General features: G+C 55.9%; 380 protein-coding genes, 9 tRNA genes, 17 pseudogenes and 1 riboswitch (1 of these 407 running past the window's edge). Of the genes and pseudogenes, 159 read left to right on the forward strand and 247 right to left on the reverse strand.

All coding sequences use genetic code 11. The annotated features are described in order from the left end of the window. Together I6N93_RS09630 and I6N93_RS09635 are read left to right on the forward strand one after the other, a co-directional pair. A protein-coding gene (locus I6N93_RS09630; RefSeq protein ID WP_085684690.1) for a DUF2058 domain-containing protein crosses the window boundary here: on the forward strand, positions 1-337 show its 3' portion. Its footprint begins 203 nt before the window's first position; only the last 337 of its 540 coding nucleotides appear in the window; its start codon lies beyond the left edge, outside the window; its stop codon occupies positions 335-337. Positions 338-526: 189 nt separating this feature from the next. Beyond that, positions 527-1,640 (forward strand): annotated as a pseudogene (locus I6N93_RS09635) (IS3 family transposase). 185 nt (positions 1,641-1,825) lie between these two features. Here the strand turns inward: I6N93_RS09635 and cspE are convergent. From cspE to ompX, 4 genes are all read right to left on the reverse strand, one after another. After that, positions 1,826-2,038: a transcription antiterminator/RNA stability regulator CspE gene (gene cspE / locus I6N93_RS09640; RefSeq protein WP_085684692.1), complete on the reverse strand. Its 213-nt coding sequence runs from the start codon at positions 2,036-2,038 to the stop codon at positions 1,826-1,828. Between the two features lie 616 nt (positions 2,039-2,654). After that, a complete protein-coding gene (locus I6N93_RS09645; protein ID WP_085684694.1) occupies positions 2,655-2,984 on the reverse strand; it encodes a GlpM family protein in 330 nt (109 codons plus the stop codon). Between the two features lie 138 nt (positions 2,985-3,122). After that, positions 3,123-3,653, reverse strand: a complete 531-nt coding sequence (locus I6N93_RS09650; protein WP_085684696.1) for a rhodanese family protein — start codon at positions 3,651-3,653, stop codon at positions 3,123-3,125. A 284-nt stretch (positions 3,654-3,937) separates the two neighbouring features. Further along, entirely contained in the window at positions 3,938-4,453 is a 516-nt protein-coding gene (gene ompX / locus I6N93_RS09655) for an outer membrane protein OmpX (RefSeq protein WP_026740537.1), read from the reverse strand. A gap of 973 nt (positions 4,454-5,426) precedes the next feature. On the opposite strand from ompX, the gene dps reads away from it, so the two are divergent. The 4 genes from dps (at position 5,427) to glnQ (ending at position 8,427) form a co-directional block, all read left to right on the forward strand. Next, positions 5,427-5,930 (forward strand): DNA starvation/stationary phase protection protein Dps, encoded by a 504-nt coding sequence (dps, locus tag I6N93_RS09660; protein ID WP_085684698.1) that lies wholly within the window; start codon positions 5,427-5,429, stop codon positions 5,928-5,930. 348 nt (positions 5,931-6,278) lie between these two features. Continuing rightward, a complete protein-coding gene (glnH, locus tag I6N93_RS09665) occupies positions 6,279-7,022 on the forward strand; it encodes a glutamine ABC transporter substrate-binding protein GlnH (protein ID WP_085684700.1) in 744 nt (247 codons plus the stop codon). Between the two features lie 26 nt (positions 7,023-7,048). Further along, positions 7,049-7,708, forward strand: coding sequence for a glutamine ABC transporter permease GlnP (gene glnP, locus I6N93_RS09670; protein WP_085684702.1), 660 nt, complete (start codon positions 7,049-7,051; stop codon positions 7,706-7,708). Further along, on the forward strand, positions 7,705-8,427 hold the full coding sequence (gene glnQ, locus I6N93_RS09675; protein WP_085684704.1) for a glutamine ABC transporter ATP-binding protein GlnQ: 723 nt from the start codon (positions 7,705-7,707) through the stop codon (positions 8,425-8,427). The genes glnP and glnQ overlap by 4 nt, the downstream gene beginning before the upstream one ends. A gap of 88 nt (positions 8,428-8,515) precedes the next feature. Here the strand turns inward: glnQ and I6N93_RS09680 are convergent, their stop codons facing one another. From I6N93_RS09680 to dinG, 4 genes are all read right to left on the reverse strand, one after another. Continuing rightward, positions 8,516-9,775, reverse strand: coding sequence for an acid phosphatase (locus tag I6N93_RS09680; RefSeq protein WP_085684706.1), 1,260 nt, complete (start codon positions 9,773-9,775; stop codon positions 8,516-8,518). Positions 9,776-10,053: 278 nt separating this feature from the next. Continuing rightward, entirely contained in the window at positions 10,054-11,919 is a 1,866-nt protein-coding gene (locus I6N93_RS09685) for a M3 family metallopeptidase (RefSeq protein ID WP_085684708.1), read from the reverse strand. Between the two features lie 109 nt (positions 11,920-12,028). Continuing rightward, positions 12,029-13,060, reverse strand: coding sequence for a DNA-binding protein YbiB (ybiB, locus tag I6N93_RS09690; protein ID WP_085684710.1), 1,032 nt, complete (start codon positions 13,058-13,060; stop codon positions 12,029-12,031). A gap of 128 nt (positions 13,061-13,188) precedes the next feature. Then, complete coding sequence (dinG, locus tag I6N93_RS09695) at positions 13,189-15,294, reverse strand: ATP-dependent DNA helicase DinG (protein WP_085684712.1); 2,106 nt, start codon at positions 15,292-15,294, stop codon at positions 13,189-13,191. A 79-nt stretch (positions 15,295-15,373) separates the two neighbouring features. On the opposite strand from dinG, the pseudogene I6N93_RS17225 reads away from it, so the two are divergent. The 3 genes and pseudogenes from I6N93_RS17225 to I6N93_RS17230 form a co-directional block, all read left to right on the forward strand. Further along, positions 15,374-15,472, forward strand: a pseudogene (locus tag I6N93_RS17225) (AraC family transcriptional regulator); the annotation flags it as partial. An 88-nt stretch (positions 15,473-15,560) separates the two neighbouring features. Beyond that, positions 15,561-16,151 (forward strand): annotated as a pseudogene (locus I6N93_RS09700) (LysE family translocator). A 129-nt stretch (positions 16,152-16,280) separates the two neighbouring features. After that, positions 16,281-16,388 (forward strand): membrane protein, encoded by a 108-nt coding sequence (locus tag I6N93_RS17230; protein ID WP_026740548.1) that lies wholly within the window; start codon positions 16,281-16,283, stop codon positions 16,386-16,388. Between the two features lie 118 nt (positions 16,389-16,506). Here I6N93_RS17230 and bglX read toward each other — a convergent pair whose 3' ends face one another. Further along, a complete protein-coding gene (gene bglX, locus I6N93_RS09705) occupies positions 16,507-18,819 on the reverse strand; it encodes a beta-glucosidase BglX (RefSeq protein WP_085684714.1) in 2,313 nt (770 codons plus the stop codon). A gap of 322 nt (positions 18,820-19,141) precedes the next feature. Further along, positions 19,142-20,482: an aspartate aminotransferase family protein gene (locus I6N93_RS09710; RefSeq protein WP_085684716.1), complete on the reverse strand. Its 1,341-nt coding sequence runs from the start codon at positions 20,480-20,482 to the stop codon at positions 19,142-19,144. 553 nt (positions 20,483-21,035) lie between these two features. On the opposite strand from I6N93_RS09710, the gene I6N93_RS09715 reads away from it, so the two are divergent. Both I6N93_RS09715 and I6N93_RS09720 read left to right on the forward strand, forming a co-directional pair. Further along, a complete protein-coding gene (locus tag I6N93_RS09715) occupies positions 21,036-21,812 on the forward strand; it encodes a DeoR/GlpR family DNA-binding transcription regulator (RefSeq protein ID WP_085684718.1) in 777 nt (258 codons plus the stop codon). A gap of 127 nt (positions 21,813-21,939) precedes the next feature. After that, positions 21,940-22,626 carry a glutathione S-transferase family protein gene (locus tag I6N93_RS09720; RefSeq protein WP_085684720.1) on the forward strand — a complete coding sequence of 229 codons (687 nt, stop codon included), beginning with the start codon at positions 21,940-21,942 and terminating at the stop codon, positions 22,624-22,626. 28 nt (positions 22,627-22,654) lie between these two features. Here I6N93_RS09720 and pbpG read toward each other — a convergent pair whose 3' ends face one another. Next, positions 22,655-23,614 (reverse strand): D-alanyl-D-alanine endopeptidase, encoded by a 960-nt coding sequence (pbpG, locus tag I6N93_RS09725; protein ID WP_085684721.1) that lies wholly within the window; start codon positions 23,612-23,614, stop codon positions 22,655-22,657. A gap of 319 nt (positions 23,615-23,933) precedes the next feature. On the opposite strand from pbpG, the gene I6N93_RS09730 reads away from it, so the two are divergent. Next, a complete protein-coding gene (locus I6N93_RS09730) occupies positions 23,934-24,611 on the forward strand; it encodes an epoxyqueuosine reductase QueH (protein ID WP_085684723.1) in 678 nt (225 codons plus the stop codon). Positions 24,612-24,711: 100 nt separating this feature from the next. Here the strand turns inward: I6N93_RS09730 and cyaB are convergent, their stop codons facing one another. The 3 genes from cyaB to I6N93_RS09745 all read right to left on the reverse strand — a co-directional run bounded on the left by cyaB (position 24,712) and on the right by I6N93_RS09745 (position 27,537). Beyond that, positions 24,712-25,251: a class IV adenylate cyclase gene (gene cyaB / locus I6N93_RS09735; protein WP_085684725.1), complete on the reverse strand. Its 540-nt coding sequence runs from the start codon at positions 25,249-25,251 to the stop codon at positions 24,712-24,714. Between the two features lie 385 nt (positions 25,252-25,636). Beyond that, on the reverse strand, positions 25,637-26,572 hold the full coding sequence (gene dusC, locus I6N93_RS09740; RefSeq protein WP_085684727.1) for a tRNA dihydrouridine(16) synthase DusC: 936 nt from the start codon (positions 26,570-26,572) through the stop codon (positions 25,637-25,639). A gap of 92 nt (positions 26,573-26,664) precedes the next feature. Then, positions 26,665-27,537: a helix-turn-helix domain-containing protein gene (locus I6N93_RS09745; RefSeq protein ID WP_085684729.1), complete on the reverse strand. Its 873-nt coding sequence runs from the start codon at positions 27,535-27,537 to the stop codon at positions 26,665-26,667. Between the two features lie 112 nt (positions 27,538-27,649). Here I6N93_RS09745 and I6N93_RS09750 point away from each other — a divergent pair, with 112 nt between their 5' ends. After that, entirely contained in the window at positions 27,650-28,552 is a 903-nt protein-coding gene (locus I6N93_RS09750) for a DMT family transporter (protein WP_085684730.1), read from the forward strand. A gap of 48 nt (positions 28,553-28,600) precedes the next feature. Here I6N93_RS09750 and rhlE read toward each other — a convergent pair whose 3' ends face one another. Continuing rightward, positions 28,601-29,959: an ATP-dependent RNA helicase RhlE gene (gene rhlE, locus I6N93_RS09755; protein ID WP_085684731.1), complete on the reverse strand. Its 1,359-nt coding sequence runs from the start codon at positions 29,957-29,959 to the stop codon at positions 28,601-28,603. A gap of 487 nt (positions 29,960-30,446) precedes the next feature. On the opposite strand from rhlE, the gene clsB reads away from it, so the two are divergent. Both clsB and I6N93_RS09765 read left to right on the forward strand, forming a co-directional pair. After that, positions 30,447-31,688, forward strand: coding sequence for a cardiolipin synthase ClsB (clsB, locus tag I6N93_RS09760; RefSeq protein ID WP_085684733.1), 1,242 nt, complete (start codon positions 30,447-30,449; stop codon positions 31,686-31,688). Next, entirely contained in the window at positions 31,685-32,668 is a 984-nt protein-coding gene (locus I6N93_RS09765) for a lysylphosphatidylglycerol synthase domain-containing protein (RefSeq protein WP_085684735.1), read from the forward strand. The genes clsB and I6N93_RS09765 overlap by 4 nt, the downstream gene beginning before the upstream one ends. Positions 32,669-32,750: 82 nt before the next feature. Here the strand turns inward: I6N93_RS09765 and I6N93_RS09770 are convergent, their stop codons facing one another. The 6 genes from I6N93_RS09770 to moaA form a co-directional block, all read right to left on the reverse strand. Beyond that, the gene (locus I6N93_RS09770; protein WP_085684737.1) at positions 32,751-33,461 is read right to left on the reverse strand and encodes a Bax inhibitor-1/YccA family protein; all 711 of its coding nucleotides are present in this window, start codon (positions 33,459-33,461) and stop codon (positions 32,751-32,753) included. Between the two features lie 116 nt (positions 33,462-33,577). Then, positions 33,578-34,036: a molybdopterin synthase catalytic subunit MoaE gene (gene moaE / locus I6N93_RS09775; protein ID WP_085684739.1), complete on the reverse strand. Its 459-nt coding sequence runs from the start codon at positions 34,034-34,036 to the stop codon at positions 33,578-33,580. 2 nt (positions 34,037-34,038) lie between these two features. After that, positions 34,039-34,284, reverse strand: a complete 246-nt coding sequence (gene moaD, locus I6N93_RS09780) for a molybdopterin synthase sulfur carrier subunit (RefSeq protein WP_085684740.1) — start codon at positions 34,282-34,284, stop codon at positions 34,039-34,041. Next, complete coding sequence (gene moaC, locus I6N93_RS09785; RefSeq protein WP_085684742.1) at positions 34,281-34,763, reverse strand: cyclic pyranopterin monophosphate synthase MoaC; 483 nt, start codon at positions 34,761-34,763, stop codon at positions 34,281-34,283. The genes moaD and moaC overlap by 4 nt, the downstream gene beginning before the upstream one ends. A gap of 8 nt (positions 34,764-34,771) precedes the next feature. Continuing rightward, complete coding sequence (moaB, locus tag I6N93_RS09790; RefSeq protein ID WP_085684744.1) at positions 34,772-35,284, reverse strand: molybdenum cofactor biosynthesis protein B; 513 nt, start codon at positions 35,282-35,284, stop codon at positions 34,772-34,774. Between the two features lie 32 nt (positions 35,285-35,316). Further along, entirely contained in the window at positions 35,317-36,306 is a 990-nt protein-coding gene (gene moaA, locus I6N93_RS09795; protein WP_085684746.1) for a GTP 3',8-cyclase MoaA, read from the reverse strand. Continuing rightward, a riboswitch (molybdenum cofactor riboswitch) is annotated at positions 36,294-36,439 on the reverse strand. It overlaps the preceding gene by 13 nt. A 321-nt stretch (positions 36,440-36,760) precedes the next feature. On the opposite strand from moaA, the gene I6N93_RS09800 reads away from it, so the two are divergent. Further along, entirely contained in the window at positions 36,761-37,693 is a 933-nt protein-coding gene (locus I6N93_RS09800) for a gluconeogenesis factor YvcK family protein (protein WP_085684747.1), read from the forward strand. 230 nt (positions 37,694-37,923) lie between these two features. On the opposite strand, the gene uvrB is transcribed toward I6N93_RS09800, so the two are convergent. From uvrB to bioB, 5 genes are all read right to left on the reverse strand, one after another. Then, positions 37,924-39,936: an excinuclease ABC subunit UvrB gene (gene uvrB / locus I6N93_RS09805; RefSeq protein WP_085684749.1), complete on the reverse strand. Its 2,013-nt coding sequence runs from the start codon at positions 39,934-39,936 to the stop codon at positions 37,924-37,926. 650 nt (positions 39,937-40,586) lie between these two features. After that, positions 40,587-41,270, reverse strand: coding sequence for a dethiobiotin synthase (gene bioD, locus I6N93_RS09810; RefSeq protein ID WP_085684751.1), 684 nt, complete (start codon positions 41,268-41,270; stop codon positions 40,587-40,589). Beyond that, the gene (bioC, locus tag I6N93_RS09815; RefSeq protein ID WP_085684753.1) at positions 41,263-42,027 is read right to left on the reverse strand and encodes a malonyl-ACP O-methyltransferase BioC; all 765 of its coding nucleotides are present in this window, start codon (positions 42,025-42,027) and stop codon (positions 41,263-41,265) included. Before bioC ends, bioD begins: the two co-directional genes overlap by 8 nt. Next, on the reverse strand, positions 42,014-43,162 hold the full coding sequence (bioF, locus tag I6N93_RS09820) for an 8-amino-7-oxononanoate synthase (protein ID WP_085684755.1): 1,149 nt from the start codon (positions 43,160-43,162) through the stop codon (positions 42,014-42,016). Before bioF ends, bioC begins: the two co-directional genes overlap by 14 nt. Continuing rightward, positions 43,163-44,200 carry a biotin synthase BioB gene (bioB, locus tag I6N93_RS09825; protein WP_085684757.1) on the reverse strand — a complete coding sequence of 346 codons (1,038 nt, stop codon included), beginning with the start codon at positions 44,198-44,200 and terminating at the stop codon, positions 43,163-43,165. A gap of 89 nt (positions 44,201-44,289) precedes the next feature. On the opposite strand from bioB, the gene bioA reads away from it, so the two are divergent. From bioA to I6N93_RS09850, 5 genes are all read left to right on the forward strand, one after another. Then, a complete protein-coding gene (gene bioA, locus I6N93_RS09830; RefSeq protein WP_176222507.1) occupies positions 44,290-45,579 on the forward strand; it encodes an adenosylmethionine--8-amino-7-oxononanoate transaminase in 1,290 nt (429 codons plus the stop codon). A 122-nt stretch (positions 45,580-45,701) separates the two neighbouring features. Then, positions 45,702-46,115, forward strand: a complete 414-nt coding sequence (locus I6N93_RS09835) for a CidA/LrgA family protein (RefSeq protein ID WP_085684761.1) — start codon at positions 45,702-45,704, stop codon at positions 46,113-46,115. Beyond that, entirely contained in the window at positions 46,109-46,804 is a 696-nt protein-coding gene (locus tag I6N93_RS09840; protein WP_085684763.1) for a CidB/LrgB family autolysis modulator, read from the forward strand. The genes I6N93_RS09835 and I6N93_RS09840 overlap by 7 nt, the downstream gene beginning before the upstream one ends. Before the next feature lie 181 nt (positions 46,805-46,985). Beyond that, the gene (gene cdd / locus I6N93_RS09845; RefSeq protein ID WP_085684765.1) at positions 46,986-47,873 is read left to right on the forward strand and encodes a cytidine deaminase; all 888 of its coding nucleotides are present in this window, start codon (positions 46,986-46,988) and stop codon (positions 47,871-47,873) included. A 186-nt stretch (positions 47,874-48,059) separates the two neighbouring features. Then, positions 48,060-49,757: an NAD-dependent malic enzyme gene (locus tag I6N93_RS09850; protein ID WP_085684767.1), complete on the forward strand. Its 1,698-nt coding sequence runs from the start codon at positions 48,060-48,062 to the stop codon at positions 49,755-49,757. Between the two features lie 126 nt (positions 49,758-49,883). Here I6N93_RS09850 and gsiD read toward each other — a convergent pair whose 3' ends face one another. The 4 genes from gsiD to I6N93_RS09870 all read right to left on the reverse strand — a co-directional run bounded on the left by gsiD (position 49,884) and on the right by I6N93_RS09870 (position 55,272). Then, a complete protein-coding gene (gene gsiD, locus I6N93_RS09855; protein WP_085684769.1) occupies positions 49,884-50,789 on the reverse strand; it encodes a glutathione ABC transporter permease GsiD in 906 nt (301 codons plus the stop codon). An 8-nt stretch (positions 50,790-50,797) separates the two neighbouring features. Then, the gene (gene gsiC, locus I6N93_RS09860) at positions 50,798-51,718 is read right to left on the reverse strand and encodes a glutathione ABC transporter permease GsiC (protein ID WP_085684771.1); all 921 of its coding nucleotides are present in this window, start codon (positions 51,716-51,718) and stop codon (positions 50,798-50,800) included. Between the two features lie 87 nt (positions 51,719-51,805). Continuing rightward, the gene (gsiB, locus tag I6N93_RS09865) at positions 51,806-53,347 is read right to left on the reverse strand and encodes a glutathione ABC transporter substrate-binding protein GsiB (protein WP_085684772.1); all 1,542 of its coding nucleotides are present in this window, start codon (positions 53,345-53,347) and stop codon (positions 51,806-51,808) included. A gap of 26 nt (positions 53,348-53,373) precedes the next feature. Further along, positions 53,374-55,272, reverse strand: coding sequence for a dipeptide ABC transporter ATP-binding protein (locus I6N93_RS09870; protein ID WP_085684774.1), 1,899 nt, complete (start codon positions 55,270-55,272; stop codon positions 53,374-53,376). A gap of 334 nt (positions 55,273-55,606) precedes the next feature. Here I6N93_RS09870 and moeA point away from each other — a divergent pair, with 334 nt between their 5' ends. The 4 genes from moeA (at position 55,607) to I6N93_RS09890 (ending at position 59,145) form a co-directional block, all read left to right on the forward strand. Then, entirely contained in the window at positions 55,607-56,836 is a 1,230-nt protein-coding gene (gene moeA, locus I6N93_RS09875; protein WP_085684776.1) for a molybdopterin molybdotransferase MoeA, read from the forward strand. Next, positions 56,836-57,612, forward strand: coding sequence for a molybdopterin-synthase adenylyltransferase MoeB (gene moeB, locus I6N93_RS09880; protein WP_085684778.1), 777 nt, complete (start codon positions 56,836-56,838; stop codon positions 57,610-57,612). Before moeA ends, moeB begins: the two co-directional genes overlap by 1 nt. Positions 57,613-57,762: 150 nt before the next feature. Beyond that, positions 57,763-58,362, forward strand: coding sequence for a nitroreductase family protein (locus I6N93_RS09885; protein ID WP_085684780.1), 600 nt, complete (start codon positions 57,763-57,765; stop codon positions 58,360-58,362). A gap of 228 nt (positions 58,363-58,590) precedes the next feature. Further along, positions 58,591-59,145: a flavodoxin family protein gene (locus I6N93_RS09890; RefSeq protein WP_085684782.1), complete on the forward strand. Its 555-nt coding sequence runs from the start codon at positions 58,591-58,593 to the stop codon at positions 59,143-59,145. A gap of 72 nt (positions 59,146-59,217) precedes the next feature. On the opposite strand, the gene I6N93_RS09895 is transcribed toward I6N93_RS09890, so the two are convergent. The 4 genes from I6N93_RS09895 to I6N93_RS09905 form a co-directional block, all read right to left on the reverse strand. Continuing rightward, entirely contained in the window at positions 59,218-60,153 is a 936-nt protein-coding gene (locus tag I6N93_RS09895) for a lipid kinase (protein ID WP_373853586.1), read from the reverse strand. 318 nt (positions 60,154-60,471) lie between these two features. Continuing rightward, positions 60,472-60,636: a YqaE/Pmp3 family membrane protein gene (locus I6N93_RS09900; protein WP_085684784.1), complete on the reverse strand. Its 165-nt coding sequence runs from the start codon at positions 60,634-60,636 to the stop codon at positions 60,472-60,474. A 460-nt stretch (positions 60,637-61,096) separates the two neighbouring features. After that, the gene (locus I6N93_RS17465; protein WP_373853585.1) at positions 61,097-61,186 is read right to left on the reverse strand and encodes a hypothetical protein; all 90 of its coding nucleotides are present in this window, start codon (positions 61,184-61,186) and stop codon (positions 61,097-61,099) included. Positions 61,187-61,429: 243 nt separating this feature from the next. After that, positions 61,430-62,470, reverse strand: a complete 1,041-nt coding sequence (locus tag I6N93_RS09905) for a CAP-Gly protein (RefSeq protein ID WP_309251026.1) — start codon at positions 62,468-62,470, stop codon at positions 61,430-61,432. 386 nt (positions 62,471-62,856) lie between these two features. On the opposite strand from I6N93_RS09905, the gene I6N93_RS09910 reads away from it, so the two are divergent. From I6N93_RS09910 to I6N93_RS09920, 3 genes are all read left to right on the forward strand, one after another. Continuing rightward, complete coding sequence (locus tag I6N93_RS09910) at positions 62,857-63,306, forward strand: hypothetical protein (RefSeq protein ID WP_085684787.1); 450 nt, start codon at positions 62,857-62,859, stop codon at positions 63,304-63,306. Positions 63,307-63,411: 105 nt separating this feature from the next. Further along, positions 63,412-64,143: an isopentenyl transferase family protein gene (locus tag I6N93_RS09915; protein ID WP_176222509.1), complete on the forward strand. Its 732-nt coding sequence runs from the start codon at positions 63,412-63,414 to the stop codon at positions 64,141-64,143. 185 nt (positions 64,144-64,328) lie between these two features. Next, on the forward strand, positions 64,329-64,577 hold the full coding sequence (locus I6N93_RS09920) for a DUF883 family protein (RefSeq protein WP_085684792.1): 249 nt from the start codon (positions 64,329-64,331) through the stop codon (positions 64,575-64,577). A 135-nt stretch (positions 64,578-64,712) separates the two neighbouring features. Here the strand turns inward: I6N93_RS09920 and I6N93_RS09925 are convergent, their stop codons facing one another. The 12 genes from I6N93_RS09925 to I6N93_RS09980 form a co-directional block, all read right to left on the reverse strand. After that, positions 64,713-66,548, reverse strand: coding sequence for an ABC transporter ATP-binding protein (locus I6N93_RS09925; protein ID WP_085684794.1), 1,836 nt, complete (start codon positions 66,546-66,548; stop codon positions 64,713-64,715). An 89-nt stretch (positions 66,549-66,637) separates the two neighbouring features. After that, positions 66,638-68,422 carry a gamma-glutamyltransferase family protein gene (locus I6N93_RS09930; RefSeq protein ID WP_085684796.1) on the reverse strand — a complete coding sequence of 595 codons (1,785 nt, stop codon included), beginning with the start codon at positions 68,420-68,422 and terminating at the stop codon, positions 66,638-66,640. A gap of 18 nt (positions 68,423-68,440) precedes the next feature. Further along, a complete protein-coding gene (locus I6N93_RS09935; protein WP_085684798.1) occupies positions 68,441-69,313 on the reverse strand; it encodes an ABC transporter permease in 873 nt (290 codons plus the stop codon). Further along, positions 69,310-70,257, reverse strand: coding sequence for an ABC transporter permease (locus I6N93_RS09940; RefSeq protein ID WP_085684800.1), 948 nt, complete (start codon positions 70,255-70,257; stop codon positions 69,310-69,312). Before I6N93_RS09940 ends, I6N93_RS09935 begins: the two co-directional genes overlap by 4 nt. Positions 70,258-70,340: 83 nt before the next feature. Beyond that, positions 70,341-71,852, reverse strand: a complete 1,512-nt coding sequence (locus I6N93_RS09945; protein WP_085684802.1) for an ABC transporter substrate-binding protein — start codon at positions 71,850-71,852, stop codon at positions 70,341-70,343. An 81-nt stretch (positions 71,853-71,933) separates the two neighbouring features. Beyond that, positions 71,934-72,698 carry a FadR/GntR family transcriptional regulator gene (locus tag I6N93_RS09950; RefSeq protein ID WP_232099989.1) on the reverse strand — a complete coding sequence of 255 codons (765 nt, stop codon included), beginning with the start codon at positions 72,696-72,698 and terminating at the stop codon, positions 71,934-71,936. A 405-nt stretch (positions 72,699-73,103) separates the two neighbouring features. Continuing rightward, positions 73,104-74,420, reverse strand: a complete 1,317-nt coding sequence (locus I6N93_RS09955; RefSeq protein WP_085684804.1) for a purine-cytosine permease family protein — start codon at positions 74,418-74,420, stop codon at positions 73,104-73,106. A gap of 192 nt (positions 74,421-74,612) precedes the next feature. Further along, positions 74,613-75,599, reverse strand: coding sequence for a 5-oxoprolinase subunit C family protein (locus I6N93_RS09960; RefSeq protein ID WP_085684806.1), 987 nt, complete (start codon positions 75,597-75,599; stop codon positions 74,613-74,615). Next, positions 75,589-76,470 carry a 5-oxoprolinase subunit B family protein gene (locus tag I6N93_RS09965; protein ID WP_085684808.1) on the reverse strand — a complete coding sequence of 294 codons (882 nt, stop codon included), beginning with the start codon at positions 76,468-76,470 and terminating at the stop codon, positions 75,589-75,591. Before I6N93_RS09965 ends, I6N93_RS09960 begins: the two co-directional genes overlap by 11 nt. Then, the gene (locus tag I6N93_RS09970) at positions 76,467-77,855 is read right to left on the reverse strand and encodes an acetyl-CoA carboxylase biotin carboxylase subunit (RefSeq protein WP_085684810.1); all 1,389 of its coding nucleotides are present in this window, start codon (positions 77,853-77,855) and stop codon (positions 76,467-76,469) included. Before I6N93_RS09970 ends, I6N93_RS09965 begins: the two co-directional genes overlap by 4 nt. 59 nt (positions 77,856-77,914) lie before the next feature. Then, a complete protein-coding gene (locus I6N93_RS09975) occupies positions 77,915-78,163 on the reverse strand; it encodes an acetyl-CoA carboxylase (protein ID WP_085684812.1) in 249 nt (82 codons plus the stop codon). 30 nt (positions 78,164-78,193) lie between these two features. Beyond that, positions 78,194-78,970 (reverse strand): 5-oxoprolinase subunit PxpA, encoded by a 777-nt coding sequence (locus I6N93_RS09980; protein WP_085684814.1) that lies wholly within the window; start codon positions 78,968-78,970, stop codon positions 78,194-78,196. Between the two features lie 171 nt (positions 78,971-79,141). On the opposite strand from I6N93_RS09980, the gene I6N93_RS09985 reads away from it, so the two are divergent. Further along, positions 79,142-80,056, forward strand: a complete 915-nt coding sequence (locus tag I6N93_RS09985) for a LysR family transcriptional regulator (protein WP_085684816.1) — start codon at positions 79,142-79,144, stop codon at positions 80,054-80,056. A 43-nt stretch (positions 80,057-80,099) separates the two neighbouring features. Here the strand turns inward: I6N93_RS09985 and I6N93_RS09990 are convergent, their stop codons facing one another. Beyond that, positions 80,100-81,791, reverse strand: a complete 1,692-nt coding sequence (locus I6N93_RS09990; RefSeq protein ID WP_085684818.1) for a thiamine pyrophosphate-binding protein — start codon at positions 81,789-81,791, stop codon at positions 80,100-80,102. A gap of 781 nt (positions 81,792-82,572) precedes the next feature. Between I6N93_RS09990 and I6N93_RS09995 the strand changes: the two genes are divergently transcribed. Both I6N93_RS09995 and I6N93_RS10000 read left to right on the forward strand, forming a co-directional pair. Then, positions 82,573-83,325, forward strand: a complete 753-nt coding sequence (locus tag I6N93_RS09995) for a response regulator transcription factor (RefSeq protein ID WP_085684820.1) — start codon at positions 82,573-82,575, stop codon at positions 83,323-83,325. Beyond that, the gene (locus I6N93_RS10000) at positions 83,313-84,677 is read left to right on the forward strand and encodes an ATP-binding protein (RefSeq protein ID WP_232099991.1); all 1,365 of its coding nucleotides are present in this window, start codon (positions 83,313-83,315) and stop codon (positions 84,675-84,677) included. Before I6N93_RS09995 ends, I6N93_RS10000 begins: the two co-directional genes overlap by 13 nt. On the opposite strand, the gene I6N93_RS10005 is transcribed toward I6N93_RS10000, so the two are convergent. From I6N93_RS10005 to mtfA, 5 genes and pseudogenes are all read right to left on the reverse strand, one after another. After that, positions 84,667-86,613, reverse strand: coding sequence for a TonB-dependent receptor domain-containing protein (locus I6N93_RS10005; protein ID WP_085684822.1), 1,947 nt, complete (start codon positions 86,611-86,613; stop codon positions 84,667-84,669). The two genes, I6N93_RS10000 and I6N93_RS10005, sit on opposite strands and share 11 nt — an antisense overlap. A 334-nt stretch (positions 86,614-86,947) precedes the next feature. Next, positions 86,948-87,415, reverse strand: coding sequence for a nuclear transport factor 2 family protein (locus I6N93_RS10010; RefSeq protein ID WP_232099996.1), 468 nt, complete (start codon positions 87,413-87,415; stop codon positions 86,948-86,950). 60 nt (positions 87,416-87,475) lie between these two features. Further along, positions 87,476-87,802, reverse strand: a pseudogene (locus I6N93_RS10015) (Arm DNA-binding domain-containing protein); the annotation flags it as partial. A gap of 162 nt (positions 87,803-87,964) precedes the next feature. Further along, a tRNA-Asn gene (locus I6N93_RS10020) sits at positions 87,965-88,040 on the reverse strand. A gap of 107 nt (positions 88,041-88,147) precedes the next feature. Continuing rightward, positions 88,148-88,942: a DgsA anti-repressor MtfA gene (gene mtfA, locus I6N93_RS10025; RefSeq protein WP_085684824.1), complete on the reverse strand. Its 795-nt coding sequence runs from the start codon at positions 88,940-88,942 to the stop codon at positions 88,148-88,150. Between the two features lie 94 nt (positions 88,943-89,036). Here mtfA and I6N93_RS10030 point away from each other — a divergent pair. Next, positions 89,037-89,126 (forward strand) — tRNA-Ser (locus I6N93_RS10030). 330 nt (positions 89,127-89,456) lie between these two features. Here I6N93_RS10030 and I6N93_RS17240 read toward each other — a convergent pair. From I6N93_RS17240 to gpmA, 7 genes are all read right to left on the reverse strand, one after another. Next, positions 89,457-89,639 (reverse strand): hypothetical protein, encoded by a 183-nt coding sequence (locus I6N93_RS17240; protein WP_232099998.1) that lies wholly within the window; start codon positions 89,637-89,639, stop codon positions 89,457-89,459. 865 nt (positions 89,640-90,504) lie between these two features. Further along, positions 90,505-92,037: an EAL domain-containing protein gene (locus I6N93_RS10040; RefSeq protein ID WP_158088405.1), complete on the reverse strand. Its 1,533-nt coding sequence runs from the start codon at positions 92,035-92,037 to the stop codon at positions 90,505-90,507. A 281-nt stretch (positions 92,038-92,318) separates the two neighbouring features. Beyond that, on the reverse strand, positions 92,319-93,218 hold the full coding sequence (lpxL, locus tag I6N93_RS10045) for an LpxL/LpxP family Kdo(2)-lipid IV(A) lauroyl/palmitoleoyl acyltransferase (RefSeq protein ID WP_099017397.1): 900 nt from the start codon (positions 93,216-93,218) through the stop codon (positions 92,319-92,321). A 361-nt stretch (positions 93,219-93,579) separates the two neighbouring features. Then, the gene (locus tag I6N93_RS10050) at positions 93,580-94,998 is read right to left on the reverse strand and encodes a coniferyl aldehyde dehydrogenase (RefSeq protein ID WP_085684830.1); all 1,419 of its coding nucleotides are present in this window, start codon (positions 94,996-94,998) and stop codon (positions 93,580-93,582) included. Between the two features lie 26 nt (positions 94,999-95,024). Next, entirely contained in the window at positions 95,025-95,702 is a 678-nt protein-coding gene (locus I6N93_RS10055; RefSeq protein ID WP_085684831.1) for a type 1 glutamine amidotransferase domain-containing protein, read from the reverse strand. 39 nt (positions 95,703-95,741) lie between these two features. After that, complete coding sequence (locus I6N93_RS10060) at positions 95,742-96,350, reverse strand: TetR/AcrR family transcriptional regulator (RefSeq protein WP_232100000.1); 609 nt, start codon at positions 96,348-96,350, stop codon at positions 95,742-95,744. 334 nt (positions 96,351-96,684) lie between these two features. Further along, positions 96,685-97,404 (reverse strand): 2,3-diphosphoglycerate-dependent phosphoglycerate mutase, encoded by a 720-nt coding sequence (gpmA, locus tag I6N93_RS10065; protein ID WP_085684836.1) that lies wholly within the window; start codon positions 97,402-97,404, stop codon positions 96,685-96,687. Positions 97,405-100,218: 2,814 nt separating this feature from the next. Between gpmA and I6N93_RS10070 the strand changes: the two genes are divergently transcribed. After that, a complete protein-coding gene (locus tag I6N93_RS10070) occupies positions 100,219-100,605 on the forward strand; it encodes a helix-turn-helix domain-containing protein (RefSeq protein ID WP_176222510.1) in 387 nt (128 codons plus the stop codon). Between the two features lie 317 nt (positions 100,606-100,922). Here I6N93_RS10070 and I6N93_RS10075 read toward each other — a convergent pair whose 3' ends face one another. From I6N93_RS10075 to I6N93_RS10095, 5 genes are read right to left on the reverse strand one after another with little or no spacing between them, the layout of a single operon-like run. Beyond that, positions 100,923-102,437 carry an ABC transporter substrate-binding protein gene (locus I6N93_RS10075; RefSeq protein WP_085684841.1) on the reverse strand — a complete coding sequence of 505 codons (1,515 nt, stop codon included), beginning with the start codon at positions 102,435-102,437 and terminating at the stop codon, positions 100,923-100,925. Further along, a complete protein-coding gene (locus I6N93_RS10080) occupies positions 102,427-103,455 on the reverse strand; it encodes an ABC transporter ATP-binding protein (protein ID WP_085684845.1) in 1,029 nt (342 codons plus the stop codon). Before I6N93_RS10080 ends, I6N93_RS10075 begins: the two co-directional genes overlap by 11 nt. Beyond that, a complete protein-coding gene (locus I6N93_RS10085) occupies positions 103,455-104,441 on the reverse strand; it encodes an ABC transporter ATP-binding protein (protein ID WP_085684846.1) in 987 nt (328 codons plus the stop codon). Before I6N93_RS10085 ends, I6N93_RS10080 begins: the two co-directional genes overlap by 1 nt. Next, positions 104,438-105,274 carry an ABC transporter permease gene (locus I6N93_RS10090; RefSeq protein ID WP_085684847.1) on the reverse strand — a complete coding sequence of 279 codons (837 nt, stop codon included), beginning with the start codon at positions 105,272-105,274 and terminating at the stop codon, positions 104,438-104,440. The genes I6N93_RS10085 and I6N93_RS10090 overlap by 4 nt, the downstream gene beginning before the upstream one ends. Next, positions 105,271-106,209 carry an ABC transporter permease gene (locus I6N93_RS10095; RefSeq protein WP_085684848.1) on the reverse strand — a complete coding sequence of 313 codons (939 nt, stop codon included), beginning with the start codon at positions 106,207-106,209 and terminating at the stop codon, positions 105,271-105,273. The genes I6N93_RS10090 and I6N93_RS10095 overlap by 4 nt, the downstream gene beginning before the upstream one ends. A 528-nt stretch (positions 106,210-106,737) precedes the next feature. Here I6N93_RS10095 and I6N93_RS10100 point away from each other — a divergent pair. Both I6N93_RS10100 and I6N93_RS10105 read left to right on the forward strand, forming a co-directional pair. After that, positions 106,738-107,493 (forward strand): helix-turn-helix transcriptional regulator, encoded by a 756-nt coding sequence (locus I6N93_RS10100; protein ID WP_085684850.1) that lies wholly within the window; start codon positions 106,738-106,740, stop codon positions 107,491-107,493. Positions 107,494-107,579: 86 nt separating this feature from the next. Beyond that, positions 107,580-108,476: a proline iminopeptidase-family hydrolase gene (locus I6N93_RS10105; protein ID WP_085684852.1), complete on the forward strand. Its 897-nt coding sequence runs from the start codon at positions 107,580-107,582 to the stop codon at positions 108,474-108,476. 591 nt (positions 108,477-109,067) lie between these two features. Here I6N93_RS10105 and patD read toward each other — a convergent pair. The 7 genes from patD to I6N93_RS10140 form a co-directional block, all read right to left on the reverse strand. Continuing rightward, positions 109,068-110,492: an aminobutyraldehyde dehydrogenase gene (gene patD, locus I6N93_RS10110; protein WP_085684854.1), complete on the reverse strand. Its 1,425-nt coding sequence runs from the start codon at positions 110,490-110,492 to the stop codon at positions 109,068-109,070. Between the two features lie 70 nt (positions 110,493-110,562). Then, complete coding sequence (locus tag I6N93_RS10115) at positions 110,563-111,369, reverse strand: ABC transporter permease (protein WP_085684856.1); 807 nt, start codon at positions 111,367-111,369, stop codon at positions 110,563-110,565. Beyond that, positions 111,359-112,306: an ABC transporter permease gene (locus tag I6N93_RS10120; protein WP_085684858.1), complete on the reverse strand. Its 948-nt coding sequence runs from the start codon at positions 112,304-112,306 to the stop codon at positions 111,359-111,361. Before I6N93_RS10120 ends, I6N93_RS10115 begins: the two co-directional genes overlap by 11 nt. Before the next feature lies 1 nt (position 112,307). Next, a complete protein-coding gene (locus I6N93_RS10125) occupies positions 112,308-113,339 on the reverse strand; it encodes an ABC transporter ATP-binding protein (protein WP_085684860.1) in 1,032 nt (343 codons plus the stop codon). 190 nt (positions 113,340-113,529) lie between these two features. Then, positions 113,530-114,684, reverse strand: coding sequence for a putative ABC transporter substrate-binding protein YdcS (gene ydcS / locus I6N93_RS10130; RefSeq protein ID WP_085684862.1), 1,155 nt, complete (start codon positions 114,682-114,684; stop codon positions 113,530-113,532). A gap of 109 nt (positions 114,685-114,793) precedes the next feature. Continuing rightward, positions 114,794-116,257 carry a gamma-aminobutyraldehyde dehydrogenase gene (locus I6N93_RS10135; RefSeq protein ID WP_085684864.1) on the reverse strand — a complete coding sequence of 488 codons (1,464 nt, stop codon included), beginning with the start codon at positions 116,255-116,257 and terminating at the stop codon, positions 114,794-114,796. 194 nt (positions 116,258-116,451) lie between these two features. Next, positions 116,452-117,360 carry a LysR family transcriptional regulator gene (locus I6N93_RS10140; RefSeq protein ID WP_085684866.1) on the reverse strand — a complete coding sequence of 303 codons (909 nt, stop codon included), beginning with the start codon at positions 117,358-117,360 and terminating at the stop codon, positions 116,452-116,454. A 583-nt stretch (positions 117,361-117,943) separates the two neighbouring features. On the opposite strand from I6N93_RS10140, the gene I6N93_RS10145 reads away from it, so the two are divergent. Beyond that, the gene (locus I6N93_RS10145) at positions 117,944-118,693 is read left to right on the forward strand and encodes a CDP-diacylglycerol diphosphatase (protein ID WP_085684868.1); all 750 of its coding nucleotides are present in this window, start codon (positions 117,944-117,946) and stop codon (positions 118,691-118,693) included. A gap of 38 nt (positions 118,694-118,731) precedes the next feature. On the opposite strand, the gene I6N93_RS10150 is transcribed toward I6N93_RS10145, so the two are convergent. Next, a complete protein-coding gene (locus tag I6N93_RS10150; RefSeq protein ID WP_085684869.1) occupies positions 118,732-119,577 on the reverse strand; it encodes a GNAT family N-acetyltransferase in 846 nt (281 codons plus the stop codon). A 1,050-nt stretch (positions 119,578-120,627) separates the two neighbouring features. Here I6N93_RS10150 and I6N93_RS10155 point away from each other — a divergent pair. Beyond that, positions 120,628-121,266 carry a LysE family translocator gene (locus I6N93_RS10155; protein ID WP_167459584.1) on the forward strand — a complete coding sequence of 213 codons (639 nt, stop codon included), beginning with the start codon at positions 120,628-120,630 and terminating at the stop codon, positions 121,264-121,266. A gap of 127 nt (positions 121,267-121,393) precedes the next feature. On the opposite strand, the gene yjeH is transcribed toward I6N93_RS10155, so the two are convergent. Both yjeH and I6N93_RS10165 read right to left on the reverse strand, forming a co-directional pair. Next, the gene (gene yjeH / locus I6N93_RS10160; protein ID WP_167459585.1) at positions 121,394-122,674 is read right to left on the reverse strand and encodes an L-methionine/branched-chain amino acid transporter; all 1,281 of its coding nucleotides are present in this window, start codon (positions 122,672-122,674) and stop codon (positions 121,394-121,396) included. Continuing rightward, positions 122,650-123,681, reverse strand: a complete 1,032-nt coding sequence (locus I6N93_RS10165; protein ID WP_085684875.1) for a radical SAM protein — start codon at positions 123,679-123,681, stop codon at positions 122,650-122,652. Before I6N93_RS10165 ends, yjeH begins: the two co-directional genes overlap by 25 nt. Positions 123,682-124,387: 706 nt before the next feature. On the opposite strand from I6N93_RS10165, the gene I6N93_RS10170 reads away from it, so the two are divergent. Next, entirely contained in the window at positions 124,388-125,713 is a 1,326-nt protein-coding gene (locus I6N93_RS10170; protein ID WP_085684877.1) for an APC family permease, read from the forward strand. 45 nt (positions 125,714-125,758) lie between these two features. Here the strand turns inward: I6N93_RS10170 and I6N93_RS10175 are convergent, their stop codons facing one another. The 14 genes from I6N93_RS10175 to ygjG form a co-directional block, all read right to left on the reverse strand. Beyond that, on the reverse strand, positions 125,759-126,373 hold the full coding sequence (locus I6N93_RS10175) for an RraA family protein (protein WP_085684879.1): 615 nt from the start codon (positions 126,371-126,373) through the stop codon (positions 125,759-125,761). Further along, a complete protein-coding gene (locus I6N93_RS10180) occupies positions 126,370-127,179 on the reverse strand; it encodes an ABC transporter ATP-binding protein (RefSeq protein WP_085684881.1) in 810 nt (269 codons plus the stop codon). The genes I6N93_RS10175 and I6N93_RS10180 overlap by 4 nt, the downstream gene beginning before the upstream one ends. 11 nt (positions 127,180-127,190) lie before the next feature. Further along, on the reverse strand, positions 127,191-128,222 hold the full coding sequence (locus tag I6N93_RS10185) for a FecCD family ABC transporter permease (RefSeq protein ID WP_085684883.1): 1,032 nt from the start codon (positions 128,220-128,222) through the stop codon (positions 127,191-127,193). After that, positions 128,215-129,228 (reverse strand): FecCD family ABC transporter permease, encoded by a 1,014-nt coding sequence (locus tag I6N93_RS10190; protein WP_085684885.1) that lies wholly within the window; start codon positions 129,226-129,228, stop codon positions 128,215-128,217. The genes I6N93_RS10185 and I6N93_RS10190 overlap by 8 nt, the downstream gene beginning before the upstream one ends. After that, on the reverse strand, positions 129,225-130,136 hold the full coding sequence (locus tag I6N93_RS10195; RefSeq protein WP_085684886.1) for an ABC transporter substrate-binding protein: 912 nt from the start codon (positions 130,134-130,136) through the stop codon (positions 129,225-129,227). The genes I6N93_RS10190 and I6N93_RS10195 overlap by 4 nt, the downstream gene beginning before the upstream one ends. A gap of 1 nt (position 130,137) precedes the next feature. Further along, a complete protein-coding gene (locus tag I6N93_RS10200; RefSeq protein WP_197669151.1) occupies positions 130,138-132,039 on the reverse strand; it encodes an IucA/IucC family protein in 1,902 nt (633 codons plus the stop codon). Positions 132,040-132,042: 3 nt separating this feature from the next. Further along, the gene (locus I6N93_RS10205) at positions 132,043-132,822 is read right to left on the reverse strand and encodes an HpcH/HpaI aldolase family protein (RefSeq protein ID WP_085684888.1); all 780 of its coding nucleotides are present in this window, start codon (positions 132,820-132,822) and stop codon (positions 132,043-132,045) included. Next, complete coding sequence (locus I6N93_RS10210) at positions 132,816-134,678, reverse strand: IucA/IucC family protein (RefSeq protein ID WP_085684890.1); 1,863 nt, start codon at positions 134,676-134,678, stop codon at positions 132,816-132,818. The genes I6N93_RS10205 and I6N93_RS10210 overlap by 7 nt, the downstream gene beginning before the upstream one ends. A gap of 43 nt (positions 134,679-134,721) precedes the next feature. Beyond that, the gene (locus tag I6N93_RS10215) at positions 134,722-136,152 is read right to left on the reverse strand and encodes a DHA2 family efflux MFS transporter permease subunit (RefSeq protein WP_085684892.1); all 1,431 of its coding nucleotides are present in this window, start codon (positions 136,150-136,152) and stop codon (positions 134,722-134,724) included. After that, positions 136,142-137,359 (reverse strand): type III PLP-dependent enzyme, encoded by a 1,218-nt coding sequence (locus I6N93_RS10220; RefSeq protein ID WP_085684893.1) that lies wholly within the window; start codon positions 137,357-137,359, stop codon positions 136,142-136,144. Before I6N93_RS10220 ends, I6N93_RS10215 begins: the two co-directional genes overlap by 11 nt. Then, positions 137,352-139,136: an IucA/IucC family protein gene (locus tag I6N93_RS10225; RefSeq protein ID WP_085684895.1), complete on the reverse strand. Its 1,785-nt coding sequence runs from the start codon at positions 139,134-139,136 to the stop codon at positions 137,352-137,354. Before I6N93_RS10225 ends, I6N93_RS10220 begins: the two co-directional genes overlap by 8 nt. A gap of 73 nt (positions 139,137-139,209) precedes the next feature. After that, the gene (locus I6N93_RS10230) at positions 139,210-141,309 is read right to left on the reverse strand and encodes a TonB-dependent receptor (RefSeq protein WP_085684897.1); all 2,100 of its coding nucleotides are present in this window, start codon (positions 141,307-141,309) and stop codon (positions 139,210-139,212) included. Between the two features lie 100 nt (positions 141,310-141,409). Further along, positions 141,410-142,786, reverse strand: a complete 1,377-nt coding sequence (locus tag I6N93_RS10235) for a diaminobutyrate--2-oxoglutarate transaminase (RefSeq protein WP_085684899.1) — start codon at positions 142,784-142,786, stop codon at positions 141,410-141,412. Positions 142,787-143,152: 366 nt separating this feature from the next. After that, positions 143,153-144,568, reverse strand: a complete 1,416-nt coding sequence (ygjG, locus tag I6N93_RS10240) for a putrescine aminotransferase (RefSeq protein WP_085684900.1) — start codon at positions 144,566-144,568, stop codon at positions 143,153-143,155. A gap of 1,241 nt (positions 144,569-145,809) precedes the next feature. On the opposite strand from ygjG, the gene I6N93_RS10245 reads away from it, so the two are divergent. After that, on the forward strand, positions 145,810-147,150 hold the full coding sequence (locus tag I6N93_RS10245) for an anaerobic C4-dicarboxylate transporter (RefSeq protein WP_085684904.1): 1,341 nt from the start codon (positions 145,810-145,812) through the stop codon (positions 147,148-147,150). A 465-nt stretch (positions 147,151-147,615) separates the two neighbouring features. Here I6N93_RS10245 and gltP read toward each other — a convergent pair whose 3' ends face one another. Together gltP and cbl are read right to left on the reverse strand one after the other, a co-directional pair. Beyond that, complete coding sequence (gene gltP, locus I6N93_RS10250) at positions 147,616-148,926, reverse strand: glutamate/aspartate:proton symporter GltP (protein WP_085684906.1); 1,311 nt, start codon at positions 148,924-148,926, stop codon at positions 147,616-147,618. Positions 148,927-149,571: 645 nt separating this feature from the next. Next, positions 149,572-150,528 carry an HTH-type transcriptional regulator Cbl gene (gene cbl / locus I6N93_RS10255; protein ID WP_085684910.1) on the reverse strand — a complete coding sequence of 319 codons (957 nt, stop codon included), beginning with the start codon at positions 150,526-150,528 and terminating at the stop codon, positions 149,572-149,574. Between the two features lie 799 nt (positions 150,529-151,327). Here cbl and fdhF point away from each other — a divergent pair. The 6 genes and pseudogenes from fdhF to I6N93_RS10290 all read left to right on the forward strand — a co-directional run bounded on the left by fdhF (position 151,328) and on the right by I6N93_RS10290 (position 158,245). Then, entirely contained in the window at positions 151,328-153,478 is a 2,151-nt protein-coding gene (gene fdhF / locus I6N93_RS10265) for a formate dehydrogenase subunit alpha (RefSeq protein ID WP_085684912.1), read from the forward strand. 735 nt (positions 153,479-154,213) lie between these two features. Further along, the gene (locus tag I6N93_RS10270) at positions 154,214-155,515 is read left to right on the forward strand and encodes a dicarboxylate/amino acid:cation symporter (RefSeq protein WP_085684913.1); all 1,302 of its coding nucleotides are present in this window, start codon (positions 154,214-154,216) and stop codon (positions 155,513-155,515) included. Between the two features lie 189 nt (positions 155,516-155,704). Next, positions 155,705-155,780, forward strand: a tRNA-Asn gene (locus I6N93_RS10275). Positions 155,781-155,945: 165 nt separating this feature from the next. Beyond that, positions 155,946-157,199, forward strand: coding sequence for a tyrosine-type recombinase/integrase (locus tag I6N93_RS10280; RefSeq protein ID WP_085684915.1), 1,254 nt, complete (start codon positions 155,946-155,948; stop codon positions 157,197-157,199). Positions 157,200-157,438: 239 nt separating this feature from the next. Next, positions 157,439-157,889, forward strand: a pseudogene (locus tag I6N93_RS17245) (transposase); the annotation flags it as partial. A gap of 122 nt (positions 157,890-158,011) precedes the next feature. After that, the gene (locus I6N93_RS10290; protein ID WP_176222512.1) at positions 158,012-158,245 is read left to right on the forward strand and encodes an IS3 family transposase; all 234 of its coding nucleotides are present in this window, start codon (positions 158,012-158,014) and stop codon (positions 158,243-158,245) included. A 270-nt stretch (positions 158,246-158,515) separates the two neighbouring features. Here the strand turns inward: I6N93_RS10290 and I6N93_RS10295 are convergent, their stop codons facing one another. From I6N93_RS10295 to I6N93_RS10375, 18 genes and pseudogenes are all read right to left on the reverse strand, one after another. After that, a complete protein-coding gene (locus I6N93_RS10295; RefSeq protein ID WP_085684917.1) occupies positions 158,516-158,815 on the reverse strand; it encodes a PAAR domain-containing protein in 300 nt (99 codons plus the stop codon). 8 nt (positions 158,816-158,823) lie between these two features. After that, positions 158,824-159,588: a cell division cycle protein 123 family protein gene (locus I6N93_RS10300; protein ID WP_085684919.1), complete on the reverse strand. Its 765-nt coding sequence runs from the start codon at positions 159,586-159,588 to the stop codon at positions 158,824-158,826. Positions 159,589-159,634: 46 nt separating this feature from the next. Beyond that, positions 159,635-160,159, reverse strand: a complete 525-nt coding sequence (locus I6N93_RS10305) for an SMI1/KNR4 family protein (protein ID WP_085684921.1) — start codon at positions 160,157-160,159, stop codon at positions 159,635-159,637. Between the two features lies 1 nt (position 160,160). Then, positions 160,161-161,126: an HNH endonuclease gene (locus I6N93_RS10310; RefSeq protein ID WP_085684923.1), complete on the reverse strand. Its 966-nt coding sequence runs from the start codon at positions 161,124-161,126 to the stop codon at positions 160,161-160,163. A 27-nt stretch (positions 161,127-161,153) separates the two neighbouring features. Beyond that, positions 161,154-161,540 (reverse strand): hypothetical protein, encoded by a 387-nt coding sequence (locus I6N93_RS10315; protein ID WP_085684925.1) that lies wholly within the window; start codon positions 161,538-161,540, stop codon positions 161,154-161,156. After that, positions 161,527-162,138, reverse strand: coding sequence for a DUF4123 domain-containing protein (locus I6N93_RS10320; protein ID WP_085684927.1), 612 nt, complete (start codon positions 162,136-162,138; stop codon positions 161,527-161,529). The genes I6N93_RS10315 and I6N93_RS10320 overlap by 14 nt, the downstream gene beginning before the upstream one ends. An 11-nt stretch (positions 162,139-162,149) precedes the next feature. Beyond that, positions 162,150-164,459 (reverse strand): type VI secretion system Vgr family protein, encoded by a 2,310-nt coding sequence (locus I6N93_RS10325; protein ID WP_085684929.1) that lies wholly within the window; start codon positions 164,457-164,459, stop codon positions 162,150-162,152. Between the two features lie 161 nt (positions 164,460-164,620). After that, positions 164,621-165,139 carry an Hcp family type VI secretion system effector gene (locus tag I6N93_RS10330; protein ID WP_085684932.1) on the reverse strand — a complete coding sequence of 173 codons (519 nt, stop codon included), beginning with the start codon at positions 165,137-165,139 and terminating at the stop codon, positions 164,621-164,623. A gap of 381 nt (positions 165,140-165,520) precedes the next feature. Next, complete coding sequence (locus I6N93_RS10335; RefSeq protein WP_085684935.1) at positions 165,521-165,784, reverse strand: Y-family DNA polymerase; 264 nt, start codon at positions 165,782-165,784, stop codon at positions 165,521-165,523. Between the two features lie 638 nt (positions 165,785-166,422). After that, complete coding sequence (locus I6N93_RS10340) at positions 166,423-166,806, reverse strand: L-asparaginase family protein (protein WP_197669152.1); 384 nt, start codon at positions 166,804-166,806, stop codon at positions 166,423-166,425. 95 nt (positions 166,807-166,901) lie between these two features. After that, positions 166,902-167,019, reverse strand: a pseudogene (locus I6N93_RS17250) (helix-turn-helix domain-containing protein); the annotation flags it as partial. 515 nt (positions 167,020-167,534) lie between these two features. Then, a complete protein-coding gene (locus I6N93_RS10345) occupies positions 167,535-169,073 on the reverse strand; it encodes a carbohydrate porin (protein WP_037035667.1) in 1,539 nt (512 codons plus the stop codon). Positions 169,074-169,224: 151 nt separating this feature from the next. Next, positions 169,225-170,253, reverse strand: coding sequence for a Gfo/Idh/MocA family oxidoreductase (locus tag I6N93_RS10350; RefSeq protein ID WP_085684938.1), 1,029 nt, complete (start codon positions 170,251-170,253; stop codon positions 169,225-169,227). 4 nt (positions 170,254-170,257) lie between these two features. Continuing rightward, complete coding sequence (locus I6N93_RS10355; protein WP_085684941.1) at positions 170,258-171,223, reverse strand: Gfo/Idh/MocA family protein; 966 nt, start codon at positions 171,221-171,223, stop codon at positions 170,258-170,260. 64 nt (positions 171,224-171,287) lie between these two features. Continuing rightward, entirely contained in the window at positions 171,288-172,688 is a 1,401-nt protein-coding gene (locus I6N93_RS10360; protein WP_085684944.1) for a glycoside hydrolase family 1 protein, read from the reverse strand. A 21-nt stretch (positions 172,689-172,709) separates the two neighbouring features. Next, the gene (locus tag I6N93_RS10365; protein ID WP_085684947.1) at positions 172,710-173,018 is read right to left on the reverse strand and encodes a PTS lactose/cellobiose transporter subunit IIA; all 309 of its coding nucleotides are present in this window, start codon (positions 173,016-173,018) and stop codon (positions 172,710-172,712) included. A gap of 40 nt (positions 173,019-173,058) precedes the next feature. After that, positions 173,059-174,351 carry a PTS sugar transporter subunit IIC gene (locus I6N93_RS10370; RefSeq protein WP_085684950.1) on the reverse strand — a complete coding sequence of 431 codons (1,293 nt, stop codon included), beginning with the start codon at positions 174,349-174,351 and terminating at the stop codon, positions 173,059-173,061. Positions 174,352-174,368: 17 nt separating this feature from the next. Next, positions 174,369-174,698, reverse strand: a complete 330-nt coding sequence (locus tag I6N93_RS10375) for a PTS sugar transporter subunit IIB (protein WP_085684953.1) — start codon at positions 174,696-174,698, stop codon at positions 174,369-174,371. A gap of 469 nt (positions 174,699-175,167) precedes the next feature. Between I6N93_RS10375 and I6N93_RS10380 the strand changes: the two genes are divergently transcribed. Then, the gene (locus I6N93_RS10380) at positions 175,168-175,941 is read left to right on the forward strand and encodes a DeoR/GlpR family DNA-binding transcription regulator (RefSeq protein WP_085684955.1); all 774 of its coding nucleotides are present in this window, start codon (positions 175,168-175,170) and stop codon (positions 175,939-175,941) included. Between the two features lie 39 nt (positions 175,942-175,980). Here I6N93_RS10380 and I6N93_RS10385 read toward each other — a convergent pair. The 3 pseudogenes from I6N93_RS10385 to I6N93_RS10395 all read right to left on the reverse strand — a co-directional run. Further along, a pseudogene (locus tag I6N93_RS10385) lies at positions 175,981-176,166 on the reverse strand (IS3 family transposase); the annotation flags it as partial. Between the two features lie 22 nt (positions 176,167-176,188). Then, positions 176,189-177,244: pseudogene (locus tag I6N93_RS10390) on the reverse strand (IS110 family RNA-guided transposase); the annotation flags it as partial. Positions 177,245-177,454: 210 nt separating this feature from the next. Then, a pseudogene (locus I6N93_RS10395) lies at positions 177,455-178,404 on the reverse strand (IS3 family transposase); the annotation flags it as partial. 61 nt (positions 178,405-178,465) lie between these two features. Here I6N93_RS10395 and I6N93_RS10400 point away from each other — a divergent pair. Further along, a pseudogene (locus tag I6N93_RS10400) lies at positions 178,466-178,904 on the forward strand (integrase core domain-containing protein); the annotation flags it as partial. Here I6N93_RS10400 and I6N93_RS10405 read toward each other — a convergent pair. The 5 genes from I6N93_RS10405 to uvrY form a co-directional block, all read right to left on the reverse strand. Beyond that, positions 178,901-179,080: an Arm DNA-binding domain-containing protein gene (locus I6N93_RS10405; protein WP_085689673.1), complete on the reverse strand. Its 180-nt coding sequence runs from the start codon at positions 179,078-179,080 to the stop codon at positions 178,901-178,903. The pseudogene I6N93_RS10400 and the gene I6N93_RS10405 overlap by 4 nt on opposite strands. Before the next feature lie 226 nt (positions 179,081-179,306). Next, positions 179,307-179,382: transfer RNA gene (locus I6N93_RS10410), tRNA-Gly, on the reverse strand. Between the two features lie 140 nt (positions 179,383-179,522). Beyond that, positions 179,523-180,071 carry a CDP-diacylglycerol--glycerol-3-phosphate 3-phosphatidyltransferase gene (gene pgsA / locus I6N93_RS10415; protein WP_085689675.1) on the reverse strand — a complete coding sequence of 183 codons (549 nt, stop codon included), beginning with the start codon at positions 180,069-180,071 and terminating at the stop codon, positions 179,523-179,525. 59 nt (positions 180,072-180,130) lie between these two features. Then, positions 180,131-181,969, reverse strand: a complete 1,839-nt coding sequence (uvrC, locus tag I6N93_RS10420; protein ID WP_085689677.1) for an excinuclease ABC subunit UvrC — start codon at positions 181,967-181,969, stop codon at positions 180,131-180,133. Further along, positions 181,962-182,618, reverse strand: coding sequence for a UvrY/SirA/GacA family response regulator transcription factor (gene uvrY / locus I6N93_RS10425; protein ID WP_026741054.1), 657 nt, complete (start codon positions 182,616-182,618; stop codon positions 181,962-181,964). Before uvrY ends, uvrC begins: the two co-directional genes overlap by 8 nt. A 626-nt stretch (positions 182,619-183,244) precedes the next feature. Here uvrY and I6N93_RS10430 point away from each other — a divergent pair. Beyond that, positions 183,245-183,469 (forward strand): DUF2594 family protein, encoded by a 225-nt coding sequence (locus tag I6N93_RS10430; protein ID WP_085689679.1) that lies wholly within the window; start codon positions 183,245-183,247, stop codon positions 183,467-183,469. 293 nt (positions 183,470-183,762) lie between these two features. On the opposite strand, the gene I6N93_RS10435 is transcribed toward I6N93_RS10430, so the two are convergent. Continuing rightward, positions 183,763-183,838: transfer RNA gene (locus I6N93_RS10435), tRNA-Lys, on the reverse strand. Positions 183,839-184,185: 347 nt separating this feature from the next. On the opposite strand from I6N93_RS10435, the gene cycA reads away from it, so the two are divergent. Further along, entirely contained in the window at positions 184,186-185,592 is a 1,407-nt protein-coding gene (cycA, locus tag I6N93_RS10440) for a D-serine/D-alanine/glycine transporter (protein WP_085689681.1), read from the forward strand. 129 nt (positions 185,593-185,721) lie between these two features. Here the strand turns inward: cycA and I6N93_RS10445 are convergent. Beyond that, positions 185,722-185,988 (reverse strand): annotated as a pseudogene (locus tag I6N93_RS10445) (LysR family transcriptional regulator); the annotation flags it as partial. 371 nt (positions 185,989-186,359) lie between these two features. Between I6N93_RS10445 and I6N93_RS10450 the strand changes: the two are divergent. Further along, a tRNA-Asn gene (locus I6N93_RS10450) sits at positions 186,360-186,435 on the forward strand. Positions 186,436-186,596: 161 nt separating this feature from the next. Next, positions 186,597-187,868: a tyrosine-type recombinase/integrase gene (locus tag I6N93_RS10455; RefSeq protein ID WP_085689683.1), complete on the forward strand. Its 1,272-nt coding sequence runs from the start codon at positions 186,597-186,599 to the stop codon at positions 187,866-187,868. A gap of 133 nt (positions 187,869-188,001) precedes the next feature. Here I6N93_RS10455 and I6N93_RS10460 read toward each other — a convergent pair whose 3' ends face one another. Next, positions 188,002-188,316: a helix-turn-helix domain-containing protein gene (locus tag I6N93_RS10460; protein WP_025918867.1), complete on the reverse strand. Its 315-nt coding sequence runs from the start codon at positions 188,314-188,316 to the stop codon at positions 188,002-188,004. A gap of 185 nt (positions 188,317-188,501) precedes the next feature. Further along, complete coding sequence (locus tag I6N93_RS10465) at positions 188,502-188,816, reverse strand: helix-turn-helix domain-containing protein (protein ID WP_085689685.1); 315 nt, start codon at positions 188,814-188,816, stop codon at positions 188,502-188,504. 146 nt (positions 188,817-188,962) lie between these two features. Between I6N93_RS10465 and I6N93_RS10470 the strand changes: the two genes are divergently transcribed. The 8 genes from I6N93_RS10470 (at position 188,963) to I6N93_RS10505 (ending at position 196,523) form a co-directional block, all read left to right on the forward strand. Beyond that, entirely contained in the window at positions 188,963-189,244 is a 282-nt protein-coding gene (locus tag I6N93_RS10470) for a helix-turn-helix domain-containing protein (RefSeq protein WP_085689687.1), read from the forward strand. A gap of 414 nt (positions 189,245-189,658) precedes the next feature. Next, a complete protein-coding gene (locus tag I6N93_RS10475) occupies positions 189,659-190,573 on the forward strand; it encodes a hypothetical protein (RefSeq protein WP_085689689.1) in 915 nt (304 codons plus the stop codon). A gap of 153 nt (positions 190,574-190,726) precedes the next feature. After that, positions 190,727-190,921 (forward strand): AlpA family transcriptional regulator, encoded by a 195-nt coding sequence (locus I6N93_RS10480; RefSeq protein ID WP_039359985.1) that lies wholly within the window; start codon positions 190,727-190,729, stop codon positions 190,919-190,921. 16 nt (positions 190,922-190,937) lie between these two features. Further along, positions 190,938-191,522 (forward strand): DUF2857 domain-containing protein, encoded by a 585-nt coding sequence (locus I6N93_RS10485; RefSeq protein WP_085689691.1) that lies wholly within the window; start codon positions 190,938-190,940, stop codon positions 191,520-191,522. Next, positions 191,512-191,721, forward strand: a complete 210-nt coding sequence (locus I6N93_RS10490; protein ID WP_014699379.1) for a TraR/DksA family transcriptional regulator — start codon at positions 191,512-191,514, stop codon at positions 191,719-191,721. The genes I6N93_RS10485 and I6N93_RS10490 overlap by 11 nt, the downstream gene beginning before the upstream one ends. Positions 191,722-192,180: 459 nt before the next feature. Further along, on the forward strand, positions 192,181-193,497 hold the full coding sequence (locus I6N93_RS10495) for an ABC-three component system protein (protein WP_085689692.1): 1,317 nt from the start codon (positions 192,181-192,183) through the stop codon (positions 193,495-193,497). After that, the gene (locus I6N93_RS10500; protein WP_085689694.1) at positions 193,481-194,185 is read left to right on the forward strand and encodes an ABC-three component system middle component 1; all 705 of its coding nucleotides are present in this window, start codon (positions 193,481-193,483) and stop codon (positions 194,183-194,185) included. Before I6N93_RS10495 ends, I6N93_RS10500 begins: the two co-directional genes overlap by 17 nt. Then, the gene (locus I6N93_RS10505; protein WP_085689696.1) at positions 194,169-196,523 is read left to right on the forward strand and encodes an AAA family ATPase; all 2,355 of its coding nucleotides are present in this window, start codon (positions 194,169-194,171) and stop codon (positions 196,521-196,523) included. The genes I6N93_RS10500 and I6N93_RS10505 overlap by 17 nt, the downstream gene beginning before the upstream one ends. A 400-nt stretch (positions 196,524-196,923) precedes the next feature. Here the strand turns inward: I6N93_RS10505 and I6N93_RS10510 are convergent, their stop codons facing one another. Both I6N93_RS10510 and I6N93_RS10515 read right to left on the reverse strand, forming a co-directional pair. Beyond that, positions 196,924-197,154: a hypothetical protein gene (locus I6N93_RS10510; RefSeq protein ID WP_139829945.1), complete on the reverse strand. Its 231-nt coding sequence runs from the start codon at positions 197,152-197,154 to the stop codon at positions 196,924-196,926. Between the two features lie 153 nt (positions 197,155-197,307). After that, positions 197,308-197,520: a hypothetical protein gene (locus tag I6N93_RS10515; protein ID WP_139829946.1), complete on the reverse strand. Its 213-nt coding sequence runs from the start codon at positions 197,518-197,520 to the stop codon at positions 197,308-197,310. Between the two features lie 610 nt (positions 197,521-198,130). On the opposite strand from I6N93_RS10515, the gene I6N93_RS10520 reads away from it, so the two are divergent. The 15 genes from I6N93_RS10520 (at position 198,131) to mobC (ending at position 211,823) form a co-directional block, all read left to right on the forward strand. Further along, positions 198,131-198,352 (forward strand): hypothetical protein, encoded by a 222-nt coding sequence (locus I6N93_RS10520; protein ID WP_085689699.1) that lies wholly within the window; start codon positions 198,131-198,133, stop codon positions 198,350-198,352. Positions 198,353-198,425: 73 nt separating this feature from the next. Further along, on the forward strand, positions 198,426-199,091 hold the full coding sequence (locus I6N93_RS10525; protein WP_085689701.1) for a lytic transglycosylase domain-containing protein: 666 nt from the start codon (positions 198,426-198,428) through the stop codon (positions 199,089-199,091). Next, positions 199,088-199,369 (forward strand): TrbC/VirB2 family protein, encoded by a 282-nt coding sequence (locus tag I6N93_RS10530; protein WP_099017452.1) that lies wholly within the window; start codon positions 199,088-199,090, stop codon positions 199,367-199,369. The genes I6N93_RS10525 and I6N93_RS10530 overlap by 4 nt, the downstream gene beginning before the upstream one ends. 9 nt (positions 199,370-199,378) lie before the next feature. Beyond that, the gene (locus I6N93_RS10535; protein WP_085689703.1) at positions 199,379-202,126 is read left to right on the forward strand and encodes a VirB4 family type IV secretion/conjugal transfer ATPase; all 2,748 of its coding nucleotides are present in this window, start codon (positions 199,379-199,381) and stop codon (positions 202,124-202,126) included. A 23-nt stretch (positions 202,127-202,149) separates the two neighbouring features. Then, positions 202,150-202,866 (forward strand): type IV secretion system protein, encoded by a 717-nt coding sequence (locus I6N93_RS10540; protein WP_085689705.1) that lies wholly within the window; start codon positions 202,150-202,152, stop codon positions 202,864-202,866. Between the two features lie 10 nt (positions 202,867-202,876). Beyond that, complete coding sequence (locus I6N93_RS10545; RefSeq protein ID WP_085689707.1) at positions 202,877-203,101, forward strand: EexN family lipoprotein; 225 nt, start codon at positions 202,877-202,879, stop codon at positions 203,099-203,101. Positions 203,102-203,112: 11 nt separating this feature from the next. Further along, positions 203,113-204,153 (forward strand): type IV secretion system protein, encoded by a 1,041-nt coding sequence (locus I6N93_RS10550; RefSeq protein ID WP_085689709.1) that lies wholly within the window; start codon positions 203,113-203,115, stop codon positions 204,151-204,153. An 87-nt stretch (positions 204,154-204,240) separates the two neighbouring features. Beyond that, positions 204,241-204,381 (forward strand): hypothetical protein, encoded by a 141-nt coding sequence (locus I6N93_RS10555; RefSeq protein ID WP_176222567.1) that lies wholly within the window; start codon positions 204,241-204,243, stop codon positions 204,379-204,381. After that, positions 204,374-205,057 (forward strand): virB8 family protein, encoded by a 684-nt coding sequence (locus I6N93_RS10560; RefSeq protein ID WP_085689711.1) that lies wholly within the window; start codon positions 204,374-204,376, stop codon positions 205,055-205,057. The genes I6N93_RS10555 and I6N93_RS10560 overlap by 8 nt, the downstream gene beginning before the upstream one ends. Further along, on the forward strand, positions 205,054-205,947 hold the full coding sequence (virB9, locus tag I6N93_RS10565; protein WP_176222568.1) for a P-type conjugative transfer protein VirB9: 894 nt from the start codon (positions 205,054-205,056) through the stop codon (positions 205,945-205,947). Before I6N93_RS10560 ends, virB9 begins: the two co-directional genes overlap by 4 nt. Further along, entirely contained in the window at positions 205,944-207,176 is a 1,233-nt protein-coding gene (gene virB10, locus I6N93_RS10570) for a VirB10/TraB/TrbI family type IV secretion system protein (protein ID WP_085689713.1), read from the forward strand. Before virB9 ends, virB10 begins: the two co-directional genes overlap by 4 nt. Then, positions 207,166-208,182 (forward strand): P-type DNA transfer ATPase VirB11, encoded by a 1,017-nt coding sequence (virB11, locus tag I6N93_RS10575; protein ID WP_085689715.1) that lies wholly within the window; start codon positions 207,166-207,168, stop codon positions 208,180-208,182. The genes virB10 and virB11 overlap by 11 nt, the downstream gene beginning before the upstream one ends. 43 nt (positions 208,183-208,225) lie before the next feature. After that, a complete protein-coding gene (locus tag I6N93_RS10580) occupies positions 208,226-208,528 on the forward strand; it encodes a TrbM/KikA/MpfK family conjugal transfer protein (protein ID WP_085689717.1) in 303 nt (100 codons plus the stop codon). A 797-nt stretch (positions 208,529-209,325) separates the two neighbouring features. Continuing rightward, positions 209,326-211,062, forward strand: a complete 1,737-nt coding sequence (locus tag I6N93_RS10585) for a type IV secretory system conjugative DNA transfer family protein (protein WP_085689719.1) — start codon at positions 209,326-209,328, stop codon at positions 211,060-211,062. Positions 211,063-211,070: 8 nt separating this feature from the next. After that, positions 211,071-211,823 (forward strand): MobC family replication-relaxation protein, encoded by a 753-nt coding sequence (gene mobC / locus I6N93_RS10590; protein WP_085689721.1) that lies wholly within the window; start codon positions 211,071-211,073, stop codon positions 211,821-211,823. 33 nt (positions 211,824-211,856) lie between these two features. On the opposite strand, the gene I6N93_RS10595 is transcribed toward mobC, so the two are convergent. The 3 genes and pseudogenes from I6N93_RS10595 to I6N93_RS10605 all read right to left on the reverse strand — a co-directional run. Continuing rightward, entirely contained in the window at positions 211,857-212,171 is a 315-nt protein-coding gene (locus tag I6N93_RS10595) for a CcdB family protein (protein WP_039360030.1), read from the reverse strand. 2 nt (positions 212,172-212,173) lie between these two features. Continuing rightward, the gene (locus tag I6N93_RS10600; protein WP_029729596.1) at positions 212,174-212,410 is read right to left on the reverse strand and encodes a type II toxin-antitoxin system CcdA family antitoxin; all 237 of its coding nucleotides are present in this window, start codon (positions 212,408-212,410) and stop codon (positions 212,174-212,176) included. A gap of 319 nt (positions 212,411-212,729) precedes the next feature. Next, positions 212,730-212,983, reverse strand: a pseudogene (locus I6N93_RS10605) (zincin-like metallopeptidase domain-containing protein); the annotation flags it as partial. 412 nt (positions 212,984-213,395) lie between these two features. Here I6N93_RS10605 and I6N93_RS10610 point away from each other — a divergent pair. Then, positions 213,396-214,481, forward strand: a complete 1,086-nt coding sequence (locus I6N93_RS10610) for an SIR2 family protein (RefSeq protein WP_085689723.1) — start codon at positions 213,396-213,398, stop codon at positions 214,479-214,481. Between the two features lies 1 nt (position 214,482). After that, on the forward strand, positions 214,483-215,856 hold the full coding sequence (locus tag I6N93_RS10615; RefSeq protein WP_232100004.1) for an ATP-binding protein: 1,374 nt from the start codon (positions 214,483-214,485) through the stop codon (positions 215,854-215,856). Positions 215,857-215,867: 11 nt separating this feature from the next. Here the strand turns inward: I6N93_RS10615 and I6N93_RS10620 are convergent. Further along, a protein-coding gene (locus tag I6N93_RS10620; protein ID WP_112092709.1) for an IS3 family transposase occupies positions 215,868-216,979 on the reverse strand; the annotation gives its coding sequence in 2 pieces (ribosomal slippage) (positions 215,868-216,718 and positions 216,718-216,979; 1,113 coding nt in all). A 71-nt stretch (positions 216,980-217,050) separates the two neighbouring features. Here I6N93_RS10620 and I6N93_RS10625 point away from each other — a divergent pair. Further along, positions 217,051-217,383, forward strand: a pseudogene (locus I6N93_RS10625) (IS3 family transposase); the annotation flags it as partial. A gap of 82 nt (positions 217,384-217,465) precedes the next feature. Beyond that, positions 217,466-217,717 (forward strand): annotated as a pseudogene (locus I6N93_RS10630) (IS30 family transposase); the annotation flags it as partial. 115 nt (positions 217,718-217,832) lie between these two features. Here I6N93_RS10630 and I6N93_RS10635 read toward each other — a convergent pair. Next, positions 217,833-218,927 (reverse strand): PDDEXK family nuclease, encoded by a 1,095-nt coding sequence (locus I6N93_RS10635; RefSeq protein WP_085690239.1) that lies wholly within the window; start codon positions 218,925-218,927, stop codon positions 217,833-217,835. 517 nt (positions 218,928-219,444) lie between these two features. Here I6N93_RS10635 and I6N93_RS10640 point away from each other — a divergent pair. The 4 genes and pseudogenes from I6N93_RS10640 (at position 219,445) to I6N93_RS10660 (ending at position 224,967) form a co-directional block, all read left to right on the forward strand. Further along, positions 219,445-220,560 carry a DUF2971 domain-containing protein gene (locus I6N93_RS10640; RefSeq protein WP_085690241.1) on the forward strand — a complete coding sequence of 372 codons (1,116 nt, stop codon included), beginning with the start codon at positions 219,445-219,447 and terminating at the stop codon, positions 220,558-220,560. 496 nt (positions 220,561-221,056) lie between these two features. Beyond that, positions 221,057-222,320 (forward strand): annotated as a pseudogene (locus I6N93_RS10645) (tyrosine-type recombinase/integrase). A gap of 176 nt (positions 222,321-222,496) precedes the next feature. Continuing rightward, positions 222,497-223,631 (forward strand): annotated as a pseudogene (locus tag I6N93_RS10655) (IS3 family transposase). Positions 223,632-224,049: 418 nt separating this feature from the next. Further along, complete coding sequence (locus I6N93_RS10660) at positions 224,050-224,967, forward strand: Gfo/Idh/MocA family protein (protein ID WP_085689842.1); 918 nt, start codon at positions 224,050-224,052, stop codon at positions 224,965-224,967. On the opposite strand, the gene I6N93_RS10665 is transcribed toward I6N93_RS10660, so the two are convergent. The 7 genes from I6N93_RS10665 to ygfK all read right to left on the reverse strand — a co-directional run bounded on the left by I6N93_RS10665 (position 224,947) and on the right by ygfK (position 235,602). Next, positions 224,947-225,132, reverse strand: coding sequence for a hypothetical protein (locus I6N93_RS10665; protein ID WP_146741330.1), 186 nt, complete (start codon positions 225,130-225,132; stop codon positions 224,947-224,949). The genes I6N93_RS10660 and I6N93_RS10665 overlap by 21 nt on opposite strands. 4 nt (positions 225,133-225,136) lie before the next feature. Next, the gene (locus tag I6N93_RS10670; protein WP_085689834.1) at positions 225,137-225,781 is read right to left on the reverse strand and encodes a LysE family translocator; all 645 of its coding nucleotides are present in this window, start codon (positions 225,779-225,781) and stop codon (positions 225,137-225,139) included. Beyond that, entirely contained in the window at positions 225,768-226,607 is an 840-nt protein-coding gene (locus I6N93_RS10675; RefSeq protein ID WP_085689832.1) for a formyltransferase family protein, read from the reverse strand. Before I6N93_RS10675 ends, I6N93_RS10670 begins: the two co-directional genes overlap by 14 nt. A 91-nt stretch (positions 226,608-226,698) precedes the next feature. Next, on the reverse strand, positions 226,699-229,038 hold the full coding sequence (gene xdhB, locus I6N93_RS10680; protein WP_085689831.1) for a xanthine dehydrogenase molybdopterin binding subunit: 2,340 nt from the start codon (positions 229,036-229,038) through the stop codon (positions 226,699-226,701). After that, the gene (gene xdhA, locus I6N93_RS10685; RefSeq protein ID WP_085689828.1) at positions 229,028-230,470 is read right to left on the reverse strand and encodes a xanthine dehydrogenase small subunit; all 1,443 of its coding nucleotides are present in this window, start codon (positions 230,468-230,470) and stop codon (positions 229,028-229,030) included. Before xdhA ends, xdhB begins: the two co-directional genes overlap by 11 nt. A 692-nt stretch (positions 230,471-231,162) precedes the next feature. Next, on the reverse strand, positions 231,163-232,491 hold the full coding sequence (ssnA, locus tag I6N93_RS10690; RefSeq protein ID WP_085689827.1) for a putative aminohydrolase SsnA: 1,329 nt from the start codon (positions 232,489-232,491) through the stop codon (positions 231,163-231,165). Between the two features lie 3 nt (positions 232,492-232,494). Further along, on the reverse strand, positions 232,495-235,602 hold the full coding sequence (gene ygfK, locus I6N93_RS10695) for a putative selenate reductase subunit YgfK (RefSeq protein WP_085689825.1): 3,108 nt from the start codon (positions 235,600-235,602) through the stop codon (positions 232,495-232,497). A 433-nt stretch (positions 235,603-236,035) separates the two neighbouring features. Between ygfK and I6N93_RS10700 the strand changes: the two genes are divergently transcribed. After that, the gene (locus tag I6N93_RS10700) at positions 236,036-236,845 is read left to right on the forward strand and encodes an XdhC family protein (RefSeq protein WP_085689840.1); all 810 of its coding nucleotides are present in this window, start codon (positions 236,036-236,038) and stop codon (positions 236,843-236,845) included. Here I6N93_RS10700 and hydA read toward each other — a convergent pair. Further along, positions 236,837-238,237 carry a dihydropyrimidinase gene (gene hydA / locus I6N93_RS10705; protein ID WP_085689823.1) on the reverse strand — a complete coding sequence of 467 codons (1,401 nt, stop codon included), beginning with the start codon at positions 238,235-238,237 and terminating at the stop codon, positions 236,837-236,839. The genes I6N93_RS10700 and hydA overlap by 9 nt on opposite strands. Before the next feature lie 29 nt (positions 238,238-238,266). Continuing rightward, entirely contained in the window at positions 238,267-239,463 is a 1,197-nt protein-coding gene (gene dpaL, locus I6N93_RS10710) for a diaminopropionate ammonia-lyase (protein WP_085689838.1), read from the reverse strand. 299 nt (positions 239,464-239,762) lie between these two features. Between dpaL and I6N93_RS10715 the strand changes: the two genes are divergently transcribed. Further along, on the forward strand, positions 239,763-241,514 hold the full coding sequence (locus I6N93_RS10715; protein ID WP_085689821.1) for a sigma-54 interaction domain-containing protein: 1,752 nt from the start codon (positions 239,763-239,765) through the stop codon (positions 241,512-241,514). 10 nt (positions 241,515-241,524) lie between these two features. On the opposite strand, the gene I6N93_RS10720 is transcribed toward I6N93_RS10715, so the two are convergent. From I6N93_RS10720 to I6N93_RS10760, 9 genes are read right to left on the reverse strand one after another with little or no spacing between them, the layout of a single operon-like run. Further along, positions 241,525-242,172: an NTP transferase domain-containing protein gene (locus I6N93_RS10720; protein ID WP_232100005.1), complete on the reverse strand. Its 648-nt coding sequence runs from the start codon at positions 242,170-242,172 to the stop codon at positions 241,525-241,527. Continuing rightward, positions 242,112-242,570: a (2Fe-2S)-binding protein gene (locus tag I6N93_RS10725; RefSeq protein WP_085689819.1), complete on the reverse strand. Its 459-nt coding sequence runs from the start codon at positions 242,568-242,570 to the stop codon at positions 242,112-242,114. The genes I6N93_RS10720 and I6N93_RS10725 overlap by 61 nt, the downstream gene beginning before the upstream one ends. 3 nt (positions 242,571-242,573) lie before the next feature. Beyond that, the gene (locus tag I6N93_RS10730; RefSeq protein ID WP_085689817.1) at positions 242,574-245,804 is read right to left on the reverse strand and encodes a molybdopterin cofactor-binding domain-containing protein; all 3,231 of its coding nucleotides are present in this window, start codon (positions 245,802-245,804) and stop codon (positions 242,574-242,576) included. Between the two features lie 2 nt (positions 245,805-245,806). Continuing rightward, positions 245,807-246,766: an N-carbamoyl-D-amino-acid hydrolase gene (locus I6N93_RS10735; protein WP_085689815.1), complete on the reverse strand. Its 960-nt coding sequence runs from the start codon at positions 246,764-246,766 to the stop codon at positions 245,807-245,809. 30 nt (positions 246,767-246,796) lie between these two features. Next, the gene (locus I6N93_RS10740; protein ID WP_085689813.1) at positions 246,797-248,032 is read right to left on the reverse strand and encodes a Zn-dependent hydrolase; all 1,236 of its coding nucleotides are present in this window, start codon (positions 248,030-248,032) and stop codon (positions 246,797-246,799) included. Positions 248,033-248,065: 33 nt separating this feature from the next. Next, positions 248,066-248,821: an ABC transporter permease gene (locus I6N93_RS10745; RefSeq protein ID WP_085689811.1), complete on the reverse strand. Its 756-nt coding sequence runs from the start codon at positions 248,819-248,821 to the stop codon at positions 248,066-248,068. A gap of 14 nt (positions 248,822-248,835) precedes the next feature. After that, entirely contained in the window at positions 248,836-249,615 is a 780-nt protein-coding gene (locus tag I6N93_RS10750) for an ABC transporter ATP-binding protein (protein WP_085689809.1), read from the reverse strand. A 36-nt stretch (positions 249,616-249,651) separates the two neighbouring features. Next, positions 249,652-250,692: an ABC transporter substrate-binding protein gene (locus tag I6N93_RS10755; protein WP_232100006.1), complete on the reverse strand. Its 1,041-nt coding sequence runs from the start codon at positions 250,690-250,692 to the stop codon at positions 249,652-249,654. A gap of 37 nt (positions 250,693-250,729) precedes the next feature. Next, on the reverse strand, positions 250,730-251,662 hold the full coding sequence (locus I6N93_RS10760) for a MurR/RpiR family transcriptional regulator (protein ID WP_176222571.1): 933 nt from the start codon (positions 251,660-251,662) through the stop codon (positions 250,730-250,732). 726 nt (positions 251,663-252,388) lie between these two features. Between I6N93_RS10760 and I6N93_RS10765 the strand changes: the two genes are divergently transcribed. Beyond that, a complete protein-coding gene (locus I6N93_RS10765) occupies positions 252,389-253,138 on the forward strand; it encodes an SDR family oxidoreductase (protein ID WP_085689803.1) in 750 nt (249 codons plus the stop codon). Between the two features lie 360 nt (positions 253,139-253,498). Here I6N93_RS10765 and I6N93_RS10770 read toward each other — a convergent pair whose 3' ends face one another. Beyond that, positions 253,499-254,521: an LLM class flavin-dependent oxidoreductase gene (locus tag I6N93_RS10770; protein WP_085689801.1), complete on the reverse strand. Its 1,023-nt coding sequence runs from the start codon at positions 254,519-254,521 to the stop codon at positions 253,499-253,501. A gap of 456 nt (positions 254,522-254,977) precedes the next feature. On the opposite strand from I6N93_RS10770, the gene I6N93_RS10775 reads away from it, so the two are divergent. The 7 genes from I6N93_RS10775 to I6N93_RS10805 all read left to right on the forward strand — a co-directional run bounded on the left by I6N93_RS10775 (position 254,978) and on the right by I6N93_RS10805 (position 263,901). After that, the gene (locus I6N93_RS10775) at positions 254,978-255,376 is read left to right on the forward strand and encodes a hypothetical protein (RefSeq protein ID WP_112092133.1); all 399 of its coding nucleotides are present in this window, start codon (positions 254,978-254,980) and stop codon (positions 255,374-255,376) included. 68 nt (positions 255,377-255,444) lie between these two features. Further along, on the forward strand, positions 255,445-255,804 hold the full coding sequence (locus I6N93_RS10780; RefSeq protein ID WP_085689797.1) for a copper-binding protein: 360 nt from the start codon (positions 255,445-255,447) through the stop codon (positions 255,802-255,804). A gap of 15 nt (positions 255,805-255,819) precedes the next feature. After that, positions 255,820-257,070 (forward strand): TolC family protein, encoded by a 1,251-nt coding sequence (locus tag I6N93_RS10785; protein WP_085689795.1) that lies wholly within the window; start codon positions 255,820-255,822, stop codon positions 257,068-257,070. Further along, the gene (locus I6N93_RS10790) at positions 257,067-258,575 is read left to right on the forward strand and encodes an efflux RND transporter periplasmic adaptor subunit (protein ID WP_094107096.1); all 1,509 of its coding nucleotides are present in this window, start codon (positions 257,067-257,069) and stop codon (positions 258,573-258,575) included. Before I6N93_RS10785 ends, I6N93_RS10790 begins: the two co-directional genes overlap by 4 nt. Next, positions 258,572-261,694 (forward strand): efflux RND transporter permease subunit, encoded by a 3,123-nt coding sequence (locus I6N93_RS10795; protein ID WP_085684990.1) that lies wholly within the window; start codon positions 258,572-258,574, stop codon positions 261,692-261,694. The genes I6N93_RS10790 and I6N93_RS10795 overlap by 4 nt, the downstream gene beginning before the upstream one ends. A 136-nt stretch (positions 261,695-261,830) precedes the next feature. Beyond that, a complete protein-coding gene (locus tag I6N93_RS10800; RefSeq protein ID WP_085684993.1) occupies positions 261,831-262,664 on the forward strand; it encodes a VOC family protein in 834 nt (277 codons plus the stop codon). Positions 262,665-262,851: 187 nt separating this feature from the next. Beyond that, positions 262,852-263,901: an NAD(P)-dependent alcohol dehydrogenase gene (locus I6N93_RS10805; RefSeq protein WP_167459552.1), complete on the forward strand. Its 1,050-nt coding sequence runs from the start codon at positions 262,852-262,854 to the stop codon at positions 263,899-263,901. Between the two features lie 149 nt (positions 263,902-264,050). Here the strand turns inward: I6N93_RS10805 and bcsG are convergent, their stop codons facing one another. From bcsG to bcsE, 3 genes are read right to left on the reverse strand one after another with little or no spacing between them, the layout of a single operon-like run. Beyond that, complete coding sequence (gene bcsG, locus I6N93_RS10810; protein ID WP_085684998.1) at positions 264,051-265,712, reverse strand: cellulose biosynthesis protein BcsG; 1,662 nt, start codon at positions 265,710-265,712, stop codon at positions 264,051-264,053. A 2-nt stretch (positions 265,713-265,714) separates the two neighbouring features. After that, a complete protein-coding gene (locus I6N93_RS10815; RefSeq protein ID WP_085685000.1) occupies positions 265,715-265,900 on the reverse strand; it encodes a cellulose biosynthesis protein BcsF in 186 nt (61 codons plus the stop codon). Then, the gene (bcsE, locus tag I6N93_RS10820; protein WP_085685002.1) at positions 265,897-267,444 is read right to left on the reverse strand and encodes a cellulose biosynthesis protein BcsE; all 1,548 of its coding nucleotides are present in this window, start codon (positions 267,442-267,444) and stop codon (positions 265,897-265,899) included. The genes I6N93_RS10815 and bcsE overlap by 4 nt, the downstream gene beginning before the upstream one ends. A 214-nt stretch (positions 267,445-267,658) precedes the next feature. On the opposite strand from bcsE, the gene bcsR reads away from it, so the two are divergent. The 7 genes from bcsR to I6N93_RS10855 all read left to right on the forward strand — a co-directional run bounded on the left by bcsR (position 267,659) and on the right by I6N93_RS10855 (position 279,928). Next, positions 267,659-267,865 (forward strand): cellulose biosynthesis protein BcsR, encoded by a 207-nt coding sequence (gene bcsR / locus I6N93_RS10825; RefSeq protein ID WP_085685005.1) that lies wholly within the window; start codon positions 267,659-267,661, stop codon positions 267,863-267,865. Next, positions 267,856-268,590, forward strand: coding sequence for a cellulose biosynthesis protein BcsQ (bcsQ, locus tag I6N93_RS10830; RefSeq protein ID WP_085685008.1), 735 nt, complete (start codon positions 267,856-267,858; stop codon positions 268,588-268,590). The genes bcsR and bcsQ overlap by 10 nt, the downstream gene beginning before the upstream one ends. Next, entirely contained in the window at positions 268,587-271,181 is a 2,595-nt protein-coding gene (gene bcsA, locus I6N93_RS10835) for a UDP-forming cellulose synthase catalytic subunit (RefSeq protein ID WP_085685011.1), read from the forward strand. The genes bcsQ and bcsA overlap by 4 nt, the downstream gene beginning before the upstream one ends. A gap of 19 nt (positions 271,182-271,200) precedes the next feature. Next, entirely contained in the window at positions 271,201-273,504 is a 2,304-nt protein-coding gene (gene bcsB, locus I6N93_RS10840; protein WP_085685014.1) for a cellulose biosynthesis cyclic di-GMP-binding regulatory protein BcsB, read from the forward strand. Further along, the gene (gene bcsZ / locus I6N93_RS10845; protein WP_085685016.1) at positions 273,501-274,613 is read left to right on the forward strand and encodes a cellulose synthase complex periplasmic endoglucanase BcsZ; all 1,113 of its coding nucleotides are present in this window, start codon (positions 273,501-273,503) and stop codon (positions 274,611-274,613) included. Before bcsB ends, bcsZ begins: the two co-directional genes overlap by 4 nt. Further along, complete coding sequence (gene bcsC, locus I6N93_RS10850; RefSeq protein WP_085685018.1) at positions 274,595-278,092, forward strand: cellulose synthase complex outer membrane protein BcsC; 3,498 nt, start codon at positions 274,595-274,597, stop codon at positions 278,090-278,092. The genes bcsZ and bcsC overlap by 19 nt, the downstream gene beginning before the upstream one ends. Before the next feature lie 240 nt (positions 278,093-278,332). Beyond that, positions 278,333-279,928: an EAL domain-containing protein gene (locus I6N93_RS10855; protein WP_232100008.1), complete on the forward strand. Its 1,596-nt coding sequence runs from the start codon at positions 278,333-278,335 to the stop codon at positions 279,926-279,928. Between the two features lie 66 nt (positions 279,929-279,994). Here the strand turns inward: I6N93_RS10855 and I6N93_RS10860 are convergent, their stop codons facing one another. After that, on the reverse strand, positions 279,995-281,146 hold the full coding sequence (locus I6N93_RS10860) for an alanine racemase (RefSeq protein WP_085685023.1): 1,152 nt from the start codon (positions 281,144-281,146) through the stop codon (positions 279,995-279,997). A gap of 322 nt (positions 281,147-281,468) precedes the next feature. On the opposite strand from I6N93_RS10860, the gene I6N93_RS10865 reads away from it, so the two are divergent. After that, positions 281,469-282,485, forward strand: coding sequence for an acyltransferase family protein (locus I6N93_RS10865; protein WP_085685025.1), 1,017 nt, complete (start codon positions 281,469-281,471; stop codon positions 282,483-282,485). 55 nt (positions 282,486-282,540) lie between these two features. Here I6N93_RS10865 and I6N93_RS10870 read toward each other — a convergent pair whose 3' ends face one another. Together I6N93_RS10870 and I6N93_RS17355 are read right to left on the reverse strand one after the other, a co-directional pair. Then, positions 282,541-283,254, reverse strand: a complete 714-nt coding sequence (locus tag I6N93_RS10870; RefSeq protein WP_253454696.1) for an aminotransferase class I/II-fold pyridoxal phosphate-dependent enzyme — start codon at positions 283,252-283,254, stop codon at positions 282,541-282,543. Further along, positions 283,146-283,760, reverse strand: coding sequence for an aminotransferase class I/II-fold pyridoxal phosphate-dependent enzyme (locus I6N93_RS17355; protein ID WP_253454698.1), 615 nt, complete (start codon positions 283,758-283,760; stop codon positions 283,146-283,148). The genes I6N93_RS10870 and I6N93_RS17355 overlap by 109 nt, the downstream gene beginning before the upstream one ends. 387 nt (positions 283,761-284,147) lie before the next feature. Between I6N93_RS17355 and I6N93_RS10875 the strand changes: the two genes are divergently transcribed. Further along, positions 284,148-286,424 (forward strand): molybdopterin-dependent oxidoreductase, encoded by a 2,277-nt coding sequence (locus I6N93_RS10875; protein ID WP_085685028.1) that lies wholly within the window; start codon positions 284,148-284,150, stop codon positions 286,422-286,424. A 194-nt stretch (positions 286,425-286,618) separates the two neighbouring features. Next, a complete protein-coding gene (ggt, locus tag I6N93_RS10880) occupies positions 286,619-288,382 on the forward strand; it encodes a gamma-glutamyltransferase (protein WP_085685031.1) in 1,764 nt (587 codons plus the stop codon). An 85-nt stretch (positions 288,383-288,467) separates the two neighbouring features. Here ggt and I6N93_RS10885 read toward each other — a convergent pair whose 3' ends face one another. Beyond that, positions 288,468-289,484 (reverse strand): Ppx/GppA phosphatase family protein, encoded by a 1,017-nt coding sequence (locus I6N93_RS10885; protein WP_112111530.1) that lies wholly within the window; start codon positions 289,482-289,484, stop codon positions 288,468-288,470. A gap of 697 nt (positions 289,485-290,181) precedes the next feature. Here I6N93_RS10885 and I6N93_RS10890 point away from each other — a divergent pair. Together I6N93_RS10890 and I6N93_RS10895 are read left to right on the forward strand one after the other, a co-directional pair. Beyond that, complete coding sequence (locus I6N93_RS10890; protein WP_085685034.1) at positions 290,182-290,784, forward strand: TetR/AcrR family transcriptional regulator; 603 nt, start codon at positions 290,182-290,184, stop codon at positions 290,782-290,784. Continuing rightward, complete coding sequence (locus I6N93_RS10895; RefSeq protein WP_085685037.1) at positions 290,781-291,971, forward strand: multidrug effflux MFS transporter; 1,191 nt, start codon at positions 290,781-290,783, stop codon at positions 291,969-291,971. Before I6N93_RS10890 ends, I6N93_RS10895 begins: the two co-directional genes overlap by 4 nt. Before the next feature lie 73 nt (positions 291,972-292,044). On the opposite strand, the gene fdhE is transcribed toward I6N93_RS10895, so the two are convergent. The 4 genes from fdhE to I6N93_RS10915 all read right to left on the reverse strand — a co-directional run bounded on the left by fdhE (position 292,045) and on the right by I6N93_RS10915 (position 296,314). Continuing rightward, the gene (fdhE, locus tag I6N93_RS10900; protein WP_085685040.1) at positions 292,045-292,971 is read right to left on the reverse strand and encodes a formate dehydrogenase accessory protein FdhE; all 927 of its coding nucleotides are present in this window, start codon (positions 292,969-292,971) and stop codon (positions 292,045-292,047) included. Positions 292,972-293,337: 366 nt separating this feature from the next. Further along, positions 293,338-293,673 (reverse strand): DUF2002 family protein, encoded by a 336-nt coding sequence (locus I6N93_RS10905; protein WP_085685043.1) that lies wholly within the window; start codon positions 293,671-293,673, stop codon positions 293,338-293,340. A gap of 68 nt (positions 293,674-293,741) precedes the next feature. Further along, positions 293,742-294,473, reverse strand: a complete 732-nt coding sequence (locus I6N93_RS10910; protein ID WP_085685046.1) for a glutamine amidotransferase — start codon at positions 294,471-294,473, stop codon at positions 293,742-293,744. Positions 294,474-294,721: 248 nt separating this feature from the next. Next, on the reverse strand, positions 294,722-296,314 hold the full coding sequence (locus tag I6N93_RS10915) for an ABC-F family ATPase (protein WP_085685050.1): 1,593 nt from the start codon (positions 296,312-296,314) through the stop codon (positions 294,722-294,724). Positions 296,315-296,494: 180 nt separating this feature from the next. Here I6N93_RS10915 and I6N93_RS10920 point away from each other — a divergent pair, with 180 nt between their 5' ends. Next, the gene (locus tag I6N93_RS10920; protein ID WP_085685052.1) at positions 296,495-297,373 is read left to right on the forward strand and encodes a PhzF family phenazine biosynthesis protein; all 879 of its coding nucleotides are present in this window, start codon (positions 296,495-296,497) and stop codon (positions 297,371-297,373) included. Positions 297,374-297,491: 118 nt separating this feature from the next. Here I6N93_RS10920 and I6N93_RS10925 read toward each other — a convergent pair whose 3' ends face one another. The 15 genes from I6N93_RS10925 to lrhA form a co-directional block, all read right to left on the reverse strand. Then, on the reverse strand, positions 297,492-297,803 hold the full coding sequence (locus I6N93_RS10925) for a DUF883 family protein (RefSeq protein ID WP_085685055.1): 312 nt from the start codon (positions 297,801-297,803) through the stop codon (positions 297,492-297,494). 160 nt (positions 297,804-297,963) lie between these two features. Beyond that, positions 297,964-299,427 (reverse strand): NADH-quinone oxidoreductase subunit NuoN, encoded by a 1,464-nt coding sequence (gene nuoN / locus I6N93_RS10930; protein WP_085685058.1) that lies wholly within the window; start codon positions 299,425-299,427, stop codon positions 297,964-297,966. A 6-nt stretch (positions 299,428-299,433) separates the two neighbouring features. Further along, positions 299,434-300,969, reverse strand: coding sequence for an NADH-quinone oxidoreductase subunit M (nuoM, locus tag I6N93_RS10935; protein ID WP_085685061.1), 1,536 nt, complete (start codon positions 300,967-300,969; stop codon positions 299,434-299,436). Positions 300,970-301,068: 99 nt separating this feature from the next. Continuing rightward, complete coding sequence (gene nuoL / locus I6N93_RS10940) at positions 301,069-302,919, reverse strand: NADH-quinone oxidoreductase subunit L (protein ID WP_085685064.1); 1,851 nt, start codon at positions 302,917-302,919, stop codon at positions 301,069-301,071. Further along, positions 302,916-303,218 carry an NADH-quinone oxidoreductase subunit NuoK gene (nuoK, locus tag I6N93_RS10945; protein ID WP_085650984.1) on the reverse strand — a complete coding sequence of 101 codons (303 nt, stop codon included), beginning with the start codon at positions 303,216-303,218 and terminating at the stop codon, positions 302,916-302,918. The genes nuoL and nuoK overlap by 4 nt, the downstream gene beginning before the upstream one ends. After that, the gene (gene nuoJ, locus I6N93_RS10950; protein WP_085685067.1) at positions 303,215-303,763 is read right to left on the reverse strand and encodes an NADH-quinone oxidoreductase subunit J; all 549 of its coding nucleotides are present in this window, start codon (positions 303,761-303,763) and stop codon (positions 303,215-303,217) included. Before nuoJ ends, nuoK begins: the two co-directional genes overlap by 4 nt. A gap of 10 nt (positions 303,764-303,773) precedes the next feature. After that, the gene (nuoI, locus tag I6N93_RS10955; protein WP_026739920.1) at positions 303,774-304,316 is read right to left on the reverse strand and encodes an NADH-quinone oxidoreductase subunit NuoI; all 543 of its coding nucleotides are present in this window, start codon (positions 304,314-304,316) and stop codon (positions 303,774-303,776) included. Positions 304,317-304,330: 14 nt separating this feature from the next. Then, entirely contained in the window at positions 304,331-305,308 is a 978-nt protein-coding gene (gene nuoH / locus I6N93_RS10960; RefSeq protein ID WP_085650986.1) for an NADH-quinone oxidoreductase subunit NuoH, read from the reverse strand. Then, positions 305,305-308,031 carry an NADH-quinone oxidoreductase subunit NuoG gene (gene nuoG / locus I6N93_RS10965; protein WP_085685328.1) on the reverse strand — a complete coding sequence of 909 codons (2,727 nt, stop codon included), beginning with the start codon at positions 308,029-308,031 and terminating at the stop codon, positions 305,305-305,307. Before nuoG ends, nuoH begins: the two co-directional genes overlap by 4 nt. Positions 308,032-308,150: 119 nt before the next feature. Then, complete coding sequence (gene nuoF, locus I6N93_RS10970; protein ID WP_085685070.1) at positions 308,151-309,500, reverse strand: NADH-quinone oxidoreductase subunit NuoF; 1,350 nt, start codon at positions 309,498-309,500, stop codon at positions 308,151-308,153. Next, a complete protein-coding gene (nuoE, locus tag I6N93_RS10975; RefSeq protein WP_085685073.1) occupies positions 309,497-310,042 on the reverse strand; it encodes an NADH-quinone oxidoreductase subunit NuoE in 546 nt (181 codons plus the stop codon). Before nuoE ends, nuoF begins: the two co-directional genes overlap by 4 nt. 2 nt (positions 310,043-310,044) lie before the next feature. Then, positions 310,045-311,844, reverse strand: coding sequence for an NADH-quinone oxidoreductase subunit C/D (nuoC, locus tag I6N93_RS10980; RefSeq protein WP_085685076.1), 1,800 nt, complete (start codon positions 311,842-311,844; stop codon positions 310,045-310,047). Between the two features lie 100 nt (positions 311,845-311,944). After that, positions 311,945-312,619 (reverse strand): NuoB/complex I 20 kDa subunit family protein, encoded by a 675-nt coding sequence (locus I6N93_RS10985; protein ID WP_085685078.1) that lies wholly within the window; start codon positions 312,617-312,619, stop codon positions 311,945-311,947. Positions 312,620-312,633: 14 nt separating this feature from the next. Next, complete coding sequence (locus I6N93_RS10990) at positions 312,634-313,086, reverse strand: NADH-quinone oxidoreductase subunit A (RefSeq protein WP_085685331.1); 453 nt, start codon at positions 313,084-313,086, stop codon at positions 312,634-312,636. Positions 313,087-313,723: 637 nt separating this feature from the next. After that, the gene (lrhA, locus tag I6N93_RS10995; protein ID WP_085685080.1) at positions 313,724-314,674 is read right to left on the reverse strand and encodes a transcriptional regulator LrhA; all 951 of its coding nucleotides are present in this window, start codon (positions 314,672-314,674) and stop codon (positions 313,724-313,726) included. A 1,249-nt stretch (positions 314,675-315,923) separates the two neighbouring features. Here lrhA and I6N93_RS11000 point away from each other — a divergent pair. Further along, the gene (locus tag I6N93_RS11000; RefSeq protein WP_085685083.1) at positions 315,924-317,138 is read left to right on the forward strand and encodes a pyridoxal phosphate-dependent aminotransferase; all 1,215 of its coding nucleotides are present in this window, start codon (positions 315,924-315,926) and stop codon (positions 317,136-317,138) included. A 148-nt stretch (positions 317,139-317,286) separates the two neighbouring features. Next, positions 317,287-317,886 (forward strand): 5'-deoxynucleotidase, encoded by a 600-nt coding sequence (gene yfbR, locus I6N93_RS11005; protein ID WP_085685086.1) that lies wholly within the window; start codon positions 317,287-317,289, stop codon positions 317,884-317,886. Here the strand turns inward: yfbR and I6N93_RS11010 are convergent. The 4 genes and pseudogenes from I6N93_RS11010 to yfbV form a co-directional block, all read right to left on the reverse strand. After that, positions 317,881-319,728: an SLC13 family permease gene (locus tag I6N93_RS11010; RefSeq protein ID WP_085685088.1), complete on the reverse strand. Its 1,848-nt coding sequence runs from the start codon at positions 319,726-319,728 to the stop codon at positions 317,881-317,883. The genes yfbR and I6N93_RS11010 overlap by 6 nt on opposite strands. A 104-nt stretch (positions 319,729-319,832) precedes the next feature. Then, on the reverse strand, positions 319,833-320,489 hold the full coding sequence (locus I6N93_RS11015; protein ID WP_085685091.1) for a sugar phosphatase: 657 nt from the start codon (positions 320,487-320,489) through the stop codon (positions 319,833-319,835). Between the two features lie 19 nt (positions 320,490-320,508). Next, a pseudogene (locus tag I6N93_RS11020) lies at positions 320,509-320,943 on the reverse strand (YfbU family protein). 174 nt (positions 320,944-321,117) lie between these two features. Next, a complete protein-coding gene (gene yfbV / locus I6N93_RS11025) occupies positions 321,118-321,573 on the reverse strand; it encodes a terminus macrodomain insulation protein YfbV (RefSeq protein WP_085685094.1) in 456 nt (151 codons plus the stop codon). Positions 321,574-321,986: 413 nt separating this feature from the next. Here yfbV and ackA point away from each other — a divergent pair, with 413 nt between their 5' ends. Continuing rightward, entirely contained in the window at positions 321,987-323,189 is a 1,203-nt protein-coding gene (gene ackA / locus I6N93_RS11030; protein WP_085685097.1) for an acetate kinase, read from the forward strand. 83 nt (positions 323,190-323,272) lie between these two features. Next, a complete protein-coding gene (gene pta / locus I6N93_RS11035; RefSeq protein WP_085685100.1) occupies positions 323,273-325,417 on the forward strand; it encodes a phosphate acetyltransferase in 2,145 nt (714 codons plus the stop codon). A gap of 164 nt (positions 325,418-325,581) precedes the next feature. Here the strand turns inward: pta and yfcD are convergent, their stop codons facing one another. Together yfcD and yfcE are read right to left on the reverse strand one after the other, a co-directional pair. Then, the gene (gene yfcD / locus I6N93_RS11040; protein WP_085685102.1) at positions 325,582-326,193 is read right to left on the reverse strand and encodes an NUDIX hydrolase YfcD; all 612 of its coding nucleotides are present in this window, start codon (positions 326,191-326,193) and stop codon (positions 325,582-325,584) included. Between the two features lie 196 nt (positions 326,194-326,389). Then, positions 326,390-326,941, reverse strand: a complete 552-nt coding sequence (yfcE, locus tag I6N93_RS11045; protein WP_085685105.1) for a phosphodiesterase — start codon at positions 326,939-326,941, stop codon at positions 326,390-326,392. A gap of 253 nt (positions 326,942-327,194) precedes the next feature. Between yfcE and I6N93_RS11050 the strand changes: the two genes are divergently transcribed. Continuing rightward, the gene (locus I6N93_RS11050) at positions 327,195-328,100 is read left to right on the forward strand and encodes a TIGR01777 family oxidoreductase (RefSeq protein WP_085685108.1); all 906 of its coding nucleotides are present in this window, start codon (positions 327,195-327,197) and stop codon (positions 328,098-328,100) included. Between the two features lie 21 nt (positions 328,101-328,121). Here I6N93_RS11050 and hisP read toward each other — a convergent pair whose 3' ends face one another. The 14 genes from hisP to pdxB all read right to left on the reverse strand — a co-directional run bounded on the left by hisP (position 328,122) and on the right by pdxB (position 341,505). After that, a complete protein-coding gene (hisP, locus tag I6N93_RS11055; protein WP_085685111.1) occupies positions 328,122-328,895 on the reverse strand; it encodes a histidine ABC transporter ATP-binding protein HisP in 774 nt (257 codons plus the stop codon). 16 nt (positions 328,896-328,911) lie between these two features. Next, on the reverse strand, positions 328,912-329,628 hold the full coding sequence (locus I6N93_RS11060; RefSeq protein WP_085685113.1) for an ABC transporter permease: 717 nt from the start codon (positions 329,626-329,628) through the stop codon (positions 328,912-328,914). Continuing rightward, positions 329,621-330,310, reverse strand: a complete 690-nt coding sequence (locus tag I6N93_RS11065) for a histidine ABC transporter permease HisQ (protein WP_085685334.1) — start codon at positions 330,308-330,310, stop codon at positions 329,621-329,623. The genes I6N93_RS11060 and I6N93_RS11065 overlap by 8 nt, the downstream gene beginning before the upstream one ends. Before the next feature lie 69 nt (positions 330,311-330,379). Next, a complete protein-coding gene (argT, locus tag I6N93_RS11070; protein WP_085685115.1) occupies positions 330,380-331,159 on the reverse strand; it encodes a lysine/arginine/ornithine ABC transporter substrate-binding protein ArgT in 780 nt (259 codons plus the stop codon). A 376-nt stretch (positions 331,160-331,535) separates the two neighbouring features. After that, positions 331,536-332,105, reverse strand: a complete 570-nt coding sequence (locus I6N93_RS11075) for a UbiX family flavin prenyltransferase (protein ID WP_085685118.1) — start codon at positions 332,103-332,105, stop codon at positions 331,536-331,538. A 138-nt stretch (positions 332,106-332,243) separates the two neighbouring features. Beyond that, positions 332,244-333,761, reverse strand: a complete 1,518-nt coding sequence (gene purF / locus I6N93_RS11080) for an amidophosphoribosyltransferase (RefSeq protein WP_085685120.1) — start codon at positions 333,759-333,761, stop codon at positions 332,244-332,246. 30 nt (positions 333,762-333,791) lie between these two features. Continuing rightward, the gene (gene cvpA, locus I6N93_RS11085) at positions 333,792-334,283 is read right to left on the reverse strand and encodes a colicin V production protein (protein ID WP_085685123.1); all 492 of its coding nucleotides are present in this window, start codon (positions 334,281-334,283) and stop codon (positions 333,792-333,794) included. Positions 334,284-334,519: 236 nt separating this feature from the next. After that, complete coding sequence (gene dedD / locus I6N93_RS11090; protein WP_085685126.1) at positions 334,520-335,251, reverse strand: cell division protein DedD; 732 nt, start codon at positions 335,249-335,251, stop codon at positions 334,520-334,522. After that, complete coding sequence (gene folC / locus I6N93_RS11095; protein ID WP_085685129.1) at positions 335,241-336,509, reverse strand: bifunctional tetrahydrofolate synthase/dihydrofolate synthase; 1,269 nt, start codon at positions 336,507-336,509, stop codon at positions 335,241-335,243. Before folC ends, dedD begins: the two co-directional genes overlap by 11 nt. Before the next feature lie 81 nt (positions 336,510-336,590). Further along, positions 336,591-337,505, reverse strand: a complete 915-nt coding sequence (gene accD, locus I6N93_RS11100; protein ID WP_085685132.1) for an acetyl-CoA carboxylase, carboxyltransferase subunit beta — start codon at positions 337,503-337,505, stop codon at positions 336,591-336,593. A gap of 229 nt (positions 337,506-337,734) precedes the next feature. Further along, the gene (locus I6N93_RS11105; protein WP_085685134.1) at positions 337,735-338,397 is read right to left on the reverse strand and encodes a DedA family protein; all 663 of its coding nucleotides are present in this window, start codon (positions 338,395-338,397) and stop codon (positions 337,735-337,737) included. A gap of 46 nt (positions 338,398-338,443) precedes the next feature. Then, entirely contained in the window at positions 338,444-339,268 is an 825-nt protein-coding gene (truA, locus tag I6N93_RS11110; RefSeq protein ID WP_085685137.1) for a tRNA pseudouridine(38-40) synthase TruA, read from the reverse strand. Positions 339,269-339,270: 2 nt separating this feature from the next. Then, positions 339,271-340,281: an aspartate-semialdehyde dehydrogenase gene (locus I6N93_RS11115; RefSeq protein WP_085685139.1), complete on the reverse strand. Its 1,011-nt coding sequence runs from the start codon at positions 340,279-340,281 to the stop codon at positions 339,271-339,273. Between the two features lie 87 nt (positions 340,282-340,368). Beyond that, positions 340,369-341,505, reverse strand: coding sequence for a 4-phosphoerythronate dehydrogenase PdxB (gene pdxB / locus I6N93_RS11120; RefSeq protein WP_085685337.1), 1,137 nt, complete (start codon positions 341,503-341,505; stop codon positions 340,369-340,371). A gap of 248 nt (positions 341,506-341,753) precedes the next feature. On the opposite strand from pdxB, the gene flk reads away from it, so the two are divergent. Then, a complete protein-coding gene (gene flk / locus I6N93_RS11125; protein WP_085685142.1) occupies positions 341,754-342,872 on the forward strand; it encodes a flagella biosynthesis regulator Flk in 1,119 nt (372 codons plus the stop codon). 92 nt (positions 342,873-342,964) lie between these two features. Here the strand turns inward: flk and fabB are convergent, their stop codons facing one another. Then, entirely contained in the window at positions 342,965-344,185 is a 1,221-nt protein-coding gene (fabB, locus tag I6N93_RS11130; RefSeq protein ID WP_085685145.1) for a beta-ketoacyl-ACP synthase I, read from the reverse strand. Positions 344,186-344,347: 162 nt separating this feature from the next. Between fabB and mnmC the strand changes: the two genes are divergently transcribed. Continuing rightward, positions 344,348-346,366 carry a bifunctional tRNA (5-methylaminomethyl-2-thiouridine)(34)-methyltransferase MnmD/FAD-dependent 5-carboxymethylaminomethyl-2-thiouridine(34) oxidoreductase MnmC gene (gene mnmC / locus I6N93_RS11135; RefSeq protein WP_085685148.1) on the forward strand — a complete coding sequence of 673 codons (2,019 nt, stop codon included), beginning with the start codon at positions 344,348-344,350 and terminating at the stop codon, positions 346,364-346,366. 78 nt (positions 346,367-346,444) lie between these two features. Then, the gene (locus I6N93_RS11140) at positions 346,445-346,642 is read left to right on the forward strand and encodes a hypothetical protein (protein ID WP_139829907.1); all 198 of its coding nucleotides are present in this window, start codon (positions 346,445-346,447) and stop codon (positions 346,640-346,642) included. Between the two features lie 31 nt (positions 346,643-346,673). Here the strand turns inward: I6N93_RS11140 and I6N93_RS11145 are convergent, their stop codons facing one another. From I6N93_RS11145 to prmB, 6 genes are all read right to left on the reverse strand, one after another. Continuing rightward, the gene (locus I6N93_RS11145; RefSeq protein WP_085685150.1) at positions 346,674-346,955 is read right to left on the reverse strand and encodes a YfcL family protein; all 282 of its coding nucleotides are present in this window, start codon (positions 346,953-346,955) and stop codon (positions 346,674-346,676) included. A gap of 38 nt (positions 346,956-346,993) precedes the next feature. Next, positions 346,994-347,536: an elongation factor P hydroxylase gene (locus I6N93_RS11150; RefSeq protein ID WP_085685341.1), complete on the reverse strand. Its 543-nt coding sequence runs from the start codon at positions 347,534-347,536 to the stop codon at positions 346,994-346,996. Positions 347,537-347,556: 20 nt separating this feature from the next. Continuing rightward, positions 347,557-348,360 (reverse strand): sulfite exporter TauE/SafE family protein, encoded by an 804-nt coding sequence (locus I6N93_RS11155; protein ID WP_085685153.1) that lies wholly within the window; start codon positions 348,358-348,360, stop codon positions 347,557-347,559. Positions 348,361-348,366: 6 nt separating this feature from the next. Next, positions 348,367-349,197, reverse strand: coding sequence for a penicillin-insensitive murein endopeptidase (mepA, locus tag I6N93_RS11160; RefSeq protein WP_085685155.1), 831 nt, complete (start codon positions 349,195-349,197; stop codon positions 348,367-348,369). Positions 349,198-349,204: 7 nt separating this feature from the next. Then, positions 349,205-350,290 (reverse strand): chorismate synthase, encoded by a 1,086-nt coding sequence (gene aroC / locus I6N93_RS11165; RefSeq protein ID WP_085685157.1) that lies wholly within the window; start codon positions 350,288-350,290, stop codon positions 349,205-349,207. Positions 350,291-350,360: 70 nt separating this feature from the next. Next, positions 350,361-351,293 carry a 50S ribosomal protein L3 N(5)-glutamine methyltransferase gene (prmB, locus tag I6N93_RS11170; protein ID WP_085685160.1) on the reverse strand — a complete coding sequence of 311 codons (933 nt, stop codon included), beginning with the start codon at positions 351,291-351,293 and terminating at the stop codon, positions 350,361-350,363. Between the two features lie 161 nt (positions 351,294-351,454). On the opposite strand from prmB, the gene smrB reads away from it, so the two are divergent. Next, positions 351,455-351,994, forward strand: a complete 540-nt coding sequence (smrB, locus tag I6N93_RS11175; RefSeq protein WP_085685163.1) for an endonuclease SmrB — start codon at positions 351,455-351,457, stop codon at positions 351,992-351,994. Between the two features lie 234 nt (positions 351,995-352,228). On the opposite strand, the gene sixA is transcribed toward smrB, so the two are convergent. Both sixA and I6N93_RS11185 read right to left on the reverse strand, forming a co-directional pair. After that, a complete protein-coding gene (sixA, locus tag I6N93_RS11180) occupies positions 352,229-352,720 on the reverse strand; it encodes a phosphohistidine phosphatase SixA (RefSeq protein ID WP_085685166.1) in 492 nt (163 codons plus the stop codon). A 517-nt stretch (positions 352,721-353,237) separates the two neighbouring features. After that, positions 353,238-353,534, reverse strand: coding sequence for a YfcZ/YiiS family protein (locus tag I6N93_RS11185; protein ID WP_085685168.1), 297 nt, complete (start codon positions 353,532-353,534; stop codon positions 353,238-353,240). Positions 353,535-353,908: 374 nt separating this feature from the next. Here I6N93_RS11185 and fadL point away from each other — a divergent pair, with 374 nt between their 5' ends. Then, positions 353,909-355,225 (forward strand): long-chain fatty acid transporter FadL, encoded by a 1,317-nt coding sequence (gene fadL / locus I6N93_RS11190; RefSeq protein WP_085685174.1) that lies wholly within the window; start codon positions 353,909-353,911, stop codon positions 355,223-355,225. 117 nt (positions 355,226-355,342) lie between these two features. Here fadL and mqo read toward each other — a convergent pair whose 3' ends face one another. Both mqo and mlaA read right to left on the reverse strand, forming a co-directional pair. After that, positions 355,343-356,914, reverse strand: a complete 1,572-nt coding sequence (mqo, locus tag I6N93_RS11195) for a malate dehydrogenase (quinone) (RefSeq protein WP_085685177.1) — start codon at positions 356,912-356,914, stop codon at positions 355,343-355,345. 362 nt (positions 356,915-357,276) lie between these two features. After that, positions 357,277-358,038, reverse strand: a complete 762-nt coding sequence (mlaA, locus tag I6N93_RS11200) for a phospholipid-binding lipoprotein MlaA (protein ID WP_085685180.1) — start codon at positions 358,036-358,038, stop codon at positions 357,277-357,279. 523 nt (positions 358,039-358,561) lie between these two features. On the opposite strand from mlaA, the gene I6N93_RS11205 reads away from it, so the two are divergent. From I6N93_RS11205 to fepB, 9 genes are all read left to right on the forward strand, one after another. Beyond that, a complete protein-coding gene (locus tag I6N93_RS11205; RefSeq protein ID WP_085685183.1) occupies positions 358,562-359,464 on the forward strand; it encodes a formate/nitrite transporter family protein in 903 nt (300 codons plus the stop codon). Positions 359,465-359,541: 77 nt separating this feature from the next. Further along, positions 359,542-359,616 (forward strand) — tRNA-Arg (locus I6N93_RS11210). Positions 359,617-359,998: 382 nt separating this feature from the next. After that, entirely contained in the window at positions 359,999-360,493 is a 495-nt protein-coding gene (gene tssD / locus I6N93_RS11215; protein WP_085685185.1) for a type VI secretion system tube protein TssD, read from the forward strand. A 521-nt stretch (positions 360,494-361,014) separates the two neighbouring features. Continuing rightward, a complete protein-coding gene (gene grxB, locus I6N93_RS11220; RefSeq protein WP_085685188.1) occupies positions 361,015-361,650 on the forward strand; it encodes a glutaredoxin 2 in 636 nt (211 codons plus the stop codon). Between the two features lie 144 nt (positions 361,651-361,794). Then, positions 361,795-362,127, forward strand: coding sequence for a LysR family transcriptional regulator (locus I6N93_RS17380; protein ID WP_309251397.1), 333 nt, complete (start codon positions 361,795-361,797; stop codon positions 362,125-362,127). Further along, positions 362,103-362,702, forward strand: a complete 600-nt coding sequence (locus I6N93_RS11225) for a substrate binding domain-containing protein (RefSeq protein ID WP_309251400.1) — start codon at positions 362,103-362,105, stop codon at positions 362,700-362,702. The genes I6N93_RS17380 and I6N93_RS11225 overlap by 25 nt, the downstream gene beginning before the upstream one ends. 103 nt (positions 362,703-362,805) lie before the next feature. Next, entirely contained in the window at positions 362,806-363,219 is a 414-nt protein-coding gene (locus I6N93_RS11230) for a DoxX family protein (protein ID WP_232100010.1), read from the forward strand. Between the two features lie 105 nt (positions 363,220-363,324). Next, on the forward strand, positions 363,325-363,927 hold the full coding sequence (locus I6N93_RS11235; protein ID WP_085685194.1) for an alpha/beta hydrolase: 603 nt from the start codon (positions 363,325-363,327) through the stop codon (positions 363,925-363,927). Between the two features lie 117 nt (positions 363,928-364,044). Beyond that, positions 364,045-365,064 carry a Fe2+-enterobactin ABC transporter substrate-binding protein gene (gene fepB / locus I6N93_RS11240; RefSeq protein WP_085685197.1) on the forward strand — a complete coding sequence of 340 codons (1,020 nt, stop codon included), beginning with the start codon at positions 364,045-364,047 and terminating at the stop codon, positions 365,062-365,064. 64 nt (positions 365,065-365,128) lie between these two features. Here fepB and entS read toward each other — a convergent pair whose 3' ends face one another. After that, positions 365,129-366,424 carry an enterobactin transporter EntS gene (gene entS, locus I6N93_RS11245; RefSeq protein WP_085685201.1) on the reverse strand — a complete coding sequence of 432 codons (1,296 nt, stop codon included), beginning with the start codon at positions 366,422-366,424 and terminating at the stop codon, positions 365,129-365,131. A gap of 170 nt (positions 366,425-366,594) precedes the next feature. On the opposite strand from entS, the gene fepD reads away from it, so the two are divergent. The 3 genes from fepD to I6N93_RS11260 all read left to right on the forward strand — a co-directional run bounded on the left by fepD (position 366,595) and on the right by I6N93_RS11260 (position 369,555). Then, positions 366,595-367,638, forward strand: coding sequence for a Fe(3+)-siderophore ABC transporter permease (gene fepD / locus I6N93_RS11250; RefSeq protein ID WP_085685204.1), 1,044 nt, complete (start codon positions 366,595-366,597; stop codon positions 367,636-367,638). Between the two features lie 10 nt (positions 367,639-367,648). Beyond that, positions 367,649-368,683, forward strand: a complete 1,035-nt coding sequence (gene fepG / locus I6N93_RS11255; RefSeq protein WP_085685207.1) for an iron-enterobactin ABC transporter permease — start codon at positions 367,649-367,651, stop codon at positions 368,681-368,683. 65 nt (positions 368,684-368,748) lie between these two features. Then, on the forward strand, positions 368,749-369,555 hold the full coding sequence (locus I6N93_RS11260; RefSeq protein ID WP_085685210.1) for an ABC transporter ATP-binding protein: 807 nt from the start codon (positions 368,749-368,751) through the stop codon (positions 369,553-369,555). Positions 369,556-369,600: 45 nt separating this feature from the next. Here I6N93_RS11260 and I6N93_RS11265 read toward each other — a convergent pair whose 3' ends face one another. The 3 genes from I6N93_RS11265 to fes form a co-directional block, all read right to left on the reverse strand. Beyond that, positions 369,601-378,159 carry an amino acid adenylation domain-containing protein gene (locus tag I6N93_RS11265; RefSeq protein WP_085685213.1) on the reverse strand — a complete coding sequence of 2,853 codons (8,559 nt, stop codon included), beginning with the start codon at positions 378,157-378,159 and terminating at the stop codon, positions 369,601-369,603. 74 nt (positions 378,160-378,233) lie between these two features. After that, positions 378,234-378,452: an MbtH family protein gene (locus I6N93_RS11270; protein ID WP_085685215.1), complete on the reverse strand. Its 219-nt coding sequence runs from the start codon at positions 378,450-378,452 to the stop codon at positions 378,234-378,236. Further along, a complete protein-coding gene (gene fes / locus I6N93_RS11275; protein WP_085685218.1) occupies positions 378,449-379,786 on the reverse strand; it encodes an enterochelin esterase in 1,338 nt (445 codons plus the stop codon). Before fes ends, I6N93_RS11270 begins: the two co-directional genes overlap by 4 nt. A 306-nt stretch (positions 379,787-380,092) precedes the next feature. Here fes and I6N93_RS11280 point away from each other — a divergent pair, with 306 nt between their 5' ends. The 6 genes from I6N93_RS11280 (at position 380,093) to I6N93_RS11305 (ending at position 387,518) form a co-directional block, all read left to right on the forward strand. Continuing rightward, a complete protein-coding gene (locus tag I6N93_RS11280; protein WP_085685221.1) occupies positions 380,093-382,309 on the forward strand; it encodes a TonB-dependent siderophore receptor in 2,217 nt (738 codons plus the stop codon). Between the two features lie 276 nt (positions 382,310-382,585). After that, positions 382,586-383,773 carry an isochorismate synthase gene (locus I6N93_RS11285; RefSeq protein WP_085685224.1) on the forward strand — a complete coding sequence of 396 codons (1,188 nt, stop codon included), beginning with the start codon at positions 382,586-382,588 and terminating at the stop codon, positions 383,771-383,773. Beyond that, entirely contained in the window at positions 383,770-385,398 is a 1,629-nt protein-coding gene (locus I6N93_RS11290; protein WP_085685227.1) for a (2,3-dihydroxybenzoyl)adenylate synthase, read from the forward strand. The genes I6N93_RS11285 and I6N93_RS11290 overlap by 4 nt, the downstream gene beginning before the upstream one ends. Beyond that, on the forward strand, positions 385,398-386,276 hold the full coding sequence (locus I6N93_RS11295) for an isochorismatase (RefSeq protein ID WP_085685230.1): 879 nt from the start codon (positions 385,398-385,400) through the stop codon (positions 386,274-386,276). Before I6N93_RS11290 ends, I6N93_RS11295 begins: the two co-directional genes overlap by 1 nt. Continuing rightward, positions 386,273-387,031 (forward strand): 2,3-dihydro-2,3-dihydroxybenzoate dehydrogenase, encoded by a 759-nt coding sequence (dhbA, locus tag I6N93_RS11300; protein WP_085685233.1) that lies wholly within the window; start codon positions 386,273-386,275, stop codon positions 387,029-387,031. The genes I6N93_RS11295 and dhbA overlap by 4 nt, the downstream gene beginning before the upstream one ends. A gap of 70 nt (positions 387,032-387,101) precedes the next feature. Beyond that, entirely contained in the window at positions 387,102-387,518 is a 417-nt protein-coding gene (locus tag I6N93_RS11305) for a hotdog fold thioesterase (protein WP_085685235.1), read from the forward strand. Between the two features lies 1 nt (position 387,519). Here I6N93_RS11305 and I6N93_RS11310 read toward each other — a convergent pair whose 3' ends face one another. The 14 genes from I6N93_RS11310 to gspC all read right to left on the reverse strand — a co-directional run bounded on the left by I6N93_RS11310 (position 387,520) and on the right by gspC (position 400,709). Then, the gene (locus I6N93_RS11310) at positions 387,520-388,095 is read right to left on the reverse strand and encodes an RBBP9/YdeN family alpha/beta hydrolase (protein WP_085685237.1); all 576 of its coding nucleotides are present in this window, start codon (positions 388,093-388,095) and stop codon (positions 387,520-387,522) included. A 270-nt stretch (positions 388,096-388,365) separates the two neighbouring features. Then, positions 388,366-388,854 carry a YbaK/EbsC family protein gene (locus I6N93_RS11315; protein WP_085685239.1) on the reverse strand — a complete coding sequence of 163 codons (489 nt, stop codon included), beginning with the start codon at positions 388,852-388,854 and terminating at the stop codon, positions 388,366-388,368. Between the two features lie 533 nt (positions 388,855-389,387). Then, positions 389,388-390,227 carry a prepilin peptidase gene (locus I6N93_RS11320; RefSeq protein ID WP_085685242.1) on the reverse strand — a complete coding sequence of 280 codons (840 nt, stop codon included), beginning with the start codon at positions 390,225-390,227 and terminating at the stop codon, positions 389,388-389,390. Between the two features lie 34 nt (positions 390,228-390,261). After that, positions 390,262-390,756: a type II secretion system protein GspM gene (gene gspM / locus I6N93_RS11325; protein WP_085685245.1), complete on the reverse strand. Its 495-nt coding sequence runs from the start codon at positions 390,754-390,756 to the stop codon at positions 390,262-390,264. Beyond that, entirely contained in the window at positions 390,753-391,976 is a 1,224-nt protein-coding gene (gene gspL / locus I6N93_RS11330) for a type II secretion system protein GspL (protein ID WP_085685248.1), read from the reverse strand. The genes gspM and gspL overlap by 4 nt, the downstream gene beginning before the upstream one ends. Next, entirely contained in the window at positions 391,973-392,953 is a 981-nt protein-coding gene (gene gspK / locus I6N93_RS11335; RefSeq protein WP_094107032.1) for a type II secretion system minor pseudopilin GspK, read from the reverse strand. The genes gspL and gspK overlap by 4 nt, the downstream gene beginning before the upstream one ends. 14 nt (positions 392,954-392,967) lie before the next feature. Next, positions 392,968-393,681, reverse strand: coding sequence for a type II secretion system minor pseudopilin GspJ (gene gspJ, locus I6N93_RS11340; protein ID WP_085685251.1), 714 nt, complete (start codon positions 393,679-393,681; stop codon positions 392,968-392,970). Beyond that, positions 393,671-394,057 (reverse strand): type II secretion system minor pseudopilin GspI, encoded by a 387-nt coding sequence (gene gspI / locus I6N93_RS11345; protein ID WP_085685254.1) that lies wholly within the window; start codon positions 394,055-394,057, stop codon positions 393,671-393,673. The genes gspJ and gspI overlap by 11 nt, the downstream gene beginning before the upstream one ends. Beyond that, positions 394,054-394,569, reverse strand: a complete 516-nt coding sequence (gene gspH, locus I6N93_RS11350) for a type II secretion system minor pseudopilin GspH (protein ID WP_085685257.1) — start codon at positions 394,567-394,569, stop codon at positions 394,054-394,056. Before gspH ends, gspI begins: the two co-directional genes overlap by 4 nt. Further along, positions 394,569-395,012, reverse strand: a complete 444-nt coding sequence (gspG, locus tag I6N93_RS11355) for a type II secretion system major pseudopilin GspG (protein WP_026739999.1) — start codon at positions 395,010-395,012, stop codon at positions 394,569-394,571. The genes gspH and gspG overlap by 1 nt, the downstream gene beginning before the upstream one ends. Before the next feature lie 29 nt (positions 395,013-395,041). Then, positions 395,042-396,268: a type II secretion system inner membrane protein GspF gene (gene gspF, locus I6N93_RS11360; protein ID WP_085685260.1), complete on the reverse strand. Its 1,227-nt coding sequence runs from the start codon at positions 396,266-396,268 to the stop codon at positions 395,042-395,044. A 1-nt stretch (position 396,269) separates the two neighbouring features. After that, positions 396,270-397,769, reverse strand: coding sequence for a type II secretion system ATPase GspE (gene gspE, locus I6N93_RS11365; protein ID WP_085685264.1), 1,500 nt, complete (start codon positions 397,767-397,769; stop codon positions 396,270-396,272). Beyond that, complete coding sequence (gene gspD, locus I6N93_RS11370) at positions 397,766-399,868, reverse strand: type II secretion system secretin GspD (RefSeq protein WP_232100158.1); 2,103 nt, start codon at positions 399,866-399,868, stop codon at positions 397,766-397,768. Before gspD ends, gspE begins: the two co-directional genes overlap by 4 nt. 31 nt (positions 399,869-399,899) lie before the next feature. Beyond that, positions 399,900-400,709: a type II secretion system protein GspC gene (gspC, locus tag I6N93_RS11375; protein WP_085685267.1), complete on the reverse strand. Its 810-nt coding sequence runs from the start codon at positions 400,707-400,709 to the stop codon at positions 399,900-399,902. A gap of 284 nt (positions 400,710-400,993) precedes the next feature. On the opposite strand from gspC, the gene gspB reads away from it, so the two are divergent. Beyond that, complete coding sequence (gene gspB / locus I6N93_RS11380) at positions 400,994-401,485, forward strand: type II secretion system assembly factor GspB (RefSeq protein ID WP_085685270.1); 492 nt, start codon at positions 400,994-400,996, stop codon at positions 401,483-401,485. Here gspB and gspS read toward each other — a convergent pair. Next, the gene (gene gspS / locus I6N93_RS11385; RefSeq protein ID WP_085685273.1) at positions 401,482-401,865 is read right to left on the reverse strand and encodes a type II secretion system pilot lipoprotein GspS; all 384 of its coding nucleotides are present in this window, start codon (positions 401,863-401,865) and stop codon (positions 401,482-401,484) included. The genes gspB and gspS overlap by 4 nt on opposite strands. Positions 401,866-401,972: 107 nt before the next feature. Continuing rightward, positions 401,973-403,208 (reverse strand): alanine transaminase, encoded by a 1,236-nt coding sequence (alaC, locus tag I6N93_RS11390; RefSeq protein ID WP_085685276.1) that lies wholly within the window; start codon positions 403,206-403,208, stop codon positions 401,973-401,975. Between the two features lie 678 nt (positions 403,209-403,886). Here alaC and dgcN point away from each other — a divergent pair. From dgcN to I6N93_RS11405, 3 genes are read left to right on the forward strand one after another with little or no spacing between them, the layout of a single operon-like run. After that, positions 403,887-404,888, forward strand: a complete 1,002-nt coding sequence (gene dgcN, locus I6N93_RS11395) for an N-acetyltransferase DgcN (protein WP_085685279.1) — start codon at positions 403,887-403,889, stop codon at positions 404,886-404,888. Beyond that, positions 404,885-405,865, forward strand: coding sequence for an N-acetyl-D-Glu racemase DgcA (gene dgcA / locus I6N93_RS11400; protein WP_085685282.1), 981 nt, complete (start codon positions 404,885-404,887; stop codon positions 405,863-405,865). The genes dgcN and dgcA overlap by 4 nt, the downstream gene beginning before the upstream one ends. 41 nt (positions 405,866-405,906) lie before the next feature. Then, positions 405,907-406,767 (forward strand): D-amino-acid transaminase, encoded by an 861-nt coding sequence (locus I6N93_RS11405; RefSeq protein WP_085685285.1) that lies wholly within the window; start codon positions 405,907-405,909, stop codon positions 406,765-406,767. A 245-nt stretch (positions 406,768-407,012) separates the two neighbouring features. Here the strand turns inward: I6N93_RS11405 and I6N93_RS11410 are convergent, their stop codons facing one another. Beyond that, positions 407,013-409,469 carry a DUF3772 domain-containing protein gene (locus tag I6N93_RS11410; protein ID WP_085685347.1) on the reverse strand — a complete coding sequence of 819 codons (2,457 nt, stop codon included), beginning with the start codon at positions 409,467-409,469 and terminating at the stop codon, positions 407,013-407,015. Between the two features lie 355 nt (positions 409,470-409,824). Here I6N93_RS11410 and I6N93_RS11415 point away from each other — a divergent pair. Next, a tRNA-Arg gene (locus tag I6N93_RS11415) sits at positions 409,825-409,901 on the forward strand. A 461-nt stretch (positions 409,902-410,362) separates the two neighbouring features. Here the strand turns inward: I6N93_RS11415 and I6N93_RS11420 are convergent. From I6N93_RS11420 to I6N93_RS11430, 3 genes are all read right to left on the reverse strand, one after another. Beyond that, positions 410,363-410,836 (reverse strand): very short patch repair endonuclease, encoded by a 474-nt coding sequence (locus I6N93_RS11420; protein WP_085685288.1) that lies wholly within the window; start codon positions 410,834-410,836, stop codon positions 410,363-410,365. A gap of 9 nt (positions 410,837-410,845) precedes the next feature. After that, positions 410,846-412,276, reverse strand: a complete 1,431-nt coding sequence (locus I6N93_RS11425) for a DNA cytosine methyltransferase (RefSeq protein ID WP_085685292.1) — start codon at positions 412,274-412,276, stop codon at positions 410,846-410,848. A 371-nt stretch (positions 412,277-412,647) separates the two neighbouring features. Then, positions 412,648-413,847, reverse strand: coding sequence for a type II restriction endonuclease (locus tag I6N93_RS11430; RefSeq protein ID WP_085685295.1), 1,200 nt, complete (start codon positions 413,845-413,847; stop codon positions 412,648-412,650). A 566-nt stretch (positions 413,848-414,413) separates the two neighbouring features. Here I6N93_RS11430 and I6N93_RS11435 point away from each other — a divergent pair. Beyond that, positions 414,414-416,627 (forward strand): TonB-dependent receptor, encoded by a 2,214-nt coding sequence (locus tag I6N93_RS11435; RefSeq protein WP_085685298.1) that lies wholly within the window; start codon positions 414,414-414,416, stop codon positions 416,625-416,627. A gap of 248 nt (positions 416,628-416,875) precedes the next feature. On the opposite strand, the gene I6N93_RS11440 is transcribed toward I6N93_RS11435, so the two are convergent. From I6N93_RS11440 to I6N93_RS11450, 3 genes are all read right to left on the reverse strand, one after another. Then, positions 416,876-417,847 (reverse strand): FAD:protein FMN transferase, encoded by a 972-nt coding sequence (locus I6N93_RS11440; RefSeq protein WP_085685301.1) that lies wholly within the window; start codon positions 417,845-417,847, stop codon positions 416,876-416,878. A gap of 120 nt (positions 417,848-417,967) precedes the next feature. After that, complete coding sequence (locus I6N93_RS11445) at positions 417,968-420,748, reverse strand: flavocytochrome c (protein WP_085685304.1); 2,781 nt, start codon at positions 420,746-420,748, stop codon at positions 417,968-417,970. Between the two features lie 993 nt (positions 420,749-421,741). After that, positions 421,742-421,900 (reverse strand): hypothetical protein, encoded by a 159-nt coding sequence (locus tag I6N93_RS11450; protein WP_176222517.1) that lies wholly within the window; start codon positions 421,898-421,900, stop codon positions 421,742-421,744. A gap of 663 nt (positions 421,901-422,563) precedes the next feature. Here I6N93_RS11450 and I6N93_RS11455 point away from each other — a divergent pair. Together I6N93_RS11455 and I6N93_RS11460 are read left to right on the forward strand one after the other, a co-directional pair. Continuing rightward, positions 422,564-424,237 carry a methyl-accepting chemotaxis protein gene (locus tag I6N93_RS11455; protein ID WP_085685307.1) on the forward strand — a complete coding sequence of 558 codons (1,674 nt, stop codon included), beginning with the start codon at positions 422,564-422,566 and terminating at the stop codon, positions 424,235-424,237. A 247-nt stretch (positions 424,238-424,484) separates the two neighbouring features. After that, on the forward strand, positions 424,485-424,997 hold the full coding sequence (locus tag I6N93_RS11460) for an Lrp/AsnC family transcriptional regulator (protein WP_085685310.1): 513 nt from the start codon (positions 424,485-424,487) through the stop codon (positions 424,995-424,997). A 109-nt stretch (positions 424,998-425,106) separates the two neighbouring features. On the opposite strand, the gene I6N93_RS11465 is transcribed toward I6N93_RS11460, so the two are convergent. The 8 genes from I6N93_RS11465 to I6N93_RS11500 form a co-directional block, all read right to left on the reverse strand. Next, a complete protein-coding gene (locus I6N93_RS11465; protein ID WP_085685313.1) occupies positions 425,107-426,123 on the reverse strand; it encodes a 1-aminocyclopropane-1-carboxylate deaminase in 1,017 nt (338 codons plus the stop codon). A 309-nt stretch (positions 426,124-426,432) separates the two neighbouring features. Further along, positions 426,433-427,365, reverse strand: a complete 933-nt coding sequence (locus I6N93_RS11470) for a LysR family transcriptional regulator (protein WP_085685316.1) — start codon at positions 427,363-427,365, stop codon at positions 426,433-426,435. A gap of 129 nt (positions 427,366-427,494) precedes the next feature. After that, the gene (locus I6N93_RS11475; protein ID WP_085685319.1) at positions 427,495-428,925 is read right to left on the reverse strand and encodes a M20 family metallopeptidase; all 1,431 of its coding nucleotides are present in this window, start codon (positions 428,923-428,925) and stop codon (positions 427,495-427,497) included. Positions 428,926-429,031: 106 nt separating this feature from the next. Continuing rightward, a complete protein-coding gene (locus tag I6N93_RS11480; RefSeq protein ID WP_085685322.1) occupies positions 429,032-429,907 on the reverse strand; it encodes an ATP-binding cassette domain-containing protein in 876 nt (291 codons plus the stop codon). After that, on the reverse strand, positions 429,904-430,893 hold the full coding sequence (locus I6N93_RS11485; RefSeq protein WP_085685325.1) for an ABC transporter ATP-binding protein: 990 nt from the start codon (positions 430,891-430,893) through the stop codon (positions 429,904-429,906). The genes I6N93_RS11480 and I6N93_RS11485 overlap by 4 nt, the downstream gene beginning before the upstream one ends. A gap of 10 nt (positions 430,894-430,903) precedes the next feature. Next, on the reverse strand, positions 430,904-431,833 hold the full coding sequence (locus tag I6N93_RS11490; RefSeq protein ID WP_112103831.1) for an ABC transporter permease: 930 nt from the start codon (positions 431,831-431,833) through the stop codon (positions 430,904-430,906). Between the two features lie 12 nt (positions 431,834-431,845). Then, positions 431,846-432,760, reverse strand: a complete 915-nt coding sequence (locus tag I6N93_RS11495; RefSeq protein WP_085688021.1) for an ABC transporter permease — start codon at positions 432,758-432,760, stop codon at positions 431,846-431,848. Positions 432,761-432,823: 63 nt separating this feature from the next. Further along, positions 432,824-434,356, reverse strand: a complete 1,533-nt coding sequence (locus I6N93_RS11500) for an ABC transporter substrate-binding protein (protein WP_085688023.1) — start codon at positions 434,354-434,356, stop codon at positions 432,824-432,826. A 1,247-nt stretch (positions 434,357-435,603) separates the two neighbouring features. Between I6N93_RS11500 and I6N93_RS11505 the strand changes: the two genes are divergently transcribed. Next, entirely contained in the window at positions 435,604-436,236 is a 633-nt protein-coding gene (locus tag I6N93_RS11505; RefSeq protein WP_085688025.1) for a LysE/ArgO family amino acid transporter, read from the forward strand. A gap of 33 nt (positions 436,237-436,269) precedes the next feature. On the opposite strand, the gene I6N93_RS11510 is transcribed toward I6N93_RS11505, so the two are convergent. Then, on the reverse strand, positions 436,270-437,358 hold the full coding sequence (locus I6N93_RS11510; RefSeq protein ID WP_085688027.1) for an iron-containing alcohol dehydrogenase family protein: 1,089 nt from the start codon (positions 437,356-437,358) through the stop codon (positions 436,270-436,272). A 361-nt stretch (positions 437,359-437,719) separates the two neighbouring features. Here I6N93_RS11510 and folD point away from each other — a divergent pair, with 361 nt between their 5' ends. Next, entirely contained in the window at positions 437,720-438,589 is an 870-nt protein-coding gene (folD, locus tag I6N93_RS11515) for a bifunctional methylenetetrahydrofolate dehydrogenase/methenyltetrahydrofolate cyclohydrolase FolD (RefSeq protein ID WP_085688028.1), read from the forward strand. 9 nt (positions 438,590-438,598) lie between these two features. Then, complete coding sequence (gene ybcJ, locus I6N93_RS11520) at positions 438,599-438,811, forward strand: ribosome-associated protein YbcJ (protein ID WP_085688030.1); 213 nt, start codon at positions 438,599-438,601, stop codon at positions 438,809-438,811. 310 nt (positions 438,812-439,121) lie between these two features. Here the strand turns inward: ybcJ and cysS are convergent, their stop codons facing one another. Next, positions 439,122-440,507, reverse strand: a complete 1,386-nt coding sequence (cysS, locus tag I6N93_RS11525; RefSeq protein ID WP_085688032.1) for a cysteine--tRNA ligase — start codon at positions 440,505-440,507, stop codon at positions 439,122-439,124. A gap of 320 nt (positions 440,508-440,827) precedes the next feature. Further along, entirely contained in the window at positions 440,828-441,250 is a 423-nt protein-coding gene (locus I6N93_RS11530; protein ID WP_085688034.1) for a DoxX family protein, read from the reverse strand. A 342-nt stretch (positions 441,251-441,592) separates the two neighbouring features. Here I6N93_RS11530 and ppiB point away from each other — a divergent pair, with 342 nt between their 5' ends. The 8 genes from ppiB to I6N93_RS11570 all read left to right on the forward strand — a co-directional run bounded on the left by ppiB (position 441,593) and on the right by I6N93_RS11570 (position 450,948). Continuing rightward, a complete protein-coding gene (ppiB, locus tag I6N93_RS11535) occupies positions 441,593-442,087 on the forward strand; it encodes a peptidylprolyl isomerase B (protein WP_085688036.1) in 495 nt (164 codons plus the stop codon). A 10-nt stretch (positions 442,088-442,097) separates the two neighbouring features. Then, positions 442,098-442,820, forward strand: coding sequence for a UDP-2,3-diacylglucosamine diphosphatase (gene lpxH, locus I6N93_RS11540; RefSeq protein ID WP_085688038.1), 723 nt, complete (start codon positions 442,098-442,100; stop codon positions 442,818-442,820). A gap of 183 nt (positions 442,821-443,003) precedes the next feature. Then, positions 443,004-443,513 (forward strand): 5-(carboxyamino)imidazole ribonucleotide mutase, encoded by a 510-nt coding sequence (gene purE, locus I6N93_RS11545; protein WP_085688039.1) that lies wholly within the window; start codon positions 443,004-443,006, stop codon positions 443,511-443,513. Next, complete coding sequence (gene purK / locus I6N93_RS11550; RefSeq protein WP_085688041.1) at positions 443,510-444,574, forward strand: 5-(carboxyamino)imidazole ribonucleotide synthase; 1,065 nt, start codon at positions 443,510-443,512, stop codon at positions 444,572-444,574. Before purE ends, purK begins: the two co-directional genes overlap by 4 nt. A gap of 466 nt (positions 444,575-445,040) precedes the next feature. After that, complete coding sequence (locus tag I6N93_RS11555; protein WP_085688043.1) at positions 445,041-446,324, forward strand: HAAAP family serine/threonine permease; 1,284 nt, start codon at positions 445,041-445,043, stop codon at positions 446,322-446,324. Between the two features lie 222 nt (positions 446,325-446,546). Continuing rightward, complete coding sequence (gene ppk1 / locus I6N93_RS11560) at positions 446,547-448,610, forward strand: polyphosphate kinase 1 (protein ID WP_085688045.1); 2,064 nt, start codon at positions 446,547-446,549, stop codon at positions 448,608-448,610. A 9-nt stretch (positions 448,611-448,619) separates the two neighbouring features. Further along, complete coding sequence (gene ppx, locus I6N93_RS11565; protein ID WP_085688047.1) at positions 448,620-450,158, forward strand: exopolyphosphatase; 1,539 nt, start codon at positions 448,620-448,622, stop codon at positions 450,156-450,158. Between the two features lie 523 nt (positions 450,159-450,681). Further along, a complete protein-coding gene (locus tag I6N93_RS11570) occupies positions 450,682-450,948 on the forward strand; it encodes a DksA/TraR family C4-type zinc finger protein (RefSeq protein WP_085688051.1) in 267 nt (88 codons plus the stop codon). Positions 450,949-450,987: 39 nt separating this feature from the next. On the opposite strand, the gene I6N93_RS11575 is transcribed toward I6N93_RS11570, so the two are convergent. Further along, entirely contained in the window at positions 450,988-451,416 is a 429-nt protein-coding gene (locus I6N93_RS11575) for a universal stress protein (protein WP_085688053.1), read from the reverse strand. A gap of 219 nt (positions 451,417-451,635) precedes the next feature. On the opposite strand from I6N93_RS11575, the gene I6N93_RS11580 reads away from it, so the two are divergent. Further along, complete coding sequence (locus I6N93_RS11580; RefSeq protein WP_085688055.1) at positions 451,636-451,998, forward strand: DUF4186 domain-containing protein; 363 nt, start codon at positions 451,636-451,638, stop codon at positions 451,996-451,998. Positions 451,999-452,139: 141 nt separating this feature from the next. Here I6N93_RS11580 and I6N93_RS11585 read toward each other — a convergent pair whose 3' ends face one another. Then, positions 452,140-453,534, reverse strand: coding sequence for a glycoside hydrolase family 32 protein (locus I6N93_RS11585; protein ID WP_085688057.1), 1,395 nt, complete (start codon positions 453,532-453,534; stop codon positions 452,140-452,142). A gap of 341 nt (positions 453,535-453,875) precedes the next feature. Here I6N93_RS11585 and I6N93_RS11590 point away from each other — a divergent pair, with 341 nt between their 5' ends. Beyond that, entirely contained in the window at positions 453,876-454,601 is a 726-nt protein-coding gene (locus I6N93_RS11590) for an XRE family transcriptional regulator (RefSeq protein WP_085688059.1), read from the forward strand. Between the two features lie 351 nt (positions 454,602-454,952). On the opposite strand, the gene I6N93_RS11595 is transcribed toward I6N93_RS11590, so the two are convergent. After that, positions 454,953-455,040 (reverse strand) — tRNA-Ser (locus I6N93_RS11595). Between the two features lie 234 nt (positions 455,041-455,274). On the opposite strand from I6N93_RS11595, the gene yccA reads away from it, so the two are divergent. Together yccA and tusE are read left to right on the forward strand one after the other, a co-directional pair. Continuing rightward, entirely contained in the window at positions 455,275-455,934 is a 660-nt protein-coding gene (gene yccA, locus I6N93_RS11600; protein ID WP_085688061.1) for an FtsH protease modulator YccA, read from the forward strand. Positions 455,935-456,054: 120 nt separating this feature from the next. Next, positions 456,055-456,384, forward strand: a complete 330-nt coding sequence (gene tusE / locus I6N93_RS11605; RefSeq protein ID WP_085688063.1) for a sulfurtransferase TusE — start codon at positions 456,055-456,057, stop codon at positions 456,382-456,384. 2 nt (positions 456,385-456,386) lie between these two features. On the opposite strand, the gene yccX is transcribed toward tusE, so the two are convergent. Next, entirely contained in the window at positions 456,387-456,665 is a 279-nt protein-coding gene (gene yccX / locus I6N93_RS11610; protein WP_085688065.1) for an acylphosphatase, read from the reverse strand. 158 nt (positions 456,666-456,823) lie between these two features. On the opposite strand from yccX, the gene hspQ reads away from it, so the two are divergent. Then, a complete protein-coding gene (gene hspQ / locus I6N93_RS11615) occupies positions 456,824-457,135 on the forward strand; it encodes a heat shock protein HspQ (RefSeq protein ID WP_085688067.1) in 312 nt (103 codons plus the stop codon). A 57-nt stretch (positions 457,136-457,192) separates the two neighbouring features. Here hspQ and I6N93_RS11620 read toward each other — a convergent pair whose 3' ends face one another. Continuing rightward, positions 457,193-457,606, reverse strand: coding sequence for a CoA-binding protein (locus tag I6N93_RS11620; protein ID WP_085688134.1), 414 nt, complete (start codon positions 457,604-457,606; stop codon positions 457,193-457,195). 224 nt (positions 457,607-457,830) lie between these two features. On the opposite strand from I6N93_RS11620, the gene I6N93_RS11625 reads away from it, so the two are divergent. Together I6N93_RS11625 and I6N93_RS11630 are read left to right on the forward strand one after the other, a co-directional pair. Continuing rightward, a complete protein-coding gene (locus tag I6N93_RS11625) occupies positions 457,831-458,505 on the forward strand; it encodes a DUF2057 family protein (protein ID WP_085688069.1) in 675 nt (224 codons plus the stop codon). Between the two features lie 122 nt (positions 458,506-458,627). Then, entirely contained in the window at positions 458,628-459,092 is a 465-nt protein-coding gene (locus I6N93_RS11630; RefSeq protein WP_085688071.1) for a methylglyoxal synthase, read from the forward strand. A gap of 105 nt (positions 459,093-459,197) precedes the next feature. On the opposite strand, the gene helD is transcribed toward I6N93_RS11630, so the two are convergent. Further along, positions 459,198-461,255: a DNA helicase IV gene (helD, locus tag I6N93_RS11635; protein WP_085688073.1), complete on the reverse strand. Its 2,058-nt coding sequence runs from the start codon at positions 461,253-461,255 to the stop codon at positions 459,198-459,200. Positions 461,256-461,373: the final 118 nt, after the last annotated feature.

The raw sequence follows: 461,373 nt of genomic DNA on the forward strand, positions 1-461,373 counted from the left end.
GTACAAAGCTCAGGTGAAGCAGCTGATTGAGATGAACAGAATCAATATGTTAAAGGGCGATATTGGCTTCAACTTCACAGATGGTAATTTAATCAAAAAAATAATTGTCGATAAGCTAACGCAAACTCAGCTAATTAGCGGTCGTCTCGCCATCGCACGTTTGGTGAAAGATAAGAGTGGTGAGAGCGAATATGCCATTATTCCTGCGAGTGTAGCCGATAAAATTGCTCAGCGTGATGCAAACACCATCGTATTAAATAGTGCGCTTAGTCAGGAAGAGCAGGATGAAGAAGACCCTTACGCCGATTTCAAAGTGCCCGATGATTTGATGTGGTAATTGATGCTGGAGCCTGTCCATAATTCTGTATAACTGCCACCATTTTCAAGGTGACGGCTTAGGTGGTCAGCGAACTCGATAATAAAGGACCCTGTAAATTGATCCTGAATGGAACAGGATTTTGGGTCAGGGTCAAGATGAACTGCACCCCAAAAGTTGGACACCCAACTAAGTAAGGTGCAGTTTTTTATGGCAAAGCCTAAATATTCCCTTGAAATCAGACTGGCTGTAGTCAATCACTATTTTGCCGGAAAGGAGGGAGCACAACGTACTGCAGAACGTTTTGGTGTCGAAAGAACATCAATTCGTCGCTGGGTCAGAGCCTGGCAACTACGTGGCATCAATGGCATTACCTGGAAAAATGACTGCCATCATGCAGAATTCAGACTCGTGGTGGTCAAGGCTATTCTCAATGAAGCGCTTTCTATGCGTGAAGCTGCTACACGGCTTAATATCTCAAGCACTGGGTTAACTTGCACAGAGAAGCCGGACAGGAAGGACTTCTGAATATTAAATGTGGTCGCCCTCAGAAAGTGAAAAAACAAGAAATCAATTCCCCCCTAACTGATAGGACTGGAAAAACTCTCGGCTGAACTTCGCTATCTGCGGGCGGAGAATGCCTATCTAAAAAAGCTGAAGGCCTTAGTTCAAAACGAGAAAGCAGGGTATGTCAGTGAATCACAAGACGGTACAACGTCTTATGGCAGAACTGTCGCTTCGCTCTCTGATCAGTAGGAAGAAATATCGCTCATGGAGAGGAGAAACAGGTAAAACCGCTCCCGATATCCTGAATCGTCGTTTCAGTGCGTCAAAAGCTAACGAAAAGTGGGTAACGGATGTCACTGGGTTCTTATTGCAGGGTAAGACGTTGTCCTTGTCACCGATCCTCGATCTGTTTAATCGGGAAATCATTTTATACAGCTTGTCAGAAAGGCCAGCGATGGAAATGGTTAACCGTATGCTGCTCGATGCCTTCACAAAACTCAGACAGGAAGAGAGGCCGTTACTCCACTCAGAGCAAGGTTGGCGGTATCGGATAGCGAGCTATCAGGAAAAATGAAAAGCACAGGGAGTCGAGCAAAGTATGTCTCGTAAAGGAAATTATCTGGATAATGCGATTGTGGATGATTTTTTCGGAATACTGAAATCGGAGTGTTTTTATCCTGGTCAGTCCAACAACATAGAAGAACTGAAGAAAGCGATAGAGGAATACATCCTTTATTACAACCACGAGCGGATAAGCCAGAAACTAAAAGGCCTGAGTCCGGTAGGATACCGAACTCAGGCACTGGAGGCCGCTTGATATGAACTGTCCAATATTATGGGGTCAGTTCAATCGAGACATGGGGCTTTTTTGAAATTAGTAGATAACGCTGGTAATATTTTTATTAATATTTGTACGTTATTCGCTATTTCAGCTAATGCTGTTTAACTGCTCCGGGCATTCCCATCATCGCTATCGTAAACCACATCAACATTCAAAAAAGATTATTCAGCAACAACATTGGTAGCTGAAGGACCTTTTGCACCATTTTCAACCAAGAATTCAACTTTCTGGCCTTCATAAAGCGTTTTGAAATTATCACCTTGGATGGCAGAGAAGTGAACGAACACATCTTTGCTGCCATTGCTCGGAGTGATAAAACCAAAGCCTTTATCAGCGTTGAACCATTTTACTAAACCAGTCATTTTATCAGACATAGATACTTCCTTTATTTTCCAGGTCGCGTTAAAGCGACAAATGTGGTCTGTTAGCAGAAATTATTTATAGGCGCTTAGGAGAAGACTCACGGAAAAGAGGTATCTAGGTAGGATAACGCTTGAACTGAGAACTGCTTTACTAAAATGCTTTACATAAGGTCTGTTTGCCAAACCGATGCATGCATTAACGCACGGACCAAAAAGTTAAGCAAGTATTATTTTCAAAAGACTGTTCACTGAGTGTATTTCATTTGGGAAAATAATCTTTTTCGGGGACACTATATTTTTATCCATTCAGATACCTTTTTTTTTGCCACTTAACGAGAAACAACAACCGTAGCGAAAGGAAAAGCCGTAAATTATCGACCTACAAAAAGAACGTCCTCTCATACGCTATACATAATGTAATAGGGTTTGAAGTGCACCGTGATGAAAATAAGAGGTAAACGCCCATGTCATTAAGCGATTGGATATGGAAAAAAATTGATTCTCTTACTGACTACTATCGTAATGGCAGAGGTCATTATGTATTTGACGACGTCTAAATGGTTCCCCTGGGAATGGTAGAAATGCGCCGCCCTGCCCATCGTCGCCTGATACTAGGTTACAAACCGTGCTACCAGCTCCAGATTTTAATCAATACTGCCGCAGAAAGGCACCAACAAACCACGGAAGCCGCAAGCGCCTGCGCCAATTTCATCATATCCGTGAAATAGTAGAGCGAGATGAGATAAATCAGGTAAGGGATAACAGACCAAATGCCAAACAGAATGGTAGAACGCAGCGCATCCAACCCACGTTCGGTACCTACGATATAATGGGCAATCAACGCAAATGTGGGAAAAAGTGGCACCAGCCCGGCAATGTAATAATTACGCGTCTTCGCTAGGAGCCCAATCAACACAACAACCAATGCGCCAAGCACGGCTTTTAAAAGGATAGCCATTTATAATCTCTTTTTCTCTTCATTCCAGCACGTTACCTTTAATGCAAGCCTATGTGAAATAAACAAAAATAATGGTATGACGGCGGCGTCAGTTCCTTATGCAAGCAGCATGCATAATCATCCGCCCCCATACCCGGTTTAGCCTTCACGGTTCCACGGCATGCGCATGAGAAAGCGGGCCAAACCGCAGAAGCCGCTGAGTCCAGAAAACACCAGTCCAGCCCCAACGATACCCGCTAGCCAATAAAATGCTGGATGCAATACCTGTCCCAGAATTACTCCGGCCAATACAGTACTGCCCGCGACGATTTGAACCTGCCGCATGATGTCCATCGCCTGGCGTTTACCTTTCACTGTGGGCAAACCGGCGCGCTTCCATGCCTGTAATCCTCCGGTCAGCAAATACGTCTGAGCCGCACCCGCCGCCTCGGTCAATTGAGCGCGATGCTGAGTAGAGCGCATCCCTGAAAGACACAAAAAAATCACGTTATTCGCACCAGAGAGAACCTCATGCATTTTATCGACATTCAGCGATGCCATCGGGCAGGACACAGAGTGAGGTATATGTTCACGCTCATACTCATCGACCAGACGGATATCCACCAGCACCGCCCCCATCTTCAGTAATTGTTGCGCTATTTGCGGGGTCACAGATTGAGACGACGGCATGAAACTCTCCAGAAACAAGCAGGTTGAGGTTCAAGTATAGGTGAGAGTCAGACAGCAAGATATGTATGCGACATCACGATCTCTCCCGCTTTTGTCATGGGGAGTGGAACAATGAAATATCACATCAAAATCAACGGAACGATGCGTAGATGCCGGGGTCTATAACCCTAAGAGGCAAGACGACGTAGGAACAGTGTATGACAGTGCGACATAAAAAATCCGCCCCGAAGAGCGGATTTTACAGACACAGTTGGCATCCTATAATGATGAGTGTCTTGATACGATTAGAAACGGTAGCCTACGCCAACGTTCCAGCTGCCGACATCCACACTGCGGATACGGCTCTGTTCGTAACCTACATCCAGCGCAACGTTCTGCATTGGGTTGAACTGCAGACCGGCACCGTATACAACGCCGACATCATCGTTCTTAGCGTTTGCAGTACCGTTATCAGCGTTGTGGGTGTACTTGCCGCTGCTCATACCGACAACACCGTAGATGCTTGCCCAGTCATTGAAGCGGAAAGCAGGACCAGCGCTGAAGCCGTAATAAGTCCCTTTCTGGTAGACGTTATTTACGGTCTGGCTGTCTTGCAGGTAGGTGAATGAACCGATCACACCCAGCGGAGAGTTGTCGAATTCATAACGGTATTTCAGGTTGAAACCCGGGAGCTTGTTCATAACACCTTGAGCATCACCCTGGGCATAACCTACAGATACAGTACTCTCGCCAGCCATCGCAGAACCGGCACTTACGGCTAAAACACAAGCCAAAGCTGAAAGACACGCAATTTTTTTCATATACAGCCTCGAATCACTCTTATGAAAGAATATTAAAGCGCTATAAATATAACAACAAATCGGCGTTATTGCTGAGTCTCAAATACTTTTCAATTAGGTTAAACATGTAACAAGGCTTTTCTTGAATCTGCAAAACCCTTTAAATTCATTGTTTTATATGAAAAAGTTATATCACAAAAACATAAAATCAAGAGAAATAAAAATGCAGAAAATTCTTACTAAAACTAACTCCCCACAGAAAGTTTGCAATGCACAAAAGATACGTAAATTAAAGTCAGTAATGGTAAATGATTAGCAAATAAATTATCCATCAATGATTTTATTCCCTTTCTCAAATTATTTGCGCTTATTGTTTATACAGTTCCGTTCCGAAAGTAATTTTCGCGACGTAGAAGAAAGTGACCCGCGAAAAATAAATATTAGAAAAAATAAGACTCAAGTCTGGCGTGTTTTTTTAATTTGTGCTACCGGTACTAAAATAAGAATGGTACTACGGTCAGGTGGTTACCCCTGCCGACTAGTTTTTCCGTTCAGCCCCTTCACGTAAGCTGTAAAACAAGCAGAGAGGTAATTTTGCTATCAGTATCACAGCGGTTCCCCCTCCTACAATCAGGCAAAAACGCTCTGTTACATTGCGTAAACTTTTTCAACAAATTTATTCCGCCAATACTATTTTATTCGGCTGCCCGGCCTTGAATGTCGCCAGATTTGGGGTTTATTTTTTCTCCTATTAAATGCTATGTCTCTGTATTTTTTATAAAGAAAATAGCCGATGAAAAACAGGCGCTTTAGAGATACATATGGAGGGTGATAATGCGAGTAATTTCCGATAACATCCTGATGTCATTAAATTTTGACGATAGTGTCTATCTGTTCGATAGGCAAATTTTTACAAACGGTTTCGGCGGAGCTGCTATAATTAGTCACGTAAAACATCAAGACTGATGATTAATGAGATTAAGAGGCAATAACTATGCGTACAGCTAAACTGGTAAAACCCACCTCTTCAGAACTACGTTACACGCTTAACGATCAGGATGACGAAATAAAAGTTTCCACCATCAAGCTGTTGAACCAGCTGGTTGTTGATTTCACTGACCTATCCTTGATCACTAAGCAGGCTCACTGGAACATGCGCGGTGCTAACTTCATCGGTGTTCACGAAATGCTGGACACATTCCGCACCGCCATCGTAGACCATCTGGATACTATCGCAGAGCGTGTCGTACAGCTGGGCGGCGTCGCGCTGGGTACGACCCAGGCGATTAATGCGAATACCTCGCTGAAAAGCTACCCGACTGACATTCACAACGTGCAGGATCATCTGAAAGCGCTGGCAGAACGTTACGGTATCGTGGCTAATGAAACACGCAAAGGTATTGTTCAGACTGGCGATGAAGATACAGCCGACATTCTGACCGCCGCCTCGCGTGACCTGGACAAATTCCTGTGGTTCATCGAATCCAACATCGAATAACTCTCCAGCATTATTTATGATGCCGTTACAGACCGCCCACGGGCGGTCTGCTTGTTTTTATCGCTCACGTTGTCTCTCCCCGCCGAATCTTCGCTTCCAGAAGCATTTTCCGTCAGGGTACGCAAAACACTTAACTCTCGAATATTTAGCCCGCACGCTAATCAACAGTTGTCACCCCAAGTCAATTAAGTTAATCATACTGGTGCAGTGTGCACATAAAAGGCCTGTGATCAAAAACACAGGCTGTGCCGCTCTGCACTTGCTGTCTGCGCCGTGTGAGTCCCGCTTGCAGCAACCACATCGCTCCCCAAAACAATGAAATAAAACGGTATTTATAGGAAACAACCAATGACACCATTTCTTAAATTTTTAGTCGCCACACTCATGCTCGCCTGTAGCTTCAGCAGTCATTCAGCGGATAAGACGCTGATCGTAGCAACCGATACCGCGTTCGTTCCTTTTGAGTTCAAGCAAGGCGATAAATATGTTGGATTTGATATCGACCTCTGGGACGCCATTGCCAAACAGTTGAATCTGAACTACACGCTGAAGCCGATGGATTTCAGCGGTATCATTCCCGCTTTGCAGACCCGCAACATCGACGTGGCATTAGCCGGCATTACCATCACCGACGCGCGCAAGCAGGCGATTGATTTTTCCGACGGTTACTACAACAGCGGTCTGCTGGTCATGGTGAAAGCCGATAATCAGGAAATTAAAGGCGAGCAGGATTTGACTGACAAAATTATCGCCGTGAAAAGCGGCACCGGCTCCGTGGACTACGCGAAGGCGAATATTAAAACCAAAAGCCTGCGTCAGTTCCCGAACATCGATAACGCGTATATGGAGCTGTCCACGAATCGCGCCGATGCGGTGCTGCACGACACGCCCAATATTCTCTACTTCATCAAAACCGCCGGCCACGGCCAATTCAAAGCCGTCGGCGACTCCATCAAAGCCCAGCAGTACGGTATCGCCTTCCCGAAAAACAGCGAATTGCGCGAACGGGTGAACGGTGCGCTTAAAACCCTGCGTGAAAACGGCACCTATGCAGCTATCTATCAGAAATGGTTTGGTACTGAACCTAAATAACCGCCGTTAGTTTGTGGAGAAATTTCATGCAGTTTGATTGGAGTGCCATTTGGCCTTCCCTGCCCCTTCTTCTGGAAGGGGCCAAAATGACCCTGTTGATTTCGGTTCTGGGTCTGCTGGGTGGCGTCATCATCGGCGTATTCGCGGGGTTCGTGCGCGTTTACGGCAACTGGATATCCAGCCGTATCGCGCTGGTATTTATCGAAATCATTCGCGGCACGCCGATTGTTGTGCAGGTGATGTTCATTTATTTCGCGTTGCCGATGATCCTGACCTCGGTACGCATCGACCCGTTTGCCGCCGCCGTCGTCACCATCATGATCAACTCGGGAGCGTATATCGCTGAGATTACGCGCGGTTCAGTCCTGTCCATCAATAAAGGCTTTTCAGAAGCCGGTATGGCGCTGGGTCTGTCTCGTCGTGACACCTTGCGTTACGTCGTTGCGCCGCTGGCGCTGCGCCGGATGCTCCCTCCGCTGGGCAACCAATGGATTATCAGCATCAAGGATACTTCGCTGTTTATCGTCATCGGCGTCGCTGAACTGACCCGTCAGGGACAGGAGATCATCGCCGGGAACTTCCGCGCACTGGAAATCTGGAGCGCGGTCGCCGTGATTTATCTAGTTATTACGCTGGTGCTGAGCTTCCTTCTGCGCCGTCTGGAAAGAAGACTTAAAATTATATGATTGAATTTAAAAACGTTTCTAAACACTATGGGCAAACACAGGTTCTCCATGACATCGACCTGAAAATTAATCAGGGCGAAGTCGTGGTGATTATTGGCCCCTCCGGCTCAGGGAAGTCCACCCTGCTGCGCTGCATCAACAAACTCGAAGAGATTACCAGCGGAGAGCTGGTGGTCGACGGGCTGAAAGTGAACGACCCCAAAGTGGACGAACGCCTCATCCGTCAGGAAGCCGGCATGGTCTTTCAGCAGTTCTACCTGTTCCCACAGATGACCGCGCTGGAAAATGTGGCTTTCGGTCCTATTCGCGTCCGGGGAGCCAGTAAGGAAGAGGCAGAGAAACAGGCGATGGCGCTGCTGGAGAAAGTGGGGCTGTCCGAACGGGCACATCACTACCCTTCCGAACTCTCCGGCGGTCAGCAGCAGCGCGTGGCGATTGCCCGCGCGCTGGCGGTGAAACCGAAGATGATGTTATTTGATGAACCCACCTCGGCGCTCGACCCAGAGCTGCGTCACGAAGTGCTAACCGTGATGAAAGATCTGGCGGAAGAAGGGATGACGATGGTCATCGTCACCCACGAAGTCGGTTTTGCTCAAAAAGTCGCGTCGCGCCTCATCTTCATCGATAAAGGCCGCATCGCGGAAGACGGCGAGCCGGATACGTTGATCAGCCATCCCCCCAGCGAACGTCTGCGCGAGTTCCTGCAGCACGTGGCGTAATCGCCCAAAAACAGAACGTATCCTCGCGGATACGTTCTGCCCTTACCTCACTCATCCCCTACGTCTGTGTACCGCAGGCGACCACGTTTTATCCCTGTTTGCTGGCCAGCACGGCATCGTGCAGGTTCAAGCGCTGCCAGAAGTTACCCTCGCTGCTGCCCGACAGCGGATAGCCATCCGCCTCCGCCGTTTTCACCATCAGCGCCCGACGCTGCTCGGCGCTGAACTCCGGCAACGGTCCTTCCAATAGTACTTCAGCGCCTTTTGGCACGTTGACCGGATGCGCGGCCACTTTGGCGGCGGGCAGCCCATAGCTCATCGTGAAGCGATAGAACTGACGCATGGCGGGTTGAGTGTAAGGATCGTCTTTACCCTGAGGCTGCGCGCACTTCGCCAGGCTCATGCCACAGGCCTGCTCCAGCGCGGTGCGCATCTGAGCTTTGGCCTCAGTGAACAGCTTCTTGTACTCCGGATCGTTCATCAGCGTGGCAATCTGATGCTCCGCCGTCATTCGGCCGCCCATCACATCCAGCGGGTAATGCACTCCTAGCACGACGCGGGAGTAACCGTAGGTCGCCGCGCGGTCAATCAGCGGAACGAAGCGTTCAGGCAACATTTCCGCCAGCAGCAACGCATCGTTGTAGCCGCTGTTGGTGTGGCCGCTTGGGAACGCGTCGCCCAACGCGGTATAAGGCACGAAATCATTGATGACCGCCGTATCCGGGACCAGATGGATTGCGTTTCCCGGCTGTTTAAACGGACGTGGGTAATGGTAAAACAGTTTCGCCGGCAACGTGCTGACGGCGCTGGCCTTGATCAACGCCGCAGCCTTGCCCATCTCACCACGCTGATAAACGTCGATAAAAGCGTTGCCTAGCCTCGGTCCAAGCGCTTCCGCGAGAGCGTAAAAATAACGAATGTTCTCCGCATCGATTAGCGCCTTTTGACGCAGCGCGTCTGATGCATCCTGATTGATACGCTCCACCGTAGCGCGGTTTTGGCTCAGCAGCGTCGGCGTCAGCTGGTTAAACACCGACAGCAATTTGATGCTGTCTTGTTCACGCGCTTCCTCCCGGAAGTCGTAGCTCGCCGCTTCCAGCCACGCCGTATCAGCCTGAGGCGATGCCTGCTGCGCTCGTGTCAGCGTCTGCGCGTCACCGCGCAGCATCACCTGTAATTGCTTCTGTACCCGCTTTTCCAGCGCGACATATTCCGAGCTGGCGTTGGCCGCCGTAGTGGATTGAACCTCCGTCATCGCTACATACAACGTATGTTCGGGCAAGGCGGCGGGAGTCTGGGAGAAGGTCAAGACACAGGCGACGGCGACGAAGAGAGAAGAATAGCGCATGTTATTTCCTTGAATTTCAGATAGAAGGCCGGTCCGTTTTTCCCTGAACGGGGAAAATATGGCGCAGAAAATTCACATGGCAATCAGCCTAGATCGTCATTGTGACCGTCCCGTGACAATGCCGACATTTCGGCATCCTGCGATACGGCGTCAATCGTCATCGCGTGGTGCGGCTTAAATATAACGTCTGGAAAGGCCAGCCTCACCGAACGGGAGGCTGGTTAATAGAGCGGAAATAACGCAGGAAAAGAGCAAATGATGATGGCGCAAACAGCATGTTATTTCACGACGGGGTATTCGCGATCGATCTCAGCGGCAAACGCCTGGCACATCGCCGCATCGCCCTGACGATTATCCGCCAGCACCCGTTCGCCGTCCACGACGCGGATACGCGCCTGTAGATCGAAATCTGCCGCTGGCTGAGGGCGCGCCGCCGACGACGACATCATCGCCTGCGCTTCCTGCCACGCCTGTTCCACCGTCATGGTGCACGCCTGCGCCAGATAGCCGGGGTTAAAGCCCTCGCCGGTCAGGCTGCGCAATGTCTCATCGTGGCTGACGCTGTTACCCGGCTGCCAGTAATGGCGGGCCAGGTCCGGTCCGATCGCCGGGTTATCCGTCAGGTAACCATCGCGATTCAGGAAAAAGGCTCGCGTCTGCTCAACGGCCATCAGTGCCAGTAAATAGCCCTGATAAGAGCAGGCCGACTCCATCGACAGCAGATGCGGAATAGCCATCGTCGGACGCGGGCTGCCTTCTATGCCGATAATGCGCTGTTCCGTTTCACGCGCCAACCGGGTGACGGCCTCCGGCGTCAGCTGTGCATCGTCCCACTGATAGAGCTGCCATTCGAAGTAAGGCACCAGCAGAATATGGCGCTCGTTGAAGGCTCGTATCGGCTGACGTGTGCGGATGTCTTCCCGGATCAGCGCGTCGGGGATCGTCTCGCCGTTGCGGCTGCGGGCATAACGTTTCAGCCAGTCGGCATCCTGCAGCAGGCTGTCACAGAACATGGATTGGGTTTCCGCGTAGGCCATCGACGTCGGCGGGTACTCCTGCGCGAAGCACGGCGCATTTTGACGAATATTGGCAAAGTGAGCGGCGTGCCCGCCTTCATGGAACAACGTGTTGATGCCGTGTGCTCCGCTACCGACCTGGTCTGGTTTTGCCAGGCTGGTAAAGTTGATGCGCGCCGGGACCCACTGTCCCTGATTCACAAACGGCGGCACAGGCTGGTGCATGAACCCGTTCTCATACTTTCCTTTTCGTACCAAGAGATCGAGATTCAGCTCTGCGCCGTTAAAACCGATGTGCAGCCTTTTAAAGCTCTCAACCCAACGTTCCAGCGAAGCGGCGAAGGGAAAATAGGGATCGAGCTGGCGCGTCACGTCGCCCGCACTGGCGTAGCGAATATTCCACGGCAACAGCGCCTCCGCGCCCTTTTCCGACGCCAGCTGTTCGAGACTGCGCTGATTGGCCTCGCGCGTCTCGGCTTCGAAGCGGTCGAGAATGGCGAACAACTGCTCCGGCGTCATGCGCTCGGTTTTGTTCACCTTGTAATCGAAGTAGTTGCGATAGCCCATCTGCCGGGCAAAGCGGTTGCGCAGCCGGACCAGCTCAGGGAACCCATTGTTCAGCAGCCACTGCTCCAGATCGCGCAGCGCCTCCTGCGAGCTGCGGCGATAACTTTCGTTATCGTTCGTCGCCTGATTGGTCAGCAACTCGCCCAGCGACGCGGCGACACGTTCGCCGTCGGCGTTCAGGTGAGTAGGCTGATAGGTCTGACGACGCGCGTACAGATCGCTTTCCGCCGCGATCAGCGCCTCCATCAGCGACTGGGCTTTTGGGTCTTCAATCACGTTGCAGTCGAAGAACCGATACCACCCTTGCAGGCCGTGCAGCAGCGCCTGCTGCTGCGCTGATTCAGGTAGCGCCTCCAGCGCCGAGATCTGTTCACGCAGTTCCGCCAGTTTCTGCGGTTGGGCGATAAATCGCTTATAGGCGCTTTCTGCGGCGGAGAAGCGCGCCGCCACCTCATCGTCGCCAATCCCCATGTACAGTTGCCAAAACAGATCTTCTTTCGCCTGATGGACGGCGAGATAATCGCGGTTCAACGCGTTGAAATAGTCCACTCTCTGCTGCATGGCTGCTCCTTTACGTCAATGCAGGTTCGGGCGCCGCAGCCACTCGCTACCGCGCCAACCTCATCCCATCACCGTGATCACACGGCCAGATCTTTTTGGGATGAATCTTTCAAGCATAGGACACGGCGGCGGATCGGGCGCTGAAGCCCGAACCGTCCACGGCCGACGGTAATACCGCCAACCGCCGGACGACCTCGTTGATGCCCTGCGCCAGCGAATCAGCCTCGCCGCAGCCGACCAGGCAACAGGCCAGCTGCATGATGATCGCCTGCGGCACCGGCTGTTCTCCCCTCAGGCAGGCGGTCGTCCACTGCGCCGTCGCGACGGCATCGGAGGACGCGGGCAATGCCGTCCGCTCGATTATCATATCCTGACGGGCTTGCAGCAGGTGCCGCTGCTGGCGATAAATGAAATAGGTTTCAGGAAAGCGCCGGGGATTGGCATAGACTTCGCCCTCGGTGCCAGGCATCAATAGCGCACGTCCGTCGATTTCTTCAAAAAACGTTCCGACGCGCGCGATATATTCAGGATGTGACACGCTGGCCAGCCGCAGCGCACCCGAGGACGCAAACGGCGTGGCGACTTTAACCAGCGTATGCGCGCTGTTGCGCACGCCCATCCGCCAGCGGAGGTTCAACTGCCGCGCCATCGGCGGGCAGAGCACGTCGATAGGCAGGAAAACCAGCTCGCCGCGATCCAACTGCCGTTGCGCGGCATCCCGAGACTCCACCGGCGCCATGCCCATCTCCTGCAGGATGGAACAGGTCGTCACCCGCGTCGGATCGGTTTTAACCCCATGCACCACCACCGGCAGCCCCAGCTTATGCAACAACAGCGCCAGCAGCGGGGTCAGATTAGCCTGTCGCCGTGCGCCGTTATAGGTGGGGATCACGATCGGCAGCGGGCGGCCGAGCGGCGGCATCAGTGATAACGTCTGTGCCGCCATCGCCTGATAGAAACCGCGCATTTCCGCTTCCGCCTCGCCTTTAATGCGAAACGCGATCAGCAATCCGCCCAGTTCCAGCTCCGGTACGGCATCGTTCAGCATCGCTTCATAGAGCGAGCGCGCCGTCTCCTGGTCCAGGTCGCGGGCATGATTTTTACCACGCCCGACCTCTTTGATGATGTTGGTGTAATCCATGACGTCTCTCAGCGTTAATACGAATCGTTTGCAGCGAAAATAGCATGTTTTGCCGTATTGAGCAGCGTTAGCCGCGCGACGCATAGGCGAATGCGCAGCGGCTGTCAGAGCGGCGCTGACAAGGGAAATCAGGACGCGGGCATATCCCGCAGTTCAATAGGGAAGACCGGCAGCGCGGCCAGCAGCTGAGCGCCATAGCCCTTGGTCAACAGGCGGCGATCGTAGATGATGATTTCGCCGAAGCAGGTATGGCTGCGAATCAATCGCCCCACCTGCTGGATCAGGCTGAACGACGCGCTCGGCAGGCTCTGTACCACGAACGGGTGCCGCTTCAGGCTTTTCAGCCATTCGCCTTCGGTCAGGATCACCGGGCTGTCGATCGGCGGGAACGCAATTTTGTGGATGTGCACCTGCGAGAGCAGTTCGCCTTTCAGATCCAGCCCTTCGGAGAAGGACTGCAGCCCGATCAGCACGCTGGTTTGCCCTTGTTCAACCCGTTGGCGGTGGAGCTCCACCAGCCGGTAGCGAGGCTTGTCGCCCTGCACCAACAGCATCAGCCGCAGATCGGCGACCTGCGTCAGAAACTGCTGCATCGCGCGCTGGCTGGCGAACAACATCAGCATCCCTTTATGTGCTTCTCGCTTTAGCTCGGCACGGAAGAAACGCGCCATTTCGGCAATGTGATCCTCTTCCTGCGCCATCAACGGCTCATAGCTCATTTTGGGGATCACCAGCTTGCCCTGGTCGCGATGATTGAAGGGCGAATCCAGCGCGATGAAGGTATCGCCATCGTCCTCTCCCAGCCCCGTCAACTCCTTCAACCGCGAAAAACTGTTCAGCGAACGCAGCGTGGCGGAGGTGATCACCACATGCGACAAATTACGCCACAGCAGGCGGTCAAGCTGGTCCGAAACGCGGATGCCCGCGCAGTGTAAATAGAGATGAAGCTGGCCGTCGCGCACTTCCCGCATCAGCCACTTGGAAACCGGCGCCTGCGAGGCCTGCTCCAGCGCCGCGAGCCGCCATAGTTTGCTTTGAGACTCGAAGTAACCCAGCAGCCGACTCATGCGCAGCATCGTCTGATGTAGCCGTACCACGTCGTGCTTGCCGGTTTTTTCCGCCAGATCGTTGAGCATGTACTCCGTCAGTCCCCGCAGACTGTCGGTCAGTTTGAACAGGCGGGAACAGAGTTCGCGCATCTCATCGGGCAACTTACCCATCGGGAAGCGATAGTCCGCCGCAGGCGACGCGGCCGGTAAAAACAGCGTACTCATGCGCTCAAAGGACTGAGTCTGCTCCCGAATTTCGGCGCAGTGTTCGGCCAGCCGGTCCGGTTGGCTCAGCCTCGGCGGCGATTTGGGGGCGAACTGCGCCAGACAAACGCCCATCTGCTGGATGAACTGATCCAACTGATGCTGTACCGCGTCGATCGTCACCTCGCCCGACATCTCCAGCGCGTCGCGGGCGACGTCCGGAATATGGTGGCCTTCGTCCAGCACCAGCAGCAGGTTTTTGGCGCTCGGCAGGACCGAATCGCTCTCCATGGCCGCCATTATCAGCGCATGGTTGGTGACCACCACATCCGCATCTTCAATCTCCCGTCGGGCCAGAAAGAAAGGACAATCGCGATAATAGTGGCAGTTGCGTCCCAGGCAGTTGGCCTTGTCGGTGCTGAGCCGACGCCACAGCCCATCGCTGAGCGTTTTCTGATGATGGTCGCGCAGACCGTCCCACTGCCCGGTGTGCAGATCTTTCTCCAGTTGAGCGCAGGTCTCTTGCTCTTCCCGGCTGGACGGCGCCTGTTTTTCGTCCAGGAACAGCAACAGATCGCCCTGCGCTTCCGCGTCGGTCGCCAGCACCGACAGGTTGCGCGGACATACGTAGCGGCCCCGGCCGAAAGCGGCGGTAAAGGTCAGATCGGGGATAAATTTACGCAGCAGCGGCAGGTCTTTGCTGAAAATCTGATCCTGCAACGCCACGTTGGCGGTGCTGACGACCAGCGTCTTGGTTTCCGCTCTTCCCACCGCGATACCCGGGATCAGATACGACAACGTTTTCCCCACGCCGGTGGGCGCCTCTATCGCCAGATGACGCGGATAATCGCCCGCCAGTGTGCGAGCGACCTCGGCGATCATCTGCCGCTGGGGCGGACGTGAAACGAAGTCGGGGATCTGTTCCTGCAAGGCCTTGTACCACTGGCCTATTTGCTGTTTGATTGCGGGGGAAAGGGTCATGCCTGCTCAACATCTGATTTGATTCGGCCCCTATTGTCCCACAGACCTCCCTCCTGCGTCAGCCTGTAATGCTGCGGCGCGGCTCGACCAAAGCCACTTTCACCGCACCTTTGTCAACTTCACCGCCGCTCCCCCCAGCCAGTACCGTCAGACGCGATCCATTTTTCACAATAAATAGTCCTAACCGCGTTCTAGACTGGCCGCCGGTTTGATTCAACGCGGTCCGAATTATGCTTAACACCTTGTTTCCCTAACATTTTCCTGCCCTGGCGCTGGCGCACTTCGTGGCGTTGTTGAGCCCCGACCCGGACTTCTTCCTGATCACGGCTTACGCCTTGCGCTTTCGACTGCGCGGCAGTGTGGGTATTTGTGTCGGCATTGCGTTAGGTAATGGCCTTTATATTGTTCTGGCGGCGCTAGGCTAGGCCGGCTTGCAGCAATCACACGGGCTGTTTCGGATCGTCGAAGTGGCGGGCGCATTCTATTTGCTATGGATTGGCTTTCATCTGATGCGTTCCAAAGGCAACGTTGATTTGCCGCGCGGCGACACGTCGTCGCAGTGCCCCGGAGTGCTGAGACAACGGGCGCTGGGTCTCGGCTCCGCCCTGCTGAATCCGAAGAATATGCTGTTTTACCTCAGTCTGATGACGACGCTGCTCGGCCCGCAGGCGACCTGGCTGCAACAGACGGTCAGCGGAACGTGGATGGCGCTGGTAGTGTTGATCTGGGATCGGTCTATCGCCGTGCTGATTGCACGCCCCGCGCTATAACGCCGTCTGGCGGGGTCGATAGGCTGGCTGGAACGCGGCGCGGGGAGCGTCCTGTTTGGTTTGGGCGGTTATCTGCTGCTACGGTGACGATGCCTGCTCAACGCGCTCGTCGACACCTCTGGTGTCTCAGCGATGAAGGATGCCCACACAAGCCGTCAGCTTGTATCCCCGGGCTGAAAATCTATAATCGCAGAGGACACATAAAAGGATAAGCGGATGAAGTTAAGCAAGCTGTGCGCAATCGGCGTGTTTGGGCTGTGCGCGCTGGGGGGGATTGGCGGGGTCATGCTGGTCGGTTATATCGTCCTGACTTCCGGCGCCTGACGGTCAGCCGAAGGGCGTTTCGCGCCCCCCTCCTTCCATCACGACGTTGCCCTGAATCCAGAGAGGCATTCAGGGCAACGGTTTTCATGGCAGCCATTCCCGGCCGCCGTTTGCAGGGTTACAGCAACCTGAAACGTTGGCTTTTCACCCGTTGCGAATCCAGACCAATCATCACATCGAAATCGCCCGGCTCGGCGACCTGCCGCATCTGCACGTTGTAGAACATCAGATCCTGCGGCGTCACCGTAAAGCTGACGGTCTGAGTTTCGCCCGGCTGCAACATCACCTTGCGATATCCCCGCAGCTCTTTCACCGGACGGCTTATCGAAGCCACGACATCGTGCAGATACAGCTGCACGACGGTTTCCCCCGCACGCTTGCCGGTATTTTTCACGCTGACAGACGCGGTCAACGTACCGTTGCGCGGCATTACCGGACGAGACAGGCGCACATCGGACACATCAAACGTGGTGTAGCTCAGCCCGTAGCCGAAGGGATAGAGCGGCCCGTTGGCCTCGTCATAATAGTGCGACGTGTACTTGCCGGGATTCTCCGGGGTGTAAGGACGCCCCGTCGGCAAATAGTTGTAGTAAATCGGGATTTGCCCCACCGACCGAGGGAACGACATCGGCAGCTTGCCGGACGGGTTGTAGCCTCCGAACAGTACATCGGCGATGGCGTTGCCCCCCTCGGTGCCGCTGAACCAGGTTTCCAAGAGCGCATCCGCCTGCTGATCCTCCCACACCAGCGACAGTGGCCGCCCGTTCATCAGCACCAGCACCAGCGGCTTGCCGGTCTTCTTCAACACGTCGATCAGCGTTTTCTGGCTGTCCGGCAGCGTGATATTGGAACGGCTGGAGGCCTCGTGCGCCATCCCTTGCGCTTCGCCGACAACGGCGACGATGACGTCGGCCTGCTCTGCGGTTTTTACCGCTTCATCCAGCATGGTCTGTGGGGAGCGCGGGTCCATTTTCACCGCCGCTTCATACTGGTTGAGATACTGGACGATGCCCGCATGGTCGGTCACATTCGCGCCTTTGGCATACAGCAAACGCGCCTTGTCGCCGACGACGTTGCGCATTCCCTGATAGACCGTGACCGACTGTGCGGCAACGCCTGCGGCCGACCAACTGCCCATGATGTCGCGTTTGCTGTCCGCCAGCGGCCCGATAACCGCAATAGTGCCGCTTTTGGCTAACGGCAGGGTGTTGAGCCGATTTTTAAGCAGCACCAGACTCTTACGTGCGACGTCGCGCGCTTCCAGCCGATGCAGGCGGCTTTCCGCGTTGGTGTCCGGCGGGTCAGACTCCGCCGCGCCCAGATGACGGTACGGGTCCTGGAACAATCCCATATCGTATTTGACGTTCAGTACCTGACGGCAGGCGTCATCGATGTCGCGCTGGCTGACCGCCCCCGTTTTCACCAGCTCAGGCAGATAGCGGATGAAATACTCATCGCTCATGCTCATACCGATACCGGACTGCAACGCAATGCGCGAAGCATCGCGCGGGTCGGCCGCCACGCCGTGTTTGATCAGTTCTTTAATCGCGCCGTGGTCACTGACGGCGATCCCCGTAAAGTGCCACTGCTCGCGCAGTAAATCCTTCAGCAGCCAGCGGTTGGCCGTGGCCGGTACGCCGTTAATGCTGTTCAGCGAAACCATTACGCCGCCGCTGCCCGCATCAATGGCCGCTTTGTAAGGCGGCATGTAGTCCTGAAACATACGCTGCGGGCTCATATCGACGCTGTTGTAATCCCGTCCCCCTTCCACCGCGCCGTACAGCGCGAAGTGTTTGACGCTGGTCATCAGCGAATGACGCGACGTCAGATCATCGCCCTGAAAGGCTTTCACCATGATCCGCGCGATGTCGGCCGTCAGCCAGGTATCTTCGCCGAACCCTTCAGATACCCGTCCCCAGCGAGGATCTCGGGTGATGTCGACCATCGGTGCCCAGGTCATATTGAGGCCGTCCTCGGTTGCTTCATAGGCGGAAACGCGCGCGGAGGTGGCGATGGCGGCCTTGTCCCAGGTGGAAGCCAGTCCCAGCCCGATCGGGAAGATGGTGCGTTGGCCGTGCACCACGTCGTAGGCGAAAAAGAGGGGGATCTTGAGGCGGCTGAGCTGCATCGCCTGATCCTGCATCGCCCGGATATCCTGGCGCGTGACGGTGTTGAAGATCGCACCGACCTGCCCCTTGCGGATCATCTCGCGAATGGCGGCCTTGGGATTATCCGCGCCGACGCTAATCAAGCGGAGTTGGCCTATTTTTTCCTCCAGCGTCATTCTCTTCAGCAGATCATTGACGTAGGCATCACGCTGTGGCGAGGAAGCGGTTAATGCGGTCGGGGGTGTCGTCAGCGCCGGCGTTTGTGCGGCGGCGGGATGGCAAGCAATTCCTATTGCAATCGTCAGTGAAGTCAGCCATTTCATTATGTTTACGGACCTAATCAATCCCGTTTCAGTCACGCGTGCCAGAACTCAGGATACAGTTGGGGACAGCGGAGTCATCGGCTTTTCCTCCCGAACGATCGGAGGCGATGTTCCAACCTAGCTAGCTTATGAACAATGCGGTTTTTCCGCGCTTAATCATAGTTGATTTCAATACGAAATTTTATCGGGTTGTAGGATAAGCAGGAGAATTTACCCGAAAAACAGCGTGTAATGACCAGGAAAGTATGAATGGGGAGAACGTAAGAAAGTATGTCGCCCGACCGACGCCGGGCGACAGGCTCAGAAAGAAAACCGCAGGGGATTAACGACGGGCGTGCGTCAGCGCGTTATCCAGCGCGCCGACCACCCAGTCGATGTCTTGCATCTGGAACGCCAGCGGTGGACGCAGCTTGAGGACGTTGCCATATGGCCCCGCGACGGAGGTCAGTACCCGCTCTTCGCGCAGGTGTTCGATTACCGCGAGCGCCAGCGGTTTGTCCGCCGTTTTGTTCTCCCGGTCGCTGACCAGTTCAAAGCCGATAAACAGCCCCGCGCCGCGCACGTCGCCGACGCACTCATGACGCTGCGCCATTGCCGCCAGCTCTTGCTTGAGCCGCGCACCGACGGTTTTACTGTGCTCTTGTAAGCCTTCATCACGAATCACGTTCAATACCGCCTGCGCGGCGGCCATTGACACCGGGTTGCCGCCGAAAGTGTTGAAATACGGGATCTCATCGCTAAAAGCGGCCAGTACGTCGGCCTTTGCAAACAGCCCCGAAACCGGAATGCCGTTCCCCATCGGTTTCCCCATCGTCACGATATCCGGCACGACGTCATGGCGCGCAAAGCCCCAGAACGTGTCGCCGGTACGGGCAAACCCCGGTTGAACCTCATCCGCGATGAAAATACCGCCGTTGGCGTGCACGACGTCGATGGCGGGTTGCAGAAAACCGACCGGGTCCGGCAATACGCCGTCCGATGAAAAAATGGAGTCGGCCAGAAAACCAGCGAACTTGATGCCGTGAGCGGCCATATCATCAATCTGTTTCTGAATTTCGTTGGCGAACCAGACGCCCAGATCCGGCGCGTTGATCCGGTAGCGATCCGGCGCAGGCACCAGACGCGTAGTCGACGCCAGCGGCTGACCGCTGCCGAGTGCTGGAGACGCCCCGGAGGTCAGATCGCTGGTGCCGTGGTACGCCTCCTGACTGACGATGATCCCGGTGCCGCCGCTGTAGGCGCGCGCCACGCGGATGGCCAGATCGTTAGCCTCAGAGCCGGTACACATGTACATAGCTTTGGTAATGTCGGGCGGCAGGGTCGTCAGCAGGTCTTCGGTGTAGTCCAGAATCCGCTCGTGAAGGTAACGGGTATGGGTATTCAACTGGCTCATCTGCTGTTGCACCGCGTCGATCACGGCGGGATGGCAATGGCCGATACTGGCGACGTTGTTGTAGACATCCAAATACTGTTTGCCGCTGGCATCCCACAGGTACTGGCCTTCGCCGCGTACCAGATGCACCGGATTGCGGTAGAACAGGCGGTAGGATTCACCGAGCACTTGGCTGCGTTTGTTGGTAAGTTGGCGGATATCCTGACTCAGCGCGTCGGCGTGTTCCGCCCGAAAGCTGTTGGTATCCATGATGGTTGAACGTGTCGCCATAACTACTCCCCTGAAAAATGGACCGTGGATCAGGTGCACACCGCCGGCTGCAGAGCCGCTTAACACCATCCGGTAGAAGCCACTGTATACCAAAAGCAATAAAATACACAAACGCAAAAATATGCACTATTTTGGTGCCAGTGAGTGCACGGCGACGCCCTTTGGCATCCGCTTTTTCGAGTTTTATTTAGAAGAGAACTACGCTTAGTTTGTGCATTTGTCCTGAGTCAGGGTCAACATGTATGATTCACGGCGGCTATATGATTGAAACACAGAGGACGTCTGAACGCACGGCCTTCGTGACACAACACCCAAATATGCACAAAAATACACAACCTTATTCTATGGACTCTTCATTACACCTTAAATGATCGGCAAAACGGCGGCAGGAACCCTGAAATAGGAGAGTGAAAACGTGCCTTAAATGATATTGTGCGACCGCCGGATCGGCGCATTATACGGCGTTCCATACGGCTTATCCGGCGCAATGGCGGAAGCTTCCCGCTCATTGTCGACACCATCAATGAGTGTATTACCCTCAGGAAAAAATCTCATGTTAGAAGAAACACGGTTGCACCGTATTCGTGCATTATTGTCAACGTTAAACCGGGTCAGTACAGAGCAGATTATTCAACATCTCGGCGTTTCACGCGAAACGGTCAGGCGGGACATTCTTAAACTCGAAGCCCGGGGCATGCTGCGACGCGTACACGGAGGGATCGTCGCCACCGGTCCCGAGCCGGAACCGCCTTTATCCATACGCCGTGCGGTTCGAGAAAAAGAGAAGCAGGCCATAGCCCGCGCGGCGGTGCAGCAGCTTCAGCCGGGACAAACTCTTTTCGTCGATGCCGGCAGCACCACCACACTGCTCGCGGACGAGCTGCTGTCTATGCCGAGCATGACCGTCATCACCAACAGCCTGAACGTCGCCCTCAAACTGACCGAGCAGGAAGCCGAAGACCGTCTGCTGCACGAGGTAATTCTGCTGGGAGGCCACGTCGGCGCTTCCATTCAGGCCACCAACGGCGCGCAAACGGCCAACGAGTTGCGACGCTACCGGGCCGATGTCGCCCTAATATCGCCGGTCGGCATCTCCAGCGCTGCGGGCGCCAGCAGCTTCTCTCACACCGAGGCGGCGATCGCGAGCGCGATGATCGAATATGCCACGACTGCCATCATCCTGGCCGATCACACCAAAATCGGGGTCACCAGCCGTGTGGTTTATGCCCCGATATCACAAATCGATATGGTGGTCACCGACGCCGCCGCCGAGTTCAACCGTGACTGTTCCGCCCTGAAGGAAATCTGCCAGCAGGTGATCCTCGCCTGATGCAGCTCGGACGGCCCGTTGCCGCATTGTGTTGTCTGCGGGCGTGAGGCATAGTGAATCCCGGTTTCACTCCACCCGCGACACCGATACTCCAAACCCGAACGCTATCTGCCTGTGAGGTTCCGCCATGTATCAGCTGTATATCGCCAATAAAAATTACTCGTCTTGGTCGTTACGCCCGTGGGTGCTGTTACAAGAGCTCAATATTCCGTTCGAGGAGACGCTGGTGCCTTTTTCCCCCGGCATCAGTCAGCCCGCGTTCAAGACGTTTTCGCCGTCAGGTAAGGTGCCCTGTCTCGTCGATGGCGATCTTACCGTTTGGGATTCGCTGGCTATCACGGAATATCTGACGGAACGCCATGCGGACGTCTGGCCAGGCGATGCCGCCGCACGTGCCTGGGCGCGGTGCGCCTCAGCGGAAATGCATTCAGGATTTTCCACCCTGCGCGAAGTGTGTGGGATGAACTGCGGTATTCGCGTCACGCTGCATGAGATCACGCCGGCGCTGCAGCGCGATCTAGAACGGTTGAATCAGCTGTGGGAAGAGGGGTTGACCCGGTTCGAGGGGCCGTTCCTGGCCGGCGCGCAGTTCAGCGCTGTCGACGCCTTTTACGCGCCGGTGGTCTTTCGCATCCGAACCTATGGGCTGCCGTTGACGCCGCTGGCGACGCAGTACTACACCACCCTGCTGGCACTCCCGGCTATGCAGCAGTGGCTGGAACAAGCCCAGCTAGAACCGTGGCGTGAGCAGGAGCACGAAGCGACATGGGAGAAATACGGCACGCTGGAGCAGGATGAACGCACGGTCGACTGATAACGCTTGACCGCCCGAACGGCGGAGACTACTCCGCCGACGTCAACGCGATATCCGTTGAAGACCGCTGAGGCGAGCTTTGGGCAATCGCCTTCTGTTTTTTATAGCTTAATGCGGCGGGCGGCACCGGACTGATCTTACCGCTCTCCAGCCAATTACGCAGCCGGTTGGCATCGGCGAAGTGGGTATATTTACCGTAAGCATCCAACACCACCAGCGCCACCGGCCGTTGATTAATGACCGTCCTCATCACCAGACAGTGACCGGCCTCATTGGTAAAACCCGTTTTGGTTAGTTGAATGTTCCAGTCGGGGCGGTAGACCAGATGGTTGGTATTACGGAACGGCAACGTATAGGCCGGATGAGCGAAGGTCACCATTTTCTCGTGCGTGGTGCTCAGTTGACTGAGCATCGGATATTGTCGGCTGGCCGCCAGCAGCCTGGTCAGGTCGCGCGCCGTAGACACGTTTTCCGTCGACAGCCCGGTCGGTTCCACATAATAGGTATGCATCATGCCCAGCGAGCGGGCTTTGGCGTTCATTGCGGTAATGAACGCCTTGTAACCGCCGCGGTAATGATGGGCCAGCGTGGCGGCCGCCCGGTTTTCGGAGGACATCAGCGCCAGCAGCAGCAGGTCATGACGGCTCGCTTCGCTGCCGAGACGCACGCGGGAATAGACCCCCTGCATCTCTTTCGTTTGGCTGATATCTACCGTCAGCATTTCGTCGAACGGCTGATTGGCGTCCAGCACCACCAGCGCCGTCATCAGTTTGCTGACGGAGGCGATCGGCACCACCACATCCGGATTGCTTGAATACAGCACCTGGTTATTCAGTAAGTCGACCACCATCGCGCTGCCGGAGGCGATCTCCTGATGCGAAGCGGCCGATGAGGCAACCACCGATTTGGCCGCCGCAGGCGAGGCGACCCAGACCGATGCGGACGTCAGCACCAGACTCAAAAGCGAAATCTGTATTTTGTTATTCATTATTCAGTAGCTTATAAATTGATTTGGCGGAAAAAGTTCGGGACGACCCGGGCATTATAGTTGCGGCCCTCACCCTGCGCATCCGGACAGCGGTAAAAGCTTTGTGACAAAGTTTAACAGGCTATCGCGCGGCGGATCGCCGCATTCAGAAAGAGATTACGCTGGCATGCCCGGACGCATCCCGATAACATCACGCCCCGGCGGCATCGTCATTTTTTCGCCCGAGGTCGTCACGAACGATCGATTGTCATTGTTGTTGCGATAGTTAATAATTTATCTCAATAAGGTTAATTTCTTCTCATTACTAGTGGATTGCTTTATGTCCAATGCACACCCCGTCAAAACCTTCGAACGCCCGAAACTTGAGCTGCCTAACGAGGCGGATAAGCTGTTGCTTCATTCCTGCTGCGCCCCCTGTTCCGGCGAAGTGATGGAGGCGTTGAGCGCTTCCGGCATTGATTACACGATCTTTTTCTATAACCCGAACATTCATCCTCAGCGGGAGTACCTGATCCGCAAAGAGGAAAACATTCGCTTCGCCGAAAAACACGGCGTACCGTTCGTCGACGCCGACTACGATGCGGATAACTGGTTTGAGCGTGCGAAAGGGATGGAGTGGGAACCGGAGCGCGGCGAACGCTGCACCATGTGCTTTGATATGCGGTTTGAACGCGCGGCGCTGTACGCGCATGAAAACGGCTTTCGCGCCATCAGTAGCTCGCTCGGCATCTCCCGCTGGAAAAACATGCAGCAGGTCAATCAGTGCGGGATCAACGCGGCGCAAAAATACCCTGACGTGGTGTACTGGGATTACAACTGGCGCAAACAGGGCGGCTCGGCGCGTATGGTTGAAATCAGCAAGCAGGAGCGCTTCTACCAGCAGGAGTACTGCGGCTGCATTTATTCGCTGCGCGATGCCAATAAACACCGTAAATCACAGGGGCGGGATATCATCCGCATCGGGAAATTGTTTTACGGCGACGAGCCCGCTTCCTGATGCGTCCGGCATTCCCCGTGATGCCCAGCTAGCGTGTAAATCGATGGTCAAAAGTCCCCGCGCTGCTCGAACGAGAGCAGTGCGCTTTCAGTCCGATAAACTAATACCCCAATAAGTGACGGTAAGAGCGACATTCAATATTATCCAGCTGTAATCCCAACCTCAGCGCACATTCCTGACATTTCTCTCCCAGCTCATCTAATTCTGATTCATGCTCCGTCATACAGGATATTCCGACGTAATGACCCAGCGACTCGATATAATCCAGCGTGATTTGAAAAGTATCTAAAAAATAAATACTTCGGGTTTTATTCACTTCAAATACCTGCTGGAATCCCAGCGTTTTCAGCATACTGTCCGTGCGTTCAAACGACTCCACGTTAACCGTCTCGCTGCAGCCGGTGCGCGGCCCTCTGACGATCCACAGCTTGATGCCGGACGGCACCATACATCGTAATAACATGCTGATATTTTTATGACTTAACGATTGCTCCGCCGTGTCGTAATAGATATCGCTTTCTTTATTTTCGAAAACGAAAGACTCAGGATGATGGCTGAATAATCTTTCGCGAAAAGCGGCAATATCCTGAATGCTGAACTTTAATGCAACCTCATATTTTCCTCTGAAATGTTCAATCACTGGCTTTCTCCGTTACAGGCAACCCTGGCTAGAAAATCATTCCCGGAAAGAAATGTGTTTTAATTAATTTGTTCATTGCGGCATTGCCATGGATAACAGCGGTAGATAACTGCAAATGCCTTATTTCAGGCTAAAATTGACGAAAAAAAAGCGGCGTTGTCCCCACGTCGAGTAAGGCATGGAAACAAGCGGTTGCAATGGCGCTTTTGAACGCGCTATAAATGTCGCGGCTATTATCAACAAAAGTCTGACTTTGCGCTAATGACGTCTGGATCTAACGACTCGCGCGGTATGCCCTATCGTGAGAAAGGGCGAATGACGTCATCTCCGGGGGCAAACGCCACGCCCCAGGGCGGAAAAAGACTCGCCGGCAGGCGGGAGAGGATTAATGCGTGGCGTCGATAGCGCGGGCTATCGCGCCGGAAGACGTCAGCGCGCGCACTTCGGCGAACAGTCCGGCGGCTTCGTCATACTCTTTGCGCAGATAGCCCAGCCACTGTTTGATGCGTGCAACATGATACATGCCGGTATCACCTTGCTTTTCTAGCCTGACATATTTTTGCAGCAGCAGGACCACGTCCGTCCACGGCATCCGGGGTTCATTGTATTTGATGACCCGGCTCAGGTTGGGGACGTTTAACGCCCCGCGCCCCAGCATCACCGAATCACATCCCGTTGCCAGCATGCAGGCCTGCGCGCTGGCATAATCCCAGATTTCGCCGTTGGCGATCACCGGGATGGTCAGCCGCTGACGAATCTCGCCGATGGCGTCCCAGTTGATGCGTTCCGCCCGATAGCCGTCCTCTTTGGTGCGTCCATGTACCGCCAGTTCGGTGGCGCCTGCCTGCTGCACGGCATCGGCGATTTCGAAGCGATGGCTGTCCGACGCCCAGCCCAGGCGGACTTTCGCCGTCACCGGCATCGTCTCCGGCACCGCAGCGCGCATCGCTTTGACGCCCTGATAAATCAGCTCCGGATCTTTGAGCAACGTGGCCCCGCCGCCGCTGCCGTTCACCAACTTCGACGGACAGCCGCAGTTCAGATCGACGCCGTAGGAGCCTAGCTCCACCGCCCGGGCCGCATTTTCGGCCAGCCAGTGTGGATACTGCCCCAACAGCTGAACGCGCACCCGCGTCCCCGACGGCGTGCGGCTGGCATGATGCAGCTCCGGACACAGGCGGTAAAAGGATTTGACCGGCAACCGCTGATCGACCACGCGCAGGAATTCCGTAATGCAAAGATCGTAGTCATTCACTTCAGTCAGCAGTTCACGGACCAGAGAGTCCAACACCCCTTCCATCGGGGCCAGCAGCACGCGCATAGTTATTATTCAGCTCACATCCACATCGGCACGCAATGGTACTGTCAGCGGACAAGCCAACGCAACGGAAAACACAGCTCCGCACGGCTATCTTATTGACTTCTTTGCCGCATCACCGAAGGTGTGACGCCATACGCGGCCCGAAAGCGCTGGCTGAAGTGGCTGGAGGAACTGAACCCGCACGCCAGCGCGATATCCGTCATCGGCAGCGCGCTATTGCGAACGAGATGGCGAGCACGAGCCAGGCGAGCCTGCATCACAAACTGATGCGGCGCCATCCCCTCGCTGTGACGAAACATGCGCGCAAAGTGAAATCCGCTCAGCCCGGCCTCGGCGGCCAGGTCAGCCAGCGTCAGAGGCTCCGCCAGCCGCGCGTCGATTAGCGCCCGAATACGCTGCCGAACCGTCGGCGTCAGTCCGCCGCGCACCCTCGGCATCGCCCACTGTAACTGGGTATAGCGCCGCAGCACGTGAGTCATTAATAGCGTCGAGGCGGTCGTCAGCGTGAGTCTATCGGCTGCGTCTTGCCAGCTGTGTTGCAGCAGGAAGTGTCTGTACAGGCTGGCGATCAGCGGATCGTCGCCGAATACCCGCTCTTCCAGCATCAGGCTCGCCGGGCTGCGATCCCAGATCTGTTCGGCCAGCTCGCGCAGGTGGTCGTCGGTGTAGTACAGGTGAACAAACTGCAGATCGCTGCGGATATCCCAAGTGGAAATGCTGTGTTTCGGCAACAGACAAAAGCGATCCGGCCCGCCGCCGTTGAACCAGCCGTCCGGCCGCTTATGGTAGGAATCATAGCCCCCGGCGATATACAGGCTCAAGGTGTGATGATTGGTATTCTCGAGCGTGACGCGGTCGTGGCTGTTCTGCCACGACGCCAGACTGACGCCGTTATTGAGGTCCACCGAATCCCGCAAACGCGTTTTATAGTGCTGTAAAACGACCAGTGCCTCATAGCTCGCCATAATGCCCTCTGTGAAAAAACCGCAATTTGATGGTAAGCGGCGCAAATTCGTGACAGCACGCCCGCTCGTCTTGCCGGAGACTAATGGTATCCGCCGTGACAGAGAATCCAGCATGAATATCTTGCTTTATTTACTCGTCGTCCTGATTTGGGGCACCACCTGGCTGGCGATCAGCCTACAGCATGGCAGCGTAGCGCCGGAAGTGTCGGTCTTTTGGCGTTTCGCCATCGCGTCCGCACTGCTGCTGTCGTTCCTAAAGCTGACCGGTCGCCTGCGCCCCCTGCCGTGGCGCGGACACCTGCTGTGTATGGTGCAGGGCATCACCGTCTTCGGCATCAACATGATCTGTTTTTATCACGCCATTGTCTGGATTTCGAGCGGTCTCGAATCGGTGATTTTCTCGATGGCGGTCTTGTTCAACGCGTTTAACGCCCGGCTAATGCTCGGCCAACGGCTTACACGCCATGTGTGGCTAGCCACGCCGCTGGGATTGGCGGGCATCGGCCTGCTGTTCTGGCACGATCTGACGCAGATCGACGCAGGCTCGCAGTTACTGCTGGGGGCCGGATTATGCCTGCTGGCGACCTACTGCTTTTCGCTGGGGAACATCATCAGTATCCAGCATCAACGGCAGGGTCGCGACATTATGGCGACCAACGGTTGGGGCATGTGCTACGGCGCGTTGGCCGTGGGGATGGTCGGTTGGATGATGGGCTATGACTTTACGCCCGAATTCACGGTGCGCTATCTGGGATCGCTGGGCTATCTGGCCGTTGTGGGATCCGTCGTCGGCTTCGGGGCCTATTTCCTGCTGGTGGGGCGTATCGGGGCGAGTCAGGCGGCTTATGCCACGCTGTTGTTCCCATTGGTGGCGCTCTCGCTCTCAACGGTTTTCGAAGGCTATCAGTGGCGGGCGAATGCGGTGATGGGTCTGGTGTTGATTCTGGCGGGCAATGCCGTGATGTTTTATCGTCCACGCCGTAAAACGGCGCTGATGTCCCGCCCGGCGCACTAAACTGACGCCCGGAGGAGCAGGCGGCCCTTAGGCCGCCTGTCACACAAACTAGGCTTTGGACGCCGGTTTATGGCTCGGACGAGCGCGTCGGGCCTGGCCGTCACGCGCGCCGCCGGAACGAGGCGCGCCCTGGCGAGCCGGACGCCCCCCTTCACCCGCGCTGCCGCGCTGATGACCCTGACGAGCGCCGCCGCCGCCACGTGGAGCCGACGATGAACGACCGCCGCGGCCAGCCTGACGACCATTCTGAATTGGATCGGCTTTGATAGTCGGGTCCGGCTCGTAGCCCGGAACAGCCATCCGCGGGATCTCACGCTTCAGCAGGCGTTCGATATCACGCAGCAGTTTGTGTTCATCCACGCAGACCAGCGACAACGCTTCACCGGTAGAGGCGGCACGACCGGTACGGCCGATACGGTGGACGTAATCTTCCGGCACGTTCGGCAGCTCGTAGTTCACGACGTGCGGCAGATGGTCGATATCCAGACCACGCGCCGCGATATCGGTCGCCACCAGCACACGAATGGAGCCGTCTTTGAAGTTTGCCAGCGCCCGGGTACGTGCGCCCTGGCTCTTATTGCCGTGGATCGCCGCGGAGGTGATGCCGTCTTTTTCCAGCTGTTCAGCCAGATGGTTGGCGCCATGTTTGGTACGGGTGAAGACCAGCACCTGACGCCATTCGTTTTGACCAATCAGCTGAGACAGCAGTTCGCGTTTGCGTTTTTTGTCGACCATGTGCACATGCTGCGTCACCAGTTCTGACGGCGTGTTGCGGCGCACCACTTCCACAGAGGCCGGATTGTTCAGCAGAGAGTTGGCCAACCCTTTGATGTCATCAGAGAAGGTGGCGGAAAACATCAGGTTCTGACGGCGGGTCGGCAATTTCGACAGCACGCGGCGGATGTCGTGGATAAAGCCCATGTCCAGCATACGGTCGGCTTCGTCCAGCACCAGAATTTCCACCTGAGACAGGTCCACCGCGTTCTGATGTTCCAAATCCAGCAAACGGCCCGGGGTGGCCACCAGAATATCCACGCCGCCGCGCAGCTTCATCATTTGCGGGTTGATACTGACGCCGCCGAACACGACCAGCGAACGCAGGCTCAGGTACTTGCTGTAAGACTGGACGTTTTCGCCAATCTGCGCCGCCAGTTCACGGGTCGGCGTCAGGATCAACGCACGTACCGGACGACGCCCTTTGGACGCGGGCTTCGTGCTGAGCATTTGCAGCATCGGCAGCGTAAAGCCCGCCGTTTTGCCCGTGCCGGTCTGAGCGCTGGCCATCAGGTCGCGGCCGGCCAATACCAGCGGGATCGCCTGACGCTGTACCGGCGTCGGCTCACGATAACCCTGCTCTTCCACGGCACGTAAAATATCGGCGCTCAGGCCGAGAGATTCAAAAGACATATAGAGAACAACTCCAGATCGACCCTGACCGGACATACGCCGGCGTAGTTTCCAGGGCGATAACAAGATGGGTATCGGCGCGACGTTCGGTAAACGTTCGCAATGCGCTAACCCAGATGAATGGGCACAAACTACGGTGCATAACTGCCGATGATTGTATCAGGAAATGATGACTATCAGGGATTTTTCTACCTGCATCACACTTTAGGGCGCGAAACGCGCCGCACACCCTTTTTTTCTTCGATTAACGGAATTTTCCGTCTGGGGTCTCAGCACCATTTCTCCTTTTTGCCGCCGCGAGACCTCCCCGTATAGAGCTTCGGGGCCGCCGCCCTCTGATACCCGGCGAGACGCAGGCGGCCGTCCTGCCCTGCTGAATTTAGGTTGGATCTGGGCATATCGTCTATGCCACAGTCTACACTTTGTCACGGGCATATAGCCGCCTCTGGCGGCGGTATGCCTTCCCGCTCTACCAGGAGAACAATGGATGAAAGCGACATGGCGTGATGACAATCAGTTCGAGCTGCTGATCAACGGCGACGCCTTCTACCCCAGCGTTTTTTCCGCCATTCGCCAGGCCCGGCGCCACGTAATTTTGGAAACCTTTATCTGGTTCGAGGATAAGATCGGCACCGAACTGCGCGACGTGCTGGCCGAAGCTGCGCAGCGCGGCGTCAGCGTGGACGTGCTGGCGGATGGTTTCGGCTCGCACGATCTGTCCACAGGCTTTCTGGGGCCGATGATGGAAGCAGGCGTCCGCGTTCGCTTCTACGACCCGCGTCCGCGACTGCTCGGCATGCGCACCAACCTGTTCCGCCGGCTGCACCGCAAAATTGTCGTGGTCGACGGCGAGGCCGCCTGGGTCGGCGGCATCAACTACGCCGAGGACCATATGAGCGATGCCGGTCCGGACGCCAAACAGGACTATGCCGTCAAGGTGCGCGGACCGGTGGTACAAGACATTTACCGCTATGTCTTAGACGTATTAGCGCATGAAGAGCCGCCGAAACGCTGGTGGCGAGACCGTTTTCGCCGTCCGGTTCGCAACCGCCATCCGGGCGATGCGCAGGCGCTATTCGTTTATCGCGACAATGCCTCTCACCGCGATGACATCGAAAAGCACTATATTTATATGCTTCGTCGGGCCAAGCGTGAGGTCGTTATCGCCAACGCCTACTTTTTCCCGGGCTATCGGCTGCTACGTTCGATGCGTAAGGCCGCTCGCCGCGGCGTTCGCGTATGCCTCATCGTGCAGGGACAGCCGGACATGCCTATCGTACTGGTCGGCGCCCGCATGCTTTACCACCACCTGCTGCGCGCGGGCGTGGAGATCTACGAGTATCGCCGCCGCCCGCTTCACGGCAAAATCGCGTTGCAGGACGATAAATGGACCACCGTGGGCTCCAGCAATCTGGATCCGCTGAGTCTGGCGCTGAATCTGGAGGCCAATCTGGTCATTCATGACCGCGACTTTAATCAGCAGTTGCGCCAACATCTGCACCAGCTGATGACGGAGGATTCCTTGCGTGTGGAGCCTGAACATTTGCCCAAACAATCCTACTGGCGGATGATACAGAACGTTCTGGTGTTCCACTTTTTACGCCATTTCCCCGCCTGGGTAGGGTGGCTACCGGCGCATACGCAGCGGCTCAAGCTGCTTAGCTCAGAATCGTCGCCCGACGCGACCACAAAGGAATTAACGACACAACAGGAGATCACGCGTCCATGAATGTTCGTAGCCGCAAGAAGAAATCGCTGCTCAAAAAGAGTGTCGCCACGCTATTTCTCACGGCGGTGGTGGCCCTGCTGACCATTTTTGCCCAGAAGGTGGATTGGACCGAGGTGCTACAGGCGATTCGCGGCTATAACCGTCAGGTGGTCTATCTCATCGCCGGTCTGGTGGCAGGCAGCTATCTATTGTACGGCGTTTACGACCTGCTCGGCCGCGCCTACTGCCGCCACCCGCTGCCTCGCTTACAGGTTCTGCTGGTGTCGATGATCTGCTATGCGTTTAACTTCACGCTCGGAGCATGGGTGGGCGGCGTCGGGATGCGCTTTCGGCTCTATTCCCGGCTGGGGCTGAAAAGCAGCACTATTACGAAAATGTTCTCCCTCAGCATCGCCACCAACTGGCTGGGGTATATCCTGCTCGCCGGCGGTGTATTCGCCTTTGGCCCGTTGCACATGCCGGGGAACTGGGTGATCGGCGACGTCGCCCTGCGTCTGATCGGCTATACGCTGCTGCTGGTTATCGTCGGCTATCTATGGCTGTGCGCCTTTTCTCACCGTCGTCGTTTGTCGCTGCGGGGCATGAAGCTCTCGCTGCCGTCGCTGACAATGGCCTTTCTGCAACTGCTGGCGTCGTCGCTAAACTGGCTGATGATGGGGGCGATTATTTGGCTGCTGCTTGGTCAGAGGGTTGATTTTATTGTGGTTTTCGGCGTTCTGCTGATCGCCAGCATCGCCTGTCTGGTCGCCAACGTGCCTGCGGGGATCGGCGTGCTGGAGGCGGTTTTCATGGCGCTGCTGGCCGGCAGGCCGTTCACTCACGGGGAGATCATCGCCGCATTGCTGGCCTATCGGGCGATGTACTACATCGCTCCGCTGATCGTCGCGCTCGGCCCTTACCTGTGGCTGGAAGGCCGCGCCAGAAAACTGCGGATAAAGAACCTACAGGCGCTGGCGAAGATGCCGGAAGAACCGCGCTAAGCGGTATCGCCACCTCGTGCTTCAGCACAAAAAAACAGGGAGCCTAAGCTCCCTGTTTTTGTTTCATTCGCCCTGCCGTGCGTTAGCGGCGGTTGCCCAGCAGACGCAGCATCATCAGGAACAGGTTAATGAAGTCCAGATACAGCGTCAGCGCGCCGACGATGGCGTATTTACGGAAGCCGTCTTTATCATCGGAGGAAAGCTGCTCGCCGATATTTTTCAGCTTCTGCGTGTCGTAGGCGGTCAGCCCAACGAACACCACCACGCCGATGTAAGTAACGGCGCGCGTGAGCGCATCGCTTTTCAGCCAGAAGTTGACCAGCGTCGCCAACAGGATGCCGATTAGCCCCATGAACAGGATGCTGCCCAGCCCGCTCAGGTCACGTTTAGTCACATAGCCGTAGAGGCTCATCGCACCGAACATCCCGGCGCTGATCGTGAAAGTACTGGCGATGGATCCGCCGCTGTAGACGATGAAAATGCTGGACAGCGTCAATCCGGTCAGCGCCGAATAGAGCATGAACAGACCGGTCGCCACCGTTCCGCTCAGACGGTTCACCATACCGGAAATCACGAAGACCAGGCCCAGCTGCGCGATAATCAGCCCGAAAAAGGTAATCTGACTGGAGAAAATCAGATTTAGCACGGCGGGCGTATTCGCCGCATACCAGGCGACAAATTCCGTCAGCAGCAGGCCGCAGGTCATCCAGCCATACACCTGCGCCATATAGGTCTGCATACCGGTGCCGGCATGCTGAACAATCGAGTCATTGGAACGTGGATATCGATCCATGATGCTTCCTTTGTGTTGAGTAAGCGAACCCGGGCAAACAATTGCCCTCCGAGCTAAAGTCTACCACAAAATCGCCGGGCCACCGCCCGGCCACACACGCGGCCAGAGAGGACTTTTCACCGCGCCCAGCGGTTGGCGGCGTGGCGGTCACTCTCCCGCGAGGCCACCCACCTATCGCCCTCATCCGTCGACTCGCGCTTCCAGAACGGCGCACGGGTTTTCAGCAGGTCCATGATGAACTCACCGGCTTCAAACGCCGCGCCCCGGTGCGCGCCGGTCACGCCGACGAACACGATTTCATCGCCGGGATAAAGCGCGCCGATGCGATGAACGACGCTGACGCGCTGTAGCGGCCAGCGTTCACGCGCTTCCGCGACAATTTCCGCCAACGCTTTTTCGGTCATGCCGGGATAGTGCTCCAGCGTCAGAGCCTGCACGTTCTCCCCAAGATTATGATTACGCACCTTGCCGGTGAAGGTAACGACCGCACCGTCCTCATCGCAGGCGGCCAGCCAGGCATACTCTTCACCCACGCTGAATGCGTCTTCCCCGACCCGAATGCGGGTGGCTTTCATGCTCAACCTCCCGTCACCGGCGGAAAAAAGGCGACTTCGTCGCCGTCGTGCAGCGGATGACCCATCGCCACCAGCGTCTGGTTAACCGCCGCCAGCAACTTGCCGTCTTCCAGCGCCAGCGCCCAGCGGTCGCCGCGCTCACACAGCGCCTGCCGCAGCGCGGAAACCGTCGGGAAAGTGGCTGGCAGCATCTCGCGATCCGTGCCAATCAGCTCCCGTACCTGAGCGAAAAATAGCACGGTGATCATACGTCCTCCGCCCGGAAATCGCCGGACTTGCCGCCGCTTTTCGCCAGCAGCCGCACGGGGCCGATAGTCATGTCTTTCTGCACCGCCTTACACATATCGTAAATCGTGAGCGCCGCCACGGAAGCGGCCGTCAGCGCTTCCATCTCCACGCCGGTCTTGCCGGTGAGACGGCAGAGCGATTCGATACGCACCCGGTTGTGCGCCGGCTGCGCTTGCAGCTCTACCGCCACTTTAGTCAGCAACAAAGGATGACAGAGCGGGATCAGGTCCCAGGTCCGTTTCGCCGCCTGAATACCGGCGATGCGCGCCGTGGCGAACACGTCGCCCTTGTGATGGCGGCCTTCGATAATCATGGACAGCGTTTCAGGAGCCATGGCGACGAATGCTTCGGCGCGGGCTTCGCGCACCGTCTCAGCCTTGGCGGAAACATCCACCATCGCCGCTTCCCCGGCGGCATTAATATGCGTCAATGGAGTCATGGTTTTGGTTATTTTTTCAGATGTGGATGGACATTGCAGGGCTTCTGGCGCGCGTCCAACTGCTCTTGCAGGACGCGCTCCCAGGCGGTGCGGCAGGCACGGGTCGATCCGGGCATCGCAAAGATCACGGTGCCGTTGGCCAACCCCGCCAGCGCACGCGACTGCACCGTCGCGGTGCCGATATCTTCATACGACACCATGCGGAACAGCTCGCCGAACCCGACCATTTCACGGTCGAACAGAACGCCAATGGCCTCCGGCACGTTATCGCCGTCGGTAAACCCGGTGCCGCCGTTAATCAGCACCACCTGCACGTTCTCGCTGGCGATCCAGTCGGAGATCCGGGCGCGGATCTGGTACAGGTTTTCCAGCACGATGGCGCTGGCGACGATCTGATGTCCCGCTTCCCGCGCGGCTTCGCGCAAGTAGTCGCCGGAGGTGTCGTCGGCTTCGGTGCGACGCGAGGACACGGTCATCACCGCGATACGCAACGGGATAAATGTTTCACTGGGCTTACTCATACTTTCTCCTTACTGCTTCGTTTAACTCGGCCTCACCCGCCGATAAAGGACAAATTGGGCGTGATGCCGCTGTCGCCTTCGTGCAGCAAATGCGTCTCTTTTTTCAGCTTCAGGCCGCCCGCGATGCGCTCTTGCAGCGCCGCTAACTGGCCGTCGTCCGCCAACAAATCCCGCAGCGGGATCCCTTGCTCCCCGAACAGGCACAAATGCAGGTTGCCTACCGCCGACACACGCAGCCGGTTACAGCTCTGACAGAAGTTTTTTTCGTAAGGCATGATCAGTCCCACTTCCCCCTGATAGTCAGGGTGAGCGAACGTTTGGGCGGGCCCGTCGCTGCGCTGACGCGCCTGCGCCCGCCAGCCTTGCTGCAAGAGACGTTCGCGGATTGTCTGGCCGGAGACGTGATGACGGCGAAACAGTTCGCGCCCTTCGCCAGTTTCCATCAACTCGATGAAACGCAGCTGTATCGGGCGCGGTTTGATCCAGTGAAGAAAAGCGTTGAGGCTGCCGTCATTGACGTCCCGCATCAGCACCGTGTTGATTTTAACTTTAGGGAAGCCTGCGGAAAACGCCGCGTCGATGCCCGCCATCACTTCGCGAAATTTGTCCTGTCCGGTAATCGCGTGGAATTGCCGAGCGTCGAGGCTGTCTACGCTGACGTTGATGTGGGTCAGACCGGCTGCGCGCCAACGCCCCGCCTCACGTGCGAGCCGGTAGCCGTTGGTGGTCACGGCCAGCGTTCGAATGGACGGGTTTTCCCGCACCGCCGCAATGATGTCGACAAAATCACGGCGCAGCGAAGGTTCGCCACCCGTCAGCCGCACCTTTTCCGTCCCCATGGCGGCGAACGCCCGGCTGACGCGGCGGATTTCATCCAGCGACAGAAAGCGACGCGGCATCGCGCCCCGGGGACGGTAGCCATCGGGCAGGCAGTAGGTACAACGAAAATTGCAGACGTCCGTAATCGACAGGCGCAGGTAGTAGAACTTGCGCGCGAACGCGTCGGTCAGTTGATTCACCATAAACACCTTTCCAAATACGGGAGATGCGGGCATTTCTACCGCGCACCCTGGTGGCCCGACAGGCCACGGCCTGAGCACCTTATTACGCGACCGGGCATAACGTAGGCATTCAGGCTAGGAGTTTTGATTTCGCTTGCGCTTTGTATGGCAGCGTCGGCGAAACCGTGATTTCAGCGTAGAGTCTATCGCCACTATTCACGAATAGTCACTGAAAATTCGGTGTATATATTTGTATATAACGGATTTTTCTCTTGGTGCGACAGCCTGGCCCATCTGGTAAAACTTACCCGCGACATCCGCCGAATTCTCTGCCCCCAGGGTACGGCGACTCACGCAAAACGCCGCTCTGCCCTTTTTTCCGCACGATTTTCCTCATGCGGGGTGCGAGACCGGCGGCCAGTGTGGTATATATCCGCCACGTTTTTTTTTATTTACTTAATTGGGTGAGGCATCTATGCGCAATCTCACATTGACCGATCTCCGGCGCGTGGTGGCTTTGGGAGGTGGACACGGTCTGGGACGCGTGATGTCTTCACTCTCTTTCCTCGGCTCACGCCTGACCGGCATCGTCACCACCACGGATAACGGCGGCTCAACCGGCCGTATTCGCCGCTCCGAAGGCGGTATCGCCTGGGGCGATACCCGCAACTGCCTCAATCAGCTCATCACCACACCGAGCACGGCCGCCGCCATGTTTGAATACCGCTTCGGCGGCAGCGGCGAATTGGCCGGACACAATCTGGGCAATCTGATGCTCAAGGCGCTGGACAATCTCAGCGTCCGCCCGCTGAAGGCGATCAAGCTTATCCGCAACCTGCTGCAAATCGACGCCGAACTCATTCCGATGTCCGAGCAATCCGCCGACTTGCTGGCGACGGACGCGCAGGGGTTGCCGGTCTACGGCGAGGTCGCCGTCGATCAGTTGGCGACGTTGCCGCAGGATCTGCGCCTGTTTCCCGCCGTCGCCGCCACGCGCGAAGCGCTGGATGCCATCGCCAATGCCGATCTGCTGCTCATCGGCCCCGGCAGTTTTCTGACCAGCCTGATGCCCCTGCTGCTGCTGGAGGATCTGACTGTTGCGCTCCACCACAGCAACGCGCCGATGGTGTATATCGCCAATCTGGATCAGGAACAGAGCCCGGCGGCCTCGCAGCTCACGACGGCGCATCAGATTGCTATGATTGAAGCCAAGGTCGGCCGCCGGATTATCGACGCGGTGATCCTGCGTCCCCGGATGAGCACCGAGGCGCTTTCAGATCGCCTGGTGATACAGCAACCGCTGGCGGCGGCTGATGTTCCGCATCACCACGATCGCCAGTTGCTGCGCGAGGCCATCGCTCAAACGCAGCGACAGCTGGCCTTGAATCTGCATCGCCAAACGGCCTGACGGCCGGTTCAGCTAAACAACACACGCCTTCATTCAAGGTCGCCGTCAGCTCGAAGGCGACCGCTACATCGCCCAGCGCTTTGACCTCAATGACCCACCGGCAAATCGTCGCCGTTTCTGTAGAAAAACCGCCGCTCGCACCGGCTGCCGGCGATAGACAACACATCCATTCCTGACGTCAACGTATTCGTGACCGAAACCTTGTTGAGCTTGGGGGCGTGACGTGGCCGTCACGAGACGGCAATAAACTGCGCCCGCAGCGCCTGAACCTCGTCTCTCAGTCTGGCGGCGTCCTCGAACTCCAGATTCTGCGCGTGTTTCAGCATTTGCGCCTCCAGCTCGGCGAGCTTCTTCTCCAGCGCCTTCGGGGTCAGCAGCGCATAGCGGCCATCCGGCTCGGCGGCCTGACGGCCTCGGCCCTTGCCTTTGTTGTTCGGCGACTGGCCGATCTGCAAGATATCGCCGATTTCCTTGTTGAGTTTCTGCGGCACAATACCGTGCAGCTCGTTGTACTCCTGCTGTTTTTCTCTGCGACGCTGCGTTTCCGAGATCGCCCGCTCCATCGACGGCGTGATCTTGTCGCCGTAAAGAATGGCTTTACCGTTCAGGTTACGCGCCGCACGTCCGATGGTCTGGATCAGCGACCGTTCGGAGCGCAGGAAGCCTTCTTTGTCCGCATCCAGGATCGCCACCAGCGAGACCTCCGGCATATCCAACCCTTCTCGCAGCAGGTTGATTCCAACCAGCACGTCGAACTCGCCGAGCCGCAGATCGCGGATGATCTCCACCCGCTCTACCGTATCGATATCCGAGTGCAGGTAGCGAACGCGCTCACCGTGCTCCTCCAGATACTCCGTCAGGTCTTCCGCCATCCGCTTGGTCAGCGTGGTGACCAGTACGCGCTCGTTGATGGCGACGCGCTGACGGATTTCCGATAACAGATCGTCGACCTGCGTGGAGACCGGCCGCACTTCAATGATCGGGTCCAGCAGACCGGTAGGACGCACAACCTGATCGATGACTTCGCCGCCGGACTTCTCCAGTTCGTACTTACCTGGCGTCGCCGACACATAGATGCTCTGCGGCGCGAGCGCTTCAAACTCTTCAAACTTCATCGGCCGGTTGTCCAGCGCCGACGGCAGACGAAAGCCGTACTCCACCAGCGTTTCCTTGCGCGCCCGGTCACCGCGATACATCCCGCCCAGCTGCGGGATAGTGACGTGGGATTCGTCAATGACCAGCAGACCATCCGCCGGCAGATAGTCAAATAACGTCGGCGGCGGCTCGCCCGGACCGCGACCGGACAGGTAACGGGAGTAGTTCTCGATACCGGAGCAGTAACCCAGCTCGTTCATCATTTCCAGGTCAAAGGTGGTGCGCTGCATAATACGCTGTTCTTCCAGAAGTTTGTTATTGGCGAGCAGATTCTTGCGGCGGTCGGCCAGCTCGACCTTGATCTCTTCCATCGCCTGCAGGATACGCTCGCGCGGCGTCACGTAGTGCGTCTTGGGATAGATAGTGTAACGCGGCACGTTGCTGATGATCTGCCCGGTCAACGAATCAAACAGCGACAGCCGTTCTACTTCGTCGTCGAATAGCTCTACCCGCAGAGCCACCTCGTCCGATTCCGCCGGGTAGATGTCGATGACATCGCCACGCACCCGAAAGGTCCCGCGCTGGAAGGCCTGATCGTTGCGGGCGTACTGCAATTCAGCCAGCCGACGCAAGATATCCCGCTGACCGATCAGCATGCCCTGCGTCAGGTGCAGCATCATCTTCAGGTACAAATCGGGGTCGCCCAGGCCGTAGATCGCCGAAACGGACGCCACGACCACCACGTCGCGCCGCTCCAGCAGCGCTTTGGTGGCGGACAAGCGCATCTGTTCGATATGCTCGTTCACGGAGGCGTCCTTCTCGATGAAGGTATCCGAACTGGGCACGTAGGCTTCCGGCTGATAGTAGTCATAGTAGGAAACGAAATATTCCACCGCATTCTCGGGGAAGAACGCCTTCATCTCGCCGTACAGCTGTGCCGCCAGGGTTTTGTTGGGCGCCAGCACCATCGTCGGCCGGTTGAGGTCGGCGATGACGTTAGCCACCGTGAAGGTCTTGCCTGACCCGGTCACGCCCAGCAGCGTCTGGTGTGCCAGCCCGTCTTCCAACCCCTCCTTTAGCTTCCGGATCGCTTCCGGTTGGTCGCCTGCTGGTTTATAGGCGGAATGCAGTTTGAATGCTTTACTCATGAGCTGGGCTACCTGATTAGGGAAGATGAAAGAAACGACGCTCGGTCAGCATGTCGACTTCCTCAGTATGGGAAGCGATCGGGTTGAATGCCAGCCACATGATACTGGATGTAACCACAGCCTCAAGTTTTGCGTGCCGCGATAGCATATTGCGATGCCCTTAGCCAGCGTGAAAATGCATCTTATCCCCAGCTGTCACCCCAGTGACATTAAAATGTCTTGGACGTTGACCGTAATTTACACAACTCGCCAGCGGTGCGGAGAATGCCGCTTGATTTTAATTAAATTGTTGATTTTTATAATCTTGAACAAAAAGCCGAGAATACCGTCAACCTTCGCAAAACCCGCGCCAGCTCTCGTCTGGATGCGTTTTTCTAATTCTCATACACACGGTTATCCACAGAAATGGTGGATAACTCCCACAAGAGCCCAGTGGTCCTGAGTTGGAGATAAAGGCCCAGACTCGCTGTAGGGGAACGCAATCTTTTTTTTTTTCGTTTATTTTTTGGCGTAATGATGATCGTGCGAGGTGAAAGAAGGTGCCTGAGTGTTGATTGACGTCAAAAAATATAGCGAAAAACACCGTGGAAAAGTTTTTTCAAGATGCTTTAACCTATCAATTTTTAGCGCTTTAAGCCTTTTCGTGGCGATTATGCGCAGAGCGCGGCGAGGTTCAGATAGTGCCCCAGTTCCTGCTGCGGTTCGGGATGCGTTAAACGCGGGATTTCACCCAGCATTGGTGCAGGAATGCGCTGCTGAAGCGACCGCAAATATGCCTGGTGGCGATTGCCGGGCAGAGCGACGTCATTGGCTATCCATCCCGCCAGCGTTAGCCCGGCCTGCTGCACGGCCTGCGCAGTGAGCATGGCGTGATTGATGCAGCCCAGCTTGACGCCAACGACCATAATGACCGGCAGTTGCTCTTGCACGACCCAGTCCGCGTAAGTCTGACGATGGGAAAGCGGCGTGAACCATCCGCCAGCGCCTTCGACTAACACCCACTCAGAGCGGGCCGTCAGCGCGAGCAAACCGGCGCTGAGCGCGTCAAATTCGATCGGTCGCCCTTCTTCCGCGCTGATGATATGAGGCGATGTCGGCTCGGCGAAAGCCAGCGGGTTGACCTCCTCATAAGTCAGCGCCAGCCGACTGTTGGCTTGCAGCCACAGCGCATCCCGATTACGCAGCCCGTCCGGCGTCATCTCGCAGCCGGAGGCCACTGGTTTGTAACCCGCGGTGAGATACCCGGCGCGACCGGCCGCCTGTAACAGCGCGGCGCTGGCGACCGTTTTGCCCACGTCGGTGTCCGTGCCGGTCACGAACCAGCGCTTAGTCATGTTCAATCACTCCCAGAATTCGTTGATAGGTTAGAGGGTAGCCCTGCGGCGCATGCGGATAGTCCTCCGCCAGCGCCCGCAGCCGTTCCCGGGTGATCGCGCGGGAAGGTCGCCCCTCGTGCAACCAGGTCGCGCCCACGCCCTTTAGCGAGCGCATGAGGCTCAGCACATCGGGGAAATAGCAGGTCAGCGGCGCGCTGACCAACCGATAGCGATAGGGCCGACAGGCCGCCTCGATCTCCGGCGCCGTCAAGAAACGATTGACCCGACGCGAGCCATCCAGACGCCGCCATGCGTTTTCCAGCTCCGCCAGCGTGCCTTGAGCCAGTGTACAGAAGGCGACGGCGCCGCCGGGACGCGTCACGCGGTATAGCTCGCCCAGTCCGCGAGACAGATCGTCGCACCACTGGATCGCCAGATTGCTGAAGCTCAGATCCACACTGGCCGTCGGCAGCGGCAGATGTTCGATGTCGCCCAACACATAGTGGGTCGCCGACGCCCGCTGCCGCGCTGCCGCCAGCATCTGCGACGACAGATCCAGCGCGGTCACGCGTTTGCCCTGGGCCTGCCAGCGGCGGCTGAAATAACCCGTCCCACAGCCTGCGTCCAGCAATTCCCTCCCGGCATGATCACCCAGCAGCGACATCAGACGCTCCCCGCTATCACGCTGCAGCTCGGCAAAACGATCGTAGTGCGTGGCGGCGCGGCCAAACGCTCGCGCAATCGCCCGCTTATGGGGGGACTCAGCCGGCGTCATGCAACACCTCCAGCAGCCGGTCGATATCCTGCGGCGTATGACTCGCCGTCAAGGTGATACGCAGGCGAGAGGTGCCCGGCGGGACCGTCGGCGGCCGCATCGCGCCGACCCACAGCCCTTGCTCGCGCAGCGTCTGAGACAGCGCCAGCGTTTTATGATTGTCGCCGACGATCAGCGGTTGGATCGCGCTCCGGGACGTTTGCAACTGATAGGCCAGCCCGGCGGCGCCGCGACGAAAGCGGACGATGTTGTCCGTCAAACATTGCCGCAGGTCATCGCCTTGACGCACCACGTCCAGCGCCGCGCCCAACGCGCAGGCCTGAGCGGGCGGCATCGAGGTGCTATAGATAAGGTGGCGGGCGAACTGCGTCAGATACTCCGCGATTTCGTGTCCACACAGCACCGCCGCGCCGCTGGCGCCGAACGCTTTACCGAAGGTGACGATCAGCAGCTCAGGCTGCATACCTTGATTCCAGCAGCTGCCGCGCCCCTGTTCGCCCAGCACGCCGATGCCATGCGCATCGTCGACCATTAGCCAGGCGCGGTGACGCCGGCTCGCCGCCAGCAGTTCAGGCAGCGGCGCCGCGTCTCCGTCCATGCTGAAGATCCCCTCCGTCACCGCCAGCGTCTGGCCGTCGCACGGCGAGCGCAACAGACGCTCTAGCCCCTCCGGCTGATTGTGCGGGAAACGGCGCAACGTCGCAGGCGACAACGCGGCGGCCTCCAGCAGCGACGCATGGCTGAGCTTGTCGGCCAGAATGCGATCTCCCGCTTCCGCCAGCGCGCCGATCACGGCCTGATTGGCGGCATAGCCGGAGATGAACAGCAGCGCGCGATCGTAGCCGAGCCAGTCCGCCAGCTGCCGCTCCAGCGCTTCGTGTGCGACGCTGTAGCCGGTGACATGTCCCGAACCGCCGCTGCCCACGCCGAAACGCCCGGCGCCCTGCTGCCACGCGCGCACAATGGCGGGATGCTGGCTGATGCCAAGATAGTCGTTGCTGGAGAAGTTCAGATAGCCGCGACCGTTGCTCTCCAGCCAGCGCCCGCCGCCGCCTTCGTTCACCTGACGCTGACGGTAGGCGCCCTCCTCGCGGCGCTGCGTCAGCGCCCGTTCGATACGTTGCTGCCAGCCCATTTAGACCGCCGCGTTGTAGAACTGCTCGGTGTCGGCGTTCATCAGCCGCTCGGTCAGATGCTGCTGCTGCTGGTTGTCGCCGTACTCGGTGCGGGTCTGCTGCGGATTCAGCCCCAGCTTGCGGAACAGCTGTAAATCTTTGTCTTCTTTCGGGTTCGGGGTCGTCAACAGCTTGCAGCCGTAGAAAATCGAGTTGGCTCCTGCCATAAAGCACATGGCCTGCGTCTGCTCACTCATCTGCTCGCGCCCGGCGGACAGACGGACGTGCGACGTCGGCATCATGATGCGGGCGATGGCGATGGTCCGCACGAAATCGAACGGATCGACGTCCTCGTTTTCGGCCAGCGGCGTGCCTTTGACCTTGACCAGCATGTTGATCGGCACGCTCTCCGGCGGCGTCGGCAGATTGGCCAGTTGGACCAGCAGACCGGCGCGGTCGCGCACCGTTTCGCCCAGACCGATGATCCCGCCGGAACAGACTTTGATCCCCGCTTCGCGCACTTTGCCGAGCGTATCCAGACGTTCCTGATAAGTTCGGGTCGTGATGATGCTGCCGTAGAATTCCGGCGAGGTATCAAGGTTATGGTTGTAAAAATCCAGCCCCGCTTCCGCCAGTCGCTCCGCCTGATCGCCTTGTAACGTCCCCAACGTCATGCAGGTTTCCATGCCCAGCGCTTTCACGCCGCGCACCATCTCTTCCAGATAGGGCATGTCGCGCTCGTGCGGGTTTTTCCAGGCGGCGCCCATACAGAAACGGGTCGAGCCTGCGGCCTTGGCCTGACGGGCGGAGGTCATCACCTGCTCGACCTGCATCAGACGCTCGGTTTCGATGCCGGTATGATAACGGGAACTCTGGGGGCAATATTTGCAGTCTTCGGGGCAGGCGCCGGTCTTAATAGACAGCAGCGTGCTGACCTGAACCTGGCGCGGATCGAAATGCTGCCGATGAACGGTCTGCGCCTCATACATCAGCTCCAAAAAAGGCTGATTAAACAGGTCTTGCGCCTGTTCCAACGTCCATTGAACGCGTTCTGACATCACGACAACTCCGGGTGAAAAAGATGTCGTCAGTGTAATTTATGGGGATATACTGTCAACCAAATTGAATTAGATTTAGTTGACGGATTATGATCACTTTAGACGATCTTCAGTTTGACCAACGCCATATCTGGCATCCGTATACGTCCATGACCCAGCCACTGCCCTGCTATCCGGTGAGCGCCGCGCACGGCGTGGAACTCCAGTTGGAGAATGGCTGCACGTTGGTGGACGGCATGTCCTCCTGGTGGGCCGCGATCCACGGCTATAACCATCCCCGCATCAATCAGGCCATCACTGAACAGTTGAGCCACATGTCCCACATTATGTTCGGCGGCATAATCCATGCGCCCGCCATCGACCTGTGTCGTCGGCTGTTGGCGATGACCCCTGACGCGCTGGAGTGCGTCTTTCTGGCGGATTCCGGGTCGGTGGCGGTTGAGGTCGCCATGAAGATGGCGTTGCAGTATTGGCAGGCGCAGGGGCAGTCGCGTCGCCAGTTTGTCACGCTGCGCCACGGCTATCACGGCGATACGCTGGGCGCGATGTCGGTGTGCGATCCGCAAAATTCGATGCACAGCCTCTATCGGGGTTACCTGCCGCCGCACCTGTTCGCCGATGCCCCGCAGTGCCGTTTTGACGCCCCCTGGCGAGAAGAAGACGCCGATTCGCTGGCGGCGATCATCGAACGGCAGGCGAACAGCATCGCGGCGGTGATCCTGGAACCTATCGTGCAGGGCGCAGGCGGTATGCGGTTCTATCATCCCGATTATCTGCGTCGGGTGCGCCAGCTGTGCGACCGGTACGGCATCCCGCTGATCGCCGACGAGATCGCCACCGGCTTCGGCCGCACCGGCAAGCTGTTCGCCTGCCAACATGCGGGCATCGCGCCGGACATTCTCTGCCTCGGTAAAGCGCTGACCGGTGGTTATATGACGCTGTCCGCCACGCTCGCCACCCGCCATATCGCCGACACCATCAGCGACGGCGAGGCGAGCTGTTTTATGCACGGCCCCACCTTTATGGGCAACCCGCTCGCCTGTGCGGCCGCCAACGCCAGCCTGGCGCTGCTGGAAGAAGGGCAGTGGCCGTCTCAGGTCGCGGCGATTGAGGCGCAGCTGCGCGCCGCGTTACTGCCGCTGGCCGCCTCTGTGCGCGTGGCTGACGTCCGCGTGCTGGGCGCCATCGGCGTGGTGGAGACCGTCGCGCCGGTGAATATGGCGCGGCTGCAGCGCTTTTTTGTTAACAAAGGTGTCTGGATCCGGCCATTTGGCAAACTGATCTACCTCATGCCGCCGTATATTATTTCAGCAGAATCGTTGTCCCGACTGACGGAGGCGATCGCCGAAGCCTTATCGCAGGATGAATTGTTCGACTAAATCCGGTTCCCGTGGTGAAAACGCTGCGGTTTCCACAAGGGGGAAACGGTGCTGCGCAACCCGTAGCACCGGCTTTCGGTTAGCGCTATCATAAATTTCCTCAGTGAATCAGGAATCCTCCCATGCGTAATACGATCACACGCTGCTGGCAGTATTTACGCGCTTTCGTATTGATTTACCTGTGTCTTTACGCAGGCAATACGATATCCGCGTTACTGCCTATCACCATCCCCGGCAGCATCATTGGCATGCTGATCCTTTTCGCCCTGCTCTCTTCGCAAATCCTTCCCGCCGACTGGGTCCGGCCCGGTTGTCATCTGCTGATCCGCTATATGGCTTTGCTGTTCGTCCCCATCGGCGTCGGCGTGATGAGCTATTTCGATCTGTTGCGCAGCCAGTTTGGTCCTATCGTCGTTTCCTGCCTGATCAGTACGCTGATTGTGATGGTGGTGGTCGGTTACTGCACTCAGATCATGCACAGGGAAAGGACACTGCCGGGAGCCCCGCAGGCAGCTAAGGAAAAAAAGCAATGCTGACCTATTTATGGTGGTCCTTGCCGCTGACGCTGCTGGTGTTCTTCGGCGCGCGCCAAGTGGCGATAAAACTGAACATGCCGCTGCTGAATCCGCTGCTGGTGTCCATGCTCATCATCATTCCCGTTCTGCTGCTGCTGCGCATTCCTTACGAACACTATTTCAAAGGCAGCGAGGTGCTGAACAACCTGTTGCAGCCCGCCGTGGTCGCGCTGGCGTTTCCGCTGTATGAACAGATTCATCAAATTCGCGCCCGGTGGAAATCCATTATTACGGTGTGCTTTGTCGGCAGCCTGACCGCTATCGTCAGCGGCACGCTGGTAGCGCTGTGGCTGGGCGCAACGCCGGAAATCGCCGCGTCGGTCCTGCCCAAATCCGTCACCACCCCTATCGCGATGGCGGTCGCCAGCTCAATAGGCGGCATCCCCGCGATTAGCGCCGTCTGCGTGATCTTCGTCGGCATCCTCGGCGCGGTGATGGGACACACGCTGCTCAACCGCCTGAAGATTACGGTGAAGTCGGCGCGCGGACTGTCGATGGGCACCGCATCCCACGCGTTGGGCACCGCCCGCTGCGCGGAGGTCGACTTTCAGGAAGGCGCGTTCAGCTCCCTGGCCCTAGTCATCTGCGGCATCATGACGTCGCTGTTCGCGCCGTTCGTCTTCCCGCTGTTGCTGCTGATGGCGCACTAAGGACAGAAGCGCTCTCCGCCTTATATGGATGAGCGCTCACGCGCGTCATATTTTGATCAAAAATGGCGCTCAACTTTTCGTTCCATTTCATGTCATTGTGCTAAAGATCACATTTAAGCGGTTCGACTTCGGCTGTCCGCTATGCTTGAAAAAAGAACAATGAAATGAAAAGGGGACGTAAATGCAATCACGGTTTCACGCCGCACTCAACCAGTTACCCGAGGCGATGCAGGCGGTGCTCACGCCGATGCTTAATCGGGGAGATTTCGCCGCGTGGCTCTCCGCCGCAGACGTTGGACGTCTTTGTCTCGCCGGTCAGGTCGACGAAACGCAGCTCGCGCTGGCGCTGCTCCCGCTGGCGGCGGCCTGCGCCCATGCGCCCATCTCGCATTTTCAGGTCGGTGCGGTCGCCCAGGGCGCCAGCGGCAATTTCTATTTCGGCGCCAACATGGAGTTCCCCGGCCTGCCCCTGCAACAAAGCGTGCATGCGGAGCAAAGCGCCATCACTCATGCCTGGCTGCGCCATGAGCGCGCGCTGCGCACGCTGACCGTCAACTATTCGCCCTGCGGGCACTGTCGTCAGTTCATCAACGAACTCAACTCGGCAACGACGATCGCCATCAGCTTGCCCGAACGCACGCCTCAACCTCTCTCTCACTATCTGCCCGACGCCTTCGGCCCGCGCGATCTGAATGTCGCCGCGCTGCTGATGGATCAGGTTCATCACGGGTTGAGATTATATAGCGAGGACACGTTGGTGCAGGCCGCGCTGGCGGCGGCCAACCGCAGCCATGCGCCGTACACTGAAGCCTACAGCGGCATCGCCCTGCAGACCTACTCAGGCGCGATCTACACCGGCTGTTATGCAGAAAACGCGGCCTTCAACCCCAGCCTGCCGCCGCTACAGGCGGCGCTGAACCTAATGAATCTGTCCGGGGAAAAAACCGGGGATTTACGTCATGCGGTGCTGGTCGAACGGAAACAGGCCGTCATCAGTCAATGGAGCGCAGCCCAGGCCATGTTGGGGGCCTTGGGAGATGTTGATTTACGGTACGTAGTTATTACGTGATTGTTGTCCGAGGCTGAACAGGGTGTGACCTTGCTCACTTTTTAGTTGAATGCAAGTCATATGTAATTATTTTAATTAACATTGCCTGTACATATTCGGTGGGTTCTTTAAGATTTTAAAGACACTTCGTTTCATTGCTGCACCTGAACCCATTTCTGTTACCCCTAAAAAAAAGAGCTAAAAGTCATGGAATTAGAATATGAAAGTAAACGCCCCCTCTATATCCCTTATGCTGGCCCCATCCTGCTCGAATTTCCGCTACTGAACAAAGGCAGCGCCTTTACCGAAGAAGAACGATCGCACTTTAACCTGACCGGCCTGCTGCCGGATGCAGTCGAAACTATTGAAGAGCAGGCCGAACGCGCCTGGCGTCAATACGAAGGCTTCAAAAACGATATCGAAAAGCACGTCTATCTGCGCAACATTCAGGATACCAACGAGACGCTGTTCTACCGGCTTTTGCAGGGCCATCTGAGCGAGATGATGCCGATTATCTACACGCCGACCGTGGGCGAGGCCTGCGAACATTTCTCTGATATCTATCGCCGCGCGCGCGGCCTGTTCATCTCCTACCCGAACCGTGAGCATATCGACGATATGCTTCAGAACGCCACCAAACAAAACGTTAAAGTCATCGTGGTGACCGACGGCGAACGTATTCTGGGCTTGGGCGATCAGGGGATCGGCGGCATGGGCATCCCTATCGGCAAGCTGTCGCTGTACACCGCCTGCGGCGGCATCAGCCCGGCCTACACCCTGCCGGTGGTGCTGGATGCCGGCACCAACAACCAGCAATTGCTGAACGACCCGCTCTACATGGGCTGGCGCCACCCGCGCATTTCCGGCGATGAATACTACGCCTTTGTGGACGAATTTATTCAGGCGGTCAAACGCCGCTGGCCGAACGTACTGCTGCAGTTCGAAGACTTCGCACAGGGCAACGCCATGCCGCTGCTGAACCGCTACCGGGACGAAATCTGTAGCTTCAACGACGACATTCAAGGCACCGCCGCCGTGGCGCTGGGCAGCCTGATTGCCGCCAGCCGCGCCGCCGGCAGCCAGCTGCGCGACCAGACCGTCGCTTTCCTCGGGGCCGGTTCCGCCGGGTGCGGCATCGCCGAACAGATTATCGCGCAGATGGTGGCCGAAGGGCTGGCCGATGAAGAAGCCCGCTCTCGCGTCTTCATGGTCGACCGTTTCGGCCTGCTGACCGACAAGCTGCCAAACCTGCTTAACTTCCAAAGCCCGCTGGTGCAGAAGAGCGAGAACATCGCGCATTGGGACGTCAGCAGCGACGCAATCTCTCTGCTGGAAGTGATGCAAAATGCCAAGCCGACCGTGCTGATCGGCGTATCCGGCCAGCCGGGCCTGTTCACTGAAGAGATTATCCGTGAAATGAGCAGCAACTGCGCGCGTCCTATCATCATGCCGCTGTCCAACCCGACTTCACGCGTGGAAGCGCGTCCGGAAGATATCTTTAACTGGACCGACGGCACCGCGTTGGTCGCGACCGGCAGCCCGTTCGCGCCGGTCACGCATAAAGGCGAGATTTACCCGATCGCCCAGTGCAACAACTCCTATATTTTCCCGGGAATCGGTCTGGGCGTGCTGGCAAGCGGCGCGCGTCGCATCACCGACGGTATGCTGATGGCGGCCAGTCGCGCGCTGGCCGCCTGTTCACCGCTGGCGAACGACGGCAAAGGCGGCCTGCTGCCGGATATCGAAAAAATTCAGGACGTGTCTCACCACATTGCGCTGGAGGTTGCCAAGATAGCGCAAGAAGACGGCGTTGCGGAGGTCACCACCGAAGAAGCACTGATCAAGGCGATCGAGCACAACTTCTGGCAGCCGCAGTACCGTACCTACAAACGTACCTCGTTCTAATTAATCTCGCCTGTCCGCGTCGCATTCGACCCGCGCGGACGCATCCATAAAGACGCCGCGTTATATTCGACGCGGCGTCTTTGTTTTTCAAACGACGAGTCCGATTCAGACCGGTGAATAACATGGCTAAGACTTTAGCTTAGGATCCAGCGCGTCGCGCAAACCGTCGCCCAACAAGTTGAAAGCCAGCACCGTCAGAAAGATCGCCAGGCTGGGGAATATCGCTACGTGCGGCGCCAGTACCATATCCGAACGCGCCTCGTTGAGCATCGCGCCCCACTCCGGCATCGGCGGCTGCGCGCCCAGCCCCAAAAACGACAGGCTCGCGGCGGTGATGATCGACATCCCGATGCGCATGGTGAAATACACCACAATGGACGACACGGTGCCGGGCAGAATATGGCGCAGTACGATAGTCCAATCGGACGCCCCGATGCTGCGCGCCGACTCGATAAACGTCTGATGCTTTAACACCAGCGTGTTGCTGCGTACCAGGCGGGCAAAGGCCGGAATGCTGAAAATCGCGACCGCCACCACCACGTTCGCCATGCCGCTGCCCATGATCGCCACGACGGCAATCGCCAGCAGGATCCCCGGAAAAGCGAACAGCACATCGCAGATACGCATGATGAGGCGGTCCCACATCCCTTCGTAGTAGCCCGCCAGCAACCCCAGCGCCGTACCGATCGCCATCCCGACCATTACGGAACACACGCCGGACACCAGCGAGATCCGCGCGCCGAGCAGAATCCGGCTGAAAATATCCCGGCCGAGCGAATCCACGCCCAGCCAGTGCAGCGCGGACGGCCCTTCGTTCAACCGGTCGTAGTCGAAGTCATTTTCCGCGTCGAAAGGCGCCAGATACGGGGCAAACACCGCCACCAGCACCAGCAGCACGACAAAGATGCCCGCGACCAGCGCGACCCGCTGTTGGCAGAAGCGCCGCCAGAACTCCCGCAGCGGCGTCCGATATGTCCCTGCCGTTGCCGTCGGCATAGCCGCTATCGCGGCGTGACGTCGCCAGTTTTTCATCGTGTTCCTCACTGATAACGAATAGACGGATTGATGGCCGCATACAACATATCCACCAATAGATTGATAAGAATAAACTCCAGCGAAAACAGCAGTACTTCCGCCTGAATCACGGGATAATCGCGCATTTCCACGGCGTCCACCAGCAATCGCCCCAGCCCCGGCCAGTTGAACACCTTCTCAACCACGATGGAGCCGCCCAACAGGAAGCCGAACTGTAGCCCCATCATCGTCACAACCGGAATCAGCGCATTGCGCATCCCGTGCTTGACGATGACCATCGACTCCCTCACCCCTTTGGCGCGGGCGGTACGCATATAGTCTTCCTGCATCACCTCGACGAAAGACGCGCGGCTAAAGCGGGCCATCACTGCCGCCACCGCCGCGCCCAGCGTGATGGACGGCAGAATATAGTGCCGCCAGCTGTCAGCCCCGACGGTCGGCAGCCAGCCCAACTGCACCGAGAATATCTGCATCAACAGCATGCCCAGCGCGAAGGCCGGGAAAGAGAGTCCCGACACCGCCAGCGTCATCCCGACCCGGTCCGGCCAGCGATTGCGCCACACGGCGGAGACGATCCCCATGCTCATGCCAAACAGCGTGGCCCAGACCATGCTGCATACCGTCAGCCAAAATGTCGGCATGAAGCGAGTGGCGATCTCTTCCGTCACCGGCCGTTTGGATACCATCGAGTGGCCAAAGTCCCCCTGCAGCACATTAGCCAGAAAATGCAAAAACTGCTGCGGCAGCGGTCGATCCAGCCCCAGCTCCTGGCGCACCATCTGCACCACTTCGGCATCCGCATCCTGTCCGGCCACCAGACGAGCGGGATCGCCCGGCAGCAGGTGAACAAACAGAAACACCAGCACCATGACGATGAATAAGGTGGGGATGAGTCCCAGTAAACGTTTGAGAAAATAATTCAGCATTGACGCCTTTCCACATACGCTATTTCGCCGCCCGGCCGATACGCCGGTCGGAAAAGCCGCCGGTCTGAAGCCGGCGGCGCAGGTTGATTACTCAGTCAGGTCGGCGTTATCAAAACTGAACGAGGTGTCCGGCATCATGTAGAAGCCGGTCAGTTTCTTGCTATTGGCTGACACCAGTTTTTCCGTCACCAGGAACGCCCAAGGCGCATCCGCCCAGATCTTGTCTTGTGCGTCGGCGTAGAGTTTTTGCTTCTCGGCGCGATCCGTCGTTTTCAACGCGTTGGTCAGATCGGCGTCCACCGCCGGGTTGCTGTAGAACGCGGTATTAAACTGCGCGGGCGGCCAGGCGGCGGTCGAGAATAGCGGGCTCAGCGCCCAGTCGGCTTCGCCGGTAGAGGCGGACCAGCCGGTATAGAACATCCTCACCCCGCTCTCTTTCACGCCTTTGCCTTCCACTTCCGCGGCGCGCTGTCCGGCGTCCATCGCCGTTACCTGCACCTTGATGCCCACCTGAGCCAACTGCTGCTGGGTGAACTGCAAGACTTTTTGCGCCGTACTGTGGTTATGCGACGACCACAGCGTGGTGGTGAACCCGTTGGGATAACCCGCCTCTTTGAGCAGCTCGCGCGCCTTGGCCGGATCGTAAGGCCACGGCTTATACTGCACCGCATAGTCAATACCGGCAGGCAGCGGACCTTCGGACGGCACTGCATAGCCCGCGAACGCGACCTTAATGAGCGCATCCTTGTTGATAGCGTAATTGACCGCCTGACGGACTTTGGGGTTGTCAAACGGCTTTTGCGTTACGTTGAAACTGATGTAGCGATGCAGGATCGACGGCGACGCCGCCAGCGAGATAGCCTTGTCATTTTCCAGCAGCTTAGCCTGCTCGAACGGGATCGGATAAGCGAACTGCGCCTCGCTGGTTTTCAACAGCGCCGCGCGCGTGTTGTTATCGACGATCGGACGCCAGGTGATGCTGTCCAACTTAGGCAGACCGGCCTGCCAGTAACCGGCGAATTTTTCCACCTTCACAAAGTCGGTCTGATTCCAGGTCACAAAGCGGTAAGGCCCCGTTCCGACCGGGTGGAAGCCGATCTCTTTGCCGTACTGTTTCAACGCCGCCGGTGAGATGATGACCGCCGCCGGATGCGCCAGATTGTTGACGAACGCGGAGAACGGCGTTTTCAACGTAATTTTCACCGTCAGCGGGTCGACCACTTCCGTGCTGGCGATGGACTTGAACAGATTGTAGCGCTTCAGGCGGTTGTCCGGGTTGCTGGCGCGGTCAAAGTTGACTTTTACCGCCTCGGCGTTGAAATCGGTGCCGTCGTGGAATTTCACGCCCGGCCGCAGTTTGATGGTGTACACGGTGCCGTCGGGGCTGGTCTGGTAGCTCTCCGCCAGCACGTTCGTCAGTTTCATGTCCTTATCAAAGCCGAACAGCCCCTGATAGAACGACTTGGCCACCGTCTGAGACAGCGTGTCGTTCGCGTCGTAAGGATCGAGCGTCGTGAAGTTGGAGGCGACGGCGATCACCGCGTCCTTCGCCGCCCATACCGGCGCGGCGGTCGTCGAAGCAACGATGCCCGCGGCCAACAGCCAGCAATGCGTCTTAACTGTTTTCATGTTGTGCATTCTCCTTGTGTTCCCTATCAGTAAGCGCCGGCGATGCGGTGGCGGGCGACGAAGTGCCGCTCTCCCACCTGCACCAGCGGAGCCGTCGCGGGCTCATCGCCCAATGCCCGGATCGGGCTGGGTATTTCATCAACCGGTAGCGCCAGGACCTGATGACGCCGTGAAGGATCGGGGCTGGGCACCGCCGCCATCAGCTTGCGGGTATAGGGGTGCTGCGGGTTTTCGAAAACGTCCCGACGCGTGCCGATCTCGACAATCTGCCCCATATACATCACCGCCACACGGTGGCTAATGCGCTCTACCACGGCCATGTCGTGGGAAATGAACAAAAATGCGGTGCCAAATTCGCGCTGAATATCCAGCATCAAATTGACGATTTGCGCCTGAATGGAGACGTCCAACGCCGAGACGGACTCATCGGCAATCACCACCTTGGGATTGAGCGCCAGCGCCCGAGCGATGCAGATACGCTGTCGCTGGCCGCCGGAAAACTCGTGAGGATAGCGCTGCGCATACTCCGGCAGCAAACCCACGCGCTCCAGCAGCGCGGCGACGCGCTGTTCCGCCTCCGCCCGACCGGCGACCTTGTGCACCAACAGCGGCTCCATGATGGAATACCCCACCGTCTGGCGGGGGTCCAGCGACGCATAAGGGTCCTGAAAGATAAACTGAATGTCCCGTCGCAGATGCTGCAACGTCGCCCCTTTTAGTGAGTTAATGCGCCGGCCATTAAAGGTGATCACGCCGTCCTGACTCTCAACCAGCCGCAACAACGAGCGGCCGGTGGTCGATTTACCGCAGCCGGACTCGCCGACCAGCGCAAGCGTTTCGCCCGGATACAATTCGAAGCTGACGTGCTCTACGGCATGAACCTGACGGGTGATCCGATTCAATAGGCCTGAACGCAGGGGAAAACGCGTCACCAGATTCTCAACCTGTAAGATTGGCGGCGCCTCGGCGGGAATGGTGTCCTGCGGAACAGCGGCGGCATCCTGCGGTTGCCCCGGCAACGCGAAAGGCAGAGGAAACGGGTGTCCGCGCATGGCCCCCAGTCGGGGAACCGCGGCCAGCAAAGCCTGCGTGTAGGGCTCTTGCGGCGCGGAGAACAGCGCATCGACGGCGCCGGACTCGACGCAGACGCCGCGATGCATGACCAGCACCCGATCCGCCATCTCAGCGACCACGCCCATATCATGAGTGATGAAGATCACCCCCATCTCCATCTCGCGCTGTAGTGTACGAATCAACTGTAGAATTTGCGCCTGAATCGTCACATCCAGCGCCGTCGTGGGTTCATCCGCAATCAGTAGCTTCGGACGGCAAGAGAGCGCCATCGCAATCATCACGCGCTGGCGCATGCCGCCGGAGAGCTGATGCGGATAACGCTTCATGACGTTGGCGGCTTCGGGGATCCGCACCCGCTCCAGCATATGCAGCGCTTCGCGTCGGGCGCTGGCAGGATCCAGCCCCTGATGCAGCCGCACCGACTCGGCGATCTGTTCGCCCATGGGAAAGACCGGATTCAGGGATGTCATGGGTTCCTGAAAAATCATCGCCATATCTGCGCCACGGATATGCCGCATTTGGGAGGGGGAAACGTGACGTAGATCGACGACGTCCCCACTGCGACGACGGAACCACAGTTCGCCGCTGGAGAACGCGCCGCCCGCCTGCTCGATGAGGCGCATCAGCGCCAGTGAGGTGACCGATTTGCCGGAGCCGGACTCTCCGACGATCGCCAGCGTTTCGCCGCGATCGACGGTGAAGGATAAGTCTTGAACCGCATCGACCCGGTTCTGATGCTGCATAAAATTAACGCCCAGTCCGCGAACGTCGAGTACACGGTGAGGGGGCAGCGTCTTTGCGCTGCCTGCCCGGGAGGTCGGTAATCGGTTTATCTGAGACGACAGGGTCATGTACGGTGAATCTCCCATAAAACTCGCTTCCCGCCGCTGTCGTTACGGGATCCTCATCGGGTTTCGACTATATTTAGCGCTGGCGTCAATGTAAAGAACAAATCCATCGGCGAGTTGATATAAAGATCTTTTATAACAAAAAGTTACCACACATAATCTCACGCTATAAGGTCGAAAAAACACCCTTATTCACATTTTCAACCTGCGGCGTTGCTCGTGCTCATCCCCCCGCGTTCGACGTTCTCCCCTCAGGCGTTCTCTGACATAATAATGGCATAGGAATCCTGTTCTCGCCTGCGATCTTGCCTGCAGCGGAATCTTTTGTGGAGCATTCATGAGCATATCCGGCCTTCTTTCTCTCAACCAGGCGTTGCAGCAAATGCTGGTGCAGATCGCACCGATCGCGGATACCGAGACGGTATCGATTTATCAGGCTGCTGGCCGCATCGCGGCGGCGCCGCTGACCTCCCCAATTAACGTGCCCCCGTTCGACAACTCCGCGATGGACGGTTACGCCGTGCGCGGCGACGAAGACTTCGGTCGTCCGCTGCCGTTAGCGGGAAAAGCCTTCGCCGGCGCGCCGTTCGAGGACGTCTGGCCCGCTGGCAGCTGTATTCGAATTATGACCGGCGCGCCCCTCCCCGCCGAAGCGATCGCGGTCGTCATGCAGGAGCACACGTCGGCATCCGAAGCGGGCGTTCAGTTTTTACACCCGATTGAGCCGGGGCAGAATATTCGCCGCGCCGGTGAAGATATTCGCGAACAGGAGTCCGTTCTGAATGCGGGGACGCGGCTCGGGACGGCCGAACTGCCGCTATTGGCTTCGCTGGGGATCGCGGAAGTGAACGTCTATCGCCGTTTGCGCGTCGCCGTGTTCTCGACCGGCGATGAGCTACAGCCCGTGGGGGAGCCTTTGCTGCCGGGACAGATTTACGATACCAACCGCTTCGCGGTGTGGTTGATGCTGGAAGCATTGGGTTATGAGGTGGTCGATCTCGGGATCATCCCTGACGATCCGGAGGCGCTGCGCCAGGCTTTTACCGACGCCGATGCCTGCGCGGATGTCGTCATCAGCAGCGGCGGCGTCTCCGTCGGGGAAGCCGACTACACCAAGTCGGTGCTGGATGAGCTAGGCGACATCCATTTCTGGAAGCTGGCGATCAAACCGGGCAAGCCGTTTGCCTTCGGCAAGCTCCCCCACGCCTGGTTTTGCGGTCTGCCGGGGAACCCCGTCTCCGCCGCCGTCACGTTTTATCAACTGGTGCAACCGCTGCTGGCGAAATTGTCCGGCTATACGCAGTGGCGATTGCCCGCCCGTATGCGGGTCAAAACTACGTCCCCGCTGAAAAAAACGCCTGGTCGACTCGATTTTCAGCGCGGCATCTTTTCACGCAATGCGGACGGCGACATCGAGGTGCGCAGCACCGGTCATCAGGGCTCGCATGTATTCAGCTCGTTTAGTCAGGGTAACTGCTTTATCGTGCTCGACGCCGAACGCGGCCCTGTCGCCGCCGGCGAATGGGTAGAGATTGAGCCGTTCAGCCGCCTGCTGGAGGACCTATAATGGCGACGCTGACGGATGCCGAGGCGCTGCGCTATAACCGGCAGATTGTCCTGCGCGGCTTTGACTTCGACGGCCAGGAGGCGCTGAAAGACGCACGCGTGCTCGTCGTCGGTCTCGGGGGATTGGGCTGCGCCGCCGCGCAGTATTTGGCCGCGGCGGGCGTGGGTCACCTCACCTTGCTGGATTTCGATACTGTCTCGCTCTCGAACCTGCAACGGCAAATTCTGCATCGCGACAAGCGCATCGGCATGGCGAAAGTCGATTCCGCCGCCGTCGAGCTGCGAAACATCAACCCGCATATCACGGTGGAGCCGCTGGAAGCCCAGTTAGATGACCTCGCGCTACAGGAGCGCATCGCCGCGCATGACGTCGTCGTTGACTGCGCCGACAATCTGACCACCCGCAACCAGCTGAACAAGATCTGCTTCGAGCTGAAAAAGCCGCTCGTCTCCGGCGCGGCCATTCGTATGGAAGGACAGCTCGCCGTCTTTACCTACCAGCCGGATACGCCTTGCTATCACTGTCTCAGCCGGTTATTCGACGATAGCGCGCCGACCTGCGTGGAAAGCGGCGTCATGGCCCCGCTGGTCGGCATCATAGGTTCTCTGCAGGCAATGGAAACCCTGAAGCTGCTGACCCATTTCGGCGCCGTCAACGCCGGAAAGTTGCTGATGGTGGATGCCATGACGGTGCAGTTCCGCGAGCTGGCCCTGCCCAAAGATCCGGCCTGCGAAGTCTGTGGCAGTCAGCTTTCTTCATCCTCCGCTGATTCGTAAAATTTCGCCGTCGGCGCCCTCACAAGCCGCGCACATCTTCTATCATTAGTCAGGTATCTATCCCACGGCCGCTGACCGGCGTTGAAGCCGGGATTCAGCGGCGCCAGAGAGACTAAGGGAACTCGTCCCTTGCAAAAAGAGGATTTACCTATGAGTAACGCATTTCTCGAGGCCATCAAGGCCCGCCGTTCCATATATGCTCTCGGCCCCACGCTGCCCCTGTCGGAAGATCAGGTCACGCACATCGTCATAGACGCCGTCAAACTTAGCCCATCCGCTTTCAACTCGCAGACTTCCCGGGTCGTGATTCTGTTTGGCGAGCAGCATCGCAAGGTATGGGACATCACCCGGCGACAGCTGCAAAATATCGTGCCTGCCGAATCCTTTGAGCCAACCGATAAAAAACTGGCCTCGTTCGCCGCAGGCGCCGGAACGGTGCTGTTCTTCGAAGACACCGAGGTGGTGAAAGAGTTGCAGAAGAAGTTCGCCACCTACGCGGACAATTTCCCGGTCTGGTCGGAACACTCGACCGGCATCGCGCAATTTGCCGTGTGGTCGGCGCTGGCGCAGGAAAACATCGGCGCATCGCTGCAACACTACAACCCGCTAATCGATGACGATATCAACGCCGCCTGGTCCCTGCCGGCAAGCTGGAAGCTGCGAGCCGAGATGCCGTTCGGCGCTATTGAACAGCCTGCGGGCGACAAAACCTTTATCCCGGATGACCATCGTTTCCGTATCTTTAAATAACGGATCTGCGCGTCGCGGGCGTTCAGATCCGCGACCCTCCTCAACGTCTGCCTCCGCCGTCTTGTACCGTGCCCTGCCGTATCGCCGACAATTCCGTGACCAAAAACCTGCCGATTGTGTTGTCCCTGAGGGGGGACTAGTATCAATGAGTTCCTTTCCGAACACCCGGCGTATATGAAGCCTGTGGGCGTTCTGATTTCCCGTTGACTGAAACAGAGAGGCAAGCGCATGAGTAAAATCGCTGTGGTTTATTTTTCCGGCTATGGTCACACCAAGCAAGTTGCGGAAGTGGTGGCGGAGAGCGCCGGGGCGACATTGATCCCCATCGACAACAACGGGGACATTGAAGAGGCGGACTGGCAGACGCTGGCTAATGCCGACGGCATTATTTTCGGCTCCCCCACTTACATGGGGTCAGTCGCCTGGCAGTTTAAGAAATTTGCGGATGCGTCGTCCAAAGTCTGGGCCGAACGCGGCTGGCAGGACAAAGTGTTCGGCGGCATCACCAACAGCGCCAGCCTGAACGGCGACAAGCAGGTCACCCTCATCTATCTGCAAACGCTGGCCGCGCAGCACGGCGGCATTTGGGTCAGCCTGGGACTGCTGCCCGCCAATACGCAGGCATCGACGCGAAGCGACGTCAACAACCTCGGCGGCTCTGTCGGCGTACTGGTGCAATCCCCTGCGGACGCGGGCGCGGACGCCATCCCGACGGGCGATTTGGAAACCGCCAAACTGTATGGCGCCCGAGTCGCGGACATCACCCGCCGCCTGCGCGGCTAGTCAACGCCCGTACGTCGCCTTTAATACCCACAGGGACTCCCGCTCGGCGGCAGTCCTGTTTTTTTATATGCGTCACTTCAAGGCCGCCGGCGTCGGTCCCGCGCCGGGATCCGGGGCGAAAACCCGCACTGCGCTTCGGCGAATGCGGAATCTCGCGGGCGTGGTGCCGACAATCTCGCCGTCGGCGTTGATATCGTGAGGACGCGACGTCTGTAGCGTCAGCGCCGTCGTCGAAAAGGCCCGGACTTTACGCCAGCGTCCGTGGGTACCGCGACGCAGGAACGGGATCAGCGCAATCATCTCCCACCAGTGGTCGATTTCGAGACTATACACATCGAACAGGCCATCATCCGGTTTCGCGCTCTGCTCCACCGTCATCCCACCGCCGTAAAAACGCCCGTTGCCGACGGACACCTGCACGGTTTTGACCCGTTCGCGCTGGCCGTCGTGATCGATCTCCACGGTAAACGGCCGACTCTGCTTCAGCAGCCGGATGGCCGCCAGCGCATAGCCGACCGTACCCCAGCGTTTTTTCGATTTGGCCGACAACCCGCGCGCCATCGCGGCGGAGAAGCCGATGCTCGAGACATTGAAGAAAGGGTGGCCGTTGACCTCGCCCAAATCGATAGCGCGCACCGCACCGCGGGCGATGACTTCGACAGCCTGCTTAATATCACGGGGAATGCCCAGCGTTCTCGCCAGATCGTTCGCCGTTCCCAGCGGCAGAATGCCGAGCGGCAAACCGGTCTCCATCAACGCGTTCGCCGTGGAGTTCAGGGTTCCGTCCCCGCCGCCGACGATCACCATATCCACATGACCTGCGTGCGTGCGGATGACATCCCGATAACGGCTGTGCTTGTCCATTTTCGGAATCACGGGTTCGATGTGCTTATCGCGCAGCCATTGGGCAACGGCCTCGATCGAGGTATCGCCATTGCGGGCCTTTCGATTGACTAACAGTAGCGCACGGAAGCGGTAGGTCTCCGACATCTCTTGGGTATTCACCATAAGGCCTCTCTGACCCAGCACGGGAGAAAAACTCGCAAAGTTAACCACAGTAAAAATCGTCGGTACAGACTTTAGACCGCCGTTGAAGTGATAATAGACAAAACATTACATTCACTGCCGCGGCAGCGACTCGGTAGACGAACAAGCGCGTGCTCGCTCCGAGGAAAAACGTCGAAGCAATCGGGAAAATCGTGACGAAGACGGTAATGATCCTTATCACCTCACGGGGAGTCTCCGTACCCGCCTGCAATAAAAGCGAACGGTGGCGCCATTAGCGCCACGCTCTGTGAATCACAATGAAGTTAACGGTGCTGGTATTCAGGCATCCGATTTGGTCTGAACCCAGAAAGCATGGATCAGGCCTGGAATATACCCCAGCAGCGTCAGAATAATATTAATGATGAAAGCCCAACCCAGCCCTTTGCCTAACAGCACGCCCAGCGGGGGTAAAATAATCGTAAAAATAATTCTCCAGAATCCCATACATTTTCTCCATGAGAAGATAGCCAAGGTAACCATAGTCGCACGGCGTTAATATGCCAAATATCGGTATATCGAAGGCCGGTTTATTCGGACACCCTTCGACCCAATCCCTCTTTGGGATAGTTAACGGGTCACTCTAAACGTGGGCAACGGTCGAAATCCTCACGCACTTCGCCTGTGTCCCGATTCGTGTGCGCCGCCCGTCGTCAAACTGACGTCGCCGCCAGCACCAACCAGGTCAGGCTCTTAAACAGATATGGAGGTAAAAGACAAAAAACCAATCATGCTGATAGATCTCACCTCAAAATCATCATTTTCTCTAAATATTACCCATTGTTATTAACAAAAAAAACTAATCAGAAACAGTTGATAGTGGTGTATATATCTTAACAATTTTAGGAGGATGAATGGGCCGCCAACCTTCTCAGCCACCCCGGCGCTTGACCTCACCAGCGCCTAGCTACAGGGCCGGGACGCGCGATTTTATCTTTTCGGCCTTCTCTAGGCGATCCAGCTTCATCTCCATGATCCCCCCGTGTGCAACCTCCATGAGATGCTCGGGAGCAACATTTTTGTTGGCAAAAACGCACAAAAAGACAGCCCTACGTGGCTGCCTTTCGCTTTGATTTTGGCCTCACAGGCCCTGATGCTTTTCTCTTTCATTGCTGCTCGCACGCTTTCCCCTTCGGGGATAATGGCTATTGGCTTTGCCTACCATCGCACCCGCTTTACGAAAGCGCGCGAGCAGAGGGGACAGACGCGGAGTAAGAGCTTTTACTCTCGCCCGCACGTCTTAGGCATGTGCGGAATATTTGAGGTGAGTCTTGACGCCCCACAGTCCGCCCAGCACGCTGACAACCGCGCCGATCAGCAGCGCAAAGAAAGACCACAGCGCGGCTTTAGCCATCATGCTGGCCGCCTGCGCAGCCTTGTCCGCCGCTTCCTGTTTGAATTCGGCGTACTGCTGTTTGGCCTGATTGATCTGGTCCTGCGCCTGACTCAGACGTTTGTCCACTTCCTGCGCCGCTTTATCGCGAGCCTGAATCATGTTGTCGATGGTTTTATCCACTTCTTGCGGCGTCATCGAGGTATTTTCCGTCAGCACTTTTTTCAGGTCGTCACGGTCGATGCCCTTGGAAATGGCGTCTGCGCGCGCTTTCAGTTTATCCGTCAGCCCCTGAATCACCGCGTCGCTGTTGTTCGGTGCGGTCGCCAGCTGTTTCACAGCCTGAGTGATATCGCCTTTGGCTTCCACCATCTGCTGCTTCAGATAATCCGGCTGCAGCGTCGGGATGTTGGATTTTTTCAGCGCGGCGGCAACGTCGTCCTGCACTTTATCGCTCTGTACGTCCGTATTAATGGTGAACTGGTCGAAGGCAGATTTACCCATCTCGCCCAAACCTGACGCGCCTTTGCCCAGCATATCGCCCGCGCCGGAAATGACCGAGCCGGAAGCAGAGGCGATAGAGCCCAGCATGTTCCCTGCCGTGCTCACGGCGGACCCAACCAGCATCGCGCCCAGAATCGCCGCCACAATCAGTGAGGTAGCCCAAACCAGAAAACCGTGGATCATACCGTCGTTACCCGCCAGTCGACCGGCGACGAAGGCCCCGGCCAGCAGGCTGATGACGATAGAAACCGCGGTCCACAGGCCAAAGGCCATACCGGCGCCATGAGTAGGATTTTCGGCGTTGGGATCGACAATCGCGAATCCCATACTGGTGCTTAAGGTCGACAACAGCATGGAAACGGCGAGCACCGTGACCACACCACCGATAATGCTACCCCATGATATTGTCTTGAACGGTCTGATTTCATTGGTGACGTCCATCATTACTCCTTAGATTTTATGATACGTAAGATTACAATTTCTAATGAGTATAGACATAGAATCGCTCATCAAGTCTTGATATGTTTAACAAAAATAAACGTTCACGCATTGCGCGACACAGACCGGGAAACAGGTTTTTTTCCACAGGGCACAGCAGAGCAAGGAATAGACTGGAGCAACGACGGCGTAATAGAGACGCGTAAAGCGTATAGTCACCAGGAAGTTGAAAGAAACAGCAGTGCAAGGTTCATGGTTTTCATCTCACACGCCGCCCTATTTATCAATAGGGGTAAAGAAGGGCTCATACTCTATCGCTAAGTGACCCGAGGCATTCGATAAATATCGATTAATAAAACGAGTGATTATCGCCATAAAAGGATTGCATTCACATGGAAAAGTTAACGGCTCCGCTCTATTCAAACATGCTCAATAATCCGAGAGATTTCGAGCTAATAGCGGTTATGGAATTATTGAGTTTCGAAGATATCTCTTTTACATCAATTAATTATTATTTATCCGCTATATTTCTCTCTGATGAGCCGACGCCGTCGATGTTGAGGTCATCCATAGGTAACCGGCGTTTACTTATTAATTATCAGGGACCTATGGATGACCTTGAACCTCATGATGTCGTTTTGTTCTTTCCTCATAAAATTCAGTCAGTAGCCATCACTTCCAGCGACAAGACTCATAGAATAAATGAGTTCACGCGCAACGATATTCACGTATTAATCATTGAGCGTATTATTTCATCCCAAATAAAAATCGAGGCAAATGCCATCGATAGAAATAGGGAGTCGCATTATCCCTCCGTGAAATTGGTTATAAAAGTTGCCTGACTATTTCGGATAACTGGAAACCAGGTGCGCTCAATCACGTTAAAGAAGTCATTAATCGTTACAAGCACACCTGCTGTTCTAAATATCATGAGTGAGGAATATGCTATGAACACGACATTACATCTTATTTGGGGACCAGCGAGTACAGGGAAGACCGCGAAGTCGGTGGCCTTAGCGGAACGCAACGGCGCACCGGTGTTGGTCCTGGACCGTATACAATGTTGCCCTGATGTGGCGATAGGCAGCGGACGCCCGTCTGAACAAGAACTGCGCGGTACAAAGCGCGTTTATCTGAACTCACGGCCGATTGCACAAGGCATCATCTCCGCGCAGCAGGCCGTTGAGCGGCTGCATCAACTGATTGACCATTATTCCGCGATATATCCGCTTATCATTCTTGAGGGACGGTCGGTTTCCATATTGCAGGAAATGGTAAAACACCGAACCTGGGGCCAGCAATATGCCTGGTCTTTCGAACCCGTTCCCATGCCTTCCACCGAACATTTTCTGAAACGCGCCACCCAACGCGTATGGGAGATGTTTTACCCCGGCGACGGGCTGAAGTCGTTGCTGGATGAGATGGTGCAGATATGGGCGTATCCCGAGTACAGGTACACGCTCGCGGATATTGACGGCTATCGATGCATCATTAGCTATATGCATCAGCGGCGGCGACACGTAGATGAAATCCTCCACATGAGCCTTGATGAACACAAACAATTGGCGGAAGAAATCGCCCGGGAGTATTGGCAACATGCCCTATGGCAGCAAGAGAATTTTCCTGCTATTCCCCATACCTGGTGCCAGCCCCCGCGACGGTTGACCCAGAGTGATTGAGATTTCCCCGTCGGCCGTGCACGGCACTCGCCAGACCCGGTTATTTTATGCTTTTTCCGATGCGCCGATCTGATTCAACCGCGTCGAATACGCTACAAATAATAATTGAGATGTTTCCCAGCCAGCATTCCTGCCAGCCTTTGCTACGCTTACAGGGACATTTAGCCATTAGTTAAGGAGCTGGTATGTTCGGAAAAGCAGAAGATAAAGTAAACGAAGCGGCTGGCGCTGCTCAGGAAGCTGTCGGCGAGGCCACTGACTCACACGAGCATCAGTTCAAAGGGGCGGCTAAGAAGTATGCCTCTCAGGCCAGCTATGCCGCACGCGATGCGGCTGATGTTGTCAAAAGCCAGGTGAAATCCAACCCGATGGCAGGGGTCGCCATTGCCGCCGCTACCGGGATTGTACTGGGATTTTTACTCGGCCGTAAGTAACGAGTCAGCGATCACCACGTTCGCCGCTTTAGCGCGACAAGCACAAAGGCCCCTCACCGGGCCTTTTTTTTATCGGCGCGGAACAGACCGTCAGCGCGTCGCTGATCTGATTCCGGAGAGGAGGACGCCAACACATCACGAAGCGTCGGACGCCATCACCTGATGTCCGGGGCCTACTTCAAGATACACGCGCGGCGGCGGCACATAGCCCACAGGTCGCACCGAGCTTTTCAACTCTTCGATCGCCGCATTGCGCCGCATACCGCGACGCGCAGGATCCGGCACCGGCACTGCCGCAATCAGCTTCTGCGTGTACGGATGCTGCGGGTTGGCGAAGATCGCCTCGCGCGGCCCAATCTCGACGATTTCCCCGAGACGCATCACCGCCACCCGGTGACTGACGCGCTCCACCACCGCCATATCATGGGAGATAAACAGAAAGGCGATATTGAACTGCTCTTGCAAATCGAGCAGCAGATTACACACCTGCGCTTTTATCGACACATCCAGCGCCGAGACGCTTTCATCCGCAATGATGACCTTGGGATTCAACGCCAGCGCACGGGCAATCGCCACCCGCTGGCGCTGACCGCCGGAAAATTCATGCGGGAAGCGATCCATCATGGACGCCGACAGCCCCACTTGCTCCAGCAGTTTGGCCACCTTCTGCCGCGCCTCGGACGGCGTGGCCAGCCGGTGTTTGATCATCGGCTCGGCGACGGTCGCCCCCACCGTCATCCGCGGGTTAAGGCTGGAGAACGGATCCTGAAAAATCATCTGCGCGCTGCGGCGCATCGTGCGCAGGCCGACGACGTCAAGATTGAGCACATCGTAACCGTCCAGTTGAACTTCGCCGCTGTGCGGTTCGATCAGGCGAATGATGGAGCGTCCGGTGGTCGATTTGCCGCAGCCGGACTCACCTACCAGCGCCAGCGTCTCGCCCTGAAACAGATCGAACGACACATTCTCGACCGCATGCACCGCGCCGCTCGTTCGTCCCAGCAGGCCTGAACGAAGAGCGAACCGCGTCACCAGATTTTTTACGGACAGCACCGGCGTTTTGCCGCTCGCCACCGTGTTGGGCACGTTATTCGCAGGAAGGGCTTCGCCGCTCTGCATGTCGATGCGCGGGAAGCGCAGCGGCCAGGGCTGCCCCTCCATCGACCCCAGCGTCGGCACCGCGGCCAGCCGCGCCCGCGTGTAGGGGTGTTTGCCGTGGCGGAACACCTCCGCCGTCTCGCCCGTTTCCACCTGTTCGCCCCGAAACATCACCAGCGTCCGATCGGCAATTTCCGCCACCACGCCCATGTCATGCGTGATGAACAGCACCGCCATCCCCTCCTCTTCCTGCAGGGTTTTGATCAGGTCCAGAATCTGGCCCTGAATGGTGACATCGAGCGCGGTCGTCGGCTCATCGGCAATCAGCAGTTTGGGCTTAGAGGCCAGCGCCATCGCAATCATGACGCGCTGGCGCATACCGCCCGAGAATTGGTGCGGGTAGTCATCGAACCGCGCGGCGGGATTAGGGATGCGCACCTTGTCCAGCAGCCGGAGCGTTTCGGACCGCGCGGCCACCTTGCTCATTCCCTTATGCTGCCGCAACACTTCCGAAATCTGCCGCCCGATGGTGAACACCGGGTTGAGCGACGTCATCGGTTCCTGGAAAATCATCGCGGCGTCGTTGCCGCGCACTGCGCGCATCGCCTTCTCCGGGAGCGACAAAATCTCTTTTCCGTTTAACAAAATGCGGCCTTCGATATGGCTCGAACGCGGATCGAGCAGACGCATCACCGACAGCGAGGTGACGCTTTTGCCGGAGCCGCTTTCGCCGACGACGGCAACCGTTTCACCGGCTCTGACCTCGAAGGAGATCCCACTCACGACGGTTTTCCACACGCCGTCCACCCGAAAAGAGGTGGTGAGGTTCTGCACGGAAAGTACGCATTCCCGCAGCGGTTTTTGCTCATTCATGGCTCTGTCTCCCCGTGAGTGGCGGCCGTCTCCGCACACCGTATTGACCCGATTGTCTCGCTGCCTTTCACGCCGCCGGGCGACGCACGTCATCGCCCTATCGCATACGCCTGCATCAGACGCGGCGTGGCGGCGGCGCGCAGCAGCCCGTCTTCATCCCGACGCGCGGCCGTTAAGCGGCCGATCGTCCAGGGATCGGACGCCACAATGTCATGTCCGCGCGCTTTGAGGGCCGAGAGCGCGGCGTCGCCGATGCTGCTCTCAATCATCACATGGCCCGGCTGACGCGTGCGTGGGTAGAACGAGCCGGGGAAATGCGCGGTATGGAACAACGGCAGGTCGATGGCCTGCTGCAGGTTTAATCCGTAATGGGCGTAACGCAGGAAAAACGCCAGCTGCCACTGATCCTGCTGGTCGCCGCCCGGCGTACCGAACGACAGCGTCGGCCGACCTTCATACAGGGCGATCGACGGCGTGAGCGTGGTGCGCGGACGCTTGCCGGGCGCCAGCGATGTCGGCAGGCCCGGCTTTAGCCAGAACATCTGCGCGCGGGAGTTCAGGCAGAAGCCCAGCCCCGGGAGCACCGGCGACGACTGTAGCCAGCCGCCGGACGGCGTGACCGATACCATATTGCCCTCGCGATCGATGACGTCGATATGCACCGTGTCTCCCCGTTTTTCGGTCAGGTGCGACATGGTCGGTTCATACACGGCGCCGCTGCCGCGCTGCGCGGCGAGCATGCTCAGCGTCAGATCGTGTTGATCGGTGAACCCCGGCAGATGTCCCGGCCGCAGCGCCAGCGATGCCTCGGCGGCGATCAGTTTGCGGCGCTCGGCGTTATAGCCGTCGGACAACAAGGTCTGCATCGGCACCGCGGTAAAGTTCGGGTCGCCGTAATAGACTTCACGGTCCGCATAGGCCAGCTTCATGGCTTCCACCACCGTGTGCACAAAATCCGGTCCCGCCGGATCCATGGCGGCGATGTCAATGCCCTTCAGCAGCGCCAGCGACTGCAACAGCACCGGCCCCTGCCCCCACGGACCGGTTTTGGCGACGGTCCAGCCGTGGTAGTCATACGTCGCGGGCGCTTCGACCGTCGCATGCCAGTTCGCCATATCGTCGGCGGTCAATACGCCTTTATGGCGATGGCCGCTGGCGTCCATCACTTCCGCCGTGTGCAGATAATCCGCGATCGCCTCGGCGACAAAGCCGCGATAGAAGGCATCCCGCGCCGCGTCGATACCCGCTTCGCGTCCCGGCCGGGCCTCAGACTCCCGAATAATGCGCCTCCAGGTTTCGGCCAGCACCGGATTGGTGAAGTTCGACAGCGCGGCAGGCGCCGTACCGCCGGGCAGCCACGTGTCATACGACGTCGGCCACTCCGTGCGGAAAAATTCGGCCAGATCGGTGATGGTCGCCGCCACCCGCGGCAACAGCGGATGGCCGTGCTCCAGATAGCCGATCGCCGGTTCCAGCACCTCACGCACGGTCATCGTGCCGTAGTCCCGCAGCATCAGCATCCAGCCGTCGAACGCGCCGGGTATCACCGTCGCCAGCAGGCCGTCGCCGGGGATCAGGTCCAGCCCCTCGGCGGTGTAGTGCTCAAGCGTCGCCGCCGCCGGGGCGGTACCCTGCGCGCAGATCACCTCAATCTTGTCCTTTTTGCGCGAATAGATGACGGCGGGCATATCGCCGCCGGGTCCGTTCAGATGCGGCTCGACCACCTGCAACACAAAGCCGGCGACGACGGCCGCGTCGAAGGCGTTGCCGCCCCTCTCCAGAACGCTCATGCCGACGGCGGAGGCGATCCAGTGGCTGGACGTGACCACCCCGAAGGTGCCTAAAATCTCCGGACGGGTGGTGAATGCGGTCATGACGCTCTCCTTTTCTCGTTAGTTTTCACGCGGGTCGAGCGCATCACGCAAGCCATCGCCCAACAGGTTAAAGCCGATCACCACCAGGAAGATGGCGGCCCCCGGCCACAACGCCATCCAGGGCGCCTGGGTCAGGAAGTTTTTGGCGACGTTCAACATCGAGCCCCAACTGGGCGCGGGCGCCTGCTGGCCGAGGCCGAGGAAGGACAGGCTGGCTTCCGCGATAATCGCGGTCGCCACCGTCAGCGTCGCCTGAACGATGATCGGCGGCAGGATATTCGGCAGGATGTAGCGCAGCAGAATATCGCCGTGGCCCAGTCCGATGGAGCGCGCGCCTTCAATGTAGTCTTCGGTTTTGACCGCCAGCACCTGCGAGCGCGTCAGCCGGATGAATATCGGCATCGCGGACAGGCCGATGGCGATCATCGCATTCGTCAGGCTCGGACCGAGAAACGCCGCCAGCGCAATCGCCATAATCAGGAACGGCATCGCCAGAAAGGCCTCGGTCACGCGGGAAATTCCCTGATCGACCCAGCCGCCGAAGTAGCCGGAAATCAGGCCGAAAGGGACGCCGGTCAGCACGGCGATGGCGACGGAGATCACCCCCGCCATCAGCGAGGCCTGCGCGCCCCACACCATACGCGACAGCACATCGCGGCCGATGTCGTCCGTCCCCAGCCAGTGCGCGGCCGACGGCGCTTTGCGGATGGCGCTCCAGCTGGTGGCGAGCGGGTCGGCCAACGGCAGCAGAGGCGCCAGCACCGCCAACAGGGCGAAAAAGACGATGATAATGAGACCGGCGATCGAACTGCGGTTGCGCTTCATCTTCTTCCAGGCGCGGTTTCCGGCCACGGCCTGCGGCGCGACGACGACGGGTTCAGTCAGGCTCATAGCGCGCTCCTCATTCGCGGATTCAGCAGCATGGCGGCGACGTCCGCCAGCAGATTCATGACGATGAAGCCTACCGCCGTACACAGCACCACGCCTTGCACCACCGCGTAGTCGCGGTTGAAGACCGCATCGACGATCAGCTTACCGAAACCGGGAATGGTGAAAATCTGTTCGGTCAGCACCGCCCCCGCCAGCAGCTCGCCGAACAGCAGCGCCGTCAGCGTGACGATGGGCGACAGCGCGTTGCGGAAGGCGTGGCTCAGCACCACCTCGCGGTTGGACAGCCCCTTGGCGCGCGCCGTGCGGATGTAGTCCGCTTTCAGGACCGACAGCATCGCCGAGCGCGTATGCCGCATCAGCGTCGCCGCCAGCGCCGTGCCGAGCACAAAGGCGGGCATAATCGTCGTCTGCAACGACCGCCACGGGTCGACGAACAGGGATTCGTAGCCCGATGCGGGCAGCCAGCCCAACTGCACGGACACCAGCAAAATCAGCATGATGCCAAGCCAGAAGTTCGGGATCGACAGCCCCGACAACGCCACCACGTTAGCCAGATAATCCAGCGTCGTGTTCTGCTTTACCGCCGCCAGAATGCCGATCGGCACACCGATGATCAGCGCGAAAAACATCGCCATCACCGCCAGTTGGAGCGTGACCGGCAGTTTTTCGCCGATCAGATCCAGCACCGGCTGATTGGTGCGGAGCGACACCCCGAAGTCGCCCTGCGCCACGGCCCCAAGCCAGTAAAAGTACTGATACACCACCGGGTCGTTCATGCGGTATTTTTCGCGCAGCAGCTCCAGCACCGCCGGATCGCGCTCTTCCCCCGCCATCGCCAGGATCGGATCCCCAGGCAGCAGCTTTTGCAGCGAAAAAACGAAAATGGAGATAATCAGGAGCGTCGGTATCGCCACCAACAGGCGTTTGCCGATATAGATGTGCATTCGCGCGTTTCCTTATTCAAAGAGTGCCTCAACCGGGCCAGCCGAGGGGATGACCCGCCTCCCCCCAGCGAACGCACGCCGGATTAGTTGCCTTTTTTGACGCCCGTCAGGCGGATCATCCCGTCGGCGGACGGCGTAAATCCGGCGATTTTTTTGGCGTAGGCATAGAGGTAGGCCTGATGGCCGAGATAGATCAGCGGCAGATCGTTGTCCAGAATCTTAATCGCGGCGTCGTACCGGGCTTTACGCACCGCGTTATCCGTGGATTCGCGCGCTTCGTTCAGCAGCTTGTCGACCTCAGGATTGCAGTATTTGGTGTCGTTGATGCCGCCGTCGCAGGTCACAAACGGGTGAATATTGCCGTCCGGATCCGAACGGCCGGACCAGTCGGAGCGCGACAGCACGTAGTTCCCCGCCGTCTGTTCGGAGAGCAGCGTGGCGAACTCGGTCGCTTTCAGTTTGACGTTGAAACCCGCTTCGGCCGCCATGGACTGGATCACCTGCATCATCTGGGTCTGCGTGGTGTTGTTGGCGTGCTGGAGTTCGATATCGTATTTCTCATAGCCCGCCGCCTTCATCAGCGCCTTGGCCTTCGCCACGTCCCGCGCCGGGACCGGCAGATGCTGGTTATACCCAGGGCTGGTGGACGGCCACGGCTGATTGCCGGCAAGCGCCGTGCCCTCGAAGACCACCTGATTGATCGCTTCCCGGTCGATAGAGAGCGAGAAGGCCTGACGCAGCCGTTTGTCCTTGCCGAAGGGGGTGTTTGCCTGCGGTCCGTTGCCGATATTGACGTACAGCGCCATATAGCCCGGTCCGATGACCTTGCCGTAGTTCAGGTTCGGGTTCTGCTGCACGGCGGCGACATCCGACGCCGAGATACGCTCGGCCAGATCCAGCTCGCCGGACTGCAAGTTGGCTAACCGTACCGTCGTATCCGGGATAGGGAGGAAGGTGACCTTATCGAGAAAGATGTTGCCGGCGTTCCAATAGCGGGGAAATTTCTCAAGCACGATGCGGTCCTGCTGGACGCGCTGCACGAATTTAAACGCGCCGGAGCAGATGGGATCCGAACCAAAATTGGCCCCGAGCCGCTTGCCCGCCGTCGGGGAGATCATCGTGCCCGCGCGATCGGACAGCTGAGCCAGCAGGCTGGCGTCGGGGCTTTTCAGCGTGAATTTCACCTGATATTCGCCGATCGCCTCCACGCGGGCGACGGAGGCCAGCTCGCTTTTGCGGCGGGACTCCGGCATCGTCATGTAGCGTTGGATGTTGTACACCACCGCTTCCGCGTTAAACGGCGTGTCATCGTGGAACACCACGCCCTGGCGCAGATCCATGGTCAACGTTTTGCCGCCGTCGCCCCACGTCCACTGCGTTGCCAGCTGAGGAATAATCGACAGCGTGTTGTCGACGTCCACCAACCGATCGCACAGGCTGGTGTAGATAATACGCCCGACAAACGTGCGCGACTGGGCCGGGTCCAGCACGTCCGGGTCGTCTTGCAGGCCGATGCGTAATTCTGCCGCCTGCGCCGTCGTCGCCATCACTGCACCGGCCAGCAAGAGCCCGGTCTGTTTAATAAGTCGGTTCATGTCATGTTTCCTCTGGTCGATAGCAAAAGCCGAGAGTCGGCGCAATGAATGCAGGTCAGACGGCGCTGGCCCACGGAAAACTTAGCGGCGGAGCGCTTCGGCGTCGTCCGAAGCATCGTCGCCGAGCGCGGTATGGCGAATGAGCCTATCCTCCAGCGTCAGCAGGTGCCGGCGCATCGCCTCGCCTGCCCTCACCGGGTCGTGGGCGGCAATCGCCTCAATGATTTCCGTGTGATCGCTGTGCGAGTCGGTGAGCGACGCGTTGTGGCTGCGGGCCAACGCGCGTAGCGCCTGCCAGGCCGGGTCCTGACGCACGCGGTTTACCACGTCGAACAGCGAGAGAAACAGCTGGTTGCCCGCGCTTTGCGCAATCAGTCGATGCAAAGAGCCATCCCACAGCTCGCGCCAGTCGGCGTCGGTGCGCTCGTAGATTTTGTCGCGCAGCGCCCGCATTCGTTCGATGTCCGACGGCTTGGCGCGCAGCGCGGCCAACTGCGCCAGCTGAGGCTCGATGCGCAGCCGCACCTCCATGATTTCCATAAAATTGGTTCCCTGGATCAGGTTGGCCGCGTGCGCGCCCCAATGGTCCGGCTTTTGCCCGAGGAACGTGCCGGCCCCCTGCTTGCGCCAGATAAGCCCCTCCGCTTCCACCACCTCCAGCGCGCGCCGCACCTCGCGCCGGCCCACGCCCCACAGCTCGGAGAGCGCTCGCTCCGTCGGCAGTTTTCCATCAGGCTCCAACGCGCTCTCGCGCAGAAGTTCACGAAGTTTCTCGAGCGCATAATGCGAATTTTCCGTTTTCTTGATGCGAGCCATATCGCTCATTGGTTCACTCCAATTGGTCATTGGTTCAAAAAAAGCACGGTGACCGGGTCAAGTCAATATGGGGGAAAGGCGCCAAACGTGCGGCAAAAAACCATAAAATCACTGCTATTGTGGTGGATTGGGTACAGATGCTGCGTCACTGAAACGGTCGACCGGTTGAATACGTGGCGAGTGTCGCTTTTTTAAGCGTTTTATATCGGGACATTTCACGCCGTTTTTTCGTCAATACATGAAAAAAAACGGCCTTTACGGCGACGCGTTGGTGCCACAGCGCTGCAAAGCGGATGATTAACAATAAGAAATGATGATGGATAGATGCGGGCGGGACGTCTACCAGCGTCTCTGACCTGGCGGGATTTTACGGATACGCGTCTTTAAGTAGGCATGCGGAAAACGCCGCCGTCTGTCGACGACGGCTCGGACAGGTCATACGGCCGCGCGCGGCGTCGCAGCAGGCAGAAGACGGTACAAGACGAAAGCGGTGATGAACGTGGCGGGCGCAGACCAGGACTGCCATACCCCCTCCGCGTACATCAACACCATGCCGACGGCGACACTCCCGCCCCAGGCAATCAACCCCGAGAGGTTGATATTGCGCTCAAAGTTAATGCCCAGCGCCTGACGCGCGGGCGTCAGAATGTAGCTCAGCGCCACACCCACCCAGGCCACCACAAAGACCCCCTGCCAGGCCAACGCCTGCAAAATGTAGCCGAACACATCCGCCAACATCAGCACATAGACCACCAACCCGACCAGACAGGCCCAGATAATCCGCCGGAATCGCAGCCGCAACAGCAGCCGGAAAAAGTCCTGCATGTTCACCGTCGCTAGAAAATAGTTGGCGGTGTTGATGCGGGTTTGCGTCACCCAGACGAAGAACAAGCCCCACAGCCCCAGCAGATTGAGGATCGCCACTACCACGCCGGTTTCGCTGAGTCCATCGCTTTCCGAAAAACCGCTGACCAGATAGATGCCCGCCACGCCGTTGAGCAAAAAGGTGATGAGATAGAACGGCATGCCAAAGTTGATGCCCGCGTGGTAGTCCGCGTCCTTCGCTTTGCCGTAACGGGCGTAATCGAAGGTATACATCATCAGGATCCACACGCCCATATAGTAGGTGAAGCAGTGCCACCAGCCGTAGGCCGGCGGATCGGCGGGACCGAACGCCAGCCATTGCGGGTTATAGCCGTTTTGCTGGATGGACACCGCCACCGTCAGCAGCAGCCCAAGCAGGTAAAACGGCAGCAGCACGCCGTTGAATTTATCCAGCCAGTGCTGCACGCTGCCGAAAATCAGCGGCACGCTGTACAGCACGACCACCAGCGCGGCGGCGGCGTAAGGCAACGCCGGGAACAGATGGTTCAGCGCGAAGGCGATGACCGACCCTTCAAATACGGCGTAATAGATGGCCGTAGAGAAGAAGATCAGCGTTGCGAGAGACGAACCGAGCCGACCGAACAACGCCTGCGAAAACAGGGAGACCGACAGCCCGGTTTTTATCGCGAACCGGCTGATGATCCCATTCACCACGCCATAGCTGACGACCGACAACACCATGCCGATAATGGCGTTTTTCGCGCCCCAGCTCTGCGCGAGCGACGCGCCGACCACAATATAAAACAGCGCGCTGCATACCGCCCACCACGCCATGGTAAGCGAGAGTTTGCCCATACGCTCGTTGGCGGTGACCGTACCCGACTCCGTCGCCGGGGCGGTCAGCTTGACATCAGAAAGATCTGCCATAGGGGTACTCCTGACTGCAAAAGAGGGAAAGCCACACCTGACCGACGAACATCGGAAAAGGCCCGGTCATAGCGATGAACAACAAGTAGCAGGCAGCACGAATCGCCATGCGGACGGTGGATACCGCATGGCCCGTGACAGGACGATCGGTGCTGTAACGCTACCTAAACCGGCGAAGGTCGCCGGGTGGGATCAGGCCGTCTGTCGGCCGATCCAGTCTCTTAACCGCGCCAGCCGCTGCTGATACTGCCGCCGGGCGGCGAGCGCCTCTTCCAGCGACACCGGCACAAAGCGCACCTGATGATGAGGTTGCAACTGCGCCACCCGATCCAGATCGGCGCTGATCACCGTTCCCAGCGTCATATAGCCCCCACCGGAAACGGCGTCGCGCAGCAGGATGATGGGTTCCAGCCCGCCCGGCACCTGTACGGAGCCGATGGGGTAGCAGGCATCGACGATATTGGACGGATCGGAACCCGCACCGAACGGCGGCTTACGCGGCAGATATTCCAGCGGCTTACCGCCTTTCAGGCGATAGCCGATACGGTCCGCCTCGGTGCCGACCCGCCAGGTATCAGCAAAAAACTGCGCCGCCGCCGCATCGGTCAGGCGGTGAATATAGAGGCCGCGCACCAGACGCAGCGTCACCTCTTTTTCGAAGTGCGGACACAACGCCACAGGCGCCTGCGCGCCTTCAGCCCCCACGCCGGTCGGTTCGCCGATAGGCAACTGGTCGCCCTCCTGCAGTCGCCGTCCTTCCCATCCGCCGAGCGCGCCCAGCGTATAGGTGGAGCGGCTGCCGAGCGCCAGCGGAACGTCGATGCCGCCCGCCACCGCGAGGTAGCTGCGGCAGCCCGTCTTGGCGAAATCAAACTTCAGCACTTGACCGGGCTTGACCCGAAAAGCGGTGTCCAGCGGCATTTCCGCGCCGTCCAGCCGGGGTGTCATCCGCGCGCCCGTGACCGCCACCAGCACCTCTTTACCGAACGCCAGCTCTGGGCCGATCAGCGTGATTTCCAGCGCGGCGGCGGACTCGCCGTTGCCCACCAGCAGATTGGCCATACGCAAGGCATAGTCGTCCATGCCGCCCGAAGGCGGTATACCGAGGTGGTAGTACCCCTCGCGACCGGTATCCTGTACCGAGGTCGCCAGTCCGGGCTTGATAACCTTAATCGGCATACAGCACCTCCCGCAGGTAGTGGGTGTAATGCGCGGCATCCGCGCTGAATTTTTCCAGTTCGAACGTCACCGGCCGGATGCGCAGGCTGAACGTCCCCGCCTCGACCTCCGCCACGGCGCGGTCGTACTCTGCGCGATCCATCGCCCGGAACTGAACGATATCGCCCGCGCGGAAGAACACCATCGACGCTTGCAGGTAGTCGAGGCGCTGGATTGGGTCATAGATTGGCGCGGGCGTGACGCCGAACAGCTGATAGCCGCCCGCTCCGCGCACCGAATAGATACAGCCGAAACAGCCGCCGTGACCGAGCGACAGGCGCGGGGTATCGGTCCGCGGCCGCAGATATTTAGGCACTTCCAGCTGTTTGGCCTCTTCGACCATCTGGAACATGAAAGGCAGCCCCGCCACGAATCCCACCATCGACACAAACCACGGCGTGCCGCTATGTGCGGCGATAAAATCCGCTACTTCGGCGTAACCATTAATGGCGGCGGCATACTCCAGATCGGTCGCCTGCGGATCCTGATGACGATCGCGAAACCGCATCAGCGTTTCATGCGTCCAGGGATCGTTGTAGAGCACCGGAATTTCAATGATGCGGGTCGACAGCGAGGTGCCGGTGGTGGCCTGCGCCTCGGCATGTTTCACCTGTTGCAACAACGCTTCCGGCGCGATGATATCGGGATTGAAACGCACCTGAAACGAGGCGTTCGCCAAACAGATATCCAGCACGCCCGGCAGCGCCCGCGACTCCAGCGCGCGCGTGATCGCCATACCACGAAAGAACGCGTCCAGCGACATGGCTTCGTCGATTTCCGCAAACAAATGTTCGTCGCCGCCGAAACTGTAACGAATGGCTTTTGTCGTCATGTCATACCTCCTGAGCGGACCGCCGCGTCTGCGGCGGTCCGCTCCGCCAGCCAGCGTTCCAGTGCCGTCGTGGTAAAGTCGCCCGCCTGCAGACGTGCGTCCGTCAGCAGCCACTGATGCAGCGACTGCGTGGTGGTGATGCCAGTAATACGCAGATCCGCGAGTGCTTCGGCAGCGCGGAATAAGGCCTGCGCGCGATCCTCGCCGTGAACGACCAGTTTCGCCACCAGCGAGTCGTAATACGGCGGGATGCAATAGCCCGCGAACAAATGGCTTTCGACCCGCACGCCCTCGCCCCGCGGCCAGTTGACCTCCGTCACCGTGCCGGGACAGGGGAAGAAATTACGCGCCGGATCTTCCGCATTAATGCGCATCTCGCAGGCTGAACCGTTCAGCGCGATCGCCTCCTGCCGTAAGGTCAGTTTTTCGCCCCCGGCAATACGCAGCATCCATTGCACCAGATCCACACCGGTGACCATTTCCGTTACCGGGTGTTCGACCTGAATACGGGTGTTCATTTCGATGAAATAGAAGCGACCGGTGGCCGAATCGAAGAGATATTCCAGCGTGCCCGCGCCTTGATAAGACAGGCTCTGCGCCAGCTTCACCGCGCTGTCGCACAGCGCCTGACGCTGTACGTCGGTCAACGCGGGAGACGGCGCTTCCTCGAAGATTTTCTGCCGCCGCCGTTGCAGTGAGCACTCCCGGTCAAACAGATGCACCACCCGTTCGCCGTCGCCGAGGATCTGGACTTCAATATGGCGGGCGTGTTCGATAAACAGCTCCAGGTACACCGTGCCGGAACCGAAAGCGGCCTTAGCTTCCTGCTGCGCCAGCGGAAAGGCCGCTCGCAGCGCCTCCGGCGTCTCGACGACACGGATCCCGCGCCCGCCGCCGCCTGCCGCCGCTTTGATCAACAGCGGATAACCGATGCGCTCCGCAGCCTGCAGGGCGTCGTCGAGCGTGGTGATATCCTGCTCCGATCCCGGCACCACCGGGACGCCGGCGGCTTGTGCGGTACGGCGGGCGGCGGCCTTGTCGCCCATCGACCGGATCACCCCTGCCGTCGGCCCGACGAAGATCAGTCCGGCCTGGCTAACGGCGTCGGCGAACGCGGCGTTTTCCGATAGAAACCCATAGCCCGGATGGATCGCATCCGCGCCGCTCGCGCGCGCTGCCTGCAACAGCGCCTGTGGATTGAGATAGCTTTGGTCGGCCCTGGCCGCGCCGATAATACGGTATTCGTCGGCCAGCTGTGCAGGCAACGACGCGACGTCCGCCTCGCTGCACGCCGCCACCGTGGGGATACCCAACGCCTGGGCAGCGCGAATAATCCTGACGGCGATTTCCCCTCGGTTGGCAATCAATAATTTATTTATCGGCATCAATATCTCCACATCCGCGGTGATTAAAATAAACGCTCAGAGATAATTAAAACGTTTATTTAGCGATCGCTTTTAATAATGGCAATCACTTGACCGGGTTCTATCGGCTCGCCATTTTCAACTTTGAATTCAATTAATGTTCCTGAATAACCCGCTACCATTTCGGTAAATTGTTTCATAACCTCAATCAGGCCAATAACCGTATCGTCCTGAACATTATCGCCCTCTTCCATAAATGGCGGCATTTCGGGCGCGGGTTGCCGATAAAAGACACCCGGCAAAGGAGAATAAACTTCATATTCTTTCATATTAATGACTCCTGATACAGCATTATTATTTTAAACAACGCGTCTCTTTTCTGGCGCTGTTATTTCAATGGACGAAGTTTTTAATAATTCGCAGGTCGCTTTTAACAATTCCTGCGCGCCCGGCGTATCACTATGCATGCAGACTGACTCGAAAACGATAGGAATATCTTTTCCCTCGACGGTGCAGACGACGCCGTCCCGGCAGGCGCGCAGCACCTTGTACGCCACCTTGTCCGGGTCCAGCGCCCCTACCCGACGGGTGAAAACGATAGAACCGCTCAGGTCATAGTCGCGATCCGCATAAAACTCACAAATGACAGGATGTTGCAGAGACTGAGCCGCTCGCCATACGGCGGTGCCGTGCATGCAGTACAGCAGCAAATCCGGCGCGATCCGATGCAGCGCCTCAACAAAACACTGTGCTGAGGCTTCCTCTTTCGCCAAATGCATATAGAGTGCGCCGTGCGGTTTAATATGCTGCAAGTCCATCTGACATAACCGCGCCAATTCCCGTAAAGCGCCCAGTTGATAAACGATATCGTTAACTAATTCATCCGGTCGCATGGCGATATGACGACGACCAAAACCAATTAAATCGCGGTAGCCGGGGTGCGCGCCAATAGCCACGCCATAATATTTCGCCAGCTCAACGGTTTTACGCATCACGGAGGGATCGCCGGCATGAAACCCGGTGGCAATATTGGCAGAACTTATGAATGACATAATTTCTTGATCACTATTGCCGTTAATTGCCCAGGCGCCAAAGTCTTCGCCCATATCAGAATTCAGGTCGATGTGTTTTATCATAATAATTTATTATTGGTAGCTCATTGATTTAAAAATAATATAGGGGAAGTTTTTTACAGCCGAATAGCAGTATTTTCTGATAGCAAGCCATCGAAAAAAGAGATCGCAGGACGAGGTCTTATCCCGGTGACGACGCCGGACTGATTTCAGCCTTCCACATCGGAGAAGAGCATGTTGACACTACGCCAGATTCGATATTTTGTCGCCACGGCGGAAATGGGGCAGATATCGCAGGCCGCCATTCACCTTAATATCTCGCAATCGGGCGTCACTAGCGCCATTCAGGAGTTGGAAAGCTTATTGGGGAAACCACTGTTTCGGCGTTCGGTGCGGGGCATGACGTTGACGGAAACCGGTAGCCACTTCCTGCACCATGCCTACTCGATTCTGCGCAGCGTGGACGATGCGTTGCATGTTCCTTCAACGGACGACCAGATCTGCGGCCAGCTCAATCTGGCCGCTTCCTACACGGTGATGGGCTATTTTCTCCCCTACCATTTGCAGCGGCTCTCTTCCGCCTTTCCGCACCTCAACATTAATCTCTATGAACGGGAGCGTATCGACATCGAACGGGGGCTGCTGGATGGAACGCTGGATATCGCGCTGGTGTTGACCGCTAACCTGACGCTGCCGGGCATTACCTCGGAGACGCTGTTTAACTCCGAGCGTCGTCTCTGGCTGCCCAGTCGCCACCCGCTGTGCGACAAGCCGCATCTCACGCTGGCGGACGTCGCCAAAGCGCCGTTTATCATGCTGACCGTGGACGAAGCCGACCATAGTGCGATGCGCTACTGGGAAGAGAGCGCACAGCGTCCCCGCGTGATGCTGCGGACCAGTTCCGTCGAGGCCGTGCGCAGCATGGTGGCCGACGGGCTCGGCGTCGCCATCCTGTCCGATCTGGTTTACCGCCCCTGGTCGCTGGAAGGGAAAAGAATTGAAACCCGCGGCCTGACCGACAATCTGCACCCCATGAATGTCGGACTGGCGTGGCGCAAGGACGCGATTTTCACCCCGTCGATGAATGCCTTCAGACTGTGGTTCCGCAGCGCCTTTCTAACGCCGCAGATGAACTTCAACCGCCGCTAACGACGGTCCCCAAAACGCGTCAATAGAAAAGGCAATGCCCGGTTTAAAGCGATTTAACGGTGTTGTTTCGCCCCGCTACCGGCGGCAGCACGTTCCGATCAATCCGGATGTCAACGATCGTGGGAACGGCTTGTGTTATCGCGTCACGTAGTGCGGTTTCCAGCTCGCCACGACTCGTGACGAGAACCCCGTTAGCGCCCAACGCACGAGCGAACAAAACAAAATCCACCTGCGGAATTGTACAATCCAGCGCCGGATAACCGACCGAGCTCAATCCCTGCCTGCACATGTTATAGCTGCCATCATTCAATACCACCCAAATAGCCGGGGCTTGGTGATGGACCGCAGTACTGATTTCGTTATTCATCAGCATGGAACCATCGCCAATGATGCCGACGGTGACTTTACCCGTCATCGCCAGTCCGACAATCCCGCAGGCATAATGCCCCATGGTGCCCAACGCTGAATTGACCCGATAGCGATTCGGCTTTTGAAACTGCAAATAACGGTTTGTCCATACGTGCGAGTTTCCGGCATCGGCAGCCACCAGACAGTCGAATTCATCGATCGCCACCTTTTGAATGACGGCCATCACATCCTCTGGATTGACCACGCCATCGTTGATCTTGACCGGGACCCGAGGATGAGACAATTCGGACGTTTGTACAAAAGGAGACTGGTGAGCATGAGGCAGCGTTTTTATTTTCTCGTAGACTCCCTGCAGAAACGCTGATATCTCAGCATGAATAATTTCGGTTGCCGGAGGAAGGTTATTTCTGATATCCGGATTTTCCAGACTGACATAATAGACCTTAATTCCTTTTATCTTATTTTGAAGGTAATACGCACTGGACTCCCCTAATCGCGTTCCCAGAATAATCAATGATTTTAATGAGGGGTGATGGATGGCAGAAAGAAGCGCCGGTTCATCGCAGCCCAGACCGGTAGTCCCTATATATAACGGATGCTTCTCAGGAAAAATACCTTTCCCTCGCGGCGTAGACATAACCGCCGTCTGTGTTTCTATGGCGAGTTGCGTTAATACTTCGGATGCGTGGAGACAACCAAAGCCATTCCAAATTATGGCATCACCCGCAGCAAGCACTTCCGCTATTTCTTGCTGCTGGGCGGCCAGAGCGTCGTCGTCTTCCCGGGCTATCGGTGAGGGAGTATATTCTGTATTATCATATTCTTTATATGTGACTTCTGACTTCTGAATATGGGGAAGAATAAATATTCCTAGCACGTGGCCCTGCGAAACTTTAAAACGATTGATGGCGTCAATTGCTTCACTTATCTTTTCGTGTTCATCGATACAAACGACGTTATCGAAATACCCCGATATGCCGTCTCCTTGCAGGGCATTGACGTCCTCCACCGTGGTTTGTTGCAACCCCCATAACCCATGACTCTGTGGCGTGGTAATGGGCGCAATCAATATCACTTTAGCGCCATCCAGCTTTGCCGTGCGCATTGCCGTTAGGGTGTTGGTAATACCGGGGCCTGCCGTGGTAAATACGGCGGCAGGCTTGTGATGGTACAGGCTGTATTCAGAAGCACAAAAAGTCGCGCCGGTCTCATGTCTGCAATGAATAGTTCTGATAGACGATTCTGACAGCGCCTTCCATACAGGGGCAATATAGGCACCTGAAACGCCAAAGGCGATATCCACCCCGATATTCTCTAAGTATCTGACAAGGATTTCAGCCACTGTCCGTTGTGATTCCAATTCCATTAAACTCCCTTATTTAAGGTATACGTTAACATTACAGAATAAAATCACGTCAACATCATGAGGAGACACATCCTAGTTTAACACCTGCCATTGGGAACACACAATAGTGAATGATATTCTCAGGAAACCATAGGCAGGTTATTAATCACTCCATGGTCATTCATTCCTTTTTATCTTCATCACTTTTAGCTCATATTAATAATCACGACTAGCGTTGTTCCGAGGCAGGAGGCGTATTTCAATAAGAATAGTCGCCTGGAACTCACTCTGCAATTAATTATTAATTTGAAACACCAGGCACGTAAATGAATTAAAAGACAGGAGACATAAATAAAATATATTCGTATAAAAATAACGTCTTATTTTAGATAATCTAAAATCATCGTTTAACTATGCAAATTATTTTTAATGCAAAACCTTTTTAAAAATAAAAATGATGGAGAGCAAGGTTGCCAAACGTTAATGATTAAGAAAAGCGTCTGGATGAGCGTCTAACCCAATGAGGGACTACACATGGGATGGAACGCATTCATTTCATACATCCGGACATCCTCAGAGCATCAAGCCGGACGTTAAACTTACGCTTACCGGTCATCTGTTATCGCAAATTGAAAGATCGCGCGTGAGCGAAAATTTCCTGTGCTAAATCCTGGGAAAGACGCTTGTGGGCTTGGGGTAAAAGCGAGAGTTTCGTCGCCAACACTGTTATTGAAAATAACAAGCATTCTCATTATATTATAGAATTACTCTTCTTTCAGCCACGTCTAATTCGGCAGTTTTAATGAATGATTTTTCCTTTCCTGTCAAAGTATTAGTCGTCGATGATCACCGCAAAATTCGCGAGCCGCTTGCTGCATGGCTGCGGTGTCAACGCCTCAACGTCATCACTGCTGATGCTGCTGCTTCAATGTGGTCAATACTGCGTACAAATACCTTTAACCTTATCGTTCTGGATGTCATGCTACCTGACGGTGATGGCATGTCTCTTTGCCAGCAAATTCAGCTTAAATACAAAACACCAGTCATCCTGCTTACGGCGAAGGACACGATTGACGATCGCGTCAGTGGGCTGGAGATGGGTGCTGATGATTACGTGGTAAAGCCATTCGAGCCGCGTGAGCTACTTGCCCGCATCCATACCGTGCTGAGGCGTGCCAGGAGAACAGATGAGCCACAGCATACTACTCACCACCGGCCCGATCATGCGATGTTTTTTTCCGGGTTGATTTACAGGCCAGTCAGCCGCGCTGTCACCAATCCACAGGGGATAACGCTGAAGCTGAGTTCTGTGGAAGCCAGGCTCCTGACTGCTTTTCTTTCCAGCCCGGGTACTGTACTCAGCCGTGAAGTACTGATGGACCGCTGCATAACGCCCGGAAATGAGGTTTTTGACCGGGCAATTGATCGACAGGTCAGCCGTTTACGAAGCCGCCTGCAGCAGTTGATTCCTGGCGTTGTTCTGCTGGATACGGTATGGGGAGAGGGCTATCGTCTGGTTTCGCAGGTTGAGGTGCGTAACGAATGCCTCAGCTAAAACGCCTGATGCCGCAGAGAATGATGAGCCAGCTTGGTTTGCTGATGGTTTCGGCAATTGTGATTGCCAATCTGCTTGCGGTGTGCGGCCTGCAACTTATCGGTAATTTGCTATCTCCTGCCACGCGTAATCTGGCAGTTGAGCGTATTGAGCTTGTATATATTGCCAGTCAACTTGCGCCGGGCTCTCCATTACATATTTTTCGTGAGGATGGTGCAAGGTTCTGGATTGCCGATCATGCTGAAGTAACACCATTTCCCATGCGGCGTGAAGAGCTGCGTCTGCGTGATGCCATTTTGAAGTTAAAGGGATTTACGCCGGAAATGCAGGTGACGTTTCAACTCGAGCGTTCCAATGGTGGGCCAGCGCGCTGGCATCTCTTTAGTGCGGAGAATAGCGATCCTTTAACGCTGCGATCGACAATCTCTCTGCCTGACGGGACTTATCTGAATGGTATACAGCCGATTGATCCTGCATATGCATGGATACAACTGCTCTCACTGTCGCTGGTAATCATGACGGTTCCACTGCTCCTGCTGAGTCTTTATTTCACCTACCTCGTTGTCAGACCGATTAAGCGACTTGCTGCAGCCACTGATGCCCTTAGTCGGGGAGACTGGGCCGGTAGTCTACCTCTCGTTGGCCCACGTGAATCAAAAGACCTGACAGGCAGCTTTAATCTGATGCAGCAACGTCTTGCCCGACACCTGGAAGGCAAGACCCGTATGCTGGCCTCAATGAGTCACGACTTCAACACGCCGCTGACCGAACTTCGCCTGCAGATAGAACTCATGGAAGCTGGAGAGGCTCGTGATGACATGCTGGAAAGTCTCATTGAATTACAGAGCATGGTCAATGGAACGCTGAACTTTATCCGTGATGAAACGGCGCAGGAGAAGTCCTGCCTGTGCAATCTTAGCAAGTTACTGAGTGATCTGACGCATCGTTACGGCCAAAAAGGCGAGTCAGTCAACTGGCAGGGAGAGGCAGAGATTACGATCCATTGCCGGCCGCTGGCGATAAAACGGGTATTAAGCAATCTTATTGAGAATGCATTGAGCTATGCAGGCGAGGCATCCGTCATACTCACAACAGAGAGCAACATAGTAAGGATAGAAGTCCTGGACAGCGGTCCGGGTATCCCGGAGAAACAGCTTGAGCAGGTCTTCGAACCCTTCGTTCGCCTGAATGATAACTGTGTAGCCCGACACCACTTCGGCGGCGGGCTAGGTTTAGGTTTATCGATTGCCCGTGCTTGTGTCCATGCCCACGGCGGCGAGCTGAGTCTGAAGAATCGCGCGCCCGCCGGTTTATGTGCAACGATTTTGCTGCCGGGAGCGATCAGAAGGTGAGCGTCACTCCACCCCAAAAGGTTCGACCGTAGTTGACCGTACCGTAGGTTTCGTCGTTCAGACGCTTATCGCCAATGTTGTAAATAGCGCCATTGAGGGCCAGATTCCGGCTAAGCTGATGCGACACACCAACATCAGCCGTCAGGTAATCGGGGGCCGGTTCAGCAGTAACGGAGGTACCGTACTCTTTACCATGATAATTAGCCGCTGCCCAAAACTGCGTTTGTCCCGTGTAATCCCATTCGCTACGCAGACTGGCTTTATGCTTAGTAGTTAAAGCCAGCGGAGCCCCCTTATTGCTGCCGCTTTTCTGCTCTGAATCCAGGAAGGTATAGTTAGCTTTTAACGATAGCTCAGGCGCTATCTTCCAACTGCCGGTTAATTCCGCGCCTTTGATGATAGCTTTATCAATATTGATACGCTCCATCACGATATAACCGTTCCAGCGTCGATCCGTCGTTAGCGTGGAAAGCTTGTCCTGGAAGTCGTTGTAGAAGAGCGTAGCGCTGGCAGAAAGATCGTCACGATTCGACCACATCGCGGAAAGCTCGTAATTGGTACTGGTTTCAGGCTTCAGATTGGGATTACCAAGCATGGCCCATGTATTGCGGCGCAGCACAGCGTAATCGTCAATCACCGAGCGAATTTCCGGAGTCTTAAAGCCTCGCGCGACGCCGCCTTTCAGGGTCCACTCATCACTGACATACCAAACGCCATATAAGCGCGGGCTGTAGTGATTGCCGTACTTTTCGTGATTATCAAGGCGTAATCCACCGGTGAGTGAGAAGGCTTCAGCGAGCCGCCATTCGTCCTCGATAAACAGTGCTCGTTGCACCACGCTGTAGCGATGATCCTGGCGTGTACCATCTCCCTGGTTCCAGTCTTTTAGCTCATTTCCCTGCCACTGGCCGCCCAGCGTGGCGGTATGGTACATGGTTGGCACGATCAGTTTTGCATCCAGCACGCTATTTTTAATGGTTGGTTTACGTCCGTAAACGTCACTTTGTGACGGGCTGGCCAATCCTTCACGGCTGGTTTTTTCCTGAGCAAAAGAAACCGTTGATGTTCCCCAGTCCCAGCGTCCGTCGTGGCTGACGGACCAGTGATCGCGGTTATTTTTTTGTTCACGCGTCGCCCAGTTTGCACTCTCGCCATCACCGTTTTTCAGGCGACTGACGCCGCCTTCAAGCTGCAACTCCTGATTATCGGTTGGCGCAAATGACAGCCTCCCGGTTACGTCCTTATGGTCGGCTTTGCTGAAACCATTGGTGTTCTGCACATCATCATCGGCCTGACGATCCAGATAGCGCCCCCATAGCTGTAAGCCCAGCTTGTCATCGACTAGGGGACCTGCAAGGTAAAACTGCGTGTTTGCAGCATTACCCTGGTCATCATGCTGGCGAGCAGCATAGTCCCAGGACAGCGACCCGCCCCACTGCTTATTGACCTTACGGGTAATGATATTGATGACTCCACCAATCGCATCTGACCCGTAAAGCGATGACATTGGCCCACGAATTACTTCAATACGTTCGATGGCGGCAGCCGGCGGGATAAAACTCTGCTCATAACCGGCATTGCCATTCACCCGGGAATCTCGACCACTCTGGCGCTTTCCGTCAACAAGGATGAGCGTGTAATCTCCCGGCATCCCGCGAATGGAGATATCATTTTCATTAGCACCGCCTATGACGGAGACACCTTCAACATCGCGAACGGCATCAGCCAGGTTTTGGATAGAACGCTTACGGAGGTCATCGCCTGAAATCACGGACACTGACGCAGGGGCATCTTCCAGCCGCTGTTCAAATCCAGATGCGGTGACCACCATTGTATCTGCCGACGTCTCAGAATCTGCTGCGTAGGCTGCGGAAGTGAACAGCAGTATCAGACTGGCTAATTCAGTTCGTTTATATTTAATAATTGAGTTACACATGAGTGATTGACGCCCTAGCCCTAGAGAGAAACGCTAATGTTAATCATCCGCATCTGTAAAAATTGGACAAAGTAAGACAAATTAGTGGGCTCGGGACCAATAACGGGCAGCGTAAGCCACCGACGAATATCAGGAGGTGCTGAGGACAATTTAGTGGAGCCGTTTTATCGGTAAGGGCGAACAACACGAAACGCCCACTTGTTGCAAGACTGTTAATAGCTCCTCGATCATTAACGCTAAATCCCTGCTCAGATCGCCAAGTTTCCAACCTCGGGATCGTATTCGCTCAAGCCATGTCCCGGCATGCCCAGGACAATACAACGATACGACTTACTCAGCAGCACCTGAAATTGTGCCGAGAGAAATTTATGATTCGCGAACAATCCGTGAGCAAAAATAAGCGTCGGTCCTTCGCCAATATCGCGGTAATGATACAGAGTGCCATTAATTCTAACCTGCTGAAACTGCCATTCATCACTGGCATCAAAAGCCCTGCTAAGAGGGCGGGACCTTCAAGCACTTGATAACGAATGATTTTTGACCCTGATACCTTAAAATGAATGATCATATCGCTGCCAACCGCATTTCCCGCACTCAGTACAATATGACGAAAACGCCCCAGTACCAGAACGCTATCATTATGGGGAATAATTTCACTGATGGAAAAATCCCGTGGTTTGAAGTTTTGCGGGAAATCTTGCAACCCGGCCGGGCCCTTTAATAGCCCAACGGAAGACACACCAGGCTCACCATCGATATGCCACACGATATTGTCATCAAGCAGGCTGACGATGTCATCCAACTTTTCTTCAGCAAATGCCGCAGATAAGCCTCAACAGTCTTTCTTGCGCTCAGCTCCTGTGTTGCTTTTATGCCAGCCCAACGCCATGGTCTTGAAATTCTTTACCGGTGAACGCGCCGCTTTTTCAGCGGCACGCTGTTGCGCCGGGTTGGTATTCTGTGCCAGCAGCTTGCGTATGCCATCGCGCTGTTGCCGGGCATCGGCCAGAGACACATTGGGATAAGCGCCTAAACTGAGGCGGGACTCTTAACCGTCGATACGATATTTGAGATACCAGAGACGTGAACCGCCGGGATTGACAAAAAGGTACAGGCCATGAGAATCGGAAACTTTGAAGGGTTTAGCGGATGATTTTAAGTTGCGGATTTTTGAGTCGTTAAGAGACATTTGGGGGTCACTTCGTCATCGAACCAACTTGCCCCCAAATCTGACCACCACTTTTTCCCGATGCGGAGGGAAAACCAGAAACGCATCGGGAAGGTTTTTCACGCTAACCTGTTGAATCAATGTATAAACAGGGATTCGCAAGGATGCATGAAAACGGGGAAATGGCTCCTCTGACTGGACTCGAACCAGTGACATACGGATTAACAGTCCGCCGTTCTACCGACTGAACTACAGAGGAATCGTGTGAACGGGGCGCATATTATCTGGGTCACTCAGGGCTGTCAACGCCAAAATCGCGTTTATATCCCAACTGCTTAGCCTCTGTTCGATTATGTGTTTTTATGCTCAAGCGTTGCGCGATGATGCGGCTTCGGCGCCTTTTTGCCAGCGCTGTAAACGTTCCAGCGGCAACTGACGGTAAAAGCGCGTGAACACGTTATAGACCACGGGGAAACGTTCGTAGAGCAGTTCGGGCGCGCTAAAGAAGTACTCGGACAGCACGGCGAAACACTCAGCGGGATCGCACGCGGCATAGGGATCCATGCTGGCCCCCTCTTCTCCCACCAGGTCGATCTCCTCCTGCAGCTCGCTCATCGCCCCGTGGAGCGCCTGCTCCCACTGCGCTATTTCCCACAGAGGAAGCAGTGGAACGCCGCTGATTTCACGCCCTCCGCGAAGATCCAACTTATGCGCCACTTCGTGGATCACCAGATTGAATCCCGACAGGTCGAAGGAGTCCTGAATGTCCTGCCAATTAAGTACGACCGGCCCCTGCTCCCAACTTTGCCCAGACTGGATAACTTCACCCGAATGGACAAGGCCGATATCGTCCACCCATTCGTCCGTAACAACAAACGGCGAAGGATAGATGAGGACGTCATAAAAGCTATCAAGCCAATTGATGCCAAGCTCCATCACCGGCAGGCAAAACAGCAGCGCGATACGCTGCTGCATTAACACATCCAGTTCGAGATGCTCCAAGGGCACCAGACGCTTTTGCCGAAGAAATTGTTGCGCAAGGTTGACGAGCCGCTGCCGCTCGCATTCGTCAAGGGGCGCCAATAACGGGATAGATAGCGCAGACTGCCACGCGGTCCCCTCTTCAGGCGAAGGTGGTGAGGTTTTCCATTGCCACTTCATGCATGATTGCTCGCTATGTCGTCACTCAGGTCCAAAGACGGGGATAGGGGCTGTTAAAATGCCTTAAAAACGGGCATCATAGTCGCCCTTCCGTGGAGAGATGCCGGAGCGGCTGAACGGGACGGTCTCGAAAACCGTTGAGGGAGTCATCCCTCCGAGGGTTCAAATCCCTCTCTCTCCGCCATTATTCAAGCAGTTATCCCGACACACTTCTGTGATAAGAATCCCGCTGAGTTAACCTAATGAGAAAATCGGCGCATCATCTCGGGCCTAAAGCCTTCAGCGAAGCTACGCCGGTTAATCCTGTTTATCAAGGCTCAATCACGCGTGACTACCGTGTACGCCAAAGCCGGTACTGGCCCCAGAAGCCCACTTCCGCCGCATGTTCCTGCTCGGTGCCGTCGGCAAGCACACCCACGGTTCGTCTCATGCCCATTGACGCCGCTGCGCACTCGTTACTCACGCTCAGTTTGTGCAAGCCGTTATTCAGATAGGCGGTGACGTACTGATTTTGTCATAACAGCGTAATCTCTTTGCCATCAACCGCGACCACGAACTTACAGAGGCCGCCGCTCCCGCTACCGATAAACTGTTTATTTCGAGTCACGGTGACTTTGGTCTGCCTGACCTGATTATTGGGCGTGATGGTGGTCTGAGCCAATATATTCTGCAGGACCGTGCGGTCTGGATCATCCACTCAATATCACTATAAAAAATAGAAAAATAGACTTTTCGTTATCATTAACCCCATATAAATGGAGAGCAGTTCATTCGCTGCTCTCATTAAAACTTTTTTATTGAAGCTTAGTGCAAGACAGCAACGAGAGGTTATTGCGCTTGAGGTGTTAACGTTGCATTGGCGGCTTTGGGGTGAAGCGTATACATACCGCCGTTGAAAGGATCCACCAGTAAATATCCGCTTAGACCGCCAAATAACAGGTTCCCGCCGATATACCCCCCGTTCGCAGATGATCGAACAGGCAACGTCGCGGCTGATAACTTTCTTTTGTGAACGTAATCAGGTATTTTTTCCACCAAAATAATGTCCGTTAGATTTATCCAGAACTACGTTTTAAGGCGTATTACCGGTGACGACGACTTGCCCGGTTTCATCCTGTATCGAGAATTTTACGCCAGTGGGATGACTATCAACGTTGACCACCTGAGATCGTTCTCCTACGATAGTTGCGCACCCAGAAAGTAATATTGCTGCAGATAAAGTAATGACTACTAATTTTTTCATTTGCGAGTGACTCTTTAACTGGTTTTATATCTAACCTGAGTTTGCTAAATATAAAACCAAATATTTCATAGCGAGTCATCCTAAAGCGTCATTGATATTTATTTATAATGGCGGAGGGAGTGGAAAATAATTATTGCGATTTAAATACAGCCATGAACGTATTTCAGGGAGAAATCAATATTATTATTTACGCAAGTTATCGCCAGTGCATTTCCTTTCAGAGACCGTCAATCCCTCTTATTCCGCCTGACCCGGTTATTGTTTCACTGCACCGACGCTTCGCATTAAATATAGTAACGAATTCATCCAGTCCGCCGCATTATGACAGCAACGCTTTCAGGCGTGTCGCGCTCATTGGCCGGCCAAAGTGCCAACCTTGTCCCACGGCGTCGGTGCAATGTTCTTTTACGTAGGCGGCCTGTGCAGCCGTTTCGATCCCTTCAACGATGACACAGGTATTCAGCATGGCCGTCATCGTGAACAGCAAATCGACCATGCGGGCGTTAACGGAATCGGTGCCAATGGCTTCGGTAAACATTCGGTCAATCTTGATAGCATCAAACGGCAGGCTGGAAAGATATGAAAAGTTGGAGTAACCCGTGCCGAAATCGTCAATGGCAATACGATATCCCTGCGCGCGAAACTCGGATAATCGTTTCGCCAACGTCGTATAATTGGCCGTCGAACGCTCCGTTATCTCAAGTATAATTTGTTTCGGCGTCACGCTGAAATTCGCCACCTGTTCATTCAGGTACGCCTGATAATCGGTATCCAATACGTCGGAGATATCCAGATTGATGCTGAGGTAAAACTCCGGATTATTTAACAGCAGACTTTGCATCTCTGCGATCGATAGGCGGGTAATATGGCGCGTAATCTCGCCAATTATTCCCTGTTTTTCCGCAATAGGGATAAATACATCAGGAGACACGCTCTGACCGTGTTTATCCGTCCAGCGAGCCAGAGCTTCCACGCCGATGATTTTCTCATCATTAAGATAAATGATCGGTTGGTAATTCACGTGAAGCTTTTTATGGCTGACGGCCAGACGCAGCTGTTTCGAGATGGAGCGATTAATATCGAGCAGCAGAAAAAAAACCAGCGTCAGCGAGCCGCCTAATATAGCGCCCAACAATGAGATAGCGGAAATCATATAGGTAGGCATCTGTAGAACGCCGGAGGCGCTTAGCCGTGCATGAATACAGATTTCATACAGTTTACTACACAGGTAGGACTGGCGATATTGGGCGAGCCAGGAGCTTTCATAGCGAGACGGCGTCACGCTTTTGCTGCCGAAAGTCTGGAAAACGTGTTGGTCGTCCGCTGACGTCAATATCGCGCCGTAGCCGCGTAGCGGATAAGAAAAACTGCGGAAGGCATCGGGCGACATAAACACCACCACGTTTTTTCGGCTGGCGATGTCGGTTTGAATTCGGGGATCAATGAGGCCTTTCACGGCGGTCCAAAGCTGGGTACCGTCCGCCTTTTGAACGTCTGTTTCTGGCAGAGCAATCGGCGATGGCAGTACGCCACGCCCGGCGGTACATAATAACTCGCCGTTTTGTATCCGCCCGACATCCATAATATAGCGATACTTATAAACCATGTAGCGAAGCTGAAATAAATCGTCTTCAGAGCAGGGGGAATACTTCAATGCATAGGCTTCGTTAAGTACGGTATTGGATTCAGTGACGACGTCATCGGATCGATTCATGATGGCTGCGGCGTAATCCTGCAATTTCTTTTGATCGTTCTTTGCAATCACCCGCTGACTCAGGAGCAATAAAATCAATATTCCTCCCACAATGCCAGCGACAACCATCGCTAGAATCATTTTATTTATTGATTTCACGTTGACTTCCCCGGCCTTGATAAATTCCAACTCACCGCCCATTAATCGGCATCACTTTGTCTAAGTTTATTGATTTATCTTTGAATCAATCCCGCAAATATCACTGTTGATGTCACGTATTTACAGTAATTTTTCGATTTAACCCTCTCTCTCTTAACGACACATTAACCCTGAGTGATCAAGCGTCATGTCCGGACATCCACCCGTATCGCCGCCGGTAATATTGCCAAAAGATGGCCTAAGCTAAGCGAGGCAGCAGATGCCCGGCGCAGGCCGGACAATTAGTGATACAGCGAGGGCTCGCCCGCCGGGCGAGTTTTGAAGCGGCGATGCAGCCAAAGATATTGGCCCGGCGCCTTCATGATTTCACTTTCAATAGCCCGATTTATGTAGGCCGCGGCGGCCAGACTATCGTCATAAGGATAGTGCTCGAGCGCCGGCGAAATCATCAGCTGATATCCCTGTCCCGCCGGTTTACGGATGACAACAGCCGTCACCAGCCTGGGTTGGGCCAGACGAGCAATGGTGAAGGTGCCGTTCGAGGTCGCCGCCTTCTCTACGCCAAAAAAGGGAACGAACACGCTGCCTTTAGGCCCGTTGTCTTGATCGGGCGCGAACCATACCGTGCCGCCGCGTTTAAGCGTGTGCACCATGCTGATCAGATTTTTGCGGTTTACCAGCACGTTACCCGACCGGGACCGTCCCCACTTCTGCACCCGCTCCAGAATTGGGCTATTGTGCGGACGATACATAACCACCATCGGTTTACAGTGGCCGAGAATACGAAAATGCAACTCCAGCGTCATGAAATGCACGCCGATCACCATGACGCCGTTCTGCTGATCCTGCGTATTGTGCAGGTGCTCCAACCCGACGATATCAATCCAATGTTTTATGCGCTTATCGGGCCAAAACCAGGCCATCCCCGTTTCCAGCAGCGCAATGCCGAGCGACGAAAAATGCTCGGTCAGTTTGGCCTGTTTCTGGTGCTCGTCCATCTCTGGAAAACACAGCTCAAGATTACGCCGGGCAATACCGACCCGTCGCTTCATAAAATGCATAGAACGCCGTCCCAACCAGCCGCCAAGACGCACCAGAATGGGATAAGGCAATTGAACCAACAGATACAACACCGCCAGACCGAACCACAGAGGCCAGTGTCTGGGATGCGCATAACGCATGGATGAGTAGAGTCGCGAGTGAGTCGCCATAGGCGCGTTATCCTTCACTATCAGAAAATGACAGCCTCAATGACTATCTTCAGAGCCAACAGCTTGAGCCGTTTCTGAACAAAACCATTGCATCAACGAACGCTGCTTAGACATTGTGGCGAGACGTTAATTCCGGGCTGAAGGCGTTCGACTGCACATTTCATACAACGGTCATATAATCCCGCGGCGACACAGGGAAACATCGCAGTGAGTCCGGCGCAGTCATGCATGAAGAGTGAAAATAGCGAAACGGCGCGCAGAGAGTGAAACGTGACGGTAGGAAAAAACGGGCCGTGGCGAATCCACAACCCTGGGGAAACGTGTTAAGCGATTAAGGTTTCAGAATAGATTCAATCTCCGCCATTTTCTGCCCATAGGGAGCACGCATACGCAGGTTATATTCCCCGCTGGGGCTTTGCTCCACTACCGCTTTGGCATGACTGAAGCGTCGGAAACCGTGAATGCCGTGGTATGCCCCCATCCCGGACGCGCCCACGCCGCCGAACGGCACGCTTTCAATCGTGGCCTGCGTCATGACGTCGTTCACCACCAACGCGCCGGAGGTCGTGTGTTCGCTGAATTCACGCTGACGCACCGGGTCCTGACCGAAGTAATAGGCCGCCAGCGGACGCGGATGCGCATTGATGTAGGCAACAGCTTCTTCCGGTTTGGTATAGGTTTTCAACGGCAGGATCGGCCCGAAAATTTCTTCCTGCATCACCAACATATCGTCAGTCACGTTCAGCACCACCGTCGGCGACAGCTTGCGCTGCGACAGCGCGACGCCCGCTTCCCCCTCAGCGGAAAGCTCAATAACCGTCGCGCCCTTTTCACGAGCATCGGCCAGCAGCTGCTGCAACCGCTGGAAGTGACGATCGCTGATGATGCCGGTGTAATCAGGGTTCTCCGACAACGTAGGGAACGCTTCGGCGATAAACGCGCGCGCATGTTTGACAAATGCATCGCAGGCAGACTCAGGCAGCAGGACGTAGTCCGGCGACATGCAAATCTGTCCGGCGTTGAACGTCTTGACCGTCATCACGCGCTCGGCGGTCGTCTGGATATCGGCATCGGTATCCACCATCACCGGTGATTTACCGCCAAGTTCCAGCGTTACCGGCACGAGATTTTCCGCCGCCGCACGCATGACGTGGCGGCCCACGCTGGTACTGCCGGTGAAAATCAGATGATCGAACGCCTGAGCGCTAAACGCCTTGCCGACGTCCGCATCGCCCAGCACGGTAGTCACTTCCAGCGGGTCGAAATAGCGCGCCACCAAATCCGCCAGCAGCTCGGCCGTCCGCGGCGTGAGTTCGGAAGGTTTGATCAACGCGCGGTTGCCGGCGGCGAGGACGCCCGCCAGCGGACAAAACGCCAGATTCAGCGGGAAATTCCACGGGCTGATAATACCAACGACCCCAAGCGGCTGATACTGCACCCGCGCATGCATGCCCGGCCCCGGCGCAGGCTGTGCGTCAGGCTGCATCCACTGCGCCAGATTTTCGCGAGCGTACTCCAGCGCGTTCACAGGCCCCAGAATATCCGCCATGGTGGTCTGATAAGAACTTCGGTGACCGTAGTCGGCGCGAACCGCCGCTTCCAATTCCTGATGATGGCGAGTCAGTAACTGGATGGCGCGCTCAATGCGGTCACGGCGCAATTCACTGCTGGCAGGGCCGTCCTGCACGTGCGCACGTTTCATGTTGGCGATGATGGCAGACAAAGAGGCCGCGGTAACTGAAGAACTCATGATTTACTCCGAAATAGAAATGCTGATTAGGCCAGCTGTTTGAGCAGAGTCTGAGCGACCCCTTCTGAACTCGCCGGGTTTTGGCCCGTGATCAGAAGACCGTCGGCGACAATATGGGGCTGCCAGTCGGGGCCTTTTTCGTAGCGCCCGCCCAACTGCGTAAATTCGTCTTCGATCAGGAACGGAACCACTTCCGTCAACTGCACCGCGGCCTCTTCGCTATTCGAGAAACCGGTCACTTTGCGTCCTTTGATCAACGGTTCGCCATCGGCGGCGCGGACATGACGCAGCGCGCCAGGCGCATGGCAGACCAAGCCCTGCGGTTTCCCGGCACGGTCAAAGGCTTCGAGCAGCGAGATGGAATCGGCGCTTTCCGCCAGATCCCACAACGGACCATGGCCGCCGGGATAGAATACCGCGTCAAAATCAGTCACGTTGACCTCAGACAGTTTCCTCGTATGGCTCAGTGCGTTCTGGGCGTCCGCATCCTGCCGGAAACGTTCGGTCGCGGCAGTCTGTGCTTCCGGCGCATCGCTGACCGGGTCCAGCGGGGGCTGTCCCCCCAGCGGCGACACCAACGTGATAGCTGCTCCCGCATCTTTAAATACGTAGTAAGGGGCCGCAAACTCTTCCAACCAGAAACCCGTTTTCTTACCGGTATTGCCAAGGCGGTCATGCGACGTTAAGACCATCAGAATGTTCATACAAGACTCCTAAAAAGAATGATGAAGGCGCACCGATAACTATTCGGCGTCCTTAAGCCCCCCTGCGGGGGGAAGCAATAACTCGGTGGCGGTCAATGCCTGGTGCAACGGCGTTTTGTCCTTTTCCAACTTGAACAATAGGGCAGCCCCCAGCCACAGCTGATACAAGGTTTGCGTAGTGGCCTCCGGCGACAGCGTCAACCGTAACGAACCGTCCGCTTGCCCATCGGCCACCGTCTCGGCGATACGGGCCACCAGACGTGACACGCCATCGCACAATATCAGCCGCATATCTTCAGAGAGATCGGCAACCTCCGCCGCCAGTTTCACTACCAGACAGTGTTCAGCCCAACCGCCCAGTTGGGGATCGTCAATCCACGCGGTCCAGTAACGCATTAACCGCTCGCGACCACTGCCCGCTTCCGCACTAAACAGCGTATCCAAACGTTGATGATATTCGTTGACGTAATCGGCCAGCAGTTCGCAACCGAACTGCTCTTTAGAAGCAAAGTAGTGGTAGAACGACCCCTTAGGCACCTGACAGGTATCCAGAATCGCTTTGAGCCCGACGCCCACAAACCCCTGCCGCAGCACCAATAGGCGACCGGTATCGAGAATTTGCTGACGCGTCTGTTTTGTTTTGTTCATTGAAGTCATAACATCAAGATAACATTAAATAGACCGGTCGTCTAGTGATGGATGGAAATGAGAGGAGCGGATACCGGCGGACAATGCGCCTGCGGCTCTACGCCCCACGCGCTGGGTTTCTGAATGCAGGCGAAGTACAGCACAGGATGGGCGGGCAGCGTCGGGTGCGAGCCGGATGTTGGCAAAGGGCAAGGATCAAATAAGCTTTGGGCTTTGGGCTTTGGGCTTTGGGCTTTGGGCTTTGGGCTTTGGGCAGAGTATCAAGCTCTCGTCTCCCCCATCACAACGGCGGCGCGCTATGACTGCGGTCGCCGTTATGTCTCGAAGAGCGCATTTACCGCTCGATCAGGGCGATATCAGTGCCGAGAAAGCAGGAACGCTGCACCGTCATTTTTTCATCAAATTCGTAAACCAGCGGAATACCAGTGGGGATCTGCGCGCACATGATCTCCCGGTCCGAGAGGTGATTCAACTGCTTGACCAGCGCCCGAATCGAATTGCGATGAGCGATCACCAGCAGGCGTTCGCCCGAGCGGATCCGCGGAGCCAGCGAAGTCTGCCAATAATGCATCACCCGATCGCCGGTCATACGCAGGCTCTCCCCCAGCGGAAACTCGCCCGGAGCCAGATGCGTATAGCGGGAATCGTAGCCGGAAAAGCGATCGTGGATCGACGTGAGCGGCGGCGGCGGAACGTCATAACTTTTTCGCCACTGGTGTACCAAGGCTTTTCCGAGTCGTTCGGCCGTTTCCGCCTTGTTCAGTCCTTGCAGCGCGCCGTAGTGGCGCTCGTTCAGACGCCAGCTTTTCTCCACCGGCAGCCACTGCAGACCCAGCTCATCAAGCGCAATGTGCAGCGAATGCAACGTCCGCTTCAGCACCGAAGTACAGGCCGCATCAAACGTAAAACCTTCCTGTCTGAGCAACTGCGCCGCCAGCCGCGCCTCTTCTCGCCCCTTGTCGGTCAGCGGCACATCGACCCACCCGGTGAATCGATTTTGATCGTTCCACTCGCTTTCACCGTGCCGCAACAGCACCAACTTAAACACAGCCATAATTTTTCCTTAACACCCTTTAACTTTCACATTCATTCGCGACCGATGCCATCGCTTATTGTGTTTGTCGTGGTTAACTCAGCATCGTCCGCATTGTATTTTTCTGGGGCTTTGCGTGAAGGTCTTTAGCCTATCGTCCGCTGGCTCACCAGCCTGACTCAACGACGTTCGTCATCAGATTATCCGGCGTCAACACACCATGCAATTATTGATCCCCCAAACTACAGGCGCTGAACGGGATATTTATGCCGTTCTGATATCACAGTAAAAACAAGCCAAACCGACTAATTAATTCTTTTTATTTAATTAAAATCGCCGTCATCCATCATTTTTAACATATTAAAAACACACCTTACCAAATGCGTTCATTTATTTACCCTTTCCTCGTCCAATTTTTTACATTAATGAGGCTTTCAGCAAATCAATGTTTTTCCTTTGGGTCATTAAATAATATTTAACTTCATTCAAAAAAACGACGACATCCGCCCCATGCAGTTGTTTACACTGTTTTTTACTTCTGGGTCGTCTCTCCGCCGTAAAAGTCATTCTTGAAAATATTGAAATGGAGCAGAAGGAAGTTCTGCCTCAGCAATTCTTTCTCCATCACTCTGACCTGATTTCGGTAATAAAACCATCGTGGTGTTATTGCCAATCCGGAGAGAATTGGCAGAAGAGAAACATTTGTAGCGGTAAGGCCGCTTTCATTAATGGCCTATTAGCGAGGCCTATAAGTAATAAGAAATCGTAACTTAAGCGTAAAACATGACTCGGCGTCCTCATTGGGGCCTCTCTGCTGTCTACCTTACCGAGGGTAATACAAAAAACTTATAATGAAGCCAGAAAAAACACCTGAATAACGTCAACAACCAGATAGTATAGATATAAACTAGCGGGTAAAAATAAGGCCAGGAGAAAACGCATCACCGTAATATGCAAATGAAACCCAGTGTTGATTTACTGCTCATTTTTTCACCACGCATGATCTAAGTTAATTGCTTGCTTTAGAAGCGACCGGAGAGGATCTCATATGGGAAAACCTTCCTGATCGTGAGTGGGTACATCCAACAACGCGTTGAGATAAAAATTCAAAATAATATGTTACCGTTTCAGGCGAGATGCCTTGTTATCTTAATTCCGTTACCTTTGCATAGTTTCAATTCATATCATATATATTTGAAGTAAAATAGCGATCTGCCAACGTGAATTATCCGTAATATTTATACCAACCTGGAATCTGATGCATTTCATTACACAGGATGTATTAGCCTATTTTATTCCCTCTTCAAAAGAATAAAACCCGGGCATCATACAGGGGAAAGAGTCAGCCACAGAAAAAATGTTTAAAAACTAATAAGTAAAACTTCACCGTATAATACCGCGAATATTAAATAAGCAGATATACGGTCCTTCATTTTTAGGCAACGGTATTACATCGCTAAAAAACCAGGAAATTAGTCTGGGTAGTAGAATAGTCATCCACTTATTACGAAAGCATCGAGATTTTGTAGACAACCTTCTAATTTGAGGCTTCATTTCCCCAAAAGATTTTATTTCACGTTTATCCAGCTGATAAAAAATTCTTCTATGATTTCTCACCACGAAGAGATTATTAATAGCTCAATATATTAATTGTTTGATTTTTAATAAGAAGATTTTAAATAAATACAGTCTAAGATTGTCATGAGTTACCCCTGAGCATTAGCTGGAAAAAGCCATTTACTCCCCTCCCCTTTTGCATTTGTTTCTGGCAAAAAAAACGCGCGCTACCCAGGCCGGCGCACGCGTTCAAAGAATAAAAAAACGCCGACAAAAAAAGCGCTGCCGGCGGTCGACAACTGACGGCTCAGGTGACACTCGACGACATCGCGCTGCCGTAACCAGCATCACCGATGAGATAATCCTCCCATACAGGTGCGGATTAAATCATGACGAGCCTAACTATGTTTTAAATAATCGTATTAAAACAAAATTTGATAATAACCATACAATAAAAACGACCAATAATAGACTATGATGATCCAGGGTTCAGGGGAGCCCGGGATATGAGTCACTCATTTCGCGCTTTATTGTTGCTCACGGAGTTGACTAACACTTGATAACAGAACCAATACCAGCGCGGTTCGGTGCGCCGGGACATCATAAAATAAAAAAAAGAAAAGTGATAGATAAATTTTCAATCCTTGAAAAAATATCACCCAATCGAATTTTCCAGACCCTGCCAGCATGGATTAAATAGCATAGAAAACAATGATTAACATCGTGTTAAATTACCCCCATCCAAAATAAAATCTATAAAGATATAATTGTAGCCCGCTAATAGATGGAATTTATGTTTTAACCGGGATTTGTTAATTGCTCAATAATTTACTTTTTTAATACCATCGTTATTATTTAATAGTAGTCACGAACGCGTTATAAATCGGATAAAAACTAAGTTTATATTTTGTTTAGCGTTCGTTTAAATACCATTTGATAACCAGAACAGGGATTAAAAACATGGAGACAACCGTTACATAAATAAAAATAACTCACAGAGGGTTCAACGCGGCAATATCAATAGCACCCTGCTAAATCGTGTCTAAACTTTAATGTCGAAAAGACGCCATTTTTCATCGAAGAAAGGACTTTTTGACTCAGATGTTGAAGTTGTTGAATGCACCGATACCTCAGGTCGCGGATCTCTCGCGAGAGATGCCGTGTGAAGTCCGCCATCTGCGTTTATTGGATTCGCTGAATCCGCGCTAACGCGCCGTTCATCGTCATCAACTGCGCCGCTCTGCCCACCGTCTGCTGGAGAGCGTACTCTTTGGCCATGTGCGCAAGCTGCAACAGGTGATTAGCCGCGCCGCGCGGCGCGTGACGGGGAGGCCGGCGTCATATCCGGCCAAACGAGCGTCCTTCGTCACGATTAGCGAGAAAGACTTGGGGTTGGATACGCCTGAAAAGCTGCAGCATGACGTCGCGGCCAACGAACCGCAGCAGTTGGCCCCGCAAGAACATCTTCAGCAACATTTGCGCACGACGGTCGACGAATTCCAGAAGCAGCTCATCGAGCGTACTCTCCATAACTACCATGGCAATGTCTCGGCGGCGGCCCACGAGCTAGGTATCGCCCCAGGCAACTTGACGCATCTGGCGCACCGGTTAGGCATCGTGACTCAACCCGAAAAATCCCTTCTAACCGGCAATTCCGATCGCTAATCTTACGTTCTATCGCCTCGTTCATTCGGACGGTGACCTCAGCTAAAGGTTTCGTTTAGCCGCCTGCGGCAGCACATATGCAATAAGACCATCATCCAGATGGGTTCCGGAATGTCCTTGATGGATAAACGCATTTTCTGTGCTGAACGGAGCCGTCGCAGCCAATGGACTTCCTGCACACCCCATCGGCACGGCAGAAAGCTCGACATGGCGACAACGGCGAAGACATCGAAAGACAGCGGCATCCCGTCGAAAACGCGGAGACACCGTGCCGCGGTGGGATCACGGCCGGCGGGATACCGGCCATGATGAAGCAGTTACTCTTTGACCGTATCTTCAAGGAAGAAGCGGCCCAACGGGTTCTGATAGAAGCCCTTGATGTTTTTACGGCTGACGTTGCGGTACGGGCTGTAGTACAGATCGATCCAGTTCACGTCGGCTTTCGCCATTTTCTGCAGGTCGATATACATCTGCTCACGCTTTTTAGGATCCACTTCCAAACGTGCCGCGGCGACCAGCGCTTTTACTTTCTCGTTGTGGTAACGGGTCATGTAGTTCATGTTCGCGTCGTGACCCAGCACGAAAGTGGTTTTTTGATCCGGGTCGAGCACATCATTGGTCCAGTACATGACGGAAATATCATAGTCGCCGGATACCAGCATGCCCCAGCTCTGGCTCGGATCCACCTTCTGCAACGTGACGGTCACACCGGCTTTAGCCAACTGCTGCTGCAACAAGATGGCGATTTGTTCGTCCACTTCATCGCCCGCATTCACTACGTAGTTCAGCTTCAGATTAGAAGCGCCCGCCTCTGCCAGCATTTTCTTGGCTTTTTCCACGTCATAAGGACGCTTCAGGTTGTTGGCATAGTGGTAAACCGCGCCGGCCGGGATGTAGGAGTTCGCCACCTGGCCATAGCCGAAGGTCACGGTTTTCACGATGGCATCTTTGTCGATTGCGTAGTCCAGCGCCTGACGCACTTCCACTTTCGACAGCAGGCCGTGTTCGTGGTTGATCAGCAGATGATCTTCACGGGTTGACGGGTCCAGATGGATGGCCAGATTCGGATCTTTTTGCAGGGAGACGATACGCGAGAACGGAACGTTGATCGCCGCATCCAGTTCGCCCGCCTGCACTTTCAGCATACGCGTGTTGTCGTCCGGAATGGTCTGCCACTCGACGCCATCCAGAGAAACCTTGTCCGCACGCCAGTAATGCGGGTTTTTGACCAGCACCACACGGTCGCCGCGCAGCCACTCTTTCACGCTGAATGCGCCGGAGCCGACCGGTTTTTCCGCAAACGCTTCTTCGCCCATCGCTTTCATCGCTTTTTCAGAGATGATGGACGCATTCGGTAAAGCCAGCTGAGACAGGAAAGGAACGGACGGCGCTTTCAGGGTAATGACCAGCGTACGCGGATCCGGTGCTTCCACTTTATCCATCACCATGAACGGGTCGCGCCACAGCGAGTTTTCATTGTCGCGCAGGCGCAGCAGGCTAAATGCGGCGTCGCTGGCCGTCACCGGCGTACCATCGGAGAATACCGTGTCGCGGATTTTCAGCGTGTAAACTTTGCCGTCCGGAGAGATCGTCCAGCTTTCAGCCAGCGCGGGCTCCAGTTTGGTGCCGGTCTTGTCCACCCAGATCAGGCGGTCAAGCACGTTGGAAAACACCCAGTTGTCTTCATTCTGCGTGGTTCTAATCGGGTCGAAACCGGTGCTGTCCTCGCGTCGTCCAATCGTCAGCACGCCTGCCGCTTGCGCCATCTCACTTGCCATACAAGCCGCCAGCAAAAGCCCGGCGGCCGCAACCTTTAAGTATTTACGCTTCATCAAACATTCCCTCATTTAACGGATTAATGGCTTGTTCGCCCTTGTCGTCCAGCACGCAGGCGAAGGTATGACCGACAATGTGTCGGGTCTCTGGCGGCGCGCCATGTTGGCAGCGCGACAACGCATAAGGACACCGCGGGTGAAACGCGCAGCCTTCCGGCAAAGCCAGCGGGCTGGGCGGTTCGCCCGAAAGCGGATGGGCGGGCAGCGGCCGGTCGGGATCGATTTCCGGAATGGCGGTAATCAGCGCTGCGGTGTAAGGATGGCGCGGGTGGGTAAACACCGCCTCGACCGGACCCGACTCCACAATGCGTCCCAGATACATCACGGCGACGCGGTCGCACAGGCGCCGCACTATCGCTAAATCGTGGGCGATGAACAAAATGGCGAGGCCCATTTTATCCCGTAGATCCATCAGCAGGTTGATGATCTGCCCTTGAATAGAGACGTCCAGCGCCGCCACGCACTCGTCGGCGACGATCAGCCGAGGCTCCAATGCCAGCGCCCGGGCAATACCGGCGCGCTGACACTGTCCTCCGCTCAGCGCATCGGGCCGCCGCAGGCCGTGTTCAGGATTCAATCCCACCAGAATTAACAGCTCTCTTACTCGTTCCTGGATCGCGGATTTCGGCACTTTGTGATGCACGCGCAGCACCTCGGCGATGCTGTTGCCAATGGTCTGGCGCGGATTCAGGGAGGAGAAAGGATCTTGGAAGATCATCGCCGTCTGCTGCCGCAATCGGGCGATTTCCTGTTTGCTGCCCGGCGTGATCGGCTCTCCGTCAAAGTACACGCGGCCGCCGATAGTCGGCTCCAGCTGGAGCAGCGCTCGCCCCAAGGTGCTTTTGCCGCTGCCGGACTCGCCGACCAAACCGAGCACTTCCCCGGCCTGAATGTGTAAGCTGACGCCGTTAACCGCGTGCAGACTCCGTTTATTAAAGAGAAAGCCGCCGACCGGGAAACTGACCTGCAGATTGTCCGCTGCCAGCAGCGGCGCCGTAGATTCAACCGGACTCACTATAGACTCTCCTCGTGGTTCAGCGTGGCGAACGGGTGGTGGCAGGCGGCGCCGTGCGCGTGATTCTGCATTTCACTGTACATATCGGGTCGAACCGCTTTGCAAATCTCCGTAGCGTAACCACAGCGGGGATGGAATCGACAGCCGCTGGGGAAATGTTCCGCCACCGGCGGCTGACCGTTGATGGTCGCCATCTGCCCGCTGCCGCCCGCGCTGACCGGCTGGCAGTCAATCAGTCCCTGCGTGTAAGGATGCAGGGCATCGCCCAGCACCTCGCGTTTGCCGCCCAGCTCGCACAGGCGTCCGGCATACATCACCGCGATGCGGTCACAGGTCTGCGCCACCACGCCCAGGTCGTGCGTAATCAGGATAATCGCCACGCCGAGCCGGTCGCGCAGATCGCTCAGCAGCCGCAGAATTTGCATTTGCACCGTGACGTCCAACGCCGTCGTCGGCTCGTCGGCAATCAGGATTTTAGGCTCGGACGCCAGCGCCACGGCGATCATCGCCCGCTGACGCATCCCGCCGGAGAATTCATGAGGATAGTTGTGGATCCGCCGTTCGGGATCGGGAATCCCTACCTGCCGCAGCAGCTCCACCGCGTGCGCTTTCGCCTGACGGCGGCTGGCGCCGAAGTGCAGACGCCGGCTTTCGGCGATCTGCGCGCCGACGGTCATGACCGGATTCAGATGACTGGTCGGATTCTGGAAAATCATGCCGATCTCCCGGCCGCGCACGGCGGAAAGCGCCCGCTCCGACAGCGCGAGGATATCGCGCCCGTTAAGATTGATTTCGCCTGAGACCACGCGCAGCGCTTCTCCGGGGAGCAGCCGCATCATCGCGCGGCAGGTCACGGTCTTGCCGGAACCGCTCTCGCCCACCAGTCCGAGGATTTCGCCCTCGCGCAGCTCAAGTGAGACATCATCTACCAGCGCAGTTCCTTGCTGGTTAACGACCGTCAGATGTGATAACGCCAGTAACGTCACGGCCGTTCTCCCAATAGATCGCCCAACCCGTCCGCCAGCAGGCTAAAGCCCATCGCCAGCAGCACAATCGCCAGCCCCGGGAACGTGGTAATCCACCAGGCTGTGGTAATAAAACTTTGCCCTTCGGCCACCATCACGCCCCACTCCGCCGTAGGCGGCTGTACGCCCAATCCCAAATAACTGATCGCGGCGCCATTGAGCAGCACCAGCACACAGTCGGACATGGCGAACACCACAGAGCCGGTCAGCGCGTTGGGCAGCAGATGGACGAAGAGAATACGCGGGTGGCTAAAACCCAGACTGCGCACCGCCAGCATGAAATCCCGGTGCTTCAACGACAGCACCTGTGCTCGCACCAGACGGGCGTAGGTTACCCAGCCCACCATCGCCATTGCGATATAAAAGCTGGCTAATCCCGGCCCTAAGACCGCGATAATCGACAGCATCAGCACCAAAAACGGAAACGCCAGAATGATGTCGATGCAACGCATCAGCAGCGTATCCACGATGCCGCCGACATAACCGGACAGCGCACCAATCGAGGTGCCGCTCATAAAGGGAAAGATAACGCCCAGCAGGCAGATCTGCAGGTCAACGCGCGCGCCCCAGATGACGCGGGAGAAAATGTCGCGGCCGAAGTTATCGGTGCCGAACAGATGGCTGAGGCTTGGCGGCAACAAGCTGGCGGAGGGGTCCTGCGCAATCGGATCGAACGGTGCGACCCACGGCGCGAACACGGCCAACAGCGTCCATAGCCCGACTATCGTCAGACCGCCGCTCAACGCCAGGCGGCGAGGAAACGCCAGCCACCCCATAACAGGTGTCTGACTCATAGCGTGATCCTCGGGTCCAGCGCCATCGTGAGCAGGTCGGCGACCAGGTTAACCGTCACGGTTCCCAGCGCAAAGACCAGCACGACGCCCTGCACCACCATGTAATCCCGGCTGAAAATCGCCTTGATTAATAACTGTCCCATCCCGGGGATGGCGAATACGCTTTCAATCACCACGGTGCTGCCAATCAGCCAGCCGATATTGACCGCCAGCAGGTTGATGGTCGGCACCAGCGAGTTCGGCAGAATATGCCGCCAGAAAATACGCGACTCCGGTTGTCCCCGCGCGCGCGCGGCCGTCACATAATCGCTTTTCATTTCCATCAGCAGGCTGGCGCGCAAATTGCGGGTCAGCACCGCAGACAGCGCCAGCGCCACCGTCAGACACGGCAACACCATGTGATGCAGGCGATCCAGCACATCGCGGCCATAGCCGGATACGGGGAACCAGCCCAGTTCGATGCTGAACAACAAGATCATCATGATGCCGAGCCAGAATGCGGGGAATCCCAGACCAGCGGTGGAGAAAAGTCGAATAACCTGATCGGCGAGTTTGCCGCGCCGCCGTGCCGCCCAGGACGCTAACGGGATGGTCAGCAAGAGTGCTAAAACCACGCTGCCGGCAATCAGCCAAATCGTCGGCTCAATACGCGAACCGATGACTTTCAGGGTATCAACTTTATAAACGATGGATTTTCCCAGCTCGCCGTGAAACAGATTACGGAGAAAATAGAAGTACTGTAACCACACCGGCTGATCGAGCCCGTACTGTTCACGCACCCGCGCCAGCGCGCCTGGGGTAGCCCGCACGCCGAGAAGAATTCGGGCCGGGTCGCCGGGGATCGCACGCACCATCGTAAAAGTGATGATGCTGATGCCGAAAAGCACCGGCAACAGTTGTAGTGGCCGAAATAATATAAACCGATAACGATGCATACTAATTCCCTGTGTTTATGCTGGCGTATCTATTAATGACACCGTTTTATGAACGGTTTGGCACAAATGGGTTGGGCCAGAAATTAAGCATCACGCTGCGTGACCGGGATGATGAAAAACCGGCCGCAATAAACGCGATTCGTTAGGGAGCATACCAAGTCGTTTTTATTCAATAACATCTCGCCAGATGAAGACTCTGGTCGGTAAAAGGCATAATTTTCGAATAGGCGTGTCGTCCTATCCGAAAATGGCTATTCACATCAATAGTATGCCTTTTCTGTCTTTATATTTCACCCAACATAAGAATCACTAATGAAATAAAAACACCCTAAATCACAGCAAGCCCTGTCAGACGGGAATCTTACCAATCATACCGGTAGTGAATAGTTAGCAAAAATGCTAGTTTTGCCTTGGCAAAAATGCTAGGTTACGCCTGTTTATTGACCGGGTTGAGGCCGAACATGCGCTCTGGCATCGGTACCGACCATCGTCCTCTTTTTAACGGGCTACATTTTGCGGAGGGTAATCATGGATAAGACGACTCAGCTTACCTCGTTGACACGTTCAGCAACTTCACTGGACGATGCTTTTGATCACATGTTCGCGCAAACGTTACACCTGGGATTTGACCGGGTGATTTATGATTACGCTCCGGTCCCCCGGACAATGGAAGGGAAACTCATCAACCCTTCTCTGCTGCGTGTAAATAACGTACCGGAAGACATGCCACTGCAGTGGTTCGAAAACGGTTTCTTTCAGATGGATGTCGTACAACATCACGCTTTGGAAACCTGCGCGCCATTTGTGTGGTCATACCAACGTCCGGAACGGACGCCGCTTCGCTCACGCATCGGCGAAGAGCATCAGTGCGTTACGCACTACATGCGTGAAAACGGAATGCCATGCGGCGCGACCGTCCCCTTACACCTGCCTCGCGGAGGCTTCGCCACCGTGACGGCCATTCTCAACAGCACTCACGAAGAACAGGATATCAGCAGCACATTATCCGATCTGACCTTTATTGCTCACCGTTTTCAGGAATCGGCATTCCCCCTGTTCAGCGAAGATCTGATGACCTGCCAGTACGTTCAACTGACCAAGCGCGAGCGCGAGTGTCTGGCGTGGTCTGCGGAAGGTCTAACGGCGAAAGAGATAGCCCGTAAACTGCACCGCTCGGTAGCGACCGTGACACTGCATCTGAACAACGCCACCAAGAAGCTGGGGGCGAATAATCGGGTGCAGGCCGTCGTTCGCGCTATGCACTATCATCTTCTCGATAGCTAAAACTATCTATTTTACTAGCTTTCCGCTTTCGCTGACGCGCCTTACTCTTAAGCCAGACTTAACAGATATAAGAGTGACCGTCATTTATGAACACTGTCAGCGAAGGTTTTGCCCCTTTTCTCCAGTATCAAACCTGGTATCGAATCAGCGGTGATTTACATAATGGTATGACACCGTTGATCGTTGTCCACGGCGGTCCCGGCTGCACGCACGATTACGTTGATTCATTTAAAGATATCGCCAACACAGGGCGCCCTGTCGTTCATTACGATCAACTAGGCAATGGACGTTCGACGCGCCTAAGGGAAAAACCTGCCGATTTCTGGCAAATCTCGTTGTTCCTTGATGAGCTGGATAACCTGTTAAAACATCTTAACATTCAGGACAACTACGCGTTGCTGGGTCAGTCCTGGGGCGGCATTCTGATTTCGGAACACGCCGTAAGATGTCCGGCCGGTTTGAAAGCTATCGTTATCGCCAATTCTCCGGCATCCATCCCATTATGGCTAAAGGCCGCCGCGAAACTGCGCGCTGAATTGCCAGAAGCGGTTCAAGCCGCCCTGCTGGAGCATGAAGAAGCGGGAACGGTAAATAGCGAAGCTTATCGTGAAGCATCCCAGGTGTTCTATCAGAGTCACGTCTGCCGCCTGGACCCGTGGCCAGCTGAGGTGAAACGCACCTTTGATTCTATCGATGAAGACCCTACCGTTTATCACGCTATGAATGGACCGACAGAGTTCCATGTTATCGGTAGCCTGAAAAATTGGAGCATTATCGATCGCGTTAAGGCTATCAGTGTCCCCACCCTTTTGATTTCGGGCCGGTACGACGAAGCATCCCCAGAAACGATCCAACCTTTTGCAGACGGCATCGCTGATGTTGAGTGGGTTATTTTTGAGCACTCAAGCCATATGCCTCACGTCGAAGAGCGCGAAGAGTGCATGAAAACCGTGAGTAGTTTTTTGCAGAGAAAGATTAGATAACATAAGAAGAAAGACCAACACCAGGGAAGGCGACATTTTAGTCGCCATTGTAAAACGCGCCGGCGAAAACGGCCGGCGCGTTTCTTTTTTAGAGCGCGATTAAAGCGCCGGGCTTTCCCCTTCAGCCCAGAGGTAAACCGCCTGTTGCCTTAGCTCGTCAGTTAGGGCAAGAGATCGGTTCCTCATTTACTTCTCGCAAGACCGCCAGGGAATGGCGCGAGCTTGTTTATGTTCTCATTCCTGTTTTTCCTCTCATCCGCCCGGTTTATTTTTACTCTGCGACTGTCGCCAAGACGCTGTGGTTTCCGCGTATCTCGCGAATATCCACAAGGAGCCGCACTCCTCCTACCTTGTCCCAATCGGCTCGTGACGGACTGGCCCGCGCCCCAGGCCGGAACAACCAGAGCCGCACGCGATATCCGCTCCGATTGGGCATTCAGACACGCGTCACGTTCAGGACTACGCTCCTGAAACGGCCTGGCGGCTTTGGCGGCGATACCGGAAAGCGACGCCAAAAACGCACGGCATTAATCTGGATAATATCTTAACAAGCATCGGTGGGCGTCCTCGGCTGAGGCGCCCGTCCTTCCGTCAGTGTTTAATCATGATGTGACGTACAATCGTATAATCCTCCAACCCGTACATCGACATATCTTTGCCGTAACCGGACTGTTTCTGGCCTCCATGCGGCATTTCGCTGACCAACATGAAATGCGTATTCACCCAGGTGCAACCGTATTGCAGTCGCGCGCTCAGACGATGCGCCCGGCCCAGATCCTGCGTCCAGACTGAGGAGGCCAGCCCATAGGCCGAACTATTGGCCCACGCCAGCACCTCGGCTTCGTCGTCGAACGCCGTCACGCTGACCACCGGCCCGAACACCTCTTTCTGCACGATTTCGTCATCTTGCAACGCTCCGGCCAGCAGCGTCGGCTGGAAATAGTAGCCTGCCCCCTCGACCTTGGCACCGCCAGTGATCACCGAAATATGCGGCAGCGCCTTCGCCCGTTCGACGAACCCGGCGACACGGTCGCGATGTGCAGCGGTGATCAGCGGACCCAATTCGGTAGTTTCATCCTCTGGTGAGCCTATTTTGAGTGAAGCAATAGCCTCGCCCAGAGCCGCCACCAATCGATCGTAAATGCCCTTCTGGGCATAGACGCGACAGGCGGCGGTACAGTCCTGCCCGGCGTTGTAGAAGCCGAAGTTGCGGATCGCCTCGACCGCCGCCGGGATATCCGCGTCGTCGAAAACGATGACCGGCGCTTTTCCGCCTAGTTCCATATGCGTGCGTTTAACCGCAGACGACGTGTGGCGAATGATGTGCTGTCCGGTCGGAATCGAGCCGGTCAATGACACCATACGCACCTTGTCATGGCCGGTCAGGACGTCGCCGACGGTAGGCCCGTCGCCGAACACCACGTTCAACACCCCCTCGGGCAAAACGCTCACCGCCAGTTCGGCCAGTTTCAGCGTCGTCAGCGGCGTCTGCTCAGAGGGTTTAATGACGACGCAGTTGCCTGCCGCCAGCGCCGGGCCCAGCTTCCAGGCCGCCATCATCAGCGGATAGTTCCAGGGCGCGATAGAGGCGATGACGCCCAGCGGATCGCGGCGGATCATCGACGTGTGCTCTTCCAGATACTCCCCGCTGACCATTCCGTTCATACAGCGGCACGCGCCCGCAAAGAAACGGAAGACATCCGCGACCGCAGGGATCTCGTCGTTCAGCACGGCATGATACGGCTTGCCGCAGTTGAGCGACTCCAGACGCGAGAACGCCTCGGCGTTTTGTTCAATACCGTCCGCGAGCTGCAACAGGTATTCCGCACGCGTTTTAGGCGTGGTCTGCCCCCAGGATGCAAAAGCCCGATCGGCGCTGTCCACCGCCAGCGCGACCTGTGCCGGAGAGGCCTGGGCAATGTGCGCGATTTCCTCGCCGGTTGCCGGATTATAGACAGGCAGCGTACTACCTTCGCCGGCGACTAAACGTCCGTTGATCACCATTTTTGTCTGCATTATTTTGTCCTCAGTCAGGGTTTCGCGTCACAGCACGCACGCTATGACGTTCATTTTCAGGGGCTGCGGGCTATTTGCCGTCACCGGACACATCCGTCGTTTCTTTTGTCAGATACCAGGCCCCGAGGATCGGGATCATGGTCAATACCATCAGGCACAGCGCCACCACGTTAGTGATCGGCACATCACGCGGTCGCCCCAGCTGATTCAACAGCCAGATAGGCAGGGTGCGTTCGTGACCGGCGGTAAACGTCGTCACGATAATTTCATCGAAGGACAGCGCGAAGGCCAGCATCCCGCCTGCCAGCAGCGCCGTCGCCAGATTGGGAAGGATCACGTAGCGAAAGGTCTGCCAGCCGTCGGCGCCCAGATCCATCGACGCCTCAATCAGCGAGTGAGAGATACGCCGGAACCGGGCGATGGCATTGTTGAACACAATCACAATGCAAAACGTGGCGTGGCCGATCACGATCGTCATCATGCCGGGCTCAATGTCCGCCGTCTGGAAAGCGGCCAGCAGCGCCAGACCGGTGATAATGCCCGGCAGCGCCAGCGGCAGCATCAACATCAGCGTGATGCCGTTTTTGCCGTAAAAGTCCCGGCGGTACAGCGCGGCGGCGGCCAGCGTGCCGAGCACCAGCGCAATCAGCGTGGAAAGGCAGGCGATCTGCAACGACAGAATGACGGCGTCGAAGATATCCCGCCTCTCCGCCGCGAGCTGGAACCAACGCAGCGTAAAGCCTTTCGGCGGGAAGCTGAACGCCGCCTCTTCGGTATTGAACGCGTAAACGGCGATGATCAGCAGCGGGGCATGCAGAAACAGCAGTCCACCCCAGGCTGCCAGCCGGAGCGGTAGCGGTGCGCGTTTAGAGTGCATCGAAGGCCCCCCATCGTTTCACCAAAGCGAGATAGAAGGCAATCAAGACAATGGGCACCAGCGTAAACGCCGCCGCCATAGGCAGGTTGCCGATGGCCCCCTGCTGGGAATAGACCATGTTGCCGATGAAATAGCCCGGCGGCCCCACCAGCTGCGGCACGATAAAGTCGCCCAGCGTGAGTGAAAAAGTGAAGATGGAGCCGGCGGCAATGCCCGGCACCGCCAGCGGCAGGATGACATAACGGAAGGTCTGCTGCGGCCGCGCGCCCAAATCCTCCGACGCCTGAATCAGCGATGTCGGCAGACGTTCCAGCGCCGCGTGGATCGGCAGGATCATAAAAGGCAGCCAGATATAAACGAACACCAGAAAGCGCCCCAGCCCGGAGGTCGACAGCGTGTTCCCGCCAATGCCCGGCAGCAGCAAGAGACTGTTCAAGCCGCCTTCCAGCCCCAGGTGGCGCAGAAACCACTGAATGACGCCGTCCCGCGACAACAGCAGTGTCCAGGCGTAGGCCTTGACGATATAGCTGGCCCACATCGGCATCATCACCGCGACATAAAAAAAAGCTTTCTGCTTGCCCCGGGTGTAGCGCGCCATGTAGTACGCGATGGGGAACGCCAGCACGGCGCTGAACAGCGTGACGCACACCGCCATCGCCGCCGTGCGCGCAATAATGTCGTAATTCGCCGGGCTGAACAGCGCCGCGATGTTCGCCAGCGTCAACGTGGGCGAGACCGTCATCGTGAAGTCGTCAAAGGTATAAAACCCCTGCCACAGCAGCGTCAGTAACGACCCCAGATAGACGGTGCCGAACCACAGCAGCGGCGGCGTCAACAGCAGCGCCAGATAGAAGCCCTGACGACGATAGAAGAAGTCGAACAGGCGATGTAATGCCCCCCGACGGACGGCGGGCACCAAGATGTCTGCGCGCGTCATCTCACCCCACCTCCTGCAGCGAGACCATGGCGCTACGCGCCCAGCAGGCCGTCAACGGTTGGCCGATTGCCCAGGCAGGCTGGATGGCGGCGCGCTGATGGTGGGTTTCGCTCGCCAGCAGACGCTCGCCTGTTTCCAGCACCAGCTCGTAGCGGGTCGCCATGCCCTGATAGTGAATATCCTTAACCTGCGCCGCGACGCGAATTTCGCCCTCACACTCACCCGGTGCGGGTGCCAGCAGGCGAATGTGTTCCGGGCGGACGGCGAAACACCCCACCTCACCGGTCAGCCGCAGCGTCTGCTCTGACGACAGCACATTGGACGTGCCGACAAACTCCGCCACAAACGGCGTTTTAGGGTTCATATACAGCTCGCGGGGCGTATCCACCTGTTCAATGCGGCCGTTATTGAATACCGCGACCCGGTCGGACATCGACAAAGCTTCGCTCTGATCGTGCGTCACGAAGATAAAGGTGATGCCAAGCTGGCGCTGGAGCGTCTTGAGTTCGCCCTGCATCTGTTCGCGTAATTTGAGATCCAGCGCGCCGAGCGGCTCATCGAGCAGCAGCACGCTGGGTTGATTGACCAACGCGCGCGCCAGCGCCACGCGCTGACGCTGCCCACCGGACAGCTGTGCCGGTTTACGCGCCGCGACAAATCCGAGCGCTACCCGTTCCAACGCCTCCTGCGCCCGGACGCGGCGTTCGTTTTTGCCGACGCCCTTCACGCGCAGCCCATAGGCCACGTTGTCCAGCACGGTCATGTGTGGAAACAGCGCATAATCCTGAAAAACGGTGTTCACATCACGCTGATAAGGCGCCAGCCCGGTGGCTTCGCGCCCGTGAATCCGAATAGAACCCGAGGAAAGCGGTTCGAAACCCGCGATCAGTCTCAGACAGGTGGTTTTCCCTGAACCGGAGGGGCCGAGCATGGAAAAGAATTCGCCCTCTTTTATATCGATGGAAACACGATCCACGGCGCGAACATCACCAAAGCATCGGGATACGTCGATAAATTCCACAGCATTGGGCATAAGCAACTCCTGGTAGAGGGGTTATTCATCGCGCGATTTAAACCCCAACCGAAAATGAAACCAAACCGGCAAAACATTACGAACTTATGGGAATAAAAAGCGGGAACGGTTAAAGCATCAGCCGCGAAATAATCAATTCTATGTCGTCGGCTGAAAGCGCTATTTATTTTTTTAAACCTATCCGTTTAATTCAACGCCCGCCCATAATGGCAATATAATCCTGCGTCCAGCGGCTATAGGGGACATATTTCCCGCCTTCGGACTGCGGCGTTTTCCAGAACGCAATTTTATCGAACTGCGTCGCGCCGTTATTTTCACACCCTTCGGCACCCAGCAGTGCATTGCCTTTACAGGCGGCCGGCACGGCCGGTACGGAGCCGAACCAGGCGGCGATATCGCCCTGCACTTTGGGCAGCAATGACCAGTTCATCCATTTGTAAGCGCATACTGGATGTTTGGCGTCCGACGCTAGCATGGTGGTATCAGCCCACCCGGTCACGCCCTCCTTCGGCAACACGGTGGCGATGGGTTGCCCCTCGCTCTTGAGCGCATTCGCCTGATACGGCCAGGCGCTGGATGCCGCCACGCCTTCATTCTTGAAGTCGCTCATCTGCACGGAGGTGTCGTGCCAATAGCGATGAACTAGCGCGCGCTGGCTGCGTAACAGCGTCAGAACCGCCTGATACTGAGGCTCCGTTAGTTGATACGGGTCTGAAATGCCCAGCTCCGGCTGCGTGCTTTTCAGGTACAACGCAGCATCGGCAATGTAGATCGGGCCGTCGTAAGCCTGCACCCGCCCCTGATTCGTCTTACCGTCGGGCAACGTCTGCGCAGTGAATACCACCGACCAGCTTTCCGGCGGCGTCGGGAACACCGTCGTGTTGTACATCAGGAGATTGGGGCCCCATTGATACGGAGTGCCGTAGATTTTGCCGCCGACCGTGTACCACGGCGCGTTGATCAGCCGCGGGTCGATGCTTTTCCAGTTGGGAATAGCGGCAGGCTCAATCGGCTGGACACGCTTGCCATAGATCAGCCGCAGCGAGGCGTCGCCGGAGGCCGTGACCAGATCGTATCCGCCCTTTGCCATCAGGCTGACCATTTCGTCCGAGGTCGCCGCGGTTTTGACATTGACCTGGCAGAGAGTTTCCTGTTCGAACTGCGTGACCCAATCGTAGTTTTCATCGCTTTGACCCCGTTCGATGTAACCGGGCCAGGCGACGATATCGAGACGGCCTTCCCCTTGGGCAGATAATTCCGGCGCGGTCGCGTGGGCGATATTTAACGCACACAAGACGCTCAGGCAAATAGCGGACAATGATGTCCTGGCATGATATTTTTCCATACTGTTCCCCCGTCAAGGTTGGCTTATTTGTAGCTTGATAGCGCCACACGTTTTTTATTATCTATGGCTGCGTTTCATAATAAGAAAATACGATTGTCTGAGCGCGATTTTAAAATTGTCGTTTGAATTTGGCCATGATATGCCGAACCACGCTGTAATTTTGTAATGAATAACTGGATAAATCATTGCCATAGCCGGAACGCTTTAATCCCCCGTGCGGCATTTCACTAATGAGCGAGAAATGGCTGTTAATCCACGTCGTCCCGTATTGCAAACTGGCCGCCACCTGCATGGCGGTATCAATATTTTTCGTCCAGACCGACGACGCCAGCCCATACTCCGATTCGTTTGACCACTGGACCACCTGTTCAAGCGAGGTGAAACGGGTGACACTGACCACCGGGCCGAAAACCTCGCGCTGCACGATTTCATCGCTTTGCAGGCAACCGGCCAGCAGCGTCGGCGGGTAGTAAAAGCCGGGAGCGTCCACCATGCCTGCCCCCGTAATGCGTTCTATGTGTGGCTGACTTAGCGCGCGTTCCACGAAGCTGGAAACCCGGTCACGTTGGCGGGCGCTGATCAGCGGTCCCAGATGGTTATCTTCGTCTCGCGGCTGCGCCATCCGCAGGCGGGACACCGACGCGCCCAGCGCATCCACCAGTTGCGCATAGATGCCCGCCTGCGCATACACCCGACAGGCCGAGGTGCAGTCCTGCCCCGCGTTGTAGTAGCCCCAGGTGGCGATCGCCTTGACGGCATCATCGATATCCGCGTCGTCGCAGACAATCACCGGGGCTTTGCCTCCCAGCTCCAGATGGGTGCGTTTCACGTTGCTGACGGCGGCGTTCAAAATTCTCTGACCGGTCACAATATCTCCGGTGACCGACACCATACGCACCCGCGGGTGATTGACCAGGGCGCGACCGGCGCTCTCGCCGCCGCCGGTGATAATATTCAGCACGCCCGACGGCAACAGCGCATTCAAGGTAGGCGCCAGCGCCAATATGGTCAGCGGCGTGTGCTCGGAAGGCTTGAATACCACAGTGTTGCCCGCCGCCAGCGCCGGGGCGATTTTCCAGGCCGCCATCATCAACGGGTAATTCCACGGCGCGATGGAGGCCACGACGCCGAGGGGGTCCCGGCGTATCATGGACGTGTGACCGTCCAGGTACTCTCCCGCTAACTGCCCCTGCTGGCAGCGCACCGCGCCGGCAAAAAAGCGAAAGACATCGGCGACGGCGGGAAGATCGTCATTGAGCGCCTGATACAGCGGCTTGCCGCAGTTAATGGCTTCCAACCGCGCCAGCGACGCGGCCTCTCGTTCTATTGCATCCGCAATACGCAACAGCACGATGGCGCGCTGCGACGGCGTGGTTCTGGCCCACGCGGGGAAGGCGCGCTGAGCCGAGTCTACCGCCTCGGCGACCTGCGCGGCAGACGTTTCCCCCAACCTGGCGACGATAGCCCCACTGGCGGGATTGACGATGTCCTGCGATATGCCATCGCCGTCAATCAACTGACCATCAATCAACTGCCTGCTGGAAAAGCGGGCGATAAAATCCTCATCCGACATCGCGTTTCCCCGCTTCTACTCAGTTTCTACTTTCGCGCCCCGGAATAGGGATATCCGCATAGAACCAACGCCTACGTGAGGTGAGACAGCGCGTTGAAAACACAATAGGGAAAGTCGGCGGGCATCAACCACTATTTATTATTGAAAACAGCATTCGAATAAATCGAATGCTGTTCCATTTCCATGCAGGGGACTTAGGAACTCTTACGCAGCCCGTTGTTTTCGCGGGCAACGCTGAGAAAGGGGGAAACCAGTTTGGGCCGCGTACTGCCTCGACGCCAGGCCATACCGATTTCTAATGGTTCGATAGGGTCGGTCAATTTGCTCGCTTCGATCATATTTCCTTCCAGTGACCAGGCGCGATAAGTCATGTCCGGTAGGATAGACAGCCCCATCCCGGCGGCGACGAGACTGCGCACGGCTTCGGTCGATGTGGTCTTCATGGCGATCTCCGGCGTCAGGCTGGCTTTACTCCAGATTTGCCGGGCGTGGATATCCATCTCATCCACGTTGAGCTGAATCAGCGGCTCCGTCACGACATCCGCCAGGCTGATGCTCTCGCGCTCCAGCAGCGGATGCATCGGCGGCAGCCACAGACGGTACGGCGAATGGCACAGCACTTCCGTCTGCAAGGCATCGCGGTCTTCAAGGTTGGAGAGGATCAACACGCCGATGTCGATCTCGCCGCTCACCAGCAAATGTTCGATGTATCTGCGCTCATCCTCCACGACCTGCACCACCACATTGGGGTAGGCGTCTTTGAAATGTTTGAGCAGATCGACGAGAAAGTAGCCCGCCACCAGGCTTGTCACCCCCACGGTCAGGGAGCCTGTGATGCTTTCTGTCCCGGTTCTCAGGCTGCGGGTGGCATTTTCCACCGTTGCCAGAATCAGGTAGGACTGACGTAAAAACTGATGCCCCTGGTGCGTCAGCGTCATGCCTTTGGCGTGGCGTTCGAATAAACGCACCCCGGTTTCGTTTTCCAATTGCTGAATAGCCAGCGTGAGCGACGACTGAGAAACAAAGGCGGTTTGTGCGGCGGCCGAAATCGAGCCGGTCTCGGCAACCGCAATAAAGTGCCGGATTTGACGTAGCGTTAACATCCCCGTCAGGCGCCTCTTCAAAATAAGTCAAGGGCCCATAGATACCACGCCATTCGTTTTATCGAAAGCGTTGTCATTTTACGATATCCCCACGTTCCCACTCGGTTCGACTGCCATAATCAACTGATTATTCAGTATGTTGCGTTCAACCAGCATGCCACTCAGCGCTGAAAGATATTGAAAAACACCGCGTCACGGCCGCCCTGCGGCAGGTGATCGACGCCAATATCGCACTGACGGAGTGCGGACTGGCGCGAACAGGCAGAAGGCAGGCATGCCGATCGCGCCATTGACCGTTTAAATAGCCCAACAGCAGGTATCTCGTCAGACTTGCACGTTGAAAACCGTGCGCAGCAACATACATTCGAAATGATGAATCCTCACGCAGGCACCGGATACTCCATGTTTTCCCTCCGTATCTCCGCTATATTATCTGTGGTTTCGGACCCGCCAACGTGTGACATTTCGGCTCAGAATCAAGTTCTATCCATTATGTAACCGTTATCACGTTCGGCTACGAGTATGGGATACAACCTGGTTTTTATCTGGAACCCATCATTTAATTATGCAGGAGGCGTAATACATGCAGAGGAAAAAGAAGGTAGGGTATGCGACAGCTGCCATCATCGTATTGCTGGTGCTGCTCGGGTACTTACTGTTCAGAGACAGCAGCGATGCGCTATGGAAGACGGTGACGGAAAAGTGCGTTCCCAGCCAGCAGCAGGGCTCCCCAGCGCCTTGTCTTGCGGTTAATAGCCATAATCAATCCGCGCTACTTAAAGACAGAAACGGCCCCCACCACGACCTGCTGATCCCGACCGAGAAAATCACCGGGATCGAAAGCCCCGCGTTGCAACAGCACAACATTCCGGCCTTTTTCGCTGCTGCCTGGGAAGCGCGTAAGCATCTGTCCGACGAAGCGGGCAAAACGCTACCGGACGATATTTTGGTGCTGGCTGTTAATTCACGCTATTCGCGCACGCAAGAACAACTGCACATCCATATTTCCTGCCTGCGGCCTGAGGCCTACCAAACGCTGCGCGAGCAGGGAAGTAGCCTGTCGACCGACTGGCAGCCGCTGGGCGAAGAGCTGCGCGGGCATCGCTATCTGGCGAAGAAGCTGACCTCGCAGGACCTGACGCGTGACGATCCTTTTAAAGAACTCTACGCCTATGTTCAGCGCCAGGGCGATAGTATAGACAACTACGGACTGGCGCTCACCGTCACGCCCGACGGCGAAAAACTGCTGCTGGCTAACCGGGGCGTTCGCTTCGGCTTTAACCGCGGCTCGACCTCTGAGCTGATCGATCCCCAGTGCTCACTGGCACGTTAAACGATAACGGGACCTGTCTATGGGTCCCGTTTCTTTTATCAGGCCATCGCCTGCGACATGAGCGCAAATACCCGAGGCCCCTCGGCATCGTTCTTCCACGGTTCGCCGCGCACCATGATCACCGGCGCATCCACCTGCTCCAGCCCCCAGAGGGATAACCCTTCACCCAGCCCCTGCGCCGCATCCGTATCAATACGCACAAAATCATTCACTCTGGCCTGCATCAGCTGTGCGATGATCCGCTGCGCCTCCGGCAAGCCGCGGGCGATGACCGGACCGAGCGTCCAGCCGCGTCCGAAACGACGGCTAGCGCCCCAACCGACGATACGATCGCCCTCTTCCAACACCCAGAGTTCCGCATGACGGAACAGATGGGACACGAGCGCCGAACGCACCAGACCGCTGGCCTGACTATCCTGTTCGATCAATTCGGGGAGATCCCCCTCGCGGGCGAGACGAAGTCGCTGTCCAGCCGAGTCTTCCACACGTGGAGCCGCCGCCAGACAGACGGTCTGGAACTGATGGGTTTCGCCGATGGCCGTAAAGCCCAACGACCGATACAACGGGAGTCCGGCGACGGTGGCATGCAGCCTGAGCTGGCGGTTACCCTGCGCCGTTATTTGCTGCTCCAACAGGCGACGGCCAATGCCCCGACCCTGAAATTTCGCATCGACCACCACCAAACCGAGCGTGGCCCAGTTCGCTCCCCAACGCCAGCTCAGCGCCGTCCCCACCACCTGCCCCTCACACTCGGCGACCACGCCTTCGCCCAGCCGCAACGCCTCCTGCCAATCCTCCATCCGATGCGGCCAATGCAGCAGTTGAGTGAGCCGATAGCCGGCCGCGCAATCGGCCTGCATCATCGGCCGCAACATGATGTCCATTCCCCTTATCCTCTCATTATGCCGACGCCGTCGGTATCACACCCCATTCAGCGGGACAAGTCAAAACCGGTTCGGCCATGGGGATTATCATGGCCGAAAAACAGCAGACTGACCGGGTAAACGAAAGTTGGTTTTATAACAGACTTATTTTATCTTACCCGCCATAACTTCCCCTTTTGAATAAAAACGGATATTATTGCGAGGATTAAATCACCGTTTAATTCAGTATTTAATGACGTTTTAATCGACAGAAAGCGTATTATATCCAAGCCTAATTTTACAAGGAGCGTAATAGCGTGGCTAGACCAATGGTAGCGTGCCATCCTTATTTTAAGGTGGTAAATAAGAGGCTGGAAATAGTTCCAGCAGGTGATATATTTTACGCACAGGGAACCCAAAAATGGCAAAGCAAACCCGGTAGAGGCCAAATATATCAGGGACGCCTGACGAGGCAGCCGGATAAAAAACGTAATACATCAATCAGTTAAAATTACATCCTTTTATCTCATCGCCAATATCCCCGAAAAAACATTTCCTGTAACCGATTCCATAACTCATTCCCCGTTTATTTTTTACCCAAAACTGTTATGGTTATTTTTGCGTTATGGTTTCGATTAGTCGTTATTTTCTGGCAAACAACCCCCTCGGACATCACCCTTTATTTTCATATTAACGGCATGGACCTTATGAAAAAGATCTATTTTTTACACCCTATGATCAATTATCGCTTCCCGCCATCGCCTTACCCCATTTGGCTGGCAATGATTAAACCGCTTAAAATATTCAAGATAACGCTGAATTGGACTCGAGACGATCACACGCGACACCGAGAGGAGAAAAGGAATTTCAGTGGGCCGCTGATTATGCGCTCACGTCGCTGGAAATATTTCGCCAATGGGGAATTCTATTGGTTGTATTGCCGATGTCAGCGGCAGGGTGCCGACGGGTTGACTCCGGATGGCGAGGCCGTCATGACGGATGCACTCAGAAAATGGGCTCAGGGCCACCGGCTCCCGAATAAATCGGCGATCAGACGAGCAGAGGAATTCCATGGCTGACTTTAACTGGCCCCTGTTTCTTATCGCTTCATTCACCTTCTGCGCCCTCCCCAGGAAGGATATGCTGTGCATTACCGGTAATTTTCATCGCTTTGGCAAGAAAGCCGCCCTGAGCGGAATCGTCGGGCTGGCGCTGGGCTGCTATTGCTACGTGATCTTATCCTGGCTGCTCGTCAGCCTCGCGCTGGCAGCCTCGCCCGTCGTGCTGACTATGGTCAAACTGCTGGGCGCACTGTTTTTAATCTGGGAAGGCAGCCGCGTTTACCGCATGCCCCCGGCGGCGCGTTATCTGTCTAAAAGCACGACGATGACCCCGGTACATCCGTCCTCCTTCTTTCTGCAGGGGGCCATCGGCAGCTTGCAGAATCTCCGGACGGGCATTTTTTATCTCTCCTTCTTTTCCCAGTTCGTCTCGCCGGGCAGCTCCGGAGATGGAATTATCCTGATGGGAACGCTGTTTTGCCTGGGCACTTCCGGCTTCAATCTGGCGTACTGCTACCTGTCTCCCTGGCTCAAAAAGCGCTCCGTCAACGACATCGACTTCTTCCTTTCCAAAGTGCCGGCGATGCTGCTGTTGGCTATCGGCAGCTGGATGACGTGTGAAATTGCCTGGGGGGTCATGCCGGAGTAGCAAGGAGATAACAAGCGCCGCGCGATGCGCCAGCCGATGCATCGCGCGGCGCTTGTTAAAACAGAGTGACTCGCCGTGCCTTTAGAGGGGAAACGCGCTCGTTACTGAGCTCATTCTCTTGCATGTATTACGCCCGGGACCCGCCGGAGGACGCCACCATCGCCTTACGCAGGCGCCGTGAACTCCAGACAAAGGCGAGCAGCGTGACGACGACGGCATACAGCATGTTGTCGCCAATGACGCAGGCGACGCCAAGACAAAACAGGCTAGCCAGCAGCGCCATCACGCGTTGATGTCCATGAAGCAAGCGGCATGCCGACAGCGAGGCAGACAGATAGATCATCACAAACACACCGTTGGCGCAGGCAATCAGGCTCTCCAGACCGATAGACCACCCGTACTTGAGCGAGACGGTGATGGCGACGGGCAGCACCGCAAGCAACGTCGCCGCTACCGGCGCGTGGAAACGGTTACGGTATGCCAGACAACGGCTTATCGGTCCATGTCCCTCCATCGAAACAATCAGTCTCGTGAAGCTGATGATGTAGAGGTTGACCGCCGCAAGACAGGTCAAAAAACCCATCAGGCCGATCGCTACCGCGCCAGTCCGCCCAAAGGCCTGCCCAATCAGGCGGGGCAACGAGGAGATATTGTCGACTTCGTTGCCGAAGGCGGAAAACCGCAACACGGTGTAGCTCAACAAACAGTACAGACTGAGCGCGACCGCCAGCGAGATGACAATCGTGCGCGGAAAATCTCTTTCCGGAGAGGCGAACTCCGGCGCAAGATGAGCGACGGCCTCAATGCCCACAAAGCACCAAAAAATAATGCCCATCGCCTTCAAGAACGCTAATAGGCTATCGCCGCCTGCCGAAATGACCTTAGGCGCGGCGCTCGGCGTTTCCGTAAACCCCACCACGATGACGCTGATCAGCACCAGCGCCGTCAGCACCGTAATCCCGAATTGCACATTGCCCGACAGCGTGACGTTGAAAGCATTGACGATCAAAATCAGCGACAGCATAAGCAGCGCGAAATAACCGCAATAGACCGGAGAAAGCCCGAGGCAGTACACCAGGTAATTAGCGCCGGTGATCACGACCACCGGCGGACCGATGGGGATGACGGACAGGTACAACCAGGAGATGCTTTGTCGCAGGCGATGCCCGTAAGCCAGCTCAACAAAATGCGCTGTACCGGCGCTATGAGGGAAACGACGCCCGAGCAGCGCAAAAGTAAAAACCACCGGCAGCACCAGCAACGTCATACCCAGCCACGCCAGCCACGCCCACTGCCCTGCAAGTCCGGCCACCATGGCCGGAACAATGAACACGCCTGAACCTAACAGCGTAGAAACCAGAAAACCCACACCCTGATGTAAACTTAACTTACCGCACTGCTCAGACACGCCATCTCTCCTTTTAGCGATTCCCTGTCATCTAAATGACGGCAATGACACAAGCCGTGAACACGCAGCCCTTTATCGTCGGGACGGTCCGCATTCCATATCTCGATGAGTGTGCGCTCGCGAATATTGCCGTAAGTGGGCTGGCTCATGTTAAAACAGTCGTAAACGTCCCCGATAGCATTCACGTTCAGATTCGTGCCGATGCGATGGCAATCCCCCGCCAGTTCGCCGACGATAATCCCGCGATCGTTTTCACGCTTGATAATTTTGATAGGCCATTCAAAGCCCATGTCCCGATCATACTGCCGGATGCGGCTAACCTCTTCAACCAAACGCGTATAGGGCACCAGAAAATCTTCATAGCAATGCTGTTTGGCGCTGCCTTCGTACAGCACGGTATCGACCAGCGGAAAAATAGTGTGGCTGCGGCAGTAGCGCCAAATATCGTAAATCTCGTCGATATTCTCCGGCAAAACCGACGTTTCGATCGCCAGTCGGGTCTTTCCTTTTTCCAAGCGGTTAAAGCCGGCGTCCATGAGATTTTTTAGCCCACGTCGCATTTTAGACGCGGCATTATGAATGCCGCCGACAATTTCATTCTGGACATCATCTTTGAAACTATTAATTTTTCCGATGATGGAAACATCGCGCGCATAAAGTTTTTGTGCGGTATCACCGGTAATCGCCGTCATATTAGAGAAAACGATACAGTGCAGACCTTTACCACCAATATAATCGATCACTTCCCAGAAGTTACGCGCCAGCAAAGGCTCTCCGGCACCTGCAATCAGCACGGTTTTAATGCCTAGCGCCAATCCATCGTCCACCATCTGCTTTATCTCTCCTGTGGACAGTTCGTTGTCGAACTTTTGCGTCTGGGTATAGCAGAAGGGACATTTAAAATTACAAACATTTTCCAACATAATGGTGAGAGTCAATAAATTACGATCTCTTAGCGCGAAATAAACGTCCTGTTTGGTAAAGGCATTTCCATGAAGTAAATACATTGCTTCTGTTTCCTTAATTTAAATATAATAAAATGCCTATCCACATTATATCTGTAGTATTTATTTAAATTTGACCAGAATCAATCTAAAAAACTGTCGATTTTAATTATTACTGAGAATATAAAAATAAAATAAATAATACTCAGAAAAACACGCCGATGAAAATAAAAATAATAAATAACCGCCATTGGGATTATTAAATCATCTTATTTATCTTATTAAGAAATAAGACGCTTACCTACCGTAAACCCCCACCGTCAGCGTATAAAAATAAATGACTTAAAGCGTAATACGAATCAAATTAAAAACAATAACAACCTGAATTCACCGCGCCGATTAACGGCGTAGAGTACGCCGACGTTTTGATTTTATCGCCGCAGAGACATGCAATGGCTTTTCACCGTCAGCCTGGTGTGCGTAATTTTAATTTCCACACACGATAATAATCCATCAAACCCGTATTCCATCGCGGCGCCCGACCGGCGACATGGGCTAAGAAAGAGTGCAATGACGCCGCCGCGAAGGGGACGATTCAACCTGGTTCACACGCTGTAAACGTGCCTTTTCCCCCGCAACATAGGCGATAACAGCAAGAGCGTGTATCATCCCGGCCGGATTATGCCGCTAACACGCTGGCGCTGGCACATTAATTGCTGCCTTTAGCTCAGAGCAATCATCAATTCCTGGACGAAAACGGGATCATGTTATGGCGAAAGAGAAGGCAAAGAGCAAAGGAACGCTGGGGTTATGGCAAGTGGTGATCATCGGGGTGGCGTACATGACGCCCATGACCGTTTTCGATACCTTCGGCATTGTATCCGGCCTCACCGAAGGCCGCGTCCCGCTCGCTTATTTGCTGGCGCTGGTAGCCGTTTTGCTCACGGCGCTCAGCTATGGCCGAATGGTGAAAGCCTTTCCGGAAGCAGGCTCAGCGTATACCTACAGCCGCAAGACCTGCGGTAATGAGACCGGATTCCTGGTCGGCTGGGCCTCGCTGCTGGACTACATGCTGCTGCCGATGATCAACGCGCTGCTCGCAGGTATCTACCTGAGATCGCTGTTTCCTCAGCTACAGCCGTGGATGTGGATTGTCGCCTTCACGTTGCTGGTCACCTGGATTAACAGCCGCAATATCAAATTATTGGCCAACCTGAACTTTCTCTTTGTCGGCGCGCCCGTCGTGCTGATGGGCGTGTTCATCTATCTGGTGATTCAGGGCGTCATCCATCAGAGCGGCCCCGATGCGGTCTGGACCCTGCGCCCCCTGCTCAACGGCGACACCAGCGTAATACCGCTCATTGGCGGCGCGGCGGTGCTGTGCTTCTCTTTTCTGGGATTCGATGCCGTAACGACCTTGTCCAATGAGACGCGCTCGCCGAAACGCATCATCCCCCGCGCCGTCTTCCTCACCGCTCTGATCGGCGGCGCCATCTTCTTCACCGCCTCCTGGTTCATTCAGCTGTATTATCCGACCAATGCGCAGTTCAAAACCCCCTCGGAGGCGATGCCGGAAATCGTTCTGTATGTAGGCGGCGCGCTGTTTCAGTCGCTATTTCTGGTCGCGATCTTAATCAATACCTTCGCCTCCGCGCTGGCCTCTCACGCCAGCGCCGCACGCCTCCTGCATATCATGGGGCGCGACGGAATTTTCCCCGGCGCCTTTTTCAGCTACGTCCACCCGCGTCTCGGCAGCCCGCTGTACTGCGTGCTGTTTATAGGCGGACTGTCGATGAGCGCCATGTTCTTCGGGCTGGATACCGCCGTGTCGCTGATCAGCTTCGGCGCGCTGGTGGCGTTCACCGCAGTCAACGCGTCGGTCATCGCCCTCCACGTCATTCGGGACAAACGGCTGTCCTCTGCCCGAGAGTGGCTCTTCAACCTGGTTCTTCCGCTGCTCGGCATCGGCACGATTGGCGTGATGTGGGCGCATCTGGACAAGGAATCGATGATCCTCGGCCTGGTCTGGTCGGCAATTGGCCTCGGCTGGATCATCTGGTTCCGGGTCACCAAACGCGAACTGGTATTCTCCTGACGGCGGGCGCGGTTCCCGCACCGCGCAGGCTCGTCCGATAGCTCTTTAGCCGCGACGCCGCATCAGGTCGTCACGGCGTTCGGCGTCGGCGCGCGACTTCTCCCTCGCCGGCAGAAGCCAATGCGCCGCACGCTCCGCGCTCAGAACGAACACGCCGTCATCATCTGCCAGAGCCATATCGCCGGGAAGAACCGACACCCCGCTGACGACGATGGGATGGTTGACCTCGCCGCCGGTTCCCTGTGCCCGCGTGGTGATAGCGCTGATACCACGGCAGAACACCGGCCATCCCAACGCTCGCAACGCCCGCGCATCCGTCACCGCCCCTGACACGATCACGCCCGCCACGCCTTTGACCTGCGCCGCCAAAGTTCGCAATTCGCCCCAGCAGGCACGCTCGGCGTCCTCCATCGCGTCGATGACCAGCACATCGCCCGGCTGACTCAGCAACAGCGCCTCGCGCAGCGCGCCGCCGTCCGGCATCCGCAGGCGGGCGGTGACTACGTTGCCTGCCAGACTGACGCCGGGCGACAACGGACGAATGCCACGCAGGAAGCCTTCCTCCGTCAGGTGGCCCAGCGTGGAGGTCGAGATCTCCCGCCACTGGGCCACGACATCATCGCTCGCGTTCTGCCGACGCGGCAATACGTCATAGATCATGCGATCTCCTTCTCGGCCGATGGACGTTCCCGGCCAAAGGGAATACACAGCGGAGTCTGGAAAAAGGGATCGGGGATAATACGGCAGTCCAGATTGAACACCGTTTTCACCATCGCCTCCGTCAGAATGTCGGCGGGTCGTCCCTGTGCAAACGCCGTTCGGTTATGCACCGCCACCATGTGATCGGCATAGCGGCAGGCCAGATTCAGGTCATGCAACACCATCACGATGGTTTTACCGGCCTGACGGTTCAGGTCTCGCAGCAGATCCAATACTTCAATCTGATGCGCCAGATCGAGGTATGTCGTCGGTTCATCCAGCAACAGCACTTCCGTATCCTGCGCCAGCGTCATCGCAATCCACACCCGTTGCCGCTGGCCGCCGGATAGCGCGTCGACCGGCCGCTCGGCCAGCGCCGTGGTACCGGTCTGCCGCAATGCCTGAGAGACGCGGGCGTCATCCTCTTGCGACCACTGCTGGAACCAGTTCTGATACGGATAACGCCCCAGACTCACCAGTTGCCGGACCGTGATCCCCTCCGGCGCATCCGGCCGCTGCGGCAAGATCGCCAGTTGCCGAGCCACCGCGACCGTGGACTGGCGATGGATGTCCTCGCCGTTGAGCAGCACCGCGCCCGATTGCGGTGCCAGCAGCCGGGCAAACGACTTCAAGAGCGTACTTTTCCCGCAGCCGTTGCTGCCGATAAGCACCGATATTTTGCCGCGCGGCAGCCGGATGTTCAGCTGGTCGATGATGACCTGATGCGGATAGCCGAGCGTCAGGTCACGGCTGGCGATAGCAGTCATTCTTCATTACCTCAATGACGTTGTTTCAACAACAGATACAGGAAAAACGGCGTGCCCAACGCCGAGACAAAAATGCCCGCCGGTAAGTCCAGCGGCAGGAACAGCGTCCGTCCGCACAGGTCGGCCAGCAGCACCAGACCCGCGCCGCACATCGCCGTCATGGCGGCCTGCCCGCCGAATGCGGGACCGACCAGCCGTTTAGCGATGTGGGGCGCGATAAGGCCGACAAAGGCCATCGCCCCGCCCCAGGCTATCGCCGCACCGGCCAGCGCCACGCCGACCGCCAGCAGACACAGCCGGATCCGCTGCACGCGAACGCCAATGCCCTGCGCCAACTCGTCGTCAAGCTGCTGCGCCGTCACATGGCGCGCAATGCCTATCCACAGCGGAACGATCGCCAGCAGCCAACCGGCGAGCGTCCGGGTTTCTGCCCAACTGGCGGCGTAGACGCTGCCGGTCAGCCAGACATAGGCGGATAGCGTAGTCGTCAACGGGCTGAAAACGAGCAGGAAGGTGGTGACCGCCGTCAGCAGCGCCGAGATCCCCACGCCGGTCAGCACCAGTCGCTGCGGCGAGACGCCCGCCCGCCAGGCCAGCAGGTACACCGCCAACGCCGCGACGGCCGCGCCCAATATAGCGGCGAGCGGCAAATAGCCCGCCCCCAGCGCCACCGTCGGAAAAGAGAGATAGCAGACCGTCGCGGCGCTGGCCCCGCTGGTGATGCCCAGAATATCGGGCGAGGCCAGCGGGTTGCGGATCATCGCCTGCAATAACAGGCCGGAAAGCGCCAACGCGCCGCCTACCAGCATCGCCAGCAGGCTTCGCGGCAGTCTCAGCTCCGTCACGATAAAGGCGATGCCGTCCTGTCGTCCGTCGGCCAACGACTGCAGCGCCGCCGAAGGCGCCAGCGGGATCTTGCCCAGACACAGCGACAGCAGCAGCAGTCCCAGCAGCACCGTGCTGGCGATCAGCAGACGAATCACCGTTGAGATATTGATCCGCCGGGAAATGCCGCAGCCACGCAGCTGCACGATCTTATCCATGCCGACCTCCCTGACGCAGCAGATAAAGGAAACAGGGCGCGCCAAGCAGCGCGGTCATGACGCCGACCGGCACCTCCTGCGGCAGGATGACGACACGGGCCAGAATATCCGCCAGCAGCAGCAGCGCGGCCCCCAGCAGCGCACACCCCGGCAGCCGCCAGCGCTGGTCAACCGGAAACAGGCGCTTGGCAATATGCGGGACGACCAAACCAATAAAGCCAATATTGCCGGCCATCGCCACCGCGCTGCCCGCCAGCACCACCACCAGTACGCACATCATCAGCCGTATCCGACCGGTACGCTGTCCCAATCCACGGGCGATCGCCTCGCCCGCGCCCAGAATATTCACCTGCCCCGCCAGCAGCAGCGAGGCCGCCAGCGCGGCAAGACATCCCACCAGAAGCGGACGCACCATCGTCAGATCGCGACCCGCCACCGATCCGGCCAGCCAAAACAGGACGGTATCCAGCCCCTCCTGGCTGACCACCAGAATCGCCTGACTAAATGCAGCGAACATGGCCGAGATCGCCGCCCCCGCCAGCACCATGCGCAGCGGGTTGAGGCGTCCCTGCCCTAGCGTACCGGTCAACCACACCAGCCCTCCCGCCAACGCCGCTCCCGCGAAAGCCGACCACTGCCCGAACTGCGGCGACGCCGCCGGCAGCAGCGCCGCGCAGACAATCAGAAAAAACATCGCCCCGGCATTCACGCCGAACAATCCCGGCGACGCCAGCGGATTTCGGGTCAAGGCCTGCATCAGCGCCCCTGCGACGGCCAGACTGCCGCCGACGACGATGGCGATCAACGTCCGCGTCAGCCGTGTCGAGGTCACGATGCTGTGACTCACGTTCATGACGTCCGGGTCCAGAAACGCCGCCGCCACCTGTGCCGGCGGGACATACACCGGCCCCACCGTCAGGCTGAACAGTGCCAGCAGGAAGACGAGCAGAACGCAGCTCGCCAGTGCGATAACACGATAACGCTCCCGTGCGTTGCCCCGCCTCATGATGCGCCGCCCAGCGTGACCCGCTTGACGTCTTCCAATATGCGCTGCGCCCCGAGAATACCGCCGGACAGGCTCCAGGTGACGCCATCCACCCGCCACACCTGCCCGCGCTTGGGCGCGCGCATCTGCCGCCATAACGGATGGGCAATGACGCGTTCGTAATGACGCAGGGCGGAAGCGCGTTCCGTGCGCAGAAACACGAAGAAAATATCGGCATCAACGACCGGAAGACTTTCGAGATTGGTGAGTTTGAGGGAGACGCCGGGCTGCGCGCGACTGGCCTCGCTCCAGCCAAAGCCCAGCTCGGTGAGCACCGAACCCGGGAAGCTGGCGGGCAAATAGCTGCGAACGTGATCCTCGCGAATATCCAGCACCGCGACCGTCGGCGGCCACTGACCGCCGATCCGTTGTTGCAGCTCTCCTTGCAACTGCGCCACCCGTCTTTGCCAGTCCGCCAGCAACGCCTGCGCGGCCGCCTGCCGCTGCAGCGCCTGTCCCATAGCCTGCACCGTTTGCTTGAATTGATAGATTTCATCCAGCATCACCACCGGCGCAATCCGCGACAGCAGCGCGGCCAGCCGCTGATGACGAAACCGGGACGCCACAATCGCCTGCGGGCGCAGCATCACGATGTCTTCCAGACTGGGCTGCGTCTCCAGCCCGACAATCGGCACGCCCGACAACGCCGAGCGCAAATAGCGGTAGGTCGGCTTCTCACTCCAGGATTCCACCACGCCGACGGGCGTAATGCCCAGCGCCACGGCGGTATCCGTCGCCCCCTGAAACAAGGTCACGACCCGAGGTTCCGCCGTTTCGGCCAACGCAAAGCGCGGCCAGTTCAGCCCCAGCGGCAGCAGGCCCAACGACAGCCGCAGTACGCTGCGGCGCGAAAAGTGTCGACGATGCACGTTAGCGGAAACCTCGTTCTAGCTGGATAAACGGGTTCACCACTTCGCCTTTGCCGAACGGCATGCTGCCCGGTCCGCCCGCGCGGGCGATAGTCGGAGTAATCAGCAGCTTCTGCGGCCAGGTTTCGCGCTCGAACAGTTCCCGTTGCAACATCGCCCGCATATCGGTTTCCACAATCACCTCGGCAATAGCCTGCTCGATCTCAGCCCGCAGGGTGCGCCATAGCGTGGCGGGCGCAATGGCGTAGACGGCAGCCAGCGTGTCGATGATCGCGCGCAGATTGACCTGAATTCCCAGCGTTTGCAGCCAGAACAACAGATCCGGTAGCCGCTCATGATAGAGCGTGTTCGCAGTGTTGCCGGGCTTGAGGCGATAGACCGGGTCCTGCATACCATGCTGATTCAGCGTCGGGACATGAATACGCAGCGAATCATGGTCGCGCAGCAGCAGGCCGTGCGCCCGCCCCGCTTTCCAGACCAGCACCGCATTTTGGCCGTGAATTTCCCCCAGCATCCCCAAGCGGAACAGGCGGAAATTCAGCGTGAAGAAACAGCGGCACAGCTCGGCGAACAGCGTTAACACGCTCTCTTCGCCGGCGGGCAGCGCACGGTAGGCCAGCCAGTCGTCAAAGAAGTGCCGACGGCTGTCCGGCAACAGCGTGCCCAGCGCCGCCATCGGCAAGAGCCGACACTCCGGGTCCTGCAACAACTGCGGCGGATAGCGACGCACCATCGCAGACAGGTGACGCGGCGCCTCATCGAACAGCGTCGCCTGAGGCGGCATAAACGCCCACCAGCGCCGTTCGTCGCAGAGGAATAACCGCGCTTTCAACTCGTCGTCACGCGCCAGCGCCTCATGCAACAGCGCCTCGCTCAAATTGCCGTTAATCATTTTGACGGCGGGCAAATAGCGCGACGCGCCCAGTGAATAGACGGCCATCGGCAACTTGAGATAATCCGCGCTGACGAAACCGGGGGTCATGGAGCGCAGCGAAGACGTCGGCAACGCCCCGTCAGACCGAAACGCCAGCCGACGGCAGCGCCCGTCGCGCAGCGCATCGCCCAAGAGCTGATCCAGGACATGCGCGTCTTGCCACGGATGCACCGGCAGCGCCACATGACTTTCGTCCAGTCCGCGATCGGTCAACTCCTGAGTCAAGCGGATACGATCGTCCGCCGTTAACAGAGAGTCCGCCGGGGTTTGTCGGGCGAGGTCTTCGATACCCTCGCCGCACAACAGGCAATCACGGGCGACGGCCACCCATCCCAACGTCACGGGTCGGGCGAACTCCGCCACGTAGTGTTGATATTCCTGTGAATTCAGTCCCTGTTTTGCCTTGGCGGTCGGGTGGTAGGGCCGGTCGCGCAGCGAGGCCCACTGCTCCATGATATGAAAGAAGTCCGCGTTGCTACGCGCCAGCAATCCCTCGGGGTTGATGCGGTGAGACTGTGACAACGCCGTTTGCCGCACGCTGGTGCCCAACGCGTCGAGAAACAGCTGCTGTCCTTGTGCGTTCAGCTCCGAGTCGCCCTGTGCGGAGAACACCCAGCGCATGAAATCTTCCGGTGACAGCGCCTGCCACTCCGCCGTATCAGGATCGCCGACATAGACCGCCGACAGCGGCGCTTTTTCCCACGCCTGCGTGATGCCCGGCCTCAGCGCCACCAGCAGTGCCATCGCCTCCTGCAACTGGCCGCGCCACAGCCACAGGCGCGCAGGTGGCGACGCAGACAGACAGGCGCTCAGAGGGCTGGGATAACCGTACTGCCGCCGCCATGCGGTTTCCGACAACAGCGTGAGCGCTTCCGCTCCAAAAAACTGTTCCGCCAACAGGCAGTCGACCAGATCCTGCATGACGATCTGTTCCGCCCGCAGACGATGAAAGGACAGTGACGTTTCCATACCCTAGACTCCCTTATTTGAAGAAATTGTGGTGGCCAATTTGGCCTGTAAGGCGCGAAAGGAGATCCCGCGCTCATCCCCCAAAACAAACGTACTTACGCCGCGCGCGCGCCAGTGCCCGAGCTCTTCCGGCTGGCGAGGGATAGCGCAATAGGGCACCCCCTGCTGTTGCGCCGCCCGCCATACCGTCGTCAGCGCGTCCTGGACCGCCGGTTGGTCGATGCGCCACGGCATCCCCAGCGACTGTGACAAATCCGCCGCGCCCTCCAAGATCATGTCCAGCCCCTCGACGGCGGCGATAGACTCGGCCTGCGCCACGCCCGCTACGCTCTCAATCATCGCGACCAGCAGAATTTCACCATTGGCCCGCCGCACGTACTCCGCCAGGCGCTCCTTGCCAAACGATCCCGGACGCCCTGCGTTCAAACTCCGAGCGCCCCTGGGATGATAGAAACAGGCGTTCACCGCTTCCCGCACCTGTTCCGGTCGCTCTACCATCGGCAGCACGATCCCCTGCGCGCCGCCGTCCAGCAGGCGCAGAAGCGTTTTCGGATTGCCGTCGGCGACCCGCACCAACGGCGTCAGATCATAGGTTTCCGCCGTGCGGATCATGTTCTCCACCGTTTCCGGGTTTATCAACACATGTTCGGTGTCGATAATCACAAAGTCGAAGCCCGCCTCCGCGATCAGCTCTATAGAGGAGGGCGACGGAATGGAGGCAAACAGCCCGTAGGCGGGCGTTCCCGCCGCCAGTTTGCGTTTCAACGCGTTGGTTCTCAGCATGAGGACGGCCTAAAGGGATAGAGCGGATTCGGCACCGCTTTGAAGCGGCGTTCGCCGTCGCCGAACAGACGGCGCTGGGTGAGCGCTTCCACCTCATAAGTCGGGGCGAACACGTCGAACAGGGCATAGCGCGTGCGGTGCTGCGGATGAGCCGCCTGATAGTCGAGAATGACATCGGCGGTCATTCGCCAGAAGCGCGATTCGTCCATCCCATAGTGCTGGCGCAGGAAGATCGCCATTTCCGCCAGACAGATAAAGAAAAAGGCGTCGCAGGTGAAGTCACGCACCGCGTTAACGTCATCCGTCAGAATGAATGAGTTGCGGTTGATTTTGGCGTGGCTGGGAGGCAGCGGCGCCAGTTCCGGACAGCGATCCGGCCGCGCCAAATGCTGCGGCGAGTAACGCACGCCGTCGTGAAAGTCTTTGAGCGCGATGCGCTGCGGCCAGCCGTCACGGGCGATCAGCACGATGTTCTGACCGTGCGACTCCATGCCGATCCCTTCCGCGAACAGCATATGAATGATGGGCGCGACCGTGACGCTCAGCAGCCGCCGCGTCCAATTTTCCAGCCCGTACTGCCGCACCCAGACGTCGATAAACGGAACGGGTTCCCCTTCGCCATAGCGATTTTCAAGATGGCTTAATCCATTGAACGGGATCGCCTGCTCGCCCGGCTGCAAATAGGCGTGAATGCTTTCGCGCCACAGCGCGCCGAGCACGCCATAGGTCTGCGCGCTACGGCTGGCGGAATGCTGGCGGGTATCCAGACTCACCCCGGCGATTTCGCCGAGGATCACGCATCTCATGTCCCGCGCCGCCTGATCGGTTTCAATCAGTTGCTGCAGCCAGTCGGTGATAGTAGGCCCGTTCATCACCGTGTGGCGGGCCAGAATGCGGGTGCTGGAGGTGTTAGTGATACTCAGCGCCAGTTTGACATAGGGCCGCGTTTTGACCGACCGGTTCGCCAGCGTGCGGATAGACTGCTGCGCCTGCCAGCGGTCCGCCGTCGTTCCCAAGCAGATCATCTCGCCGCTGACCAGCTCGGGATGACAGGCAGGCAGGATCACATTGCGCCACTGCCAGGGATGAGCCGGGATCAGCCAGTAGTCCTCCAGGCGTTTTCCCTGCGCTTCCAGCCGCTCGGCCCACGCTCGCCGACAGACTTCGCCGACCTCTTCATCCAGAAAATTCGCCAAATCCAGACGCGACGAATGATTGACAGATGCCAACCGTTTTTCTATAGCCAGCCAGACCAGCGAAATCGGTTCTGCGAATTCCGGTCCCCACTGCGCATTGTCGTCCAGCGTGAAGCCAATGCGGGATTTGTAGCAGGGATGGTAGCTGTGGGCGTCCATGAAATGGCGCTCCAGCGCATCGAAGTCCAGCAAATGCGGGTGGGTGACGGGCGGATAAAACTGCGCGCGGGACTGCAAATCTTTCAGCTGCGTCTGTTCCAGCTCCTGGACGAAGCGGGCCAGACAGGCCGGATCTTCGCTCTCGCTCAACAGTTCGGACAGCAGCTGATGCAGTGACGGCATCGCGGCCACACCGCGACTATCGAGGCGGTGAAGGCTGGCGTAGTCCAGCCGAATGAGGTCGAAGCTGTCGCTGAACAGGCCAGTACAGCGATATTCAACCGGCGATCCCTGCGCATCACGTCCCTGCATCACGAAGTGCGACAGCCCTTCATCCAGCGGCGTCCGCCGGTAGGTCAGCACCTCTTCATACAACAGCGTTTGCAGCAGTTGCCCGACTACGCGCTGAACCACCTGCTGATAACGCGTCTTATCCATCTGCAACAGCCATTGACAGTCGGCGGCGTCCGCACACTGTCCGGCGACTAACGATGTCTCCATGAATTTTACCTTTATCCGTTGACGGTTAACAAAATCATTCTCTTCAGAGCGGCTCCCGACGCGGCGCCAGCAAAGCTGCCGCTTCCTCCTCTGATGCCTCCGCGCGCGGAAAACGCAGGGCGCACGGCAGCGCCAGAAAAATCAATAAACCGGTGACCATAAAGGTTTCGCCGATGGCTGACGCGCGCAAGGAGACCAACGTAGCCCCACCGCCATTCATCCTCCATTCGAGGTACAGCGCGGCGGCCACCATCGCCAGCGACGCCGCCAGCCTGCGCGCGATATTGTTTATCGCGGCCCCCTGCGTCACCAGCGCATCCGGCAGCACGTTCAATCCGGCCGTGGTCACCGGCATATAGGACAGGCCCAGTCCCGCCCCGCGCAGCACCATCAGGATGAAAAGCATTCCGAGCGAACTGTGCGGCCCCAGCAGGCCTAGCCCGCAGGTCGCCAGCCCCGTCAGCAGCAGACCGGTTGCGACCACGCGCGACGGCCCGTGGCGATCCAACAGGCCGCCGCCGATCCGTCCAAACAGGCTGGCGCTCAGTGCGGTGCACAGCAGCGCCAGACCGGTGTCGATCGCGCTGTAGCCCAGCACCAACTGTACCAATAGCGGCAACAGCACTAAACACTCAAACATGCCCACGGACTGGATCACGGTGATCGCCACGCTCAGGCGATAGCCGCGCAGCCGGAACATGCGCAGATTCAGCAGCGGCTCAGCCTTACGCCAGGCGCGGCGGACAAACAGCGTCAGGCAGAGCGCCGCCAGCGTGAGCAGCGCAATATTCAGCGGGTTGGACAGCGCCGAAATATGATGCACGCGGCTGACCGCCAGCAGCAACAGACCGATACCGGCGGCGATCAGCACGTAGCCCTTGGCGTCGAACGCCGCCTGAGGATCAGGGGAGGTTGAGGGAAGAACCCAGCCGCCCATCAGCAGCGCCAGCAACCCAAACGGCAGATTGACTGCAAACAGCACGCGCCAGCTGAAAACCTCCAGCAGCAGCCCGCCGCACAGCGGCCCCACCGCCGGGGCCAGCATGACCACGGCGCTCCACACGCCCGTGATGCCCCCTCGCTGCTCGCGCGGATACACCGCAAAAATCAGCGTCAGAGATAAAGGGATCATCATGCCGCTGGCGATGCCCTGAGCGACGCGCGCGCCGATCACCCCGGACATCGACGTCGCCATCGCGCCTGCGAGCGAACCCGCCATAAACAGCGCCACCCCAATCAGGTAGAGCCGTTTATGCCCCAGCCGCGCCCCCAGATAGCCGGTCAGCGGCATCGTCATCGTCATGCTGACCATAAACCCCGCGACGATCCACGTCGCCAGCAGCGGGCCGACGTTGAACGCGCTCATGAATGCGGGCAGCGCTGGGTTGAGGGCGCTGTTGCTGAGGCTGACGGTGATCGTGCCGAACAGGACGTTGGTCACCACCAGCGCACGAGCGCGGGCGCTAGCGATCATCACACTCCTCGCTCTCTTCGGCGGCGGACACGAACCACTGTGGTGGACGAGGATGACAGAGGAAGTCGGCGTGGGAAATGTTATAGCCGTAAGCCCCCGCCATCGGCAGCACCAGGAGATCGCCAATGCGGACATCGGCCAGCCGACGGTCCCGGCTCAGAACGTCTTTGGGCGTACACAGCTGTCCCACCACCGTCCACGTCTGCCAGCATGTCGGTTCGCGCCCGTCTTCCGTCAGATGGATCACCGGATGATTGTGCCCCTGGGCGACCGGCAGACGGAACTGGTGCGTGCCGCCGCGGCAGACCAAGAATCTCTCTCCGTGACTCACTTTGGCATCCAACACTTCGACGGCGTAATAGCCGCAGTAAGCGCTGATGAACCGTCCCGGCTCGAAGCGCACCACCGGCGCATCGTCCAGCTCGGCTAACCGCTGCCCCAGAAAACGGCACAGCAACGGCCAGTCAAACTGCTCTGCGTTGAGGTAGTCCACGCCGATGCCGCCGCCGACGTTGAGATGGGTTATCGTCTCCGGCTGCCGCGACAGCGCTTTCCAGCGCGGCCAACGGCTGAAGTAGAAGTCCAGCAGCTGTCGGTGACGCTCCGCCAAAAGCTGGTGCGACATGGCATGCACGTGGAAGCCTTGCAGCCGCAGATGGCTAGCGTCGTCAACCGCCGCCACCGCCGCCGCCAGTTCGGACTCGTCGATGCCGAACGGCGTCGGTTTTCCCGCCATCGCCAGCTTGGTGGTCAGCCCGTCGGACAGTTGCGGATTGATGCGGATGAATACGGACTGAATCCGCCCATGCCGCTGCGCGCTGCGTTGCAGACGGGCTATTTCGTGCAGGCTCTCGACATGCACCGCCGACACCTCGCGTTGCAGCGCCGCGTCAAAATCCGAATCGAGCTTGCCCGGACCGGAGAAGACGAAGGGACGCGGCGTCGCACAGCCCGCCGCCCGCTCGATTTCCCCGCCCGATGAGATCTCAAACCCGTCAACCCACGGCGCGACCGTGTCCAGGATCGGCTTCTCACTGTTGGCCTTGATAGCGTAGTAAAGCTCAACGCCGGGGGGCAGCGCCGCCGTGACGACCTTTACGTGCCGCCGCAGCGCGGTCAGGTCATAGACAAACGCCGCCAGCGGATCGGACGCCTGGCGTTGCAGGCGGCGGATGGCCGCGACGACATGGGACGGCAGCTCAGTCATGACATGCCTCCTCATGCCAGGGCGCGGGCAGGTTCACGTAGCCCGCCGTCCGGTCAGCATCGGCGGAAAGCCGCACCTTGAGATTGGTTTTACAGGCGACAGGATGCCCCTTGATAAGGGCCTCCAACTCGGGCGCCGGTGCCTGAAGCTCGCGCAGGATCGCCTTCAGCTGCTCACGCACGCGCTGCCACATCTGCGGCGCCAGCGCCGGACGTTCGTCGCTCAGCGCCAGCACCGCTTCCGACAGGTGATTCACCAGCAGGCAGTACTGAATGCGGTTCCAACCCTGCTGACGCGAATAGCGCAGCGACGCCCGAACGCGCGGGTGAACCTCGTCGCCAATGACCCGCATGCCGTACTCGTCGGTCAACTTGACGCCCTCGAAGTCCCGCAGCAAGACCTGATGTGGCCCTCCCTGCCGGTGCACCAGCACGCTGTTTTGCAAATGCGGCTCCATGACCACGCCGTGATTGAAGAACAACGCCAGCACTGGCCGCAGCAGCAGCGACTGGTAGTCGTCAAACCAGCGCAGCAGGCTGTGGTCGTCGAGCGGGTGTCCATAGTGCGCGCGCAAGAAGGGGTGGATCAGCGGGCGCAGATCCGTCCCGCGAGCGAACAGCGTTCCCGCCATCAGGCTGTTTTGCGCGCCGGTACGACGGCAGAAGTTCTCCCGCAAAATAGCGCCGGTCTGCTCCCTGAACCAGTGGCGATCGTTTTCGCTGGCCGTCGCCGGGCTCCAGCTCAGCACGCCCGGCTCTCTGGCCACCACCAGGCCGCCCAGCGTATCAGCCTGTCGCGCCATCAGTTCGGCAAACAGGCGGTCAATCAGTACCGTGCTTTCCAGCTCGTACCAGGCATTTTTGCGCACGCAGTTGGTAATGCGAACGTTTAGCGAACCTTTGATGAAATAGTCATGATTGTCGAGGTACCAGGTGCGGATCGAGGCGGTTGGACTGGCGACCCGGCCACTGGCGCCCAGATCGCGGATTTCGCCGTCTCGCAGCCGCTGCTGCACCCGCTCGTCCTGCATAAACAGCCTTGCCTGCACCGGATGCATACAGATGATGGCCCGGTCGGAACCCGCGCTGCGCTGGTCGGCGAACCCATCCAGCACCTGCTCAGGCGTAAGGCCGTTAGCGCCGATATGCAACCCCTGCTTCGGCACGTCGAACTGATGCAGCGCCGCACGAGCCTGAAACTCGGGAGCCCACGGCGTTTGCCCCAACTCGCTCGGCCAAAGCCGCGCCTTGGGCGCCGGATGGCTGGGATGGCCAAACCACAGCCCCTGCTCGCTGAGCAGATAGTGGTAGAGAGGAGAAGCCGCCTGACGACGGCCGTTGTGGGCCACAATCGCCTGTACCAGCTGCTGGCTCTGCGCGATTTGGGCCTGTAGCTCGGGATTACGGCGGCCAACCCAGGTTTCGCAGGCGGCGAGCAACTCCGCGACAAAGCGGTCGAACGCCGGGCAGTGCCAACGCTCTCCCGGCAGTTTTAGGTAAACGTCCGAGAGATAACGCTGACTGCCGAGGCTGTCCCGACGGTCAACCATGAAGAACAGTTCTCGCGCCTCCGGCAGCCTAATGATCATCGGGATACCCCGCCAGTCGGCGCCGTCGAAGTAGGCGCCGGGCGGAATTCCGCTCATATCATCAGGCCACGCATAGCGCACATGGCCCTCCGGAATGGCAAACTCTTTGATCAGGCAGTTCAGCAGGCCGTGTATAGCCGCCTTTTCGCCAATCATTCTGGATACGACGGCGTGATCGAGGTTGTTCATCTCAGCTCCATAAGTGTTGCGATCGTCCGGGTGCCTCTACCGTGGCGAGCGTTTTTCATCCTGAAAAAGCGAATTAAAAATCGACGCTATAGCCCAGCGTAAGGGTTCTTCCTCGCCCGGAAAAATAACGTTCGGAATTTATAATCGCGCTTTGCGAATAGTAGGTGATGTACTTTTTGTCGAACAGGTTGGCCACGGCCAGCTTGAGCTTGCCGCGCGGTAGCGCATAACCGACGGCGGCATCCACCAGCAGGTAGCCGTTGAAGTCTTTCTCCGCGTTATCCATCGAGCGGTCAAAGGCATAGTTGGCCTGAATAAATGACGTCCATTTGGGTGACCAGGTGGCGGCCCAACTGGCGGTCAGGCGATCCGGCGGCACATTCAAACCGTCGAGTTTGCCGTCAAGGCTGCCGTTGCCGTCGCTGTCGTAGCGGCCGCGGATATGGGAATAGCCCACTTTCAGTCGATGATCGTCGTTGACCTTATAGCCCAGCGTCGCTTCAATGCCGTCAATCCGGGTTTTCTCCCGTTCGCTCTGGTAGGTGCCGCCGACATCCACCACGCGTTCGCCCAGTTTGGAGGAGGATTCGTAGTAGCTGACTTCAAGGTCGAACGGATCTTGCTGTACACGGAACCCGGCTTCGATGTTGTCGGTGACGATCGGATCCAGCGGCAACTGGGACACCGACTGGCCTGCGGTGCGGATACCGCGCAGCGTGCGCCCGACATCCGGAATGCCAAATCCCTGCGAATAGTTGGCGAACAGGCTCAAAGGCTGGTAAGGGGTGGTCCAGACCGCGCCGACGTTATAGAGCGTTTTGTCAAAGTCCAGCTTACCGCCCTCAACATCGACGCCGTTGTTGGCCGCGACGGTGCGGAAACTGTCGATATTCAACTTGGCGTATTCGTAACGCACCCCGGCGGTGATCTTGAGCGAGTCAATCGGCTGGATATCCAACTGGAAGAACGGCGACAGATCGGTGTACTCCATTTCCGGCGCATAGGTGCGCTGGGTGAGCCAGAGGTCCTGTTTGCCCCGATCAAACAGGGTGTCGAAGCCCAGCGTCGCCTTGAGGTAATCCTCCCAGATATCGTCTTTGGTCAGCGCCAGCTTGCTGCCGTAGCGGCTGGATACGACGCGCGACTGATCGTAGAGCTGGCCGCGTGGAGCCAGCGCCGGGTCCTGGAATGAGGACGACCGGTCCGCGCCAAACAGGGATTCATAGTTCTGGTAATAGACCAGCGCATTGAATTTCATGCCGCTCAGATTGTCATTGTCATACGTTGCGGAGGTGGTCCAGACGCTGTTCTGCGGCGCATCGCCAACCGGACGGCCTTTCTCCGAGGTGGTCGCGATGCCGCTGTCGCGATCGCCGGTCACGCTCAGATAGTTCATTTTCCCTTTGATCTGGTAGCGGTTGAAACTGAGCTGCACCCGCTGGTCGTTATCCAGCCAGTAGCCAACCTTGGCGAGAATGTCGTAGGCGCGGGAGTCCATCAGGTCGCCCTGGGTGTTGTCGACCCCTATAGCCCGGTCGTCGCCGTCCAGAAAGAGGCCCTGGTCTTCGTAGCTGAGCGAGAACAGATAATCCAGATACTCCTGACGACCGCTGAAACCATAGGTCGTTTTATAGTTCATAGTGTCGCCTTCCAACTGCGACGTCGGCGTCGTGGCTTCCACGCTGAAATGCTGGCTGAACGAGTCCGGCGCGGGACGTCGGGTGATGATATTAATGACCCCCCCGGTCGCGCCAATGCCGTTGCTGGCGCTCGCGCCGTGAATTACTTCGATGCGGTCGACCATCGAAAAGTCGATGGTGTGCATTTCACGACCGGTGGGCCGCAACGGGTTGGACTGGGGAATGCCGTCCACCAGAATTAACGGCGCGCGTCCACGGAAGGTTTCGCCGCTGCCGCTCATTTTCTGTCGGCTCGGCGCCATCGACGGCAGCAAATTGCTCAAAATTTGCGACGAGTCGGAGGTCAACTGACGCTGCTGTTCAATCTGTTCTTTCGAAATAATCGTGACGACCTGCGGCGAGTCCTTCTTTTCCGTATCCGTTCGCGTGGCCGTCACCACCAGTTCGTTATCATTGTTGGCGATGCTGTCCGCCGCATTGGCCTGCGACCACAGCAATAACGGCGTTAACGCATAAAATGCCCGAGCCTTCATTCAGTTGACCTCGTGATGTTTTCCCAGTAAAGCGGCCCGACCTTAAGGGGCGGTGCCGCCAATGTCGCGTCGGCCTACATCGCCGTCCACGTAATAAGCGTTATGACCGGGTGAGCGTAAGCGCCTCGCTCAGCGCCCGCTCGAAACGGGCGACGGCGATTTCGCACTCTGCCGGTGAAATCGTCAGGGGCGGCAAGAGCCGCACCACATTACCGTGGCGTCCGCCTCGCTCCAGCAGCAGTCCTTGCCGGAAGCAGCACTGCTGAATCGAGGCCGCCAGCGGCGCATCGATGGGGTAACTGCCGTCGGAGGACGGCGGCAGACGGTCATCCACGATTTCAATGCCCAGCATCAGACCGCGACCACGTACCTGCCCCAGACAGGGAAAGCGTTGCTTCAGCAACGTCAGCGCCTGCGTCAGCCAGAGACCGAGCTTGGCAGCGTGTTCGGGGAGGCGGTCGCGAGCCAGGATCTCCAGCGTGGTTTTACCGGTCGCCATCGCCATCTGATTCCCACGGAACGTGCCGCTGTGCGCCCCCGGCTGCCAGGCATCGAATTCACGGCGAATCCCCAGCACCGCAAGCGGCAACCCGCCGCCGACGGCTTTGGACATGACGATGATGTCCGGCTCAATACCCGCCTGCTCGAACGCAAAGAGAGTGCCGGTGCGCCCAAATCCCGCCTGAACTTCGTCCACAATCAGGACGATGCCGTACTGCCGGGTGACCTCTCGCAGCGTCCGCAGCCAGCTATCCGGCGCAGGATTGACGCCGCCTTCTCCCTGCACGGCTTCTACGATGACGGCGGCGGGCAACGGCATACCGCATTCAACGTCGGCGATGAAATGGGTGAAATAGTGACTCAACGCCTTCACGCCCGCTTCTCCGCCCAGCCCCAGCGGGCAGCGGTATTCATGCGGGAAAGGCAGGAACTGCACGCCGGGCATCAGGTTCTGTAGCGGATCTTTCGGACCGGTATTGCCGGTGACCGCCAGCGCGCCGTGCGTCATTCCGTGATAGCCGCCGGAGAAGCTGATGACGCCGCCGCGTCCGGTGAAGGTTTTGGCCAGTTTGAGGGCGGCTTCTACGGCGTCGGCGCCGGTTGGCCCGCAAAACTGCAGACAGTAGCTATCCGCGCCGCCGGGCAGCAACGCCAATAACGTTTGGCTAAATTCATCTTTAAGCGGCGTAGTAAGGTCAAGCGTATGCATGGGTAAACCGGAGTGCAGAAAATCCTGTATGCTGGCGACGACCTCGGGATGATTGTGTCCCAGCGCCAACGTTCCCGCACCGGCCAGACAATCCAGATAGTCTTGGCCCTCTACGTCCGTGACCCACGCGCCGCGCGCTTTGGCGATCGCCAGCGGCAACTTTCGAGGGTAACTACGCACGTTAGATTCCATCCGCGACTGGCGCGTCAGGAAGTCTGCATTTTTTTGATTAAGATGCCCTTGGTTTGCCAAATACTGCTGTGCCATCCTTCGCCACCTCCTGTGATTATTTTGGATGACAACGATTATCATTAACAATTAGAAGACACAAGTGTTATTTTCTTGATGGAAATATGATGAAATCCTTACAACTGGCAGACTTTAATCATCAATATGTTGATGATGAAGTAACTTTCATCGAAAAAGTGAGAAGTTGGAAATGAGAGTTGAAAGTGTAAAGATTAGGATTTGTGGCGGCGATCTCAAAAATAACGTTTAAAAAAATTGATTAAGATATGCGTAAAATCGATAAATCCGCGAAATCGCACGACGTATCATGCAAAAAGCCAGCCTGTTGCCAGGCTGGCTTTGGTCCCGGTCCAGCCATAGGCTGACCTTTTGCTGCATGGATAATTACACGACGAATTCCGTGTCTGCGGAATTCGTTTCAGCTTCCTTTTCGCGGGCCGCTCGCAGTTTTTCCAGCGCACGTTCCGCTTCCGCCAGAATGCGGCCGCATTGCTGATGCGTGATCGTCAAGGGCGGCTCAATGCGCACCGACTTCGCATTGTTCAACGTCCCCGCGACCAGTACGCGGCGCTGGAATAATTCGCTGGCAAAGGCGTAACCGATTTCGTTTTGCTGGAACTCGAAGGCCAATAGCAGCCCCTTCCCACGCGCTGCCAAAATCAGATCTGGATATTGCGTCGCGAGTTTTTGCAGTCCCGCCAGCAGGAACGCGCCCTCTTTGGTGGCCCGGCCCGGCAGATCGTCTCGCAGCAGCACGTTGATGGTCGCCAACGCCGCTGAACAAGCCAGCGGGTTACCGCCAAACGTCGTGGTGTGCAGGAATGGGTTCTCAAACAAGACGGAGAACACCTCCTCCGTGGCGACCGTCGCACCGATGGGCATCACGCCGCCGCCCAGCGCCTTCGCTAAACATAGGATATCCGGCTGTACGCCATAGTGCTGACAGGCGAACATTTTACCTGTACGCCCCATCCCGGTTTGCACTTCATCCAATATCAATAACGCGCCGATTTCGTCACAAAGCGCCCGAACGGCGGGCAGGTACTCTTCCGGCGGCACGATCACCCCGCCTTCGCCCTGGATAGGTTCCAGGATCACGGCGGCAATACCTTCACCGTCCTGCTGGCATTGTTGGACCTGCTGCCTCATCGCTTCGATATCGCCGAACGGAACATGGTGGAAACCAGGCACCAGCGGCATGAACGGTTGTCGGAACATCGGCTTCGCGGTGGCCGAGAGCGAACCCAGAGATTTCCCGTGGAACGCGCCGTTCGCGGCGATAAAGCTGAATTTACCCTGGGGCGCCTGATAGGCTTTCGCCAGTTTCAGTGCGGCTTCCACAGACTCAGTACCACTATTGCTAAAGAAACTGTATTTCAGTTTACCAGGAGTGATGGCGGCTAGCGTTTTCGCCAGCATGCCACGCAGCGGGTCTAACAATTCCTGACTATGCAACGGCTGTTTTGATAGCTGTTTTTCTACTGCGGCCAATACCGTAGGGTTACGATGTCCGACGTTAAAGATGCCGTAGCCGCCCAGACAATCCAGATATTCGTTTCCCTGCGTATCAAGCAGCGTGTTGGCACTGTTGGAGCGCCATTCGACAACCCCGTATCCCCCGTCGGAGGTGACCGATTTTCGGTATTCAAGAAAGCCGGGATTAACGTAATCGCGGAAAGAATTCAGGGTTTCTTTATTAAGCGCCCTCATATCATCCTGACTTAGGGTATCGCTCATGATCCATTCCAATGCCTGCTGAGAACACTCTAGCGGGTTAAGTTGAGAAAGGGGTCTGGACAAAATACGCTCCTTACTAAACGGGTATCACATGATACCGTTATCAGTAATGCACAAAACAAGCCAACTAGCCACCCCTTTATTTCCTGAACTTTACGCTACGTAAAGGTATATTTTTGGTATTAAATCTAAAGATTCCCTCAATTTTAAAAATAAAAAAAAGATAGCATTCATAAGGTTATAATAACCCGCCAAAAAATCAATGTGATTGCACCTTATAAGTGCAAAAAAATTATTTTAGCCCTGATAAAGGGCAAAACAACGGATAAAGGGAAAAAGACGTTTGTGGTCTTTTTATGACCCTGATTTCATATAATTTTAGGAAATAACATATGCACGCTAAATAATGATGGGCCTGGCTGATTAATAGCACCACTCAGCGCGGCCTGTGCGCACGTCCTTTTCAACGACCCGACGCGTTCACGCACGGAAAATCGCGCGACCAAGCACCGGATTCATCGCCAAATCACTCTCACGTCAATCGCCATCGAAGAATATGCCGGCGATCGTTTCGTTTCAGGAGAAAATCATAGGGTCAAACGGCACAATGAAATACGAGTAAATAGCGATGATGGACAAACAGTCAATGACATCCGTTATGCCTTAAACGCCCTCACATTCAGGTTATTGCTGGGGGTTATCCCATAATCATAAATAACCTACATAATAAAAGTGTCATTCATTTAATAACTAAAACAACTTAGCCCACGCGGTCATTGAAAAATAGCAAGCATTGTCATCTTATTCCTTCCACCCGCTTTGCGGCCTCGTTCATTCTTTTTATAACGTGAAGCATCCCTGTCTCCCACTCGCGGGGATTGATCTCATAAAAAAGAAAAATCATCAGTAAAAACATGAACATAAAAAACTTTAGTGCTATTCCCTTTCATTTTAGAAAAATCACTGATGAATCAAACCCCATTTAATACAAAGCAAAAACATCATTTAAACAAAGTAAAAACACGAAACCTCACAGTGATTTCTGAATAGCAAAAGCATGAAACATGCGCAGGACAGGTTATTCATCCCACAACGATAAAATGATTAAGTCACTTATATAACTAAATTAATCAAGTATTGTTTATTATTGAGAGCCACATCCCCTATTTAAGGTAAATACTGAGAAAATTTAAAATTGGAGAGACAGATCAAAATATCAGACGTGATGCGATACCTATAGTACCCGCGACAAAAGTAAGTCAATGTTAATTAACGCACACGTTTCTGTGAGTAATGAGGATTCTATGGACTTTATCATTCAACTGGTCATTGTCCTGATCTGTCTATTTTACGGCGCAAGAAAAGGTGGGATCGCGCTGGGATTACTAGGCGGTATCGGACTGGTCATACTGGTCTTCTTTTTTAAACTCGAACCAGGGAAACCGCCGGTCGACGTCATGCTGGTCATTATTTCCGTCGTCGCCGCGTCGGCTACGCTGCAAGCCTCCGGCGGACTTGACGTCATGCTGCAAATGGCCGAGAAAATGCTGAGACGCAACCCCAAATATGTCTCTATCATCGCACCTTTCGTCACCTGTATTCTGACTATTCTCTGCGGCACCGGGCATGTGGTTTACACCATTTTGCCGATTATCTACGACGTTGCGATTAAAAATAACATCCGTCCGGAAAGGCCAATGGCCGCCAGCTCCATCGGCGCTCAGATGGGCGTTATTGCCAGTCCGGTTTCCGTCGCCGTCGTCTCACTGGTGGCGATGCTGGCCAACTTCACGTTCCACGGCAAACATCTGGAATTCCTCGACCTGCTGGCCATCACCATCCCCTCCACCCTGATGGGCATCCTGGCTATTGGAATTTTCAGCTGGTTTCGCGGAAAGGAACTGGATAACGACCCGGAGTTTCAGAAATTTATTTCCGTGCCGGAAAACCGGGAATACGTCTACGGCGACACCGCGACGCTGCTGGACAAAAAACTGCCGCGCAGCAACTGGATCGCCATGTGGATTTTCCTGACCACCATTGCCGCCGTCGCGCTGATGGGAGCAATGGAGGAACTCCGCCCGGCCTTCAACGGCAAAGCGCTGTCGATGGTCCTGGTCATTCAGATGTTTATGCTGGTGTCCGGCGCCCTGATTATCATTATTACCAAAACCAATCCGGCCTCAATTTCCAAAAATGAGGTCTTCCGTTCGGGCATGATCGCTATTGTCGCCGTGTACGGTATCGCCTGGATGGCGGAAACCATGTTCGGTGCGCACCTGGAACAGATTAAAACAACCCTCGGCACGCTGGTGGTGGAGTATCCCTGGGCCTATGCGATCATCCTGCTGTTGGTGTCCAAATTCGTCAACTCGCAGGCCGCCGCGCTCGCCGCTATCGTTCCCGTTGCACTGGCTATCGGCGTGAATCCCGCCTACATCGTGGCTTCCGCGCCTGCCTGCTACGGCTATTATATTCTTCCGACCTATCCGAGCGACCTGGCGGCCATTCAGTTCGACCGTTCGGGAACAACGCATATCGGTCGTTTTGTGATTAACCACAGCTTCATTCTTCCCGGCCTGATTGGCGTATCGACATCCTGTGCTTTTGGATGGGTTTTCGCCGCCATGTACGGCTACTACTAAGTCTCACCGCCGCCACCGGCGCCTTATGGCGTCGGTGGTTTTCCCTGAAGTCAGCATAACCCCCCCGTCGTCATGCTGACTGGTCTATTTTCCACTCCTACGGCCGCTTACCGGGACTGCACGCGGGGCTATCACCAGAATTCGACTCACGCCAGCGCCTGCGTCGTATCTATGCTGCGCGCCAGCCATCGTAAATCAACGGTCGCCAGCGGGAGCTACTTTAAAAGACGATTCCTTTGAAAAAATTCACAAACAGCCGGGCAGTTAGTCGCCCCAGACGGAGAACGAGGACTCGAGGCTGGCCGGGGCATTGGCTCCAGTTAGCCAGTCTTGCGCTTTCAGCGTGTGACATGATTGGGAGGCAATGTCATGAGGAGAAAAAAGCGCAGCGCGACGACGTCGCACTGCGCTTTAAACAGGGACTTCACCGATTTCGGCTCAGTCCCGCTATGACAAAAAGAAATATCAGTTGGTGGCCTTCGCACTCAGGCCGCGGATCTGACTTTCGTATGAACGCGCTTTTTTCTCGTCGAACTGTCCTTCCCACTTGGCGATGACCAGCACGGCAAGGGCATTCCCCACCACGTTTAACGCGGTACGCGCCATATCTAGAATACGATCGACGCCAGCAATGAAGGCCAGACCTTCTAGCGGGATACCCACGCTGCCGAGCGTCGCCAAAAGGACCACGAAGGATACGCCCGGGACACCGGCGATCCCTTTGGAGGTCAGCATTAACGTCAGTACCAGCACCACTTCCTGACCAATGGTCAGGTCGATGCCATACAGCTGCGCGATAAAGATAGCCGCAATGCTCTGGTAGAGCGTGGAACCATCCAGATTGAAGGAATAGCCCGTCGGCACCACAAAGCTGGTGATGGCCTTTGGCGCACCATAAGCTTCCATCTTTTCAATAATACGTGGCAGAACCGTTTCCGAGCTTGCCGTAGAGTACGCCAGAATCAGCTCGTCTTTCAGGATACGGATGAGCATGCTGACCCGCAGTCCGCAAACGCGCGCCACCAGTCCTAACACCACCAATGCAAAGAAAACGATCGCCGCATAAACCATTACGACCAGTTTTGCCAGCGGCCAGAGCGAAGCGAAACCGAAGTTGGCGACGGTCACGGCAATCAGCGCGAAGACCCCAACTGGCGCATAGCGCATGATCATATGGGTCACTTTAAACATCGTTTCCGATGCGCTGCGGAAAACGTTCAGCAGCGGATCACGCTGTTCGCGCGGCAACGAAGACAGGCCCAGACCGAACAGCACGGAGAAAAAGATCAGCGGCAGCATGTCCCCTTTCGCCATGGCGTCGAAAATGTTAGGCGGAATGAGCGATAGAATCGTCCCAACCAGGCTATGCGCACCGCTCTGTACCTGCTCGGTGGTTTTCTCATATTGTGAAATATCGACGCTGGTCAATGTCGACATATCGATGCCGTGGCCCGGCTGGAAAACATTCGCCAGCGTAATGCCGAGGATGATCGCCACCGTCGTCACCACTTCAAAGTAGAGAATGGTTTTCAAACCGATACGGCCCAGCTTCTTGGCGTCGCCCACTCCGGCAATGCCGACCACCAGCGTGGTAATCACAATCGGTACCACGATCATTTTGATCAACCGAATGAAGATATCTCCGGCCGGGCTGAGAACATTGACGATCAGCCACTGTTTTTCGGTCGGATGTTCATGCAAAAAGGCCCCAAGGGCAATACCAATAACCAGGGCGATGAGAATTTGCCACGCCAGGCTAATTTTTCTTTTTTTCATATCACTTTCCATTTCCTGTGCTCCGATCCTCGCAGGCAACGGTTCTACCGGCGCCTCACGCCATCGCGGATACTGAATATGTCAGACGAGGGGGAGGTTACAAAGATGAGGTGGGTTTTATTATTGCAGCGGCCGAATGAGGCGGGCTGTCTATTTATTATGCAAACAGTTATTCGCATAAACCGAACAACCATCTGTATCTAAAAACAAAACCGCTGTTTTTATCAACAATGCATCTTGTCTAAGTTGTTGTTAAAGCGGGGATGCTACTATCCCAGGTAGGCGAGATCAAGCCAATCATAGATAAGCATTTTCGTCATTATGCTGTTAAGGAATGCGATTTCTCCTGCTTTGGCTACAGAAAAATCAGGAATATCAATGCCATTTTTTAGCGTTATTAAGAATATAAGAGCGCTCATCCACGCTGCAAAAAAGTTGAAGAATGGGCAGGAAACGAGAGCTAAAAAGGAGAAATCAATTTTTTTGCGTATTACGCCGAGGTAAAAATCGCTAATCAACCGGTGAGGTTATCAGTCGTACCGATGCTTTCAGAAAATAGCGGCAAGAAAGCTAATGACGATAAGGTTGAAGTTCACACGGCGCTGGCAAGCAAAGATCTTGTTCGCCAGCGCCGTCCGACAGGCGTCAGATCTGGTAATCAATGACGTTTTCGTTATCGCTTTCAGAGAAGACTCGCTGCTTTATCTCTTCTGGCGTCAGTTCCGGGTTGCAGAGTTGGATAAAGTGCCAGGTATAATTGCGCTGCAACTGACCGCGCTTGAGTCCCAGCCAGACCGTATTGGCTTCGAACAAGTGTTCCGCTTCAAGGCGCACCAACCCTGCATCGCGCACGGGATCGTAAGATCTGTCCGCTAAAATCCCCACGCCTAACCCTAATTCGACATAGGTTTTAATGACGTCGGAGTCCTGCGCGCTGATGGAGATATGGGGAGAAAGTCCCGCAGCGAGAAACGCCCGATCGATGCGCGAGCGGCCGGTGATGCCCTGACGATAGGTGATCAGCGGCACCGTATTGAGTTTCTCCAACGTGATGGGACTGCCGTCCGCCAGCGGATGTCCGGACGGCACCAGAATGGAGTGGTGCCAGCGGTAGTAAGGAAAAGCGGTCAACGACGTCGCATTCATGAGCTGTTCAGACGCAATGCCGATGTCCGCTTCGCCCGCGTCCAGCATCGCCACAATCTCTTCCGGCGTCCCCTGATGCAGCACCAGCTGTACCTGCGGATATTGCGCCCGAAACGACTGGATCACCGAAGGCAAACTATACCGCGCCTGGGTGTGCGTGGTGGCGATCACCAATGTGCCAGCATCGTTATCGCTGAATACATTGGCTAGCCTGCGGATATGGTTGGCATCGTTCAGGATACGTTCGGCCATCACCAGCAGTGCTTTCCCTGGCTCCGTCATCCCCAACAGACGCTTGCCGCGCCGGATGAAAATTTCGATGCCCAGCTCATCTTCCAGCTCACGAATATGACGGCTTACCCCCGACTGCGAGGTATAGAGCGTGTTCGCCACCTCGGTCAGGTTATAGTTGCATCGTGCAGATTCCCGAATGATTCTCAGTTGTTGAAAGTTCACACTTCGCCCCACCTTTGTGCTACCTGTTAGCACTATTCATACGAAGTAATGTTATTCCGTACAAATAAATAAAATTTTCTACATATAACTTTTAAAGACATAGAACACCGCAATATTCGTATATCCGCCCTACAGGCCGCGACTGACGGCCCGCTGCAGGCAGCGTCGTGATGTCATTCATCAGGATCGAGACGGTGATAAAAGGAATTTTTTTGCGCTATCCGCCGGATTGCTGTCGGGATTCCTCTTTTTCGGGACGTTTCTCATCTCAGACTATCCGACGGCGTCGTAGTCTAGCGGATGCTATCTGGCTTTTGGACTGATCGCCCTGCCACGGGTATCGCCTGTTTGGTCTAGGGCGTCACTAGCGCCATGCGCATCAAGCCGCAGTCCGTCGTCAGCGCCGACGTTATTTACTAACGGCCTCCCCCGCTTCTTTCTGTACTAGGGAAAACCACGGGGCAAGCACGCTTCTTCCCCCTGAATAACGCCGCGAGCCAACGCCGACACACCATCTGTTACTGCACCATGTTCACCTGACCTCACGCCGCTATGACGGCGATCATTAAATCCCTCGTCCGCATCGGTCATCATCAGACGCCAGGACACCGTATCCGGACTGCGCCGCCACGAGCCCTCCGCGTAACAAACCCGGCTTAGAAAGCGTTCAGCCTCAGCAAAATCGGCAAAAAGCAGGCTAAGCTTCAAAGCAGGACAAGGTACGCGGCTCACGACAAGCAACGCCGCCGATACGCAATTCGGAGCGCTCTCCAGCGGGAGCGCCGAAGGAGATACCCACATGAAGAAAGTGATCACCGTCTGCCCATACTGCGGGTCAGGCTGCAAAATCAATCTGCTGGTTGAGAACAATAAAGTCGTCGGCGCGGAAGGCGCACAGGGTGTGACCAACGAAGGCGAGCTGTGCCTCAAAGGCTACTACGGCTGGGACTTCCTGAACGATACCAAGCTGCTCACGCCGCGGTTGAAAACCCCGATGATCCGCCGGCATAAAGGCGCGCAGTTCGAAGTGGTCTCGTGGGATGAAGCCATTGCGTTCGCCAGCTCGCGACTGTTAGCGATTCGCGAGAAATACGGTCCCGACGCCATCATGCACACTGGCTCTTCCCGCGGCCCCGGTAACGAAACCAACTACGTGATGCAGAAGTTCGCCCGGGCGGTCACCGGCACCAATAACGTCGACTGCTGCGCCCGAGTATGCCACGGCCCTTCGGTTTCCGGCCTCGACGTGACGCTTGGCAATGGCGCAATGAGCAACTCGATTTGCGAAATCGAGCATACCGAGTGCGTACTGGTCTTCGGCTATAACGCCGCCGATTCACACCCTATTGTCGCCCGCCGCATCCTCAAGGCGCGCGCGCGCGGCGCCAAGATCATCGTCTGCGATCCGCGCCACATTGAAACCGCCCGCATCGCCGACTTGTGGCTACCGTTAAAAAACGGCTCCAATATGGCGCTGGTTAACGCTTTCGCCAACGTGCTGATTAATGAAGGCCTCTACGACAAGGCGTTTGTAGAACACCATACCGAGGGCTTCGATGAATATCGCGCCATCGTCGAGAAATACACGCCCGAGTACGTCGCCGAGATCACCGGGCTGGAACCCTCGCTGATCCGCGAGGCGATCCGCATGTATGCCGCCGCCCCTTCCGCCACTATTCTCTGGGGCATGGGCGTGACGCAGTGGACGCAGGGGGTGGACGTGGTTAAGGGGCTGTCCGGACTGGCGCTGCTGACCGGTAATCTGGGCCGCCCCAACGTCGGCGTTGGCCCGGTGCGCGGACAAAACAACGTGCAGGGCGCTTGCGACATGGGCGCGCTGCCCAACCTGTTCCCCGGCTATCAGGACGTCACCGATCCGGATATCCGCGCCAAGTTCGCCCAAGCCTGGGACGTGCCGTCCCTGCCAGCGCATAAAGGATTTACGCTGACCGACGTGCCGCACAAAATAAAAGCCGGGAAAATTAAAGCCAACTACCTGATGGGCGAAGATCCGCTGCAAACCGAGCCGGACCTGTCGCTGGTGCGCCAAACATTCGATGAGCTGGAATTGCTGATCGTTCAGGATATTTTCATGACCAAGACGGCATCCGTCGCCGACGTTATTTTTCCGGCGACCTCATGGGGAGAGCACGAGGGCGTTTACTCCTCTGCCGATCGCAGCTTCCAGCGCTTTTATAAAGCGGTAGATCCTCAGGGTAACGTGAAACCCGACTGGGAAATCATCAGTCTGATGGCGACCGCCATGGGCTATCCGATGCACTACCGCAATACGCAGGAAATCTGGGACGAAATGCGCGAGCTGTGTCCGCTCTATACTGGCGCCACCTACGAAAAAATGGCCGGTCTGGCCTGTATTCCGTGGCCCTGTGAGACGCCAGACAGTCCCGGAACGCCGTGGCTCTACGCCGGCAGCCAATTCGACCGCCCTAACGGCAAGGGTCTGCTGTTCGCCACCGAGTGGCATCCGCCGATGGAGCAAACCGACAGCCAATATCCGCTGATCCTCTGTACGGTGCGCGAAGTCGGCCACTATTCCTGCCGTTCCATGACCGGTAACTGCACCGCCTTGCAAACGCTGGCGGATGAACCGGGCTACGTGCAAATCAATCCGGTCGACGCGGCCGCACTGGGGTTACAGGATCAGCAACTGAGCTGGGTGGCGTCGCGGCGCGGCAAAGTTATCAGCCGGGCCGCAGTCAGCGAGCGCATCAATAAAGGTGCCGTTTATATGACCTACCAGTGGTGGATCGGCGCCTGCAACGAACTGACGCTCGACGAGGTAGACCCTATCGCCAAAACGCCGGAATACAAGCACTGTGCAGTGAGGCTGGAACCGATCGCGGACCAACGCTGGGCGGAAGAGTATGTGCAGAAGGAATACAGCAAGCTGAAAGCGCATCTGCGCGACACGGCTGAAGTGACACACTGAACATCACCGAACTAACGCGCCCTGCTCATGGGCGCGTTTACCCAAGCTGCCATCCCCTTTCAATAAGCCCGACGTCATGGACCGGACAGGCGAATGCTGTTTTTATTTCTCTTGTGGTTTTGTCAATAGACGCACATCACAGAGATGAAAAATATTGGCATGATATTTAACGACGGCAATACCAACAAATAACATAGCAATTACATACCTGATGGGAATTTAATTTTTCCTTTCATCGCCGTAACGATATCAATAATAGTTGACGGATATTTCCACCAATATTGTGACGTCCAAGCGCGTTATCTAAATAATAGTTCTGACGTCATATCGCCGCGTTAATCGATTTAATAAATCACACCGGCAATTCAATCCGCTGCTAATTTAACCACAACCATAAGTAAACCAAATACCTAATCCAAGAGAATAACCCCCAGATAATTACACCCATTAAATTTAACAAAAACAATTAGATAAAATTTAAAAACACACAAGACGCGGTACTTCTATTACGCGTAAGTATCAAAAAAAGCTCATTTTTCACTTTTTTTAGCGACATTTGTATTTCCCCTGGCGGGAAAAAACGGTAAAACCCTTGACTCGCTGTTATTCAATAAGGCAAACACAATACGCCCAATAACAAGTCAGGGTGTCGGCTGAGTGTGAGGAAATACGCATGAAACGCCACACTGCAATAACACGGTGTTGTCTATACACATTCATCAACATGAGGTTCGTATGCAAAGGCAGAAGTTACTTTTACAGATAGTGGTCGCTATCGTCATCGGGATCATCGTCGGATGGGCCTGTCATGAGTACCTGGATAGTGCTCGTGCCAAAGAAATCGCTTCCTATTTCAATCTGGTTACCGATATTTTCCTGCGCCTTATCAAGATGATTATCGCACCGCTGGTCTTCGCCACGCTGGTCTCTGGTCTTGCCAGTATGGGCGACTCTGCTGCCGTGGGCCGAGTGGGTCTGAAAGCCATGATCTGGTTCGTCACCGCTTCTATTCTGTCGCTGATCATAGGTATGGCGCTGGCCAACCTCTTCCAGCCCGGCGCAGGTATGAATCTGGCTGCGACCACCTCGCACGTTTCTACCGGGTTAAGCACCGACGGGTTCACGTTGAAAAGCTTTATCAGCCACATCTTCCCGAAAAGCATTGTGGAAGCGATGGCGAACAATGAAATTCTGCAAATTCTGGTCTTCTCGCTGTTTTTCGGCTCTGCGTTGGCTTATGTGAAGCAACATAACAAGCATGCCACCACAATCCAGTCCTTAATCGACGAGCTGGCCAAAGTGATGTTCCGTGTCACGGATTACGTGATGGGACTAGCCCCGATTGCCGTCTTCGCCGCTATCGCCTCCGCTATTACGACACAGGGTCTGGGCCTGCTGTATGACTTCGGCAAGCTGATCGGCGAGTTTTATATCGGTCTGGCGCTGCTATGGGGCGTACTGTTCCTGGTGGGCTATGCCTTCCTGGGTAAGCGTATCGTCGTACTGGGCAAATTGATCCGCGAACCGACCATACTGGCCTTCGCCACCGCCAGCAGCGAGTCCGCCTATCCGAAAACCATGGAAGCGCTGACCAAATTCGGCGTGCCGAAGAAAATCACCAGCTTTGTGCTGCCGCTGGGTTACTCCTTCAACCTTGATGGCTCCATGATGTATCAGTCTTTCGCCATCCTATTTATCGCGCAGGCATACAACATTGACCTGAGCCTGACCCAGCAAATTCTGATCCTGCTGACGCTGATGATCACCAGCAAAGGCATGGCCGGCGTCGCCCGTGCCTCTGTCGTGGTCGTTGCCGCAACGCTGCCTATGTTCAGCCTGCCGGAAGCCGGTATCCTGCTTATTCTGGGCATCGACCAGTTCCTGGATATGGGCCGTACCGCGACCAACGTCGTCGGCAACAGCATTTCCACCGCGGTGGTTTCCAGTCTGGAAAAAAATGTTCACGACGACGAGGAGGATGCAGAAGCAGAAGCCTCCGCCCCTCAGGCAACCCAAGCCGGGCAACAACACGCCTGAGTATCCACCCAGCCATATCAAACAGCGGCGACTGAGCCGCTGTTTTTTTACCTCCAATGCTGATTTTCTATGCAACCGTTTCTAAAAAACCGTCACTTTGCGCATTCTGTCAGCAAACAAACCTGATTCAGGGTTTCCGCCTTTGACATGCCTGCGGCCCCTCGTTATCATGCGCCCCGTTCACACGATTCCTCTGTAGTTCAGTCGGTAGAACGGCGGACTGTTAATCCGTATGTCACTGGTTCGAGTCCAGTCAGAGGAGCCAGATTTTAGTTTCATGACTTCCCTATAAGTCCTGAAGCGTTTAAAAAACAAGAATTTATCTTTACCCGGCTGTCCTGAGAAGGACCGCCGGGTTTCTTGACATCCATAGTTTGTGGGGGCTTAATCGGGGGCCTCACGGTTCGTTGAGAAAATGGAGCCCCCCGCTATGGCATTAACCGATACCACTATCCGCAAGATCAAACCCGCCGATAAATCCTTCAAACTGGCAGACAGTTCAGGACTGTACCTGCTGATCAAACCCAACGGCTCAAAACTCTGGTACATGAAGTACCGCATCTATGGCAGAGAGAAAAAGCTGGCCTTTGGTCCCTACCCGGATGTTTCCCTGTTTAAGGCGCGTCAGCTACGCGATGCCGCACGCGCTAAAGTGCGTGAAGGGTCCGATCCTGCCGCTGATAAGAAGATCGCGCAGCAGAAAAAGAAAAACGGGCTGACATTTCGCCAAATAGCCATGAACTGGCACGTCGATCACAGGCGCTGGTCTGCGCATTACGCAAAAACCATCCAGCGCAGGCTGGAAATGTATGTTTTCCCGGATATCGGAGACAGCCTTATCGATCAGATCACGACGGCGGATCTGTTATTCACGTTACGCAAGGTCGAGAGCAAAGGCTTTCTGGAAATCACCGCACGGCTAAAAAACTACGTAACGGAGATCATGCGCTATGCGGTGAAAAAGCAGTTAATCAAGTCGAACCCGGCGCTGGATCTGGACGGTGAGTTTACGCCGCCGGAAACCAATCATTACCCTGCCCTGCCGCTTGAGAAGCTGCCTGAATTGTTATCCCGGACGGATAGTTACTCCGGCAGGTTACTGACCCAATATGCCCTTAAGCTGTCGCTGCTTTTTTTCGTCCGCTCCAGCGAACTGCGCTTTGCCCGCTGGTGTGAAATCGACTGGCAGCAGAAATTATGGATAATCCCGGAAACGCGGGAACCGATCGAAAACGTGCGTTTTTCTTACCGTGGCACAAAAATGAAAACACAGCACATCGTTCCTTTATCTGAACAGGCCATCGCGATCTTAAGGCAAATTGAACCGCTTTCCGGTCATCTGGCGTTTATTTTTCCCGGCGAATACGATCAGGATAAATGCATGAGCGACAACACCGTTAACAAGGCGCTGCGCGTGATGGGCTACGACACCAAAAAAGACGTCTGCGGCCACGGCTTCCGGGCGATGGCATGTGCTGCGCTGAGTGAGTCGGGATTGTGGACGAAAGAAGCGATTGAAAAACAAATGAGCCATCAGGAAAGAAACAGCGTTCGTGCTGCCTATATTCACAAGGCTGAATATCTGGAAGAGAGGATCAAGATGATGCAGTGGTGGGCGGATTATCTTGATGCTTGCCGGGAAACTTACCATCCGCCTTATATTTGGGGTAAATGGGTCGCCTAAACCCGCGATGAAATAATCAACGGATAAAACGAAAGCAGATCCAGACAACTCATGATCTGCTTTTTCTACCTCTGATAAGTGTTGGTTTTATATCTTTAGGCAGTTTCCTATCAATAAAGGAAATTTTTGAAAAGAAACCTATCATCATGATGATAATGAAAAATCTGCGCCAGAACCAAATTCGAGAGTGTTAGAAGTTCTGTGTCATTCCAGTAATATATTCATAAAAAGAATGATACATATCCCAACCTTTCGATTTCGACAAAGCGCTGAAAGCGCTCCAGTCTGGTCAGGCTCTGACCGGGAAAGACGGCATCTTAACGCCGTTAATCAAACAGTTAACCGAAGCGGCGCTGGCCGCTGAACTCGACTCCCATCTGGCTCAGGATGTTGAAGCTAGTCGGAAAAATGGCTCCGGCAAGAAAACCGCCAAAGCCACTGCCGGCTCTTTTGAACTGGCCACGCTGCGTGACCGCATCGGCACTTTCGAGCCTCAACTCGTCAAAAAGCATCAGACCACCCTGTCGGACGAGATTGAGCAGAAGATTATCCGTCTGTTCGCCCTCGGTATAAGTTACGGCCGACATCAGCCGAGAAATCGAAGACCTGTATGCTTTCAGCGTCTCCAACGCCACTATCAGCGCCGTGACAGACAAGGTCACTCCCGAACTCAAACAGTGGCAACAGCGCCTATCCGGGCCTTGAGGCTGGCGGTCAATAAACGACGGCCAGCAGGTCCGGTCGTGTTCTATAGCGATCAATGTGCGCAGTATACCAGTACACAGTTCCAGTTCTGCCAACAGGAACTTGATGTGACGGGCAGTATGAGCCGCAAGGGTAACTGTCTGGATAATGCCATTACGGAGAGGTTCTTCCGCAGTCTGAAAGCAGAGAGAGTTAACTACCGTCGCTATGAAACCCGAAGTCAGGGCATTGCAGACGTTATCGATTATATCGACAATTTTTATAATCTAAAGCGTCGGCATTACAGGCTGGGAAATATATCGCCGGATGAATATGAACGCCGATTACAACAATGTGCCTAAATCAGTGTCCGGTTTTATTTGATCGTTACAGTCATCCATACGCAGACCTGAAAAACGGATTTAGCGATATCGATACCAACAACTCTGATCGTGTTCATGTGATGCTCCCGGAGTAAGTACCATTCTAAAAGTATGGCACTGGTACTTTAGGAAGGGACGTCCATCACATCATTACATATCGCGCTTATGCTCTCAGTGCATAACATAGCAGCAGACACCTTATCACTCTTCTTTTAGATTTTTATTTATTCCAGGATAAATTGAAAACATTCAATCAGATGTCACCGTTGGCCACCCTTGTACGACTTTGCCGCCGTGAGCGCAACCGTCCCCCATCCTGACCACCGGTTTGCCTTCTATGGTGAAGATGGATGAACCCGAAACCAGACCATCCGGCATCCCTACACCCGTACACAGCGCTTTTCCGCCCACTACGGCGACAGGAACACCATTGATAGTGACAATCGATTGTCCGGCATTGATAATTGGACCGCCGACATGCGGCACCGGACCCGGTTCAACTTTAGGGCAAATATGCATATGCCCCAGTATTGCCACAGGCTTCCCCATACAACCTCCTATAATAAATAAGGTCTCTTCCGTCTTTCTGCTTGCGCATCGTCAATGCTTTGATTGACACGAATACGACCATTAAAGTCGCCACCATTTACCCAGGAAAAAAGACAAGCATCTGTCCGCTGAATAAACGGATTAAGCTCAATCAGTGTCGTAGTAAATTTCCCATCCAGATAATCAATGGCAACGTCTGCAACGACGGAATCGAGATGCAATACAGGCAAGAGTTTTTGCAAAAACATAATCAGTTGAAGGCGTATTTCATTTTCCTTTTCTTTTAGAAATGGAAAGTATTCCAGACAATGATATTGAGAAATACCAATGACTTTAGCATCCCGAATGAAACATCTGAACTCACCCCAGCGCGGAATATCGCGCCATTCCCTCAGGAACAACCAAACAGGTGTTGACGATTGCAGACAATCCCAAAGATAGGATGCGACGCGGCGACTAGATACCGACAATTGTTTTACTACTCCATCAACCGTATCCAATCTATAAAGGGAAGCATCATGGTAGCTTACTCCCCCAAATCGCACAAAAGCAGGCTTATTTAACACTGACAAAGCATATTTGATATCCTCATGTAATTGCGAAGAAAAACGTGTTTTTTCCACCAATCCTCTGCTATTCATGAATTCATCAGTGTTGGTTCCAATCGCAATAATATCTCGTTCATGAAGTTCGATCCCCTCACTCTGGAATGATAAAGCCAACAGTTTTTTCGGCCAGCTTTCAATAAATGCCTTCTTATACTCAGAGTACATATACAATCGGCCTTGACATCCATAAAGGAATTTAATATACCAAAAACTATAGTTCTTCTTCTACAGCAGGAGTATGAAGGAACTCTTTTAGTGAGCGACCCAACAACCCCAGTCCCTCACCCACTATCAGATTATCGATATAATATCGCCAATGAAATACATGCCTATAAGTAGGAGAGTTAGCTCTTACATCATAAATAATATAAGCGTCTCCATCATCATCATAATCTGAGCCAATAGCGATAAGGCCAACAGGCAATAAAGAACGATTATCGTATATCGATTCTTTTAAAAGATTAGTGGAACTGATCACCTGTTCCATTGGGAATAAAATAACCATTAGTGCCTTTCTGGTTCTTTCATTATATCTTACTAAAAAATGATCCAACTCATCTATTGGACCGCATGCCTGATTGCCGACCAGTCGAATATAATCCTTGTATTCATCTGGAAAATGAATTTGCAGCTTTTCCTCTGCGCCTCTAATAATTTTATCGAACGTTGTAGCATCAAGAACCAAATCAGAGTAGTCCGTTTCCCATTTAGCCAAGTCTTCTTTCTGTATTTTCATACTAAAAATCCTCACTACGCCACATCGAATCACCACCCACATGCGGTGTTCCACTATTTACACTGCCTGTTTCACTATTTTTATAAGCGGTGTGAATATTCTTATCAACCAAACTCATTGTAACTCCATCAGGTTCATGGTGCCATGTACCCAGCCTTTCCTGGTCTTTAGGTAGTTTTTCTCCATATTTTTCTGAGAAGGCTTTTCTTGCTGAACTAAAATCGCTTCCATTACCCTTCATGTCAATTTCAACTTGGTACGGCTTACCTGCATCTCCTATGGTTTTTCCATCTTTCAATGGCGGAAAACCTGAAAAATCTGGATGCCCGTCCTTGAAAGGGATCCCCTCTTTCCCATGCTTCTGAACCACTTCATAAAGACTTTTGTTCTTTTCAGGATCGGGCTTATATATTCCCGTACCCGGCGGACAAGGTTTTCCATCTTTATCTACCCAGGTTCCTTTTTCTGACGATGGAAGACGGCCAGGATCCATAGATTTGTCGTTTTCAAATTTTTCACGAGCCAGCTTTTTGCATTCTTCTGTTTTGCACTTTCCAAGCTCGTTGTCCAATTTTTCCTTTTTTCTCCTGGCTATCAATTCGTTCCAGTATTTTTTTGCATTTTTACGCGTTGCTGCAAATACTTTCGTATTCAGCGCAGCTTTGGCCTTAGATAAGGCTTCCGTCACTTTTTCAACTTTTGCCGCTATTTTCCCTGCTTTCGCAGCATCACCCGCTATCGGGATAAGTCCCAATACATCCAGTGCGGCGCCACTCCAATCGCCTTTGAAAAGCGAACGCCCCAATGACGCCACATCTGCCGCCGTACCAAACGGTGGCGGTGCGGCTCCAGCGGCTGCCAAGCCACCATCAATAATAAGCTCACTGTATTGAGACTCCATTTCAAGCACTTTCTTGCGATCAGCTTCAATTTCAGGACTCTCACTCCTTGCTCTGATATTCGCCATATTATTCTCCCTGTCGTCTCACCGGCTTCACTCCGGGAACCAGTAATTCGGATGACTCTGCATCAGCGCATCAACCCCCTGCTCTTCGCTGACCTCGGTAAACAGCGCGTCAAGCCGTTCATCTTCGCCCCGCGCTGTATCCGCAAGGATTTGCTTAAAACCATCAAACTCAAAGAAGTTCGACCCAACGCCCCACATGAAATACAAAAATTTCGCCTGATTGGTCGGTTTATGGATATGGAACTTTTTCGCTATCTCCCGGCCATTCAGCGTCATCGTATACAGGGTGTCCGGTTTATGCCCTTGCTTGTGCTCCGGCAGGGTTTCCTCCATCACTTCATCCACAAACCACCGGGAAAAGTCTTTATCGCTCATCAGATGCGATTCCATTTGCAGGTCATCAAAGTGCCACATGTTCAGTGCTCTCCTCCTGGTTTGGGGTAACCGGCAATGCCAGCGTAGTTACATGTAATCCGCGGGCATCATGGGTGAAATGCATCAACTGCGCCGGCTCATCGGTGGTTTCCGTATAGACGGCATAAAGCGGGGCAAAAAAGTCAGACTGCTGTTCCGGCGTCAACTGTGGAATAAACTGGTTGAATGTCTTCGGCTGGTAAAAACGGAAAAAGTAGGTTTTGCCATGATTGATGACTTTGGTGAATTTCTTGAAATGCCTGACCAGCGGTATCAACGGCAGCGTGCTGCGCACAATGATGCCCCATTGCCGCATATAACCGTCCGCCAGCCACCAGTCCAGCACATCACTGTGCGCATTAATCTGCACCAGATAAGGCGCCACGTGGCCGAGATTATCCAGTACCGACACATCAAACAGCGAACGATAAGCTGGCGAAAAACCCGCCAGACAGATGGCGATATCCGGGCTGGCCGCCGCGTTCAGCAACAGATAGGTGTGAAGGGGTTTTTCGTGCTCATCCACGAGAGTGGATGCGGGAGTGAATACCGTCTGTTTCAGACCATCACTCACCGCGTCATAAGGATTCTCCAACATACAGCCCCCGTCTATTTTTTCTTGTACGGACATTCTTCAGAGAACGGCTTGTCGCTGCTCAGCGCCGCCGCCTGCTCTGCTGCACCGCCGGACATATCAATGGACGGCGCTTTCAGTTTGATGCTCTTCGCCTGAATGGTCACACCGCTGTCATCGATGGTAATGGTGCCGCCCGGTCCGCCAATCACCATTTTTTCTTTGGCGTAAAGCGTATGCTTTTTGGTACGGGAGAAGATGGCACTTTTGCTCTCGATGTCATATTTATCGCCAACCAGCAGTTTCAGCACCTGACCGACAGACAACGTCTGGGTATGACCGACCAGCGTGTTTTTATACAGGCCAACCTGTTCGGTACTGGCGATACCGGTGGTATCCGAACGAAACTTCTCGACGACCGTATTAAAAATGCCGGAGCCGGGCATCAGGCTGGAAAGCAGTCCGGCCAGCGAGGTGCCTTTCGATACCATATCCAGCCCGGCTTTGGATTTGAATCCGCCCGCGTCGGTAAAGGACTTTCCCGCGGTCAGCGACATCGTTTCCGCCGCTGCGCCAACTTTATTGATATCATCGGCAAACTGCTCTACACCCGGCTCGCCCACTTTGGCTGATTCTTTCTTCATGAATTTACCGCTGTTGGCTATCAGGCTGAACAAGCCGCCCAGCAGTCCGAGTCCTTGTCCGCCCACGGTCAGATTCATGTTGCCGCCGACCCGGTGCTGGTGATGCTTTCCAATTTCCGTATTCTGATTTTCGCCGATACTCTCCACCACGCTGGAATCCACACGTTTGGTCATGTCGTGCAATATCTTGACCGACATATCTTTCTGGGCGTGGAGATGAATATTTTCCCGACCGGATCCATCCTCAAAAGAGAGTTCATTGAAACCGCTGCCCTGATGGGTGTTGGAACGCAACACCATCTTGGTTTTATGCTCCGGCAGCGGATACGGCACCGGATTAGTCGCATGAAACGTCCGCCCGGTCACTATCGGCTGGTCCGGATCGCCTTCAAGGAAACTTACTATCACCTCATGCCCGATGCGCGGGATGGCTATCATGCCGTACTGACCGCCCGCCCAGCCCTGGCTCACCCGCACCCAGCACGAGCTCTGGTCGTCGCTTGCGCCGTAGCGGTCCCACGGGAACTGTAGCTTCACCCGGCCATATTCATCGCAGTAGATTTCTTCTCCCGCCGGGCCCACCACGGTGGCAATTTGCGGACCGTCCACCATCGGCTTGTGCGGCATCAACGCCCGCCACGTTGTTTTGCCTTTCACCACGCTGAAACTGTTGCTCAGCGTCGTCGGCTCGCCCCCGCTTTCCTCTTCCAGCGCCTGCGGCTGTTGCCCTACGTGCGTTACCCCGACTATCTGCCACGCGATATTCAGCGCCGCGTTCGGATGCTCCGTCAATGAAAACGCCTTGCCCGGCATCAGCCCCGCGCAGTTCGATTCCCCTTCGCCCGTCACCGCCCCGGCGCGCAGCGCATCCAGACGGTAGCCGCTGAACGCTTTTCCGCTCGGGTCCTGTTTGAAACGCCCCGGATAGTCATAGTGCTGGTAGCTCTCTCGCTGATGCTCAAGCTCGCTGCCCGTCTTCTGATGCGACAAGCCGTAGGCCGGGGTCTTGAAGCTGTAGTCCTTCAGTTCCACTTCCGCCGTGCTCACCCGCTCCGCATAGTGGAAACGCCTGACATACGCCCCTTCCGACAGCCCCTGCGTCGCCAGGTTGAAGAACAGGTCCGGCCCTTTGCCCAGCGCCCCCGCGTCATCCGCAAACACCAGCCGGTGTTTGCCTTCCTCGTATTCGTGGAAGTAATACAGCCCCTCTTCCGATGCCAGCCGGTTGATAAACGCCAGGTCGCTTTCCCGGTACTGCACGCAGTATTCCCGCTGCGCATGCTCGTGGCGCAGCGCGAACGCGTAATCCGTGATGCCCGCCTCGTCCAGCAGCGTGGCGATAATCTCTTCCGGCTTCTGCGCCTGAAAGATACGCGCGTTGCTGCGCAGCCCCAGCCGCCACAGCGCCGGACGCACCTCCGCCTGATAACGCGTGCGCCGAAAACCGGTATCGCCCTGAGTGAAGCCGCTGACGATGCCGCTCACCCGGCGTTGCAGTTCCCCCTCGTACCACACCAGCAGTTCGCATGGCTGGTCCAGCACCGCGCCGAAATCAATATCCGGCTGCGCGCTCGCCAGACTCAGCGACAAACTGAATGGCCGGTTCAGCCCCTCGTCCAGCCTGAAATCCACCACCGCGAACGTGCCCGCCGGCAACGCGCCGAGCGTTACGGTGAACTGTAATCCTGTGCTGTTTGCCACCTTGTTCCTCCTCCCTCTGCCACGGCTACCGCACGCCCCGTTACCGCCCGGTGCGACATGCAATTATCTGATGAAAAAATGAAACCGCTGTGTTGCGGTCTGAGTCCGCTCACACCGCAGCACAGCAAAAAACCCGGCACGCCGGCCGGGTTGAACAGGGATTACGCTTCGACCGGCGCGCGCCAGTCGTCGGAGCCGGACGTCCCGGCGACGGTGTGCTCCCAGTCGATTTTGCGGTAGGCCAGCGACACCTGAATCAGCTGGGTGTAGTCCAGTTTGGACGGGTCCTGGCAGTGCGGCATCTGGCAGTCGATGTCCACGATGGTGGCGTCGGTCAGCGTGGTGGAGAAGAAGTGCTCCTGCTTGCCTTCGACAGAGGTGCGGTACCACTTCAGGGTGACGGTCGGCAGCATTTCGCCGGAGGCCAGGGCGTTGTACATCAGCGGCACCGCTTTGTTCAGCGCCACGGTGAATTTGAAGGGTTTGTGGATGCGCTGGCCGGAAGGCTGGCCGGACTGCGGGTCGGTGGGGACGGTGACGACGTGGTTGAATTCCTGTACCAGCATTTCGTCTTCGTGGCCCTGCACGTAGATGTTGCCGACAGAGTCGGAGGTGAAGGCGCCGGCAGTGATATTGCCCTGAGTTTTTCCTTCGATGCTGATATAGCATGGGGTTGGCATGGTCTTGCTCCTTGTTTATTGAACATGTATTTGACTTCACTTGTTCGTATAGCAAAGCGCATGCCATTTTTTATGTTGCTGTTTTTAAATGAAAATCGCCTAACTCAAATTTTCCCTAAGTCAAATTTGAGCAAAAAATTGCGCAGACTTACTGAATCGTTTGCAAACATTGCGCAAAAAGTGATTTATGCTGGGAAGTGAGCAAGAAGTTGCGCAGATTTTGCATTTATTCTGAAAGTTTTAGTTAGGATTATGGCAACCATGTCTGTTTGCGAGTTATCACCTATCAATATAGCGAAAACACGCGTAAAGACTTGGTTAATTATTATATGACTAATTATTACCATTATTATTTTAGCTAAACCAGGGAGCGGAACATATTTAGTCTAGTGGTATATGTCTTTGGCAAAATCTATCGGCAAGATCCTCTCCGACTTTGTTGAATAAGCCGAGCCTTTGACGAACAATACCTCCGATGTGCATAAAAACTTCACCAATAGAATAAATCTCCAGTGCCGGCGCCATCGTTTCCAGCGTCGCCATTACCCGGCCAGACATGTCTGCATACAACGCATGATTTGAACTGAATACCTGTACGCCGTATCGTCTCTGAACGGTTTCTATCTTGAAGAATGGAGTCCCCATGTCAATACTAACGCTGTGGCTTCACGATTATGAGCGATAACGCAGCCATCATTGCATCTGAATGATCTTAACAGTTATCATTAGATAATATATTGATTAATATTGATATTTTACTGCTGGTATATTTCCATGTTTTGGGGCTAAGTGATATGCTTGAGTTAATACTTTTTTGAGTCGAATCGTAAGCGTTTAGGTAAGTCATATTGGCGAAATGTGAATGGCTTACCTCCTATCCGTGGGTGGGAGCATGGCATGCAGATACCTAAGGCGAGCCCCCGGCCCACACAGTCTTGGTACCGTCACGCATTTCTTTCAACTCAGTCGCTTGTTAGATGGCGTGGATGAGGGTTACAGGGCAAATTACGGCAAATTCGTGCGAACTCTGACGTCCAGGTCTGTCTGTACTCCGTGCTCTACCTCAATAGGTCGATAGCACTCGGTATACAAGAGCCTTGAGATGCTGCAAAAGGAGGAAGAAAAGACGTTTAGACGGCTATCAATGGGCCTTGACTGAGCACCTTGCCGGATTAGATGCAACTAGTCATCCTTGAGAGTGCTGGAACCTCGCCAGGCACCTGTAGGAATCTGGCGAGGGAGATGCTACTAGGTCAATAAGCCTTGAATTCTACCTATTAATCTTAGTATTTATAGAGGATTTCTTTCACAACTTTTGGGTCATTGGTTTGAGTCAAAGCCAATGCTGTCAGAAGACGCGCTTTTACTGGCGGTTGATCGTCCACAACTATAAAGCCATTTTTGGTATCACCATCGTAAGAAGCGCCACGATAGAGCGACCCAGTGCCGGTACGAGAGCTACGAACCAAAATAGTTTTACCGGAAACCTTTGAAAGGTCAGGTAGCAGTGCATCAGAAACGTTTCCATTGCCCATTCCTGCGATCACGATAGCCTTAGCGCCAGCCTTCACAAAGGCATCGATGGCCGTCATATCGCTGTTCGTGTATTGGTATGCGATATCTACGCGCGGCAGCTTATCGATGTTTTTGATGTCAAACTGCTCCACTTTCTTACCAGAAAAAACATTCAAGCATGTGGCACTGGAGTGGCATAAAAACAACCGAACCTGGTCAGGTTAGGGTTACTTTTCTTATAAGGATGTTACTGCAAGATTAGCGTTGCGAGATCTTCATCGGCAGCATAAAAACGCTTCCGTCACATTCAGCACCGTAGCAAAACGGCAGACCAGACCAAAATCCGGCGAACTGATTTCCTTTTCTTTCGTACCCGAAACACCCGACCGGCCCAACGGCCAGGGTCACCGAACAGAACACCATGAACCCTCACCCCACGACACCCCGGGCGTTGTTTGGAGTGGCATTTGAGCGTCAGCCTCGCCTAGCATCCGCTGGGCCTGTAGGTAGCCTGGCTCACCGAGTTCGAGCTGTTTCTATGTGCCGTACTCGCTCACCGCTACCAATACTTGCCCAATTCTGGCGACATGGCTCATACCGCCGAGCAAGCGAGCGCCGGCGTGTAGGATAATTCCAGTTCTCCAAAGCGATGTGACAAATCCTATGTAATTCTGCCGCTCCATCGCCCCCGGCCACCCAGTCTTGATAAAGTGCAATCCTAGGCTGCCCTTATTATTGGTGGGCCATAATTTTTTAATCTACCTATATTGGCATGCAGGAATCCAGGTTCAGAATGAGACAGGATTCCTGCATGGGTAGTCTAATAACCAATCCGTAATTTAAGATCAAGAATAATAGGTAGTGTGGTGCCAATTGCGATTTACCACCACACTTCTGCCTGTGCCCCGACGGTAAACTGATCTTTCTTATCGTCGTTAAAGGTGAACTGGGTTATCTCATTATCAAATGTTTTCAGGTAAGTGGCGAAGAAACGGATCTCCGGACGCGAGGTCAGCATGCTTGTGCCCACTTTGAAGGTGTGGAACAACGTCGTCTTCAGGCCCGACTCATGGTACGTCTCGCCGCCCGCTTTATTGCGCTGATCGAACCAGCCCAGTTCAACCCCCGTCTGATTAAAGGTGTCCCAGATATACGCCGGACGCACCACCGCACGGACGGAGTTGAAGTCGGTGTGGGCACCGGTGTAATAATCATAGATATCATTGCCAGCGGCATACACCAGGGCATGGGCCATGATCACGTTTGGCAACAGGTAGTTTTCCCCTTCGGAGAGTAAGCGCCAGGCCGTGCCGTTAGTGTGTTCTCCGTAATACTGCCCGTTATAGCCATACAGCGCGCTGGAGTCGGTCACCAGACCCATGCCGCTGGCGATCGAGTTGTTTGCCATCTGGGCAGTCACATAGGTAAACCCGCCGTTCTGCCAGTTTTGCGTCAACCGCGCCCCGGCATGCCAGGCATCTTTCACACTGTAATACGTGCCGTTGTTTTCATTGTGCTTATTCAGGTCGGTTTTGTTAGCAGCAGAGTAGCGACCAAACAGATCCAACGTGGCTCTATCCCATAGGGGTATTGCTGTGTAGCGGGCATCTAGCGTGTTGGTGTTGATTTGTTGAGTCTGGCTGACGCTGCTGTCGACCGCATGGGCATCAAGGTCTTCACGCACCAGCGCCACGTTGACCTTGCCTGGCCCCAGTTGCCAGTTTTCCAGCCCAATCCCGGCAGCTGAGTCCGATTTGTGGTATTTGAAGTCGAGCATCTGGATCTCAAACTTTGGCAACGTATGTTTTCCCACCCAGAAATCGGCCTCCGGGGCAAAAGGCAAAAAGCCCCGCGTGGTCAGATAGATATCGGAAAATTGCAGCAGGTTGTCAGAGGTGCTGTCAAACCAGCCCGCGCTGTATTGTCCGTCGACGTTGCCGTCGAGCATCACAACCGCTTTCGCCGTTTTATTGCCATCGCGGTAAACCCGCTGCGAAAATTCAAGATCATACCAGGAACTGTTTTCCTGGCCAAAACGCCCCAGAGAACCAATGGCGTAGGATTTTGCCGAGCCCCGGTTTCCCACCGCATATCCCGAGCGGAAATAGCCGGAATAATTAAAGCCGATATCGTCTTTCACATATTTACTAATATCGGCCAGAGTCATCGACGAAGCAGAATCGACTTTTTCTGGCGTCGCCGGGTTGGCAGAAATAACTTCCAACGGTGGCATTAGCGATTCATATTTTTTAAGCTGCGCTTTGGTGGCATCTAATTCCTTCATATTGGAGGAGAGCTTATTTTCGAGAAGTGCAACACGCTCTTCCAGGGTTAGCGGTGCTGCATACAGCGTATTCGCCACCAATAAATAGCAGGCACTTAATGTCACGGAGCAGAGTACGGGTATATTAATGTTCATATCGATCCTATAATTAATTTTTATTAAGTTATCCTTTAACAACAGGCGTGATGAGGTGCACAGGTGACATCACCCATAACGGTCGGTCTTATTATAAAAATAGGGTTGCATTGTTTTATATTAACAATACAACCCTATGGTACGATGCGTTTTACTTCAGGCCAGTGATACCCGCTTGCAGTAAATTAATTTGCAGCAGGGTTTCATCATCTTTCACCAGTTTTTCTTTGCCGTTAATAATTGTCTCATAGAGGGCATCATAATAGCGGGCATAATCACCTTGTTCAGTGACAACTTTTTCTTCGTGATATATACCTGCGTCATCCATCCAGGTCAGCACACCATAATCTTCCGGAGTGTCGTGACCAAAATCGGCGTTATCAGGCATATAAAAGAGCTTGAGGTGATGTTCCTGCTTATCCTTACTGTGTTTGATAAACATCCCTTTCTTGCCGTAAGCCACAAAACTCGGACGCTCTTTGATACGGAAATAGCTCGATTTTACCGAGACTTTTAATGCACCGTAGAACATATCCACATCGAAGTAATCGTTCATACGCCCTTCGCCTAACAGCTGGCGCACGTCGTAGTTAACATGGTCCGGCGCACCAAAGTATGAAATCACCTGGTCGAGGGTGTGGCAACCGTGCCCATACAGGTAGGAGTTAATGGCACTGAATTCGTTGACCGACTCCGGGATGTAAGGGCGGTAATAGTCATAGTGCATTTCCACTTCGAGTAAATCACCGAGCTTGCCCGATTCAATCACCTTCTGGGTGGTCAAAAAATCGCTGTCGAAACGGCGATTCTGATAACACTGCACCATTAATCCTTTTTCTTTAGCCAGGTTATATAAGGTTTCGGCCTCTTCACGTGTATGAGTAAAGGGTTTTTCTACCACGCAGTGTTTTCCGGCCTGTAAAACCTTCAGCGCAAACTCATAATGCAAGGCGGCCGGGGTGCTAACCACCACTACCTGTATTTCCGGGTCACCCAATAGCACATCCAGATTATTGGTATAGGTGATGTTAGGTAATTTATCCCAACCATCACGATTTGCCGTGGCGGAATAAATGGTTTTGGTGGTTATTTTATCTGCGCGAGACAGAATAAACGGCAAGTGATAGCGATTAGCACTTTTGCCATTGCCGATAAAACCAAGAATTAATTTCGTTATCACTGTTTCACTCCACAATCAGCTGTTTTTTACCCGTTTCAATCATCTGAGCCGCCAGGGTGCTTACGTCAAGCTGGCGTGCAGCAGTCTCATAATCCAGGGTGTCGATAATGCGAATAAAGGCGAGGAATTCATAAAGCAAGCGATGCTCACGACGGTCAAACGCAAATTGCGCGCTGTCACCGTTATTCAGTGCCATCTCGAAACCTGTCATCTGGTTGACCGGCAGCGTGATTTGCATGTTCCCCTTATCTCCCTGAATCAACGAGGTGGTCGGCGCTTGACAATCTTTAGCGCCAATACAGACGCATTTGAAATCACCATAATCGAGTACCATCATCCCGCTGGTATCAATATTGTTATGCATATTGGCGAAGTAATTAACCGCTTGCGGCTCACCAAACAATCCGGCGACAAAATGGAGGTTGTAGACATTAATGTCCATTAGCGCCCCACCGCCTTTTTTGACATCAAAAGCCGGGTGCACAATGCCCGCCATAAAGTCATCATAACGCGATGAGTATTGGCTGTAGTTCAGAGTCACCAGCTTGATTTTTCCAATACGGGACAGCTGCGACTGAAGCGATAAATAGGCCGGAAGGTAATGAATATTCATCGCTTCCAGCATGATAACGTTTTGTCCTGCTGCCAGATTCTTTAGCGTGTTCAGTTCTTCCACGCTGGTGGTAATCGGTTTTTCAATAATAACGTGCTTACCTTTTTGCAGCGCCTGGCTGGCAAACGGGAAATGCAAATGGTTTGGTAATGCCACGTAAATTGTGTCGACATCGCTGTCCAGCATGGCCTGATAATCAAAATAAGTATCATCAATGTGGTAACGGGCTGCCAGCTCGCGCGTTTCCTCTTCCGTTTGTGGCGTGCCTAAAATCGCCAGACCGCTAAAAGGCAGTTTGTGAACCGTCGAAAGCAAATCTTTAACGATCATGCCGGTGCCAAGAATGCCTAATTTCATGTTCCACCTCGTCGTGCCACCCGCCGCAATGCAGGTGGCATTGTTTTAAATCACACCTGAATACTTACAGATCTGCGCCGTTGGAATGGATAACGTTCTGATACCAATAAAACGATTTTTTCTTGTAGCGAGCCAGTGAACCTTTACCATCGTCATTGCGATCGACGTAAATAAACCCGTAACGTTTAGAAAGTTGTGCGGTGGACGCGCTGACCAGATCGATACACCCCCAGGTGGTATATCCCATTACCGGCACACCGTCCTTAATGGCTTCATGCACCTGTTCCAGATGTTCACGCAAATACTGGATGCGGTAATCGTCATTGACCGTAGGTTCACCCACGCCATCGGTAATTAATACATCTTTCGCGCCCAGACCGTTCTCCACAATAAACAGTGGGAGCTGATAGCGGTCATAGTATTTGTTTAAGATGTAGCGCAACCCTTGTGGATCAATTTGCCAGCCCCACTCACTGGCGGCTAAATGCGGATTTTTCACCCCACCCATCAAATTTCCGGTAGCTCCATCCACGTTAGTTTGCACAGTTTCGCAGGTACTAAAGTAATAACTGAATGAGAGGAAATCGACGGTATGCGTCAGGATCTGCACATCCTCTTCTTCCATCTGCAGATCAATGTTTTGCTCGCGGAAATAACGCTGCATATAGCCAGGGTAATTTCCGCGAACGTGCACATCCGCAAAGAAATCATTCCGGTGATCGGCATGCATGCAGGCGATGACGTCATCCGGGTTTGGCGTCAGCGGGTAAATGGGCAGGCTTAATACCATGCAGCCAAATTTCGCCTGCGGCATGATTTCCCGGCCAATCTTCGTAGCCAGTGCGCTAGCTACCAATTCGTGGTGCACTGCCTGATAGAGATCCTGTTGGCTCAGTTCATTCTTAGGCGTGAAAATACCGCCGCTCATCAGGGGATGATGCAGCACGGAGTTAATTTCATTGAAGGTCAGCCAGTATTTCACCTTGTGCTGATAACGTGTAAATACCGTGGTGGCGTAGCGGGTATAAAAACCGATCATCGCCCGGTTTGCCCATCCGTTATATTCTTTGGTCAGATGCAGTGGTGTTTCGTAATGCGAAAGAGTGACTAACGGCTCAATGCCGTATTTATGGCACTCATCGAAAAGCGCATCATAAAAAGCTAGGCCAGCTTCATTTGGCGTTTGTTCATCGCCGTAGGGAAAGATCCGTGACCAGGCAATCGAGGTGCGAAAAACCTTAAAACCCATTTCCGCAAAGAATTTAATGTCCTCTTTATAACGATGATAAAAATCGATCCCTGCAAGCTTTAGGTTATTGTCCGTTGGCTGCTCCGTCATCGGCCCCATCACCCCTTGCGGAGTAACATCCTGAATACTCGGCCCTTTACCATCGATATTCCAGGCGCCTTCGCATTGGTTAGCCGCAACCGCGCCACCCCACAAAAAATCACGAGGAAATGTCATTATTTACTCCAGTAAAAAAGGTTAACGCTGTAGCTGGCGCTGTAAGTCGATGATTTCCGCAATCAATTCGCGGGCCAGCATTGAGGTCATGATGTGGTCCTGCGCGTGCACCAGCACCAGATTGACCTGCACTTTGCCGCAGCCTTCGTCCAAACCGATCAGCATAGTCTGGACATCGTGGGCGCGTTTCGACGCCTCAGTGGAAGCAGCAAGTTTTTCATCAACCAGCTCCCACTCACCGCGTTTGGCGGCACGCAGGGCTTCCATCGCATAGCTGCGCGATTCTCCGGCGTTGATAATCAACTCCATGACCGTTGATTCCATATCCATGTTTTGTCTCCACTCAATAAAAGAAGGCGGAATGGACGGCTTATGCCGTGGCCATTTCCTGCTCACGTTCTTGCTCAAGAAGCTGCTTTTCATAAATTTTGAAGAAAGGCAGGTAGATGAAGATGTCGATAACAATCAGCGCGATAACCAGCAACGTATTGTTCATGACCCAGCCTGCACCCCACGCAGCGCCAACCGGTGCGGGCGTGGTCCAGGGAACCAGAGAGATGACTTTGGCAATCAGACCACTGGTGGTGGCAAACCAGGCAATGATTGCGTTCACCACCGGGGCGATGATGAAAGGAATAAATAGCACCGGATTCATCACCACCGGGCTACCAAAGATGACTGGTTCGTTGATGTTGAAGCAGACCGGTACCACCGACAGCTTGCCGATGGCTCGGAGGTGTACCGCTTTACTGCGCATGTAGAGGATAACCAGCGCCAGCGTGGCACCCGAACCACCGAGGTTGATAAAGAAGGCCCAAAACGCCTCCGCAAAGATATGTGGGATGGGCAAACCGTTGGCCAGCGCCGTCTGGTTAAGTCCAAGATTAATTAAGTAGAATGGTTGCAGGATGCCGCCGACAATCGCCCCGCCGTTGATGCCAGAGAACCACAAAACCTGGCAGAGTAAGACAGCAATCAGCACCGCTGGCAGAGAGTCCGCCGCAGAAATCAGCGGGGTAAAGCCGGTCATGATTATTTCAGGTAACAGCATGCCGAACTGGTGTTGTAACACCACGTTCAACGGGTAGATGGTGCAGATAATGACAATCGCCGGGATCAAAAGGTTGAATGAGTGGCGAATTTTATCCGGCACTTGTTCTGGCAGCTTGATACCAATGTTGTATAGCTTCAGAATGCGGACCAACTCAACACAGAAAATCCCCACCAGAATCGCGGTAAAAATCCCCGATCCGCCGAGGAAGGCCGCCGGCAGCGAACCCTCTTTGTAGGGAGAAGTGATCAGGAGGAAGGTCATCAGCGACAGCATGGCGCAAGAGAACGCATCCAGCTTGTACGTTTGTGCCAGGTTGTAAGCTATCCCTGCACTGATATAGCAAGCCATAATCCCCATCGTCATATGAAAGGGGGTCATGATTTCGTTGAAATACTGCTGGGAAACGGATAACCAAAGTTTGCCAATAAAGAAGGTGGTATCCGGTGCAAAAGGCGGAAACGCAAAAATAAGTAAAAAAGAACCCACGATCATAAAAGGCATCGCACCAATAAAACCGTCGCGAACCGCCATAATATGACGCTGAGTTCCGGCAACGGCGGCAACGGGCGTAATTTTATTTTCAATAAAATTAAAAAATGCGTTCGACATGATATTACCCTGTAAAATTATTGCACCGGGTTAGTTTGAGAATCCTGAATCATCTTCAGAGCATCATTAAGGATTTTCTCACCTTTAAGCATGCCGTAATCCATATTGCTGATGATGGCTATCGGCTTTCCTTCACGTTGAGCAATTGCCTTAAACTCTTCGAATTTATATTTGATTTGCGGCCCCATCAGACAGCAATCAAAATGCGAGATGGTCGATTCAAACTCTTCCATCGCCACAGCAATAATTTCAGCCTCAATACCTTTGGCATTGGCAGCCTGCTTCATTTTATTCACCACAATGCTGGTTGACATACCGGCAGCGCAGCAAAGAAAAATTTTTTTCATTTTCAGCCCTCTCTATAAAAATAGTGTGTAACTCTGGTTCGGCATTTCATTCGGTCACGTACCATAGACTGGTGGCTATCGTTCGCCTGGTCATTTCGTACCTGGAATGAAATCTGCCAGAAAGTGTTCTTTTCATTTGACGGGGGCATGCTCTCAGTACTGGTCACAGGATTCCGTGACCCTAATCTCAAAAAGAATCACATCACTTACAAATCATTACATATATGTGGCAAGCATCACTAAATTTTAAGCACACAGATTACTTTTCATACAAAAAATGGATGTAAATTTATTTTAACAGGTAACTCAGTAAGTGTTTTTAAGTGTTTGAAAGTGTTTGAAAGTTAACGACAAGGAGTAAGTTCTCCTTCCATGGGGACGTACCCGGTCGGTCATGGAGCCGTGTACGCAAGCCGCGTTTTCAGCTAACATGGCCTGGCTGTCCTCACTCAGAAGATTGGAAGACGTAATGACGCAAGAAGAACGCTTGATCGAGTTAGAGGAATTAATAAAAAATCAGGGTAAAGTGACTCTCGATTACATCTGTCAGCAGTATAATATTTCATCGGATTCTGCACGTCGGGATTTAATCAAACTGACACAACTTCCGCATATATTGCGTATTCGCGGTGGAGCTATTCTGGCAGAAAAGCGTGTCGAATTACCTTATGTTCAGCGTGCACAATACAGTGCGGAAAAAACATTACTTTCTGCCTGGGCGGCGAAAACCATTAATGAAAAAGAGATCCTGTTTATTGATGCCGGTACGACATCTGCCGCCCTCGCCCGCCAGCTTCCGTCACCGGTTAGTGTCATTACCAACTCCATTGAAGTGTTGGGCGAGATCATTGGAAATAAAGGGATTAGTATTTCAGTATTGGGTGGTAATTTTGATGACTATTCTCACGCAATATTAGGTAATACCGCCCTGGAGCAAATTAATCGCTATTATGCGGACAAAGCATTTATTGGCGTCAGTGCATTGTCGGAAAGTGGCATCACCACAGATACAGAACTTGATGCACTGCAAAAAGTCGCCATGGCGAAACAGTCAAAAAAAGTGATTTGTATTGCAACCTTCGCCAAATTTAATCTACAACTGATGTATCAATCCTGCAGCTGGTCGGATATCGACCATATCATCACGGATAAAACGCCACCAAAAAACATCCTCAAGCTGATCGAAGAGAACGATGTTGAATTGGTAGTAGTGGATACCAAAAAAATAGATGCTGATGAGTAAGTAATGGACTGACCCCACATCAGCAGACACATTCTGTCCTCACGGCGAGGCCTGTTCGAAGGCCTGCGGGCTGATGCCCCCCAGGTGGCTGTGACGCCGGGCCCGGTTGTAGAACACTTCAATGTTATCGGAGATATCGGCGCGGGCCAGAGCGCGGGTTTTATATATACGCTTTCTGATACGCTCTTTTTTCAGCGAACTGAAGAACGACTCTGCTACGGCATTGACGCTCCTCTGTCAAGATCGGGCGATTGGCATAGGCGAGGTCCGATAAAATCAACGGATAGAGTTCACGGACGATGTCACGTTCTAGGCATCTTAGTATCTCTTTGGTCGATAGCCCTTCACGAGTTCGTCTGTCGACATAGGTTCTTGTGCGCGGATCACTTCGCATACGCACAAGGGCTATGGTCCACAGAGCATTGTTTGCTTCACGTGAGCCGCCACGGTTTAATCTGTGCCTGACTGTTTTTCCTGATGATGCTGGTAACGGATTTACGCCACAGAGCGATGCCAGGGCCGCTTCATTTTTTAAACGTTCGGGGTTATCGCCTGCAACTGCCAGCAGCGTTGCAGCTGTATGTGGACCTACACCAAACTGACTACGAAGGTTACTGGCATATTTGCGGGTCAGTTTATCGAGTGATTCGTCCAGTTCATTCAGCTCTTCAGTCAGGGCCATCCACCGCTTCGCGAGGCTTCGAAGCGTGCTGCACAGGGCTATACGCAATGGAGAGTGCTCTGACACTTCGCTGTTAATGCAGGCGGCTATGCACTCATGTGGTTTCGATTTCCAGAGTTTGTCGCGAACATCCTGCGGTGCACTAACCAGCAACGCACGAAGCTGATTAATCGCCTGCGTGCGGGCTTTGACTGCACTACGCCGGGCAACGCTAATAATCCGAAGAGCTTCACACGCGCCGGACTGCATTTTTGGTATGGCCTTGCTACTCCCCGATAGCACCGTACGGGCGGCATTCTCTGCATCCAGTGGATCTGATTTCCCTTCAAGACGACGTTTTGAGCGATTTGGCCGGTTAACTTCAACCACATAAATGCCATTCTTAATGAGATAACGTGTTAATGCAGCACCATAGGTTCCGGTTCCTTCGATACCTGCTCGTTCGAGTCCCCCAAAAGAACGTGCCCAATCAAGTAGTTCCAGATAGCCCGCTTGATTTGTTTGAATAATGAGAGCTCCAAGCAGTCTACCTGCTTGGCTGATAACAGCACCGACATGAATATCAAGGCGTGTATCGACACCCAGGATCACGCTTTCAGAAGATTGATGGTCATTTTGCATGGTTTGCCCCCAGCGATTGGTAGCACAACCATCCCCATCGCAGGACAGGACACTCGGGATGCAGCACAAAGCTCCTATTAGGTCACAAACGCTGGGCCCGGTTATGCCCGGGAAATACCAGAATCGGACGACAGGTCAATACAAAGGCATTTGGGCCAATCCCAGCACGGGTCAGTCCGATCCGGTACTTGAAAGTATATTAGAATGAGTATCCCAGCAGTTGCCGCGCCGGCTCATGCTCGGCGCAAGGTTGTTAGCCCGGCAGAAGCGTCGCCAGTCGTCGCTGCCATACTGGCTGCCTTGATCGCTATGTACTATCACCTCACTTTCCGGTTTTCGCCGCCATACCGCCATCATTAGTGCGTCCAGCGCCAGTTCTCGTGACAGCGTTGGTTTCATTGACCAGCCCACCACGTTACGGGCAAAGAGGTCGATAACCACCGCCAGATACAACCAGCCTTGCCAGGTACGGATATAGGTGATATCCGTTACCCAGACCTGATTGGGTTTCACCACGGTAAACTGCCTCTGCACGTGATTAGGGGCAACGACAGAAGGCCTGCCGGCTATGCGGCGTGGAGCTTTATAACCGCGAACGGCTTTTATCCGGTTCCGTTGCATGATACGTCCCACCCGGTTTTTACCACAGCTTTCCCCGATTTCGTTCAGATCGCCGTGAACCCGCCGGTAGCCGTATACGCCGCCGCTCAGCGCATACGAATCTCGGATAAGCGTCAGCAGGCGTTGGTTGTCTTTGTCGCGAGCGGAGACAGGGTTATGCAGCCACGCATAGAACCCGGCCCGTGCGACGTTCAGTACCCGACACATCTTCATGACACCCCATACAGCGCGGTGCTCATTGATAAAGCGGTACTTTAGTCGGGCTCCCTTGCCAAGTACCGCGCGGCCTTTTTCAGGATATCTCGTCCTTCTTCAGTGCGTTTCAGCTGCGCCCGAAGCTTTAGGATCTCGCTTTTGGCTTCCAGCAGGTCACGAGCATGCTGTTCGCTGTTATCCGGTTTGATGGCGCGCAACCGCTTGTAAAGGCTATGCGCTGAAACGCCCAAGCGGTCGGAAACTTCAACAACGGAATAGCCACGTTCAGTGATCTGACGGACAGCCTCTTCTTTAAATTCAGGTGTAAATCGTGGTGTGCCCATACGCTTCTCCTATGCTCAAACTATAGGGCAGGATCCTCTACCGGGTGGGGTCAGTCCATTATTTAACGTCGTTGATGACTTTAATCGGGAAGCGCTGACCATCGAAGTTGATTTGAATATACCGGCTCATCGTGTTGTGCGCATTCTTGAACGATATAAGTGCAGAACGAGGCTACCCGGCTTTTATACGAAGTGATAATGGGCCAGAGCTCACCGCCGCAGCCTTAGCCGAATGGGCAGAACGCCACGGTGTGATACTCGATTTTATTCAGCCCGGAAAGCCGATGCAGAACGGATTTATCGAGCGATTTAATAAAACGCTGCGAACAGAAATACTCGATATGTATTTGTTCAGAACCTTGTCTGAAGTGCGCGAACTCACAGAGGACTGGCGCACAGAATATAACGAGGAACGCCCACATAGCTCACTGGGTGATATGCCACCCGTTATCTATGCGCGGCAAAAACTGGCCGGAGATCCTTATTGGCGGTGGTACTAAAAACCGGAGGGACTACACAGCGACATGCGCTTCTGCTTGCCAGCCCAATAGTAACGATAGTGCCAGGTCTTGCCTCCGGTCGGAGAGACCACGAGGGAGAGGCCGTCGATATCGCTGCCGGTGTAAGCCTTGCCGGTCGCCTTGGCGTTCCGGGCGGCCATATCTGACAGTGCCATGCTCCAGCTCCTGAACTATGAGTCAGGACTAGATACTTGTCTCGTTGACCTCGCTCCTCCAGCAACAAAGCGGAAAGCACCTCACCCATATTCATGGACTTAAAAATGGACTTAAAAGTCCCAGATGTTGGCGGTTTCCAGTGGACGTCACTGGAATGAAAAAAGGGCCAAAAGGCCCTTTTTTCAACGGCTTGCAGACTTCAGTGGACGTCTACAGAACCTAAATTGGAGCGGGAAACGAGACTCGAACTCGCGACCCCGACCTTGGCAAGGTCGTGCTCTACCAACTGAGCTATTCCCGCATAACAGACTGACTTTATCTGTTAAAGTGACTTACAAGACGAGCTTGCTGTCGATGCGGTGCATTCTACTGACCTATCGCGTCGAGTCAATAAAATTGACTGCAAGGATGACTCGCTCGCTGATTCTTGCGCCAGTTCGGTCAATGTTCGAACAGATCGTACCGGGAAGCGTTCAAATATTGGAACATCGACCAGAAAGTTAACACCGCAGCCACGTACAACGCCGCAACGCCAACGCCTTGGACCCACATGTCGGGACGCCACAGCAAAGCAAACAGCGCCAGCATTTGGGCCGTAGTTTTCACTTTGCCGATCCAAGACACAGCCACACTGCTCCGTTTTCCAATCTCCGCCATCCACTCACGCAGGGCGGAAATGATGATTTCACGCGCAATCATCGTCGCGGCAGGCAATGTGATCCACCAGGAATGGTAATGCTCGGCGACTAAAACCAAGGCGACGGCAACCATCACTTTGTCCGCTACCGGGTCAAGAAAAGCCCCAAAGCGGGTCGTTTGTTTCCAACGACGCGCCAAAAAACCATCAAACCAGTCAGTGACCGCCGCGCCGACGAAAATAACGGCGCAAGCCAGAGGTGCCCAGGCGACAGGAAGATAGAACGCCAGCACAAAGAAGGGAATTAATGCAACGCGAAACAGGGTAAGCCACGTAGGTATATTAAATTGCATAGTTCTTTTGATAACTGTCTGGCCGGAGTGGGTATTGTGAGTATGTTGCTACATTGTCCCTAGTGTTTCAATGCATAGTAAATTTTTTCTGCCAAAGCTGAAGAAATGCCCGGCACATTAGCAATTTCTTCGATGCTGGCATTTTGAAGCGGTTGCAGCCCGCCCATATACTTTAGCAACGTTTGACGACGCTTAGGCCCCACCCCCTCGATCAATTCCAGACTACTGGTATTTCTGACCTTGGCTCTTTTCTTCCGATGGCCGGAGATAGCGTGATCGTGGGAATCATCGCGAATATGCTGGATAACATGCAGCGCAGGCGAGTCGGGCGGTAAGGCAATACCCTCTCCCGTCGCCTCGAGAAAAAGTGTTTCCAACCCAGCTTTTCGATCGCTTCCTTTCGCAACGCCGAGAAGCAGCGGCCTGGTTTTATCCCAGGAAACATGCAGTTCATCGAACACGGCTTTCGCCTGCCCCAACTGCCCTTTCCCGCCATCGATAACAACAACATCCGGGATTTTACTGTCATCCAACGCCTTACCATAACGCCGTTTTAATACCTGCGTCATCGCCGCATAGTCATCGCCTGGGGTGATGCCGGTAATATTATAGCGTCGATACTCAGAACGAAGCGGTCCATTCGCGTCGAAGACCACACAAGAAGCGACCGTTTGCTCCCCCATCGTATGGCTGATATCGAAACACTCCATTCTTTTGATTTCAGGCAGTTGTAGAACGTTAGCTAACGCAGACAAACGCCGGTGAATTGTCGATTGTTGAGAAAGTTTGCTGACCAGCGCCGTATTGGCATTAGTTCGCGCCAGTTTGAGATAACGAGCGCGGTCACCGCGCGGTCGGGTTTGAATCTGCACTTTGCGTCCAGCGATTTCGGTCAACGAATCCGTCAAGAGCTGTTGCTCCGGCAGAGAGAAATCCAACAGGACCTCCGTAGGCAGCGTCCGGGAAATGCTTCCCTGAAGGTAAAATTGCCCCACGAATGTTTGTACGACCTCAGCCAGTTCAGTTCCTGCCGGAATTTTAGGGAAATAACTGCGGCTGCCTAGCACCTTGCCCTGACGAACGAACAAAACATGCACGCAGGCCAAGCCCGCATCGAAGGCTACGCCGATAACGTCGAGATCTTCACCATCTCCGGCACCTGAAACAAACTGCTTTTCCGTAACCCGACGTACTGACTGGATTTGGTCGCGTATCCGCGCCGCTTCTTCAAAGTTCAGCGCCTGGCTTACAGCTTCCATCTGGGCTATCAGACGCGTCAATACCTGCTGGTCTTTTCCCAGCAAGAACAATCGGACGTATTCCACCTGCTGACCGTACTCTTCATCGCTGACCAGCCCAGAGACACAGGGCCCGAGACAACGACCAATCTGATATTGCAGACACGGACGCGTGCGGTTGCGATAAACGCTATCTTCACACTGGCGAATGGGAAAGAGTTTTTGCAGCAGCATCAAGGTTTCGCGTACCGCATTCCCATTGGGGAAAGGCCCAAAATATTCGCCTTTCGCATGCTTGCCACCGCGATGGATGGCTATCCGGGGATGTTTATCAGAGCTCAGGAAGATCAGCGGATAGGATTTATCATCGCGTAACAGCACGTTGTAGCGAGGTTGGTAACGCTTGATGTAGGTATGTTCGAGCAGTAAGGCTTCCGTCTCGGTGTGCGTGATAGTCACATCGATCTGGTGTATGCATTTGACGAGCGCCTCCGTCTTACGGCTACCCACGTTGCGACGGAAGTAACTAGAAAGACGCTTTTTCAGGTCCTTCGCCTTACCCACATAGATAACCGTATCGGTGGCGTCATACATACGGTAAACGCCTGGCTGGCTGGTTACCGTTTTTAGAAACGCCGGAGCATCAAAGCTTTCACTCACTACTGGTCAACGTCTCCGCATTAAAAAGACCGTGCCGGATGGCAAGGTGGGTTAACTCCACGTCCCCGCTGATATTCAGTTTGCTGAACATTCGATAACGATAACTGTTAACCGTTTTAGGACTGAGGTTGAGTTTATCTGAAATCTCGACCACTTTCTGCCCCTTAGTGATCATCAGCATAATCTGTAATTCGCGGTCGGAAAGGCATTCCAGGGGAGTTTTTGTTTGCGGAGCCAATTGGCTCAGCGCCATCTGCTGAGCAATGTCGGATGCGATGTAACGTTTCCCAGCGTGAACCGAGCGGATGGCGCAGATCACTTCCTGAGGCGTCGCGCCCTTACTCAAATAACCTGCCGCACCGGCCTGCATAACCTTGGTCGGCAGAGGACTCTCTGTATAAATAGTCAGCATGATGACTTTTATTTCAGGGGAAAATCGCACGATTTTGCGTGTTGCTTCCAGACCGCCGATACCGGGCATGTTCATGTCCATCAGAACAACATCCACGCTATTGTTGCGACACCACTTGGCCGCATCCTCACCACACGCGGCCTCTCCTACCACTTTGAGACCTTTGATGTCGTCGAGAATGCGCCGTATCCCTGCCCGCACCAATTCGTGGTCATCAACAAGAAAAACGCTAATCAAAGAACAATTCTCCAAAAAGAGAGTAACACTTAAAATTGCTAATTCCCGTGGTGATACTCTGTGGCTTAATTACAATGAATACACTTTTCCATCAAAAATGTATTTTTATTGGCTATTTGTAATAGATTGCATATTAGTTAAATGTGCTCGCGACCTTAACAGCAATCTGTTTAGCTACGATACAGTATGAGTATTACAAAAACCGGATTTTTAAGAAAAAGAAGACTATTGTTACCTTAAAATAAAAAACAATGCCAAATCAACATATTAAGAACAACCTTTCTCCATATAATATGTTGCGACGCCGCCTAGGGAAGGATTATAGCCGTAGTTGTGCCTCAGGGCGACTATTTTCTACAGCATAAAGTGCATCCTAAAAATACCAAAATAGTGCCATTCATATACATTTTTCCTGTATTTGAGTTGAAAAGTACATTTATAAAAAATAGCCACCAGCGAAATAATATCCGTAATTCCATATATTAGAATATGGCTATTTTTTATCTAAAACCGTACTGCGATTACCTATGTTATAATATGGCCCAAATTTTTGGCATGTCGGTCATTTGAACTCTTGGCGACATAACATATCAATCTTACTGGACTTATCTTTATAAGGAGCAAAAATGAATAAGGCCGATTTTTCGACAGAAACCTCTGTTGAAGCTCTAGCGCATGAAATTACCTGTCTAAAAGCTATACTAACGCTGTTGCTGAAATCCATCGGTCAGACCGATGCTGGTAAGGTGATGGTGAGAATGGAAAAATATATCGATCAGTTGGAAGACCAAAACCAGTCGGATGTTCTTAGTCATACGATGAAACAAATTAAAACGGTATATCGCAGATAGCGCTCTCCTGCCGATCAGTATCTGCCGATCGGCAAGATATCCTTAACTTCTAAACGACTTATACATAAAGAACCCCTATGCATATTTACCCATCGTATCCTAAGCAAGACGTTCACTTTTATATGCACCGAAACCTGTCAATTGATTTCTTATGTGTTTAACATTCCGGGCACATATAAGAAATAAATTTATTAAAATGATAATCAAAATTTAACTATAACAGGAAGTTTAGTTTATCTTTAATGAAAGAAGTTGAATGCGGTACAGAAAAATACGGAGTGTTAGAAGAGTGTTGGTGGGTCGTCGGGGGCTCGAACCCCGGACCAATTGATTAAGAGTCAACTGCTCTACCAACTGAGCTAACGACCCAACGGGGACGGATTATTACCTCCCCGATGACTTCTGTCAAATGGTTATTATTATTTTTGTGCCAAAAAACTAAAAAAAATTGAATTGATGATCAATGACATTATGGCTGGTCTCTCCCCCCAGAGACATCACTTAATATTGGAGACAGATCCGAATTTTGACTGCTATTATTTTCGCCTGTCTGAACATTATTTCGTCATGCATAAATCACCACATGTTCCCCCTAATAAGCATCTGTAAGCATCGTCATTACAATGTGATATTATTGTCCGCTTTCAATAAGAAAAGCCAAAAGCCACTCAAGAGCTCAACAAAACATCACGGATAAAAACAGGAAACACACTTGAATGTCTGAACAATCCAAAACGGTTAACCAGACCGCTGCAGTGAAAACGCATGGCGACCTGCGGAGAAACCTAAACAACCGACACATTCAGCTCATTGCTATCGGGGGCGCGATCGGTACCGGTCTTTTCATGGGGTCGGGAAAAACAATCAGCCTGGCCGGCCCCTCCATCATTTTCGTCTACATGATCATTGGTTTCATGCTGTTCTTTGTTATGAGAGCTATGGGCGAGCTCTTGCTCTCAAACCTGAACTACAAATCCTTTAGCGATTTCGCTGCGGATTTATTGGGCCCCTGGGCCGGCTTCTTCACCGGCTGGACTTATTGGTTCTGCTGGGTCGTCACGGGGATCGCCGACGTCGTGGCCATCAGCTCCTACACACAATTCTGGTTCCCCGGATTATCACAATGGATATCGTCTTTATTGTGTGTCCTGCTCCTGTTGACGTTGAACCTGGCGACGGTAAAACTCTTTGGCGAAATGGAGTTTTGGTTCGCCATGATCAAAATCATCGCCATCGCCGCTCTGATTATCATTGGCGCCGGGCTGGTTTTCATGCACTACCCGTCCCCTTCGGGAAATACCGCCTCTTTCACCAACTTGTGGAGCCACGGCGGCATGTTCCCGCAAGGCATTATCGGTTTTTTTGCTGGCTTTCAGATAGCGGTGTTTGCCTTTGTCGGCATTGAACTGGTGGGGACTACCGCCGCCGAGACCAAAAACCCAACGGTCGTTCTGCCACGAGCCATCAACGCTATCCCCATCCGCGTCATCATGTTCTACGTTTTCTCACTAGTGATGATTATGTCGGTGACATCCTGGGATCACATCGCCCCCGATCGTAGCCCATTCGTTGAGATGTTTATCTTGGTCGGCCTTCCTGCAGCAGCTAGCGTCATCAACTTTGTCGTGCTGACGTCCGCTGCATCCTCGGCCAATAGCGGCGTATTTTCGACCAGCCGTATGCTGTTCGGGTTGGCCAAACAAGGTGACGCACCGCGACGTTTCGGTGTGCTATCAAAACGCGCCGTTCCCTCTGCCGGACTGCTTTTCTCTTGCACGTGCATGCTGTCCGGCGTCGTGCTGATTTATCTTATCCCGAACGTGATGACCGTATTTACTTTGGTTACCACCGTCTCGGCGATACTGTTTATGTTTATCTGGAGCATCATCCTCTGCTCCTATCTCGCCTACAGAAAACAGCGACCGCTACTGCATAAAGAGTCACAATACAAAATGCCTCTGGGCAAATTGATGTGTTGGGTCTGCCTTGCTTTCTTCGCATTTGTCTTGGTACTGCTGACACTTCAGCCGGATACACGCCAGGCGCTCATTGTGACTCCGATATGGTTCCTGGTGCTGACTGTCGTTTACGCTTTTATGAGTAGGAAAAAAGAGCACGCATGATCCACAACGGCCATGAAAGCCTAACCTTTCATGGCCGATTTGATATCTGAAGTGATTGTCGTATCAGGTGGGCAACTATAAGCACTGTCAGCAATCTATGATTGCTGACAGTTTTCCTTTTCAGACGTTAACAGTCTGTCGTACTCCATTAACGGCCGTTTTAGCTTGTTCGCACTGGTGTAAAATAGCTTGCGCATGGGAATATAAAACTTTACCTGCATCAGTCGGGGTAACGCCACGGCGACTGCGTACCAGCAATTGCTGTTCAAGCTCGCTCTCCAACGTGGCGACTTGTTGACTCAGCGCGGGTTGCGCAATGTGCAGCAACTCTGCTGCCTGCGTGAGGCTACCGATATCTACAATTTTCACAAAGTATTTGAGCCGTCTTAGATTCATGCGTACCTCCAGTATGGTTACCTCACAAGAAGCAGCAAAAACCACGCCAAATCCAAAACTTACAGGAAAAAAAAACCGTTTGAGACTTAACTGACTTATAAATAAGTAAAAGCAATGGACAAAGAGCACAGCGCTTCCACGGCCGTAGTGACATATCTCACCCCATCCACTCTGACGGCACCATGATGGTGCAACAGCTGCCACGGTGAAGTGCATATCCACGGCTACCGCTATAGCGTTCATAACCCGATATGTCCACTAAATCCGAAAATTCAATGAGTTGATTATAAGTTCATCAAACGAACACAGAGATAGTCATCTTGCTTTGACAAGGCCTGGCGCTACCGCTATCATCCACCGCACTTACCGATTCCTCTGTAGTTCAGTCGGTAGAACGGCGGACTGTTAATCCGTATGTCACTGGTTCGAGCCCAGTCAGAGGAGCCAAATTCTTATTTTCATGCCGCTTTGCGAATCCCTATGTAATTCAGATTCAATAAGTTAGCGTGAAAAGCCTTCCCGATGCATTTTCAGTTTACCCTCCGCATCGGGAGAATTTGGTGGTCAGATTTGGGGTCAAGTTGGTTCGATGACGGAGTGACCCCCAAATGTCTCTTAACGACTCAAAAATCCGCAACTTAAAACCATCCGCAAAACCCTTCAAAGTCTCCGATTCTCACGGTCTATACCTTTTAGTTAATCCAAGCGGTTCACGTCTCTGGTATCTCAAATATCGTATCAATAGAAAAGAATCCCGCCTCGGCTTAGGTGCCTATCCCGGTGTATCTTTGGCCGATGCTCGTCAACAACGTGACGGAATCCGCAAATTGCTGGCGCAGAATATCAATCCAGCACAACAACGCTCTGTTGAGAGAGCCACTGCCTCACCAGAGAAAACCTTCAAATCAGTGGCGCTAAGTTGGCATAAAAGCAACAGAGCATGGTCGGAGAACCATGCAACCCGCCTGCTTGCCAGCATGAACAATCATATCTTCCCGATAATTGGACAACTGCCAGTCACAGAACTGAAAACCCGCCATTTCATCGACCTGCTGAAAGGGATTGAGAAAAAAGGTCTGCTGGAAGTGGCGGCACGCACTCGGCAACATATGTGCAATATCATGCGCCATGCCGTGCACCAGGAGTTGATAGAGCATAATCCGGCAGCCAATCTGGACGGTATCATCACCCCGCCCGTTAAACGCCACTACCCTGCCCTTACGCTAGAAAAACTACCGGAACTGTTGACTCGCATTGAGGATTACAAGCAAGGGCGAGAATTAACCCGTTTGGCGGTATCACTTACCCTGCTCCTTTTCATCCGCTCCAGCGAGTTGCGCTTTGCCCGTTGGTCTGAGATTGATTTCAGAAACAAAATCTGGATCATTCCAGCTACTCGTGAAGCCATCCCCGGAGTGCGTTATTCCGGGCGTGGTGCCAAAATGCGCGCGCCGCATATCGTTCCCCTCTCCCGTCAGTCCATCACTATTTTGAAACAGATACGGGAAATCTCAGGGCATCAGGAACTCATATTTCCCGGTGCTCATAATCCGTATAAGCCAATGTGCGAAAACACGGTCAACAAGGCTTTGCGCCTGATGGGTTATGACACAAAAGATGAAATCTGCGGTCACGGATTCCGGACAATGGCCTGTAGTGCCTTGATGGAATCTGGACTATGGGCACAGGATGCAGTTGAACGGCAAATGAGCCATCAAGAACGCAATAGCGTTCGAGCTGCTTACATCCATAAAGCAGAATATCTCGATGCTCGTAAAGCGATGATGCAATGGTGGTCGGATTATCTGGATATAAACCGGGAAGAATATGTTGCGCCATACATTTATGCTCAACAACATAAGACGGCTAGAGCTTCCTGATCGATAACGCACCTAAGAGCAGATCCTGATAACAGGATCTGCTTTTCAGACAGCAAGAAAATCTTGCCTCAGCATTTCACAAACAGTCGAGAAATATCAGTAAATTGCTCAGACTGGATACGTGAATGAAGGTCTATTGCGGGGTAATCAACAACGTAGAATTAGGGTTACTTTTCTTATAACGATGGTACTGCAAGATTAGCGTTGCGAGATCCTCATCGACAGCATAAAAATACGCTTCCGGCACATCCAGCACCGCCGCAAATCGGCAAACCAGACCAAAATCCGGCGAACTGACTTCCCTTTCATACTGGCTTACGCGGGAACTCGACGTCTCTTCATCCAGTCCAGCGAGACAACCGAGCTCGACCTGTTTTAATCCTGCATTCACTCGCGCCAGTCTTAATCGTTTACCAATCACGGCATTACCTGCTTCGCAGATTAACATAAGCCGATTATCGCCGTTCACGCTATGCCTCTCTTGAAGTGGTTCTTCACCCAGTGAATTTAAAGTTTATTTTTGATTATTTTAAACTCAAAAATGAAGATTTAATTCATTGAGAATAGGAATAATTAAATTTAGAAGGGTGAACGCACAGGAATTGAACATCATGACGCACTAGAACATCCACCTTACTGGGGTGTGATCAGTAGCGTGATGTTAGGGTTGGCTTTCTTGAAACGGTGATACTGTAAGATCAAGGTGGCGAGATCGTCATCAACAGCATAGAAATATGCTTCTGGAACATCCAGAACCGCCGCGAACCGAGAAACCAGCCCAAAATCTGGCGCACTGACTTCCCTTTCGTATTGGCTCACACGAGAGCTTGCCGTTTCCTCATCCAAACCAGCGAGGCAACCGAGCTCTGTCTGCTTTAATCCCATGTTGACTCGGGCTAGTCTTAATCGCTTACCAATCACAGTGTTATCCACGGTACTGATTAACATAAACCGATTATCGCTTCTCTTAGCAAGCCCTTCTTAAAGGATTTCTTTTCTGGATAAATTATAACTTTATTTTTGGTGTTTTTTTCATCTATAATGAATAAATAATTTACCAGGGGGAGTAAATCTTCAATCCAAAAGGGGGACGTATGAACAGTGAACAACAGGAACAACAGGAACAACGAATAGACTGGCATCCTGCCGATATCATTGCAGCCTTGCGTAAACGGAAAACGACGTTAGCCGCCGTATCTCGTAAGGCAGGCCTTAGCTCATCAACGCTCTCAAATGCACTAATTCGACCTTGGCCGAAAGGTGAACGGCTTATAGCAGATGCGCTAGGCATACCTGCGAGTGAAATCTGGCCAAATCGTTATTTTGATTCACAAGGGCAGCGTATTCCCAGAGAAATTCGTCATAAAAGTGATTAGATCATTTACCGGTTTAAGCACCAACCATCAGGAAATAACATTCTGGTTTCCACTCGATTCAACCGTGTCACATCATCAATTGGTTCGTGAATTACCTCGAACCAATTGATATGCAATGATTTATGATATTTTCATTCCTTTTTTTGAGACAGGTCTTTTGTAGAGTTGCTCTGAATAAAATCTGTAACAAGTAGCATTGAAAATGACATGAGGAAGTTAGCCCGTTTGGTAATAGCACCCCAGTTCGAACATTTTTGTGACGGACAGCGAAAAGCAATTAATAACTTCTTCGTTATAACAACACCCCCTCACTAATCCTATTCCTCATTTTTAGAATCCTATCTATATGTCATAACTGCATAAAGGAGTTAAAGCACCTATGCACATGTCACTTTCATATAAAGGAGATGAATCATGATAAAGGAAAAAAGAACCACTAATACCCTGAGTGAGAAATTTAGCTGGATCACAATACCTGAAGCCATCGTTATAGCAACTAAAATGAGAAACGTACCGTTAACAGAAGCTAATATTTATCGCCATGCTTTATATGGAGACATCAACCTTTCAATTTATTTCCAATCTCCAGTGGTTTTACGAAGGATAAAAATATCAAATACTAAAATAAAGCTAAAACCTGTTGAAAATAATCTAATTAACCGACTCTGCATTCTCGAAAAGAACTGCTTTCTTAATAACAGAAAATTAATCGTCATCACCGAGGGGAAGTATATTAATTTCACACAACAAGTAATTGATACAACTCTTATCGGCTATGAATACGTTCTCGTTCAACGTTTATTAGCGAGATCTCTGGGTATTCCACTACCCGTAATCGGAGAAAATTACGTTAATTATGGTCTTACTGTCAATATTGGCGACGATCACTTTCAAATGTTTGAGAAAATGAGGTATCGCGAAAGGATAAAACAGCAAACCATAAGACTTCCTAAAAATATCGCATCACATATTACTGAAAAAATCCCAAACCAAAAAAAAAACCATTATAGCCACAGAGAATATTTTCCAATTCATGATTTACCAAAGGATGCCTGTTTTGTCATCAAACATGCCGAACTTGAGAAATTAATTAGCTTGCCCGCCAAAAACGATACCTCTCAGCCCGCCTCAACACGTATATCCACGCCATTATCCAGACTGTTCTGGCTTGCCTGTAAAAACAATGAGTTTATCAGCCCATTAATCAGGCAACCTTATAAGCTTCTGTCCATCTTTGAACAGTGGGCATCAGACGAAGGCATGACCGATCGATTCAGTGGCGATACGTTAAAAACGGCGCTTGAGCGTGGTTCACCTACGTCCGCTTAGGCACCCAATTAAAATGACATTACACGCTTCAATCTAAAAACCCGTATTAAGGATTGTGGTGTCCGTAATACGGGCTCTTCAACTTTCACTCCTTTCCTCACTGTGTTTTTTTGTCATCTCCGGGCAACTCCCATTTCTGCACTGGAGGTATTTATGACATCTCATCAGTTATTACGTCTGAAACAAGTAGAAGTAAAAACCGGTCTGAAACGCTCACAAATCTACCTGTACATGAAAGAAGGTACCTTTCCCTCTTCAATAAAGATTGGGCCAGCCAGCGTCGCCTGGCTGGAATCTGAAATTGATGAATGGATTAACTTCAAATTAGCTAACCGCTTAACGCGCTGAAGGGAGATACAGCATTATGTTCCCCTCACTGAATTACGCGGTGTTAACAAACGCCCTTGCCGCGCTTAAGGAAGGCAATTTTCGTTATTGTGAAACGTTAGGATTCACATTCGACGAATTGAACGCTCTCAATCAGCTATCACTCGACGAACTGTTTATCGTCAGTCGGGCATCCGCGCAGTTTATGTCGATCACTGTTCGTCACGACGTTTTACAACAAATTCTGGCGTTGTCCCGCCAAGAGGCGCAACGCCAGCAACAGATTAATCGGGCCATCATATTGGGGGGATCTATTGCACTCCTTAATCATTTTTTTGGCCTCACCTCGAATGAGGTCTGCACTCGCCGCAGGTTGCTGGGTGTCACCATCCCTTATGGCCGAACGCCTATCCCAGATGAAGTCGTCGATGCAGAAATTTGGCTGACATGGCAAAAGAAACGCACTGAAAACCTTGATACACCTGACGCACTAGAAGCCATGATGCAGGTCACTGAATCGTTGTCCTCTAGGGAAAAAGGGCCTTCCCTGACCGCCGTCTGGAACCGTATCACCCTTTGTGAGAAAGAAGCACTGAACAGGAGGACATCGCATGCCAGATGAGATCGATCGCGATCAGGAATTTAATGAGCAACGCCTGGAAGAAATGATTGAACAGAACCGTTTCAAGCCAGCAACTACGCCCTCATTACATTACTGCCGTTTGTGCGGTGAACCTATTCCAGAGAAGCGACGGCAAACGCTGCCAGGTGTGACAACCTGTACGGAATGCCAAACCATACTTGAGCGCCGTCAGCGCTGATAGCAAGGTGACACTCGCGCAGAGGAATTATCTTCTCTGCACATTATTTATCACCATAATAAATACAGCTAATATCATTATCCATGAAATTTTAAATAAAAAACCGTCACCATTATCACTTATCTGTATTGGCTCTGACTGTGTTCTATGTTAGAACACGATCAAACCGGACAGTCGGTAACGAGCGAAAAGTGGACATATTTGATTTTTTTACTTGTAGATATACTGGTAATAACTCTCAATGACTCATCAATGCTGACAAAATCCGAACAGAATCAATTTTAAGATCAGCTGTTCTCACCAAAATCTAAATATAGGAAGCAGATCAATTTCAGCTCGGATACTCAGTAGTAATGTATCTACCAATGATCTATCTAGCTAATGCTCTTCATTAGAAGTGAAATATCTCTATACGGAGCACGTTTCAGCTAATGAGAATTTAAAGTGATAAGGGGTCTCATGGCAGTAGCTCCTCAAGTTTTTCCACACACTGCTATTTCTACGTGGAGTGGATTTGTCTATCAGGGCAAGCTGGCGCTGTATCATTGTCTGAAGATGATATCCTCGGACTATGAAGCGAACCGGGATTTGAAACTGCAGTTAGAAAGTCAGGATGACTTCGCGATTTTTCGTCAACAGCAATGCCTGTCCATGCATCAGGTCAAAGCGTACAAGGAGACGCGTTTTTCTGCCTACAGTGATGGCATCAAGACTCAAAGGGATAATGCGAGGCAGCGGGGAGTGCCACTCGCTTATTTCCATGTCGCACGTTCAGTAACGAATATTCCGGCAACGTTTGGGACTGACTATGGGCCAGTGAGATTTTATACTTACCCCATTCCTCCCGATGAAGCAGGGAATGTCACACAATCGTTTTGCCCTCTGAATCAAGTAGATATATTTATTCGAAATGAACTCTCCACCCTGCTTGCTAATGTTGCAGGGCAACCCGCTTGGAAAAATTTTATTGTCGCGAATATTCAGAATACGCTGGAAGCAATAGTGAACTCAAAGGTCATTATGACCCACAGCAAGATACATGAGTCAGCTCGCCATCAGGCCGTAATCGCAGCCAGCGAATTCATCGATTTTTCAGAACTATATGGTGTAATCGAAGCAGATGATTATGCTCCGTTTGAGAATGAGGCATTCTTCCTTAGCCGTCTGCAGATTGATATCGGCACATACTACCAGGAGTTTTGTGAACGCCAAGACAGCCTCTCCCAGGCAGCATGTCAAAAGTTAGATGACTATCTGGCTGCTATTACTTCGCTGAATGTTGAGGGAATGAAGGCATTCCTGCGAGCAACTATGCCGCATAAAAAGGGACGTTTTAAAACACTTAGTGAATTTAAGGATCAATCACTCGATCGTGATGCAATGCGACTTGGGATGTTTACGATTTTCTGGAAACTAGTTCAGACTGCACGTAATGATGGTTCTGATGTCGCATTCTCGTGGCTAAATGACGGGCTTTTCTACTATCCGACAGGTATCCACCATGCTGCAGAGCATCAGGAGAGTATCTGTCATGACATCATGCAACAGGCAATTAGTGAAGATGTGGAGTGTCTATTTGAGTGCGGCGCACTTATCACTAGCGCCATAGACAGACCTTCAATCTCTGATGTAATCATAGGCATTGACGCTACTGAGGGAGTGGATGCTGCTGAACACGAATTACTGAGGGAAAACCGCATCGGGAATTATAAGAAGGTGGCTATGATTTCTTTAAACAATGTACCTGAGAGTTTGAAAGATGCAGAACCTGATTGAACAATTGTTGGAATTAGAAGGATTGACGCGTAATCTCTCCACAGACTTGGCGTTATACGAATACAACAGTACTGGAAAGACAAATTATTGGCTGGTAATCCACGGCGAACCAATAATCACTCCTGAAATCCAGGCAGGATGGTTAAGTAAATGCAAAAATGCTACAGCCAATCCTGCTCTTGAGAAAAATATCAATTTATTGATTGTATGGAATACTGACAGCAGCAAAGTGCTCGCCAGTAAACGAGTTCACCATATAGAAGAAGACAGCTATTTCTTTAAAAAGCATGTACTTCCTTACACTACCGAAGAATTCGAAGCACTACGTCAACAAATCGACATTCAGGGATTTGCAACAGTTTTTCGTGAATCAATTACTACTCCTAACACCTTTACTGAATATAAATCAAACCACCTTGAAGGAGGCTGGCAAAGCCTATTATATAGGCTTGCAATAAAGCTTCCATTTATCGCAGTTAATAGTTCGGGTAATTCCGATCTAGCCAGTCTCGAGCGAAATATTCGGGAAAAAATCCAGCGTACAGCTAATCCTGGTGTACTGGTTGCAACAGATTCAGCTATTGACTCTCTTGCAAATCAGATCGCATCGCCGAATGTGCAGCCGGAAGATTTATTGACCTTCATGGATGAGAAACTGTCTGAGGCAGGCTATGAAAGTGATCGTTAAGCGTCTAGAAGTGCATAACTTTAAAGTTTTTGAAAAGCTTGAGTTAACCCTTGAAAGTGATCATCTCGTAGTTCTTGATGGTCCCAACGGTTTCGGTAAATCATCTTTTTTTGACGCTATGGAACTCCTGTTGACAGAAAAAATCCGTCGCTATATTGAGCTTGAAGAACTGACAGTGGATCGACGTAGCCTGAAAACAGGCTGCCCCTGGCTATTCAAGCAAGCAGGTGTAAATGACTGGCTTTCAATTCGTGCGGAGATTGTAGTAGATGGTCAGAGCCATTTCCTTGAGAGAGCAGCCAGTAAAGCTGTACTAGACGAGCATAAAGGTGTAACTGATTTAAGGATACCTCTTTATGAATTAGTAAACTTTAGCGCGGAACGGGTTGAAGTCATTTCACAGGAAGAAACTTATCTTTCTACCTTACTCGGTGAGCAGTATGAGCGCGATTTTGAATTATTCCATTATGTCGAGCAAGAAGGAAATACTCGGTTGTTAAAACAAAAGGAAAAAGACAGACAGGGTCAGATTGCACACCTTTTCGATATTGGCGATATTCAGGAAAAAATTAATAACATTACACAGGCGTCGGCCAAAATCGGAAATTTGTGTAACCCTCAGAAAAAAAATGAACTGAAACAACTTAAAGATAAATGGGAAACAGCTAAGCAGCAGTTGCTACCGGCAGGCAGTTCTGTCACATACGAAAGAATTATCGAAGTTACGGATCAGCCATGGGACCGTGATGTAGTAGAGTTTGATGTACAACAATTTGAACAGTGGCTATCAGCAGATGGAGAATTGTTTCGCCTCAGGCGTTTTGCAGAAAATTTTAAGCATTATAAAAGCCAACTATATAATAATGAATTGGTGAATAAACTCCTCCCCAAAAAGGAACTACAACAGCGTCTGTTAATGTTTTATCGTCCTCTTGAAAACATAGAAAAATGGGTTGCAGAGGTCGCTTGCTTTGATGCTGCACTAGCGATAAGTGACGCCTTCAAAGATATAATAAAGGCCATTAGCGAGGATCGCCTGTCGATCACTGATCCATTGGTGCCACTCCTTCCTGCCTCTATCACAGCAGAGGAATTTCAGCAACAGGTCGCCGGACTCAAACAACAGTTGACCACCGCAGACAAAGTTCAGGAATGCCACGCGGAACTAATTCAGACACGTGAGCAACTGTTGAATGCATTCAGGGAGCATCAGACACATTGCGATTCTACAAATATTTGTCCGACATGCGGGCATCCTTGGCCAACGGTAGCAGCGCTTCTCGAAGGAATCGAAAGTCAGAGCAAATCACTTGAAACTTTAGCAGCTCAACAAAATAATCAATTCTCACAAGCACTAGTAAGCTTCAGACGCAACTGGCAGGAGCCTATCGAACTTGCTCTGCAGGCCTGTCTGGAGCAAAATAAAGAGATCGTTGAACGTAAGCGCCAGCTCGCTGGCCTAACAGAAGAGCAAATTCAGTGGCTGGAAAATTATTATCAACAGCTTCAGACGGCAGGTATCAGTATTCAGGATCTTCTGTCTGAGAATTTCGAGCCTGTAACGCAGCAAGCAACAGACGAACTAGAACGTCAGATTCGGGCAAGGTTTAAACCTTTCGACGATAGCTGCATTTTTGATGATTACGAGAAGATTTATCGTGAAATATTTAAAAACGATCCACAGGCTGTTGAACAAGTTACCCTCCAACGGCTTGAATTAAAAAAAGTCTATCTTGGACAACAGCATGCTATTGCGTCTTCTAAATTTATCTTGGAGTGTGAACAGCAGTATAACAAAGAAGATCTGCTGATCAAAAAAGCTACCAGATTTAAAGTGTATCTACGCAAACTCAAAAAAATATATGAAGACGAGAAAAGATTATATCTTGAATCCATAGTCAAAGAGATTGAGATCCTTTTTCATATCTATTCTGGCCGCCTTATGCAAAGTTATCAGCAAGGGCTAGGTATTTTTATAGAAAATGATGGTAATTCAATTGCTTTCAATGAAACACCTGGGCATGGGCATGATGCTGTCTTTTCCATGAGTTCGGGCCAGCTTTCAGCACTGGTCTTGTCATTTACATTAGCGCTGAACCAGCGATACGCGAAACACACTCTGTTGCTAGTAGACGATCCTGTCCAGACGCTGGATGAAATCAATGTGGCTGGATTCATCGAGTTACTGCGTACCGAATTTCAAGACCGCCAGATAATCATGTCAACACATGAAGATCGTATGTCTGCGTATTTCCGTTATAAATACAAGAAATTCGGCATGTCAGCAGGCAGAATCAATTTTATGGAACAAGCGCGCTTAGTCATTGACATACAGTGAGAGTAAGAGCCATCTTTTTTGAAGGTGGCCTTGCTTTGGTACTCCAACCTTCAACACAGCCTTGTAAACATCTTCTGATGTGGAGTAATTAAGACATTGAGACTTAGTATTATTAATCACATAGGTTCATCCCGATTAAAAAGTGTTATTGCTAAAGCTGTTCTGACGTCCACCTCTTACATAGAGCCTCCCATAGTTCCTGCCTACGGCAACTACGAACGAGAAATGGACATTGTTCTCACCAAAACGAGGAGATTTCCTGAGGATTATAAGTTTTCTTATTGGCTATTTTATTCGGCACAACCTATTTCTGGTAAAATAAAATATTGCATCACACATTATGTGTTAAATTACAACTTAATTGGATATACACCCTCAACTTCACTAAATGAAACACACTTTATTTTAAATATATTTTTTCAAGCCAGCCACCATTATGAAAACCTACCAGATAATTTATATAAGGCTCAATTTGTTCAAAAACCATACCTTCCTTTTGGGCTCTACTCAGATAAAAATATGGGTTTGGCCTGAATATAGTTTTAATTTCTCTCATTGCTTCAAAATGTACCCCATTCACCCTTCTTTTTTGATGTTCGTTTAAATATGTCCTATCCCCTGTATCGTACAACGTCCACCCTTGAACAGAAAAACCACGTTTCGCTAATATCCAATCAACCTGAAACTCCGCATCATCTGGAGAAATAAAGAACCATTCAGAATCTCTTAGTGTATTAGGATATTTTATTGCTCCTCCAAAAACATTTCCATGATGAATATAAGATTAAATATCATTTAATTCTTTTTGCGAACATCCCCAAGTTGTTGCAGAGAGTTCATATATAGCATAAAGCTCTAAAAAAGGATTGTATGTTCTTCCTTCATTAAGACGAAGTTGTGGATGTTTCTTTGTGGTCAGCCCGATTTTACAAATAGATAAATCCCGAATATCTATTGCGATATATAGCCACGCATGTTCTAAAGTTGGGTATGCCACATAATATTCATTTTGAGATGATATCTCTGCAAAAAACCTATTGGATATTCGTCCATCTGACACCTTGTAAAAAACAGCTCATAAATTCCAATACCATATAGTACGGAAAAATAGGATTTATAATAAGGCCAATAAATTATATTTTATTATCCACTCAAGGTCAGGCCGAAAAAAAATTTATGATATTTATGAGCCTTCACCCTGTAATTAAAATTTCAATTACTTGAAGAAAATAATTTATGGGAAATAATTTTCTTCACATATAAAACATATCCTTGAGCAGAAAAGCACCAGTTCAAATCAAATCCAATACATCCTTTCGAAATAATTATCACACTACACATTTTCTCTCTCATTCCCTGTTTGATTTTATCATTTTCATCCTGAAGCTGATATCGCACGCTAATCACGCCACCTTCCACTGGCGAGCTTTATGGACGTTTATTCGTCCGGGGCGAGTATTGCTCTTTAACAATGCGAATCGGGCTGTCACGCAACCACAATTCAGGGTGCCGCTGAATGTTCTCGCTGACCCGTTGAAACCGGAATGCAGAATCGGGATGTGATCGATGTAGTTAACTCACCATTATTTTTTATTAAAGGAAATAGCATGAGAAAACCTACCTATCACGTGTTTGTCACGCAGGAAAGCCAACCCGATGCCAGCAGAGAAAAGAACACGTACTGGACAAAAGTCGGCGTGGCGTTCGCTCATAACAGCAAACCTGGATTGAACATCGTACTGACACCCGGTATTGCTGTCTCCGGTAAGCTAGTGCTCCTTGAGCCGAAAGACGATAGCGACATACCGCAAGCCCCCCAGCACGATTAACACTCTCCTCTCCTTTTCTTTGCCACCGACTATCTGATAGCTACGTGTGGTTCGACTTTTTACCGAGGCAACCATGCTTTCACCCACTGCTTTTCTGGCGGCGGTTATGCAATGTGCCGCCACTATTCACCCCTCCACCGCGTTTGATGTGGCTAAAGTGGAATCCAGCTTTAATCCTTATGCCGTCGCTGAAATTGTGCCGAAGGAAGAAAGAGCGCCCGATAGCGTAGGCGTCATTTCTCATCAGCCCACCAGCAAACAAACTGCCATCAACATCATCAAGCAGGTAGTCGCGAAAGGTCGCCGTTATTCGGTCGGTCTGATGCAAATCACCAGTACCAACTTCCGCCATTACGGCGTGACGGCCCATGACTTGTTAGACCCCTGCACTAATCTATCCGTTTTTGAACGCATCCTCACCGACTGCTACCAGCGAGGCGGCACGCTGAAAAGAGCGCTCAGTTGTTACTATTCCGGCAATTTCGATACGGGTCAGCAGCCAGAATCCGCCTTTAACCAAACCAGTTATATCCAGCGTATTAGCTATGTGATCCCGTCTACGCGGGAAGCTCTCAAGCGCAGTACCACCAGCCAATCCACTTCAGAGATTCATTATCCGACCACCGTCCTGCGCGGTGAACTCACCGATAAATCCATACCGGTTTTGACTTCCCTGCACTATCCCAACGCCATCCTTCGCGGCGATGTATCCATGCCTGTAATTAATGAGGAGCAATGACGATGAAAAAACGTAAATACTGGCCTGCGTTTTCTTCCGTATTGATATCAAGCCAAACGCTGGCAGCAGGGAGCGGATTTAATAAAGCCAACGATACGCTGAGTAATACGTCCAGTGGTTTGCTCGGGCTGGCCGCCGTCACGATCACACTGGCAACCATGTGGGTGGGTTACAAGGTGCTGTTTGATGGTAAAAGTTTGCATGACATGCGCAACGTCATTATCGGAGCCATCCTGATTGTCGGTGCATCAGGCTTTGGTGCCTATTGGGCATCATAGGGGGAATCGATGACCACCCTGAACAAAGCACTGACCCGCCCTGCCGCCATTATGGGCATCCCTCTCGTCCCGTTCGTGATCGTCAGCGGGGCTATCGTCCTGCTGTCGGTCTATATCAGCTATTACCTCGCGTTGTTATTGATCCCAGCCTGGCTGGAAATGAAGGCAAAAGCTCGAACGGATATTCATTATTTCGGACTGCTGTGGCTGGCCTTTAAAACCCGTGGGCGATTTGTCACGGATCGCCATTTCGGTGCCAGAGCCCTGCTGGCAAGCCACTATGACGCCGTCGATGTTTCGGAGTTTACCGATAAGATGAAATTAAACGAGCGCATCACGCTGGATAAATACATTCCCTACTCCTCCCACATTCACCCTCACATCATAAGAAATCGCGCCGGTGATTTAGTCGCTAGCTGGGAATTGGGCGGCACTGTGTTTGAATGTGAGGACGAACATCATCTGACATTGCTGGCAAGCCACCTCAACAACCTGATCCGCGCGTATGAAGGGCTACCGTTCACCTTCTATATTCACCGCATACGAGAGAAATATCAGGATGGCTTTAACGCCAGTTCGGGCATTCCCTTTTCGGATGAGGTCACAGAACGCTATTACCAGCCAATAAAAGAGAAGCCACTCTGGCGACATCGGCTGTTTTTCAGCCTCTGTTATGCCCCTTTCTCCACGCTGGAGAAAAAAGTCATGAAGACGCAGGCCAACGTAAAAAGGAAAGCGGCTCTGGATGATGCACTGAAAAGGATGCTGGAGCACCATGAAGCCATCCACACCGCCCTGTCGCGTTATGTGGCAATGCCATTAGGTACTTATGAGGAAAAAGGTCGGGTTTACTCTTCGCAACTGGCTTTCTATCATCGCCTGATTACCGGCAAATGGCAGAACGTAGCGGTGACACGCACACCGTTTTATCACACACTCAGCACGCCGGATGTGTTCTTCACTACCGATACCGCCGAATGTCAGACGGTCGGCGGTTTCCGCTTCTTCCGCAGTCTGGAAATTAAAGACTACTCACCGGAGACCTACACTGGCCTGCTCGATGCGCTGCTGTATGCCGAAAGCGAGTATGTGCTGACGCAGTCTTTTACCTGTATGGCACGGGATGAAGCGCAAAGTCATATCCGACTGGCGGAAAAACGGCTAAATTCAACCGACGATGACGCTATTTCACAGCGAGAGGAATTGATCGTCTTACGCGATTTGCTCCAGTCCGGGCATGTGTCTTGCGGCAAATATCATTTTTCCCTGTTGGTCTCCTCCACCAGCGCCGATCAGGTGGTCAAGGAAACCAATGCGCTGGCCCAGCCTTTTAACGATCTCGGCATCATGACATCCCTGTCCACGCTGTCGTTACCTGCCGCCTATCTGGCTCAACTTCCCGGCGTCTATACGTTGCGGCCTAGACTGGTGGTAGTCAGTAGCCAGAACTACGCAGATATGGGGAGTCTGCATAACTTCCATCCCCACAAACGCCACGGCAATCCGTGGGGTGAGGCTATCGCCATACTGAAATCTCCCGGTGGTGGCGGTTATTATCTGAACCTGCATGACAGTCAGGCAGGACGGAATGACTTCAATGAGAAAACGCCGGGGAATACCGCCATCATCGGTAAAACAGGTTCAGGAAAGACCCTGCTGATGACAATGATGAAACAGTTGATGCAGAAGTACCGTAATCCGGCGACATTTCCCGCCTCTGCCACTCTCAAACGACTGACCACCGTTTACTTTGATAAAGACAGAGCAGCGGAGATGTCTATCCGCCAGATGGGCGGTCGCTACTTCCGTATCCGGACCGGTATTCCTACCGGATTCAACCCGTTTTCACTTGCGCCCACTCGACGGAATATCAGCTTTATCAAGCGACTGATCCGGATGCTGTGTCGTCGTGACGGTAAGCCACTCGATCCCCGCGATGAAGAGCGTATCAGCACTGCGGTGGATACCATTATGCTGGACTACCCGCCGGAATATCGCCGTTATGGTATTACCCGATTGCTGGAAGTGTTGCCGGAGCCACCGACCAAAGAGGCACGGACCAACGGTCTGCGTATACGCCTGAAACAGTGGGCGCAGGGCGGTGAATTCGGCTGGGTGTTCGATAACGAGGAGGACACGTTCAACATCAGCAATATTGATAACTTTGGTATCGATGGCACAGAATTCTTGGATGACGACGACATACGCGGGCCGATCACCTTTTACCTGTTGTACCGCATCACCAGCCTGCTGGATGGTCGCCGACTGGTGATGTTCATGGATGAGTTCTGGAAATGGTTGGCTGATGTCGAGTTTTCTAAATTCTCCCTCAATATGCTCAAGGTGATCCGTAAACTGAACGGCATTTTTATCCCCGCTACCCAGTCGCCTGATGAAATCGTCAGGCATCCCATCGCTCCGGCGATTATTGAGCAGTGCAGTACTCAAATTTTTCTCGCCAATCCCAAGGCCAACCATGCGGATTACGTGGAGAAGATGAAAGTCCCAGAAAGCGTTTACGACATGGTTCGTAATCTTGATCCAAGCGAGCACTATATGGTTGTCCTGAAAACACCACTGCGTGCCGGTGAAACTCGCCCGTTTGTCGCCATGGCAAGAATGGATTTATCGGGCCTCGGGAACATCACCAAAATCCTGAGCGGCAGCGAAGACAACCTGAAAATATTTGATGCCATTTATCAGGAAGGCATGCCACCCACCGACTGGAAAGAAACGTTCCTTAATCAGGCTATCTGATATTCACCTCGGAGGTTATCACCATGCAAACCAGAAAGATGTTTCTGGCGTTATCGCTATTGGTTTCCACACCCGCACTCAGCGCCGGGATCCCAGTGTTTGATGCCGCCAGCAATACCGAGTCGATTAACCAATGGGTACAAAAACTCCAGCAATGGCAGGAAACGGTCACTCACTATAAAAGTGAGCTTGATGCCTACAAGCAGCAATTAGCGACCGCAACAGGCGTAAGGGATATCCAGGGATTTCTCCGCGAGGCAAAATCCCTGAAAAACGATATCGAACATCTGCGTAAAAATGGTATTTCACTGGATGATCTGCTGACTAACCCAAGCGGTTATTATTCATCTGATCTTCAGCGCCTATATAACAAATATCAATCGTTTGATATTTGTAATCAGTCCAGTCCATCGCAACGTTATGTTGAAAGTTGTAAACAACTTGTCCTCAATCAGGCGGTATCGATTGAGAATACCAGTGAGGTCCAAAACCGGATTAATAGCACATTAAACGATATATCAGACTTATCCGACCGCATAGCCAACGCTAAAGACTCGAAAGAGTCACAGGACCTGGCTAACGCGGTCGCAGCCAAAAGCGTACAATTGAACGCATTAACCAGCCAATGGGAAATGTCAGTCAAGCAGGCTGAACAGCGATCCGTGATGTTGACTCAACAGCGGCAAAAAGCATTCAATGAACAACAACTCACTTCCCCAATTCCTGACTTTAATCATTGAGAGGGTAAGAATGAAAACGTCATTTTGCATTTTTCCGGTTATTTTAGGCTCATTATTTCTAACAGGGTGTGACAACCCGAAATCAACGCAGTGGTACAAAGAACATCCGGATGAAATGAGTCAGAGATATAAGGCGTGTGAATCATCTGGTGATGACTCCCAGGATTGCAAAAATGCGCGAGAAGCGCGATTTGAACTCCGTCAGGAAAATGCCAAGGTTCCCGATTTGAATTAAAGGGGTAATCTATGTCAGGTGGTATGTTTGTTGGAATGAACAACACGATCACTGACGGTTTACATGCCGTACTGCGGGGACAAACCTCCGTGTACGGCGATATGGTAAGCGTTATCGCCGTCAGCTCCTTCACGTTATTTGTCACTTATCGGGGTTATCAAACCCTGGCAGGAAAACTTCAAACACCAGTAGAAGATGTCATATGGGATGTCGGGCGAATGCTATTAATTATGACATTCGTTTTAAATCTCGATGGCTGGCTGGATTTAGCCATTTCTGCCATTAACGGATTAACTGACGGCGTCAGCGGGGATGACAATGTCTGGGTGTTACTGGATACCGTCTGGGCGAAAGCGCAAACGATAGGACAAAAGCTTTATCAGCAGGATGATTCCACCTATGTAAAGCTCAACGGCGGTATTGCCCAACTTCTGGTCTGGGGAGGTGCAATCATCACTTTGCTATTTGGTTCGGCGGTTAACCTGTTAGCTGGAATAATCATTGTATTAATGACCACCACCGCACCGCTATTTATTTTCTGCCTGCTGTATGGATTCCTTATCCCGATGTTTAACAACTGGCTGAAAATTATCTTCACGGTGATCCTGACGATTATGTTTTCCGCGTTATCTATCAGGATTGTCATCAATTATCTTAATGGACTATTAGATAAAGCGGTTAATTTTGCAGATAACGCCAATATCATCACACTGGGTGTTCAGTGCTGCGTTGCAGGTGTTATTTCAGGCGTCATTATCTGGTTTTCAGCAAAAATCGCGAACGCATTAGGTGGCGTCGCCGTTCAGGCCGCACTACAGGGTGCCGCTATGAGCGGCCTACGTGGGCTGGCAAAACCCTCTTCTGACGCCGCGAAACCTGTCATGAAAGCCGGTGCGGCGGGTGCCCGGTTAGCGGCAAAAGGGAGCGCCAGCACCGCTAATGCAGCAGGTATACTTATCGCCGCAGGCACCAGCAAAGCCCTATCTGCATGGCAAAAACGTGCGGCTTCTATCGACAGCATGAAGCGTTTCAATCAACAGCGTAACCGCTAATCTCCTCCTAGCGTAGTCTTTCCACCGCGTGCCGTGGCAACCGCCATCGGTACGGCATTTCTGTCTTCGACAAACACAGGAATCAATATGAAATCCAGCCTCGTCTTTCTGATGCTGTGCATCCTCACGGGCTGCGCACAGCATCAGCACGATCTCCCGCCTGTATCTGGCGATCCTCAACCGGTTAATTCCCCCGCGATTATTCAGGAGCTGACAAAGCATGTCTGAAACAGAAAACATCATCGCGTCATCCCGTACCTTTGAATCTGTCCTGCTGGAAAAGGATGAACGGGAAAAAAAGCTGGCGTGGCGCATAGCCGCCATAGGGTTTGCTTTGGCCGCAATGGCGATCACCGCACTGATTATTCTACTGCCGCTGAAAAACACCGAAATCGAATTATGGTCGGTGGATAAACAGACCGGACGCTATGAATATATGACCCGGATTAAAGAGCAGAGTATTTCAACAGAGAAAGCACTGGCTCAGGCGTTAGCAGCGCATTACGTCAGGCTCCGCGAGGGGTATAACTATTTTGCTCTTCAGCGCGATTACGACGATGTGCAGTTATTCAATAGCGACAGCGTGAACCGGGATTATCTCGACGGGTTTAACAGCAATCAGGCACCCGATGTCATTTTCAATAAAGCGGAATATGTCGTGTCTATCGACATTATTTCCAACGTTCACGCGACCGCGACAGATCCTGATCATCTGGCGACCTTACGCATTAAACGGACTATCCGCCGCATTGTCGATAACTCGGTTAAAACAGATGTCTGGAACATCCGTCTGACTTATCGCTACCTCCCCCGCAAACAACTGACCGACAGCCAACGAGAAGTTAATCCGCTGGGGTTCATCGTGACCAGTTACCAGCGAGATAAAGAACTGAGGGGGGAATGATGCTGAAAGAAACAGTGATTTTGTGGCTCCTTCTGATGTCATCCACAGCCTGGAGCGCAGCGATACCGAGCCGCAGCACGTATGACAGCCGAATGCAGCATGTCACCTATAACAGCCAAAATGCGACTATCGTCAACACCCGTCTTGGCTACCTCACCACACTCCTGTTTGATGACGATGAAGAAGTCATCGACGCGCAAGCGGGTTTTCCAAAGGGCTGGAAAGTCACAATAAGCGATAACCGGGTCGGTGTCAGTCCAAACCCTATCACCCAGCCGGTAACCGATGATAACGGCAACAACATCAATAAGGTGTTTCTGCCAACGGCGAGCGAGTGGAGAACCAATCTCTTTGTCGTGACATCGAAGCGCGATTACAGTCTGGAGCTGAACGTACTGGAGAATGACTCACCGTCTCAGGCCTTTATTATCCGTTTTCGCTATCCGGATGACGAGCGCAGGCAAGCAGACGCAGCCAGCGCAGCGCGTCTGAAACTCCTGCGTGAAACACAGGAAAAGCAGCAGATAACGACAGCATTTGAGCAGGCTACCACGCCGCGTAACTGGCTTTATACCAAGCGAGTCGCGACAGGTTCAGCCTCCATAGCACCAGATTTTACTTACGATGATGGCCGCTTTATCTATCTGGGTTTTTCTCCCGCCAAAATCCTTCCATCTATCTTCCGGGTCGTTAACGGGCAGGAACAGACCGTCACGCCCCGCATAGCCAAACACGGAAACTATACCGTGGTCGTCGTGCGTGCAATGTCGCCACAGTTGGTATTGCGCTACGGCAGCGCGGTAGTCGGGATTGAGAATACGTCATTCGACAACGTCACTGTTGGCAGCGGTGACACCGTTTCACCTGTCGTCACACTGGGGGCCAGATGACTGATAAAGCAGACTCAGAGACAACGGAAAAAACCGTGGCGGAGCTGGAGGCTGAAGCCCGTGAACGCGCCCGTTCAGCGATGGCGAGTCAGGCACCAGAGCAAAACACACCTCCCGGCCAACCTGAAGTGACCCGCTTCAAAAAAGCCTCCAGCCGCCGGACGCTGCTGGTCAGCCTGCTGAGTCTGGGCGCACTGATTGCACTGGCATTGGGTGGAGATCGCTTCCTTGCATCATTAAAGCAAAGCGATGATAAGGCGGCTGAAACCCCAACTCCGCCGTCAGCCAGTACGGGGCAACATGAGCGTAAAAACCTCGGTATGGACAACAATCCGTTCGGCCTGTTTGGTCAGGACAAACAGGAAACCGCAACAGATAATCACCCAATACAGACGGCACCACCGTCAGAGCAACCTGCTTTAAACAAGGCGGCGGCACTGGTCGATGGATCAAGTAGTGCCGCAGAGTCCACACAACGCGGTAATACTCAGGCTTCACAAACTGCCCCTTCCGGTACACAACGCAATCAGAGCAAAGACACATCTGCAACCACGTCTGGCACCGAGGCTAACGACTCCAATCCCGGTGCCGCAAAAGTGACCAGCGTCAGGCGACTGGGTCTCGATCCCAATCTTTACCTTCCGGTAGATCGTTATATTCCGTGCTCAATGATGCGACGTTTTGTCTCTGACGTGGGTGGCCGGATTTCCTGCCTCATCGGTGAAGATGTCTACAGCGCTAACCATTACGTGAAGTTGCTCCCTGCCGGAACCGTCGCCAGAGGGTTCTACCGCACCGGGGCGCTGCAACATGGCCGGAGCCGGATGTTTGTCATCTGGACGGAATTACGCACACCGGAACCCGGTAGCCTGCAAATCCCGCTGATTGATACCGAAGCCACCGGCCCGTTGGGTGAGGCCGGGATTAGCGGCTGGATTGATACCCATTTCTGGGAACGGTTCGGCAATGCGTTGATGTTGAGCACCGTACAAGATGTGGCTGCTGCTGCATCAGATTCAGCACCGGGGAAAGACCGCAATACCGATTACACCGAAAACACCCGCGCTGCCGCGTCAGAAATGGCGAAAACAGCCTTAGAAAACAGCATCAATATCCCGCCCACGATGTACTTCAATCAGGGCGATGTGATCGGCATCATGACCGGCACGGATATCGATTTCTCTTCCGTTTATCAACTTCGTCTGAAAAAGAGGTGGTATGAACGCTAAAAACCTGTCGCTGGATTTTATGAAAACTCAGTTGTTCGGCGATTATCTCAAACTGGCAGGCCTGACGGAAATCGCCATTAACCGACCCGGAGAGATCCACACCAAAATAAACGGTCGATGGCAGAAGCATGATTCTCCGGTTACGTTACGTCAGTGCCATGCGTTTGCCAAAGCGTTGGCCTCATGGAATGAGGACAATATCGATGATACCTCCCCTATCCTTTCCGCTACATTAGGATCAGGTGAACGTGTCCAGACCATTATCCCCCCAGCCTGCGAGCGGAATACCGTATCGATTACGCTGCGAAACCCGTCATTTGAGCAGAAAACGCATCAGTCCTGGATTGATGCCGGGTTTTATAACCGGATAGCCGGTAAGGAGAGAAACGAAAGCAAAGATGATGAACTGATCCGCTGCTATAACAAGGGCGATATTCCAAGCTTTATTGAAAAGGCCGTTGAGTACGGTAAAACCCTCTTTATTGTTGGTGAAACCGGCTCCGGTAAAACCACCTATATGAAGACGTTACTGCACTATATTCCGCCACATCTCAGGCTAACCACGATTGAAGATAATCCCGAAATACGGTTTTACCACCACGCTAATTATGTCCATCTGTTTTACCCGGCAGATGCCGGAGACGAGGCGATTATCACGCCCGGCAGACTTATCCGGGCGAATTATCGCATGAATCCGGATCGGATTCTGCTGGCGGAAATTCGTGGGCGGGAGGCATGGGATGCGCTGAAAATCATCGGCTCCGGGCATGAAGGTCTTATCACATCCCTGCACGCAGGCAGCCCGGAAGAGTGTATTGAAGGGATCATTGACCGCTGTTATGAAAATCCAGATTGCAAAAATATCCCGTTCGATGTGCTGTTACGCAAGGTGCTTAAATGCGTGGATATCATCGTCAGCGTAGATATTCACGGTGATATTCGTCGGATGGGGGATATTTATTTCAAACCGATACACCTTCATCAAATGAAAGAAACCTTCAGATAAAAAATAGCCAAATCATCTGTTATTTCCAATAAAGGTATTTGATATGAAAACGATCCTATTCACCGTCTGCCTTTTCTGCATGAGTTTACTACTACCCTCTTCCGTAATGGCCGCTGATGCCTGCGAGATGGTTTTATGTCTGTACGGTAAAACAACCGGTAATGGCGGAGGAAATGAATGTCAGTCTGCTGAACGTTCCTTCTTTAAGGTTGTGAAAAAGAACAGACACGGATTTCACCCCAACCGTACCGCCGACGCCCGAAAAGCCTTATTACTCGAATGCAAATCAGCCGCCCCGAAAATCATCGACCAGATAATTAATAAATTTGGTCGCGTGCGTCATTGAATTAAAAGAAAAACGGTAATAACAACATCTGGATTATTACCATTCCCCTTGTCAACTCTGGATGGCAAACTCGACACCGATCGTGACGGTTTTAGGCTTTTAAATTTATGCGAATAGCAGAAATTTAAAAGTGGCGTAAGGCGAGTAAATTCTATTTCGCAGAAATAGCTAATTTGCGTCGCCGAACCCATCGGCAAACAGCCGCGCCCACGCGGATTTTGCAGACCGGGGGGAGCCGAATAAATTTCGCCGCCCCAGCGAGCGAAAAGCTATCGCCCACGATAGCGGTTTATTTGGGGGGCTTGCCCCGCACACCGTCGCAGCTAAGTCTCCGGCCAAAAGCCGGTAGCGTGGCGCGACCAACCCCTTTAAAGGTCAGCTTCCCTTTTATTCGCGCTGCGAGGAACGAGCAAAGGGAATAAAAAGGCGAAAGCGACCGTCTTAAAGGGGTTGGTCGCGCGTAGCGTGCGACGGTGTGCCGCCTTTGACGTTGGGGGTTTTGGGGTGGCGTCCAGCCACGACATTACCCCCATGTGACATGCAGGGAGAGCTTCCAGCCCGAGCGAAATGCCACACGCCGTTGCCCGTCATTCGGGCATTTCAGGAGACTGACGACCACTGGTCGGCTGTTTTCTGAAAGCGCGGATAACGGGCATGAGCGTCGGAGACGTTCAGTGCTTTTCATCCTTTTATGGGCGTCATCAATAGGCGTCGCGTATGGGCGTGGGGTGTGACGTCCATCGATAACGTCCATGTGATGCGCCCTTCACACCGAAATCAGACCGGAGATCACTGCGATGGAAACCCATCTGATGCAAAGGCTGAATGCCTTTTCGGATGCCTTTTCTTTTTTTCTGCTCTGGCTACAACACAACCCGGTAATACTGTCCGTATTTGCCGGGCTAACGCTGCCATTCATCTTTCATCTGCCACGTGAAGAAAGAAAAAATGCCCCCTTCTGGTTAAAACTGGTGGCGGGTGTATCCACCTTCTTTCTCACATTTGGCACCCTGTCACCACTGACCATTCAGGGGCTGAGTTTTTTCTTTAAAGTACTCGACAATAACATTATGCTCAGATTATCACTCTGGATACTGACTGTCGGATTTACGCTGGCTGGTCTGGCTTTTCATATTACTGCCCGAAGGCTGCTGGCCGGAGAAGTCGACAGTCTGAAACACCGGATGATTAAAAAAAGCAAGCTGGAAAGAAATGTCAGAACAGATGTTCGTGAAGTCAGAGACATGTTACCTGACAGCATTGCGTATAACCCGCTGGATTATATTGACCTGCAGAAAGGTATCTTTATCGGGCTGGATAAAGATAATCAGCCGCAATATATCACCCCCGAAGAATTTCAAACTCAGCACGCCGACCTTATCGGCACCACAGGTTCTGGTAAAGGTGTCAGTGCCTGTGTGCTGCTTTATCAGGCAATACTTTCAGGTGAAGGCGTATTTGTCGAAGATCCTAAAAATGATGAGTGGGCACCACATGTACTGCGGGAAGCCTGTCAGAAAGCGAATAAACAGTTTGTTCTTATTAACCTGAATGACCTTCATTCCCAGCTTGATTTGTTGGCCGATATTTCTCATGAACAACTGGAGGAGCTGTTTAATGCCGGTTTCAGTATGGGTAAAAAAGGCGAAGGTGCTGATTTTTATCGTATCGCCGATCGCCGTGCAGCCAGAAATACGGCCGCTATTTATGAACATGGCATGACGTTACGCGACTTATTTAATACTGACTTTGTGAAATCAATTAGTGAAGATGTGCCTGCTTTTTATGGTGAGCTTGAGGAAATCGCTTTAGTGAATTCCATTAATGCCCGCAATGGATTTTCCTTAAAGACCATTTTTGATGAAGGTGGATGCAGCTACATCATCGGCTCGATGCGTAATCAGAAAATCATGTCGGCTCAGCGAATGATTTTAACCCGCCTGATTCAGATAGCCGAAACCCGTGATCGGATAAAAGGCAAACCTCGTCCGGTCGCTATTTTCCTTGATGAACTCAAGTATCACCTGTCCCGCCCTGCGCTCGAAGGACTTGGCGCTGCGAGGGACAAAGGTGTGCATATCATCATGGCTCACCAGTCGGTAAAAGATTTATATGACTGTCCGGCAGATCTGGAGGGTGATGCTGTTGCCGGTTCGGTTATTGAGAACTGCAAGTTTATGCTGGTTTATCGCCTTCGCGATCCGGACACCGCCGACTGGGTGGCAAGGATGACCGGCTCTATTCTGGTAGACGATGAAATGAGGAAAGTGAAAACGGATATCTCCCTGACGGAGAAAATAGAAACTGACAGGATGATCAGTCAGGCTGAACGATATTATATCGACAGCAACATGTTGCTTAACCTCCCCAAATTTGTTGGTTTTGTTTTTACCCAGAACGATCTGGCGAAGGCAACCAAACTATTCCACATACCAGTAAAGAAGCAATATATAGACCTGTTTTCATTTGAGAATAAAAACCCTCCGCATACCGAAAAAGAAAATCAGATCCACAAACCCTCCGTTAACTTGTGAGGCTATCAATGCTTATACATAACGTTACTGAAAGAAATGAAGCCGCAAAACTGAGAATGCGGGCATTGCTGTATTTTCTCAAGGAAGAAACGTTCTCTGATTTGCGGACCTTAAAAAAAGTTGTCGGCTATAAAGGAAAACATAACCATGCGATATATAAACTGCTCAATAAAGCGGTTGCGATGGGCCTCCTGATTAAACACGAATATCCGGTATTGACCGGGAAAAAATCATTGTGGGGGCTCAGCATGCAGGGACTGGCGATGGTGGTTAGCGCTGATGACAAGGTTTTCCCTGCCTATTTTGAGCCGGGAAAACTCAAACACTCGACGCTGGAACATCGACTGTTAAATCAGCGGGTCAGGATCGCCCTTGAGGAAAAAGGCGGTACAGGCTGGCTTAACGGCGATCGGAGAGAGTTTATGTCGCGATACCCGGGCTTCCGACACCGACCGGACGGCATTATTACCTTAAGCAGCGGTGCCATCGTTGCAGTGGAAACAGAGCGGTCGATGAAAACCCGCGCCCGTTACATCAGCATCATTAACAGTCATCTCGCCGCCAGCGACGCCGGACGCTGGCACTATGCGATGTATGTTATGCCGGATGATAAAACGCAAGAATCGCTGGTCAGGCTGTTTGGCAGCATCAGGACTGTTATGAGAAACAGCGTTCCTGTACCGTTTGATGAGAAGAACCGCGAGATGTTTCTGTTTCGCACGATAGACGAACTTGAACAGACTCCCGTCAGCCACGATTAAAGGCATGCCTGTTTAACTGCATAGAAAGAAACGTCAGAACCCGTCGATGAGGAAATCTATAGCTGCCTTTACCTGAGTACGGTACTGCGACGCATCACAAAACACCGCCCCCAGAGCCTGGACAGGGATACTTGCCAGCTCGTGGGTCATTACGGCGTATTCTTTGCCGTCCGTCAGCCTGACGACGGGGACAAGACGATCCGGTCGGCGGCCTGCCGGATACTTTTCAATAGGGAGCAATGGGATCACTATCCGACGATTCAATTGCCCAATAATATCGCTCGTGACATCGAGCAACAGTGGGTAAACGACGCTTTTCCCGGTATTACCGTATACAGTGAATTGCATGGTTAAAACGTCCTGTATTCATCGCTGAAACAACCCTGCTCATCATGAAAACGATTTAGTGCTGCGAGAGCCTCCCTGTTTTCTTCCTGCCATTTTTTCGCTTCATGAGAGCGAAGCTCTGCATCTAGGGCGGTTGTCAGGGTAGCACTCAGATTAATGCCCGCCTCACGCGCTCTTACCAGTAAGGCACGCTCTACTGTCATTGTCACGCTCTGCGTGTTGCGTTGTTTCGCGGTCATGGTTTCTCTCCTGCATGAATTCGTGCGTATTACACGGCATAATACACTTATCATAACACCAAAAACAGGCTCTGCTATCGTTGCAGTCCTGCAAACTTCACAGTCAGCCGCAATACCTGAGCCGTCGTTTACAGCAATCACCGATGTACAAACGCCGTTTGCGGGATGCACGGGCTCTTTGCCGCCCGCACTCGCAGCCTGCGAATTTTCCGGACATATTATGTCCAGAAAATTCGCAGGGAAATTTAAACATCTGTCACCTTCCCTGCCCCGATATAAGGTTAAAGCCGCATTCCTTTGCAGCTTTTTATTCTTCAACTCAAATCTTATCCATCAGATAACGATGCGCTTTTGAGGCGGCGCTGGCCGCTTTGAAAACATAGGATTGTCGTTTTTCAGCGCCTGGAGCCATGAGGCAATATAGCTTTCATGCTGCACCTCTCCAACAATCCCAAAATCCGCCATCAGAAAAGCACTTCCCAGCTCCGCCACTAATTCCTCCTCCGCATAATCTGCACTGCCAAATTTCCCTTTCATTTCACGGTTAAGCCGTTTTTTACCACCACTCCAGTAATGAAAACTTTCAATTGAGGTGAACTGGCTTCCAACGATTAACTCACAACTGTGCGAGCTATGGCCGCTTTGGTATGAACAGGACAGATTCGAGGCCACATAACATATGCTATACGCGTGGATCGAACCTTTCAGATACTGGTGCGTTAGATAGGAGGAAGCTGCTCAAAAATGAATGCAGGGGACATTCTTGCTGCGATAACATCCATTTGCTTCGATGGCGATCTAAGAGCTGTTTTACGTGGAGGAAAAACTTCCAATTGGCAGAAACTTGATATAGCTCTATAAATGAGTGTTCTGGATAAATGCTCTGCAATAAAAACTTGAAGCCTTAAAGCAAGAGAATAAAGTACTAATACTGCAGATTTTAGGTGGCAAGTTCTGAAGTTTCATGATTTAAGTGGGGAAAGGCATGGAGTTGACAAAGGAATCTGCATATCAAGCGATTGCAGAGTTTTTTACTGAGAAGCCGTTTGTTTTATTTGGAACAGGAACTTCATGTGCACTTGATCTAAATTTTGGAATGCCAGCACTAGAGCGTCACCTTCGAGGCGAGCTGAACAGTGGCATGACAGATGCTCAGATACAACAATGGCAGCAAGTCGTATCTGTACTCGATGTGGGTAGCCATGATTTTGAATCCTCTATGGACTTCATCAAGGACGAGGCCCTGACCACTCGAATAGTTGAACTAACTGCCAACTTTGTTGCGTATCACGATAACGTTCACGCCCATAAAATCATTTCAGGATTACGTGAATGGCCCGCTGGTTCATTACTTAAAAAGCTCGTAGAGACACTGCCACAGGCCGATAAACAACTGCACGTCGCAACGCCCAATTACGATTTATTAGCTGAGTACGCCTTTATTCGACACAAGATTCCATATATTACTGGGTTTTACGGGGGCTTTATTCGAAGTTATGATTGGAATGAAGCGAAAAAGTCAGTTCAATCTATTCATAAAGGTTTAGGCAAGACGAAGCAACTACTAAGAACCGTTGAATGTAAACATGTTCGATTACACAAGCCGCATGGCTCGTTAAATACGTTCGAATGGGAATCTCACCTTATAGAGTGTAATAGCTGGATTCTCAACAAACCTGAAGGCGTTGTGCGGGCTATGATCACTCCCGGCACAGCCAAATATCAGCGATTGCACAAAGACAGGGCCCAGTTGGCTGAATACGACAATGCTGTGGGCAACCATACCTGTTTTCTTTTTTTAGGATTTGGCTTTAATGATTCTCAACTTGTAAATAACGCATTTAGGAAAAAACTTGCACAAGATCAGTGTCGTGCGTTAGTGATTACTCGGGATTCAAACCCAAGAATCGAGGAGTGGTTAGATAAATGCCCAAATATGTGGCTTATCTGCAAGCAGACAAATTCAGATAAAAGCAGAATCTACAATTCAAAGTTTGAAAACTGGCTGCATATAGATGAGAAGGAATTATGGCGTTTTGACGTTTTTACTGAAGAGTTCTTAGGGGGGTAACATGGCTCTTTTTACTTTTAATGATGACAGCTACATACTTGGCAATATTCGTGAAGTTGACACCAGAAAAGTAACCATTCTGGTAAATAGTGATAAGGATCTGCGTAAGGCCAGAGTTGGACAGCTTGTAACAGTGCAACTTAGCGGAGCAACAGAATGTTGGCTCATTGGCATGATTGATAAAGTAATCAAAGCAGTAGTCACTCAATCCCTTACCCTAGAAGTGCAAGAAGACGGTGCGAACGAAATAGACGCTTTTGAAGATAGCGTAGTCAACACAGTCAAGATTACCTTAATGGGCGGGGCCCGATGGGATGCAATTGCTCAAAAGTATAAATTTTCAAGATCTCTAGATCATGTTCCTGAAATCGATTCAACCTGTTACATCCTTAAAGACGCCCACTTGGAAGAATTCATGCGCGTGATTTCTGAATGTGGCAATGGAGAGGATTCGCTTGAGTTGGGTTCTTATAAACTCAATGAAAATGCACGCGCTTATGTTGATGGCAATAAATTATTTCAGCGACATGCAGCCCTACTTGGTAGCACAGGTTCAGGTAAATCGTGGACTGTTGCTTCGATTCTTGAAAGAAGCTCGCGACTACCATCTTCAAACCTAGTAGTATTCGATTTACACGGTGAATATAAAGAACTTTCCTATGCGAAACAATTGAGAATACCAGGGCCGGATGAGGCTAATGTAGATGATGATTCACTACTCTTCCTACCCTATTGGTTGCTTAATTCAGAAGAAATTCAGTCATTATTCGTTGACCGGAGTGAATTCAGTGCGCACAACCAAGTTGTGGTTGTTCAAGATGCAATTACCGAGCAAAAGAAAGCTTTCCTGCAAGCAAATGGTAGAACTGATCTGTTGCAGTCTTTTACACTCGACAGTCCAATTCCATATTCTCTAAATCATGTCATTGAAAAACTAGAATACTTAAATGAAGAAAAAGTCGATGGCTCAAGAGGACCTAAAAACGGTCCTTTCAACGGTGAGTTCTCTAGGTTGCTAGTTCGCATGGCAAGCCGCTTGAATGACCGACGCTATGGTTTCCTCTTTAATAGTCCTGATAAATACAACCAATACGATTCATTGAGCATGATTGCTGAAAAACTGATGGAATTTGGTGAGCAAAAGCAAAGCATAAAAGTAATCGACTTTTCAGAGGTTCCGGCCGATATACTGCCAGTAATTATTGGGTTGGTTGCCCGTATCATCTATCAGGTTCAATTCTGGACTGATCCAAAGAGTCGCAGACCAGTTGCCTTTGTCTGTGATGAAGCGCATCTATACTTACCAAGAAAAGAAGGTAACCCAGTTGAACGTAGGGCGGTTGAAGCATTTGAAAAAATTGCTAAGGAAGTGTAAGCACACCCGTTTTAGTTCCACGCACTTTTTGAGATTTCCGGTTTTTCAGCCATCAGCCGGTATTCTTCCGGTGTCAGGTTATTCAGGGATTCATGGGGCCGCTCACTATTATATTCAGTCAACCAGCGCTCTGTGATTTCCCGTGCTTCATTCAGCGTTCTGAACAGGTAAAAATCCAGGATTTCTGTCCGGTATGTCCGGTTAAAACGTTCGATAAAGGCATTCTGTGTCGGTTTCCCCGGACTAATAAACTCCAGCATCACACCATGCTCTTCAGCCCAGTGTGCCAGCGTCAGTGAGACCAGCTCAGGCCCATTATCCATCCGCATCTTCAGCGGATATCCGCGACTGGCCACGATCCTGTCCAGCACTCTGACGACACGCTGTGCCGGAATATTCAGGTCGATTTCTATCGCCAGCGCTTCGCGATTAAAATCATCCACCACATTGAAGGTCCTGAAACGTCTGCCGCAGACCAGTGCATCATGCATAAAATCAATAGACCAGCTCTGGTTCAGCGCCTCCGGCGTTGCCAGCGGTGCCGGGTTGCGTACCGGCAGACGTTGTTTTCCCTTGCGGCGAAAATTCAGTTTTAATAGACAGTAAATTCGATGAACTCGCTTATGGTTCCAGGCGTTGCCCTGCCTGCGCAGCACCTGGAACAGCTTCTTAAAGCCATACCGTGGATAACGCTCAGCCATTTCTGTTAGCGCCTGGATCACGGGCTCATCCCGGCGGGTATCGGGCTGGTAAAAATACACCGTCCTGCTCAACGATAATGTCCTGCACGCCTGGCGTAAGCTCATCGAAAATTGCGTCGTCAGATAGCTGACAAGCTCACGCTTTATCGCTGGTTTTAAAACTTTTTTTCAATAACGTCTTTCAGTGCCCGACATTCCAGACTCAGATCGGCGAACATCTGTTTGAGACGACGGTTCTCGTCCTCAAGATCTTTGATTTTTTTGATATCAGCAGCTTCCATACCGCCATATTTCGCCTTCCAATTGTAATAGCTGGCTTCAGAAATAGTGGCCTCGCGGCAGACGTCTTTGACGGTCCGCCCGGCTTCGACGGACTTCAGGACGGCGATGATCTGGTGCTCAGTAAATCGGGCTTTACGCATGGCGATCTCCTCCAGGGGACATAATCAGTATGTCGGAAGATCTCTAAAAGTGAATGGTTTGGTTTACCGGGATGCTTACAGTATGGCGGAGAAAACCGGAAAGTGAAGTGATAGTGCATAGCGATCAAGGCAGTCAGTATGGCAGCGACGACTGGCAGCGTTTCTGCCGGGCTAACCACCTCACGACGAGCATGAGTCGGCGTGGGAACTGCTGGGATAATGCGGTCGCGGAGTCGTTCTTCAGTTCGCTAAAAAAAGAGCGTATCAGAAAACGGATCTACAAAACCCGCGCGCTGGCCCGGGCCGATATCTTCGATTACATTGAAGTCTTCTACAACCGGGCCCGGCGCCACAGTCATCTCGGCGGCGTCAGTCCGGAGGCCTTCGAACAGGCCTCGTCGTGAGGACAGTATATGTCTACCGCGGCAGGGGCAGTCCATAAATGACTCTGAGGTGTCTGTTAAACCTGTGGCGATTCAGACCAGCCACACCCGCTTTACTGTAGCCACAGATATTCAGGTTTACTTCTGCGATCCTCAATCCCCCTGGCAACGCGGCTCCAATGAAAATACGAACAGATTGCTCAGGCAGTATTTTCCAAAAGGAACTGACTTATCAGTTCACAGCCAGCAAAGACTAAACAGTGTTGCCAGGCAGCTCAACGAAAGGCCAAGAAAAACGCTAGACTATGAATCACCCGCAGAGCGTTTTAACCAATGTGTTGCATCCATCAGTTGAACTCACAGCGAAAAGCGGAAGTTAATCTTGCGTTTGTATCCACTCCCTTGAGTTATAACGAGTGGATTATAAAGTTTCTACTAAACTGATAGAGATTCACTTGGCGATAATTTTTTCATCCCCCATTAACAATATCTGCAACTCTCTTTGCGCAGGACATAGGCGACTGAACAATATCTGGACCAGAAATTCTAATACTGTGAATACCTATTTCATTGAGACTTGCATCTATGGCCTTATCTTTTGCAATAGCTTCCGGGGTAGAGTGATGTGCTACCGAGTCACAAAACACAGCAATCCTATGTTCTTCAAAGAAAAAATCAGCTTCGGTAATTGTCTTGGCCAAATTCTTTGTTCTGACCCCGTCCTCCCACATGGAGTGTAAGGATGGGAAGCTACTACCATCTTTAAATATATGCATCTGAATTTTTGGTCTTAAATTAAAACTGTGCATAGCCTGCAAGAGGAACAACTCAATAGGGGAGTCACAACCCCATATTTTAATTGGTTCAATATTTATAAATGGTTTGAAATATCGACTGAAGCGAAATTTTCTATAATCATTTAGAATGGTTCTGGAATCGCCTAGTAAAGCTGTACACATGCCTGGGTCACAGACATCTTGCTGGGAGTATTTGGATGAAAGAAAGTAACTTTGATATACAAAACCGACAGTATCAGAAAAAATGTTTTCATTTACAGGTATATTACCGATAGCAAATAAACCAAAAGCGTTAGAAAATGGATTGTACCCCATGTAATGCGGCTGCCCATCCAGAACTCTACTTAGATCAAACTGCTCAATCCATTTGATACTTATATTTTCGGGCAAACCTTTCTTTTGGGCAGGCCTTATCGATATGTGGTAAGGCAACCCGAATAATTTACCATCCTTTTCTTCAAATCCATAGCAACAAACGACGACATTAATCATCTGAAAATCATCGCCACGCTTTTTATAAAAATCGATGGCCTCTTTAGATGGGTTCACACCAAATAAAGGAACCCCATCTTTTTTTTCTGTTGAAAGGTTGATCACCTCTTGTTCGATCGGTTGAACCCCATCTAGGTCGAAAATATCATTAAATAAAAACTGACCTGTTGATTTTTCTAAGTCAATATAAAAAGGCTCTTCAGGTAAGCAGCGATATCTAGGCAAGCCTAAAAGTTCCTTAGGCCTGTTTTCAATATCTTTTGGTGATGCGTTCATGTCATTCATTTCCTCGTAAACTCACTAAGGCATGTGTTTATAAATACACACTGATTGAGTTATCAACCCGCAAAACATAGCTTTTTAAAGAAGGGATTTTTAGACGTATACCAAATTACAGTATCAAATTCAAGATGTTAAGAGATTTAGTGATTGTTTTAGCATATGTGCTTAGACTATCATTAGCTAAAGACATTGTGTCAGGTTTCTGAAGCTACTTTTTTCACAGATCATCACTGATGAAGGAGGATTGCGCTAAGAATGTACTAGGCGATTATGACCTGCTGCCTAATGTTTGATGCAGTGCGGGCTTAACAACTTCCGCTCCTGGCACAGAGCCGCCATCTGATACGCCACAGGCGGCTATGAGCGAACAGCGGACTCTCTGTTTGCAACAAAGAAGTATTTTCATGCTGATCTTTACACTATACTTACCGAAGATTAGGATATTAGTCATATAAAAAGACAAGTTGTTTTACATGGCAATCATTAGTTATGATATTTTTATGGGTGAAACATGTATTTATTCAAATATTATCGTCCTGATTTTTTCTTCGATAAAGCCATTCGTTACAATGAATTATATTTCTCTGCTAAATCGCAATTAAATGACCCAAATGATTTGAATATAGATTATCGCTTTGATAATGATTTGAGATTTTGGGATATTTTATTACGCTCGTCATGTGAGTACTCTTATAAGAATTTGACTCACATATTGGATTTTGGTGACCTTAAAGTTCATAAGGTATTAAACAAAATATTTAAAGGCAAAAAGATAAAAGGTGACCTTGAGTCACTTGATGCCCTTTTTGATATGCATACCAATGAGATTCTCAGTATTTTATATGAATATCTACTGCCTCTGGAAGATACTGACACCGTCATTTATGAAAATGAACCTAACCCAAAGCAGTTTTTAGCAAAACAATGTGAAATTGGCATTAAAGAACGGTTGTACAAAAAAATAATCCCAGCAGTTTTTAGTGTATCTTTTTCCAGCAAAGCGTTAGAACGTATGATGTGGGCGCATTACGCCGCCGGTTTTAGTGGCTGTGTAGTGATCTATAGCACTCAAGAGTTTACGTCCCAAAGTAATAATATAAGGATGCAACTAAAAGATAATTTATTTTCTAAAGATCTTATTAGCTTTCCTATTAAGCCTATTACGTATAGTAATCAATCTAAAGAAATATCAATTCTAGATCCAACCTCAAATATTATTGAGTTAATTTTAACTAAAAATAAATTCTGGAAATATGAGTCAGAATATCGAATGTTTGTTCCTGAGGGAAATACGGGGATTGGTGGCGAGAGGGATATCAAAGACAGTGTAAATCGTAATACAGGGCATGTTTTTCATCATGAAACAAGTGCCATGCAGGGGATCATATTTGGACCTCGAATGAGTAAGTTGAAGAAAGAAGAAATCTGGCAAGTCATAAAATCTAATGTGATGAATACAAATGCGAAATTATTTTATTTTTTTGATGCTGAACTATCTCAATCAGGAAAAATTAATATTTCAAATGGGCAAGTAGCACAAATGACCCAAGGTTATGATTTATACAAAACTGACCTAACTCAGCCTGAATTAATTCATGTCATGAATATGTTGGGAATTGTTAATTAATAATTAGTTAATCAATAAACTGACAAGGCTAATTTATTTAAATTATTATTCTGCAGGAGCCGATAACAGACCTATACAATCCGCTTCTGGCACTGAGCTGACTTTTAGATCTCTTTGAACATAGTTCCACTCAGGCAGACTCTTCGATGCCCGCTCTAACTACGTTTTCCTTTCAGGTAACGATCACCAGCTATAGTAGAGCGCTCAAATCAGTTTTGCGAACCCCACAACTATTGGTGGTCATTCTGGTGGTCTTGACAGAAATAAATTTCTGATTTAGCTTACTTATTAGCCAGTTATTGGCAAAGGCGATCCCAGTCAGAGGAGCCAGATTTTAGTATCATGACATCCCAGTGAGTCCTGATACGTTTGAAAAACAAGAAGTTATCTTTACCCGGTTATCCTGATAAGGACGACCGGGTTTTTTGACATCCATAGTTTTTGGGGGGCTTAATCGGGGGCCTCACGGTTCGTTGAGAAAATGGAGCCCCCCGCTATGGCATTAACCGATACCGCTATCCGCAAGATCAAACCCTCCGATAAATCCTTTAAACTGGCAGGCAGTTCAGGACTGTACCTGCTGATCAAACCCAACGGCTCAAAACTTTGGTACATGAAGTACCGCATCTATGGCAAAGAGAAAAAGCTGGCCTTTGGTCCCTACCCGGGTGTTTCCCTGTTTAAGGTGCGTCAGCTACGCGATGCCGCACGCGCTAAAGTGCGTGAAGGGGCCGATCCTGCCGCTGATAAGAAGCTCGCGCAGCAGAAAAAGAAAAACGGGCAGACATTTCGCCAGATCGCCATGAACTGGCACGCCGATCACCGGCGCTGGTCTGCGCATTACGCAAAAACCATCCAGCGCAGACTGGAAATGTATGTTTTCCCGGATGTCGGGGACAACCTTTATCGATCAGATCACGACGGCGGATCTGTTACTCACCTTGCGTAAGGTGGAGAGTAAAGGCTTTCTGGAAATCACCGCGCGGCTAAAAGACTACGTAACGGAGATCATGCGCTATGCGGTGATAAAGCAGTTAATCAAATCGAACCCGGCGCTGGATCTGGACGGTGAATTTACGCCTCCCGGAAACCAGCCACTACCCGGCCCTGCCGCTTAAGAAGCTGCCCGAACTGTTATCCCGGACGGACAGTTACTCCGGCAGGTTGCTGACCCAATATGCCCTTAAGCTGTCGCTGCTGTTTTTCGTGCGCTCCATCGAACTGCGCTTTGCCCGCTGGAGTGAAATCGACTGGCAGCAGAAATTATAGGTAATCCCGTAAGAACGGGAGCACATCGAAAACGTGCGTTTTTCTCATCGTGGCACAAAAATGAAAACGCAGCACATCGTTCCTTTATCCGAACAGGCCATCGCGATCTTAAAGCAAATTGAATCGCTCTCCGGTCATCTGGCGTTTATTTTTCCCGGCGAATACGATCAAGATAAATGCATGAGCGACAATACCGTTAACAAGGCGCTGCGCGTGGTGGGCTACGATACCCAAAAAGACGTCTGCGGCCACGGCTTCCGGGCGATGGCAGTGCTGCACTGAGTGAGTCGGGATTGTGGACGAAAGAAGCGATTGAAAAACAAATGAGCCATCAGGAAAGAAACAGCGTTCGTGCTGCCTATATTCACAAGGCTGAATATCTGGAAGAGAGGATCAAGATGATGCAATGGTGGGCGGATTATATGGATGCGAATCTCGACGGGTATATTTCACCCTATCAGTACGCCGCGCCCCTGAAAAACGCATCGTAATAAAAATAAAGGACTTTGTTTTCCTGATAATAATAAATGGGAAACCTCCCTTTGTCCCTGTATAGGGGCAAAGTCAATTACAAGACCCATATCGCTGTAGTTTCACAATTACAATTGTGGACTGACCCCACCCCGGTAGACGATCCTGCCCTATAGTTTGAGCATAGGAGAAGCGTATGGGCACACCACGATTTACACCTGAATTTAAAGAAGAGGCTGTCCGTCAGATCACTGAACGTGGCTATTCCGTTGTTGAAGTTTCCGACCGCTTGGGCGTTTCAGCGCATAGCCTTTACAAGTGGCTGCGCGCCATCAAACCGGATAACAGCGAACAGCATGCTCGGGACCTGCTGGAAGCCAAAAGCGAGATCCTAAAGCTTCGGGCGCAGCTGAAACGCACTGAAGAAGAACGAGATATCCTGAAAAAGGCCGCGCGGTACTTGGCAAGGGAGCCCGACTAAAGTACCGCTTTATCAATGAGCACCGCGCTGTATGGGGTGTCATGAAGATGTGTCGGGTACTGAACGTCGCACGGGCCGGGTTCGCGTGGCTGCATAACCCTGTCTCCGCTCGCGACAAAGACCACCAACGCCTGCTGACGCTTATCCGAGATTCGTATGCGCTGAGCGGCGGCGTATACGGCTACCGGCGGGTTCACGGCGATCTGAACGAAATCGGGGAAAGCTGTGGTAAAAACCGGGTGGGACGTATCATGCAACGGAACCGGATAAAAGCCGTTCGCGGTTATAAAGCTCCACGCCGCATAGCCGGCAGGCCTTCTGTCGTTGCCCCTAATCACGTGCAGAGGCAGTTTACCGTGGTGAAACCCAATCAGGTCTGGGTAACGGATATCACCTATATCCGTACCTGGCAAGGCTGGTTGTATCTGGCGGTGGTTATCGACCTCTTTGCCCGTAACGTGGTGGGCTGGTCAATGAAACCAACGCTGTCACGAGAACTGGCGCTGGACGCACTAATGATGGCGGTATGGCGGCGAAAACCGGAAAGTGAGGTGATAGTACATAGCGATCAAGGCAGCCAGTATGGCAGCGACGACTGGCGACGCTTCTGCCGGGCTAATAACCTTGCGCCGAGCATGAGCCGGCGCGGCAACTGCTGAGCGTCAATGCCGTAGCAGAGTCGTTCTTCAGTTCGCTGAAAAAAGAGCGTATCAGAAAGCGTATATATAAAACCCGCGATCTGGCCCGCGCCGATATCTTCGATAACATTGAAGTGTTCTACAACCGGGCCCGGCGTCACAGCCACCTGGGGGGCATCAGCCCGCAGGCCTTCGAACAGGCCTCGCCGTGAGGACAGAATGTGTCTACTGATGTGGGGTCAGTCCAATTTTGGTTAGAGCGTCATATCAAAACGGCTAACTTTTTGCCTAATTAGGGCCTTAATAAAACACAGAATCAACGCCCCTCAATTTCCTCGAAAAATAGCTCCCGCCTATGGAATCCAATAATAATCGAGCGCATCATCCCCGCCATCCTGCGGACGGTTTTCAGCAACGCGGTCCTGCCGGGAACCGGCGGCGAAGATGCCGTACAACTTGTCTCTCCCGCCCGATTGAGCGCCCTGACCACGAACCGCGTCCGTCGAAAAGCTCGCCCCCCGGCCACCGCCACGGGCCCCCGCCGATAAACGCCGGTGATGAAGCCACGATATGGCAAACCGTCGGAAAATGGCTGATGATACTAAATCACCAATTTTTTGGGACGCAAACATGAAAAAATTACGCATTGGCGTGGTGGGTTTGGGGGGGATTGCACAAAAAGCCTGGCTGCCGGTTCTGTCCGCCGCGACCGACTGGCAACTGGAGGGGGCGTTTTCGCCCACGCGCGAGAAAGCGTTGCCCATCTGTCACGCTTATCGTCTGCCCTACATCAGCTCGCTTAGCGAACTGGCGAAACGGTGCGACGCCGTGTTCGTCCATAGTTCCACCCGAACTCATTATGCCGTGGTCAGCGAACTGTTGCGTCAGGGCGTCCACGTCTGCGTCGATAAACCGTTAGCGGAAAATCTCGACGAAGCGGAAAGACTGGTGGAGCAGGCCCACAGCAAAAAGCTGACGCTGATGGTCAGCTTCAACCGCCGGTTTGCCCCGCTGTATCGCCAGCTGAAAGCCTGTTCGACCGACATGTCCTCGCTGCGTATGGATAAGCATCGCGGCGATAGCGTCGGTCCGAACGATGTGCGTTTTACCCTGCTGGACGACTATCTGCACGTAGTGGATACGGCGCTCTGGCTGGCGGAAGGGCAGGTCAACCTGCAGAGCGGCAATATCATCACGAACGAAAAAGACCAGATGATCTATGCGGAACACCATTTCACGCGTCAGGATCTACAGATAACCACCAGCATGCATCGTCAAGCCGGCGGTCAGCAGGAGTTCATCCAGGCCGTGTCGCGCGGCGCATTACTGCGCGTAACGGATATGCGGGAATGGTGCGAGAACCGCGGAGACGGCGTCGTTTTCCGGCCTGCGCCAGACTGGCAGAGCACGCTGGAACAGCGAGGGTTCGTCGGGTGTGCGCAACACTTCATCGACTGCGTTCAAAACCAAACCGCGCCGGAAACCTCCGGCGAACAGGCGTTGGTCGCGCAGCGCACGGTGGAAAAATTATTGCGCCGGCAGGCTTGATGGCCCAACGCGGCGCACGCGGGCGTGAGCGGAAAAGTGGGGCCGGGACGGCATCATCGCTAGCGTCGACGCCTCTTCGTCCGAGCCCGCCAGCCCGGCCCCGGCCAGACGTGTTGACGTACTTGAAATGCAGTGGGCGAACGCTTTCGCCATGCTAAACATCATAGGCTTAGGCCGCATAGGGATAAAAAAACGTCGTCGCCGTTTTCCATATCATCACGAGACCTAATAGTATCAGGATAACGCCCGGTAATTTCCTCAACAAAAATTCAATGCGCTCAGAATGAAGGCGTTTCGCTCGCGCCATGAGGCAGCAATAAAAAATATTAAAAAAAGTAGCGCCCAGGCAAAAAAGAGCGCCAAGAACAAGAATTAAATATTTAGGACTATCATGATGAATAAATTGTGGAAAAAACGACACAAAGAAAATGCCGACTTTAGGATTAAGCACGCTGACGATGAGGCCGTTAAAAAGGAAGGATCCTGATTTTACTGGATCCTTATCCTTACTCGACCCCTTAATATCGACGGCGGGGGATGAATATATTCCATACCCCATCCAGATAAGATAAACCGCGCCGGCTAATTGGATCACCGAGTAAAAAAGCGGCATCGAGACGATCAACGCCGTCACGCCGAGCCAGGTCAGCAGCACATAAAAAAAGTAGCCGACGGCCAAGCCCGCGGCAGAAAGGAATGCGGCTCGCCATCCGGAATGTTGAAAACTTCCGGCGACATAAACGACATCGGCACCGGGAATGGCATTAATCGTCAAGCTGGCGGTAAAAAACAATAACCAGTTAACATCCAGCATGAATCGCTTCCTCTTTCATATTCAAGAACCGTTGCTCTGAAATTTCTTGTTTTTCTGATGTAAAATCTTTTCTCATAAATAGCGGCCCTGGTTGCTGGTTCTGATGCAACAGAGCATCCGTTAAGGTGAATGTATTTTCCTTCGATAAATAGTCGTACATCAGCTGAAATGCTAATAAATAAGACTCCCCTTTTATCGCCCAGATGGACTCTTGCTCCCATAAATGACTGATTTTTTCGCTCCTGATGATAGGACCGGTGTCTATACCTGCGTCGATATAATGAATCGTCGCGCCTGCCGCATTTTCCAAGGCCTCCGGACTTTCCAGAGCGGCGATTTGCTCGATAGCATGCATTCCCCTGGCGAAGGGTAAAACGGCGGAGTGCGCATTAATGATCTTGTTGTTAAAAAAACCCAGCCAACACGGTTTCAGCATAATATCAAGAAACACCATCGCCCCGTCGGGTGAATGTTTTGATATCTGTTCCCGGTGCGTGTCCAAAAATCGTTCTGATAACGTCTTTGTATCGACAAGATATGCGGATGAAAGAGCATGTGACTGCGGCACGCCGTATTTCTTCGCGAGGTAAATTTCAGCTTGGCTTAATCCGCCATAGGCCTTTTTTAATAACGCAACATCGTCGTCGGTGATCCTTGCCCTCTTCGTCAGCTCGGCATGCACATTCGTTAACGTGGATTTATCCAGATTGCGCGCATTGCGTACAATCCACAGTATGTCTTCGTCTTTCAGTTTCTCGTGAAGAAAACTGGTATGAAAAAATGTTTCCGTTATACAAATTATCATTTTAACGCCTTCCCTATACATTCCATTCCGCCCAAGTCTCTTTGCGCGCGTTTTTTCTCTGTTGGTTGATTACTCTCTTCGCCTGCCTGGGCAGGCGCGCCCTTCCCTGATATCAGGATGCCTGCAACGCTCGCCATACCCGTTCCGGCGTGGCGGGGAGATCAAGCAGACGATGCGGCCGCCCGTCCCGATGGGCGACGGCATCTTGCAGCGCGCACCAGACGGACATGCCCAGCATAAACGGCGGTTCGCCGACGGCCTTGGAGCGGAAAACGGTTTCTGCGGCGTTGTCCGCATGAGGCAGTAGCTGCACGCGAAAATCATGGGGGATGTCCGCTACCGTCGGTATTTTATAGGTCGCGCCGGTGTCCGTGAGCAAACACCCCTGCTCGTTCCACACCAGTTCCTCGGTGGTTACCCAGCCCATGCCCTGCACGAACCCGCCCTCCACCTGCCCGAGATCCAGCGCCGGATTCAGGGAGGCGCCGGCATCATGCAGAATATCGACCCGCTTGACCCGGTACTCGCCGGTCGACGTATCCACCACCACTTCCGCACAGGCCGCGCCATAAACGAAGTAGTAGAAAGGCTCGCCGCGCCCCGCCTCACGATCGTATTGGATGCCCGGAACCCGATAGTAGCCCGTGGCCGACAGCGGCACCTGATTGACCCACGCCAGATGCGCGACCTGCGCGAAGGTTAAATGCTGATTGCCCGCCCGCGCCACGCCGTTGTGGAACGCAACGTCCGCCGGGGAGCAGGCGTAAAGCCGACACAGCAGTTCGACCAGCCGCTGCTTGATGATCTCCGCCGCCTGCTGAGCCGCTTTACCGTTCAGGTCCGCGCCGCTGGAGGCGGCGGTCGGGGAGGTATTCGGCACCTTGCCCGTGTGCGTGGCGGTAACCTGAATCGACGCGATATCGATTTGCAGCACCTGCGCCACAATCTGCGCCACTTTGGTATTGAGTCCCTGCCCCATCTCGGTTCCGCCGTGGTTCAACTGCACGCTGCCGTCGGTATACACCAGCAGCAACGCGCCGGCCTGATTAAGAAAGGAGGCGGTGAACGAAATGCCGAATTTAATCGGCATCAGCGCCAACCCTCGCCGCAGCGTGGGATGCCGGGAATTAAACGCCCCAATCTCCGCGCGGCGTTGGCGATAGGAAGCGCTTTGCTCCAGCCGTTCGGTGATGTCGTTCAGCCTGTTTTGCCTGACCGGCTGGTAGTAGTGGGTCACATTGCGATCCGTTATCCCGTAATAGTTGCGCTTGCGGACCGCCAGCGGATCCAGATGCAGCGTGCGCGCGATGTGTTCGATCACCTGTTCGACGGCCGCCATGCCCTGCGGTCCGCCGAAGCCGCGAAACGCGGTATTGGAGACGGTATGCGTCCGGCAGCGGTAGCCGGTGATGAGCGCGTCTCCCAGATAATAGGCGTTGTCGGCATGAAACATGGCGCGGTCGACAATCGAGCCCGAGAGATCCAGCGAATGGCCGCAGTTGGCCGCCAGATCGATCTTGACTCCGCTGAAAACGCCGCGTTCATCGACGCCCACCTCGTAACGCACGAAAAAGCCGTGGCGCTTGCCGGTAATCCGCATATCGTCACGCCGCGACAGGCACATCTTGACCGGTCGCCCCGTCACGCTCGCGGCCAGCGCGCACAAACAGGCGACGCCCGCCCCCTGCGACTCCTTACCGCCGAACGCGCCGCCCATTCGGCGCATTTCCACCGTCACCCGGCTTTGGCTGACGCCGAGCACCGACGCCACCAGCTTCTGCACTTCGGTCGGGTTCTGGCTGGAGGCATAAACGACGACCGTCTGATTTTCTCCCGGGCAGACCAACGCCGACTGCGTCTCCAGATAAAAATGCTCCTGCCCGCCGACGTGAAACCCGCCCGTCAGGCGATGGGCCGCACGGGCCAACGCCGCGTCAACGTCGCCGCGGCGGTGCTCAAAAGGGCGCTCCACATAGTGTTGTTTCTCCAGCGCTTCCTTGACATCCAGAATCGGGGTCAGCACCTCGTAGTCGATCACTGCCGCCTGCGCGCCCCGTCTGGCGGCCTCGCGCGATTCCGCCGCCACGACCAGCACGATCTGTCCCGCATAGTTCACCTCGTCCTCGGCCAGCAACATATCGCCCGGCGCCAATGCGCCGATATCCGGATTTCCCGGTATCTGTCGCCGGGTCAGCACCGCCACCACGCCGGGTACGCGATAGCAAGGCTCGACGTTCATAGACAGAATGCGCGCGTGCGCGTGGTCGCTCAGTCGCGGGCAGAGATGCAGCAGGCCTTCCGGTTCGGGGCGATCGTCGATATAACGCGCTTCGCCGCTGACGTGCCGCTCTGCGCTTTCATGAATGGGACTGTCCCCGACGGCGCCGGGGAGCGGCTGGCGGAATTGCGCTTGCAGCGCGGTTTGTTCAGGCGGTAAGGGACTATGCGACATGGTCTTCGGCCTCCATCTCGTCCGCTTCTCCTTGCAACCCGCCGTCGTAACGCCGCAGCAGGCTTTTGGCGACCTGCATGCGGTATTCCGCACTGGCGCGTGCATCGCTCAGCGGCGTGAAGTCCTGTTCCAGCGCCAGACAAGCCGCGGCTACGGTCGCTTCGTTCCAGGGCTGATGCAACAGCGCCTGTTCGCAATGCGCCGCCCGCCGGGGGATCGCGTCCATCCCGCCGAAGGCGACCCGCGCCTCGGTGACCCGCCCTTGCCGAAACTGCATCGCGAACGCGCCAAATACGATGGCGATGTCGTCATCCGCCCGTTTGGAGACCTTCCAGGCCCTGAAGAGGTCGATCAGCGGTCCACGCGGGATCAGGATCTCGTGGATAAACTCGCTCGCCTTCAGCGCCGTTCGACGGTACGACAGGAAGAAATCGCGCAGCGGCAGCGTGCGCGTGTCCGAACCGCGTTGCAGCAGCAGTTCGGCATCCAGCGCCAGCAGCATCGGGGGGGTATCGCCTATCGGAGAGGCATTGGCGACGTTTCCCCCCAGCGTGCCGCGGTTGCGGATTTGGCGCGAGGCGAAGCGGCGCAAGGCATGCGAAAACGCGGGGATGAGCGTTTCCAGCCGATGTTCGCACTGGGTGAGGCTCATGCCGGCGCCAAGATGGATATAGCGTTCATCCGCCCGCCAGCGCCGCAGCGCGCTCACCTGATCCAGATCGATGACAGGCGTACGATCGCCGGTGGTTTGCGCCGTTTCCAGCATCAGATCGGTCCCGCCGGCCAACAGGCGGGCCTGCGGATAGCGAAGATAACCGTCGGCCAGCTGTGCCAACGTCGCGGGGATAATGCATTCGCGGCCCCCCTCGGCGAGGGTTTCGAGCCCGGTCTGAGCTAGCGCCTGCAGCTGCGCGACGGTCAAGCCTTCATTTCGGGTAAAGCCGTCTTCTATCGGATGCTCGCACAGGCGACGGGCCGCGGCCATGATCGGCCGATAGCCGGTACAGCGGCAAAGATTGCCCGCCAACGCCTGCTCGGCCGCCTTCTCATCCCACCCCTTGCTCTGCTTTTGCAGCACGAACAGGGACATCACCATGCCCGGCGTGCAAAAACCACACTGCGACGCGTGCAGATCCACGACCGCCTGTTGCGCCGGGTGAAGCTTACCGTTCTGCCGCAGATCCTCGACCGTAATCAGCTGCTTGCCCTGCAACGCGCTGACCGGCATCAGGCAGGCGCAAGCCGTCTCGTAGCGCAACCGTCCCTGCTCTACCCGGCCCAGCGCCACGGTGCACGCGCCGCAGTCTCCGGATCCGCACCCCTCTTTCGTTCCCACGCGGCGCCTCCGCCGACGCAGATACTGTAATACGGTCATCGCAGGATCGAGATCCCGTTCAACCACCCGCGCGTCATGCATTAAAAATTGGATCATGCGGTTTTTATCCTGGGTTATAAACGGACGATGATTTATATAAGAGCAATTCCCATACCAAAATAAGAACGGGGTTATTCTAATTTACGCTTCCGAAGGCAAACGATTGCCTTTTTTAAGAAAATGCACATCGTTGATATATCATTTATCAGGCTGATACCGGGGCGTTGACCCGCTTAATACGAGTGCACCATGACATAGCGTTCCGGCCTTTTATTGCCCTTACAAAGTGCATGGCTATCTCATTTTTCGGGGCTGAATGATTCGGGGTGAAATAATTGAACCGTCACGAATAGCGTATTCACACAGGGTCTATAGAGGTAACGACAAAGACTTACAGGAACGGCGCGAACCGCGGGATGGGCGGCACGACGCGAGCCATGCGAAGGCAGCCCCGAAATAACCCCTGCGCAGCGCGCAGGGAGCGATAAATAAGACCACGTCGCGATATCATGAGGGGAATAACCCAAAAATTACGCCGAATACCTTATACAAACATCACAGGGTGGATGAGACGAAGGTTTTATTTTATCAGCGGGATAATTATTACGTTAAATATCGCATTTATCATGCCGCGTTATTATTTTCTCCGTACGATAAACCGGCTTTCTCTTATTAATATTAAAACCCTCCGTTTTCATGGAGGGTCGCTACGGGTTCGAGTAAACCGAATAGGATCCCGCCGGTTTTTTTCAGGCCGAATTATCCATCCGCCGCCACAGTTTTTTCGCTTCACGGCGGGCGTGGAAATAAATTTCCTCGACGTCAAACGGAAAACGGCGGTCTTCATACACCCACTGGCCCGCCACCATCACGCTATGCACGCTGGCGGCGTTGAGCGCGAACGCCAGATGCCCGGCCAGATTTTCCGCGCAGAGCGGCGTCGGCGAAAGATAATCGCAGATCGTGAAATCCGCCTGATAGCCCGCGGCCAGCGCGCCGAACGCGGCGTCGAAGTTGCGCTCCAGCAGCAGGTTGCCCTGATGCAGAAAGCGCATGAAGCTGTCCGGCCACAGCGCGCCGCCCGCGTCACGGTGTTTGAAATAGGCGAATTTCAGCTCTTCAAACATATCGGCGCCGATGCCGTCCGTCCCCAGCGCCACATGGCGATATTCGGCCAGCCGGGCGTGGTAGCCCACCTGATTGTTCATGTTGGAGCGCGGATTATGCGCCAGACAGGCATCCACGCTATTTATCACCGCCGCATCCTCGGCGGAAAGATAAAGCCCGTGCGCAACCAGGCTTTTATCATTGAGCACGCCCGCGTGCGCCAGCCGCATCATAGGATCTAAGCCGTAACGATGATGACTGTGGGAAACGTCGTAGCGATCCTCCGCCACATGGAGATGCAGCCCGCGGCCGGTCGTCCGCACCGCATCCGCCAGCAATTCCAACCCGGCATCGCTCACCGTGAACGGCGCATGCGCGCCGATATGCGCTTCGACCAGATACGGCGCGCAACCCGATTTTTTATCCCGATCGAGACGGCGCGCAAAGCGGACGTTCTCTTCCACCCCGCGTCGCAGTTCATCCAGTCCGCCGTTGCGGTCGGTCGTTTCATAGCAGGTCATGCCGCGCAGCCCGGCGGTAAGGAATCCCCGGCGTAAGATATCCAGCGATCCGTCAATCAGCGACGGGGAAGCGTGATGGTCGATCACCGCCGTACAGCCGTGCTTGATGGCCTCCAGCGAACACACCAGCCCGCTGTAATACAAAGACGCTTCATCCAGCGCGCGATCCAGCTTCCACCACAGATTTTTCAACGTGGAGATGAAGTCGGGACATGGGTCGATTTGCGCCAGAATGCCCCGCGCCAGCCCAGAGTAAAAATGGTTGTGGGCGCAGACGAGACCCGGCATAACCAGCCGTCCCCGCATCTCTTTCACCGCCGCCGCCGGATAGCGCGCCGTCAGCGCGTTTCCCACGGCGACGATCGCCGCGCCTTCAATGGCGATATCCACGCCCTCCTCCACCCAGACGGGCTCAAACTGCACCGCCGTCGCATTACGTAAAATCAGCATACGTTACTCCTCCACCCCGCCCAGCAAATAGTGATGATCCCGATATACCGTGGTGATGACCCGGCACAGGTCAGCCAGCGCCGGCGGCGCGTCCGCGATCGCGCCGTGGGGGTCGATCGCCAGGCGGTAAATCCGCTGTTCGTGGCGCACCAAAACGCCGTCCCCATCCAACAGGAAACCGGGATTGCGGCTGGCGGCGAAATCCTGCCGCAAATTGAAGAGCGTGACTTTATCCCGGTACGGTTTGCCGTCCCACGGACAAAACTGAGCGCAGTTGCCGCATTCATTGCAATAGGCATCGATGTGCAGCGTTTGGAAACGGTCGCGAAAGCCGGGCACGGCGATGGAGACATTGGCGCGATTGGGGCACACGTCCACGCACTTGGCGCACACATAGTTGCAGGACAGGCAGCGTTGCGCTTCCTGCCGGGCGAACGCCTCCGGCGCATCCGCGCCGAGCCGGCTCACCGCCAGTTCCCCCTTGCGGCGGTAGATATCGGCGGGGTCGGTATTCAGCCAGCGTTTGGCGGCGTGATCGTCATGGATATTTTCCCGGCGCAGAATTTCGTCGGCCGCGCGCCGCGCGGCCCCTATCGCCGCGACAATCGAGGCCGGGCCGCTGTGCGCATCGCCAATCAGAAAGACATTGTCGCGCTCGGTTTCCTGCGTTTGACGGTTCACCAGCGGCAGGCCGTCGGCCGCCAGCGGGATCCCCATCCGCGCCAGCGCGGCGTAGTCCGGCTCTTCGCCGATGGCCGAGATAAGCGCATCCAGATGCAGCAGCTCAGTACGTTCGGTCGCCGACGGACGAGCTCTGCCCTGCGCATCCGGCTCGCCGGGCTGCATGACGCGCAGCGTGACCGCGCCGTCCGCATCGAAACGTTCCGGATCCACCCAGAAGCGAAACGTCGCCCCGGCGCGCCGCGCCGCCTCCACCTCTTCACGCCAGGCGGGCATATCCTTATCCCCTCGCCGGTAGAGCACCGTCACCCGCTCCACGCCGGGTACGCGCAGCGCGGCGCGCGCGCAGTCCATCGCGGTATTGCCCGCGCCGATCACCCCGACGGAACGGCCGAGCGAGAGCGGCTCTTGACGATTGAAACGGCGGAGGAACTGGAACGACGGCCACACGGCGGTATTGTCCCCCGCCAGCGCCGCTTCGCGGCTGCGATATGCGCCGGTCCCTACGCAAACATAGGGATACCCGCGCCGACGCAGCGCCTCTATCGTCAACTCGCCGTCGCAACCATACTCAAACCGCACGCCGTGCCGGGCGATGAAGTCGATATCGTGCCGGATCTTCTCCGCCGGGATACGGAACCGCGGTACGATGTGGCGCACCACGCCGCCCGCGCTGCGCTCCCGTTCGAACACGGTGACCGGGTGTCCCGCCCGGGCCAGAAAATACCCCGTAGCCAGACCCGCCGGCCCAGCCCCGATAACCGCCGCTGGGCGGCGACTGCCCGAACCGGCCGGTCGGCGCCAGCGGCGTTGATATTCCGCCCACCCTTTTTCCAACACGATGCGTTTGATTTCCCGGATGTTCAACGCGCCGTCGTAATCCAGCCGGGTGCAGTTGGACTGACACTGATGATCGCAAATATGGCCGGTGATCGCGGGAAGCGCGTTACGCTGATAGATCAGCGCCAGCGCCTCGGCGTAACGCCCCGCCCCCGCCAGACGCAGATATTCAGGAATGTCCTGATGAATAGCGCAGGCGCTGACGCAGGGCGCGACATAGCAGTCCGCGGCCGGCAAAACGCCGCCCGCCGCTATCGTCTCGTCCCGTTTCCAGGATTTTTGATGATAATCCGCCGTCAGCGCGGCGCGCGCCAGCGTCTCCAGCCGGTCGACATTCACCGAGGTCATCTCCCAGCCCGCAGAGGTCTCCAATTCCCGCGCGCAGGCGGCCAGGCGCAGGTAGCCGCCGGGTTTGAGCAGATCCGTCGCCATCGTGATGGGGTGAATGCCGGTTTCATGAATAGCGCGGATATTGATCTGGCTGGCGCCGCCGGAGTAAGAGATGGGAAGCCGTCCCTGAAAATGGCGCGACAAGACGGCGGCGACGTTAATCGACAGCGGAAACAGCGCCCGGCCCGACATGTACATCTCCTCTCCCGGCAGGCGCCGCTTATGGTTGCCGGCGCCCAGCGTATTGGTGAGTTTGACCCCGAATCCCAATCCCTGCTGACGCGCCAACGTCAGCAGGCGCTCCAGCATGGCCAGCGCCCGTTCAAGCGGAAGATCATGCAAAAAAGACTTTTCTTTCAACTGGATATAGTTGAATCCGCAGCCATCCAGAATCTCACGCACCCGCGAGTAGCCGAGCAGCGTGGGGTTCAGCTTCACAAACGTATGCAGTTTTTTCTCTTCAAGGAGGTAACGGCAAATGGCTTCGATTTCATCGGGCGGGCACCCATGCATCGTGGATAGCGTCACGCTGGTGACCAGCCGGGAAGGGATGCGATCAGGCAGCGTCGACAGCGCAGTCGGCGACTCCCGCCCGGCGATGTCCCGCAGCAAATCGACGTGAGCGACCCAATGCGCGAGCGTCCGGCGATAGCGCTGAAAGGCGGGCGTATCGACGGCCCCCATCATGGTCGCCATAAAGGTCTGCATCGGGGCCTGTTGAAGGCCTTTCAGGTCATAGCCCACGCTCATATTGAAAATAAACGATCGCCCCTGTTCCGCGGAGCGAGGCGCGAACAGACACTCCAGCAGCCACAGCGCGAACCACGCCTTGAGGTATTCGTCGGCGGCTTTCGCCAGCGTGAACTCGGTGGACCACTCGGTATTAAACCCTTCGTCTTCGGCGTCGATGCACGGTTTATCCAGCGTCAGCCGATCCAGAATCTGGACCGTTTTCAATTCGATGAAACTGCCGCCGGTCAGCCAGGCGGTAATGATATTTTGCGCTAACTGCGTGTGCGGCCCGGCCGCCGGCCCCACCGGGGTGTCGCAGACTTCGCCGAACACGCGCATTTGCCGGGCGGGATGACGGCGATAAAACTGACGCTCGGGAATGCCGAAAATAGAGCGGCTTTGCCGGTATTCGGAAAACATTCTTTCCAGCAGCGACTCGAACGGAATGGGACGCATCACATCACCCACATGGCTCTCCTTGATGACTTGTTCTTGGAATAAACAACGAGACGGCGCCGCGTTAAGCTGAAAACGCCGCGCCGGCGCGAAGGGTTATCTCCTTGGTTTCACAGGCCGGGTTTTACGGACCTGCGGCAGATTTTTATAACCAAAAGCAATATGCAGGCCAGAAATGGGACGCATGACGGGCGGTAACGGGGGAGGCGCGCGCCTTAGCGCGTTGAGCGGATCAGATGAAATCGCGATGGCGGTGACGCCGGGCCGATATCTTTCGGTTCAGCGTGATAATTTTCGCAAAGAGAGCGGCTCGATTCTCATTTTGAGAAAAACGCCGAAAACGTACTCGCCCCGCCGTCGCTTCGCCTCCCGCTTTACGACGGGGCGTTCACGGGCACAAAATTTGCATCGTCGGATCACCCCCATGACACACGCGAGGTACGGAATGAGGCTATTTGCTCACGCAGCGGAATTGGAAAAAAACAACCGGGCTTTCGCCTTCATCCACATCGTGGAATGCCGTGGATCGACGCCCCGCCACAGCGCCAGCATGCTGGTCGATGAGGACGGCAACCGCTTCGGCACCATCGGCGGAGGGATGATGGAACGGCGGGTGCTGGAAGAAGCGAAAGAGGCGCTGGCGCAGGGAGAATCCCGCCTGTTCAGCGGTCGCATGGCGCGTCAGGGCGACGGGGCGGTCGGCTCGGACTGCGGCGGGACGATAAAGGTGCATATCGCGGTCCAGCCGCGCCGCCCGCAGCTGATTCTGATCGGCGCCGGTCACGTAAACCGGGCCATCGCCGCAGCCGCCGAGCCGCTGGACTTCGAGATCACGCTGGTGGATACCTGGCGGGAGAATCTGGAGCATCCCGATCTCCCCGCCGACAGCCGCAAATTATGCGCCGACAGTTTTACCGCCGGTCTCCGGCAGTTGACGTTGGACGGACACTGCTATGTGGTGATCGCCACCAATCATCAGGATAAAGAGGCGCTGACGCAGACCATCGGCAAGCCGGTCCGTTATCTGGGGCTGTTGGCCAGCCGGCGCAAGCTGCAAACCTTCCGCGCCGAGCTGAAAAAAGACGGCGTTGACGCCGCCGATCTGGCGGCGCTGCGCTCGCCCATCGGGCTGGATATCGGCGCGGAAACGCCGGCGGAGATCGCCATCAGCGTGCTGGCGGAGCTATTGCAGGTGAAAAACGGCGCCAGCGCGGCCTCGCTTCAATCGACCACGCTGACGGTGGTGTCACCCTAGCGCGTCGGCGGCCGGCGCGCGGAACGGCCGGCGGCGCAGAAAGCGCCCATGCCCTGCGCGTCCTGAGAAAACGCCGTCCCGCCAGACGATCGTTCCCCGGCTCAGGGTCATGACCGGCCAACCGCGGCATGTCATGCCCTCGTAGGGGGAGTAGTCGCCGTTATCATGCATGTCGTCATGGCGCAGCGTGACGCGGCGTTGGGGATCGAACACCACCAGATCGGCATCCGCGCCGGGCAGCAGGCTGCCCTTGCGCGGCCACAGGCCGAAGAGCTGCGCCGGGCGGGCGCTGGTCAGCGCGACAAACCGCTCAGCGCTGATACGCCCGGTCGCCACGCCGCTGGAGTACAGCAGCGCCAGACGATTTTCCACCCCCGGCAGCCCGTTGGGACAACGGCTGAAATCCCCGCCGGAAAGCGCCCGGCGTTGGCTCAGGGAAAAATGGCAGTGATCGGTCGCCAGCGTCGCTATGCCGCCGTCCGCCACCCCTTGCCACAGCGCCGCCTGCTCCTCCGGCCCGCGCAAAGGCGGGCTGAGGATATACTTCAGCCCATCGGGCTCCAGATAGCGGCGGTCGTCCAACAGCAGATACTGCGGACAGGTTTCGGCCCACACCGGCTGATTACGACGTTGGGCCAGCCGCAGGTAATCCAGACCCAGCCCATTGGAGAGGTGGACGATATAGAGCGGCGCGCAGTCCGCCAGCGCCGCCAGATTGATCATGCGCGCGATCGCCTCCGCCTCACAGGCGACAGGACGGCTCAAGGCATGATAAATGGGCGCGGTTTTCCCCTGTTGCAGCAACGCATCGCGGCGCAGGCGGATCGCCGCATCGTTCTCGGGGTGTACCGTGGCGAGCGCCTCCACCTGACGCAGCCGCTGCAACGCCCGCAGTATCGCCGTGTCGTCCAGCTTATACTGATAGGTTAGGTAGAGTTTAAAGCTGCTGATCCCCTCCTGTTCCACCATCGAGGCCATTTCATCCAAAATCGCGTCGTCTACGTGCTGAACCACGCCGTGGAAGCTGTAGTCGATCACCGCCTGACCTTTCGCGTAGGCATGGTAGCTCGCCAGCGGGTCATGCAGGCGACAGCCCGGCGGGCCGAACCCCATGTGATCGATAATCGTGGTCGTGCCGCCGCATGCCGCCGCGCGGGTGCCGGCATAAAAATCGTCGCAGCTGCGCCCGATACCGACATCGATGTTGAAATGGGTATGCGCATCAACGCCGCCCGGCATCACCTGACAGCCCGCGACGTCGATCACGTCCGTCTCCGGCGTGACGGCGATATCGGGACCGCGCTGCGCGATGCGCCCCTGGTCGATCAATAGATCTTCCTGATATCGTCCCTGATGGTCGATCAGCGTACCGCCCTTGAGTAACCGTGGCATAAGACTCTCCTGTTGCCGCCGAGGGAGAATTAACGCATTGCCGGAAGGCCTTCCCACACCACTTCCCGATAGTGTTGACGGTCCGTATCGCCTTCGGAGCTGATCGCCAATACGCAGGACGAGGCGTCCAGCCGTAGCCGGTCCATCAGCGCCTGACGCTGGGGACTGTGCAATATCGCCGCCAGCACGCCCATGCCGACGGCCCCGGACTCGCCGGAAACGATGCGGGGGTCGCGCCCGAGCGGATTGCCTAAAACCCGCATCCCCAGCGCCGTCACCCGGTCTTCACAGGAGATAAACTGACGGGCGCAATCGCGCAGCCGCGGCCAACCCAACGGATTCGGCTCGCCGCAGGCCAGCCCCGCCATCATGGTGTCCATCGCGCCGCCCAGGGCGACGATTTCGCCTTGTTGTGCGGAACGAAACAGGCAGTCGGCGCGCTCCGGCTCCACGATCGCCGTATGCAGCGACTCGGCGCCGTAACGGTCGACCAGATGATCCAGAACGCCCGCCGCCATCGCCCCCACGCCGGCCTGTAGAAAGACGTGCGTCGGCGCAGGCCACTCGCGCTCGGCGATCTGCTCGACCGTTTCGACCGCCAGCGTCCCGTAGCCCTGCATAATCCAGGCGGGGATCTTTTCGTAACCCGACCAGGCGGTGTCCTGCACCACCTCCCACCCGTTCTCCTGCGCGGTGTGCAGGGTCAGCCGCACGGTGTCGTCGTAATTCATGTCGGTGACGATACACTCAGCTCCCAGGCGAGTGATATGGGCCACGCGTTCGGCTGACGCCCCCTTCGGCATATACACCACCGCGCGCTGCCCCAGCGCGTTGGCCGCCCAGGCCACTCCGCGGCCGTGATTGCCGTCCGTCGTCGTGGCGAAGGTGAGGCGTTCCGGCAAGGCCGCCCGGCCTTGTTCAAACGAGAAATCCGCCAGCGCGAGGTGATATTTTTCGCAGACGCAGCGGGCGATGGCGTACGCGCCGCCGAGGATTTTGAACGCATTCAGGCCGAAGCGCTGAGACTCGTCTTTCACCCATACCCGCCCTACGCCGAGCGCGGCGGCAAAAGCCTCCAGCGAGTACAACGGCGTCGGGGCGTAGCCCGGCATCCGCCGGTGAAAGGCCCGCGCCTGCTCCGCCTGTTCCCGGCCGAACAGCGCCGCTCCCCGTGGAGTAAAGTGAGCGTTATCGGCGATGCGCATTCGTAGTGAAAACGTAGACATAATCGGTATCCTGATGATGTTGATGGCATTATTCATCTCAACAGGTTCAATATCCGTGCCAGTTTGTCGTTGCGGCGCCCGCCGCGATGCCGAATAATCGAAAACCGGAAACGTCGAGATATCGCGCCGCACGGCGTGAGCGCTCACGCCGTCGTTCCGGGAAATATTCCGCATAGACGGATGTTTTTGCGCCGTATCACGATAGGTGAAAAAAGAAGGCGTATTCTCAAAATGAGAAACGCCGTGCGGCATCCGCCTTTCCGGCAAGACTCGAATTCATTCACCACAAGAGCGTACCCATGACGAGCCAAGCCCTGTCACTGATGAACCTTCAGCCCACGATCACGCATTTCACGCAGATGCTCAGCCAGGTCCTGGGGCTGGAAGTCGAAATCGTCGATAACCGCTTGCTGCGCGTAGCGGGGAGCGGCCCGTATCGTTCCCGCATCGGCCACCCGCCGGAGCACAGACACCTGCTGCAATACGTCGTGGATCACAAGAAAGAGAAGGTGGTCATTCATTCGCGGCACGACCCCGTTTGCCGGCGCTGCGGGGAATTCGGCCGCTGCGGCGAGCTGGCCTTTCTCGGCCTGCCGGTAATGCATGAAGGCGTCTGTCTCGGGGTGATCAGCCTCGCGGCAATCACCCCGGAACAGCAGCGGCGATTACAGGAAAACATCGACGTATTTTCAGATTACGTCCGCCATGTTTCCTCGCTGCTGATGGCCAACCTGACGAAAAGCCCCGCGGCGCGCCACGATATGGACGCGTTGTTCACCACGCTGATCAACAGCATGGATCAGGGCATTCTGGCGCTGGACGAGCACGGCATGATGACCTTCGCCAACCAGAACGCGCTGACGCTGCTCAATGCCCGTCGGGAGACGCTGGCCCAAGGTCCGATCGCCATTCGGCCGCTGGTCGCGAGTAAAGACTTCGCCAACGGCAATGCCCAGCATGTGGTCGCCTTCGCAAACCGGCAGGAAGTGGTGATCGGACAGCACCATCGCGGCAACGCCTTGCAGCTGTTTCTCTTCGCCTTTCATCAGTCCGAACGCCCCGCGCCGATCGATGCCGCGGACAGCGAACCCCGCATCGGTCCATTTATCGGCCATGCGCCGGCCATCCAGACGCTGAAGCAGCGCATCGCGCGTTTTGCCGACAGCCCGTCCAGCATCATGATCACCGGGGAAAGCGGCAGCGGCAAAGAGATGCTGGCGCGGGCGATCCACCAGCTGGGGCGGCGCGGCGCGCGGCCTTTCGTCGCCATCAACTGTGCGGCGATCCCGGAACATCTGCTGGAAAGCGAACTGTTCGGCTACGTCAAAGGCGCGTTTACCGGCGCGGCTCCCAACGGCAAGGCCGGGCTGATTCAGTCCGCTCACGGCGGCACGCTGTTTCTCGATGAAATCGGCGATATGCCGCTGACATTGCAGGCCAAACTACTGCGGGTGCTGGAAACGCGCGAGGTCATGCCGCTGGGCGCCGCCAAGCCGGTGGCCGTCGATATCCGCATTGTCTCCGCCACGCATCAGGATTTAGCGCGGGCGATCGCAGACGGCGCGTTCCGTGAAGATCTCTACTACCGCCTGAAGGTGATCCCGATCGAGATCCCCCCGTTGCGGGAACGTACGGAAGACATTGAGCTGCTGGCGCACCATTTTCTCAATCTGCACACCCTGCGTATCGGCAGCACCTACCCCGGCGTCAGCCGGGAGGTCATGGCGCTGCTGAGGCATTATCGCTGGCCGGGCAATGTGCGCGAATTGAGTAATCTGATGGAGTATCTGGTGAATATCGTGCCCGACGGCGAAGTGATCGACCCGACGCTGCTGCCGCCCCATTTTCATCAAGCGGGGCCGGCGGCCACGCCGCCCACGGCCGCCGCGACGCGCGCTGGTGCTCCCAGCCTGAAGCAGTGGGAGCACCAGCGCATCGAGGACGCGTTGCGCCGCGGCATCGGTAAAAAACAGCTGGCGCAGGAGCTGGAGATCAGCCTGGCCACCCTGTATCGGAAAATCAAAAAGTACGGGCTGAGCGATCTTCGCTAGCCCGATGGGATTAGCGGCGCCGGAGCAGCCGCTGATACTGTTCCGGCGTATCCATATCCCAATGAATCGCGCCGTCCGCCACCGGCACCCGCCGTTGCCCGTGGCGCGCGATCAACGCCTTCATCGAGGCGTCGTCCGCCGCCGCCAGCACCGCCTCGCGCATGGCGGGCGGCAACAGCACCGGGTGCCCTTTCCCCTGCGCGTATTCCGGCACCAGACAGACGCCGTCGCGCCGTCGCCACAGCGCACGGTAGACCTCGCCGCTGACCGCGGGCATATCCCCCAACGCGAGAAAGAAATAGCCGTCGTCCAACGCCGCCGCGCCGCAGCGAATGGAAGAGAACATCCCCTGCGTGAAGTCCTCATTGTGCCGCAGGGTAATGCGCGAATGGCCGCCATAGCGCCAGCTTAACTCCGCGCCGCGAAAGCCGGTCACCAGCACGACGCGATCGCAGAAAGAGAGCGCCGCGCCCAGCGCGCCGTCGAGCACCGTGCCTTCTCCCCAGGGCAGCATCATTTTCCACTGCCCCATGCGGCTGGAAAGCCCCGCCGCCAGCATCAGGCAGACCTTGGGCGTCGTCGCGTCCGCGCCGAGGGTCACCGGGCCAATACCGCTTTGATGGAGGTGATGATCGGCTGATAACCGGTGCAACGGCACAGGTTGCCTTCCAGCGCCTCGCGGATCTCTTCGTCGTTCGGTTGCGGGTTGGCGGCCAGCAGCGCCCTGGCGCTGATCAGCATGCCGGGCGTGCAGAAACCGCACTGGACGCCGCCGTGGCGGACAAAAGCCTGTTGCAGTTTCACCCCCACCGGGTCGTGATGCAGCGCTTCCACCGTCATGATGTCTGCGCCGTCGCACTGGGCGACCAGCAGCAGACACGAACAGACCGCGCGCCCGTTCATCATCACCGAGCACGCGCCGCACTCCCCGACCGAACACCCTTCCTTCGTGCCGGTCAGACGGCGCGTTTCCCGCAGGTAGTCCAGCAGGCGAGTATTATCGTCAACGCTGGCCCGCACCCGAACGCCGTTGATTTTCATTTCTACATCCATCATGTGTTACTCCTGCGCCGCCAGTTCCGTCATCACCTGCCGGAACATATCGAGATAAACCGGAATTTTGTAAGGGGCTGACCACCGGCCGCCGATCGCCTGCGTCATCATCGTTTCCAGCGCCGCCGCCGCGCGATCAATCACCGCCGGCGTCGGCGCGTGGCCCACCAGCGCTTGCTCTACCGCCGTCAGCCGCTGAGGCTTGCCGAACACCGCGCCGTCCACCAGACGGCACAGTTCGATATGTCCGCCCGCTTCCAGCCGGAACAGCGCCGTCAGGCTTTGACGGGTGATATTGACGGCCGCGCGCCGCCCGAGCTGGAGATAGGACGGGCGCAGCTCGCCCGTGGGGGGCGGCGGCAGAATAATGCGGGTCACCAATTCGCCGGCCCGCAGCTGGGTGCGGTAACCGCCGGTGATAAAAGCGTCGAGCGGAACTCGGCGGCTCGCTGCGGCGGAACGGAGCTCCACTTCCGCCCGATAGATCATAAGCGGCGGCACGGAATCCGCACAGGGCGCGGCATTGACGATATTGCCCCCGACCGTGGCCCGGTTGCGCAGCTGCAACGACCCGATCGTGCGGCAGGCGGTCACCAGCAGTGGGTAATCACGCATCAAACGCGCGTCCGACGTCAGGTCTGTAAAGCAGGTGCCGGCGCCGATGGAGACCCCCTCGCCCTCTTCGGTTATGCCGCGCAGCTCGCGCAATCCGGAAATATCCACCAGGCGCGCCGGCGTCGTTTTCTGCCGCGCCTGCACCAGGACGTCGGTGCCGCCTGCCAGCGCCTGCGCGCCCTCCTGCGCCAACAGCGCCAACGCCTGCCCCATGCTGGACGGTCGGCTGACCTGCAACGTGTTGAGCCGCAGCACCTGTTTTTGCGCCCCGTCATGCCCCTGGACTTCGCTCTGCCGCGCCGGTTTTTTCAGGTTATAGCCCAGACGCACCTGTTCGAGCGTCAGCGGCAGCGTGCGATTCCAGCGGCCGAGCGCGAAACTCACCGCATTGTTCAGCGCCGCGCCGCCCAGTTCCAGCACCGGTTCGCCGATCACCTTGGCGCCGTAGGGGCCGGCCTTGTCGGGGTTTTCCACCGCGATGACGTTGATGTTAGGGATGTCGCGGATCGTCGGCAGGAGATAGGTGTCGAAATTTTCCGACTTCACCTCCCCGTTTTCGACATTGAGATCTTCCAGCATGCCGTAGCCGATCATGCCTTGCACTACGCCGCCGTACACCTGCCCCTCGAAACCGACGCGGTTGATCACCGCGCCCACGTCATGCACCGCCGTGACAGCCAGCAGCGTGATCTTGCCGGTGCGGGTATCGACCGCCACCTCCGCCGCCTGACACCCATACACCCAGGTGAAATAAGGGCTGCCGCAGCCTTTCTCCTCGTCCCAGTGAATGGAAGGGGCCACATGCCAGCCGTAGGCGGAAAGATTGGCGCCGGCGGCCTTGGTCAGCGTGACGGCCTGACGGAAATCCATACCGCGGCGCGGGTCCGCGCGGTTGAATACCTTGCCGTCGCGCCATATCAGTTCATCGACGCCCGAAGCGCCCAACGATACCCCGATGGCCGCCGCCATGCGCTGTTTAAGCTTGTCCGCCGCGTTGAGCACCGCCTGCCCGCCCATCAGCGTGCCGCGCGAGGCGACCGTGGAGCCGCCGTCGGCAATCATCGCGGTGGCGGGATCGGTAAACATGATCCACGACAGCGGCAGGCCGAAGGCTTCCGCCGCTATCATCGACATGACCGTTTGTAGCCCCTGTCCGTTCTCCGAGACGGCGGTGGAAATATTGACGCTGCCGTCCGCATTGATCTGTATCAGCGCGGACGAGGCATCCAGCCCTTCCGCGCCCAGCGAACACCCCCGGTGACTCAGCGCCAGACCGATGCCGTATTTGATCGGCCCGCCCTCGGCGTTCAACCGCCGGTAACGTTCGCGTTTCTCACTAAAATCGATGTCGTCCGCCGCTTTCGACAGCACCTCGCCGGCGGAAACCGTGTGTTCGCTGAACACCTGCCCCGCCATGCTGGTATCCCCTTGTTGCAGGATATTGCGCCGGCGTAGCTCCAGCGGCGATAACCCCAGCGCGGCCGCCACTTCATCCATCAACGACTCGTTGGCCAGAATGACCTGCGGCGCGCCGAAGCCGCGAAACGCCGAGGTGTAATTGTTGTTGGTGTACACGCCGGTGACCTCCACCCGCACGTTGGGAATGCGGTAGGGTCCCGCCGCCTGTACGGCGCTGCGCCAGGTCACAAAGGGGGTCTGCCCGGCATAGCTGCCGCCGTCCGCCAGCACGTCGATCTTGATGGCCTGAATGCGCGCCTCGTCATCCAACCCGATTTTGTATTTCATCTTGTAGGGATGACGCTTGTAACTCTCCCGCATCGATTGCTCGCGGTTGTAGGTGAACTTCACCGGTCGGCCCGTCAAATGACTCAACAGCGCCGCGCGGCACGCCAGATGGTCGATAATGTCGTCTTTACCGCCGAAGGAACCGCCGAGGACGGCGCGTTTAACGTTCACCCGCGACTGCGGCAAGCCCAGGTATTTCGCCACGAAACCGCGCACGCGATGGGCGTTCTGCACCGACCCGGACAGCGTCATGATTTGTTCGTTATCATCGATCCAGGCGATGATCGATTCCGGCTCGATGTAGGCGTGTTCCTGATACCCCACCTCGTATTCCCGCTCGAAGATGTGGCTGGCGGCCGCAAAACCCGCCTCGATATCGCCTTTGATCGTATGGTGGCGATTAATCACGTTGCCGGCGCTGCCGGGATGGATCGGCCGGGCGTCCGGCTTCAGCGCCTCCTCCACGCGGGTAATGGGCGCATACGGCGTATAGCGCACGCGGATCTTGTCCGCCGCCAGACAGGCCGCCTCATAGGTTTCCGCGGCGATCGCGGCGATCACATCGCCGCGGAACGCGATATTGTCCTTCACCAGCGGGGGGTAATCCGCCATGACCACCCCAATGTGGCTCTCGCCGGGAACATCCCGCCAGGTGGCGATCTTCACGACGCCGGGCACCGCTAAGGCCGCATCGAGGTCGACCGCCTCCACCCGTCCCGCGGCGATATCCGCGTAGCGGCACACGCCGTACAACATGTCTTTCATGACGATGTCGTCACCGTACACCGCGCTGCCTTTGACCTTGCCCAGACCGTCGACGCGCGGGGCTTCACGGCCGATCACCCGTCTGTCCGGCCTATTTTTCACTTCTGTCATGGTCAACCTCTTGGGCGACGCGGACTGCCGTCGGCCAGCAACGTCTCGCCTTTGATCGCGGTGATGGGACCATACGCGCGCGGCTGGCGGTGCAGGTCGAAATTGAAGGTGGTGCGTTTGTAGATCTGGCAGAAATCGAGATCGCAGTGCGCCATCGCCACTTCATCGCCTTTGGTCACGCAGCGTGCGACCACTTCGCCGGAGGGCGCGATCACGCAGCTGCCGCCGATGTGCTCCACGCCCTCTTCCGTTCCCGCTTTCGCCACGCCGACGACCCAGGTCCCGTTCTGATACGCCCCGGCCTGCATAGACAACTGGTTGTGGAACAGCGACAGATCGTCGTGGGCCGGGGCCGGCGCGTTGTGCACCGGCGTGTTGTAGCCGATGAGCACCATTTCCACGCCCTGCAGCCCCATCACGCGGTAGGTTTCGCACCAGCGGCGGTCGTTGCAGATCGCCATGCCGAATAGACCGCCGAAGGCGTTGAATACCGGAAATTCACTGCCCGGCGTGAAGTAGCGTTTCTCCAGATGCTGAAACGCGCGCCAAGGCTCGTGTTCGCGGTGCCCCGGCAGGTGCACCTTATGATATTTGCCGACGATAGCGCCGTTTTTATCCACCAGGATCGCCGTGTTGTAGCGCCGTTTCTCCCCTTGCTCCACGCTCAATTCGGCGTAGCCCAGACAAAATCCCACCTGTAACTCCCTCGCCAGATCGAACAGCGGCTGCGTCTCTTTTCCCGGCATGGCGGCCTCGCACCAGCCGTCCAGCTGCGCTTCATCCTCGGTATACCAGCGCGGGAAGAAGGTGGTGAGCGCCAGCTCGGGGTAGACGATCAAATCCGCCCCCAGTCGATGGGCCTCCCGCATCAGGGTCATCAGCCGTGCCACGACGGCGGCGCGAGAATCGTTTTTATTCACCGGCCCTAACTGGCCGATAGCGACATTGACGTAACGCGCCATAGGTACTTTCTCCTTTATGCATAGTCGGTATCAGATGCGATCGGCGCGCTGGACGACTGCGCCCAGCAATATATTCGCTCCCGCAATCAGATCCTTCGGTTCCGTAAACTCCTGAACGTTATGGCTTAATCCCGCCACGCTGGGCACGAAGATCATCCCGGCCGGGCACATCGCCGCCAAAATTTGCGCATCATGCCCCGCGCCGCTCGGCATCCGGCGGAACGGCAAACCGCGTCGACGCGCCTGCGCCTCAATCAGCGCCACCATCTCCGGCGCAAACGGCGTCGGTTCGAAACGGGCCAGCGATTGTCGCCGCAGCGTTATCCCTTCTTCGTCCGCCGCCTGTTCGGCGAAAGCCCACAGGCGCTGTTCCGCCTGACGTAGCGCCTCGGCGTCCGTATTGCGTAAATCCACCGTCAGCGTCACCGTCTCGGGGATCACGTTGATCAGATTAGGGCTGAACACCGCATGCCCGACCGTCGCCACCTGATCGCCCCCCAGCGCTTGCGCCAACCCGCGGGCGAACACGCCGATGCGAGCCGCGACGTAGCCGGCGTCCCGGCGTAGACGCATCGGCGTGGTGCCCGCGTGATTGGACACGCCTTGCAGCCGGAATTCGGTCCAGGAAATACCCTGAACGCCTTCGACCACGCCGATGCTGAGCCCCGCCTCATCCAACACCGGGCCTTGCTCGATGTGCAGCTCGAAGTAGCTGTCGACGCGGTTTGCGCCTACCGGCGCCGGGCCGTCATAGCCGATGCGCCGCAGCGCCTCGCCCACGGCGACGCCGTCGATGCCGCGCGTCTCCAGCGCCGTCTCCAGCGCCAGCCCTCCCTGATACACCAGGCTGCCCATCATGTCGGGCTGAAAACGCGCGCCCTCCTCGTTGGTGAAAAACGCGACCGCCACGGGCCGACGCAGACGCAGCTCCGCCTCCTGCAACGTGGCGATCGCCTCCAGTCCGGACAGCACGCCGTAGTTACCGTCATACAGTCCGCCCGTCGCCACCGTATCGATATGCGAGCCCATCATCACCGGCGGCGCATCGGCGAGCCCAGGGTAGACGCCCACGGTATTGCCGATGGCGTCCACCGTGATATCCAGCCCCAACGCCCGCATGCGCGCCACGACCCAGTCGCGACCTTGTTTGTCTTCATCGCTGAGCGCAAGCCGGCATACGCCGCCCTGCGGCAAGGCGCCAATCCCGCCCAGCGCGTACAGCGACGCCATCAGACGTTCGCCGTTAATCTGTAAATCGCTCGTCATCGCCTCACCTTCTTCTCTTTCCGGTCAACCGCATCAACGATGCGCCCAATGCGTCATCCGCCTTTCGACCAAGGCGAAAAGTTCATACATCACCACCCCCATCGCGCCGATCACCATCAGTCCCGCGAACACCAGCGCCATATTCATGTTGGCGCTGGCGGACATCATCAGGTAGCCGATTCCCAGATTCGAGGCCACCGTTTCTGAAATCACCGAGCCGACGAACGCCAGCGTGATCGCCACCTTCAACGACGCAAAGAAATAAGGCAGCGATCGGGGCAGACCGACCTTTTTCAGGATGTCGAGACGGGAAGCGCCCAGCGAGCGCAGCACGTCCTCCATCTCCGGCTCCACGGTGGCCAGCCCGGTGGCCACGTTGACCACCACCGGAAAGAACGAGATCAGAAAGGCGGTGGCGATAGCCGGTACGGTGCCGATGCCGAACCACACCACCAGAACCGGAACGAAAGCCACCTTGGGAATCGAGTTGAACCCGACCAGCAGCGGATAAACGGATTTGTACACCAGCGTGGAGGCCCCGACGGCCACGCCCACGAGCAGCCCGAAGAGCACCGCCAGCACGAATCCCGCCACCGTGGTGTACAGCGTTTGCAGCGAGTGCGCGGCGATAGGACGCCAGTCGGCGATCAACGAGCGGAACACATCGCCCACGGAAGGAAACAGGTAGCTCGGGACGTTGAGCCCCACAACCAGCGTCTGCCAAACGCCGCCGATCAGCAGCAGCAACGCCCACGGGGCTATCCTGATTAACGTTTGTCGCGGTATCACGATAAGTTCCTCCGTTATGCCTGATGTTGGGACGCGATGTGTTCGCGGAGTTCGATCACATAGCGGGAAAACGCCTCGGTGTAGGTCACCCGAAGATCGCGCGGGCGCGGAAGATCGATCTTCCGGCGGGCGATAATCCGGCCCGGCCGCGCGCTCATGACGTACACGGTATCCGCCAGAAAAACCGCTTCGCGCAGGTCGTGAGTGACCAGCACCACCGTGAAAGGCGCGTCCTGCCACAGATCGCGGACCATGCACCACAGCTCTTCGCGGGTAAACGCGTCCAGCGCGCCGAACGGTTCATCCAGCATCAGCAAACGCGGTTTGTGGATCAGCGCGCGGCAAATGGAGGCGCGTTGCTGCATACCGCCGGACAGCTCCCACGGGAATTTGTCGCCGTACCCCTCCAGCCCGACGCGTTTAAGCAAGGCGAGCGCCTGCGCTTCATATTCACGCTTTTTCTTATGCCGCGTTGAGCGGTAGGGCTCGACGATTTCCATCGGCAACATGACGTTTTCCAGCGTGGTGCGCCACGGCAACAGGTTGGAAGACTGGAACGCCATGCCGACGCATTTCTGCGGCCCCGCGACTTCGCGCCGGTCGACGAAAACGTATCCCTCGCTGGGCGAAATCAGCCCCGAGGTCAACTTCATAAACGTCGACTTGCCGCACCCGGAAGGGCCGACCAGCGCCACGAACTCATTTTCATGAATGCTGAAGTCGATCGCTTCGATGGCCGGCGGTTCGCCGGGGTTGTAAGCCAGGCTGACATTCTCGAATTTGACGAAACTCATCTCATTTTCCCCTTGAAATCAGGCCGCCTCGCTGGATCACCGCACGGAGCGCGCGGCCCGTTCCGGTAGCAGCGCCCGCGTAAACACCGCTTCTGCCTCTGGGGTTTCGGTTAACCCAAAGGCAGAGATCACCTCGCCGATGGACCGGCTGAAACGCTGCGTCTCCACATCGCCCAGGCCGTTTCGCCGGGTTTCCGGCGTCACCACGCGTTGTCCAAACGCCAGTTGCAGACGACGCGTTTCCAACGACAGGTCGACCAGCGGATCCTGTTCTTTGACGTAACGGGCGGCGCTCGCGGGATCGGCCAGCGTTTCCTGTACCGCTTTATTGAACGCGCGCAGGAAGGCCTTGACGGCGTCGGGGTGATTTTCCAGCATCGCTTTGCTGGCGATAAGCGTGTTGCCGTAGAGGTCGACGCCATAGTCGGCGTAGGGGAAGACGACCAGGTCGTCCGCTTTGACGCCGCGCGCTTCCAGATTCAGCAGGTTGGTGAAAGAGAATCCGGCGATGGCATCGACGTTTTTCCGCACCAGCAGGTTGGCCGTCACGGTCGGGTCCGCGGATTGCCAGGTGACCGCATCCTTATCCAGCCCCGTTTTTTGCGCAAAGACCGGCCAGGATTTGCGCGCGGCGTCGAAGACCGGGGCGGCGAGGGTTTTGTCTTTCAGGTCGGCCGGCGTGGTCATGCCGCTGCTTTTCAGCGCGAAAATCGCGGCCGGAGTGGCGTTATACAGCATGTAAACGCCCTTCACCCCGGTGCCGGGATGCCGGGACTCCTGTTCGATCAGCGCATTGATATCGGCAAAGGCCATATCGTAGGCCCCGGTCGCCACCCGGGTTACCGCGCCGGCCGAGCCGTTGCCCGAGTCTATCTGTACGTCCAGCCCTTCCTGACTGAAATAGCCTTTGGCCTTGGCCATTAAAAACGGGGCCGAAGGGCCTTCAAAACGCCAGTCGAGCGAGAATTTCACTTTGACCGGATCGGCCGCATAAGCCGATGAGGCCGCGACGGACAGACACAGTAGCGCCGAGCAGCCCCGCATGCGTGATTTTGCCAAAATGGATGTCAACATCATGAATGTCCTTAAGATGTAAAATCAATGCGTTACATAACTAACGCGGGTTTTTCGAGTCCGCCCCCGAGCGCGGCTCAAGCTGATACAGATCGCCCATCTGCCGATGAATCTCCTCCATACGCTTCATCCGGCGGCTGGCCTTGCCGGCGCAGCCGGCCGCCAGCTCATTGCCGATGAAATTGACCATGCTGACGGCGGTGGTGTAAGCGTCGAAAATATCGCCATGTCTGGCGGCGCAGGGGATAACCACATCCGCCAACGCGCAGACGTCGGAAACCAGCGTATTGCTGAGGACGACGATGCGGGCCTGGCCTTGCTTCGCCACCCTGACTAAATGAACCAGCAGTTGGACCTGGCGCGGGAAATCCACGACGAACAGCACGTCCGTTTTACGGATATCCGTCAGCACATCGGCGAATCTGGCGGCGGGATCGTTCACCAGTTGCACATCGCTCAGCACATTGGAAAACAGCGACTGGGCGTAGAACGCGGGAGCGTAGCTGTTGCGGAACCCCAGCACCCAGACGCGCCGCGCTTGGCACATCAATCGCACCGCCCGCGCCAGCTCTTCCGGCATGCTGTCGCGCCGCATTCCCGCCAAGTTTTCGCGCTCGCGCGCGATGTGGGCGTCGAGCCGTTCACGGATCGTCATCGGGTGCGGCATGCGTTGTTCCAGATTGCTGAGCGGCGAATAGCCCATCGGTTCCATCTCGCGGCATTGCCTGCGGAACTGATTGAAATCCTGAAAGCCCAGACGCCGGAATACCCGCGCGGCGGTGGATTTCGACACGCCGGCCAACTGCGCCAACTCAGTGGCGCTAAAGCTCGCCAGGTGATGTTGATGATCCATAATGACGTCCACCAGCTTCTTCTCCGCCGGAGACAACACGCCGTAAATCAGGCGGATAGCGGTTTGCAACTCCAATAAGATCGTGGCGTGTTCTCCCGGCGCGGGTAATGCATTATTCATCCTGTCCCCTGTCGGCCCGATGCCTAACATTTGTCGGCGCAGCGCGCGCCGTTCCGGCACAACTGTTCTCTATGTAAACGTCAAAAGAAACGGTTGTGCCAAACATCAAGCAAAGGACATTCCAAAACCATACTTTAAGAGTGGTTTTTTAATTAACGTACTGAATAACCGCGTTTTATTCATATCCAGTCGGGAAAAGCGGCACGGTGCGACGACGCAATCACAACGATGACGTCACGATCGTGGTGCGGCTGTTTCTTGTCTCGCACCACAATGAGGCTTTATAGCGGCAGGCGTTATTGGACCTGAACAGGTTAGACGGGAAGCGCGCTTTGGCCGCTTACCCCGTTCCATCTCCGACGCACGCGTTTTTCAGAAGCGGCCGGATCGGGCGCAAGCGAAGCGCGTCGACGCCGCCGACGCGAAAAACAGCGGATGAGAAAAAGCGACCGTTCGTTCATGATTTCCTCTCAAGCGTCGCCGGCGGCCACCCCCTGCGCCGGAACGGTAAAATTACGGCGAGTCTCACGGGTTATACTCATCCTGGCCTAAGCCCTTTCGATTTCGCGCCAAACCCGCCATGCTCGGTGAAACGCGCTGGACGGCGTCATGCGGCCGTTCGGAGCGGTCCCGGCAGGGAGCGTGACCGGCAAACGCCTCCGGCGTAAACATTCGCACGCCGCTTTTCCACCACACCTTCATTGAACCGGTATAAGGAGCATCGATATGAGCCACAATCCCGCTCAAATAGGCAAGACGGCCCTCGTCACCGGCGCGTCCCGCGGTATCGGGCGTGAGATAGCCCTGCGGCTTTCCGAGGACGGCTTCAACATCGTCGTGAATTATTCAGGAAATGCGGCCAAAGCGCGGGAGGTGGTCGACGCCATCCGGCGGTCGGGACGCGAAGCCCTGGCGGTACAGGGCGACGTTTCCCGGCCCGAAGACGTCGAACGTCTCTTTAGCGCCTCGGCCGAGGCCTTCGGCGCTCCGCATGTGGTCGTCCACAGAGCTGGCGTCATGTCTCTGGCACCCGTGTCCCCGGATCATCTCTGCGTCTTCGACGACATCATGCAGGTCAATCTGCGCGGCGCGTTTTTGGTGCTCGGCGAGGCGGCTCGGCAGGTGCCGGACGGCGGGCGCATCATCGCCCTGTCGACGAGCGTCATCGCCAAGTCCTTTCCGGGATATGGTCCGTACATCGCGTCCAAAGCCGGGGTCGAAGGGTTGGTCAAAGTGCTGGCGAATGAGTTGCTCGGCCGGGAGATCACCGTCAATGCGGTTGCGCCCGGTCCGGTCGCGACCGAACTGTTTCTGGAAGGAAAAAGCGACGAGCAGGTCGCCCAACTGAGCAAAAGCGCGCCGCTGGAGCGGCTCGGACGCTCGGACGATATCGCCCGCGTAGTCTCGTTTCTGGCCGGGGAGGAAGGCGGTTGGATCAACGCCCAGGTCGTCCGCGCCAATGGGGGATTCGCCTGACCGTTCGAACGGCGAACATCCGCCGGGGGGCGGATGTCCGGTGATAGCACTAATCATTAATTCGGCCTCTTGCCCTGCCACGCCCGCGACGTCATGCCGTCGCGCCCCTGGGAAGCGGCGTTTCGATAGCCAGAGGAAGGGGGCGATTCAGAGCGCCGGCGACCTGCCTCCCCTCTCCCCGACCGCCTCACGCAAAGCGCATCGCGCCGGATGCGCCGCGTGGGGAGGAAAGGAGGAGAACGCCGTTGGGGGGAACGGCGGCCGCATACTGCGGTCGCGGAGTCGGGACGGGCTGAGGCCGGAAACAAAGCGAACGTCCCGCCGCCACGAGGAACGCCGGGACGCCGGGGAGACGCAGGGTCAGCGCCAGCCCAGAGCGGGCGCAATCTGCGTTAGTATCGTCTCAATCACATGCGCGTTGTAGTCGACGCCGAGTTGATTCGGCACGGTCAAAAGCAGCGTATCCGCTTCGGCGATCGCCTCATCCTGCGCGAGCTGTTGGATGAGCACGTCCGGCTCGGCGGCGTAGCTGCGGCCGAAAATCGCCTGAGTTTTCTCATCGAGGAAACCGACCTGATCGTCGCTCTGCCCGCTGCCGCCGAAGTAGGCGCGGTCACGCTCATCCACCAGCGCAAAGATGCTGCGGCTGACCGACACTCGGGGTTCCCGCGCGTGCCCGGCGGCTTTCCACGCTTCGCGGTAGGCCCGTATCTGTTTGGCCTGCTGAATGTGAAACGGCTCCCCGGTTTCATCGTCCTTCAGCGTGGAACTCTGCAGGTTCATGCCGAGCCCGGCCGCCCAGACCGCCGTCGCGTTCGAGCCGGCGCCCCACCAGATGCGCTCGCGCAATCCTTCCGAAAAAGGTTCAAGGCGCAGTAGACCCGGCGGATTGGGAAACATCGGCTGCGGGTGCGGCTCGGCGAACCCTTCTCCGCGCAGCGCCTCCAGCAGCACCTCGGTGTGACGCCGCGCCATGTCCGCTTCGGTTTCGCCCTCCACGGGCTGGTAGCCGAAAAAGCGCCAGCCGTCGATGACTTGCTCCGGCGAGCCACGGCTGATCCCGAGCTGGAGACGCCCCCCGGAGATCAGATCCGCCGCGCCGGCGTCTTCGGCCATATAAAGCGGGTTTTCATAGCGCATGTCGATGACGCCGGTGCCGATCTCGATACGCCGGGTTTGGGCGCCGACGGCGGCCAGCAGCGGGAACGGAGAGCTGAGCTGACGGGCGAAGTGATGCACCCGAAAATACGCGCCGTCCGCGCCCAGATCTTCCGCTGCGACGGCAAGATCGATGGACTGCAGCAGCGCGTCCGCCGCGGAACGGGTCGCCGACTGAGACGAAGGCGTCCAGTGGCCGAACGACAGAAATCCGATCTTTTTCATGAAACAGGGGTCCTTGTAGTGGAAACGGCGAGCCCGTCGGTCACGGCGCGCGGTACAAAGCGCCGCCGGCCGGAAGCGCCTGCCCGCCCGAGCGTCTGCGATGGATGACAAATAAACCATAGTCTAGCCGGGGGGGAAAGACGAAATACGGTCCCGTCCGCTGCGCGGCTGTGTCCCTTTCCCCGCAGCGATGCCCGCTTCCTCGCAACGCCCCCTTCCCCGCTTCCCCGCGACGCCCCGGCGCCGGCAATCGCGCGCCCTCGGCAAGACGACCGGCCCCCATCGATCCGCCGTCCGCCTGACGCGAGGGACCGAACTGTTGTCGAAAAGCAGCGACATTGTTTTCATCTTGTTAATTGTAAAGGTTTTTATTCCGCCATTAAGCGCTTCCCTGCTCCGCGCTTTTGTGGTTTGCTTTAAGCGCCCCCGGTTACAGACGAGCGAATGTTGACAGCCATGCACGCCATCATCAGCCATATCTTCAAACGCAGACGACGCCTCCAGGCGTTCGCCGCCGTGGCGTGCTGGCTATTGCTAAATGCGCAGCTTGCGCTGGCGTCGCACTCGTGCGAGCCGGTCATGCCCTCCGCGCCCGCGATGGAACACGCTCACCCGATGACGGCGAAAGCGCCGGTTCACACCTCGGTCGTCAGCAGCGCCCTGTGCGACAAACACTGCGTTCCCGACAGCGCCCACGCTCCCGATCATTCGCTCCATGCGGCTGCCCTGGCCGCCGATGCAGGCATACGCCTCCCGCCCGCCCCGCGCGAGCCGACGGTCGCCGAGCGCGCCTGGGACACGCCGCCCGATACCGGCCCGCCCAGCGAAATCGTCTTCTGCCGATTCAGAGAATAAATCCAGATAAAACCGATGCTCAGGTCCTGATATCAGGCCAATACCCGTTTTTATTCTGGAGAATTGTTATGTCACGTTTTCTTGCCGTACTCGCCGTCGCCGCGGCGACGCTGTCCTTTTCCGTGTTTTCCGCCGACGTCCACGATCAAGCGACGCCCGCCAGACACGCTGCCCCGTCGACGCCCGCCGCGTCCGACGCCCCCACCGCCGACAAGATTTATCACACCACGGGCACGGTCCGCGCTTGGTCCGAGACCACCGTCTCCATCGCGCATCAGGCCGTTCCGGCGCTGAATTGGCCGGCGATGACCATGCGATTCGATCTCAGCCAGTATCAGGGCAAGAAGTTCAGCGCGGGCCAGACGATCTCCTTTTCGTTCCGGCCGTACCGCAATGGATACCGCCTGATTTCAGCGACCGCACGCTAACCGTCCGAGGCCGCCATGTTTACCCAAACGTTATCCGCAGCGGGGATCGCCCTGCTGCTGGCGCTCGGTATCGGGACGACCGACGCCGCCACGCTGGAACAGGCGCTGGCGGCGGCTGAGCGCTATTCCGCCGAACTCTCCGCCAACCAGCATCAGGTCAGCGCGTTGAGCAATATGGCCGACGCCGCCATGCAACTGCCTGACCCGAAGCTGAAAATCGGCATAGAGAACCTGCCCGTGAGCGGCGGCAACGCCCACCGCTTCACCCGCTCCGACATGACCATGCAGCGCGTCGGCGTCATGCAGGACTACGTCAGTCACGATAAACGCGAGCGCAAAGCGCAGACGATCCGCGCCGAAGCCGCACAGGTCGCCGCCGCGAAAGGCGTCATCCGCGCCTCGCTGCAGCAGGATACCGCGCAGGCGTGGTTCGAACTGGCGCTGGCGGAACGCACGCTGGCGGCGGTGGATCGCGCGATAGCGCAGACCGAGCGCCAACTCCCCGCACAGACGGCCGGCGTCGGGGCCGGCGAAGCGACCGCCGCCGGCGTGCTGGACGTCCGTCTGACGCTCAGCGAGATGCGAAGCCGGCGCGACAACGCCCGCAGCGATATCGACGCGGCGCGCGCCAGACTCCGGCAGCTCACCGGCGCGGATATCGCTTCCGCGACCGGCGCGTTTCCGCCCATCGATCGCGCGCCGGTGGATGAAAACGTGCTGCTGGAGAACGTCGGTCTGCACCCGGCGGTCGTTCAGGCCGCGCGGGAGGCGGAGGTCGCCGGCGCCAAATCCGCCGAGTCCGCCGTGGCCGCGCGGTCCGACGTCGGGGTGGAGGTCTATTTCGCCAAGCGCGCCGACGGTCTGGAAAACATGGGCGGCGTGATGCTCACCGTCGATCTGCCGCTGTTCACCTCTCAGCGTCAGGACAAAGCGCACGCGGCCGATATCTCCCGCGCTTATGAGGCCAACGACCAGCTACAGCTGCAAAAACGGGCGCAGCGGGCGCAGATCGCCACGCTGTTTTCCCAATATCGCGCGGCGAAATCCATTTTCGAGCGTCAGACCGGCGAAGTGTTGCCGCTTCTGAGCGGCAGAGTGCGACTCATGGATGCTCAGTTCCGCGCCGGCGGCGCTTCGCTGGCGGAAGTACTGGAAGCCCGCCGCGCGCAGCTCAACGGAGAAATCGATCGGCTCAGCGCCGAGAAAACGCTGGCGTCCCGCTGGGCGGCGCTGCGCTATCAGATCCCGCAGGACATCACACAATGAAAATGACACAGACTCCCTTAACGCGGCTGCTGATCGCGGCCGTCGTCGTCGTCTCCCTCGCGGTCGGCTTCCTGGTCGGCCGCCTCTCGCCGTCGCCGGCCCCTGCTCCCGCGGCGGCGGCGTCCGACGGCAATAAAACGGAAACCAAAGTGCTGTATTGGTACGACCCGATGAACCCCGGCCAACGCTTCGACCGGCCGGGAAAATCGCCGTTCATGGATATGGATCTGGTCCCCCGCTATGCGAACGAGGCGGAGGAGGAGGACGGCGTGCGCATCAGCTCGCGTCAGCAGCAGAATCTCGGCGTCAGAACCGCGCCGGTCACGCGCAGGTCGCTGAGCGCGCCGCTCACCGCCTACGGCACGGTCGCCGCGGACGCGCGCGACATCATCGCCATTCCGGCGCGGGGAGACGGCCTGATTGAGAAACTGTATGTCAGCGCGCCTCAGCAGTTCGTCACTGAGGGCTCCCCGCTGGCGCAGCTATGGATCCCTGGGTGGACGGCGGCACAGCAGGAGTATCTGGCCGTCCGCCGGCTGGGCGATCCCGCGCTGACCGCCGCGGCGCGGCAGCGCCTGCGGCTGAAACTCATCCCGGAAGCGGTTATCCGCGACGTCGATCGCAGCGGCGAGCCGCAGACCCGCATCACGCTGCGCGCGCCGCACGACGGATACGCGACGCCGCAGGCGATCCGCGCAGGCTCATCGGTGAGCGCCACGCAGACGCTGTTCGATCTGACGAAACTCGATCGGGTGTGGATCATCGTCGACTATCCCGAACGCGAGGCCGGCGCGCTCGCCGTGGGCAGCCGCGTCGGCGCCGCCGCCGCCGGGTGGCCGGGCCGCGAGTTCACGGGCACGGTCAGCGCCCTGCTGCCCGACGTGGCGGCGTCCACCCGCACCCTGAAAGCTCGGGTGGAGGTCGATAATCCCGAGCGGCTTCTCAAACCCGGCATGTACCTGACGGTGAATATCGAACCGCCCGCCGCCCCGCCGCCGGTTCTCGCCATTCCGCAAGAAGCGCTGATCGCCACCGGCAGCCGCAGCCGCGTCATCGTCTCCGAGGGCGGCGGCTACTTTCGTCCCGTGGAGGTCGCCGCCGGCGTATCGGGCGACGGCTGGGTCGAGATCAGACAGGGCCTGAGCGAAGGCCAGCAGGTCGTCACCTCCGGCCAGTTCCTCATCGACTCCGAGGCCAGCCTGAAACAGGTTCTCCCGCAGATGACGGACCCGGCGCAGCCGCAGGCGGCCGCCTGGCGCGCGGAGGGCGTCGTCGAGGCGCTGACGGACGACGGCGTCACCCTGTCTCACGGCCCGGTCCCCGAACTGAAATGGGGCGCCATGACGATGGATTTTCGCGTCCCGGCGGCGCTGCGCGTCGCACTGCTTCCGGGCCAAAAGGTCCGCTTTACCTTCACGCTCGACGATGACGGGGCGCGCCTCGTCGCCGTCGAACCGATGGACTCATCGGAACTGGCCCCGGCGGGCCATGAGGAACGCCCATGATCGCCTATGTGATTCGCTGGTCGCTGCGCAACCGGCTGCTGGTTCTGCTCGCTGCGGTGATGTTGGCTGCGGGAGGGCTCTGGTCCGTACAGAAAATCCCGCTGGACGCGTTGCCCGACCTGTCCGACGTGCAGGTCATCGTCAAGGCGAGCTATCCCGGCAAAGCGCCGCAGGTGGTGGAAGATCAGGTCACCTGGCCGCTGACCACCACCCTGCTGTCGGTGCCCGGCGCCAGGACGGTACGCGGCTTCTCCATGTTCGGAGACGCCTACGTCTACGTGCTGTTCGAGGACGGCACCGATCCCTACTGGGCGCGTTCGCGGGTGCTGGAGTCGCTCAGTCAGACCCAGTCCGCCCTGCCGCCGCAGGCCCGCGTCTCGCTGGGACCGGACGCGACCGGCCTCGGCTGGATCTATGAGTACGCGCTCATCGACCGCAGCGGCCGCCATAGCCTGGGCGACCTGCGCGCCTTGCAGGACTGGTTCCTCAAATTCGAGCTGAAAACCGTCCCCAACGTCGCCGAAGTGGCGAGCGTCGGCGGGATGACGCGGCAGTATCAGATAGTCCTCGATCCGGCGCGGATGCGGGCGCTGAACGTGACGCACGAGGCCGTCGTCAGCGCGGTGCAAGACGCCAATCAGGAAAGCGGCGGCGGGGTGCTGGAGATGGGCGAAGCCGAATATATGGTGCGCGCCTCCGGCTACCTGAGGAACCTGGATGATTTCAAGAATATCGTCATCACCGCGCGCGACGGCGTACCGGTGCGGCTGTCGGACGTCGCCGACCTGCGCCGGGGGCCGGAGATGCGGCGCGGCGTCGCCGAGCTAAACGGCGAAGGCGAAGTGGCGGGCGGCATCATCATCATGCGTTCCGGCAGGAACGCGCTGGAGACGCTGCATGCGGTCAAAGCGCGGCTGGCGGAAGTGCGCAAGAGCCTGCCGTCGGGCGTGGAGATCGTGCCCGTCTACGATCGTTCGCCGTTGATCGAGCACGCCATCAAAACGCTGAGCGGCAAGCTGGCGGAAGAGTTTGTGGTGGTGGCGGCGGTGTGCGTGCTGTTCCTGTTTCACTTCCGCTCCGCGCTGGTGGCGCTGATCACGCTGCCGCTCGGTATTCTCGGGGCGTTTATCGTGATGCGCTATCAGGGCGTGAACGCCAACATCATGTCCCTCGGCGGGATTGCTATTGCGATCGGCGCGATGGTCGACGCCTCCATCGTTATGGTGGAGAACATGCACAAGACGCTGGAACAATGGCGGCGCGATCATCCGTCGCAAACCCCCTCCTCGACCGACTACTGGCGCATCACCGAAAAAGCCGCCGTGGAGATGGGGCCGGCGCTGTTCTGCAGCCTGCTGATCATCACGCTGTCATTTATCCCGGTGTTCTCGCTGCAGGCGCAGGAGGGAAAGATGTTCGCTCCGCTGGCGTTCACCAAAACCTATGCGATGGCGGCGGCGGCGGGTCTCGGCATTACGCTGGTGCCGGTGCTGATGGGCTATTTTATTCGCGGCAACATCCCGGACGAACGGGCCAACCCGCTAAACCGCTGGCTGATCCGCGCCTATACGCCGCTGCTGACGGCCGTACTGAAGCGGCCGAAAACGACGCTGTGCGCGGCGGCGCTGGCGATCCTGGCCACGCTGTATCCGCTGTCGCGCATGGGCAGCGAATTCATGCCCGCGTTGGATGAAGGCGACCTGCTGTATATGCCGTCGACGCTGCCGGGAATTTCCGTCAGCGAGGCCAGCCGTCTGTTACAGCAGACCGATCGCCTGATCGAAACGGTGCCCGAGGTCGATACCGTGTTCGGCAAAGCCGGACGGGCGGACACGGCGACCGACCCCGCGCCGCTGACCATGCTGGAGACCGTTATCCGCTTCAAGCCGCGCGACCAGTGGCGTCCCGGCATGACGCAGGACAAACTGGTGAACGAACTGGACCGGGTCGTCAACGTGCCGGGCATCGCCAACATCTGGGTGCCGCCGATACGCAACCGGCTGGATATGCTGGCGACGGGCATCAAAAGTCCGGTCGGCATCAAGGTCAACGGCAGCAGCATCGCGCAGATAGCGCAGGCGGCGGCGCAGATCGAACGCGCGGTGCGCAACGTGCCGGGCGTGACGTCGGCGCTGGCGGAACAACTGACCGGCGGCCGCTATGTGAATATCGATATCGACCGGGCGAAAGCCGCTCGCTACGGCGTCTCGGTGCGGGTGCTACAGTCGCTGGTGTCCGCCCTCGTCGGCGGGGAAACCATCGCCGAGACCATCGAGGGCCGTGCGCGCTATCCCATCAATCTTCGCTACCCGCGTGAAATCCGCGACTCCGTGGAGAAGCTGAAGGCGCTGCCGGTCCTCACCGCCGGCGGCGGGCAGGTGACATTGTCCGAGCTGGCGGATATCCGCATCACGGATGGGCCGCCGATGCTAAAAAGCGAAAACGCCCGCCTGTCGGAGTGGATTTACGTCGATATCCACGGGCGCGACCTGAAGTCCGTCGTGCTCGACATGCAGGAGACGGTGGCGCGCGAGGTGCGGTTGCCGGAAGGCGTCTCGCTCAGTTGGTCGGGTCAGTTCGAGTACCTGGAACGCGCCGCTGAACGGCTGAAAATCGTGTTGCCTTTTACGCTGGCGATCATTTTCATCCTGCTCTATCTCACCTTCCATCGCATCAAGGACGCCCTGCTGATCATGGGCACCCTGCCGCTGTCGCTGATCGGCGGCGTATGGCTGCTGTCCCTGCTGGGCTATCATCTGTCCGTCGCCGTCGCCGTCGGGTTTATCGCGCTGGCGGGCGTCGCCGCCGAATTCGGCGTGATTATGGTGCTGTATCTCAATCACGCCATTGAGAAACGCGGCGGCGCGAATCAGGCGCTGACGGAAACCGACCTGCTGGCGGCGATACATGAAGGCGCGGTGCTGCGGGTCAGACCTAAGGCCATGACGGTGGCGACCATCATGGCCGGGCTGCTGCCGGTCATGTGGCACAGCGGAACCGGTTCGGAGGTTATGCAGCGCATCGCCGCGCCGATGATAGGCGGCATGGTGACCGCGCCGCTGCTGTCCATGCTGGTCATTCCGGCCTGCTATCTGCTGATTCATCGGCGACGCCGCTAAACGGCCGGCGGGCCGCGTCCGGGCCGGGCGCGGCCGTTTCCGGCATGACGCGTCCCCCATGACGCGCCGCAACGCTGGTACAATAGCCCGGCGGGCGCGTCCCGCTATTGATCTTTCAACGCAGGGAGAATGGCGTATGACCGAATTACCCCCCGTGGTCGACCATGTGATCGTCAACGTCGCCGACCGGTTGGATGAAGCCTGCGCGCTGTTTCGGCGTCTGGGTTTCCAACTGAGCGAGCGCGGTCATCACACGATGGGCTCCAGTAACCATTTGGCGATCTTCGGCGAGACCTATCTGGAACTGTTGGGCTATGAACCCGAAACCGGCAAAGATTTCTGCCGCTCGCCGCTCGGTCTGAGCGGACTGGTGTGGAAAACCGACGATGCGGACGCCGTGTATCGCCATCTGCAACGGCAGGGGCTCGACGGCGAGCCGCCCGCCGCCTTTTCCCGCCCGGTGACGCTGCCGGACGGCCGTTCGCTGAATGCGCGCTTTCGCATCGCCCGGCTACGCGGCGACGCGATCCCGAACGGGGTCAGCTTCTTTTGTCTGCACCTGACCCCGGAAGCCGTCTGGCAGCCGGCGTGGCGCGATCATCCCAACGGCGTCGTCGAGATCGACGAGTTCGTGATCGTGGCCGAACGCCCGCGGGAGGCGGCCGAGATCTACCGCCGTCTGTTCGATCCGGCGCCGTTCGTCTCCGCCCCTGACGGCGAGCTTCGCTTACAGGCGGGGACGACGCAGGTGCGTTTCATCAGCGCCGAGGCCGCCCGCGCCGAGTTCGGCGTGCCGCCGCGCAACGACGACGGCTCGCCGCGCATGGCGGCGCTGGGCTTCAGGACCCGCTCGCTCGATCAGACGCGCCAAAGCCTGCTGGCGGGCAATCTGCCGTTTATTGAAAAAGGAAACGCTATACAGGTGCCGACAGAAGCCGGATTCAACCTCATGCTGCGGTTTCGCGCCTGACGCGTGAAAATCCGGGCAAATGACGCAATGCTTGCGTTCGTCGGAGATCGACCAATAAAGATTTTGAGTGTCAGCTCACCGAAGTAAAATCCGGTTGTCAGTGCTAATGTCAACCAGACACCGCATTGAGACCGTTTTGGCGGTCATTAAGCCTACGGTAGTACCCCAATGAAACAGGAGAATGAACATGAAAGTGCTCGGTTATGCCGCTAAGTCCGCCCAGGCCCCTCTGGCGCCGCTTGAGTTCACCCGCCGCGAACCGCGACCTGACGATGTCGTCATTGAAGTGCTGTACTGCGGCGTCTGTCATTCCGACCTGCATCAGGCCCGCAACGACTGGGGAATCAGCCTTTATCCGCTGGTCCCCGGCCATGAAGTGGTCGGCCGAGTCACCGAGGTCGGCAGCGAAGTGACCCAGTTCAAGCCCGGCGATCTCGCGGGTATCGGCTGCATGGTGGACTCATGTCGCGAATGTCAGCCCTGTCGGCAGGGTCTGGAGCAGTACTGTGAAGAGGGAAGTATCCAGACCTACAATGGACTCGACCGCCACGATCACCAGCCGACCTACGGCGGTTATTCGCAAAAAATCATCGCATCGCAGGACTTCGTGCTGCGGATCCCGGACAGTCTCGATCTGAAGGCCGTCGCCCCACTGCTATGCGCAGGCATCACCACCTGGTCGCCGCTGCGCAAGTGGAACGTGACCAAAGGCAGTAAAGTCGCCGTCGTCGGACTCGGCGGTCTGGGTCACATGGCGCTGAAGCTGGCGCAGGCCATGGGCGCGGATGTCACGCTGTTTACCCGCAGCAAGAGCAAAGAGGCCGACGCTTGCCGTCTGGGCGCTCATCACATCGTGCTGTCCTCCGATCCGGCGCAGATGGAAGCGGTGAGCAACCACTTCGATCTGATTATCGACACGGTGCCTTATGAACACGACATCAACCCGTATATGACTACCCTGGCGTTGGACGGAACGCTGGTGTTCGTCGGCCAGCTCGGCCACGTCGAACCGCCGCTGAACACGATGCCGATGGTGTTGGGCCGCCGCTCCATCGCAGGCTCCTGCATCGGCGGCATTGCGGAAACGCAGGAAATGCTGGATTTTTGCGGCAAGCACGGCATCGTCTCCGATGTCGAGGTCATCAACATCCAGCAGATAAACGACGCCTACGAGCGACTGCTCAAAAGCGACGTCAAATACCGTTTCGTCATCGATATGGCTTCACTGAAAGCCTAGCGGTCAAGCCTTAGCCGCTGGCTAATCCGACGGTCCGCCTCATGATGAATATCATCACGAGGCGGGCCTTTTTTTATTTCATCCACACAAAAGATGGCGCCGTAGTGTTACCCACGACGCCATCGTCGGAGACATCACGGTCGTCAGCGTTAGGGGTAATTCACCCAGTCACCGCCGTTGAGCCGTATCCAGGTTTTTCCCTGGTAACGCATCACCACCGCGCCGTCGTTCTCTGACACCACCGGCGTCGTCGGCAGGTTATCGGTCAGGACCGACATATTAACGTTGGCCGCGTTAAACACCTGGCCGTCTACCACGCGGGAAATCAGCTCGGACAGCGCCAGCATGCTGGTCGGTGCATCAATGCGCAGCGGCTGCTCCTGATGAGGCGCTTTCATACCCGCGAACAGAATGCCTACCGGCACATGCGTGATAGCCGGGCTTGGGATATCCCGTAAGCCGGACATCTGCATCTTGTCGCCCGCCAGCGCCGCGCCGTGTTCCGGTACGACGATCACCATCACCCGCCGTCCTGACTCGTCGAGCTGGCGCATAAAGGCTTCCAACTGATCGAACATCTGCTGCGCACGCGGCTGATACGGCGCGGATCGCGTCGTTCCCAGATCGCGCGTGCCGTCATGCAGCGGGATCACGTTCACGAAGGTGGCGCTGCGCATCTCATTACTCTGCTGGCGATCGTCCAGCCAGCGTTGCATCAGTTGCGCATCGCTGAACACCGGCGTGCCGTCGAACGAAGTATAGGACGGCGCGATCCCCCCCTGAGACATCAGCGGCGCCCCGATGCGGCCCTGCTCGCGCAGCGACTTCAGGTAGTTGCCGAAAATACCGGGGTGATCCAGCACCAGTTGCTGGCGGAAGCCCAATTTTTCGAGATTGTCGAACAGATAGCAGTGATCCGCCGTCGGCTTGTAGATGTCGCCGTGCGGCGTCTGACCGCAGCTGGCGCGCAGCAGGCGGATACCTGCAGGACCGCTGTAACCCGTCGCCGAGTTGTAATTGCCAAGCAGAATATCGAACCGTTTCCACAGCGGATGGTGACGGAGCTGCGCCGTGTCCAAATCGGACCACGACAGCGAGCAGATATTGATGATCAATACATCAAACGGCTGCGAATCCGCCGGGAGCGTGTCAGGAAAGTGCGTGACCCGCTGCTTTTCCTGCGCGTAAAAACGCGAGAGAAAAGCCGAAAGATTGGCGCTGGTCGGCGGCGCGCGCTCGTCGAGCCCATCCGACGAAGCATTAACCTGGCCGGACTGCGGCGCGCCGTTGTTGATGGCTACCTGAGGGGTGGCCGCCGTCGTGGGCAGCAGTGAGAAAGCCGGGCCGGCGATATTGATTATATTGATCCAGCACAGCATCGCCGTCACCAGCACGGTAACGCGAACCCACTGGGCGATGAACAGGTACAGAACCCAGAGGACGAACGCCGCAGCGACCATTCGACCATTAATGAACCGGTCCGCCAGATCCAGCAGATAATCGCCTGAAAACTCGGTGAGCTGTGCCCCCTGGCTGAGGATACTTTGCATCCCCGGCAGCCAGGTGTCGTGATAGAACAGCGCGATCCCGATGGGGATCGAGATCCACTGACGCAACCGGTGCAGGCGCTGCGACGGCAGCGGAAACACCAGCCAGCAAAGAAAGACCAGATTATCCAGCGCGTGAAAGTTGAGATAGCCGAACCACAGCAGTGCGAACTTCAGCAAGAAATAGAAATTCCAGCCGCCCAAACCCCGCCAGCAACGCCAGGAGGACACCGCATTGGGCGCCGCTTGTTTTACTTTAGTCATGATTATTTCACATCCGATTGTGAAGATTTTCGCCGCCAGGTTCCTTCATATTTCATCGCGCGCGACGGCGTCAGACGATGAATAAAACCCCGCCAGCGTGCGAACAGCCAGCGGGGAAGAAACACCCACAACACTAAAATGATCAGCAGGAAAAGAATGCCTGCATGCATGATTTCCATCAGATTCATCTGGCCGCCCCCTCGCCCTGCTGCAGCCTGATGCGCTGCGGCACCCGCCGCGACGAAGGGGAGGCCGACACGGTATTGCCCTCGCTGACGGCGGCGGCCGTCACCTCCGTCAACCCACGCGGAACCCTCGCGCCCATCAGACGGATTTCCGACAGAATCGGCAGATCTTCGCACCAAACCTGACGGCCGGAGAAAATCTCGTCATAAGGCAACGGGAAGATGGACGCGAGCGCCGTTTTCAAGTCATGAAGATGGCAGGAAAATAGGAACAGATACAGGCGGTTATCCATCACCGTGAACACATCTCCGTTACGCCGGGTTTTGCAGAGCGTCAATGCCTGCTCCGCCCGCAGCTGGCTCACCGGCGTCAGCGCAACCAGTACGCCCTTGCTATTTTCCGGCAGTAGCTGATCGTTCAGCAGCAGCCTCACCGTATGGCAGAACCTCTCCAGAGGCATGAAACCTTTCTGGCGCAGCGGCTGCTGCAGCTTCCGCAAGACGGTGAAATCTTTCGGCACATAGCGCTGATAGCATTGCCCTTGTAGACCTTCCAGCATGATCAGAAAACGCGACAACGGGGTGCCGAACGGCACAATCATATTAACACCGCAGGCCAGCAGCAGACGCTCGTCGTTCTGGCGCTGACACACCTCCATCTCGCGCACGACGATTTTCAGCCCTGCGCCGCGCAGGCTACGCAGTCGGTGGATATGGCGAGCCAGTCCGCCGGTCTGAACGTTGTGGCTGAGGCAGAAAATCACGGTCGCGGAGTCAGCCTCTTCGGCCCGTGCATAAACCCGATCGTTGCCGTCATGTAATTGCCACTGATTCGATAACGGGGGCGCCCCTTCCAATACGCTGCGTTCGGCAATAAAAATATGCTCGTCATTCAATGTTAATGGCGTGTTTTGCTCTTCTTGTTGCATCATCGAAAAACGATTGTGCTCCAAAATTAACGCCAACCGTCTATCTGCCAGTAATCGCGTAGCGTTATACCACCAATGTATTCTATATTTCCAATTATCTTTCTGATATTCGAGACACGAAAATCCATTCAAATAGCGAAATAGGCCGTGAAGATGTTCACCCAATGAAATTATTTCTCTTCCATAAGTAATAATTACCATCGAAATATAATTCTTCTTTAATGAGAAATTCATTCTCTTTAACCACTCGGACAATTCTGAAGAAGTTAATTTATCCCAATCACTCACCTCGGTATAAAACAAAACCAATTGTGGATTTGACGAAAATGAAAATAGACGTAAAAATTCTTTATCCAACTTCAATAATGCCCTGCTGGTTTGCGGTAATGAATACATCGGAATGCGATCCGGCCCTGAAGACAGCGGCGGAGTCAGCAGCTCGCGCGGCGCGGTGGCTGAGCTGAGCAAGATTACCGCCGCCTGGGCGCTTATGATCTGTCGTGCCAGCGCAATAGCGTCTTCCTGCCGTTGAACCGTAACCCAATAACAACCTGGCGGCTGAATCAGCATTAATTCATCCGGCAGCTGTTCTATTCCTAACGTAGAGAAATATTTCATAGATTAATTTTTATAATAAAGAGATTGAAACAACGTTATCACTTGTCGTTAATTTTAAAATAATTGTAATATACTGAAAAATCATCACATCCTTATCCCATTAATTATGGATTCTTACCATCTTTTAGATCATAATACAGATTAACCCGATAATTCCAATAAAGCCAAAAGCTTTATTCTTAATCACATATAAAACGATAACCATCAGTGGACGATGAAAAGAGAAAACGCCGTTTATAAAAATGCGGGTTGCATACAGCCGCAAAATGATATTACCATAATGAATAAAGTTTTTTCATTAGCGCCTATTCGGTATGTCGATATTGCCAGAGAAAATCGTCTGGCCAGAGTCATTGCGCGCTGGTCTCTACTGCATGAATTTAATTCCGAGCAGCAAGAGAATGATGACCCATGCCAATAATTGCTCTCCAGGGAATACGCGGCGGCACCGGAACCACCGCACTCACTTCCGCGCTGGCCTGGGCTCTCAACCAGAGCGGGGAATCGGTCATAGCGTTGGACTTTTCGCCCTGCAACCAGCTTGGGATCCATTTCAACACGCCCGTGTCCTATCGCGACGGCTGGATGCGCGCCGCGCTCGAAGACCGGGAGTGGGGGGAAAGCGCCATGCGCTATCTCTCCGGCCTCGACTTCATTCCGTTCGGTCGACTGGATGACGCCGAGCATAGGCACTACCAGACGTTTTCCTCGGATTTCCTCCAACCCTGGATCGACAATGATCTAAACATACTGCGTCAGAACTATCGTTGGATTCTGTTGGACATGCCGACGCATCGGCTTCCCTTGACGCAGAATCTGCTGCATGCGGCAGATCGGGCGATTCGAGTGATCACGCCGGACGCCAACTGCCATCTGCGCCTGCATCGCGCGCACATCGACGCCGACGACCTGTATCTCCTCAACCTGTTCAACGTCAACAGCGCCGTACAGCGGGACTTGCGCCAGCTGTGGAGCAGTACGCTGCAATCATTGCTCCCGATCGTCGTCCATCAGGATGAGGCCTTTTCCGAAGCGCTGATGATGAAACAGCCCGTGGGGGAATACCAGCCATCCAGTCTGGCGACGGAGGAAATAGCGACGCTGGCGGCCTGGCTGCAACTGAACGTGACGGAGCGAACGGCATGAATCCCTTGTGCTGGCTGCTCTGCCCACCGGTTCATCAGGCGTTGCAGCGCCGCTACCGCGGCTATCGGCGTAGGGAAGTGTCCGGCCCGACGGCGTGTTCGCAGTGCCTGTGGGTCGTGTTGGCCTGGACCTTCTGCCGTCTGGAAACGCCCGCCTGGCAGGCCATTATCGCCGAACGGCGTCGGCTGTTTCCACATATTGACTCGCAGAGACCACAGCCGCTGGACGCGCTGCGTTATCTGCTGCAACTGGCCTGGCTGCTGCTGTTTTTCCCCGGCGACGCGCAGCGCTCGTCCTTCAGCGGGCTGCTGAACAGCCGTCGGCGTATTCATCACTGGCTCGATGGCCTGCCGGAGCGCGCTCGCCAGCGCCAGCTCCATACGCGGGCCGAACGCCAGGTCGGTCGGCTGCCGGCCTGGCTCCGGCGGCTCGCTCTCATTGGCTGCGCGATCCTCGTCGGGCTGCTGGGGCTGCTGTGCATCTCACAGCCGTTCGATATCGCTACCCAGCTCATCTTCGTCCTGCTGTTGTGGGGCATGGCGATGGTGGTGCGCCGGCTGCCCGGCCGTTTGCCGACCATCATGCTGATCATGCTGTCGCTGACCGTCTCCTGCCGTTATCTCTGGTGGCGCTATAGCTCGACGCTCAACTGGGACGACCCGGTCAGTCTGGTTTTCGGCCTGCTGCTGGTCGTCGCGGAAACCTACGCCTGGGGGGTACTGGTTCTGGGCTATTTCCAAACGCTGTGGCCGCTGCATCGCCAGCCGGTGTCCCTGCCCGACGATCCCGATATCTGGCCGACGGTCGACCTGCTGATCCCCACCTACAACGAACCGCTCAGCGTCGTCAAACCCACGCTCTACGCCGCGCTGGGCATCGACTGGCCGCAGGACAAGCTGACCATCTACGTGCTGGACGATGGCGACCGACCGGAATTCCGCGCGTTCGCCGATAGCATCGGCGTTCGCTATATCGCGCGCGCCACCCACGAACACGCCAAAGCGGGCAACATCAACCATGCCCTGCGCACCGCCTGCAACAGCGAATACGTCACCATTTTCGACTGCGATCATGTGCCGGCGCGCTCCTTCCTGCAGATGACGATGGGCTGGTTTCTGAAAGATAGGAAGCTGGCGATGCTGCAAACGCCGCATCACTTCTTCTCGCCGGATCCGTTCGAGCGCAATCTCGGCCGTTTCCGCCGTACACCGAACGAAGGCACCCTGTTCTACGGACTGGTGCAGGACGGCAACGACGTCTGGGACGCCACGTTTTTCTGCGGCTCCTGCGCCATCATCCGCCGCAGCGCGCTGGATGAGATCGGCGGCATCGCCGTTGAAACCGTCACGGAAGATGCGCACACCTCGCTGCGTCTACACCGGCTCGGTTACTCGTCGGCCTATATCCGCATCCCGCAGGCGGCCGGGCTGGCGACGGAGAGCCTGTCCGCGCACATCGGCCAGCGCATCCGCTGGGCGCGCGGCATGGTGCAGATTTTTCGTCTGGACAATCCGCTGATGGGGAAAGGGCTGACCTTCATGCAGCGGCTGTGCTACGCCAATGCCATGCTGCACTTTCTCTCCGGCATTCCGCGGCTGATCTTCCTGCTGGCTCCGCTGGCCTTCCTGCTATGCCATGCCTACATCATTTTTGCGCCGGCGCTGGCCATCGCCATTTACGTGCTGCCGCACATGCTGCACACCAGCCTGACTAACTCCCGCATTCAGGGACGCTATCGTCACTCGTTCTGGAGCGAGGTGTATGAAACCGTGCTGGCCTGGTATATCGCCCGGCCCACCACCGTCGCGCTGTTCAATCCCAACAAGGGCACATTCAACGTCACCGCTAAAGGCGGTTTGGTGACCCAGAAACACCTCGACTGGGTGATCACCCGTCCCTACGTCATGCTGGTGTTGCTGAATTTGGCGGGCCTGGTCATGGCGTTCTGGCGGCTGTACTACGGTCCGCAGAACGAGATGTTGACCGTGGTCATCAGCCTTATTTGGGTGCTGTACAACATGGTGATCCTCGGCGGCGCCGTTTCCGTCGCGGTCGAAGCCCGGCAGCTGCGCGAGTCGCACCGTGTGGACATCGATATGCCCGCCGCGCTGGCGCGGGAAAACGGTCATATGCTGCCCTGCACGCTGCGCGACTACTCAGACGGCGGCGTCGGAGTAGAGCTGCGGGACGAACTGGCGCTGCGCAAAAACGAGAAAGTGTTTTTGATATTGCAACGAGACGGTCAGGAGTTCTACTTCCCCTGCTGCGTCCAACGCGTTCTGGGACGCGCAGCCGGGATTCGGCTGCACAATCTGACGACCGAGCAGCAGGTCGACTTCATCCAATGCACGTTTGCCCGCGCCGACACCTGGGCGCTATGGCAGGACAGCTTCCCTCAGGACAAACCTCTGCATAGCCTCGCGGATATCGCCGTACTGGGTTTCAAAGGTTACTTACGTCTGGCCGAGTACGGACCGCCCCGATTACGGCGGCTGTTTATGATGCTGACGACGTTCGTCGCCTGGGTGGCTTCGCTTTTTCCCCAACAGGTCAGGACCCACTCTGCCGGAGCTGCCGGCCAGAAAGTATGACCCCACTGATGATGACACAATGACAAGAAGATTACGTTGGTTCACTTTTATACTATTTGGACTCTCTCCAATCACTCATGCGGACGTGTTCTCCGAGCATACCGCCACGGCGGGGACGGTTGCCGCCATCGATAATGCCGCGCCGCAGAGCGTGTCCGAGCAGACGGAGGCGACGGCGCCGCTGCGCGACAGCCTGCTGCCGTTCAGTCGTCTGGCGCCTCCGCCGGGCAGCTTCCAGTTGCAGGGGATGCGCCCGGACGGTCAGATAGAGTTCGGCGTGCGCAGCGATGAACTAGTCACCCGGGCCGTACTGCAACTGAGCTATCGCCCTTCGCCCGCGCTGCTGCCCTCGCAGTCGCATCTGCAGGTGTTTCTTAACGACGCGCTGGTGGGCATTGTGCCCATCACGGCCGAACAGCTAGGCAAGAACAACCAGACCCAGTTGGAACTTGACCCGCGTTTTATCACCGATTTCAACCGCGTCCGTCTGTCGCTGGTGGGTCACTACGCCAACCAGTGTGAAAACAGCACCAACACGGCTATCTGGATGGCGGTGGGTCAAGACAGCACGCTGAAACTGACGTTGCAAAAGCTGCCGCTCAAGAACGACCTGTCTCGCTTTCCGGAACCGTTCTTCGACAGCCGCGACGCCCAGCCGCTTCAACTGCCGGTGGTGTTCTCCGCCCGTCCCTCGACGACCGAACAGCGCGCCGCCGCTATATTGGCATCCTGGTTCGGTGTCAAAGCCGACTGGCGCGGACAGCGCTTCCCGGTGCTGTATAACCAGTTGCCGTCGCATCAGCACGCCGTCGTGTTCGCCACCAACGCGCACCGCCCGGACTTTCTAAAAGATTATCCGCCGGTCGCCAAGCCCACCGTGGAGATCCTCAGCCAGCCGGACGACCCGTACAACAAAATGCTGCTGATACTGGGCCGGGACGATACCGACCTGATCACTGCCGTTCAGGGGATCGCACAGGGCGATGTCCTGCTGCGCGGCCAGTCGTCCACTATCGACAACGTGCGTCAGTTAGCGCCGCGTCTGCCCTACGACGCGCCGAACTGGGCGCATACCGACCGCCCGACCCGCTTCTCCGAGCTGCAGCAGTACGAGACGCAGTTCCAGTCTGATGGGTTGCAGCCTTCACCTATCTCCCTGCTGTTAAGACTGCCGCCGGATCTCTATCTGGTGCGCGAACGCAGCATCGACATGAATGTGATGTACCGCTACACCTCGCCGCGCCAGAACGACGGCTCCCGTCTGGCGGTGAACCTGAATAATCAGTTTGTGCAGGACGTGCCGTTGACGACGAAAAACAGCAGCGGCCAGTGGCTACTGCACGTCCCGCTGATTCAGGGACAGCAGGACACCAATGCGGCGGTGACGCTGCCCGCGCTGCGCCTCGGCGCGGCGAACCAGCTGCGTTTTGACTTCGACTACGCCGCCCACCAGATCGGCGGCATCCAGGAAGAGCGCTGCGAAACCGTGATGCCGGTCGCCAACCACGTGGTGATCGACGGCGACTCGACCGTCGACTTCTCCGGCTATCGCCACTATCTGGAAATGCCGTCGCTGCGCGCCTTCGCCAACGCGGGCTTCCCGTTCAGCCGTCATGCAGATCTGTCGCAGACGCTGCTGCTAGTGAACGCGCATCCGCAACCGGCGCAGGTCAGCACGCTGCTTAACGTGATGGGCAATATCGGCGCGCAGACCGGCTTCCCGGCCCTGAACGTGCGCATTGCGGACGACTGGGAGCAGGCGGAAAACCAGGACGCGGACCTGCTGATGATCGGCAGCCTGCCGGATAATCTGCGCGAGGGTCGCGACGTCAATCTGCTGGTGGATACCACCAAAAGCTGGGTGAAAAAGCCGCTGCGTCAAATGGCGCTGCATACGCCGGCCGCCGCCTCCGACCGTATGGCGGAGAGCCAGACCACGATCCTGTCCGAAGGGCCGATGGCGGCAATCGTCAGCTTCCAGTCTCCCTACCATGACCAGCGCAGCGTGGTCGCGCTGCTGGCCGATACCCCGCGCGCCTACGCACTGCTGAATGACGCGCTGAACGATACCGGCAAACGCGCCGCTATCTTCGGCGCCGTCTCCATCATTCGCGAGTCCGGCGTCAATAGCCTCCGGGTCGGCGACACCTGGTTCGTGGGCTACCTGCCGTGGTGGGAGAGCATCTGGAGCGCGATGTCCTCGCATCCCGTCTGGCTGGCTTCCCTCGCCGTCTTTATGGTCATCCTGTTGGCATTAATGACCTGGCGGCTGATGCATCGTATCAGCCAGCGTCGTCTCGACGACGAGGACGCGTTTCTGTGAGACGGCTGAGAGTTTCCTGCTGGGGTGTGCTGGCGCTGCTGTTTGGCAGCGTTGCGACGGCAAAATGCCGCTGGCCGCAGTGGGAACAGTTCCGGCAGGCCTATATCAGCGCCGACGGTCAGGTCATCGATCCCCACGAGGGCGACCCCATCACCACCTCCGAAGGACAAAGCTACGCGCTGTTTTTCGCCCTCGCGGCGAATGACCGCGACAGCTTTGACCGCATACTGACCTGGACGGAAACCCATCTGGCGAACGGCGATCTGACGCTGCGCCTGCCCGGTTGGCTGTGGGGGCGCGATGCGGCGACCGGCCGCCAGACGCTGCGGGACGATAACTCCGCCGCCGACGCCGACCTGTGGATCGCCTATTCGCTGTTACAGGCCGGAAAGCTGTGGCAAAGCCGCACTTATCAGGTCATGGGCACCCTGCTGCTCCAGCGCATCGCCCGGGAAGAAACGGCCGAGGTGCCCGATCTCGGCCCTGTACTGCTGCCGGGAAAATACGGCTTCGCGTCGCAGACAAGCTGGACGGTCAATCCGAGCTATTTGCCGCCGTCGTTGCTGGCCAGCTTCGTCGAGCAATCCAGCCTCTGGTCTCGTCTGCATCGCACAGCGATGAAGCTGTTGATCGATACCGCGCCGCGCGGTTTCTCGCCGGACTGGATCGCATGGACGTCGGGAACCGGTTGGCATTTCGATGAGGGCAAAGAACCGGTCGGGAGTTATAACGCCATTAGGGTATATCTGTGGGCAGGCATGCTGGATGACGGCGACCCGGACAAGGCGTCGCTGTCGCAGGCGTTTATGCCGATGGCCCGCTATGTGGAAACCCACGCCGCGCCGCCGGAGCGCATTAACGTCAGTCATGCAGCAAGCGAGCCACTCGGCAACGCCGGCTTTTCCGCCGCGCTGCTGCCGCTGCTCCAACGCTCTCCCGCCCTGTCCGAGCAACGCCAGCGCGTGTGGAATACCCCTTTTAGCGAAAAGGCCTATTACCGCACCGTTCTGACCCTGTTCGGCACCGGTTGGGACAGCCGCTTTTTCCGCTTTTCGCCGCACGGCGATGTCATCCCCGCCTGGAAAGAAACATGCGTAACATCAAGATAAACTGGCTGCGATTCATGCTGCCTGCCCTCGCCGGACTCCCCGCGGCGCCCGCCGTCTATGCCGTCTCTGCGCCCGTTGCTGACAGCCAGCGCGGTATTTCCCCCGTCGACTGGCTGCTGCTGCAGGTTCGAATGGGAGAAACCAGCCACCAGCTCGAACTGGTGAAGCAGTCGCTTTATCGACTAGAGAATATCGCGCCCGATAACCCGGACGTCCTCGCCGCCCTGTTGCGGCACGCGCTGATGCAGAGCGACCGAACCAAAGCCCAGCGTTACATGGACCGGCTGAACGCCGAAGCGCCTAACTCCCCTGCCGCCCAAGAGGCCACGGTCAGCATGATGCTGTCGACGGCGGAAGGCCGTCAGCAGTGGCAGGAAGCCCGCCTGCTGGCGGCCTCCGGTCGGCTGGTGGAAGCGCGCGCGGCCTACGACGCGCTGTTTCACGGCGTCTATCCCACCGTGGACATCGCCTATGAATACTGGCGGCTGGCCGCACGCATCCCGGGTCAGGAGCCGCTGGCGCTAAAACAGCTTCAGGCGCTGGATCGGCAGTACCCCGGCAGCGTTAGCGTGCGGATGCAGATCGCCCGGATGCTGTTCTCCCAGGACGATGCGCGGCAGGCCATCACCACGCTTCGGGCGCTGGCCGACAACGCCCGCGGGCGCGATGACGCCGCCGAGCTGTGGCTTAAATACATCAAAGCGCAGCCGATTACCGGCGACAGCGTGGCGCAACTGCACGAATACCTGACGACGTTCACCACCGGCGATGAGTACCAAAACGGGCGGCAGGAGCTGGATCGTCAGCAGGAACTTTTAGCCGATCCGGTGTTTCAACAGCGCGCCGCCAGCCTGGCCCGCGTTGCGCGAGGCGAAGGCGCGACGGCCATCCCCGCGCTGCAGAAGGCGCTGCGTGCCAATCCCAACGACGCCGACGTGCTGGGCGCGATGGGACAGGCGCTGGCTCGCAGCAACCAACGCGCCGCGGCGGTTCACTATTTTGAGCAGGCTATCCAGGTCGACGAAGCAAGCCTGAAGGTCGCCAAATGGCAGAGCCTGCTGGAATCCACCCGCTACTGGCTGGCCGTCGATTGCGGAGACAGCGCGCTCGCCGCGCAGGATCTCGACACGGCCGAGCGGCAGTACCGGCAGGCGCGCACGCTGGATAACGACGGCAGCGATGCGGTTATCGGACTCGGCGACGTCGCGCTGGCGCGTCATCATCCCCTCGCGGCGGAACAGCTGTACCGCCAGGCGCTGCAGATGGACAGTAACGCCACGGCGGCGCGGCGGCTGGTGACGCTCTACCAGCAGGAGTCGCCGCAGAAAGCGATGGCGTTTATCGAGAACGGACTGACGCCCGCGCAAAAACGCGCCCTGCTCGCCACGCTCAACGCACTGCGCAGCGATACGCTGCGGGCGGATGCCGACCGACTGGCCGCTCAGTCTCGCTGGACGCCGGCGGTCGAGAAGTACCGCGAAGCCATTAGCTTCGCGCCGGATGATGTCTGGCTGCACTATCGCCTGGCCACCGCGCTGCGCGCTGCCGGACAGCCGGAGGTAGCCGACCGCGAGATGGAGGCGATGTCGCGCCAACAGCCGCACGACGCTACCCATCTCTACGCCTATAGCCTCTATCTGTCCGGCAGCGATCGGGCTCATCGTGCGCTGGCGCTATTGAACAGCGTGCCGGAAGCACTCCGTGAGCAAAGTTTGCAGGATCTGATGACGCGTTTGCAGCACGAGGACGTCTATACCCGCGCCTATGCGCTGCACGCCGCCGGACGGGATGCGCAGGCGCACGCTCTGCTGCACATGCTGCCGGACACGCCGCGTCGCCGCGTCGTTCAGGCCGACTGGGCGCTGGAGCAAGGAAACACCGACGCGGCGCTGACCGGCTATCAACAGGTGCTGACGCGCGACCCATTTAACGGCGACGCACGTATCGGTCAGGCGGAAGCGCTCACCGCGCAGGGCCGTCGGCAGGAGGCGCAAACGACGCTGGCTGCGCTGTCAACGGGTCCCGTCGAACCCTCGCTGGATCAGGGCAGACGCACCGCCAATCTTTGGTGGCGATTGGGTGAACCGCAGCGGGCCAATTCGCTGTACACGCAGCTAAAACGCCGCGCCGCGCAGACGCCACCCTCCCCGGAGGGCGCGCGGATTTACCGTGACGCCGCCAGCCTCGCCCGCCAGCAGGGACATCCCGACGAGGCGCGGGAGGACTACCGTCAGGCCATGGTCGACAGCGGCATCACCCCGGCCCCGCCGAGCGATAACGCCGCCTTCACCGCCTTGACTCGCCTGCGCCCGGAAGACAGCTGGCTACAGCGCTCAATACGTGCCGACGCCGCGTCGCTCTATCGCCAGCAGGACACCACGCTCTCCGTGGCGCAGGATTATTCGCGCAACAAGGGGACCGGCGGTCAATCTGACTTCACCGCGCATACCACCATGTTGCAGGGGGAAACGCCGATCGCGGACGGCCGAGGATTCCTGCGCGTTGACCATGTCGCCGTCTCCGCAGGGCAATTCAGCGCCGCCAACGGCACGCACACCAGCCTGTTCGGCACCTGCGCGGACTCAGGTTGCCGCCGCGCTCGAACGCAGCGCGCGGAAGGCGTGGCGCTGGGCGCGGGCTGGCGCCATCAGGACTGGTCGGTAGATATGGGAACGACGCCGATAGGCTTTCGCGTCTTGAACTGGGTCGGCGGCATCAGCCGTAAAACCGATATCCATGATGTGGGCGTGACCTTCACCGCCTCGCGCCGGCCTATCTCCAGCTCGCTGCTGGCATTTGCGGGCGCGCAGAACCCGGGCGGCGGCAACGGCAATACCTGGGGAGGCGTCGTAGCGACGGGAGGCGCAATCGGTCTGAGCTACGATCACGGCGGCGATCACGGCCTGTGGGGCGACATCAGCGCTCATCGCATCAACGGTAAAAACGTCGCCGGCAACCAGCGCCGGCGTCTGATGGGCGGCTATTACTACAAGCTGATCAACGAAGATCACCGTCGCGCGACCCTCGGTTTCAACAGCATGGTTTGGCGCTACCAGAAAGATCTCAGCGGTTACACCTACGGTCAGGGCGGCTATTACAGCCCGCAGCGCTACCTCTCGCTCGCGGTGCCGGTCACTTATCGGCAGCGTATGGATAACTGGTCGCTGGATCTGGGCGGCTCGGTCTCCTGGTCTCGTTCGAAAACCGCCGGTCAGCGACGTTATCCCGTCTACCCCGGCTTCGACAGCGATCGGGCCTCGGCCAGCGGCAGCAGTCAGGGGATCGGCTACACCTTGCAGGCACAGGTGGAGCGACGGCTGACAGAGCATTGGACGCTGGGCCTCAGCGTCGATATCCAGAAAGCCAAGGACTATACGCCCAGCCATGCCGTCCTCTACCTACGCTATTCGGGAGCGGGCTGGCAAGGCGATATGGATATGCCGATCCTGCCGATGACGCCTTACGCGGACGTTAAGTAGCGCCGCTTTCTCCGCCGCCGCGCAAGCGCCGATAATCCCCGACCTGTCGTTCCGCGCGGCAGGTCATATTGTCTTCCGTTGGCCCCCAACAACTTATTCCCGCGCCGGGACGGCGAGTGCTACACTTGTTGCAAAGAGATTTCCGGCATAATGCGTCTGGTCTAGAACCGCATCTCGCTGTTCCCCTACCCTTTTCAAACCAGCAATAATGTTCTGAACCATCTTAGAATGGAGGCTTTCTTGATCGTCTATAGTCGCACTCAGGCTCGTAAATACAGAGCAGGACTGCTTGCCGCCGCCTTATTACCTTTGCTTCTCGGCATCATCTTCAGCTATATCATCGCCAGACAGGACGTGAAGCGCGATCTGGAAGCCACGACCCAGGTGATTCTGCATCAGGCGGAAACGATCAACGGCATGGCCTGGGATCAGGTGGCCCGGTTATCGTCTCTGAAGGGAAAATCCTGTGAATCGGTACTCAACGATCTCATCAGGCAAGGTACGCTCTCCGCCTATTTCCGCTCGTTGGGGCTGATGAGCGGACGGGATATGTACTGCTCCTCCGTCTCCGGCGATCAGGTCATCCCGCTGACGCAGATCATCCAGTCTCCGTTGCCTGCGGTACAGCCGGAACGATGGAGCATTTCGGTGCCGCGCACGCGCGGCGTGCCCAGCCGCCCCGCGATTATTTTCGCCCGACAGTTTTCGCCGACCTACGGCGCCTTCGTGATTGTCGACGGTCAATATCTGCTCGATTTCATGAGCGCCATCAATAACGCCCGTCCTTATCAGTTGACCGTCGAGTTCAACGGCGGTTTTCGCATCCAGGAAGGTGAGAAGAGTCAAACGCTGCTTCCGTTTATCTCGCCGCTGTATCACGAACGTGCGTCCAAACGTTATCCGATTATCGTCAGCGCCGAGGTGCAGCCGGTGGAGATACTGCAAGACTGGCTTAATGACTTCCTGACGTTCCTGCCGCTGTCGCTGTTTTTATCGCTGATCTTCATCTACATCGTGAGATCCTGGAAAAAACGCAAGATATCGCTCCGCGATGAGCTGCGTAAAGGGATACAAGCCAATGAGTTTTCGGTGCATTACCAGCCGCTGTACGACCTGGAGTCCGAACGCTGTATTGGCGCGGAAGCGCTGTTGCGCTGGTTTAGGCCGGGTGGCAGTACCATCAGCCCCGACGTTTTCATTCCCTCCGCCGAAAACGAAGGGTTGATTATTCCGTTATCGAAACACCTGTTTAAACTGCTGGCCGCCGACGTCAGCGCTTGGACGCTGCCGCAAGATTTTCGGCTGGGGATCAACATCGCGGCGGCGCATATTCATCATCCCGACTTTGTGAATGATATCCATCAGTTGGCAAAAACGCTGCGGCATCAGCGTGTTCAGATCACCCTGGAGCTCACGGAACGCAGTCTGATCAGCGATACTCAGGATGTCATACAAAAGCTGACGCAGCTTCGAAGCGAGGGCATTCGTATCGCGGTGGACGATTTCGGCACGGGGCACTGTTCTTTGTCCTATCTGCAAATGTTTCCGCTGGACTATCTCAAGATAGATAAAGGTTTCATCGGCACGATCGAATCCGCCCACCGGGATACGCCGGTGCTGGATGCGATCATCAATCTTAGCCACCGCCTGGCGCTGAGAATGGTAGCCGAGGGGGTCAACTCCGCCTATGAATATGACTACCTCAAACGGTGCGGCGTGCAGCTGATGCAGGGATATCTTTATGCTCGCCCAATGAGCAGCGAAGCGCTGATGGCCTGGCTGAAAGCGCAAGGCCAGCAAAAATTCATCGCCGCGCCGGAGACCGAAACGGCGTAACCACATCGTGGCTCGTGCTCAGGACGCGATTGTCGCTGGCTGCAAATCTGCTGCCGCCAGCGCATATTACAGAAAACAGCCCCGCCCTTCCGTCGGCATGACTTTTCCCGCATCGTCCTCCCCGCGTAGCACCCAGTGGTTGAACTGCGCCATTACCGCGCAGGCGTGATTGGGGAAGACCCGCATCAGGCTACCCAAACGCGGCTGCTGCCCCTGATGCGGGACAAAACCGTGCTCTTCGGAAAGTTTCTCCACCGTATAGGCCAGAGGCAAATGCTCGCTGATGGCGATCCCCCAATGACTGGCGCCCGTGCCATGAGGCCCGCGATCGGACGTCAACGCTTTCGAACCGGCATCGATAATCGCATAGCGATCGTTGACTGCCACCACCCGCGCCACAACGCTCATCGCCAGATCGTCCGGTTGGCACAGTCCGAGTCGAATAGCCGTTAAATCCAGCAGCGCGTAGTTGCCCGGTCGAATCTCATCCACCCCCGGCGCGACCGGCGCTCCCAACGCCGTCGGCGTCGCACCGGTGGAGATGGCGCAGCGGCTGACCGCGCCGTGCTGCAAAATGCGCGTCTGTAGCTGGCGCAGCAGCATCGCTTCGTCTTTTGCTATCGTCTGGATTTGCGCAATCCCCGAGGCGCCATAGGCATGACCGGCATGAGATACCAAACCGCCGAACCGCAGCTCGGGACAACGGGCGATATGCCCCGCCAGCGTGACGCCGCCTTCGCCGTGCGGATCAACACCCACCCGGCCCAGCCCCACATCAACCTTCACATACACGATGACGGGATCGCCATCTTGCTCCCTCACCGCGCAGGCGATGGCTTCAACGCCCAGCGGATCGGCGACGATAAAAGAGACCCGCGCACGGCGATAGGCTGCGACGACCAGCAGTTCACGAATGCTCTCAGGGACCACGACCGGATAGGCCAGCAGAACATCTTCTATGCCGCCTTCGATAAAGGCGACGCCTTCGCTCGGTTTGGACACCGTAATCCCCACCGCGCCCGCCGCGATCTGCCGACGAGCGATAACGACGCTCTTGTGCGTCTTGACGTGGGGCCGCAGGCTGGCGCCCGCCTCGTCCGCTTTCAGCTGCATCTGCCGCAGATTTCGTTGCAGGCGCAGATCGTCAATCTCGATATACGGCGTTAACCTATCGTCGCGGTATGGCCGCAGGTAATTCGATCCCCGATTCTGATGCATGGCAACACTCCTGATGATGAACAGACAAACGGCGAAGCGGGTCGAAGGCCCGTTCGACGGGTAACAAAACCGCCCGGTGCGACCCAGGCGACCGCTTCAGCCCGATAGCAATACCTCATCCGTCGATAGGGTGAAAGTAAAACCGACGCTTCCGGCGGAACGCCGTGACCGGACCGAAACGTCAGCGACAACATCAACGCGGGGAATAGAGATAATTCTGTTTATGATTAGAAAGCGTAGTATTTCATTGAGAATAAAAATAGCTTCACCTACTCTGAGCCACTGAAATAGCCCCGACACACTGAGTTTCAGAGTATTAAATATGAATAAAAAACTAAGCTATATTCAGTATTGGCGTGGTATTGCCGCCATCATGGTTATTTTCGCGCACACCACAACGGCCATCTATAATGGTGGTATTCAAAATGGATATCGACTCGAAGATCTCGGCACGTTAGGCGTCTATATATTTTTCATCATCAGCGGTTTTATCATGATGAAAACGACGCATAAGAAAACGTGGTCGCCGCAAGAGGCGAAAAAATTTTTGATTCACAGAATTAACCGGGTGATTCCCCCTTATTGGTTCTGGACGACCGCGCTGCTGGCGCTGTGGCTTGCCGGGCTGGCGTTAAAAAGTCACCACTTCGATATGGGCAAAATTCTCAGTTCTTACCTGCTGTTGCCGCATATCGGCGAGGACGGGCGCATCAATCCGATCTTATCTCAAGGGTGGACGCTGATTTACGAAATATTTTTTTACTGCCTGTTTGCGGTATGTATTTTCTTCGGTAAGAAAAGTCATATATTGCTGACCCTTTCGTTCTGTTTCCTGATTTCCTATCTCATCGGGAAATGGCTCCCTGCGGATACAGGCGCCAGCATATTGTTGACCAATCCTATTCTGCTGTATTTTCTGGCGGGGATGGTTATTTTCTTTTTGTCCGAGCAACTGACCTTAAAAAAAGGGTTTTTATTATCCGGAATGGTTCTGGTCCTTTACCTGATTTGTCGTCTATTCCAACCCGCCTGGCTGCCCGTTGTTTTTTATATTTGCCCTATTTTTATCGTGCTGTTTTCCGCCTGTTCTCTGGAAGGATGGACCTCCCGCGCATTAATGCTGATCGGCGATGCGTCCTATTCCATTTATTTAGCGCACGGTTTTGTCACCATGACGTTGTCCATGTTGATGAAAAAACTGTCCGTCAGCGACATCAATCAAACGGCGGTGATTATTCTGACCACGCTGGTTTCGCTGGCCGTTGGGATGATTGCCTACCGTGTTGTGGAAAAACCGCTGACCGCGCTCATCCCCAGCAAGCGCGCCGTCAAGGCCTGACGCACCTCGGCGACGAAGCTCGGAAGAACACAGGATGATGACGTCAGAAGCGGTATCACGGCCGCCTCTGACGCCTCGCGATTAAACGCTTACAGCCAGCCCTGAGCTCCCGCATCAGCTGGGTGAAGGTGAGCATCTCTTCGGGCGTGCCCATGGAAATTCGGCACCAGTCAGTAGCGGGCGGAAAGGCGCGGCCAATCAAGACGCCATGCTCTTTCATACGCTTCTGATACCCCTCCAGCGGCACCTTGATACGGTGGAACAGGAAGTTGGCCTCTGATGGCATATACTCCAGGTTCAGAGATTTCAAGGTATCGATCAGGATCTGACGGGACGTATCGATGGTTTTTTTGCTGTAGGTTATGAAGGCTTTGTCGTCGAGCGACGCGCCGGCAACCGCTATCGCGCAATAGTTGAGTGACTCAGACGTGTTGTAGTCCGCCACTTTTGCCAGCAGTGCGGGATTGCCAATCGCATAGCCTGCTCGCATACCGGCCATCGCGAAGATCTTCGAAAAGGTCTTCAGCAGGATGATGTTGTCGCACCCTTCGCGGATCAGCCCGTCCACCGAACGGAACCGTGGGTCGTTGACGAACTCGGCGTAGGCTTCATCCACCAGAAACAGCGTGTCCTCCGGTTTGCTTTTGATCCACGGCTCGATCAGATCCGCAGGCGTAATGGTGGCGGTGGGATTGTTGGGATTGTTGGGATTGTTGGGATTGTTGGGATTAACGATATAAACGATGGTCGGACCGTGGTAGGCAGCCACCGCTTTTTCATCGCCTCGATATCAAACGTCCAACCCGGCAACATCGGCAGCCGAACGATATTCATCCCCATGATTTTGGCGTACTTAGGGCCGCCTTCGTAAGTCAGTTCGGGAATAACCAACTGGGTTTTCGCCGTGCCCAGCGCTTCGAAACAGGAGCGAATGCCCTCGCAGGAGCCCTGTAGCATCAGCACCTTGCTTTTCTCCACGCCGTGCAGTCCGGCGATTTTTTCCTGCAACTGCCGTTCTTCCTGGTAGGGATAGCGGTTGGCTTTGGCAATGGCCAGACGCGCCGCCTCTTGCCCTTTGGGCGACATCCCCAACGGGTTCTCATTGTAGTTGATGCGAATCACCGGCTCCGTGGTGGTGCCGCTGCTTTTGCTACCGGCGAGAGAAGAAGCCAGCGCCGATTTGTTCAGCCCTGCCAGCGCCAAACCACCGAGTAACGCCCCTGAATATTTGAACATCTCGCGGCGATTTTGATTGGTATGGATTGTGTCGGTCATCGGCCTGTGATCCCTTCTGTGAATATACACAACTTTACACAAGCAAAGGTTATACCAATCCTAAGAAGAAGAATGTCAGGCCCAGAGCTGTAGGGACTCGTTTGCCGCAGGCAAGATAAACATGCGCCTGAAACAGGGATTACGTCGTTCCGACTGACGTTATCAACGCGCGCCCTAAAAGTCTTACTGAACCATCGACTCCCCCATCAAGTCGGTTGAAAATCAACCGCATGCACCTTGAGCACTATCCGACCGAACTAAAAAAGCGCCTACCCTCTTTACCATCCGATTGACATCGTGTTTATTGCTTATCTGGATCATTATCATCCGCCAACAATACATGCCGGCTCTTCGGCGAGGAAAAAATACTGATTTTCCGAGGGCACTATGACAATAACGCGTTACCCCCATCTCGCGCACTGGGGCGCATTTACGGCCGTAGTGGAAGACGGCAGGCTGATTGGCTGCGAGCCGTTTGCCGCCGATCCCGATCCGTCCCCGATGCTCGACAGCATTGTGCCGCTGGTCTATTCACCCCAGCGCATCCGCAAACCCGCCGTTCGCCGTTCCTGGCTGGCGAAACGGGAAAACAGCGACACCTCGCTGCGCGGCAAAGAACCGTTTGTGGAGGTGGACTGGGATGTCGCGCTGGATCTAGTGGCTGAAGAAAACCGGCGCGTGCGCGATCGCTACGGCGCCGACGGTCTGTTCGCCGGTTCTTACGGCTGGTCCTCCGCCGGACGCTATCACCACGCGCGCTCGCAGGTGCGCCGCTTCTACTTCGCCGGCGGCGGCGCGGTCGATCAGGCAGGCAACTACAGCTGGGGCGCGGCGCAGTTCTTCCTCCCTTATGTCATCGGCACCTTCCATCCGCTCACCGGTAAAGTGACCGAATGGCGCAGCGTGGCGGATCACTGCCAGCTGTTCATCGCCTTTGGCGGGCTGGCGCTGAAAAACGCACAGGTGGCTTCCGGCGGCGCGGGTCAGCATACGCTGAAAGTCGCCCTGGAGATGCTTAAAGCCAGAGGCATTCCGGTCATCAATATCAGTCCGATGCGCGACGACTGCCCGGCTTTCGTTGACGCGGAATGGATACCCATTCGCCCCAACACCGACGTGGCGCTGATGCTGGCGCTGGGATTCGAGATCCGCCGTCTTGAGGCGGATGACCGTGCGTTTCTGGAACGCTACTGCGTGGGCTACGACGCTCTGAGCGACTATCTCGACGGCCGCACCGACGGCACGCCCAAAACGCCTGAGTGGGCCAGCACCATCACCGGTATTCCCGCCGAGCGGATCGCGCGGCTTGCTCAACAACTCATCGGCGTGCGCAGCTTTATCACCTGCACCTACTCCGTACAGCGCGCGCATCGCGGCGAGCAGCCCTACTGGATGATGATCGCCCTGTCCGCCATGTTGGGCCAGGTCGGCCTGCCCGGCGGCGGCTTCTCGTTCGGACACGGCTCGATGAACAGCGTCGGCAACGAACGGATCGCCACCCCTGCCCCGGCCTCGCCCTCAGTGCCGAATCGCGGCAGCATCATCCCCGTCGCGCGTATCGCCGACATGCTATTGCAACCCGGCCGGCCCTACACATTTCAGGGCCAGACGCACACCTATCCGGATATCCATCTGATCCACTGGGCGGGCGGCAACCCGTTTCACCATCACCAACAGCTCAACCGGCTGGTGGAAGGCTGGCGTAAGCCGGATGCCGTCGTAGTGCAGGATATCGTCTGGACCCCCGCCGCCCGTATGGCGGATATCGTGCTGCCGGTGACCACCACGCTGGAGCGCAACGACATCGGCGGTTCGTCTCGGGATCGTTACATTTTCGCCATGCATCAGGCCATCGCACCGCAGCATCACGCCCGTAATGACGTGGATATTTTCAGCGAGCTGGCGCAACGGCTGGGTTACGGCGATACGTTCACGCAGGGCCGCAGCGAGCGCGACTGGCTGGCGATGATGTATCAGCAGTGCCGCGAACGCCAGGGAGAGACGGGACAAGCGTGGCCGGAATTCGACGCGTTCTGGCATCAGGGTTATGTCGATATTCCGATGGACGACAAGCCGTTCGTCTTCTTCGAAGCGTTTCGTGATGACCCGGAACAGCACGCGCTGAAAACCCCGAGCGGCAAAATCGAGCTGTTCAGCGAGACGCTGGCAGGCTACCGCTACGACGACTTCGGTCCGCACCCTGAGTGGCGGCCGCCGATCGAGTGGCTGGGTGCCGAGGTCGCACGGGAGTGGCCGCTGCATTTCATCTCCATTCAGCCCTCCGACCGCCTTCATAGCCAACTCGGCAGCACGCCGCAGGTCGCCGCCAACAAGACGGCCGGGCGGGAAACGCTTTATATGCACCCGCAGGATGCGGCGGCGCGGAATATCGCCGACGGCATGCAGGTCGAAATACGCAACGCGCGCGGCCGAATTTATGGCGGGGTGAAAATCACCGACGGCGTTACGCCGGGCGTGGTGATCATGTCCACCGGCGCATGGTTCGACCCGGGCTGGGAGCAGACGGAATGGGACCCGGTGGAGAGATCAGGTAACGCCAACGTGCTGACGTTGGATATCGGCACGTCGTCGCTGACTCAGGGGCCGAACGCCATGAGTTGTCTGGTCGAGGTGGTTGCCGCGCCGGAAATCGCGACGGCCTGACATCCTCACCGGCTCAAACGGCCCTCATCACGGGCCGTTTTTCTTTTCTCCCCCTCCTGGTACTTATCACTCATTTTTCTGTTATCGAATGGTTCCCTCACCGGAGACGGCTCCGTATGCTGTCTAGCCACCGGCGAACAACATGGCCGGACATAAAACCAACAGAGTAGGTATTAGATCAGCAGGAGATAGGGATGACATCAGGAAAATGGCGGTTGGTATTAAGCTTATCAGGACTCCTCACCGTAGGCCCGGCCTCTGCGGTCTCCATTCCCGCCGTAGAGGCGAAGCAAGGGATGGTGGTGAGTTCGCAGCATCTGGCTTCCCAGGTCGGCGTTGATATCCTGAAAAGAGGGGGAAATGCGGTAGATGCGGCGGTGGCCGTCGGCTACGCCCAGGCCGTGGTCAACGCCTGCTGCGGCAATATCGGCGGCGGGGGCTTTATGACCCTGCATCTGGCAAACGGGAAAGACACTTTTATCAACTTCCGCGAAACTGCGCCAGCGGCGGCCACCGCCGATATGTATCTGGACGCGGAGGGGAGAGTGAAGCCCGGGGCCAGCCTGTACGGCTATCTGGCGGTCGGCGTACCCGGCACGGTGATGGGACTAGAAACCGCACGGGAAAAATATGGGACGATGAGCCGCGCGCAGCTGCTGGCGCCGGCCATCAAGCTCGCACGCGAAGGGTTTATCCTAAACCGCGGCGACACCGATATCATGAACACCACCGTCAAACGTTTCCGACAAGACCCGGAAGCCGCCCGCCTCTTCCTTCGCCCGGATGGATCGCCGATGCAGCCGGGAGACCGGCTGGTACAAAAAGATCTGGCCCGCACCCTGCAAAGCATCGCCGATCGCGGTCCCGACGCCTTCTACAAGGGGGAACTACCGCGCAAAATCGAGGCGGCGGCGAAAAAAGGCGGCGGGATCATCACCGCAGCGGACTTCGCTCGCTACACGGTCACGGAAACCACGCCGATTAGCTGCACCTATCGCGGCTATAGATTCATCTCCTCTCCGCCACCCAGCTCCGGCGGCGTTGCGTTGTGCGAGGCGCTGAACATTCTCGAAGGATACGATCTTAAGGGGATGGGCTTTAACTCCGCGCAGGCGATCCACACGATAACGGAGGCGCTGCGCCATACCTACATGGATCGCAATACCTATTTGGGCGATCCGGCGTTTGTACACAACCCTATCGATCGTCTGCTGAGCAAAACGTACTCTGCGGAGATTCGCAGCAAAATCGACCCGGAGAAAGCCACGCCGTCAACGCAGGTCACGCCCGGCACCGAACCGCACGAGAAACCGGAGACTACCCACTATTCGATTGTCGATAAGCAGGGGAATGCGGTGTCCACCACCTATACGATCAACGGGCGTTTCGGCGCAGTCGTGATCGCCCCCGGCACCGGTTTTTTCCTGAACGATGAGATGGACGACTTCACCGCCAAGGTCGGGGAGAAAAATCTCTACGGGCTGGTGCAAGGGGAGCGGAACGCCATCGCGCCGGGCAAACGTCCGCTGTCGTCCATGAGTCCGACGCTGGTGACTAAAGACGGCAGGATCTTTCTGGTGCTGGGATCGCCCGGCGGCTCGCGCATTATCACGATCACGCTGCAAACAGCGTTGAATATTATCGACTTCGGGATGACGCCGCAGGAAGCGGTGGATGCACCGCGCATTCATCACCAATGGCTGCCGGACGCGGTCTACTACGAACGGCGCGGCCTGTCCGCCGATACGCTGAAACTGCTGGCGGAACGCGGCTATAAGATGATCGAGCAAACGCCCTGGGGCGCTGCCGAGCTGATTATGGTTGGCCTGCCCGGTATTCAGGGCGTCGAGCCCGCCAACTCAGGCAATGACTCCGCTGTGTCCGATAAAGTGCGCGAAGGCTATCTGTACGGTGCCAACGACTCCCGGCGACCTGCGGGATCGGCAGTAGGTTACTAAAGGAGAGAGAACAAAATACTGGCTGTGCAGAGGCCGGGTTCCTCCCGGAAAACAGTCTCTGCGCAGAATAGCCGAAGCGAAAAGATCACTGCAGCAACACGCCCTGGATCAGGCTGGCTTTCACCACGTGAACTTCCGAAATATCAAGTGCCTCCATGAAGCCCTCAACCAGTAGCAGGTTAGTCACGTCCGTAGCTTTGTATTTGCCCTGCAGCTGAGAGTCGTCCATATGACTTTTTTTTGCGGTGATGCTTTTCAACTCCTCCAGGCGATAGCTGTTGCGGCCTGTTCCGAGCTGTCCGGAAATGGAGTAGCTGTGTACGCCGCCGATGCCGATGACCAGCTTGCGTGAAGCGACAAGGCGGATCTCGGGACGAACGTGCGTCGTCGCATAGAACCGGATGAAACGCAGGATCATCGGCAGTTGATCGCCTATCGGATTGGGTGACGAGACCGCACGCAAATCCTTATTCTGGAAGACATCAATGACCATGTCTTTGAGACTGACCGCCGCCAGCTTACCCAGATAGACGACCGGCTTTAGGTGACCGTTGATCGGCTCGAAGCTGGTCATCTGCATAGAGCCGCCGCCGATGTCCCACACCAGAATATCGCCGTTGCTCAACGCAGGTTGATTGAGCGTGGCCTTCGCCGATAGGAATCCCAGCAGGGCTTCCTGCTCCTGGCTGAGCACTTTGATGGACAACCCGGTGTTGCGTTCAAAATCGGCAATCACCTGTTCGCCGTTGCTGGCGGAGCGAAAAACCTCCGTCGCCACGCCGCTAATGCGGGATGGATGCCACTGATTGACCGCATGAAGCAGCGACTGCAGCGTCGCCAATCCTTCGTTGGCGATGGCCGGGCTCAGTTCGCCGTTGTGGGAACGCGCCAAATCCGCATTGTAGCCAACCGGTTGATCGCTCTGATACAAGACATTGCCGAGCACGCCATGGCAGACGTCCACCTCCGCGACCATCGCTTTGGTGGTGCCGGAGCCGATGTCGAACCCGGCACGGATTTCGATACAGTCTGAAGCCTGTACATAACCGATACTCAAAAAAAGACCGGCGAGTACCAGCAGGCTGCGTGTAGCTTTTATCATAGTAGTCCCTTGATCTCGGTCGCCCCCGCCGCCGGAGATAACGCTCAACGCTGCGCAAGCGTTGCAGCCACTCTGAACGGAATCTGGGGTACGGCGCGATGGTTATCATTGTTTTGGATCCCCAACGGGGAGCATGTCGGATCTGCCACGCTCTCACTGCCGTGAGCGGGCAGGCCATTCATCTTGCGCCATTGCGAACACAGGGTGAGATGGCTTCATCGTGACATACCGCGGCCGAAGGCCCCTGACGGAAAATCACCGTCCAACGGTCCCCGCAGGCGCGCCCATAATGCGATATGGCGGAGAGCGGGTCAAATTCCCGTGATCATCTCGCAGATGAACATCAGAGTGTATAATCGTCATTTTTTACAATCACTTAACCTGAACCGCGCTCTTTTGAAACGCGGCGATGGCCCGCTCTTCGGCAACACGATGTTAAAACATAGAGGAAAGCCCCCGCACGCGCCGCTGCACATCGCGTCGGGTATCGCAGGTCAACACGCGCCGGAAAGGGGAGATTCGTCATCGATACGGCAGTTTGCGAAACTTGCCTGCTTCCAGAATCTCACCTATCCTCTCATCTAATTGAGAATGAACGTTCATTCTCAATTTACCTAACGGGACATGACCGTGTTTATCACGCCTTATCATAAATGGCCCGCTGACGACTTTCGCAGCGCGCTGACTGGAGCCAACCATGCCGTCTGAAACACCCAAACAGCAGCATGTCCGCGAGCGGCAGGACCGCATTATCGCCGCAGCGCGCCAGTGCTTTCGCCGGGCTGGTTTCCATGGCGCGGGGATGGCGGACATTGCCCGCGTCGCTGAACTGAGCGTCGGGCAGATTTACCATTATTTTACCAACAAGAATGCGATTATTGAGGAGATGGTTTTCCGCATCGCGGAAACCAGGATCGCACCACTGGAGCGGGAGCTGAACCATACCGCACGCATGCCGGACATTCTGATCGGCAACGCGCCCTACGATGAGATGTACCATAACAGCGACGACAATGCGTTGATGCTTGAAGCCACGGCCGAGGCTAGCCGTAATCCGCGCGTCGCGGAGATCCTAAAAGCCGCGGACGAACGTATTTTTTATCAGGCCTGCCTGATGTTGCATAAACGCTATCCACGGCTCTCCCAGGCGTCTATTGCCGCGCGGGTGGAACTGATAGCCGCGCTGGTGCAAGGGACATCGACGCGTTCGCTGTTACCCTCCTCCGCCCCGCGGGCTGAACTCCATCAGCTCTATCAACACATCATCGCACTGCTTTTTTCGGAAGATGAGGCTCTATGAAAACACACTCCCCTACCCGTCTGGGCTATGCGCTTATGTTGGGTTCGCTGGCCGCGCTGGGTCCGCTATGTACCGATTTGTATCTGCCGGCGCTGCCTCAGTTGACGAGCGATCTCAGTACCAATACCTCCACCGCGCAGCTCAGTCTGACTGCAGGGCTGTTGGGACTCGGCGGCGGCCAGCTGATTTTTGGTCCGCTCAGCGATGCGTTCGGACGCATGCGTCCCCTGCTGTTTTCGCTGGCGCTGCTGCTGGCCACGTCGATATGGTGTGCCCTCGCCACCGATATCCATCAGCTACTGGCGGCACGTCTGTTACAGGGGATAGCCGGGGCCGGCGGAGCCGTCTTATCGCGCGCGGTGGTCCGCGACCTTTATTCCGGACATGAGTTGACCCGCTTTTTCGCGCTGTTGATGTTGGTCAACGGGTTGGCGCCGATATTTGCGCCGGTGTTGGGCGGCGCGCTGATGAGCTTAACGGACTGGCGCGGTATTTTCGTCGCGCTGGCGATAGTCGCGATGCTGTTACTGCTCCTGTCCGCCTTTAGGATGAGCGAAACGCTACCGCAAGAGCGGCGAATCAGCGGCGGCCTCGGCGCGATGCTGTCGTCACTCGGCGGGCTGCTGCGGGAACGCCAGTTTATGGGTATGTGTCTGGCGCAGGGGCTGTCCGGCGCAGGCATGTTCGCCTATATCGGCGCCTCGCCGTTCGTCTTACAGCAGATCTACGGACTGAGTCCACAGATCTTCAGCCTGTGTTTCGCCCTGAACGGCATCGGCCTGATTATCGCCGGACAGCTGTCCGCCCGCTTTAGCCGAGATAATCAGGAAGAACGCGTATTGCGCGTAGGGTTGACGATTGCGGTGCTGGCCTCCGCGATACTGCTCGCCGCCGGTCTGACGCAGGCGTCGCTGGTGTGGGTTCTGGCACCGCTGTTTTTAGCCGTCGCCATGATGGGGGTGATTGGTCCCTGCGCCTCCGCGCTGGCGATGCAAAGTCAGGGAAATCAGGCAGGGAGCGCTTCGGCGCTGATTGGTCTGAGCATGTTCGGGCTGGGCGCGTTGAGCGTACCGCTGACCGGACTGGCAGGCACGAGCGCTACATCGATGGCGCTGGTGATGCTGGTGTGTTACGTGCTGGCTGCGCTGTCCTACGTGTTGCTCGTGGCCAAAGCGCGGGCGGCCTGATAGGCGTTTGCAGAAAACGGCCTGACGTGGGAGCGGGGTCGCTGCCCCCACGGGCTTACGCGCGATCCTCCGCTCAGACGGCGCTTTCCGGAAACAGGAAGGGGTTGATGCTGCTGCGAAAAAAACCTTCATCCTCCATTCTGATGTCCAGGATCAGCGAGGCGAGATCGTCCGCCACCGCTTCCACCCGGCAGTCTCTCTCCTGGTACAGCAGTTTGATGTAGGTGCCGCAGTCGCCGCAGCTCTCCGTCTGGTTTGAGGCCAACTCATCGTCCAACGACCAATAGCTCAGGTGATCGGACTGCTCGCAGTTGCTGCAGATCACGCGCGCCATGTGCCATTCCGTTTCACACAGGTTGCAATGCAGGTAGCGCAGGCCGTTTTCATCGTCCATATGGACCACGGCGGAGACCGGGATGCTTCCGCACACCGGGCAGAACTGGCGGTGTTCGCCCAGTGACGGCAGGACCTCGGCGGGCAGCTGACTGGCCATCTGCGCCCAATAGATCGACAGCGCCGCCCAGACGAAGGGGGCCTTGTCGTTGCTCTCAGGACAAAAAGACTGGCTGAACAGCTTATCGGCCAGCGCTTCCTTCTCCGGCACGGACATCTTCTCTAGATTTTCCAGCGCGCTGAGGATCTGACCGCTCATCTGCGGCTTTAACTCTTCAATCAGCGCCTGCAACAGCGTAAGCCAGTGCGCATCGCGCTGGAAATGCGCGGCATCCAACGGCGGTCTCCCGCCCGCGTCTTGCCGAATGCGGGTGACGTCCAGCAACCGCGGATGGTCATGCTGCACATGCTGCTGCGCTTCCACCACCTGTGCGGCGAAGGTCAGATAGTCGCCCAGCGGGTGATTGTCCGCCAGCTGGCGCAGCCGTTCGGCGCGGCCGCTGTACAGGCTTTTCAGATTGGCGAATAGCAACGACGGGACGGTTTCCAGCCGGGACGTCGCCGCCTCGCCTGCTGGCTGTTCCTGAGGAACAAGACGAATACTCATCAGGTTGTTTTCCGATTTATAGTGAAAATGACGGACGGCCGTTGCCAGCCGGACCGACGCGCTTACGCGGGGGAAGCTCCCCTGCGGACGGCATTTGTTCCCGACCTGCAGTCACAGGGCGGCGGCATCCGCACGGGACGAATCAACCGTATCATATTCATTGTAGGCCGGTTTCCCTGTTTTGACGGGTTTGGCGCGGGAAACGCCGAGGCGGGGAGCCTTTTTTCGCGGTGCAGCTGCGTTTCCGGCGGGGGTGAAGCCGCCGGGCAAGGTGTGAAAAGCGGTCGAATCCGGCGAAAGCCATCGGCGGCCTTGCGCAAGCGGCCGGGAGAGCCCATCCCCTTGCCGCTTGCGGGCGGTCGACGATCAGCCAAACATACGCTCAAGATAGCGTGACAGCATGGCCCGAGAGGTGAAACCATGCGGAATGCCCATATAGGACGGAGTTTCAGATTCAGGGTCGAGCGGGAAGCGCTCATAGGCCGGGCTGCTGCGCAGCGTTTCCGCGGGATGGGCGTATTTCAGACTTTTCGCCCCCTGATTGGGGTGGATGACCACGGCGGTACGCCCCATTCTCGCCTCGCGATTGACATAGACGTAGTGCTCGCCTTTATAGAATCCATAGGCTTTATCCGTCACGGTATCGCGTGTAAATCCTTCTTTCTCAAGTACTTGAGCCACTTCATCAGGGCGTAAATACATCAATTGTCCTCCCTCTACGCTAATCTGAGGGAGTGACCATAACTCACTGAATTCGTAGGACAACCGGACTACTCCGAACCTGCCGCCGCCGCAGCGGCCTGCGCCAACTGCGCCTGCCGCACAAACTCCACCAGCAGGCGACGCGCCCAGCGGGGTTCTTCCTGCACCGTCAGCGTCGGCTTCCGGTTATTTCTCAGACAGGCGTTCATCACTCCCGCCTCCATTTCCGGGTGGAACTGGAAGGACAACGCGGTGGGTGAATAGCGCAGGATCTGACAGCCGTCCAGCGCCGATGATGCCAGCACCTGCGCGCCCGGCGGCGGAATCGCCACCGACTGCACATGGGTGAGGTAGGCGCTGAACGCTTCCGGCAGCCCGGAGAGGAGCGCATCCTGCGCCGCCGCTGGTTTGAGCGAAATGGTTTCCAGCCCCATTTCTTTCCCCTGCGGATTATCGGCCACCGTTCCGCCCAATGCGTCCGCCAGAAGTTGATGCCCATAACATACGCCCAGCAGCGGCAGTTGTTCGTCCACGGCTCGACGCAGCCATACCCCCGTTTCTTCGCTCCAATCCAGCCGGTCGGTGACCATCGCCCACGAGCCGGTCACAATCGCGGCGGTCAGAGAGGAAGGCGGCGGCAGCGCCTCATTCAGGTCGGGACGGACAATCAGCAGTTCGCCGAGTTCCAGCGTCGCCAGCGCGCTGCGAAACCAGTCCGACTGTTGGCCGACGTCTGCAGCGATAGGCGCAGGCGGCTGCCCCATCTGGATAATCAAAAGCGGTTTTTCAGCACGGTTCATATGTTTTCTTCAGGATATCGCAAAAGGAATGACGCTGAACGTAGCACTCCCGCTGTCGTTTGTCATCGCCCACCAAGGCCCCGTTGGCAACTGACGTCTATCTCCCCGGATACGCCGCCTTTTTGGCTCCGTTCGCGACCAAGGTTGATGGGAAAAGCCCCGAGCCCGCCGCCGGATAACGGCCACAAAAAAGCCGTCGCACAGGCGACGGCTCTAGACGATGCGATGAAAATCGCGACGACCCGGCGTTATTCGATGCCGCGACTGCGCAGATAATCCTCATAGCTTCCGGTGAAGTCGATCATCTTCTCAGGCGTGATTTCCAGCACACGGGTGGCCAGTGAGCTAACGAATTCCCGGTCGTGCGAGACGAAGACCAGCGTTCCCTGATACATCTCGAGCGCCATGTTCAGCGATTCGATAGATTCCATATCCAAGTGGTTGGTCGGTTCATCCATGATCAGCACGTTGGGACGCTGCATCATCAGCTTGCCGAACAGCATGCGCCCTTTCTCACCCCCGGACAGCACCTTCACTTTCTTGCGAATATCGTCCTGCGAGAATAACAGACGGCCCAGTACGCTACGCACCGCCTGCTCGTCATCGTTCTCCTGCTTCCACTGGCTCATCCAGTCAAAGACCGTCAGCTCATCGTCGAACTCATATTCGTGATCCTGCGCATAGTAGCCAATCTGCACATTTTCAGACCATTTGACGGTGCCGACATCCGGAGCCAGGTCGCCGACCAGCGTTTTCAATAGCGTGGTTTTGCCAATACCGTTGGTCCCGAGCACTGCGACTTTCTCTCCGACTTCGATCAGCAGTTTCAGCCTGCTGAAGAGCGGACCGTTGTCGAATCCTTTCGCCAGATCCTCAATTTCCAACGCGTTACGGAACAGCTTTTTGTCCTGCTCGAAACGGATGAACGGGTTCTGGCGGCTGGACGCCTTGATCTCTTCCAACTGAATTTTGTCGATCTGGCGCGCGCGCGACGTGGCCTGACGGGATTTAGAGGCGTTGGCGCTAAAACGGCTCACGAACGACTGTAGCTCGGCAATCTGCGCCTTCTTCTTGGCGTTGTCCGCCACCAGGCGCTCACGCGCCTGCGTGGCGGCCGTCATATATTCGTCGTAGTTGCCCGGGTACAGACGCAGTTCGCCGTAATCCAGGTCCGCCATGTGCGTACACACCATGTTAAGGAAGTGACGGTCGTGGGAAATGATGATCATGGTGCTGTTACGTTCGTTCAGCACCTGTTCCAGCCAGCGAATGGTATCGATATCCAGGTTGTTGGTCGGTTCATCGAGCAGCAGAATATCCGGGTTAGCAAACAGCGCCTGCGCCAACAGCACGCGCAGTTTCCAGCCCGGCGCGACCTCGCTCATCAAGCCGTAATGCTGCTCCAGCGGGATCCCCACGCCCAGCAGCAGCTCGCCCGCGCGGGCCTCGGCGCTGTAGCCGTCCATTTCACCGTATTTCACTTCCAGATCGGCCACTTTATAGCCGTCTTCTTCGCTCATTTCCGGCAGCGCGTAAATGCGATCTCGCTCCTCTTTCACGTCCCACAGTTCGGCATGGCCCATGATGACCGTGTCCAGTACCGAGTATTGTTCAAACGCAAACTGGTCCTGGCGCAGCTTGCCGAGACGTTCGTTAGGATCCAGAGAAACATTGCCGCCGCTGGGGGTCAGGTCGCCACCCAGAATTTTCATAAAAGTGGATTTACCGCAGCCGTTGGCGCCGATCAGGCCATAGCGGTTGCCGCCGCCGAATTTGACGGAGATGTTTTCAAAAAGCGGCTTACTGCCGAATTGCATCGTTATGTTATTCGTTACCAGCACAGTATTTACTCAGATCTAAGTGTGATTTACCGCACATTATGCCATAAGCGGCCCTCAGAATCCCGGCCATATTCGAACGCTATTTAACCAGAATGGTTTCTATGGGATTTTGAATATAATCAGGTGATAATCTTGAATAAAAAAACTTATCATGTCGTAAACCCCCTGAAGGAAGCGCACATGTCATCAGAGCGTCAGTTTAAACAGGTCGATGTCTTCACCCACCATGATTTTCAGGGCAACCCGCTGGCCGTCATTCTGGACGCCGAAGGGCTGAGTGATGAGCAGATGCAGGCCATCGCCCGCTGGACTAATCTCTCTGAAACCACCTTTGTGCTGCCGCCGACCGACCCCACGGCGGACTATCTGGTTCGCATTTTCACGCCGTCGCAGGAACTGCCTTTTGCTGGCCACCCCACGCTGGGAACGGCTCATGCACTGCTGGAGACAGGACTCACGCCGCATGTCCCGGGACAATTGATTCAGCAATGCGGCGTCGGTCTGATCCCCATAAATCTTTTTGACAACGGTCAACTGGCCTTTCGGGCGCCGGAAGCCGCTATCGATCCCGTGGAAGAAAGCCTTTACGCCTTGATTGACGCCGCGCTCGGCAGCAATCATCGCCATAGCGACGTCCCGCCCACGATCGTCAGCATGGGGATCCGCTGGATAATCGTCCGTATGGACAGCGCGGCGTCCTGCCTGGGTGTCAGAATTGCTCAACCCCCGTTCGAAAAACTGCTGGCGGCGACCCATGTCGACGGTATCGCCATCTATGGCCCGCACGAAAACGCGACGCCGGCCGATTATGAAGTCCGGGCGTTTTTCCCGCTGGATACCGTGATTGAAGATCCGGTGACCGGCAGTGCGAACGCGTGTATCGCCCGCGCGTTGCAACATAGCCACGATCTGGAAAAAGTGACGAGGAAAATGGGATACAGCGTGCGTCAGGGCACCATGCTGTACCGCAACGGGCGCGTCAATGTCGCTTATATCGATAGTCAGCCATGGATTGGCGGCTACAGTCGCACTCTGATTGACGGTACGCTCAACGCCTGAAGCACGTTGACACCCGCTGCGTCTTGACGCATAAAAAACAGGCGCCGTACCCATGATAGGGATACGGCGCCTGTTTCAGTTAACGGCGTCGACAACATCAGACGTCATGAGAGAACCGTTATTTACGGGCGAGCAAAATCCCAAGCACCAATCCTACCGACGCACCGATGCCAAGACCATGCCAGGGGTTGTCCTGAATATAGCTATCCGCCTTCTTCACAAACTTTTTCGCCCGCTGGCAGCACCCCGTTGAGGGTTCAAGACGAGACCGAACATCCTGCAGCGAGTCGTAGGCCTGCTTTTTGAGATCCTGATAAGCGCTGTCTGCGTAGTCGCCGGAATATTTCAATAGCTCGTCCAGCGTGGTGGACAACAGCTTTACGTCGTCCTCAATACTCACTTCTTGTGACTGTTTATCATGCGGTGCCATTATTTTCTCCTGTTGGTGAAAATGCGCGAACCCTTTAACTATAGATAACCTGACGCCGATGCGGGGCCGAATGGGGACAGATAATTCCTGATTATCTGGCAATGGTCATAAAAAAAGCCGCGACACGTCGCGGCTTTCATCATCTTGAACCTATCAAGGGTTACATCAAAGGCTGCGCCATCTGAACCAGCGAGATAAGCGGCTGGGGATAAAGGCCCAGCGCGACAATGATGATGGCGGAAATCACTACCACAATGCCAGCCAGCGAGAACGGACAAACCGCCGCTCCGTTTTGGGCCGAGACCTGCGCCGGCGGCTTGGAAAGATACAAATTCACCATGGCGCGCAGGTAGTAGTAAAGACCAATGGCGCTACCGACGACCACCACCGCCGTCAACCACCACAGCTGTGCGTTTACGCTCACCGCCAGCACGTAGAATTTGCCGAAGAAGCCCAGCGTCATCGGGATCCCTGCCAGCGACAGCATCATGACCGACATCGACGCGGCCAGCACCGGACGGCGCCAGAACAGACCGCGATACGCCGCCAGCGAGTCTTCGTCTGCGCCGTGATACGGACTGGAGATCAGGCTGACGACGCCGAAAGCGCCCAGGCTGCTGAACAGATAGCCGACCAGATAGACGCCGACCGTTTCCAGCGCCAGCTCATGCGACTGCACGGCAATCAGCGCGACCAGCAGATACCCCATATGCGCGATGGAGGAGTAGCCCAGCAGACGTTTGATATTGGTTTGCGCCACCGCCATCACGTTACCCACAATGACGGAGACAAACGCCACCACGGCCAGCGCCAGCCGCACAGATTCGCCGTCAACCAGCGGGGCGTACAGGAACAGACGCATGACCGCGCCGAAGATGGCGATCTTGCTTGCCGTCGCCAGAAAGGTGGATACCGGCGCGGGCGCGCCCTGATACACATCCGGCGTCCACAAATGGAACGGCGCCAGCGATAGTTTGAAGCCGATGCCCACGATCATCATACCCAGACCTGCCAGCAGCAGCGGCTGATACAGCTGCTGGTCACTCAGGCTTTTGCCCAGGCTGGCGAAGCTCAGGTCGCCGGAACCGGCATAGACCAGCGCCATTCCGAACAGCAGGAAAGAGGACGCGGCGGCAGACAGCAGCATATATTTGACGGCCGCTTCCAGCGAACGTTCCTGACGGAAGGCGTAGCCCACCAACCCGAACAACGGCAGAGAAATCAGTTCAATACCGATGAACAGCGACGCCAGATGGTTGGCGCTGGACAGCAGCACGCCACCTAACGTAGCGATAAGCACCAGCAGGTAAAACTCGTCGCGGTTGTCTGAATAACCCTTAAGCCAGGCGTAGCCGTAAAGGCAGGTCGCCAGTCCGGCCACCAGCACCAGACCGGTATACAGCATTGAATAGCCGTCGACACGGATCAGCGGCGTCACGTCCGTCGGGCCGCTCTGCCCGACCAGATAGAGGGCGACCAGAGAAATACCCAGACCGATGACGGACAGAGTGGCATTCACAACATGGTTGCGTCGCCATGCAATGGACAGCATCACAACCACTACCGTTAATCCGACAAGGAGTAGCGGAGAAAGCGCGATCAGTTGTTGAGGAGTTATTGTCATGGCGAATTAAAGCCTTGTTGTTGAAATAATGGAACTCTGAGCCGACGACATAAACCACTGTTGAATATTGGTCATCGCCGCGCTGGAGGTATCCAGAACCGGCTGAGGATAAATACCCAGCGCGACCAGCAGCACAATCAGCAGCAATATGATGGACAGCTCGCGCGTCGTCATTCCTGCCAGCGGCGCGTCAGATTTCGGCGCGCCGTAGTAAGCGCGTTGCATCATGATCAGAGAGTACACCGAGGCAAACACCAGACCGAAGGTGGAGATGACCGTAATCACCGGCACCACCTGATAGCTGCCGAACAGGATCATGAATTCGCCGACGAAGTTACCGGTTCCCGGCATCCCCAACGTCGCCACCGCGAAGAACAGCGATACGGCGGGCAGATAGCGAATACGTCCCCACAGACCGCCCATCTGACGCATATCGCGCGTCTGCAGTCGTTCGTACAGCTGGCCGCAGATGATAAACATCCCGGCAGCCGACAGACCGTGCGCAATCATCTGCACCACCGCACCCTGATACGCCAGCTGACTGCCGGAGTAGATGGCGATCATGACGAAGCCCATATGCGACACGGAGGTGTAGGCCACCAGCCGTTTAATATCGGTCTGTTTAAACGCCAGCCAGGCGCCGTAGAAAATACTGATCACGCCCAGCCACATGGCGATCGGAGCGAATTCGTGAGACGTGGTAGGGAACAGCGGCAGGCTGAAACGCAGCAGACCATAGGCCGCCGTCTTCATCAGTAGACCCGAGAGATCGACAGCCCCTGCCGTCGGCGCCAGCGCATGAGCATCCGGCGACCAGCCGTGTACCGGCACCAGCGGCATTTTCACCGCGAAGGCGACAAAGAAGCCCAGCATCAGCAGATACTCCACGCCGTGGGACATGTCGGTACGCAGCAGCGCATCGTAGTTAAACGTCCAGACGCCGGTAGACGCGTGATGCGCCAGCACCAAACCCAAAATAGCGATTAACATCACCAGACCGCTGGTCTGGGTATAGATAAAGAACTTGGTCGCGGCCTTGCTGCGCGCGCGTTCGTCCGCACCTTCATGACCCCATACGGCGATCAGGAAGTACATCGGCACCAGCATCATTTCCCAGAAGAAGAAGAACAGGAACAGGTCTACCGCCACAAACACGCCAATCACCCCGACCAGCGTCAACAGCAGGTTAAGGTGAAACAGGCCCGAACGGCGGTGCTTTTCGTTCCACGAACACAGGATGGACAGTAGTCCCAGCAGCGCGGTCAGCACCACCATCAGCAGCGACAGGCCATCCAGCGCCAGATGGAAATCGATGCCGAAGCGCGGGATCCACGGTACGTTAAACACTTCCTGCCATTGCGGCACGCCGTGCGGCACCGCCAGAGAATAGCCACCCTGCAGCCAAAGCTGTACGGATAGCGCCAGTGTCAACCCCATAGTCATCAATGCAATCCAACGCGGCACGTTGGCGCCGAATCGCTCGAACAGCCAGCTCAGCAGACCGCCGATAAGGGGAATAAGAAGTAGCCAAGGTAGTAGCATGGCGTTTTGTGTCCCTAAATATAAAGAAAACGAGAAACTTGCTGCCGGCAGGGACGCCTGAGTCAGGCGTCCGCTACCCTCAACGTCGCTGTATCGCCATTACGCAAGCAACAGCAATCCCAGCACCACGACGGCGCCCATCCCCACGGAGGCGACATACCAGCGCACCTGACCGTTCTGACCGACCGCCAGACCACGATTGCCCCAGGCAACCAGCAGCGCCGGGATCGTCATCAGCTTGTCGAACGGATCGTGTTTCAACAACGCGCCAATCGCCAGATACGGTTTGACGAAGATCTTGTCGTACAGCCAGTCGAAGCCCCAGGCGTAGAACCACCAGGTCGAGAAGAAACGACCGGCCACGCTGTTGGCGATGAGGTTGACGAGGCGACGCTGTCCCAGCCACAAAGCGGCGGCCAGCAGGATACCGGCGACGGCGATCACGCCGGACGCGATTTCCAGCGTCAGCATCCGACCGTGCTCCAGCGCCGTCGTTTCCGGCAGCACGCCGTACAGCGGCGGCACGATCAGCGCGCCGACGAACGTAGACAGCACCAGCAATATCAGCAGCGGCAGATGATGAGTGATGCCCTTGAGCGCATGCGCTTTCGTTTTTTCCTCACCGTGGAACACGATGAAAATCATTCTGAAGGTGTAGAGCGAGGTCATAAACGCGCCCGCCAAACCGGCGATGGCGAAGTTGATGTGCCCGTTCGCCCAGGCGCCCGCCAGAATTTCATCCTTACTGAAGAAGCCTGACGTCACCAGCGGCAACGCCGACAGTGCCGCCCCGCCGACCAGGAAGCAGACGTAAACCAGCGGAATGGTTTTACGCAGCCCGCCCATCTTGAAGATGTTCTGTTCGTGGTGGCAGGCCAGGATCACCGAGCCGGAAGACAGGAACAGCAGTGCTTTGAAGAACGCATGCGTCATCAGATGAAAAATCGCGGCATCCCACGCGGCGGCGCCCAGCGCCAGGAACATGTAGCCGATTTGGCTCATGGTGGAATATGCCAGCACGCGCTTGATATCCGTTTGCACCAGCGCCGCGAACCCAGCCAGCACCAGCGTGACCGCGCCAATGATGCCGACCAGATGCAGCACCGCCGGCGCTATCAGGAACAGACCGTGCGTCCGGGCGATCAGATACACGCCCGCCGTCACCATGGTCGCGGCGTGGATCAGCGCGGAGACCGGCGTCGGCCCCGCCATGGCGTCCGCCAGCCAGGTCTGCAACGGCAGTTGCGCCGACTTGCCGACCGCGCCGCCCAGCAGCATTAATGTCGCCATCGTAATGGCCGGCGAACCTTCCGCCAGATGCTGCGGTGCTAAGACCATTAGTTCGCGGAAGTTCAGCGTTCCCAGTTCGCGATACAGAATAAAGAGCGCGAAAGCCAGGAAGACGTCGCCGACGCGCGTCACCACGAACGCCTTCATCGCCGCTGCGCCGTTGCTCGGGTTGGTGTAGTAGAAGCCAATCAGCAGGTAACTGCACAGCCCTACCCCTTCCCAGCCGAGATACATCAGCAGCAGGTTATCCGCCAGCACCAGCACCAGCATGCTGGCGATAAACAGGTTGGTGTAGGCGAAGAAGCGGGAGTAGCCCTCCTCCCCACGCATGTACCAGGACGCGTACAGGTGGATGAGGAAGCCGACGCCGGTGACCACGGAGAGCATGGTCAGCGACAGACCGTCCAGCGCCAGGTTGACGGAGATGTCGAAGTTGCCCACCGACATCCAGGTCCACAAGTGCTGATTGAAGAAGACCACGCCATCGCCTTGCTGATGGCTGAAGAAGTCGATGCCAATCCAGCAGGTCAACAAGGCCGACAGGCCGACGGAACCGACGCCGACGGTCGCTGAGACATTTTCAGACCAACGGCCGCGGGAAAAGGCCAGCAACAGAAATCCGAGTAGCGGAAATAAGAGGGTTAAGTAGAGTAAGTTCATCCGCGCATCTCACTGACAGTATCAATATTCAGGGTCTGACGGCGACGATACAGCTGCAGCAGCAGCGCGAGGCCGATACTGGCTTCGGCGGCGGCCAGCGTGATCGCCAGAATGTACATCACCTGGCCATCCGGGTGACCCCAATAGCTACCGGCTACCACAAACGCCAGCGCAGCCGCGTTGATCATGATTTCCAGACTGATCAGCATGAACAGCAGGTTGCGCCGGATAATCAGCCCAGTCAGGCCCAGCACAAAAAGAATGGCCGCCAGCAGCAAACCATGTTGTAGGGGAATCATGCCCGTCCCTCCGTTGTTTTCTTGTCGGCGTCGTTGGCATCCGAAACGTTGTCGAGCCGGTCTTCACGGCCGACGTGAAAGGCGACGACCAACCCGGCCAGCAGCAGCATAGAGGCCAGCTCTACCGCCAGCACATAAGGCCCGAACAGCGTGATGCCGACCGCTTTGGCGTCAATCATGTTGCCCTGAATGCCTTCGCCGCTCACGCTGTAGATGCCTTTGATGATGACCGCCAGCAGCAGCAGAGACAAAATGCCGGGGCCGATCCAGACGCCAGGCTTGAGCCACTGTTTTTCCTGTTCAGCCACGGCGCTGCCGAGGTTCAGCATCATCACGACGAAGACGAATAGCACCATAATGGCGCCGGCGTAGACGATGATCTCCAGCGCGCCCGCAAAATAGGCGCCCAGCGAGAAGAACACGCAAGCGATGGCCAGAAGAGACACGATTAAATAAAGTAGTGCATGCACTGGGTTGGTATGGGTAATGACACGCAATGTTGCCAGTACCGCAATCAACGCAGCCGCATAAAAAGCGAATTCCATGCTTGGCTCCTTAAGGCAGCAGACCTTTGACATCAATGGGTTTGGCTTCGTTTTCGGCTTCGCCTTTGTCTTTCCCATTGATGGCCATGCCGGCCATCCGGTAAAAGTTATATTCCGGATATTTACCCGGCCCCGAGATCAGCAGATCTTCTTTTTCGTACACCAGATCCTGGCGCTTGAATTCACCCATCTCAAAATCGGGCGTCAGCTGGATGGCTGTCGTCGGACAGGCTTCTTCACACATGCCGCAAAAGATGCAGCGTGAGAAGTTGATACGGAAGAATTCCGGATACCACCGCCCGTCTTTCGTTTCCGCTTTTTGTAGCGAGATGCAGCCGACCGGACAGGCCACGGCGCACAGGTTGCAGGCCACGCAGCGTTCGTCGCCGTCGGGATCACGCGTCAGGACGATACGACCGCGGTAACGGGGCGGCGGATTCACCGGCTCCTCAGGATACATGCGGGTTTCGCGTTTTTTGAACGCGTTGGACCCCACCATGCAAATGCTGCGTACCTGGGTGCCAAAACCCACCAAGAGTTCTTTCAGTGTCATGGTTTATTCACCCCTTATTGAGCGTTGTACAAAATGACTGCGGCGGTCGCCAACAGGTTCAGCAGCGTCAACGGCAGACAAATCTTCCAGCCGAAAGCCATCACCTGGTCGTATCGCGGGCGGGGTAACGCGGCACGGATCAGGATGAACATCATCATGAAGAAGGCCGTTTTGAGTGCAAACCACACGATGGGGGGCAGGAAAGGTCCGTGCCAGCCGCCAAAGAACAACGTCACGATCAGCGCCGAGACGGTCACGATGCCGATGTACTCCCCGACGAAGAACAGACCGAATTTCATCCCGGAGTATTCGATGTGGTAACCGTCGGCCAGTTCCTGTTCCGCTTCCGGCTGGTCAAAGGGGTGACGGTGACATACCGCGACGCCCGCGATAGCGAACGTGACAAAACCGAAGAACTGCGGAATGACGTTCCAGATATGCGTCTGACTCTCAACGATGTCGCGCATGTTGAATGAACCAGCCTGAGCCACCACGCCCATCAGCGACAGCCCCAGAAACACCTCATAGCTGAGCGTCTGGGCGGAGGCGCGCACGGCTCCCAACAGCGAGTATTTGTTGTTGCTGGACCAACCGGCGAACAGCACGGCATACACCGCCAGACCGGCCATCATCAGGAAAAACAGCAACCCGATATTCAGGTCGGACACACCCCAGGTCGGGGTGATCGGCACGATGGAGAACGACAGCAGCAGCGACGTGAACGCAATCATCGGCGCCAGCGTGAAGATAACCCGGTCGGCGAACGGCGGCAGCCAGTCCTCCTTGAAGAACATCTTCAGCATGTCCGACACCAGCTGCAACGAGCCGCCCCAACCCACGCGGTTCGGCCCGTAACGTCCCTGGAACAAGCCCAGCAGGCGGCGCTCGCCCATACTCATGAAGGCGCCGCAGGTCACGACGACCAGCAGGATCACGATCGCCTTGAGCACGGCGATCAAAATATCCACCACTTCCGGTGTAAACCAACTCATTGTGCCGCCTCCCGCATTGTTTCAACGGTCGCGCCCGCCAGAACCGGGGCGATGCCCGGGAGGCCCAGCGGCAACCCTACCTGTCCCTGACGCAACTCTGCGCTGACCTTTACCGGCAGACGCAAGGTCTGTCCATCACAGACAATCTCCAGCAGCGCTCCCGGATTGACGCCCAACCGGGCCGCATCTGCCGGATTCACCATCGCGTAAGGCTGAGGCATCCGTTGCTGGATGACGTCGGCGCGCTGCGACATTTCTTCGCTGCCGAACAGATGATAGTAAGGCGCGACTCGCCATTGGCCCGCCTGTGCCGCAAACGGCGTCGGGATCTGGTTGAAGTAGTCCAACGCACCCTCGCCCGCTTCGATCAGCCTGACGCCCGGATCGCCGTGGCGCAGATGACCGCCGACTTCATCCTGGAACTTGTTCCACGCCTGCGGGGAGTTCCAGCCCGGCGCCCAGGCAAACGCGACCTGGCCGCTTTCGGCCTCGGGACTGTTGTTCCCTTCCATCGAGAAAGCGAACATCGTGTCCTGATCCTGCGGCTGGCGGGGTTCGTTCACGTCGATGTTGGCGCGCATGGCGGTACGACCGCTGTAACGGTGCGGCTCACGCGCCAGCTTCTGACCGCGAATACGGAAAGAGGCATCCGGCGCCGCGTCCTTGATAGCCGCCAACTGCGGCAGCGCGGCGGCGCACGCATCGACCACCTGGTCGAGCTGCGTCCAGTCAGCATCGCGGCTGGCCATACGGGCCTTAACCGCGTGCAGCCAGCGCCAGCTTTCCAGCATCACCGTGGCGTTGTCGTAGTAAGCGGGATCGTAAACCTGGAAGAAGCGCTGAGCGCGACCTTCCTGATTAATCAGCGTCCCGTCGCTTTCCGCGAAGCTGGCCGCCGACAAAACCAGGTTGGCTTTATCCATGACGCGGGTGCGTTGGTGGTCGACCACAATCAGGTTGGCAACGTTATCCAGCACCGCATCAATGCGCTTCGCCGGCGCATGTCGATACAGATCGTTTTCCAGCACCACGACGCTATCCGCTTCGCCGGACTCCAGTCGGGAGAGCGCCTCGTCAAGCGAGCCGCCGCCGATCATGCCCAGCCCCATACTGTTGGCGCTGCTGGCGACAAGCGTGATGCCAACGTCAGAACCCCGGCCCTTCAACGCTTTGGCCACATTGGCGGCCGCGGCGATAATCTCTTCGCTGCCCGCATTCGTGCCGGTGACGATCAGCGGCTTTTTCGCGCCCGCCAAAGCCTGAACGATGACATCCAGTTTGGGTTCAAGATCGCCCGCCAGATCGGTAACCGCCGGTGCCGCTTTATCCAGCGCATGCGCGATGGCGAAGCCCAGACGCGCCTGCTCATCGACCGGAGCGTGGTAGCTCCAGGCCGCCACGTCATCCAGACGGGTGCTGTCGACGTTCGTCACAAAGAGCGGATGTTTAGCGTGCTGGCCGATATTCATGATGGCGGCGATCTGCCAGTCCGCCACTTTCTGCGCGGCGGCCATTTCACGCGCTTTGCCTTTCACCGCCTGACGCACCGCCAGCGCAATACGCGCGCCGGTCTGCGTCAAATCTTCGCCCAGCACCAGCACCGCATCGTAACCTTCGATCTCGCGCAGCGCCGGGGTGTGAACACCACTCTCTTTCAGCACTTTCAACATCAGCTGAACGCGGTTCTGTTCGCTCTGGGCAATGCCGCTGTAGAAGTTTTCCGCGCCGACCAGTTCACGCAACGCAAAGTTGCTTTCGACACTGGCGCGCGGGGAGCCGATGCCGATGACCTGTTTGGATTCACGTAGAACATTGGCCGCGCTCTGCACCGCCTGTTCGGCGTTCTGCGCCGTCCATTCGTTGCCGAGACGCTGCTGAGGCTGGCGAGGACGGTCTTTCAGGTTGACGTAGCCATAGCCGAAGCGACCGCGATCGCACAGGAAGTAGTGGTTCACGCTGCCGTTGAAACGGTTTTCGATGCGGCGCAATTCGCCATAACGCTCGCCGGGGCTGGTGTTACATCCCACGCTGCACTGCTGGCAGACGCTGGGCGCAAACTGCATGTCCCACTTACGGTTGTAGCGTTCGGAATGGGTTTTGTCGGTGAATACCCCGGTCGGGCAGACTTCCACCAGGTTGCCGGAGAATTCGCTCTCAAGCACGCCCTCTTCGGGACGACCGAAGTAGACGTTGTCATGCGCGCCGTACACGCCCAGGTCTTTGCCGTCGGCGTAATCTTTGTAATACCGCACACAGCGATAACAGGCGATACAGCGGTTCATTTCGTGAGAGATGAACGGCCCGAGATCCTGATTGTGATGGGTTCGTTTGGTGAAACGATAGCGGCGGGTGTTGTGCCCGGTCATCACCGTCATGTCCTGCAGGTGGCAGTTGCCGCCCTCTTCACAGACCGGACAATCATGAGGATGGTTGGTCATCAGCCACTCGACGACGCTTTTGCGGAACAGTTTGGCTTCCTCATCGTCAATCGCGATAAAGGTGCCGTCCGCAGCGGGCGTCATACAGGACATGACCAGGCGACCGCGCGTATCTTCCGCGTTCTGGTATTGCTTGACCGCGCACAGGCGGCATGATCCAACGCTACCCAGCGCCGGATGCCAGCAAAAGTAAGGAATATCAAGGCCCAGAGTGAGACATGCCTCAAGGAGGTTGTCCGCTCCGTTCACATCATATTCTTTGCCGTCTACATGAATCGTTGCCATAGTCAGCATGCTTCCATAAAGGCCCGCGTCTTAAGCAGGCGCTAATCAAAAATTCTGTCTATCAGATGAAGAATCGCTTACGTCGGTGCGAAACATCGCATCTGCGACTCGGCCATTGCTTACCAGCGCTGTTTCAGCAGGTTAGGTTGAATCCCGCCTATCGCTTTTGTATTGCTGATAGTCTGCCTGGCGATACCCGCCTCAAACTCATGTCGGAAATACTTTATTGCGCTCTGCAGCGGCTCAACGGCCCCCGGCGCATGGGCGCAGAAGGTGTGGCCCGGCGACAGGAAGCGGCACAGCTGCTCCAGCGTTTCGATATCGCCCGGCTGCCCCTGCCCGGCTTCCAACGCGCGCAGCAGCTTCACGCTCCACGGCAAACCATCGCGGCACGGCGTACACCAGCCGCAGGACTCGCGCGCAAAAAACTCTTCCAAATTGCGCGTCAAACCGACCATGTTGATCTCGTTGTCCACCGCCATCGCCAGCCCGGTGCCCAGACGACTGCCCGCTTTGGCGATGCTTTCGAAATCCATCGGCAGGTCAAGGTGATCGCCGGTCAGGAAGTCGGTGCCTGCCCCGCCCGGCTGCCAGGCTTTCAGCGTCAGCCCATCGCGCATACCGCCCGCATAATCTTCCAGAATTTCACGGGCGGTCGTGCCGAACGGCATCTCCCACAAACCCGGATTTTTCACTCGACCGGAGAAGCCCATCAGCTTGGTGCCGGCATCTTTGCTCTTGCCCGCGGACAGCCCCTGATACCAGTCGACGCCATGCTCAATGATAGCCGGCACGTTGCACAGGGTTTCGACGTTGTTGACGCAGGTCGGCTTGCCCCACACGCCCGCGGAGGCCGGAAACGGCGGCTTGGAGCGCGGGTTGGCCCGTCGGCCTTCCAGCGAGTTGATCAGGGCGGTTTCTTCACCGCAGATATACCGTCCGGCGCCGGTGTGGACGAACAGCTCGAAGTCAAAGCCGCTGCCCAGAATGTTTTTACCCAGCAGGCCTGCGGCTTTGGCCTCCTCTATCGCCCGGCGCAGGTTAGCGGCCGCCTGAACGTATTCGCCGCGCAGGAAGATGTAGCCCCGGTAGGATTTCAGCGCGTAGGCGCTAATCAGCATGCCTTCCACCAGCAGGTGAGGCAGTTGCTCCATCAGCAGGCGGTCTTTATAGGTGCCGGGTTCCATCTCATCCGCATTACACAGCAGGTAGCGGATATTCATGCTTTCGTCTTTCGGCATCAGGCTCCATTTGAGCCCGGTGGAGAAGCCCGCCCCGCCGCGTCCGCGCAGACCCGCGTCTTTGACCAGCGTCACCACGTCGCCCTGGGCGATGCCGGTGAGTGCTTTTTGCGCGCCCACGTAGCCATTCTTACTGCGGTACTCATCCAGCCATACCGGCTGTTTGTCTTCACGCAGACGCCAGGTGAGAGGGTGTTGTTCGGCAGTGATAACAATGTTTTTAGTCATTGATACTGCTCCAGTAATGAATCGAGATCGTCAGGCTTGACGTGGCTGTGGGTGTCTTCGTCGATCATCATCGAAGGCCCTTTGTCGCAATTGCCCAGACAGCAGGTCGGCAACAGCGTAAAGCGGCCGTCGAACGTGGTCTGACCCGGCTGGATATTGAGCTTTTTCTCCAGCGCGGCGCGGACGCCCTGAAAACCGTTGATGTAGCACACGACGCTGTCGCAGTAGCGAATGACGTGACGCCCTACCGGCTGGCGGAAAATCTGGCTGTAAAAGGTAGCGACGCCTTCCACATCGCTGGCCGGAATGCCCAGAAGGTCGGCAATCGCGGAAATGGCGCCGTCCGGCACCCAGCCACGCTGTTTCTGTACAATTTTCAGCGCTTCAATCGAGGCCGCGCGGGCATCTTCGTAATGGTGTTTTTCATGCTCAATGGCGTCACGTTCAGCATCGCTGAGCACAAACCCGTCCTGGACATCCGTCGTGGAATCCGGTTGACCCTGAGCGTCTAATGAAGGTTGAGTGTTGTTATGATCGTGCATAATTAGCGGTCCACATCTGACATGACGAAATCAATACTGCCGAGGTAAACGATCAGGTCGGATACCAGGCATCCACGGATGACCGACGGGATCTGCTGCAGATGAGCAAAGCTCGGCGTGCGAATACGCGTGCGGTAGCTCATGGTGCCGCCATCGCTGGTCAGGTAGTAACTGTTAACCCCTTTGGTGCCTTCGATCATCTGGAACGATTCGTTGGCCGGCATGACCGGGCCCCAGGACACTTGCAGAAAGTGGTTGATCATCGTTTCAATGTGCTGCAACGTGCGCTCTTTCGGCGGCGGCGTCGTCAGCGGATGGTCGGCCTTGAACGGCCCTTCCGGCATATTGTTCAGGCACTGTTCGAGGATGCGCAGACTCTGGCGCAGCTCTTCCACTTTCAACATCACGCGGGTATAGCTGTCGCTAATGCCATCGCCGACCGGTACGTCGAAATCGAAATTTTCATAGCCGGAGTAAGGACGCCATTTACGGACGTCGAACGGAATGCCGGTCGCGCGCAAGCCTGCGCCCGTGACGCCCCACTCCAGCGCCTCTTTGGCGTTGTAGGCGGCGACGCCCTGAGAACGTCCTTTCAAAATGGTGTTTTGCAACGCCGCTTTGACGTAGGTGTCCAGACGAGCCGGCATCCAGTCCAGGAATTCACGCAGCAGTCGCTCCCAGCCCCGCGGCAGATCGTGCGCCACGCCGCCGATACGAAACCAGGCGGGATGCATACGGAAGCCGGTGATCGCTTCCACCAGATCGTAGATTTTCTGGCGATCGGTAAACGCAAAGAAGACCGGCGTCATGGCACCGACGTCCTGAATAAAGGTACTGATGTAAAGCAGATGACTGTTAATGCGGAACAGTTCGGACAACATCACGCGGATGGTCTCGACGCGCTCCGGCACTTTGATGCCCGCTAGCTTCTCAACCGCCAGCACGTAGGGCATTTCGTTAACGCAGCCGCCAAGATACTCAATACGGTCGGTGTACGGAATGTAGCTGTGCCAGGACTGGCGCTCGCCCATTTTCTCCGCACCTCGGTGGTGATAGCCGACGTCGGGAATACAGTCGATGATCTCTTCGCCGTCCAGTTGCAAGATCAGACGGAACGCACCGTGTGACGAGGGGTGGTTTGGCCCCATGTTCAGGAACATGAAGTCTTCGTTTTGCGTGCCACGCTTCATGCCCCACTCTTCAGGCTTGAAGGTGAGCGACTCCATTTCCAGATCTTCGCGCTGTTTGGTCAGCACGAACGGATCGAATTCCGTCGCACGCGCCGGGAAATCCTTACGAAGCGGGTGTCCTTCCCAGGTCTGCGGCATCATGATGCGCGTCAGATGCGGATGGCCGTTGAATGTAATACCGAACATGTCCCACACTTCGCGCTCGTACCAGTTGGCGTTCGGGAACAGCGGCGTCATCGTCGGCAGGAACAGATCGTTCTCCGCCAGCGCCACTTTCAGCATAATGTCGCCGTTGCGTTCAAGAGAGGTCAGCAGGTAGAAGACGGAGAAGTCTGCGGCGGGTAGCCCCTCGCGGTGCGAACGCAGGCGTTCATCCATGCCATGCAGATCCATCAGCATGACATATGGCTTCGGTTGCTTTTTCAGGAAATCGACGACGTCGAGTAATTGCTCACGTTTGACCCAAACTACCGGCATCCCCGTCCGCGTAGCCTGGACGGTAAACGCGTCCTGACCGAAACGGCTCCACAGCTCGCCAACGACCGGATCGTCCAGATGATCGCGGGTTTGCCATGCGGGCAGAACGGCGTCGTGTGTCGTTATATCTGTCATAAGTAATGTCACCGCATTATATGTGTTATTTCCGTGACTGATGATGGCGGCGCGCTGTTATGTTGATATTGCGCAGCCATCACGGCCTATCATTCACAGGTCAAATTTCATCCGGAGAACGTAGGTGGGTTACCGCAATACGCTCTTCGCGTTTACGTTCTCGTTCGGATTGCATGTTGGCGCGGTACACGCCCTGATCGCCGACGACCCATGACAGCGGACGTCGCTCTTTACCAATAGACTCTTTCAGCAACAGCAGCGCCTGCATGTACGCTTCCGGACGCGGAGGGCAACCTGGGATATACACGTCTACCGGCAGGAATTTATCGACGCCCTGAACGACGGAATAGATATCGTACATACCGCCGGAATTGGCGCACGCGCCCATGGAGATGACCCATTTCGGTTCCAGCATCTGGTCATACAGGCGCTGAATGACAGGAGCCATTTTCAGGAAAGGGGTGCCGGCGATGACCATAAAGTCGGCCTGGCGGGGAGAGGCACGCAACACTTCAGAACCAAAGCGCGCCACATCATGTACGGCGGTGAAGGAGGTCACCATCTCCACGTAGCAGCAGGAAAGACCAAAGTTGAAGGGCCACAGGGAGTTACCGCGTCCCCAGTTGACCATGTTTTGCAGCGTCTGCTCCAGATTGCCCATAAACACGCTTTTGTTCACGTGTTGTTCGAGCGGGTCGCTGACGATCTCTTGCTTCTGTAGCGGATAACGGTCGTTCTCACCGTCGGGGTCTATGCGGGTGAGCGTATAGTCCATTTATTGCCTCGCTATTACTGCTTTGGATGAGTATTGGTGGTGGAGTGGTTTACGACGATGTCGGACTTCACGACTTGCCGCTTGGAGCGCTTCGGCGTCCAGTCCAGCGCGCCGATACGCACCAGATAGACCAGCCCGGCCAACAGCACCAATATAAAAATGGTGGCTTCGATAAAACCGACCCAGCCGCTTTCCCGGATAGAAACGGACCAGGCATATAGGTACAGCGCTTCCACGTCGAAAATGACGAAAAACATCGCAACAAGATAGAATTTTGCAGACAACCTCAGTCGGGCAGACCCAACGGAATCGATACCTGATTCGTAGGGCGTATTCTTAGCCCGGCCTTTGGATCGCCCTCCCAGCAGAAAGCCGCCCAACAGCATGAAACCGCAGAGACCCACGGCAACGATCAGAAATAAAGCAAATGCCCAGTGATGGGCGAGGACTTCAGTAGTTGTTGACATACTCATTGCTTACTCATCAAAAGTGGCTTGGGCAGCTGCTCTTTTTACGGCAGTTAATAGCCACATCGATTAAAAGGAAGGATTTATAACCACAAAAACACTACAAATCATAGGGTTAATACGCGGTAATTGTGGTTATTCATCCTGTTTTTGCAACCTTTTCTTAACCTTTATAAAAATAGCAGCACGCAAATTAACACGCACACATCTTTATTAACCTTTCACAAACATAGCAGAGACTGAATCGTATTAATGCTAATCCGAGTTGTTCTAGACCAATGCGAAGAAAAAGCCACTATTTCTGTAGTGACTATATCAACTTCAACATGAAAGCAGGTTAATGAATAAGGTTAAGGCAAGTATTTTTTGATCTCTCACACGTTTTTTCGGTTTTAGTTATTAAAAAAAGTACGTTCGGTAAGCAATTGTTAATACGACAAACCGTGTGGATATCTGAGGAAGAAGTATCAGAGAAGTGCGGACGATAGAAAAATAGGAAGGCCCATTACTGCCAGAGAGGCGGACTTAGGCGCCAGAGACGAAAAAAACGACAGAATAGCGGTGAGCGCACACTCTGTCGTCAGTATCCGGACGATTTTTATGACATTTCACACTGACGCTTAACGCTGTAACAAAGTCAGAGAATATCTTTCAACGACTCGTCCATGGCGGAAATACGGATATCCCCTTCAGGGACACTATTCGCAGAAAGCAGATTGGACCGCGTGCCTGATTCGATGGCGCTAAAGATTGCCGTACTCAACTCATTGTTTTGCTGTGGATTCTTGCACAGGTAGTAACGAGTGTCGGGTAACTTCGGCAAACCTTCTTCTTCCCCGAGCACCCGCAGCTCCGGCGTCATCATTTCAACGGAACGCACGGTGATACCCAATCCAGCTTTGACCGCCGCCCGAACCGCCGACAGCGTGGACGCCACGTAAGAAATCTTCCAGGGGATACCGGCTGCGGTCAGCCTTTCCAACGCCAATGTGCGGAAAGGACTCGGCTCGTCTAATACCACTAACGGCACAGGACTGCCGTGTTGGAACTGGTATTCCGCCGAGCAATACCACAGCGTCGGTGACGAGCGCAGCAAGACATTTGGAAACTCGGTACTGTTTTCCGTCGTAATGACCAAATCGATTTTGCCCTTATGCAACATTTCCATCATTTCAGGACTGCGTTTGATACTCACTTCAATCGACAGTTTGGGGAAAACCGACGTTACACGCTGCAATATAAAGGGCAAAATAGTATCTGCGGTATCGTCAGAAGCGCCGATCGTCAGGGTTCCCTGAATATCGCTGAACATTAAAGAGGCACAGGCCTCATCATTGAACTGGAGTATTTTTCTGGCATAACCAAGAAACTGGATCCCATGCTCGGTGAGCAGCTTATTTCTCCCATGACGGGCGAATAGCTCTTTACCGATGAGTTGTTCCAGCCGCTGCATCTGCTGACTCACGGCAGATTGCGTTCTGCATACTGCTACGGCCGCAGCCGCAAAAGTATTCAAATCGGCAACAGCGACAAACGTTCTCAGCAGATCCAGATCAAGATTGAGGACTGGGCGATTTGCATTTGTCATATGGTTCTTCACTTGTCTATTTTAATTATTAACAAACATACCTGGTGTTGGATACGTATCCCGACAACGTCGGTATACAGTGAAAGACAGTATCGTAGATGAACGGCTACGGCAAAAAACACTCAATATTTTGTTACCACATCGTTCTTTTTCACCCTATCCCTTACCTATTCATTTTATTGATCCGAGCCGCCAATAAAAAGAACGGCTATTTATTTTAGATAAAAAAATAAACGTGTTGCACGCACTGGCATGCAGAAGAGTATAGGTTGCCAGATAAAAAACTTAGGTATACAAAATCACTGTATTTACAGCGAGCCCTTCAGTAAAACACATAATTTAACACTGTAATTTCAATATTTTACGATTTATCCGATTTTGGCGTGACCGACTACTTCACCGACAAACAATAGGCGATGGGCTACTCGTAAAATATTCTGATGTAAGATACCAGAATTAAGTTTTCTGTCATCTATAAACTTAATATTTGCCATAATCTATCCTGAGTGATTGATCTGACAAAAAGCCATTTTATAACAATCTGAAAATCTTATATTACCTATTAATATTACTAGATTGATCATCGTAGAAAAATTTTTGTAAAGGCCTCAAAAAGAAAAGATGAGTCTCGATTAATTGCATATTCGAATTCAAAATAGACGACTGTTTATTGGCTGAGCAATCCCTTGCGAGTAGATGTTCTGAAATAGTCACGGCTATTACAAACGGTGTGATTTTCATATCAGAAAAAGGGAGCCCTATTAATGACAACAATAAAACCCTTTACTTTAATCGTTTACATGTAAAGGCTACATCAAAATAAGATTGGTTTTTTACCCGCTATTCCGGCTATTGCAAAAATAGGGTAATTGAAAAAGCCGATAGCGTCTTTTTTTGTCACACCATTGCCAGTTTGAACGGGCAATAATAGTGATGCATTTACGTTCAAATGAGAAATTCATTTTGAAATTGCGTACCATTTCCTATCACGAACCACGTTATGCCATCGCACAATTCACCATATCCCACAATATTTCCAATCTCAACAAACAAAAAAGTGAATTTATATAGTCTAAAAATCCAAAAAATGAAAAAATAACAGTTTTTTTTACTATGAAATCGGCGTCGAACTCCGTCATTGAGGTGGCTTGTTCATCGAGGATCATTCTTCAAAATCGACGTCAGGAAGAGTACATTAAGCCGCTTAAGCGGCTACTATTCAGGAACCTTCCTGTACAAGGTTTGTTAAATGTCCCCGATCGAAAAATCCAAGAAATTGGAAAATGTTTGTTATGACATCCGTGGTCCGGTGTTAAAAGAAGCCAAACGGCTGGAAGAAGAAGGTAACAAGGTTCTTAAACTTAACATCGGCAACCCAGCCCCTTTCGGCTTTGAAGCTCCCGATGAAATTCTGGTTGACGTGATTAGGAACCTGCCGACCGCGCAAGGCTACTGCGACTCGAAAGGGCTATATTCCGCACGTAAGGCTATCGTCCAGCACTATCAGGCGCGCGGGCTGCGCGATATCACCGTGGAAGACGTCTATATCGGTAACGGCGTCTCCGAACTCATCGTTCAGTCCATGCAGGCCTTACTGAATAATGGCGACGAAATGCTAGTGCCTGCGCCGGACTATCCTTTGTGGACGGCCGCCGTATCGCTGTCAAACGGTAAAGCCGTGCACTATCGCTGCGACGAAGAGTCCGGCTGGTTTCCCGATCTAGATGATATTCGCCAAAAAATCACCCCAAACACTCGCGGTATCGTCATCATCAACCCAAATAATCCCACCGGCGCCGTCTACAGCAAGGAGCTATTGATGGAGATCGTCGAGATCGCCCGTCAAAACGACCTGATCATTTTCGCCGATGAGATCTACGACAAAATTCTGTATGACGAAGCTCAGCATCACTCCATTGCCGCGCTGGCGCCCGACCTGCTGACGGTGACGTTCAACGGCCTGTCGAAAACCTATCGCGTGGCAGGATTCCGTCAGGGATGGATGGTATTGAACGGTCCCAAAAAGCATGCGAAAGGTTATATCGAGGGACTGGAGATGCTCGCCTCGATGCGTCTTTGCGCCAACGTCCCCATGCAGCATGCGATTCAGACGGCGCTCGGCGGTTATCAGAGCATCAGTGAATTTATTCGCCCCGGCGGCCGTTTGTACGAACAGCGCAATCGAGCCTGGAAACTGATTAACGAGATACCCGGCGTTTCCTGCGTGAAACCGTCCGGTGCTTTATATATGTTCCCGCGTATCGACGCGAAGCGCTTCAACCTTCACGATGACCAGAAGCTAGTGCTGGATCTGCTGCTGCAGGAAAAAGTGCTGCTGGTCCAGGGAAGCGCGTTCAACTGGCCGGAGCCGGACCATGTCCGCATCGTGACGCTGCCGCGTGTCGACGAGCTGGATATGGCCGTACATAAGCTGGGACGATTCCTCGAACACTACCGCCAGTAATTGTTGTGGTCGGTACATCAAATGGGCGACGCCTTATGGCGCCGCCCGTTTTTTCATCCGATTCCCTCCCCGCAGAGCTGGGGCTGAGTTGCTAATTCCTCATCGAGCGACCACAATGGTTTTTCCCTCCGCATATTGAGAGAGTGCTATGGTTCAAAGTCATTTCTTCGCCCATCTATCCCGTCTGAAACTGATTAACCGCTGGCCGCTGATGCGCAACGTCCGCACGGAAAACGTCTCGGAACACAGTTTACAGGTCGCATTTGTGGCCCATGCGCTCGCCGTGATCGGAAACCGCAAATTCGGCGGTGACCTCAATGCCGAGCGTATCGCGCTGCTCGCGATGTACCACGATGCCAGCGAAGTGCTGACCGGCGATATGCCGACGCCCATCAAGTATTACAACGCCCAGATGGCCCACGAGTACAAAAAGATCGAGAAAATTGCCCAGCAAAAGCTCATCGATATGCTGCCGAGCGAACTGCAGGAAGACTATCGCATGCTGCTGGATGAGGCCTATACCAGCGAGGAAGAGCATGCCGTGGTCAAACAGGCAGACGCGCTGTGCGCCTACCTGAAATGTCTGGAAGAATTATCTGCGGGCAATAACGAATTCGTATTGGCTAAAGCGCGTCTGGAAAAAACGCTGCAGCAGCGGCACAGCCCGGAAATGGACTATTTTATGACCGTCTTCATTCCCAGCTTCAGCCTCTCTTTGGATGAAATCAGCCAGGACTCCCCGCTATAGCGGGGAAAACGGATAGAGCCACGGGATCATCACGACGCTCACGCCCATAACCAATATTGTGAAAGGCACCCCAATTTTAAGGAAGTCACTGAACCGATACCCACCCGGTGCTAATACCAGGGTATTCACCGGCGAGGAGACGGGCGTCATGAATGCCGCTGAGGCGGCGATCGCGATAATCATGGCAAACGGATAAGGCGATACCTGCATCTGATCGGCCGCGGCGATGGCAATGGGCGCCATGAGCACCGCCGTCGCCGTATTCGAAATGAACAGACCGATCGCTGCACAAAGTGCGAAAAGGCAGGCCAGCATCACCTGCGGCCCGGCATCCCCCGCCACGTCCATCAATCCTTTTACAATTAACGCCACCCCGCCCGTTTTCTCCAGCGCCAGAGCAAAAGGCATCATACCGATGATGAGCATCAGGCTCGGCCAGTGCACTGCGCGATAGGCGCTATCCATATCAATGCAGCGAAATTGCCCCATAAGCAGGCAGGCTATCAGCGCTGCGACCGCATTGGGGATTTCGTCGGTCAGCATCATGGCGATCATCAACACGAGGCAGAACAGCGCATGAGGCGCCTGACTTTTCGCGGGCGCTACCTCGTCGACTTCGGCGGGCAAATTCAGCACGATAAAGTTCTGTTTTTGCTGATACAACTGGCTAATATTACGCCAGTCCCCGATCACCAGCAGGATATCGCCCAACTGAAGCGGCTCATTTGACAGCGCGCCGTCCAGCGCTTCTCCGTTACGACGAATCCCCACGACCGTGAGGCCATACCGGCGACGAAACATAGCATCCTGAAGGGTTTTACCCACCAGGGCCGAGTCTGGGATCAATGAAACTTCTGCCATGCCGACATCTCGCGCCTGCTCAGAGAAATATTCGCCGCGCAGCACCAGGGGCTCCAGCAGATGCGAAGAGCAAAACTCGCGCAGGTCGACGTCGGAGGCCGACATATCGATCAACAACACATCGTTCAGGCGAAGTTCGGTATTCACAGCGACGCTAATCATCACCCGTCTGAACTTGCGCCAGCGCTCGATCCCCACGACGTTGGCGCCGAAACGCTGGCGCAGATTAAGATCGTCCAGCCGCTGGCCGACGAACGGCGAACCGTTTCGAATCGCGAGCCGCCGAGCTCGTCCTGTCAGCTTGTAGTCGCGGATAAGATCCCGAAACGTCTTTCTCTTCCAGGCTACTTTTTTATCGCCGCTGTCATGTCCGCCCAGCCAAAAACGCGCGACCAGCATGTAGCCAATCCCTACCAGCAGGACCATCACTCCGATAGGCGTCATACCGAAAAAACCAAACCCCGCGATGCCGTTGCGCATCAGTTCGCTGTTGACCACCATGTTGGGCGCGGTAGCGACCAACGTCATCATACCGCTGATCAGTCCTGCAAAACTCAGGGGCATCAGCAGCCGAGCGGGCGAGCTTTTCATGCGCGCCGCAACGTTGAGTACCACCGGAATGAATATCGCCACGACGCCGGTGGAACTCATAAACGCGCCCAGCCCGGCGACGGTCAGCATGAGCAGCACCAACATACGAACTTCACTCTCTCCGGCGACATGCATTAACCAGTCCCCCACTTGATAAGCGACGCCGGTCCGCACCAAGCCTTCGCCAATGACGAACAAGGCGGCGATCAATATCACGTTCGGATCGCTAAACCCCATCAACGCTTCCGGCAACGTCAACGAGCCGCTTAACACAAAAGCGATGATGACCAGCAGTGCGACAACGTCCATTCGCAATTTGTTGGTGACGAACAAAACGATGGCGATAAATAACAGCGTCAACACCCATAGCAGCTCACGGGTCACTAGCACCTCCTGTTAGTGGCAATCCTTAAAAATAGAAAATTCAGCATGACATAAAAAAACCCTGCAAAAGCAAGGTTTAATTTTTTATCCCCCACACCATTTCGTTATCTTCAACGGGACGCGGTGACGACGAAACCCGCGTCATCCGGCGTAACATCCAACTGCTCCAACGAGTGCAGCACCATATCGACTTTATCCAAATCGGACGTGTCCGCCGGCGCGTTGACGGCGATGACTTTCGCCTTGGCGGCAAGGCCTGACTGTACTCCGGCGGGCGCGTCTTCAACGACGGCGCAATCCTGCGGGTTAAGGCCCAATAGTTGTGCGCCGAGCAAATAAGCGTCCGGATGCGGCTTCCCATGAGAGACCCGTTCAGCGGTCACGAACTCCCGCGGCATTAATAAGCCAGCGGCTTTGTGGCGGGCATAAGCTATCGGCACGGACCCCGACGTGACGATGGCCCAAGGCACATTGAGCACCTCCAGACGTTGCAGCAGCGCCTGCGCGCCAGGCATGGCGGTAATGCCCTCCAGATCCGTCGATTCTCTCTCTTCCAATATTTGGTAGGCGTGCTGAATTTCCGCTTCACTCTTATTGTGAAGGAAGTGACGCAATGACGTGATAGCTTGTTTGCCATGAATGAAATTAAGCACCTGCTGCGGATCGAGCCCCTGAATCTCCGCCCACCAGCGCCAGGCGTTTTCAACGACGGGAAGAGAGTTGACCAATGTACCGTCCAGATCGAACAGAAAACCTTTAACTTCCACCGCTAACCTCTTTGATTTATCAGGCGTTGACGATCTGTGAAATAACCTCCGCGCCGAGATGGTAGTGCTGCGGGCAGGCCAGTCACACGTTAAGCATGCGCACGTACTTATCCCACATTTAGGTTTCAGCGTTGAAGCCGTGCGTGCCGGAATTGAAATGCAGACAACGCCCTTCCGTATGCACCTTGAAGCGAACATATCCCGAATTGCGGGCCTCAGTGTCGGCGTCAAAACCTAAAAACATCCGTCGACGTTCGCGGATATCGGTTTTTAAGACAAATTGCTCCAGGAGACCTGCGGCGGATGACGCAATTCCATCATATTGATCATGATATGGCATACGGCTTCGCTTGAATCACCGAACTTATCATCGAGTTCGCGCATTTGCAGGCCATAGCCTCGCTCAATAATAGTCTGTAACCGCCGATACCGTTCCGAGCTCCGGCATCGTCATAACTCGATATTGATTTGACAGGATTATTCGTTAGGCATCGGTTATGTTCATGGCGCTCTACAGCGCCCCCTCCGCCGCAGTCATTGTATGAAGAATCTCACACTTCCGGCAAAGCCGTTTTTGATTTGAAGCGGTATCGAAGGAAAATAGGGACTGGGTAAAATGAGACCCATATCAAAGATCGTCGAGAAAGGTTTTGTCTAGCTGTGTGAAAGCGCGTTTAAGTACGTCAGCCAGCATCTGATACGTCGGCTTTTCTTCGAGCGGCGTCAGAGCGAGTCCTGCTTCCAGCAGTCGATGACGAATGTCGTGAAACCACTGTAATAAAGAAGGCGGCAGCGGCGTGATAGCACGCCGGCCCAACCACCACAATCCCTGCATCGGGAGACTCAACGCGAACAGCGCGGTCGCCACCACCGGTCCCAGTTGACCGCCCAGAGCAACCTGCCAGGAGAGCGTAAAAACGGCCAGCGGCGGCATTAAGCGAATAGCAAAAAGTGTCGCGCGCACGACGCGGTTCTCAGGAAATACCGGGGCCAGACGTTTGTCTGCAGGCCAGGTCTTCATATAGTGCTGACCCAGTTGCAGCAGCTTAAACCAGCCCGCTTTGCCGCTAGGATTTGTCGTCATCACACACCTCAACTTCGCGTATAAAAAATAAAAAATTCGTACAAATCACCAACTAAAATTAATAACATTTAAATATATTTTGTGTTTAACGAACGCTATCGGTATCCTAATTCCGGCCTTTTGCCGCACTGCATATTAAGGCGTGGTGGCGGACCTCCGCCTCTGACTGGTGACGCCAAATCCCACCCTGAGTCAGCTTTATCTTGCCCGGCAACAGCAAAGTTTCACAGCGTCGATGTCACCGTCACTCCGCATTGGGTATTGCAAGCGCCGCGTGACTTCGACACTCTATGTTGTCATGTCTGGTAAATTCTACCAAGCCATGATGTTAATCATAAATGTCATTCGCGTTACGCGCTATGCTGTGTGCCCCATGATATTTCTTTAACCATGTATAACAAGTAGGTACCCCCATGTCGAGTAAGTTAGTCCTGGTTCTAAACTGTGGTAGTTCATCCCTCAAGTTTGCCATCATTGATGCCGTCAACGGGGACGAATACCTGTCTGGCCTGGCCGAATGTTTCCACCTTCCCGAAGCACGCATCAAATGGAAATTGGAGGGAGGCAAACAGGAAGCCGATCTAGGTGCTGGCGCAGCTCACAGCGAAGCACTGAACTTTATCGTCAACACTATCCTCGGCCAGAAACCAGAGCTTTCCGCTCAGTTGGTTGCTATCGGCCACCGTATCGTCCACGGCGGCGAAAAATTCACGCAGTCAGCGGTGATAGACAGCAACGTTCTGCAAGGCATTAAAGATGCCGTTCCTTTTGCGCCGCTGCACAACCCGGCTCATCTGATCGGTATCGCCGAAGCCCTGAAAGCCTTCCCGAACCTGGCTAACAAGAACGTGGCCGTTTTCGACACCGCATTCCATCAGACAATGCCGGAAGAATCCTACCTGTATGCTCTGCCTTACAAACTGTATACCGAACATCATATTCGCCGTTATGGCGCACACGGCACCAGCCACTTCTATGTGTCTCAGGAAGCTGCTAAAGCGTTGAATAAACCGCTGGATGAACTGAACGTCATCACCTGCCACCTGGGCAACGGCGGTTCCGTTTCTGCTATCCGCAACGGTAAATGTGTTGATACCTCTATGGGGCTTACGCCGCTGGAAGGACTGGTGATGGGTACTCGCAGCGGCGACATTGACCCGGCAATCGTGTTCCATCTGCACGACGCGCTGGGCATGAGCATCGACGACATCAACAAAATGTTGACTAAAGAGTCCGGTCTGCTGGGTCTGACCGAAGTCACCAGCGACTGCCGTTATGTTGAAGACAACTACGAAACGAAAGCCGACGCGAAACGCGCAATGAACGTATTCTGCCACCGTCTGGCTAAATACATCGGTGCCTATAGCGCCCTGATGGAAGGTCGTCTGGATGCCGTGATCTTTACCGGCGGCATCGGTGAAAATGCGGCCATGGTGCGTGAGCTGACCCTGAAACAACTCGGCCTGCTGGGCTTCGAAGTCGACCACGAACGCAACCTGGCCGCGCGCTTTGGCAACAGCGGCAACATCGGTAAAGAGGGCACCCGCCCGGCTCTGGTCATCCCGACCAATGAAGAGCTGGTTATCGCGCAGGACGCACTCCGCCTGACCGCGTAACCGAAAAATCAGTATCCTAACTCCGTCAGCTCAGGCTGACGGAGTTGTTTTTGAGCAACGAGCAACCGCAAAGAGGTTAAGCCGTGTCCCGTACAATCATGTTGATTCCTACCGGCACCAGTGTGGGTCTGACCAGCGTCAGCCTGGGTGTCATTCGTTCCATGGAGCAGAAAGGCGTCCGCCTGAGCTTGTTCAAACCTATCGCCCAGCCGCGTTCTGAAGAGCAGGTTCTGGATCAGACCACCGCCATCATTCGCGCCAATTCTGCGATCAACGCCGCAGAACCGCTGCAGATAAACCATGTTGAATCGCTGCTGAGCTCCAACCAGCAGGACGTTCTGCTGGAAGAGATCATCGCCCGCTACCACGAAAACACCCAAGATGCCGACGTGGTATTGGTGGAAGGTCTGGTTCCGACCCGTAAGCATCAGTTCGCCAACGCGCTGAACTATGAAATCGCCAAAACGCTGAATGCGGAAATCGTGTTCGTCACCGCGCTAGGCAACGATTCTGCGGATCAGTTGAAAGAGCGCATCGAACTGGCTCGCTCCAGCTTCGGCGGCAGCAAAAATCAGAACATCACCGGCGTCATCATCAACAAGCTGAACGCACCGGTGGACGAACAAGGCCGTACTCGCCCGGATCTGTCGGAAATCTTCGATGACTCCAACAAGGCAAGTGTCGCCAATATCGATCCTAAGCAGCTGTTCGCCAACAGCCCGCTGCCGGTACTGGGCTGCATTCCGTGGAGCTTTGACCTGATCGCCACCCGTGCGGTGGACATGGCCAAGCACCTGAACGCACGCGTCATCAATGCTGGCGATATCGAAACGCGCCGCATTAAATCCGTGACCTTCTGCGCGCGCAGCATTCCCAACATGCTGGAGCACTTCCGTCCGGGTTCCCTGCTGGTGACCTCTGCAGATCGTCCTGACGTCCTGGTTGCAGCCAGCCTCGCGGCGATGAACGGCGTGGAAATCGGCGCCCTGCTCCTGACCGGCGGCTATGAAATGGACCCAAGCATCAGCGCCCTATGCGAACGCGCATTCCAGACTGGCCTGCCTGTCTTCATGGTAGAAACCAATACCTGGCAGACCTCGCTGACGCTGCAGAGCTTCAGCCTGGAAGTGCCTGCCGACGACCACCAGCGTGTGGAAAAAGTGCAGGAGTATATCGCTCGCTTCATTAACACCGAGTGGATTAAGTCCCTGTCTGCCGCCTCAGAAGGTTCTCGCCGCCTGTCTCCGCCTGCCTTCCGTTACCAGTTGACCGAACTGGCGCGTAAAGCCGGCAAACGTATCGTTCTGCCGGAAGGCGACGAGCCGCGTACCATTAAAGCGGCGGCCATTTGTGCCGAGCGTGGTATCGCTCACTGCGTCCTGCTGGGTAACCCGGAAGAGATTCAGCGGGTCGCCGCCGTCCAGGGCGTAGAGCTGGGTCGGGGCATCGAAATTGTCGATCCGGTCGCCGTTCGCGAACGCTATGTACCGCGTCTGGTCGAACTGCGGAAAAGTAAAGGCATGACCGAAGTCGTCGCCCGCGAACAGCTGGAAGATAACGTTGTGCTGGGTACGCTAATGCTGGAACAGAGCGAAGTCGACGGTCTGGTTTCCGGGGCGGTTCACACCACGGCCAACACTATCCGTCCGCCGCTGCAGCTGATCAAAACGGCGCCGGGCAGCTCTCTGGTGTCCTCCGTCTTCTTCATGCTGCTGCCGGAACAGGTTCTGGTCTATGGCGACTGCGCCATTAACCCGGATCCGACCGCTGAACAGCTGGCAGAAATCGCTATCCAGTCCGCCGACTCCGCCGCCGCGTTTGGCGTCGATCCTCGTGTTGCGATGATCTCCTACTCCACCGGCAACTCTGGCGCAGGCAGCGACGTTGAAAAAGTCCGCGACGCGACCCGCATCGCGCAGGAAAAACGTCCTGACCTGATCATCGACGGCCCGTTGCAATATGATGCCGCCATCATGGCCGACGTTGCGAAATCCAAAGCGCCGAACTCGCCGGTTGCTGGTCAGGCTACCGTGTTTATTTTCCCGGATCTGAACACCGGTAACACTACCTACAAAGCCGTACAGCGTTCTGCTGACCTGATTTCCATTGGGCCGATGCTGCAGGGTATGCGTAAGCCGGTGAACGACCTGTCTCGCGGCGCCTTGGTTGACGATATCGTCTACACCGTCGCGCTGACCGCCATTCAGGCAACGCAGATCGCTCAGTAAGCTCACGCGTTAACCACGCACGAATAACGCCAGTTCATTTCTGAACTGGCGTTTTTTTATTGCTCGGCCTTGTTATCAGCTCTCCGGCATGTGCGGTGGCGGCATGAGAGGCGCGAACCGCCGCCCCGTCATTTTTTATTATGAAGAATATGCGCAGAGCGCGCTTATGCCTCGTCTGTCCCGTCCGGCTCGCCGTCGTCCGTCTTCGGCGTTTTATCGATCTGCGGTTTCACCGTGCGCGGTACAGACGCTATACGTTCACCGACCGCATTACGGCTGAGCCACAGCGACAACGCCTTCAGCGAATCCGGAGTGAACTCGTCGCAACGCGCCGTGATCTCTTCCGGCGTCAACCAGCTGACTTCGGCGACTTCTTCTTCCTGTAGCGCGAAGGGACCGTGGCTCACGCAGCTGAATAACGCGCCCCACACGCGACAGTCGTCACTTTCGTAGTAAAACAGCCCATGCTCAGCCAGCGGTACTCCGGCAATGCCCAGCTCTTCTTCAGCTTCGCGGCGGGCAGATTCCAGCATATTTTCGCCGCTTTGCACCACGCCGCCCGCCGTGGCATCTAGCCATCCCGGATAAAAATCCTTCGTGTCTGTGCGACGCTGAATCAGAACTTGCCCCATCCCGTTATGCACAACGATATAGGTTGCACGATGGCGCAAACGTTGAGCTCGCATTTGCTGACGGCTAGCCTGCCCGATGACTTCGTTATCTTCGCTAACGATATCCACCCACTCTGTAGCCGTGGTCTGAATTTGTTCCGCCATCCTCTGAAACCCTTGCCTTGACGCGATTTCACGCGCACTTGTTAGTCAATAATCGGACCCGGCTGCATTTCACGAGATCTCTCGATACGCGCATTATTTTTCTTACAGCCAGGCATGAAACCACAGTCTGTGTTTCTACAGCACGCGAGCATAAGGTGCTGACGACACCACTACCTTCAAGAAGCGTAAAGCTAAATTAGTGTGTAATCGCCACCTGCGCAATAGGGCCCCCCCCATCCAATGGCACAACCTGTAACAATCCTCCGTCCAACAGGCCATAGCTGGCCGGGTAGCCGCCTTTGGGCAAGCTGATGGAGCCGGGATTGAAGCAGTAAATCTCGCCGCGTTGCTCTGCCTGAGGAATATGCGTATGACCATAGACCAGTACATCGCCGCGATTTAACGGCGGTCGCTGGTCGGGATGGTACAGATGCCCGTGAGTCAGAAAGAGCCGGCTGGTCGGCAACAGCACTTGCTGCCAGGGAGAGGTGATAGGGAAATTCAGCAACATCTGGTCGACTTCGCTGTCACAGTTGCCGCGCACGGCGATAATGCGGGACGCATATTCATTAAGCCGTGCGGCCACCTGCGCCGGTTGATAGCTTTCCGGCAGCGGATTCCGCGGGCCGTGATTCAGAAAATCGCCCAGCAGAATCAGCCAGTGGGCTTCAGATTGCTCGAATGTTTCCAGTACTTTTTCCGTGGCGGCCAGCGAACCATGCAGATCGGAGGCGAACATCAGTTTCATAGCGTACTCCCAAAGGATCGTAAACTGTTCTGCCGTTAAGTTTACCAAAAACCCCGCGATGCTTAGCGACTAATAACCGCAAAGTTTAGCGGCTCATCCACAATGCAAACAGGTAGAGTTAAAAGCGTGCGATAGGCCTCGCTAAATCGCTGACGACGACAGCAAAAAGAGCATGCTCCCTTATACTTATTGATAGGGACTCTTTTTCAGGTTACGGCGATGACCTCTTTTCGACATACAGCGAGGTTTTAGAATGCGAATTTTAATCACAGGTGGAACCGGGCTCATCGGCCGGTACCTGATTCAGCGGCTACTGACGCTCTCACATACGATTACGGTGCTGACGCGCAGTCCGGAAAAAGCGCGCCGCGTATTAGGCGATCAGGTTAATTACTGGCCTAGTCTGGAAGGCAAAACGTCTTTGGATGAATTCGACGCCGTCATCAATCTGGCTGGCGCGCCGATTGCCGATAAGCGTTGGACGCCCGAACAGAAAGAGCTCCTCTGCCAAAGCCGCTGGACGCTGACCGAGCAGTTGGCGACGCTGATCAAGAACAGTACGACACCGCCTTCGGTGCTGATTTCCGGTTCGGCCGTCGGCTATTACGGCAATCAGGGACAGGCGCTGGTGACCGAGGATGAAACCCCGCACGATGAGTTTACTCATCGCCTGTGCGCCCGCTGGGAAGCGTTAGCTCAGGCGGCAGAAAGCGACAAGACGCGAGTCTGCCTGGTTCGCACGGGCATCGTGCTGTCCACCGAGGGCGGTGCGCTGAGGAAAATGCTGCCGATTTTTCGACTGGGATTGGGCGGTCCCATGGGGTCGGGCAAGCAGTACATGGCGTGGATTCATATCGACGATATGGTGAACGGGATTCTTTATTTGCTGGAATCGCCCGGGTTGCGTGGTCCCTTCAACTTCTGTTCCCCCTACCCGGCGAGCAACGAGAAATTCAGCGCGATATTGGCCAACGTGCTGCATCGGCCTGGCATCCTGCGTGCCCCCGGTTTCGCGTTGAAGCTGATGATGGGAGAAGCGGCGGCGCTGATCCTCGACGGACAACGCGCCATTCCCCAACGGCTGGAAGACGCAGGCTTTGGATTTCGCTTCTACGAGCTGGATGAGGCGCTCGATAATCTGATCAACCATACCGGCTGAAGCGATAGTCTCCTAACGCGGCTACTTCAACGCGCCTGACAAAAACTGCTTCAGGCGCGGACTCTGCGGGTTGCCGAACAGTTGCTCGGGCGTCCCCTCTTCTTCTACCACGCCCTGATGCAGGAAAATGACGTGGTTTGACACGTGGCGAGCAAATTCCATTTCATGCGTCACCACCACCATGGTTTTTCCTTCTTCCGCCAGTTGCTGCATAATGCGCAGCACCTCACCCACCAGTTCCGGATCCAGCGCCGACGTCGGCTCATCGAACAGCAGCACATCCGGCTCCATCGCCAACGCGCGGGCAATCGACACCCGCTGTTGCTGCCCACCGGAGAGGTCAGCCGGATAGCGATCCTGCGACGCGCCGGCGATCCCCACTTTATTCAGGTAAAACTCCGCCCGTTGCCGGGCTTCGGCCTTGCTGAGCCCCAGCACCTGTACCGGCGCTTCCATCACGTTTTCGCGCGCGGTCATGAAACTCCACAGGTTGAAATGCTGGAACACCATGGTTAACCGTGTCCGCAACAACTGGAGCTGTTTCTTATCAAATATTTTTAGCTGCCCGTCCTTATCGCGCACCATCCGGATTTCCTGTCCATTAACATGAATGGACCCCTCACAGGGTCGCTCAAGAAAATTGATACAGCGCAGCAGCGTGCTTTTCCCCGACCCTGATGAGCCAATAATCGAAATAACGTCACCCGCCCTGGCCTGTAATGAGATTCCTTTCAGTACTTCGTGCTCGCCGTAACGCTTATGGAGTTCTGTCACCACCAGTTTGGTGTCCTGCATGTTCTTTTCCTGAATTTTAGTGTGTAGCACGGGTATTGAGATGACGTAACCAGCGGCGTTCAGCTTGGCGGAACAGGCCGATCAGCATAAAAGAAATCGCGAGATACATGACGGCCGCGATGCCGAAGGCATAAAACGGCTGATAGGTGGCAGCGTTGATATCGCGGGCGATTTTCAGAATATCCGGCACCGTCACGGTAAACGCCAGAGCCGTGGAATGCAGCATCAGAATCACTTCATTGCTGTAAGCTGGCAGCGCAATGCGCAATGCGCCCGGAAGAATGATGCAGCGATATTGCCTGAAGCGGGAAAAACCGTAGGCGCGGGCCGCTTCGATTTCCCCGCTGGGAATAGCGCGGATTGCGCCGGCAAAAATCTCGGTGGTATAGGCGCAGGTATTCAGCGCCAGCGCCAGGACGGCGCAGTTCATTCCACTGCGGAAAAAGGCGTTCAGCATGTCCGTACCGCGAACGATTTCCAGGCTGTAAACCCCGGTGTAAAACACCAGCAGTTGCACATACAGCGGCGTACCGCGAAAGACGTAGGTAAACGTCCACACCGGCAGCCGAAAACGCCGCCGCGGCGAGACGCGCGCGACCGCCAGCGGAATGGCCATGACGCCGCCGGTAACCACCGAAATAATCAGCAGCCATAGCGTCATCGCCAGCCCGGTCATGCGATAGCCATCGCTCCACAGCAGGGACTGCCCATATTGTTGCAGGATGTCACTCATAATTGACTTTTCTCACTCCCTGCGAATAGCGTCGCTCTAACCACCACAGCACGCCATTGGAGAGGGTAGTAAAAATCAGATACATTCCCCCCGCCACCATCGCGAAGTAGAACGGCTGATGAGTGCCCTTCCCAGCCAACTGCGTCGCCTTGATAACATCGTTGAGTCCCAGCAGGGAGACAAGCGCCGTGGCTTTCAAAATCACCTGCCAGTTGTTGCCAATTCCCGGCAGCGCGAAGCGCATCATCGAGGGGAACATAATGCGTCGGAAGACCTGCAACGGCGAGAAGCCAAAGGCCACGGCCGCCTCAATCTGCCCGCGCGAAACGGCGAGATAAGCGCCGCGAAACGTCTCGGTAAAATAGGCTCCGTAGATAAAGCCCAGCGTAATGATGCCTGCCGCCATCGGATCGATGTCGATTTGCAACACGCCCAGTATTTCAGTCAGATCGTTAAGCACAATCTGTAAGCCATAGAAAATCAGCAGCATCAGAACCAAATCGGGGATGCCGCGAATCAACGTGGTATAGCCGGTGAAAACGCCGGAAAGCAACCGGCTGGAAGACAGTTTGGCGCTGGCGCCGACCAGACCGATCGCCAGCGACAACAGCAACGAGCACACGGCCAGTTGCAACGTCAGGCGTGCCCCCTCAATGATGAGTTCAGAGTAGCCATGCAGCATCAGTAACATCCGCTTCAGAGAAAGCAAACCGTCTGCCTGCCTCACAGGCAGACGTCGTATCAGCGGCGATTAGTCGCCATAAACATTGAAATCGAAATATTTTTTCGCCAGCTTGTCGTAAGTACCATCTATGCGCATAGATTCAAAAGCTTTGTCCAACGCGGCTTTCAGTTCGGTTTCATCTTTACGCAGACCCATGCCGGTTCCAACACCGAACAACGCATCGTCTTTCACCGCCGGTCCGGCAAATGCGTAGTCCTTACCCGCATCCTGTTTCAGGAAGCCCTCGCTCGCCGCGACTTCATCCTGGAAAGCGGCATCGATGCGGCCCGCCACCAGATCGGCATAGATCAGATCCTGGTTTTGGTAGGCCACGACATCCACCCCCTTAGGCTGCCAGTGAACGTTGGCATAAGATTCCTGGGTAGAAGCTTGCAAGACGCCAACGCGTTTACCGCGCAGGGTATCCAACGTCGGCTGAATGGAAGAGCCTTTGGCCGCGATCAGGCGTGCGTTGGCAGCATAGAGTTTTTCGGTAAACGCGATTTCCTGCTGACGTTTTTCCGTGATTGAGAGCGAAGAGATAATAGCGTCAATTTTCTTCGCTTTCAGCGAAGGGATCAGTGAATCGAAGTCGCTCTCAACGAATGAACATTTAGCTTCAATACGCTGGCACATCTCTTTAGCCAGATCGATGTCGAAACCAATCAGTTCACCTCTGGCGTTTTTGGATTCAAACGGCGCATAGGTCGGATCCGTACCGATTTTGATCTCTTTCGGGACCGCCGCAAAGGCGGTGCTAGCCGCTAAAATTAACGCCAAAGGTAAGAATTTCAATCCGCTTTTCATCAAGTTACCCTTATTGCAGGTGATGGGATATCGACACGACCGATGAGATTTGCATGCTATTTAATCGCCAACGCTATCGTGCCTATCGCGTGTGTAGTAGAGGCTTGACCGCTGCAGTTTTCATGCCACTTTATCGAAAGAGTGCATACGCGCGATATCGGGCATCAAAAAACATTTACCGTGTATAATCAATTGATTACCAGGTTTATTGCGGCAGATAGAACAGAAACTAAATGAGACAGACAACGACTCGCACCGTAACAAGGCGCGCGATTGCACCAAAATAGTTCAGTGCCACATAATAAGGCATGAAAAGTATTAACCGCAGCTCAAGCGCCATCCATGGTTTGTTATTTTTTTATTTTAAATTAACCAGTTATGCACTACCCCAGCGGGTAAATAAATCTTCAGGCAGAGAAATATCGAATTGGTCGAGCACTCGATTAACGGTTTGATCGATGATTGCTTGCACAGTTTGCGGGCGATGATAAAACGCTGGCACCGGCGGCATGATGACCGCACCCATTTCGGCTGCTGTCGTCATCAACCGTAGATGACCCAAATGCATCGGCGTTTCCCGCACGCACAGCACCAGAGGGCGTCGCTCTTTCAGCATCACGTCGGCCGCGCGGGTCAGCAAGCTGTCGGTATAGCTGTGAGCAATGCCGGACAGCGTTTTAATCGAGCACGGCAGGATCGCCATACCGGTTGTTTTGAAAGAGCCGGAAGAAATGCTGGCGGCGATGTCGCGGCAATCATGCACGACATCCGCCAGAGACTGGACGTCGCGCACGCTGAAATCGGTTTCCAGAGCCAGAGTCTGCCGCGCAGCCGGGCTCATCACCAGGTGGATTTCAATCTCTTGCAACGGCTGCAGCACCTGTAACAGGCGTACACCGTAAACCACCCCACTGGCACCGGAAATACCAATAATCAGTCGCTTCATACCCTTCCTTAATCAGGATAAACCTGTAATCACATCGTCAGCGCAAACTGTGCCGTATCCGTCCATGATTGACAAGATGCAAAAATAAAGGGAGCACCGATAGGCACTCCCTTACTGGAGAACACTCAGACCGCTCCGTCAGCCTTCGTTATGCATCTCCAGATCTTCGACTTCACTCTTGCTGCGCAGCACTTGAGCGTCGTCATTGCGCAGACCTTCAAGATAGTCCAGATAGCCCTGATCCACATCATGCGTGACATAAATACCGTTGAAGACAGAGCATTCGAACTGCGTGATATCCGGATTGTCGTCCCGCACGGCCTCAACCAGATCGGACAGATCCTGGAAAATCAGAGCGTCCGCGCCGATAAGCTGGCAGATTTCATCCACTTCACGACCATGGGCAATCAGCTCGTTCACGCTCGGCATATCGATGCCATAGACGTTAGGGAAGCGAATTTCCGGCGCGGCAGACGCGAGATACACGCGCTTGGCGCCCGCGTCCCTTGCCATCTCGACGATCTGCTGAGACGTGGTTCCGCGTACTATGGAGTCATCCACCAGCAGCACGTTTTTATCACGGAACTCAGCGCGGTTGGCATTCAGCTTACGACGCACGGATTTAATCCGCGTTTGCTGGCCCGGCATGATAAACGTGCGGCCGACATAGCGATTTTTCACAAAGCCCTGACGATAAGGCTTATCGATGATACGGGCGATTTCCAGCGCGATATCGCAAGAGGTTTCCGGAATAGGAATGACCACATCGATATCCAGATCTTCCCAGCTGCGTGCAATTTTCTCGCCCAGCTTCTGGCCCATGCGCACGCGGGCGCTGTAGACCGAAATTTTATCGATGAACGAGTCAGGACGCGCGAAATAGACATACTCGAACAGACACGGGTGATGCTTTGGATTTTCCGCGCACTGACGGGTGTAAAGCTGGCCTTTATCCGTGATGTAAATCGCTTCGCCCGGCGCCACATCGCGCAGGAACTCAAAGCCCAGCGTGTCCAGCGCCACGCTTTCGGACGCCACCATATATTCGTTGCGCCCATCATCCAGCGTGCGCTTGCCGATGACCAGCGGACGGATCCCGTTGGGGTCGCGGAAGGCCACCAACCCGTGCCCGATAATCATACTGACGCAGGCATAGGCGCCGCGGATTTGCTGATGCATGGCGGCAACGGCGGCGAAAATATTGTCAGGCTCCAGCGGATAGTGCTGAAAGCGGTCCAGTTCTTTGGCGAAAATATTGAGCAGAATTTCCGAATCAGACGTTGTATTGACGTGCCGGCGGCCCTGTTCGAACAGCTTCTGACGCAGCTCGTGCGCGTTGGTCAGGTTACCGTTGTGAGCTAGTGTAATTCCGAAAGGAGAGTTGACGTAAAAAGGCTGCGCTTCGGATGCGCTGGAACTGCCCGCCGTGGGATAACGTACATGACCGAGCCCCATATTCCCCTGCAGGCGTTGCATGTGCCGTGCTTCAAAAACGTCTTTGACCAGACCGTTCGCCTTACGCAGGCGAAAACAGTGATGAGCATCTATCGTAACGATGCCTGCGGCATCTTGCCCACGGTGTTGCAACACCGTTAACGCGTCATAAATCGACTGGTTGACCGGCGTGACGCCGGCGATACCGACAATACCGCACATGTTGTCTTTTCCTCATCAGCGCTACCGCGACTAGAGGTGCCGCGGCAAGAAACTCGACGTGCTTTGCAGGTAGTCAAAGAACCACCTGATGATATAGCTGAACTGCGGGATCAACTGGGACTGCTTCCAGTCGACGCTCTGGGAAAACCCGGTGAAGGTGTCCAGAAAGAACAAGATTGCAGAGACAATCAAGACCCCGCGCAAGGCGCCAAAGCAAACGCCCAGCACACGATCGGTGCCCGACAGCCCGGTTCGCTCAACCAGAGAGCCTATCGCATAATTGACGATGGCTCCCACAATCAACGTCGCAATAAACAGAATGGCGATAGCGATGCCGTTGCGAACCAGTTCATCTTCAAAGCGGGTGAAGTACCCCGCCAAATAGCCATAGTAGTGACTGGCAATGAAAAACGCACATCCCCAGGTCACCAGCGACAGCGCTTCACGGACAAATCCTCGAATCAAACTGACCAGAGCCGAGAACGCGATAATGCCGATAATGACGTAATCCACCCAAACCATGAACTATCCTACTCAATGAACAAAAACCATCGACATACGCGGCTCATCCTGTTCGCGGCGCATTTTAACAGAAAAAGAAAACGTTTGCGTACCGGAATTCCGCCCTAAATGCGTCAATCAATCGGCCAACTCAAAAACCGCTGACGGGCCATGAAGATACCGAAAAAAGGCGATGGCGTCGGGTTTTCCCCGCAACGCTATCTGCCTCCCCGGCCTCCTCATGACCCCGTCCCGCGCTAATGCGCCGCTTTCACCTGACCGCTCAGCCCGCTGATCTGCTGCAGTTCGCTCAGCGAGGACTGTAGCTTCTGCTTCGAGGCGTCCGGCCCCACATAGATGCGGGTAATCTGCCCGGAGACGGGCGAAGACGGCACCGTGTATGCACGGAATCCCGAGAGTCTAAGCTTGGCGACGATTTCATTTACCTTGTCCGCATTTTTCAATGCGCCCAGTTGCACGACAAAAGCCTGCCCTGCCGGGGCCTGCGGCGCTGCTGCCGGTTTGTTCTCTGCCGGTCGCGGCGCGGGTTTAACCTCGGGCTTCGGCTTGGCTTCCGCTTTCACTTCTGGTTTCACTTCCGGCTTGAGTTTCGGCTCGGATTTCACCGGAGGCGGAACGACCGGTGCGTCAGATGGCGCGGAAGGCCGCGTCGCGCCAGGCGGAGTGGCGTTCTGAGGTGTTCCGGTGTCGGGAGCATTGGCCTCATGCTCGGCGCTCCTCATTTCCTCGCCGCCGTCATCCGCATTAGGCATCGTCGCACTGTCCGGCGACTGTGCCGTCAGCGACTGCGTGATTGGCGGCAGCGACTCCGCTTCCAGCGTATCTTCCGGTTTAGGCACCAGAGGAATAGCGGCGAACTCGTCCTGATAATGTTTTTTCTTACCGTCCAGCAGTCCAGGCAACACGATCACGCCCAGCGCGACCAAAATGACGGTGCCGATCAGGCGGTTTTGAAATTTACTCGCCATTCGCCGCTCCTTCTTCAAGCGCGGACATCACATGCGCTACCGTATGGAAGGAGCCGCAAACCACGACCACGTCGTGATCTTTAGCGTCCTGCATCGCCGCTCGCCAGGCGGAGACCACATCAGGATACGAACGACTGCCCTCAAGATGCTGAGCAAGCAGATCCGCGCTGGCGCCGCGCGGCCCTTCCAGCGGCGCGCAATACCACGCATCCACCTGCGGTTTAAGCTGTTCCAGCGTGCTGGCGATATCTTTGTCGGACAGCATGCCGACAACAGCGCGGACGGCGCCGTGCGGAGGCAACGAAGCCAAACGCTCAGACAGGTACGCCGCCGCATGAGGGTTGTGCGCCACATCCAGAATCAGCAACGGCTTATCACCGGCAATCTGGAAGCGCCCCGGTAAGATCGCGTTCCGCAGGCCGTCACGCAGTGCGTTCTCATCAACTACTAACGGCGATGCGTTCAACGCGGCAAGCGCCGTAGCGGCGTTCGGCAGCGGCACATTCGGCAAAGGCAGGCGGCTTAGGCGTCCCTGCGCGTTTTCCCAGAACCAGTTGCCCTCTTCCACCCCGTAGCGCCAGTCGACGTCACGACGCAGCAGCCGAGCACCTTTTTCATGCGCGACGTCGGCAATCGAGGCAGGCATATCCGGCTCGCCGACGACAGCCGGTTTGCCGTGACGAAAGATCCCCGCTTTTTCACGGCCGATGCTTTCGCGATCGTGGCCAAGCCAGTCGGCGTGATCAATAGCGATGCTGGTCACGACGGCGACGTCCGAGTCCACAATGTTGGTCGCGTCCAGGCGACCGCCTAAACCGACCTCAAGGATCACGACGTCCAGCTGCGCCTGCCTGAAGAGATGGAGCGCCGCCAGCGTGCCGAATTCGAAGTAGGTCAGAGAGACGTTATCGCGCCCTCCCTCAACGACGGCAAACGCCTCGCTGTGCATGGCTTCCGGCAATTCCTTGCCCTGAATGCGAACACGCTCGGTGTAACGCAATAGATGCGGCGAACTGTAGACGCCCACCCGCAGCCCGGCGGCCAACAGAATGGATTCCAGCACGCAGCACGTTGTGCCTTTGCCGTTGGTGCCTGCGACGGTGAAGATGGTATTGGCGGGCTGGAGCAGTTGAAGAGAGTCGGCCACCTGTTTGATGCGGTCCAGGCCAAGATCGATGGCCTGCACGTGCAGATGTTCCAGATAATAAAGCCACGTGGCCAAAGGCGACGCGGCTTTAGGTGTTTGAAGGTTATCCATGAGACCCGCTCGCTTACTTACGGTTCATTGATACAGGGAGCGACGGAGCACGTCGCGACCTTGCTCCCCGTACGTCATCGGTTAGGCTTCATCCTGTGATTCAGACAAAGCGGTCGGCCGCGGCTCTTCCACTTCAGGCTGCGGTTCCGGGTGGTTAGTCAGCTTGGCGAGGATCGTCGCCAGCTTGTAACGCATCTCAGGGCGACGGATGATCATATCGATCGCGCCTTTTTCCACCAGAAACTCGCTGCGCTGGAAGCCCGGCGGTAGTTTCTCACGTACCGTCTGTTCGATAACACGCGGACCGGCGAAGCCAATCAGCGCTTTAGGCTCGGCGATGTTCAGATCGCCCAGCATCGCCAGACTGGCGGATACGCCGCCCATCGTCGGGTCCGTCATCACGGAGATATAAGGCAGGCCGCGTTCGCGCATTTTGGCCAGTGCCGCACTGGTTTTCGCCATCTGCATCAGCGACATCAGCGCTTCCTGCATACGGGCGCCGCCGCTGGCGGAAAAGCAGACCAGCGGGCAGTTATCTTCCAGCGCTTGCTCCACCGCCCGCACAAAGCGCGCGCCGACCACCGACGCCATCGAGCCGCCCATAAAGGAGAATTCGAAGGCCGCGCCCACGACGGGCATACCGTAGAGGCTGCCTTTCATGACGACCATGGCGTCTTTCTCGCCTGACTGCTTCTGTGCCGCAGCCAAACGATCTTTATACTTCTTGGAGTCCCGGAATTTTAGGACATCCTTGGGTTCCAGTTCACTACCGAGCTCAACCGTATTTTCTGTATCCAGAAACGCGTGAAGACGAGCACGTGCAGATAAACGCATATGGTGGTCACATTTCGGACACACTTCCAGATTACGTTCCAACTCAGCGCGGTAAAGTACCTGACCGCAACTATCACATTTAGTCCAGACGCCTTCGGGGATGTTGGCCCGACGGGTCGGCGTGATATGACTTTTATTTAGAATTCGTTCAATCCAGCTCATTGATAACCTTTCTGCTTGAACCTGGCTACAGGCCAGTACGCTGCTCAGCGTTTATTATATTCTGCTGACGCAGCCGACAAAGCGTTGCCTTATCCGCCAAGGGCAGGATACGACATGGGCATTTATAGCGGTTCACGTGAACATAGCCGTAAGTGCCGCCCATTAAACCATAATGACCCGATACTGTGGATAAAAAACTGGTCACACCGAATGTTAAAATAATTTTTGCTTATTTCACATTCTGACGCGATGCCGACCGTTTGTGACGCCAAAACTCAATCACGCCCGGCAGGATGGAGATAAAGATAATCCCCACAATCAGGAGTTTAAGATTGTCCTGCACGATCGGCAAATCCCCAAACAGGTAGCCGGCATAGGTAAACAACAGCACCCAAAGCAGTGCGCCTGTGACGTTGAAGAAGGCAAAATGCCGATAGGTCATGTGCCCCATCCCCGCCACAAACGGCGCAAATGTTCTCACAATCGGCACAAATCGCGCCAGAATAATTGTTTTCCCGCCGTGGCGGCCGTAAAACTCATGAGTCTTGTCCAGATAGCTGCGACGGAAGATCCGAGAGTTGGGATTACGGAACAATCGTTCACCAAACAGCCGTCCGATGGTGTAATTGACCGCATCACCCAGAATAGCCGCGATGACCATCAGAACCACCATCAGATGCACATCCAGCACGCTGCCCGGCAACGCCGCCAGCGCGCCAGCGACGAACAGCAGCGAATCGCCGGGCAGGAATGGCGTCACCACCAGACCCGTTTCACAGAACAAAATCAGAAACAGGATCGCATAAATCCAAACGCCGTATTGCGCGACCAGCTCGGCCAGATGCACATCAATATGAAGAATAAAATCAATAATAAAGTTTATAAATTCCATTATGTTACCCATCATCAGACCGTGCAGTTAGGCGAACGGCAGCGAATTAGTCATCAAGTAAAAACAGCGGCCCTATCGGGACGGACGGCAGCCCGAACGACTCGGGATAATCAACGTCCACCAGATACAGCCCCTCGGCCTTGGCCGTCGCGGCGGCCAGCTTGCGATCTTTGGCCGCCAGCAGCTTCGCCATCCAGCTTTCAGGCTGATTTCCGCACCCGATTTCCATCAGACTGCCCACAATATTGCGTACCATATGGTGCACGAAAGCATTGGCCTTGATATCTACCACAATGTAAGCGCCGCGCCGCATAACCTTTAAATGTTTTACATTTCGCCACGGCGTGCGCGACTGGCACTGCACAGCCCGGAAAGAGGTGAAATCATTCTCGCCCAGCAGGCACTGCCCGGCGCGCTCCATGCGCTCGGCGTCGAGTGGATGATAAAAATGCGTGACGCCGTGAGACAGAATGGCCGGGCGATAGCGGTGGTTGTAAATCAGATAGCGGTAGCGCCGGGCGGTGGCGCTGAAACGAGCATGGAACTCATCATCCACCGTCTTGACCCAACGCACGGCGATATCCGGCGGCAGATGGGTGTTGACGCCCATCGTCCAGGCTGCGTCTTTTCGCACGGCGTGCGTAGTGAAATGCACTACCTGACCAGTGGCATGCACCCCGGCATCGGTCCGCCCCGCGCAGAACACGGTGATCGGCTCGTCAGCGACCTGCGACAATGCGGCTTCAAGACACTGCTGGATGCTGTCGACCTCCGCCTGACGCTGGTAGCCGTAATAACGGCTACCGTCATATTCAATTCCAAGGGCAATTTTCAGCGGCGCCACGTCTTCCGCAACCTGCAACGCTGCCATGATTACCCCAGATGCTCCTCAATCAGGAGTTCGGCGGTTTCAACGGCCATCAAGGCGCCGCCGAAGCGAATGTTATCCGCGACCGACCAGAATTGCAGCAGCTCCGGGATGCCATAATCGTTGCGCAGGCAGCCCACGCTCAGTTGAACGTTGCCGGACGCGTCATCGACCTGCGTCGGGTAGTCTTCGTCATTGCTGATTGAGACATCTTCCGACTGCAGCAGTTCCTCGCGGGCTTCCTCCGCAGAGAGCGGACGCATGCCTTCCATGTGCACCACCTGCGCATGGCCGTAGAAGACCGGCGACTGAACACAGTTGACCGCGATCGGCAGCCCGTCGTCTTGCAGGACTTTACGCACCTGATCCACTAGACGACGCTCCTGCATGACGCTGCCTTCGCTATCCGGCAGCAGCGGCAGCAGGTTGAACGCCAGCTGTTTCGGGAACATCCCGGCTTCCGGCGGCATACCGTTCAGCAGACGGGCGCTTTGTCCAGCCAGATCGTCGACCGCCGCTTTACCGCGCGCGGACACTGACAGCAGGCTGGTAACGTGCAGGCGGGAAAGTCCGGCCTGTTCCGTCAACGGCTTCACCGCTCTCAGCAACTGGCAGGTCAGGCTATCGGCTACGGCGACGAGATTGCGATTGCGATAATCCGCCAGCACGTGGGAATTCACACCCGGTACAACCAGAGGGACATCCGGTTCTTGCGCGAACAAGCCGCTGCTGTCGATAACCAGACAGCCAGCGTTGCCCGCCTCGTCCGCATAGCGGGCGCTGACCTCGGCGCCTGCGACGAAAAACGCCAGTTGCGCCTGCGACCAGTCGAACTCCTCCGCGTTCGTCACCAGACAAGAACGACCGTTGAAACGGAGGGTTTCCCCCGCGCTATGCTCGCTCGCCAGCGGATAGATTTCTCCCACTGGAAATTCACGTTCCTGCAATAGCTCCAGCAACGCGGTGCCGACGGCACCGGTTGCGCCCAGCAGCGCTATATTCCAGCCATTGGTCATTTGGTTCTTCTCCCCAAATTTTTCATAACACAGGCCAGGCAACGATCGCATCGCCTGGACAAAAAGGTCTATGCACAAAGAAAACGATCAGCTATCGCCCTGAAAAACGGCGCTGAAGCCCAACTGGTTCAGCAGCTCGACGCTGTCGCGATCGGCGCAGATCACCTGAAGCGACGACCATTCGCGGCGCTCCTGATAGGTTTTACGCAGTCGATCGAACCCGCCGCTGATGTGGACGACGCCGCGCAGCATCGCATCATCGCGACGCACATCGTAAACCAGATGAACCAGACGTTTGAGCAGCGGTTCATCCAACGGTTGAGTCAGGGTGACGGAAGTCACTTCGGGCGTGGGCAGCAGCGAAGGCAACGCCACCTGCTGCGGCTGGCCGATAAAGCGGCTCCAAGCTTCAAAGACCTGCGTCGTCCCGCGCGCTTTGCCTTCCAGCGTATACCCGGCGATGTGTGACGTGCCGATATCCACCCGATCCATCAGCGCCGTCGATAGCTCGGGTTCCGGCTCCCAGACGTCCAGTACCACGCTGAGAGATTTTCCGCGCTGCAACGTCTCAAGCAAGGCCGCGTTGTCGACCACCGGCCCACGGCAAGCGTTAATCAGTATTGTCCCTTCCGCCAGCATCTCTAGCAGATTCGCGTCCACGCTGTGATAAGTTTTGTAAGGACCGTCCTTATACAGCGGCGTGTGAAACGTCAGCACGTCGGCCTGCGCCGCAACGTCCTCCAGCGAAAGGAAGTTCTCCCGATCGCCGCGATCTGCGCGAGGAGGATCGCACAGCAACGTCTGGACACCCCATGCCTTGAGACGCGCGTTGAGACGTGAACCCACGTTGCCTACGCCGATAATGCCAACGGTGCGGTCGCGTAACGGGAAGCCATCCCGCTCAGCCAGTCCCAGCAGCGCGGAAAAGACATACTCGACGACGGCGATAGCGTTGCAACCCGGCGCGGCCGAGAACGCAATGCCCGCCTGCCGCAGAAAAGTTTCGTCGACATGGTCCGTACCCGCCGTCGCCGAACCGACGAACTTCACCGATTTTCCCCTCAGTAAGTCCGCATTGACCTGGGTGACCGACCGTACCATCAGCGCATCGGCATCATCCAATGCGGCCTGCGGCAGAGGTCGTCCCGGCACGGCGGTGACGTCGCCCAGGCGACTGAACAGCTCGCGGGCATAGGGCATATTTTCATCGACAAGGATTTTCACGTTACGTTTCCTGAAAGGCGTGTGGCGTCGGGCGCACAGCGGCGGCGAAAACAGGGTCATTATTCTGCCACAAACCGGCGAGGGGGAACACCGGCGAATCGCCCGGCGTATGTTGCGCCGCGTTGCAGAAATTTCACGTCAAACGCCCTGCCCGACTACCCGTTATGGATCGGGGTTGTTATCATGACGTTCAACTAATCTTTCTGTTATCCCACTTCGAGCAGAAACCGCACCGTAAGGATCGTGTTATGCAGCCCGTGAACAGCCCCGGCACGTCTTTGCCAGGCGACCGCAACATTGATACCACGCCGCTGAAAACCGGCGGTACGGCGCGCGAAGACGCACCGTTGACGCCTGCGCAGCGCACATCGCTGGAGCGGCTTATCACGAAGATCATGTCGTTAAGTTCGCTGAAGTCGGCTGAAATCTGGGCCGGTATGCGTCACGACATTGGTCTGAAAAGCGGTGCCGAGATTTTGTCCGGTCATTTCCCCGCCGCCGAGCAGGCGCTGCAAAGCCGGCTGACCTCCGTGCAGAATACCTTGGGTACCCGCCAACTGTTGCAGCAACTCACCGAACTGCTGCCGCAGGGCAATAACCGTCAGGCGGTGAGCGACTTCATACGCCAGCAGTTCGGCCATACCGTGCTGAGTTCGTTAAGCGGCAGTCAGCTACAGCAGGTCGTCACGCTGTTGCAAAACGGTCAGTTACCGCAGCCAGGCTCCTCGTTGCCGCCCGGCACCTTTTCACCGTCAGCGCAGCCTTCGACTTCCGAGCCTCAACCCGGCGCGCTGCCGCAAACCAGCGCGCCGCTGGACCGTCGTCTGCTGCCCGCAGAGCAGAACAGCCTGAATCAGTTGATTACCCGACTGACGACGCTCACCGGCGAATCACCCGCCAAGGTATTGCTGGCGCTGATGGATATCCAGGGGCTGAACCCCCATGACCCGATCCCCGCTAAAAACTTTCCGCTGCTAAGCCAACTGCTGCAAACGCAGGTCGCCATGATGCAGAACCACACCTCGCCGACGCTGGCGACGCTGCAACCGGCGCTCAAACAGCCGATGGATGCACAGGAACAGCAGATGGTGCAGGATTATGCGCAGTCTCGCTTCAATGCCGGTATGCAGACCCCGTTGACGCCGGTGCAGATTGCCGACGTCGTCACGTTCCTCTACAGCAAGCGGCTTCAGCAGATACAGGAAAAAGAGACGGCGACCGCAGGTTCCGCGTCAGCGCCGATTCCTATCTACGGCCCTTTTATCTCAGCCCTGCCCCCCGAATTGCGGCCACTATTCAGCCGTCCGCGCGGCATACTGATTTTGTGCACTGTGTGTGTAATCGTTTTGCTGTGGATACTGCTATAGCCCGCGATTAGCGGTAGAAAAGCGGATGGACGTGCATCAATCAGGCAAGATAAAAATAACCGGGGCTGAGCGCCCCGGTTGACGTAGTACGCTTACTGCTTGTACTTGCTCATGACCAGAACGGCGTTGGTGCCGCCGAAACCGAAACCGTTAGACATCACGGTGTTCAGCTCACGTTCGGTCGGTTCAGTGATGATGTTCATCCCTTCACCCTGCTCGTCCAGCGTTTCGATGTTGATGCTCGGCGCGATGAAGTTATGCTCCAGCATCAGCAGCGTATAAATAGCTTCCTGTACGCCCGCAGCCCCCAAAGAGTGACCCGTCATCGCTTTGGTTGCGGAGATAGCCGGCGTGTCGTTGCCGAATACTTCGCGGATTGCGCCCAGTTCCTTCACATCGCCGACCGGCGTTGAAGTTCCGTGGGTGTTGATGTAATCGATCGGCCCTTCGATGTCCTGCATAGCGATTTTCATGCAGCGTACTGCGCCTTCGCCAGACGGAGCAACCATGTCAGCGCCATCGGACGTTGCACCGTAGCCCACGACTTCGGCATAGATGTGAGCGCCACGCGCCAGCGCGTGTTCCAGCTCTTCCACGACGACCATACCGCCACCGCCAGCAATGACGAAACCATCACGGTTCGCATCATAGGTACGAGAAGCTTTTTCCGGCGTATCGTTGTATTTGGTGGACAGTGCGCCCATCGCATCAAACTCGCAGGACAACTCCCAGCTCAGCTCTTCGCCGCCGCCAGCAAACACGATGTCCTGTTTACCCATCTGAATCTGCTCAACGGCATTACCGATACAGTGTGCGGAAGTCGCACACGCGGAGCTGATGGAGTAGTTGATACCGTGGATCTTGAACGGTGTGGCCAGACAGGCGGAAACGCCAGAGCCCATCGCCTTGGTCACCACGTACGGACCCACAGCTTTCACGCCGCGCGGGCTACGCATTGCATCGGCACCCAGTACCTGGTAGTGCGGGGAACCACCGCCGGAACCGGCGATCAGACCCACACGCGGGTTGTTCTGATAAACTTCTTCGGACAAACCCGCATCCTTCACCGCCTGCTCCATGGAGAGGAAGGCATAAATGGCAGCATCATTCATGAAACGCACGATCTTACGGTCAATCAGGCCAGTCGTGTCCAGTTTAACGTTGCCCCAGACGTGACTACGCATGCCGGCATCTTTCATCTCTTGAGAAAAGGTGATTCCTGAACGGCCCTCACGCAGAGATGCAAGAACTTCCTCTTGGTTATTACCTATGCTAGATACGATCCCAAGACCTGTAATCACTGCACGTTTCATTCAATACCTCATTCGTTTGTATAAGCATTTAGGATACTGCGAAGCACTTTAGCTTACACTTGTAAGCTGAACAAGTCCGATCTGCCTAACTTTGCACAAATTTGCACACAAAGGGGCTGACCGTTAAACTTCCGCCACCGCCTGAATTATGAGTGAGTTGCCGTGATTACGCCCGCCATCCGAACCGCTTCGCTAAGCTGGAACTCTCAGGGTACACCTGTTTCGCTACAGTTTGACGACGTCTATTTTTCCAACCAGGATGGGCTCGCGGAAACCCGTTATGTCTTTCTACAGGGCAATGAATTACCCGCACGTTTTGCACAAACTTCACGCGCGACTTTCACCGTAGCGGAGAGCGGATTCGGTACCGGACTGAATTTCTTGACCTTATGGCAAGCGTTCGCCGATTTTCGCCGTGAGCAGCCTGACGCCACCTTGCAACGCCTGCATTACATCAGTTTTGAAAAGTTTCCCCTGCAGGTGGACGATCTGGCTGCCGCGCATGCCCAGTGGCCCGAACTGGCCGCGTTCGCTGACGAACTGCGACAACACTGGCCGACGATGTCCCCCGGCTGCCATCGTCTGATACTGGCTGACGGTCACATCACGCTCGATCTGTGGTTCGGCGATATCAATGACCTGTTGCCCCAGCTCGATGAGAGCATCAATCATCAGGTCGACACCTGGTTTCTGGACGGTTTCGCCCCGTCGAAAAATCCGGATATGTGGACGGAGAACCTGTTCAACGCGATGGCGAGATTGTCCCGTCCCGGCGGCACCTTCGCCACCTTTACCGCGGCGGGCTTCGTTCGTCGCGGTCTGCAGGAGGCCGGGTTCAACGTCTGTAAGGTCAAAGGATTCGGTCATAAGCGCGAGATGCTGAGCGGCGATTTGCCCACGGCGATCCCCGTCGCCGTCGCCGCGCCCTGGTATCACCGCTCTGCCGCAACCCAGCCGCAGGAGGTCGCGATTATCGGCGGCGGCATCGCCGGCCTGTTGACGGCGCTGGCCCTGCAACGGCGCGGCAGCAAGGTCACGCTGTATTGCGCCGACGAACGGGTGGGGCAAGGCGCTTCCGGCAACCGACAGGGCGCACTCTATCCGCTGCTCAATGATAAGCACGATGCGCTGTCGCGTTTTTTCGCCAGCGCGTTCGGCTATGCTCGACGCACCTACGATGCGCTGGCGGCTCAGGGCGTAGACTACGAACATCAGTGGTGCGGAGTCAGCCAGTTAGCGTTTGACGATAAAAGCGCGCGCAAAATCGACCGAATCCTCGCCGGGCAATGGCCTGAAGAACTGGTGCATGCAGCCCGCGCGCAGACGCTGACTCAGGCCTGCGGCGTCCCGCTTCTTCATCGCGGCATTACGTATCCGTCCGGGGGATGGTTGTGCCCGGCCGAGCTGACCGCCGCCGCGTTGGCGCTGGCGATCCGTCAGGGCATGCAGGTCCGTTTAAACACGACCGTCACCGAGCTTACGCCGTCCTCTGACGGCTGGCGTTTGACGCTGGATAGCGGAGACAATGTTCAGCATGCCACGGTCGTTCTGGCGAACGGACATCAACTCAGCGACTGGCCGCAAACGCGTCACCTCCCCACCTACGCCGTGCGGGGACAGGTGAGTCACGTGCCCGGCAACGCCCAACTGCGTCCTCTTAAACAGGTGCTATGCTACGATGGCTATCTGACGCCGATCAGCCCGCGATACCAGCAGCACTGCATCGGCGCCAGCTATCACCGTGGAGACACCGGGACCGAGTATCGTGATTCGGATCAGCAGCAGAACCGCCAGCGGTTAATCGACTGTCTGCCGTCGCTATCGTGGCCGACGTCGATAGATGTCTCCGACGGCGAGGCGCGGTGCGGCGTACGCAGCGCATTGCGCGATCACCTGCCGCTGGTCGGCGCCGTTCCTGACTATGAGCAGACGCTGGCCCAGTATCAAACGCTCCTTCAGCAGCTGGCTGCGGCGCAGGTTCCGGTGCAGGCCCCGGTTCACCCTAACCTGTTTATTCTCGGCGGTCTTGGGTCCCGCGGTCTCTGTTCCGCCCCGCTGGTGGCGGAGGTGCTGGCGGCCCAAATGTACGGAGAGCCGTTGCCGCTGGACAGCGCCACGCTGGACGCTCTGAATCCAAACCGATTCTGGGTCAGAAAATTGTTGAAAAATCGCCCCGTATGATCAGAGGACAACCCGCTCGCCCCATGGGGGGCATAACAGCAATTTCGTTCTACTTTTCATAGCAACTGGAGTGCGGAGATGGGACAGCAGGCCATGCCGATAGCTGGTGCTATCGCGCTATCTACCCGCCGGTTGGTATGCTGCGCGGGCTATCGAGCCTGTGCGCGACCATCAGGAGGCCGCTCCGTGGCTTCTCCCACGCGGTCGCCTGCGGACTGGCGTGGTTTTATGCGCGGTGTATCAGGCTGGGCGTTTGATGATGCCGGTGCCGGATGACGCCGGCACCGGTTAAGGAAAGTTCATCGCGTTACCGCGGGGAAGACGCCTGCTGGTAAAGACGATCCCACATCTGATTGACCAGGACCTGATCCGGCGGAGACAACTCGCCGTTTTTGATGGCCTTGCGTATGCTGTCCTTGACGCGGCTGCATAAGGCTGCTGCCGTGTGCTCGCCGTTTTCCTCAGCGTCCGCGACCGCCAAGGTCAGATGACCGCGCAGATATCCCCCGGCAAAAAGCTCATCGTCGCTGGCGTGCTCCACCATGTCATCAATCAGCGCCAGGATGCGCGATTCAAATTCTGCGATCATTCATTGTCCTCGATTGTTCAACGTTGCCCATCGTCCGCTCAGCAGAGATCGGCGGGATACGGGAAATCCGCCGGGGTCAGCGGCCCCGTATGATAAAACGCGTGCAGCGCCTGAATTAAGCGGCCCGGACGTTCGGGAACGCCCTCCTCCAGATAGCGCATGACCTGCGCGCGCACGCGGCGTTGAAAGGCAATGCGATCGGGCGTCACATCGCCGCTCAGGTTATCGCAGCTCACGTTAAAGGGAAACGCCGCCGCGACGCAAAACATCCACTCCAGCGCCTGTGGCTTAATCTCCGCCGACTCGAATTGTTGCTGCGTTGCCGCATCGCGTCCATCGGGACAGTACCAGTACCCGAAATCCACGAGTTTGCGTCGTTCCGCACCCGCGATGCACCAATGGGAAATCTCGTGCATCGCACTGGCGTAAAAACCGTGGGCGAACAGAATACGGTGATAGTCCGTTTGCTCGTCGGCCGGCAGGTAGATCGGTTCATCCTCGCCCTTGACCAGGCGCGTATTGAAATCTGCGCTAAAGCAGTGGTTAAACACCTGAATCAGGTGCTCATAATCGTGTGTCATGATGTTGTTAACCGGTTCGGTCATGAGACTAGCTGCCCCACCCAATGGGCAATATCCCGCCCGTGACTGTCATAAATCAGTTTGATGCTCATCAGCGCGGACACCGTCACCAGCATAGGGCGAATCAACTTTTGCCCCTTGGTGAGCACCATTTTCGCGCCTAAACGCGCGCCGATGATTTGCCCCAAGAGCATCACGCCGCCGATGATCCACATGACTTTGCCGCTCAAAATGAAGAACAGCAGACCGCCAAAATTGGAGGTGAAGTTGAGCACCTTGGCGTGTGCGGTGGACTTCGCCAGATTGAAGCCGCGTAGCGTCAGGTAGGACAGCGCGTAAAACGACCCCGCTCCGGGACCGAAAAAGCCGTCGTAGAATCCCACGCAGGCGCCGCCGACGAGGGCGAACGGAACGGGAGAGAGCCGCCGCAGCCGATCTTCGTCGCTGATTTTAGGCATCAACAGGAAATACAGGCCAATGCCGATCACCAGTACCGGCAGCAGTTGGCGCAGGAAGTCCGCATGAATCTGCTGAATGAGCCAGGCGCCGGTGATCGCGCCCAGAAAGGTACAGACCACCGCCAACTTTTGCTCACGCAGATCGACCGCTCCCCGGCGGATAAAATACAGGCTGGCGGAAAACGCTCCGCCGACGCCCTGCAACTTATTTGTTGCCAGCGCCTGCGCGGGCGAAAGTCCCGCAGCGAGCAGCGCGGGGACCGTCAGCAAACCGCCGCCCCCGGCAATCGAATCGATAAATCCCGCGGCCACGGCGATAGCAAACAGCAGGCCGAACAGTTCCGGCCCTAAGATCAAACCATCCATGATGTTTTATTCCGCAGCAAAGTGTCGATTCAGCAACGCCTGACAGGGGGCGGGCAGCGGCGGAGGCGTGGTTTTCTGCGGCGCGACGGCGCCCGGTTTACGCGGCTGGAACCAGCTTTGCAGTTCAGCGCCGCAGCCATCGCCCGCCGGCGGCGGATCCTGATCCTGGCACTCAAGGCTATTCGCCGGGCAGCGCAGACGAACGTGCATATGAGCACGGTGCGCGAACCACGGTCGAACCTTGTGCAGCCAGCTGCGATCGCTACCGGCCTCCCGACACAGACGCTGCTTAATCGCCGGGTTGACGAAGATGCGCGTTACCGCGCTGTCCTGCGCCGCCGTTTTGATCAGCATCTGGGCATCATGGTTCCACAGGCGCGGATTGACGGCCTTGTCCCCGGGCAAGACCAGATCGACAGGTTGTGGATTTAGGAGTTGCTGCGTGCTCCAGCGCTGACGCGGCAGCTGCAGCCAGACGTCCACATCCAGACCGGACTGATGGCTGGCGTGTCCGCTGCTGAAACGACCGCCCGCCGGCATCCCCATGTCCCCGACCAGCACGATGCCGCCGTTCTGGCGATGTACGCTGGCGCTGAGGCGATGGATGAACGCCAGCAGATCCGGATGGCCGAAATAGCGACGCTGATCGACTCGCATCACCTGATAGTCGGCCGCTTGCAGCGGCAGTGATTGCGCGCCGACGATGCAGCCGTTGGCGAAGGAGCCAATCGCCTGCGGGCGTCCCGCGACCGGATGCGTGATCGCCTGCCAGGGCGTCGCCGCCCCGGCGGCGGCGCAGCACAGCAGCGCCATCAAACCTATCAAAGCTGTTTTCATATGCGTGTTACCAACGGGGAACGGAGGTGTTCACGTCCGCGCACTGCGCGCGCTGGCGTAATAAATGATCCATCAACACGATGGCCATCATCGCCTCGGCGATAGGCACGGCGCGGATACCGACGCAGGGATCGTGACGCCCGCGGGTGACCATTTCAGTCGCTTCGCCCGTACGGGTGATCGTCCGTCCCGGCACCATGATGCTGGACGTAGGCTTGAGCGCCAGATGTGCGACGACCGCCTGACCGCTGCTGATGCCTCCCAAAATGCCGCCCGCATGATTACTCTGGAAACCGTCCGGCGTGATCTCGTCGCGGTTTTCGCTGCCGCGCTTACCGACCACCGCGAAACCGTCGCCGATCTCGACGCCTTTGACGGCATTGATGCTCATTAACGCATGCGCCAGATCCGCATCCAGTCGGTCGAATACCGGCTCGCCCAGCCCGGCTGGCACCGATTCGGCCACTACCGTCACCCGTGCGCCGATGGAGTCGCCCTCTTTCTTCAGCGCGCGCATCAGCTCATCCAACGCGTCCAGCTTGGACGGGTCAGGGCAGAAGAACGGGTTCTGCTCCACCTGATCCCACGCTTTCAGTTCGCAGTGAACGTCCCCCATCTGCGTGAGACAGCCGCGAATATTCACGCCGTGCCGGAGCTGCAGGTATTTCTTGGCGATGGCGCCCGCAGCCACGCGCATGGCCGTTTCACGCGCGGAAGAACGACCGCCGCCGCGATAGTCGCGCTGACCGTATTTTTGCTCGTAGGTATAGTCGGCATGTCCGGGACGGAACAGATCTTTAATCGCGCTGTAGTCCTGTGAACGCTGATCGGTGTTTTCGATCAGCAGGCCGATGCTGGTGCCTGTCGTCACGCCGTCGAACACGCCGGACAATATGCGCACCTGATCCGGCTCACGGCGCTGGGTGGTATAGCGAGAGGTGCCAGGACGACGACGGTCCAGATCGTGCTGCAAATCAGCCTCAGTTAACGGAATGCCCGGCGGTACGCCGTCCACCACACAACCCAGGGCGATACCGTGGGACTCACCAAAGGTGGTGACGCGGAAAAACTGCCCAATACTATTTCCTGCCATCACGGCTCCTTTACATCATAAAATAAGAGATCGTCAGGCGGGCTATCCGCGCCTGCATCCTGTCAATATGTTAGTCGCGATACAGGCTGAAATGCGACTGGCATTCCAGTAGCTGCGCACGGGTCAGCATGAATACGCCATCGCCGCCGCGTTCGAATTCCAGCCAGGTAAATGGAATATCGGGATATTGGTCGATCAGATGCACCATGCTGTTGCCCACTTCGCAGATCAGCACGCCCTCTTCGCTGAGGTATTCGGTGGCTCGGGCCAAAATACGGCGTACCAGCTTCAGACCGTCGCTCCCAGCGGCCAGCCCCAGCTCAGGCTCGTGGCGGAACTCGTCCGGCAGGTCCGCCATATCTTCTTCATCGACGTAAGGCGGGTTGGTGACGATCAGATCGTAAGACGTGGTCGGCAGGTCGCGGAACAGATCTGAACGGATCGGCGTGACGCGGTGTTCCATGCCATGCCGTTCAATATTCAGCTCGGTCACCGACAGCACATCGCCGGAGATATCGACCGCGTCGACTTCCGCTTCCGGGAAAGCCTGCGCGCAGGCGATGGCAATACAGCCGCTGCCGGTACAGAGATCCAGAATGTGATGAGGTTCGTGGCTCAACAGAGGTTCGAAGCCGTTGTCAATCAGCTCGCCAATCGGCGAACGCGGTACTAATACGCGTTCATCGACGTAAAACTCCAGTCCGCAGAACCAGGCTTTGTGGGTGAGATAAGCGACGGGGATACGTTCGTTGATACGGCGGATCACGCGTTCCACAATGCGATGACGCTCGCCTGACGTCAGGCGAGCGCGGTACATGTCTTCGGGGATATCGAGGGGAAGATACAGACTCGGCAGCACCAGTTGCAGCGCCTCATCCCAAGCGTTGTCGGTGCCATGACCGTAATAGACCTGTGCGGCGTTAAACCGACTGACCGTCCAACGCAACATATCCTGAAGGGTATGCAGATCGTTGACCGCTTCATCGACGAAAATTTTGTCCAAGGTTGTCCTCCGCAGACATCTCTGAAAATCAAATTGCCGCCTAGTTTGCCATGAAGCCTGCGACAAATCAGCAGATATCACCGTCCTGCGGCCCTTCAAACCTTAGCGCAAGGCGCAACAAAAGGTACACTTAGAAAAAACCAAGACAGAGTACAGCGCTGATGAAAAACAAAGACAGGCTGGATGAGGAGGATCAGGCGATTTTTCGCGCGTCGGTCGCGGGCGCCAGACGCTTGACTCAGGATACCTATCGCTATCAACCACCGCGCCGCAAGCCCTCAGAAGTAACGCCGCGCAAAGCGATGCAGGAGCAGCGCGACGCCTGCTTTTATTTTTCGGATGAGTTTCAGCCGCTATTGGAGACCGATGGCCCGGTTCGTTACGTTCGCTCCGGCGCCAGCCACTATGAACTGAAAAAGCTGCGCAGAGGGGATTATCCGCCGGAGCTGTTTTTGGATTTGCATGGTCTGACCCAACAAGAAGCCAAGCAGGAGCTGGGCGCGCTGCTGGCCGCCTGCCGCCGGGAGCATGTCTACTGCGCCTGCGTCATGCACGGACATGGTAAACGTATTCTTAAACAGCAAACGCCGCTATGGCTTGCTCAGCATCCCGACGTATTGGCCTTCCATCAGGCCCCGCGCGAATTCGGCGGCGACGCCGCATTGCTCGTGCTGGTGACGCTGGATAGCAACGTTAGGTGACGTCCCCAACATATCGGCGGCAGGTTACCGTCCCCTGTTCCTAAACTTTCCCTTGCGCATCGCCCTGCGCGTCGCGGAGTGAAATCACGCGCGCGGTTTTTAGATAGAGGCCAACCCTTGTGTTGCCAACATATAGCTTATGGGAAAAACCATCAGGGAGAGTATGGGAGAAACGTCGGGCGGTGCCGGTGAGCCCTGCAGCAAGGCATACCGGCCGATAAGACTAGCGCGGACTTATTTGGCTTTGGCGGCTTTAGCGACAAGCTGGGCCGGGCTGACCTGCCACTGAAGCACTCCAGCGCCGGAAGCGTCGAACTGAACGTCAGCCACGGCCGAGGTGGCGAACATCGGGGCCGTTTCTTGCGGACACAGTGCCGCGACCAGGTAACCGACCAGCGGCAAATGCGAGATCACCAGCACAGCACCCACGCCCTGAGAAGCCAGCAGCTCCAGATAGTCACGCACCTGTTCGGCGCAGCCGCCCGGCGTGAGCTCCGTCAGACACTCATCCTTAACCGGCAGTTGCCATACATCCCTGACGGCCTGCAGCGTTTGCTGAGCGCGCAGAAACGGGCTGACCAGAACGCGATCGATGTCGATACCCTGGCCAGACAACCAGACGGCCATCTGACGAGATTCATCACATCCACGAGCACTGAGAGGACGAAGCGCATCACTGGCTGCGTCAGGTATCGCATCGCCGTGACGCATGATCAAAACTTGCATATTACACCGCTATATTGATGAAAGAGCTGTGTGCGTAACGAAGTGAAAGGCGGTGCCGACGCTCGTGCATCCGGCTGCGCCTGACCGACGAAAACACACGGTTTAGGAGCTGATTGCTGGCGTTTTAACCAGACCGAAGCGCATTTTTTTACTCTAATTGGCTGCCGATAGCAACCTAACAACCGCCTCCGGCATGCAATAAGCGAGTTTCTATGCAGAGAGAGCTGATGGTATTTACTGTTTTTCAGTCCGTTATCAACATTAACGTCAATCATCCACACAAAAACAAAACAACGTGTTGTTTTTGTGCTGACGTTAATCCGCATTTTGCCGCGCCATCAGACGTTGGCCCGCCTATTAAGATCGATACCTTTCAGCATAGTTCGGCACATGCTTTGCGGGGGATATTCTCGCAAGAGAATCCCCTTAAAAAATCAGCATAATCTTGGATCAGGGAACGACGCCGGGCGATCCGGCGATCGTTATTCGGCGGGAGGCTTCCTTCGAGATGAAAAGCTTAGCGCAGGCCCAACTGGAAAATCAGTGTTTCCGCCTGGCACGAGAAGGTGAAATCCATATTCATCTTCACACCGCCCTCTACATCGGCAAACGTGCTGTCGATAACGCAAGGATCCGATTCCACGGAACGCGCTTTGTCGGTCAACACCTTTTGCATAGCTTCCGCTTCGGCGCGGTCAGAAAACACACGGCTGTACGAGGCTGTGCAATCGGTATTGTCCATAATGGTACCGACATCGACACAGCAACAGGCGGCCGTTTCTTCAGCGTTGCATTTGTTTATTGGATTTGTCATTACAAGGCTCCTCTGCGGTCATACCCGGATGCCAGGTATGTTCCGTATCGTAAAAGGTCATTTCGGCTTTATTTTACCCGCCGTGACGCCGCAGCACTAGGACTTACTGAAGCTATGAATATTAACGACGCCTGACTTCTGCCGCCCCTCTCCTGCCATAATGCCGTCATCTTCCCTCGTCTGCGAAAATCCCTTAAGTATCGCCCCGTTATTTAACAAAATAAAAACAATTAAAGACCTAAATACTGACAATCGAATCTTTTTGTAACTGGTCTGATTTGTCATAAAGAGTAGCCAACCTACAATGCGCGTCCTTTTGTTACAGTTTCACGAAGTAACAGTGCTCAACAACAAAGAATAATGAGGTTTTGGTCATGCACCAGAAAGGCCTGCTGAGAAAAACATCGCTTGCTGTGGCTCTAGCGCTGTTATCCAGCCATGCACCCGCCGCAGGTTTCCAGCTTAATGAATACTCCTCGTCGGGCCTGGGACGAGCATTCTCAGGCGAAGGCGCCGTCGCCGATAACGCGACGTCCGGCAGCCGCAACCCCGCGACCATGGCCTTATTCGACCGCCCTGCGTTCTCTATCGGCGCCATTTATATCGACCCGGATGTTAACCTGCAGGGCAAAAACTCCCTGACGGGCCGCGGCGATACCGGCGCACATAATATCGCGCCAGCGCAGTGGGTGCCGAACCTGCACTACATTATGCCACTGAACGATCGTTGGTCCGTGGGCACATCCGCCGTGACTAACTATGGGCTGTCGACAGAGTTTCCCTCCGACTACGCCGCGGGCTCCATCGGCGGCACGACTAAGCTGATGACATCAAACCTTAACCTTAGCGCCGCTTATCGCCTGAACCAGCACTTCAGCCTCGGACTAGGCGTTGACGCAGTCTATGCGAAAGCAAAAATTGTGCGTACCGCCGGCGAATTGGCCTATATCCCCGTATCAAGAGGCGGTCTGGCGGGCGTGGTTAACGGCCCCTCTTCCGAGATTGCCCATCTGGAGGGCGAGGAGTGGGGTTATGGCTGGAATGCCGGTATTTTGTACGAAGTCGACGATAATAACCGCATCGGCTTGACCTATCGTTCCAAAGTCGACATCGACTTCAAGGGCGATTATAAAAACGACCTGCCCCGCGTTATCGCGACCAGCACTACAACGGGCACCGGCGGCCAGTACATTCCTGGCGCGCTGACGCTTTCGCTGCCGGAAATGTGGGAATTCTCCACCTATCATCGCGTCGCGCCGAAATGGGCGGTTCATTACAGCTTCACTTACACCAGTTGGAGCCAGTTCGAAGAGCTGAGAGCCACCGGCAGTAACAATCGACAGTTGTTCGAGAAGCAGGAACATTTCCGCGACGCGTCTCGTATGGCGCTCGGCACCACTTACTATTATGACGACACCTGGACTTTCCGTACCGGTATCGCGTTTGACGATAGCCCGGTACCGGCGGAGAACCGCTCTGTATCGATCCCCGACCAGGACCGTTTCTGGATTAGCGCCGGCACCACCTACGCATTCAACAAAGATGCCTCCGTCGATCTGGGTATCTCTTACATGCATGGTAAAACCGTGACCATCAATGAAAAAGTGGCCGACAACTCGCCGGCGACCTATAGCTTCACCTCAAAAGGCACCGCTTGGCTGTACGGCATCAACCTGAACTATCGCTTCTGATAAGTTTACCCCGCGCCTGGGTTTTTCAGCGCGCGGAGACACGTTATGAACGTTCGTCTTCGAGACGATTAAAAAAGGCCGCTTACGCGGCCTTAATTTATTGAAACAGAATCGGAGTTACTCCGGTTTCACTTCCATATAGTTAAGTTTCAGGGTGCTGCTGGTGTAGCGACGGATCTTATTGGTCAGCTCAATATCGCCATCCAGTTTTTCACCGTAGGAAGGAATGATTTCCTTCAGCTTAGCCTGCCATTCCGGCGTCGTGATTTGGGTTTTAAAGACCTTCTTCAGCACGTCCAGCATAATCGGAGCAGCGGTAGAAGCGCCCGGAGATGCGCCCAACAGTGCAGCGATGGTGCCGTCCTGAGAGCTGACGATTTCGGTCCCCAGTTTCAGAACGCCGCCTTTATCTGCATCTTTCTTGATAACCTGTACACGCTGACCGGCAACGCTCAGCTTCCAATCTTCTTTCTTCGCGTTGGGGAAGTATTCCTGCAATGCAGCGAAGCGATCGTCGTCGTTCATCATCACCTGGCTGATCAGGTATTTCACCAGATCGAAGTTATCCAAACCGACATGCACCATTGGCACGAAGTTTGAGGTGCTGACTGATGCGAACAAGTCCCACAGCGAACCATTTTTCAGGAATTTGCTGGAGAAGGTCGCGAACGGCCCAAACAACAAGACTTGTTTCCCGTTGAAGATACGGGTGTCCAGATGGGGAACGGACATCGGCGGAGCCCCCACGGACGCTTTACCGTAGACCTTCGCCATGTGACGTTTCACGACATCAGGATTGTCCATCACCAGAAACTCGCCGCCGACCGGGAAGCCGCCGTAGTTATCCGCTTCAGGAATACCGGATTTCTGCAGCAGTTGCAGCGCCGCACCGCCTGCGCCGATGAAGACAAATTTCGTTTTGATCACGCTTTCTTTGCCATCATTCTTCAGATCGGCAACCACCACGTTCCAGGTGTTATCACTGTTACGTTTCAGGTCGCGAACTTCATGATTAAGCTGCAAAGAGAAGTTCGGGTTCTGCTTCATGGAGTCAACCAACTGGCGAGTCACTTCGCCATAATTGACGTCGGTACCAATCGGCATACGGGTTGCCGCGACTTTCTGATTCGGATCGCGGCCTTCCATCACCAGCGGCGCCCACTGTTTAATAGTGTTGACATCGTTGGTGAATTCCATACCGCGGAAGAGCGTACTGTGCTGCAGCGCGTTGTAGCGTTTGTGCAGGAAGTCGACATTGTCGTCGCCCCAGACAAAGCTAATGTGGGGAACGCTATTGATAAAAGAGGTAGGATCCTTCATCACGTTATTTTTAACCTGATAGGACCAGAACTGGCGAGAGATTTCAAATGCTTCGCTTATTTCAACGGCTTTGACGATTTCGATCGAGCCATCGGGTTTTTCCGGGGTATAGTTCAACTCCATAAAAGCAGAGTGCCCGGTACCCGCATTATTCCAGCCGTTTGAACTTTCCTGGGCAACGTTATCCATACGCTCGACCATGTTAATGGTCCAGTTGGGCTCCAGCTCTTGCAGGTAGGTACCCAATGTTGCACTCATAACGCCGCCGCCGATCAGTACTACATCCACGGTTTTATCCTCTTCTGCCACAGCAGATTGCGTTACTCCCATGATCCCTAAACAGAGGACCGAAATGAGTAGTTTTTTCATGCTTTACATCTCTTAATGTGAATTGTTATCCCTGCAGGTGAAACAAAGTCATCCCATCCCGACGAGCAAGATAGCGGTACAGAAGTGGTGAAAGAGCAATAAGACTGCTTTTGGTCAGAATACGCTAGCTCAAAACGAGCCTGTCTGCCCTTCAGAGCTGCTGAAACGTCACTCTCACAATCAGGGTAGCATTATTGTTACATGGCTGATGAAAATAAATTTATGTAATTAAATAAACATTCAACAGACCGGTAACTTCTCACAAACAAACTTCTATGTGAAGATCTAAAAGACAAGCCATAAAAAAACAGCAAAAAGGGACGCCCGAAGGCGCCGAAAAAATGTCGGTGCGAGGCGTGTATTTATTGCGCATCGATTTCCTGAAGACTGCCTTCAATTTCTTTGGCATTCGGGTTCACCGGCGGCGGCGCGGCACCACCGCTAGCCAGGAAATCATGCCGCTGGAAATAGGCCTCACGCACCATCAGATAAGGATCGGATGAGTTCTTCAACAGAGCGTCGGAATCCAACAGCTGAGCGCGCGTCTCCAGCCCTTCAATCATCCATTTACCTGCGGACATCCAGAATGTCAGGTAGCTCAGCGGAGGATAGAGCGTATCAACCACATTCCCGCCGTCTTCTCGCAGCGTCGCGCTGCCGTATCCCGGCAACACCACGTAGGGACCGTAGGCCACATCGTAATGCCCCAACGTGCTTCCAAAGCGACGAGGCTCCTCTTTTTTCGCGAGCTTGGGGTTAGCCATGGTCGCGACGTCAATCAGACCGCCCATCCCGACGATAGTATTAAGGAAGAAACGGTTAAAATGGATCATTGCTTCATACGGCTTGCCTTCGGCGAAATAGTTCACCATCGCGGCCGGTTCCGACAGGTTGTCGAAAAAGTTCGTCAACCCGTTACGGGCGGGGTGCGGGACGTAATCACGCCAGACAACAGCGGCGGGGCGCACCAGATAGGGGTCCAACAGATAATAGTTAAAGCTGAACATGCTTCGGTTGAAACCTTCCAGAGGATCTGAACGCCCCTGCTGCGTGGTATCTCTGGAACTGGCGCACGCAACGAGCAACAGACTTGCTAAAACCACTCCCCCGAGGCGGAAATTCATAACCATTCTCCCTGCTTAATTTTGTATGCTCTTATAAAGAAGCATCGTTTACCGACTGAGGCGGAAACGTCATGCCGCATTTAGTGTATCACCATACGATAAATTCATGCCCGCTGCGTTAACCGGCAACAGCGTGCCGATGTACGTTTTCATCCCAGAGAGAGACTGTTGGCTTCGACCGTTTCAGTTCCAGCATGGATGAATACAGCGATATGGCCTGAAACCATCAGTAAAGCCGTCAAAGTCACAGCGGGAAGCGGTCTGTCTCAACGCCATCACCATAAAATCATTTAAGACGCAAAAGCTGACACCCTTCTCCACCCTCCAGAGTCATTAACGCGGACGGCGGCCAGCCCGATTTTGCCCAAACGTGGCCTGAGCGATGCGACGCTGCGTCATGACGGGGTCAGCTCATGGTCGAACTGCATCATGTCTATCTTTCTGAAAAAAAATCGCTGCGATGAAGACTGACTATGCTTATAGGTCAGTTCCCGCCTACACGATGCTAACGGAAAAATCAGTGATGAATGATCCTCGTTCAACAAATAGTCGAAGCGTAGAAAGTGACGAAAGCGGCCAGGGACAAAATATCGTTGTGGATGAAGATTCCCTGCCCTCCCCGGCCGCAGCTATCCATGAGCGTATCCGGCAGGAAGGTCAAAAAGAGCTGGTGAGGGATGGCAGAGCGCTTTTGTGGTCCGCCATCGCCGCCGGGCTTTCGATGGGGACATCGCTCATCGCCATGGGACTGCTTCACGCCGAGCTGAAAGGCGTGACCGGAGCGCACCTGTTGGAGAGTTTCGGGTACACGTTGGGCTTTATCATCGTCATCATGGCGCGCCAGCAGCTGTTCACGGAAAACACCGTCACGGCCGTACTGCCGATTATGCATCAGCCCAGCGTACATAACTTTCGCCTGCTATTACGCCTGTGGGGGATTGTCCTGTTCGGGAATCTCATCGGTACCGCATTGGCCGCGCTGGGTTATACGGCACTGCCCGTATTCAGCGCAGAGGTTCGCCATGCGTTCTCTGATATCGCCCTGCACGTAATGGAGAATCCGCCGGAAGAGATGTTCGCAAACGCCATGGTCTCCGGCTGGATCATCGCCACAATGGTGTGGATGCTGCCGAACGCCGGTAACGCAAAAATTCTAGTAATTATCATCATGACCTGGCTTATCTCCGCCAGTAACCTGACGCATATTGTCGCGGGCGCGACTGAGATTTTTTATTTGGTCTTCAATCAGCAACTGTCGTGGCAGGCTTTCATCTGGCCTTTCGCTCTGCCGACGTTGGCGGGCAACATTATCGGCGGAACCTTTGTTTTCGCGCTGATCAGCCATGCCCAAATCCGCAGCGACCTGCCGGACAAGGACAAAAAAGCCGTCAGACTTAACGATGAAAAGGACGACCGATCGCGTTGAAGTGGTGGAGGAATGAGCAAACGCACCGCCAAGTGCTTATGGACGCGATTAAATTGAGTATAATGCCCGCCAGCCGTGTCCCCATAGTTAAATGGATATAACGAGCCCCTCCTAAGGGCTAGTTGTAGGTTCGATTCCTGCTGGGGACGCCATCACGACGCGAATCTAAAAGAACATTCCAGCCTCAAACCCCCTACTTACAAGCACCCACTAGTGAACCGAAGTGAATTGACTGTAACGCTTTTTTGTGGGCATAGATCCTCAATATCAACCACAATGACATAACGTTGGTCGGTATTGACATAAAAGCGGTCAACCTATTGATCTTTAAGCAAGTCCTTTAGCTATAAGACGATGCAGTCACTATCGGGACAAAAATAAAATTCTACATAGCCAAATTTTTATTTATAGATTGTCATTATTTTATATTTCTTATTGACTACACATATAGATAGCGTAGATATTAATCATTCAAAAGAATAAAATGATTTCTTATGTTTAACTATATTTTTCAGGATGGTCCAAGGAGTGACTATGTCTAACATGATATATTTAAAGTTAACAGGGGAAAAACAAGGATTAATATCTGAAGGTTGTTCAAACATAAACTCTAACGGGAACCGGCTTTACCTTTCCCATGACAATGAAATATTCATCTGCAAACTGATAAATACATTATCACTGGAGAAAGATGATCCCTTTCGGCATATCGACATAATAAAGCCTATCGATAAATCCACGCCGCTTTTAGTCAATGCATTGAATGGAAAAGAGCGGCTACTCTGTGAGTTTTTATTTTACCGAACGGCTGAATACGGTAGGAATGAGCTGTATTTCAAATTAACTTTAGAGAACGCAATCCTAACCGATATTCGCTTTTCATACCCTAACTCTATGTTAAATATGGATTATCATCCGCAAGAGAGCGTATCGTTCGCCTACTCATCGGCCACCCTCGAGCATGTGAAAGGACAAACACGCTCACTGCCGATGAGAAATGAAATAGTACAGCAAAGTGATTATATTTAGAAAAATAATATACAGCCAGAGACGTAAATGGATCGGGCCATCATTGACTTTCATTTTTATTTTACATCTTTAGTAGTAATAAAAAACAATGACTTAATTGTATAAATGACGTGCAAATTAATTTACGCGTTAGTTAAGATTCAAATAAATCCATCAGGTCAAAACATGAGTAACGAGTCGATAAGACCTCATATCACGGCGTCTGTTCTTTAAGATAAAACTGATATTTGTCTGAATTGAATATGACGGTGTTTTATTTATTATCGATCCACAGGGCGAAACATATCACTGGAAAAATACAAACTTATAAATATATTTAGGGAGTCACTAAGCAGAAACTACGTGCACTAATATCGCGTACTAACGAATGGATACCGTACCGACGGTCCAAAGGTTCATCCCAATATCCCCTTTACGGTTGCCGATAGACTGCATTATCTTAGCCATCGAATTATATGGCGACGCGGTGGTCGAAAGAACCAGTTGCAGAACCGTTCTTCTAATCAGTAAGGTGCTAATCAATGAAACTTTTCATCTATGAACACTGCCCGTTTTGCGTTAAAGCCAGAATGATTTTCGGTCTGAAGGCAATTCCTCATGAGCTGTCTGTCATTATGGAGGGCGATGCCGATACGCCGACCCGCATGGTCGGGCGTAAGGTTGTGCCTATACTGCAAAAAGAGGATGGCAGCTACATGCCGGAAAGCATGGATATCGTGCATTATGTCGATGCGCTCAAAGCGCCGCTAATCGTCGACAAACCGGTGGAGCAAACTTTCGAGGCCTGGAGTAAAGCGGCCTCGGGTACGGTGTTCAAACTGGCAGTGCCTCGTTTTACCAAGGCGGACTTCAAAGAGCTGGCGACGCCCGAAGCGCGTGAAGCCTACCGAGTCCGTGAAGAAAAAGCTTTTGGCGATCTGGAAGCGCTGACGGCGCAGACGCCAGAGCTGATCGCCAAGGTCGAGCAGCAGCTAGCTGAGCTGGAACCCTTGCTGGCACAGCCTACGGCTATTTCCACCAGCGACTTCGTCCTGTTCCCGGTCCTGCGCTCTCTGACCATCGTCAAGGGCATTCAGTTCGGCCCAAACGTTGCCGCCTACCTCAAGCGCGTCGCCGACGCCACGCAGGTCGACCTGCTGACCGCGAAAGCGCTGTAAGCGCCGCGACCTCACCCGAGCCGCAACCACCGTCGGTGAGGTCACTGCGAATCTCAATTTCCAAGACCGCGCCGGCCCCAATCAGACGCTGCGGCCATTGTGCTGCAGTAAACGCCACTGCCGGACACAGAGCGAAGATTCAAGATGGAACGTTTGGAATGCGATCGCATGTTTGTGGCGATTTACGAGCTGGGGAGTTTTTCCCGGGCCGCTGAGCGGCTGGAAACCAGTGCGGCTCAGGCATCAAGGCTGATGACCCGACTGGAATCCTATCTCGGGGTTCAACTGTTCAAGCGCACTACGCGTGCGCTGTCGCCCACCGACGTTGGCAAGGTTTATTACGAGCGTATCCGCCACCTCTTGGAAGAGCTCGATATGCTGGACGTCTCCATCCGCGACGAGGCCGCCGCCCCTCTGGCCGCCTGCGTCTTTCCGCCCCGATCACCTTCGGTATCGCCCAACTCTCTCTGTTACTGACCGACTTCGCCCGGCGCTATCCCGAGATTCAGTTGGACGTCAATTTCGCCGATCGTTTGGTGCATCTGGTGGACGAAGGCTACGATCTGGCCGTCCGTATCGGTAAACTCTCCGACAGCAGTATGATGGCGCGTAAGCTCTGCGATTCCCACATCATCTGCGTCGCGTCCCCGGAATATCTGGCGCAACACGGTACGCCAGACACCCCGGAAGCCCTGTTAAATCACCGCTGCATCGTGGATACCAATTTTCAGGATCCGTACAGTTGGACCTTCAGCGTCGCGGGGGTTATCAAAGCCGTCGCCATCCCCGGGAAGCTGTATTTTTCTAATGCGGAAGCATGCCTGACGGCCGCCAAACAAGGGCTGGGCATCACCCGCGTCCCCAGCTTTGTCGCGGGCAACAGCCTGCGCAACGGAGAAGTCGTGCCGCTGCTGCAAGCGTTGGAAACGCCTCCAATGGGGATCTACGTCGTCTACCCCGCCGCCCGAGCGCTGCCCGCCAAAGTCCGCGCTCTGGTCAATTTTCTGGTCGAACGTTATGAGAGCGCACCGCCGTGGGATCAGGGGTGGTGACCATTATTGCCGAAAACGTAATAATTATTCGCAGTTTGCCTACTTAACGTCTGGGATGGAAACAGTATAGTGATGCCACACAATGCTAAATCGAAGGGTATTCATGATGATTGATAATAAAACGGCCCCCTATGCCGCACTTCTGCTGCGTGTCGCGCTCAGCATCCTGTTCTTCGCTCACGTAAGCCTGAAAATATTCGTATTCACCCCGGCGGGAACGGCCCAGTTCTTCGCCTCGTTGGGTCTGCCCGGCTGGCTGGCCTACGTCACCATCGCGTGGGAACTGTTCACCGCCGTTACGCTGCTGCTGGGAGTTTGGTGCCGGGGCACCGCGCTGGCATCCATCTTGATCCTGCTTGGCGCTATCTTCACCGTGCACGGTCCAGCAGACTTCTTCTTCAATAACCCGAACGGCGGTTGGGAATTCCCTGCGCTGTGGATCGTCGGCCTGATCGCGCTGGCATTAGTCGGCGACGGGCCTTATGCCCTGAAACCGACGAGATCGCGTCAAGCCTGATCCCGCTTCATCCGGGGCCTGTGCCTGACGCCAGCCCCGGTGCTATTCTCTCTCTTGCCGCTGCGGCGCACTGCCGTAGCCGATTTATCTACAGCGAGGGACCGTATGGATAATTCACCGATCATTTTTTTGCACGGCATCGGCGGCTATGGCCGCTATTTCGCTTCCGTGGCCAAGCGTTGGCAACAACAGTGGCCGTCCACGCATTTCGCCCTTCCCAATGGCCCTTTTCCCTTCACGCAAGGCGAGGGCTTTCAATGGTTTGATATCGACGACGATACTCCCGCCTTACGCAACGCCCGCATCGTCGCCGCACGTGCCACGTTCGATGCCATTATTCAGCAAGCGATAGACCGATACCAGATGACTGAACACCCGGAACGGGTCGCGCTGGTCGGGTTTTCTCAGGGCGCAATCATGGCGCTGGATACACTGGCGTCGGACCGCTGCCCCTATGGCGCAATCGTCTCCTTCTCGGGCTATCTGCCTGTGTTTACCGATGCCCGCATTGCGCGCCGAATACCGGTCGCGCTGATACACGGCATGGCGGACGACAAACTGCCCTGGCAGCATAGCCAGCAGATGGAACGTGTATTGACGCAGGCCGGAGTTGACTGCGAACTGCATTTGCTGCCGAACGTCGATCACCGAGTCTCCGTTACGGGCACCAACCTCGCCGGCGACTTCCTCGCCCGCGTCATGCGTTGATCGCTCTCCGGCGACGCCTCGCCGGGGATTTCGAGTTGTACCTCAGCGTGGTTATCGTTTACTCTCCTTCCCGAATCCGAGCACTACCTTGTCCGAATCAGGAGGAGTCTGACGGCTATGCAAGGCTACGCCTATTCCCAATTTCCCCGGCTGTGCGCACTGATGTTCAGCGCCCTGCTCACACTCATCAGCGGCTGCGACAATCAGAACAGCGACAGTCCCACGCCCCCTTCTTCCGCCGACGCCCACGACGGCTGGCCGCGAACGGTCCAAACGTTAAAAGGCCCGCTGACGCTGCAACATCCGCCGCAGCGCATCGTGTCCACCAGCGTCACCATTACCGGTACGCTGTTGGCGATTAATGCGCAGGTGATCGGTTCCGGCGCCACCAGCCGTAACTCTACGGTGTCCGACGATCAGGGCTTTTTTATCCAGTGGGGACAAGAAGCCAGAGCGCGCAATGTTAAGCCGCTGTACATCACCGAGCCTAACGCGGAAGCCATTGCCGCCGCGTCACCGGATCTGATCGTTATTGCCGCCACCGGCGGCGACTCCGCGTTGAAACTCTATGACCAGCTTTCCGCCATCGCCCCAACGCTGGTGATCGACTACGGCGATAAGAGCTGGCAGCAGTTGGCCGAACAGTTGGGTGTAGCGACGGGCCGCGAAAAAGAGGCCCATGACGTCGTCGACCGCTTTGAACAGCGCGTACAGGCGATCAAACAGGCGATTTCGCTGCCGCCGCAGCCGGTTTCAGCGCTGGTGTATTACGAAGACGGACGGGGGGTGAATATCTGGACCCGCGCTTCCGCGCAAGGCCAGCTCCTGTCGGAGTTAGGCTTTCAGCTGGCCGATCTGCCGCCTGGCCTGCCGACCGAAACCAGTCAGGGTAAACGGCGGGACATCGTACAAATCTCGGGAGAGAACATGGCGGACAGTCTGAACGGCAAATCTTTGCTGCTGTTTTCCGCCGATGAAAAAACGGTCGGCAATCTGATGAATAATCCGTTCCTGAGCCACATCGAGCCTGTTGTGCAACAGCATGTGTGGGCGATGGGGCCGGACACGTTCCGGCTCGATTATTACAGCGCTAACAATATGCTGAACAATATCGAGCATTTTTTCTGCAAGCCTTAATCCTTCATGTCCCCGATTCGGCCGCGTCTCTGCGGCCTGCGTCCACGCTTCTGTCCATCGTCGCCTAAGCGTGGCGCGAGGAGGATCGCTCCGCCTCATCCGGCCCTTCGCCAACCGGTTCTTCCTCATTAACCTGCCCGAACGTACATCGGCGCAAAGGCCGAACCAGCAACATCAGCCCAAGTCCCAGTATCGCCGCCGCGCCGCCGAAAGACATAAGGCTTAGCGCCGGCGTCATAAGCCGGGTCATCGCCCCCAGACCCAGCGCGCCGATCGAATCGCCGGTCACGTCCTGCGCCGACCCCAGACTATTCACGCGTCCCAGCAGCCTGTCCGGCGTATGCGTCTGAATCAAAGTGAACTGCAGCAGGGAGGCAATGGCGTTGAGATAGCCGTAACAAACCAGCGCCGCCAGCGCCACGGCGAAATAGCCCGCCGCGCCCAGCAGCGCCACAGACAGGAACGCGCCCATCGTACAGACTAACAGCACCATCCCCGGCCGACTTACGCCGGAAACCCAGCCGCTGGTAAACGCGCCCAGCATCGCCCCCAGCGGCACCGCGGAGTACATTAGGCCGATGGCTGAGGGGCCGGCGTGATAAACATCGTTCGCCAACCCAGGAAACAAGACCCGCATCGCGCCGATCATGCTGACCAGCAGACCGAGCACCACCACCCAGCCGACCACCGGGTGCGAACAGACGAATTTTACGCCGCCCGCCAGCGAACGCAGCGGATGCTCCGGCTCGCAGGCCTCCGGCTGAAGAGACGGCAACCGCATGAGCGGGATCAAGGTGCCCAGAGTGCCGATAGCCGCCACGGCGAAACTCCAGCCGACGCCGCCCGCCACGATAATGACCCCGCCCAGCGCCGGCGACAGGATAGCCCCCAGTCGTACCGTCAACATACTCAGCGCACCGGCGGCCGGAAGATTCTCCCGCCCCACCAGCAGCGGGATCACCGCCATCAGCGCCGTCATGCCTAAGGCGCCGAAGAACCCATCCCAGGCGGCCAGCACGTACAGCGCCACGAGAGACGGCGAGCTGGAAAAAGCATTGAGGCTGAGCGCGACAAAACCCAGTCCGCAGGTGCCGCGCGCGAACAGGATGAGTTTGCGCCGGTCGAAACGGTCCGCCAGCACGCCGCCGCACATCAGGCCGATAAACATCCCCACGCCGTCGAGCGCCACCGCCACCCCGACTTGCAGGGTGGAACCGGTCATCGACTGGATTTGAATGGGCACGCCCACCGCCAGCATACCCAACGAGAACACGGACAACATTCTTGCGACGAAAATCGCACGAAAATGGGCATTATTTTTAAGCAAACTGAAGTCAAGCAAGACGGAGGTTCTAGCCATAATATTCCATAAAATAAAGGTGATACCGCCCGTTCAGCGGGGGGGCTGAATGGCGTCAACACGCGGTCTACGTCAATGTATTTGCTCACCGAGGCATGCTAACATAGCGGCTCGATAATATTAATGATAATCATACTCATCTTCACATATTAAGGAGCTGTTCGTTGGCGATGTCACTTCCTTCGCATCAGGCGCCTCTCGCCGCCAATCAGCCACCCGCCCGTTATTCTCAAGCCTTTCGGCGTCGCACCGGTCTTCTTTTCTTCCTGCTGCTGCTGGCGCTGGTCGTCGTCGCCAGCCTGACTATCGGGGCGAAATCGATTTCTCCGGCCGTGGTCTGGCACAGTTTGACCGGTCAGATCGATACGGCCGACAGCACGATCATTCTCAATGCGCGTCTGCCGCGCACGCTGGCGGGTGTCATTGTCGGCCTCGCGCTGGGCGGCGCGGGCGCCGTGATTCAGGCGCTGACCCGTAATCCTTTAGCCGACCCCGGCATCCTCGGCGTCAACGCGGGCGCTAGCTTCGCCATCGTCATCGGCATCACCTGCTTCGGCATCAGCAGCATGACGGCCTGGCTGGGATTCGCCTGGATAGGCGTGCTCGTCACCAGTCTGGCAGTCTGGCTGATCGGCACGCTCAGCGGCGGGCGCATCAACCCGATTCGCCTAACGCTGGCGGGCGTGGCACTCAGCGCGGTCCTGTCCGGCCTCTCGTCATCCCTCTCGCTACTCGACCCGCAGGCCTTCGATCAGATGCGCATCTGGGAAGCCGGATCGCTGGATATCCGTTCGCTGCGCAACGTAGCCATCGTTGCGCCGACCATACTGTTGGGCGCGGTGCTGGCGCTGTTCGCCGCCCGTTCGCTGAACGCGCTGAGCATGGGCGAAGATATCGCAATGGCGCTGGGCACCCGCATCGTTCTGATTCGCGTCGTCGCCGTGCTGGCCATCATGCTGCTGTGTGGTTCCGCCACCGCGCTGGCAGGGCCGATTGGCTTCGTCGGCCTGATGATCCCGCATGTCGCCCGCTGGTGGGCGGGGCCGGATCAGCGTTGGATCATGGTGTACTCGTTTCTGTTCGCCCCCATCCTGCTGCTCTGCGCCGATATCGCGGGCCGTCTGCTGGCGGCAGGCGAGCTGCGCGTCTCCATCGTGACAGCCTTTATCGGCGCGCCGGTTCTGATCTGGCTGGTTCGCCAGCGTAAAGCCTGAGGAAACAGAGATGGCCAGTAAGATACTCTCGCTTCGCGCGCCCGGCGGCATCGTCAGCGGTCGCTTCGCCAGACGAACCCTGCTCGTCAACGCGCTGCTTCTGATGCTGGGCCTGCTGCTGCTGACGGTCGCCATGGGGCTGGGAACGCTGAAAATAGCCCCGCTCGACGTATGGAAGGCGCTAGCCGGTCACACGGACGGCGGCATTCAGACCGTCGTCACCCAGTGGCGAGCGCCGCGCGCTGCGATGGCGCTGCTGTTGGGCGCGAGCCTCGGGCTAAGCGGCGCCATTTTTCAGTCCATTATCCGCAACCCGCTCGGCAGTCCGGATATCGTCGGTTTCAACACTGGCGCCTTCACCGGCGTATTGCTGGCGGTCATGGTGTGGGAAGGCGACTACTACCAGATCGTCAGCGGCGCCGTCATGGGCGGCATTGCCGCCGCCGCGCTGGTGTATCTGCTGGCCTGGCGCAAAGGCATTAACGGTTTCCGGCTGATTATCGTCGGCATTGCCGTCGGCGCTGTGCTGTCTGCCTTTAACACCTGGCTGATCATCACCGGTTCGTTGGAGCATGCCATGACCGCCACGCTGTGGGGAACCGGCACACTCAACGGCATGACCTGGACCAAAGCGCAACCCGCGCTATGGCTCACGCCGCTGGCGACGCTGGCCGTGTTGCTGCTGGGCAAACGCCTTCAGCTACTGGAAATGGGCGACGACAGCGCCCGCGCGCTCGGCGTTAACGCGGAGGCGAGCCGCCTGTGGTTGATGCTGTTCGGTATCGTACTGACCGCGCTGGTCACCGCCACCGCGGGGCCGATCTCCTTTATCGCCCTCGCCGCGCCGCAGATCGCCCGCCGCCTGACCCGCGCCAGCGCCACGCCGCTGGTGTCCGCCGCCCTGGTCGGCGCCACGCTGCTGCTGGCGGCAGATATGATCGCCCAGCACGCCTTCCGCCAGGTCCAACTGCCGGTCGGCGCCGTGACCGTCAGCATCGGCGGCATTTACCTGATCTGGCTGCTGATTCGCGAGTCGCGCCATTGACCGACGCCCGTCTCCGCATTCTCCATGCGGGAGACGGCTCAACCGTTGTTTAGAGTGAGTGATTGATGACACCGTTTTTGCATGCCGCCCACCTGACATTGGGCTACGACCATAAAATCATTGCCGAAGACCTGAATGTGACCATCCCGGCGCATCAGTTCAGCGTCATCGTCGGCCCCAACGCCTGCGGCAAATCGACGCTACTGCGCGCGCTGTGCCGATTGCTGAAACCGCTGGCGGGCGAAGTGTTGCTGGACGGCAAAAATATTCACACCATTCCCACCAAGGCCCTCGCCCGCCAGATCGGCCTGCTGCCCCAGCACGCGATCGTGCCGGACAACATCACCGTGGCCGATCTCGTCGCGCGCGGCCGCTACCCGCACCAAAGCCTACTGCGCCAGTGGAGTGAGGGAGATCAGGCGGCGGTCGAACAGGCGATGCAGGCCACTAACGTCAGCGCGTTGGCGGACTGCAGCGTGGACGAGCTTTCCGGCGGACAGCGTCAGCGGGTCTGGATTGCGATGGTGCTGGCCCAGCAAACGCCGCTGCTGCTGCTGGATGAACCCACCACGTGGCTGGATATCGCCCATCAGATCGACCTGCTCGATCTGTTCCGCGAGCTGAACCAGCAACGCGGCCATACGCTGGTCGCCGTCCTGCACGACTTGAATCAGGCCTGCCGCTACGCAGACCATCTCATTGTTATGCAGTCGGGCCGCGTGATGGCGCAGGGCGCGCCCGCCGAGATCGTCACTGCTGAGCTGGTGCGCGACGTCTTCGGCATGACCTGCGTGATTATCGACGATCCGGTGTCCCATACGCCGCTGATCGTGCCCTGCGGACGCTATCACCCGGCGCCAAAGGGGCTGTGACCTACTGATACCTCGGGCGGAGCACCGCGTCTCCGCCCGATCGCCCTACCGTGATTGGCGCTCGGCCAGCGGCATCAGCCGTCGATTCAGCTGCGGCCCCAGTCGCTCCAGCGAGGCGGGCGACAGGATGTCCGCGTGCTCACAAGGCTGGAGATAGGTCGTCAGACGATCGACATACGGCGCCCAGGTCGCCTGCACGTCCATCCCTTCCGGCAATGTACCGGTGGCGACGAACAGCGTCGCCTCACCGTGATAGCGCAGCGTGGACGCCGTAGAGAGCCGTTGCACCGCATCGCGGTAGTTCGCCACGATATCGCGGAACATCGCCGCTTTTTCCGCGCGCAGATGCTCGTCCGTTTCTTCTTCCGACTCGGCCATAAATTCGGCCTGCTCCTGTGCCACCTCCTGCTGCGCCTGCTCCTCGCTCGGTCCGCTCCAGTCCTGCCCTTCGGGCGGATAGGTGTCGAACAGGCCGAGGAACGCCACCTGCTCGCCCGCGGCCTCCAGACGCGCGGCGATGCCGTGCGCCAGCGTGCCGCCCAGCGAGTATCCCAGCAGGAAGTACGGGCCCTGCGGCTGTATGCGGCGGATCGTCGCCAGGTGCCGTTCGCACATCGCCGCCACCGAATCACAGGCGGCGATAACGCCGTCCGGACGCGGCGACTGCAGCCCGACGACAGGATAATTCCCCGTCAGATGGCGCAGCAGACCAGCATACTGCCAGGCGTACCCGGACGCAGGGTGCAGGCAGAACAAGGTCGGGCCGTCGCCGGCGCGCAGCGGCAGCGTTTCATCCCCGCCGCTGTGACGCGATGCGGCGCCCTCGCCCGCCAGCCGTTGCGCGATCCGTTCCACGCTGCGCGCCGCCATGATCTGACCGACCGTCAGCGAACGCCCCAAACGACGGCGAATTTCCGCCGCCAGCCTCATCGCCAGCAGCGAGTGCCCGCCCAGCGCGAAGAAGTCATCGTCGGCATACACTGTCGGCAGCGTCAAAATCTCGCCGAACAGCGCCGCCAGCATGCGCTCATGCTCCGTTTCCGGCTGACGGCCCGCCTGCGCCTGTCCCGCCGGAGACGGCAGCGCCTTGCGATCGAGCTTGCCGTTGGCGCTAAGCGGGAACTGCGTCATCGCGACATAACTGACCGGCAGCATGTGGGCGGGCAGCCGCTGCGCCAGCGCCTGATGCAACACGCTCGTCGCCAGCGTCGCGCCCTCCTGCGGGATCACCCAGGCCACCAGTTGGCGCGCGTCGGCCCCCGCCAGCGCGCCGTGGCGTTCGCCCAGCTCCCGCGCGCAAACCACCGCCTGCGCCACGTCGGGCTGCGCCAACAGCGCCTGTTCGATCTCGCCCAGCTCGATGCGTTGTCCACGGATCTTCAACTGGTCGTCGCTGCGTCCCAGATAGTCCACCGCGCCGTCTTCGCGCCAGCGGGCGATATCGCCGGTGCGATACATGCGCTCGCCATTGGCGAACGGGTCGGCCACAAAACGCGCGGCGGTCAGATCCGGCCGGCGCAAATAGCCCTGCGCGAGCTGGATCCCGCACAGATAGAGATCGCCCGCCACACCCAAAGGCACCGGTCGCAGGGCGCTGTCCAAAATCCGGAGTTGGGTGTTCCACACCGGCAGACCAATAGGCACGCCGCCCGCCGTATGGCAGGTCAACGCATCCCCCGATGCGGGTTGATAGGTCACGTCCACCGCCGCTTCCGTCGGCCCATACAGGTTGTGGAGCGGCGCTGCAATTTGCGTCTGATAGCTTTCCGCCAGTTCCTGCGACAACGCCTCGCCGCTACAGAACACGCGGCGCAGGCTGGCGCATCCGACGTCCGTCTGCGTTTCCAGCGCGCCGATCCAGGCCGCCAGCATCGACGGCACAAAGTGCAGCGTGGTCACGGCGTAGTCGTTAATCAACTGGGTCAGCGCGTCCGGATCGCGATGCGCTTCCGGCGGCGCCATTACCAACCTCGCGCCGACCATCAACGGCCAGAAGAACTCCCACACCGACACGTCGAAACTACAGGGCGTCTTCTGCAACACCACGTCGTCATGGGTCAGCCGGTAAGCGTCCTGCATCCACCACAGCCGGTTAACGATGGCCTGATGACTGACCACCACGCCTTTGGGTCGCCCGGTCGACCCGGAGGTGTAGATGACGTAGGCCGGGTGTTGCGGTGAAATAGCCACAGTCCCCCCCCGTGGCTGGCGGCACGCGTCTTCCAGCGCGTCGAACAGCAGCGTGTCGCCAAGCGCCGCAAAGCGCGTTTTCAGCGCGGATTCCGTGATCACCAACCGAGGCTCGGCATCGTCCACCATCAGCGCCAGCCGGTCGTCCGGATACCCGGTATCCAGAGGCAGCCAGGCTGCGCCGACGGCGACGATGGCCTGCAGCGCCAGCGATAGCCGGACTGAACGCGGCAGCGCCACGGCGACGATATCGCCGGGAGCGACACCCGCGTCAATCAGCCGTTCGGCCAGCAGCGCGACCTGATGGCGCATCTGCCGGTAGGTCAGTTGATGCCGAGCATCCGCCAATGCCGCGCCGTGCGGCGTCCGCTGCGCCTGACGCGCCAGCGCCTCGTGCAGCGTCATCGGCGGCACCGCGTGCGCCGTGTTATTCACCCTGGCCAGCAGCGCCTGCTCCTCCGGCAGTTGCAGAGCCCAGGCGCAGAGCGGCTGTTCCGGCTGACTCACCAACTGCGTCAACAGCTGCATCAGCCGTCGGCCTAGCCGATCCGGCTGCGATACGCAGGAGCGGTACTCCATCAGCAGCCGCAGACGTTCCCCCGGCAGCACCAGCAGCGTCAACGGATAGTGCGTGTAGCCGCGGTTATTGAGCGCGTCGCAGCGAATCCCCGCCGAACTGCTGCCCAATGCATCGCTGTCGGGGTAGTTTTCCACCACCAGCAGCGTGTCGAATAAAGTGCCGACGCCGGCCAACTGCTGGATTTCGCCCAGCCCCAGATTATCGTGCTCGACAAGCCCGATCTGCCGCGTTTGCAGCGCGCCCAGCTGGCTCAGCAGCGAGCGCGACGGGTCGAGTTTGACCCGCACCGGCAACGTGTTGCTGAACAGCCCGATGTGCTCGTCGATACCGTCTATGTGCCCGAAACGCCCGGACACCGGCGCGCCGAAAATCACGTCGTTCGCCCCGCTGTAGGCGCTAAGTAGCAGGCCCCACACGCCCTGCATCAGCGTATTCAGCGTCAGCCCGTGCTGGCGGCACAGCGTCAGCAGTCCGCGCTCCAACTCAGGCTCCGGCAGCAGCGTCAGCTCGCGCACCTCATCGTCATGCGGCCCGTCGCCAAACAGCAGCGTCGGCCGCGCATCACTCAACACTTCGCGCCACAGTGAGCGAGAGCATTCGGCATCCCGCGCCGTCAACTGCCGCACGACCTCGCCATAACTGACGCGAGGCGGCGTCAATGTCGCGTTTTCCCATACGTTGAAGAGATCGCGCAGCAGCACCGGCGTCGACCAGCCGTCGACGACCAAATGATGCGCGTTGAGAAACAGCGTGTGGCGTTCACCGTCGGCATGGCTGACCAGCAGCGCGCGTAGCATGGTCTGCGGCTGATGGAACAGATCCCGCGCCAGCTCCGCTTTTTCCAACGCCAGCAGCGCGGCGGTTTCCTGCTCCGGCGTCATCGGCGGGAGGGTCTGTACCTCAAGCGGCCAATAGTGGGCGTCGTCCTGTAGTAGCGGGATCAGCTGGAGCGGATGCTCGGCATGTTCGCTGTCGAAACGGGCGGCCAGCTGCGGATGATGACGGATGACGGCCTCCAGCGCCCGACGGAGGTGGGCGGCGGTCAGCGGCCCGCGCAGCGACACCCGGGTGAGCGAGTTATAGCTGCCGGTATCCGCCGCCATTTGCGCGTGGAACAGCAGTCCTTTCTGCAACGGCAGCAGCGGTAAGACGGCCGCCAGCGGGCCATGCCGTTGACTGAGCTGCGCCAGCGTGTCATCCGTCACGCCAGCAAGACCGACGTCGGCGGCGACCAACGTATCCGCCGCACACTGCGGTTGTCGGAGCGCGGCGGTCAGCAGATCGTCCGCCGCCTGCGCCAGCGCCTGATGCAGCCCATCGATATCGTCGCGGTTAAATACGCCCTCGGCCCAGCCCCAGTGGATCGCCAACCTCGGCGCGCCCTGACGCTCATCGACGAAGAGGTTGATTTCCAGACCGTGGCTCAGCGCCATCTCTCCGTCCTGCGCGACGGCAAAGGCATCACGGAAACGTCGGTCGTTGCGCTGCGGCGCCCACTCGCCCTCGCCTGACTCGAACCGGCCCAGATAGTTAAACAGAATGTCGGGGGCGCTCTGCGCTTCCCGCTCGGCAAGAGAATCCGCATTCTTCTCGTCCAGATAGCGCAGTACGCCGTAGCCGATACCGCGATCCGGCACGGCCCGCAGCACGCGTTTCACCGCGCGCATCATCTGCCACGGCTGGGTGACCTCCGCGTCAGACCAGTCGAGACACAGGGGATATTCCGCCGTCAGCCAGCCGACGGTGCGCGTCAGATCCACCCGGTCGTCGTGGTCGCTGCGACCGTGCGACTCCAGCGTCAGACGCAGCCGGGAAACCCTAAACCGCCGGGCGCAGGCCTGCGCCAGCGCGCACAGCAGCGTCTCTTCCACCCCGGCGTGATAACAGCGCGGCAGCGTGGTCAACAGCGCTTCGGTCTGGCCCGCGCTCAGCAGCAAACGCTGTTCACCCTGACGAGATTGGCGGTCCTGTTCCGCATCCAGCGGACGCCGTCCCAGTCGAGGAACCTCCGGCGGCAGCATGGCGCGCCAGAACGGCAGTTCGTCGCGACGCGCGGGAACATCCGCCTGCAGCCGCGCCGACCAGTCATGCAGCGAATACGCCTCCTCGGGCAACGTCGGATCCTGTCCCGCCAGTAGAGCGCCGGCGGCCTGCCGCAGCTCCGGCAGCAGCACACGCCAGGAAACGCCGTCGACCGCCAGATGATGAATGACCAGCACCAGTCCGCACGATTGCGCCTCTGCGCGCAGCAGCACGGCCTGCAACATCACGCCCTGCGCCGGATCGAGACGGCCGACCGCTTCATCAAACGCCTGCTCGGCCGCGGCCTCGGCATCGCCTTGCACTGCAAGTGTGCGACAGAGCGACGCCGCCGCGTGACGAGGAGGTTCCCCCACCACCAGCCGTTCGTCCTGCGTATAAGCCGCCAGTACGGGATGGCTGGCGATCAGCGCCGCCAGCGCCTGCGCCGTGTGCGCGGCATCCATTTCTTCGGGGACGTTAAGCCAGACCCCGTGAGCGAAACGGCGGTTGACGCCGTGATGTCGCGCAAACCAGTGCAGGATCGGCAGCCCCGTCAGCGGACCGCGTTGAGCGACGCGCGGGAACGCCGACTGTGGCGCCAACGGGCCTATCGTTCGCGCCATCCCGGCGGGCGTGCGTTCCGAGAAAATTTCACGCGGACGCAGCATCCAGCCCTGACGGCGCAACGCCGTCGCCAGCCCCATCGCCGAGATGCTGTCGCCCCCCAGCGCAAAGAAGTCGTCGTCCGCGTTGACCGCATCCATCCGCAACAGCGTCGCGATGGCTTCGCAAATCCGCACTTCCTGCTCGCCCTCGGCGGCCCTGCCCTGCCGAACGGCCGCCGCCTGCGGTTTCGGCAATGCCTGACGGTCAATTTTGCCGTTCACCGTGAGCGGCAGCTCGTCCATCACCATCAGCAGCGCCGGCACCATATAGTCCGGCAGCGTGCTGCCTAACTGCGCCAACAGGCGGGCAGAGATATCCGGCTGCGCGCGCAGCGCCTCGTCCGGCACCGAACAGTAGCCAATCAGGCGGTGCGTCACGCCTACCGGCTCGGCGATCACCACGGCGGTGCTGACTTCCGGCAATCCCGCCAGCGCGCTTTCGATCTCGCCCAGTTCCACGCGGAAACCGCGCACTTTAATCTGATGATCGACACGGCCGATAAAGGCCAACTGGCCGTCGGGACGCCAGCGCAGCACGTCCCCGGTGCGGTACATCACCCCGCCCGGCTCAAAGGGATTGGCGACGAAGCGGGCCGCCGTCAGATCCGGGCGACGCAGATAGCCGCGCGCAATGCCCGGCCCTGAGATATACAGTTCGCCGGGGACGCCGACCGGTACTGGCTGCAATCGGGCGTCCAGCAGCCAGACGTGCGTATTGGCGACCGGCCGGCCAATCACAGGCTGGTCCGCCGCCTGCACGCTGGCCCCCAGCGTGTCGATGGTGTACTCCGACGGGCCGTAGTAGTTATGGATCTCGATGGCGTTCTGGCGCTGCATCAGCTGCCACAGCCTGGGCGTGGCAGCCTCGCCGCCGATCATGATAAAGGCGGGCTGATGCTGTTCGGCTTCCAGCAGACCGGCGTCGATCAGTTGAGAGAAGAACGACGGCGTGATGTCCAGCAAATCCACCGGCACCTGATTCATTTGCTGCACCAGCGCCCACGCGTCGCGACGCAACTCTTCATCGAAAATATAAAGCTCGCTGCCCATCAGCATGCAAAACAGCGGTTCCCAGGAGGAGTCGAACGAGAAGGAGGCCGTATGACCGGCGCGCAGCCGTCTCCCGTGACGCTGCTGAAAACGCGTCATCGCCGGGCCGAACAGGAAGTGCTGGTGGGACAGCAGCAGGTTCAGCAGGCCGCGATGCGTGCTCATGACGCCTTTCGGACGACCGGTCGAACCCGAGGTATAAATGATGTAGGCCAGATGATCGCCGCACAGCGGCTGCGCACGATCGCTATCGCCGACAGGCGCCGCCGAGACCCTCTGGCATTCCTCCCGTAGCGCGTCATCGTCCAGACACAAGGTGTGCGGCAAGTCCGGCATCTGAGCAAGCCGGTCCCGCCAGGTGAGCAGCAGCACCGGCCGGGCATCTTCGCACATCAGCGTCAGACGCTCGCGCGGATAGTCCAGATCCAGCGGCAGATAGGCTGCGCCGCTGGCCAACACCGCCAGAATCGCCACCACGCTGTCCACCGAGCGCGGAACGGCGATGGCGACGACATCGTCCGCGCTAACCCCGCGCGCGATCAGAACGCGCGCCAGCTGCATCACCCGCGCCGACAGCGCCGCATAGTCAATCTGTTCGTTTGCGCTGGTGATCGCGACCGCCTTTGGCTGCCGAACCGCCTGACGCCGCAGCAGGTCGATGACTGAAGCGACATCGTCCGGCATCGCAAGCTGCGGTCCCCGGCTCCAGCCGTCGATCCGCTGCTGCTCTTCGAGGCTCAGCAACGACAGATCGCCAATCCGCCGCGCGGGCTGTTCCGCCAGCTGAGACAACAGGTGGTGCAGCCGCTCGCCGTGCGCAGTCAGCGTCTGGCGGTCATAGCGGGCGGGATTCGCCACCAGCCCCAACTGTAAGCGGTCGCCGTCGACGCCGATGTTGAACTCCAGATCGTCCACCGGGCCCATCGCCAGCACGTGGGTGACGGCGGGCGCGCCGTCCAGCGCCAGTCCGGCGTTGTACACCTTGTAGTTGAAGACCGGCCCGTACAGCCCTGCCTGGTCGCCGACCCGCCCCAGATCGCGCCGCAGCTGTTCGGCTTCGTAGCGTTGATGACGGCGGACGGTTTTGATCTCCGCCAGCAACGCCCGGGTGACGTCCGTCAATGTCATGTCGAAAGAGAGCGTTAGCTGTAACGGTAATACGTTCACGACCGGACCGGTGGCGGACAGCGCCGCCGAGCCCATACGGCGCATAAACGGAAAGCCAATCGACAGCCGAGGTTCTCCGCTCATGCGAAACAGGTAGACGGCCAGCGCCGCCATGGCGATTTCCGCCGGTTGGGTCTGCTCCAGTTCGGGATGCGCCGCCAGCGCGGCAAACGGCGTCGCCGGGAACGAGAGTTGATGATGCCAGGTCCGCACCGTGTCTGAGTGAGGCAGCCCCTCTTCGGTGGACAAAGAGATCGGCGCCGGCAGATCGGCCGCATGTTTACGCCAGAATTCGGCGGCGCGCTGACAGGCGGGAGAAGACTGCCAGGTCAGATACTCGTCCACCACGCCGCTGAAGGGCGTAAACGGGGTGGCCGCCGCCGCTTTTCCGGACCGCAGGGCGTTATAAATCTCGACAATGCGCCGCGTGAGCGCGTCAAAACTGAAACCATCCAGCAGCAGATGGTGAAAACGCTGATACCACAGCCACCGCTGTGGCTCTGCCGATACGCGCATTACACACTGCCGGTACAGAGGCTGTTCGCCGTCGGCCGGCAGTTCTTTCGCCAAATCCGCCTGCATCAATGCATAGGCAGCGTTTTCAGCTTCCGGCTGCTGACTGAGGTCCCGCCACTCGACTGCCAGCACGTCGCTCGGCGTCACACAGGTCGGCACACGCTGCCGAGGTTCACCGTCTTCGTTCAGTATGAAGCAGGCATGAACCGTATCCGCTTCGGCCAGTCCTTGCCGAATAGCCGTATCCAGATCGTCGCGGTCCAGCGGGCCGTTGAGTTCGATGGCATGCGCCACGGTAAAAATATTTCTCCGGCTGGCGATGCTGTCCGCCATCCAGATCCCCGGCTGGGCCGCGACGAGCGGTAGTTCCAGATAGTTTGCCTGTCGTACAGGCGTGACGAGAGTGTCAGACACGATGTGACTTCCTTTGCGTTTGCATGCAGAAAACGGAGTGTGGCGCCGTGACGACGCCGACGTGCGGTGCGCGGTTACCTCTCATCCTGCCGCAGGCCGGCGGGACGCATATCCTGCCACTGAGTTTCAATCCAGTTCAGGCAGGCCGAGCGGTCGCCCGGCCCGTAGACGGTACCCCATCCTGCGGGAACGGCTGCAAACGACGGCCAGAGGCTGTACTGCTCCTGTGCGTTCATCAGCACCAGAAACGCGAGACTGTCATCATCGAACGGGTTGGGTTGTTCCTGACTCATATTTGATTGCCTTTTTCCACGTGGTGGGAACATGCATGCCCCTCAGTCATCTCCGCCATCAGCCAGCGGCAGCCGTCAATCAAGCCGCCGCGCCAGCACAGCGCATCATGGCCGCCTGCATACACACGAAACTGAACCCGGTGTCCTGCCGCTGTCAGCGCCTGATGCATCTGTCGATTGACGAATTCAATGTCCGCCTCGCGGCTTCCCGCCTCCTGAAATACCGTCAGCGGCATGTCCGTAAGCCCCTGCTTGCGAACCTGCTCGCCCAGCCAGCCGCCGGGTTGGGAGGAAGAATTGCCATCGGTGATAACGGTCAGGTCAGGCCACCAGAAGGAGCCGGATTGCGTCAGCACCCGGCCGAAACGCTGCGGCATAAACAGCCCGGCATACAGCGCCGCCAGTCCGCCGTAGCTCTGACCCGCAACCAGCGTGCGATCGCGTTCATGGCTAAAGAGCGTGTGCCGAGCGGCTAACGGCAGCAGTTCATCCTGTACCGCCGCCCAAAAATCGGCGTTGCAGGGCAGTTCGTCGCTGCGGACGTCAAGATCGATCGCGTCGATCAGCAGCCAGACGGCGGGCGGCAGCGCCCCGCCCTGGGTTTCTTCGTCCAACGCGGAAAAGAGCGGGAACTGCTCCGCCCAGCGCTGGCCGTCAAGTACAATCGCCAGCGGACGCTGTTCCGGTGCGGAACTGTCTCCCGTGGTGTAAAGCCAGATACGCCGGGCGTTGCCCAGTTTGTCGCTGCGCCACGTGAAGGTCTGCAGCCGATGCCCGTTGACCGTCCCCTCTCCCCGGTCAACGCGCCGCCACGCGGTCTGCGACGGCGCACCGGGCATATGGGCGGACGACTCAGGCTGGCCTCCCCAGGTGTGATGAGGCGCGTTGGCATTCAGCGGATCGGCCACCGCATGGGCCGACAGCGAATACCACCACTCGCGCTGCTGCCGGCGGCGTTCGTCCTCATCCTCGCTGAACGCCGGCGGCAGCAGCCCGGCGCCGACCGGCAAAAAACAGTAGCTGCCGCGCCAATCGTTCTCTACCAGGACGGACCAGTGCCAAACGTCAGTACCTGCCAGACGCGTCAGGCTCTGTGGCGAGCAGCTGTGATGGTCGGTCACACCGTTGATATCCGCGTACACCCGCTGCGTCGGGGAAAGCGCCTCCATGCCGTCGGGATCGCGCCAGAGAAACGTCACCCTGACCTGTTTCCGGTCCGCGCTTTCGATCAGCGGCGTGCCGAGATGCGCAACCCGTCCCCACCAGTCTTCCGTCCCCGCATCCGGCGCAGTCAATAGCGCTGCCGCAAAGCCATACGGCAGTGATTCAGCCATAAATCCTCCAAGTTTAGCTTTGTTAATATTTAGTTAAGATTAACTACTTAATTTTTACTTTCTGTGGATAACGCCACAGAACCAGACATAAAGGAGAATAGTATTGAGAATCATTTACAGTTGCAATAACATGTCGTCCTAACTTGTGTTACGGCGGGGATTAACGCGAGACAACACCCTTATAGAAAAGGGTTTAGCCTGCAATTCACCTTATTGTGCGTCAGATGCTTCGGTGAGTTGCTGACTCAGTGCTTGCGAAATCCTTCTTCCTGATGTTTTGCAGCAGGCTTTTCAAAGGGATAAATCATGTTCACCACGAAAATAAAACCATTAGCACAGCTTATTACTTTTCGTACTAACGGACGCGGCATGCCGTGGGTGTTGGCTTCTTCGCTTCTGCTTCCCCCTCTGGCGCAGGCGGCGGATACGCCCTCCGCCGCCGACAGCAATGACACGATGTTGGTCAGCGCCACACAGGGAGAGAGCGTCACTGCGCCGCTGCGAGGCATCGTTGCCAAAGCCAGCGCCTCCGGCACCAAAACCGAAACCCCGTTGGTGAAGACGCCGCAGACGATCTCCGTCGTCACGCGTGACCAGATGGATCAGCAGGCCGTGGGTTCCGTCGCCGACGCGCTGAACTACACCAGCGGCGTCGTCACCAACTATCGCGGATCCTCCAATCGCAACGACGAAGTGATCGCCCGCGGATTCCGCTATGCGCCGAAATTCCTCGATGGGCTGAGTTTCGGCCTGAGCGGGCAAGGTTCATCGCTGGGAAAATTCGACCCGTGGCTGCTTGAACGCGTCGAGCTGGTGCACGGGCCGGCGTCCGTGCTGTATGGGCAGGTAAACCCCGGCGGGCTGATCAGCATGACCAGCAAACGTCCAACGGCTGAAGAGATCCGCAAGATTCAGTTCCGCGCGGGCAATCAGCATCTGGGCGAAGCGGCATTCGACTTTGGCGGCGCGCTCAACGACGACAAAACGTTGCTTTACCGCCTGAACGGCATCGGCAGCACCCAGCATGAATTCGTTAAAGACGCCAAGCGGGAGCGCGTCGCCGTCGCGCCGGCCCTGACCTGGCTGCCGAATCCTGATACCAGCTTTACGCTGCTGACGGCCTACCAGAACGATCCGGAAGCCGGCTTCCGTAACTTCCTGCCCGCCTACGGCACGATGTTCGAAACGGTCTCCGGCTATATCCCTTACGACCTGAACGTTAGCGATCCTAACTATCATGAATCGAAGCGCGAGCTGGGTTCTCTCGGCTATATCTTCGACCACTCATTCAACGACACGATCGCGTTCCAGCAGAATTTCCGCTACTCCAAGCTCAAGGAGAAATACAAGTATCTGGTCTACACCGTCGGTGGAACGGCGACGGACACCACCATTTCCCGCCGTCAGCAGAAGGAGTACACCAACACCGACGAACTGGGATTGGATAACCAGTTGAAGGCCAAATTCGCCACCGGCGATGTCGCGCACACAACGATCGGCGGGCTGGATTACAAGTGGCAGAAACAGGACTACAACTACTGGCGCAATGGCGGCGATCAATACGATTTCGACTGGGCTAATCCGGTCTACGGCGGCTCATGGCTGGTCAGCGACAGCGAACTGAATCTGATGACCAGCACGGTGAAAACACTCGATCAGGTGGGGATCTATCTGCAGGATCAGATGGAGTGGGAGCGCTGGAACCTGCTGCTGTCCGGTCGTAATGACTGGAGCGAAGTGCGGACGACTGACCGCTCCAAGTCCACCACCACGCAGCAAAACGACAACAAGTTCACCGGACGCGCGGCTCTGTTGTATGCCTTCGACAACGGCATTTCCCCGTACATCAGCTACAGCACCTCCTTCGAGCCGAACCTGAGCAGCGGCGCGCCGGGCAGCGATCCGTTCAAGCCCACCACCGGCGAGCAGTCCGAAATCGGGGTGAAATATCAGGTGCCGGGCGGCGATACGCTGCTGACGCTGTCGATGTTCGACATCACCCAGAAGAACATCACCTCCTACAACAGCATCACCGGGTACAACGAGCAGATCGGCAAGGTAAAATCGAAGGGGGTGGAAGCGGAAGCGCATACCCAGCTAACCCCGGAAATCAGCCTGATGGGCGCGTACACCTTCACCGATGCGGAAACCCGCGAGAGCAACACCGCCAACCAAGTGGGCAAGGCGCCCGCGTCGATTCCGCGTCATACCGCATCCGCCTGGGGAACCTACCGTTTCCTGGATAGTGCGCTGAAAGGCCTGACGCTGGGCACCGGCATACGGTATATCGGCACCAGCTACGGCGACAACGCCGAAAGCTTCAAAGTGCCTCACTACACCCTGTTCGATGCGATGGCGCGTTACGAACTGGGCGAAGCCGCCGCCAGCCTGAAAGGCGCGGCCGTACAGCTCAACGTCAACAATGTGGCGGATAAACGCTACGTCGCGTCCTGCAGCAGTACGTCCGCCTGCTTCTACGGCACCGGACGCAGCATCGTCGCCACGGTAAGCTACAGCTGGTAATCGGCGATGGCCATGCATCATCGCCGCTAGCACTCTGGCGGACGGCATCACGCGTCCGCCTATTCTGACTGATTGCCTTGAGGATCCGCCGCGAGGGGCTTAATCGGCGCAGCCGGTTCGAACCGGCATCAGCGCGCGCCGCTCATTCGATATGGCGAGTAAAGCGCCCCCAAGTGATGGATCCAGGGACTGGATATTTGATTACCACAGCATAATTTTGACGAAATACGCCTCAGCGTCATTTCGTTTTTGTGAATCAACCATAAGGAACGGACAGTGTCTACGCTATCTGCCAAGACTTGCGCGTCGGATATCGGCGACCTACGCCGAGACGACATGCTATTCCTGTCGCCCACCGCCAGCCTGCATGCGCGCGGCTGTTACGCCACGTTAACCCACCCGGCCGACGACGGCGACGATCTGAACGGCGTATTCCAGCGCCAGGTACGCCATCTGTTTGAACAGGCGCAGCGAGACGGTCTCGACAATCCGCTGCTGGTAGGCGCGGTCCCTTTCGATAAACGCCAGCCGGTCAACTTGAAAATCCCCACATCGTATCGCTGGATTCAGCGTGATGAGCTGGCGGAGCGCCCGGCGACGAATACCTTTCCTCGTATTCTTCGTCAGCGGCAAATCCCGGACCGGGAGACGTTTATGCGGATGGTCAGCGCCGGTATTGATGCCACAAAGCGCGGCGAGCTGAATAAGATCGTGCTTTCTCGCCTGCTGGACATCGAAACCGAACAGCCGCTCGATACCCTTTCGCTGCTGCTGCAGCTCAACCAGCAGAATCCGTGGAGCTACAACTTCCATCTGCCGCTGGCAGACGGCTGTCTGGTCGGCGCCAGCCCCGAACTGCTGCTGCGCAAACAGGGGATGACGATCGCCTCGCAACCGCTGGCAGGCTCCAGCCGCCGCAGCAACGACGCGGGCGAAGATCACCGGCTACAGCAGGCGTTGCAAAGTTCCGTCAAAGATCGTTATGAACATCAGTTGGTGATTGAAGAGATGCAGCGCGCGCTGCTGCCGCGCTGCCGTTCGTTGACGGTGCCGCAAGCGCCGACGCTCATCAGCACGCCGGTGCTATGGCATCTCGCCACCCACTTGCAGGCGGACGTTATCGACCCGCGAGAAAACGCGCTGTCGATGGCCTGCCTGCTGCATCCCACGCCCGCGCTGTGCGGCACGCCGTTCCAGCCGGCGCTGGACCGGATCGGCGAGCTGGAACCGTTTGATCGCCAGCGTTTCGGCGGCATTGTCGGCTGGTGCGATGCGCAGGGCAACGGCGAGTGGGCGGTGACCATCCGCTGCGGCGAAGTGCAGGACAACCGGGTGCGTCTGTTTGCCGGCGCAGGCATTGTGCCGGACTCCCAACCGCTCTCAGAATGGCAGGAAACCGGCGTCAAACTCAGCACCATGCTGCGCGCTTTCGGGTTACAGCAAGACAGGGAGCACGCCGCATGATGATTGAATTCAACCGCTGGCCGCCTGCGCTGGAACAGCGCTACCGGGCCTGCGGTTACTGGACCGATGCGCCGCTGGACGACATCCTGACGCGACATAAAGAGAGCGACGACGTCGCCGTGATCTGCGGCGAACGCCGGTTCAGCTATCGGCAGATGGATCGGTTGGCGTCCCGTATCTCGGCCGCGCTGCGTCAACGCGGCCTGCGCTGCGGCCATACCGCACTGGTGCAGTTGGGAAATATCGCCGAATTTTACATCGTCTATTTCGCGCTGCTCCGCGCCGGGATCGTCGCCGTCAATGCGCTTCCCAGCCATCAACGCAGCGAGATTAACTCCTATGCAGACCAGATTGAACCGACGCTGTTGATCGCGGATCGGCGTCACCCGTTGTTCTCCGACGACCATTTCGCCAGTCAGCTGCGGGTGCGCTGCCCGTCGCTGCAACAGGTCATTTTGCTAGGCGATGACGGCGATGACGGGTTGTCCGCGCTGATGAATGATGACATCGACATTCCCGCGCCTAGCCCGACTCCGCCGGATCAGGTCGCTTTTTTCCAGCTTTCGGGCGGCAGTACCGGCACGCCGAAACTGATCCCCCGCACCCACAACGACTATTATTACAGCGTGCGCGCCAGCGTGGACATTTGCGGCTTCACCGCCGCGACCCGCTACCTGTGCGCGCTGCCGGCGGCGCATAACTATTCGCTCAGTTCACCGGGCGCGCTAGGCGCGTTCTATGCCGGCGGCTGCGTCATCCTCGCGCCCGATCCCAGCGCCAGCGGCTGCTTTCCGCTGATCCATCAACATCGGGCCACCGTCGCCGCGCTGGTGCCGCCAGCCGTTATCCTGTGGCTTGAGGCGGTCGCCGCACCCGGCCAACGCGCCGCGCTTGACAGTCTACACTTGCTTCAAGTGGGCGGCGCGCGCCTGAGCGAATCGCTGGCGCGTCGTATCCCGGCAGAGTTGGGCTGCCAGTTGCAGCAGGTATTCGGCATGGCGGAAGGGCTGGTGAACTACACGCGACTGGATGACGACGACGCGCACCGCTACGCCACTCAGGGGTGTCCGATTAGTCCAGATGATGAAGTCTGGGTGGCCGACGCCGACGGCAATCCCCTGCCGCCCGGTCAGGCAGGAAAGCTGATGACGCGCGGCCCCTATACGTTTCGCGGTTATTACCGCAGTCCAGAGCGAAATCGGCAGGCGTTCGACACACAGGGCTTTTACTGCTCCGGCGATCGCATTATCCGCCACGCCGACGGCTATGTGCAGGTCGTCGGACGGGAAAATGACGTGATCAACCGCGGCGGAGAAAAAATCGCCGCCGAGGAGATCGAGAATCTGCTGCTGCGTCATCCCAACGTCATCAACGCCGCGCTCGTCGCCATACCCGATGAACTGATGGGCGAAAAAAGCTGTGCTTTCGTCGTTACCCGTCAGGCGATCAAGCCCGTAGAGCTTCGCCGCCATCTGCGCGAGCTGGGCATCGCCGATTACAAATTGCCCGACCGCGTGGCAACGCTGTCCGCCCTACCGGAAACCCCGGTCGGAAAAGTCGATAAGAAACGCCTGCGCCAAATGGCGCAGCAGCGTTTCGCCCCCTCTCAGCAGGAGAATGATTAATGAGTATCCCTAAACTGAACGCCTATCCGCTTCCCACCGCCGAGCAGTTGCCCGCCGACAAGGTGCGCTGGACGCTGGAGCCTCAGCGGGCGGCGCTGCTGATCCACGATATGCAGCAGTATTTTTTGAACTTCTGGGGGGAAGACAGTCCTCTGACTGCCCGGGTGGTGCAAAACATCGTGCGGCTTAAACAGATCTGCCGCCAGCAGGGCATCCCGGTGTTCTACACGGCGCAGCCCCAACAGCAGAGCGACAGCGATCGCGCGTTGCTCAACGACATGTGGGGACCGGGCATCAATCAGCATCCTGAACAGCAGAAAATCATCCCGGCGCTGACGCCGGAAACCGGCGATACGGTGTTGGTAAAATGGCGCTACAGCGCGTTTGTGCGTTCCGATCTGGAACAGCAGATGAAGAAAGCGGGACGCGACCAGTTGATCGTCTGCGGCGTCTATGCGCACATCGGCTGCCTCACTACCGCCACCGACGCCTTCATGCGCGACATCCAGCCGTTCATGGCGGCCGATGCGCTGGCCGATTTTTCGCAGGAAGAGCACATGATGGCGTTGCGTTACGCCGCCGGACGCTGCGGACGCGTCGCCACCGTCAACCAGCTGCTGGCGGAGATCGCGCCGGCAGCCGGGTACAGCCGGGAACAGCTGCGAGCGGAGCTGCTGCCCCTGCTGGATGAAGACAGTGAAGACCTGCAAGACGATGAGAACCTGCTGGATTATGGTTTGGATTCCGTGCGCATCATGTCGCTGGTCGCGCGCTGGCGTCAGGCCGGTCACGATCTCGACTTTGTCGCGCTGGTCAAGAACCCCACGATCGCACATTGGCTGCATCTGCTGACCGAGCCGCAGCGGGAGGAAGCATGAGTCTGGAGGCGGAATTTCGCGGTAAACAGGTCTGGGTGACCGGCGCCGGGCGCGGTATCGGCTATGTCACTGCCTGCCGCTTCGCACTGGCGGGCGCTGACGTCACGGGTTTCGACGTCGCCTTCGATGAGGCCGACGCGCCGTTCCTGCGGCGCACGTTGGACATCAGCGATGCCGTCGCCGTCGCCGACAGCTGTGGCGAACTGCTGGCGCATACGCCGCGGCTGGATGTACTGGTGAACGGCGCGGGTATCCTGCGCATGGGCGCGACGGAAACCCTCAGCCAGCAAGACTGGCTGGACTGCATCGGCGTCAATGCGGGCGGCGCCTTCAATCTGTTTCAGGCCACGCTGCCGCAGTTCCAGCGCCAGCGCGCCGGGGCCATCGTGTCCATCGGCTCCAACGCCGCGCACGTCCCGCGCGTCGGGATGGCGGCGTATTGCGCGTCCAAAGCCGCCCTGCGCAGCCTGTGCCTGACGGTCGGGCTGGAACTGGCCCCCTACGGCGTGCGCTGCAACCTGATCTCCCCCGGCTCGACGGACACGCCGATGCAGCGCAGCCTATGGCACGCGCCCGACGCCGAACAACGCACCATTGAGGGATTTCCGGATCACTACAAGCTTGGGATACCGCTGCGTAAAATCGCCCGGCCGGAAGATATCGCCGACGCCGTGCTGTTTATGGCCTCGTCGAGAGCGGGCCATATCACGCTGCAGGATATCGTCATCGACGGCGGCGCGACGCTCGGCGCATAGGTTCATGAAGGCTTTAGGCGGACGTCGCCCCTGCGGCGGCGGTCCTCAACAACCGGAGGGGAGAAAACGCATGATCTGGAAGCGAGACGTGACGCTTGAGCAACTCAATCAGATGACGGAACGGAACATGCTGTCTCATTTGGGAATGGTGTTCACCCGTCTGGGCGAGCGCGATCTGGAAGCCACGATGCCGGTGGATGACCGCACGCGCCAACCATTCGGGCTGCTGCATGGCGGCGCTTCGGTTGCACTGGCGGAATCGCTGGGATCGATGGCAGGCTATCTGTGCAGTGAGCAAGGGGAGTGCGTGGTCGGGGTGGAGATCAATGCAAGCCACCTGCGCCCGGTCAGTCAAGCCAAGGTGCGCGGCGTATGCCGACCGCTGCATCTCGGACGGAAAAATCAGGTCTGGCAAATAGAGGTGTTTACGCCGCAGGATAAGCTGTGCTGCATCGCACGGCTCAGCACCGCCGTTTTAGGGGCGTAGGTCAGGCTTCGAGCGGGATGAGACTTTCTGCAAAATCCGCCAGCCGTTGCAGGCCATATTCCCAGGTTCCAAAACCGGATTCGGCATTGATATGGCCGCCTTCGCCCACATCGACCAGCTCACAGCCCCAGGCTTCCGACCAGTGCTTGGCGCGTTCATAGGTCATCAGCGGATCGTTGTGAGTGGCGAAAGCCAGCGTGGGGACGTTCAGCCGCTCGGCACGAATACGCTCTTCTATCTCAAAACGCATTGGCTCCGCCGGCGCGACCAGCATAACGCCCGCAATCCCTTCTATGGCTTCCTGCACCGCGTAGCACGAGGCCAGTGCGCCGAAACTATGACCGATCAGCAGCGCCGGTTGCTCGCACTCCGCCAGCTCGCGGCGGATCGCCAGCGCCCAGCGGTCGAGGTCGGCCGGAAACCACTCTTTCTGGCGGACACGTCGCCAAAACGGGAAACGCTGATGCCAATAGCTTTGCCAGTGTTCTTCGTCACTGTCGCGTAATCCCGGCACCAGCACCATCTTTATGCGTTGGTCGATTTCCGCCAGCCGCAGATCTAACTCTGTCGTCTGCATCAGACTCTCTTTCTCCCAGTTCGTTTACTGCCTGGATGGAGCGACATTGGCTCAGGGCAGGCCCTGCCCCCCTGTTGACACGCCATCGTTGTCCGGTGCGCGCGAAGGCTCCACATTTTACAAATTGATAACAATATAGCTTAAGTTAACAGCCTATCATGGCGATTTGCATTTGTATCGGGGTTCTCCGCATCAAATTTTGCGCTCCGTCACACGGCGTCGGGCGATCTGACAGAGGCTGAAGTGAGCGCTTTTACGCGGCACAGCGGGCTACAACCGAATAAATTCCAGCTCGCGCGGCTGGGCGATGCGCCGGTAATCCTGCGTGTTCACTATCAGCGAACGCTCCAGAGATCCGGCGTTAAACGCCAGTTCATCAAAACGGGAAAACAGGAGCGGATCGGCCACCAGCAGCAGATCGGAATGGAAGCTGAACGGCGGAATGGCGCCGAATACGCAGCGCGTCAGTATCTCCACTTCCGCCGGACTGGCCAGCGAAGCGCGGGTTCCGCCCAATCCCTGAGCCAGTCGCTGCAAGTCCGCCTGACAATCGGCGGGCAGCACCGCCAGAACATGCTGGCGTAAACCGTTGCCCTTAACGTGGCATACCAGCGCTTTAGCGCCCTGTCCCAAGGCCGTGCCACGCTGGGCGGCGACCTCTTCCGAGCGTCCGGCGCGAGCATGTTCGACCACCCGGTAGCGCGCCTGCCCCTGGTCGAGACGTGCGCATAATTGCGAAAAAATAGAAGGCGTTTGCATTGGTTTTTCCTGTATCCGGTATCTCGTCAACCCACATACAGAATAAACGCGCAGACGACCCAGTGGCAAAGATCCGTGCGATCGCACTCGATTTACGCATTCGGCCGAGGATACCTCTTGAATTCATCCCCATACCCAGCGTAGATTGGGCGCCGGTAAAATACGGCCCGGAACCGTGCCGTCAACGCCGACCAGAAAGCGCCTCAGCCTGGCTCACCGGGCGCGACCGTTTCTCTGCATCATGGACAAGTCATACGTATCATAGTGATACCCTCATCATAACGATGCAATCATCATCGCGACACGGTGGTTGCTGGAGAGAATAATCAGTGAAGTACTTCTTTATTGCGGTTTTGTTTACTTTGGTTCTATGGATTGGAATATTTATGCTGATGGTGAACTGATTCGGCCACGTGACCGAACCACACTGTCCTCGCCGGGTAAAAATCATCCCTTGCAGCACCCTCGACAGGCTGGCGACTCGCCCCTCGGCACGATGGGGACTCCCCCAGCCTGGTGCCGACGTCCCCGCGCTATCCTACTGCGTTCAAGACCAGGCCAATGGTGCCGGCCAGCGCCAGCCACGGGCCGAAGGCCAGTGAGGCCTGCAAACTGCCGCCGCGGATCAACCGCCATAACAGCGTCAGCGCCAGTCCGGCCAGCGAAGCGATCAACACCAGATTCGGCAAGATAGCCCATCCCAGCCACGCCCCCAGCGCCGCCAGCAGCTTGAAGTCTCCGTAGCCGAGCGCCTCCTTGCCGTAAAACCAGCGAAACACCCAGTAAATCAGCCACAGAGACACGTATCCCGCTACCGCTCCCACCACCGCCTGCGGCAGCGGCACATACGTCCCGTCGACATTGAACAACAGGCCGGCCCACACGAGGGGCAGCGTCAGCACATCCGGCAACAGACGGGTATGGATATCCACCATCGCCAACGTCAGCAAAACGCTGAATAGCACCAGACTGCCCAACAGCGCCTCTCCCGGCGGCCACAGCAGACCCGCCAGCAGAAACAGTAAACCACACATCAACTCCATCAGCGGATAGCGCCAGGAAATCGACTGCCCGCAACAGTGCGAGCGTCCGCGCAGCCACAGCCAGCTCAGCAACGGTATGTTGTCTCTGATGCGCAGCGGCTGGCGACAACGTGGACAAGATGACGGCGGCCAGCAGAGATCGTAACGCTCACCGGGCTCCGGCTCGTCCATGTCCAGCGTTCGGCTGGCCTCTTGCCGCCAGCGGCGCACCAGCATCACCGGCAGGCGATGGACCACTACATTCAAAAAGCTGCCGACAATAAGACCCAGCAGCACCAGCGCCGCCAGCCAAAGCAGCGGAAATGTTCCGGCAAACGCAGCCAACTCCATGGGCGTGATTCCTTTTTTTCAGGGGGATTAAGCGTTAAGGCAACCGCTCCATCGACAGCTTGTTGACGGCGACGATGCCCGAATGGTCCAGTTGCGCGGCCACCTCCAGCTCCTGCGTCACCACGCCGTTTTTCCGTTCCAGCTCCGCCAGCCAGCGCATCAAGGTGGCGAAATCACAGGGGGACAGCGTCAGCATGATACGTTCATCCTGCGGTTGAAGCCGCTGAATGGTAATACCGCGGTGAGCGGCGCTTTGGGGGATCAGCTCCGTCAGATTGACATCACGCCCTTCGACTTCGAGAGGCGGCGAGCCGGGCGGCGGCAGCCGGGATGCTTGCTGGCGCATCCACATAACCGCCTGCCGCTCGCGCTCGGCGGCCTGACGCCAGCGCAGCTCCTGCTGATGCCAGGGCTGCCACAGCAGGCTGTAAATCAGCCAAACCAAAACCAGCCCGGCGGCTATCGCCAATAACAGGCGCTCTCGCTGCTGCATTCCCAGCCATCGCTGCTGTAATGTCATCATGTTCATAGCCTGCTCCTTAGCACTAATTGTCCTTCCGTGTGATCCCGCTCTTGCTTCATTTCTCCCGGTGGGATGTCGTAGTAGGCGGATGCCTGCTGACGAAATTGCTCCATTTGTACAAATGAGGCCGCGCGTAACTGCAGCCGCAGCTCGCCCCGGCGACGATCGTACCCCAGCGTGACCAATTGCAGTCCGTCATGCTTGGCCGCCAGCTGTTGCAAACGCCCCACGTGCGCCGTCAGAGACGCCGCCGGATTGCCGCTTCCGGCAGCCTGGAGGTGCTGCTGCATCTGGGCGCGCGGATTAACGACATGCTTGTCGTCAGGGAATAGCTCCCGGTAGATCCGGACGCTCTCTTCCCGCCAGACGGCGGCCTGCCGATAAAGCTGATAGTGTTCCCATAGGCTGCCGCCCATCAGCGTCAGCAGATAGAGTCCGGCGGCGGCGATCACGCCGCGCCAGGGGGCGATCACGCCGCGCCAGGGGGCGATGGCATTGCGCCACGGCTCTCCGACGGCGAAGTCGCCCTGACGAAGATCCACGCCCGGCGTGACGGGGGCGTTGGCCGCCAGCGTCATCAGAGACGCCTCCGGCAACGCCCGCCAGTTTTCCACGCCTGCCGGGAGTGGACTGTAGCTATGAATGGCGGGTAAAACGTCAGCACTTTCCAGCAGCATTTGATACCACCCCTCTTCCGCCGCCATCCCCGTGCCGGCCGCCGTTCTGAACAGCCAAGTCCGGTGATGAAGCACCGCGCTCCAGCCCTCTTCCGCCAACGGCAACGCCAACACGTCCGGCATAAGGGCGTCGATGTGGACGCCAATGGACTGGCACTGCGCCGTCCAGCGCGCCATCAGCGATTTATGCATTACCGCCACCGTGAAGCGCTCTGCCTGCCGGGCGACGACCGCGAAATGCAGCTGTTCGATATCCGACGCCAGTTGCTCTTCCAGCATAAACGGAATGGCCTGCCGCCAATGGCGCTGCGTGCGGCGCGGTAGCGTCACCGTGTGAAATGCCATCGTCGTGGCGGGCGCCAAGACCCGGGTGGAACTCACCGGATAGCGCACCAGTTCAGCGCGCAATGCATCCCACGTCCCGACGCCCTGCGTCAGGGGGCCAAAAGGCGAAGAGGCGGCGATCAGCCACTCGACCTGTTGGTCGTCCTCTGCGCTGAGGCGCAGGGTCAGTTGCCGGATCCCGCCTGCTGGCGTCCTGTTACTCATCGGTTCATTGTCCTGTATCCCCCGTACTGCCGTTGTATGACATCAATGCGCCGCTTGTGGCGATGAAACAGGCTGCGCTGATAGAACGCGCCCTCTTCTCCCTGAATGCGGACGTCGCCGAAAAACCAGTCGCTTTTGACCGCCAACGCCTGACGAATGTTGCTTTTGCCGGATTCCGGCAACTGAGGCAGGCCGATAAAGGCATCGACGTTCTGCCAACCTTTCGCGGGGCGCAGCGCCAGTACACGCCCTGCCTCCTCCAGGCTCAATTTACCCATCAGCAGGGCGGACAGCAGCGGCGCCTGTTGTGGCGTCAATGTATTGATATTAACAGTGAATTTATCTACCGGAAGCACACACACGTAGGGCAACAGTCGTCGATAGAGATCCGCATCCACCCCGCCGATCGCCCGCAGCTCCGAGACATCCGCCATCGGCTGATTCGCCGGCAGATAGCGCGCGTAGGCGTCTTCTTCGGCCCCGCGCGCGCGCGGCTCGCGGTCTTCGTCCAGCCAGTCTCGAACCGCGGCGGTGACCGCATCGGCCCGCTCGCCCTTCTCGCCGAGAACCACCATTAATTGCCTGAAAACCTGCGCGGCATAAGGCGTTTTTTCGGACGCCTTCGCCGTCGAGATCGAGCCTGTCGTTCGCGCGTTTTTTGGCCGCGGCTGCAGGGCGTTCAAATTTAAACAGGTCGCGCCGTCGTGAATCTGGCCGACCATTTCCCGGCCGTCGTCCAGCCATTGCCTATCGGCACGCGACCACGGCTGTCCGATGAGGGTAATTTTCGGCGAGTTTTGCCCCTCTCGCAGCAGCACGCTGCCCATCAGTGCCTCCGCGCCCAGCGCATACCAACGGGCCTGCGTTCGGGTCAACAGACTGTCGGTGCGCTGGTAGGCCGTGCCGGTGTGCTCCGCGACCGACGTCGCCACAATGACCATGAGCGCCAGCATCAGCAGCACGACCAGCAGCGCCATTCCCCGTTGTCGCTTCACAGGCTGTCCTCCGCTGCGCCGTCGCCGGATGAGGACGAAGCCGCGTCTAAATCGGTATCGTCAGACTGACCGCTCCCGTTTTCTTCCAACTCCCGGACGTTCGCTTTCGCCTCCGGGTCTTCCTGCTGCGGTAGAAGGAACAGGCGCGTGATATCGCCGTAGTCGCGCAGATTGACCGTGACGGAGATGCCTTCCGGCAGCCGATCGGGATCGTCCCAATGATCCTGCCAGCCGCCCTTGGAGAAGAAGCTCAGCGTAAAACCGTTGACCTGAGTCAGCAGCGGACGGATCGCCATCTCCTGCTTGGGCAAGGGCTGCGGAGAGTCGAAAAACAGACGCTCCAGCGTGCCATGACGCAGACGGTATCCCACTCGCTGTAGCTCGGAACGGGGCAGAATACCGAGTGGATTTAGCCAGCCGCTGCGCACGAAACTGGCGGCGCCATCTTCGCTTTCCATGCCGTAACGTTGGGCGAGCAACCCAGGCTCGGCGGCTTTGCTGCGTCGCGGGGTGATTTGGGTGAAATCGCGCTCCATCAGCGTAAAGGCGCGCTGTAACTCGTCGAGTCGGGCGCTTTTACGCGTCGACAGTTCGTCCTGACGCATTACCCCGTTCAGGACCGAGGAGACACTGAGACTCAGCGCGGCAAATACCACCAGCGCCAGCATCATCTCCAGCAGCGTGAATCCTCGCGAGGCATTAATTCCCATCACCGTCTTCCTCTCCCGCCTGCGGTATATCGCTGCGTAATATCGCCGCTGGCGTGCCGTCATGACTGCCGTGACGCACCTCAACCTCCACCGCGCGCACGCTGTCACTACCCATATCAACCCCCCGATAGCGCCAGTACCACGTCGAGTCCGCGAACATCACGCTGCCGTCGGTCCATGAGGGGGACGGCCACTGTTTTTCCAGCCGCAGCGCCGTCAGCTGATTTTCGGCGATCCAAACGGCGAAGGTTTTCTCTTCCAGCCGCCCCAGCGTACTGGCCTGCTGCGCGGTGGTTTTCAATATCGCCAGCCCCGCCAGTGCGAACACCACCAGGGCGACCAGCACTTCCAGCAGCGTCATCCCCCGTTGCTTCATCGCGCATTGTCCTCCGGAGAAGCGCTGAGGATCGCCCCATTGGCGTCAACTTCCAGCCAGGCGTTGTCCCTCTCGCTTTGCTGAAACTCGAGGCGGAATGGCGTGATTTCGCCTCCCGGCAGGATCAGCAGAGTCGGCGACGCCTGTGTTGCGGTCACGCCCGGATCTACCTCGCCGTCCTTCCACTGCGCGGTAAAAGCCAGTCGGATATCGGCAGGCAACGTGATGAGCGGGGAATAAGACTGCCACCGATACGCCTGCGGCGCAGACGCGTCAGTCGGCTCCAGCACCGCCAACTGCCAGCTGCGCGGCGCGAGATAAAATCCCAGTACGCGATCGTTCTGCTGACTGTCGGCCACCGCGTGCTCGAGCTGCGCTCGAAAGCGCGCCATCTGCCACTGCGCATCCCTCGGCTTTTGCTGTGGAAACGCCATCATCACCAGCGTGGCCGCAACGCCGGCCAGCAGCACCACCAGCATCATTTCCAGCAGGGTAAAACCGCGCTGACGCATCACGGATTCGCGCTGTGCGCCCCGTTGCCGATATTCCAATTGCCGATGTCGTCTTCACTGTCCGGCATGCCGTCCGGACCGTAAGAGAACACGTCGATGCGGCCGTGGTTTCCGGGACTCAGCAGCTGATAGTCGGCGCCCCACGGGTCTTGCGGCAGACGACGAATATAGCCATCCTGCGCGTAGTTGCGCGGTTCCGGCTGAGTGCTCGGCTTTTTCACCAGCGCGGACAGCCCTTGCTCCGTGGTGGGATAGCGGCTGTTGTCCAGCTTGTACATATCCAGCGCGCTCTCCAGCGCCACGATATCGCTGACGGCTTTCTGCCGGTCGGCCTTCTCTTTGTTGCCCATCAGATTCGGTACCACCAGGCTGGCCAGCACGCCGAGAATAACGATCACCACCATGATTTCTAACAGGGTGAATCCCCGCTGACGTTGTTCCATTTTGTTGTTTCCTTTGACGTTATTCAAAATTACGTACTCATGAGAGTGTTCAGTTGCAGAATCGGCTGGAGAATGGCCAGCACGATGAAGAGCACCACGCCCGCCATCGTGACGACCAGCAGTGGTTCGAAGAGGCCCAGCGCCAACGTGACCTGAGCGCTGAATTCGCGATCCTGATTGTCCGCCGCACGCGCCAGCATGGCGTCGAGATCGCCGCTGCGTTCGCCGCTGGAGATCATGTGGCGCATCATCGGGGGAAACAGCGACGTCTGCTGTAACGCCTGATGCAGGCTGACGCCTTCGCGTACCGCCTCCGCCGCCTGCGCGAGCCGTTGACGAGCCTCGTCATTGCTCAGCACGTCGCCGCTGATGCGCATCGCCTGCAACAACGGCACGGCGCTGGCGTTCAGGATGCTGAGCGTGCGAGCATAGCGTGCGGTGTTGAGCCCGCGCAGTACGCGCCCAACCACCGGCAGCCGCAGCAGAAGCCGGTGGAAAGACAGCCGATATTTTTCCTGTCTCAGCAGCCAGCGGCCAACCATCATCACCAACGCCAGCAGCAGCAGCATCCACGGTCCGCCGATACGCACCGCGTCGCTGGTCCCCATCAGCAGCCGCGTGGAAAAAGGCAGCGCCTGCTTCATATGGACGAACTGGTCCACGACTTTGGGCACCACGGCGGAGAGCAAGATGCACACTACCGCGATGGCGACCAGCGTCAGAACGCAGGGATAGATCATCGCCTGTTGAATACGGCTGCGCATTTGCTGGCGCTGCTCGGTGTAGTCCGCCAGCCGGTTGAGGACGATATCCAGATGGCCGGAGGCTTCGCCCGCCGCGACCATCGCGCAATACAACCGTTCGAAGCTACCAGGAAAGCTGCCGAGCGCCTCCGCCAGCGAATGTCCTTCGACAACTTTGGCCCGCACGGCCGGCATCAGCGCTCGCAGCGCGGCTTTTTCGCTCTGCTCCGCCACCGCCGCCAGCGCTTCTTCCAGCGGCAGCGCCGCAGCGACCAGCGTCGCCAGCTGTCGCGTCAATAGCGCCAGATCGCCGGCCCCGATGCGTTGAGATCGCCGTAACGTAAACAACCCGGCGTCGCGAGACGAGCCCGCGTCGCGCTGAGGTTCCAACGTCAACGCCACCAGCCCTTTCTCTCGCAGCAGTTGTCTGGCCTGACGCGCCGAGTCGGCCTCCTGAACGCCGCGGCTGCGTTTTCCCTGCGCGTTCAGCGCCTGATAGTGAAACAGCGCCATCTCATTCCGCCCTTGTCACACGCACCACCTCATCCCAGGTGGTGTTGCCGGCGATGACCTGTTGCAAGCCGCTCTGCCGCAGCGATCCCCAACGTTCACCCAGCCGTTGAGCAATTTGCTGCTCCCCTTCCCGCTGGTGAATGGCCGTTCGAACGTCGTCATTGATGGGCAGCAGTTCGTGAATCGAAGTCCGTCCGCGATAACCCGTCTCGTTACAGGCCGGACAGCCCCCGGCGCGATACAGCCGAGTACCGGACGGGATGCCCATCAGTTGCGCCTGTTCCGCACTGACCGAATAGGGCTGGCGACAGTCCTGACACAGGGTACGCACCAGCCGCTGCGCCAGTACGCCGAGCAGAGAAGTCGATAACAGAAACGGCTCCACGCCCATGTCCGTCAGGCGGGAGAGCGCGCCCAGCGCGCTGTTGGTGTGCAGCGTCGACAGGACCAGGTGCCCGGTCAGCGAGGCTTGTACGGCGATCTGCGCCGTTTCGCCATCGCGGATTTCCCCCACCAGCACGACGTCCGGGTCCTGGCGAAGGATGGCGCGCAGCCCGCGCGCGAACGTCATGCCAACCTTGGTGTTCACCTGCGTCTGGGCGATCCCGTCCAGCTCATACTCGATAGGATCTTCCACCGTCATGATGTTGCGTTCGGCGGCATTGAGGCGGCTCAGTGCCGCATACAGCGTGGTGCTTTTCCCCGAGCCGGTCGGCCCGGTGACCAGAATGATGCCGTGCGGACGGTGGATCAGCTCGTCTACCTCACGCTGATGCGCGGCGCTCATGCCCAACGCGGCCAGATCCAGCCGCACGCTGTCTTTATCCAGCAAGCGCAGCACCACGCGTTCACCGTAGTTGGAGGGCAACGTCGAAACACGCACGTCGATGGCGCGGCCGCCGATACGCAGCACCATGCGCCCATCCTGAGGCACGCGTTTTTCAGCAATATCCAGCTTCGCCATGACTTTGATACGGGAGACCAACAGCGGCGCCAGTTGACGCGGAGGACGCAGGATTTCCCTCAGCACGCCGTCGATACGGAAGCGGATCAGCAGGTTACGCTCATAGGTTTCGATATGGATGTCGGAAGCTTTGTGCTTGATCGCCTCCGTCAGCATGGCATTGATCAGGCGGATAATCGGCGCGTCGTCGTCCGCATCCAGCAGGTCGTCGCTGTCCGGCAGATCTTCGGCCAGCGTATAGAAGTCAATATCGTTGCCAATATCTTCCATCAGCTGCTGCGCGGCGGCGGAGTCACGCTGATAGTGCTGCACCAGCGCCCGTTCAAACTCCGATTCGCTGAGGCGGCTCACGCTTAACGAAACGCCCGCCACGCGCCGGGCTTCTAAAAAAGCGCCGGGCTGCGTTTCAGCCACGCAAAAAACCTGCGCCGAGGCCTGACCGCTCTCTTCCTGCAACAGCACTATTTTATGGGTACGGGCGTAGGCGAACGGCAGGACCGGATGCCCCCCTGAGGCCACAATGTCCTGCACGCTCATCGCCCCTCCCGGGCATAGAACGACGAGATGGCCGCCTGCACTTGGCGGAACACCATCGTGTCTCCACCGGCGGGCAGACGCAGCGTGTCGTTATCCAGCACTGCGCCGCTGGCGCGCGTCGCGCCGCGCTGCTGCTGCTGTTCATCGTTGAAGGCGCGGTATTTGTTGATTGTCGCCGTCTGATACTGCATACCGTCGCGAATAATGGTCGGACGAAGAAACAGCATGAGATTACGCTTGGTCATCTGACGGCTTTTGGAACGGAACAGATTGCCGATCACCGGGATGTCCCCGAGGAACGGCACTTTGCTGTCGGTCTCCAGCGTGGTCTTGTCAAGCAGGCCGCCGACCACCACGGTTTCGCCGCTTCCGACCAGCACGGCGTTGTTGACGGTGCGGGTGTTGAACGTTGCGCCCAAACTGCTGGTGCTGCTCGACGAGGAGTCCGCCACGCTGGACACCTCCTGCGCAATCTGCAGCAGCACGGAATCCCCTTCGTTGATCTGCGGTTTAACCTTCAGCTTGATGCCGACGGTTTTACGCTCCACGGTAGTGAAAATGTTGTCCGCCGAGGTGGTTTGGGAGCCTGACAGTACCGGCACTTCCTGCCCAACGTTAAAGGTGGCTTCCATGTTGTCCAGCGTGACGATGCTGGGCGTCGCCAGCACGTCATTTTTGGAGTTGCTGGACAGCGCCGTCAGCAGCATCGACCAATTTCCCTGATAAAACCCGGCGGCAATCCCGCTGAAGCTGCTGAGCACGCTGGAGTAACTGCTGGTCAGCGTGCCGTCGGCGCGATACTGATCGGAGCCGACCATCGCCGTGGAAATCGGCATCCCCGTGCTGGTGAACTGCGTCATACCCGCCCGTTTGTTGGCCCACTGGATGCCGAGATTTAACCCGTCCGCATCCTGCACTTCGGCGATGATCGCCTCCACCAGCACCTGAGGACGACGGATATCCAACTGGTCGATGACCTGTTCCAAATCGCTCATGATGTCGGGCGGCGCGGTGATAATCAGCGCGTTGGTCTGGTCGTGCGCGCGGATTGTGACCTCTTTCCCCTGAATCATGATCGTCTTGCCGCCGGAGCTGCCGCTGGAGCTGAACGCCGAACCAAAGCCGAGACTACTGCTGTTCGACGAAGCGCTGTCTTCGCTATTGGAGGAGGACGACGACGAGGATGAACTGCTGCCGCCGCTGTTCTGGGTACTGTGCGACGTGCTGGGCGTGTTTGAGCTATTACGGCTGCCGCTGGTACCGCTTCCCGCCAGCACTTCCAGCAGTTCCACCGCCTTGGCGTATTTGAGGTAAATGACCTTGGTGCCGCCCTGCACCACCTGCTTACGGTCGAGCTGACGGATCATCTGTACCGCGCGCTGACGCGACTTCTCTTCCCCGCTGACGATGACGGAATTGGTCCGGCTGTCCGCTACCACATTGGCCAACATACTGCTCGGCAGCGCGTTTTTCTCATCGGTTTTATTGAGATTGTTCACCAGCTTGACCATATCGTCCGCCGACGCGAAGTTGAGCGGAACCGTAACCATATCCCGACCACCGATCTTCTCAACCCGCGCAATGATCTCCAGCATATGCTTGACCACCGCCGCGCGGCCGGTCATCAACAGGGTGTTAGACGGTTCATAATGCACCACGCTTCCGGCCCCGGCGCTATCATTCAACTGGCGCAACAGCGGTGCGAGGTCACGCGCGGCGACATTATTGAGCGCCACAACCCGCGTCACGATTTCATCGCCATGGCCCGGTTGCTCATCGCTGGCCAGCGGGATGGCAGAGGTTTTCGCATCTTTGGCCCGCACAACCTTCAGCACGCCGTTATCCTGCGGAACGACGGAAAAACCATAGACATCCAGCACGCTGAGGAAGAACTGGTAATACTGCTGTTCGTTCATCATATCGTAGCTGCGCACGGTAATGGTGCCGCGCACGCTGGGATCGATAATGACGGTTTTATTGAGGTTTTTACTGACGGTGTTGATGAATTCCTGAATGTCAGTGCCTTTGAAGCTGGCCGAGAATTCAGCACTCCAGCACCAGCACGACGCTAACAGCAGCGAGCCGATTGCCGCCCGCACCCATCGCTTGATCACTCCTTTGCTCCGCACGTTACTCTTCGCCCCCAATTTCCATGTAGATATCTTGTTGTTGCCCTTCCCGTTCGACGGTCAGGGTAAATGTGTGAATTTCCGGTATCCGCTCCATAGCGGTTTTCGCCTGCGCTTCATCGCGCAAGTCCAGCCCGTTCAAAGCGATGATCACATCCCGCTCCTGCAGCCCCACCCGGTAAAAGATGTCGGGATGCCGACCCGGCGAGATGCGGTATCCACTCAATTTGTTGTCGTTGATCAGCGGCGAGAGCTCAAGGTAGTCGCTAATCGGAGATGAGGGCCGAGGCTGGAGCTGCTGTAAGGCGGCCGTGTCGGTCTGCGTCTCTTCGCCGCCGGGTTGTTCGTACAATCGCAGAACCTCGTGACGGCCCTGATAGAGCAGAGTCACGCTGTCGGCGTGGATCTCCACCAGCTTGGCGTCGTCGTAGGGCAGTGACTCGTTAGTGCTACAGCTGAACTGTTGGTTATCTTTGCTGAAGATGGCGATGGAATGCGCGGCATCCTCGCTAAGCAATACGCCCGTCAACGCTAGACGCAGTGAAGTCAGCGGCAGCGCATCAGGACGCTCAGCTTTCCGAGCGGAAGCATCGGCTTCTTCGGGTGCAACGCCAAACAGAGAGAAGTCGTTCGGTATGTCGGGGGAGGAAGGTGACAGAAGTGTCGACGGTCGCGCGACATCCGGCAGCGGTGCCGGGTCACGGTGTTTAAACAGCGATGCCATCTGCAGAATGCTCAACAGCACAAATAGCGCCACCAGGCCCCGTTTGAGCGTCCGTGGCGTCAACGATGGCAATGTTACTTTATCCATGAGAAACACAATCCCTATGCCTTGGCAGCGAAGCCCTGCTCATCCATCAAAGCCGCTTAGGCCCTGTCGTCTCCCCTCGGGCTATCCATTCCCCCAAGAAAAAAACGGGTATATGATGCCACAAACGGCCGAGTTAAGGAACGCCCCTCTTAGCATTCCCCCTCGCGATATCCGGATTTTATCGCCGAGATGCGAGCCTCCGCGCAAATCCGTCAGTCAAAAAATCCCGGCACGCCCAAAGCAAGCCAGAAAGGAAGTTATTACATGATATTTAAGGAAAGAATGTGGACAGCACACAGGAAGTAACCTCATCGCACCCGGTGAACCGAGGCTATGTCATTCCCGGCTATCTGCTGGTTCTCTACGCCCTGCTGCTGTTCGCGTTGGGATGGTTAGGGCATCAGCGCTGGCAGGAATTTCGCCAGATAACCCCCCCGCCATCCCACGCCGTCGTTATGCATCCCCACCATGCGTCGACATTGCCCGCCGCCAGGACCGCGCCCACGCCGTCGGCCCCTTCGTCAGGCAGCGGCGAGCTGCCCGCTTTCACCTACAGCGCGCACGTGTTTACGTCGGAACCTGAGCGGCGCAGCATCACGCTGAACGATCAACGTTATCGCGAAGGAGATAGCCCGTTTAGCAGCGTAGTGATCGAACAAATTCAGCAGGATGTCACCGTGTTCAGCGTCAATGGCGACCCTTTTATTCTGGATGCGTTGGAAGACTGGCCGGGTGGAAAACCAGAATATTCTGAGAAAAAATCGCCATTACCTTAACCGCGAATAGTGCTGAGGAACGGATAAACGGATAGATTAAACGCAGAACACTGCTGATCTTTCGGCGTACCGTCTTTCAACAACCCTTCATAGAGCGTGTCGCTCAGCGGCGGCAGCATTTGAAACCCATTGACATCCCACCCCTTCTTTTCCCCCTGACGCAGCGCGCCGCGCATGAGCGTATTGTCATCCGGTAAATCGCTGCGATTACACTGCGTGCGCAGATATTTTCCGGCCGCCACCAACGACGCGAGCTGGTTGATCTGCTCATCCTGGGTCGCTCTTGCGCTCGCAGAACGGGAAGGAGAAGACGATTGGCAACCGGCGATGATCAGGCAGCAGAAGGTAAAACCGATGATGTGAAGCGAAGATAAGCGCATGACTTGATTCGTCCTTATGATGAAACATCCGTAGGAAAAGCCCGAGCCGCCGTCGTTTATCGTTGAGACGAACGACGGAAGCCTGGCTTTTCCGATGAAACTAAATGCTAGGCGCTGTGCCCGTGTTTTTTCTGCGGCGCAGGCAGGATGCCGTCCGTGCGGAACATGGACTTGATGCCCCTGACCGCCTGACGAATACGATCCTGATTTTCAATGAGTGCGAAACGAACGTGAGTGTCACCGTAGTCGCCAAAACCAATCCCCGGCGATACGCATACTTTGGCTTCCGCCAGCAGTCGTTTGGCAAACTCAAGCGAACCTAAGTGCGCGTATGCTTCCGGTATTTTCGCCCACACGTACATCGACGCTTTCGGCTCGTCGACCCTCCAGCCTGCTTCGTGGAGCCCGCGCACCAGCACGTTGCGGCGCTGACGGTACTGCTCCGCGATATCACGCACGCACTGCTGGTCGCCTTCCAGCGCCGCAATAGCGGCAACCTGCAGCGGCGTGAAAGTGCCGTAATCGTGATAGCTTTTGATCCTGGCCAGCGCATTGACCAGCTCAGGATTTCCTACCATAAAACCAATCCGCCATCCGGCCATGTTATAGCTTTTTGACAGGGTAAAAAACTCGACTGCGATATCCTTGGCGCCGGACACCTGCATAATGGAAGGCGCCTGCCAGCCGTCGTACACGATATCGGCATAGGCCAGATCGTGCACGACCAGTATGTCATATTGCTTCGCCAGCGCGACGACCCGCTCGAAGAAATCCAGCTCGACGCACTGTGCCGTCGGGTTAGATGGGAACCCCAGAATCATCATTTTGGGTTTAGGAATACTTTCGCGGATGGCGCGTTCCAGCTCGTTGAAGAAGTCGACGCCGTCCACCAGCGGCACCGAGCGAACCTGCGCGCCAGCGATCACCGCACCGTAAATATGGATGGGATAGCTGGGGTTCGGCACCAGCACCGTGTCGCCATGATCCAGCGTCGCCAACATCAGATGCGCCAGCCCCTCTTTGGAGCCGATAGTGACGATGGCTTCGCTGTCCGGATCGATGTCAACCTGATAGCGATTGGCATACCAGCGCGATATTGCTCTGCGCAGACGCGGGATGCCGCGAGACGTCGAATAGCCGTGTGTATCTTCACGCTGGGCGACCGTGCAGAGTTTTTCAACGATATGTGGCGGCGTGGGACCATCCGGATTGCCCATACTGAAATCGATGATGTCTTCGCCGCGGCGACGCGCTGCCATTTTCAATTCAGCGGTGATATTGAAGACATAAGGGGGAAGACGATCGATGCGCGAAAAACGGCGCGGGGAGTTGCTATCAGCCATAAATACCTCGTTGTCACGTAAGCGCCCGGACCGTCCGAGCGACGCATTGACCCGCAAACGAGTCAGCCCTCAAGCTACCCCAGATTCCAGGCGCTGTCGATAAGCTCGGCTTAAAAAATTAACGCCTTATCCACTCGCAAGCGAAACGGTGAATGACGGCTATCCCACTCGCCAGCGGAACAAAGTCAGTGGATTCCTCACTTCGTTTTATTGATATTTATTTCCGAAGAATTCGTAGAAAGGTATTAAAGAAAGCGGTAGCGTCGACATGAGTGATTGCCTTCACGATGACCAAATAACAGGTGGCGGCGCATTATTTTGGGGCCCAGTTATAAATCATTCTCACCAAAAGAGAGCAATTAAAACGATGAAAATTAAAAACCTAAAAAAATCAATGAATTAAAAAATAAATAATAAAAATACCGCCTGTTTTTTTTATTAAAAAAACGACAATTCCAAATATAAAATTTTATCGATATTAAATTCCAAAAAAGTACGCAATATTGAAATTTAAAACCCAACAAATTCCAATCTGGCAGGCATAAAAACTGAATGACCACCTACATTGACAACAATATAACTATCATTATTATCGGTTGCACAGACACATCTTTTCGCCCCTAAAAAACCTGACACATTGTTAATGACTTACGCCGAAATCTAATTCGAGGATGTATGATGGATATCAAAAAGCCTTATCTGTTATTTCTGGGTGATGCGCACGATCAGCTGGCCGCCAAAGTGGCCATCGGCATCAAGCAATGGCATCCCGAATATTGTGTAGGCCAGTATCGCATGGAAGGCTGTCACGCCGACTGCCAACTGCCCGATATGGACATTGCAACGGCCCGCGCCGCCGGAGCACAAACGCTGGTGATTGGCGTCGCCAACCGGGGCGGGATCATTTCTGACGCGTGGATCACCGTATTAAGCGAGGCGCTGGAAAGCGGCATGGACCTGGCCGCCGGGCTGCACAATCGTCTTGCCGACGTCCCCGAACTCAGCGCGCTGGCCGCCAAACTGGGACGCCACCTTTTCGACGTCCGTCATCCCACACAAACCTTTCCTGTCGCCAACGGTCGCAAACGTACCGGCAAACGACTGCTTCCGGTCGGCACCGACTGCTCCTGCGGCAAGATGTATACCGCCTTGGCGATTGAGAAAGAGCTGCTTGCGCGCGGTGAGAAGGCGACCTTTCGGGCGACCGGACAGACCGGTATTCTGATTAGCGGCTCAGGCGTCAGCATCGACGCAGTAGTGTCAGACTTTACCGCCGGTGCCGTCGAGGTGCTTGCTCCAGCCAATGACGCCGACCACTGGGATGTGATCGAAGGTCAAGGCTCGCTGTTTCATCCTTCCTTTGCGGGCGTGACCACCGGCATCATTCACGGCGCTCAGCCAGATGCGCTGGTGCTGTGCCACGAACCGACACGTAAGACCATGCGCGGCGTCGACTACCCCATCCCGGATCTCGCCACCTGTATGGCGCTGAACCTGTCTATGGCGCATCTCACCAATCCCAATGCGCGTTTCGTCGGCATCTCCGTCAATACCTCGGCGTTAGATGAAGCCACCGCGCAAAAATTCATTACCGAGACGGAAAGCAAATTCGGCCTGCCGGTAGTCGATCCCTTCCGTCAAGGTGTTGGACGCATCGTTGACCAGTTGGCAGACCTATGACAGAACTTCACGTCTCTCATGAAAGCTGGCCGCTGCAAAACACCTTCACCATTTCGCGCGGCAGCAAAACTCAGGCCGATGTGGTCGTGGTGGCGCTGAGCGCCGGTGGCGCGACAGGCTATGGCGAGTGCGTTCCCTATGCGCGCTACGGCGAGTCCATTGATAGCGTAATGGCGCAGATCCGCTCACTCGAGGACGATCTCCGCAACGGGCTGGATCGTATAGCACTCCAACGCCGTCTGCCCTCCGGCGCGGCGCGTAACGCAGTCGACTGCGCCTTTTGGGATTTGGCGTGTAAACAGTCCGGACAGCGAATTTGGCAAAGGCTGCCGTTGTCAGCACCCAATGTGCTCGAAACCGCCTATACCTTGTCGTTAGATACGCCGGATAACATGCGTAAATCGGCCCAGCGACAATCCGCCAGACCCTTGCTGAAGCTAAAGCTGGCGGATAAAGACGACTTAGCGAGAGTTGCTGCCGTGCGTGCAGGTGCGCCCGCCGCACGCCTGATCGTCGACGCCAACGAGGGCTGGAACGCCGAACTGTATCTAAAACTGGTGCCCGAGCTGGCGGCGCTGGGCGTGACGATGATTGAGCAGCCTCTGCCAGCCGGACAAGACAGCGAACTGAAAGTGTTGCCGCACCCCATTCCCATCTGCGCCGACGAGTCCTGTCATGACTGTGATTCGCTGACCGACATCGCCGGCTGTTACGACATGATTAATATCAAGCTGGATAAAACCGGCGGTCTGACCGAGGCCATGCGCCTGCGCGCCGAGGCCGAAAAGGCGGGCTTGCAGATCATGGTCGGCTGCATGGTCGGCACGTCGCTGTCGATGGCGCCGGCAACCTTTGTGGCGCAAGGCGTTCAGGTGGTCGACCTGGACGGCCCACTGTTGTTGCAACGCGATCGCGATAATGGTCTGCAGTATGATGGCAGTATCATCGCACCACCCAGAGCGGCACTATGGGGATAACGCATACGCTGCGCCAAATAACGAGTTAGAGGAGTGTTGTAATGCAACGTCTTGTTTATGTTGACGGCCGCTATGTGCAGGAACAGGAAGCATCTGTTTCCATATTCGACCGCGGTTTTCTGTTCGCGGATGCCGTCTATGAAGTGACCGCCGTAGTCAACGGCAAACCAGCCGAGTTCGACGGTCATATGACCCGCCTGCAGCGCTCTTGCCGGGAGCTGTCGCTGACGCTGCCGGTCAGCGTTGAAGAGCTAAAAAATATTCATCATGCGTTAATCGAAAAAAATCGGATGCAGGAGGGTGCTATCTACCTGCAGTTGACGCGCGGCAACGCGGGCGACCGTGATTTTCACTTCCCCGGCGCCGACGTGAAATCGACGCTGGTCCTGTTTACCCAGGCTCGGCCGGTGCTGGAAAACCCGGCGGCGGAGCGCGGGCTGAGAGTTGTGACCTGCCCGGACATTCGCTGGCACCGCCGCGATATCAAAACCGTGAGCCTGCTGGCGGCCTGTCTTGCGAAAGAGTTTGCCCACGCACACAACGCGGAAGACGCCTTTATGGTGGAAAACGGCTTTGTAACGGAAGGGAGTTCCTGCAACTGCTACATCGTACTGCACGATAATACGGTGGTGACCCGCCCTCTCAGCAACGACATCCTGCACGGCATCACCCGCAAGGCTATCTTGCAGTTGGCGGAGCAGGACGGCATTCGACTGGAAGAACGGCTGTTCACGCCGGAAGAAGCCTATCACGCCAAAGAGGTTTTCATTAGCTCCGCCACCACCTTCGTTCTGCCGGTGGTTACGCTTGATGACCGCACCATCGGCGACGGTAAACCGGGCCCCATTACGCGTCGCCTGCGCGACATCTATATCGAAATGGTTAAACAGCAGACGCGGTAAAAGCAGCTTGTACGAGATATCATCTTGAAGCCGACAGATGACCCTATGACGTAGCATCTGTCGGCTCACTCGTTTCAGACAACCCTAACCACCGGCCAACAGCCGCAATCGACAAACCTTGCATCAGCACATTGCCCTCTATTTGGAGGAAACCCGCCAGTTTTTTCATTTCATCGCTATATCCAACGGCTCGTGACTTTTGTTCCCTACCGCATTCCCAAACGAATTTTAGCCTGCAAGCCCCTTCAGGAGCGCGACGCGTTATCGCCCAAAAGAGGCGGGACTACGGTTGATGTGTTCTGCGCATTTTCCAATACCATGCGCTGAGGAACCGCCAGCGGAATGCTCGCGGCACGCAGCCGTTTAATTATCTCGAACAACAGGTCGCTTTTCACACTCGCCACCAGACGAGGACTGCTGACGTATCCTGTTACGCTGAGCACCATGCCATTGGCACTTAACTGACTGAACGTGACGGAAGGCGCGGGACTCGTCAAAATCCCTTCGTGCTCGGTATAGGAGTCCAACAGAATCGTTCTGGCCTCATGGGGGTCGGTGTCCAGCGGGAAAGACAACGCCAGCGTCGCCACGCCGAACGCGTTGCCCATCGTGATATTGCGCACGTTCTGCGAGATAAACTGCGAGTTGGGTACAATGACCGTCGATAGGTCGCTGAGCTGAATTTCCGTCGCACGCACATTAATACGTCGGATATCGCCTTCAACTCCGCTGATATTAACCAGATCGCCCACTTTCACCGGACGCTCCGTCAGCAAAATCACTCCCGAGATAAAGTTTTTCACTATTTCCTGCAGACCGAAGCCGATACCCACCGACAGCGCGCTAACAATCCACGCCAGCTTGTTCCACTGAATGCCGAGCGTAGCCAGCGTCAGCAGAATGATGATGATGTAGCCGACGTTGCTGAACATCGTGACCATCGACGCCCGTATCCCGCGATCCAGCGTCGTTTTCGGCAAAAAATCATTTTCCAGCCAGCGCCGTGAAGAACGCATGGCGTACAGGGCTATCGCCAGAAAAATCAGCGCGTCCACCAGTCTTGCAGGAACGATACGCAGATTTTCCAGCCCTTTCCCACCCCAGATGTCCAGCGCTTTTTGCATCAGCTCCAGCGGCGTAGTAGTACCAAACGTTCCATTCAGCAGCGCGACCGCGGCCATTAAAATCAGGAAGACCTTACCTGCGGCAGAGAGTAGTGCCGTGGCCTGCGACAGGTGACGGTCATCAAGATTGAGAGAACTTTTGATGCGCTGACCGCTGAGGTTATTCGGTGAAAACACGCTTTCACACATATCGGACACCAGCGTGGAAAATAGATAGAGGCAGGAGAAGACGATCGCTATCCACACTAACTCGTAAATCAAAAAACGCGCAAGGGAGATATAGCCGGTGACCAGCGAAACCAGCACGGCAAAGGTCGTCAGCAAAACCGCCAGATGAATGATCCCCGAAAGCGTGGAACGTGCTTCCGGTTGCTCCCCGGTTGCCACCATCTGACGACGTATCTGATTGCTTCTCAGCGCAACCATGCCCGTCGTCAATGCCAGGAATAGCGTCGCCAGCCCGTTAACCACAATAGTAACAGCGACCGTGGTCCCCATCGTGATGGTCACCTGCTCGACGATCCCGAAGATTAGAATAATTAACGCGGCGATCACCGGAAACGGCGTCATGGCCTTCGCTACCGGATTAGAGATGGCAGGCAGCCGCCACGAAGGCCGTTGGTTAGACAGGAAAGCTCTCCCCAAACCGGCAATCATGGCGCAGAACACCGTCAGGCGTACCAGCGTATCCATAAAAGAGGCGATGCGCTCAGAGGCGATGCCATGACGAGTAAAAGTATAGTCGACCAGATTTGCGGCAATCCCTATCGTCAGCACGGTGGACATGACGGTCGCTGTCGCGAGGAAGCTGCGCCGCAGCCGCCCTTCCGGTAGCTTGTGAATCCCCAGCCAGGCCAAATATTTCTCCAGGTATTTGCCCCCAACCGCCACCAACGCAAGCGCAATCAGCAGCAGTAGCGCAGACCCCCAACGCCAGTCTGCGCTCCATGCGCCGGTAAAGGCACTCGCCACCTGCTGAGAAAACGAAGAGAACCGGCTTACGTCCTCCGGCTGAGGGTTAACAACTGGTGACCAGAATCGCGTACCAAAAAGGCTGCCTGAGTCGAGAGCGAGCTGTGTTTTTAATGCATTGCGCCGCAAGTTGACGATTTGCGCCGAGAGATTGGCTGTGCTGGCATGCAGCGCCTGTATCTGTACTAACTGAGCATCCAGATTGACTTTTTTCTGGTTGAGGCTGTTGCGCTTACGCGTCACCTCATTGGTTTCATTGAGTGCAGAACCTGACTCGGGCTCTGGTCCCAGCACATTAAGCTGCGACTGCATCTGCGAACGAAGCGGCGTCACAATCGCCGAGAGTTCGTCCGCCTTGCTAATGAGCTGCTGGGTTTGATCGTTCAGATCGCCGAACTTGCTGTCGCTGTTAACCCCCGACACCTGCTGCTTGATGCTGTCCAACTGCTTTTGTAGCTGTACCAATTCAGCATCGACATTGACGTTGGACTCTCCATTTTCCTGTGCAGATTGAGATGCCGTCTCTGCCGCCACGCCATATCCCAGCGGCAAGACCAAAATCGCCCACAAAAAAACACGCATCATTACGGAAAATAAAGTCGGCATATAGCGAAAGGTTCCCAGATTCATCAGAGACAGAGGATATTCACACACCCATACCAGGCTGGCTAGAGTGTAATTCAATAGTACAAAAGTATGGCAAAGTTCCAATCAGAGGAGACCGTAATTGCGCATCTCATCGCGCTAGCAAAGGTTTACGATGAAACGAAAAAAAGCTTTTCGCGATGAGGCTCGAAAAAATAGCGCTATTGAGCCGCAGAAAGCGATAACCGCGCCTGGCTGTACAGGGAATCGCCGTCTGGTCAAAATCGGCCGTCAAGTCGTTGACTCACCGGGGGGGGTGGGTATAATCCAGCCCACTTGTTATTGGTTGCGGCACACCGCAATCTCTCTTCCCAAGGCGCCCTTAGCTCAGTTGGATAGAGCAACGGCCTTCTAAGCCGTAGGTCACAGGTTCGAATCCTGTAGGGCGTACCATTTATAGTCCTTCTATAACCACCGTATTCAGCAAAAGTCATTTTTAGATCAAACTATAATCTATTTATATATTTCATTAAATAAATTGAATCTATTCCGATGAAGACCAAATCAATGAGTCGTTTACATAACTCTTCTTGCCTAAAGGTTACCGAAGGCCTCCTGCACTCCTTCAGACAAGATTAAGGATGTTATGTTAATAACATTGTCCCTCAACATTGACAAATAACATACCCATGAGTAATATTTGTCACTTATTTAAATTCATTGTTTGACAAATTGAGTATTTAATTAAAAATATTTTATTCATTATCGAAACATCTACCAATATTTTATATATTAATTCTGATAATTTTTTATAAATATTCCACTGATAATTTACCGTTTTAGTATTATTTACTATTTAATTTTTTTGGTAAAAACACATCGATAATAGCGATTAAAAAACAATCATAAATAATCTAAATATGTCTACCGTGTATCCCTTTAGTATCAATTTCCACAGAATCGCTTCCTGCGCAAACCCACTCCTCAACTCTTTCTGATAGCTCCTGAACAGAAAGTCTGTGTCGACCTTTTATGGCACATTCCCAGATGATCATTATGTGCCAGCCATCATTTTTGAGCTTTTCGCAGATATTTTTATCCCGTGCTACATTCCGCCCAATTTTTTCTATCCAAAATTCGGTGCGTGTCGCTGGAACTTTGAAAAGATAACACTCATGCCGGTGCCAGAAGCATCCATGAGTAAAAATTATTTTTCTATATTGATCAATAACAAAGTCAGGATTTCCGGACAAATCTTTCACCTGTGTACGAAACTCAAATCCTAAATTATCAAGAATCGTTGCCAGCTTAATCTCGATGGCTGTGTCATGATTACGGATCGCTTTCATATTTTTGCTGCGAACAGATGGGTTATGAACATCAGCCATAGTCAGACTTTATGCGACCTTTTTGTTATTTTTTAGCTCAACTGCCTTGTTAATATAAGGTATCAACATTTTTGCTACGGCAGCAAAAACTGGGACAACCACCGAATTTCCAAACTGCCGATATGCTTGAGTATCAGATACCGGGATACGGAAAGACGTGCCGTTTGGCGACTCAAACCCCATCAAACGAGCACATTCCCGAGGCGTCAACCTTCTAGGTCTGTTTTTCTGATTCTCTTCGTTATCAAAATCTCGTTCTCCTAGTTCCTTATCCCATCCGCGATCAATTAGTATTTCGGAACCATCTTTATGGTATCTAGCCGACAAAGTCCGGGTAACACTATCCGGATTTCTTGGCGATACAAGACCAAACCCAAAACCATTCCCTTTTGCCTGATGCTTTTTCGCGTAGTTATATAAATATTTCCAGAGAGCAGGGGTAAGTACATATTTGCTATCAACTCTATCGTCAAGTAGCTCTTTGAGAGTCAATCGTTTCTCCGGAAAGAACTGATGAATATTTTTCAGAGTAAACCCTTTATGAATATTAAGTTCACGCCGGAATCCTACCAAAACAATACGTTCACGATGCTGCGGCAAGAAATTTTTACCATCAATAATTTTAGGGTCATCTGACCCCATGTGTTCAGAATCAGCAACCGCGTATCCAAGTTCGTCCAGCGTTTGCATAATCACCCGAAAAGTTTTTCCTTTATCATGACTTTTTAGGTTTTTCACATTTTCCAGTAAAAAAATGGCCGGTTTTTTAGCTGCAATAATACGAGCAACATCAAAAAACAAAGTCCCCTGAGTTTCGCATTCGAAACCATGAGCACGGCCCAATGAGTTTTTCTTGGATACGCCAGCTAGAGAAAATGGCTGACACGGAAAACCCGCAAGCAATACATCGTGGTCAGGAATTTCACATTCGATTTTTTTGTATGCTTTTTTTTCACTAATGGATTGATCATTACTTAACGTAATTTCTCTAATATCAGAGTTGAATATGTGATGTTCCGGATCACAATACCAATTTGCCTTATAAGTGCGAACTGCATCTTTATTCCATTCACTGGTAAACACACATTGCCCGCCTATTTCCTCAAATCCTTTCCTAATCCCGCCAATTCCCGCAAATAAATCGATAAAGCGAAAACCGTAACGAGGATGGTGATCTGGTGGAGAAGGCATTAGGCTGTTTAGCATCTGTACTTCCAACTCTGTTAGTGCCTTTTGTACCATTTTTCCATTTAACCACCGGTTAAGTGTTTCTCGGGTCCAATCACTGTGGCTGACAGCACGAAGTGCCTCTGCAACATACTTTTGATCATAAATTTCAACAAGTTTTCTGATTAATAATTTATCATCTTCTCTCTTCCTGAGCTGATCTTGCTCATTCTGCTCTATCAATTTTTGTGCAATCAGCTCTAGCTCGTTCATTTCAATGCCGTCTATCAAATGGGAAGTTTCAGTGTAACTTTATCACTAAATTAACCCAGAAAAAAGTTCAGCTGTACAAAAAACCAGATAATTACCGTAACATAATAACTAATAATTACTTTTATCCGTCTATAAAACCATTGCGGCTGAGTATCAATGAAAACCCCTTACTTAGCACAAACATTGGCTACAAGAACCATGACTAAAACTTGCACCCCGGCAAACCAAAATTTCCATCTTTACCTGAATGCATCCCGCCTACCCACTAACATGTACCAGGCTACGTAACTGAGTCTGATAGTTTGAAATCGTTAGGTGCCCAGATGCTCTTGTACTATTTAATCACCGAAGAAATCGATAACCACGCTTAATCAATCAGCATAAAGTTCACAAAGTTCCTCGATAAACTCGCCAAGCGTCATAATGTTATCCCTGATCTCTTCAGGATATTTTTTATGAAGTGATGAAGGGACAACCAGAGTTACCCCTTCTTGCCGCATTTCCCTAAACTGAGCAAGAGACACACCTTCCTGGAGAGTGAAAAGATGAATGTTTTTTATCCTGTTTGCTTCATTTAGAATCTGACGCCAACGATCTTTACATGTTGTTTTAACCGCCAGCATTCGGAGTTTATTGTCAGGAAACCTAGTATCACGGTATGCCAATTCTGATGGAAAAAGAAAATCAGGTTTTTTATTTCCTTCCGTTTTAACCTGAGTGGAAAATTGTGCCAGGCCATGTTCAATAAACAGCTGTTCAAGGTGTAATTCCAGAGATTTTCCCGCACGAGACTTTCTTCTGTTACTGACAGAGTTAGCCATTGAGATGAATTCACCAACAGAACCAAATCCTTTACGGATAATATCCAGTACGTGAATTTCCTCTATGTGTAGAAATATTTGATACTCAATATGTCTGCGCTCGATAAGTTTTTTATCAGGTTCCCCATAACTTTCGGAATAATGTTCAGCTGCAAAACGAATAATTTCACGTCCGGTAGGAAAATTATTTTTCCATTCGATGGGGATGTTAAACGTAGGTCTTAATTCTTTAGGTGTAAACGCAAAGCCCCCGAAAATTTTTTCTCCGACATCGAAAAGTACTACTCCAGGCAAGACTTCTCCGATCATTGACTCGATAATATCTTCTTCGTCAGCATTGATACAGACCCATATGTCAACGAATTCACAGTCCTTCTCAGGTGTAAAATCAAACGCCAATAGTGTAAGTGCCCCTGTGTTTTCAGTATCCTGAAGAGGGCTTCCTCGGCCCCAGCGTGTGATCCGCTTTTCATTTCTAGTTTTACCAAAATAGCGGCTGTTATAGTAAATTGCTCTTGCCTGGCTATCCGGACAAACATGCGACGAGACATGCGCTGTTAACATTACTGAAGGATTAAGTTCATTCGTATGGTTTATCGATGGAAAGAGAGTCCCTACCACATTAGATGGTATATAGAGACCAACCTGATGTCCGCCTGTGGCGCCAGTATCGTTCGCTGATAATCTCTTGATAAGAAAGAAGTTATTATTATCTGATTTTTCCTGTAACCATTCATGCAATCCAGACATGGCATTCTCCGTTTTATATTGTTTGCAGCCAATGCAATAAATGACTCTGCTACCCTAAATTGTGTTTGATTATTAACTATTTCTATTCTACAAGAATTGCACATAATGGACCAAAACTTCGTCCTATAACCTTAACGCTACAAAAAACCAAAGAAAACCGTTCACCGACAAAAATACCTTTCCCCTCTTCTCCTGCAAACCCGTTACCTTATTCGTACCCCTTATAATGGGGTGTTAGCCAACCCCGCCCACTAATCACCTATCCCCAGACCGCTTCCCTCTGGTTTCCACAAACCCCTTGATTGCGTAACGCGGATGCGTATAGTTCTTATTTTTAATTGCGGCTATTTATCCCTGTCTTTCGCCAACCGCGCGGCAAGCAGAACGCCGCTCTCCCGGCTAACGATTATTCATAGCCCGAATATTCAAGGCATTGCCGGTGACTACATCGCTGAAGCTTCTCAACCCTCAGGTCACGAGCAACCCGGCCTGCAACGTTGAATCAATAAAAACGCCCCGGAGACGGGATTTGCCACTGTCAATCTTCTTAAATAGTCAAGCGAACTATGTATAACGTCAAAAACACATCCACGCCTTTACGTAAAACGTTGCTGGCTCTGGCGGCAGGCTCGCTCGCTCAGACGGCTGCCGCAGCAGCAACGACGCCTGCCAATACTGATGCCGAGACCGATTCCAAAGATACGATTGTGGTGCAGGCGAGCGAGACGGAGAACTTCCGGTCCGGCGGCGATGCGCTGGTTCCCGCCTATCTGGATGGTCAGGTCGCCAACGGCGGGCGTCTGGGGATGCTCGGTGAACAAAAGGCCTTGGATGTGCCATTTAACGTGGTGGGTTACACCGCTAAAATGGTGCAGGACAAACAGGCGAAAACCATTGCCGAGCTGGTACACAGCGATGCAGGCGTGCAGGCGGTTCAGGGCTACGGCAACGTGGCGGAAACTTATCGGATTCGCGGTTTTAAGCTGGACGGCGACGACATGACGATGAGCGGTCTGGCGGGCGTGGTGCCGCGTCAGGTGGTGGATACCCAGATGCTCGACCGCGTGGAAGTCTTCAAAGGCGCTAATTCACTGGTGAACGGCGCGGCCACCAGCGCCGTCGGCGGCATGATCAACCTCGAACCCAAACGCGCGGAAGACACACCGACAACCCGCGTAGGCGTCGATTACACGTCGTCTTCGCAGGTAGGCGGCAGTCTGGATCTGGGCCGTCGTTTCGGCGACGACAATCAGTTTGGTGTACGCATGAACGTGGTTCACCGAGAAGGGGAAGCGGCCGTGGATGACGATAAACGTCGTACCACGCTGGCCTCTCTGGGGCTGGATTATCGCGGCGACCGCTTCCGAACGTCACTGGATGTGGGCTACCAGAAAAAAACGTTCCACGGCAGCGAAATGGGCGTCAACATCAGCGGCCTGGACAACATTCCCGCCGTACCGAGCAACACCCGCAACTATTCACAGAAGTGGGCTTATAGCGATATCTCTAACAAGTTCGGTATGGCTCGCACCGAATACGATCTTAACGATAGCTGGACGACCTACGTCGCGCTGGGCGGACAGCATGCCAATGAAATGGGCACCTACTCTTCGCCCACCTTGACCAGCGACAATGGCGATGCGACCGCCTCCCGCCTCGACACCAATAACATCGTCGATAATTTCAGCGGCATGGCCGGCTTGCGTGGCAAGTTTGATACGGGTTTCGTATCCCAACAGGTCAATGTCGGCTACTCTGCCCTGACTAAGCGTACCCGGACCGCCTGGGGCATGTCGTTCAATAACCCGACCACCAACATCTATCACCACAGCGACGTCGCCATACCGGACAACGCCCTTTGGGGCGGCCATTATGCGGATCCGCTGACCACCAGTCGTTCCCGCATGCAGGGCGTACTGCTGAGCGACACGCTCGGCGTGTTGAATGACCAACTGCTGTTCACCGCGGCCGGGCGTCATCAGAAAGTGGTGGTGCGTAACTACAGTAACGTGACCGGCGAGGAAGAGGCGGATTCTCGCTTTACCGAAAGCCGCTGGATGCCGACCTACGGCGTGGTTTACAAACCGTGGGAACAGCTGTCGCTGTACGCGAACCATACGGAAGGCCTGCAGCCGGGCAGCATCGCGCCGAGCACGGCGGCTAATGCGGGTCAAAGCACCGGCATCATCCATTCGAAGCAAAATGAAGTGGGCGTCAAGGTTGATATGGGGCGCGTAGGCGGCTCGATGTCGCTGTTTGAAATCAAGAAACCGTCGGCCATTCTAGATAGCGTCAGCAATCGCTACAGCGTCGACGGCGAGCAGCGCAACCGCGGGCTGGAGCTAAATGTCTTTGGCGAACCCGTATTGGGCGTGCGTCTGAACGCCAGCACCGTCTGGCTGGACCCTGACTTGACCAAAACCGCCAACGGCGCCAACGACGGCAACGACGCCATCGGCGTTCCGCGCTTTTACGGCGTGGTGGGCGCGGAATACGACATCAAACCGGTGGACGGTCTGACCGCGACGGCGCAGTTGAACCACTCGGGTTCACAGTACGCCAACGCGGAGAACACCAAAAAGCTCGACAGCTACACCACGTTGGATCTGGGTCTGCGCTACCGTACTCGCGTGAATAATGATCAGAACGAAATGGTCTGGCGCGTCGCGCTGAACAACGTGACCAATGAGAAGTATTGGTCTGGCGTCGAGGACTACGGCGTGTATGTCTTCGAAGGGGAACCCCGTACGCTCAAGGTGTCCATGAGCTACGACTTCTAACGCCCTTCCCTGCGCTAAGATCCCGATATCCAGTCATGGACGTCGGGATTTTTTGTTTCTCCGCATCAGGGGGCCATTTCAGCCAAACGGGAGAGACGAATCAATAGAGCAACTCACACACGCCAGCCCGCCCCCACCGCATGCACTTAAAACGTTCCAGCCTATAAATACGAAGGCGAATCATGAAGACGCTTTCAAGGTCAGCACGAATATCCGCATGAGCGATCACCGCGATGATATCTGCTTCGTCACGCAACGACCGAATAGCGCTCATCGAGTAGCTCGAACTCGTAATTGGGGTTCGGCGACAGAATGATCTGTTTCTCTTTCGTCACGAAAATCGCGGTAATACCAGGGAAGTCTTGGAGATAAGCGATCCCGGCTTTCACCCCCATGCCATACATCAGGGTGGTGTAGATGTCGCCATCAATGGACTCGTCCGACACGATGGTGACACTGTCCAATTCGTTATTAAGCGGGTAGCCCGATTTCGGATCCAAAATATGATGATATCGCTCGCCATTGAGGGTGAAGTAACGCTCGTAAGTACCGGACGTGACGACGGATTTATCGATTGCTTTTATCACGCCGATCAACTCGCCCTGCTCGGCGAAGGGTTTTTTAAGGCCGATACTCCAGCGCCCCTGAGGATCGTTTAACGATCGCCCCATCGCCTGCACGTTGCCGCCCAGATTCAATAATGCATTTTTAACGCCGTTTTGCCGCAGAAAGCCTTTGATGACGTCGGCGATATAACCTTTGGCGATAGCGCCGAGATCGATCTCCATACCTTGCTGCTTGAGGAACACGGAGCGATCTGCATCGTTCAGGATCACATGGCGCGGATCCGTCAGCGCCAGCCGCTGTTGAATGTCCGCCGCGCCAGGCACAGAATTGCCGCTAAAACCGATTTTCCACAGTTTGACGACGGGCCCGATGGTGAAATTGAAATGACTATTGTCCAGCAGGCTCACCTGCCGGGCGCGTTTAATCAGCTGATAGACGATGGGGCTCACCACTACCGGATGCTGACCCGCCGCATGATTGATATTCATGACTTCCGACGGGGAGCGATTCACCGTAAGCAAATCTTCGAGGCGTTTGATGCGTTTGAAGGCCTGAACAACCAGATCCTCATTGAGAGAAAAAAGCGTTAAGGAAATTCGCGTGCCCATCAGTGTCGCGGCATAGGAAAAGGAGCTGTCTTCAGACGTCGTCATAAAAGCACCGTCGCGGTTAGAGGGGAAAAACATCGCTAATGATGGATGCTATTAAAACGCTGGCGGGGCCACGTTGACAACGTTACCCCGCCTGTAGACTACGAACGCGACGACCCGGCGTTACCGTTTTGCATAGGCCGCTGCTTGTTTACCGGCCTGAATACCGAAGATGATGATATCAGCCACGGCGTTACCCCCGATACGGTTGGCGCCGTGAATACCGCCGACCACTTCGCCCGCGGCGTAGGCGCCCTGAATAACCTCTTTATTGTTATCCAGCACCTCGGTCGCCGTGTTGACCACCACGCCGCCCATCGTATGGTGAACGCCTGGGGCGATCTTGATGGCGTAGAACGGTCCTTTGTTGATCGGATTACGCAACGCGGTCGTTCTGCCGAAATCGTCATCGTGCTGTTTTTCAACGAACGTGTTGTAGCGTTCGATGGTTTTCGTCAGCTCGGCGGGTTCAATTTCCAACCGGTCTGCCAACGCCACGATAGAGTCTTCGACTTCGACAAACCCCTGAGCCACATATTCGCCGACCGCCATGTTCTTCTCTTTGACGTGGTCGTCAAAAACGATATAGGCATATTTTTCCGGCAGATTGATGATGCTCGCAGACACCTTGTCTCGCGTTTCCAATTCATTAAAGAAACGCTGACCACTTTGGGAAACCAGAATAGCCCCGCCGCCGCGAATGGATTCAGAGATCAGATACGACGTATTCTGCTCCACCGTCGGGTGGATCTGAATTTCACCCATGTCGACGGTATCCGCGCCCAGCGCTTCCAGCAAAGTAATCCCGCTACCGGTGGCGCCCTTGTGGTTGGTCGTTACGAAGCCTTTCAGGTCCGGACGGTATTTCACTACCAGGTCTGGGTTGGCGCTGAATCCGCCGGTCGCCATGATGATGGTTTTCGTCGGAATGACGCGCTCTTCGTTTTCGTCGTTGATAGTGCGAACGCCGGAAACCTTGCCGTCTTCCTGTAAAATCTCGGTGACGGACGTTTCCAACATCACGTCGATGTTGCGCTGGTTGAGGTTTTTTACCAGTCCGCTGATCAGGTAGCCGCCTACCGCCGCGCCGCTGGCCGGACGGTGAGTTCGGTCGACGCTCATGCCGCCGGTGGTCGTCAGGTCGCTCAGCTCGATGTTGCGATCGGCCAGCCAGTCGATGGCTTCGTGAGCGTGTTCGACGAAGTATTTCACCAGTTCAGGGTTGTTCTTGTTCTGGCCGCTTTTCAGCGTTTCGTTGTAGAACAGCGCTTTATCGTCGACGATACCTTTGATTTTCTGGAAACGGGTTTCCGCGGCATTCATCCCCGCAGAGGCTTTGATCGTATTCCCGCCAATCACCGGCATTTTTTCGACGATCAGCACCTTGGCGCCGTCATCGGCGGCCTGAATCGCCGTCGCCAGACCTGCGCCGCCGCTGCCGACCACCACGACGTCGTACTGCTGAACTTCGTCCGGGTTGCCGCCCTCTTCAATAATCGCTTCTTTAAACGACTTCGTCATCGCCTTCGTCACCGCTTTTTTGATGGCTTCGCTCTGCTCGGTAGCGCCGGTCACGGCGTCGACGTGCGAACTGTTGGCATCAAGAATACGGGTTCTGATGATTTCAAAGCTGCTGATGAGCTCGTCATCCCATCCGGCGGTATTGGCCATCGCGATGTCTTTGATGTGATCTTTTTCCAGGCTGACGTTAACGATGAGTTCTTTATCGTTGTCCTGAACTTTCTCCTGGTACACACCAACTTTGAACTTTTTCGCGTTCAGGCTCATATCGCGGATCATGCTTTCCACCAGCGAGAAGCGCCACAGTGGTTCCGGAATGGTCAGTTCTTCACGCTTGGTGCTGTCGATATAAAGATCGATATGTTCCTGTGCGGTGATCCGGTCCATCCAGTCCGGGTAGGCGATGCAGCCTTTCCCCACAGCGACCAGATCATAACCGTGCTCCAGCGCAACGTCGGCATCCGCCTTGTTGACGATACCGCCCACGCCCACGACCGGCACCTGCGCCAGCGTGTCGGAACGCATAGCGACATATTTTTCAATCAGCGGGGTGGCAGACTCAGTGTCGACGATAGAAGGACGCAGCGTGTGGCCCATGGAAAAATGCACGTAGTCCAGACCGCGCTCGGCCAGCTTCTCGAGCAAATACATCGTGTCATCGAAACGGATACCCGGCTCTTCCAGCTCTTCCGGCGAGAAACGGTAGCCGATGATGAAAGACGGATCGGCATACTTGTCTTTCATCTGGTGTGCGATATCCAGCACGGCCGTCGGGAAGCGAGTGCGGTTGTCGCGGCTGCCGCCCCATTTGTCTTCACGGCGGTTGGAGTGCGGAGAATAGAATTGCTGAATCAGATAGGTGTTGGCACCGTGAATTTCCACGCCGTCAAAGCCGGCCTGAATGGCGCGGTGAATGGCGCGACCAAACTTGGCGACCATCTCTTCGACTTCATCCGCCGTCAGTTCTATAGGCGTCGGCGCACCGGGACGAGGTGCAGCAACGGCGCTCGGCCCGACCGGGGATTCGCCGCCGATGAGTTTCGGGTCGACCATGCGGCCGCCGTGGTAGATCTGCAAGATAGCTTTAGAACCCTGCGCTTTGACCGCGCTGGCGACTTTGGACAACCCTTCGATTTTGTTGTCGTCATCAATACCAATCGCGCCGGGGAAAGCCCGCCCACGGTCATCGATGAAGCAGCATTCGACGATCAGCGCGCCGATTTTACCGGAACGCACCTGATAGTATTCAATCAGTTCCCTGGTGACGGAACCGTCAAAAAAGCCGGTGCAGGTTGTCATTGGCGCCATAACGACCCGGTTTTCCAGGGTAACGCCATTAGGCAACGTGAACGGCTGCAATAATCTGTCGTTAATGTTTGTCATTAAAATACCACCTAATTTTCACAAATTTTTAGCAAATTCTTAAATTCGTAAATGGCAGGCTGTTTTTTATTGTTCGTGTTTTAGTTGCCTGCGATTATTATTCTTTTATTATGTGGTTTTTTTAATGTCATAATACTTTTTTTTAATGTCTTAATTATTTTGTATTTGCAGTTATGTTATCACTCTGTTTAAATAAAAACGTTTAATGTAAAAACATTATAAATAGCAGGGTCTTTATCAACGAATAAATAACACGCAATTTATTTCCTCAACGTATTCGCCAAAATAGTCTTGTCGCTTTTTGTATTCGCGCATTTCAAAACATTAAATATAACCATCCATTAATCATGGATATTAACCACATTGGCGGTTTTCTATTTTGCCGCTGCGATCATGAAAATGCTAAGTTGTACCTGCTGCTCGCCACCGCCAGGAACAACCATTTTTTATATTAAAAACATAGAGATAAACAATAACATGAAGATTTCAACATCATTTATCCATGAATAAACCTGAAAACAGGGTATTTATCAAACGCATGGAACGGCGACAGCAACCTATAAAGCTAGCGCTGGTTTCTTTTCTGTACATTCTTTTTACGCATGCTTTCCCCGCGATGACCACACAAAAATAAGCATGCCTTTATGATGCTCGCTTACCATATGATAATTCGTTAATTTGACGCATTTTTAATGCTGATAAACCTTATAAAGGCTTATATCCATAGGAGGACTATTCACCAGCAGGGTATGCGCTGATGAGTCTTCATAAAAAGGTATCTCGCATTGATCAGATCCAGGGACAACAATATATTTGGTTCAGGATGAGGGTGTTATTTTGTTATAGATAACAAGAACGATATTTATTTTACAATCACGCAAAACATAATATTCGTTCATTCCGCCGATTGTTATTCCACACGAATGGCTATCATTATCAAAATGACGTTAAAATTAATCACGCATCACCCTTACTTTTTTTCTGTCATGCTCATCATATTTTTATGGCATCCCTCAGTTGTTTACAATCTTCAATAAATGTATGGACATTTATATTGTCCATTTTTTGGTAAACAACCGCAATATTCATTCTTACACCCACATCAATTGTACTGTTTTTATCAATCTCTCTTTGCTCATGAATAATTAACATTATCCCGCCAACATGGCCGATCCGATGACCGTCATAAAAATTATTTTTTTCTGCCTTCCTCTCCCTTTCACTGAGTCATTGTTTAAATCAGTTCACTTTCAAAACAGACCAAAAGGGGTTGATAATTAGCCTGCATTTAAATATTCTAAATTTGATAGCCCCCTAAACATTACCGTGATTTATTAATTACTTCGTTTTGTTCAACGACTTACCCTTCAAAAGCAATAAAAAAATAACCATTATTATTAATAATATATAAAAAAACCACAAAAGGAGCACGCTCTTCGCCCTATCTTCGACTCATTTTTCACACTTAATAAAACTTAGTCATTGAATGTAACGGATGGTAATAAAAAACAACACCGCTGATTTTTAGCCCATCAGATTAGAAGTCCTACTCTATTAAACAGAATAATAGTTTCCCTGCTCATCATCACTGTATAAATGTATTAAATACGGAGGCGTTTATTGACATTTAATTACCTTATTCCCGAAAAAAAGGATGAAGTCCATTACCTGTTTGCCGATAACAGCTTCGAAGAAATGAAGTATTGATGGATTAAAACTGGTTCGCATGCTTTTCCTGATGAGTCCCTATGAATGGATGCGAAAAACAGTTCTGTTATTCAAGAACTCATATCCTAATATCCCAGGGCTACGACTATGAATTTTATTCGTGACATCAAAGTCAGAACCATGATGGTGCTTATCCTCATCGTGTTTTCCTTATTATGGGGAGGCGTCTCTGCCTTCGCGCTATACTCGCTCGGGCAACTCACCTCAGAAATCGAACTGACCAACGTCCAGCAGAACAACGGCGATATCATCAACGGCGCCAGCGGACAGTATTATCGGGTCCAGAACATCCTGGACCGGGCCATGGAGCAAAAACTGAATAACAATCCTGCCGGGTTTACGTCAGAAATGCAGCAGGCAGCGGCGGAAATCGCTCGGCTAAAAGCGGGTCTGGCGCAGTTTCAGGTGACCGATCACGCTAACGTGAATAAGGCAACGATCGACGACATCTATAACAGCTCGTACCGTCTGTACAGCGAAGCGGTTGTACCGATGTATGACGCGCTGGAAGCCGATCGCATCGACACCTACAAGCAGATTACGCAACAGACATACACCCCGCTGCGCGTGCAGTTCACCAAAGCCATTGCTCAGTACAATGCGGTTATCGCCACGCTGAAAGGCGAAGCTCAAGACCGCATAGGCAATTGGGTAAAATGGTGTGAATACGTTCTGATGGCGGCGCTGGCCATCGGACTGGCTATCGTGCTGCTCACCGATCGCTACCTGGCCAAATATGTGGTGCGCCCGCTTGATCAGATCAAACAGCACCTGCAGGTTCTGGCCGTCGGTCAGCTGCACACCAAAATTGCAGACTTCGGTAAAAACTGCGTCGGCAACCTGATCCCGTATGTTCAGCAGATGCAGGGTAACTGGGTCAATACCGTATCCGACATTCGCCTGAGCGCCGACGAAATCTACCGCAGCTCGGGTGAAATTGCCGCCGGCAACACCGACCTGTCCTCACGTACCGAAGAGCAGGCCTCTGCGCTGGAGCAAACTGCAGCCAGCATGGAAGAGCTAAGCGCCGTCGTGAAACAGAACGCCGAGAACGCGAACCAGGCCAGCGTACTGGCTCAGAACGCCTCGAAGACGGCAAATGAAGGCGGAAACGTCGTCAATGACGTCATCAAAACGATGAACAGCATCAGCGGCAGTTCGCAGAAAATCGCGGATATCATCAACGTCATCAATAGCATCGCGTTCCAGACCAACATTCTGGCGCTAAACGCCGCGGTGGAAGCCGCCCGTGCCGGTGAACAGGGACGCGGCTTTGCCGTCGTCGCCAGCGAAGTACGCAGCTTGGCGCAGCGCAGCGCCGACGCGGCCAAAGAGATCGAAGGGCTGATCGGTGAATCCGTCAGCAACGTGAAAATCGGCTCTGAGCAGGTTACGCAGGCTGGCGATGCCATGGGCAACATTGTGAAAGCCATCACCAACGTCACCGACATCATGGGTGAAATTGCTTCCGCCTCGAACGAGCAGAGCAAGGGCATTACTCAGGTGGGTCAGGCCATCATCGAAATGGACAGCGTGACGCAGCAGAACGCCGCGTTGGTGGAAGAATCCACAACCGCGTCGTCGTCACTGGAAGATCAGGCTCGTCGCCTAACGGAAGTGGTTTCCATCTTCCAACTGGCTGAGTCCGAATCTCGTACCAACGCCGTCGCGCCGGGCAAAACAGCTCAGGCTGCGCCTGCCATCGCGCCGAGAAAACTGGGCACGAATGCGCCTGCCGCCAGCAACTGGGAAAAGTTCTAGTCCCGCGCTGATGCAGTCCAGCGTCGCATTGTGACGGCTCTCCGGTTCGCCGGGGAGCCGTTTTACTTTTCCTTCTGAAAATCCTCCCCGCACCGTAATTTATTCGATTTGACGATATTGCTTGTCCACCGTTTTTTTTAGGGTTTTAAATAGAACCAGGCGCCATAGGGCGCAGCGATTCACCGAAAATGGCGTAACTGGCGCAATCATGCGCCAATACGGCTTCAACGGCCTTTGTGAGGAACTTATGAAATTCAAATCCGATGCGTCACCCGGTGATACGGATAGCAAAACCAAGACCTACGAGTTGGATCGCTTCGATGTGACCATCCTGCGGCTGCTGCAGGCCGACTGTTCCATCTCCAACGTCGCGCTGGCCGAGAACGTGAATCTCAGTCCTCCCGCTACCTTACGACGCGTGGAACGGCTGAAACAGCTGGGACTGATTAAAGGTTATGTCGCCTTGCTCGACCCTGAGGCGTTGAATGCGGGTATGGTTGTTATCATCGGCGTCGTGCTGGACAGGTCGACCCCCGGCGCGTTCAAGGATTTTGAAACGTCGGTGCAGCAGATCAGCGGCTGTATGGAGTGTCACGTCGTCACCGGCGAATTCGACTATATGCTGATGATCCGCACCAAGGACAATCAGAGTTTTAACCGCCTGCACGCCGAACAGCTGCTGTTCCTGCCGGGCGTCCGTCAGATTCGTTCCTTCATCGGCCTGCGCCAAGTGTTGTCCACCACTCAGCTACCGTTCTAACGATGCGTTTAGTCGATGGCCTATTCCTCCGGCCTGTTCCTGTTTGCCAGACATGAAAAAGCCCGCTTAACGCGGGCCTCTATCGTGACGCAATCGGTCGCTTTCATCCTCAGCCGTTACGGAAGATATAGCTGTAGGCGCTCAGCGCCGGCGCGCCGCCCAGATGGGCATACAGCACTTTGGAGCCTTTCGGAAATTCGCCGCGGCGGACCTTGTCGATCATCCCCTGCATGGATTTGCCTTCATAGACCGGGTCGGTCAATACGCCTTCCAGACGGCCGCACAGGCGAATGGCTTCCAGCGTGCCTTCGTTGGGCAGACCATATTCCGGGCCGCCGTAGCGGGTATCCAGCACCACATCGTCTTCGGTAATCGCCTGACCCAGCTCGACCAGATCGGCGGTGTTCTGAGCGATGCGCAGGATCTGCGCCTTAGTCTGCTCCGGCTTGGCGGAGGCGTCGATGCCGATGACGTTGCGCGCGCGGCCGTCGGCCGCAAAGCCCACCACCATACCGGCCTGCGTACTCCCGGTGACCGAACACACCACGATGTAGTCGAATTTAAATCCCAGTTCTTTTTCCTGCTGACGGACTTCCTCCGCAAAACCGACAAAACCGAGGCCGCCATAGGGATGTTCAGAACAACCGGCAGGGATCGGGAACGGTTTTCCGCCGTTCTTCGCTGCCTCGTCCATCGCATCTTTCCAGCTTTGGCGGATGCCGATATCGAATCCCGCAGCATCCAGACGCACATCCGCGCCCATGATCCGAGACAGTTCGATATTCCCGACGCGGTCATAAACGGCGTCGGTGTAATTCACCCAATTTTCCTGCACCAGGATACATTTCATCCCCAGATGCGCGGCAACCGCCGCCACCTGGCGCGTCTGGTTCGACTGAATACCGCCGATGGAAACCAGCGTATCGCAGCCCTGCTCCAACGCCTCGGGGATCAGATACTCCAGCTTGCGCGTTTTATTGCCGCCGAAGGCCAGACCGCTATTGCAATCTTCGCGCTTGGCATAGATTTCAACGTCGCCGCCCAGGTACTCGCTGAGTCGTTTCATCGGCGTAATCGGTGACGGACCGAAAGTTAACGGATAACGCGGGAATTTTTCTAAATTCATCATCAGGCTCCGGCAGATAAAGAGGGAAATAGCAGTCACGAGTGGGTCACGATGCCACGAAAAACAGGCTTACCCTTGGGTCAGATATTACCCGAATGCGGGGTGATTAAAATTGCAAAATAATCTAAATTTATTGTTATAAATTTTCAAAATACGCAGAAAAACAAAAATAAAAGCCAATAAAAAACAAAATAAAGAAATTAAATTCACCCCCAAGGACCAAGATGTCCATACCCGGATTTGAACCGCCGCCTTCATAGGGGATTAACATGGTGAGACCACGCTCACAGCGCGATCACCGCTCCGTTATCAGCGAGCGGAAATCGCATACTCGCGGCGGATCCGCGCATCCTGCTCGGTCAGTTCCTGTTTCAGAAAATCACAGAAGGCGTTTAGCGCCGCCGTTCGCGGTTTGGCGACATCGGTTTGGATCTGCATGGTGCGTTGACTGAACGGTTCACCGTCAATCGAACGCATTTGCAATCCATCGCGGCGCGCTCGGTACAGCACCGAAAAGTGGCTGCAGATGGCGACCGCCTCCGGCGTATTCAGCACAAAGTCATAGAGGGTGGAAAAGTGATTGCAGGTCAGTATCGGGTCGATGAATACGCCGTTCATACGACAGGAGAGATCGAACAGTTGGCGAATGGTCGCCGCTTGATCCGGCAGCGCGACCGGGTAGCCGTTCAGGTCGGCCAGCTTGAGTCCAACATGCGCCAGCGGATGGGTGTCCTGCATGATCACCAGCACCGGCGCGGGATACGAGGCGACGATCTCGACGCCATGCTCCAGCGACAGGCTGAATTTCAGCGCCACATCGCATTCGCCGTTGCGCACCAGATCCGGCACCTGCCGCGTGGAGCCGACCGTCAGCACGAAGTTTACCGAGGCGTGCGCCAGACGAAATTTCGCCAGCAATGTCGGCATCAAATTAAAGGCAATACCGTCGGTGCAAACAACCCGGAGGGGGGGTTGCCGAACCGATTTCAGCCCTTCAATTTCGGCGACCGCCAGCTCCATATCCGCCATGCTGCGCCGCACGTGATGCTCCAGAATTTGGCCCGCCGCGTTCAGCACCATGCCGCGCGGATGGCGTTCGAACAGCGGCGCGCCCAATCGGTGTTCCAACTGCTGGATCTGACGGCTGATGGCGGAAACCGCGACGAACAGCTGCTGGCTGGCGGCGCTCAGCGATCCGGTGCTCGCCACGGCCATGAAGTAACGAATTTCGTTATTGTGCATCGCTCGCTCCGTTTATCCCGAGGATTGCCCAAAGTTTACCCCAGTTTTTGCCCTCAACGTATCGCGCCCGCTCTGGCGTATAACCTAAGCAGGCGCGATAAATCCACGGGCCAATGAACAGCCTTTGGACTAAACGATGTTTGACGTACTAGCCGCCTGCTGGCGTAAGCGCAGCCGCTCCGCCCCTTGTTCGGCCAAATCCCAAAACAGCCCGGTCATGATCCGCAGCGCCTCCAGCGTCATGTCCGCCAGAATGTGCTCGTTGGGCGCATGCTGCGAGCAGGCCGGATAGGAGTGCGGCACCCACAGCGTCGGCAGACCCAACGTTTCCGAGAAGCAGGCGTTGGGCAGTCCGCCGCCGAAGTTGGGCAACACGGCGGGCGCTTTGCCGGAGGTCCGTGCGATCGACGCCGCGCCCCACGCCACCCACGGATCGTTCGGATCGAGCCGCGTGGCCTGATAACAGCTCACGGCGTTGACGATCTCGACGTCCGCAAACCCATTGGCGTCCAGATGCTGCCGCAGATGATGCGCGAAGTTGTCCACGTCGCTGCCGACCACGTAGCGCATGTGGCAATGCGCCGAGGCGAACGGCGGAATGGCATGCGCCGGTTTGTCGGGATTGCCGGTGACATAGGCCAGCACGTCCAGCGTATTCCACCCATACACTTTCTCGGCCGAGGTCAGCCCCGGCTCGCCCCACAGCGGGTCGACCTCGGGATCGGTCGGTCCGCCGCCCAGCTCGATATCCGCCAGTATCCGGCGCAAACTCTCCGACACCGCCGGAGGACGCAGCCCTGGCACCAGAATTCGTCCGCGCGCATCGACCAGACAGGCGATGGCGTGCGCCAGACGGATCCCCGGATTACTCAGCAGCCCGCCCCAGTTGCCGGAGTGGTGACCGCCCTCGCGCGGCGTGATCTTCAGCTCGAAGTTGAACACGCCGCGCGATCCCAGAAACAGCGTGGGGCGCACGGCGGAAATGCGCGGGCCGTCCGAGGCGATGAACAGATCGGCCGCCAGCCAGTCGCGGTACTGCGCGCAGATGTCGTTCAGCCCCGGCGATCCGGCTTCTTCCCCCATCTCCAGAATCAGCTTGATGTTGTAGCCCAGCCGGTCATCGCGTCCCTTCAGCACCTGCTCGAGCGCCGCCAGATTAATGGTGTGCTGACCCTTGTTATCCGCCGTCCCCCGGCCGTACCAGCGATTGCCTTCCTGCACCAGCCGCCACGGCGACAGGCCGCCGCGCCACTGGTCGTCATACCCCCGCACCACGTCGCCGTGACCGTAGGTCAGCACCGTCAGCGGGGCGTCCGCCTCCATCCGCCGCGCCAGCAGGAAGGGGGTTTTCCCCGCGATCGGGTTGTCGACAATCCGGCAGTCGAAGCCGATGGCCTGCAAACGCGGCACCATCTCTTCCGTCAGATAGGCCATCAGCACCGCACCGGTGCCCTCGTCCTGACTCTCCGTCCGATAGGCCACCCGGCGCGCCAGCGTCTCGCTGAATGCGCCGCTGTCGAAGTACTCTTCCGCCGCTCGAATCGTGTCTTCACGCGTCATAGTCTGTCCGTCCTCTCTCTTTCGATGATAGTGATTCGGCACGCGGCGGCCCGGAGAGCAAGGCCCCGACCCGGCTCCCTGACGGTCGCGCGTCGTTTCGTTGGTCTTATTCGCCGAACTGGCTGATATCCGGGATACCCAACCCCGGCTCCGGCGTCAGCACCGATGCCAGCAGCGTTTTGGTATAAGGATGCTGAGGCGAGCGAAAGATCTGTTCACGCGTCCCCTGCTCTACAATCGTGCCCTTTTTCATCACGGCGACATGGTCGACCAGATGCTCCACGACGGACAGGTTGTGGCTGATGAACAGGTAGGTCAGCCCGAATTCCTGTTTTAGCGCCAGCAGCAGATTGAGGATCTGCGCCTGCACCGAAACGTCCAGCGCGGAGGTCGGCTCGTCGCAGATCAGAATGGCTGGCCGCATGATCAGCGCGCGGGCGATCGCCACGCGCTGGCGTTGACCGCCGGATAGCTGACCGGGATATTGCTGATGTGTCCGCGCAGGCATTCCCACGACGTCCAGCATCTCTTTCACCCGCGTCCTGCGCTCCTCCGGCGTCCCGATGTTGTGTAGCCGCAGCGCCACTTCCACGATGTCCGCCACCGTACGGCGCGGATTCAGCGACGAATACGGGTCCTGAAAGATGGGCTGGATACGCGACGCCAGCGCTTTACGGTCGCCCGCGTCTATCTCCCGTCCTTCGATCAACACGTTGCCGGAGGTCGGCGGCAGCAGGCCCAGCAGCATCTTGGCCAGCGTGCTTTTGCCGCAGCCCGACTCGCCGACCAGCCCAAGCGTTTCCCCGCGCCGGATGCGCAGCGAGACATTGTTCACGGCGCGGATCTCCCCCGCTTTGGTGAACAGGCCGCGGTTGAGACGAAAGACCCGGCTCAGCACGCACAGTTCCAGCGCCAGATCCTCGTTGCCGGGAATATGCGGCGGCGATGGCGCACTCAGCCCTTCCCCTGCTTGCATCGTCATATCGCCTCCACGGTTTTTTCGGCCTGAACGCAGCGCACCGCATGCCCGTCGGTGACATCGACATACGGAATATCCCGGCGGCAGGCGTCGGTGCAGCGCGAACAGCGATTAAAGAAAGCACAACCCAGCTGCGGCCCGACCAGGCTCGGCACCACGCCGGGAATGGCGCGAAGCGGCTGCCCCGGCATCGTCTTCCCTTGTATCGGAATGCAGTCGAGCAACCCGCGAGTATAAGGGTGCTGCGGCTGGTGAAACAGCGGCATCACGGGCGCGGTTTCGACGATCTGCCCGGCGTACATCACCGACACGCGATCGGCGATACGGGCCACCACGCCCAGATCGTGGGTGATGAAGATTACCGCGGTGCCGAACTCCTGCTGCAGCTCGCGCAGCATCCGCAGGATTTGCGCCTGAATGGTGACGTCCAGCGCCGTGGTGGGTTCATCCGCAATGATCAGTTCCGGCTCGCACATCAGCGCCATCGCGATCATGATGCGCTGGCGCAGGCCGCCGGACAGCTGATGGGGATATTGATTCAGCCGGTCCGCCGCCATCGGAATGCCCACGCGCTCCATTAGCCACACCGCCCGGTCTCGCGCCGTCGCCATCGACACCTTGCGGTGCGCCAGCAGCGTCTCACACAGTTGATTGCCGAGCGTGAAAGAGGGATTGAGCGACGTCATCGGCTCCTGAAAAATCATCGCCATCTCGTCGCCGCGCATCGCGGCCCGCTGCCGTGGCGTCATCACTTGCAGGTCGTGGCCTTTGAAACGCATATGGTCCGCCGTGCGCACCGCTTTGCGCGGCAGCAGATCCATCAGCGCCAGCGACGTCATCGATTTACCGCAGCCCGACTCGCCCACCAGACACAGCATTTCGCCCCGGCGCACGGAGAAGTCGATGCCGCGTACCGCATGCAGCATGCCGCGCGGCGTCGGTAAATCGACCCGCAGGTTCTTCACATCCAGCAAAATGTCATCACTCATCACCGACTCCTTAACCCCGTCCGTCCAGCGCGGTGATGTCGCGCAGACCATCTCCGACCAGATTGATGCCCAGAACCAGTACCGCCAGCATGACGCCCGGTATCAGAATGACCCACGGCTGAAAGAACATGTACGCCTTGCCTTCGGCGACCATCAGCCCCCACGACGGCATCGGCGGCTGTACGCCCAGCCCCAGAAACGACAGCGTGGCCTCCAGCAGAATGGCGTGGGCGATCTCCAGCGTCGCAACCACCGTCAGCGGCCCCAGCAGGTTGGGCAGGATCTCGCGCAGCATGATGAACAGCGATGACGCGCCCAGCGTCTTCGCCGCCGCGACGAACTCGGCTTCCCGCAATTGACGGGTGACGGAGCGGGAGACAATCAGGAAGCGGTCCCACAGCAGCAGTCCCAGCAGCATGATCACGACTTTGACGGAGCCGCCCACCATCGACGCCATCGCCAGCGCCACCAGAATCACCGGCATGGAGAGCCGCACGGTCAGGATATAGCTGACCACCGCATCAACGCGGCCGCCGAAATAGCCCGCCGTCACGCCCAGTGTGATACCGATAAAACCGGCCACCAACACGGACACCAGCCCGATCAGCAACGAAACCTGCGCGCCGTACAGCAGGCGGCTCAGGTAATCACGCCCCAGTTTGTCGGTGCCGAGAAGATGCTCCCAGCCGCCCTTTTCGTGCCAGACCGGCGGGATCAGGCGCTGGCTGATGTCCTGCGCATAGGGATCGTGCGGGCTGATCAGCGGCGCCAGCAGCGCGGCCACAATAATGACGGCGAGGATGACCACGCCCATCGCCATACTGTGATGGCCCATCATCCGCCGCAGCCAGCGCCGCCCAGGGCCCGGCTCCGGCAGCAGGGCCGCCTCGGACGCCGTCGACGCGATGACGGCGGAAGAAAGCGGTGAGGATGGTTTCATGAAAGCTCCTTATTACGTCCGCAGTCGAGGATCCAGCGCGGCATTGAGCACATCCGCCAGAAAACTCAATACGATGTAAAACACGGCGATAATCAGCACGATGGCCTGCACCACCGGGAAGTCGTTGCGGGAGATCGAGTCCCAGGCCAGCTGGCCCAGCCCCTGCAACGCAAACACGGATTCGATCACGACCGAGCCGCCCAGCATAAAGCCCAGCTCCACCGTCGCCAGCGCCACCACCGGGATGATGGCGTTGCGCAGGCCATGCTTGACGATCACCCGAAACGCGCTGAGTCCCTTAGCCCGAGCGGTGCGAATATAGTCCGCGCCCAGCACGTCCAGCATGCCGGAACGCGTCAGTCGCATCAGCGACGGCATGGCGTAGTAGCCCAACGCGACGGCGGGCAGGACGAAATTTTGCCAGCTGCTGTTGCCCGCCACCGGCAGCCATTTCAGCCCGACGGCGAACAGCAGAATCAGGATCAGCGCGAACCAGAAGTTCGGCATTGCCTGCCCGATGACGGCGATGAACATGGACCCCCGGTCGATCCAGGTATCGCGGAACACCGCCGCCAGCACGCCGAGCGGGATCGCCACCACCAGCGCCAGCAGCAGCGAGACGCCGCCCAGCTTTAGGGTGATCGGCATACGCTGACCCACCAGCTCCATCACCGTATTTTCGAAATAGAACGAGCGGCCGAAATCCAGATGCAGCGCCGCCCACATCCACTGGCCGAACTGGGTCATCAGCGGCTGGTCCAACCCGTACTGTCGGCGAATGCCTTCAATGACCTCGGAGGAGGCGTCCGGACCCGCAATCGCGGCCGCCAGATCGCCCGATAGGTGCAGTAGCGAAAAGCTGACGATGGCCACCGTGAACAGCACGGCCAGAGCCACCAGCAGCCGTCGCAAAATATAGATAAGCATTAATCACTCCTTCTGCGGGCCATCGCCGGAAGCCGTCGCGCGCCCTCCGGCTCGTTCAAGGTCTTACTTCCAACTGGCCATGGCGAAGCGCGGCAGCTCGTCCGGCCAATCATCAAAGTTCAGGTCGGAGGTAAAGGCATAGTGGGTGGAGTAGGAGAACATCGGCGCCAGATAAGCCTGCGAGGAGATCCGCCCCAGCGCTTCGGCGTACAGGGCGCTGCGCTGTTTGGGGTCGAGCGTTTCATCCGCCTTCGCCAGCGTGGCGGTGACCTCAGCATCTTTCCAGATATCATCGCCCCGGCCGCCGAAATAGGGCGTGGTGAATGCGGCGGCGTCGTTGATGGAGAACGATCCCCAGGTGCGGATCGCCATTGGCGCTTTACCGGAGATCAGATCCGCCGCCAGCACCGTGTACTGAACGTAGTGAAGACGGGCGCGAATACCGACCTTGCGCAGATCGCCGATGATCGCCTCGGCGTAATCGCGCTCGCGGTAGGCCCAGATATCGGTATCAAAACCGTTGGGATAACCGGCTTCCGCCAGCAGTTGCTTCGCCTTCTCCGGGTTGTAGTCATATTTGATGACCTTGCTGGTGTCGCAGGCGGTTTGGGTACGGAAGCAGGCGGAATACACCGGCTGACTGCCGCCGCGCACCAGATTGTTAACGATGCCCTCGCGGTTGATGGCGTGGTTCACCGCCTGACGCACGCGCAGATCCTTGAACGGCTCGCCGCCCGGTCCCTTGGCGTGGGTGTTCAGCGCCATAAAGCCGATACGCATGGTTTCACCGCTTTTGACGGTGAGGTTCGGCATGGTCTCCAGCGAGGTGATCTGGTCGGCGGGTACGCGCCATATCCAGTCCACCTGACCGGTCATCAGCTGCGCCAGTCGCGTTTCCGGATCGCGGATGACGACAAACTGCAGCTTGCCTATTTTTGGTTGTCCCTGCGGGCTATCCGCAAAGTAATCGGGGTTCTTTTCCATACTCACGCCCTGAGCCGGGGTGACTTTGGTGATTTTGTATGGGCCGGTGCCGATCGGCGCTTTGCTGAAGCCGGCCAGTTCCACCTTTTGGTAATAGGCTGCTGGGTAGATAGGCGTCGGGCCGGAGAGATATTCCAGCGCGGCGGGGAACGGTTTTTTTAGCTTCAGCCGGACGGTGTAGTCATCCACCTTTTCAGTGGTGTCGATCCAGTCCACGCTTTGCGGCATCACCGACGACGTCCCCGGACCGGCGATATGGTTGAAGGTATAGGCCACGTCTTCGGCAGTGAACGGATCGCCGTTGTGGAAAGTGATCCCTTTGCGCAGATGGATCAACAGGGAGGTGGGCGATTCCCAGGTCCAGTCCGAGGCCAGCTCAGGTTTATATTCGCCGGTTTTGGGATCGCGATAAATCAGGGTATCCCAGACCAGATGGGCCAGAATTACGCCTTCACGAAGGTTGTTATGATAAGGGCTGACGTTTTCCACCTCGTTGTCGGAGGCGTAAACCAACGTGTCATTCTGTTTTCCCGCATAGCTGGATGATGCGCAGCCGAGGAGGAGTGCAGACAAAACACCGCGTTTGATCTGGCTTGTCAGTGAACAAGTCATAGGATTCTCCATTCGATACACTTCATGAAAGAATTAAATCGCCACAATCTCACCTACGTTCCGACAGGAAGTTGCAAGAGTGGAGCCAACCCCGGCGGCGTAACCTTACTGATTTTAGATATACGCGTTCTAATAATGAGAAACCGCTTACCCCGTACTGCTTTAGCCGCAAACCACAGGTCATTACGGTGGAATAGGTTTTATTGATAGACAGGTATTCTGGAACTCGGCGTTTAGCGGCGGTGCAACAGCATGATCGACGCGCCCCCTTTTAAGGCACAGTGACTTCCCCCACGGATGACAGCATCGGCGTCATCAATGCGCCCCCGAACACAGGCGTTGCCCCTCCCCCACAGCATCACCACTCAACGCCGGAAGTAACCTGTTTGCTTCGCGCCTTATTTCGTGCTGCCCGCGTTAAATCGACAGGCTGTAGCAGGAGGACATTTCCGCTCGTCGGTAGAGAAGCAGGCCATCATGTTCTTCATGCGGTGAAAAATGGAATAAACCCCAAACTCATTGCGATGCGATAATGCTAATTATCGCTGAACGTTCCAACTCAACGCGCCTCCAGGCCGATTAAAATATTCGCAGAGAAAAACAAACTTCAGCGAGGGTGGCTGAATATTTTATTCAATGTCATTCGGCGAGAATGTATTTACCCCACCTCGCCAGACACCATTCTATTTTAGGCGGCACGACTATTTTAGCGAGGCAGCGACAATATCGACAAATATCTCGCCGCAAAGACGTATTGTGGTGGAAGGTATGCCTGAGTTTAGGGTGGGGTCACCTCTCCGCTCGCCGTGAGTGACGCCCAAGGCACAAAACCGCCGCAAGCAGGGATAAAGAAAAATATACTATCTTATTGTTTTTAATGTTTAAATTTAGAGAAAAGATCTCACCTTTGTCCATATAAATCCTCTTGCATCGCGCCTGAATCACAATCTAGTGACCGTTTTTTCGGCCTTTATCGCTTTTGCTAATCGACAATCACTATTATTAATTGGCCTCATGAGTCGCGGAAAGGGATGATAGTGGCATCGATTCAATGACCCTTTCGGCGTTGTTATATTTGACGCGAATTTATTTATCCGTCGCAACACATGGAATATTTCAACAACAGAGATAATAAGCGCTGCCTTTATTAAGCGATGCTGACATCACCAGCCGTTTATTTCTTTTTGATTATCGCCAAGACGCGCGTTCATTCTTTTTCACCAACCAACCAGAGCGAATTAAAGAGTATGTCTACGACCATATTAATGACGGGCTTTATGACCAGCGCCGGATTGCTGATCTCTATCGGCGCACAGAATTCATTTGTGTTGCGTCAGGGCGTGCGTCGGGAACATGTCTTTTTAGTCTGTACCCTCTGCTTCATGTTAGACATTTTATTGATCAGCGCGGGCGTGTTTGGCGTCGGCGAACTGCTCAGCGAACACCCGTGGGCGCTGAAATGCCTGACGCTGGCAGGCGTATTGTTTTTGATTCACTACGGCTACTGCGCGCTTCGCCGCGCCTGGCGCGGCAACCAGAGTCTGCGCCCTGGCGCGACCGGCGCCGCGCGTGCCAGCCGCCTTTCCGCTGTCACCGCCTGTCTGGCGGTCAGTCTCCTCAATCCTTCCGTGTATCTGGATACCATCGCCATCATCGGCGGCCTATCGTCCAGGCTGAGCCATGAGCACAAGACGTTTTATCTATTGGGCGCGCTGCTGGCCTCAGGTATCTGGTTTTACGCCATCGGCTACCTGGCCTCCGCCTGCGCGCGGCTGTTTGAGAAGAACAGCACCTGGCGCGTGTTGGACAGTGTGATCGGCGTGTACATGCTGTTTATCGCCTGGCAGTTGCTACGGCTTCTGTTGGCTTCGGCGACGTAACAATGCACGCCGCCTCGGGTTACGTCAGGCTTGTTAACGGGCGAAGCGGGCAGCCAGCGACTCGACGCGGCGAATCGCTTCCCGCAGCATCGTGTCCGTCACCGCAAACGGCATCGCGTCCATATCCGTTGTTTTAACCGCCGCCTGCAAGATAGCTTGCAGCTCGGCATCGGTCAGATCGGGGCTGATATCCGCCAACGTCAGCGGCACGGCGCAGGCGTGCGCCAGCGACAGCGCATCCAGCAGTTCTTCGTCGCTGCGCGACTCCAGCGCCAGCAGGCACAGATTGCCGAATCCCACCAGCAGGCCGTGGCCGAAGTCGCGGGTCTTGTCGCACACGGTAAAGCCTTCAAACAGCGCATGGGCCGCGGCGGCATGCGCGCCGCTGGCCATGATGGAGGTCAATCCGGCGAATAGGAATATCGCATCCAACACCTGATCCAGCGCCTCATTAGTGCGTCCTTCCGCCACCGCGCGGCAGGCCTCGGCGCCATAACGTTCGATCAGTTGGAAGCAGATCGCGCCGTGGGCGCGGGAAGAGGCGGCCAAACCGCTTTGATTGCGCCCGGTATCGATCGCCCGGAACTCGTACCACTTCGCCAGCGTGTCCCCCAGCCCTGCGGCGAGCCAGCGCAGCGGCGCCTCGGCCAACAGCGTGCTGTCGATGATGACCGCATTCGGCGCGAACGGCAGATGACACACCTCGACAAAATGCCCGTCCTCTTTGTAGATAACGGAAAGCGGGGTGACCGCCGCACAGGTGGCGGCGATAGTCGGCAGCGTCACGATGGGGATCCCCGCCTGATGCGCCACCCGCTTGCCGGTATCCAGCGACTTCCCGCCGCCCACGGACAACAAAACGTCGCTATGGGTTTCCGCCACGCGGGCACACAGTCGTTCGACCTGCTTGTCGCTACAATGCCCGCCGAACCACTCAACAGCGCTTAACGTAAGACCGGCCTGCGTCAGTTGGGTGCGGATTTTCTCCTGCGTCGCCGCCAATGCCTGATGACCGCCGACAACCAATACACGCGTCCCTAACCCGGCGCAGATGTCCCCCAGCTGACGGCTGGCGTCCGCCCCGCGTACGATTTTCGCGGGGAAAATAACCTGTTGTGTCATGTGCTTTCCTGCCTTTTTTTTAGCATAAAACCAATGATTTACTCAGACACCGCACGGAGGGCGCCCAAGCGAGCGTCCTCCGTGCGGCGTTCTTGACGGCCTCTTTCCACGTTAGCACGTGCGGCGATGGAACGTGTCCCCACCGCCGGTCGTCAGGATCTGTCACGAGACGGCGGAGTGGCATCTCACAGGCCAGCGTCCTTCCCCTTTATCCGACGTATGTCGAGGCTCCTCTCAGGGCGATGACGGACGGAAACGATTGAGCGTCAGCAATTAATGTCGATACAACGCCTGACAGCACGCGCCGCTTCTGACAAAATACGCGCCATCCCCCGTTTGTGAAAAGATGGATTTTCTGTAGATGGTTGCGAAACTTATTGATGGTAAAACGATTGCGCAGCAGGTAAAGAGCGACGTTGCTGCACGTGTCCAAGAGCGTCTGGCCGCAGGTAAGCGAGCGCCGGGTCTGGCGGTTATCCTGGTTGGGGACGATCCTGCGTCTCAGATTTATGTCGGCAGCAAACGCAAGGTTTGCGAGGAAGTGGGGTTTATCTCCCGCTCTTATGATCTGACCTCCACCACCACCGAAAGCGAGCTGTTGGGTCTGATTGACCGGCTGAACGCCGATGAAACCATCGACGGTATTCTGGTGCAGCTGCCGCTGCCGCAGGGCATCGACAACACCAGCGTCATTGAACGCATCGCACCCGACAAAGACGTGGACGGCTTCCACCCTTACAACGTTGGCCGCCTCTGCCAGCGCGCGCCGCTGCTGCGCGCCTGTACGCCGCGTGGGATTATCACGCTGCTGGAGCAGTACAACATCGACATGTTCGGCCTGAATGCCGTCGTCGTCGGCGCGTCGAATATTGTTGGGCGTCCGATGAGTCTGGAGCTGCTGCTGGCCGGTTGCACCACGACCGTGACGCACCGTTTCACCAAGAATTTGCGTCAGCACATTGAGAACGCCGATTTATTGATCGTCGCCGTCGGTAAACCGGGCTTTATCCCGGGCGACTGGATCAAACCCGGCGCAGTGGTGATCGATGTTGGCATTAATCGACTGGACGATGGCAAAGTGGTCGGCGATATCGATTTTGCCGGTGCGAGCGAACGCGCATCCTACATTACGCCGGTCCCAGGCGGCGTCGGCCCGATGACCGTTGCCACCTTGATTCAGAATACCTTGCAGGCCTGCGAGGAATATCACGACGCCCCCGCAAAGGCATAAACAGACATTATGAAAATTTTTCACCTGAACCAACATCCGCACGTTGAACTGTGCGACCTGCTGAAACTCCTCGGCTGGAGCGACAGCGGAGCCTCCGCCAAACAGCTCATCGCCAACGGCAACGTGAGCGTCGACGACCATATTGAAACGCGTAAGCGCTGCAAAATCGTCGCCGGTCAAGTGGTGCGTTTCGCAGACCAGGCGGTCACCGTTCAGACTTAATTCGCCCGGCTGAGATCAACGCGGCATCGCGTCGTTCATCCGCATCTCTGCCCTCGCGGAGATGCGCTTTCATTTTCCCACTATCTCCCCCTTCGCCCTTTCACGTTTTCCGCTGCCATCACGCCGCTCAAAACGCGCCTGACCTCGCCTGCGTTCGGGATAGTCGAAACTCGGATGTAGGCAGAAGACGGCAAGCATTCGCGCCATGCGGCGGAAAAATGAAAACGGGCCGGGAGCGCATCAGCTTCCGGCCCGTTGGCGGGCGTGAAACACGGCGAAACATCAGGGTCGCCGCGAGAGTGGAGACGGTTTACTTACGTCGCCAGATCGTCCCTTGCGGACCGTCTTCCAGCACAATCCCCATTTCATTGAGACGGTCGCGCGCGGCATCCGCCAGCCCCCAATCTTTACTCTGGCGAGCATCGTTACGCTGCTTGATCAACGCTTCGATTTCCGCCGCTTCGTTATCGTCCGCCTGAGCGCCGCTCTGCAGGAACAGCTCCGGCTCCTGCTCCAGCAGGCCCAGTACTTTCGCCAACTGGCGCAGCGCGGCGGCCAGACCGTGCGCCGCCGCAGGATCTTCCGTCTTCATCCGGTTCACTTCCCGCGCCATATCAAACAGCACGGAGTAGGCTTCCGGGGTATTGAAGTCGTCATCCATCGCCTCGCGGAAGCGGGCCTCGAAGGCGTCGCCGCCGCTGGAGGCCACCGTCGTATCCATGCCGCGCAGCGCGGTGTACAGACGTTCCAGCGAGGCGCGGGCCTGCTTGAGGTTCTCTTCGCTATAGTTCAACTGGCTGCGGTAGTGGCCGGACATCAAAAAGTAGCGAATGGTTTCAGCATCGTAGTGCGCCAACACATCGCGCACGGTGAAGAAGTTGTTCAGGGATTTGGACATTTTTTCCCGGTCGACCATCACCATGCCGGAGTGCATCCAGTAGTTGACATATTCGCCGCCGTGGGCACAGGTGGACTGTGCAATTTCGTTTTCATGGTGCGGGAACATTAAGTCCGAGCCGCCGCCGTGGATGTCGAAGTGTTCACCCAGTTGCTTGCAGTTCATAGCGGAGCATTCGATATGCCAGCCAGGTCGACCTTTGCCCCACGGCGACGGCCAGCTCGGCTCGCCGGCTTTCGACATCTTCCACAACACGAAGTCCATCGGGTTGCGTTTAACGTCGGCGATTTCAACCCGCGCGCCGGCCTTCAGCTGTTCCAAATCCTGATGAGAAAGAACGCCGTAGTCCGCATCGGTGTCGACCGCGAACATCACATCGCCGTTCTTCGCCACATAGGCGTGACCACGGTCGATCAGCTGCACCACCAGCTCGATGATTTCACCGATATGCCGGGTAGCGCGCGGCTCCACGTCCGGCGGCAGGATATTCAGCGCGCTGAAATCGTCATGCATTTCGGCAATCATGCGGTCGGTCAGTTGTTCGATGGTTTCACCGTTTTTAGCCGCACGCTGAATGATTTTGTCATCAATGTCCGTGATGTTGCGGACGTACTTCACCTCGTAGCCGAGATAACGCAGGTAACGTGATACGACGTCGAACGCCACGAAAGTCCGCCCGTGACCGATGTGACACAGGTCGTAAACGGTTATCCCGCACACATACATCCCGACTTTGTCAGCGTGAATGGGTTTGAATTCCTCTTTTTGACGACTCAGGGTATTAAAAATCTTTAGCATTGGGACATTCCATGGTGTTCGCAGGATATGAGCATCACTGTTTTGCGGTACGCGTATAAAAAGTAAGGGTAGTCGAGGTTTCCGACCCAGGCTGCGTATTGAACCCCGAACCCTGACCTATTGCAAGATAGGTACCCTTAAGCGGCGGAAGTTATTTCATCCCGCGAAAAAGATTTTTGTTTGAAAAAACAATAGCCAACCGGTCGATGGGGCGACGGCAACGGGAAAATGCCCTTTTAGAAACCAAGGGTTAAACAAGGTATTGCAAGGTAACGCACCGCTTTTCTCAATGATCCCCCCCACTCACGAGCAACCTCGCGTTACCGCCAACGGGGATTCGACGCCAGCGCGTAGCGCCCGCTTCCCAGCAGCAAAATGGCGAAACCGGCAAAAAAGTAGACCGCCATACTCTCAATTCCCCATGCGCCGGTCTTGTCCAGCGTAAGAGCCGCGTTCATGTCCGTCAGCAGATAAGCGGCCAACATCGTGAGCGTGAAAATCAGCGCCGACGGACGGGTCAGTATCCCCAGTATCATCAATACCGGCGCGATGACCTCCCCGACGTAGACACCGTAGCCGACGATACCGGGCAACCCGTGCGCCGCCACCATCGACTGGATGCCGCCAATACCGCCAATCAGTTTATGAATGCCGTGGAGCAGCATCATGGCGCCGAACGACACGCGCAGCACTAGCTTGCCGAAATCCGGCCTGTCGAAGAGTGAATTGAACCCGTTGAGCATCATGCGCCTCACTTGTTGTTGCCTGATTAAGAAGAATCATTATCACTCAATCCGGGGCATTTTACCGATCGCCGCGTCACGTTTGAAAAATCGTTTCTTCCCCTGCTGCGACGAAGAATGAATGGCCCCGTTTTCCGGTTCCGGATCGTTCCGCCAGGCAGCGGCAAAAGCGCGTGTAACGCCGCTGGCTGATGGCCCCCGCCGCCCCGCTATGCGTCCGCGCGAGGCGGCCTTTGCTGACTCAGGCATTCACTTATGTTATAAGAGCGCTCTTGGTGGCTCACCGCCTCTGTAAACCTCTTCTTTAATTCTCTGTACTATGGCTAAGTAGGATTCATTATCATGATTACGTTTCATACCAACCATGGCGATATCGTCATCAACACCTTCGCGGACAAAGCGCCGGCTACCGTTGAAAACTTTCTGAAATACTGCCGTAACGGCTTCTATGACAACACCCTTTTTCACCGCGTGATTAATGGCTTTATGATTCAGGGCGGCGGCTTTGCTCCGGGTATGGAACAGAAAATCACCGAAGCGCCGATCAAAAACGAAGCCAACAACGGCCTGAAAAATACCCGCGGCACGCTGGCGATGGCTCGGACCAACGATCCGCACTCCGCCACCGCCCAGTTCTTCATCAACGTGGTGGACAACGACTTCCTGAACTTCCGCTCCGAACGCGCCGACGGCTGGGGTTACTGCGTCTTCGCCGAAGTCGTGGAAGGTTTGGACGTGGTTGACAAAATCAAAGCGGTGGCCACCGGCCGCAGCGGGATGCATCAGGATGTGCCGAAGGAAGACGTCGTGGTGACCAGCGTCACGGTCAGCGAGTAATTTTCTCTGCATGGCGACGCTGTTTATTGGCGATCTGCATCTGAGCGAACAGGAACCGGCTATCACCGCCGGTTTTCTGCGTTTTTTACGCGAAGAAGCGGCTCAGGCCGACGCGCTGTACATCCTGGGCGACCTGTTCGACGCCTGGATTGGCGATGACGATCCGCAGCCGCTGCACCACACCGTCGCCGCCGCGCTGTACGAGCTGCATCAACGGGGCGTGCCCTGCTACTTCGTCCACGGCAACCGGGATTTCCTGATCGGCAAGCGCTTCGCTCGTCAGAGCGGTATGACGCTGCTGCCGGAAGAAAACCGAATTGCGCTGTATGGCCGCGCGTATCTGGTGCTGCACGGCGACACGCTCTGCACCGACGACGCCGCCTACCAGCGTTTTCGCCGCCGCGTTCACAACCCGCTGATTCAACGTCTGTTTCTGTGGCTTCCCCTGAAACTCCGGCTACGCATCGCCGCGCGTATGCGCTCGGCCAGCCAGCAGGCTAACCAGATCAAGTCGCTCGAGATCATGGACGTCAATCCTCAGCAGGTCATAGACCGACTGCGTCACTTTCAGGTCAAGGCCATGATCCACGGTCATACGCATCGACCGGCGCTCCATACGCTGACCGTCGACGGCGAGACCGCCCAGCGGGCCGTTCTCGGCGCCTGGCATGAGGATGGCTCGGTCATCAAAGTCACGCCCGACGGTATTTCGCTGCGCGCATTTCCGTTCTAAATTCTGTTTTCCACTCGTTTTTCACGCTAAGCCCCGACGTTCATCGCGACGCAACCGTTTTCCTCCCCCTGGGGTCATGGTATGCTCTACGCCCTCGTCGCCGGAGCGCCGACTCGGCGGCGATGCGTCTTATCACCCTGTGCACTGACCGGCGTCAGGCACACTCACAGGAGCACTACAGGCATGTCATCCAACGCTGCCCCGGCAAAAATCGCCATCGTGATGGGTTCAAAGAGTGACTGGGCCACCATGCAGTTCGCAGCAGAAATCCTCACCACGCTGAATCTCCCTTTCCACGTTGAAATCGTGTCCGCGCACCGCACGCCGGATAAACTGTTCCGTTTTGCCGAAGCGGCGGCGGATAACGGCTTCGACGTCATCATCGCCGGAGCCGGCGGCGCTGCGCACCTGCCTGGCATGCTGGCCGCCAAAACGCAGGTGCCGGTGCTGGGCGTTCCTGTTCAGAGCGCTGCGCTGAACGGTGTGGACAGCCTGTACTCCATCGTGCAAATGCCGCGCGGCATTCCGGTGGGGACACTGGCGATAGGCAAAGCCGGCGCGGCCAATGCCGCCCTGCTGGCCGCACAGATTCTGGCGCTGCATGACCGGGAACTGTCTATGCGTCTGGCGGATTGGCGTGAGCGCCAAACCGACGAAGTGCTCCAGCATTCCGATCCGCGGGAGGATGCATGAAGCCGGTCTGCGTATTGGGTAACGGCCAGTTGGGACGCATGTTGCGTCAGGCTGGCGAACCGCTGGGCATCGCAGTCTATCCCGTCGGACTGGACGCCGAACCTGAGTCTATCCCCTACCAGCACAGCGTCATTACCGCAGAGATCGAACGCTGGCCGGAAACCGCCCTCACCCGCCAGTTGGCGACGCAGCCTGCGTTCATCAACCGCGATATTTTTCCGCGTCTGGCCGATCGCTATACGCAGAAACAGCTGTTGGACGAGCTGCAGCTGGCGACGGCGCCGTGGCAATTGTTGAGCAGCGACGACACCTGGCCCGTCATTTTTAGCCGGTTGGGCAAGCTGGCCATCGTCAAGCGCCGCGTCGGCGGCTACGATGGCCGCGGCCAGTGGCGGCTGCGCCCCGGCGAAGAAGCTACGCTGCCTGCGGATTGCTACGGCGAATGCATCGTCGAGCAGGGGATCCCTTTCTCTGGCGAAGTCTCGCTGGTCGGCGCGCGTAACGCACAGGGCGACTGCGTGTTTTATCCGCTGACTCACAATCTGCATCAGGACGGTATTCTGCGCACCAGCGTGGCGCACCCGCACGCGCCCTTGCAACAGCAGGCTGAAAAAATGCTGTCCGCCATTTTGAATCACCTGGGCTATGTCGGCGTGATGGCGATGGAGTGCTTTATCGTCGGCGACCAACTGCTGATCAACGAGCTCGCGCCGCGCGTGCACAACAGCGGCCACTGGACTCAGAACGGCGCATCTATTAGTCAGTTCGAGCTGCATTTAAGGGCGATACTCAACCTGCCGCTGCCCGTTCCCGTCGTGAGTACGCCGTCGGTGATGGTCAACCTCATCGGCACCGACGTGAATGCCGACTGGCTGACGCTGCCGCTGGTGCATCTGCACTGGTATGAGAAAGAGGTGCGTCCGGGCCGCAAGGTCGGGCATCTGAATCTCAGCGATCCGGACGCTATTTTGCTGAGCAAAACGCTCCGGGCGCTAGCGCCGATGCTGCCGCCGGAGTATCAGTCCGGGCTGGCGTGGGCACAGCAGATTTTGTCAGCCTGATTCCGGTCGCGCGGATATCCCCGGAGGTCCGCGCGACGATTCTGCTTTTGCACAACGTTTCGACGCAACATTTCAACCTCACGTTTATCCGTCGCCTCTTCAGGCGTTCGCTGCAGGCGACGGGTTTGCATCCGGGATTTATTTAGCGAGATAATAGCGCCGCCCTTTTGGTCATCTTGTTTTGCCCGAAGGCCATGACCGCGTGTTCTTACCGTGGCGCTCACGGAAACTGGTATTTAAGGATGTATTTCCCGCAATGAAGATTTTTCCTCTGTTTAACAACGATTCTCCCGGCCTCTCGCCTTCACGCGTCGCCCTATCCGCCGCATTGCCCGCTGACTGCGGCAGCCATGTCAGCGTCGCCCGGCGGCCACGGTCCTGACGGCCCCCCCTGCATCTTGCATCCGGCCCTTCGTGGTAGCCGGACGTCTGTTTTATGTGCATGACTCGCTCAGGAGAGAGTTGTATGAGCTCAATTCAGGAAAGCAGCGCGGCCTTTGACACCGCCTCCACCTGGCGCAAAAGCGATACCGTCTGGATGCTGGGACTGTATGGCACGGCCATCGGCGCCGGGGTGCTGTTTCTGCCTATCAATGCCGGTATCGGCGGTTTACTGCCGCTCATCATCATGGCGGTTATCGCGTTTCCGATGACGCACTATTCGCATCGCGCGCTGTGCCGTTTCGTCCTCTCTGGCAAAGGAGAGGCGGAAGACATCACCGAGGTCGTGGAGGAACATTTCGGCGCGCGGGCCGGACATCTCATTACCCTGCTGTACTTTTTCGCTATTTATCCCATTCTGCTGGTCTACAGTGTGGCGATCACCAATACCGTCGATAGCTTCATCACTCATCAGCTGCACCTGCCTTCGCCGCCGCGCGCGCTGCTCGCACTGACGCTGATTTTGTGCCTGATGTTCGTTGTGCGATTCGGGGAAGCCACCATCGTGAAAGCGATGAGCGTGCTGGTATATCCGTTCCTGACCGTGCTGTTGCTGCTGGCCTGCTATCTCGTGCCGCACTGGAATTTGTCGGTATTCCAGACGTTGTCGCTGTCCGGCGCCGTGAACGGTAGCAGCCTGCCGGCGACGCTGTGGTTGGCTATCCCGGTGATGGTGTTCTCCTTCAACCACTCGCCGATTATCTCTTCTTTCGCCGTCGCCAAGCGTAAGGAGTATGGCGATGCGGCGGAGAAGAAGTGCACGCGAATTCTGTCCTACAGCCATGTGATGATGGTGCTGACGGTCCTGTTCTTCGTGTTCAGCTGTGTGCTGGCGCTGTCGCCGGAAGAACTTATGGCGGCGAAAACGCAAAATATTTCGATCCTGTCTTATCTGGCGAACCACTTTGATAGCACGCTGATCGGTTATGCGGCGCCGCTGATCGCGACCGTCGCTATCTCCAAGTCGTTCCTGGGTCATTACCTTGGCGCGGGCGAAGGGTTCAACGGGCTGATGGTGAAAACGCTGCGTCGGAGCGGCAAAACGTGGGCTCCGCACACGTTAAACCGAATCACCACCCTCTTTATGCTGCTGACCACCTGGCTGGTGGCGACGCTGAATCCCAGCATTCTGGGGATGATTGAAACGCTGGGCGGCCCGATTATCGCCTGCCTGCTGTTCCTGATGCCGATGTATGCGATTCATCGCGTCCCCACCATGCGGCGTTACAGCGGTCAGCTCAGCAATCTCTTCGTGACGCTGACCGGCCTGATTGCGATGACCGCGATTATCTACAGCCTGTGCCAGTAAGCCCCGGCGTGCGGCGTGTTGCGCCGCATGCTGTCCCGTTAGCCTATCCTCGCCCTGTCACGCCGGCGGCGTTTCTGAACAGCCCAGCGCACGCAAAACATCGCCGCCCCGTTGATCAGGATAGAAAAAGTCCATCGGAATACTCGCCATGCCCTTCACTCGCGCGCCATAATGGTAACGGATAGTAGAAACACTTCAGTAAAATCATTTAACGGAGTGAGAATGAGTCAGGACAAACTCTACATAGACAAAGAGTTGAGTTGGTTATCTTTCAATGAACGCGTACTTCAAGAAGCCGCCGACAAGAATAATCCGCTGATTGAACGTATGCGTTTTCTGGGCATCTACTCCAGCAATCTGGACGAGTTCTATAAAGTCCGATTCGCCGACCTCAAACGTCGTATTCTTATTAACGAAGAGCAAGGCTCCGCCAGCGGACTGCGTCATCTGCTGAGCAAAATTCAGATGCGCGTGCTGAAAACCGATCAGCTGTTCGACAATCTGTATAACGAGCTGCTGCTGGAGATGGCGCGTAACCAGATTTTTCTGGTCAACGAACGGCAGGTGTCGCCCAATCAGCAGGCGTGGCTGCGCGATTACTTTAAACACTACTTGCGCCCGCATATCACCCCGATTCTGCTGCTGCCTGAAACCAATCTGATTCAGTTCTTGAAAGACGATTACACCTATTTGGCCATCGAGATCATTCGCGGCGAGAAGACGGACTACGCGCTGCTGGAAATCCCGTCCGACAAGGTCGCTCGCTTCGTCGATCTGCCGCCGGAAGCGCCGCATCGCCGCAAGACTATGATTCTGATCGACAATATCCTGCGCTACTGTCTGGATGATATCTTCCGGGGATTCTTCGATTACGACGTGCTGAACGCTTACTCCATGAAAATGACGCGTGACGCCGAGTACGATCTGGTGACGGAAATGGAGTCCAGCCTGCTGGAGCTGATGTCGTCCAGTCTTAAACAGCGGCTGACGGCCAAGCCTGTCCGCTTCGTCTATCAGCGCGGTATGCCGGATGCGATGGTGGAGTGCCTGCTCAAGAAACTCGATATCACCTCCTATGACTCGGTCATTCCCGGCGGCCGCTATCACAACTTCAAAGACTTCATCGGCTTCCCGAACGTAGGCCGCGCCAATCTGGTCAATAAACCGCTGCCACGCCTGCGTCACCTGGGTTTCAATCACTTCCGCAACGGCTTTGACGCTATCCGCGAGCGCGATGTGCTACTGTACTACCCCTATCATACCTTCGAACATGTGCTGGAGATTTTACGGCAGGCGTCCTTCGACCCCAGCGTGCTGGCGATAAAAATCAACATCTACCGTGTCGCCAAGGATTCTCGCATCATCAATTCTATGATCCATGCCGCGCACAACGGTAAAAAGGTCACGGTGGTCGTCGAATTGCAGGCGCGTTTTGATGAGGCGGCCAACATCCACTGGGCGAAAAGACTGACGGAAGCCGGCGTACACGTCATTTTCTCCATTCCCGGGTTGAAAATTCACGCCAAGCTGTTTTTGATCTCGCGTCGTGAAGGCGACAACGTGGTGCGCTACGCGCATATTGGCACCGGTAACTTCAACGAAAAAACCGCGCGGCTGTATACCGACTACTCGCTGCTGACCGCCGACGAACGGATCACCAACGAGGTGCGCCGTGTCTTCAACTTTATCGAAAACCCGTACCGGCCGGTGAGCTTCGATCACCTGCTCGTCTCTCCGCAGAACTCTCGCAGCCGTCTTTATGCGCTGATTGACCGCGAGATTGCCAACGCGCAGAACGGACTGGAAGCGAAAATCACCCTGAAGGTGAACAATCTGGTAGACAAAGGTTTGGTTGACCGGCTGTATGCCGCCTCCGGCGCCGGGGTGAAAATGAATCTGTTGGTCCGAGGGATGTGCTCGCTAATACCTAATATCCCAGGGATTAGTGATAATATCCGCGTCACTAGCATCGTGGACCGCTATCTGGAGCACGATCGGCTGTATGTCTTCCACAATGGCGGCGAACAGCAGGTGTTTCTCTCCTCCGCCGACTGGATGACTCGCAATATCGATTACCGTATCGAAGTCGCAGTAGAAGTGCTGGACCAGACGCTGAAAGCGCGGATCCTCGATATCCTGGAGATTCTGTTCAGCGATACGGTCAAAGCCCGCGTGCTGGACAAGGAGTTGAACAATCACTACGTCACCCGCGGCAACCGGCGCAAAGTCCGCGCCCAAAATGCGATCTATGAATATCTTAAGGTCCTTGAGCAACCCGAAGAGTAGGCCAGAGCCATGCCGCTAACCGACAATATCGCTGAAAATCCCCAGGAATTCGCCGCCATCGATCTGGGTTCCAACAGTTTTCATATGGTGGTCGCGCGCGTGGTCAATGGCGCGCTTCAGGTACTGAGCCGCCTGAAACAACGGGTGCATATGGTAGACGGACTCGACAGCCAGAATCGACTGAGCGAGGAGTCCATCGAGCGTGGTTTAAACTGTCTCGCGCTGTTCGCCGAGCGCCTGCAGGGATTTCCGGCCGCCAATGTCTCTATCGTCGGCACCCACGCGCTGCGAGAAGCGCATAACGCGCAGGAATTTTTGCACCGCGCCGCCAAAATCATCCCCTATCCAATTTCGATTATTTCCGGGCATGAAGAAGCGCGTCTGATCTTTATGGGCGTGGAGCATACGCAGCCGGAAAAAGGCCGCAAGCTGGTGATCGATATCGGCGGCGGGTCGACGGAGCTGGTGATAGGCGAAAATTTCGAACCGAAGCTGGTGGAAAGCCGCCGCATGGGATGCGTCAGCTTCGCCCAACTGTTTTTCCCCGATGGCGAAATCAGTGCCAATAACTTTAAGCGCGCCCGTCTTGCCGCGGCACAGCAGTTGGAAAATCTAGCCTGGCAATTCCGTATCTACGGATGGGACTATGCGTTAGGCGCTTCCGGCACTATCAAAGCGGCCAACGAAATCCTGCTGGCGATGGGCGAGAAAGACGGTCGGATTACGCTGGAACGTCTTGAGATGCTGCGCGATGAAATTCTCAAGCATAAGAACGTGAAAGCGCTCAGTCTGCCGGGCCTGACGGATGAACGGCAGCACGTACTGGTTCCCGGGCTTGCCATTCTATGCGGCGTCTTCGACACGCTGGCGATTGATACGCTGGGGTTATCGGACGGCGCATTGCGCGAAGGCGTACTGTATGAAATGGAGGGCCGCTTCCGTCATCAGGATATCCGTATCCGTACCGCGAAAAGTCTGGCCAGCCACTACAACATCGACCGCGCACAGGCCCATCGCGTCCGTGAAACGGCGGAACTGCTCTACAGCCAGTGGGAAGAACAGAATCGCTCGCTGGTGAATCCGCAGTTGGAGGCCATTCTGAAATGGGCGGCCATGCTGTACGAAGTGGGACTCGGCATCAATCACAGCGCTATGCACCGCCACTCCGCTTACATCCTGCAAAACACTAATCTGCCGGGTTTCAATCAGGAACAGCAGATAGTGCTGTCGCTATTGGTGCGCTGGCACCGCAAGACGATAAAAACGGACGAGCTGCCGCGCCTGAATCAGTTCAAAAAGAAACAGTACATGCCGATGATACTGCTGCTGCGGCTGGCTACGCTGCTGAACAACCAGCGTCAGGCCACGACGTCGCCGCAGACGCTGCGTCTGGCGACGGACGATCGCACCTGGACCCTGATTTTCCCGTTTGGCTATTTCAGTCAAAATACGCTGGTACAGCTCGATCTGGAAAAAGAGCAGGAATACTGGCAGGGCATCAGCGACTGGACGTTGTTGATTGAAGAGGAAAAAGAGTCATCGATGTAAAGTTAGACTGTAACAGCTAGCCTAGCGCCCTACTCCTGCTTCATCTTGTGAGATTTTTAACATTTTCGCCTGGGGTAATTTTTTGCCCCAGGCGCATTGACCCCACCGCCAGCTTGTGCCTAAATAAACAACAGCGAATGTCCGCTTTCATCAGGATTTCATCCGGTAATGTCTACGGTTACCCACAGGCGAAAAATCATGTTACGTCAACGACGAAGTAGTACGCGTATAGCCCGTACCGTACTCATGGTTAGTCTCATCATTCTGTTAGGTCGCTTTGTTTATTCCGCCGTCGGCGCCTTTCTTTATCACCAGGAAATTCAGCAGCAAATACGCGTTGAGCATTCCCTGGACACCTCTTCAGTTACCGCACCTGCTCAACGAGAATAGTCGCTAGCCTACGCATTCTGCTGATTTCAGAGCTATTTCGTAATTACCGACTCACACCGAGGCGGACGTCGTGCATTTGTGTCAGACATGCTGCAAACGCTCACCGTGTCATTCAGCAAGCAGGGGGCTAATAATGGCAAGTGGTTGGTCAAATGACGGTTCCGTTCAGGAACAAATCGACGCCACCGTCGATGATGCTATCGCTCAGGCGCGTAGCCGGCTACATCGCGGCGAAAGCGCTGACTACTGCGAGGAGTGCGGGGAGCCCATACCCGAAGCCCGACGTAAAGCACTGCCGGGCGTTCGCTACTGCATTGCCTGTCAGGCGATAATAGACAAACAGCACAGCATCAATGCGGGATACAACCGCCGCGGCAGTAAGGACAGCCAGCTTCGTTGAGGGGCGGACGTCGCCAGACCGCGCAGCGGCCCCATATCGTCACCGAACCACCAGCACCGATGTTCTGGCGTGACGCACAATCGCCGAAGAGTTGGACCCCAACAGGTAGGTTTTGACGCTCGGGCGGCGAGAACCGACCACGATCAGGTCGGCATGGATCTCCTCGGCCAGCTCCAGTACTTCATCACGCGGCGTACCAAAGGTAATACTGTGGTCAAGCTGCTCAGTTGGCAGATCAATCTGGCTCAGTAGTTCATGCAACTTATCATCGGCCTTGACCACCGCCTCGTTTTCAAACTCCTTCAGCCCGAACGCGTAAGCGGAGATATAAGCGGAGACATCCGGCAGAACATGAAACAGATGCAGTTTCGCACCGGATAATTTAGCCAGGACAGTGGCCTGAGACAGGGCATTCTTGGTCAGCTCTTCTTCATCGATATCGACAGGCACCAAAATGGTCTTATACATAACAGCCCCCTTTGACTGTGTACTTTGACACTTTCAGCGTAGCTCTGTTTTTCGCTCAGATAAATGGCGGCATAACACTTTTGTGAGATGAGAGGGGATTAATGATACGACGAAAATATATCTAATATACATGCAGTTATACTGTTATAGTTTGCTTGTCGATCAAAACCCGTTAAGCTTCCTGCGTTTTCGAGCACTTACGTTTACGAGCACCGCGCTATGTCTTCCCATCAAGACTTATTTCTCCGCCTTTCGCGCTCCACTTTTCGCCAGCGGTTTCATCTCGGCCCCAAGGAACGTGATTATTGCTACAGCAAAGGTAAAGCCGTGGTCGCTTCACATGCCGCCGACTTTATCGCGCAACGGCTGGCGCCGGCGACGCCGCACAATGACGGCAAACAGACGCCGATGCGCGGACATCCGGTCTTCATCGCCCAGCATGCTACGGCGACCTGCTGTCGGGGATGTCTGTCAAAATGGCACGGCATCACCAAACAACGGCCGCTAACGCCGGAGGAGCAACGCTATATCGTCGAGGTGATTTTGCAGTGGATTGAGCTGGATTTAGCGGCGGTAGCTTAAATAAGGACCAGGGAAATGAATGGCGGGTAGCGATTAATCGCGCTCGCCGATCGCTAAGCGCTGCCGTCTCTGTAGGAGCAACAGCGTCAAACACCCTCTAGAGGTCCGCTTCACGAAAGGGGAAGCGGACCGTATGGGCAATCACATACTGACGATGTTGACCTGTGCATCTCCTGCCGAAGAGAAGGTCACAAACGTGCAGGACTCACCCGAACTGAAAAACAGCTCAATGACGCCGTAATCAATAAACATGTTCATCCACATGATATCTTTGCTCAGCGTAAAGGTATGCGGTTTTTCAAATTCGACAATTCCCACTGCTTTCCTCGACCGACGAAGGATGTTGCATTCGCGTATCGCAGGGGTATAGGTCACGACAAAATTCCAGTCAGTACCGCCGACCTCAATTTTGATCTCGCTGGCGGTACTGCTCTGAAAGTCAAAGCCGATGTAGCCCCGGCCATCAATGACCAATGGCAGCGCGGTATCTCCACTATCGAGAGTTTCAGTGATTTCTGAAACAATCTCATCCGAGAATGAAAATACGGGTTTATTTTCAATGTAGTATTCATCGTTCACATAGCGTAGTTTGAGTTTACGCATGAGAGACGCAATGCCGATGTTGCTGGATTTGTCGATGATGGGCTGGGCCTCTTTATCCTGCCAGTAGCCCCAGTTCGAAGCCCATCCCAGGCAATACAACCGGTCATGACTTATGGTCTCATCATACCCAGCGCGCGCGCCGTAGAAATCTGGCCCATTGTCGATCACCACCGGCGCAGGCGTTTCAATATTACCGAACACCATCGTGTCGTAGTCCAACGTCCCGACGTGTATAAACGTCCCCGTCGTCCCTAATGTTCCGCCGTTAGCACCGAACACCAGCACGGACTTGTTATATCCCAGATCGCCGCAGCGAATATCCAGCAACGTAGGACACTCGATCAACCCCATGTCTTTGATGATGACACTGTCGACATAGGTAAACGGTGCTTTACCCGTGCGGGAACGGTAAATGCCGATCTTGTCGCCTTCGGCGAGATAGATATATACCCAACCATTCTGGATAAACGCGAAAGGGTCGCGGTAATTATCCAACCGGAGATTGTTAGGTTGTACGGGATTAGACTCGCAGGGTGAAAAAGTATAGCCCTTATCGTCGGAGTACCACAGATTCGTGGTCTGCAATCCATCGATATAGCTGGTGACATAGGCTAGCCAGGCACCCTCGCCATAACCCACAAGGTTACCCTGATCGATGACCACCGACCCCGTAGCGATATCACCCTGCGGCGTTTTATATTTCGGGATGGCTACCCCGTGATCTTCGAATTTGACCCAGTCAGACGTCGTGAAATGACGCCATTCTGTGCCATTTCCTCCCCACACATAGTCTCCATTCCAAAGGTAATATCCATGCCACAGGGCGTTATCGCTGTCGTAAATGAATGTCTGAATGTCATTCATGAAGCCCGGTTCTTTACTGGATAGATGAAAACCGTTGCTGAAAACACGTTGCTCAATGACTTCGGACATAGTGAAACCCCTCTCGTTGACTCATAACCCACCTTCGGCATACACGGGCGAAGACTTTTTCTAATGATCCCAGCGTGTCCGATTTGTTTAACTCGCTGCGTCGGACGCCGCAGTTTCCTGACAGTAAGGCGCGAAAAGCAGCAAATCCGCCCCCTGTCATCTTGGGCATACGCGGCCAATCACGCTGTAACGAATTGGCAGCGTTGATTGTTAGTACGTTGATAAAAGTTGTCATATTGGCTCCATGTTGGTTGATGACAACTTAAAGTTACAATTCTCCGCCAGAATTACAAGTATTAATTTAAATGCTAATTTAAATATAAACTTGTAGCATTAAAGATATGAACGGAAAAAACCGCCTCACTACGGCATCGCGCATCGCGCAATTACTCACAGAGAAGGACTGGAATCAGTCTATTCTGGCCCGCAAACTGACGATTTCACCTCAGGCTGTACAAGGCTGGGTGTCAGGTAGAACGACGCCGCGCGGCTCTCACCTGCAAAAGCTGTCCCAGGTCAGCGGCTATCCGGAACACTGGTTTTTCATGCCCCGGGAAGACGACAAAGACACCGTGATTAGTCCCAATATGTCTCCGGCGGCACCGCTGCCCGTGAAGCGCCCGGAGTGCCAACGTTATCGCGTGGATATGCTCGCCGTTCAGGTCAGCGCGGGGAATGGCATCGTGTCATCATCCGAGTTTGTTGAAACCGTCAAAGCCATTGAATACACCCATGAGCAGGCACGGATGCTGTTTGGCGGCAAACCCGCCAGCGCCATTAAAATGGTGACGGTTAAAGGTGACAGCATGGCGTCTACCATCGAACCGGGGGATATGATCTTTGTCGATGTATCCGTCAATACTTTCGATGGAGATGGGATCTATGTGTTTGTCTTCGGCAATATGCTGTATGTCAAACGGCTGCAAATGCTGAAACATCGGCTGCTGGTTCTTTCCGACAACCCTAAATATCAGTCCTGGCACATCGAAGATGGGGAGCAGGAAGAACTCCATATCATTGCGAAAGTGCTGCTCAGTCAGTCAGTTAACTTCAAACGTTTCGGTTAAGCCACACAGTAGAAGTTGCAGACCGTCTGACAAAATAGTTGCTTTAATCGCTCGCCGCATAGGCATAACCTAAAACCCTAGACATTTCGCCCTGACGTCCTTAATCCGAAAGAATCCTGCCAATAAAACACCGGGAATGAAGCGTGTTCCAGCGTCACGTTGCTCGAGAAAAAACGGGCGTACTGATGACGGCAAAAATTTTAACGGTAGTACAGCGAGGATGTGCAGGCTCATGCTAAACAGCACAGCGCAATGACATGATATAAAAGAAAAACAATGCTAGGGGGATGTTCGCGCGTAGGATAACGCAAAGGAAAAAGGGGCTGCTATTAAGCAACCCCTTGAAATGTATGGCGGAGGAGTAGAGATTCGAACTCTAGAACGGTTTCCCGTCGCCGGTTTTCAAGACCGGTGCCTTCAACCACTCGGCCACTCCTCCGCAACGAGGCGAACTATAAACAGAGCGCCCGATATTGTAAAGCGACAACCGGTTCGATTGCCTTAAAAATAGGCTGATAGAGATTAAATGGGTGCAAAATCATCATTTAGCTCACGCCTTCTTCTGTCTGCGCCGGTGAAAACAAGTAAAGAAGGGTAAAACACCTTTAATCACACAGCGTGACTACCTAATCTAGGCATGAAATAAAGACCCCTTAAAGAGAGAGTCGCCACTATGGATCGCATTGTTACCTCAACATCACGTGAACAATCGCTGCTGAGCACCCATAAAGTCCTGCGCAATACCTATTTTCTTCTGTCACTGACATTGGGATTTTCCGCCGTCACCGCAACGCTCAGCACCGTCTTCAAACTACCCGCCCCCGGCCTATTGCTGATGGTGGCGGGATTCTATGGCCTGATGTTCTTAACCTACAAACTGGCGAACAGCCCAGCGGGGATACTGGCTGTTTTCGCGCTGACCGGCTTTATGGGATATACCCTTGGTCCGATGCTGAGCACGCTCATCGCGTCCGGCGCGGGCGACATCATCATGCTGGCCTTGGGCGGCACCGCGCTGGTGTTCTTCTGCTGTTCCGCATACGTACTGACCACGCGTAAAGATATGTCTTTCCTGTCCGGAATGATGATCACCGGTTTTGTCGTGCTGCTGGTCGCCACCATCGCCAACTTGTTCCTGCACATTCCCGCGTTGCAGATGGCGATTAGCGTTATGTTTATTCTGTTCTCCGCCGGCGCCATTTTGTGGGAAACCAGTAACATCATTCACGGTGGCGAAACCAACTACGTTCGCGCCACCGTCAGCCTGTACGTTTCCATCTACAACGTATTCGTCAGCCTGTTGAGCTTGCTGGGTATGAGTCGCAGCAACTAGCGCTACGTACTTCCCCATCTCGTCAGAGCCCCACTCCGGTGGGGTTTTTGTTTTGGTGCCTCCTTCCCTGAGCCAGAAATTTGGTAAACTGGGCGCGTTTTAACGTCATTCCGAGGTGTTATGTTTACGTTTGAAGGCCGCGTCATCGAGACAGACGCGCAGGGATATTTGAAAAACAGCCAGGACTGGCAGGAAGAGATGGCGCCGTTGCTGGCAGAGCAGGAGGCGATCGCACTCACGGAGGCGCATTGGGAAGTGCTGCGTTTTGTGCGGACGTTTTATCTGGAGTTCAACACGTCGCCCGCGATCCGCATGCTGGTCAAAGCGATGGCTCAGAAATACGGCGATGAAAAAGGGAATAGCCGCTATCTCTATCGCTTATTCCCCAAAGGGCCCGCCAAGCAGGCCACCAAAATCGCAGGATTGCCGAAACCGGTGAAGTGCATCTGAATTCAATGGCGAATATCAAACGCGCGGTAATCGGTATTGCCGTGCGGCTCAATCAATATCCGATCGACGCGAGAATATTTCGGTCCGCCTTTCCTCACCCATTTGAGTATTTTTTCCACCGCTTCTGATTCGCCACAGGCCACCAGCTCGACGCTACCGTCATCACAGTTTCTGACGTAGCCGGTCAGCCCTAACATTTGAGCCTGCGCCTGCGTATGAAAACGGAACCCTACTCCCTGAACTACGCCGTAAACGTAGACTTTCACCGCCACCTGTGACATCCCCCCTCCTCGATTTCGTGTTGAAGCCACGTCGTATACCTTGGCCCTTCAGGGTTTGACCATGTCGAAAACAGATAAAAAACGCCTGTCCGCCACGCTTGAAATCGCCGCTGACATACCCATTTATAGTAAGTCAAGTTTGTCTCACGGGAGGTTATATGATTATCTGTAAATTTGGCATCGGGCAGCAGATTCGTCATAAGCTGCTGGGATTTCCCGGAGTCGTGGTCGACATCGACCCTGAGTATTCGCTGGAAAAACCCGCCTGGGAAGAGCTTGCCGCTGCCGAGACGCAGCGTACTGCGCCGTGGTACCACGTGGTCATGCAAGATGAAGCAGGCCAGCCGGTCCATACCTATCTGGCGGAAGAACAGTTGCAGCAGGATGAGCATATCGATACGGAATCGGACTCACCGTTGGATGAGCTGGCGGCCCGCATCAAAAGTCGAGCCCCTAAACTACTGCATTAACCTCATCGCACACTGCCAGCCTTATCACTTAGCCGCAAAGTCATAAGGCCCGGCAGGCTATTTATCCAGTCCCAACCGTGGGATTTCAATTTTCGGACAGCGATCCATAATGACCTTTAACCCGGCATCGCTAGCCAGCACCGCAGCCTCTTCGTTAATGACGCCTAACTGCAGCCACAGCACCTTCGCGCCAATTGCGATGGCGTCTTGCGCCACGCCGAACGCCGCTTCGGGCTGGCGGAAGACATCCACCATATCCACTGTCCGGGGAATATCCTGGAGCGAGGCATAGGCTGTTTGTCCCAATAGCGTCTTTCCGGCGAGTTTAGGGCTCACCGGGATCACGTCATACCCTTGCCCCAGCAGATAAGCCATGACGCCATAGCTGGGCCGCGTACTTTTTTCGCTGGCGCCGACCAGTGCGATAGTCTTGACGGAGCCGAGCACCGATTGAATCTCAACGTCGTTCAACATCATGCTACCCCTCATTGATACAAAGACGATGGTTTCAGTGTATCTCATGTCGCATGTTGGCCGGGCGTCCCGTGAAATATCATTTTCCGCCGGGTCAACAAAACGCTATTCTTCGCCGTCTTTTTAAACGAAACGCAAACTGCCCGAGGTTTCGCGGCTGAAACTTTGACACAGGCTGCGCCTTATTAAACAATATTGCCGTTGCTGTATATTCTGGGGAAATGATGAAATTCAAGTTTGCCTTTATCAGCCTGTCACTGGTCATGTGCGCAACGCCTGCGATGGCCACGACGTTGAAACTCAGCCCCGATGTCGAGCTGATTGTCGTCGATGGCAGAAAGGTTCCCGCCCCGCTGTTAAAAGGCGCGGGAAGTTTGGAATTAAACGGCGGCGACCACCAACTTCTGTTCCGGGTGAGCAAAACAATCGATGTGCATAAAAGCGTGAAGGGCGTTTTCCACAGCAACGGGCTGATCGCCACATTCAATACTCATAATCAAAGCGCGATCACGATCCGCCTGCCGGATCTATCCACGCCAAAGTTACGCAAACAGTTTAAGCAAAAAGCGCACTATCAGTTGGTGGGCGACAACAATCAGCCCATTACCGCGGCGACCGATCGGATAACGCTGACCGATGCCGATCTGGGCGGAGATATCGAGAAAAAAATGGTCGACTACAATAGCGCAGCCCGCCCGGCCTCGGTCCCGTCGCTCACCGCCCTACCGCCATCGCAGCCGGTGATGCCGCCTGTAAACGATGTCAATGCCGAGCCGCTGACGCCTGCTGCAGATAAAACCGACCCGTTTATCCTGATGCAGTACTGGTTTCAAAAGGCCGACCAGAAAACCCGACAGCGTTTTCTTCAGTGGGCCGCAAGTAAAGACGGCCAATAATCGCCCTCGTGCACAGACGTTGAAAACGATCGCAACGGTCCGCCCAGGCATTCACCCTTTTCTGTTTCAATTAAAAATCTGGTTTTGTCACCTGACAAACGCACAGTGCTAAGGAAGCCATGATGGAGCTTAAGCTCACTACCCGTCAAATCGAAGCGCACAAGCATATTGCGCTGGTCGCGCACGATCACTGCAAAGAGTCGCTGCTGGAATGGATCGCCGCCAATAAACCTAAGCTCGCCGGACACCACCTCTATGCGACGGGAACGACCGGTAACCTGATTGAGCTCCACACCGGCCTGCCGGTTAAAAGCATGATGAGCGGACCGATGGGAGGCGATCAGCAGGTCGGCGCGCTGATCGCGGAGAGTAAGATCGACATGATGATATTCTTCTGGGATCCGCTGAATGCCGTACCGCACGACCCGGACGTGAAGGCGCTGCTGCGTCTGGCCACCGTCTGGAATATTCCGGTCGCCACCAACCGCTCCACGGCGGATTTCCTGGTGAACTCCGATATGTTCACTCAGCCCGTCGACATCGCCATTCCCGACTATCAGCGCTACCTGCAGGCCCGCCTGAGATAATCGTCATGCGGGCCGCTGTTGGCCCGCGTTCATCCTTAGATCCCCGTCACCGACTCACCTGCCGCCGCAATAGGCTTCGATCGCGGCGGGTGTTTCCCGATTGATTTAACTCGCCTTGCGCTGCTTGGGCACGCCCAGCCGATGCAGCTGTTCGACGAAAACCGACGGTTCATCTTTACGGAACAGCAACCAGACCTGATGTTTTGCTCTGGTCAGCGCCACGTAAAGCAGACGGCGCTCCTCAGCGTCGGGAAAATCTTCCGGCTTCGGCAACAGTACCTCTTCCAGCATCGACTCTCGTCCCGGCGCGGGGAAGCCGTCTTTGCCATCCTGCAGCCCAACGATAATCACAAAATCGGCCTGCTGCCCTTTGCTGGCATGGATGGTCATAAAATCGATATTCAGTTTGGGCCAGCGGGTCGAGGCTTTTAGCAAAGCCTCGGGGCGCAGGTGGTGATAACGCGCGAGCACCAAAATGCGCGCCTCGGGCTTCACATAACCGCTCATTTTATCCAGTAGTCCTTCCAATTGCTCGTCAGGCAGCAGCACCACCGACTTTTTGTTCCCGTCTCGCAGACCGTTGAGCGCCTTTTTCAGCTGGCTTGGATTCTGCTGAACGAATTGACTGGCTACCTCGCCGATGCGCCGGTTGAAACGGTAGGTGGTGTCCAGCACGCACTGCGCCCCAACGCCAAAATGGTGCTCAAACGCAGTCGTCAGCATCAGTTCCGCGCCGCTGAAACGATAAATGGCCTGCCAGTCATCTCCCACCGCAAACAGACTGGTTTCGCGATTTTGCCGCCGCAGCGCGGACAATAGCATCGCTCGCTGGGGGGAGATATCCTGAAATTCATCGACCAGAATGTGCTTCCACGGACTGATGAAGCGCCCTTTATCCAGCAGATTGACGGCCTGATGGATTAAGCCTGGGAAGTCGACCGCCGCTTCCTCTTTCAACGCTTTCTTCCAGGCTTTCAACAGCGGGGCCATCAGCCTGATGCGCTGTTGAAATACCGTGCGCCGGTCATCATCCGCCAGCTCCACCATTTCGCTCTGCGACCCGCCGTGCGAACGCATCAGTCCCAGCCAGCGCTCAAGACGGCCCGACAGCCGGGAGGACAACGATTTATCCCGCCAGAAGTCGCCTTCAGGCACATCCCATGCTAATTCGTCGGTCAACCACTGCCGCCACCCCTTGGCCTGCGCTTTCTTATCGTTGCACTGTTGTTGCCACTCTTTGATCAGGAAGTGACGGCGATGCTCGGCGTCGGTTTCCAGTTTACTGATAGTCGGAACGCTGCGGCTGCAGCTTTGAATAATATGCAGCGCCAGCGCATGGAAGGTTTTGGCCTTGATCTCGCCGGTATTGAGGCGCGTCTGAATACGCTCGTTCATCTCCTCGGCCGCCTGTCGCCCGAAGGCCAGCAGCAAAATCTGGTCCGGCGTCGCGTCGCCGCGGTAGAGCAGCCATGCGGCCCGCGCCACCAGCACCGAGGTTTTGCCGCTGCCCGCGCCGGCAAGCACCAGCACGGCGTCCTCACCATTGATCACGGCCCGACATTGGGAAGGATTCAGCGGCGAGCTTTCCACGTTGGCGAAAAAGTGCTGCTGTGCGTCGAGCGTCTGTGCCGTCCAGTGCTGGTTCGCCTTTTCGCGCTGCGGCTCTCCCGCCTCCAGCCACTGCATGCAGCGTAAATAGTGCTCCCGGCAGTTGTCGAATTCGTTGAGTCTCTCCAGCGGCAGCGGTAAGGCGGAAAACGCGCCGCGAATATCCTGCTGCAACTGCGCCAGCTCTTTACGCCCGAACCAGCGGTCGCGCGTTTCCAAACGGTGAATGGCGTCGATTTGGCGCATCAGCACGTCGGAGCTGACTTGGCTCATTTCCTCACTCCACCCCTGCCAGGCTTTCACGACATAGTGAAAGAACTGCTGAGTCTCCTGCCATTCAGTACCGTGAAGACGCACGACTTTTTTATCCGGCAGTTCGAATTCGAGTTCACCCCAAATCAGCCCTTTCTTGCAGCGGATCGCCATTAATTGATTGAACGGAATAAGATACTCGTGTTTGTCGCCGCTGACTTTGACGCCGGCATTAAGCAATCTCACCCGGTTATAAGGGTGCTGCGCCAGATGCTTGCCCATAGAGGTTGATTTAAGTTCCATAATCTCCGCGCCATACCTTGTGAGATCTTGTCGTTTAACCGCTAGTTTAACCGCTCTTTCCCCGCATGCTCTAGCCATAAAAACGGGTTAGGATATCGTTGCCAATAATGTGATAATT

This window comes from Lonsdalea populi (genome assembly GCF_015999465.1).
In the GTDB taxonomy this organism is placed as follows: domain Bacteria; phylum Pseudomonadota; class Gammaproteobacteria; order Enterobacterales; family Enterobacteriaceae; genus Lonsdalea; species Lonsdalea populi.

What these genes read in the sequence shown, in the direction of transcription:
- cspE (WP_085684692.1), bottom strand. Translation starts at nt 2,038, where the DNA reads ATGTCTGATAAAATGACTGGTTTAGTAAAATGGTTCAACGCTGATAAA.
- I6N93_RS09645 (WP_085684694.1), bottom strand. Translation starts at nt 2,984, where the DNA reads ATGGCTATCCTTTTAAAAGCCGTGCTTGGCGCATTGGTTGTTGTGTTG.
- I6N93_RS09650 (WP_085684696.1), bottom strand. Translation starts at nt 3,653, where the DNA reads ATGCCGTCGTCTCAATCTGTGACCCCGCAAATAGCGCAACAATTACTG.
- ompX (WP_026740537.1), bottom strand. Translation starts at nt 4,453, where the DNA reads ATGAAAAAAATTGCGTGTCTTTCAGCTTTGGCTTGTGTTTTAGCCGTA.
- dps (WP_085684698.1), top strand. Translation starts at nt 5,427, where the DNA reads ATGCGTACAGCTAAACTGGTAAAACCCACCTCTTCAGAACTACGTTAC.
- glnH (WP_085684700.1), top strand. Translation starts at nt 6,279, where the DNA reads ATGACACCATTTCTTAAATTTTTAGTCGCCACACTCATGCTCGCCTGT.
- glnP (WP_085684702.1), top strand. Translation starts at nt 7,049, where the DNA reads ATGCAGTTTGATTGGAGTGCCATTTGGCCTTCCCTGCCCCTTCTTCTG.
- glnQ (WP_085684704.1), top strand. Translation starts at nt 7,705, where the DNA reads ATGATTGAATTTAAAAACGTTTCTAAACACTATGGGCAAACACAGGTT.
- I6N93_RS09680 (WP_085684706.1), bottom strand. Translation starts at nt 9,775, where the DNA reads ATGCGCTATTCTTCTCTCTTCGTCGCCGTCGCCTGTGTCTTGACCTTC.
- I6N93_RS09685 (WP_085684708.1), bottom strand. Translation starts at nt 11,919, where the DNA reads ATGCAGCAGAGAGTGGACTATTTCAACGCGTTGAACCGCGATTATCTC.
- ybiB (WP_085684710.1), bottom strand. Translation starts at nt 13,060, where the DNA reads ATGGATTACACCAACATCATCAAAGAGGTCGGGCGTGGTAAAAATCAT.
- dinG (WP_085684712.1), bottom strand. Translation starts at nt 15,294, where the DNA reads ATGACCCTTTCCCCCGCAATCAAACAGCAAATAGGCCAGTGGTACAAG.
- I6N93_RS17230 (WP_026740548.1), top strand. Translation starts at nt 16,281, where the DNA reads ATGAAGTTAAGCAAGCTGTGCGCAATCGGCGTGTTTGGGCTGTGCGCG.
- bglX (WP_085684714.1), bottom strand. Translation starts at nt 18,819, where the DNA reads ATGAAATGGCTGACTTCACTGACGATTGCAATAGGAATTGCTTGCCAT.
- I6N93_RS09710 (WP_085684716.1), bottom strand. Translation starts at nt 20,482, where the DNA reads ATGGCGACACGTTCAACCATCATGGATACCAACAGCTTTCGGGCGGAA.
- I6N93_RS09715 (WP_085684718.1), top strand. Translation starts at nt 21,036, where the DNA reads ATGTTAGAAGAAACACGGTTGCACCGTATTCGTGCATTATTGTCAACG.
- I6N93_RS09720 (WP_085684720.1), top strand. Translation starts at nt 21,940, where the DNA reads ATGTATCAGCTGTATATCGCCAATAAAAATTACTCGTCTTGGTCGTTA.
- pbpG (WP_085684721.1), bottom strand. Translation starts at nt 23,614, where the DNA reads ATGAATAACAAAATACAGATTTCGCTTTTGAGTCTGGTGCTGACGTCC.
- I6N93_RS09730 (WP_085684723.1), top strand. Translation starts at nt 23,934, where the DNA reads ATGTCCAATGCACACCCCGTCAAAACCTTCGAACGCCCGAAACTTGAG.
- dusC (WP_085684727.1), bottom strand. Translation starts at nt 26,572, where the DNA reads ATGCGCGTGCTGCTGGCCCCGATGGAAGGGGTGTTGGACTCTCTGGTC.
- I6N93_RS09745 (WP_085684729.1), bottom strand. Translation starts at nt 27,537, where the DNA reads ATGGCGAGCTATGAGGCACTGGTCGTTTTACAGCACTATAAAACGCGT.
- I6N93_RS09750 (WP_085684730.1), top strand. Translation starts at nt 27,650, where the DNA reads ATGAATATCTTGCTTTATTTACTCGTCGTCCTGATTTGGGGCACCACC.
- rhlE (WP_085684731.1), bottom strand. Translation starts at nt 29,959, where the DNA reads ATGTCTTTTGAATCTCTCGGCCTGAGCGCCGATATTTTACGTGCCGTG.
- clsB (WP_085684733.1), top strand. Translation starts at nt 30,447, where the DNA reads ATGAAAGCGACATGGCGTGATGACAATCAGTTCGAGCTGCTGATCAAC.
- I6N93_RS09765 (WP_085684735.1), top strand. Translation starts at nt 31,685, where the DNA reads ATGAATGTTCGTAGCCGCAAGAAGAAATCGCTGCTCAAAAAGAGTGTC.
- I6N93_RS09770 (WP_085684737.1), bottom strand. Translation starts at nt 33,461, where the DNA reads ATGGATCGATATCCACGTTCCAATGACTCGATTGTTCAGCATGCCGGC.
- moaE (WP_085684739.1), bottom strand. Translation starts at nt 34,036, where the DNA reads ATGAAAGCCACCCGCATTCGGGTCGGGGAAGACGCATTCAGCGTGGGT.
- moaD (WP_085684740.1), bottom strand. Translation starts at nt 34,284, where the DNA reads ATGATCACCGTGCTATTTTTCGCTCAGGTACGGGAGCTGATTGGCACG.
- moaC (WP_085684742.1), bottom strand. Translation starts at nt 34,763, where the DNA reads ATGACTCCATTGACGCATATTAATGCCGCCGGGGAAGCGGCGATGGTG.
- moaB (WP_085684744.1), bottom strand. Translation starts at nt 35,284, where the DNA reads ATGAGTAAGCCCAGTGAAACATTTATCCCGTTGCGTATCGCGGTGATG.
- moaA (WP_085684746.1), bottom strand. Translation starts at nt 36,306, where the DNA reads ATGGTGAATCAACTGACCGACGCGTTCGCGCGCAAGTTCTACTACCTG.
- I6N93_RS09800 (WP_085684747.1), top strand. Translation starts at nt 36,761, where the DNA reads ATGCGCAATCTCACATTGACCGATCTCCGGCGCGTGGTGGCTTTGGGA.
- uvrB (WP_085684749.1), bottom strand. Translation starts at nt 39,936, where the DNA reads ATGAGTAAAGCATTCAAACTGCATTCCGCCTATAAACCAGCAGGCGAC.
- bioD (WP_085684751.1), bottom strand. Translation starts at nt 41,270, where the DNA reads ATGACTAAGCGCTGGTTCGTGACCGGCACGGACACCGACGTGGGCAAA.
- bioC (WP_085684753.1), bottom strand. Translation starts at nt 42,027, where the DNA reads ATGACGCCGGCTGAGTCCCCCCATAAGCGGGCGATTGCGCGAGCGTTT.
- bioF (WP_085684755.1), bottom strand. Translation starts at nt 43,162, where the DNA reads ATGGGCTGGCAGCAACGTATCGAACGGGCGCTGACGCAGCGCCGCGAG.
- bioB (WP_085684757.1), bottom strand. Translation starts at nt 44,200, where the DNA reads ATGTCAGAACGCGTTCAATGGACGTTGGAACAGGCGCAAGACCTGTTT.
- bioA (WP_176222507.1), top strand. Translation starts at nt 44,290, where the DNA reads ATGATCACTTTAGACGATCTTCAGTTTGACCAACGCCATATCTGGCAT.
- I6N93_RS09835 (WP_085684761.1), top strand. Translation starts at nt 45,702, where the DNA reads ATGCGTAATACGATCACACGCTGCTGGCAGTATTTACGCGCTTTCGTA.
- I6N93_RS09840 (WP_085684763.1), top strand. Translation starts at nt 46,109, where the DNA reads ATGCTGACCTATTTATGGTGGTCCTTGCCGCTGACGCTGCTGGTGTTC.
- cdd (WP_085684765.1), top strand. Translation starts at nt 46,986, where the DNA reads ATGCAATCACGGTTTCACGCCGCACTCAACCAGTTACCCGAGGCGATG.
- I6N93_RS09850 (WP_085684767.1), top strand. Translation starts at nt 48,060, where the DNA reads ATGGAATTAGAATATGAAAGTAAACGCCCCCTCTATATCCCTTATGCT.
- gsiD (WP_085684769.1), bottom strand. Translation starts at nt 50,789, where the DNA reads ATGAAAAACTGGCGACGTCACGCCGCGATAGCGGCTATGCCGACGGCA.
- gsiC (WP_085684771.1), bottom strand. Translation starts at nt 51,718, where the DNA reads ATGCTGAATTATTTTCTCAAACGTTTACTGGGACTCATCCCCACCTTA.
- gsiB (WP_085684772.1), bottom strand. Translation starts at nt 53,347, where the DNA reads ATGAAAACAGTTAAGACGCATTGCTGGCTGTTGGCCGCGGGCATCGTT.
- I6N93_RS09870 (WP_085684774.1), bottom strand. Translation starts at nt 55,272, where the DNA reads ATGACCCTGTCGTCTCAGATAAACCGATTACCGACCTCCCGGGCAGGC.
- moeA (WP_085684776.1), top strand. Translation starts at nt 55,607, where the DNA reads ATGAGCATATCCGGCCTTCTTTCTCTCAACCAGGCGTTGCAGCAAATG.
- moeB (WP_085684778.1), top strand. Translation starts at nt 56,836, where the DNA reads ATGGCGACGCTGACGGATGCCGAGGCGCTGCGCTATAACCGGCAGATT.
- I6N93_RS09885 (WP_085684780.1), top strand. Translation starts at nt 57,763, where the DNA reads ATGAGTAACGCATTTCTCGAGGCCATCAAGGCCCGCCGTTCCATATAT.
- I6N93_RS09890 (WP_085684782.1), top strand. Translation starts at nt 58,591, where the DNA reads ATGAGTAAAATCGCTGTGGTTTATTTTTCCGGCTATGGTCACACCAAG.
- I6N93_RS09895 (WP_373853586.1), bottom strand. Translation starts at nt 60,153, where the DNA reads ATGGTGAATACCCAAGAGATGTCGGAGACCTACCGCTTCCGTGCGCTA.
- I6N93_RS09900 (WP_085684784.1), bottom strand. Translation starts at nt 60,636, where the DNA reads ATGGGATTCTGGAGAATTATTTTTACGATTATTTTACCCCCGCTGGGC.
- I6N93_RS17465 (WP_373853585.1), bottom strand. Translation starts at nt 61,186, where the DNA reads ATGGAGGTTGCACACGGGGGGATCATGGAGATGAAGCTGGATCGCCTA.
- I6N93_RS09905 (WP_309251026.1), bottom strand. Translation starts at nt 62,470, where the DNA reads ATGATGGACGTCACCAATGAAATCAGACCGTTCAAGACAATATCATGG.
- I6N93_RS09910 (WP_085684787.1), top strand. Translation starts at nt 62,857, where the DNA reads ATGGAAAAGTTAACGGCTCCGCTCTATTCAAACATGCTCAATAATCCG.
- I6N93_RS09915 (WP_176222509.1), top strand. Translation starts at nt 63,412, where the DNA reads ATGAACACGACATTACATCTTATTTGGGGACCAGCGAGTACAGGGAAG.
- I6N93_RS09920 (WP_085684792.1), top strand. Translation starts at nt 64,329, where the DNA reads ATGTTCGGAAAAGCAGAAGATAAAGTAAACGAAGCGGCTGGCGCTGCT.
- I6N93_RS09925 (WP_085684794.1), bottom strand. Translation starts at nt 66,548, where the DNA reads ATGAATGAGCAAAAACCGCTGCGGGAATGCGTACTTTCCGTGCAGAAC.
- I6N93_RS09930 (WP_085684796.1), bottom strand. Translation starts at nt 68,422, where the DNA reads ATGACCGCATTCACCACCCGTCCGGAGATTTTAGGCACCTTCGGGGTG.
- I6N93_RS09935 (WP_085684798.1), bottom strand. Translation starts at nt 69,313, where the DNA reads ATGAGCCTGACTGAACCCGTCGTCGTCGCGCCGCAGGCCGTGGCCGGA.
- I6N93_RS09940 (WP_085684800.1), bottom strand. Translation starts at nt 70,257, where the DNA reads ATGCACATCTATATCGGCAAACGCCTGTTGGTGGCGATACCGACGCTC.
- I6N93_RS09945 (WP_085684802.1), bottom strand. Translation starts at nt 71,852, where the DNA reads ATGAACCGACTTATTAAACAGACCGGGCTCTTGCTGGCCGGTGCAGTG.
- I6N93_RS09950 (WP_232099989.1), bottom strand. Translation starts at nt 72,698, where the DNA reads ATGACCAATTGGAGTGAACCAATGAGCGATATGGCTCGCATCAAGAAA.
- I6N93_RS09955 (WP_085684804.1), bottom strand. Translation starts at nt 74,420, where the DNA reads ATGGCAGATCTTTCTGATGTCAAGCTGACCGCCCCGGCGACGGAGTCG.
- I6N93_RS09960 (WP_085684806.1), bottom strand. Translation starts at nt 75,599, where the DNA reads ATGCCGATTAAGGTTATCAAGCCCGGACTGGCGACCTCGGTACAGGAT.
- I6N93_RS09965 (WP_085684808.1), bottom strand. Translation starts at nt 76,470, where the DNA reads ATGACGACAAAAGCCATTCGTTACAGTTTCGGCGGCGACGAACATTTG.
- I6N93_RS09970 (WP_085684810.1), bottom strand. Translation starts at nt 77,855, where the DNA reads ATGCCGATAAATAAATTATTGATTGCCAACCGAGGGGAAATCGCCGTC.
- I6N93_RS09975 (WP_085684812.1), bottom strand. Translation starts at nt 78,163, where the DNA reads ATGAAAGAATATGAAGTTTATTCTCCTTTGCCGGGTGTCTTTTATCGG.
- I6N93_RS09980 (WP_085684814.1), bottom strand. Translation starts at nt 78,970, where the DNA reads ATGATAAAACACATCGACCTGAATTCTGATATGGGCGAAGACTTTGGC.
- I6N93_RS09985 (WP_085684816.1), top strand. Translation starts at nt 79,142, where the DNA reads ATGTTGACACTACGCCAGATTCGATATTTTGTCGCCACGGCGGAAATG.
- I6N93_RS09990 (WP_085684818.1), bottom strand. Translation starts at nt 81,791, where the DNA reads ATGGAATTGGAATCACAACGGACAGTGGCTGAAATCCTTGTCAGATAC.
- I6N93_RS09995 (WP_085684820.1), top strand. Translation starts at nt 82,573, where the DNA reads ATGAATGATTTTTCCTTTCCTGTCAAAGTATTAGTCGTCGATGATCAC.
- I6N93_RS10000 (WP_232099991.1), top strand. Translation starts at nt 83,313, where the DNA reads ATGCCTCAGCTAAAACGCCTGATGCCGCAGAGAATGATGAGCCAGCTT.
- I6N93_RS10005 (WP_085684822.1), bottom strand. Translation starts at nt 86,613, where the DNA reads ATGTGTAACTCAATTATTAAATATAAACGAACTGAATTAGCCAGTCTG.
- mtfA (WP_085684824.1), bottom strand. Translation starts at nt 88,942, where the DNA reads ATGAAGTGGCAATGGAAAACCTCACCACCTTCGCCTGAAGAGGGGACC.
- lpxL (WP_099017397.1), bottom strand. Translation starts at nt 93,218, where the DNA reads ATGCGTTATGCGCATCCCAGACACTGGCCTCTGTGGTTCGGTCTGGCG.
- I6N93_RS10050 (WP_085684830.1), bottom strand. Translation starts at nt 94,998, where the DNA reads ATGAGTTCTTCAGTTACCGCGGCCTCTTTGTCTGCCATCATCGCCAAC.
- I6N93_RS10055 (WP_085684831.1), bottom strand. Translation starts at nt 95,702, where the DNA reads ATGAACATTCTGATGGTCTTAACGTCGCATGACCGCCTTGGCAATACC.
- I6N93_RS10060 (WP_232100000.1), bottom strand. Translation starts at nt 96,350, where the DNA reads ATGAACAAAACAAAACAGACGCGTCAGCAAATTCTCGATACCGGTCGC.
- gpmA (WP_085684836.1), bottom strand. Translation starts at nt 97,404, where the DNA reads ATGGCTGTGTTTAAGTTGGTGCTGTTGCGGCACGGTGAAAGCGAGTGG.
- I6N93_RS10075 (WP_085684841.1), bottom strand. Translation starts at nt 102,437, where the DNA reads ATGAAGCGTAAATACTTAAAGGTTGCGGCCGCCGGGCTTTTGCTGGCG.
- I6N93_RS10090 (WP_085684847.1), bottom strand. Translation starts at nt 105,274, where the DNA reads ATGAGTCAGACACCTGTTATGGGGTGGCTGGCGTTTCCTCGCCGCCTG.
- I6N93_RS10095 (WP_085684848.1), bottom strand. Translation starts at nt 106,209, where the DNA reads ATGCATCGTTATCGGTTTATATTATTTCGGCCACTACAACTGTTGCCG.
- I6N93_RS10100 (WP_085684850.1), top strand. Translation starts at nt 106,738, where the DNA reads ATGGATAAGACGACTCAGCTTACCTCGTTGACACGTTCAGCAACTTCA.
- I6N93_RS10105 (WP_085684852.1), top strand. Translation starts at nt 107,580, where the DNA reads ATGAACACTGTCAGCGAAGGTTTTGCCCCTTTTCTCCAGTATCAAACC.
- patD (WP_085684854.1), bottom strand. Translation starts at nt 110,492, where the DNA reads ATGCAGACAAAAATGGTGATCAACGGACGTTTAGTCGCCGGCGAAGGT.
- I6N93_RS10115 (WP_085684856.1), bottom strand. Translation starts at nt 111,369, where the DNA reads ATGCACTCTAAACGCGCACCGCTACCGCTCCGGCTGGCAGCCTGGGGT.
- I6N93_RS10120 (WP_085684858.1), bottom strand. Translation starts at nt 112,306, where the DNA reads ATGACGCGCGCAGACATCTTGGTGCCCGCCGTCCGTCGGGGGGCATTA.
- I6N93_RS10125 (WP_085684860.1), bottom strand. Translation starts at nt 113,339, where the DNA reads ATGCCCAATGCTGTGGAATTTATCGACGTATCCCGATGCTTTGGTGAT.
- ydcS (WP_085684862.1), bottom strand. Translation starts at nt 114,684, where the DNA reads ATGGAAAAATATCATGCCAGGACATCATTGTCCGCTATTTGCCTGAGC.
- I6N93_RS10135 (WP_085684864.1), bottom strand. Translation starts at nt 116,257, where the DNA reads ATGTCGGATGAGGATTTTATCGCCCGCTTTTCCAGCAGGCAGTTGATT.
- I6N93_RS10140 (WP_085684866.1), bottom strand. Translation starts at nt 117,360, where the DNA reads ATGTTAACGCTACGTCAAATCCGGCACTTTATTGCGGTTGCCGAGACC.
- I6N93_RS10145 (WP_085684868.1), top strand. Translation starts at nt 117,944, where the DNA reads ATGCAGAGGAAAAAGAAGGTAGGGTATGCGACAGCTGCCATCATCGTA.
- I6N93_RS10150 (WP_085684869.1), bottom strand. Translation starts at nt 119,577, where the DNA reads ATGGACATCATGTTGCGGCCGATGATGCAGGCCGATTGCGCGGCCGGC.
- I6N93_RS10155 (WP_167459584.1), top strand. Translation starts at nt 120,628, where the DNA reads ATGGCTGACTTTAACTGGCCCCTGTTTCTTATCGCTTCATTCACCTTC.
- I6N93_RS10165 (WP_085684875.1), bottom strand. Translation starts at nt 123,681, where the DNA reads ATGTATTTACTTCATGGAAATGCCTTTACCAAACAGGACGTTTATTTC.
- I6N93_RS10170 (WP_085684877.1), top strand. Translation starts at nt 124,388, where the DNA reads ATGGCGAAAGAGAAGGCAAAGAGCAAAGGAACGCTGGGGTTATGGCAA.
- I6N93_RS10175 (WP_085684879.1), bottom strand. Translation starts at nt 126,373, where the DNA reads ATGATCTATGACGTATTGCCGCGTCGGCAGAACGCGAGCGATGATGTC.
- I6N93_RS10180 (WP_085684881.1), bottom strand. Translation starts at nt 127,179, where the DNA reads ATGACTGCTATCGCCAGCCGTGACCTGACGCTCGGCTATCCGCATCAG.
- I6N93_RS10185 (WP_085684883.1), bottom strand. Translation starts at nt 128,222, where the DNA reads ATGGATAAGATCGTGCAGCTGCGTGGCTGCGGCATTTCCCGGCGGATC.
- I6N93_RS10190 (WP_085684885.1), bottom strand. Translation starts at nt 129,228, where the DNA reads ATGAGGCGGGGCAACGCACGGGAGCGTTATCGTGTTATCGCACTGGCG.
- I6N93_RS10200 (WP_197669151.1), bottom strand. Translation starts at nt 132,039, where the DNA reads ATGGAAACGTCACTGTCCTTTCATCGTCTGCGGGCGGAACAGATCGTC.
- I6N93_RS10205 (WP_085684888.1), bottom strand. Translation starts at nt 132,822, where the DNA reads ATGCTGAGAACCAACGCGTTGAAACGCAAACTGGCGGCGGGAACGCCC.
- I6N93_RS10210 (WP_085684890.1), bottom strand. Translation starts at nt 134,678, where the DNA reads ATGGAGACATCGTTAGTCGCCGGACAGTGTGCGGACGCCGCCGACTGT.
- I6N93_RS10215 (WP_085684892.1), bottom strand. Translation starts at nt 136,152, where the DNA reads ATGATCGCTAGCGCCCGCGCTCGTGCGCTGGTGGTGACCAACGTCCTG.
- I6N93_RS10220 (WP_085684893.1), bottom strand. Translation starts at nt 137,359, where the DNA reads ATGACTGAGCTGCCGTCCCATGTCGTCGCGGCCATCCGCCGCCTGCAA.
- I6N93_RS10225 (WP_085684895.1), bottom strand. Translation starts at nt 139,136, where the DNA reads ATGAACAACCTCGATCACGCCGTCGTATCCAGAATGATTGGCGAAAAG.
- I6N93_RS10230 (WP_085684897.1), bottom strand. Translation starts at nt 141,309, where the DNA reads ATGAAGGCTCGGGCATTTTATGCGTTAACGCCGTTATTGCTGTGGTCG.
- I6N93_RS10235 (WP_085684899.1), bottom strand. Translation starts at nt 142,786, where the DNA reads ATGGCACAGCAGTATTTGGCAAACCAAGGGCATCTTAATCAAAAAAAT.
- I6N93_RS10245 (WP_085684904.1), top strand. Translation starts at nt 145,810, where the DNA reads ATGGACTTTATCATTCAACTGGTCATTGTCCTGATCTGTCTATTTTAC.
- gltP (WP_085684906.1), bottom strand. Translation starts at nt 148,926, where the DNA reads ATGAAAAAAAGAAAAATTAGCCTGGCGTGGCAAATTCTCATCGCCCTG.
- fdhF (WP_085684912.1), top strand. Translation starts at nt 151,328, where the DNA reads ATGAAGAAAGTGATCACCGTCTGCCCATACTGCGGGTCAGGCTGCAAA.
- I6N93_RS10270 (WP_085684913.1), top strand. Translation starts at nt 154,214, where the DNA reads ATGCAAAGGCAGAAGTTACTTTTACAGATAGTGGTCGCTATCGTCATC.
- I6N93_RS10280 (WP_085684915.1), top strand. Translation starts at nt 155,946, where the DNA reads ATGGCATTAACCGATACCACTATCCGCAAGATCAAACCCGCCGATAAA.
- I6N93_RS10295 (WP_085684917.1), bottom strand. Translation starts at nt 158,815, where the DNA reads ATGGGGAAGCCTGTGGCAATACTGGGGCATATGCATATTTGCCCTAAA.
- I6N93_RS10300 (WP_085684919.1), bottom strand. Translation starts at nt 159,588, where the DNA reads ATGTACTCTGAGTATAAGAAGGCATTTATTGAAAGCTGGCCGAAAAAA.
- I6N93_RS10305 (WP_085684921.1), bottom strand. Translation starts at nt 160,159, where the DNA reads ATGAAAATACAGAAAGAAGACTTGGCTAAATGGGAAACGGACTACTCT.
- I6N93_RS10310 (WP_085684923.1), bottom strand. Translation starts at nt 161,126, where the DNA reads ATGGCGAATATCAGAGCAAGGAGTGAGAGTCCTGAAATTGAAGCTGAT.
- I6N93_RS10315 (WP_085684925.1), bottom strand. Translation starts at nt 161,540, where the DNA reads ATGTGGCACTTTGATGACCTGCAAATGGAATCGCATCTGATGAGCGAT.
- I6N93_RS10320 (WP_085684927.1), bottom strand. Translation starts at nt 162,138, where the DNA reads ATGTTGGAGAATCCTTATGACGCGGTGAGTGATGGTCTGAAACAGACG.
- I6N93_RS10330 (WP_085684932.1), bottom strand. Translation starts at nt 165,139, where the DNA reads ATGCCAACCCCATGCTATATCAGCATCGAAGGAAAAACTCAGGGCAAT.
- I6N93_RS10335 (WP_085684935.1), bottom strand. Translation starts at nt 165,784, where the DNA reads ATGGGGACTCCATTCTTCAAGATAGAAACCGTTCAGAGACGATACGGC.
- I6N93_RS10345 (WP_037035667.1), bottom strand. Translation starts at nt 169,073, where the DNA reads ATGAACATTAATATACCCGTACTCTGCTCCGTGACATTAAGTGCCTGC.
- I6N93_RS10355 (WP_085684941.1), bottom strand. Translation starts at nt 171,223, where the DNA reads ATGAAATTAGGCATTCTTGGCACCGGCATGATCGTTAAAGATTTGCTT.
- I6N93_RS10360 (WP_085684944.1), bottom strand. Translation starts at nt 172,688, where the DNA reads ATGACATTTCCTCGTGATTTTTTGTGGGGTGGCGCGGTTGCGGCTAAC.
- I6N93_RS10365 (WP_085684947.1), bottom strand. Translation starts at nt 173,018, where the DNA reads ATGGATATGGAATCAACGGTCATGGAGTTGATTATCAACGCCGGAGAA.
- I6N93_RS10370 (WP_085684950.1), bottom strand. Translation starts at nt 174,351, where the DNA reads ATGTCGAACGCATTTTTTAATTTTATTGAAAATAAAATTACGCCCGTT.
- I6N93_RS10375 (WP_085684953.1), bottom strand. Translation starts at nt 174,698, where the DNA reads ATGAAAAAAATTTTTCTTTGCTGCGCTGCCGGTATGTCAACCAGCATT.
- I6N93_RS10380 (WP_085684955.1), top strand. Translation starts at nt 175,168, where the DNA reads ATGACGCAAGAAGAACGCTTGATCGAGTTAGAGGAATTAATAAAAAAT.
- I6N93_RS10405 (WP_085689673.1), bottom strand. Translation starts at nt 179,080, where the DNA reads ATGGCACTGTCAGATATGGCCGCCCGGAACGCCAAGGCGACCGGCAAG.
- pgsA (WP_085689675.1), bottom strand. Translation starts at nt 180,071, where the DNA reads ATGCAATTTAATATACCTACGTGGCTTACCCTGTTTCGCGTTGCATTA.
- I6N93_RS10430 (WP_085689679.1), top strand. Translation starts at nt 183,245, where the DNA reads ATGAATAAGGCCGATTTTTCGACAGAAACCTCTGTTGAAGCTCTAGCG.
- cycA (WP_085689681.1), top strand. Translation starts at nt 184,186, where the DNA reads ATGTCTGAACAATCCAAAACGGTTAACCAGACCGCTGCAGTGAAAACG.
- I6N93_RS10455 (WP_085689683.1), top strand. Translation starts at nt 186,597, where the DNA reads ATGTCTCTTAACGACTCAAAAATCCGCAACTTAAAACCATCCGCAAAA.
- I6N93_RS10460 (WP_025918867.1), bottom strand. Translation starts at nt 188,316, where the DNA reads ATGTTAATCTGCGAAGCAGGTAATGCCGTGATTGGTAAACGATTAAGA.
- I6N93_RS10465 (WP_085689685.1), bottom strand. Translation starts at nt 188,816, where the DNA reads ATGTTAATCAGTACCGTGGATAACACTGTGATTGGTAAGCGATTAAGA.
- I6N93_RS10470 (WP_085689687.1), top strand. Translation starts at nt 188,963, where the DNA reads ATGAACAGTGAACAACAGGAACAACAGGAACAACGAATAGACTGGCAT.
- I6N93_RS10475 (WP_085689689.1), top strand. Translation starts at nt 189,659, where the DNA reads ATGATAAAGGAAAAAAGAACCACTAATACCCTGAGTGAGAAATTTAGC.
- I6N93_RS10480 (WP_039359985.1), top strand. Translation starts at nt 190,727, where the DNA reads ATGACATCTCATCAGTTATTACGTCTGAAACAAGTAGAAGTAAAAACC.
- I6N93_RS10485 (WP_085689691.1), top strand. Translation starts at nt 190,938, where the DNA reads ATGTTCCCCTCACTGAATTACGCGGTGTTAACAAACGCCCTTGCCGCG.
- I6N93_RS10490 (WP_014699379.1), top strand. Translation starts at nt 191,512, where the DNA reads ATGCCAGATGAGATCGATCGCGATCAGGAATTTAATGAGCAACGCCTG.
- I6N93_RS10495 (WP_085689692.1), top strand. Translation starts at nt 192,181, where the DNA reads ATGGCAGTAGCTCCTCAAGTTTTTCCACACACTGCTATTTCTACGTGG.
- I6N93_RS10500 (WP_085689694.1), top strand. Translation starts at nt 193,481, where the DNA reads ATGCAGAACCTGATTGAACAATTGTTGGAATTAGAAGGATTGACGCGT.
- I6N93_RS10505 (WP_085689696.1), top strand. Translation starts at nt 194,169, where the DNA reads ATGAAAGTGATCGTTAAGCGTCTAGAAGTGCATAACTTTAAAGTTTTT.
- I6N93_RS10520 (WP_085689699.1), top strand. Translation starts at nt 198,131, where the DNA reads ATGAGAAAACCTACCTATCACGTGTTTGTCACGCAGGAAAGCCAACCC.
- I6N93_RS10525 (WP_085689701.1), top strand. Translation starts at nt 198,426, where the DNA reads ATGCTTTCACCCACTGCTTTTCTGGCGGCGGTTATGCAATGTGCCGCC.
- I6N93_RS10530 (WP_099017452.1), top strand. Translation starts at nt 199,088, where the DNA reads ATGACGATGAAAAAACGTAAATACTGGCCTGCGTTTTCTTCCGTATTG.
- I6N93_RS10535 (WP_085689703.1), top strand. Translation starts at nt 199,379, where the DNA reads ATGACCACCCTGAACAAAGCACTGACCCGCCCTGCCGCCATTATGGGC.
- I6N93_RS10540 (WP_085689705.1), top strand. Translation starts at nt 202,150, where the DNA reads ATGCAAACCAGAAAGATGTTTCTGGCGTTATCGCTATTGGTTTCCACA.
- I6N93_RS10545 (WP_085689707.1), top strand. Translation starts at nt 202,877, where the DNA reads ATGAAAACGTCATTTTGCATTTTTCCGGTTATTTTAGGCTCATTATTT.
- I6N93_RS10550 (WP_085689709.1), top strand. Translation starts at nt 203,113, where the DNA reads ATGTCAGGTGGTATGTTTGTTGGAATGAACAACACGATCACTGACGGT.
- I6N93_RS10555 (WP_176222567.1), top strand. Translation starts at nt 204,241, where the DNA reads ATGAAATCCAGCCTCGTCTTTCTGATGCTGTGCATCCTCACGGGCTGC.
- I6N93_RS10560 (WP_085689711.1), top strand. Translation starts at nt 204,374, where the DNA reads ATGTCTGAAACAGAAAACATCATCGCGTCATCCCGTACCTTTGAATCT.
- virB9 (WP_176222568.1), top strand. Translation starts at nt 205,054, where the DNA reads ATGATGCTGAAAGAAACAGTGATTTTGTGGCTCCTTCTGATGTCATCC.
- virB10 (WP_085689713.1), top strand. Translation starts at nt 205,944, where the DNA reads ATGACTGATAAAGCAGACTCAGAGACAACGGAAAAAACCGTGGCGGAG.
- virB11 (WP_085689715.1), top strand. Translation starts at nt 207,166, where the DNA reads ATGAACGCTAAAAACCTGTCGCTGGATTTTATGAAAACTCAGTTGTTC.
- I6N93_RS10580 (WP_085689717.1), top strand. Translation starts at nt 208,226, where the DNA reads ATGAAAACGATCCTATTCACCGTCTGCCTTTTCTGCATGAGTTTACTA.
- I6N93_RS10585 (WP_085689719.1), top strand. Translation starts at nt 209,326, where the DNA reads ATGGAAACCCATCTGATGCAAAGGCTGAATGCCTTTTCGGATGCCTTT.
- mobC (WP_085689721.1), top strand. Translation starts at nt 211,071, where the DNA reads ATGCTTATACATAACGTTACTGAAAGAAATGAAGCCGCAAAACTGAGA.
- I6N93_RS10595 (WP_039360030.1), bottom strand. Translation starts at nt 212,171, where the DNA reads ATGCAATTCACTGTATACGGTAATACCGGGAAAAGCGTCGTTTACCCA.
- I6N93_RS10600 (WP_029729596.1), bottom strand. Translation starts at nt 212,410, where the DNA reads ATGACCGCGAAACAACGCAACACGCAGAGCGTGACAATGACAGTAGAG.
- I6N93_RS10610 (WP_085689723.1), top strand. Translation starts at nt 213,396, where the DNA reads ATGGAGTTGACAAAGGAATCTGCATATCAAGCGATTGCAGAGTTTTTT.
- I6N93_RS10615 (WP_232100004.1), top strand. Translation starts at nt 214,483, where the DNA reads ATGGCTCTTTTTACTTTTAATGATGACAGCTACATACTTGGCAATATT.
- I6N93_RS10635 (WP_085690239.1), bottom strand. Translation starts at nt 218,927, where the DNA reads ATGAACGCATCACCAAAAGATATTGAAAACAGGCCTAAGGAACTTTTA.
- I6N93_RS10640 (WP_085690241.1), top strand. Translation starts at nt 219,445, where the DNA reads ATGTATTTATTCAAATATTATCGTCCTGATTTTTTCTTCGATAAAGCC.
- I6N93_RS10660 (WP_085689842.1), top strand. Translation starts at nt 224,050, where the DNA reads ATGAAAAAATTACGCATTGGCGTGGTGGGTTTGGGGGGGATTGCACAA.
- I6N93_RS10665 (WP_146741330.1), bottom strand. Translation starts at nt 225,132, where the DNA reads ATGATGTTTAGCATGGCGAAAGCGTTCGCCCACTGCATTTCAAGTACG.
- I6N93_RS10670 (WP_085689834.1), bottom strand. Translation starts at nt 225,781, where the DNA reads ATGCTGGATGTTAACTGGTTATTGTTTTTTACCGCCAGCTTGACGATT.
- I6N93_RS10675 (WP_085689832.1), bottom strand. Translation starts at nt 226,607, where the DNA reads ATGTATAGGGAAGGCGTTAAAATGATAATTTGTATAACGGAAACATTT.
- xdhB (WP_085689831.1), bottom strand. Translation starts at nt 229,038, where the DNA reads ATGTCGCATAGTCCCTTACCGCCTGAACAAACCGCGCTGCAAGCGCAA.
- xdhA (WP_085689828.1), bottom strand. Translation starts at nt 230,470, where the DNA reads ATGATCCAATTTTTAATGCATGACGCGCGGGTGGTTGAACGGGATCTC.
- ssnA (WP_085689827.1), bottom strand. Translation starts at nt 232,491, where the DNA reads ATGCTGATTTTACGTAATGCGACGGCGGTGCAGTTTGAGCCCGTCTGG.
- I6N93_RS10700 (WP_085689840.1), top strand. Translation starts at nt 236,036, where the DNA reads ATGAGGCTATTTGCTCACGCAGCGGAATTGGAAAAAAACAACCGGGCT.
- hydA (WP_085689823.1), bottom strand. Translation starts at nt 238,237, where the DNA reads ATGCCACGGTTACTCAAGGGCGGTACGCTGATCGACCATCAGGGACGA.
- dpaL (WP_085689838.1), bottom strand. Translation starts at nt 239,463, where the DNA reads ATGTCTACGTTTTCACTACGAATGCGCATCGCCGATAACGCTCACTTT.
- I6N93_RS10715 (WP_085689821.1), top strand. Translation starts at nt 239,763, where the DNA reads ATGACGAGCCAAGCCCTGTCACTGATGAACCTTCAGCCCACGATCACG.
- I6N93_RS10725 (WP_085689819.1), bottom strand. Translation starts at nt 242,570, where the DNA reads ATGATGGATGTAGAAATGAAAATCAACGGCGTTCGGGTGCGGGCCAGC.
- I6N93_RS10730 (WP_085689817.1), bottom strand. Translation starts at nt 245,804, where the DNA reads ATGACAGAAGTGAAAAATAGGCCGGACAGACGGGTGATCGGCCGTGAA.
- I6N93_RS10735 (WP_085689815.1), bottom strand. Translation starts at nt 246,766, where the DNA reads ATGGCGCGTTACGTCAATGTCGCTATCGGCCAGTTAGGGCCGGTGAAT.
- I6N93_RS10740 (WP_085689813.1), bottom strand. Translation starts at nt 248,032, where the DNA reads ATGACGAGCGATTTACAGATTAACGGCGAACGTCTGATGGCGTCGCTG.
- I6N93_RS10750 (WP_085689809.1), bottom strand. Translation starts at nt 249,615, where the DNA reads ATGAGTTTCGTCAAATTCGAGAATGTCAGCCTGGCTTACAACCCCGGC.
- I6N93_RS10755 (WP_232100006.1), bottom strand. Translation starts at nt 250,692, where the DNA reads ATGATGTTGACATCCATTTTGGCAAAATCACGCATGCGGGGCTGCTCG.
- I6N93_RS10760 (WP_176222571.1), bottom strand. Translation starts at nt 251,662, where the DNA reads ATGAATAATGCATTACCCGCGCCGGGAGAACACGCCACGATCTTATTG.
- I6N93_RS10765 (WP_085689803.1), top strand. Translation starts at nt 252,389, where the DNA reads ATGAGCCACAATCCCGCTCAAATAGGCAAGACGGCCCTCGTCACCGGC.
- I6N93_RS10770 (WP_085689801.1), bottom strand. Translation starts at nt 254,521, where the DNA reads ATGAAAAAGATCGGATTTCTGTCGTTCGGCCACTGGACGCCTTCGTCT.
- I6N93_RS10775 (WP_112092133.1), top strand. Translation starts at nt 254,978, where the DNA reads ATGCACGCCATCATCAGCCATATCTTCAAACGCAGACGACGCCTCCAG.
- I6N93_RS10780 (WP_085689797.1), top strand. Translation starts at nt 255,445, where the DNA reads ATGTCACGTTTTCTTGCCGTACTCGCCGTCGCCGCGGCGACGCTGTCC.
- I6N93_RS10785 (WP_085689795.1), top strand. Translation starts at nt 255,820, where the DNA reads ATGTTTACCCAAACGTTATCCGCAGCGGGGATCGCCCTGCTGCTGGCG.
- I6N93_RS10790 (WP_094107096.1), top strand. Translation starts at nt 257,067, where the DNA reads ATGAAAATGACACAGACTCCCTTAACGCGGCTGCTGATCGCGGCCGTC.
- I6N93_RS10795 (WP_085684990.1), top strand. Translation starts at nt 258,572, where the DNA reads ATGATCGCCTATGTGATTCGCTGGTCGCTGCGCAACCGGCTGCTGGTT.
- I6N93_RS10800 (WP_085684993.1), top strand. Translation starts at nt 261,831, where the DNA reads ATGACCGAATTACCCCCCGTGGTCGACCATGTGATCGTCAACGTCGCC.
- I6N93_RS10805 (WP_167459552.1), top strand. Translation starts at nt 262,852, where the DNA reads ATGAAAGTGCTCGGTTATGCCGCTAAGTCCGCCCAGGCCCCTCTGGCG.
- bcsG (WP_085684998.1), bottom strand. Translation starts at nt 265,712, where the DNA reads ATGACTAAAGTAAAACAAGCGGCGCCCAATGCGGTGTCCTCCTGGCGT.
- I6N93_RS10815 (WP_085685000.1), bottom strand. Translation starts at nt 265,900, where the DNA reads ATGAATCTGATGGAAATCATGCATGCAGGCATTCTTTTCCTGCTGATC.
- bcsE (WP_085685002.1), bottom strand. Translation starts at nt 267,444, where the DNA reads ATGAAATATTTCTCTACGTTAGGAATAGAACAGCTGCCGGATGAATTA.
- bcsR (WP_085685005.1), top strand. Translation starts at nt 267,659, where the DNA reads ATGAAAAGAGAAAACGCCGTTTATAAAAATGCGGGTTGCATACAGCCG.
- bcsQ (WP_085685008.1), top strand. Translation starts at nt 267,856, where the DNA reads ATGCCAATAATTGCTCTCCAGGGAATACGCGGCGGCACCGGAACCACC.
- bcsA (WP_085685011.1), top strand. Translation starts at nt 268,587, where the DNA reads ATGAATCCCTTGTGCTGGCTGCTCTGCCCACCGGTTCATCAGGCGTTG.
- bcsB (WP_085685014.1), top strand. Translation starts at nt 271,201, where the DNA reads ATGACAAGAAGATTACGTTGGTTCACTTTTATACTATTTGGACTCTCT.
- bcsC (WP_085685018.1), top strand. Translation starts at nt 274,595, where the DNA reads ATGCGTAACATCAAGATAAACTGGCTGCGATTCATGCTGCCTGCCCTC.
- I6N93_RS10860 (WP_085685023.1), bottom strand. Translation starts at nt 281,146, where the DNA reads ATGCATCAGAATCGGGGATCGAATTACCTGCGGCCATACCGCGACGAT.
- I6N93_RS10865 (WP_085685025.1), top strand. Translation starts at nt 281,469, where the DNA reads ATGAATAAAAAACTAAGCTATATTCAGTATTGGCGTGGTATTGCCGCC.
- I6N93_RS17355 (WP_253454698.1), bottom strand. Translation starts at nt 283,760, where the DNA reads ATGACCGACACAATCCATACCAATCAAAATCGCCGCGAGATGTTCAAA.
- I6N93_RS10875 (WP_085685028.1), top strand. Translation starts at nt 284,148, where the DNA reads ATGACAATAACGCGTTACCCCCATCTCGCGCACTGGGGCGCATTTACG.
- ggt (WP_085685031.1), top strand. Translation starts at nt 286,619, where the DNA reads ATGACATCAGGAAAATGGCGGTTGGTATTAAGCTTATCAGGACTCCTC.
- I6N93_RS10885 (WP_112111530.1), bottom strand. Translation starts at nt 289,484, where the DNA reads ATGATAAAAGCTACACGCAGCCTGCTGGTACTCGCCGGTCTTTTTTTG.
- I6N93_RS10890 (WP_085685034.1), top strand. Translation starts at nt 290,182, where the DNA reads ATGCCGTCTGAAACACCCAAACAGCAGCATGTCCGCGAGCGGCAGGAC.
- I6N93_RS10895 (WP_085685037.1), top strand. Translation starts at nt 290,781, where the DNA reads ATGAAAACACACTCCCCTACCCGTCTGGGCTATGCGCTTATGTTGGGT.
- fdhE (WP_085685040.1), bottom strand. Translation starts at nt 292,971, where the DNA reads ATGAGTATTCGTCTTGTTCCTCAGGAACAGCCAGCAGGCGAGGCGGCG.
- I6N93_RS10905 (WP_085685043.1), bottom strand. Translation starts at nt 293,673, where the DNA reads ATGTATTTACGCCCTGATGAAGTGGCTCAAGTACTTGAGAAAGAAGGA.
- I6N93_RS10910 (WP_085685046.1), bottom strand. Translation starts at nt 294,473, where the DNA reads ATGAACCGTGCTGAAAAACCGCTTTTGATTATCCAGATGGGGCAGCCG.
- I6N93_RS10920 (WP_085685052.1), top strand. Translation starts at nt 296,495, where the DNA reads ATGTCATCAGAGCGTCAGTTTAAACAGGTCGATGTCTTCACCCACCAT.
- I6N93_RS10925 (WP_085685055.1), bottom strand. Translation starts at nt 297,803, where the DNA reads ATGGCACCGCATGATAAACAGTCACAAGAAGTGAGTATTGAGGACGAC.
- nuoN (WP_085685058.1), bottom strand. Translation starts at nt 299,427, where the DNA reads ATGACAATAACTCCTCAACAACTGATCGCGCTTTCTCCGCTACTCCTT.
- nuoM (WP_085685061.1), bottom strand. Translation starts at nt 300,969, where the DNA reads ATGCTACTACCTTGGCTACTTCTTATTCCCCTTATCGGCGGTCTGCTG.
- nuoL (WP_085685064.1), bottom strand. Translation starts at nt 302,919, where the DNA reads ATGAACTTACTCTACTTAACCCTCTTATTTCCGCTACTCGGATTTCTG.
- nuoK (WP_085650984.1), bottom strand. Translation starts at nt 303,218, where the DNA reads ATGATTCCCCTACAACATGGTTTGCTGCTGGCGGCCATTCTTTTTGTG.
- nuoJ (WP_085685067.1), bottom strand. Translation starts at nt 303,763, where the DNA reads ATGGAATTCGCTTTTTATGCGGCTGCGTTGATTGCGGTACTGGCAACA.
- nuoI (WP_026739920.1), bottom strand. Translation starts at nt 304,316, where the DNA reads ATGACACTGAAAGAACTCTTGGTGGGTTTTGGCACCCAGGTACGCAGC.
- nuoH (WP_085650986.1), bottom strand. Translation starts at nt 305,308, where the DNA reads ATGAGTTGGTTTACACCGGAAGTGGTGGATATTTTGATCGCCGTGCTC.
- nuoG (WP_085685328.1), bottom strand. Translation starts at nt 308,031, where the DNA reads ATGGCAACGATTCATGTAGACGGCAAAGAATATGATGTGAACGGAGCG.
- nuoF (WP_085685070.1), bottom strand. Translation starts at nt 309,500, where the DNA reads ATGACTAAAAACATTGTTATCACTGCCGAACAACACCCTCTCACCTGG.
- nuoE (WP_085685073.1), bottom strand. Translation starts at nt 310,042, where the DNA reads ATGCACGATCATAACAACACTCAACCTTCATTAGACGCTCAGGGTCAA.
- nuoC (WP_085685076.1), bottom strand. Translation starts at nt 311,844, where the DNA reads ATGACAGATATAACGACACACGACGCCGTTCTGCCCGCATGGCAAACC.
- I6N93_RS10985 (WP_085685078.1), bottom strand. Translation starts at nt 312,619, where the DNA reads ATGGACTATACGCTCACCCGCATAGACCCCGACGGTGAGAACGACCGT.
- I6N93_RS10990 (WP_085685331.1), bottom strand. Translation starts at nt 313,086, where the DNA reads ATGTCAACAACTACTGAAGTCCTCGCCCATCACTGGGCATTTGCTTTA.
- lrhA (WP_085685080.1), bottom strand. Translation starts at nt 314,674, where the DNA reads ATGACAAATGCAAATCGCCCAGTCCTCAATCTTGATCTGGATCTGCTG.
- I6N93_RS11000 (WP_085685083.1), top strand. Translation starts at nt 315,924, where the DNA reads ATGTCCCCGATCGAAAAATCCAAGAAATTGGAAAATGTTTGTTATGAC.
- yfbR (WP_085685086.1), top strand. Translation starts at nt 317,287, where the DNA reads ATGGTTCAAAGTCATTTCTTCGCCCATCTATCCCGTCTGAAACTGATT.
- yfbV (WP_085685094.1), bottom strand. Translation starts at nt 321,573, where the DNA reads ATGACGACAAATCCTAGCGGCAAAGCGGGCTGGTTTAAGCTGCTGCAA.
- ackA (WP_085685097.1), top strand. Translation starts at nt 321,987, where the DNA reads ATGTCGAGTAAGTTAGTCCTGGTTCTAAACTGTGGTAGTTCATCCCTC.
- yfcD (WP_085685102.1), bottom strand. Translation starts at nt 326,193, where the DNA reads ATGGCGGAACAAATTCAGACCACGGCTACAGAGTGGGTGGATATCGTT.
- yfcE (WP_085685105.1), bottom strand. Translation starts at nt 326,941, where the DNA reads ATGAAACTGATGTTCGCCTCCGATCTGCATGGTTCGCTGGCCGCCACG.
- I6N93_RS11050 (WP_085685108.1), top strand. Translation starts at nt 327,195, where the DNA reads ATGCGAATTTTAATCACAGGTGGAACCGGGCTCATCGGCCGGTACCTG.
- hisP (WP_085685111.1), bottom strand. Translation starts at nt 328,895, where the DNA reads ATGCAGGACACCAAACTGGTGGTGACAGAACTCCATAAGCGTTACGGC.
- I6N93_RS11060 (WP_085685113.1), bottom strand. Translation starts at nt 329,628, where the DNA reads ATGAGTGACATCCTGCAACAATATGGGCAGTCCCTGCTGTGGAGCGAT.
- I6N93_RS11065 (WP_085685334.1), bottom strand. Translation starts at nt 330,310, where the DNA reads ATGCTGCATGGCTACTCTGAACTCATCATTGAGGGGGCACGCCTGACG.
- argT (WP_085685115.1), bottom strand. Translation starts at nt 331,159, where the DNA reads ATGAAAAGCGGATTGAAATTCTTACCTTTGGCGTTAATTTTAGCGGCT.
- I6N93_RS11075 (WP_085685118.1), bottom strand. Translation starts at nt 332,105, where the DNA reads ATGAAGCGACTGATTATTGGTATTTCCGGTGCCAGTGGGGTGGTTTAC.
- purF (WP_085685120.1), bottom strand. Translation starts at nt 333,761, where the DNA reads ATGTGCGGTATTGTCGGTATCGCCGGCGTCACGCCGGTCAACCAGTCG.
- cvpA (WP_085685123.1), bottom strand. Translation starts at nt 334,283, where the DNA reads ATGGTTTGGGTGGATTACGTCATTATCGGCATTATCGCGTTCTCGGCT.
- dedD (WP_085685126.1), bottom strand. Translation starts at nt 335,251, where the DNA reads ATGGCGAGTAAATTTCAAAACCGCCTGATCGGCACCGTCATTTTGGTC.
- folC (WP_085685129.1), bottom strand. Translation starts at nt 336,509, where the DNA reads ATGGATAACCTTCAAACACCTAAAGCCGCGTCGCCTTTGGCCACGTGG.
- accD (WP_085685132.1), bottom strand. Translation starts at nt 337,505, where the DNA reads ATGAGCTGGATTGAACGAATTCTAAATAAAAGTCATATCACGCCGACC.
- I6N93_RS11105 (WP_085685134.1), bottom strand. Translation starts at nt 338,397, where the DNA reads ATGGAATTTATAAACTTTATTATTGATTTTATTCTTCATATTGATGTG.
- truA (WP_085685137.1), bottom strand. Translation starts at nt 339,268, where the DNA reads ATGGCAGCGTTGCAGGTTGCGGAAGACGTGGCGCCGCTGAAAATTGCC.
- I6N93_RS11115 (WP_085685139.1), bottom strand. Translation starts at nt 340,281, where the DNA reads ATGACCAATGGCTGGAATATAGCGCTGCTGGGCGCAACCGGTGCCGTC.
- flk (WP_085685142.1), top strand. Translation starts at nt 341,754, where the DNA reads ATGCAGCCCGTGAACAGCCCCGGCACGTCTTTGCCAGGCGACCGCAAC.
- fabB (WP_085685145.1), bottom strand. Translation starts at nt 344,185, where the DNA reads ATGAAACGTGCAGTGATTACAGGTCTTGGGATCGTATCTAGCATAGGT.
- I6N93_RS11140 (WP_139829907.1), top strand. Translation starts at nt 346,445, where the DNA reads ATGGGACAGCAGGCCATGCCGATAGCTGGTGCTATCGCGCTATCTACC.
- I6N93_RS11145 (WP_085685150.1), bottom strand. Translation starts at nt 346,955, where the DNA reads ATGATCGCAGAATTTGAATCGCGCATCCTGGCGCTGATTGATGACATG.
- I6N93_RS11150 (WP_085685341.1), bottom strand. Translation starts at nt 347,536, where the DNA reads ATGACACACGATTATGAGCACCTGATTCAGGTGTTTAACCACTGCTTT.
- I6N93_RS11155 (WP_085685153.1), bottom strand. Translation starts at nt 348,360, where the DNA reads ATGGATGGTTTGATCTTAGGGCCGGAACTGTTCGGCCTGCTGTTTGCT.
- mepA (WP_085685155.1), bottom strand. Translation starts at nt 349,197, where the DNA reads ATGAAAACAGCTTTGATAGGTTTGATGGCGCTGCTGTGCTGCGCCGCC.
- aroC (WP_085685157.1), bottom strand. Translation starts at nt 350,290, where the DNA reads ATGGCAGGAAATAGTATTGGGCAGTTTTTCCGCGTCACCACCTTTGGT.
- smrB (WP_085685163.1), top strand. Translation starts at nt 351,455, where the DNA reads ATGAAAAACAAAGACAGGCTGGATGAGGAGGATCAGGCGATTTTTCGC.
- sixA (WP_085685166.1), bottom strand. Translation starts at nt 352,720, where the DNA reads ATGCAAGTTTTGATCATGCGTCACGGCGATGCGATACCTGACGCAGCC.
- I6N93_RS11185 (WP_085685168.1), bottom strand. Translation starts at nt 353,534, where the DNA reads ATGACAAATCCAATAAACAAATGCAACGCTGAAGAAACGGCCGCCTGT.
- fadL (WP_085685174.1), top strand. Translation starts at nt 353,909, where the DNA reads ATGCACCAGAAAGGCCTGCTGAGAAAAACATCGCTTGCTGTGGCTCTA.
- mqo (WP_085685177.1), bottom strand. Translation starts at nt 356,914, where the DNA reads ATGAAAAAACTACTCATTTCGGTCCTCTGTTTAGGGATCATGGGAGTA.
- mlaA (WP_085685180.1), bottom strand. Translation starts at nt 358,038, where the DNA reads ATGAATTTCCGCCTCGGGGGAGTGGTTTTAGCAAGTCTGTTGCTCGTT.
- I6N93_RS11205 (WP_085685183.1), top strand. Translation starts at nt 358,562, where the DNA reads ATGAATGATCCTCGTTCAACAAATAGTCGAAGCGTAGAAAGTGACGAA.
- tssD (WP_085685185.1), top strand. Translation starts at nt 359,999, where the DNA reads ATGTCTAACATGATATATTTAAAGTTAACAGGGGAAAAACAAGGATTA.
- grxB (WP_085685188.1), top strand. Translation starts at nt 361,015, where the DNA reads ATGAAACTTTTCATCTATGAACACTGCCCGTTTTGCGTTAAAGCCAGA.
- I6N93_RS17380 (WP_309251397.1), top strand. Translation starts at nt 361,795, where the DNA reads ATGGAACGTTTGGAATGCGATCGCATGTTTGTGGCGATTTACGAGCTG.
- I6N93_RS11230 (WP_232100010.1), top strand. Translation starts at nt 362,806, where the DNA reads ATGATGATTGATAATAAAACGGCCCCCTATGCCGCACTTCTGCTGCGT.
- I6N93_RS11235 (WP_085685194.1), top strand. Translation starts at nt 363,325, where the DNA reads ATGGATAATTCACCGATCATTTTTTTGCACGGCATCGGCGGCTATGGC.
- fepB (WP_085685197.1), top strand. Translation starts at nt 364,045, where the DNA reads ATGCAAGGCTACGCCTATTCCCAATTTCCCCGGCTGTGCGCACTGATG.
- entS (WP_085685201.1), bottom strand. Translation starts at nt 366,424, where the DNA reads ATGGCTAGAACCTCCGTCTTGCTTGACTTCAGTTTGCTTAAAAATAAT.
- fepD (WP_085685204.1), top strand. Translation starts at nt 366,595, where the DNA reads ATGTCACTTCCTTCGCATCAGGCGCCTCTCGCCGCCAATCAGCCACCC.
- fepG (WP_085685207.1), top strand. Translation starts at nt 367,649, where the DNA reads ATGGCCAGTAAGATACTCTCGCTTCGCGCGCCCGGCGGCATCGTCAGC.
- I6N93_RS11260 (WP_085685210.1), top strand. Translation starts at nt 368,749, where the DNA reads ATGACACCGTTTTTGCATGCCGCCCACCTGACATTGGGCTACGACCAT.
- I6N93_RS11270 (WP_085685215.1), bottom strand. Translation starts at nt 378,452, where the DNA reads ATGAGTCAGGAACAACCCAACCCGTTCGATGATGACAGTCTCGCGTTT.
- fes (WP_085685218.1), bottom strand. Translation starts at nt 379,786, where the DNA reads ATGGCTGAATCACTGCCGTATGGCTTTGCGGCAGCGCTATTGACTGCG.
- I6N93_RS11280 (WP_085685221.1), top strand. Translation starts at nt 380,093, where the DNA reads ATGTTCACCACGAAAATAAAACCATTAGCACAGCTTATTACTTTTCGT.
- I6N93_RS11290 (WP_085685227.1), top strand. Translation starts at nt 383,770, where the DNA reads ATGATGATTGAATTCAACCGCTGGCCGCCTGCGCTGGAACAGCGCTAC.
- I6N93_RS11295 (WP_085685230.1), top strand. Translation starts at nt 385,398, where the DNA reads ATGAGTATCCCTAAACTGAACGCCTATCCGCTTCCCACCGCCGAGCAG.
- dhbA (WP_085685233.1), top strand. Translation starts at nt 386,273, where the DNA reads ATGAGTCTGGAGGCGGAATTTCGCGGTAAACAGGTCTGGGTGACCGGC.
- I6N93_RS11305 (WP_085685235.1), top strand. Translation starts at nt 387,102, where the DNA reads ATGATCTGGAAGCGAGACGTGACGCTTGAGCAACTCAATCAGATGACG.
- I6N93_RS11310 (WP_085685237.1), bottom strand. Translation starts at nt 388,095, where the DNA reads ATGCAGACGACAGAGTTAGATCTGCGGCTGGCGGAAATCGACCAACGC.
- I6N93_RS11315 (WP_085685239.1), bottom strand. Translation starts at nt 388,854, where the DNA reads ATGCAAACGCCTTCTATTTTTTCGCAATTATGCGCACGTCTCGACCAG.
- I6N93_RS11320 (WP_085685242.1), bottom strand. Translation starts at nt 390,227, where the DNA reads ATGGAGTTGGCTGCGTTTGCCGGAACATTTCCGCTGCTTTGGCTGGCG.
- gspM (WP_085685245.1), bottom strand. Translation starts at nt 390,756, where the DNA reads ATGAACATGATGACATTACAGCAGCGATGGCTGGGAATGCAGCAGCGA.
- gspL (WP_085685248.1), bottom strand. Translation starts at nt 391,976, where the DNA reads ATGAGTAACAGGACGCCAGCAGGCGGGATCCGGCAACTGACCCTGCGC.
- gspK (WP_094107032.1), bottom strand. Translation starts at nt 392,953, where the DNA reads ATGGCGCTGCTGGTCGTGCTGCTGATGCTGGCGCTCATGGTCATTGTG.
- gspJ (WP_085685251.1), bottom strand. Translation starts at nt 393,681, where the DNA reads ATGGGAATTAATGCCTCGCGAGGATTCACGCTGCTGGAGATGATGCTG.
- gspI (WP_085685254.1), bottom strand. Translation starts at nt 394,057, where the DNA reads ATGAAGCAACGGGGGATGACGCTGCTGGAAGTGCTGGTCGCCCTGGTG.
- gspH (WP_085685257.1), bottom strand. Translation starts at nt 394,569, where the DNA reads ATGCGTCAGCGCGGTTTTACCCTGCTGGAAATGATGCTGGTGGTGCTG.
- gspG (WP_026739999.1), bottom strand. Translation starts at nt 395,012, where the DNA reads ATGGAACAACGTCAGCGGGGATTCACCCTGTTAGAAATCATGGTGGTG.
- gspF (WP_085685260.1), bottom strand. Translation starts at nt 396,268, where the DNA reads ATGGCGCTGTTTCACTATCAGGCGCTGAACGCGCAGGGAAAACGCAGC.
- gspE (WP_085685264.1), bottom strand. Translation starts at nt 397,769, where the DNA reads ATGAGCGTGCAGGACATTGTGGCCTCAGGGGGGCATCCGGTCCTGCCG.
- gspC (WP_085685267.1), bottom strand. Translation starts at nt 400,709, where the DNA reads ATGGATAAAGTAACATTGCCATCGTTGACGCCACGGACGCTCAAACGG.
- gspS (WP_085685273.1), bottom strand. Translation starts at nt 401,865, where the DNA reads ATGCGCTTATCTTCGCTTCACATCATCGGTTTTACCTTCTGCTGCCTG.
- alaC (WP_085685276.1), bottom strand. Translation starts at nt 403,208, where the DNA reads ATGGCTGATAGCAACTCCCCGCGCCGTTTTTCGCGCATCGATCGTCTT.
- dgcN (WP_085685279.1), top strand. Translation starts at nt 403,887, where the DNA reads ATGGATATCAAAAAGCCTTATCTGTTATTTCTGGGTGATGCGCACGAT.
- dgcA (WP_085685282.1), top strand. Translation starts at nt 404,885, where the DNA reads ATGACAGAACTTCACGTCTCTCATGAAAGCTGGCCGCTGCAAAACACC.
- I6N93_RS11405 (WP_085685285.1), top strand. Translation starts at nt 405,907, where the DNA reads ATGCAACGTCTTGTTTATGTTGACGGCCGCTATGTGCAGGAACAGGAA.
- I6N93_RS11410 (WP_085685347.1), bottom strand. Translation starts at nt 409,469, where the DNA reads ATGCCGACTTTATTTTCCGTAATGATGCGTGTTTTTTTGTGGGCGATT.
- I6N93_RS11420 (WP_085685288.1), bottom strand. Translation starts at nt 410,836, where the DNA reads ATGGCTGATGTTCATAACCCATCTGTTCGCAGCAAAAATATGAAAGCG.
- I6N93_RS11425 (WP_085685292.1), bottom strand. Translation starts at nt 412,276, where the DNA reads ATGAACGAGCTAGAGCTGATTGCACAAAAATTGATAGAGCAGAATGAG.
- I6N93_RS11430 (WP_085685295.1), bottom strand. Translation starts at nt 413,847, where the DNA reads ATGTCTGGATTGCATGAATGGTTACAGGAAAAATCAGATAATAATAAC.
- I6N93_RS11435 (WP_085685298.1), top strand. Translation starts at nt 414,414, where the DNA reads ATGTATAACGTCAAAAACACATCCACGCCTTTACGTAAAACGTTGCTG.
- I6N93_RS11440 (WP_085685301.1), bottom strand. Translation starts at nt 417,847, where the DNA reads ATGACGACGTCTGAAGACAGCTCCTTTTCCTATGCCGCGACACTGATG.
- I6N93_RS11445 (WP_085685304.1), bottom strand. Translation starts at nt 420,748, where the DNA reads ATGACAAACATTAACGACAGATTATTGCAGCCGTTCACGTTGCCTAAT.
- I6N93_RS11450 (WP_176222517.1), bottom strand. Translation starts at nt 421,900, where the DNA reads ATGTTAATTATTCATGAGCAAAGAGAGATTGATAAAAACAGTACAATT.
- I6N93_RS11455 (WP_085685307.1), top strand. Translation starts at nt 422,564, where the DNA reads ATGAATTTTATTCGTGACATCAAAGTCAGAACCATGATGGTGCTTATC.
- I6N93_RS11460 (WP_085685310.1), top strand. Translation starts at nt 424,485, where the DNA reads ATGAAATTCAAATCCGATGCGTCACCCGGTGATACGGATAGCAAAACC.
- I6N93_RS11465 (WP_085685313.1), bottom strand. Translation starts at nt 426,123, where the DNA reads ATGAATTTAGAAAAATTCCCGCGTTATCCGTTAACTTTCGGTCCGTCA.
- I6N93_RS11470 (WP_085685316.1), bottom strand. Translation starts at nt 427,365, where the DNA reads ATGCACAATAACGAAATTCGTTACTTCATGGCCGTGGCGAGCACCGGA.
- I6N93_RS11475 (WP_085685319.1), bottom strand. Translation starts at nt 428,925, where the DNA reads ATGACGCGTGAAGACACGATTCGAGCGGCGGAAGAGTACTTCGACAGC.
- I6N93_RS11480 (WP_085685322.1), bottom strand. Translation starts at nt 429,907, where the DNA reads ATGACGATGCAAGCAGGGGAAGGGCTGAGTGCGCCATCGCCGCCGCAT.
- I6N93_RS11485 (WP_085685325.1), bottom strand. Translation starts at nt 430,893, where the DNA reads ATGAGTGATGACATTTTGCTGGATGTGAAGAACCTGCGGGTCGATTTA.
- I6N93_RS11490 (WP_112103831.1), bottom strand. Translation starts at nt 431,833, where the DNA reads ATGAAACCATCCTCACCGCTTTCTTCCGCCGTCATCGCGTCGACGGCG.
- I6N93_RS11495 (WP_085688021.1), bottom strand. Translation starts at nt 432,760, where the DNA reads ATGCTTATCTATATTTTGCGACGGCTGCTGGTGGCTCTGGCCGTGCTG.
- I6N93_RS11500 (WP_085688023.1), bottom strand. Translation starts at nt 434,356, where the DNA reads ATGACTTGTTCACTGACAAGCCAGATCAAACGCGGTGTTTTGTCTGCA.
- I6N93_RS11505 (WP_085688025.1), top strand. Translation starts at nt 435,604, where the DNA reads ATGTCTACGACCATATTAATGACGGGCTTTATGACCAGCGCCGGATTG.
- I6N93_RS11510 (WP_085688027.1), bottom strand. Translation starts at nt 437,358, where the DNA reads ATGACACAACAGGTTATTTTCCCCGCGAAAATCGTACGCGGGGCGGAC.
- folD (WP_085688028.1), top strand. Translation starts at nt 437,720, where the DNA reads ATGGTTGCGAAACTTATTGATGGTAAAACGATTGCGCAGCAGGTAAAG.
- ybcJ (WP_085688030.1), top strand. Translation starts at nt 438,599, where the DNA reads ATGAAAATTTTTCACCTGAACCAACATCCGCACGTTGAACTGTGCGAC.
- cysS (WP_085688032.1), bottom strand. Translation starts at nt 440,507, where the DNA reads ATGCTAAAGATTTTTAATACCCTGAGTCGTCAAAAAGAGGAATTCAAA.
- I6N93_RS11530 (WP_085688034.1), bottom strand. Translation starts at nt 441,250, where the DNA reads ATGCTCAACGGGTTCAATTCACTCTTCGACAGGCCGGATTTCGGCAAG.
- ppiB (WP_085688036.1), top strand. Translation starts at nt 441,593, where the DNA reads ATGATTACGTTTCATACCAACCATGGCGATATCGTCATCAACACCTTC.
- lpxH (WP_085688038.1), top strand. Translation starts at nt 442,098, where the DNA reads ATGGCGACGCTGTTTATTGGCGATCTGCATCTGAGCGAACAGGAACCG.
- purE (WP_085688039.1), top strand. Translation starts at nt 443,004, where the DNA reads ATGTCATCCAACGCTGCCCCGGCAAAAATCGCCATCGTGATGGGTTCA.
- purK (WP_085688041.1), top strand. Translation starts at nt 443,510, where the DNA reads ATGAAGCCGGTCTGCGTATTGGGTAACGGCCAGTTGGGACGCATGTTG.
- I6N93_RS11555 (WP_085688043.1), top strand. Translation starts at nt 445,041, where the DNA reads ATGAGCTCAATTCAGGAAAGCAGCGCGGCCTTTGACACCGCCTCCACC.
- ppk1 (WP_085688045.1), top strand. Translation starts at nt 446,547, where the DNA reads ATGAGTCAGGACAAACTCTACATAGACAAAGAGTTGAGTTGGTTATCT.
- ppx (WP_085688047.1), top strand. Translation starts at nt 448,620, where the DNA reads ATGCCGCTAACCGACAATATCGCTGAAAATCCCCAGGAATTCGCCGCC.
- I6N93_RS11570 (WP_085688051.1), top strand. Translation starts at nt 450,682, where the DNA reads ATGGCAAGTGGTTGGTCAAATGACGGTTCCGTTCAGGAACAAATCGAC.
- I6N93_RS11575 (WP_085688053.1), bottom strand. Translation starts at nt 451,416, where the DNA reads ATGTATAAGACCATTTTGGTGCCTGTCGATATCGATGAAGAAGAGCTG.
- I6N93_RS11580 (WP_085688055.1), top strand. Translation starts at nt 451,636, where the DNA reads ATGTCTTCCCATCAAGACTTATTTCTCCGCCTTTCGCGCTCCACTTTT.
- I6N93_RS11585 (WP_085688057.1), bottom strand. Translation starts at nt 453,534, where the DNA reads ATGTCCGAAGTCATTGAGCAACGTGTTTTCAGCAACGGTTTTCATCTA.
- I6N93_RS11590 (WP_085688059.1), top strand. Translation starts at nt 453,876, where the DNA reads ATGAACGGAAAAAACCGCCTCACTACGGCATCGCGCATCGCGCAATTA.
- yccA (WP_085688061.1), top strand. Translation starts at nt 455,275, where the DNA reads ATGGATCGCATTGTTACCTCAACATCACGTGAACAATCGCTGCTGAGC.
- tusE (WP_085688063.1), top strand. Translation starts at nt 456,055, where the DNA reads ATGTTTACGTTTGAAGGCCGCGTCATCGAGACAGACGCGCAGGGATAT.
- yccX (WP_085688065.1), bottom strand. Translation starts at nt 456,665, where the DNA reads ATGTCACAGGTGGCGGTGAAAGTCTACGTTTACGGCGTAGTTCAGGGA.
- hspQ (WP_085688067.1), top strand. Translation starts at nt 456,824, where the DNA reads ATGATTATCTGTAAATTTGGCATCGGGCAGCAGATTCGTCATAAGCTG.
- I6N93_RS11625 (WP_085688069.1), top strand. Translation starts at nt 457,831, where the DNA reads ATGATGAAATTCAAGTTTGCCTTTATCAGCCTGTCACTGGTCATGTGC.
- I6N93_RS11630 (WP_085688071.1), top strand. Translation starts at nt 458,628, where the DNA reads ATGGAGCTTAAGCTCACTACCCGTCAAATCGAAGCGCACAAGCATATT.
- helD (WP_085688073.1), bottom strand. Translation starts at nt 461,255, where the DNA reads ATGGAACTTAAATCAACCTCTATGGGCAAGCATCTGGCGCAGCACCCT.